This is a genomic window from Natrarchaeobaculum sulfurireducens (genome assembly GCF_003430825.1).
GTDB lineage: Archaea > Halobacteriota > Halobacteria > Halobacteriales > Natrialbaceae > Natrarchaeobaculum > Natrarchaeobaculum sulfurireducens.
In genome coordinates this window covers 221734-674991 of the sequence record NZ_CP024047.1, presented here as the reverse complement: position 1 = coordinate 674991, position 453258 = coordinate 221734, and the positions used below count along the sequence as shown (strand labels likewise).

444 protein-coding genes, 1 tRNA gene and 4 pseudogenes (2 of these 449 cut by a window edge) are annotated in these 453258 nt (G+C 63.9%); 217 read left to right on the top strand and 232 right to left on the bottom strand.

From position 1 onward, the window contains the following. Nucleotides 1–392, bottom strand: partial view of a valine--tRNA ligase gene (locus AArc1_RS04530; RefSeq protein WP_117363250.1) — the start only. Its footprint begins 2383 nt before the window's first position; only the first 392 of its 2775 coding nucleotides appear in the window; it begins with the start codon at nt 390–392; the stop codon falls past the left edge of the window. A 350-nt stretch (nt 393–742) separates the two neighbouring features. Here AArc1_RS04530 and AArc1_RS04525 point away from each other — a divergent pair, with 350 nt between their 5' ends. Continuing rightward, a complete protein-coding gene (locus AArc1_RS04525; RefSeq protein WP_117363249.1) occupies nt 743–3907 on the top strand; it encodes an efflux RND transporter permease subunit in 3165 nt (1054 codons plus the stop codon). Between the two features lie 13 nt (nt 3908–3920). On the opposite strand, the gene AArc1_RS04520 is transcribed toward AArc1_RS04525, so the two are convergent. The 5 genes from AArc1_RS04520 to AArc1_RS04500 form a co-directional block, all read right to left on the bottom strand. Next, nucleotides 3921–4847, bottom strand: a complete 927-nt coding sequence (locus AArc1_RS04520; RefSeq protein WP_117363248.1) for an HFX_2341 family transcriptional regulator — start codon at nt 4845–4847, stop codon at nt 3921–3923. A 268-nt stretch (nt 4848–5115) separates the two neighbouring features. Beyond that, on the bottom strand, nt 5116–6819 hold the full coding sequence (locus AArc1_RS04515) for a bacterio-opsin activator domain-containing protein (RefSeq protein WP_117363247.1): 1704 nt from the start codon (nt 6817–6819) through the stop codon (nt 5116–5118). 101 nt (nt 6820–6920) lie between these two features. After that, nucleotides 6921–7571, bottom strand: coding sequence for a hypothetical protein (locus tag AArc1_RS04510; protein ID WP_117363246.1), 651 nt, complete (start codon nt 7569–7571; stop codon nt 6921–6923). 64 nt (nt 7572–7635) lie between these two features. After that, on the bottom strand, nt 7636–9105 hold the full coding sequence (locus tag AArc1_RS04505) for a sodium:solute symporter family protein (RefSeq protein WP_117363245.1): 1470 nt from the start codon (nt 9103–9105) through the stop codon (nt 7636–7638). After that, nucleotides 9102–9371 carry a DUF3311 domain-containing protein gene (locus AArc1_RS04500; protein ID WP_117365777.1) on the bottom strand — a complete coding sequence of 90 codons (270 nt, stop codon included), beginning with the start codon at nt 9369–9371 and terminating at the stop codon, nt 9102–9104. Before AArc1_RS04500 ends, AArc1_RS04505 begins: the two co-directional genes overlap by 4 nt. A 180-nt stretch (nt 9372–9551) precedes the next feature. On the opposite strand from AArc1_RS04500, the gene AArc1_RS04495 reads away from it, so the two are divergent. From AArc1_RS04495 to AArc1_RS04485, 3 genes are all read left to right on the top strand, one after another. Then, nucleotides 9552–10409, top strand: a complete 858-nt coding sequence (locus AArc1_RS04495) for a winged helix-turn-helix domain-containing protein (RefSeq protein ID WP_117363244.1) — start codon at nt 9552–9554, stop codon at nt 10407–10409. 167 nt (nt 10410–10576) lie between these two features. After that, nucleotides 10577–11974 carry a DNA primase DnaG gene (gene dnaG, locus AArc1_RS04490; protein WP_117363243.1) on the top strand — a complete coding sequence of 466 codons (1398 nt, stop codon included), beginning with the start codon at nt 10577–10579 and terminating at the stop codon, nt 11972–11974. A gap of 363 nt (nt 11975–12337) precedes the next feature. After that, complete coding sequence (locus tag AArc1_RS04485) at nt 12338–12538, top strand: hypothetical protein (RefSeq protein ID WP_117363242.1); 201 nt, start codon at nt 12338–12340, stop codon at nt 12536–12538. 94 nt (nt 12539–12632) lie between these two features. Here AArc1_RS04485 and AArc1_RS04480 read toward each other — a convergent pair whose 3' ends face one another. Next, the gene (locus tag AArc1_RS04480; RefSeq protein ID WP_117363241.1) at nt 12633–13964 is read right to left on the bottom strand and encodes a DUF92 domain-containing protein; all 1332 of its coding nucleotides are present in this window, start codon (nt 13962–13964) and stop codon (nt 12633–12635) included. Nucleotides 13965–14145: 181 nt separating this feature from the next. Here AArc1_RS04480 and AArc1_RS04475 point away from each other — a divergent pair, with 181 nt between their 5' ends. Beyond that, nucleotides 14146–14751, top strand: coding sequence for an undecaprenyl diphosphate synthase family protein (locus AArc1_RS04475; RefSeq protein ID WP_117363240.1), 606 nt, complete (start codon nt 14146–14148; stop codon nt 14749–14751). Between the two features lie 24 nt (nt 14752–14775). Here the strand turns inward: AArc1_RS04475 and uppS are convergent, their stop codons facing one another. Then, nucleotides 14776–15735 carry a polyprenyl diphosphate synthase gene (gene uppS / locus AArc1_RS04470; protein WP_117363239.1) on the bottom strand — a complete coding sequence of 320 codons (960 nt, stop codon included), beginning with the start codon at nt 15733–15735 and terminating at the stop codon, nt 14776–14778. A gap of 206 nt (nt 15736–15941) precedes the next feature. Between uppS and AArc1_RS04465 the strand changes: the two genes are divergently transcribed. The 3 genes from AArc1_RS04465 to hemA all read left to right on the top strand — a co-directional run bounded on the left by AArc1_RS04465 (nt 15942) and on the right by hemA (nt 18767). Further along, nucleotides 15942–16346 carry a DUF5778 family protein gene (locus AArc1_RS04465; protein ID WP_117363238.1) on the top strand — a complete coding sequence of 135 codons (405 nt, stop codon included), beginning with the start codon at nt 15942–15944 and terminating at the stop codon, nt 16344–16346. A gap of 427 nt (nt 16347–16773) precedes the next feature. Continuing rightward, the gene (locus AArc1_RS04460; RefSeq protein WP_117363237.1) at nt 16774–17430 is read left to right on the top strand and encodes a precorrin-2 dehydrogenase/sirohydrochlorin ferrochelatase family protein; all 657 of its coding nucleotides are present in this window, start codon (nt 16774–16776) and stop codon (nt 17428–17430) included. Further along, entirely contained in the window at nt 17427–18767 is a 1341-nt protein-coding gene (gene hemA, locus AArc1_RS04455; protein WP_117363236.1) for a glutamyl-tRNA reductase, read from the top strand. The genes AArc1_RS04460 and hemA overlap by 4 nt, the downstream gene beginning before the upstream one ends. 37 nt (nt 18768–18804) lie before the next feature. Here hemA and AArc1_RS04450 read toward each other — a convergent pair whose 3' ends face one another. Further along, nucleotides 18805–19164, bottom strand: a complete 360-nt coding sequence (locus AArc1_RS04450) for a hypothetical protein (protein ID WP_117363235.1) — start codon at nt 19162–19164, stop codon at nt 18805–18807. 162 nt (nt 19165–19326) lie between these two features. Between AArc1_RS04450 and AArc1_RS04445 the strand changes: the two genes are divergently transcribed. Together AArc1_RS04445 and lwrS are read left to right on the top strand one after the other, a co-directional pair. Next, entirely contained in the window at nt 19327–19617 is a 291-nt protein-coding gene (locus tag AArc1_RS04445) for a 4a-hydroxytetrahydrobiopterin dehydratase (RefSeq protein ID WP_117363234.1), read from the top strand. A 13-nt stretch (nt 19618–19630) separates the two neighbouring features. Next, the gene (lwrS, locus tag AArc1_RS04440) at nt 19631–20032 is read left to right on the top strand and encodes an LWR-salt protein (RefSeq protein ID WP_117363233.1); all 402 of its coding nucleotides are present in this window, start codon (nt 19631–19633) and stop codon (nt 20030–20032) included. Between the two features lie 28 nt (nt 20033–20060). Here the strand turns inward: lwrS and AArc1_RS04435 are convergent, their stop codons facing one another. Next, nucleotides 20061–20510 (bottom strand): CBS domain-containing protein, encoded by a 450-nt coding sequence (locus AArc1_RS04435; protein WP_117363232.1) that lies wholly within the window; start codon nt 20508–20510, stop codon nt 20061–20063. A gap of 123 nt (nt 20511–20633) precedes the next feature. Between AArc1_RS04435 and AArc1_RS04430 the strand changes: the two genes are divergently transcribed. Together AArc1_RS04430 and AArc1_RS04425 are read left to right on the top strand one after the other, a co-directional pair. Continuing rightward, nucleotides 20634–22349: an NAD(+)/NADH kinase gene (locus AArc1_RS04430; protein WP_117365776.1), complete on the top strand. Its 1716-nt coding sequence runs from the start codon at nt 20634–20636 to the stop codon at nt 22347–22349. 191 nt (nt 22350–22540) lie between these two features. Continuing rightward, on the top strand, nt 22541–23227 hold the full coding sequence (locus AArc1_RS04425; protein WP_117363231.1) for an HAD family hydrolase: 687 nt from the start codon (nt 22541–22543) through the stop codon (nt 23225–23227). Here the strand turns inward: AArc1_RS04425 and AArc1_RS04420 are convergent. After that, on the bottom strand, nt 23212–24195 hold the full coding sequence (locus AArc1_RS04420) for a DMT family transporter (RefSeq protein WP_117363230.1): 984 nt from the start codon (nt 24193–24195) through the stop codon (nt 23212–23214). The two genes, AArc1_RS04425 and AArc1_RS04420, sit on opposite strands and share 16 nt — an antisense overlap. Nucleotides 24196–24432: 237 nt before the next feature. On the opposite strand from AArc1_RS04420, the gene AArc1_RS04415 reads away from it, so the two are divergent. Together AArc1_RS04415 and AArc1_RS04410 are read left to right on the top strand one after the other, a co-directional pair. Beyond that, nucleotides 24433–25227: a helix-turn-helix transcriptional regulator gene (locus tag AArc1_RS04415; RefSeq protein ID WP_117363229.1), complete on the top strand. Its 795-nt coding sequence runs from the start codon at nt 24433–24435 to the stop codon at nt 25225–25227. Between the two features lie 1070 nt (nt 25228–26297). Beyond that, entirely contained in the window at nt 26298–27050 is a 753-nt protein-coding gene (locus AArc1_RS04410) for an IclR family transcriptional regulator (RefSeq protein ID WP_117363228.1), read from the top strand. Between the two features lie 33 nt (nt 27051–27083). Here the strand turns inward: AArc1_RS04410 and AArc1_RS04405 are convergent, their stop codons facing one another. From AArc1_RS04405 to AArc1_RS04395, 3 genes are all read right to left on the bottom strand, one after another. Then, nucleotides 27084–28064 carry an LLM class flavin-dependent oxidoreductase gene (locus AArc1_RS04405; protein ID WP_117363227.1) on the bottom strand — a complete coding sequence of 327 codons (981 nt, stop codon included), beginning with the start codon at nt 28062–28064 and terminating at the stop codon, nt 27084–27086. Between the two features lie 126 nt (nt 28065–28190). Beyond that, entirely contained in the window at nt 28191–28979 is a 789-nt protein-coding gene (locus AArc1_RS04400) for an enoyl-CoA hydratase/isomerase family protein (RefSeq protein WP_117363226.1), read from the bottom strand. Nucleotides 28980–29136: 157 nt separating this feature from the next. Then, complete coding sequence (locus AArc1_RS04395; protein ID WP_117363225.1) at nt 29137–30699, bottom strand: acyl CoA:acetate/3-ketoacid CoA transferase; 1563 nt, start codon at nt 30697–30699, stop codon at nt 29137–29139. A gap of 114 nt (nt 30700–30813) precedes the next feature. Here AArc1_RS04395 and AArc1_RS04390 point away from each other — a divergent pair, with 114 nt between their 5' ends. Then, entirely contained in the window at nt 30814–31938 is a 1125-nt protein-coding gene (locus AArc1_RS04390) for an acyl-CoA dehydrogenase family protein (protein WP_117363224.1), read from the top strand. 157 nt (nt 31939–32095) lie between these two features. Here AArc1_RS04390 and AArc1_RS04385 read toward each other — a convergent pair whose 3' ends face one another. Then, entirely contained in the window at nt 32096–32950 is an 855-nt protein-coding gene (locus tag AArc1_RS04385) for a 3-hydroxyacyl-CoA dehydrogenase family protein (RefSeq protein WP_117363223.1), read from the bottom strand. A gap of 127 nt (nt 32951–33077) precedes the next feature. On the opposite strand from AArc1_RS04385, the gene AArc1_RS04380 reads away from it, so the two are divergent. The 3 genes from AArc1_RS04380 to AArc1_RS04370 are packed head-to-tail and all read left to right on the top strand — an operon-like array spanning nt 33078 to nt 35047. Continuing rightward, nucleotides 33078–34244 (top strand): thiolase C-terminal domain-containing protein, encoded by a 1167-nt coding sequence (locus AArc1_RS04380; RefSeq protein ID WP_117363222.1) that lies wholly within the window; start codon nt 33078–33080, stop codon nt 34242–34244. Continuing rightward, nucleotides 34241–34627, top strand: coding sequence for a Zn-ribbon domain-containing OB-fold protein (locus AArc1_RS04375; protein ID WP_117363221.1), 387 nt, complete (start codon nt 34241–34243; stop codon nt 34625–34627). Before AArc1_RS04380 ends, AArc1_RS04375 begins: the two co-directional genes overlap by 4 nt. A 3-nt stretch (nt 34628–34630) precedes the next feature. Then, entirely contained in the window at nt 34631–35047 is a 417-nt protein-coding gene (locus AArc1_RS04370) for an acyl-CoA thioesterase (protein WP_117363220.1), read from the top strand. Between the two features lie 137 nt (nt 35048–35184). On the opposite strand, the gene AArc1_RS04365 is transcribed toward AArc1_RS04370, so the two are convergent. Both AArc1_RS04365 and AArc1_RS04360 read right to left on the bottom strand, forming a co-directional pair. After that, nucleotides 35185–36819, bottom strand: coding sequence for an acyl-CoA synthetase (locus AArc1_RS04365; RefSeq protein WP_117363219.1), 1635 nt, complete (start codon nt 36817–36819; stop codon nt 35185–35187). A gap of 130 nt (nt 36820–36949) precedes the next feature. Beyond that, nucleotides 36950–37726: an enoyl-CoA hydratase/isomerase family protein gene (locus AArc1_RS04360; RefSeq protein WP_117363218.1), complete on the bottom strand. Its 777-nt coding sequence runs from the start codon at nt 37724–37726 to the stop codon at nt 36950–36952. A 368-nt stretch (nt 37727–38094) separates the two neighbouring features. Here AArc1_RS04360 and AArc1_RS04355 point away from each other — a divergent pair, with 368 nt between their 5' ends. Genes AArc1_RS04355 through AArc1_RS18920 form a run of 3 tightly spaced genes read left to right on the top strand, consistent with a single transcriptional unit; the run spans nt 38095 to nt 40241 of the window. Continuing rightward, a complete protein-coding gene (locus tag AArc1_RS04355) occupies nt 38095–38391 on the top strand; it encodes a hypothetical protein (protein WP_117363217.1) in 297 nt (98 codons plus the stop codon). Further along, nucleotides 38384–40060 (top strand): sodium:solute symporter family transporter, encoded by a 1677-nt coding sequence (locus AArc1_RS04350; protein WP_117363216.1) that lies wholly within the window; start codon nt 38384–38386, stop codon nt 40058–40060. Before AArc1_RS04355 ends, AArc1_RS04350 begins: the two co-directional genes overlap by 8 nt. Before the next feature lie 16 nt (nt 40061–40076). Continuing rightward, nucleotides 40077–40241 carry a hypothetical protein gene (locus AArc1_RS18920; RefSeq protein ID WP_186336646.1) on the top strand — a complete coding sequence of 55 codons (165 nt, stop codon included), beginning with the start codon at nt 40077–40079 and terminating at the stop codon, nt 40239–40241. Between the two features lie 92 nt (nt 40242–40333). Here AArc1_RS18920 and AArc1_RS04345 read toward each other — a convergent pair whose 3' ends face one another. Continuing rightward, nucleotides 40334–40768, bottom strand: a complete 435-nt coding sequence (locus tag AArc1_RS04345; RefSeq protein ID WP_117363215.1) for a universal stress protein — start codon at nt 40766–40768, stop codon at nt 40334–40336. A 149-nt stretch (nt 40769–40917) separates the two neighbouring features. Beyond that, nucleotides 40918–41349, bottom strand: coding sequence for a universal stress protein (locus AArc1_RS04340; RefSeq protein ID WP_117363214.1), 432 nt, complete (start codon nt 41347–41349; stop codon nt 40918–40920). Between the two features lie 299 nt (nt 41350–41648). On the opposite strand from AArc1_RS04340, the gene AArc1_RS04335 reads away from it, so the two are divergent. After that, nucleotides 41649–43349 (top strand): methylmalonyl-CoA mutase family protein, encoded by a 1701-nt coding sequence (locus AArc1_RS04335; RefSeq protein ID WP_117363213.1) that lies wholly within the window; start codon nt 41649–41651, stop codon nt 43347–43349. Nucleotides 43350–43448: 99 nt separating this feature from the next. On the opposite strand, the gene AArc1_RS04330 is transcribed toward AArc1_RS04335, so the two are convergent. Further along, entirely contained in the window at nt 43449–43946 is a 498-nt protein-coding gene (locus tag AArc1_RS04330; protein WP_117363212.1) for a GNAT family N-acetyltransferase, read from the bottom strand. A 126-nt stretch (nt 43947–44072) separates the two neighbouring features. Here AArc1_RS04330 and AArc1_RS04325 point away from each other — a divergent pair, with 126 nt between their 5' ends. After that, on the top strand, nt 44073–44489 hold the full coding sequence (locus AArc1_RS04325) for a cobalamin B12-binding domain-containing protein (RefSeq protein ID WP_117363211.1): 417 nt from the start codon (nt 44073–44075) through the stop codon (nt 44487–44489). Continuing rightward, on the top strand, nt 44486–45568 hold the full coding sequence (gene meaB, locus AArc1_RS04320; protein WP_117363210.1) for a methylmalonyl Co-A mutase-associated GTPase MeaB: 1083 nt from the start codon (nt 44486–44488) through the stop codon (nt 45566–45568). The genes AArc1_RS04325 and meaB overlap by 4 nt, the downstream gene beginning before the upstream one ends. A gap of 57 nt (nt 45569–45625) precedes the next feature. Here the strand turns inward: meaB and AArc1_RS04315 are convergent, their stop codons facing one another. Beyond that, a complete protein-coding gene (locus AArc1_RS04315; RefSeq protein WP_117363209.1) occupies nt 45626–46768 on the bottom strand; it encodes an acyl-CoA dehydrogenase in 1143 nt (380 codons plus the stop codon). 112 nt (nt 46769–46880) lie between these two features. Between AArc1_RS04315 and AArc1_RS04310 the strand changes: the two genes are divergently transcribed. From AArc1_RS04310 to AArc1_RS18915, 3 genes are all read left to right on the top strand, one after another. Continuing rightward, nucleotides 46881–47348 carry a MaoC/PaaZ C-terminal domain-containing protein gene (locus tag AArc1_RS04310; protein WP_117363208.1) on the top strand — a complete coding sequence of 156 codons (468 nt, stop codon included), beginning with the start codon at nt 46881–46883 and terminating at the stop codon, nt 47346–47348. A gap of 739 nt (nt 47349–48087) precedes the next feature. Continuing rightward, nucleotides 48088–49560 carry an amidophosphoribosyltransferase gene (gene purF, locus AArc1_RS04305; RefSeq protein WP_117363207.1) on the top strand — a complete coding sequence of 491 codons (1473 nt, stop codon included), beginning with the start codon at nt 48088–48090 and terminating at the stop codon, nt 49558–49560. Between the two features lie 282 nt (nt 49561–49842). Beyond that, complete coding sequence (locus tag AArc1_RS18915) at nt 49843–50001, top strand: hypothetical protein (protein WP_186336645.1); 159 nt, start codon at nt 49843–49845, stop codon at nt 49999–50001. Between the two features lie 37 nt (nt 50002–50038). Here AArc1_RS18915 and AArc1_RS04300 read toward each other — a convergent pair whose 3' ends face one another. Together AArc1_RS04300 and AArc1_RS04295 are read right to left on the bottom strand one after the other, a co-directional pair. Beyond that, nucleotides 50039–50602 (bottom strand): DUF420 domain-containing protein, encoded by a 564-nt coding sequence (locus AArc1_RS04300; RefSeq protein ID WP_117363206.1) that lies wholly within the window; start codon nt 50600–50602, stop codon nt 50039–50041. Between the two features lie 244 nt (nt 50603–50846). Continuing rightward, a tRNA-Leu gene (locus AArc1_RS04295) sits at nt 50847–50931 on the bottom strand. Between the two features lie 143 nt (nt 50932–51074). On the opposite strand from AArc1_RS04295, the gene AArc1_RS04290 reads away from it, so the two are divergent. The 5 genes from AArc1_RS04290 to AArc1_RS04270 all read left to right on the top strand — a co-directional run bounded on the left by AArc1_RS04290 (nt 51075) and on the right by AArc1_RS04270 (nt 55948). Next, entirely contained in the window at nt 51075–51602 is a 528-nt protein-coding gene (locus AArc1_RS04290; protein WP_117363205.1) for a helix-turn-helix domain-containing protein, read from the top strand. 75 nt (nt 51603–51677) lie between these two features. After that, nucleotides 51678–52583: an alanyl-tRNA editing protein gene (locus tag AArc1_RS04285; protein WP_117363204.1), complete on the top strand. Its 906-nt coding sequence runs from the start codon at nt 51678–51680 to the stop codon at nt 52581–52583. Nucleotides 52584–52702: 119 nt separating this feature from the next. Continuing rightward, a complete protein-coding gene (locus tag AArc1_RS04280) occupies nt 52703–53353 on the top strand; it encodes a bifunctional 4-hydroxy-2-oxoglutarate aldolase/2-dehydro-3-deoxy-phosphogluconate aldolase (RefSeq protein WP_117363203.1) in 651 nt (216 codons plus the stop codon). 177 nt (nt 53354–53530) lie between these two features. Next, nucleotides 53531–54598 carry a glucose 1-dehydrogenase gene (locus AArc1_RS04275; RefSeq protein ID WP_117363202.1) on the top strand — a complete coding sequence of 356 codons (1068 nt, stop codon included), beginning with the start codon at nt 53531–53533 and terminating at the stop codon, nt 54596–54598. A gap of 111 nt (nt 54599–54709) precedes the next feature. Then, complete coding sequence (locus AArc1_RS04270) at nt 54710–55948, top strand: mandelate racemase/muconate lactonizing enzyme family protein (RefSeq protein WP_117363201.1); 1239 nt, start codon at nt 54710–54712, stop codon at nt 55946–55948. An 18-nt stretch (nt 55949–55966) separates the two neighbouring features. On the opposite strand, the pseudogene AArc1_RS04265 reads toward AArc1_RS04270, so the two are convergent. After that, nucleotides 55967–56197, bottom strand: a pseudogene (locus tag AArc1_RS04265) (glycoside hydrolase family 15 protein); the annotation flags it as partial. A 90-nt stretch (nt 56198–56287) separates the two neighbouring features. Between AArc1_RS04265 and AArc1_RS04260 the strand changes: the two are divergent. Further along, nucleotides 56288–57337: a S1C family serine protease gene (locus tag AArc1_RS04260; protein ID WP_228442389.1), complete on the top strand. Its 1050-nt coding sequence runs from the start codon at nt 56288–56290 to the stop codon at nt 57335–57337. 18 nt (nt 57338–57355) lie between these two features. Here AArc1_RS04260 and AArc1_RS04255 read toward each other — a convergent pair whose 3' ends face one another. Further along, the gene (locus AArc1_RS04255; protein ID WP_117363200.1) at nt 57356–57547 is read right to left on the bottom strand and encodes a hypothetical protein; all 192 of its coding nucleotides are present in this window, start codon (nt 57545–57547) and stop codon (nt 57356–57358) included. A 166-nt stretch (nt 57548–57713) separates the two neighbouring features. Between AArc1_RS04255 and AArc1_RS04250 the strand changes: the two genes are divergently transcribed. Beyond that, complete coding sequence (locus tag AArc1_RS04250) at nt 57714–57899, top strand: protein translocase SEC61 complex subunit gamma (protein WP_117363199.1); 186 nt, start codon at nt 57714–57716, stop codon at nt 57897–57899. Continuing rightward, the gene (locus tag AArc1_RS04245; RefSeq protein ID WP_117363198.1) at nt 57899–58336 is read left to right on the top strand and encodes a transcription elongation factor Spt5; all 438 of its coding nucleotides are present in this window, start codon (nt 57899–57901) and stop codon (nt 58334–58336) included. The genes AArc1_RS04250 and AArc1_RS04245 overlap by 1 nt, the downstream gene beginning before the upstream one ends. Nucleotides 58337–58607: 271 nt before the next feature. Here AArc1_RS04245 and AArc1_RS04240 read toward each other — a convergent pair whose 3' ends face one another. Continuing rightward, nucleotides 58608–58895 carry a DUF7565 family protein gene (locus tag AArc1_RS04240; RefSeq protein WP_117363197.1) on the bottom strand — a complete coding sequence of 96 codons (288 nt, stop codon included), beginning with the start codon at nt 58893–58895 and terminating at the stop codon, nt 58608–58610. A 144-nt stretch (nt 58896–59039) separates the two neighbouring features. On the opposite strand from AArc1_RS04240, the gene AArc1_RS04235 reads away from it, so the two are divergent. Next, nucleotides 59040–59804: a PHP domain-containing protein gene (locus AArc1_RS04235; protein ID WP_228442388.1), complete on the top strand. Its 765-nt coding sequence runs from the start codon at nt 59040–59042 to the stop codon at nt 59802–59804. Between the two features lie 338 nt (nt 59805–60142). Here the strand turns inward: AArc1_RS04235 and AArc1_RS04230 are convergent, their stop codons facing one another. The 3 genes from AArc1_RS04230 to AArc1_RS04220 are packed head-to-tail and all read right to left on the bottom strand — an operon-like array spanning nt 60143 to nt 62838. Continuing rightward, nucleotides 60143–60628 carry a Mut7-C RNAse domain-containing protein gene (locus AArc1_RS04230; protein WP_117363195.1) on the bottom strand — a complete coding sequence of 162 codons (486 nt, stop codon included), beginning with the start codon at nt 60626–60628 and terminating at the stop codon, nt 60143–60145. An 18-nt stretch (nt 60629–60646) separates the two neighbouring features. Then, nucleotides 60647–62398 carry a DNA polymerase/3'-5' exonuclease PolX gene (polX, locus tag AArc1_RS04225; protein ID WP_117363194.1) on the bottom strand — a complete coding sequence of 584 codons (1752 nt, stop codon included), beginning with the start codon at nt 62396–62398 and terminating at the stop codon, nt 60647–60649. Continuing rightward, nucleotides 62398–62838 (bottom strand): DUF5788 family protein, encoded by a 441-nt coding sequence (locus tag AArc1_RS04220; protein WP_117363193.1) that lies wholly within the window; start codon nt 62836–62838, stop codon nt 62398–62400. Before AArc1_RS04220 ends, polX begins: the two co-directional genes overlap by 1 nt. A gap of 155 nt (nt 62839–62993) precedes the next feature. Between AArc1_RS04220 and AArc1_RS04215 the strand changes: the two genes are divergently transcribed. Both AArc1_RS04215 and AArc1_RS04210 read left to right on the top strand, forming a co-directional pair. Beyond that, nucleotides 62994–63947 carry a rhomboid family intramembrane serine protease gene (locus AArc1_RS04215; RefSeq protein WP_117363192.1) on the top strand — a complete coding sequence of 318 codons (954 nt, stop codon included), beginning with the start codon at nt 62994–62996 and terminating at the stop codon, nt 63945–63947. Between the two features lie 51 nt (nt 63948–63998). After that, nucleotides 63999–64466, top strand: a complete 468-nt coding sequence (locus AArc1_RS04210) for a hypothetical protein (RefSeq protein WP_117363191.1) — start codon at nt 63999–64001, stop codon at nt 64464–64466. A 470-nt stretch (nt 64467–64936) separates the two neighbouring features. On the opposite strand, the gene AArc1_RS04205 is transcribed toward AArc1_RS04210, so the two are convergent. Together AArc1_RS04205 and AArc1_RS04200 are read right to left on the bottom strand one after the other, a co-directional pair. Continuing rightward, entirely contained in the window at nt 64937–65935 is a 999-nt protein-coding gene (locus AArc1_RS04205) for an IS110 family RNA-guided transposase (RefSeq protein WP_117363190.1), read from the bottom strand. Nucleotides 65936–66217: 282 nt separating this feature from the next. Then, nucleotides 66218–67528, bottom strand: a complete 1311-nt coding sequence (locus AArc1_RS04200; RefSeq protein WP_117363189.1) for a molybdopterin molybdotransferase MoeA — start codon at nt 67526–67528, stop codon at nt 66218–66220. 110 nt (nt 67529–67638) lie between these two features. Between AArc1_RS04200 and AArc1_RS04195 the strand changes: the two genes are divergently transcribed. The 4 genes from AArc1_RS04195 (at nt 67639) to AArc1_RS04180 (ending at nt 72069) form a co-directional block, all read left to right on the top strand. Then, nucleotides 67639–68031, top strand: a complete 393-nt coding sequence (locus AArc1_RS04195) for an Hsp20/alpha crystallin family protein (RefSeq protein WP_117363188.1) — start codon at nt 67639–67641, stop codon at nt 68029–68031. A gap of 66 nt (nt 68032–68097) precedes the next feature. After that, nucleotides 68098–69708, top strand: a complete 1611-nt coding sequence (locus AArc1_RS04190) for an ABC1 kinase family protein (protein ID WP_117363187.1) — start codon at nt 68098–68100, stop codon at nt 69706–69708. 84 nt (nt 69709–69792) lie between these two features. Further along, nucleotides 69793–70863 (top strand): enolase-like domain-containing protein, encoded by a 1071-nt coding sequence (locus tag AArc1_RS04185; protein WP_117365774.1) that lies wholly within the window; start codon nt 69793–69795, stop codon nt 70861–70863. A gap of 144 nt (nt 70864–71007) precedes the next feature. Beyond that, nucleotides 71008–72069 carry an aminotransferase class I/II-fold pyridoxal phosphate-dependent enzyme gene (locus AArc1_RS04180; RefSeq protein ID WP_117363186.1) on the top strand — a complete coding sequence of 354 codons (1062 nt, stop codon included), beginning with the start codon at nt 71008–71010 and terminating at the stop codon, nt 72067–72069. Nucleotides 72070–72123: 54 nt separating this feature from the next. Here AArc1_RS04180 and AArc1_RS04175 read toward each other — a convergent pair whose 3' ends face one another. Continuing rightward, a complete protein-coding gene (locus AArc1_RS04175) occupies nt 72124–72684 on the bottom strand; it encodes a hypothetical protein (protein ID WP_228442387.1) in 561 nt (186 codons plus the stop codon). Nucleotides 72685–72787: 103 nt separating this feature from the next. Here AArc1_RS04175 and AArc1_RS04170 point away from each other — a divergent pair, with 103 nt between their 5' ends. After that, the gene (locus tag AArc1_RS04170) at nt 72788–73162 is read left to right on the top strand and encodes a translation initiation factor IF-5A (protein ID WP_117363185.1); all 375 of its coding nucleotides are present in this window, start codon (nt 72788–72790) and stop codon (nt 73160–73162) included. Then, on the top strand, nt 73162–74013 hold the full coding sequence (speB, locus tag AArc1_RS04165) for an agmatinase (protein ID WP_117363184.1): 852 nt from the start codon (nt 73162–73164) through the stop codon (nt 74011–74013). Before AArc1_RS04170 ends, speB begins: the two co-directional genes overlap by 1 nt. A 31-nt stretch (nt 74014–74044) precedes the next feature. Here the strand turns inward: speB and AArc1_RS04160 are convergent, their stop codons facing one another. Next, on the bottom strand, nt 74045–74962 hold the full coding sequence (locus tag AArc1_RS04160; protein ID WP_117363183.1) for an acetamidase/formamidase family protein: 918 nt from the start codon (nt 74960–74962) through the stop codon (nt 74045–74047). A gap of 137 nt (nt 74963–75099) precedes the next feature. Between AArc1_RS04160 and AArc1_RS04155 the strand changes: the two genes are divergently transcribed. Beyond that, nucleotides 75100–75867, top strand: coding sequence for a Nif3-like dinuclear metal center hexameric protein (locus AArc1_RS04155; protein ID WP_117363181.1), 768 nt, complete (start codon nt 75100–75102; stop codon nt 75865–75867). Nucleotides 75868–76216: 349 nt separating this feature from the next. Beyond that, the gene (locus AArc1_RS04150) at nt 76217–77341 is read left to right on the top strand and encodes a hypothetical protein (RefSeq protein WP_117363179.1); all 1125 of its coding nucleotides are present in this window, start codon (nt 76217–76219) and stop codon (nt 77339–77341) included. Between the two features lie 140 nt (nt 77342–77481). On the opposite strand, the gene AArc1_RS04145 is transcribed toward AArc1_RS04150, so the two are convergent. Continuing rightward, the gene (locus tag AArc1_RS04145; protein ID WP_117365772.1) at nt 77482–77868 is read right to left on the bottom strand and encodes a pyridoxamine 5'-phosphate oxidase family protein; all 387 of its coding nucleotides are present in this window, start codon (nt 77866–77868) and stop codon (nt 77482–77484) included. Between the two features lie 426 nt (nt 77869–78294). Here AArc1_RS04145 and AArc1_RS18810 point away from each other — a divergent pair, with 426 nt between their 5' ends. After that, nucleotides 78295–78495 (top strand): hypothetical protein, encoded by a 201-nt coding sequence (locus AArc1_RS18810; RefSeq protein WP_117363177.1) that lies wholly within the window; start codon nt 78295–78297, stop codon nt 78493–78495. A gap of 705 nt (nt 78496–79200) precedes the next feature. Here AArc1_RS18810 and AArc1_RS04135 read toward each other — a convergent pair. The 5 genes from AArc1_RS04135 to AArc1_RS04115 all read right to left on the bottom strand — a co-directional run bounded on the left by AArc1_RS04135 (nt 79201) and on the right by AArc1_RS04115 (nt 83908). After that, nucleotides 79201–81084, bottom strand: coding sequence for a PAS domain-containing sensor histidine kinase (locus AArc1_RS04135; protein ID WP_117363175.1), 1884 nt, complete (start codon nt 81082–81084; stop codon nt 79201–79203). A gap of 218 nt (nt 81085–81302) precedes the next feature. Next, the gene (locus tag AArc1_RS04130; protein WP_228442386.1) at nt 81303–82082 is read right to left on the bottom strand and encodes a M48 family metalloprotease; all 780 of its coding nucleotides are present in this window, start codon (nt 82080–82082) and stop codon (nt 81303–81305) included. A gap of 287 nt (nt 82083–82369) precedes the next feature. Continuing rightward, complete coding sequence (locus AArc1_RS04125; RefSeq protein WP_117363171.1) at nt 82370–82846, bottom strand: DUF302 domain-containing protein; 477 nt, start codon at nt 82844–82846, stop codon at nt 82370–82372. Nucleotides 82847–82922: 76 nt separating this feature from the next. Continuing rightward, nucleotides 82923–83615: a CPBP family glutamic-type intramembrane protease gene (locus tag AArc1_RS04120; RefSeq protein WP_117363169.1), complete on the bottom strand. Its 693-nt coding sequence runs from the start codon at nt 83613–83615 to the stop codon at nt 82923–82925. 5 nt (nt 83616–83620) lie between these two features. Further along, nucleotides 83621–83908 carry a DUF5789 family protein gene (locus AArc1_RS04115; RefSeq protein ID WP_117363167.1) on the bottom strand — a complete coding sequence of 96 codons (288 nt, stop codon included), beginning with the start codon at nt 83906–83908 and terminating at the stop codon, nt 83621–83623. A gap of 122 nt (nt 83909–84030) precedes the next feature. On the opposite strand from AArc1_RS04115, the gene AArc1_RS04110 reads away from it, so the two are divergent. Beyond that, nucleotides 84031–85065, top strand: coding sequence for a DUF7139 domain-containing protein (locus tag AArc1_RS04110; RefSeq protein WP_117363165.1), 1035 nt, complete (start codon nt 84031–84033; stop codon nt 85063–85065). 152 nt (nt 85066–85217) lie between these two features. Here AArc1_RS04110 and AArc1_RS04105 read toward each other — a convergent pair whose 3' ends face one another. The 4 genes from AArc1_RS04105 to AArc1_RS04090 form a co-directional block, all read right to left on the bottom strand. Next, on the bottom strand, nt 85218–86405 hold the full coding sequence (locus AArc1_RS04105) for a LolA family protein (protein ID WP_133412318.1): 1188 nt from the start codon (nt 86403–86405) through the stop codon (nt 85218–85220). A gap of 97 nt (nt 86406–86502) precedes the next feature. Then, nucleotides 86503–87000 carry a metal-dependent hydrolase gene (locus AArc1_RS04100; protein ID WP_117363161.1) on the bottom strand — a complete coding sequence of 166 codons (498 nt, stop codon included), beginning with the start codon at nt 86998–87000 and terminating at the stop codon, nt 86503–86505. A gap of 84 nt (nt 87001–87084) precedes the next feature. Next, the gene (locus AArc1_RS04095) at nt 87085–87594 is read right to left on the bottom strand and encodes a CinA family protein (protein WP_117363160.1); all 510 of its coding nucleotides are present in this window, start codon (nt 87592–87594) and stop codon (nt 87085–87087) included. Nucleotides 87595–87687: 93 nt separating this feature from the next. Continuing rightward, nucleotides 87688–88014: a hypothetical protein gene (locus AArc1_RS04090; protein WP_133412317.1), complete on the bottom strand. Its 327-nt coding sequence runs from the start codon at nt 88012–88014 to the stop codon at nt 87688–87690. Between the two features lie 94 nt (nt 88015–88108). On the opposite strand from AArc1_RS04090, the gene AArc1_RS04085 reads away from it, so the two are divergent. Beyond that, nucleotides 88109–89209 (top strand): pyridoxal phosphate-dependent aminotransferase, encoded by a 1101-nt coding sequence (locus AArc1_RS04085; RefSeq protein WP_117363158.1) that lies wholly within the window; start codon nt 88109–88111, stop codon nt 89207–89209. Nucleotides 89210–89719: 510 nt separating this feature from the next. Beyond that, nucleotides 89720–90856: an ArsA family ATPase gene (locus tag AArc1_RS04075; RefSeq protein WP_117363155.1), complete on the top strand. Its 1137-nt coding sequence runs from the start codon at nt 89720–89722 to the stop codon at nt 90854–90856. Between the two features lie 18 nt (nt 90857–90874). Here AArc1_RS04075 and AArc1_RS04070 read toward each other — a convergent pair whose 3' ends face one another. Both AArc1_RS04070 and AArc1_RS04065 read right to left on the bottom strand, forming a co-directional pair. Further along, a complete protein-coding gene (locus AArc1_RS04070; RefSeq protein ID WP_117363154.1) occupies nt 90875–92071 on the bottom strand; it encodes an MFS transporter in 1197 nt (398 codons plus the stop codon). 199 nt (nt 92072–92270) lie between these two features. Then, complete coding sequence (locus AArc1_RS04065; RefSeq protein WP_117363152.1) at nt 92271–92645, bottom strand: tautomerase family protein; 375 nt, start codon at nt 92643–92645, stop codon at nt 92271–92273. Between the two features lie 168 nt (nt 92646–92813). Here AArc1_RS04065 and AArc1_RS04060 point away from each other — a divergent pair, with 168 nt between their 5' ends. Then, the gene (locus tag AArc1_RS04060; RefSeq protein WP_117363150.1) at nt 92814–93044 is read left to right on the top strand and encodes an Lrp/AsnC family transcriptional regulator; all 231 of its coding nucleotides are present in this window, start codon (nt 92814–92816) and stop codon (nt 93042–93044) included. A gap of 39 nt (nt 93045–93083) precedes the next feature. Here AArc1_RS04060 and AArc1_RS04055 read toward each other — a convergent pair whose 3' ends face one another. From AArc1_RS04055 to AArc1_RS04015, 9 genes are all read right to left on the bottom strand, one after another. Next, entirely contained in the window at nt 93084–93692 is a 609-nt protein-coding gene (locus AArc1_RS04055) for a hypothetical protein (RefSeq protein ID WP_228442385.1), read from the bottom strand. Between the two features lie 116 nt (nt 93693–93808). After that, on the bottom strand, nt 93809–94756 hold the full coding sequence (locus AArc1_RS04050; RefSeq protein ID WP_117363149.1) for an SDR family oxidoreductase: 948 nt from the start codon (nt 94754–94756) through the stop codon (nt 93809–93811). Nucleotides 94757–94926: 170 nt separating this feature from the next. Further along, a complete protein-coding gene (locus AArc1_RS04045) occupies nt 94927–95718 on the bottom strand; it encodes an endonuclease V (protein WP_117363147.1) in 792 nt (263 codons plus the stop codon). 955 nt (nt 95719–96673) lie between these two features. Further along, nucleotides 96674–97048 (bottom strand): SHOCT domain-containing protein, encoded by a 375-nt coding sequence (locus tag AArc1_RS04040; protein ID WP_117363145.1) that lies wholly within the window; start codon nt 97046–97048, stop codon nt 96674–96676. Between the two features lie 50 nt (nt 97049–97098). Further along, nucleotides 97099–97323 (bottom strand): hypothetical protein, encoded by a 225-nt coding sequence (locus AArc1_RS04035; protein WP_117363143.1) that lies wholly within the window; start codon nt 97321–97323, stop codon nt 97099–97101. Between the two features lie 28 nt (nt 97324–97351). After that, a complete protein-coding gene (locus AArc1_RS04030; RefSeq protein WP_117363141.1) occupies nt 97352–98488 on the bottom strand; it encodes a serine hydrolase domain-containing protein in 1137 nt (378 codons plus the stop codon). A 101-nt stretch (nt 98489–98589) separates the two neighbouring features. Beyond that, nucleotides 98590–99027, bottom strand: coding sequence for an SRPBCC family protein (locus AArc1_RS04025; protein ID WP_117363139.1), 438 nt, complete (start codon nt 99025–99027; stop codon nt 98590–98592). A gap of 245 nt (nt 99028–99272) precedes the next feature. Continuing rightward, nucleotides 99273–100052, bottom strand: coding sequence for a lycopene cyclase domain-containing protein (locus AArc1_RS04020; RefSeq protein ID WP_117363137.1), 780 nt, complete (start codon nt 100050–100052; stop codon nt 99273–99275). Nucleotides 100053–100256: 204 nt separating this feature from the next. After that, the gene (locus AArc1_RS04015; RefSeq protein WP_117363135.1) at nt 100257–102257 is read right to left on the bottom strand and encodes a bacterio-opsin activator domain-containing protein; all 2001 of its coding nucleotides are present in this window, start codon (nt 102255–102257) and stop codon (nt 100257–100259) included. A 127-nt stretch (nt 102258–102384) separates the two neighbouring features. On the opposite strand from AArc1_RS04015, the gene AArc1_RS04010 reads away from it, so the two are divergent. After that, the gene (locus tag AArc1_RS04010) at nt 102385–103422 is read left to right on the top strand and encodes a Brp/Blh family beta-carotene 15,15'-dioxygenase (protein ID WP_117363133.1); all 1038 of its coding nucleotides are present in this window, start codon (nt 102385–102387) and stop codon (nt 103420–103422) included. Between the two features lie 55 nt (nt 103423–103477). Here AArc1_RS04010 and AArc1_RS04005 read toward each other — a convergent pair whose 3' ends face one another. Further along, nucleotides 103478–104185, bottom strand: a complete 708-nt coding sequence (locus AArc1_RS04005) for a helix-turn-helix domain-containing protein (RefSeq protein WP_117363131.1) — start codon at nt 104183–104185, stop codon at nt 103478–103480. A gap of 155 nt (nt 104186–104340) precedes the next feature. On the opposite strand from AArc1_RS04005, the gene AArc1_RS04000 reads away from it, so the two are divergent. From AArc1_RS04000 to AArc1_RS03970, 7 genes are all read left to right on the top strand, one after another. Then, nucleotides 104341–105858, top strand: coding sequence for a phytoene desaturase family protein (locus AArc1_RS04000; protein WP_117363129.1), 1518 nt, complete (start codon nt 104341–104343; stop codon nt 105856–105858). 233 nt (nt 105859–106091) lie between these two features. Then, nucleotides 106092–106955: a bacteriorhodopsin gene (locus AArc1_RS03995; protein ID WP_117363127.1), complete on the top strand. Its 864-nt coding sequence runs from the start codon at nt 106092–106094 to the stop codon at nt 106953–106955. A 640-nt stretch (nt 106956–107595) separates the two neighbouring features. Further along, nucleotides 107596–109962: a universal stress protein gene (locus tag AArc1_RS03990; protein ID WP_117363125.1), complete on the top strand. Its 2367-nt coding sequence runs from the start codon at nt 107596–107598 to the stop codon at nt 109960–109962. 63 nt (nt 109963–110025) lie between these two features. Next, nucleotides 110026–111411, top strand: a complete 1386-nt coding sequence (locus AArc1_RS03985; protein WP_117363123.1) for an APC family permease — start codon at nt 110026–110028, stop codon at nt 111409–111411. Beyond that, a complete protein-coding gene (locus AArc1_RS03980; RefSeq protein ID WP_117363121.1) occupies nt 111404–112225 on the top strand; it encodes a universal stress protein in 822 nt (273 codons plus the stop codon). The genes AArc1_RS03985 and AArc1_RS03980 overlap by 8 nt, the downstream gene beginning before the upstream one ends. 53 nt (nt 112226–112278) lie before the next feature. Further along, nucleotides 112279–114180 (top strand): molybdopterin biosynthesis protein, encoded by a 1902-nt coding sequence (locus tag AArc1_RS03975; protein ID WP_117363119.1) that lies wholly within the window; start codon nt 112279–112281, stop codon nt 114178–114180. 163 nt (nt 114181–114343) lie between these two features. Continuing rightward, complete coding sequence (locus tag AArc1_RS03970; protein WP_117363117.1) at nt 114344–115003, top strand: helix-turn-helix domain-containing protein; 660 nt, start codon at nt 114344–114346, stop codon at nt 115001–115003. 45 nt (nt 115004–115048) lie between these two features. Here the strand turns inward: AArc1_RS03970 and AArc1_RS03965 are convergent, their stop codons facing one another. From AArc1_RS03965 to AArc1_RS03945, 5 genes are all read right to left on the bottom strand, one after another. After that, the gene (locus AArc1_RS03965; protein ID WP_117363115.1) at nt 115049–116335 is read right to left on the bottom strand and encodes an MBL fold metallo-hydrolase; all 1287 of its coding nucleotides are present in this window, start codon (nt 116333–116335) and stop codon (nt 115049–115051) included. A 71-nt stretch (nt 116336–116406) separates the two neighbouring features. Beyond that, nucleotides 116407–116823 (bottom strand): SHOCT domain-containing protein, encoded by a 417-nt coding sequence (locus AArc1_RS03960; RefSeq protein WP_117363113.1) that lies wholly within the window; start codon nt 116821–116823, stop codon nt 116407–116409. A gap of 171 nt (nt 116824–116994) precedes the next feature. Then, nucleotides 116995–117333, bottom strand: a complete 339-nt coding sequence (locus AArc1_RS03955) for a hypothetical protein (RefSeq protein ID WP_117363111.1) — start codon at nt 117331–117333, stop codon at nt 116995–116997. Further along, nucleotides 117326–118258 carry a polyprenyl synthetase family protein gene (locus tag AArc1_RS03950; RefSeq protein ID WP_117363109.1) on the bottom strand — a complete coding sequence of 311 codons (933 nt, stop codon included), beginning with the start codon at nt 118256–118258 and terminating at the stop codon, nt 117326–117328. The genes AArc1_RS03955 and AArc1_RS03950 overlap by 8 nt, the downstream gene beginning before the upstream one ends. Before the next feature lie 125 nt (nt 118259–118383). After that, nucleotides 118384–118662 (bottom strand): hypothetical protein, encoded by a 279-nt coding sequence (locus tag AArc1_RS03945; RefSeq protein WP_117363107.1) that lies wholly within the window; start codon nt 118660–118662, stop codon nt 118384–118386. Between the two features lie 180 nt (nt 118663–118842). On the opposite strand from AArc1_RS03945, the gene AArc1_RS03940 reads away from it, so the two are divergent. From AArc1_RS03940 to thsB, 4 genes are all read left to right on the top strand, one after another. Continuing rightward, nucleotides 118843–119244 carry a 30S ribosomal protein S6e gene (locus AArc1_RS03940; RefSeq protein ID WP_117363105.1) on the top strand — a complete coding sequence of 134 codons (402 nt, stop codon included), beginning with the start codon at nt 118843–118845 and terminating at the stop codon, nt 119242–119244. A 20-nt stretch (nt 119245–119264) separates the two neighbouring features. Beyond that, the gene (locus AArc1_RS03935; protein ID WP_117363103.1) at nt 119265–119714 is read left to right on the top strand and encodes a DUF7112 family protein; all 450 of its coding nucleotides are present in this window, start codon (nt 119265–119267) and stop codon (nt 119712–119714) included. A gap of 378 nt (nt 119715–120092) precedes the next feature. Next, the gene (locus tag AArc1_RS03925) at nt 120093–120788 is read left to right on the top strand and encodes an SOS response-associated peptidase (protein ID WP_117363101.1); all 696 of its coding nucleotides are present in this window, start codon (nt 120093–120095) and stop codon (nt 120786–120788) included. A gap of 202 nt (nt 120789–120990) precedes the next feature. Further along, nucleotides 120991–122655, top strand: coding sequence for a thermosome subunit beta (gene thsB / locus AArc1_RS03920; protein WP_117363099.1), 1665 nt, complete (start codon nt 120991–120993; stop codon nt 122653–122655). 257 nt (nt 122656–122912) lie between these two features. Here the strand turns inward: thsB and lrp are convergent, their stop codons facing one another. Further along, complete coding sequence (lrp, locus tag AArc1_RS03915) at nt 122913–123377, bottom strand: HTH-type transcriptional regulator Lrp (RefSeq protein WP_117363097.1); 465 nt, start codon at nt 123375–123377, stop codon at nt 122913–122915. Between the two features lie 125 nt (nt 123378–123502). On the opposite strand from lrp, the gene glnA reads away from it, so the two are divergent. Further along, complete coding sequence (gene glnA, locus AArc1_RS03910) at nt 123503–124858, top strand: type I glutamate--ammonia ligase (RefSeq protein ID WP_117365771.1); 1356 nt, start codon at nt 123503–123505, stop codon at nt 124856–124858. Nucleotides 124859–125041: 183 nt separating this feature from the next. On the opposite strand, the gene AArc1_RS03905 is transcribed toward glnA, so the two are convergent. Continuing rightward, nucleotides 125042–126385: a YihY/virulence factor BrkB family protein gene (locus AArc1_RS03905; RefSeq protein ID WP_117363095.1), complete on the bottom strand. Its 1344-nt coding sequence runs from the start codon at nt 126383–126385 to the stop codon at nt 125042–125044. A 67-nt stretch (nt 126386–126452) separates the two neighbouring features. On the opposite strand from AArc1_RS03905, the gene AArc1_RS03900 reads away from it, so the two are divergent. Continuing rightward, complete coding sequence (locus AArc1_RS03900) at nt 126453–126713, top strand: hypothetical protein (protein ID WP_117363093.1); 261 nt, start codon at nt 126453–126455, stop codon at nt 126711–126713. Between the two features lie 124 nt (nt 126714–126837). On the opposite strand, the gene AArc1_RS03895 is transcribed toward AArc1_RS03900, so the two are convergent. Continuing rightward, nucleotides 126838–127953: a tRNA (guanine(26)-N(2))-dimethyltransferase gene (locus AArc1_RS03895; RefSeq protein ID WP_117363091.1), complete on the bottom strand. Its 1116-nt coding sequence runs from the start codon at nt 127951–127953 to the stop codon at nt 126838–126840. A gap of 99 nt (nt 127954–128052) precedes the next feature. On the opposite strand from AArc1_RS03895, the gene AArc1_RS03890 reads away from it, so the two are divergent. From AArc1_RS03890 to AArc1_RS03880, 3 genes are read left to right on the top strand one after another with little or no spacing between them, the layout of a single operon-like run. Then, nucleotides 128053–128667 (top strand): twin-arginine translocation signal domain-containing protein, encoded by a 615-nt coding sequence (locus tag AArc1_RS03890; RefSeq protein ID WP_117363089.1) that lies wholly within the window; start codon nt 128053–128055, stop codon nt 128665–128667. Beyond that, nucleotides 128664–129998 (top strand): hypothetical protein, encoded by a 1335-nt coding sequence (locus tag AArc1_RS03885; protein WP_117363087.1) that lies wholly within the window; start codon nt 128664–128666, stop codon nt 129996–129998. The genes AArc1_RS03890 and AArc1_RS03885 overlap by 4 nt, the downstream gene beginning before the upstream one ends. A 60-nt stretch (nt 129999–130058) precedes the next feature. After that, nucleotides 130059–130412, top strand: coding sequence for a hypothetical protein (locus AArc1_RS03880; RefSeq protein ID WP_117363086.1), 354 nt, complete (start codon nt 130059–130061; stop codon nt 130410–130412). Here AArc1_RS03880 and AArc1_RS19465 read toward each other — a convergent pair. The 4 genes from AArc1_RS19465 to hisH form a co-directional block, all read right to left on the bottom strand. Beyond that, nucleotides 130370–130498: a hypothetical protein gene (locus tag AArc1_RS19465; RefSeq protein ID WP_267130089.1), complete on the bottom strand. Its 129-nt coding sequence runs from the start codon at nt 130496–130498 to the stop codon at nt 130370–130372. The two genes, AArc1_RS03880 and AArc1_RS19465, sit on opposite strands and share 43 nt — an antisense overlap. A gap of 93 nt (nt 130499–130591) precedes the next feature. Continuing rightward, on the bottom strand, nt 130592–131074 hold the full coding sequence (locus AArc1_RS03875) for a hypothetical protein (protein WP_117363084.1): 483 nt from the start codon (nt 131072–131074) through the stop codon (nt 130592–130594). Nucleotides 131075–131188: 114 nt separating this feature from the next. Continuing rightward, nucleotides 131189–132733 (bottom strand): methyl-accepting chemotaxis protein, encoded by a 1545-nt coding sequence (locus AArc1_RS03870; RefSeq protein ID WP_161958286.1) that lies wholly within the window; start codon nt 132731–132733, stop codon nt 131189–131191. Between the two features lie 105 nt (nt 132734–132838). Next, nucleotides 132839–133501, bottom strand: a complete 663-nt coding sequence (gene hisH, locus AArc1_RS03865) for an imidazole glycerol phosphate synthase subunit HisH (RefSeq protein WP_117363080.1) — start codon at nt 133499–133501, stop codon at nt 132839–132841. A 211-nt stretch (nt 133502–133712) separates the two neighbouring features. On the opposite strand from hisH, the gene AArc1_RS03860 reads away from it, so the two are divergent. Together AArc1_RS03860 and AArc1_RS03855 are read left to right on the top strand one after the other, a co-directional pair. Beyond that, nucleotides 133713–134741: an amidohydrolase family protein gene (locus tag AArc1_RS03860; RefSeq protein ID WP_117363078.1), complete on the top strand. Its 1029-nt coding sequence runs from the start codon at nt 133713–133715 to the stop codon at nt 134739–134741. A 145-nt stretch (nt 134742–134886) separates the two neighbouring features. Continuing rightward, on the top strand, nt 134887–135366 hold the full coding sequence (locus tag AArc1_RS03855; RefSeq protein WP_117363076.1) for a universal stress protein: 480 nt from the start codon (nt 134887–134889) through the stop codon (nt 135364–135366). Between the two features lie 69 nt (nt 135367–135435). On the opposite strand, the gene AArc1_RS03850 is transcribed toward AArc1_RS03855, so the two are convergent. The 6 genes from AArc1_RS03850 to aspS all read right to left on the bottom strand — a co-directional run bounded on the left by AArc1_RS03850 (nt 135436) and on the right by aspS (nt 141922). Next, nucleotides 135436–136374, bottom strand: a complete 939-nt coding sequence (locus tag AArc1_RS03850) for a biotin--[acetyl-CoA-carboxylase] ligase (protein WP_117363074.1) — start codon at nt 136372–136374, stop codon at nt 135436–135438. 176 nt (nt 136375–136550) lie between these two features. Continuing rightward, nucleotides 136551–137531, bottom strand: coding sequence for a tyrosine--tRNA ligase (locus AArc1_RS03845; protein ID WP_117363072.1), 981 nt, complete (start codon nt 137529–137531; stop codon nt 136551–136553). Nucleotides 137532–137647: 116 nt separating this feature from the next. After that, entirely contained in the window at nt 137648–138631 is a 984-nt protein-coding gene (locus AArc1_RS03840; protein ID WP_117363070.1) for a linear amide C-N hydrolase, read from the bottom strand. Between the two features lie 145 nt (nt 138632–138776). Further along, nucleotides 138777–139553 (bottom strand): 4-phosphopantoate--beta-alanine ligase, encoded by a 777-nt coding sequence (locus AArc1_RS03835; RefSeq protein ID WP_117363068.1) that lies wholly within the window; start codon nt 139551–139553, stop codon nt 138777–138779. Nucleotides 139554–139636: 83 nt separating this feature from the next. Continuing rightward, a complete protein-coding gene (locus AArc1_RS03830) occupies nt 139637–140473 on the bottom strand; it encodes a pantoate kinase (protein WP_117363066.1) in 837 nt (278 codons plus the stop codon). Between the two features lie 144 nt (nt 140474–140617). Next, nucleotides 140618–141922 carry an aspartate--tRNA(Asn) ligase gene (aspS, locus tag AArc1_RS03825; RefSeq protein ID WP_117363064.1) on the bottom strand — a complete coding sequence of 435 codons (1305 nt, stop codon included), beginning with the start codon at nt 141920–141922 and terminating at the stop codon, nt 140618–140620. A 136-nt stretch (nt 141923–142058) separates the two neighbouring features. Here aspS and AArc1_RS03820 point away from each other — a divergent pair, with 136 nt between their 5' ends. Continuing rightward, nucleotides 142059–142865 (top strand): SIR2 family NAD-dependent protein deacylase, encoded by an 807-nt coding sequence (locus AArc1_RS03820; protein ID WP_117363063.1) that lies wholly within the window; start codon nt 142059–142061, stop codon nt 142863–142865. Between the two features lie 34 nt (nt 142866–142899). Here AArc1_RS03820 and AArc1_RS03815 read toward each other — a convergent pair whose 3' ends face one another. The 3 genes from AArc1_RS03815 to AArc1_RS03805 all read right to left on the bottom strand — a co-directional run bounded on the left by AArc1_RS03815 (nt 142900) and on the right by AArc1_RS03805 (nt 145613). Continuing rightward, the gene (locus tag AArc1_RS03815) at nt 142900–143547 is read right to left on the bottom strand and encodes a helix-turn-helix domain-containing protein (RefSeq protein ID WP_117363061.1); all 648 of its coding nucleotides are present in this window, start codon (nt 143545–143547) and stop codon (nt 142900–142902) included. Nucleotides 143548–143620: 73 nt separating this feature from the next. Beyond that, a complete protein-coding gene (locus AArc1_RS03810; RefSeq protein ID WP_117363059.1) occupies nt 143621–144325 on the bottom strand; it encodes a phosphoglycerol geranylgeranyltransferase in 705 nt (234 codons plus the stop codon). Between the two features lie 172 nt (nt 144326–144497). After that, nucleotides 144498–145613 carry a nitric oxide synthase oxygenase gene (locus AArc1_RS03805; protein ID WP_117363057.1) on the bottom strand — a complete coding sequence of 372 codons (1116 nt, stop codon included), beginning with the start codon at nt 145611–145613 and terminating at the stop codon, nt 144498–144500. Nucleotides 145614–145798: 185 nt separating this feature from the next. Between AArc1_RS03805 and AArc1_RS03800 the strand changes: the two genes are divergently transcribed. Beyond that, nucleotides 145799–146725 carry a twin-arginine translocation signal domain-containing protein gene (locus tag AArc1_RS03800; RefSeq protein WP_117363055.1) on the top strand — a complete coding sequence of 309 codons (927 nt, stop codon included), beginning with the start codon at nt 145799–145801 and terminating at the stop codon, nt 146723–146725. Between the two features lie 22 nt (nt 146726–146747). On the opposite strand, the gene AArc1_RS03795 is transcribed toward AArc1_RS03800, so the two are convergent. The 3 genes from AArc1_RS03795 to AArc1_RS03785 all read right to left on the bottom strand — a co-directional run bounded on the left by AArc1_RS03795 (nt 146748) and on the right by AArc1_RS03785 (nt 148531). Continuing rightward, on the bottom strand, nt 146748–147941 hold the full coding sequence (locus AArc1_RS03795) for a threonine synthase (protein ID WP_117363053.1): 1194 nt from the start codon (nt 147939–147941) through the stop codon (nt 146748–146750). A 189-nt stretch (nt 147942–148130) separates the two neighbouring features. Further along, the gene (locus AArc1_RS03790) at nt 148131–148307 is read right to left on the bottom strand and encodes a 50S ribosomal protein L37e (RefSeq protein WP_117363051.1); all 177 of its coding nucleotides are present in this window, start codon (nt 148305–148307) and stop codon (nt 148131–148133) included. After that, nucleotides 148304–148531 (bottom strand): LSM domain-containing protein, encoded by a 228-nt coding sequence (locus tag AArc1_RS03785; RefSeq protein WP_117363049.1) that lies wholly within the window; start codon nt 148529–148531, stop codon nt 148304–148306. Before AArc1_RS03785 ends, AArc1_RS03790 begins: the two co-directional genes overlap by 4 nt. 353 nt (nt 148532–148884) lie before the next feature. Here AArc1_RS03785 and AArc1_RS03780 point away from each other — a divergent pair, with 353 nt between their 5' ends. Beyond that, on the top strand, nt 148885–149190 hold the full coding sequence (locus tag AArc1_RS03780; RefSeq protein ID WP_117365770.1) for a hypothetical protein: 306 nt from the start codon (nt 148885–148887) through the stop codon (nt 149188–149190). Between the two features lie 143 nt (nt 149191–149333). Beyond that, nucleotides 149334–150290, top strand: coding sequence for a zinc-dependent metalloprotease (locus AArc1_RS03775; protein ID WP_117363047.1), 957 nt, complete (start codon nt 149334–149336; stop codon nt 150288–150290). 46 nt (nt 150291–150336) lie between these two features. Here the strand turns inward: AArc1_RS03775 and AArc1_RS03770 are convergent, their stop codons facing one another. The 3 genes from AArc1_RS03770 to AArc1_RS03760 all read right to left on the bottom strand — a co-directional run bounded on the left by AArc1_RS03770 (nt 150337) and on the right by AArc1_RS03760 (nt 151651). Continuing rightward, entirely contained in the window at nt 150337–150579 is a 243-nt protein-coding gene (locus AArc1_RS03770) for a hypothetical protein (RefSeq protein ID WP_117363045.1), read from the bottom strand. Next, nucleotides 150576–151007, bottom strand: a complete 432-nt coding sequence (locus AArc1_RS03765; protein ID WP_117363043.1) for an SPFH domain-containing protein — start codon at nt 151005–151007, stop codon at nt 150576–150578. The genes AArc1_RS03770 and AArc1_RS03765 overlap by 4 nt, the downstream gene beginning before the upstream one ends. A gap of 92 nt (nt 151008–151099) precedes the next feature. Beyond that, nucleotides 151100–151651, bottom strand: a complete 552-nt coding sequence (locus AArc1_RS03760) for a hypothetical protein (protein WP_117363041.1) — start codon at nt 151649–151651, stop codon at nt 151100–151102. Between the two features lie 141 nt (nt 151652–151792). On the opposite strand from AArc1_RS03760, the gene AArc1_RS03755 reads away from it, so the two are divergent. Next, complete coding sequence (locus tag AArc1_RS03755; RefSeq protein ID WP_117363039.1) at nt 151793–152068, top strand: hypothetical protein; 276 nt, start codon at nt 151793–151795, stop codon at nt 152066–152068. Here AArc1_RS03755 and AArc1_RS03750 read toward each other — a convergent pair. Beyond that, nucleotides 152065–152655, bottom strand: a complete 591-nt coding sequence (locus AArc1_RS03750) for an SPW repeat domain-containing protein (RefSeq protein ID WP_117363037.1) — start codon at nt 152653–152655, stop codon at nt 152065–152067. The genes AArc1_RS03755 and AArc1_RS03750 overlap by 4 nt on opposite strands. A 217-nt stretch (nt 152656–152872) precedes the next feature. Here AArc1_RS03750 and AArc1_RS03745 point away from each other — a divergent pair, with 217 nt between their 5' ends. Beyond that, complete coding sequence (locus AArc1_RS03745; RefSeq protein WP_117363035.1) at nt 152873–155710, top strand: AAA domain-containing protein; 2838 nt, start codon at nt 152873–152875, stop codon at nt 155708–155710. A gap of 72 nt (nt 155711–155782) precedes the next feature. On the opposite strand, the gene AArc1_RS03740 is transcribed toward AArc1_RS03745, so the two are convergent. The 4 genes from AArc1_RS03740 to AArc1_RS03725 all read right to left on the bottom strand — a co-directional run bounded on the left by AArc1_RS03740 (nt 155783) and on the right by AArc1_RS03725 (nt 159345). Further along, complete coding sequence (locus AArc1_RS03740; protein ID WP_117363034.1) at nt 155783–156757, bottom strand: AIR synthase family protein; 975 nt, start codon at nt 156755–156757, stop codon at nt 155783–155785. A 115-nt stretch (nt 156758–156872) separates the two neighbouring features. Next, the gene (locus tag AArc1_RS03735; protein WP_117363033.1) at nt 156873–157400 is read right to left on the bottom strand and encodes a hypothetical protein; all 528 of its coding nucleotides are present in this window, start codon (nt 157398–157400) and stop codon (nt 156873–156875) included. Between the two features lie 88 nt (nt 157401–157488). Then, a complete protein-coding gene (locus AArc1_RS03730) occupies nt 157489–158493 on the bottom strand; it encodes a TIGR04024 family LLM class F420-dependent oxidoreductase (protein ID WP_117363031.1) in 1005 nt (334 codons plus the stop codon). Between the two features lie 75 nt (nt 158494–158568). After that, entirely contained in the window at nt 158569–159345 is a 777-nt protein-coding gene (locus tag AArc1_RS03725; protein WP_117363029.1) for an SDR family NAD(P)-dependent oxidoreductase, read from the bottom strand. Between the two features lie 192 nt (nt 159346–159537). Here AArc1_RS03725 and AArc1_RS03720 point away from each other — a divergent pair, with 192 nt between their 5' ends. Both AArc1_RS03720 and AArc1_RS03715 read left to right on the top strand, forming a co-directional pair. Then, a complete protein-coding gene (locus AArc1_RS03720; RefSeq protein ID WP_117363027.1) occupies nt 159538–160263 on the top strand; it encodes an HAD family hydrolase in 726 nt (241 codons plus the stop codon). A gap of 97 nt (nt 160264–160360) precedes the next feature. Next, complete coding sequence (locus AArc1_RS03715) at nt 160361–160987, top strand: TetR/AcrR family transcriptional regulator (RefSeq protein ID WP_117363025.1); 627 nt, start codon at nt 160361–160363, stop codon at nt 160985–160987. A 129-nt stretch (nt 160988–161116) separates the two neighbouring features. On the opposite strand, the gene AArc1_RS03710 is transcribed toward AArc1_RS03715, so the two are convergent. Further along, nucleotides 161117–162382 carry an MFS transporter gene (locus AArc1_RS03710; protein ID WP_228442424.1) on the bottom strand — a complete coding sequence of 422 codons (1266 nt, stop codon included), beginning with the start codon at nt 162380–162382 and terminating at the stop codon, nt 161117–161119. A gap of 501 nt (nt 162383–162883) precedes the next feature. Between AArc1_RS03710 and AArc1_RS03705 the strand changes: the two genes are divergently transcribed. The 3 genes and pseudogenes from AArc1_RS03705 to AArc1_RS03695 all read left to right on the top strand — a co-directional run. Continuing rightward, complete coding sequence (locus AArc1_RS03705) at nt 162884–163945, top strand: phosphotransferase family protein (protein WP_117363021.1); 1062 nt, start codon at nt 162884–162886, stop codon at nt 163943–163945. A gap of 190 nt (nt 163946–164135) precedes the next feature. Next, entirely contained in the window at nt 164136–166097 is a 1962-nt protein-coding gene (locus AArc1_RS03700) for a 3-hydroxyacyl-CoA dehydrogenase/enoyl-CoA hydratase family protein (RefSeq protein WP_117363019.1), read from the top strand. Between the two features lie 72 nt (nt 166098–166169). Continuing rightward, nucleotides 166170–166358: pseudogene (locus tag AArc1_RS03695) on the top strand (hotdog domain-containing protein); the annotation flags it as partial. Nucleotides 166359–166404: 46 nt separating this feature from the next. On the opposite strand, the gene AArc1_RS03690 reads toward AArc1_RS03695, so the two are convergent. From AArc1_RS03690 to AArc1_RS03680, 3 genes are all read right to left on the bottom strand, one after another. Next, nucleotides 166405–166929, bottom strand: coding sequence for an Lrp/AsnC family transcriptional regulator (locus AArc1_RS03690; RefSeq protein ID WP_117365769.1), 525 nt, complete (start codon nt 166927–166929; stop codon nt 166405–166407). A 130-nt stretch (nt 166930–167059) separates the two neighbouring features. Then, nucleotides 167060–167533, bottom strand: coding sequence for a hypothetical protein (locus AArc1_RS03685; protein ID WP_117363015.1), 474 nt, complete (start codon nt 167531–167533; stop codon nt 167060–167062). 85 nt (nt 167534–167618) lie between these two features. Continuing rightward, nucleotides 167619–167960, bottom strand: coding sequence for a 2Fe-2S iron-sulfur cluster-binding protein (locus AArc1_RS03680; RefSeq protein WP_117363013.1), 342 nt, complete (start codon nt 167958–167960; stop codon nt 167619–167621). Nucleotides 167961–168187: 227 nt separating this feature from the next. On the opposite strand from AArc1_RS03680, the gene AArc1_RS03675 reads away from it, so the two are divergent. Beyond that, nucleotides 168188–169771, top strand: a complete 1584-nt coding sequence (locus tag AArc1_RS03675; protein ID WP_161958285.1) for a methyl-accepting chemotaxis protein — start codon at nt 168188–168190, stop codon at nt 169769–169771. Further along, on the top strand, nt 169768–170508 hold the full coding sequence (locus AArc1_RS03670) for a bacteriorhodopsin (protein ID WP_117363009.1): 741 nt from the start codon (nt 169768–169770) through the stop codon (nt 170506–170508). Before AArc1_RS03675 ends, AArc1_RS03670 begins: the two co-directional genes overlap by 4 nt. 63 nt (nt 170509–170571) lie before the next feature. On the opposite strand, the gene AArc1_RS03665 is transcribed toward AArc1_RS03670, so the two are convergent. The 7 genes from AArc1_RS03665 to AArc1_RS03635 all read right to left on the bottom strand — a co-directional run bounded on the left by AArc1_RS03665 (nt 170572) and on the right by AArc1_RS03635 (nt 179085). Continuing rightward, nucleotides 170572–173397, bottom strand: a complete 2826-nt coding sequence (locus tag AArc1_RS03665) for an ATP-dependent helicase (RefSeq protein ID WP_117363007.1) — start codon at nt 173395–173397, stop codon at nt 170572–170574. Nucleotides 173398–173500: 103 nt separating this feature from the next. Continuing rightward, the gene (locus tag AArc1_RS03660; RefSeq protein WP_117363005.1) at nt 173501–173755 is read right to left on the bottom strand and encodes a hypothetical protein; all 255 of its coding nucleotides are present in this window, start codon (nt 173753–173755) and stop codon (nt 173501–173503) included. A gap of 53 nt (nt 173756–173808) precedes the next feature. Further along, nucleotides 173809–175287: a sensor histidine kinase gene (locus tag AArc1_RS03655; RefSeq protein WP_161958284.1), complete on the bottom strand. Its 1479-nt coding sequence runs from the start codon at nt 175285–175287 to the stop codon at nt 173809–173811. Between the two features lie 150 nt (nt 175288–175437). After that, a complete protein-coding gene (locus AArc1_RS03650; protein WP_117363002.1) occupies nt 175438–176532 on the bottom strand; it encodes a zinc-dependent alcohol dehydrogenase family protein in 1095 nt (364 codons plus the stop codon). 73 nt (nt 176533–176605) lie between these two features. Next, the gene (locus tag AArc1_RS03645; RefSeq protein ID WP_117363000.1) at nt 176606–177256 is read right to left on the bottom strand and encodes a helix-turn-helix domain-containing protein; all 651 of its coding nucleotides are present in this window, start codon (nt 177254–177256) and stop codon (nt 176606–176608) included. Beyond that, nucleotides 177250–177987 carry a helix-turn-helix domain-containing protein gene (locus AArc1_RS03640; RefSeq protein WP_117362998.1) on the bottom strand — a complete coding sequence of 246 codons (738 nt, stop codon included), beginning with the start codon at nt 177985–177987 and terminating at the stop codon, nt 177250–177252. Before AArc1_RS03640 ends, AArc1_RS03645 begins: the two co-directional genes overlap by 7 nt. Before the next feature lie 102 nt (nt 177988–178089). Beyond that, the gene (locus tag AArc1_RS03635) at nt 178090–179085 is read right to left on the bottom strand and encodes a hypothetical protein (RefSeq protein WP_117362996.1); all 996 of its coding nucleotides are present in this window, start codon (nt 179083–179085) and stop codon (nt 178090–178092) included. A 1014-nt stretch (nt 179086–180099) separates the two neighbouring features. Here AArc1_RS03635 and AArc1_RS03630 point away from each other — a divergent pair. Then, complete coding sequence (locus AArc1_RS03630) at nt 180100–181350, top strand: alanyl-tRNA editing protein (RefSeq protein WP_117362994.1); 1251 nt, start codon at nt 180100–180102, stop codon at nt 181348–181350. A gap of 36 nt (nt 181351–181386) precedes the next feature. Here the strand turns inward: AArc1_RS03630 and AArc1_RS03625 are convergent, their stop codons facing one another. The 4 genes from AArc1_RS03625 to folP form a co-directional block, all read right to left on the bottom strand. After that, entirely contained in the window at nt 181387–182361 is a 975-nt protein-coding gene (locus tag AArc1_RS03625; protein WP_117362992.1) for an electron transfer flavoprotein subunit alpha/FixB family protein, read from the bottom strand. Then, nucleotides 182358–183131: an electron transfer flavoprotein subunit beta/FixA family protein gene (locus AArc1_RS03620; RefSeq protein WP_117362991.1), complete on the bottom strand. Its 774-nt coding sequence runs from the start codon at nt 183129–183131 to the stop codon at nt 182358–182360. Before AArc1_RS03620 ends, AArc1_RS03625 begins: the two co-directional genes overlap by 4 nt. 166 nt (nt 183132–183297) lie before the next feature. Continuing rightward, nucleotides 183298–185832: a GcvT family protein gene (locus AArc1_RS03615; protein ID WP_117362989.1), complete on the bottom strand. Its 2535-nt coding sequence runs from the start codon at nt 185830–185832 to the stop codon at nt 183298–183300. Nucleotides 185833–186212: 380 nt separating this feature from the next. Continuing rightward, nucleotides 186213–188750: a dihydropteroate synthase gene (gene folP, locus AArc1_RS03610; protein WP_117362987.1), complete on the bottom strand. Its 2538-nt coding sequence runs from the start codon at nt 188748–188750 to the stop codon at nt 186213–186215. Between the two features lie 220 nt (nt 188751–188970). Here folP and AArc1_RS03605 point away from each other — a divergent pair, with 220 nt between their 5' ends. Further along, nucleotides 188971–190683: a formate--tetrahydrofolate ligase gene (locus AArc1_RS03605; RefSeq protein ID WP_117362986.1), complete on the top strand. Its 1713-nt coding sequence runs from the start codon at nt 188971–188973 to the stop codon at nt 190681–190683. A gap of 72 nt (nt 190684–190755) precedes the next feature. Here the strand turns inward: AArc1_RS03605 and AArc1_RS03600 are convergent, their stop codons facing one another. Next, the gene (locus AArc1_RS03600) at nt 190756–191325 is read right to left on the bottom strand and encodes a hypothetical protein (protein WP_117362985.1); all 570 of its coding nucleotides are present in this window, start codon (nt 191323–191325) and stop codon (nt 190756–190758) included. 135 nt (nt 191326–191460) lie between these two features. On the opposite strand from AArc1_RS03600, the gene fdhF reads away from it, so the two are divergent. Then, the gene (gene fdhF / locus AArc1_RS03595) at nt 191461–193596 is read left to right on the top strand and encodes a formate dehydrogenase subunit alpha (RefSeq protein WP_117365768.1); all 2136 of its coding nucleotides are present in this window, start codon (nt 191461–191463) and stop codon (nt 193594–193596) included. Nucleotides 193597–193690: 94 nt separating this feature from the next. On the opposite strand, the gene AArc1_RS03590 is transcribed toward fdhF, so the two are convergent. The 3 genes from AArc1_RS03590 to AArc1_RS03580 form a co-directional block, all read right to left on the bottom strand. Next, the gene (locus AArc1_RS03590; RefSeq protein WP_117362984.1) at nt 193691–194071 is read right to left on the bottom strand and encodes a Rid family detoxifying hydrolase; all 381 of its coding nucleotides are present in this window, start codon (nt 194069–194071) and stop codon (nt 193691–193693) included. Nucleotides 194072–194196: 125 nt separating this feature from the next. Next, complete coding sequence (locus AArc1_RS03585) at nt 194197–196053, bottom strand: BCCT family transporter (RefSeq protein ID WP_117362983.1); 1857 nt, start codon at nt 196051–196053, stop codon at nt 194197–194199. A 245-nt stretch (nt 196054–196298) separates the two neighbouring features. Further along, nucleotides 196299–197525: a potassium channel family protein gene (locus AArc1_RS03580; protein WP_117362981.1), complete on the bottom strand. Its 1227-nt coding sequence runs from the start codon at nt 197523–197525 to the stop codon at nt 196299–196301. Nucleotides 197526–197683: 158 nt separating this feature from the next. Between AArc1_RS03580 and AArc1_RS03575 the strand changes: the two genes are divergently transcribed. From AArc1_RS03575 to AArc1_RS03570, 4 genes are all read left to right on the top strand, one after another. Then, the gene (locus tag AArc1_RS03575) at nt 197684–198109 is read left to right on the top strand and encodes a universal stress protein (RefSeq protein WP_117362979.1); all 426 of its coding nucleotides are present in this window, start codon (nt 197684–197686) and stop codon (nt 198107–198109) included. A 94-nt stretch (nt 198110–198203) separates the two neighbouring features. After that, a complete protein-coding gene (locus tag AArc1_RS18630; protein ID WP_154670588.1) occupies nt 198204–198374 on the top strand; it encodes a hypothetical protein in 171 nt (56 codons plus the stop codon). Nucleotides 198375–198412: 38 nt separating this feature from the next. Continuing rightward, entirely contained in the window at nt 198413–198568 is a 156-nt protein-coding gene (locus AArc1_RS18910; protein WP_186336643.1) for a hypothetical protein, read from the top strand. Nucleotides 198569–198823: 255 nt separating this feature from the next. Then, entirely contained in the window at nt 198824–199249 is a 426-nt protein-coding gene (locus AArc1_RS03570) for a universal stress protein (RefSeq protein WP_117362977.1), read from the top strand. Nucleotides 199250–199628: 379 nt separating this feature from the next. On the opposite strand, the gene AArc1_RS03565 is transcribed toward AArc1_RS03570, so the two are convergent. The 5 genes from AArc1_RS03565 to AArc1_RS03550 all read right to left on the bottom strand — a co-directional run bounded on the left by AArc1_RS03565 (nt 199629) and on the right by AArc1_RS03550 (nt 204757). After that, nucleotides 199629–201425, bottom strand: coding sequence for a BCCT family transporter (locus tag AArc1_RS03565; protein ID WP_117362975.1), 1797 nt, complete (start codon nt 201423–201425; stop codon nt 199629–199631). A gap of 421 nt (nt 201426–201846) precedes the next feature. Continuing rightward, a complete protein-coding gene (locus tag AArc1_RS03560; protein ID WP_117362973.1) occupies nt 201847–202152 on the bottom strand; it encodes a hypothetical protein in 306 nt (101 codons plus the stop codon). A gap of 81 nt (nt 202153–202233) precedes the next feature. Continuing rightward, nucleotides 202234–202368 carry a hypothetical protein gene (locus AArc1_RS19460; RefSeq protein ID WP_267130088.1) on the bottom strand — a complete coding sequence of 45 codons (135 nt, stop codon included), beginning with the start codon at nt 202366–202368 and terminating at the stop codon, nt 202234–202236. 156 nt (nt 202369–202524) lie between these two features. Continuing rightward, a complete protein-coding gene (gene ilvA, locus AArc1_RS03555; protein WP_117362971.1) occupies nt 202525–203757 on the bottom strand; it encodes a threonine ammonia-lyase in 1233 nt (410 codons plus the stop codon). A 106-nt stretch (nt 203758–203863) separates the two neighbouring features. Further along, nucleotides 203864–204757 (bottom strand): bifunctional methylenetetrahydrofolate dehydrogenase/methenyltetrahydrofolate cyclohydrolase, encoded by an 894-nt coding sequence (locus AArc1_RS03550; RefSeq protein ID WP_117362970.1) that lies wholly within the window; start codon nt 204755–204757, stop codon nt 203864–203866. A gap of 371 nt (nt 204758–205128) precedes the next feature. On the opposite strand from AArc1_RS03550, the gene AArc1_RS03545 reads away from it, so the two are divergent. Together AArc1_RS03545 and AArc1_RS03540 are read left to right on the top strand one after the other, a co-directional pair. Beyond that, nucleotides 205129–206505: an aminomethyltransferase family protein gene (locus AArc1_RS03545; RefSeq protein ID WP_117365767.1), complete on the top strand. Its 1377-nt coding sequence runs from the start codon at nt 205129–205131 to the stop codon at nt 206503–206505. Between the two features lie 202 nt (nt 206506–206707). Further along, nucleotides 206708–207574: a methylenetetrahydrofolate reductase gene (locus AArc1_RS03540; RefSeq protein WP_117362968.1), complete on the top strand. Its 867-nt coding sequence runs from the start codon at nt 206708–206710 to the stop codon at nt 207572–207574. A 42-nt stretch (nt 207575–207616) separates the two neighbouring features. Here AArc1_RS03540 and epsC read toward each other — a convergent pair whose 3' ends face one another. From epsC to AArc1_RS03510, 6 genes are all read right to left on the bottom strand, one after another. Then, nucleotides 207617–208480, bottom strand: a complete 864-nt coding sequence (epsC, locus tag AArc1_RS03535; protein WP_117362967.1) for a serine O-acetyltransferase EpsC — start codon at nt 208478–208480, stop codon at nt 207617–207619. A gap of 146 nt (nt 208481–208626) precedes the next feature. Next, nucleotides 208627–208809, bottom strand: a complete 183-nt coding sequence (locus tag AArc1_RS03530) for a hypothetical protein (RefSeq protein WP_117362966.1) — start codon at nt 208807–208809, stop codon at nt 208627–208629. Nucleotides 208810–209059: 250 nt separating this feature from the next. Beyond that, the gene (locus tag AArc1_RS03525) at nt 209060–209725 is read right to left on the bottom strand and encodes an anthranilate synthase component II (protein ID WP_117362965.1); all 666 of its coding nucleotides are present in this window, start codon (nt 209723–209725) and stop codon (nt 209060–209062) included. A 76-nt stretch (nt 209726–209801) separates the two neighbouring features. Continuing rightward, nucleotides 209802–211355 carry an aminodeoxychorismate synthase, component I gene (gene pabB / locus AArc1_RS03520; RefSeq protein WP_117362963.1) on the bottom strand — a complete coding sequence of 518 codons (1554 nt, stop codon included), beginning with the start codon at nt 211353–211355 and terminating at the stop codon, nt 209802–209804. Nucleotides 211356–212071: 716 nt separating this feature from the next. Then, on the bottom strand, nt 212072–213088 hold the full coding sequence (locus AArc1_RS03515) for a Brp/Blh family beta-carotene 15,15'-dioxygenase (protein WP_117362961.1): 1017 nt from the start codon (nt 213086–213088) through the stop codon (nt 212072–212074). Continuing rightward, complete coding sequence (locus tag AArc1_RS03510) at nt 213078–213335, bottom strand: hypothetical protein (protein ID WP_117362959.1); 258 nt, start codon at nt 213333–213335, stop codon at nt 213078–213080. The genes AArc1_RS03515 and AArc1_RS03510 overlap by 11 nt, the downstream gene beginning before the upstream one ends. Nucleotides 213336–213494: 159 nt before the next feature. On the opposite strand from AArc1_RS03510, the gene AArc1_RS03505 reads away from it, so the two are divergent. The 5 genes from AArc1_RS03505 (at nt 213495) to AArc1_RS03485 (ending at nt 221077) form a co-directional block, all read left to right on the top strand. After that, nucleotides 213495–215162 carry a methyl-accepting chemotaxis protein gene (locus tag AArc1_RS03505; RefSeq protein WP_117362956.1) on the top strand — a complete coding sequence of 556 codons (1668 nt, stop codon included), beginning with the start codon at nt 213495–213497 and terminating at the stop codon, nt 215160–215162. Continuing rightward, a complete protein-coding gene (locus AArc1_RS03500) occupies nt 215159–215878 on the top strand; it encodes a bacteriorhodopsin (protein WP_117362954.1) in 720 nt (239 codons plus the stop codon). Before AArc1_RS03505 ends, AArc1_RS03500 begins: the two co-directional genes overlap by 4 nt. Before the next feature lie 69 nt (nt 215879–215947). Next, nucleotides 215948–216682, top strand: a complete 735-nt coding sequence (locus tag AArc1_RS03495) for an MBL fold metallo-hydrolase (protein WP_117362952.1) — start codon at nt 215948–215950, stop codon at nt 216680–216682. A gap of 214 nt (nt 216683–216896) precedes the next feature. Beyond that, a complete protein-coding gene (locus tag AArc1_RS03490) occupies nt 216897–220328 on the top strand; it encodes an MMPL family transporter (RefSeq protein WP_117362950.1) in 3432 nt (1143 codons plus the stop codon). Next, on the top strand, nt 220325–221077 hold the full coding sequence (locus AArc1_RS03485) for a TrmB family transcriptional regulator (protein ID WP_117362948.1): 753 nt from the start codon (nt 220325–220327) through the stop codon (nt 221075–221077). The genes AArc1_RS03490 and AArc1_RS03485 overlap by 4 nt, the downstream gene beginning before the upstream one ends. Before the next feature lie 16 nt (nt 221078–221093). On the opposite strand, the gene AArc1_RS03480 is transcribed toward AArc1_RS03485, so the two are convergent. Next, nucleotides 221094–222269 (bottom strand): PQQ-dependent sugar dehydrogenase, encoded by a 1176-nt coding sequence (locus tag AArc1_RS03480; RefSeq protein ID WP_228442383.1) that lies wholly within the window; start codon nt 222267–222269, stop codon nt 221094–221096. A gap of 240 nt (nt 222270–222509) precedes the next feature. Between AArc1_RS03480 and AArc1_RS03475 the strand changes: the two genes are divergently transcribed. Further along, on the top strand, nt 222510–223808 hold the full coding sequence (locus tag AArc1_RS03475) for a DUF418 domain-containing protein (RefSeq protein ID WP_117362944.1): 1299 nt from the start codon (nt 222510–222512) through the stop codon (nt 223806–223808). A gap of 41 nt (nt 223809–223849) precedes the next feature. Here AArc1_RS03475 and AArc1_RS03470 read toward each other — a convergent pair whose 3' ends face one another. After that, entirely contained in the window at nt 223850–225295 is a 1446-nt protein-coding gene (locus AArc1_RS03470; protein ID WP_117362942.1) for a M28 family metallopeptidase, read from the bottom strand. Nucleotides 225296–225426: 131 nt separating this feature from the next. Between AArc1_RS03470 and pepF the strand changes: the two genes are divergently transcribed. The 6 genes from pepF to AArc1_RS03440 all read left to right on the top strand — a co-directional run bounded on the left by pepF (nt 225427) and on the right by AArc1_RS03440 (nt 231631). After that, on the top strand, nt 225427–227220 hold the full coding sequence (pepF, locus tag AArc1_RS03465) for an oligoendopeptidase F (RefSeq protein ID WP_117362941.1): 1794 nt from the start codon (nt 225427–225429) through the stop codon (nt 227218–227220). Between the two features lie 110 nt (nt 227221–227330). Further along, the gene (pan2, locus tag AArc1_RS03460) at nt 227331–228563 is read left to right on the top strand and encodes a proteasome-activating nucleotidase Pan2 (RefSeq protein ID WP_117362940.1); all 1233 of its coding nucleotides are present in this window, start codon (nt 227331–227333) and stop codon (nt 228561–228563) included. Nucleotides 228564–228653: 90 nt separating this feature from the next. After that, the gene (locus tag AArc1_RS03455; protein ID WP_117362939.1) at nt 228654–229133 is read left to right on the top strand and encodes a pyruvoyl-dependent arginine decarboxylase; all 480 of its coding nucleotides are present in this window, start codon (nt 228654–228656) and stop codon (nt 229131–229133) included. A gap of 436 nt (nt 229134–229569) precedes the next feature. Next, nucleotides 229570–230127, top strand: coding sequence for a class I SAM-dependent methyltransferase (locus AArc1_RS03450; protein ID WP_117362938.1), 558 nt, complete (start codon nt 229570–229572; stop codon nt 230125–230127). 6 nt (nt 230128–230133) lie between these two features. Continuing rightward, on the top strand, nt 230134–231162 hold the full coding sequence (locus AArc1_RS03445) for a lysylphosphatidylglycerol synthase transmembrane domain-containing protein (RefSeq protein WP_117362936.1): 1029 nt from the start codon (nt 230134–230136) through the stop codon (nt 231160–231162). A 76-nt stretch (nt 231163–231238) separates the two neighbouring features. Further along, nucleotides 231239–231631, top strand: coding sequence for a DUF5811 family protein (locus AArc1_RS03440; RefSeq protein WP_117362934.1), 393 nt, complete (start codon nt 231239–231241; stop codon nt 231629–231631). Nucleotides 231632–231855: 224 nt separating this feature from the next. Here the strand turns inward: AArc1_RS03440 and AArc1_RS03435 are convergent, their stop codons facing one another. The 3 genes from AArc1_RS03435 to AArc1_RS03425 form a co-directional block, all read right to left on the bottom strand. Next, nucleotides 231856–232155 carry a hypothetical protein gene (locus AArc1_RS03435; protein WP_117365766.1) on the bottom strand — a complete coding sequence of 100 codons (300 nt, stop codon included), beginning with the start codon at nt 232153–232155 and terminating at the stop codon, nt 231856–231858. A gap of 118 nt (nt 232156–232273) precedes the next feature. Continuing rightward, the gene (locus tag AArc1_RS03430) at nt 232274–232681 is read right to left on the bottom strand and encodes a DUF6276 family protein (RefSeq protein ID WP_117362932.1); all 408 of its coding nucleotides are present in this window, start codon (nt 232679–232681) and stop codon (nt 232274–232276) included. A gap of 22 nt (nt 232682–232703) precedes the next feature. After that, nucleotides 232704–233426 carry a V-type ATP synthase subunit D gene (locus AArc1_RS03425; protein ID WP_117362930.1) on the bottom strand — a complete coding sequence of 241 codons (723 nt, stop codon included), beginning with the start codon at nt 233424–233426 and terminating at the stop codon, nt 232704–232706. 152 nt (nt 233427–233578) lie between these two features. Between AArc1_RS03425 and AArc1_RS03420 the strand changes: the two genes are divergently transcribed. Further along, a complete protein-coding gene (locus tag AArc1_RS03420) occupies nt 233579–234604 on the top strand; it encodes a PH domain-containing protein (RefSeq protein ID WP_117362929.1) in 1026 nt (341 codons plus the stop codon). On the opposite strand, the gene AArc1_RS03415 is transcribed toward AArc1_RS03420, so the two are convergent. The 9 genes from AArc1_RS03415 to ahaH all read right to left on the bottom strand — a co-directional run bounded on the left by AArc1_RS03415 (nt 234601) and on the right by ahaH (nt 244835). Next, a complete protein-coding gene (locus AArc1_RS03415; RefSeq protein WP_117362927.1) occupies nt 234601–236262 on the bottom strand; it encodes a long-chain-fatty-acid--CoA ligase in 1662 nt (553 codons plus the stop codon). The two genes, AArc1_RS03420 and AArc1_RS03415, sit on opposite strands and share 4 nt — an antisense overlap. 333 nt (nt 236263–236595) lie before the next feature. Further along, nucleotides 236596–238014, bottom strand: a complete 1419-nt coding sequence (locus tag AArc1_RS03410; protein WP_117362925.1) for an ATP synthase subunit B — start codon at nt 238012–238014, stop codon at nt 236596–236598. 2 nt (nt 238015–238016) lie between these two features. Then, a complete protein-coding gene (locus AArc1_RS03405; RefSeq protein WP_117362923.1) occupies nt 238017–239780 on the bottom strand; it encodes an ATP synthase subunit A in 1764 nt (587 codons plus the stop codon). 2 nt (nt 239781–239782) lie between these two features. Further along, a complete protein-coding gene (locus AArc1_RS03400) occupies nt 239783–240115 on the bottom strand; it encodes a V-type ATP synthase subunit F (RefSeq protein WP_117362921.1) in 333 nt (110 codons plus the stop codon). Then, entirely contained in the window at nt 240112–241164 is a 1053-nt protein-coding gene (locus tag AArc1_RS03395) for a V-type ATP synthase subunit C (protein ID WP_117362917.1), read from the bottom strand. Before AArc1_RS03395 ends, AArc1_RS03400 begins: the two co-directional genes overlap by 4 nt. Further along, nucleotides 241161–241742 (bottom strand): V-type ATP synthase subunit E, encoded by a 582-nt coding sequence (locus AArc1_RS03390; protein WP_117362915.1) that lies wholly within the window; start codon nt 241740–241742, stop codon nt 241161–241163. The genes AArc1_RS03395 and AArc1_RS03390 overlap by 4 nt, the downstream gene beginning before the upstream one ends. 19 nt (nt 241743–241761) lie before the next feature. Next, a complete protein-coding gene (locus tag AArc1_RS03385; protein ID WP_117362914.1) occupies nt 241762–242022 on the bottom strand; it encodes a hypothetical protein in 261 nt (86 codons plus the stop codon). 211 nt (nt 242023–242233) lie between these two features. Beyond that, a complete protein-coding gene (locus AArc1_RS03380) occupies nt 242234–244516 on the bottom strand; it encodes a V-type ATP synthase subunit I (RefSeq protein WP_228442381.1) in 2283 nt (760 codons plus the stop codon). Continuing rightward, nucleotides 244503–244835 carry an ATP synthase archaeal subunit H gene (gene ahaH, locus AArc1_RS03375; protein ID WP_117362910.1) on the bottom strand — a complete coding sequence of 111 codons (333 nt, stop codon included), beginning with the start codon at nt 244833–244835 and terminating at the stop codon, nt 244503–244505. Before ahaH ends, AArc1_RS03380 begins: the two co-directional genes overlap by 14 nt. A gap of 183 nt (nt 244836–245018) precedes the next feature. Here ahaH and AArc1_RS03370 point away from each other — a divergent pair, with 183 nt between their 5' ends. Then, a complete protein-coding gene (locus AArc1_RS03370) occupies nt 245019–245642 on the top strand; it encodes a methyltransferase domain-containing protein (RefSeq protein WP_117362909.1) in 624 nt (207 codons plus the stop codon). 39 nt (nt 245643–245681) lie between these two features. Here the strand turns inward: AArc1_RS03370 and AArc1_RS03365 are convergent, their stop codons facing one another. Then, nucleotides 245682–246191, bottom strand: a complete 510-nt coding sequence (locus AArc1_RS03365; RefSeq protein WP_186336642.1) for a type IV pilin — start codon at nt 246189–246191, stop codon at nt 245682–245684. 75 nt (nt 246192–246266) lie between these two features. Next, nucleotides 246267–247499 carry a DUF7096 domain-containing protein gene (locus AArc1_RS03360; RefSeq protein WP_117362906.1) on the bottom strand — a complete coding sequence of 411 codons (1233 nt, stop codon included), beginning with the start codon at nt 247497–247499 and terminating at the stop codon, nt 246267–246269. Nucleotides 247500–247655: 156 nt separating this feature from the next. Between AArc1_RS03360 and AArc1_RS03355 the strand changes: the two genes are divergently transcribed. The 5 genes from AArc1_RS03355 (at nt 247656) to AArc1_RS03335 (ending at nt 252361) form a co-directional block, all read left to right on the top strand. Next, complete coding sequence (locus AArc1_RS03355) at nt 247656–248918, top strand: helix-turn-helix transcriptional regulator (RefSeq protein ID WP_186336641.1); 1263 nt, start codon at nt 247656–247658, stop codon at nt 248916–248918. A 221-nt stretch (nt 248919–249139) separates the two neighbouring features. Next, entirely contained in the window at nt 249140–250135 is a 996-nt protein-coding gene (locus tag AArc1_RS03350) for a zinc-dependent alcohol dehydrogenase (RefSeq protein WP_117362904.1), read from the top strand. Nucleotides 250136–250180: 45 nt separating this feature from the next. After that, complete coding sequence (locus tag AArc1_RS03345; RefSeq protein WP_228442380.1) at nt 250181–250954, top strand: CDP-alcohol phosphatidyltransferase family protein; 774 nt, start codon at nt 250181–250183, stop codon at nt 250952–250954. Nucleotides 250955–251059: 105 nt separating this feature from the next. After that, complete coding sequence (locus AArc1_RS03340; RefSeq protein ID WP_117362902.1) at nt 251060–251437, top strand: 6-pyruvoyl trahydropterin synthase family protein; 378 nt, start codon at nt 251060–251062, stop codon at nt 251435–251437. Between the two features lie 27 nt (nt 251438–251464). After that, nucleotides 251465–252361 (top strand): class I SAM-dependent methyltransferase, encoded by an 897-nt coding sequence (locus tag AArc1_RS03335; protein ID WP_117362901.1) that lies wholly within the window; start codon nt 251465–251467, stop codon nt 252359–252361. Nucleotides 252362–252889: 528 nt separating this feature from the next. Here AArc1_RS03335 and AArc1_RS03330 read toward each other — a convergent pair. Continuing rightward, nucleotides 252890–253885 carry a radical SAM protein gene (locus AArc1_RS03330; protein ID WP_117362900.1) on the bottom strand — a complete coding sequence of 332 codons (996 nt, stop codon included), beginning with the start codon at nt 253883–253885 and terminating at the stop codon, nt 252890–252892. 249 nt (nt 253886–254134) lie between these two features. Here AArc1_RS03330 and AArc1_RS03325 point away from each other — a divergent pair, with 249 nt between their 5' ends. After that, a complete protein-coding gene (locus AArc1_RS03325; protein WP_117365763.1) occupies nt 254135–255244 on the top strand; it encodes a DUF373 family protein in 1110 nt (369 codons plus the stop codon). Nucleotides 255245–255270: 26 nt separating this feature from the next. Here the strand turns inward: AArc1_RS03325 and AArc1_RS03320 are convergent, their stop codons facing one another. The 3 genes from AArc1_RS03320 to AArc1_RS03310 form a co-directional block, all read right to left on the bottom strand. Then, nucleotides 255271–256113 carry a polyprenyl synthetase family protein gene (locus AArc1_RS03320; RefSeq protein WP_117362899.1) on the bottom strand — a complete coding sequence of 281 codons (843 nt, stop codon included), beginning with the start codon at nt 256111–256113 and terminating at the stop codon, nt 255271–255273. Between the two features lie 176 nt (nt 256114–256289). After that, complete coding sequence (locus tag AArc1_RS03315) at nt 256290–257243, bottom strand: electron transfer flavoprotein subunit alpha/FixB family protein (RefSeq protein ID WP_117362898.1); 954 nt, start codon at nt 257241–257243, stop codon at nt 256290–256292. After that, nucleotides 257240–258031 carry an electron transfer flavoprotein subunit beta/FixA family protein gene (locus AArc1_RS03310; RefSeq protein ID WP_117365762.1) on the bottom strand — a complete coding sequence of 264 codons (792 nt, stop codon included), beginning with the start codon at nt 258029–258031 and terminating at the stop codon, nt 257240–257242. The genes AArc1_RS03315 and AArc1_RS03310 overlap by 4 nt, the downstream gene beginning before the upstream one ends. Before the next feature lie 204 nt (nt 258032–258235). On the opposite strand from AArc1_RS03310, the gene AArc1_RS03305 reads away from it, so the two are divergent. From AArc1_RS03305 to AArc1_RS03280, 6 genes are all read left to right on the top strand, one after another. Continuing rightward, the gene (locus tag AArc1_RS03305; protein ID WP_117362897.1) at nt 258236–258697 is read left to right on the top strand and encodes a TRAM domain-containing protein; all 462 of its coding nucleotides are present in this window, start codon (nt 258236–258238) and stop codon (nt 258695–258697) included. A gap of 106 nt (nt 258698–258803) precedes the next feature. Continuing rightward, complete coding sequence (locus AArc1_RS03300; RefSeq protein ID WP_117362896.1) at nt 258804–260594, top strand: DUF4129 domain-containing protein; 1791 nt, start codon at nt 258804–258806, stop codon at nt 260592–260594. After that, nucleotides 260591–261391: a DUF7269 family protein gene (locus tag AArc1_RS03295; protein ID WP_117362895.1), complete on the top strand. Its 801-nt coding sequence runs from the start codon at nt 260591–260593 to the stop codon at nt 261389–261391. The genes AArc1_RS03300 and AArc1_RS03295 overlap by 4 nt, the downstream gene beginning before the upstream one ends. Then, nucleotides 261388–262719, top strand: coding sequence for a DUF58 domain-containing protein (locus tag AArc1_RS03290; RefSeq protein WP_117362894.1), 1332 nt, complete (start codon nt 261388–261390; stop codon nt 262717–262719). The genes AArc1_RS03295 and AArc1_RS03290 overlap by 4 nt, the downstream gene beginning before the upstream one ends. After that, nucleotides 262716–264356 (top strand): DUF7519 family protein, encoded by a 1641-nt coding sequence (locus AArc1_RS03285; RefSeq protein WP_117362893.1) that lies wholly within the window; start codon nt 262716–262718, stop codon nt 264354–264356. The genes AArc1_RS03290 and AArc1_RS03285 overlap by 4 nt, the downstream gene beginning before the upstream one ends. 59 nt (nt 264357–264415) lie before the next feature. Then, complete coding sequence (locus AArc1_RS03280) at nt 264416–265408, top strand: MBL fold metallo-hydrolase (RefSeq protein WP_117362892.1); 993 nt, start codon at nt 264416–264418, stop codon at nt 265406–265408. Nucleotides 265409–265410: 2 nt separating this feature from the next. Here the strand turns inward: AArc1_RS03280 and AArc1_RS03275 are convergent, their stop codons facing one another. After that, nucleotides 265411–266364, bottom strand: a complete 954-nt coding sequence (locus AArc1_RS03275) for an AAA family ATPase (RefSeq protein WP_117365761.1) — start codon at nt 266362–266364, stop codon at nt 265411–265413. A gap of 210 nt (nt 266365–266574) precedes the next feature. Between AArc1_RS03275 and AArc1_RS03270 the strand changes: the two genes are divergently transcribed. After that, nucleotides 266575–267039 carry a Tfx family DNA-binding protein gene (locus tag AArc1_RS03270; RefSeq protein WP_267130087.1) on the top strand — a complete coding sequence of 155 codons (465 nt, stop codon included), beginning with the start codon at nt 266575–266577 and terminating at the stop codon, nt 267037–267039. Between the two features lie 114 nt (nt 267040–267153). On the opposite strand, the gene ubaA is transcribed toward AArc1_RS03270, so the two are convergent. Continuing rightward, the gene (ubaA, locus tag AArc1_RS03265) at nt 267154–268023 is read right to left on the bottom strand and encodes an SAMP-activating enzyme E1 (RefSeq protein WP_117362890.1); all 870 of its coding nucleotides are present in this window, start codon (nt 268021–268023) and stop codon (nt 267154–267156) included. A 198-nt stretch (nt 268024–268221) separates the two neighbouring features. On the opposite strand from ubaA, the gene AArc1_RS19275 reads away from it, so the two are divergent. The 5 genes from AArc1_RS19275 (at nt 268222) to AArc1_RS03245 (ending at nt 272669) form a co-directional block, all read left to right on the top strand. Beyond that, nucleotides 268222–268407: an HVO_0416 family zinc finger protein gene (locus AArc1_RS19275; RefSeq protein WP_117362889.1), complete on the top strand. Its 186-nt coding sequence runs from the start codon at nt 268222–268224 to the stop codon at nt 268405–268407. A gap of 188 nt (nt 268408–268595) precedes the next feature. Beyond that, nucleotides 268596–268754 carry a DUF7563 family protein gene (locus AArc1_RS19750; RefSeq protein ID WP_449289249.1) on the top strand — a complete coding sequence of 53 codons (159 nt, stop codon included), beginning with the start codon at nt 268596–268598 and terminating at the stop codon, nt 268752–268754. A gap of 153 nt (nt 268755–268907) precedes the next feature. Beyond that, nucleotides 268908–270770 (top strand): UvrD-helicase domain-containing protein, encoded by a 1863-nt coding sequence (locus tag AArc1_RS03255; protein WP_117362888.1) that lies wholly within the window; start codon nt 268908–268910, stop codon nt 270768–270770. Between the two features lie 3 nt (nt 270771–270773). Beyond that, nucleotides 270774–271859 carry a M24 family metallopeptidase gene (locus tag AArc1_RS03250; protein ID WP_117362887.1) on the top strand — a complete coding sequence of 362 codons (1086 nt, stop codon included), beginning with the start codon at nt 270774–270776 and terminating at the stop codon, nt 271857–271859. 102 nt (nt 271860–271961) lie between these two features. Beyond that, nucleotides 271962–272669, top strand: a complete 708-nt coding sequence (locus AArc1_RS03245) for a riboflavin synthase (protein WP_117362886.1) — start codon at nt 271962–271964, stop codon at nt 272667–272669. Between the two features lie 92 nt (nt 272670–272761). Here the strand turns inward: AArc1_RS03245 and AArc1_RS03240 are convergent, their stop codons facing one another. Next, the gene (locus AArc1_RS03240) at nt 272762–273766 is read right to left on the bottom strand and encodes a PrsW family intramembrane metalloprotease (protein ID WP_117362885.1); all 1005 of its coding nucleotides are present in this window, start codon (nt 273764–273766) and stop codon (nt 272762–272764) included. A 148-nt stretch (nt 273767–273914) separates the two neighbouring features. Here AArc1_RS03240 and AArc1_RS03235 point away from each other — a divergent pair, with 148 nt between their 5' ends. Then, entirely contained in the window at nt 273915–275339 is a 1425-nt protein-coding gene (locus tag AArc1_RS03235) for a DUF402 domain-containing protein (RefSeq protein ID WP_117362884.1), read from the top strand. Nucleotides 275340–275368: 29 nt separating this feature from the next. Here the strand turns inward: AArc1_RS03235 and AArc1_RS03230 are convergent, their stop codons facing one another. After that, nucleotides 275369–275821 carry an NUDIX hydrolase gene (locus AArc1_RS03230; protein WP_117362883.1) on the bottom strand — a complete coding sequence of 151 codons (453 nt, stop codon included), beginning with the start codon at nt 275819–275821 and terminating at the stop codon, nt 275369–275371. A 139-nt stretch (nt 275822–275960) separates the two neighbouring features. Beyond that, nucleotides 275961–276947, bottom strand: a complete 987-nt coding sequence (locus AArc1_RS03225) for a bile acid:sodium symporter family protein (protein ID WP_117362882.1) — start codon at nt 276945–276947, stop codon at nt 275961–275963. Nucleotides 276948–277082: 135 nt separating this feature from the next. On the opposite strand from AArc1_RS03225, the gene AArc1_RS03220 reads away from it, so the two are divergent. The 4 genes from AArc1_RS03220 to AArc1_RS03205 all read left to right on the top strand — a co-directional run bounded on the left by AArc1_RS03220 (nt 277083) and on the right by AArc1_RS03205 (nt 279384). Next, nucleotides 277083–277292 carry a hypothetical protein gene (locus tag AArc1_RS03220; protein WP_117362881.1) on the top strand — a complete coding sequence of 70 codons (210 nt, stop codon included), beginning with the start codon at nt 277083–277085 and terminating at the stop codon, nt 277290–277292. 113 nt (nt 277293–277405) lie between these two features. Continuing rightward, nucleotides 277406–278305, top strand: coding sequence for an acyltransferase (locus AArc1_RS03215; RefSeq protein ID WP_117362880.1), 900 nt, complete (start codon nt 277406–277408; stop codon nt 278303–278305). A gap of 154 nt (nt 278306–278459) precedes the next feature. Further along, nucleotides 278460–278783 carry a DUF7577 domain-containing protein gene (locus AArc1_RS03210; protein ID WP_117365760.1) on the top strand — a complete coding sequence of 108 codons (324 nt, stop codon included), beginning with the start codon at nt 278460–278462 and terminating at the stop codon, nt 278781–278783. Nucleotides 278784–279069: 286 nt separating this feature from the next. Continuing rightward, a complete protein-coding gene (locus tag AArc1_RS03205; RefSeq protein ID WP_117362879.1) occupies nt 279070–279384 on the top strand; it encodes a HalOD1 output domain-containing protein in 315 nt (104 codons plus the stop codon). Between the two features lie 85 nt (nt 279385–279469). Here the strand turns inward: AArc1_RS03205 and AArc1_RS03200 are convergent, their stop codons facing one another. Beyond that, a complete protein-coding gene (locus AArc1_RS03200) occupies nt 279470–280219 on the bottom strand; it encodes a hypothetical protein (protein WP_117362878.1) in 750 nt (249 codons plus the stop codon). Between the two features lie 285 nt (nt 280220–280504). On the opposite strand from AArc1_RS03200, the gene AArc1_RS03195 reads away from it, so the two are divergent. Further along, the gene (locus AArc1_RS03195; protein ID WP_117362877.1) at nt 280505–280750 is read left to right on the top strand and encodes a PRC-barrel domain containing protein; all 246 of its coding nucleotides are present in this window, start codon (nt 280505–280507) and stop codon (nt 280748–280750) included. A gap of 52 nt (nt 280751–280802) precedes the next feature. Here AArc1_RS03195 and prf1 read toward each other — a convergent pair whose 3' ends face one another. Continuing rightward, complete coding sequence (prf1, locus tag AArc1_RS03190) at nt 280803–282062, bottom strand: peptide chain release factor aRF-1 (protein WP_117362876.1); 1260 nt, start codon at nt 282060–282062, stop codon at nt 280803–280805. Between the two features lie 277 nt (nt 282063–282339). On the opposite strand from prf1, the gene AArc1_RS03185 reads away from it, so the two are divergent. Both AArc1_RS03185 and AArc1_RS03180 read left to right on the top strand, forming a co-directional pair. Next, nucleotides 282340–283185 carry a MinD/ParA family ATP-binding protein gene (locus tag AArc1_RS03185; RefSeq protein ID WP_117362875.1) on the top strand — a complete coding sequence of 282 codons (846 nt, stop codon included), beginning with the start codon at nt 282340–282342 and terminating at the stop codon, nt 283183–283185. A 334-nt stretch (nt 283186–283519) separates the two neighbouring features. Next, nucleotides 283520–284050 carry a hypothetical protein gene (locus AArc1_RS03180; RefSeq protein ID WP_117362874.1) on the top strand — a complete coding sequence of 177 codons (531 nt, stop codon included), beginning with the start codon at nt 283520–283522 and terminating at the stop codon, nt 284048–284050. A 117-nt stretch (nt 284051–284167) separates the two neighbouring features. Here AArc1_RS03180 and argS read toward each other — a convergent pair whose 3' ends face one another. Beyond that, nucleotides 284168–285955: an arginine--tRNA ligase gene (argS, locus tag AArc1_RS03175; RefSeq protein ID WP_117362873.1), complete on the bottom strand. Its 1788-nt coding sequence runs from the start codon at nt 285953–285955 to the stop codon at nt 284168–284170. 181 nt (nt 285956–286136) lie between these two features. On the opposite strand from argS, the gene AArc1_RS03170 reads away from it, so the two are divergent. Next, nucleotides 286137–286562 carry a hypothetical protein gene (locus AArc1_RS03170; RefSeq protein WP_117362872.1) on the top strand — a complete coding sequence of 142 codons (426 nt, stop codon included), beginning with the start codon at nt 286137–286139 and terminating at the stop codon, nt 286560–286562. 6 nt (nt 286563–286568) lie between these two features. Here the strand turns inward: AArc1_RS03170 and AArc1_RS03165 are convergent, their stop codons facing one another. The 5 genes from AArc1_RS03165 to AArc1_RS03145 form a co-directional block, all read right to left on the bottom strand. After that, nucleotides 286569–287105 carry an NUDIX domain-containing protein gene (locus AArc1_RS03165; RefSeq protein WP_117362871.1) on the bottom strand — a complete coding sequence of 179 codons (537 nt, stop codon included), beginning with the start codon at nt 287103–287105 and terminating at the stop codon, nt 286569–286571. Nucleotides 287106–287131: 26 nt separating this feature from the next. Then, entirely contained in the window at nt 287132–288235 is a 1104-nt protein-coding gene (locus tag AArc1_RS03160) for a threonine synthase (protein WP_117362870.1), read from the bottom strand. Between the two features lie 2 nt (nt 288236–288237). Then, on the bottom strand, nt 288238–289197 hold the full coding sequence (locus AArc1_RS03155; RefSeq protein WP_117365759.1) for a succinylglutamate desuccinylase/aspartoacylase family protein: 960 nt from the start codon (nt 289195–289197) through the stop codon (nt 288238–288240). Nucleotides 289198–289280: 83 nt separating this feature from the next. After that, entirely contained in the window at nt 289281–290390 is a 1110-nt protein-coding gene (ygfZ, locus tag AArc1_RS03150; RefSeq protein ID WP_117362869.1) for a CAF17-like 4Fe-4S cluster assembly/insertion protein YgfZ, read from the bottom strand. Nucleotides 290391–290429: 39 nt separating this feature from the next. Continuing rightward, entirely contained in the window at nt 290430–290732 is a 303-nt protein-coding gene (locus tag AArc1_RS03145; protein ID WP_117362868.1) for a DUF6432 family protein, read from the bottom strand. Nucleotides 290733–290854: 122 nt separating this feature from the next. Here AArc1_RS03145 and AArc1_RS03140 point away from each other — a divergent pair, with 122 nt between their 5' ends. From AArc1_RS03140 to AArc1_RS03130, 3 genes are all read left to right on the top strand, one after another. Further along, nucleotides 290855–291739 (top strand): DUF7093 family protein, encoded by an 885-nt coding sequence (locus AArc1_RS03140; protein ID WP_117365758.1) that lies wholly within the window; start codon nt 290855–290857, stop codon nt 291737–291739. A gap of 180 nt (nt 291740–291919) precedes the next feature. Then, a complete protein-coding gene (locus AArc1_RS03135) occupies nt 291920–292306 on the top strand; it encodes a DUF5611 family protein (RefSeq protein WP_117362867.1) in 387 nt (128 codons plus the stop codon). Nucleotides 292307–292465: 159 nt separating this feature from the next. Continuing rightward, nucleotides 292466–292654 (top strand): hypothetical protein, encoded by a 189-nt coding sequence (locus tag AArc1_RS03130; protein ID WP_117362866.1) that lies wholly within the window; start codon nt 292466–292468, stop codon nt 292652–292654. Nucleotides 292655–292696: 42 nt separating this feature from the next. Here the strand turns inward: AArc1_RS03130 and AArc1_RS03125 are convergent, their stop codons facing one another. The 4 genes from AArc1_RS03125 to pyrH form a co-directional block, all read right to left on the bottom strand. Next, nucleotides 292697–294199: a heme-binding protein gene (locus AArc1_RS03125; RefSeq protein ID WP_117362865.1), complete on the bottom strand. Its 1503-nt coding sequence runs from the start codon at nt 294197–294199 to the stop codon at nt 292697–292699. 354 nt (nt 294200–294553) lie between these two features. Further along, nucleotides 294554–296395, bottom strand: coding sequence for a site-2 protease family protein (locus tag AArc1_RS03115; protein ID WP_117362864.1), 1842 nt, complete (start codon nt 296393–296395; stop codon nt 294554–294556). Between the two features lie 116 nt (nt 296396–296511). Next, a complete protein-coding gene (gene lysS, locus AArc1_RS03110) occupies nt 296512–298266 on the bottom strand; it encodes a lysine--tRNA ligase (protein ID WP_117362863.1) in 1755 nt (584 codons plus the stop codon). Next, complete coding sequence (gene pyrH, locus AArc1_RS03105; RefSeq protein ID WP_117365757.1) at nt 298266–298988, bottom strand: UMP kinase; 723 nt, start codon at nt 298986–298988, stop codon at nt 298266–298268. Before pyrH ends, lysS begins: the two co-directional genes overlap by 1 nt. Nucleotides 298989–299371: 383 nt before the next feature. On the opposite strand from pyrH, the gene AArc1_RS03100 reads away from it, so the two are divergent. The 3 genes from AArc1_RS03100 (at nt 299372) to AArc1_RS03090 (ending at nt 302131) form a co-directional block, all read left to right on the top strand. Then, a complete protein-coding gene (locus AArc1_RS03100; protein WP_117362862.1) occupies nt 299372–300211 on the top strand; it encodes a molybdopterin synthase in 840 nt (279 codons plus the stop codon). 246 nt (nt 300212–300457) lie between these two features. After that, nucleotides 300458–300703, top strand: coding sequence for a DUF7123 family protein (locus AArc1_RS03095; RefSeq protein ID WP_117362861.1), 246 nt, complete (start codon nt 300458–300460; stop codon nt 300701–300703). Between the two features lie 276 nt (nt 300704–300979). Then, nucleotides 300980–302131 carry a site-2 protease family protein gene (locus tag AArc1_RS03090; RefSeq protein ID WP_117362860.1) on the top strand — a complete coding sequence of 384 codons (1152 nt, stop codon included), beginning with the start codon at nt 300980–300982 and terminating at the stop codon, nt 302129–302131. A 4-nt stretch (nt 302132–302135) separates the two neighbouring features. Here the strand turns inward: AArc1_RS03090 and thiL are convergent, their stop codons facing one another. Then, nucleotides 302136–303041 (bottom strand): thiamine-phosphate kinase, encoded by a 906-nt coding sequence (gene thiL / locus AArc1_RS03085; protein WP_117362859.1) that lies wholly within the window; start codon nt 303039–303041, stop codon nt 302136–302138. A gap of 109 nt (nt 303042–303150) precedes the next feature. Here thiL and AArc1_RS03080 point away from each other — a divergent pair, with 109 nt between their 5' ends. The 6 genes from AArc1_RS03080 to AArc1_RS03055 all read left to right on the top strand — a co-directional run bounded on the left by AArc1_RS03080 (nt 303151) and on the right by AArc1_RS03055 (nt 308410). Continuing rightward, nucleotides 303151–303606, top strand: coding sequence for a 30S ribosomal protein S19e (locus tag AArc1_RS03080; protein ID WP_117362858.1), 456 nt, complete (start codon nt 303151–303153; stop codon nt 303604–303606). A gap of 114 nt (nt 303607–303720) precedes the next feature. Further along, a complete protein-coding gene (locus AArc1_RS03075) occupies nt 303721–304071 on the top strand; it encodes a DNA-binding protein (protein ID WP_117362857.1) in 351 nt (116 codons plus the stop codon). 28 nt (nt 304072–304099) lie between these two features. Continuing rightward, the gene (locus tag AArc1_RS03070) at nt 304100–304690 is read left to right on the top strand and encodes a DUF7411 family protein (RefSeq protein ID WP_117362856.1); all 591 of its coding nucleotides are present in this window, start codon (nt 304100–304102) and stop codon (nt 304688–304690) included. Nucleotides 304691–304925: 235 nt separating this feature from the next. Next, nucleotides 304926–306224 (top strand): histidine--tRNA ligase, encoded by a 1299-nt coding sequence (gene hisS / locus AArc1_RS03065; RefSeq protein ID WP_117362855.1) that lies wholly within the window; start codon nt 304926–304928, stop codon nt 306222–306224. 161 nt (nt 306225–306385) lie between these two features. Further along, complete coding sequence (locus AArc1_RS03060; RefSeq protein WP_117362854.1) at nt 306386–307870, top strand: sulfatase-like hydrolase/transferase; 1485 nt, start codon at nt 306386–306388, stop codon at nt 307868–307870. 96 nt (nt 307871–307966) lie between these two features. After that, nucleotides 307967–308410, top strand: coding sequence for a hypothetical protein (locus AArc1_RS03055; RefSeq protein WP_117362853.1), 444 nt, complete (start codon nt 307967–307969; stop codon nt 308408–308410). Nucleotides 308411–308413: 3 nt separating this feature from the next. Here the strand turns inward: AArc1_RS03055 and AArc1_RS03050 are convergent, their stop codons facing one another. The 3 genes from AArc1_RS03050 to AArc1_RS03040 all read right to left on the bottom strand — a co-directional run bounded on the left by AArc1_RS03050 (nt 308414) and on the right by AArc1_RS03040 (nt 310621). After that, the gene (locus AArc1_RS03050) at nt 308414–308899 is read right to left on the bottom strand and encodes a desampylase (protein ID WP_228442379.1); all 486 of its coding nucleotides are present in this window, start codon (nt 308897–308899) and stop codon (nt 308414–308416) included. Then, entirely contained in the window at nt 308896–309906 is a 1011-nt protein-coding gene (locus AArc1_RS03045) for a cobalamin-binding protein (RefSeq protein WP_117362852.1), read from the bottom strand. The genes AArc1_RS03050 and AArc1_RS03045 overlap by 4 nt, the downstream gene beginning before the upstream one ends. Nucleotides 309907–310012: 106 nt before the next feature. After that, complete coding sequence (locus AArc1_RS03040) at nt 310013–310621, bottom strand: IMPACT family protein (protein ID WP_117362851.1); 609 nt, start codon at nt 310619–310621, stop codon at nt 310013–310015. 190 nt (nt 310622–310811) lie between these two features. Between AArc1_RS03040 and AArc1_RS03035 the strand changes: the two genes are divergently transcribed. Beyond that, entirely contained in the window at nt 310812–311213 is a 402-nt protein-coding gene (locus tag AArc1_RS03035; RefSeq protein ID WP_117362850.1) for a DUF7522 family protein, read from the top strand. A 32-nt stretch (nt 311214–311245) separates the two neighbouring features. On the opposite strand, the gene AArc1_RS03030 is transcribed toward AArc1_RS03035, so the two are convergent. Both AArc1_RS03030 and AArc1_RS03025 read right to left on the bottom strand, forming a co-directional pair. Then, nucleotides 311246–312514, bottom strand: coding sequence for an RNA-guided endonuclease InsQ/TnpB family protein (locus AArc1_RS03030; protein WP_117362849.1), 1269 nt, complete (start codon nt 312512–312514; stop codon nt 311246–311248). A 233-nt stretch (nt 312515–312747) separates the two neighbouring features. Continuing rightward, nucleotides 312748–313251 (bottom strand): amino acid-binding protein, encoded by a 504-nt coding sequence (locus AArc1_RS03025; protein ID WP_117362848.1) that lies wholly within the window; start codon nt 313249–313251, stop codon nt 312748–312750. 113 nt (nt 313252–313364) lie between these two features. Here AArc1_RS03025 and AArc1_RS03020 point away from each other — a divergent pair, with 113 nt between their 5' ends. Beyond that, nucleotides 313365–314129 carry a hypothetical protein gene (locus tag AArc1_RS03020; RefSeq protein ID WP_117362847.1) on the top strand — a complete coding sequence of 255 codons (765 nt, stop codon included), beginning with the start codon at nt 313365–313367 and terminating at the stop codon, nt 314127–314129. Between the two features lie 12 nt (nt 314130–314141). Here AArc1_RS03020 and hisB read toward each other — a convergent pair whose 3' ends face one another. Next, nucleotides 314142–314735 carry an imidazoleglycerol-phosphate dehydratase HisB gene (hisB, locus tag AArc1_RS03015; protein WP_117362846.1) on the bottom strand — a complete coding sequence of 198 codons (594 nt, stop codon included), beginning with the start codon at nt 314733–314735 and terminating at the stop codon, nt 314142–314144. Nucleotides 314736–315000: 265 nt separating this feature from the next. Between hisB and AArc1_RS03010 the strand changes: the two genes are divergently transcribed. Both AArc1_RS03010 and AArc1_RS03005 read left to right on the top strand, forming a co-directional pair. Next, complete coding sequence (locus tag AArc1_RS03010) at nt 315001–315267, top strand: hypothetical protein (RefSeq protein WP_117362845.1); 267 nt, start codon at nt 315001–315003, stop codon at nt 315265–315267. 101 nt (nt 315268–315368) lie between these two features. Further along, on the top strand, nt 315369–316898 hold the full coding sequence (locus tag AArc1_RS03005; RefSeq protein WP_117362844.1) for a TrkH family potassium uptake protein: 1530 nt from the start codon (nt 315369–315371) through the stop codon (nt 316896–316898). A gap of 36 nt (nt 316899–316934) precedes the next feature. Here the strand turns inward: AArc1_RS03005 and hisA are convergent, their stop codons facing one another. After that, a complete protein-coding gene (hisA, locus tag AArc1_RS03000) occupies nt 316935–317663 on the bottom strand; it encodes a 1-(5-phosphoribosyl)-5-[(5-phosphoribosylamino)methylideneamino]imidazole-4-carboxamide isomerase (protein ID WP_117362843.1) in 729 nt (242 codons plus the stop codon). Between the two features lie 201 nt (nt 317664–317864). Between hisA and serA the strand changes: the two genes are divergently transcribed. Beyond that, on the top strand, nt 317865–319451 hold the full coding sequence (serA, locus tag AArc1_RS02995; RefSeq protein WP_117362842.1) for a phosphoglycerate dehydrogenase: 1587 nt from the start codon (nt 317865–317867) through the stop codon (nt 319449–319451). 161 nt (nt 319452–319612) lie between these two features. Then, a complete protein-coding gene (locus tag AArc1_RS02990; protein ID WP_117362841.1) occupies nt 319613–320449 on the top strand; it encodes a CPBP family intramembrane glutamic endopeptidase in 837 nt (278 codons plus the stop codon). Between the two features lie 65 nt (nt 320450–320514). Here the strand turns inward: AArc1_RS02990 and AArc1_RS02985 are convergent, their stop codons facing one another. After that, nucleotides 320515–321456 (bottom strand): hypothetical protein, encoded by a 942-nt coding sequence (locus AArc1_RS02985; RefSeq protein ID WP_117362840.1) that lies wholly within the window; start codon nt 321454–321456, stop codon nt 320515–320517. A gap of 179 nt (nt 321457–321635) precedes the next feature. On the opposite strand from AArc1_RS02985, the gene AArc1_RS02980 reads away from it, so the two are divergent. From AArc1_RS02980 to AArc1_RS02970, 3 genes are all read left to right on the top strand, one after another. Continuing rightward, on the top strand, nt 321636–323597 hold the full coding sequence (locus tag AArc1_RS02980) for a methyl-accepting chemotaxis protein (protein WP_161958283.1): 1962 nt from the start codon (nt 321636–321638) through the stop codon (nt 323595–323597). Between the two features lie 63 nt (nt 323598–323660). Beyond that, nucleotides 323661–324032: a phosphoribosyl-AMP cyclohydrolase gene (gene hisI, locus AArc1_RS02975; RefSeq protein ID WP_117362838.1), complete on the top strand. Its 372-nt coding sequence runs from the start codon at nt 323661–323663 to the stop codon at nt 324030–324032. Then, complete coding sequence (locus AArc1_RS02970; RefSeq protein WP_117362837.1) at nt 324032–325198, top strand: DUF7118 family protein; 1167 nt, start codon at nt 324032–324034, stop codon at nt 325196–325198. The genes hisI and AArc1_RS02970 overlap by 1 nt, the downstream gene beginning before the upstream one ends. A gap of 534 nt (nt 325199–325732) precedes the next feature. Here AArc1_RS02970 and glmM read toward each other — a convergent pair. After that, nucleotides 325733–327097, bottom strand: a complete 1365-nt coding sequence (gene glmM / locus AArc1_RS02965; RefSeq protein WP_117362836.1) for a phosphoglucosamine mutase — start codon at nt 327095–327097, stop codon at nt 325733–325735. A gap of 112 nt (nt 327098–327209) precedes the next feature. On the opposite strand from glmM, the gene AArc1_RS02960 reads away from it, so the two are divergent. After that, entirely contained in the window at nt 327210–328058 is an 849-nt protein-coding gene (locus AArc1_RS02960; protein WP_117362835.1) for an HVO_0234 family beta-propeller protein, read from the top strand. Nucleotides 328059–328131: 73 nt separating this feature from the next. Continuing rightward, nucleotides 328132–328983, top strand: a complete 852-nt coding sequence (locus AArc1_RS02955) for a ribose-phosphate diphosphokinase (protein ID WP_117362834.1) — start codon at nt 328132–328134, stop codon at nt 328981–328983. Nucleotides 328984–329094: 111 nt separating this feature from the next. On the opposite strand, the gene AArc1_RS02950 is transcribed toward AArc1_RS02955, so the two are convergent. The 3 genes from AArc1_RS02950 to AArc1_RS02940 all read right to left on the bottom strand — a co-directional run bounded on the left by AArc1_RS02950 (nt 329095) and on the right by AArc1_RS02940 (nt 335303). Next, nucleotides 329095–331260 (bottom strand): CARDB domain-containing protein, encoded by a 2166-nt coding sequence (locus tag AArc1_RS02950; RefSeq protein ID WP_117362833.1) that lies wholly within the window; start codon nt 331258–331260, stop codon nt 329095–329097. A gap of 336 nt (nt 331261–331596) precedes the next feature. Beyond that, nucleotides 331597–334893, bottom strand: coding sequence for an isoleucine--tRNA ligase (ileS, locus tag AArc1_RS02945; RefSeq protein WP_117362832.1), 3297 nt, complete (start codon nt 334891–334893; stop codon nt 331597–331599). Nucleotides 334894–335048: 155 nt separating this feature from the next. Next, entirely contained in the window at nt 335049–335303 is a 255-nt protein-coding gene (locus tag AArc1_RS02940; RefSeq protein ID WP_117362831.1) for a hypothetical protein, read from the bottom strand. Between the two features lie 142 nt (nt 335304–335445). Between AArc1_RS02940 and AArc1_RS02935 the strand changes: the two genes are divergently transcribed. The 9 genes from AArc1_RS02935 to AArc1_RS02895 all read left to right on the top strand — a co-directional run bounded on the left by AArc1_RS02935 (nt 335446) and on the right by AArc1_RS02895 (nt 345776). Then, the gene (locus AArc1_RS02935) at nt 335446–336717 is read left to right on the top strand and encodes a glycosyltransferase family 2 protein (protein ID WP_228442378.1); all 1272 of its coding nucleotides are present in this window, start codon (nt 335446–335448) and stop codon (nt 336715–336717) included. Between the two features lie 191 nt (nt 336718–336908). After that, nucleotides 336909–337745 carry a glycerophosphodiester phosphodiesterase gene (locus tag AArc1_RS02930; protein ID WP_117362830.1) on the top strand — a complete coding sequence of 279 codons (837 nt, stop codon included), beginning with the start codon at nt 336909–336911 and terminating at the stop codon, nt 337743–337745. A 290-nt stretch (nt 337746–338035) separates the two neighbouring features. Beyond that, complete coding sequence (locus AArc1_RS02925; protein ID WP_117362829.1) at nt 338036–338839, top strand: HAD-IIA family hydrolase; 804 nt, start codon at nt 338036–338038, stop codon at nt 338837–338839. Beyond that, nucleotides 338836–340080, top strand: coding sequence for an MgtC/SapB family protein (locus AArc1_RS02920; protein WP_117362828.1), 1245 nt, complete (start codon nt 338836–338838; stop codon nt 340078–340080). The genes AArc1_RS02925 and AArc1_RS02920 overlap by 4 nt, the downstream gene beginning before the upstream one ends. A gap of 185 nt (nt 340081–340265) precedes the next feature. Then, nucleotides 340266–341645 (top strand): ABC transporter substrate-binding protein, encoded by a 1380-nt coding sequence (locus AArc1_RS02915; protein ID WP_117362827.1) that lies wholly within the window; start codon nt 340266–340268, stop codon nt 341643–341645. A 30-nt stretch (nt 341646–341675) separates the two neighbouring features. Next, complete coding sequence (locus AArc1_RS02910) at nt 341676–342560, top strand: carbohydrate ABC transporter permease (RefSeq protein ID WP_117362826.1); 885 nt, start codon at nt 341676–341678, stop codon at nt 342558–342560. Nucleotides 342561–342566: 6 nt separating this feature from the next. Beyond that, nucleotides 342567–343442, top strand: a complete 876-nt coding sequence (locus tag AArc1_RS02905) for a carbohydrate ABC transporter permease (protein ID WP_228442377.1) — start codon at nt 342567–342569, stop codon at nt 343440–343442. A gap of 7 nt (nt 343443–343449) precedes the next feature. Beyond that, complete coding sequence (locus AArc1_RS02900; RefSeq protein ID WP_117362825.1) at nt 343450–344580, top strand: ABC transporter ATP-binding protein; 1131 nt, start codon at nt 343450–343452, stop codon at nt 344578–344580. Nucleotides 344581–344591: 11 nt separating this feature from the next. Further along, nucleotides 344592–345776, top strand: a complete 1185-nt coding sequence (locus tag AArc1_RS02895) for a Cdc6/Cdc18 family protein (protein WP_117362824.1) — start codon at nt 344592–344594, stop codon at nt 345774–345776. 16 nt (nt 345777–345792) lie between these two features. Here the strand turns inward: AArc1_RS02895 and AArc1_RS18905 are convergent, their stop codons facing one another. After that, entirely contained in the window at nt 345793–345960 is a 168-nt protein-coding gene (locus AArc1_RS18905) for a hypothetical protein (RefSeq protein WP_186336640.1), read from the bottom strand. A gap of 130 nt (nt 345961–346090) precedes the next feature. Here AArc1_RS18905 and AArc1_RS02890 point away from each other — a divergent pair, with 130 nt between their 5' ends. Beyond that, a complete protein-coding gene (locus AArc1_RS02890; protein WP_117362823.1) occupies nt 346091–346510 on the top strand; it encodes an HIT family protein in 420 nt (139 codons plus the stop codon). A 76-nt stretch (nt 346511–346586) separates the two neighbouring features. After that, nucleotides 346587–346811, top strand: a complete 225-nt coding sequence (locus AArc1_RS02885; protein WP_117362822.1) for a hypothetical protein — start codon at nt 346587–346589, stop codon at nt 346809–346811. A 44-nt stretch (nt 346812–346855) separates the two neighbouring features. Here the strand turns inward: AArc1_RS02885 and AArc1_RS02880 are convergent, their stop codons facing one another. The 4 genes from AArc1_RS02880 to AArc1_RS02865 all read right to left on the bottom strand — a co-directional run bounded on the left by AArc1_RS02880 (nt 346856) and on the right by AArc1_RS02865 (nt 350827). Then, nucleotides 346856–347866, bottom strand: a complete 1011-nt coding sequence (locus tag AArc1_RS02880) for an A24 family peptidase (protein WP_117362821.1) — start codon at nt 347864–347866, stop codon at nt 346856–346858. Nucleotides 347867–348020: 154 nt separating this feature from the next. Next, nucleotides 348021–348410, bottom strand: a complete 390-nt coding sequence (fer, locus tag AArc1_RS02875; protein ID WP_117362820.1) for a ferredoxin Fer — start codon at nt 348408–348410, stop codon at nt 348021–348023. 198 nt (nt 348411–348608) lie between these two features. Further along, nucleotides 348609–349820: an inorganic phosphate transporter gene (locus tag AArc1_RS02870; protein ID WP_117362819.1), complete on the bottom strand. Its 1212-nt coding sequence runs from the start codon at nt 349818–349820 to the stop codon at nt 348609–348611. 110 nt (nt 349821–349930) lie between these two features. After that, nucleotides 349931–350827 carry a DMT family transporter gene (locus AArc1_RS02865; protein WP_117365753.1) on the bottom strand — a complete coding sequence of 299 codons (897 nt, stop codon included), beginning with the start codon at nt 350825–350827 and terminating at the stop codon, nt 349931–349933. 149 nt (nt 350828–350976) lie between these two features. Here AArc1_RS02865 and AArc1_RS02860 point away from each other — a divergent pair, with 149 nt between their 5' ends. The 3 genes from AArc1_RS02860 (at nt 350977) to serB (ending at nt 353643) form a co-directional block, all read left to right on the top strand. Next, entirely contained in the window at nt 350977–352137 is a 1161-nt protein-coding gene (locus AArc1_RS02860; protein WP_117362818.1) for a mechanosensitive ion channel family protein, read from the top strand. A 197-nt stretch (nt 352138–352334) separates the two neighbouring features. Beyond that, nucleotides 352335–352910: a hypothetical protein gene (locus AArc1_RS02855; protein ID WP_117362817.1), complete on the top strand. Its 576-nt coding sequence runs from the start codon at nt 352335–352337 to the stop codon at nt 352908–352910. A 79-nt stretch (nt 352911–352989) separates the two neighbouring features. Further along, the gene (gene serB, locus AArc1_RS02850) at nt 352990–353643 is read left to right on the top strand and encodes a phosphoserine phosphatase SerB (protein ID WP_117365752.1); all 654 of its coding nucleotides are present in this window, start codon (nt 352990–352992) and stop codon (nt 353641–353643) included. A gap of 46 nt (nt 353644–353689) precedes the next feature. Here the strand turns inward: serB and AArc1_RS02845 are convergent, their stop codons facing one another. Continuing rightward, on the bottom strand, nt 353690–354691 hold the full coding sequence (locus AArc1_RS02845; protein WP_117362816.1) for a hypothetical protein: 1002 nt from the start codon (nt 354689–354691) through the stop codon (nt 353690–353692). 300 nt (nt 354692–354991) lie between these two features. Beyond that, nucleotides 354992–355801 carry a hypothetical protein gene (locus tag AArc1_RS18430; RefSeq protein WP_133412203.1) on the bottom strand — a complete coding sequence of 270 codons (810 nt, stop codon included), beginning with the start codon at nt 355799–355801 and terminating at the stop codon, nt 354992–354994. A 368-nt stretch (nt 355802–356169) separates the two neighbouring features. On the opposite strand from AArc1_RS18430, the pseudogene AArc1_RS02840 reads away from it, so the two are divergent. Both AArc1_RS02840 and AArc1_RS02835 read left to right on the top strand, forming a co-directional pair. Continuing rightward, nucleotides 356170–356696, top strand: a pseudogene (locus AArc1_RS02840) (ISNCY family transposase); the annotation flags it as partial. Nucleotides 356697–356811: 115 nt separating this feature from the next. Beyond that, the gene (locus tag AArc1_RS02835; protein WP_117362815.1) at nt 356812–357180 is read left to right on the top strand and encodes a hypothetical protein; all 369 of its coding nucleotides are present in this window, start codon (nt 356812–356814) and stop codon (nt 357178–357180) included. An 89-nt stretch (nt 357181–357269) separates the two neighbouring features. On the opposite strand, the gene metX is transcribed toward AArc1_RS02835, so the two are convergent. Both metX and AArc1_RS02825 read right to left on the bottom strand, forming a co-directional pair. Further along, complete coding sequence (metX, locus tag AArc1_RS02830) at nt 357270–358478, bottom strand: homoserine O-acetyltransferase MetX (RefSeq protein WP_117362814.1); 1209 nt, start codon at nt 358476–358478, stop codon at nt 357270–357272. Between the two features lies 1 nt (nt 358479). Then, a complete protein-coding gene (locus AArc1_RS02825) occupies nt 358480–359823 on the bottom strand; it encodes an O-acetylhomoserine aminocarboxypropyltransferase/cysteine synthase family protein (RefSeq protein ID WP_117362813.1) in 1344 nt (447 codons plus the stop codon). Nucleotides 359824–360097: 274 nt separating this feature from the next. Between AArc1_RS02825 and AArc1_RS02820 the strand changes: the two genes are divergently transcribed. From AArc1_RS02820 to AArc1_RS02800, 5 genes are all read left to right on the top strand, one after another. Further along, on the top strand, nt 360098–361327 hold the full coding sequence (locus tag AArc1_RS02820) for an MFS transporter (protein WP_117362812.1): 1230 nt from the start codon (nt 360098–360100) through the stop codon (nt 361325–361327). Nucleotides 361328–361450: 123 nt separating this feature from the next. Then, nucleotides 361451–361936 (top strand): plastocyanin/azurin family copper-binding protein, encoded by a 486-nt coding sequence (locus AArc1_RS02815; RefSeq protein WP_117362811.1) that lies wholly within the window; start codon nt 361451–361453, stop codon nt 361934–361936. A 462-nt stretch (nt 361937–362398) separates the two neighbouring features. Further along, complete coding sequence (locus AArc1_RS02810; protein WP_117362810.1) at nt 362399–363439, top strand: DMT family transporter; 1041 nt, start codon at nt 362399–362401, stop codon at nt 363437–363439. Nucleotides 363440–363539: 100 nt separating this feature from the next. Continuing rightward, nucleotides 363540–364652, top strand: a complete 1113-nt coding sequence (locus tag AArc1_RS02805) for a pyridoxal-phosphate-dependent aminotransferase family protein (RefSeq protein ID WP_117362809.1) — start codon at nt 363540–363542, stop codon at nt 364650–364652. Between the two features lie 128 nt (nt 364653–364780). Then, nucleotides 364781–366316 carry a globin-coupled sensor protein gene (locus AArc1_RS02800; RefSeq protein ID WP_117362808.1) on the top strand — a complete coding sequence of 512 codons (1536 nt, stop codon included), beginning with the start codon at nt 364781–364783 and terminating at the stop codon, nt 366314–366316. An 18-nt stretch (nt 366317–366334) separates the two neighbouring features. Here AArc1_RS02800 and eif1A read toward each other — a convergent pair whose 3' ends face one another. Then, on the bottom strand, nt 366335–366625 hold the full coding sequence (gene eif1A, locus AArc1_RS02795; RefSeq protein ID WP_117362807.1) for a translation initiation factor eIF-1A: 291 nt from the start codon (nt 366623–366625) through the stop codon (nt 366335–366337). A gap of 138 nt (nt 366626–366763) precedes the next feature. Here eif1A and AArc1_RS02790 point away from each other — a divergent pair, with 138 nt between their 5' ends. Next, nucleotides 366764–366943: a DUF7470 family protein gene (locus tag AArc1_RS02790; protein WP_117362806.1), complete on the top strand. Its 180-nt coding sequence runs from the start codon at nt 366764–366766 to the stop codon at nt 366941–366943. 65 nt (nt 366944–367008) lie between these two features. On the opposite strand, the gene AArc1_RS02785 is transcribed toward AArc1_RS02790, so the two are convergent. After that, nucleotides 367009–368982 (bottom strand): DUF460 domain-containing protein, encoded by a 1974-nt coding sequence (locus AArc1_RS02785; RefSeq protein ID WP_117362805.1) that lies wholly within the window; start codon nt 368980–368982, stop codon nt 367009–367011. A 73-nt stretch (nt 368983–369055) separates the two neighbouring features. Continuing rightward, nucleotides 369056–369256 (bottom strand): annotated as a pseudogene (locus AArc1_RS02780) (IS5/IS1182 family transposase); the annotation flags it as partial. A 232-nt stretch (nt 369257–369488) separates the two neighbouring features. Here AArc1_RS02780 and AArc1_RS02775 point away from each other — a divergent pair. Then, complete coding sequence (locus tag AArc1_RS02775) at nt 369489–371192, top strand: histidine kinase N-terminal 7TM domain-containing protein (RefSeq protein WP_117362804.1); 1704 nt, start codon at nt 369489–369491, stop codon at nt 371190–371192. A 58-nt stretch (nt 371193–371250) separates the two neighbouring features. On the opposite strand, the gene rnz is transcribed toward AArc1_RS02775, so the two are convergent. Continuing rightward, on the bottom strand, nt 371251–372183 hold the full coding sequence (gene rnz, locus AArc1_RS02770; RefSeq protein WP_117362803.1) for a ribonuclease Z: 933 nt from the start codon (nt 372181–372183) through the stop codon (nt 371251–371253). A gap of 199 nt (nt 372184–372382) precedes the next feature. Here rnz and AArc1_RS02765 point away from each other — a divergent pair, with 199 nt between their 5' ends. Further along, complete coding sequence (locus AArc1_RS02765) at nt 372383–373570, top strand: DUF7282 domain-containing protein (RefSeq protein WP_117362802.1); 1188 nt, start codon at nt 372383–372385, stop codon at nt 373568–373570. 27 nt (nt 373571–373597) lie between these two features. Here the strand turns inward: AArc1_RS02765 and AArc1_RS02760 are convergent, their stop codons facing one another. Beyond that, complete coding sequence (locus AArc1_RS02760; RefSeq protein ID WP_117362801.1) at nt 373598–374773, bottom strand: HD domain-containing protein; 1176 nt, start codon at nt 374771–374773, stop codon at nt 373598–373600. Nucleotides 374774–375121: 348 nt separating this feature from the next. On the opposite strand from AArc1_RS02760, the gene AArc1_RS02755 reads away from it, so the two are divergent. The 6 genes from AArc1_RS02755 (at nt 375122) to AArc1_RS02730 (ending at nt 380394) form a co-directional block, all read left to right on the top strand. After that, nucleotides 375122–376246 (top strand): PhnD/SsuA/transferrin family substrate-binding protein, encoded by a 1125-nt coding sequence (locus tag AArc1_RS02755; protein ID WP_228442376.1) that lies wholly within the window; start codon nt 375122–375124, stop codon nt 376244–376246. Between the two features lie 59 nt (nt 376247–376305). After that, nucleotides 376306–377103, top strand: coding sequence for a phosphonate ABC transporter ATP-binding protein (locus AArc1_RS02750; protein WP_117362800.1), 798 nt, complete (start codon nt 376306–376308; stop codon nt 377101–377103). Nucleotides 377104–377108: 5 nt separating this feature from the next. Continuing rightward, on the top strand, nt 377109–378305 hold the full coding sequence (gene phnE, locus AArc1_RS02745; RefSeq protein ID WP_228442375.1) for a phosphonate ABC transporter, permease protein PhnE: 1197 nt from the start codon (nt 377109–377111) through the stop codon (nt 378303–378305). A gap of 154 nt (nt 378306–378459) precedes the next feature. Then, a complete protein-coding gene (locus AArc1_RS02740; RefSeq protein WP_117362799.1) occupies nt 378460–379464 on the top strand; it encodes an AAA family ATPase in 1005 nt (334 codons plus the stop codon). A 9-nt stretch (nt 379465–379473) separates the two neighbouring features. Beyond that, complete coding sequence (locus tag AArc1_RS02735; RefSeq protein WP_117362798.1) at nt 379474–379899, top strand: hypothetical protein; 426 nt, start codon at nt 379474–379476, stop codon at nt 379897–379899. A gap of 57 nt (nt 379900–379956) precedes the next feature. Then, the gene (locus AArc1_RS02730; protein ID WP_117362797.1) at nt 379957–380394 is read left to right on the top strand and encodes an acyl-CoA thioesterase; all 438 of its coding nucleotides are present in this window, start codon (nt 379957–379959) and stop codon (nt 380392–380394) included. A gap of 31 nt (nt 380395–380425) precedes the next feature. Here AArc1_RS02730 and AArc1_RS02725 read toward each other — a convergent pair whose 3' ends face one another. Both AArc1_RS02725 and AArc1_RS02720 read right to left on the bottom strand, forming a co-directional pair. Continuing rightward, a complete protein-coding gene (locus tag AArc1_RS02725; RefSeq protein WP_117362796.1) occupies nt 380426–380647 on the bottom strand; it encodes a hypothetical protein in 222 nt (73 codons plus the stop codon). Nucleotides 380648–380730: 83 nt separating this feature from the next. Further along, nucleotides 380731–381858 (bottom strand): methyltransferase domain-containing protein, encoded by a 1128-nt coding sequence (locus tag AArc1_RS02720; protein ID WP_117362795.1) that lies wholly within the window; start codon nt 381856–381858, stop codon nt 380731–380733. Nucleotides 381859–381985: 127 nt separating this feature from the next. On the opposite strand from AArc1_RS02720, the gene AArc1_RS02715 reads away from it, so the two are divergent. Then, nucleotides 381986–382834, top strand: a complete 849-nt coding sequence (locus AArc1_RS02715) for a phosphatase PAP2 family protein (RefSeq protein ID WP_117362794.1) — start codon at nt 381986–381988, stop codon at nt 382832–382834. A 30-nt stretch (nt 382835–382864) separates the two neighbouring features. Here the strand turns inward: AArc1_RS02715 and AArc1_RS02710 are convergent, their stop codons facing one another. Then, on the bottom strand, nt 382865–384931 hold the full coding sequence (locus AArc1_RS02710) for a cation:proton antiporter (RefSeq protein ID WP_117362793.1): 2067 nt from the start codon (nt 384929–384931) through the stop codon (nt 382865–382867). Nucleotides 384932–385250: 319 nt separating this feature from the next. Here AArc1_RS02710 and AArc1_RS02705 point away from each other — a divergent pair, with 319 nt between their 5' ends. Beyond that, nucleotides 385251–385811 (top strand): TATA-box-binding protein, encoded by a 561-nt coding sequence (locus tag AArc1_RS02705; protein WP_005554970.1) that lies wholly within the window; start codon nt 385251–385253, stop codon nt 385809–385811. A 175-nt stretch (nt 385812–385986) separates the two neighbouring features. Then, entirely contained in the window at nt 385987–386991 is a 1005-nt protein-coding gene (locus AArc1_RS02700) for a potassium channel family protein (protein ID WP_117362792.1), read from the top strand. A 19-nt stretch (nt 386992–387010) separates the two neighbouring features. Here AArc1_RS02700 and AArc1_RS02695 read toward each other — a convergent pair whose 3' ends face one another. Next, nucleotides 387011–387319, bottom strand: coding sequence for a hypothetical protein (locus tag AArc1_RS02695; RefSeq protein ID WP_394341229.1), 309 nt, complete (start codon nt 387317–387319; stop codon nt 387011–387013). Nucleotides 387320–387471: 152 nt separating this feature from the next. Between AArc1_RS02695 and AArc1_RS02690 the strand changes: the two genes are divergently transcribed. Beyond that, nucleotides 387472–389568: a S9 family peptidase gene (locus tag AArc1_RS02690; RefSeq protein ID WP_117362791.1), complete on the top strand. Its 2097-nt coding sequence runs from the start codon at nt 387472–387474 to the stop codon at nt 389566–389568. Between the two features lie 88 nt (nt 389569–389656). Here the strand turns inward: AArc1_RS02690 and upp are convergent, their stop codons facing one another. Next, nucleotides 389657–390334: a uracil phosphoribosyltransferase gene (gene upp / locus AArc1_RS02685; RefSeq protein ID WP_117362790.1), complete on the bottom strand. Its 678-nt coding sequence runs from the start codon at nt 390332–390334 to the stop codon at nt 389657–389659. A 306-nt stretch (nt 390335–390640) separates the two neighbouring features. On the opposite strand from upp, the gene AArc1_RS02680 reads away from it, so the two are divergent. Further along, nucleotides 390641–391363 carry a DUF5828 family protein gene (locus tag AArc1_RS02680; RefSeq protein ID WP_117362789.1) on the top strand — a complete coding sequence of 241 codons (723 nt, stop codon included), beginning with the start codon at nt 390641–390643 and terminating at the stop codon, nt 391361–391363. A gap of 19 nt (nt 391364–391382) precedes the next feature. On the opposite strand, the gene AArc1_RS02675 is transcribed toward AArc1_RS02680, so the two are convergent. From AArc1_RS02675 to AArc1_RS02660, 4 genes are read right to left on the bottom strand one after another with little or no spacing between them, the layout of a single operon-like run. Further along, complete coding sequence (locus AArc1_RS02675; protein WP_117362788.1) at nt 391383–392381, bottom strand: amino acid ABC transporter permease; 999 nt, start codon at nt 392379–392381, stop codon at nt 391383–391385. A 52-nt stretch (nt 392382–392433) separates the two neighbouring features. Next, nucleotides 392434–393216 (bottom strand): amino acid ABC transporter ATP-binding protein, encoded by a 783-nt coding sequence (locus AArc1_RS02670; protein ID WP_117362787.1) that lies wholly within the window; start codon nt 393214–393216, stop codon nt 392434–392436. Then, the gene (locus AArc1_RS02665; RefSeq protein ID WP_117362786.1) at nt 393213–394091 is read right to left on the bottom strand and encodes an amino acid ABC transporter permease; all 879 of its coding nucleotides are present in this window, start codon (nt 394089–394091) and stop codon (nt 393213–393215) included. The genes AArc1_RS02670 and AArc1_RS02665 overlap by 4 nt, the downstream gene beginning before the upstream one ends. A 9-nt stretch (nt 394092–394100) precedes the next feature. Further along, on the bottom strand, nt 394101–394946 hold the full coding sequence (locus AArc1_RS02660) for a basic amino acid ABC transporter substrate-binding protein (RefSeq protein ID WP_117362785.1): 846 nt from the start codon (nt 394944–394946) through the stop codon (nt 394101–394103). Between the two features lie 305 nt (nt 394947–395251). Here AArc1_RS02660 and AArc1_RS02655 point away from each other — a divergent pair, with 305 nt between their 5' ends. Both AArc1_RS02655 and AArc1_RS02650 read left to right on the top strand, forming a co-directional pair. Continuing rightward, on the top strand, nt 395252–396442 hold the full coding sequence (locus AArc1_RS02655; RefSeq protein ID WP_117362784.1) for an inorganic phosphate transporter: 1191 nt from the start codon (nt 395252–395254) through the stop codon (nt 396440–396442). Nucleotides 396443–396504: 62 nt separating this feature from the next. Next, nucleotides 396505–397233, top strand: coding sequence for a hypothetical protein (locus tag AArc1_RS02650; RefSeq protein WP_117362783.1), 729 nt, complete (start codon nt 396505–396507; stop codon nt 397231–397233). A 53-nt stretch (nt 397234–397286) separates the two neighbouring features. Here AArc1_RS02650 and AArc1_RS02645 read toward each other — a convergent pair whose 3' ends face one another. Further along, nucleotides 397287–398681 (bottom strand): hemolysin family protein, encoded by a 1395-nt coding sequence (locus AArc1_RS02645; protein WP_117362782.1) that lies wholly within the window; start codon nt 398679–398681, stop codon nt 397287–397289. A 320-nt stretch (nt 398682–399001) separates the two neighbouring features. Between AArc1_RS02645 and AArc1_RS02640 the strand changes: the two genes are divergently transcribed. Continuing rightward, nucleotides 399002–399964 (top strand): hypothetical protein, encoded by a 963-nt coding sequence (locus tag AArc1_RS02640; protein WP_133412202.1) that lies wholly within the window; start codon nt 399002–399004, stop codon nt 399962–399964. 120 nt (nt 399965–400084) lie between these two features. Here the strand turns inward: AArc1_RS02640 and AArc1_RS02635 are convergent, their stop codons facing one another. Next, a complete protein-coding gene (locus tag AArc1_RS02635) occupies nt 400085–400297 on the bottom strand; it encodes a hypothetical protein (RefSeq protein WP_117362780.1) in 213 nt (70 codons plus the stop codon). Between the two features lie 135 nt (nt 400298–400432). Between AArc1_RS02635 and AArc1_RS02630 the strand changes: the two genes are divergently transcribed. Beyond that, nucleotides 400433–400795, top strand: coding sequence for a glutathione S-transferase N-terminal domain-containing protein (locus tag AArc1_RS02630; protein WP_117365749.1), 363 nt, complete (start codon nt 400433–400435; stop codon nt 400793–400795). After that, a complete protein-coding gene (locus tag AArc1_RS02625; RefSeq protein WP_117362779.1) occupies nt 400795–401310 on the top strand; it encodes a redoxin domain-containing protein in 516 nt (171 codons plus the stop codon). The genes AArc1_RS02630 and AArc1_RS02625 overlap by 1 nt, the downstream gene beginning before the upstream one ends. Nucleotides 401311–401337: 27 nt before the next feature. Here AArc1_RS02625 and AArc1_RS02620 read toward each other — a convergent pair whose 3' ends face one another. After that, nucleotides 401338–401709, bottom strand: a complete 372-nt coding sequence (locus AArc1_RS02620) for a DUF5518 domain-containing protein (RefSeq protein WP_117362778.1) — start codon at nt 401707–401709, stop codon at nt 401338–401340. A gap of 104 nt (nt 401710–401813) precedes the next feature. On the opposite strand from AArc1_RS02620, the gene AArc1_RS02615 reads away from it, so the two are divergent. Both AArc1_RS02615 and AArc1_RS02610 read left to right on the top strand, forming a co-directional pair. Continuing rightward, the gene (locus AArc1_RS02615; RefSeq protein WP_117362777.1) at nt 401814–402842 is read left to right on the top strand and encodes an NOG1 family protein; all 1029 of its coding nucleotides are present in this window, start codon (nt 401814–401816) and stop codon (nt 402840–402842) included. Nucleotides 402843–402879: 37 nt separating this feature from the next. After that, entirely contained in the window at nt 402880–403155 is a 276-nt protein-coding gene (locus AArc1_RS02610) for a hypothetical protein (RefSeq protein WP_117362776.1), read from the top strand. A gap of 15 nt (nt 403156–403170) precedes the next feature. Here AArc1_RS02610 and AArc1_RS02605 read toward each other — a convergent pair whose 3' ends face one another. Then, nucleotides 403171–404463, bottom strand: a complete 1293-nt coding sequence (locus tag AArc1_RS02605; protein ID WP_117362775.1) for a TIGR00341 family protein — start codon at nt 404461–404463, stop codon at nt 403171–403173. Nucleotides 404464–404596: 133 nt separating this feature from the next. On the opposite strand from AArc1_RS02605, the gene engB reads away from it, so the two are divergent. Beyond that, on the top strand, nt 404597–405217 hold the full coding sequence (gene engB / locus AArc1_RS02600; RefSeq protein ID WP_117362774.1) for a GTP-binding protein EngB: 621 nt from the start codon (nt 404597–404599) through the stop codon (nt 405215–405217). 434 nt (nt 405218–405651) lie between these two features. Here the strand turns inward: engB and AArc1_RS02590 are convergent, their stop codons facing one another. The 3 genes from AArc1_RS02590 to AArc1_RS02580 all read right to left on the bottom strand — a co-directional run bounded on the left by AArc1_RS02590 (nt 405652) and on the right by AArc1_RS02580 (nt 408770). Next, on the bottom strand, nt 405652–406119 hold the full coding sequence (locus AArc1_RS02590; RefSeq protein WP_117362772.1) for a hypothetical protein: 468 nt from the start codon (nt 406117–406119) through the stop codon (nt 405652–405654). A 130-nt stretch (nt 406120–406249) separates the two neighbouring features. After that, entirely contained in the window at nt 406250–407179 is a 930-nt protein-coding gene (ddh, locus tag AArc1_RS02585) for a D-2-hydroxyacid dehydrogenase (RefSeq protein ID WP_117365748.1), read from the bottom strand. 193 nt (nt 407180–407372) lie between these two features. Then, the gene (locus tag AArc1_RS02580) at nt 407373–408770 is read right to left on the bottom strand and encodes an NUDIX domain-containing protein (RefSeq protein ID WP_117362771.1); all 1398 of its coding nucleotides are present in this window, start codon (nt 408768–408770) and stop codon (nt 407373–407375) included. A gap of 123 nt (nt 408771–408893) precedes the next feature. On the opposite strand from AArc1_RS02580, the gene AArc1_RS02575 reads away from it, so the two are divergent. Both AArc1_RS02575 and AArc1_RS02570 read left to right on the top strand, forming a co-directional pair. Then, the gene (locus AArc1_RS02575) at nt 408894–409664 is read left to right on the top strand and encodes a coenzyme F420-0:L-glutamate ligase (protein ID WP_117362770.1); all 771 of its coding nucleotides are present in this window, start codon (nt 408894–408896) and stop codon (nt 409662–409664) included. A 157-nt stretch (nt 409665–409821) separates the two neighbouring features. After that, complete coding sequence (locus AArc1_RS02570; RefSeq protein ID WP_117362769.1) at nt 409822–410832, top strand: 5,10-methylenetetrahydromethanopterin reductase; 1011 nt, start codon at nt 409822–409824, stop codon at nt 410830–410832. Nucleotides 410833–410948: 116 nt separating this feature from the next. Here AArc1_RS02570 and AArc1_RS02565 read toward each other — a convergent pair whose 3' ends face one another. Beyond that, nucleotides 410949–411143 (bottom strand): hypothetical protein, encoded by a 195-nt coding sequence (locus AArc1_RS02565; RefSeq protein ID WP_117362768.1) that lies wholly within the window; start codon nt 411141–411143, stop codon nt 410949–410951. 131 nt (nt 411144–411274) lie between these two features. On the opposite strand from AArc1_RS02565, the gene AArc1_RS18900 reads away from it, so the two are divergent. The 6 genes from AArc1_RS18900 (at nt 411275) to yciH (ending at nt 416821) form a co-directional block, all read left to right on the top strand. Further along, a complete protein-coding gene (locus tag AArc1_RS18900) occupies nt 411275–411517 on the top strand; it encodes a DUF7573 domain-containing protein (RefSeq protein ID WP_117362767.1) in 243 nt (80 codons plus the stop codon). Nucleotides 411518–411613: 96 nt separating this feature from the next. Then, on the top strand, nt 411614–411808 hold the full coding sequence (locus AArc1_RS02555; RefSeq protein ID WP_117362766.1) for a cold-shock protein: 195 nt from the start codon (nt 411614–411616) through the stop codon (nt 411806–411808). A gap of 250 nt (nt 411809–412058) precedes the next feature. Then, nucleotides 412059–413051 (top strand): AAA family ATPase, encoded by a 993-nt coding sequence (locus tag AArc1_RS02550; protein WP_117362765.1) that lies wholly within the window; start codon nt 412059–412061, stop codon nt 413049–413051. Nucleotides 413052–413096: 45 nt separating this feature from the next. After that, the gene (locus AArc1_RS02545; RefSeq protein ID WP_117362764.1) at nt 413097–414143 is read left to right on the top strand and encodes a DUF58 domain-containing protein; all 1047 of its coding nucleotides are present in this window, start codon (nt 413097–413099) and stop codon (nt 414141–414143) included. Then, complete coding sequence (locus AArc1_RS02540) at nt 414140–416425, top strand: transglutaminaseTgpA domain-containing protein (RefSeq protein ID WP_117362763.1); 2286 nt, start codon at nt 414140–414142, stop codon at nt 416423–416425. The genes AArc1_RS02545 and AArc1_RS02540 overlap by 4 nt, the downstream gene beginning before the upstream one ends. Nucleotides 416426–416527: 102 nt before the next feature. After that, nucleotides 416528–416821: a stress response translation initiation inhibitor YciH gene (gene yciH, locus AArc1_RS02535; protein ID WP_117362762.1), complete on the top strand. Its 294-nt coding sequence runs from the start codon at nt 416528–416530 to the stop codon at nt 416819–416821. Nucleotides 416822–417073: 252 nt separating this feature from the next. Here the strand turns inward: yciH and AArc1_RS02530 are convergent, their stop codons facing one another. Then, nucleotides 417074–417442: a rhodanese-like domain-containing protein gene (locus tag AArc1_RS02530; RefSeq protein WP_117362761.1), complete on the bottom strand. Its 369-nt coding sequence runs from the start codon at nt 417440–417442 to the stop codon at nt 417074–417076. A gap of 270 nt (nt 417443–417712) precedes the next feature. Continuing rightward, on the bottom strand, nt 417713–417988 hold the full coding sequence (locus tag AArc1_RS02525; protein ID WP_117362760.1) for a HalOD1 output domain-containing protein: 276 nt from the start codon (nt 417986–417988) through the stop codon (nt 417713–417715). Between the two features lie 465 nt (nt 417989–418453). On the opposite strand from AArc1_RS02525, the gene AArc1_RS02520 reads away from it, so the two are divergent. After that, on the top strand, nt 418454–418792 hold the full coding sequence (locus AArc1_RS02520; RefSeq protein ID WP_117362759.1) for a DUF7344 domain-containing protein: 339 nt from the start codon (nt 418454–418456) through the stop codon (nt 418790–418792). A 232-nt stretch (nt 418793–419024) separates the two neighbouring features. Here the strand turns inward: AArc1_RS02520 and AArc1_RS02515 are convergent, their stop codons facing one another. The 3 genes from AArc1_RS02515 to AArc1_RS02505 all read right to left on the bottom strand — a co-directional run bounded on the left by AArc1_RS02515 (nt 419025) and on the right by AArc1_RS02505 (nt 422265). Continuing rightward, nucleotides 419025–420794 carry a transposase gene (locus tag AArc1_RS02515; protein WP_117362399.1) on the bottom strand — a complete coding sequence of 590 codons (1770 nt, stop codon included), beginning with the start codon at nt 420792–420794 and terminating at the stop codon, nt 419025–419027. Between the two features lie 339 nt (nt 420795–421133). Beyond that, nucleotides 421134–421541: a DUF7344 domain-containing protein gene (locus AArc1_RS19270; RefSeq protein WP_228442374.1), complete on the bottom strand. Its 408-nt coding sequence runs from the start codon at nt 421539–421541 to the stop codon at nt 421134–421136. A gap of 58 nt (nt 421542–421599) precedes the next feature. Next, nucleotides 421600–422265 (bottom strand): helix-turn-helix domain-containing protein, encoded by a 666-nt coding sequence (locus AArc1_RS02505; protein WP_117362757.1) that lies wholly within the window; start codon nt 422263–422265, stop codon nt 421600–421602. Nucleotides 422266–422456: 191 nt separating this feature from the next. Here AArc1_RS02505 and AArc1_RS02500 point away from each other — a divergent pair, with 191 nt between their 5' ends. The 3 genes from AArc1_RS02500 to AArc1_RS02490 all read left to right on the top strand — a co-directional run bounded on the left by AArc1_RS02500 (nt 422457) and on the right by AArc1_RS02490 (nt 423718). Next, nucleotides 422457–423101: a helix-turn-helix domain-containing protein gene (locus AArc1_RS02500; RefSeq protein ID WP_117362756.1), complete on the top strand. Its 645-nt coding sequence runs from the start codon at nt 422457–422459 to the stop codon at nt 423099–423101. An 84-nt stretch (nt 423102–423185) separates the two neighbouring features. Then, the gene (locus tag AArc1_RS02495; RefSeq protein WP_117362755.1) at nt 423186–423536 is read left to right on the top strand and encodes a HalOD1 output domain-containing protein; all 351 of its coding nucleotides are present in this window, start codon (nt 423186–423188) and stop codon (nt 423534–423536) included. Next, entirely contained in the window at nt 423533–423718 is a 186-nt protein-coding gene (locus AArc1_RS02490; RefSeq protein WP_117362754.1) for a hypothetical protein, read from the top strand. The genes AArc1_RS02495 and AArc1_RS02490 overlap by 4 nt, the downstream gene beginning before the upstream one ends. Before the next feature lie 1002 nt (nt 423719–424720). Here the strand turns inward: AArc1_RS02490 and AArc1_RS02480 are convergent. From AArc1_RS02480 to AArc1_RS02460, 4 genes are all read right to left on the bottom strand, one after another. Continuing rightward, nucleotides 424721–424939 carry a HalOD1 output domain-containing protein gene (locus AArc1_RS02480; protein WP_117362753.1) on the bottom strand — a complete coding sequence of 73 codons (219 nt, stop codon included), beginning with the start codon at nt 424937–424939 and terminating at the stop codon, nt 424721–424723. An 848-nt stretch (nt 424940–425787) separates the two neighbouring features. Further along, a complete protein-coding gene (locus tag AArc1_RS02470; RefSeq protein WP_117362751.1) occupies nt 425788–426384 on the bottom strand; it encodes a uracil-DNA glycosylase in 597 nt (198 codons plus the stop codon). A 150-nt stretch (nt 426385–426534) separates the two neighbouring features. Next, nucleotides 426535–427113: an endonuclease dU gene (locus tag AArc1_RS02465; RefSeq protein WP_117362750.1), complete on the bottom strand. Its 579-nt coding sequence runs from the start codon at nt 427111–427113 to the stop codon at nt 426535–426537. Beyond that, the gene (locus AArc1_RS02460; protein WP_117362749.1) at nt 427113–427286 is read right to left on the bottom strand and encodes a DUF5786 family protein; all 174 of its coding nucleotides are present in this window, start codon (nt 427284–427286) and stop codon (nt 427113–427115) included. Before AArc1_RS02460 ends, AArc1_RS02465 begins: the two co-directional genes overlap by 1 nt. Nucleotides 427287–427481: 195 nt before the next feature. On the opposite strand from AArc1_RS02460, the gene AArc1_RS02455 reads away from it, so the two are divergent. Further along, nucleotides 427482–428093, top strand: coding sequence for an MBL fold metallo-hydrolase (locus AArc1_RS02455; RefSeq protein WP_117365746.1), 612 nt, complete (start codon nt 427482–427484; stop codon nt 428091–428093). A gap of 130 nt (nt 428094–428223) precedes the next feature. Here AArc1_RS02455 and AArc1_RS02450 read toward each other — a convergent pair whose 3' ends face one another. The 3 genes from AArc1_RS02450 to AArc1_RS02440 all read right to left on the bottom strand — a co-directional run bounded on the left by AArc1_RS02450 (nt 428224) and on the right by AArc1_RS02440 (nt 429838). Further along, nucleotides 428224–428964, bottom strand: coding sequence for a mechanosensitive ion channel family protein (locus AArc1_RS02450; RefSeq protein ID WP_117362748.1), 741 nt, complete (start codon nt 428962–428964; stop codon nt 428224–428226). 153 nt (nt 428965–429117) lie between these two features. Continuing rightward, entirely contained in the window at nt 429118–429267 is a 150-nt protein-coding gene (locus AArc1_RS02445) for a 50S ribosomal protein L40e (RefSeq protein WP_117362747.1), read from the bottom strand. Between the two features lie 70 nt (nt 429268–429337). Then, a complete protein-coding gene (locus AArc1_RS02440; RefSeq protein WP_117362746.1) occupies nt 429338–429838 on the bottom strand; it encodes a DUF367 family protein in 501 nt (166 codons plus the stop codon). Nucleotides 429839–429919: 81 nt separating this feature from the next. Here AArc1_RS02440 and AArc1_RS02435 point away from each other — a divergent pair, with 81 nt between their 5' ends. After that, entirely contained in the window at nt 429920–430243 is a 324-nt protein-coding gene (locus AArc1_RS02435) for a nuclear transport factor 2 family protein (protein WP_117362745.1), read from the top strand. A 10-nt stretch (nt 430244–430253) separates the two neighbouring features. On the opposite strand, the gene AArc1_RS18895 is transcribed toward AArc1_RS02435, so the two are convergent. Together AArc1_RS18895 and AArc1_RS02425 are read right to left on the bottom strand one after the other, a co-directional pair. After that, the gene (locus AArc1_RS18895; RefSeq protein WP_186336639.1) at nt 430254–430430 is read right to left on the bottom strand and encodes a hypothetical protein; all 177 of its coding nucleotides are present in this window, start codon (nt 430428–430430) and stop codon (nt 430254–430256) included. Nucleotides 430431–430594: 164 nt separating this feature from the next. Continuing rightward, nucleotides 430595–431737 carry an MBL fold metallo-hydrolase gene (locus AArc1_RS02425; RefSeq protein ID WP_117362743.1) on the bottom strand — a complete coding sequence of 381 codons (1143 nt, stop codon included), beginning with the start codon at nt 431735–431737 and terminating at the stop codon, nt 430595–430597. Nucleotides 431738–431983: 246 nt separating this feature from the next. On the opposite strand from AArc1_RS02425, the gene AArc1_RS02420 reads away from it, so the two are divergent. Together AArc1_RS02420 and AArc1_RS02415 are read left to right on the top strand one after the other, a co-directional pair. Then, nucleotides 431984–432259 (top strand): hypothetical protein, encoded by a 276-nt coding sequence (locus AArc1_RS02420; protein ID WP_117362742.1) that lies wholly within the window; start codon nt 431984–431986, stop codon nt 432257–432259. A gap of 68 nt (nt 432260–432327) precedes the next feature. Then, a complete protein-coding gene (locus tag AArc1_RS02415; RefSeq protein ID WP_117362741.1) occupies nt 432328–433854 on the top strand; it encodes a stage II sporulation protein M in 1527 nt (508 codons plus the stop codon). Nucleotides 433855–433931: 77 nt separating this feature from the next. Here the strand turns inward: AArc1_RS02415 and AArc1_RS02410 are convergent, their stop codons facing one another. From AArc1_RS02410 to AArc1_RS02335, 16 genes are all read right to left on the bottom strand, one after another. Further along, entirely contained in the window at nt 433932–435398 is a 1467-nt protein-coding gene (locus AArc1_RS02410) for an MATE family efflux transporter (RefSeq protein WP_117362740.1), read from the bottom strand. Nucleotides 435399–435467: 69 nt separating this feature from the next. After that, nucleotides 435468–436559, bottom strand: coding sequence for a geranylgeranyl reductase family protein (locus tag AArc1_RS02405; RefSeq protein ID WP_117362739.1), 1092 nt, complete (start codon nt 436557–436559; stop codon nt 435468–435470). Nucleotides 436560–436704: 145 nt separating this feature from the next. Then, nucleotides 436705–437283: a GTP-dependent dephospho-CoA kinase family protein gene (locus AArc1_RS02400; protein ID WP_117362738.1), complete on the bottom strand. Its 579-nt coding sequence runs from the start codon at nt 437281–437283 to the stop codon at nt 436705–436707. Nucleotides 437284–437285: 2 nt separating this feature from the next. Beyond that, nucleotides 437286–437483, bottom strand: a complete 198-nt coding sequence (gene spt4, locus AArc1_RS02395) for a transcription elongation factor subunit Spt4 (RefSeq protein WP_117362737.1) — start codon at nt 437481–437483, stop codon at nt 437286–437288. 2 nt (nt 437484–437485) lie between these two features. After that, the gene (locus AArc1_RS02390) at nt 437486–438055 is read right to left on the bottom strand and encodes a DNA-directed RNA polymerase (RefSeq protein ID WP_117362736.1); all 570 of its coding nucleotides are present in this window, start codon (nt 438053–438055) and stop codon (nt 437486–437488) included. Further along, a complete protein-coding gene (locus AArc1_RS02385) occupies nt 438056–438484 on the bottom strand; it encodes a PIN domain-containing protein (RefSeq protein WP_117362735.1) in 429 nt (142 codons plus the stop codon). It abuts the gene before it with no gap. A gap of 18 nt (nt 438485–438502) precedes the next feature. After that, complete coding sequence (locus AArc1_RS02380; RefSeq protein WP_117362734.1) at nt 438503–439732, bottom strand: translation initiation factor IF-2 subunit gamma; 1230 nt, start codon at nt 439730–439732, stop codon at nt 438503–438505. 345 nt (nt 439733–440077) lie between these two features. Beyond that, complete coding sequence (locus AArc1_RS02375; RefSeq protein ID WP_117362733.1) at nt 440078–440545, bottom strand: cupredoxin domain-containing protein; 468 nt, start codon at nt 440543–440545, stop codon at nt 440078–440080. A gap of 123 nt (nt 440546–440668) precedes the next feature. Beyond that, nucleotides 440669–441112, bottom strand: coding sequence for an arsenate reductase/protein-tyrosine-phosphatase family protein (locus AArc1_RS02370; protein ID WP_228442373.1), 444 nt, complete (start codon nt 441110–441112; stop codon nt 440669–440671). 81 nt (nt 441113–441193) lie between these two features. Next, on the bottom strand, nt 441194–442231 hold the full coding sequence (locus AArc1_RS02365; RefSeq protein ID WP_117362732.1) for a PhoU domain-containing protein: 1038 nt from the start codon (nt 442229–442231) through the stop codon (nt 441194–441196). Next, nucleotides 442231–442908 (bottom strand): phosphate signaling complex protein PhoU, encoded by a 678-nt coding sequence (gene phoU / locus AArc1_RS02360; protein WP_117362731.1) that lies wholly within the window; start codon nt 442906–442908, stop codon nt 442231–442233. Before phoU ends, AArc1_RS02365 begins: the two co-directional genes overlap by 1 nt. Before the next feature lie 2 nt (nt 442909–442910). Next, nucleotides 442911–443795, bottom strand: a complete 885-nt coding sequence (gene pstB / locus AArc1_RS02355; RefSeq protein WP_117362730.1) for a phosphate ABC transporter ATP-binding protein PstB — start codon at nt 443793–443795, stop codon at nt 442911–442913. Next, nucleotides 443788–444708: a phosphate ABC transporter permease PstA gene (pstA, locus tag AArc1_RS02350; protein WP_117362729.1), complete on the bottom strand. Its 921-nt coding sequence runs from the start codon at nt 444706–444708 to the stop codon at nt 443788–443790. Before pstA ends, pstB begins: the two co-directional genes overlap by 8 nt. Further along, nucleotides 444705–445781 carry a phosphate ABC transporter permease subunit PstC gene (gene pstC, locus AArc1_RS02345; RefSeq protein ID WP_117362728.1) on the bottom strand — a complete coding sequence of 359 codons (1077 nt, stop codon included), beginning with the start codon at nt 445779–445781 and terminating at the stop codon, nt 444705–444707. Before pstC ends, pstA begins: the two co-directional genes overlap by 4 nt. 33 nt (nt 445782–445814) lie before the next feature. Further along, entirely contained in the window at nt 445815–446846 is a 1032-nt protein-coding gene (locus AArc1_RS02340) for a PstS family phosphate ABC transporter substrate-binding protein (protein ID WP_117365744.1), read from the bottom strand. Between the two features lie 235 nt (nt 446847–447081). Beyond that, the gene (locus tag AArc1_RS02335; RefSeq protein ID WP_117362727.1) at nt 447082–447429 is read right to left on the bottom strand and encodes a hypothetical protein; all 348 of its coding nucleotides are present in this window, start codon (nt 447427–447429) and stop codon (nt 447082–447084) included. 224 nt (nt 447430–447653) lie between these two features. Between AArc1_RS02335 and AArc1_RS02330 the strand changes: the two genes are divergently transcribed. Further along, nucleotides 447654–448649 (top strand): phosphate uptake regulator PhoU, encoded by a 996-nt coding sequence (locus AArc1_RS02330; protein ID WP_117362726.1) that lies wholly within the window; start codon nt 447654–447656, stop codon nt 448647–448649. Nucleotides 448650–448960: 311 nt separating this feature from the next. Here AArc1_RS02330 and AArc1_RS02325 read toward each other — a convergent pair whose 3' ends face one another. Further along, entirely contained in the window at nt 448961–449185 is a 225-nt protein-coding gene (locus tag AArc1_RS02325; protein ID WP_117362725.1) for a DUF7511 domain-containing protein, read from the bottom strand. Between the two features lie 255 nt (nt 449186–449440). Between AArc1_RS02325 and AArc1_RS02320 the strand changes: the two genes are divergently transcribed. Continuing rightward, a complete protein-coding gene (locus AArc1_RS02320) occupies nt 449441–450256 on the top strand; it encodes a DUF7260 family protein (RefSeq protein ID WP_117362724.1) in 816 nt (271 codons plus the stop codon). Nucleotides 450257–450384: 128 nt separating this feature from the next. Here the strand turns inward: AArc1_RS02320 and AArc1_RS02315 are convergent, their stop codons facing one another. The 3 genes from AArc1_RS02315 to AArc1_RS02305 form a co-directional block, all read right to left on the bottom strand. Further along, the gene (locus AArc1_RS02315) at nt 450385–451530 is read right to left on the bottom strand and encodes an ABC transporter ATP-binding protein (protein WP_117362723.1); all 1146 of its coding nucleotides are present in this window, start codon (nt 451528–451530) and stop codon (nt 450385–450387) included. A 5-nt stretch (nt 451531–451535) separates the two neighbouring features. Next, entirely contained in the window at nt 451536–452336 is an 801-nt protein-coding gene (locus tag AArc1_RS02310) for a carbohydrate ABC transporter permease (RefSeq protein WP_394341243.1), read from the bottom strand. An 81-nt stretch (nt 452337–452417) separates the two neighbouring features. Continuing rightward, nucleotides 452418–453258, bottom strand: the 3' portion of a protein-coding gene (locus AArc1_RS02305) for a carbohydrate ABC transporter permease (RefSeq protein WP_117362722.1). Its footprint extends 44 nt past the window's final position; only the last 841 of its 885 coding nucleotides appear in the window; its start codon lies off the right edge, out of view; the stop codon is at nt 452418–452420.

Sequence of the window (453258 nt, the reverse complement as noted above, 5' to 3'; positions counted from 1 at the left end):
CCAAAGGGAAAGAGGACGTCGCCGTTTGCCATCCGCTGGAAGCGCGCGGCGAAGTCCTGGAGCGTGTGGCCGTAGAGGTGACCCATGTGCAGGCTCCCCGAGACCGTCGGTGGCGGCGTGTCGATCGCGTAAACGGTGTTCGGATCGCGTTCTGGATCGCTCTCGTAGGCGTAGATCTCTTCGTCGACCCACGCCTCCTGCCAGCGCGACTCGACCTCGTCGGGGTCGTAGCCGCCCTCGAGGCCCGCCTCGTCGCGTTTCTGGTCGGCGTCCGTGCTCATGCTCTCACCGCCCGGCAGGGGCGTCGTCGGTACGTCGGTCGGTCGTGTCGCGGTGATCGGTAATCCATTGCTGATACTGGCCGTTGCTCGGTGAAATTCGGTCAGTGACAATACATCCGTCGAAACGGGGTTGGGAAATACGGGGCTACGGAGCCCCTACAGAACCAGCGTCGCACGGCCCGGCGGCACGGTCGCCCGTAGCCACGACGGCGTCGGTCATGTATCCATTTACTCCGTGGAATCGTGTTATGCGTTTCGCGTCCGCCACCGCTCGAGCCCCGACGGACTCGGCCCCGGAATCGGACACGGGCACTGGTGTCGACCGCCGTAGGCCGGTGAACCGGCCCGAGCGCTCTCATTCGCCGCCGTTTGGGAGAAGCCTTATTCGTGGTCGTGTTGGTGTCGCATCACAATGAGTCAGCAGCCACTGTCACCGTGTCGCCCTTCACGAGCCCGTATCGATGGACGGTAACCTCGCCGACAGATACGCCGGTGCGCTGGTCGCCCACAGCAAGCTCGTCGTCGTCGTGCTGTTGGTGCTCACGGCCGTCGTCGGTGCGGGTGCCGTCGTCAACGAGACCGAAGACGCCGGCATCGGCGAATTCGAAACCGACTCCGAAGCGCAGGCCGCCCTCGAGTACGTCGAGGCGACCTACGAGACGGACGATGCCGTCGTCAGTCAACTCGTCGTCCGCGAGGAGGGCGGTAACGTCCTCACCAGGGAGTCGCTGCTCGAGAGTCTCGCCTTCCAGCAGGACGTCTATGCGAACGAGTCGGTGAACGCCACCATCGACGACGACGGCTTCGTCGGCCTCGAGAACGTCGTCGCCACTGCCGCGTTTTCCCAGGGGGAAGTCGACGCGCTCTCCGAGCGCGGCGAGGAACTCGGCGAGCGTGAGGCCGAACTCGAGGCCAGAACCGAGGCGCTCGAGGACGGTCTCGACGAGGTCCGTGACCTCCAACGCGAGTACGAGGAGCTGGCAGCGACGACCGACGAGGACACTCCCGAGAGCGAGGCGGCGGTGGCTGACCTCGAGGACGATTCCGGGGTCGACACGGCTGCGGCCGAACTCGAGGCCGACGTCGACGCGGTCGTCGCGGAGACGGCCGACGCGGCCGAGCTCGACGGCGAAGGGACCGACGAGTATGAAGCCGCCGTGACGGAAGTTCGCGAACTCGAGGCCGCCAGCTTCGGAATCGAGCAAGCCACCGACGACCCCGAGGCGGTCCCGGAGTACGAGGACCTCCAGGACGCACTCGAGGGCGTTTACGCGGCGGGCACCGCGGGCGTTCTCGCCGAGGAGTTCGAGGAACTTGGCGAAGCGTTCGAGGACCTCGAGGCACAACAGGAGGCCTTCGAGGAGACGATCGAGGCTGGCCCGTCGCTCGACGACCAGATCGAGGCGCTCGAGGACATGGACGAGGCGGCGTTCGAGGACCTGCTCGCGGACGTCCTCGACGACGGAACCGACGAGAACGCGACCGACGCGGATGTTTGGGCCGGCCCGTCGGACGGCGACGACGCGGCCGAATTTCTGTCGGCGGAGTACGACCCGGGCGAGACCGAGGCCGAGGCCCGGATCACCTTCCTCTTTCAGGTCGACGATAGCGGCGAGGACGACGAGCCGGAGGCGGCTTACGACGCCCAGCTCGAGGTCGAGTCGCTGTTCGAGGAACGGTTCGACGACGGCTTCGTCTTCGGGCAGGGAATCACCGACGCGGCGTCGGCGAGCGCCGTCGGCGACAGCTTCGCGATTATCACGCCCGTCGCGCTCGTGTTCGTCCTCGGCATCCTCGCGATCACCTACCGGGACGTCGTCGACGTCCTGCTCGGACTGGCCGGGATCGGCGTCGTGATGGCCTGGCTCGCCGGCCTCCTGGGCTGGCTCGAGATCCCGACGAGTCAGCTGTTGATCGCCGTCCCCTTCCTCCTGATCGGGCTCTCGATCGACTACGCTCTCCACGTCGTCATGCGCTATCGGGAGGCCAGAGCCGGGACGCTCGACGTCTCGGGCGACGACGCGGCAGCCGCTCGAGCCAGCGCGGACGGGGGCGACCCCGCGGACGCCGACCGCGCGGTCGTCCGGGGGGTTCGAACCGGGATGGCCCTGGGCATCGGCGGCGTCGTGCTGGCGCTCGCCGCGGCCACCTTCTCGACGGGGATCGGCTTCCTCTCGAACGTCGTCAGCCCGTTGCCGGCGATCCAGGACTTCGCGCTCCTCAGCGCGGGCGGCATCCTCGCGACGTTCGTCGCCTTCGGGATCTTCGTCCCGGCGCTCAAGGTCGAAGTCGACGGCGTCCTCGAGAACCGCTTCGGTCGAGACCGGGCGAAGCCGCCGTTCGGCGTAACCCCGGGGCCGATCAACCGCGCTCTCGGGGGCGGCGTCGCGCTGGCCCGTCGTGCGCCGCTCGCGGTCGTCGCCGTCGCCCTCCTGCTCGCGATCGGCGGTGCCTATGGCGCGACCGGCATCGACACCGAGTTCAACGAGGCCGATTTCCTGCCCGAGGACGCCCCCGAGTGGGCGCAGTCGCTGCCCGGCCCGCTTGCGCCCGACACCTACACCATCAGCGACGACGCCGAGTATCTCGCGGACAACTTCCAGGACCCCGATTCGCAAGCCGAGATTCTGATACGCGGGGACGTGACCGATCCGACCACGCTCTCTGCGATCGAGGACGCTCGAGGCGACGACGCCGTGACGGCAACGGAAGGCACGATCGACACCCGTTCCGACGGGACGGCCGCCGTCGACGGGCCGCTGACCGTCCTCGAGGACGTCGCCGCCGACAACGAGACGGTCGCCGACGGCATCGATGCCCGCGATACGACCGGCGACGGCGTCCCCGACGAGGATCTCGAGGGGCTGTACGACCTGCTGTTCGAGGTCGACGAGGATGCGGCCGCAGCCGTCCTCGAACGCACGGACGAGGGGGCGTACGAGTCCGCCCGACTCGTCGTCAGCGTCCGGGGCGATGCCGCCGCTCAGTCGGTCGCCGACGACGTCCGCGAACTCGCCGGCCAGCTCGAGCGCGGGACGGCGACTGACGGCGACGAGGCGGCGGTGTCGGCCGTCGCAACCGGTGGTCCCGTCACGACTGCCGTCGTCCAGGACGCCTTACTCGAGACGCTGGTTCAGGCGTTCGCGGTGACGCTCGTCGTGATCGCGGGCTTTCTCACGGTGCTTTACTGGGTTCGACACCGTGCGCTCACGCTCGGGCTCGTGACGCTCGCGCCCGTCGTGGCTGCGCTGGCCTGGCTGCTCGGGGCGATGGCGCTGCTCGACGTGCCGTTCAATAGCGAAACGGCCGTCATCACGAGCCTCGCGATCGGGCTGGGCGTCGACTACAGTATCCACCTCGGCGAGCGGTTCGTGGTCGAGCGGGAACGACAGGACGGGATCACGGCCGCCCTCGAGTCGACCATCACGGGGACCGGTGGGGCCTTACTCGGAAGTGCCGCGACGACGGCGGCCGGCTTCGGCGTGCTTGCTCTCGCGCTTGCCCCACCGCTGCAGCGATTCGGGCTGGTGACCGGCCTGAGCATCATCTTCGCGTTCGTCGCCTGTCTGACGGTCCTGCCTAGCCTGCTCGTCCTCCGAGAACGGGTCCTCGATCGCCTCGAGTGAACTGACTGCTGGATCAGTGGCCGAGGCCGCTGTCCGAATGCGCTCTGACCCACAGTTCGCCGATTCGGGAGAGACGGGTTCGATAGGACTTGCCGTGTTCTTCGCGTTCGATGTAGCCTTTGCCGCCGGGTCCCAGTCGGTCGACGGTGTAGATGACCTTCGAACGGAAGCTATCGGTGTACTCCTCGTTTAGCTCTCGGGCGAGCGATTCGGCCAGTTCGGAGACGGAATCGAACTCGCCGTCCTCGCCGAGTTTGTAGAGGATGAGTTCTTCGAACGGTTTGACGTTCGAAAAGGAGGCGACGGGGAGTTCGACGATGTGGCCGCCATCGATCTCTTTCGCGCCGATCGTTGTTCCACGTTCGTCGAACTCCGCAAGCAACTCCCGGACGCTCTCGAGTCGGTCGTCGATCCGCTCGCGGCCTACGACCGTCTCGACGGGCTCGGTTGCGTCCCACCCGTCGATCAACGCCTCGAGCAGGTCGATCCCCTCGCGTAGCTCCTCGGCGAGTTCGGTCTCCAGGTACTTCTCCGGGGCGGTGTAGTAGGTGTGGATGGCTTCGCGGTCGTCCTGGCGTTCGACCATCAGCGAGTGGGCGGCCGTCGCGAACGCGAAACTGACCGTTCGGGGCATCGCGGCGACGTTGACCCAGACCTCGTTTCCGTCGTCGAGTTCGGCCGTGATGAGTTCGAATGCCTGCTCGAACGCCTCGTCGTAGTCGTAGACATCTTCGAGGACGAACCGGTCGGTTTCGGCACCTAGCAGGTTCCGAAAGTCCGTCTCGAGTTTTCGCGAGAGGTTCCGGGAGTACTCGACGTTCGCCTCGCTCCCGACGGCCCCCTCGAGGAGAATCACGCGGTCGACGTCGACCTGATCGCGGACCAGCGGCGCGATCAGTCGGTCGTAGTCGAAACCGACCGGGACGATGTGAGTCTGCATACTCAAACCAGCGAACGCGGAGTATAAAAACCACCAGACTCGATACCGGCCGATCGAGCGGGCCTGACGGTTGTGAACGGTCGATCGTGGACGACTGGCTGCGACCGAATATAGTGGCCACCGCACGTCAGTGCGCATCTGCTCGCCAGCCGAATCGGCGATCAGTGTGCAACTCGGTGCAGTTGGTACTCTCTGCCGGACAGACCGAGTGTGAGAAGTCACCGCTCCCGGCCGGCGAATACGCGTTACCGACTGCTGCTCGACAGTCTCACGCCTCGAGTTCGTCCGTCTCGTCGAGTACCGACTCGAGGAGTTTGCGTTGGGCGGCTCGGAGGTGTTCGTGGAAGGTGGCGGACGTAACGTCGAGCGTTTCTGCGACGTCCTCGCCGGAACTCGTTCGAGGCCACTCGAAGTAGCCCGCCGCGTACGCGGTTTCGAGCGCGGTCTGTTGTCGTGGCGTTAGTTTCTCCATCAGTCGTTCCGAAAGACGGCCGATAGAGGCGCGTCCGAAACTTCGCTGCCGCCGGGCCAGCGTTCGCACCGATGGATAGACCTCCCTGATCTCTTCGAGAACTGTCCTGACGTCCGTTCCTGGTGGCAGGTGGAGCGTCGTCGTATAATCGCCGTCGTGGAGGGCTGCGGCGTCGACGTAGCCGTCGTGGGCGTCGACAACGGAGAACATCGGCGGCGAGCTGATCTGTAACTCGAACGTGACGCGGCCACCCGATTCGTCGAGGGCGGTTACGTCCTTCCAGTGGGGGACGCAGTCGACGAGTTCCTCGACGCTCGGGTACGTCTCCCGATCGGTCGTGCCGTACTCGAGGAACTCCGCGTCGCTGAGACGGACGACGCGGTCGAACAGGACGGACTGGCCCTCCATCGCCGGTCCGTCGAACACCGCCGTCGCGTCGTCAATGACGAGTTCGATCTCGAGTACCGACTCGCCGAGCAACACGCGCCGTCGCTCGAGAGCGGCGATGGCGTGGCCGAGCGTCTCGCCGAGTTGCGCCAGAACGTCTCGTTCTTCGTTCGTGAACGCGTTCACTCGGGCGCTCGTCACGCCGAGAATGCCGTAGAGCGAGCCGTCGTAGACGATCGGGATCGCGGCCGCGGAGCGATAGCCGTGTTCGCGGGCGTCATCGTGCCACGGCTCGAACTCGGGGTCGCTGCAGACGTCTGTCGAGACCTGAACCGTCTGGGTCCGGATGGCCCGACCGGCTGGACCCCGGCCCGCTGGCTCGTCCTCGCTTGCTGAGAGCGGGATCGCATCGACGTAGCCCTCGACGCCTGCCTCGACCCGATTCAAGATCGTATCCCTCGTGGCGCTTGCCTCGGCGACGAACGCGAACTCGTAGGACGGCGAGTCGGCGAGTGTCCGGCACGTGACTCGTTCGAGTTCCTCCCGGCTCGAGCCGTCGACGATCGCGGTATTGATCTCGCGCACCACGGTGTGGACGTGGTCGAGAGCGGCGAGCCGTTCGCGCTGGCGCTCGAGCGTCCGCTCGGGTCCGACTCGCTCGCTCACATCACGCACGTGGACGGTTACACCCGTCGTCGAGGGGTAGACGATCGCTTCGAGCCACGAACTCGTCGGCTCGTAGAACTCCTCGACGGTCTCGGAGCGTCCCCGCTCGAGCGCGCGCTCGTGGGCCGCGTCGAACGGTGAATCGACGAACCGGTCGGTCGATGACCGATCGCACTCACCGACCCTGTCTCCGCCTTCGGTTGCCACGGCTTCGAGCCCGAACAGCTCGCGAGCGGCGTCGTTCGCATACGTCAGCCGATAGGCCGCATCGAGCGCGTAAACGGGATCGTCGATCCGCTCGAGCACGCCCGGTGGTGGCGACTGACACGACGTCGTTCCCTCTCGGCTCCCATCGATCGGGTCGGTGTCGGCGCTCGAACGGCTGTGTTCTTCGGTCGAAGCACGCCCACGGGAATCGCGTTCGCCCGGATCCCGTTGCTCTCCCATGCCCGCCGACATCAAGTGGTTACTGATAACTGTATCGGGTAATAGGTGATTTCCAAACGGTCCCTCGAAACCGGCGAGCCGTCAGGTCTGTACGTCGTGGCTTATTCTCGGTCCGGTGAGTCGTCCCCGCTTGCATCGATCGCTCGAGCGAGTCGGGCGATCCGCTCGCGGTCCCGTTCCGGATCGACGTCGAGTCCGACCGGGGTCGAACCGGATCCGACGTCCGGGTCCGACGACTGGCGCTCGAACGGGACGGCCTCGAGCGGATGAGTCCCGCCGACGACGCCGAAGCTCGTCTCGGTCGGCCAGACGACGACGTGGGCTTCGGCGGCGAGCCGCTCGAGGCCGTCGCCTCGATCGGTTGTGAGCGGGTAGGCGGCATCGAGGACGTACCACTTTCCCGGCGGGCCGGACGGGCTCTCGAACGCGAGGGTATCCCGGACGCCGTCGACGATCAGTCCCTCCGCCTCGACGGCATCGACGAACCGATTTTTCGCCTGCACGGCGGCCATCGAGAGCACGCCGGTTGGCGTCACCCCGACGGTCGGCAGCGGCGGGGAGACGGTCACGTCGACGACGAACAGCGATCGAAGGGGGAGGTCGGCATCGACGACCGTCGGAGCCGTCACCGACACAGGCCCATAGACGGTCGTCTCGGCGGCGATCGAGAGGACGAAGACGCTCCGCTCGTCTGTCAACGTCGTCATCGCACGCCACGAGTCGGCGAATTCGTCGGGGAGATCGACGGCCATTACCGTTCTCTACGCCCTCGACGGGCATCGGTCTGGCGGTTCTCGTCGTCGCGTAAAACCGGTCTCAGTCGGCTCGCAGCCCCTCGAAGTAGATGGCTCGTCGTTCGTCGGCCGCAGGCGAGGTGACTAACGAGACGACCACGGTGACGAGCAGGCCGACCCCCATTCCAACGAGACCGGCCGTCCAGCCGCCGTACGTGCTCGGAACGACGGCCGTAAACAGACTCGAGAGGTAAAACACCTGGCTCACCGCGATTCCGGCGGTGATCCCGGCCCGCGTCGTTCGGCGCCAGTAGAGGGCGACGAGCACTGGCAAGGCGAGCTGGGCGAAGCCGCTGAACGCCGCATCGCCGAGTTCGAACAGCGTTGCGGGGTTGTAGAGGCTGGCGACGAACGCGCCCGTCGCGAAGAGCACGACGCCGACGCGGGCGATCAGGTCCTCACGGCGCTCCGAGAGGTCCATCTCGAGGTACGGCCGGTAGAGGTCGCGGGTGAAATACGACGACCCTGACAGCAGCATCGAGTCCGACGAGGACATCATCGCCGCCATCGCACCGGCGATGACGAGTGCGGCGAACCAGGTGGGCGTGAACTCGGCGAGCATCGCGGGGAGGACGTTTTCGCCCTCGGCGATACTGACGTCGAGGCCGCGAGCCCACGCACCGAGCATGAACGACGGCACGAACAGCAGGACACAGAGGATCGGCCAGAGGGCGAACGACCGCTTCAGTACCGTCCTCGAACCCGCCGCGAAAAACCGCTGGTTCACCTGTGGGAACATCGCCACGCCGAAGCCGATCGTGATCGCCGTCGAGAGCATCCACTGGGGCGTGTAATGGTCACTGCCCAGCGCGAGGTGGTGGGCGGCTTCGGCCTCGAGCGCCCCCGTGGCTACGCTCGGCCCGCCGACGACGGCAAGCACCCACACCATCGCGAGCCAGGTCGTCACGAGCATGAACGCTCCCTGGAGGGTGTCGGTCCAGGCGATTCCACGCATTCCGGCGACGACGACGTAGAGGATCATGAACAGCGTAATCAGCCCGGCCCCGACGGCGTATGGGACGGCACCCTCGGTTAGCGCCTCGAGTGCAGTGCCAGCGCCGACCTGCTGGAGCATGACGTACGGAAAGAGCCACAACAGGCTGACCCCCGCGACCAGTCCCCGGAGTCGCCTCGAGGCGAACCGGTCGCCGAGCATCTCCCCGAGGGTGACGTACTCGTGTTGCTGGCCGAGTAGCCACTGCTTGTAGCCGATCAGATACCAGAGGATCGCGAAGATGATCCCGTCCATCAGCCCCATCACGAGCACCCACTCCGGCCCCTCGGCGTAGGCGACGTTCGGGCCCGCGAAGAACGTAAACGCAGACAGCAGCGTCGCGAACGTCGTAAACAACAGGACGACCGTCCCGAAAGTCCGACTGGCGAGGTAGAAGTCCTCCGCGGTGCGTTCGGCCACCCGGTAGGCGAGAACGCCGATGAGCAACGCGATGAACAAATACCCGACGATGATCCCCAACTGAACCGCGACGCTCACCGATGATCACCCGCCTCTCGAGCGTCGTCGGGACCCCGCGTCTCGCTTCTCGACGCCGCGCCATCGGGTTCGATCCCGATTCCCCAGGCTCGTCGCGTGAACACCCAGAAGACCACCGAGACGACCACCATCCAGCCGACGTGCCACCAGAGCCACAGCGGGAACCCCGCCACGACCGTGCTATCTCCCCACAGGAACCAGGGTATGGCGAACGTACAGAGCACGAGCGCGACGACGAGCCACCCCCACCGCTCGAGCCGTTGCATACTCGTCGTCGGCACCGACATGAGTAATGCCTTTCTTTCGACACGCGCTGGGTCGGGCTCACCCCCGTCCCGCAGCACCGCCGCCTCGAAGGCCTCGATCGATTTTCGGTAGCTAAAATCGGCTTTTCACGTAGGAAAAAGCGTATACCTCTCTGCAAACGAGTAAGAACATCCGACGACATGGCCCGTCTGTTCCCCTTCCGGTCCGAGACGCCCTCCAAGGACGGGGCCCCGCGCGTCGTCGACCTCGAAGGAGAGGACGCCGACGCCGTTTTCGGCGCGCTCTCTTCGACGACGGCACGACGGATCTACGCCCGCCTCGACGACGAACCCGGCACGCCGAGCGACGTCGCCGACGCCATCGACTCTTCGATCCAGAACGTCCGGTATCATCTCGAGAAACTCGAGGACGCCGGGCTCGTCGAGGTCGTCGACACCTGGTACTCATCGCGTGGCAACGAGATGAGCGTCTACGCGACGACCGATGGCCCGTTGATCGTCACCAGCGACGAGTCGACGGCCTCGCAACTGAAAGCAGCTATCTCGCGGCTGATCGGGGCCATCGGCGCACTCGCTGGCGGGAGCCTCATGGTCCAGTACGGCCTCACACGCTGGTTCGAGCCCGGCGTCCCCGCGGGGACCGAAGACGCCGCCCCGCCGCCGGGTGACGAACTCGAGCGGGACGTCGCGGACGAACCGGATGACGCCGACGAGGATGTCGGTATCGCGGAGACCGGCGACGATGCGACCGAGCCGGACGACGAAGCCGCGGACGAACCCGAGACGGACGTAGTCGAAGACGACGCACCGGACGACGACACGCCCGAAGAAGACGCCGGGGAACCGCCAGCGGAAGACGAATTAGACGCCGAACCGGTGGCCGACGAGGTCGAGCCGGACGCCATCGCAGACGGCGGCGTCGAAGCGGCGGAAGCCGTCTTCTCGACCGTTCCGCCGGGATTGCTCTTTTTCCTCGGCGGTCTGGTCGTCCTCCTTGCCGTGACGGCGTACTGGTACTGGTCTCGCCCGGCGTACTGACCGGGACTGTGCTGGTGGTATCGGCCGGCGTACTGACCATTGCCGTACGTCTCCGCTGGTCTTCTACAGGTCAACAGCTATTTGCCCGTCACGACCCAATTCCTACATAAACCGGTTTCCGTACGCGACTCCCGCGTCACCGGGTCCCTTCCCGGGACAGATCTCCAATGGAAGACACTTCGAAATACCTCATTCACGCGGACGTTACGGCTGACGGGGTCGTCGAGCGGAGCGACGTCGTCGGCGCAATCTTCGGCCAGACCGAAGGACTACTCGGCGACGAACTCGACCTCCGCGATCTCCGCCAGTCACAGAAAGTCGGGCGTATCGACGTCGAAATAACCAGCACCAAGGGCCAATCACACGGCCACGTCACCATCGCTACCAGCCTCGATAAGGTCGAGACGGCGACACTCGCGGCGTCGCTCGAGACGATCTCCCGCGTCGGCCCCTGTCGTGCCGACCTCGACGTCACCGAGATCGAAGACGTCCGGGCGGCAAAACGCAAGGAAGTCGTCGAACGGGCGAAAGAACTCCTCCGGACGGGCTTCGACGACAGCGTCATGTCCTCCGAGGAGATCTTAGCGGAGGTCCGCGAACACGTCCGCGTCGAAGACATCACCGAATACGAGGGCCTGCCCGCCGGTCCGCGGGTGACCGACAGCGACGCGATCATCGTGGTCGAGGGTCGGTCTGACGTCCTCACGCTGCTCAAATACGGCATCAAAAACGGCATCGCCGTCGAAGGGACGAACGTCCCCGACGCGGTTGCCGAACTGACCCGTCACCGCACGGTCACGGCGTTTCTCGACGGCGACCGCGGTGGGGACCTCATCCTCGAGGAACTCTCACAGGTCGGTGACGTCGATTACGTCGCGTTCGCACCCGCCGGTGAGTCCGTCGAGGAACTCGACCATCACCAGGTGTTCGCCGCATTGCGAAACAAGGTCCCCTACGACACCGTCTCCGGACTCAACGAACCCCGTGAGGCCGTCGCCGCGACCGACGGCAGTGCCACGCCCGCACCCGTTCGGACTGGCGCTACACCGCTCGAGACATCCGAACGCGAGGAGGAGGAGGAGGAGGAGGAGGAGGAGGGGGAGGGGGCCACCGATCCCGGACGGGAACGCCCCTCCGTCGCCACGGCCGATCCCGAGTCGTCCCCAACGGTGGAATCCGCCGCGAGCGCCAGTCCGGACGTGACGGACGACGAAACGACAGCCACTCGAGCGGAGTCCGAACCGGCCGAATCGACGTCGGTGTACGATCATGCCTCCGCCGTCATCAGGGAGGGGACCGACCGCGTTCGCTTTCTCGACGCCGACGCCGAGATCATCGACGAAACCGACGCCAGCGACGCCTTCGAGGCGCTCGAGTCGACAGCAGAGCCACCGATCACGGTCGTACTGGACGGAATCGTGAGCCAGCGGTTGCTCGATCTGGCCGCAGACGTCGGCGTCGAACGGATCGTCGCCCGCACGCTCGGCCAGTTCACCAAGCGACCGACCGAGCCACGAGTCTACGCGATCACCGAAATCGCCGAGACGGCCCCTGTTGATCGGTAGGTCGCGATTTCGTGCCGTCAGACTGAAGTCGCCGTCGGACGGACTCAAAGCCCAATGCTCGAGTCGCACGCGCAGTGTTCGAGGATCGAACTGCACTCGAGTGGCGATCATGCGCTATAGTAGTCACTGCACGTCAGTGCGCACCTGCCCGCCAGCCGGATCGGCGATCAGTGTGTAACTCGGTGCAGTTGGTACTGTAGTCGTCCGTCCGGCCTGCACGTTTGGGTGGTCCACTACCGACTGCGAACCATCACTATTTATCGCGGAATTGTTGTGCGGACGTGTACATCTGGCGTGAATTACTTGCACACAGTGGCGTCTAACCGACGTGTTGATAACTGATTGTCCTCGAGTACAGTTGTAATGTCTCCCCCACCATCGGTCGCCCTCGTACTGCTCGTTCTGTGGGTGATCGTCATGTTCGGAGCAACGAACGTCGCCGGGTATCATCAGTGGCGGACGGCGGATCCGCTCGAAACCCTCGGCGGTCCGCGAACCGACGACAGTTCCGACGACCGTTCGCGAACGACTCGAGACGCCGTTGCCCCGCCGTCTGACGACTGATCGTTCCGGTGGTCGCGGTGGCGTTGGTCGTGGCGTGACGCTCGGGCCTTATGGGATGCACAGGCGCAGACCCTCGCGCTTTAGCAACTTGCGTTCAGCCCAGAATAGCGGACGACAAGACGAGTAGCGCACAGACGAGCGCGCCCGAAAGGGTCGCGAGGAAGTTCACGCCCTGATTTCCGAGCAGCGATCCCTCGAGCGTCGCCCCGAGTATGCTATCGACGATCATCCCGACGAAACCCGCGGCAACGATGATCGTCGCGCCGAGCGCGTCCACCTCGGGAAAGAGCGCATAGGAGATGGCGGCGACGATAGCGCCACCGACCAGCCCGGCAAGTCCGCCCTGCCAGGTGACGCCGCCGTCGGTGCCGGGTTCGACCGGTTCGAGCGTCGTGATGAGACGCGGCGTCTCGAAGATACTCCCGATCTCGCTCGAGAGGGTGTCGCTCATCGCGGTCGAGACGGAGCCGGCGAACGCGAACAAAAACAGTGCGGGGTCGGGATCTCCGGGGAGGAGCGTCGCCGAACTCGCGGCATAGCCCAGAACGGCCGCGAGCGCGACGGCGGCGTTGCCGAGGACGTTCCCGCTGCCCCGAGCGCCGTCGTTGTCCTCGGCGACGCCGAGTTCTTCTTTGCGGTCGTACCGGAACTTCGTCGAGAGACCACCGATGGCGAAGAAGGCGATGAGGACGACGAACCAGCCGTAGCCACCCAGGACGATCGTCACCAGTCCGAGCAAGACGCCGGTCAGCATTCCGGCGACAGACGCCGTTCCAAGCGCGTAGGAGGCGTATCCGAGCGCGACGGTCACGGCGAGTGCGAGTGCGATCTCCGTCGCCCCGATCGCGGGCTCGAGTTCCGCGAGCAGCCACAACAGAAGGCCAACCGAAAGCATGACGATCGGATCGTCATACAGCAACAACACGTCCCGGAGGAGCGCGGCGAGCAGCGCGCCGCTGGCGGCGAGAAAGAGCACGGAGGGAAGCGCCGCGCCGACGACTCCGTTTGCGAGCCAGAGCGTCACGACCTGTCCGGCGACGGCGGCAGCCGTCGCTGCCAGACAGAACCCCGTCACGACGAGGACGTCGTCGTCGGTCACCGATCGGACGAGCTGTTCGGCGAGGTTGCCGTAGCCGACCAGCAATACGGTCCCAACGAAGATCGCGATCGACAGCGAGCCGGCGACCGCGACGAGCCCGAGGGCGACCCCGGCGAGCACGAACGTGATTAGCCCGTAGAGTCGTCGGTCCTCGTAATCGCCAGGATACGCGAGCAGCTCGAACAGCGGCCCGTCGGTGACGGCGAACGCACCCACGAGCGCCACCGTCGCTACCGTGGCTCCGACCACCGGGCCGAACAGCGGAACGGCGAGCGAGAGCGTACAGAGGGCCGCAAAAACGGCGGCTCGCCGAACAGGTTGTGTCACGATACGGGTCTCTTTCTGTGGCGATCACTTGAAGGTTCCCGAACCACGTCCGGCGTCGGTTTCACCGGCCTCAGCGTGTCTTCTCCCGTCGTCACGCGCACACGCTGCATCGAGTGTACACACGCTGCATCGAGTGCACACACCCGTAACCTGTATAGGACACGATGAAGTATCCGCCTCCGTGGGATTGTACGAACGGTACCTCGCGCGTCGCATCCGTCGCCACGAGGCCGAGCCGCCCGATCACGTCGCCCTCGTCATCACCGAACGCGACCTCCTAGAGCGCGGCGCCTACGAGACGCTCACCGATTTCTTCGAGTGGGCCGTCGAGTACGCCTCCAGAGTCACCGTCTACGTGAGCGTTCTCGACGCCGGGGCCGTACCCCCGCTCCGACGGGAACTCGAGTCGATCGACGCACCACGAGCGGTCGCTGTTCGCGGCCCCGACGATCGGACGCGAGCGGATGCCCCTATCCGGATCGGGATCGGGCTCGGCGGCAAACACGAGTTCACGAGCGCCGTCCGGACCCTCGCCGAGTGCGTCGACGACGGCACGCTCGAGGCCGAGGAAATCGACGCCGAGCGCGTCGAAGACCACCTCGTCTTTCCGGCCGAACCCGACCTCGTCATCAAGACGGGTGCCGAACGACTCTCCGATTTCATGATCTGGCAGTCCGTCTACTCCGAACTCTACTTTACGGACGTCAACTGGCGGGATTTTCGCAAACGGGACTTCCTGCGAGCCGTCCGGGAGTACTGTAATCGTTCGCGGCGGTTCGGTCGGTAGCTGATTACGTCCCCGACGCTGGGTTCAATCCGCCGCCTGACCGCCAGCGTCGACGCCGTCGGTGTCGCCCGGCCGCTCGCGCTTCTCGAGGTCGTCGAGCGCGGAGCGTTCGCCAGTGGGCAGCGAGTCGCGAAATCGATCGACCACCGAACGGGCTTCGGGTAAGTCTGCGTCTCCGAGCGCACCGAGCAACGCCATAGCGCGACGAGCACGGGTGCGTCGCCAGGACTCCTCGCGGTGTTCGTACGTCCGAATGCCTCGCAGGAAGTCGGCTTTGGAGAACTCGGGCCAGTACGGCGTACAGAAAAAGACCGCGGCCTCGTTGCCGTTTGCGTGCCAGGGCAGGAAGTTCGAGGTCCGTTCGTCACCGCCCGTCCGGATGATCAGGTCCACGTCACGGACCGGTTGATCGTACAGTTGCCGTTCGATCGTCTTGACGTCGATCTCCTCGACCTCGAGATCGCCGTCTTCGACCGCCGCAGTGACGTCACGAGCCGCCTCGAGCAGTCGCGAGCGGCCGCCGTATGCGAGTGCGATGTTGAGGACGAACTGCTCGTGGTCTCGAGTGCGCGCTTCGGCGTAGGAAACGGCCTCCTGGACGCGATCGGGGAGCCGTTCGATCTCGCCGATCGCGCGGATGCCGACGCCGTTTTCCTGGACGCGGTCTGCGTCGGCGAACTCCCGGAGTTTCTCACAGAGGAGGTCGAACAGCGCTTCGTTCTCCTCGTCAGGTCGGTCGAAGTTCTCCGTCGAAAACGCATACAGCGTGAGCTCTTCGACGCCGATTTCCTGGCACCACTCGAGGACGCGCTCGGTCGTTTCGGCCCCTGCACGGTGGCCGTCTGGAGCGTTACCGCCCGTTCGACGAGCGTACCGACGGTTGCCGTCTTGGATCACCGCGACGTGGGTCGGCGCACCGGAGACCTCTCTCGAGAGAACGTCCTCGTAAACTGCGTCGACGCGCCGTCGAAACCACCGCTTCATCGGTCGATGGGACGACACCGACGACTATGTGTCTTGTGTGTGACTCTCCGTCAGTGAAACGCATCACAACGACGATGCACCTGGACACGTCGGTCGGCCAGTCCGTCGAGTCACACCCCGAGAGCAAAGGTGTGCCCGCCATACGACGGCTCGAGCGTTCGGTGGAATCGTGACGGCTATGAGTCCGGCCCGTCTCGGTTCGCACAATGGCTAACGTGATCGACGAGGACCTCTATCAGCGAACCAAGGCGTTGCTCGAACCCGGCGAGATCGAACTCAACGGCGCAATCGTCCACACCGAGTACGACGGCCAAGAAGACGTCAAGATGATGCAGGCGACGATCGATATCGGCGATATCGTCGCCGAACACGCCGGGTTCGACCCCAAAGACTGCTACGTCCACTCGGGCAACGACGACCCGCAGTTCTCCTCGAATCAGCATCAGGGACTCACCCTCGAAGACGAAGAGTTCGTCTGGGAGTGCCAGCAACTGCTTCGCGAGGGGGCGTTTCACATCGTTATCTACTACGAAGCAAGCGCCGACCACGAGGCGATCCTCGAGGACGTCCGCGACCTCGGCTTCGAGGTAACCGGCGTCGAAGGCAACTGACCATCTCCGTCTGTCGATGTAGGAACACCTGCACCGATGTGCACACTGATCGTCGATCCGGCTGGCGGGCAGGTGCGCACCGACGTGCAGTCGCTACTATCGGTGCTGCGAGCCGACGGTTGCTAGCCACTGCTTTTCGTGCGTTCCGGACTGACTGTGGCCCCTCTCACTCCCAGCGGCTCGGAACGTGCGGTCCGTTTATATGCTGGGCATGCTGACCTCCGGGTATGCGCACGGACGTCGCCTCTCGGAACCGAGTTCGGGTGCTCGTGGCTGACGCTTGGCGACGTCCTGCACTCGCGCGAAGCGGTGGGCTTGCAGTTCGACTGCCCGGCGGTCGCGTCTCTCACCCCGAGTCGACTGCCAGTTCGGCCGCCGAGCCGACGTCTCGACCGACTCGACGCACAGTTCGGACCCACATCCTTCCATGATTCCACTGGTGCACGATTTTACCGATGAAACGGTACTCGTCTTCGGCGGCGGTCCCGTCGGCGCTCGGAAAGCCCGACGGTTCGACCGGGAGGCCGAGGTGCTCGTCGTTAGTCCTGACTTTGTCGACCGATCGTTCGGTTCCGCGTCGCTCGTCCGGGCAGCACCCGGTCCCGACGCCGTGGCTGACTGGCTCGAGCGCACCGAGCCCGCACTGGTCGTCGCTGCGACGGACGACGAATCGACCAACGAGACTGTCGCTGACGCCGCTCGAGCGCGTGGCGTCCTCGTCAACCGCGCGGATCAAGCCGGCGGGCGGGACGCGGGGAGCGTCGTCGTTCCGGCGACAGTCCGGGAAGGCCCCGTCGTCGTGTCCGTCTCGACTGGCGGGCAGGCACCGGCGCTGAGCAAACATCTCCGGCAGGAACTCGAGACGACGCTCGCTGGAGCCGACGAGATGGCTGCCGTCTGTGCCGACCTCCGGGCGACGCTCAAGTCCCGTGACGTCCCGCCGTCGCGTCGGCGAAAACTCGTCGACGACGTCGCCAGTTCATCGGAGATTTGGACAGCTTTACGTAGCGGTGCTACTAACAGGCGACAAGTGATCGAGGACGTGCTGGGGGACGATCCGTCTACCGGGGGTGGTGCGGCGTGAGATCGTCGGGTGTCGTGACCGCTGCGCGCGTGACACACGACTCGGGGAGTGTCGACGATCTCGCGGCGGCGAGCCCGGACAGCCAAGCCGCCGGTGTCGAAAAACTGCTTTCGGTCTCCGGAATCGAAGAAGCGTACGTCCTCTCGACGTGCAACCGCGTCGAGTGTTACGTCGTTGCACCGGACAGCTCCGTCGGCCGAGTCGCACTCGAGGCCTTTTTCCACTCGACCGACGACGACGCCCTCGTCGTCACTGACCACGACGAGAGCCTGCGTCACCTCTTGCGGGTCGCTTCGGGTCTCGAGTCGGTCGTGCTGGGCGAAGACCAGATCATCGGCCAGGTCCGGACGGCCTACGAGGACGCCCGCAGCGTCGGCGGCATCGGCGACATGCTCGAGGCCGCCGTAACGAAGGCGATTCACGTCGGTGAGCGTGCCCGAACTGAGACGGAGATCAACGAGGGTGTCGTCTCGCTCGGCTCTGCGGCGACCCGACTCGCGAGAGCCGAAGTCGAGGTCGAGGGGGCAACCGCACTCGTCGTCGGCGCCGGCGAAATGGGTCGACTCGCAGCCCGCAGTCTCGCCGACGCTGACGTCGACGAATTGCTCGTCGCGAATCGCACCGTCTCCCACGCAGAACACCTCGTGACGGACCTCGAGGTCGACGCCGACACCGTCCCGCTCGAGGCACTCTCGATGGTCACGAGCCGTGCGGAAGTCATCGTCGCTGCGACTGGCAGCGAGGAACCGGTTCTTGGCCCGTCTCACTTCGCGGCCGACGGTGGGTCGGACCAGTCGACCGCGGACGACACAGAACAGGTCGTCGTCGATCTCGGTCAGCCACGTGACGTCTCACCGGAAGCCGACTCGCTGTCGTCGGTCGTCGTCTACGACTTAGACGACCTCGAGACGATCACCGAAGAGACTCGCGAACAGCGCGCCGACGCCGCCCGCGAAGTCGAGCAGATGATCGACTTCGAGTTCGAGCTACTCTGTGATCAGTACAAACGGGCTCGGGCCGACGAGGTGATCGCCGCGATGTACGGCTCTGCTGAGCGAATCAAACAGCGGGAACTGCAAACGGCACTCTCCCGGCTCGAGGGAGATGGATTTTCCGACGACCAACGCGACGTCGTCGAGTCGATGGCCGACGCGCTGGTCAACCAGCTGCTTGCGCCACCGACCAAGAGTCTCCGTGAGGCGGCTGCAGAAGACGATTGGAGCACGATCAACACCGCGTTACAGCTGTTCGATCCGGATCTTGACGAGCCGTTTTACCCGTCGGCCGACGAGGGGACACAGTCCAATCTGCAGCTGCAACTACCCGACGACGATTGAGTTCAGACTGGACGGTCGATCCTGCGGCCGAGACGTCTCACATCGTCACGAGAGTTATCGGTGCGACTCGAAAGACCAGCAGTATCACGTTATTGATCACGAACACGACGTAGAGTGCGACGACCGCCGCGACGAATAGCCGGTCGAGCGGCTCTGAGAGGTAGTGACCGATCGTAACGACGATGCCGGCGTAGCCGACGGCGGCGAGCGCGACGCCCGGCAGTCCGAACAGGTCGTAGAGCAGGACCGTGACGGGATTGAGTTCGTTCGCGTACGGGACGAGGAAAAAGAGCGTCGCGGCGACGAGGTCGATCGCCCACAGCGCGAAAAAAGCGGATCGCAACGAAACTGATCCTGGGGGGTCCAGTTCGAACCGAGAGGGTCGTGTCGTGGTCATCGTCCCATCTGAGGGTTTGTGAGCGGTCAACGGTTACCCTGCGTGAGAAAGTCGTGCGATTCTCTCGCGTGCGGTCCCTCCCAGCCAGTCGAGCCCAACGGCGTCGACGAGCGGTTCCGCCACGGCACAACCATTATTTGAACCGCCACCGTTCGACCGGCCATGAGCGAGTTACTCTCAGACGACGATATCGACGCGCGCCTTCCAGCCGCGTGGTCCCGCGAGGACGATGAGATCGTTCGGGTCTACGAGTTCGACGAGTACCTTCACGGCGTCAACTTCGCCCAGATGGTCGGTGAAATCGCCGAGTCGCAGTTTCATCACCCGGAACTGATCATCCGGTACAAGGAAGTCGAGATTCGACTCACCTCCCACGAGGAAGGCGGCATCACCGACGCCGACCTCGAGATGGCCGAACTGCTCGAGTCCGAGCGTGACGGACGCGAGGGCTGATCGACGACTCGCGATGGAGGGACACTATGCCTTTCGTGCCCGGATCCGACTCGAGCCGGAACACGAAGCGGTCTCGATCGAGCCCTCGAGCGCCGAGACGACGGTTACGCTCTTTCGAGAGGCACCCGAGCCGGGCACCGAGGGGTGGCTGTTCTTCCGTGACACCCTCTGGCGCGGTGAGGCCGCAGACGACGCATACGTCCGCAAGCTCATCGCGGAGTGGCTCGGTGTGCCAGTCGAATCCGCCTCCTTTCGCGAGCTACGGGCTGACGAGGCGTACGTCGACGCGCTGAAAGCCGCGGTCGCCGGCGACCTCGAGGCATTCAACGCCGACACCGTTGACGAAGCCTTCTCGAAGTATCTCGGCTCGAGCGTTCACGTCCGTTCGGCCGACGATCCAGAGGACGGGACGTAGACGACCTACCGACGGTTCGAGCGCCCGATCAGTCGTCGTCGAACGTGGTCACCGGTCGCTCGTAGGCGGGTGCCGTCGTCCGGATCGCGTTCGCAACGTGCTGGAGTTCCATGCCGAGGAGCACGACCACGTCGCTGAGCGAGACGATGCCAACGAGGTCGCCGTTGTCGACGACAGGGACGCGGCGCAACCCCTTTTCCGAGAGCAGTGCCACCAGTTCGTAGACGCCGGCGTCCGCGTCGACGGTGACCAACTGGTCGGGGACGACCTCCATGATGGGCGTCTCCTCGACGTCGACGCGCTCGTCTAAGACCACCATCGCGAGGTCGCGGTCGGTGACGAGCCCGACCGGATCGCCGTCGTCGACGACCACGACGCTCCCGACGGTTTCGCGTTGCATCGTTCGCACGACGTCCGCGATGGACGTCTCTACGGACTCCGTGACGACGACTTCGCGTGCGATGTCGAGGACTGTCATACGCTGACCGACAGCCCGCTGGCATACAGTCGTTTCGCTGCCGGGTCCGGCTCGCGACTCGAGTCGATTGGGGGGCTCGACTGAGAAGGAGCTATGTGTCCGGCGACCCGCTGTACGGCTACGATGCACGGGCGACGACTGGCGACGACCGACGAGATCATCGCGATTGCGAGCCCGGACAGCGACGAACCGCTGGAACGACTGCGGACGTGGGCTGAGAGTCGCGGCATCAGCTTTTCAGCTGTCGGCGTCGGTGACGACGTCGGCGACGTCTACACGGAGAGCCGGGCGACTCTCGGCGTAACGATCGGTGGCGACGGCACGTTCCTCGAGGGAATCAAGACGTTCGCTCCCCGGGGCATTCCGCTGCTCGGTGTGAACGCAGGTACGCTCTCGTTTCTGGCCCGCGTGGAGATCGAACACCTCGAGGATGCCCTAGACGAGGTCCTCCGGGGACGGGCAACCGTCGACAGTCGCCAGCAGATCCGTATCGAGGCGACGGGGCTACGAGCGACCGGGATCAACGACGTGATGATCCAGCACGTCCCGCCGGAGAACCCGATCGATCGGAAGGTAACCCAACTCGAGGTGTTTGCCGACGGTGAGTACGTCGGTGAGTTCGAAGGGACCGGGCTCGCGGTGTCGACGCCGACCGGTTCGACCGGCATCTCGTTATCGGCGGAGGGGCCGGTTCACTACCCGGTGAACAATCACACGCTCCAGATCGTCCCGCTGCACACCCACCGGATGGGAATCCGGCCGCTGGTCGTCGCGCCGACGACGGAACTCCAGATCGTGACCCGTGGCACCGCGAGCATCCTCGTCGACGGTGGTCGGACCCACACTGTCCTGAGCGAGCGAAGTGTGATCGAGCTGACCGGGGCCGACCAGCGCGCACACGTGGTCCGAACGAGCTACGACGATCCGTTCTTTACGGCGATCACCGACAAACTCGGCTGGGGGGCCCGCGAGGTCGACGATCCCGGCCCGACCGAACTACTCGACGGACCACAGCCCGTGACCGAACGCGAACCGAACGTCGTCGAGCGAGCGCGCGACATCGCCATCGAGGCGGCCAGAAGCGCCGGCGAACCGCTTCGAGAGCTCCACGGCCAGATCGAGTCCGTCGAGTACAAAACCGATAAATCGGACATCGTCACCGAAGCCGACCACCAGGCCGATCACATCATCAAGACCGTTGTCCAGAACGAGTTCGAAGACCACAACATCGTCTCGGAGGAAAGCGAGTACGTCGAGGGCGACAGCGAGTACACGTGGGTGATCGATCCGCTCGACGGAACCGGAAACTTCGCCCACGGTAACCCGAACTACTCGGTTTCGATCGCGCTGCTTGACGACGACGTGCCCGTCGTGGGTGTCGTCCACGTCCCCGAAACCGACGAAATGTTCCACGCCATCGCCGGCGAGGCGGCCTACGAGGGTGAGGCTCGAATCGAGACTACCGACCGCGACGCGCTGGACGAGAGCATGCTCCTCTCTGGGTACGATCCGGACGGCTCGTTTCTGGCCCACTACTACGAGGCCGCTCGCGGCGTCCGTCGACTCGGCTCCGCCGCGTTGAACCTCTGTTATCTCGCGAGCGGGAGCGCCGACGCCGTCTGGGAGTACGACACTCACCCCTGGGACGTCGCCGCTGGCGTCGTCATCGCCCGCACCGCCGGCGCGACGGTGACCGACGAGACCGGCGACCCCTACACCGTCGAGTTCGACGCGGAGGGCCGAAAAGGGCTGCTCGGCTCGAACGGTCCGCTCCATCCCGCGTTGCTCGAGCATCTAGAGCAGGAGGACGCTGGACTGGCTGACGTGACTGATGATTGATACTGTCGGGCAGAACGAGTGTGAAAATTCACCGTCCCTGTTCGGCGAACGCTCTTCACTGACTTCTGTCTGATAGTATGAAACGGGCTGCTGGACGTCGGTACCGGGCGCACACCGGATCGTTCGTGAGTTGTCGACCACGAACTCCAGCAACAAACATATACTCCAGAAACTCATAGAAACCCGTCCCGATGAATTCCGTGGCCGACCCCCGAGCCGAATACGACTTCTGGTTGCTCGATCTGGACGGAACGCTCGTCGACGTCGAGTGGTCGTACACTCGAGAGGTGTTCGACCGGGTCGGCGACCGCCTCGGCCGCGAGTTCAGCGACCGCGAGGCGGACATCATCTGGAGCGGCCTGACTGGCTCGCGAGATCACCAGCTACTCGAGTGGGGAATCGATCCGACGACGTTCTGGGAGGCGTTCCACGAAGAAGAGGACCCACTGGTCCGGGCCGAACAGACCTACCTCCACGAGGACGCCGCGTTCGTCGCTGATCTCGACGTGCCGGTCGGGCTCGTGACGCACTGTCAGGAATTCCTCTGTGAACCGGTCCTCGACAACGTCGGTATCCGTGACTGGTTCGACTCGCGGCTGTGTTGTACCCACGAGACGGGCTGGAAACCCGACCCTGATCCCGTCCAACAGGTCATGGCCGATCTCGGCGTTGGCTACAACGGCCACCAGGGTGTGCTCGCCGGCGACGGTGCGAACGACGTGGGCGCAGCCTGGAACGCCGGTATCGATGCTATCCACGTCGAACGCGTCGGCCACGACCGACGCGGCCGCTGCGTCCTCGGTGACTACCGTGTTCGCTCGTTCGACGATCTGACTGCCTCAAAGCCTCTTTTCGCGTCCGGTCAATCCGACCGGTAGCCCCGCGGTTCCTCGGTGCTGGCTGGCGACTCGTTCGGTCCCGAGGAACTCGCACCGACCGTCGGCAGTCTCGAGGCGAGGTCGACTGACTCGCTGCCGATGATGGCGAACCCGGCGAAGATCGTCAGGAAGCCAACGATGGCGGCCGTCGTAATCGACTCGCCGAGCAACGCGGCCCCGCCGATCGTCGAGACGACCGGGACGACATAGAACACCAGATTCGCCCGGATCGCGCCGGTCGAATCCAGCAGGGCAAAGTACGCGACGTACGCCAGAACGCCTGCGATGAGGCTGACGTACGCGAGTGCGAGGATCGCCTCCGTCGTCCAGGAGATAGCCGCGGTCGACTCACCTGCCGCAAACGAGAGGCCGTGGGACAGCGCGGCGGCCAGCGGCAGCCCCCAGGCGATACGTACCGTACTCGAGAGCGTAGGATTCGATCGCCGGATGAGCACGGCACCGAAGGCGGCGCTGACGGCTCCGCCGAAGAGAATCGCCCGCCCGAGGGCGTCCCCGCCGACCATCGCCGAAGGATCGGGGCTAACCACGAGTCCAACGCCGACGAGTGCGAGGACCATCCCGACGACGCCGCGGGCCGAGAGGCGCTCGGAAGTGAGGAAAACGGCGGCGAAGACGGGGGTCAGAATCGGGACGAGGCTAAAGACGATTGCCCCCACCGCGCTGGTCGCGTACTGCTGGCCGACGAACAGGAGTGCGTTCGCTAATCCGATCACGAGGACGCCCGTCGCGACGATTCCCACGACATCACCGCGGCTCGAGGGAAGCAACTCGTCGCGCGTGGAGGTGAGCGCGACGTAGCCGACGAGGACGAGCGCTGCCACGTCGAACCGTAGCGCGACGAACAGCAGTGGCGGGAAGTACTCGAGACCCGCCTTGGCGGCGACGAACGTTCCCCCGAAGAAGAGACTCGAGAGTGCGAACAGCGAGAGCGTTCGTCGGTCGATCACACACTCACCTCACGAACGTCCACCGTGCGGACGGAGCGACAGGAGGTCAAAAGGTATATTTCCGAAATGGTCATACAATCACGTATCCTCCGTTCGCATATAGTTTCGTCCAGAAATCGTTTCGACAGAAGAAAGCGGGTCGATGGGGAGAAATGACGACAGCACGAGCCGTGTTTTCGCGGCGTGAAATAATTTCATGGTGCGAAAGCTTTTGTGTCGACGGCCCAACGGTGATCTATGGAATCGGCACTCGAAGAAATCGAGTTCCTCGCCCTCTCGTCGAACCGCGTCGAAGTGCTCGAGTTACTCGCTGCGGAGCGGTACACTCGCGCGGAACTCGCCCGAGAAACTGGCGCTTCCCAGGCGACGTTGGGTCGCATTCTCGGCGATTTCGGGGACCGGTCGTGGATCGTTCGAGAGGGGAGCGAGTATACGGCGACGGCGACGGGCAAACTCGTTGCTGCGGGGTTTACCGACCTGTTAGAGATCGTCGATGCCGAACGAAAACTCCGAAACATCGTCTCGTACCTCCCTGTAGACGCACTGACGTTCGACGTCCGGCGACTCGCCCACGCGACGATCACCACTCCGAGTCGAACGCGACCGAACGCTCCGCTGCAACGACTGCTCGAGTTGCTCGGGGACGCCGACTCGGTTCGAACCGTCTCCCACGCGTTTAACGAACAGACGCTCACGGTGGTCGAAGAGCGGACGGCAGCGAACGACCAGTCGTTTACCGGCGTCTTCTCCCGCCCTGCCATCGACGCGCTCGCGGACGAACCGGACCTTCGGCGTCGGCTCGAGACACTCCTCGAGGCCGAGGAGGCGACGGTCGGCGTGGTTGCGGAGGTCCCACTCGCCGTCATGACCGTCGACGACGTCGTCTACTTGCTCTTGCGCGACGAACAGGGCATCCTCCGGGCATCGGTCGATACGGCTGATCCCGACGTCCGGGCCTGGGCCGATACGGTCATCGACGACTACCTGGCCGATGCGACACTGCTCGAGGTAGACGCGATCGACTCCGATTGAGTGTTCGATCTGGTCGTCGACGACACCGCCATACACACCTGTGACGTATATCAGTGAGTCTACCGGTAGCAGCCAAACTGTTTATTTGAGTGTTATAGCATGTATCTAATAATAGTAGATATAGTGTGTACACTATTGGTAAAGTAAAACAATATTGGCGATGCTGATCTCTAGTGGGTGTGTTCCACAGCACTCAAATCCGGCTGCCTGAAAGTGGGGTCCTGACACTATAAGGTCGAAACATTGTCAGGCGAGGATTCCGTGGTCAATTCAGTAATCTCTAAACAATCCGGTGTATTGGCTGACTCTCGGGCGGTATATAGCCTATTATGTCTGCTTGTGGCCCGTGTTCTGACTTTTCAGCCGTCTGTAGATATCTCCTCGATAGTATTGTTAATATTGTGCATGGTAGAAAATACAAAAATAGGTACAAGTTTTCAAAGACATACATTATTCGACATTCGGGCAGGTGCGTTGGGACGGGTTCTCTACGCGGAACTCCCACGCAGGAGTGAATTACGTCTGTACCTCTGTAAATGCAAACTCACAGTTGCGTCTTCCTATCGCAGTAGTTTTCGGAAAACGGCCCGGCCGTTCCGGATCGGGTACGATTCATCTGAAACGGCGATTTGCGTGGCTACGAGCAGTATACGGTCGCAACCCTAACCAACATTATAAATATGTGCGGATAGACTGTTCCGACCATGTCGGATGCAACTGTGGTACCGATCCGAATTTTTCACATACGATGACAGGTTTATCGAACGGACGATCTTCCGTGAGCACTCGAGCAAATCCGACTCGACGGATCGGCAGTGGGGGCGTTTCGTCCGGCTCAGCTACTTGTCCGTCCGGTAGCCTTCGATTAGGGGCCTCGAGGCTGCTGTTTTACAGTGTCGGTGAGATACCGGCCGAGATTGCGGTGGTCACCCGAGTGTACCATCGGTTCCGAGTGGCACCGAAATCGCCGACTGAATTAAACACCAGTTGGACAAGTTCCAGTGAGATTGCCGGAAAATATTCCGGAATAGTCGAAAGTTTATTGGGGCGTTCGTCTAAACTCTCCACTCATGACGGAGACGCCAAACCGGTCGATCGAACGGGCATTCATCATCATCGACGAGCTTACCGAAAGCGGTGGTGCTGGCGTGTCCGAGATGGCAGAGCGGGTGGATCTGCCCGTTAGTACCGTCCACGACTACCTACAGGCGCTCGTGATGACGGGCTACGTGAAAAAAGAAGACACGTCGTACCAGATTACCACGCGATTTCTGGAGGTCGGCAATCGGCACCGACACCGACTGGAGATCTTTAAAGCGGCGAACGACGAACTCGAGACCGTTGCCACGGAGAGCGGCGAACACGCGACGCTGTTCGTTGCGGAGAACGACGAGGCGGTGATCCTCGCCGTCCAGGAGGGTCCCGACGCGATCAACCTGTTCGCGTACCCGGGTGCGCGAATGCCGTTGCACGCCACGGCACCCGGGAAAGCCATGCTCGCACAGATGTCCAGTGAGCAAGTCGAGTCGATCATCGACCGACGCGGGCTCGCCGCCGTCACCTCGAAGACGGTGACCGATCCGGATCGCCTCTTCGAGCAGCTCGAGACGGTCGAGCAACAGGGGTACTCGATCGACGAGGGAGAACGCATCGCCGGAATGGTCTGTATTGCGGCACCGGTCATGGACAAGAGCGATCGGGTTCGCGGCGCGATCTGTGTCTGTGGCCCACAGAGCCGGCTCGACGACGAGCGTCAACAGGAGATCGCCGATCTCGTCAAGCGCGCCGCAAACGTCACCCAGGTGAACTTAGACTACGTCTGATACACACCGCGGTATCTGTTACTGACCGGCAGCTCAGTCGCCCTCCGGGGCGAGTGCCTCGATCGTCCCGACAGCCAGATCGTCGGCCGCCTGCTCCGGGATCGTGATGAGCGGACGATCGATCGCCGTCTCTGCGACCAGGTTCTCGAGTCGGTCGCGAGCAACCGCCGGCGTGCCGGCGACGCCGAGTTCCTCGACCATCTCGTCGGTCACGAGGTCGGTCGCCTCGGCACGCTCGCCAGCCTGCCATGCGTCGGCGACCTCATCCGCTCGGTCCGGGAATACGGTGCCAACGGCGCGCCGGTAGCCCTCGCCGCTGCCAACGTAGTAGGCGACGTGGCCGCGGATGGCGTCGTAGGCCTCGGCTTCGTCCTCGCTGACGGCTGCTGGGACGTACGGCGCGATGGTGATCCCGTCCGGATCACGGCCGGCCTCTCGAGCCGCCGTGGCGACGACCTCGAACGCCTCATCGAGTTCCGAGAAGGGGACGTTGTGGGGGATCCAGCCGTCACAGAGCCGGCCGACGACGCGGCGGTTCGCCGGGCCGAGTGCGGCGTGATAGAGCGGTACGTCTCGGCCCAGCGGCGGTACGCCGTCGACGCTCAGGAGTTCGCCGTCGTAATCGACTCGTTCGTCGCCGGTCAGGATGTTCGAGACGATCTCGAGCGTCTCGTGGGACCGACGGACTGGCTGGTCGAAAGGCATGCCGTGGACGTTCTCGATGGCCGTTGGCGTACTCGTTCCGACGCCGAGGACGGCACGGCCGTCGGAAACCTGATCGATCGTCGCAGCCGTCATCGCGAGGACGGCTGGCGTCCGCGAGAAGACGTTCACGATCGCCGTCCCGACGGTGACGTCTTCCGTTTGTGTGGCGATCTCGGTGAGCTTGACGACCGAACTCGTCCCCCAGAGCTCGCCCAGCCAGACCGAATCGTAGCCCAGTCCCTCGGCGTCGACAGCGAGGTCGGTCGGATCGTGCGAACCGGTTCGTGGGACGACTAATCCAAGATGCATAGCTATCGCTTCGGTATTCTTGCTGATAAATCATCCTGCTCGAGCGCCCAGCCGACGATCCCGTCATCGCCCGGCGGGTTGGACGGGAGCTGTGGTTCGTGGCTCGAGGGGACGGGACAGTCGATCCTATCGGCCGACGAATTCGGGGTCGTCGTCACCGAAGAACGCGGCGAGTCCGCGTTCGTAGTCTTCGGTGTGTGCGCCACCGGCGATAGCGTCCACTTCCGCTGCGAGCTGGGACTCGAGTCCGCGATCGTAACTCTCTGTCAGGAGTCGACTCGCAGTGCCGAGTGCGTGTGTTGGGCCGGCAGCCAGGTCACTCGCGAGGTCATGGAGCCGGTCGTCGAACGCCTCGGTCGGCACCGACTCGCTGGCCAGACCGATTTCGACCGCTTCGTCGGGGCCGATGGGCTCGTCCCGAAGGACGATGTCTTTCGCGGTCCGCAGGCCGACCAGCCGCGGGAGGAAGAACGTCGCGCCGCCGTCGCCGGTCAGTCCGACGCCGGGGTAGGCGAACTTCAGTGTCGCGTCCTCGCCGAGGACGAGCAGATCCGGCATCAGCGCAAGACTGAACCCGATCCCGGCGGCGATCCCGTTGACGCCGCCCACGACCGGCGTCTCCGTCTGGTGGAACTGCACGATCGCTTCGTGAGCCCGGCCAGCAAGCTGTCGAAGCACGGGAGCGTCACTCGCGTCTCCGGACAGTTCAGCGAGGTCGGCTCCGGCACCGAAGAAGTTCCCCTCGTGCGTGAGGACGATACATCGCGTATCGGGGTCTTCGCCCAGGGTCGTCGCGACGTCGACCAGTTCGTTCGCGAAGTCCATGTGCAACGCGTTTCGGCCGGCGGTGCTGTCGAACGTCACCGTCGCAACTGCGTCGTCGTATTCGACGGTCAGGTTCTCGTACTCGTCCATACCAATCGTCGATTCGCAGCGGGGTCGGTTAATGCTATCGTCGGCCATCCGCCTCGAGCCGTCGTCAGTTTGCTGTGCTTGCTGCGACGCGGACGTGTGAAAAGTATCGGGAAAACGATATCGGCAGATCGAACCGAACGACGTATTCCGAGTCGATTCAGTTGACTGCGTGGGTGAGATCGAACGGGTCGGCGTCGAACAGACGGGCGTCCATCTCGGCGACATCGTCGGCGACGGCCGGCACACATTCGAGCTTCTCGAGCACGTCGGCCTCGAGGTCGACGCCGGGGGCGATCTCGGTCAGCGTCAGCCCTTCCTCGCGCAGTTCGAAGACTGCACGTTCGGTGACGTACGTGACCGGCTGGTCGATCCGACGGGCGTACTCGCCGCTGAAGGTGATCTGCTCGACCGACTCACGGAACTTCGGCATGTCGCCGTCGCGGTCGATCGACAGCTCGCCGTCGCCCGCCGAGATATCGAAGTCGCCGGTCGTGAGCGTCCCACAGAAGACGACCTGCTCGGCGTTCTGGGTAATGTTGATGAAGCCGCCGCAGCCTGGCAGTTGCGAGCCGAAGCGACTGACGTTGACGTTGCCCTCGGCGTCGATCTGGGCCATCCCGAGGAAGCCGAAGTCGAGGCCGCCGCCGTCGTAGAAGTCGAACTGCTGGGTCGACGAGACCAGCGCTTCGTGTCCGGTCGCCGTCCCGAAGCTAATTCCGCCGGAGGCGGAGCCCCCCACTGGCCCGGACTCGACGGTCTGGGTAATCTCGTCGCTGATGCCACCTTCGGCTGCGACCTCGGGGATGCGCTCGGGGACGCCGACGCCCAGGTTGATCACCGAGTCCGGCGACAGTTCCATCGCCGCTCGGCGAGCGATTATCTTCCGGACGTCCAGTTCGGCGGCCTCGCTCGAGCCGTCGTCGGCTGGCGGTCTGATCTCACCCGAGTACGCGGGGCTGTACGGTTCGGCGTACGTCTGCGGGTGGTGGGAGGCTGGCGCTTCGACGACCGCGTCGACGAGCACGCCGGGGATCACGACCTCTCTGGGGTCGAGCGTTCCCGTCTCGGTGACGCGTTCGACCTGGACGATGACGGTCCCGCCGGAGTTGTGGGCGGCCTGGGCCATCGCCAGGACGTTCGACTCGAGTGCCTCACGCTCCATCGTAACGTTGCCGTTCTCGTCGGCCGTCGTGCCACGGAGGATCGCGACATCGATCGGAACCGAGTGATAGAACAGGTACTCCTCTCCGTCGAGCGTCACGAGTTCGACGATGTCCTCGTCAGTCACGTCGTTTGCTTTCGCCCCCTCCTGGCGCGGATCGGCGAAGGTGCCCAGCCCGACGTGCGTGATCGTCCCCGGTTTGCCCGCGGCCGTATCGCGCAACAGGTGATCCATCACGCCGAACGGGAGGTTATACGCCTCGATCTCGCCCTCGACGATCCACTCCATCAGGTCCGGCGTGAACCCCCAGTGGCTGGCGATCGTCCGCTCGAGCATCCCGTCCTGAACGAGATGTGAGAGCCCACGACCCTGTCGGTCGCCTTCGGCAGCAGGGTGATACAGCGTCAGATCGCCCGGCGAGCCACGCTCGGCGTACCGTTCGCCGAGCCCCTCGAGGAGGTGTTCGGGAATTCCGACGGCGACGAAGCCGCCGATACCGACGGTGTCACCGTCGCCGATACGATCGAGAGCCGCGTCTCTAGACTGGACGGCTGTCATACATGCTCATCTCTCGGTAACGACCATATGTAGCTATCGTTCGTGAGCGAATCTGGACGCTACCGAACGTGATCGAATCGCACGATTTAGTAGCCCACCGACGAATGCGTTCGTATGGAGCTTACGAGCGAACAGGAACTCATCCGTGACACCTTACGGCAGTTCGTCGAGAACGAAGTGGCCGAGGACGTCCGCGAAGCCGACGAGGCACAGTCGTTCCCAGAAGACGTCTGGGACGGATTGGCCGACCTCGAGTTCACCGGGATGACCGTTCCCGAGGAGTACGGCGGCCTCGACGTCGACGAAGTCACCTACAGCATCGTCAACGAGGAGCTCGCGGTCGGCCATCTCGCCGTCGCCACCGCGCTATCGGTCCACTGTCTCGCCACCTCGTGTATCCGCCAGTTCGGCACCGAAGAACACAAAGAAGCGTGGCTCCCCGAGATGGCGACGGGGCGGCCAGTCGGCGCGTTCGCGCTCTCGGAACCCCACGCCGGCTCGAACCCCGCCGAGATGTCCACGGAGGCCCGACTCGAGGGCGACGAGTACGTCATCAACGGCAAGAAGCAATGGATCACCAACGGCGAACGCGCCGGTGTCGTGATCCTCTTCGCAAAGACCGACCGTGACGACCCGAACACCGTCACCCAGTTCCTCGTCCCCACAGACGCAGACGGACTCGAGGTCGGCAAGAAAGAGGACAAACTGGGCCTTCGGGCGAGCGACACGACGACGCTCATCTTCGAGGACGTCCGCATCCCGGCCGAAAACCGTCTGACCGAGGTCGGCGACGGGCTCAAAGCCGCCTTCTCGATCCTGACCGGTGGCCGGGTCGCTATCGCGAGCCAGGCCGTCGGCGTCGCTCAGGCGGCTCTAGATGCCGCCGTCTCCTACGCCAACGAACGCGAACAGTTCGGCCAGCCGATCGTCGAACACCAGGCGATCGGACAGAAACTCGCGGACATGCAGACCGACGTCCAGGCGGCCCGCCTGCTCACTCGCGATGCTGCACGCAAGAACGAAGACGGCGTCGACCCCATGTCCGCGGCGATGGCGAAATACTTCGCCAGCGAAACCGCCGTCGACGTGGCCAGCGAGGCCGTCCAGGTCCACGGCGGCTACGGCTACACCAAGGACTTCGACGTCGAACGCTACTACCGAGACGCGAAGATCACCACGATCTACGAAGGGACATCGGAGATCCAGAAGAAGATCATCGCCCGCCATCTCAAAGCGTAACGACTCGAGTCGGCCTCGAGTCCGTCTCGATCGTTGATTCGAGCAGTCGGCCGTTCCTGTCGCGCTCACTGTCGTCTTTGTGCGGTCGGACGCAGTAGTTCGAGGGTCCCGCCAACGAGCCGAAACCGAGGGCCGACCAGGTCCGATTGCAGACCGGCTAGTCGTACTCGTAGAATCCGTTGCCGGTCTTTTTCCCGAGTTCGTCGGCTTCGACTTTTCGCTTGAGAAGGTACGCCGGCTTATACCGGTCGCCGAGTTCTTCGAACAGCGTCTCGGAGGCGTGCAGACAGACGTCGAGGCCGATGTGATCGGCGAGCGTCAGCGGCCCCATCGGGACGTTCGTGCCGAGTTCCATCCCCGCGTCGATGTCCTCCCTGGAGGCGACGCCCTCGTCGTAGGCGCGGATCCCCTCGTTGATCCAGGGCATCAGGATGCGGTTCGTGACGAAGCCGGGCTTGTCGTCTGCCTCCCAGGTCGTCTTCCCCATATCTTCGGCGAACTCGTGGGCCAGCGAGACGACCTCGGCGTCCGTCTTCTCGCCGACGACGATTTCGACGCCCTCCATGATCGGAACGGGATTCATGTAGTGGAGGCCGACCACCTGCTCGGGTCGGTCGGTCGCGGCCGCAATCGAGGTGATCGAGAGCGTGCTGGTGTTCGTCGCCAGGACCGCCTCGTCGCCGGTAATCTCGTCGAGGTCCGCGAACACGTCCTTCTTGATCTCGAGGTTCTCGACGGCTGCCTCGACGACGATATCGCAGTCGGCGAGCGTCTCGAGGTCGGTCGTTCCCTCGATTCGGTCCCGGATCGAATCCGGGTCGTCCGGGAGTGCCCCTTTCTCGCCGAGTCGGCCGAGACTGTCCTCGATCGTCTCGAGGCCGCGCTCGACGAACTCTGCTTCGATGTCACGGACGACCACGTCGTAACCGTGGGTCGCAGCGACTTGTGCGATACCACTTCCCATGGTGCCAGCGCCGACGACGCCGACACGGTCTATCGTCTCGAGGTTCATCACCTGTGGCTGGCGCAACCAACGTATTAAGCGTGCCGACTCGGTAAAACGCTGCCCGATCGTGCTGACGGACGACTCGCTTCGTTACACCTATAATCGAGCCTGCCCAATCGTCGCGTGGTAAACAATGACGAAGGCAATTCTCGCGGGCTCTGGGATGACGCCGTTCGGAAATCTCGGAGAGCGAACGGGTCGAGAGCTGTTCGCTTCGGCTGGACTCGATGCACTCGAGGACGCCGGACTCGAACCGGATGACGTCGACGAGGTGTTCTACGGCAACTTCGTCGGGACGCTCGCAGAAAATCAGGGTCACCAGGGACCGATCGCCGCGGAGGCGCTCGGGACGACAGCCCCGTCGCGACGCGTCGAGAGCGCTTGTGCCTCGGCCGGAGTTGCGGTTCGCGACGCCGTCCGAGCAGTCAGAAGCGGCGAGTCGGACGTCGTCGTTGCCGGCGGCATGGAGCGGATGAATAATATGGGTACGGCCGGTGCGACCGACGGGTTGGCACGTGCGGCCGACGACCTCTACGAGATCCGCGCCGGGATCACGTTCCCGGCGGCTTACGCGCTGATGGCGCGGGCCTACTTCGAGGCGTTCGGCGGCGACCGCGAAGACCTCGCCCACATCGCCGTGAAGAACCACGAACACGCACTGGTCAACGACCACGCTCACCTTCAGCGCGAGATTACGGTCGAGGACGCGCTTGGCGCTCCCGAGGTAGCGGCTCCGCTCGGTCTCTACGACGCCTGTCCGATCAGCGACGGTGCGGCCGCGCTCGTATTGACCTCGCCGGAGTACGCCGCAGAGCACGGTCTCGAGGCGTCGGTCGCCGTTACGGGCTCCGGCCACGGGGGCGACACGATGGCGCTGCAAGACCGTGCGTCCCTCGCGAAGACCCCGGCGACGCGCGATGCCGCCGAGCAGGCCTACGAAGAAGCGAGAATCGGCCCCGACGACGTCGACGTCGTCGAGGTCCACGACTGCTTTACGATCGCCGAAGTGCTCGCCCTCGAGGGTCTCGGCCTCTTCAGCTACGGCGAGGGGATCGGTGCAGCACGCCGCGGCGAGACGACTCGAGACGGCTCGGTTCCGGTCAACCTCTCGGGCGGCCTGAAAGCGAAGGGCCACCCCGTCGGCGCGACCGGCGCGGCCCAGGTCCTCGCCATCGCGAACCTGCTCGAGGGATCACATCCCCGGGCCGACGACGTGCCGGACGCGACCGTCGGCGTCGCCCACAACGCGGGTGGCACCGTCGCCAGTGCGACCGTCCACGTCCTGGAGGTGATCGAATGAGCGACACCGTCCGCAACGGCGAGTACGACGACTTCCTCGACGCACTCGAGGAGGACGAGGGCTACTACGACGAGTGTTCGAACGGCCACGGGTTGCTCCCGCCGCGGCAGGTCTGTCCACACTGTGGCGACCGCGAGTTGACCGAACGGCCGTTGCCGGAGACCGGCGAGATCGTCACCCACACGACCGTCGCCGTCCCCACACCGCAGTTCGACGACGACGCTCCCTACGTCACCGCGATCGTCTCGTTCGGTGCGGTTCGCCTGACCGGAATCGTCGCGGACATCGACCCGGACGAGGTCGAGATCGGTCAGTCGGTGTCCGTCGGCATCGAGTCGAACGCGACGACGGGCGAGCGAACGATCACGTTCCGCGTCGCCTGATCGATGCCACACGAGACCGAGATCACCGTCGACTGGGGTGAGACGGACGCCGGCGGGCTCATTTACTATCCACGATTCTTCCATTTCGTGATCGTGGGCCTGAACGACTACTTCCGGCCGGCCGCCGACGGCGAACACCCGATGGAAGCCTACCGGAAGGCGGGCTATCTCCTCCCCGCGGTCGACGCGTCGGCGTCGTTTTACTCGCCGCTTCGTGCCGGCGACGCCGCAACGCTCGAGACGTCCGTCGTCGACGTCGGCACGTCGTCACTCTCGGTCTCGTTCGAGATCACGCGACTCTCGAACGACGAACGCGTCGCCGACGGCGAGGTGTCGTTCGTCTTCGTTGACGACGCATTCGAGTCGACGCCGCTTCCGGACGCGATTCGCGACTGCGTTCGTGAACGAGGCGACGACTGACGGCCATTGGCTCTCTTCGAGCGGCTCACTCATTTTCCCGACGCATCACCCGACAGTTTGGATCTAAACGAGTCGAGCCGAGACACCCTGTCCCGTGGAGAAAGACGCGAAAAGTAAGACCGGGTCTGCGCCCCCGATTAGTCGTGCTTTTCTTGTTCTTGCTGGCGCAGTTCGACGCGGCGGATCTTGCCACTCGAGGTTTTGGGGAGTTCGTCGACGAACTCGATCCGGCGCGGATACTTGTAGGGTGCCGTCTGTTCTTTCATGAACTCCTGAAGCTCGTCTTTGAGTTCGTCACTGCCGTCGTAGCCCTCGTTGAGAATGACGTAGGCCTTGACGACGCTGCCGCGTTCGTCGTGTGGGCTGTCGACGGCGGCTGCTTCGGCGACCGCGTCGTGAGTGACCAGCGCGTCTTCGACCTCGAACGGGCCGATACGGTAGCCAGAGGAGATGATGATGTCGTCGGCGCGGCCTTCGAAGAAGAAGTAGCCGTCCTCATCACGCGAGGCGAGGTCGCCGGTGCGGTAGTACTCGCCGGAGAGTTTCTGCTCGTCGAGTTCTGGTTTCTCGAAGTACCCGTCGAAGATGGCCGGCGAGTCGACCGGAACGGCGATTTCGCCGATTTCACCCGGCTCGACCTCTTTTTCTTCGTCTACTTCGATAATGGTGGCACCGACTCCCGGCGTCGGCTTGCCCATGCTGCCGATCTCGACGTCGATGCCCGGGTAGTTGGTCACGAGCGCGACCGTCTCGGTCTGCCCGTACCCGTCCCGTGGCGTGACACCCCAGGCGTCCTGGATGCGCTCGATCGGCTCGCGGTTGAGCGGTTCGCCTGCTGAAAGCGTGTCGTTGAGCTGGACGTCGTACTCCTCGAGGTCGGCGTTTGCGAACATCCGATACTGCGTGGGGACGGCACAGAGCTTCGTGACGCCTTCGTCTTCCATGATCTCGAGGAACGTCTCGACCTCGAAGTCGCCGTCGTAGATGAGCTGGGTGGCACCCGTCGTGATGCCGACCCCGACCGGGCTCCAGAACCACTTCGCCCAGCCAGTCCCTGTCGTTGCCCACAGCAACTCGTCTTCGAGGTCCGTGTCTTCGTCGATCCCCCACCAGTATGGCGCGTTGATTTGGTTGAAACAGTACTGCCAGCGGTGTTTGTGCAATACTGGCTTTGGCTGACCGGTCGTACCGCTGGTGTAGTTGATCGACATCGGGTCCTCAGCAGAGAGGTCGGGACCGTCGTACTCGGTCGGCTCCCCCTCACTGACCGACTCGTAGGTCATCCAGCTGTCGTCTTCGAGATCACTCTCATCGCCGTCGAGGACGATCACGCGCTCGAGTGGCGTCTCGTCGATGACCGGCTCGACCATGTCCGTGAGCGATTCGTGGACGACGATCGTCGTCGCCTCACAGTCGTTCGAGCGGAACTCGATGTCTTTTGCCCGCAGCATCGACGAACAGGGGACCAACAGTGCGCCCGTCGAGAGCGCACCGAGCTGAATCGCGAACGCCTCCGGGTGACGCGGGAACAAGTGCATGACACGGTCGCCTTTGCCGACGCCGAGTTCCTCGAGGCCGTTTGCGAATCGGTTCTTGTCGTCGCGGATGTCGCTGTATGTACGCTCCGTTCGGACCCCGTCATCGTCGAGGAAGTGGACGGCGACGCGGTCGCCGAACGCCTCGGCGTGTGACTCGACAGTCGACGTAACTGTGTACGACTCTGGGATCCCCCATTCGAACTCCTCAACTTCGCTGTCGTAATCTACACCCATATCTCCCAAATCATTTTATTGCCGCTTTAATGTTTTGTTGTACATGTTCTATTCTCCTGGTTACGGAAGACACATACCGACAGCAAGTCGATACCGAGTGACATGAAGGTGGGTAGGAGTGACCGGACCGTCACGTCTCCCACTCTGGCTCGCGACCCGAGAGGAACGCATCGATCCCCTCCGCCGCGTCCGACGTCGCACAGACGGCCGCAAACCGCTCGTTCGAGTACTCGAGCGCCGTACGATACGGCATGTTCGCCATCTCGTAGTAAGCCTGTTTGCCCAGTTGAACGGCAGTTGGACTCTTGTCGGTAATCGCACTCGCGAGCTCGACGGCAGCGTTTATGTGTTCGCCCGCAGGGACGACGCGGTTGAGGATTCCCCACTCGAGTGCGGTATCGGCGTCGATGAGTTCGCCGGTCAACAGCAACTCGAGACAGCGCTTCTCGGTCACTGACCGCATCAACGGTACTGCAGGACCCATACAGAAGAGTCCGACTTTTGGCGCAGTCGCACCGAACTGCGTCCCCTCGGCGGCGACGGCGAGATCCGCAGCGGCGACGAGCCCCAGTCCGTTCGCGACGGCATAGCCGTGTGCCGCTGTGATAACCGGCGTTCCCATCTTTGCGATGGTTGTAAACGGCGTTTCCATGCGCGCGACCCACTGTTCGTACGCAGCCTCGGAATCGTGTGTATCGTGTTCGGTTACGTCGATCCCCATCGAAAAAGCGTCTCCGGCCCCGGAGACGACGATCGCTCGAACGTCGTCGTCGTCCTCGAGCGTGGTCAGGGCTTCGTCGAGTTCGATGGCCAGTTCCGACGTGAACGTGTTCATCGAGTCGGGCCGCTCGAGCCTGAGGAACCCGACGTGCTCGTCGGTCTCGATGCTAATTGTTTTTCGTTGCATTCGTTTGCCCCATCGTCGGAAGCGTACAAACGTGTTGTCATGCGAGTGATCGTCTCACAGCGAGTGTGGGCGTAATTCGTCTCTGGCCAGTGTGTCGATAGCTCCCGACTCGTCGAAGACGGGGGCTGACTGGCGTCGACGATGTGGCTGCGTTTCTGTACAGCCGTCGTCAGCGATAGTAGCCGCTGCACGTCAGTGCGTACCTGCCCGCCAGACGGATCGGCGATCAGTGTGTGACTCGGTGCAGTTGTTACTATGTTCCCTCACGAAATCTACTCTAGGCCGTATATATGTGTTTGGAATTATATAATGATCTTCTCGAGGTAACTCCCATAATTATTTAATAGCCGGAATAAGATGTGGCCTATATGCAGACGCATACCAAAGAGGCATTGGCAACGGTAGGTGCGTTTCTGGCGCTCTCTGCCGTCATACACGGGGGTATCTGGTTCACGATGTTCGGGACGCCCGACTTCAGAGTCCTCGGGTTCCCGTTTCATTACTTCTGGCTGGTTGCGGGTGGACCAGCAACGATGTTCGTCCTGTACTGGGGGTACTACCGGTACGTCACCAGTTCGATCATGGACGAGAAAGCACAGATGAAAGCCGCCGCAGGAGAGGCGGCTCCGGCGGAAGTCGCCGAGGCAGGTGATAGCGATGATTAGTCCGCTCGAGGTAGCGCCTGCAGAGGACTATCCGTTCCAGACGACGTTCGATACGTTGTTGGCCCCGCTGTTTTTCATCGCGATCACCTTCGTCGCGTACTATGCGATCAGCTACGTGATGAAAAAGCGGATCCAGGGGACCGACGACTACATGGTCGCTGGCAGGACGATCGGCCCGTTCGTCAACGGCTCGGCGATCTCGGCGACGTGGGAGAGTTTAGCGACGTTTATGGGTGTCATCGCTCTGATGGTGCAGGTCCAGATCCCGTTTCTCGCGATGTGGACGAACTTCCTGCTGTCGATCCCGCTGATCGTCATCCTCTACGGACAGACGCTCCGTCGGCTGGGATCGTACACGCCAGCGACGTTCTGTAAGGACCGGTATGGCAACTCGATGTCCGTCGTGATGGCGCTGCTCATCGTCTTCGTGATGTTGATGTATGCGCTCGGCCAGTTCATCGGTCTCGCACAGATCGCGGAGATCCTCTTCGGGTGGGATTACACTCTCTCGCTGTTCGTCATCGCGGCGCTCGTCACCGGATACGTCGTCATATCCGGAATGTGGGGTGTTTCGTACAACTCCGCACTGCAGTTCTGGCTCATGCTAACGGCAGCGTTCTTCCCGATGATGCTGGTGCTCAACCAGCTCGGATCGACTGGCTGGTTCTTCCCGCCGCTTGGCTACGGTGACCTCGTCCCGGAGATGGAGGCCGCCCAGCCCGGCTTCTTCGACATGACGTTCGACACCCGCTGGTACTTCGCGATGTTCCTGGCGATGGCACTGGGGCCGATCGGGATGCCCCACCTCGCACAGCGCATCTTCACCAGCCGTGACGTCGAGGCTGGCCGAAAGACGGTGTTCTGGTTCGTCGCCGTCAGTGCCCTGATGTTCGCGACCGTCTACGCCGTCGCGTTCGCGGGCGTCATGTGGCTCACCCAGGAGGGGCTTATCGACACGGTCGACGAGGCCGACTTCGACAAGATGATCTTCTACCTGAACTTCGCGTTCGGTGGCGATACGATCACTGGCTACGTGGTCGCCGGTGCCGTTGCAGGCGGTCTCTCGACCGTCAGCGGCCACATGCTCGCGATCAGTGCCGCCGTCGCCAACGACGTCATCGAGGCGTTCGAACTCGAGATCACGGAAGACCGTAAGACGCAGTTCGGCTACGCGTCCGTCATCGGTGCCGGACTCGTCATCGCGCTCATCGCGCTGAACCCGCCAGCGTTCCTCGTCGTCAGTATCCTGTGGGCGTTTGCGATCAGTGCCGCCGCGATCACGCCCGTGATCGTTCTTGGCGTCTGGTCGGCCCGCGTGAACCGCTACGGGGCGATCGCGTCGAGTATCGTCGGTTTCGTCACCGTCATCGTCCTTTCGCCGCACGCGTTTGGTGGGATCGGCGCTGGTGGTGAGGGACTGACGGCCGACCTCGGGATCGACGCGATCATGATCGCGTTCCCGCTGTCGATGCTGACGTTCATCGTCGTCTCGCTCGTCGCCGAGCGCATCGACTCTCTCGGTGTCGACCCCGAGTCTAACCGTGCTTTGATCAACGAGATGCACGGCTACCCCGACGACGACGTCGAACGCTTTACGAGTGCTATGCCACTTATCATCCTGGCACTGTTGATGCTCCCGATCCTCTGGTGGGGCATCCAGCCCTGGTAATCGGGGAGTTCAACTTATGAAACTCTTCGGAACACTGCTCGGGACCGCCCTCTGGCTACTCATCGGTATCGGAACGGCCGCACTCGCCGTCTCGAACGAGAACCGGATCACCGGCGTGATCGCGATTGGCTGGATCATGCTGGCCGTGTTCAGCTACTACGAGTACCACAAGGCCGACTGACTGCGGCCGCTGGTCGCAACTGTCCGCCGTGGCCGGTTCGTCCCTTGTTCGACACCGATTCGCGGGCGACCTCGAGACGCGAGGTCCCGTCCTCACTCGTCCATCAACAACACGATCGGGCGCTGACTCTCGAGCATCACCGACTGGGTGACGCTTCCGAACAACGCTTTCCCGGTCGGACTCTGGCGCCGGCTACACATCACGATGACGTCGGCGACGATCTCCTCGGCGACCGCGAGAATGCGTTTTGGGGGATCGCCGTACTCGTATCGCTTCTCGACCGAGGCACCGTGGTTCTCGAGGATCTCGTAGGCGACGTCCACGCTTTCCGGTGCGACGGACTGATCCGGCTGCCCCTCCGTCGTGTTGATCTCTGCTTCGGTGAACCAGGGCTGTTGTTTCTTCTCGGAGACGCTCAGCAAGACGACGTTGAGTTCGTCGCTTTTACCGGGTAACGACGTAACGACGTTCGCTGCTCGCCTCGCTCGCGTTTCGCTCTCGTCGACTGGCACCAGTGCTGTATACATGGTACCATCTACCTTGTCATCGGGGATATGGTTTATTCAGCCTCGGGTGACCGTCCGGAACAGCAACGCTCTGGAGTCGACTCAACTGGTACACTCTGCACGGAGCGTCGTCGAAAAGACCTGCGTAGCTGGCGAGTCGAACCCGACGGTCAGTCGCTCATCAGGACGGTCACAGGCCGGTCCGTGTTGAGCAAGACGGACTGGGTAATGCTCCCGAACAGGACCTTCCCGGTTGCGCTCTTCTGTCGTCCACTCATGATGATGCTGTCGGCGTCGACGTCGTCGGCGACCTCGAGAATGCATTCGGTGACGTCACCTTCTTCAAGACGGGTTTCGACGGCGACGCCCGCCTCCTCGAGGAGCTGATAGGCCGCGTTCGTGCTGTCGGGAAGTGACGGTTCCGAGGCTCCGTCCGCTCGCTGGGCTTCGAACTCCTGGAGCCAGGGCTGTTTCGTTGACTCGGAGACGTTCAACAACAGTACGGCTTTCTCCTCGGTGCTGCCGGGAAGCTCGAGAACGGTGTTTGCCGCCCGTTCTGCACGAGTTTCGCTCTCGTCGATCGGTAATAAAAACGTGTGCATACGTAATTCTCGCCTGGTTGGTACTTAATGATTGTGGATATCTACCACTCGGCGGGTATCAACAGGTGTCTCGACGACGAAACTCGGCGGCCGTCTCGCGGTGTCCGGTCCGCTCCCGGTCCGGCTGTCTCTCCCGGTCCAGCGGGCCAACCGTTCGTTCCAATCCAGCCGGTAGACTGCCAGTTTCGGTCCGATGAGGCGCTCGAGCCCGGTGTACACACGCCCGGCCAATCATACGTGATCAATTATCCGGGTGGCAATAACAAGACTTTAGAATCCTGGCATAGATAATCATACTAATGTTTGACGAGCAAGAGCTGGCGGATATCCGTGAGCAACGGGAGCAGTGGGAGACGGAATCGCTCGAGCCGATCCTCGAGCGCCACGGCGAACGTCAGGATCGATTCGCGACGGTCTCGAATCTCGAGGTTGACCGGCTCTACACCCCGGAGGACATCGCCGATCTCGATTTCGAGGAGGAGCTCGGCTTTCCCGGTGAACCACCGTACACCAGAGGCCCGTACCCGACGATGTATCGTGGGCGGACCTGGACGATGCGCCAGTTCGCCGGCTTCGGGACCGCAGAAGAGACCAACGAGCGATTCCACTACCTGATCGACCAGGGTCAGACCGGTCTCTCGACGGCGTTCGACATGCCCTCCCTGATGGGACTCGACTCCGATCATCCGATGAGCGAGGGCGAAGTCGGAAAAGAAGGGGTCGCCGTCGATACGCTGGCCGACATGGAGATCCTGTTCGACGGCATCGACATCGGTGAAGTGTCGACGTCGTTTACGATCAATCCCTCCGCCGCCGTCATCTATGCGATGTACGTCGCTCTCGCCGACCAGCAAGGTGTTCCACGCGACAAAATCAGGGGGACGCTCCAGAACGACATGTTAAAGGAGTTCATCGCACAGAAGGAGTGGGTCGTCCCGCCGGAGCCGTCGCTCAAAGTCGTCACCGACACCATCGAGTTCGCCGTCGACGAGACGCCGAAGTTCCACCCGGTCTCCATCTCGGGCTATCACATCCGTGAGGCGGGATCGACGGCCGCCCAGGAAGCGGCGTTCACCCTCGCCGACGGTTTCGCCTACGTCGAAGACAGCATCGACCGCGGGCTCGACGTCGACGAGTTCGGGCCGTTGCTCTCGTTTTTCTTCAACTCACACAACTCGATCTTCGAGGAGATCGCGAAGTTCCGTGCGTCACGTCGCATCTACGCCCACGTGATGGAAGAGTGGTACGGAGCCGAACGGTCCGAATCCAAGCGGCTCAAGTTCCACACCCAGACGGCCGGCCAGTCGCTGACTGCCCAGCAACCGCTCAACAACATCGTCCGCGTCACGATCCAGGCGCTGGCGGGCGTCCTTGGCGGCACGCAGTCGCTGCACACCAACAGCTTCGACGAGGCGCTCGCGCTGCCCAGTGAGAAGGCTGTCCGCGTCGCCTTACGCACCCAACAGATCATCGCCGAAGAGTCCGGCGCAGCCGACATCGTCGACCCGATGGGCGGCAGCTTCGCGATCGAGACGCTGACCAATGAGATGGAAGCCGAGATCATGGGCTACCTCGAGGAGATCAAGGAGATGGGCGACGGTTCCGTCCGCGACGGCGTTCTCGAGGGAATCGACCAGGGCTACTACCACCGCGAGATTCAAGAATCCAGCTACGAGTATCAACAACGCGTCGAACGCGGCGAGGAAGTGGTCGTCGGCGTCAACGAGTACACCATCGAGGAGGACACCTCGCCGGAGATCCTCCACATCGACGAGACGACCCGCGACCGCCAGCTGAACAGACTCGAGTCGGTCAAAGCCGACCGAGACGACGAGGACGTCGACGCGACGCTCGAGGCGCTCTCTGCGGCCATCGAGTCCGAAGAAAACGTCATGCCGTACATCATCGACGCGGTGAAAGCGTACGCGACGATGGGCGAGATCATGCAGATCTTCGAAGATCACCACGGTGCCTACCGCGAGGAGATCAGCCCCGTCTGACCGACGCCCCGCCGTTCCGCCTTACTCGTCGACGACCGATACGACTGCAGAACGCGTCTCCGGCCGACGACACACGACCTATCCGGAGGCCGGTTACCGCTATCCCTCTCGATCGAGCGTGTACGTACACTCGACGTAGCTTTCTCTTCCGATCTGGATCTGCTGTGTGTCGGTTTTCTCGAAGCCGAACCCCCGGTAAAAGGCGTTCCCGAGGTCGTTTTTCTCGAGGACCATCGCCTTGATCCGTTCGACGCCGATGTCGAACAGTCGATCGCGCGTCGCCTCGAGCAGGTCGGAGCCGATTCCCACACCGCGGTGGTCGGGGTCGACGTAGACGCGCAGGATGTTTCCGTCCGTCTCGTCGACGTCCCAGGTCGCGTGAGCGAAGCCGACGATCCCTTCGTCGCGTTCGACGACGAGCATGAGCGCACGCGACCAGATGATCGAATCTTCGATCCGTCGGTCTGCGTACCAGTCATCGAGACCCTCCTGGATCGACTCTCGGCTCAGGATGTCAGGATAGTCCGCCGTCCAGGAGCGTTCTGCGACCTCTCGGATCGCGTCGACGTCGTCGGTGGTTGCGTCGCGTACTGCCATGTGGTATCATTGACCTACGTGGCAGTAATTGTTTCCTCGAGCAGGATCGGTCGCTGTCGACGACTCGTCTATTCAGCCGTCCGGACGTTCCGTTAGAGTCATGGGTGCCCGCGAAAATCCTGAGTCATGAGTCGTGAGGACACCCAACGGACAATTCGTTGTATGGTCGCAAAAGTCGGACTCGATGGCCACGACCGTGGCGCTCATGTCATCGCGCGGGCGTTCCGCGATGCCGGCTTCGAAGTGATCTACTCCGGGCTTCATAAGGCACCCGACGAAATCGTTCAGGCTTCGGTTCAGGAGGACGTCGACGTGCTGGGTATCTCCATCCTCTCGGGCGCCCACGACACCCTGGTCCCCAAGATCATGGACGGCCTCGAGGAGTACGACGCCAAAGACGACACGCTCGTGCTGGTCGGTGGTGTTATTCCCGAGGAGGACCGCCCTGGGCTGGAAGAACAGGGGGTCGCCGAAATCTTCGGCCCCGGAACGTCGATCGAAGACATCGTCGAATTCGTCCGTGAGAACGCCCCAGAACGATGACCGACGACGACGAACGACTACTCACCGAACTGCTCGAGGGCAAACACCGGGCGCTCGCCCGTGTCATCTCGAAGATCGAGAACCACTCGCCGGGCTATCGAGATCTGGTCTCGCAACTCCACGCCCACACTGGCGATGCGGACGTCATCGGGATCACCGGCTCGCCCGGAGCCGGCAAGTCGACGCTCGTCGACAAGCTCGCGAAGACCTACCGTGATCGGGGCCACACCGTCGGCGTTATCGCGATCGACCCCTCTTCGCCGTTTACCGGCGGTGCCGTTCTCGGCGACCGGATCCGGATGGCATCGAACGTCGGCGATATGGACGTCTTCTTCCGGTCGATGTCCGCCCGTGGCTCGCTCGGCGGCCTCTCGACGGCGACGACCGACGCCGTCCGTGCGCTCGATGCGTTCGGCAAGGACAAGATCATCATCGAGACGGTCGGCGCCGGCCAGAACGAGATCGACATCGTCAAAACCGCCGACACGGTCGCGGTGCTCGTTCCGCCGGGATCGGGCGACGACATCCAGATGCTCAAAGCCGGTATCCTCGAGATCGCCGACGTCTTCGTCGTGAACAAAGCCGACAAAGACGGCGCCGACATGACGGTCACAGAGCTCCGGGAGATGATTATGGTGGCGAGCGACGCGCCGGATACGGGCCACCACGGCCCCGACGCGATGGCCGACTACGACCTCGACCTCGACGGCACGGGCGAAGACGACTGGACGCCGCCGATCGTCGAGACGGTGGCCACCGACGCGGCGGGCGTCGACGACCTGCTCGAGACGTTCGACGACCACGTCTCGTGGCTGGCCGAGACGGGCGAACTCCAGAATTCGGCCCGGAAGCGGTACGCCGAGGAGATCCGAACGCTGCTGCGTGAAGACACCGCGGAACTCCTCGCCGACGAACTCGAGGCCCGTGGCGGACTCGAGGCGTACGTCGACGCCGTCGTGGCAAAAGAGAGCGACCCGTACACGATCGCCGACGAGGTTCTCGAGCCGTTCGAGACGTGTCTCGGCGAGTTACGAGCGGAGGGCCGGGCAACTGTTGGGAACGACGGCCAACCCAACTGATCGACGCGAAAAAGGCGATGTAACCGTCTCTGTGGCCGACACCGTTCGACTGCGTCGTCAGTTCAGCAGTTGTGCGGCGATCGTGTTTCGCAACACTTCGCTGGTTCCCTCGTAGATCTCGTTGAGTTTGGCGTCGCGGTAGAACCGCTCGGCCGGGAAGTCTTTGGTGTAGCCGTAGCCACCGTGGATCTGGATCCCCTCGTTTGCGACTTCGCGTGAGACCTCGCTGGCGTACAGTTTCGCCTGTGCAGCCTCCTTGATGAAGTTCTCGCCGCGAATCTTCTTGTCCGCCGCAGAGTGCATGAGCAGCCGTGCAGCACGCGTTTTCGTATCCATGTCCGCGAGTTTGTGCTGAATTGCCTGGAATTCGCCGATGGACTGACCGAACTGTTCGCGCTCGTTGGCGTACGAGACGGCTTCGTCAAGTGCGGCCTGGGCGATACCGACCGAACGGGCAGCGATGGTGATGCGACCCCCGTTTAACGTCTTCAGTGCCTGGACGAAGCCGTCACCTTCCTCGCCGAGCAGGCGATCTTCGGGCACCCACAGGTCGTCAAAGCGGAGTTCGGCGGTCGGACAACCCTTGTCGCCGAGTTTGTCCTCAGTACCCTCCACGATGAACCCGTCGTCCTCGTCGGGACGGACGATAAACGACGAGATGCCTTTGTTGCCGGCATCGGGGTCGGTTTTGGCGAACACCGTGACGGTGTCTGCGACCGAGCCGTTCGAGATCCAGAGCTTCTCGCCGTTGATCAGGTAGCCGTCGCCGTCTTTCTCGGCCGTCGTCACCATCGAGGGGACGTCACTACCGGCGCTGGCTTCCGAGAGAGCGAACGCGCCGATGTCAGTGCCCTCTGCCAGTGGCGTAAGGTATTCTTCTTTCTGGGTTTCGTCCCCGAACGCATAGACCATGTTGCCGGCGAGCGAAATGTGGGCGGCGACGATCGTTCCGAGGCCGCCGGAGCCGCGAGAGATCTCCTCGAGGGCGGCCGGGTACGCGTGGTAGTCGAGACCGGCCCCGCCGTACTCTTCGGGGAACGGCATCCCCATCAGGCCGAGTTCGGCGAGTTCGTCGACGAGGTCGTGTGGGAACTCGTCTTCTTTGTCGATCTCCTCGGCCACCGGGACGATCTCTTCGTCGACGAAATCGCTGACCATCTCGGCGATCTGTCGCTGCTCGTCTGTGAGTTGGAAGTCCATACGCCGAGATTCGTCCGGTGATCCTATAGATGTTCCTCTCTGTGACTGGGGATGGCGTGCCAACTGGCGGTTCGTACCAAGGTATATGTGATCGCTCGAATAGACAGGGGACATGGCATACAGTTACGAGCCACACTCCTTCGAGGAGTTCGAGGTCGGCCAGGTGTTCGAATCGCCCGGCAGAACGATGACCGAAACGGACGTGGTGATGTACGCTTCGATCAGCAGCGACTGGAACGAACTCCACGCAAACGAGCAGTTCGCTCGAGAGCGCGACTTCGGCGAACGCATCGTCCACGGTCCGATGACCTTCGTCCAGGCGATCGGGATGCTCATGCGGATCGGCGTCCTCGAGCGAACGGCCTACGCGTTCCTGGGGATGAACGCGATGGACCTTCCCAACCCGGTCTTCATCGGCGATACGATCTCGCTCGAAGTCGAAGTCGCCGAGAAACGGGTGCTCGAGAGTCGCGATGACGTCGGCCTCGTCGTCTTCGACACGACGGTGACGACCCAAGATGAGACTGTGGTGTTCCAGGGCGATATGAAGTTCTTCGTCGTCAAACGTTCGGAATCGTAACGAGGTGGCTCGGACGAAGACATCTCGTGAGGACGGCCCCGCCGTGTGCCACTCGAACGCACACGCTGCGACTGTTCACCTCGAAGACGGCACGACCTGTCAATACCTGTCTAAGTAGTATACTATATAGCTAAGCTCTGACTCGTCTTTGCCGAATATTCGCCAGCACCTCGGGCGAAGTGTCGTTCGACGGCGATTCGATCAAAACAGACAGGTGCGCTTTAATGGCTTTAACGCAGCCCTTGGCAGCTATTGTGTCTCGAAACGGCCGCAACCGGATTGATTCTTCGTGGCTTTGTACTACTGTTGTTTCTATGAACATCGCAATGTATGTAAATAATTTTAGAATATATTTCGCTGGAAAGCACATATCTTTGACCAGAGTGATTTCCCAGACCTGTCAAGGCCGTCTAAAGCGTCGTTAACACCAGACTGTCGCTATATAGCAATACATAGTCTCGACCGAGGGATTCCTCGCGCGTGCATCCGGAACCCACGCTGGTCCGATACGACCGGCACCCGGCACACTCGCTATCGCGTCCGTCGGTCGCCGTGTGCTCAAGTCGGTACTCGAGGCCGTGTACGGGAGCGCTACGACCACCCATAGCTATTCAAGAACGTGCACATATTTTACGTCTCGTGCCGGATGAGAAAGCACAAACACGGGGATTTTTATCGACTCGGCGCTCTACTGACTCCCATGACTGATGGGCGGGGCGAGACTCCCCGGCGAACAGGGATGACCGAAAAGTGTGGCGTCGTCGGCGTCTCACTGGACGGTCGAGAGGCGGCACGACCGTTGTATTACGCGCTCTATGCACTCCAGCATCGCGGCCAGGAGTCTGCCGGGATCGTCACTCACGACGGGTTCCAGCAACACAGCCACGTCGAGATGGGACTCGTCGGGGAGGCGTTCGAGGAGGGCGACCTCGACGTCCTCAAGGGCGGGGCCGGGATCGGTCACGTCCGGTATCCGACTGCCGGTTCCGTCGACTCCTCGTGTGCACAGCCGTTTTCCGTCTCGTTCAAAAGCGGCTCACTCGGGTTGAGCCACAACGGTAACCTCGTCAACGCCGACGAGATTCGCGAAGAACTCGCTGCACTCGGTCACGCCTTTACCAGCGACGGCGACACCGAGGTTATCGCCCACGATCTCGCACGCAACCTGCTCGAGGAGGATCTCGTACGCGCGGTCAAGCGCACGATGCAGCGCATCCACGGCTCGTACGCGCTGACGATCTGTCACGACGACACCGTCATCGGCGTCCGCGATCCGGTCGGCAATCGCCCGCTTTGTATCGGTGAGCTCGAGGACGGCTACATGCTCGCGTCCGAATCGGCGGCGATCGACACGCTCGACGGTGAACTCGTCCGCGACGTTCGACCGGGCGAACTGGTCGTCTTGCAGGCAGATGGCGACGGATTCGACTCGTATCAGTTGCTCGAGCGCGAACAGACGGCCCATTGTTTCTTCGAGCACGTCTACTTCGCGCGCCCGGACAGTATCGTCGACGAGACGCTCGTCTACGAGGCCCGTCGTAGTCTCGGTCGCAAGCTCTGGGAGGAAAGCGGCGTCGAAACGGACGTCGTGATGCCGGTTCCCGACTCGGGTCGAGCGTTCGCCTCCGGGTACGCTGATGCAGCGTCAGAGACGACGGCTGACGGCGAGTCTCGAGCCGAAAACGACGACGGCGTCGAGTTCGCAGAGGGGTTGATGAAAAACCGCTACGTCGGCCGCACGTTCATCATGCCGACGCAGGACGAGCGTGAACGCGCCGTTCGGTTGAAGCTCAACCCGATCAAGTCCACGATCGAGGGCAAGACCGTCACCGTCATCGACGACAGCATCGTCCGCGGCACCACCTCGACCCAGCTCGTCCAGCTGCTCAAAGACTGTGGGGCTGAAGAGGTCCACGTCCGGATCGGCGCACCGGAGATCGTCGCTCCCTGTTACATGGGCATCGACATGGCCACCCGCGAGGAACTGATCGCCTCGGACAAGACGACCGACGAAATCCGCGAGACGATCGACGCGGACAGTCTCGCTTACCTCTCGACGGAGGCGATTGCCGAGGTTCTCGGCACGGAGCGAATCGATCTCTGTCTCGGGTGTGTCACCGGCGAATACCCATTCGACATCGACGGTGAAGCGACCGACCGGGACGTGACTCGCCCCGATCTCGGCGGAAAGACGCTCCACGCAGACGACTGATACGGAAAGCGATGACTGGGTATCGGTGAGCGAAGGTCCCGTGCGTGCGCTCACCGGAGAACTCATCGAACCCCGTCTGGTACCGATGTGCTGACCCGTCCAACCACAACCGTGTCTCGAGTGAACCAGCGCTGACGTCCAACAGGCCGACGTGCTCGAGACGCTCCGGTCGGTTCGCCCCCGTTTAACGCCGCCGTGGTTGCTATCGTTTCCACCAAGGCCCGGTCGGTTCCGACGGCTCGATCGCATACATTCATTTTGTGTCGGCCCGTTCACACGACCATGGACCTCCGCAAAACGCTCTCCGATGTCGGCGACTTCCTCGAGGGCGACGACATGACCGGTCGGGAGGCAGCTATCGTCGTCGCCGTCTGGATGGGAGTGACCGCGCTATTCGGGCTCGTATTCTTTCTCGTCGTGTTCGTATTCATGGGGTTTTGATCCCTGTTGGCGGACACAACGTGCGACCGTGCGGTCCTCAGTAGACGACGTACAACAGCACGTAGACGGCGATTCCCAGCGTAAACGAGATCAGCCAGAGGCTCGCAGCGAGCCGGCCAAAGCGAGCGTGGCTCGTCCGACGCAGCTCCTCGATGGGGTGGGCAAACGCCAGCAAGATCACGTAGTACACCAGCGGGACGCAGACGACCGCGAGGAAGATGTGGACGGCGAGCAGCGGCAGATAGACGAACTGGTAGATCGCGTCCGGACCAGGAAATGGCTGGGGTCCACCCATCGCGATCAGCCGGTAGAGATAGAACACGAGGAACGCCGCGAACAGCCCAAACGAGGCGATCATCGCGATACGGTGGCGCTCGACCTCACCGCGGCGAATCGCACGCCACCCCAGTGTGATCGTCGCGATGGCTGCCACGCTGATCGCAACGTTCAGGTGCGGAATCAGATCGAGCATCCACGCAGGCGCGCCCGGCACCGCAGACTGGGGGATCTGCCCACCTGCGGCCGCGAAAACGATCACGAGCGATACGACGCTCAAGATTGCCGTTAGCGGACCGACGCGTTCTCGAGGAACGTACTCCATATCTCGAGGTTCGACCGGCGCGGGAAAGCCGTTACTGTCTCCAGATTTCCCTCCATCGGTGATATCTGCGGCGGACACTCACGGGCATCGAGGTGCTCGACGACGACGTCGTCTCGCCCGTTAGGGCGTCGACCAATGCCGAGCGGTCGCTCTTGGAATGTGGTTTTCGTAGAAGTTATGCGTGGGTGATGTCCACGAAGGGAGATCACCTGCATCGTAAGTGGCGGGTTTTCCGCCCATGCGATGCGTGGGACCGGATTTGAACCGGCGGACCCCTACGGGACAGCGCCCTCAACGCTGCGCCGTTGGCCTGGCTTGGCTACCCACGCTCGCAGTCTCTTTCTGTCTTTCCGCACTCAACCGTACCCATCGGGGTTACAAAAGCCCTTTCTTTTCCGTCGGTGTCTGCACCCAGGTCACACGGGACTGGGTAGAACGGAGAGTTGAAATGCGTCAGTTGCCAAAGGCTACCATGGCTAAGTATTCGACGGGGTCGTCCGCCGGAGGTGGCGGGACGAACTGCGAACTCTGTGGTGCCGAAAGCAACCGGCTCGAGCTCGCGTCCGTCGCGGGTGCCGAGCTCGAGGTCTGTCCGGACTGTGCGCCACACGACGACAGCCGGAAGTCCGGCCCCGACCGGGGGAAACGAAGCTCCCAGGACGACGAACCCGGCCTGGACGACGAACAGCGCCGAAAGAAGAAAGCAGCACAGAACGTCGCGAAGGCGAACCCGGTCTGGGACGGTGACTCCGAACACTGGGAAGCCGAGGGGACGAACTACGACGACGATCCGCTTCCGTATCTCGTCTCGGAGTACGGCGACGTCGTCGTCGAGGCACGCCAGGAGGCGGGCCTCCAGCGCGAGGAACTCGCCGAGGAACTCGGCATCCGCGAGCAGGAGGTTCTCGCCGTCGAACAGGGCAGAGCCACGCAGGCGGGGATCGGTGGCGGACTGATCGAGGCCCTCGAGGACCGCCTCGACGTAACGCTCGCGGAGTAAGTGGGCGACGACGCACGACAGCGAAATCCGGCAGCGGCGAGCAGACTTTTAGTGGCTGCCGAGAGACCTCAATCGATGATCGGGCAACGGGCAGCAACAGAGCCGTACGTCACGCGATTCGAGACCGAAGTGACGGCGATCGACGGACGGCGCGTCTGGCTCGAGTCCAGTTACTTCTACGGCGAGCGCGGTGGACAGCCGGCTGACCACGGCGCGATTGGCGGCGTCGACGTCACCGACGTCCGGTTCGAAGCCGGCGAACCAGTTCACTCTCTCGCCGAAGAGCCGTCGTTCAAGGTGGGCCATCGCGTGCTGTGTTCGATCGACTGGTCGTTCCGGATGTACTGCATGCGGGCACACACCGCGAGTCACGTCCTCTATGGAGCCGCTCGACGGCTCCTCGAGAATCTCGACTACGCGGGAATCGACATCGACGAACGGCGGGTCCGAATCGACCTCGAGACGTCGACGACGATCGATGACGAAATCCTGCTCGAACTCGACGAGCGCGTCAGCCGCGTCGTCTGGGAATCGAGGCGGGTCTCGTGGGACGACGTGCCGGCAGCTGAAGCTCGCAACCGCGAAGAGGTCGCGTTCAGCGAGGCGATCGACGAAGATGCGCTTGCGAATGGACGGGTCAGGCTCGTGACAATCAGGGGTGAAAACGACACCGGAAGCGGCTCACGCCCGGGGTTTGGCAACGGTGCGACCGTCACCGTCTCGGGTGGAAACGGCTCACAAGAGCCGTGGGACGTCACCGCCTGTGGCGGCACGCACGTACGGAACACGCGCGAAATCGGCCCCGTCACGGTGCTCGGTTGCTCGACCCGAGACGACGGCGTCACTGGGATCGAACTCGCGGTTGGCCCCGCGGCGATCGAACGTCGCACGATCGAAAAACGGATCACTTTGGATGCCAGCCGAATCCTCGAGACGCCAGTCGCGGACGTCCCGGACGAACTCCAGCGCTCGCTCGAGTGAAGCCGTTCACCATTTCGTTCACTTTCGCTGACTATTTTCAAATAAAATTACTCGGAAGTGAGTTTTGCTTTCCTAAGTAGACAACGCTCTTGAACGCAGGGCTCGAACGCCGAGCCAGTATGTCAACGAGTCTGGTTCGCGATCGAATCGTCGAAAGCGGGGTAATCGCGGTGCTTCGCGGCGTAGACGAAGACGACGTCGTTCCAGTTGCACGGGCGATCCACGACGCCGGCGTCGACGCCCTGGAGGTCACAGCCGACGGAACACGGGCGATCGAAAAGATCGCGGCCATCGACCGTGAACTCGAGGGGACTGAGGCGGTCGTTGGCGCGGGGACGGTTCTCGACGCGACGACCGCGCGGGCCGCGATCGACGCGGGCGCACAGTTCGTCGTCTCGCCGCATACGTCGTGTGAGGTGATCGAAACGTGCAACCGACAGCGGGTGCTTGCAGCGCCAGGTGTTCTGACACCGACGGAGGCGGTAACCGCGATGGAAGCCGGGGCAGACGTCCTGAAACTGTTTCCAGCGGGAACCGTCGGACCGAATCACATCAGCGCGATCCGGGGACCGCTCGGCGACATCGACGTCATCCCCACCGGCGGCGTGGACGCCGACAACGTGGGTGAGTACCTCGAGGCCGGGGCCGTCGCCGTCGGTGCAGGTAGCGCGCTCGTCGATTACGACGCGATCGACGACGGTGACATGGACCGCGTCCGCGAAACTGCCGCGGCGTTCGTCGAGGCCGTCACCGACGCTCGAGCCGAGTAACGCTGTCGACACCGTCGCGATTCGGTCGCCTGAGTCAGTTCTGGGTGGAGCATGAGTTCTCGCCGTCCTTGGAAACGTGCCACCCAGGAGATAAGTACTGGTTGTCAGTCGAGCGTCACTCAATAATTTACTACAACATGGGTAAATCTTTTAGCCATGGGCTGCGTTCCCGTCAGTATGAAAGCGATCGCCGTCGAACCGGGGGCGGGAACGCCCACGGTGATCGACATCCCTCGACCGGAACCGGGGCCGGGCGAGGCTCTCGTTCGGACGCTACGAGTCGGTGTCGACGGAACCGATCACGAAGTCATTGCGGGCCACCACGGCGACGTCCCCGTCGGTTCGGATCGACTCGTTCTCGGCCATGAAGCGGTCGGCGTCGTCGAAGACCCGAACGGCACCGATCTCGAGGATGGTCAGTACGTGGTCCCGACGGTCCGGCGACCGCCCAACGGGACCAATGCGTATTTCGACCGCGGCGAACCCGACATGGCTCCGGACGGCGAATACGTCGAGCGCGGCATCGTCGGTGCACACGGCTTCATGGCCGAATACATCACCAGCCCTGCCGAGTCTCTCGTTCCAATCCCCGAAGAACTCGCACCGCTTGGGTTTCTCGTCGAGCCGATCAGTATCACCGAGAAAGCCATCGAACACGCCGTCGCCTCCCGGTCGGCGTTCGAGTGGGAACTCGAGTCGGCGCTCGTCCTGGGCAACGGTTCGCTCGGCCTGCTCACGTTGGCGATGCTCGAGACGGTATTCGACGTCGAACGGACGTACTGTCTGGGCCGCAGGGATCGCCCGGACCCGACAATCGATCTGATCGAAGAGCTGGGCGCAACGTACGTCGATTCCCGAGAAACGCCGGTTCCCGAGATTCCCGACACGTACGAACCGGTCGACTTCGTCTACGAGGCGACGGGCTATGCGAAACACGCCGTCGAGACGGTCGACGCCCTCGCACCCAACGGCGTCGGTGTGCTGCTCGGTGTTCCCGAACCCTGGACGTTCGAGGTCGATGGGGGACGACTCCACCGGGAGCTCGTCTTACACAACAAGGCACTGGTCGGCACCGTCAACTCCCATCGAGGCCACTTCGAGTCGGCCATCGACACCTTGTCACAGCTTCCGGCGTGGTTCACCGACGCCCTCGTCACGGGTGTCTACGGCCTCGAAGACGCTGAGGCGGCGTTCGACACCGCCGATGGAGTTATCAAGACGGCCGTCGAGTTCGACGGCATCTAACGGATGTCCCACCGTCGCTGCTTGACACCACACACTCGGGGCGTCCGAGCGTCGTCTAGCGCTTCCGATGGATGAAAACAATTACTACCTTTGGTGTAATTAATTTTACCTATGGGTATCGATTACACACAACTCCACGATCCGAACGCCGAGTACACCATGCGGGACCTCTCGGCGGAGACGATGAACGTCACCCGCGAGCGTGGGGGCAGCCGCGACGTCGAGATCACCGACGTCCAGACGACGATGGTCGACGGCAACTTCCCCTGGACGCTCGTGCGTGTCTACACCGACGCGGGTATCGTCGGGACGGGCGAAGCCTACTGGGGTGCCGGTGCGCCCGAACTCATCGAGCGAATGGCTCCCTTCTTGCGGGGCGAAAACCCCCTCGACATCGACCGGCTGACCGAACACCTCGTCCAGAAAATGTCCGGCGAAGGCTCGATCGGCGGCGTCACCGTGACCGCCATCTCCGGCATCGAGATCGCCCTGCACGACCTCGCGGGTAAGATCCTCGAGATGCCGGCCTACCAGTTGCTGGGCGGCAAGTATCGCGATACGATGCGCGTCTACTGCGACTGTCACACCGAAGAAGAGGCCGACCCGATCGCCTGTGCTGACGAGGCCGAACGCGTCGTCGAGGAACTCGGCTACGACGCGCTGAAGTTCGACTTAGACGTCCCTTCGGGTCACGAGAAAGACCGCGCGAACCGCCACCTCCGGAACCCCGAAATCGAACACAAGGCCTCGATCGTCGAGGCTGTCACCGAGCGAGTCGGCTCGCGTGCCGACGTCGCGTTCGACTGCCACTGGTCCTTTTCGGGCGGCTCGGCGAAACGCCTCGCGAAGCGACTCGAGGAGTACGACGTCTGGTGGCTCGAGGACCCGGTGCCGCCGGAGAACCACGACGTCCAGCGTGAGGTAACGCAGTCGACGACGACGCCGATCACCGTCGGCGAGAACGTCTACCGCACCCACGGCCAGCGTCGCCTGCTCGAAGAACAGTCCGTCGACATTATCGCGCCGGATATGCCCAAAGTCGGTGGGATGCGTGAGACTCGGCGGATCGCCGACCTCGCGGACCTCTACTACGTCCCCGTGGCGATGCACAACGTCTCCTCCCCGGTCGCGACGATGGCCAGCGCACACGTCGGTGCGGCGATCCCGAACGCGCTGGCGGTGGAGTACCACTCCTACGAACTCGGCTGGTGGGCGGATCTGGTCGAAGAGGACGTCATCGAGGACGGCTACATCGAGATCCCCGAAGAGCCGGGACTTGGCGTCACCCTCGACATGGACGCCGTCTCCGAACACATGATCGACGGTGAGGAGCTGTTCGACGAGGCCTGATGCTGGACCAGACGACGGTTACGGTTCTGGTGGATCGCCGCGCCTGAACAGCGTCTCGACGGGGTTCGGATCGAACGCTTCCGATGTGACTTTCCCACCAGCATCCAGCGCCCGCGCGAGATAGGTGACGCTGTTGCTCAGCCCGAGGTGAGAGAACGCCTGCGGGAAGTTTCCAAGAAGCGTGCCGTTCTCGGGATCGACCTTCTCCGAGTAAAGCCCGAGCGGGCTGGCACACTCGAGGACGTTTTCGAGGTCGATCGCCTCCGCCCAGTCTCCAGTCGGCGACCGTCGATCCGTGCCGGTGGAACGTTTACGTTGCTCCTCGAGGTGGTCCCTTCCGTGACGACACATCGGTCTACGCTTACCCGAAGGCGGCTGCTCCGACTCACCAGTGCGGGCGCAGTGCTCGGTATCGCTCTCCCGGTTGCTTCGGCCGAAGACGACCGCTACGTGGACGTCTACGAGGAGACCATCGACGACGTGGTCCTGGTCTCCGTCGCAGGTGTCGACGACGCGGAACCTGCTGGACTCGGCTCCGGATTCGTCGTCGACGGCTACGTCGTGACGAACGAACACGTCGTCGGCGATGCCGACGAGATCGAACTCCAGTTCCGGGACGAACAGTGGCGGACGGGATCGGTTCTCGGCACGGACGTCCACAGTGATCTGGCCGTCCTCGAGGTCGAGGACTTCCCCGACGCCGTCGACGGCTTCTCGCTGGCCGACGACGAACCGGAGATCGGCCAGGAGGTGCTCGCACTCGGCAATCCGCTCGGGCTCGACGCCTCCGTCTCGCGGGGTATCATAAGCGGCGTCGACCGATCGCTTCCCAGTCCGACCGGCTTCTCGATCCCCGCGGCCATCCAGACCGACGCCCCGGTCGATCCCGGAAACAGTGGCGGCCCGCTCGTCGATCTCGACGGTGACGCTCTGGGGATCGTCTTCGCCGGTGCCGGCCGGACCGTCGGCTTCGCCATCTCTGCCCGACTGGCGGATCGCGTCGTCCCTGCCCTCGTCGAGGACGGCGAGTACCAGCACGCGTACATGGGCGTCGGCGTCGAACCCGTCGGTCCGCTGATTGCCGATGCCAACGACCTCGAGGAGCCACGCGGCGTCCTCATCGTCGATGTCGCATCGGACGCACCCGCCGCTGACGTCCTCGAGCCGGCAGCCGACGTATCGATCGTCGACGGTGTGCCCATTCCCGTCGACGGCGACGTCGTCGTTGCGATCGACGATGAGGAGATCCCGAATCAGGAGCAACTCTCCTCGTATCTCGCCCTCGAGACGTCACCGGGCGACGAGATCGACGTCGAGGTGGTTCGCGACGGCGAGCGCGAAACCGTCGGCGTGACGCTCGAAGAGCGTCCGGACGTCGAGGCTCCCTGAGACGGTCTGTCGGCCGAGTTATCCTTCGTCGGCGCCCTCTCGGTCGTCCATCTCCTCCTCGTCGGTCCGCGGTGCGTTCTGGGTGCCGAGATCATCGTCGCCGGCGGAACCCTCGTCGGGATCGCGGTCGATTCGCTCGAGTTCGTCTTCGATCTCTGCGTCTCGTTCCGCCTCGTGCTCGTTTGCCCGGTCGGCGTCGTCTTCGGCCATAGCACTCGTCGTTGGTGGTGGAACGGGTTGGCCGCCGGGCCGTCGACTGCAACGTCTCGAGTGCAGTCCGGGTCGGTCACTCGCCTTCGGGGTGGTCGTTCGCTCGAGCGATATGCCGCCAGACACGAAAGACAGATAAAAGGCCGCGCAGTGTAAACAGACAGATATGGACGTTCCGTACGACCTCACCTCGTACGTTCGGGTGTTGAAAATGGCGACGACACCCACGACCGAGGAATTCGTTCAGGTGTCGAAAATTGCGGGTGCAGGGATCCTGCTCGTCGGCTTCATCGGCTTCATCATCGGCGGCATCATGCTGTTGTTGACCGGCGACGCCGGTGGTGGCTTCTGATGGGCATCTTCGCGGTCAAGACCACGGCGAGCCAGGAACAGACCGTCGCCGACATGATCATCAACCGCGAGGAGCCCGACGTGCACGCCGCGCTCGCCCCCGACTCGCTCACCTCCTACGTGATGGTCGAGGCCGACAACAACGCGGTCTTAGAGCGCGTGCTCGAGGACATCCCGCACGCTCGAAGTATCGTTCCCGGCGAATCCGACATCTCGGAGGTCGAGCACTTCCTTTCGCCGAAACCCGACGTCGAGGGGATCGCCGAAGGCGACATCGTCGAACTCATCGCTGGCCCGTTCAAAGGCGAGAAGGCTCAGGTCCAGCGCATCGACGAAGGCAAAGACCAGGTCACGGTCGAACTGTACGAGGCGACGGTCCCGATTCCCGTTACGGTACGGGGTGACCAGATCCGCGTCCTCGATAGCGACGAACGGTAGTTCGTCGTATTGTGCGAGCGGGCAGGGCGTGCCCGCGAACGATTTCGACGAGCGATAGCGAGTCGGTTTACTCGATCCGAGACTGGGTCGAGCACTGATGAGGCCGTAACCGACATGTTTCGAAAAGCGTGACCGAGCGACGCAAGGCAACCCGACGTACCACTCGGTCGGAACCTGACGCCGTAACCCGTGTGAGCGCGACGGTCCCAAGTCAGACAGCCAGCGCTACTGGTGCCGTCGCGCTCGAGACGTCGTCACACCGGAATCGTCGTTACCGCGTCAGTTCGCTGGCAATTCGTTCGATATTGGCTTCTGATTCGATCTCCTCGAGGAGTTCTTCTCGTTCGCGGACGTCTTCGGAGCTAGCACCGTACGCGCGGACGTACTCGGCGCGGCTGTGTTCAGTGAACGCGTGGCGGATCGCGAGGTACCCGTCGGGAACGACGGTTCCACAGACGTTACACTCGGGACGTTCGTGCTCGGTCGCCTGATGGACGACGGCAGCCTCGACGTCCTCGAAGATCGCGCCACAGCCGTCGATTCCGCATTCCCAGGCCATTCGATGTGACATCGATGGCCCCACCTAATGGCTTTTTCGTCGTCTTCTCGCATTTCGAATCAGCGTTCGGGCGGCCGATCCAGCACTTCGGTGGTCGATTCTCGAATCAGAATCCCTAACTCACCGCTCTCGAAAGACAGTCACGTGATCGACGGAGTAGTGTCTCGAGTCGACTGTCACGTGAAGGTGTTAGACGACGACGTCGTCGAGCGGGCGATCCGTGCGGGCCTGGACGTCCTCGTCTATGCGCCACATTTCACCCGGCTGCCCGAGATCCGTCGGCGGGCGGCTGCGTACTCGAGCGACGAGTTACTGGTCGTCCCCGCCCGCGAGGTGTTCACCGGCACCTGGCGAACTCGCAAGCACGTGCTTGCGATCGGACTCGACGAGCCGGTCCCGGATTTCATCTCGCTCGAGGCGGCGATGGCGGAGTTCGACCGCCAGGGTGCGACGGTGCTCGCACCACACCCCGAGTTCGCTACCGTGAGTCTCGAGGAGTCTGATCTCCGCCAGTACCGAGAGACGATCGACGCGGTCGAGATTTTCAACCCGAAACACCTGCCGTGGCACAACGGACGGGCGAGCGAACTCGCCGATGGGCTCGAGCTGCCGCCGTTTACGTCGTCGTACGCCCATCTCCCGAGTTCGGTCGGGGTGGCATACACGGCGTTCGACCGCGAGATCGAGACCGACGCCGACCTGCAGCGGGCGCTCGAGGACAACGTCGCACGCCGGGTCGTCTACGATAACGGCCTGTGCCGCCTGCGGACGACGGCGAGCGAACTCGCCCACCTCTGTTATGAAAACACCTGGGAGAAAGTCGACCGCCTGTTCCTTTCGGGTACCGAACCCACACATCCACACCACATCGCCTACGACGGTCGGTTCGACGACGCTGCTGTCTACTGATTCGGTCGATGTAGTCGCTCGAAGAACCGGAAATTCGGACCGACATTACGACGCTATTTGCGGGTACACCTCGAACTCACGAACCGCTCTGGAGGTACGCTTCCACACCGACCCACCCCTCCTCCAGAGTCTACGGGGTTGGTATTGTCTGACAGAGAGCCGAACACCGTTCGGCTCTTTTCGCCGATCCAGTACGAGAGCACGGTCGTAACCGGTAGCTGACTGTTTCTCCCCCGATTCAGCAGGTGTCTCGAGTCGTCCATCACTCGGCGTTTCGAATCGGTCGAGTCGTGACGCTGCTCGGGACACGTCTCGTTCACGCTCGAGCGCTGACTCGGCTACTGAAACGTACCCGACTGATCGTCGGTGTGCGCTGCGTCGGTGACTCTCGCGAGCGTCGCAGCCACCCGATCCCAGTGGCTGCCACGCCAGAAATGCTGGCCGCAATCCTGACAGCGCCAGACCGTCGTCGCCGCACCATCGGGTGCATACTCGGGCGTCGACGCCGTCTCGGAGACAGTCGTCAGCGGCCCGTTACACCGCCCACAGAACGCAGGCTCGTCCGCCAACGAGAGGTCGAGGCCCGTCGCGGCGAGTTCGCGGAGCTGATCCTCGACCTCGCGTGACTCGAGCAGGATGGCGTCGTCCGAACGGCTCGCAAGCTGGACGTCTCGCGTGAGCAGCGTTCGGCCCTCGGCTCGAGCGAGCGCCAGCAGGTCGTCGTCGGCTTCGATTCCGCGGTCGCCGGCGGAGGCGGTATCGTAGTTGCACATCCGCAGGTAGGAGACGAGTCCGCCGCACATGACGTCGAGGAGGAGTCGCATCTGGTGGGGTAGGGGTGGTCAGTGGAGGAACTCCTGGAGGGTCCCGAGGTCCCAGGTGTTGATCACGTCGTCGTCTTCGGTCCAGCCGCGTCTGGCGGTGTGGACGCCCCAGCGCATGTACTCGAGCGTCGCGGGCTGGTGTGCATCGGTGTTGACTGCGATAGGGGCACCTTTCTCGAGGGCAGCCTGGACGGCGCTCCCCCAGAGGTCGAGTCGGCGGGGATTGGCGTTGATCTCGAGGGCGGTGTCGTGTTCGGCGGCAGCCTGGCCCAGCGCGGTGGCGTCGAAGTCGAGGCCAGAGCGTTCGTTGAGTAGTCGGCCGCTGGGATGGCCAAGCACGTCGACGGCGGGGTGCTCGATCGCCCGGAGCAGGCGCTCGGTCGCCGTTTCGGCGTCCTGGCTCAGTCCACTGTGGGGCGAGGCGACGATCACATCTAGCTCGTCGACGACCTCGTCAGCGAGGCCGATTTCGCCCTCGGCGTCGACGTTGGCCTCGATTCCCGCGAAGACGGTGATCTCGCTCGCGGCGTCGATCTCGCGGATCTGCTCGACCTGCTCGAGTATCTCGGTATCCGAGAGGCCAACCCCGCTGACGATGCCGGGGCCCTCGGCGTGATCGGCGACGGCGTAGTAGTCGTATCCTCGAGCCTCGGCGGCCTCGACCATCGCCTCGATCGAGGTGGTGCCGTCGGACCACTCGGTGTGCGTGTGGAGGTCGCCGCGGACGTCCTCGCGCGTGATGAGGTCGGGCAGTTCGCCGTTCTCGGCGGCGGCGATCTCGCCGCGGTCCTCACGGAGTTCGGGGGGGATCCACGGGAGTCCAAGCGACTCGTACATCCCCGCTTCCGTCTCGCCAGCGACGCGCTCGCCGACCCGTTGACCCGAGGCCTCGTCCCCGACGCCCGAGACGTCGAAAGCGCCGTACTCGTTCAGTTTCATCCCGCGATCGATCGCGTAGTTGCGAAGGCGGACGTTGTGGTCCTTGCTCCCGGTGAAGTACTGCAGTGCGGAGCCGAACTCCTCGGGAACGACGACGCGGAGGTCGACCCGAATCTCGCCGACGCGGACGCTCGCTTTCTCCGGGCCGGACTCGATTTCCGCGTCGACGGAGTTCCAACCGACGAACGATTCGACGACGTCCTCACCAGCCTCGGTTCCGACCAGGACGTCGACGTCGCCGATCGTCTCGCGCCAGCGTCGGATCGAGCCCGCGACTTCGGCCCGCTCGACGGCCTCGAGTTCCTCGAGAAAGCCGAGCACGTCGTCGGCCAGCGGTCGCCCCTCTCCGAGCAGGTGACGCCCACCGACCTCGCGGGCGAACGCGATGTTGTCGCGAATGTTCCCTTCGGTTTTGGGGCCGAATCCGCTGACGTCCTGAATCTCTCCGGCTTCGGCCGCTTCCTCGAGGTCGTCTAACGTCTCGATCCCGAGTTCTCGATAGAGTTTTCCCGCGGTCTTCGGACCGACGCCTTCGATCCGGGTAATGTCCGCGATGTCGATCGGTAACTCGGCGCGCAGCTCCCCGAGTTCCTCGATCGTGCCCGTCTCGACGTACTCGACGATCTTCGAGGCGATGGCGTCGCCCACGCCGTCGATCTCCTCGAGAACCGCCTCGTCACCGGCTTCGACGCGGTCGGCGATCGGCACCGGGTGTGCCTGGATGTTCTCCGCGGCGCGACGGTAGGCCCGGGGTTTGTACTCGACGTCGTCAGCCTCGAGTAAGTCGGCGAACTCCTCGAACCGACCGGCGATCTCCGCGTTGGTCGCCATCAGCGCCCCCTCCGTCCGGCGCCGCCGTCGTCCTTGCCGAGAGCCTGTTTCAGGAACGACAGCCAGCGTTTCTCATCGGCGGCCTGCTGGGCTTTCTGCTCACGCTCGAGATCGGTCGGCCCGAGGCTCTCTAAGGCGTTGAGCGCTCGGTCGATACCGATGATGCTTTTCGCCAGTTCCTCGCCTTTCTCACGGGAGATGTCTCCGTCCTCGATGGCCTCGAGTCGCTGTAGCCGTTCACGACGCAGGTTTCGCTTCGCCCGCTCGACACGCTCGCGCTCGCCCGGCGGGACCGTCTCGCGGCGCTTGATCTCGAAGACGAACGTCCGGAGGTCGAACTCCTCGCCCTGAACCTCGATGGTGTCCGGGATGTCCGCGCCGACGGTCGCCCCCTCGCGCTCGACGCGCTCGAGCAGCTGTTTGCGCTCGTATGCTTGCACGCATCGAACTCCGGGTTGGTGGGGCAAAAATGTACAGTCCCTGACTGACGATCCGGATACGGAACAGCCCTCGACTGCCGACCCGAATACGAAGTCCTTCCTCACGGCAGAGAGAACCCCAAATCCCTTAGCTGTGCCACACATACCCCCCGGCAATGGCCACCTGCGACGTGTGTGGGAAAGACGAAAGCATGCCGTATAACTGTCGGCACTGCGGGGGAACCTACTGTGCCGAGCATCGGCTGCCGGAGAACCACGACTGCTCGGCCCTCTACGAGTGGAACGACCCGAGCGGGGTCTTCGACAGCGGCTTCGACGACAGCGTCCAGAGCGGTGGGGCCAGCGCGAAGCGCTCCTCGAGTCTGACCGATAAGCTCCCGATCGATACGGGGCCCGGCGGCCCGCTGGCGTACTTCCGTGGAAACGTGACGTACACCGTCCTTTTGCTCATGTGGGTCACGTTCGCCCTGCAGTGGATTGCGATGCTGATCGGCGGCCAGGGCCTCCACAACGCACTCTTTACCCTTTCGACGGCCCATCCGGAGTACGTCTGGACCTGGGTCACCTCCATCTTCGCCCACAGTCCGGTCAACATCTTCCACATCGTCTTTAACAGCATCGTGATCTTCTTCTTCGGGCCGCTCGTCGAGCGCTACGTCGGCTCGAAGAAGTTCGCCGCCCTGTTCATCGTCAGCGGCGTCCTCGCCGGGTTCGGTCAAATCGGTATCTCGATGTGGCAGGGCGTCCCCTCGAGCGTGCTCGGCGCCAGCGGCGCTGCGCTCGCGATCATGGGCGTACTGACGGTTCTGAACCCGGGGCTCAAGGTGTATCTCTACTTCATCCTCCCCATCCCCATCTGGCTGTTGACCCTCGGGACGGCCGCCATCAGCGTTTTCTTTATCGGCACGGGTGGCGGCGGTGCCGGTGGCATCGCCCACGGTGCACACCTCGTGGGACTGCTCGTCGGCCTCGCCTACGGTGAATACGTCAAACGTACTCAGAACGTCCGGGCACCGAACCAGTTCCAGCTCGGTGGCGGTCCTGGCGGTCCTGGTGGACCCGGCGGTCCGGGAGGACCTGGCGGCCCCGGCGGTCGTCGTCGGTTCTAATTCGTTGTGGTTCACCTGATATATTTATGAATTCCGCACTAATAGACAGTCATGAACGTTCCTGCCCTCCAATCCAGTATTAGCCGAGTCACTACCGCAAAGACGTGGAATAGGCCGTGGCTGTACTATATTGGGGGGCTGTTCGCGCTATTCAATGCGTACTTCCACGCTGGGGTTCTCAGCGATGCTATTTTTGGAGAGGTTTCCGTCTATGGCGTACCACATTGGATAGACGTAGCGAGAGGGGGCACGTTCGTGCTACTCCTCGGTGTCCTGTTCACGGCAGTTGTCCTCGTTGATTACCGCTGGAGTGGATGGTTTCCAGACACCGATTTGCGTGGTGAGTTTGGTGCGATAGCACTCATCACGTTCCTACTGGCTGTTTTCGGATGGTTCGTAACTATCCTTTTGATAGAGGCATCGGTCGGATTTCCTCAAGAGGGAATCGTAGGTGTGTTAGCCAGCAGTGGTTCGTTTAATGTATCTCTCCTCGGTGCGAGCAAGTTCCTTTTGCAGTAACTGACTTGCAACCACTGTGGTGCGCTTGAATTGAAGCTGGCGACTCCTGACTAGTAGTTCATGTCCTCCGTATTCGTGGAGGTCCGGATAACTGTCTGCGAGACCGACGTTGGTGCAGTACTTGTTTGAGATATACTGACCGATCACTCCCTTTGCAGATCGACTCCCAGTCCGTGCTACATTCGCGCTGTGAGTTCAGCACGTCTCATTTAATCTATCCAGCAACTGTTATAAAGCGAGTGCAACATTCAGAGGCTGTATACACCTATGGAAATTCTGCTAATCGATCAAACCACGTTTGCCAAGATAATTCTTCGGGCGACAAGGACTTGCTGTAGTTTTCTGGCCTAGAATCGACAACCGGCGAACCGGTGGCTACTGTCACAACCATCAGGCGGAGGACTTCCTGTTTGCGAGAGTAATCACTCATGCTGCCACCAGCCAGCCAATGAGCGCCGCCCCGGCGGCGCTCAGGCACTCACCCCTGGTGGATCGTACACCTCCTCACGGTCAAGCATGTGATACATTGAAACCAGCAACTTCCGAGCGGTTGCCACAATCGCTGTTTTCGAGTTCTTCTTTCGAGCTAACCGGTTGTAAAACCGGCTGAGGTACTCGTCTTCGCACGTATGAACCGCACTGTACGACGCTTGAACGAGCAACCACCGGACTCGTCCTGATCCTCGCTTCGAGATGCTCCCCTCAAACCGCGAGTCACCAGACTCGCGGATTATCGGGTTCAGCCCGACGTAACTTACGACCTCTTTGGCCCGGTCAAACCGGTTGACCTCGCCCAACTCCGCGTAAATCGTCAACGCCGTAAAGTAACTCACTCCAGGAATCGTCATCAGGAGCTGGGTCTCCTTCAGAGACCCAGCCCGTTCCTCGATCTCCGCTTCCAACGATTCGATCTGCTCGGTGAGCACCTGAATGATCTCTAGATACGACTCCAACAACGCATCCCACGGGGCCGGGAGCGAGAGTTCCGCCAGGAACTCTCGTCCCTTCACACTCAACGGCTTTACCTCCCGAGTGATGCCGTGGTCACTCAACAGGCCATGGATCTTGTTCGCGTACTCGGTCCGGTTCTCGACGAGCTTCTGGCGCCCGCGCACGAGTGCGCGGGCTTGCCGAACCTCATCGGTTGGAACGTAGCTTTCTGGAACTGAGCCTAACCGAAGCATTCGAGCGAGTTGTTTCGCATCAACGCGGTCAGTTTTCTTGTCCGAGTCAGAGATCAGCTTCAATTCGCCGGGGTTAGCGACAGTCACATCCAGATACGCTAAAAGCGTATCGTGGATGTGGTAGTAGTTGCTGGTGGCTTCAAGCGCGGCTTTGGACCCAGCGTACCGCTGGGCAAAGTCGTCGAGGTTCGCGTTTTCAACGCGAGTCTCTTCGACAATCTCACCGTTTTTGTCCAGTACTGCGATCTGTGAGTACCGCTTGTGTACGTCGATTCCAATGAACATTGGACTCACCTTGGAACGCCGGTGCGTGAAACAGAGATTCACCTATGCGGGCTTTCCCGACTGCCGCCGGGAGCGGCAGTCGGGCTGTGATGCCCAGGACTCGGCTTCCTACGCACTCGGACCAGTCAGCACCACGTGCTCTCGGGCACGGAATACAGCTCGGTCTCTTGCGTCCCATACTTGTTTCACGCTCTCATGGGCTATAGCAGAATTTCCATCGAGTCAGCACGGTTGCTAAAACCTGTCCGCGATCGAGGATTTCAATAAGACCGTCCGAAAGTGTCAGTAACCAGGTTCCCAGTTTTCGACCGAGACCGTCTCGCCAGCGGGAATCCCCTCACGACCGTCGTCGACGACCACCCAGCCGTCGGCGAGCGCGACGCTCGAGAGGACACCCGACCCGCTCGCACGCGTCGGAATCGCCCGGTATTCGTGCTCGCCGTCCTCGACATCGACGGGGTTGCGTTGCTCGAGTTGCACCCGAGCGAACGTTCGGGTGCCGGGTTCGCTGGGAATCTTGCGGTCGAGGACGGCCTGCGTAGTCGGGTGGGGATCGGGAGTGGTGCCCTCGAGCCAACGGAGCGTGGGTCGGAGGAACTGGACGGCGTTGACGATGCAGGCGACGGGGTAGCCTGGCAGCGCGATAACGGGGGTGTCCTCGACGATGCCGAGACAGACCGGGTGGCCGGGTTTGAGCCCGACACCGTGGACGACCACCTCGCCGAGGTCGTCGATCACTTCGGGGAGGAGGTCGCGCTTGCCGACGGATGAGCCGCCGGTGGTGACGACGACGTCTTTCGTGAGGTCGCGCTGGATCGCGACGCGCAGCGATTCGGGGTCGTCGGTGACGACGTCTCGATACGTCGCGTTTGCGCCCCAGCGGTCGGCGAGTCGCGAGACGGTGAGGCCGTTGGTCTCGATCACCTGGCCGGGGCCGGGGTCTGCCGTGACGAGTTCTTCACCCGTGGGGATCACGCCCACCGTCGGCCGCTTCGCGACATCGACGCGATCGTAGCCGACCGAGCGCAGCAAGCCGAGATCGGACGGGCGCAGTCGGTGGCCCGCGTCGTAGAGGGGTTGGCCGTCTTCGACGTCCTCGCCGACTGGGGCGACGTTTTCGCCCTCGGCAACGGCGTCTTCGACCTCGAGTTCACCGACCGACTCGAGTTCGGAGACGTGCTCGATCATCACGACCGCGTCCGCGCCGTCGGGGAGCGCGCTGCCGGTGTGGACGCGTGCGGCCGTCTCGGGTACGACGGTGGCCTCGCGCCCGGTTCCCTCCGTGAGCCGGAGGACAGCTGGCGAACGCTCGCTCGCTCCGAACGTGTCCGCAGCACAGACGGCGTAGCCGTCCATCGCTGCCCGTCGGTAGTGTGGGACGTTCCGTGCGGACGTGATGGCCGTCGCGAGGACGCGTCCGTCGGCACGTTCGACGGCGACGCGGTCGGTCCCCGTAAGCGGAGTGAACGCCCCGTCCGTCACGTCCCCGTTCCGTCGCTGCTCGAGTGCGTCTCGGAGGACCCGGCGCGCCTCGTCGACCGGCGTCCGTACCTTGAAGCCGGCCTCCGTGCGTTCGCGGTCGGCACCTTTCATACTCTGACTCGAGTCGCCGGGGAGTAAAAGCGTGCGGGACCGATCAGACCGTTGCAGCCGAACTGGCTGCTACCGCGGCCTTTTTTGTATCGGCGTTCGAACCGATAGCCATGTCAGCGCTCCGCGACGCACTGCGGGATCTCTCCGACGACGTCTTCTTCGATCTGCTCGAAAGCGAGGACGCATACTTGCTCGTCCTCGATGTCCCTGGCGTTACCCTCGAATCGCTCGACGTCGCCGTCGAGGAGGGTCGACTCGTCGTCAATGCCGAGCGAGAGAAGGATCGACCGGGTGACTACCGATACGTCGAAGAGAACCGGCCGGTGTTCGTCGATCTCTCACTCCCGCTTCCCGACGACGCGAGCGCCGATGCACCATCAGCTGAGGTCGACCGTGGCGTCCTCGAGATCAACATTCCCCGGCGAACGACGGAGACGACGATCGACGTCACGGCACCGGATCGTGAGCGCTCGAACGACGACGTCGACGCCGAACCGAGGTGACCGAGACTGGCTTCCTTCCGCGCGTACAGGCGGTTCGTTCTCGTCGCATGGCAGTTTCTCCCCCTGTTGCTCGCGTACGCCCGTGATCGGCGTCGCTTTCTCCTGTTCGGCCGTCGGCGACGCGTCGGGCCGGAGACCCACCGACGCCGTGCCGAGGTGTTGCTCGAGTCGCTGTTGACACTCGGCCCGACGTTCATCAAACTCGGCCAGTTGCTCTCGACGCGGCCGGACGTGTTGCCGCCGGAGTACATCGAGGTACTGTCGGCGCTCCAGGACGAGGTGCCACCGGCGGAGTGGTCCGACGCGAAGACGGTGCTCGAAGACGAACTCGGCCCCGTCGACGAACGGTTCGACGAGTTCGACACCGAGGCGATCAGCGGTGCGAGTCTCGGACAGGTCTATCGGGGACGGATCGACGGCGAATCAGTCGCGGTAAAGATCCGCCGGCCGAACGTCGAACCCCTCATCGAAGCCGACCTCCGGGTCATCCGCTGGTCGATGCCGTTGCTGTTGTACTTCGTCGACGACGCTCGATCGTTCTCGCTCGAGAACTTGGCCGACGAGTTCGCGAAGACGATCCGCGAGGAGATGGACTACAGCCGCGAAGCGAAGATGCTCAAAGAGATTCGGTCGAACTTCGAGGGCGACGAACGGTTTCGTATCCCGGCTGTGATCGACTCTCACTCGGGCTCACGCGTCCTCACGATGGAGTACGTCGGCGGAACGAAGATCAACGACGTGGCAGAACTGGATCGAAAGGGGATCGACCGGAGTGAACTCGCCGAGGCGCTCCAGCGGTCGTACCTACAGATGATCATCGACGACGGCGTCTTCCACGCCGACCCCCACCCTGGCAACCTCGCGGTGACCGACGACGGACAGATCGTCTTCTATGACTTCGGGATGTCCGGCCGGGTCGACGACTTCGTCCAGGACAAGATCGTCGACTTCTACATCGCCGTCGCCAACCAGGACATCGACGCGATCCTCGACTCGCTGATCGAAATCGGCACACTGAGCCCCGAAGCCGACCGGGCGGTGATGGCTGAGGTCCTCGAGCTAGCGATCGCCGACGCCCGTGGCGAGGACATCGAACAGTACCGGGTCCAACAGATCATCGGTCAGGTCGAAGATTCGATCTACGAGTTCCCGTTACGACTTCCGAAGAACCTGGCGCTCGTCCTTCGCGTCGCCACCGTCGTCGAGGGCGTCTGTGTCACGTTAGATCAGGACTTCGACTTCATCACCACGGCGACGGAGTACCTCACCGAACAGGGCTATCGCGAGGAATCGATTCGCCAGTTCGTCTCCGCCTCCGGCGACCAGCTCCGTGACACCACCGAGTCGCTCATTCGAGTCCCTCCGAAGCTCGAGCGGAGCCTCGATAAACTCGACCGCGAGGCCGTCACCGTGACGATCGAACTCGAGGACGCCCACCGGGTGTTCGACCGGCTGGCGAAACGGCTCATCTACGGGCTGTTGCTCTCGGTCGGGCTGATCTCGACGGCGATCATCTACGCGTTCCGCGGACTCGACCTTGCGGTCATCGTCTCCGGCTCGCTCTCGGCGTTGCTCATCGTGCTGTTGTTCCTCTCGTTCCGGCGCCGACGCCGCGGGCTACAGGCGACGCCGCAGTTCACCAGACAGAACCTTCGCCAGCGTCGTGGCGACGAGTGAGTGGTCGTCTCCTGGCGACGACCACCACGACGAGGCGGTAATCGTCGGGGTACCGTTTTCACCATGGGCGTGGTCGACAGTGCCATGTACGACCGACTCGCCGATCTTCCGGTGACGATCTCGTCGACGTCGACGGCTCGCCTCGAGCGCGAGACCTCGAGTGAGTTTACTCGCGTCACCACCGAAATAACCCTCCGGGGGCCAAACGACGTCGTCGGTACGGGAGAAGACGTCACCTACGAGACGGCAGAACACGACGCCCTCGCCGAACACGGGATGCCCGATCTCGCCGGTGAGTACACCGTCGGCGGACTTTCGAGTCGGCTCGAGGAGGTCGATCTCTTCCCGGCGGGCCCGCCCGACCGCGCGGTCTTTCGGAACTACCGCCGCTGGGGGGTCGAGAGCGCGGCGCTGGACCTCGCGCTCCGGCAGGCAGAAACGGACCTCGCGAGTCGTCTCGGCCGTGCGCTCGAGCCAGTTCGATTCGTCGCGAGCACCCGCCTCGGCGATCCGCCAACGGTCGATCGGCTCGAGCGCCTCCGGGAACAACAACCCGACCTCGAGTTCAAGCTCGATCCGACTCCAGCGTGGGACGACGCCGTCGTCTCGCAAATCCAAACTGCCGTCGGCAGGGACGCCGTCCGAATTCTCGACCTCAAAGGCCAGTACGAGGGAACCGACGTCGACGTTCCGGCCGACCCCGAGCTGTACGGCCGCGTCCTCGAGGCGTTCCCCAGTGCCGTCGTCGAGGACCCGGCACTGACCGAGGAGACGGAGCCGCTGTTCGACGATCCCGACGTCCGCCGACGCGTCTCCTGGGACGCGCCGATTCACGGTCTCGAGGACGTCGAGGCGTTGCCCTGGGAGCCAGACTGGCTCAACGTCAAACCCTCGCGGTTCGGCTCGATCGAGTCGCTTCTCGAGACGATCGACTACTGCACAGAACGCGACGTGTGCCTCTACGGCGGCGGCCAGTTCGAACTCGGCGTCGGCCGCGGCCAGCTCCAGACGCTCGCCGCGCTGTGGTATCCCGACGGGCCAAACGACGTCGCCCCGCGGGCGTACAATGATCCCACGCTCGAGGCGGGCGTTCCGTCGAGTCCGCTCGAGCCGGCGGACGATCATCTCGGATTCCGCTGGGCCTCAAGCGGCTGATACGGCCTCACAGTCGGTCTCGAATGTCGGATTCCGCCCCGTGAGAGCACTGGACCGTCGCTCGATCAGCTCGCCCGGGAGGACAGATTGGCTGGGTCTGCGAACGCACATCGCGTTTAATAGCCAACCCACGAACCGGAGCGTATGCAGATCGACGAGTTCGGCCTCGAGCGCTGGTTCGCCGCGTACGAACACGACGCAGACATCATGCTCGCCGAGAGCGGGATTCGGAGCCTTACAGCCGACCGTTTCGACACCGATCCTGGCGAGCTTGGGTACGTCATCCCAACCAACGGTGACCCCGACCTCCGCCGGCGAATCGCTGCCCGGTACGACCGCGGGCCGGACGAGGTACTCTGTACCTGTGGCACGCAGGAAGCCAACTTTCTCGCCGTCCACGCGCTGCTCGAGGCGGGCGACCACGCGGTCGTAGTAACGCCGACCTACCAGTCGCTACACGCGGTCCCCGACAGCATCTGTGCGGTGAGCCGAGTCCCCCTCGAGCCGCCAGCCTGGGAGCTCACCGTCGATGCGGTGGCCGAGGCGATCCAGCCGGAGACGCGACTCGTCGTAGTGAACAACCCGAACAACCCGACTGGGCGCTCTCACTCGCTCGAGACGATCGAAGCCCTGTACGATCTCGCCGCCGATGCCGGAGCCTACTTGCTGTGTGATGAGGTCTACCGGCTGCTGGCCGACGATCCCCTCCCGCCGGTCGCGAGCCTCGGCCCCCACGGTCTCTCGACAACCGGGCTCTCGAAAGCCTACGGGCTCGCCGGCCTCCGGTTTGGCTGGCTCGTCGGCGACCGCGAGGTCGTCGAGGCGGCCTGGAACCTGAAAGATTATACCACTATCTCGCCGCCGGCGTTCGGCCAGCACGTCGCGAGACAAGCCCTGGAAGAGGAAGCCGAGATCCTCGCCGAGAACCGGGAACTCGTAGCGACCAACCGCGACCGCGTTCGGGCGTTCGTCGACCGACACGACCTCGAGTGGTACGAGCCGGTCGGTGTTAACGGCTTCCTGACGGTCCCTGACGGCTTCGAGGACGGGACCGTGTTCTGCCGAACGGTCGTCGAGGAGGAGGGCGTCGTCCTCGCACCCGGCGAATTCTTCGGGCACCCGGATCGGTTCCGGATCGGCTTCGGCCTGCCGACGGCGGAGTTGGAAGCGGGCCTCGAGCGAGTCGGGCAGGTGCTCGAGGGCTGAGACGGACCGCCGCCCGGGCGAGTGCAGCGTCGGCTGTGGTCTGCTGGCCGATACTCAGCGTACGTCCGAACACGGCACCCACAGCTCAGCCGGCGACGCCGGATCGTCGTCGGCACGCTCGACGGCTCGCTGGAGGTCGAACGCCCGAAATCGCTCGTCGTCGACGAACCGATCCGCGAGCGACGCGGGGATCGATACCCGTCGACACTCACTCGAGACGACCAGTCCACCCGGCCCGAACGTGAACTCGAGGTCGTAGCGGTCGACGCGCTCGTCTGCGAGTTCTGGGTGGATCGCTGCGAGAACGCTCGCGACGTACTCGAAGACGAGTTCGATCCCGGGCGTGTCGGCTGTTCCGAGGTCGACGCGGACGACCGGCGCGTAGACAGGGTCGTCGTCAGCTCGGTCGGCGACGGCCAGTTTGCGGATCGTGGGCGGTCGCTCGAGGTGGGTTCGACGTTCTGAGTGGGTCCCAGCGAGCCGATCGTTGCACGTGCGAACGAGTTCGGGCCGGGGCTGTGAGCGTCGGCGGTGGGAGGCGACGATTGCGACGCCAGCCACGAGGGCTACAAACAAGAGTCCGCCAACCAGTACCTCCGTCTGCATCCCGAGCATATCCACGGGTCGAACCCGGACGAAAAAGACGTTGTTATCCTCGTTTGACTGGTCGTTCGGACGATCCAAACGGTTTATGAAGTTCGGTTGTTTACCCCGCCGTATGGCGAGACAGCAGAAGGAAGTTCGCGATCTTCAGGAAGGTGGCTACGTAGTTATCGACGACGCGGCGTGTAAGATCAACGCCTACTCGACCGCCAAGCCCGGCAAACACGGGAGCGCCAAGGCCCGAATCGAGGCCAAAGGCGTCTTCGACGGCAAAAAACGCTCGCTCTCTCAGCCCGTCGACGCGAAGATCTGGGTCCCAATCATCAACCGGAAACAGGGCCAGGTCGTCTCCGTCGACGGCGACGATATGCAGGTAATGGACCTCGAGACGTACGAGACGATGACGATGCGCGTCCCCGACGACGTCGACGTCTCGCCCGACGACGAGATCGAGTTCCTCGAGATGGAAGAGCAGCGAAAGATCGTCTGATGTTTCCCGGGGCGAGCGACAGACGCGAGGCGGGCGACGTGGCCGACGAATCCGGTCGCGCGAACGCGAACTTCGTGGTCGTCGGTGCGCCCCTGGACGTGTCGACGACCTTTCAACCGGGCACTCGGTTTGGTCCCCGGCGAATCAGAACGTTTGCGGAGACGTTCGACGATTACGACCGTCGAACCGACCAGTACTTTTCCGACCTCGGCGTCGTCGACCACGGCGACGTCCGCGCGTGGGACGACGTCGAGGCGTACCTCGAGTGGCTCGAGGGAACCGTCCGGGATGTCGTCTGGGACGAGGCCATACCGCTGGTGCTCGGGGGCGAACACACCGTCTCGCTCCCGGCCGTCCGCGCCGTCGAACCCGAGGTGTTCGTCTGTCTCGATGCCCACCTCGACCTTCGTGATGCCTACGACGGGAACCCGCTGAGCCACGCCTGCGTCACGCGACGAATCCTCGAGGACGTCGATTCCGTCGAGGAGGCGATCATCCTCGGCGCACGGACTGGCAGCGAAGCCGAGTGGGACCGCGCCGAGGCCGACGACGTAACCGTCGTCCCACCGGAGGACGTCGCCGAGGTCTCGGTCGCCGACCGACTCGAGGGCCGTGAGGCCTACTTGAGCGTCGACATCGACGGTGCCGATCCCGCATACGCGCCGGGGACGGGCACGATGGAGCCGTTCGGCCTCGAGCCCCGCGAGATGCGCGACGTCGTCCGCGAGGTCGCACCACAGACGACGGGCTTCGACGTGGTCGAGGTCAACGACCGCGACGACGGCCAGGCCGCGTCGCTGGCGGGGAAACTGCTCCGGGAGTTCGTCTTTTCACGCACTGTGAGCCGGTAGGCCGGATCGAACTCCCGGCCCTGGTGGGGCGTCAGAACGGCGAAGAGAGGTACGCCTTCGGCACCGCGTTGCGCACCGTCACCAGCGGATCGACCACCTGGCTGATCTCGAGGCCCCCAACTAGACTCGAGAACATGTAGGCGTCCGTTTCGTCGAAGCCGTGGTCGGCCGCGAGCAGGTCGATGGCGTCCAGATTCGCGAGTTCGCACGCCGCCTCGAGCGTCTCCGCGCTGGCGACCGTCTTCCAGGCGTCGGGCGTCTCGAGCAGTGGGCGCTCGAGGTCGACGCCGATCGTCTCGCCGTCGATCACTTCGAGGGTGACGTCGATCTCGCAGGCGATTTCGGAGCCAGTGCCACACATCTCGCCGTCGGCCATCGCGGCCTTGCAATCGCCCATCGCGAGCATGGCACCCGACTGGAAGACGGGGAAGTAGATCGCGTTGCCGGCGGTCACGTCCGTCGTATCGAGGTTGCCGCCGTGGTCGTGCGGGACGAGCGTCGTGTACGAGTCTTCCTCGGGGGCGACGCCGATCGTGCCGATGACCGGCTCGACGGGAACCTCGAGGCCGTCGAAGACGATCGTCTCGCCGTCGTCGTCGACGGGGGTCGTTCGGGAACGGGGGGCCTCGATGGCCTCGTGGCCGTCGAGCAGGCCGAACCAGTCGATGGTGATCACGCGCCCCCGGTCTTCGGCGACACGGACGGCGTCGATCTCGACGCGCAGAACGTCGCCCGGTTCGGCACCCTCGAGGGCGATGGGGCCAGTCGCCGCGTTGACTTCTTCGGGAACCGACTCGAGTACGTCGGCGTCGGACTGGACGGCACCGTCGAGGCTATCTCGCGTCTCGATCGTGAGCCGTGTACCCGACCGGACCGTCTCGATGGGCGTCAGATCCGGGGTGAACTCGTAGATCGCTCCCTCCTCGTGTGAAACCGTTTGTCGCGCCATACCTGATCCATTGGGACCTGGGACGGTAAATCATCACCTCGAGCACCGATCACCGACAGCGCCACGACGGGACGGACGGGTGGAACGATCCGATCGCACACATACAAGCCCCCCGAGGCGTATGCTCGAGTATGTCCATGGAACTGCCGGAACTCGTGTCCCGACTCGACGAGGAGGTACGCACCGACGATTTTGCGAAGCTGGACGCCAGTGCGAACGGCCTGCAGGTCGGCCCTGAGGAGGGGACTGTCGACCACGTCGCGTTTGCCGTCGACGGTGTCCGCGAGACGATCGACCGGGCGCTCGAGGCCGATGCCGATCTGTTGGTCACTCACCACGGCCTCTCGTGGGGTGGGTTCGACCGCGTGACAGGGCGCACCTACGACCGGCTCGAGCCCCTGGTCGCGAACGACCTCGCCCTGTACGTCTCTCATCTCCCGCTCGACGGCCACCAGGAGCTTGGCAACGCCGCTGGCGTCGCCGACGTGCTCGACCTCGAAGACCGCGAGCCATTCGGCGAACTCGGTCCGGAGTACATCGGCCAGCGTGGGCGAGCGTCCAACCCATATACGCCTGAAACGCTTCGTGAGACGCTCGCCGCCACCCTCGAAACCGGCGACCAGCCCGTTCAACTCCTCGAGTTCGGGCCTGACGAGATCGAGGAGGTCGCGATCGTCACCGGCAGCGGTACCGACTGGCTCGACGAAGCTGTCGACGTCGGAGCCGACGCGCTCGTGACCGGCGAAGGGAAACAGCAGGTCTACCACGAGGCGAACGAAGCCGGCGTCCACGTTGTCCTCGCTGGCCACTACGCGACCGAGACATTCGGCGTCCGCGCACTGCAGTCGCTGGTCGACGACTGGGGCCTCGAGACGACGTTCCTCGAGTGTCCGACCGGCCTGTAGGCGCTCGAGGACTACTCGGCCGTTCACAGTCCGTGGCACCGGTAGGGACTCCGTATGCCGGACGGACTGGGCTCGAATCTGCCGTACGGGGGACTCGACCCTGACGTTCGAACAGGCGGAGGCTGAACGTCCATGGCCTCGGGTTAGCCCGATACTTCGAGCGAGTTTGCGACGGCCAAATCGGGTGCTGGTTCGCTCCGAGCTGGATGACTCTCCGGCGAAAATGAGTGTTTTCGGGTTAGAACTGTCATTCTATCGGGTAGTTCGCTGATTACAAAACGTCGATACGGTGGAGATCCGGTACTCGCTGGTCTGGCGGCGTCGCCGTCAGTGGCGGGACGATCCCACCATGTCAGACGACAATCGAATCTCCAGGCGAAGAAGCCTCAAAGGTATCGCGGCGACCGGCACGTTCATCGCTGGCGCTGGAATCGGTGCGAACTCGGTTAGCGCCGGCAAGAAAGACAAGGCGGACGAGAAAAAAGAGACAGACCGAGAGAAGACGCCAAAAGAGAAAGAGCACGCAAAGGGTAAAAAAGAGGATCCGGATGGAGTCGCCGACGTCGTCGGCGTCGACAAACTCGATTTCCAGCAGTGTCACTCGGTGGCGATCCTGTTCGACCAGGAGTACGTCGAAGCCGTTGCTAGCGATGATGGCATCGTCAAAGGGCTCCGAATCCGGCTGTACAACGCACGACACGACCGCGTCGAAAACTACGATCGGACGGTTACGATAGGCGATCTGCGGTCGTCGACGCTCCACGGTGAAGACGACGTCGGCGACGTGTTCGCGTACACGTTCAACGTCTACCAGTTCTTCGACCGACCGATCGGTGCCGGCGACAGCATCGTCGCGGTCACGATGGACGGGACCACGTTCCAGAACCCCAACGCGTGTGCTGAACCGTATCAGCGGACGTTCGAGGGTGAGGGGGTCTTTGATCTCGACGACATCTCGTTGCAGGCCGTCTGCGTCGACTCGGAACGCGGACTGGCCCGGTACCGGGTTCGAAACGGCAATCACACGCAGATCGAAGCCGTATACGACGTCGAAGACACCGATGAAAGCGGCACCATCGCGGTCGAACCGTACAGCGCGACCTACTTCGAGGTCGCCGCACCGGAGGGAGAGGCGACTGTTTCGATCGCCGCCGACGGAGAGACGCTCGACGAACGCGAAAGCGCAATCGAAACCGAGTGTGTCCCACGCGATTCGATCGCACTCAACGCCGAGTGCTATGATCCAGTCGAGGGCGCAGCGCGATTTTACGTCCACAACGGGACCGACCGCGACCTGACGTTCGTCATCTACGTGGCCGAAACTGGCGCGACCGGTCGCATCACCGTCGAGGACTCGCTCGCGAGCGCAGAGACGTTCTGGGTGCCAGCTCCCGACGGCGAAGCGTCGGTCTCGCTGTACTACGAGGGCGAGGTCGTCGGCGCCGACGTGAGCGATCCGGACGACACCTGCTAATCCAACGCGACACCGATCCCGTCTCGAGCGAGTGCCGCGTCTCTACAGGCGCTCCCGAACGGACCGGTAGCCTCCGCAGGTGGTCCCCAACGAGGTCCGCCCGTGGAGGACACTCGAGTCCGACACCGATCGGTTCGTCGTCAGTACGTCCGCGAAGACGCCGACCCGACGTCGATCCGAACCAGTTCGTTCTCCTCGTAGGCGTCCGGCGTTGCGCCGTACTTCGCATTGATCCGTTTACGTGCTCGCCTGGTGGCGTCCTCGTCCGCAACGACGGTCGCGGTCCCGAGCAGCGTCACCGACCACCTCGCTTCGCCCGCGTCGTCGGCCTGTACGGAGAGCGCGACGCGTGGGTTTTCGCGAACGTTCGCCAGCTTCCGTCCCGTGGTGACGAGTTCGATGGTGCCGTCGTCGTACCGATACCAGACCGGGGCGACGTGTGGGCGGCCGTCGACGCACGTCGCAAGGTGAGCCATCAGTGGCTCGCTTTCGAGCAGTCGCTTCGCCTCGGGCGGGACGTTCGTCACGGTCGTGTCGGCGTCGGCGAGACGCAAAAGCAGTCGGCATGGGGTTGCCGAGCCGGTCCGGTTCCCGAATAGGTGGTACTCGTCCCCAACCGCCACGACGAACTGCTGGACGTCGGTTTCGACCCACCCACGAGCCCCACGACGATCGTGCCTACTACCCGGTACAGTACCCCTACCGGCCAGCCTCGAGCGCCCAGAACGGGGGAAACCGGATCCGACTGAGTGGCTGGGGACTCGGTCGTATGGTGTGCTTTGACGAGCCATATGGGTTTCTTTCACACATGTTCTGGCGCTCGAGAGATCTATCATGAACTTTTATGTGCTTGCAGTCAGTAGGGGTGAGTACAGATGTCGGTCGTACACGTAAGAGCCTGATTCCGTTTGCCGACAGCACCGTCTTCGACACCGCATTCGATCCCGACCGACATGAGCACACGAAACTTGCAATCCAGGACCGACGCCGAACCGACGTTTGACCGCACCACGACCCGAACACGACCGACCGTTCCACCAACAGCTACGGAACGTGCGCCCCAGACGTTCTCTCACCGCTCGACGGGGCGACTCCAGAACCTCATCGACGAATGGAACGCTGGGTTCGCCGGCTCGAGCGCCCGAAGCGATTAGCTGGCCTGCTGTTTCGCGCCGTAATACGGACGCCGATCCAAACCGTCTTTTGAGTACCGGCCGTATCCCTGGCTGGCCGATGACGATGGACCCGACCGGAGCCGGACTCGGCACCCGGCCGTGAGGAGCCCTATGAGTACCGAGGCCATCGGTTTCCACGACCCATTCGTGAGCGTCAACTATCTTCGCGTCGAGAACGGATAGCGCATCGCTCGCGTATGTATCTCCGGATCGCGAAAAACAGCCGTCTCGAGCGTGATGCGAGGTCGGGTTACGTGCGTCGGCGATACTGCAAGAACCCCTTACGGATCGTCGTCGGGTCCTCGTTTCCAGATGTCCGGCAGGTCTCCAGTAGGTGGTGTGTGCGAGACATCTTTCATTGTTCGTGTCATGCCCACACATGACACCGTGAATCATATATATCTTTCTGTAAAGGTATATTAGTTACCTAGTAGCATATAGTGTTGCTCGTCGGCTACCCGGTTTCGAGCGGGACACGAGTAACGTATTCGTTCGGGGGTTCACAGGGTGTTACTGGTCGTGATCGCTCGAGAAGCCGTGGCGGAGGGCACTCGTGGTGCGGTCTGAGGCATCGATACGTGAAGAGTGCGTTCTCAGACCGACACGGTCAGTGCCCGGCCGATTTCGAGACGTGTCTATCGTCGGTGTGGGAACCGGTTCAGTTGGGACGGGGTAGGCCGCCGGTTACGGTGCCCGAGGGAGTTCGACGACGAACGCCGCCCCACCGAGGTCGCTGTTTTCGACCCAGACGTCACCGCCGTACTTGTCGACGAGCGTCCGGACGAGATACAACCCGATTCCGGTTCCGCCGCTTTCGAGTCCCTGGATACCCTCCTCGAAGATCTCCGCCTTCCGGGCATCCGAAACGCCGGGGCCGTCGTCTGCGATCGTGATCCGAGCACGATCGTCCGTTACGGTGGTGGAGACGCGTACCTCGGGAACGGCAGTGTCGCTGTGGACGATCGCGTTCTGGAACAGATTTCGGAACACGGACTCGAGCATGTCGTCGGCCAGCACTCGAACGTCGTCGATCGGCCCGTCGGTCAAGATCAGTGCGTTTTGGTGACTCGAGCGAGCGTGTTCGATCCGATCGCCGAGGACGGATCGTAACTCGATCGGGACCGGCGTGGCTTCGGCCCGAAGCAAGACGTCCGTCATGTCTCGAGCAGTGGCTGTGATGTCGACGGCTTCGTGTGCGGCGTTTCGGATCTGATCGACGTATGCCGCACCCGACTCGTCGACGTGGTCTGTGAGGGCCTCGGCGTAGGCGAGTACGAGCTGGAGGTCGTTTCGGACGTCGTGGCGGACGATCTGGTTGATGACGGTGAGGTCGTCCCGCTGGGCCTCGAGTCGTCGTTCGTATCGGTCGAGGTCCGTGATGTCGCGGCTGTAAGCGAGAACGGCGTCCTCGTCGGTACCGATAACCTCATACGGGATCTTAGTCGTTCGAAGGAGACGGGTCTCGCCGTCGGCAGTGATGAGTTCCTCTGCTTGAATCTCGATCGGTTCACCGGAGTCGATTACGGCCAGGTCGTCTTTCTGGAACGCTTCGTGCTGGGACGCCTCTGGAAGGACCTCCGCTTCCAATCGTCCCTCGACCTCATGAGGCGAGAGACCATAGGCGTTGGCGGTCGTCTCGTTGGCAAGGAGATACTCGCCCTCTCGATTTTTTGCGAAGATGAGGTCAGGAACGAGATCGATGACCTGTCGTAGCTCCTCGCGTGCTCGCTCGGCAGCCCCCTCGCTAGTTCTACGATCGGCGACGTCGATGTTGACCCCGACTACTCGACGAGGCGTTCCATCCTCGTCGGTGAACAGTCGTGCTTTGGTCTCACTCCACACCACGTCGCCGCATTCGTCGCGAAACCTGAACTCGAGTTTGAGGTCTTCGGCTCGCTCGAGTGCCTTCGCCATCGCCGTCTCGACCTCGTCTCGGTCCGCCGGGTGGATCCGCTTCAGGAAGGCGTCGTAGGTACCCTCGAACGTGCCGGGCTCGGATCCGAGCAATCGTTCCATGCTCTCGTGCCAGACTACCTCGTCCGACTGTACATCCCACTCCCAGGCACCGGCATCAGCGGCCTCCAGCGCGATCGAAAGGCGCTGACTGATGTCTTCGAGGACTTGCTTCTCGTCGGCATCGATGATCGCGTCGCCGTCGGCCGTCCCATCTATCGCACTCGAGTGTCCGTCATCTTCGGACGAGTCGGGTACTGGATCGGCCGTGACGTCACGAAGACAGAGCGTGATCCCATCCGGCGCGGGATACGCTCGGAATCGAACCCGCGCATCGAGCGCCGCTGTGTCCGTCTCGATCCGTCTCGATTCCTGTGTCTCCATCGCCCGCTGCAGGTCGTCTCGGATGGACGGGCCGAACAGGTCCTCGAGTGGGCCCCAACCACACTCGCCTAGGAGTTCGTCACCGTCCTGACCGAACAGCGCGGCTGCTTGCTGGTTGACGAACGTGAACGTCCAGTTCCCATCGAGTGCGACCACCGGGTCGTCGATCCGGGCAAATACCTGCGCCGCCGACGCGTCGGGCGAGAGCCGATCTCCCGTCTCGGAACTCATTTGGGTCTCCCTCGCACGGCACAGTCGACCCTGTGACCGTCCACCAAATCCGTGTTCGACTCACTCATTCCACCACAAATATCCATAACGTTAGCAAGGTCGCCGTATTATTCAGCGTTCCGGCACCAATAGGAAATAACCATCCCTTTTAGAACGACCGGCGATCGGAGCCAGCGACGCGACCGGTTCCACCTCGAGCTGTGATACCACTGCTGGCGCTACTCGAGCGAGGAAGCCAGGTCCTCGAACCAGAGACACGGGCGGAAGACGACGTCGTAACCGGTCCTGTCCCGGATGTTCGCGAGGCCGCCGCGGAGCTGGTTCCACTCGGCGTCCAGCAAGTCGACCTCCTCACCGGACCCCATCACGCCCGGGTTCGTCGGATCGTCGTCGTGACCGAGCGCGAGGTGAGCGAGTTCGTGCAAGACGAGTCGGGCCTCCGCAAACCGGTCGGTCCGATTCGCGACCACCGCGCGATTGCCCGCACTGAACCCGTTGACGTAGCCGTCGGCGTCCCCACCGGCCAGATCCATCACGTGGCTGTAAATTCGTCCTTCGTGGGGAGGGGTGCTCGCTCCCGGAACGATCAGCAACTGGAGGGCGACGTCTTTGAGATCGGTCTCGACCTCCTCGCTGTAGAAGCAGCCGGGTCTCCACAGCAGGTCCCTGACGGTCGATCCGTACCGTTCGGTGACCGTCTCGAGGGCGTACCGGTGGGGATACTCGAGCCACTGTGCGTCGATGCCGTGTCGGCGAAACAGGTTGACGACCGTCCACTTCGTCGAGGGAAAGACCGCCGTCTGGCCGATGTACCTGACGTCGATGAGAAGCGTCGGCCGACCAGGCTCGAGTCCCTCGAACTGGTCCGGTCCGAACACCGACTCGAGACGGCGATGAAAGGCCGTCGATCGCTTCTTTCGATCGGGAATGCCGTCGTCGTCGCTATCCGTGTTGCGCCAGCGAGAGCCGAGGACGCTACCGCCGGCGAGAAACGACATCCCCCCGGTAACACCAATCGAACTGAGAAACGACCGCCGACTCGACCGGCGGTCGTCACCGTCACGCTGGACCACCATTGATCGAGAATCGGTTCGCTCGAGACGACATTATCCTGTGCGTGTACGATGCCACGCATTAAACGGCTGGCTGGTCGAATAGCCTCGCCTCGAGCGATTCGGCGACGGCTACGGGCGTTCGTCCCTGTCGGTTCGGTCGGCCGGTCGATCAGTTCCAGCACAATCGTACGCAGGTCGTAGATAGGTCGAAACCGGCGTATGGGCACACCTCAGTCGTCGTCCCCCTCAGTGTGTTCGGTCTCGATCGTCTCGAGTTTCTCGAACGTCTCCTCGACGTAGTCGCCGGTCTCGTCGATGATCTCGGCCCACGCCTCGTCGTTCGGGGCAATCCCGAGCAGGCGGGCGATCTTCATGATCGAGACGTGGTAGACGCGCTGGCGGCCCGGCGTTTCCTCCCAGACGATCATATTACACGGGAAGAGTCCGCCGATCCCCATCGTCTGCTCGAGCGCCCGATCGGCGATTTCGGGGTTACAGGCTCCGAGTACGTAGTAGGGGTCGCGGTCGGCGTCGACCTTCTCGTTCAACAGCTCCGAGGGTGAGAACTCGACGGGGATGCCGAACCCCACGTCTTCACAGACTTCGCGGACGTGGTCGATCGCTTCCTCGTGGCCCATCTCGAGGACGGCCTGTTTCTCGCCGTAGTCGTCGGGATCGATCGTCTCGGGATCGAGTGGGAGACTCATGTACGGTGGTTCGTCGGCACGCGAGTTAAACCGTCCCCCAGTTACCGACCGCACCGGGTCGCCTCGGTCCCGGCGATCACAGCGGGATGGGGAGCCACTCGAGTGCTGACAGGAACGGCATTGGATCGAACAGCGGGTCGTGGAGAACGAGCCAGTCGAGTAAGACGAGGCCGGCACCGTGGGCGATCACCGACGGAAGGATAGAGTTCGATTTGTAGTCGACGGCGCCGAAGAGGACGTCCGTCGGCCCGGAGAGCAAGAATTCGATGGGGGGTTTCGTCGAGTGGTGGATCATGTAGACGATGGGGCTGATGAGGACCGCTTTGAAGCCGATCTCTTTGACACCGACACAGAGCAAACCACGGTAGTAGGTCTCGGCGGCGACCGCGAGGACGAACAACTGGACGGCGTGTGGGAGAAACGTTTCCGGGGCTACCGTCGTGTGCCACATCGGGTAAAACTCCCTGATCGTCGGCAGCGTCGATCCGATCAGATAAAAGGGAAGGACGAACATCGAAAGCAAGACTGCGTTACGGACGGCGACGCGGTTGATCGTCCACCCGATGTGTCGTCGGTGAGTCACCGCGAGCGCGAGTGGGCCGCCAATCAGGAGTACGCTGTCGACGAGTACCCGCCGCTCGAGATCACCAGAGACGGTGTTCGTCCACAGAATCGTCAGGATGGCTCCCGTCAACAGCGACTTCTGAAACCAGGAGAGACGATTAAACTGGTCGCGGAGCCATCCGGAGGTGCCGTCCTCGGTCGCCACTGTCGTTACTCGTCAGTCGTCGGGATCGGACCCGTACCGATGACCTCGCGCACGTGGGTTTCGAACTCTTGGTGGCGCTCGAAGTACGTCTCCTCGACGTCCTCGAGAACCGCTGAGAGTTCGCGAGCCCCATCGGGCGTCCGGATCACGCTGTCGCCCTCGAGGCGATCGACTTCGCTTTTCTCTTTTGGCCAGGTCAGCCGCGAACTCACACGTGCGAGTGGTGCGCCCTCGACCGGCGTCCGTTCCCCGAGTGCGACCGCCGGCTCCGAGTCGTCATCGTCGTCGCTCATGTCTGACCGATTCGAGAGCCCGTCGATTCAAGCTTTCGTTTCCACGACCTCCCGACAAACCTCTCTGGCAGCCGAGGTGTGTCTGACGTATCGTTTTGTGGAGGGAGAACGAACGCCACCGCATGACAAGCCTGACGGAGGCCTACGACGGGAACGCTCGGGAGGTGACCAGCCTCCGGCGGTTGTACACGGGGACGGGGCTCGTCCTCCTCGGTGCGGTGCTCTCGGTGATTGCCCTCGTCGTCGCGACGACCGATCTCTTCTCGGGCGCTGCGACCTCGGTCGCCGATCCGTTCGGGACCATCGAGGCATCAGCGGCGGGAAGCATCGACCACTACGCCTCAGTTCGTCTCGCTGGCGTTATGGCAGGTCTCGGCGTCCCTGCGGCACTAGTCGGCGTCTTCCTCGTGTTGCCGGCCGGCCGCTGGGTGCGTGCGGCGGGGGCGATCAGTGCGAGCCTCTGTCTGTTCGGTGTCACGCTCTTCTGGTACGCCTATCCGATTCACTGGCGTGGCATGGGTGACGACCTCACGCTGCAGGTCTCGGCCGTCTACCTCCTCGGGCTGTTCATCGCCGTCTGGTGTCTGTTCACCGCCGTCGTCAACTTCAAAACGCGAAACGACCCCGGCGGCATGCTCGAAATGAACGTCACCCGACACAACCAGACCGTCGTCGAAGCACCCGATTCGGAGCCCGAATCAACTGGTTTCGGCGGCGTCGGCTTCTTCGGCGAAACACCGGATGGGAACGTCGAAACCCAGACGAACACGCCCGACGAGCACACCACGAGCGACGACGCGACCAGCTTCTCGTATGACGGTCTCTCGAGTACGGGCGGGCAATCTCAAACTCAGTCTCGAGGTTCGACGTCGTCGACTCGACGCGCCGGTGTGGCGACGAGCGACGGCGGGTCGGCCGCCTCCGACATCTCCTCGCCGCTCGACGGAGGCGAGACGGGCGACGGCCACGACGCCGAAATCGTCGAGTCACCGACCGCAAACGCCGCCACCGAGAGTGCAGGCGACAACTACTGTGGCAACTGCCGGCACTTCGAGTACGTCCGCTCCTCGTCCGGAATAGTTCCTTACTGTGGTCGTCACGAGCAGGCGATGGACGATATGGACGCCTGCGAGGAGTGGGGGCCGAACCGCCGATAACGCCCGGCAAACGCTCGAGGACACTCGAGCCGTCGGGCGACTTCCGCCTCGATTGTCACACCGTCCAAACGGTAGCCGACGGTTTCTCCGGGCTATGTGAACCGTTCCGGGGACGCGTCTCGAGAACTGAAGGCGGCGACGGGACGACCGGGTCAGGAACAGGCGATCCCCTCGGCGAGTTCGATCGCGAACGCATCATCGTCTCGCTGGTCGTCGTCGACGACGAGTTCGTAGTAGATGCCGTCACATTCCCAGGTGTAGCCCGTTCCTACCGCGGTCGAGACGACGTCCCCGCCGTGGTCGCCGACCGATTGCTCTTTTATCTCCCCGCGATCGAACGGAGCGTCGGAGACGTGAACGTAAATTTCGTCGCCGTCCTCGAGTTCGCCATCGCGGTAGAGTGCGTCGACGCTGACGTCGCCCTGAAACTCGCTCGCACTCACGATGACGCGCTCGAATCGGTCGGGAACGGGTGGTTTCTGGACGTCGAACGGGACGGCTTCGTTGGCCTCCGCGAGGGTGTCGACGTCGACCGAGTCGGACGGCTCGTAGACGTCGGTCCCCGCTGGCGGGTCGACCACGAACCGATCGTCGTCGATGGGGTCGTCGAATGTAGCGTTTTCATAGGTGACCGTCCGGACCTCCCGCTCGCGCTGGAAGACGTGCTCGTCCGGGTTCTCGTACTCGCTCTCGATTCGCTCTTTGATCGGGAAGCCAGCGTCGGCGTCGATCCACCAGGTCGTCGTCCGCGTCGCGTTCGCGTCCTCGTCCGCGCCGACCTCGAGGGCGAACTCCGTATCGCCGACGAGGAGGCTGATCCCGTCGGCCGTCTCGTCGTCGGCCGGTTCGATCTCGACGACGTGGGCCTCTCGGTCGTCGACGGTTTCGGTCCCTAGGTAGGCCGCCTCGAGATCGACGTCGTGTGTGTCCGCTCCCCAGTCGATCGCCTCGCCATCCCAGTCGTCGTCGACCAGCATCGACTCTGCCCTGGCATCGTACTGTTTGAACGTGGTGCCGTCGACGACGCGAACGTCGCCGACGTCGAACTCTGGTGCCGTACTCGAGGTCACCTCGGTCCGGGACTGGTCGGGGAACCGCTTCCAGACCTCGGCGGTGGTTTCGCCCGTGGTTGGCCCATCGTCGCGCGTGTGGTAGAGTTCGTAGCTCGAGTGACGCGTCGCCTGAATCGTCTCGACGTCGCCGTGCGTCTCGAGTACCTCATCGACCAGCGCGTCGGCATCGGGATCGCTCGCGAGGACGTCGATGTCGAGGGCAATAACGCCGACGGCGCCAACGACGGACAGCACGACGGCGAGGGCGACGACAGCGAGGACTCGCATCGACGTGGGAAACGACAGCATGAGCAATAAGTTCGGCAGAATTACATATTACTCTGACGATAGGCAACACTCCTTCGGATACCGGCAACGAGCCAGTTCAGAGTCCGAGCGTCTGTCGGCCGAGCTCGAAGCCCCACTGGGGCACCTCGAAGATGATCACCGCTGCAAGAGCCACTTCGGCAATCGTGACCAGCACCGTCACGAGGGTTGCTTTGCTACTGCTGACTGGAACCCCGAACGGGAGGTTGTACTCTTTCGGCGACAGCGGGTAGAACAGCGCGATACCGCGTCTGCTTCCCGCGACGTCCAGCACGTAGTGAGTCAGGACGCCGATCCAGACGTACTCGAGGTTTCCGAAGACGTACGGGAAGGCGACAAACGCGGCAAGCACTGGCAGGTTGTGCAGCGTCTTGCGGTGCTTGCCGAAGTCGGTGTCGACGTCCGGAAACAGCGCCCCGAGTGTTACGGGAACGCCGATCATCAGCATCGTCTCGAGCGTCACCATGATCTCGCCCGGTTCGGTCGCTGGCTCGAGGAGATATCCGAGTCCGACGCTCAACAGTATAGCGTTGAGTACGTGCCCCTTCTTGTTCATCTACTCCTACTCGCTGCGGTGTCCCCGAATACCTTTCTCTCTGACTGTCTCGATTAGCGACCGGTTTCGGACGGCGACCCACTCTCAGGCGTCGATCTCGGTGAGAAGGTCCTCGAGTGCGCGTTCGACGGTCTGCTCGCGGACGGCCGTCCGGTCGCCGTCGAAGACGTATCGGGAGGCCGTCGCGTACGACGACTCGCTACCCCAGGGACCGGCGTAGGCGATGCCGACGTACACCGTGCCAACGGGGTCGTCCGCCGTACCGCCCGTGGGGCCAGCGATCCCGGTCGTGGAGACACCCCACGTAACGTCACAGGCGTCTCGGACACCCCTGGCCATCTCGAGGGCAACCGGCTCGGAAACGGCACCATGTTCATCGAGCGATTCGCGGTTGACGCCGAGGTGGCGACGCTTCGCGCCGTAGGCGTACGTGGCGAGGGCGGCGTCGAAGTAGTCGCTCGAGCCCGGTACCGCCGTGATCGCGGCCCCGATGAGCCCGCCGGTACAGGATTCGGCGACCGCAAGCGTCGCGTCAGTCTCGCGCAAGGCGTCGCCGACCCGCTCGGGCAGGTCGGGGTCGATGTCGACGTGCATGCTCGAGGGGACGGGCGACGGGGTTGTCAAAGGGAGGGGCAACCGACGCGTTCACAGCGAGTGCGTGCGGACAGGCATTCGAGAGAGCGCGGGTCACTTGGGCTGTTGCATCCCCCAGAGAAAGACCAGCAGTCCCGCGAGGACGAAGAGCATCGCACTGAGTGCGAGAAGCGCTGTGAATCGCAATCCCGCAACGAGCCACCGGCGATCGGTCGGGAGCGTCGACGCGCCGACCAACAGGAGCGACGTCCCGCCGCAAAACAGGGCCAATCGAACGCCACCGTCGGCGGGTCTCATCCGGGCGGTGAGCAAGACGGACGAAACGACGATCGCGCCGACGAGCAGGAGCGTCCGACCGGTCGACGGCGGGAGAATCGGTCCAAAGAGGACGGTGAGGCCGTACTCGCGGAGGGCGGTCATCATGGCTAACAGCTATTCCTACTGGCATAATCTTCCCGTCCCAACGCCTGAGGCCGATCGAAAAACACGACCGGCGAGCGCTCCCAGTTGAGGTATGGAGTACGAGACGCCGCTGTTCTTTCGAGTGATGAAGTACGCGGCCGACGCCGACCGCGATGTGATCGACGTCGTCAGCGGAAACCCCGACTGGGAGCCGCCCACGGCGCTCCGCGACGGATTGCGAGAGTACGCCGATCTCGAGCCCGACGCCTTCCAGTACGCGCCGAGTGTGGGGCTGACGGAGCTTCGCGAGGAGATCGCAACCCGTCGCGGTGTCGACGTCGAGCAGGTCATCATCACGAACGGGACAGGCGAAGCGAACTATCTGGCCATGGCTCGCGCACTCGAGCGCGACCGTGGCGACGAGATCCTGCTGACCGACCCGGTCTATCCCTACTACCCAGGGAAGACGACGATGCTCGGCGGCCGCCAGACGTTCGTCGCGACGGACGCAGACGGCCAGCTCGACCCGGCAGCCGTCCGCGAGGCAGCGAGCGAGGAGACCGCCGCGATCGTCGTCAACTCACCGAACAACCCGACGGGTGCGATATACCCCGCAGAGACGATCCGAAAACTCGTCGCCATCGCCGAAGAGCACGACGCGCTCCTCGTCAGCGACGAGGTGTACGACCACTTCGACCTCGAGGGGCGGTTCGCGAGCGCCCTCGAAGTCGAGTCCGCTCACCGGATCGTCACGAACGGGTTCTCGAAGTCGATGGCGATCACGGGTGTCCGCGTTGGCTACGCGATTTTCCCGCACGACCTGGTCGAAAACGCCCGGAGTCGGCACATGCTGGTCAACGTCTCGACGACGCGACCGGGCCAGTACGCCGTCCTGAACGCGCTTCGGGAGACCGAGCCAGCGTACTACGAGCGCAACCGTGACCTGCTTCGCGAGCGCGTCGAGACGTTCACCGATGCACTCGACGCTGTGGGCGCAGAATACACCACGCCCCAGGGGGCGTTCTACGTCATGGCTCGGTTCGACGGCTTCCCAGGGACACTCGAGAACACCTACCGGCTGATCGACGAGGCTGGAGTCGCGGGGATGCCCGGCGAAGCCTTCGGCGAGTCCCGACGCGAGTGGCTCCGGTTCGCGCTAGTGACGCCGCGGATCGAGGAAGCGGCCGAGCGACTGGCGACGTACTTCGGGTGACTCGACGGGTGCAACCGGACTCAGCGTAGCGTACCGGTCCACGAGCAGTCAACACAGGCGAACAGACCCGCGCCGCTCGTCGTCTCCCCGTGACAAACGGGACACTCGAGTGTTCCAGCGGCACCGATCGGACCGTCGCCGTCGACGGATCGAAGCACGCCACGGCAGCGATGGTGTGGAATAGCCACGCCGGAGTGCGATCCGCCGTACGGGAAGGGATACGTTGAGGCGGTGTCGGTCGTGTCTCGAAGGTCGGGCGTCGTAAGCTGTGGCGTCATGGGTTAGTACGTGGGTGGACAGACCGTCCGGGTCCCATCGTTCGACCGTTGGAACATCGACCTCGTATATAACCGTTCGCCTCAGATGGATACAACACCCTCATCGTATTAAGATTGTACAGAGAATATAAGGTAACAGAGGGCACACCGGGTGCGAGCACAGCTACCCGGCCGGCGTTCGCGAACGGTCCCAACCGACGAATACTCGTGTCCCGGACGGAAACGGGGGGGCATGAGCGGACTCGACGTCGAGCCGGCCAACGAGGAATCGGACGCCGAGCGCGAGGACAACACGATCGAGGTGACGCCCACCGACTCCGTCGGCGACGAGCGCGAGACGGTCGACGTCGACCCCATCGACGAACCGCTCGAGGGGCCGGAGTACGTACTCTACGGCGGCAAAGGCGGTGTGGGTAAGACCACGATGGCGGCGGCGACAGCACTGGATAGCGCCCGCTCGGGGGTCCGAACGCTCGTCGTTTCGACGGACCCGGCTCACTCGCTATCAGATACCTACGAGTGTGACATTCCAGCCGAACCTGGACGCATTCGAGACGACGTTCCGCTGTACGCCGCCGAGATCGACCCCGAAGCGGCGATCGAACGCGGCCAGGCGACCCTCGTCGGCGATGGTGCGGAGGCACCCGGCGGACTCGGCGGTCTCGGCGAGATGCTCGGCGACGAGAACCCGATGGACGCCATCTTCGGCGGCGGCGCGATGCCCGGTGCCGACGAGGCCGCGGCGATGCAACTCTTACTCGAGTATCTGGACGACCCCCGGTTTGACCGGGTCGTCGTCGACACGGCCCCGACGGGGCACACGCTTCGACTGCTCCAGTTACCCGAGGTGATGGACTCGATGGTCGGCCGTATCATGCAGGTTCGCCAACGGCTGAGCGGCATGTTCGAAGGGATGAAGGGGATGTTCGGCGGCGAGGAGCCACCGACCGAAGAGCACGAGCTCGAGGATCTGGACGTGTTGCGCGAGCGAATCGAACGGTTGCGAGCCGCCCTTCGGGACCCCACGCGGACGGATTTCCGGATCGTCATGGTGCCCGAGGAGATGAGCGTCTTCGAGTCCAAACGGCTGCGCGAACAACTCCAGGAGTTCGACATCCCGGTCGGGACGGTCGTCGTCAACCGCGTCATGGAGCCGCTGTCGGACGTCACCGAGGACGTCGACGGGGTGTTTCTCCAGCCCGACCTCGAGGACTGTGCGTTCTGTCAGCGACGCTGGGACGTCCAACAGGGGGCGCTGATGGAGGCCCAGGAGCTATTCCGCGGGCCTGACGTCCGTCGCGTCCCGCTGTTCGCCGACGAAGTTCGGGGCGAGAAGATGCTCGAGGTCGTCGCGGCCTGCCTGCGGTAAGCTGGTCACGCCGGTAGATCACTCTTGCATCGCCGGCTCGTCGATCGGGGGCTCGAGGCGAATCACGAAGACGAGCAGTCCAGCGGCAACGACGCAGCCAGCGCCGAGCAGCCACCACGAGGCGCGGTAGCCGACGGTGTCTGCGAGGTATCCGAACGCAGGCGGGGCAACGATCGAGCCGGCCACGAGTGATAACTGGCCCCCAGCGGTTGCACTGCCCATCTCGTCGGCACCGACGACCGTCGACATACAGGAGTAGTAGACGCCGGTGTTCCCGAGGATGAAAAAGCCGAGGGCGGCGAAAGCGATCGTGACGGTAACGGCGGTCGACGCGGCTGCAACGGCTACGAACAGCCCAGCACCGACGAGGGCCTGCACCAGCAGGATCGATCCGATTCGGGCTCGAGGGGCACCCGGCAAAGTGTCGCTCAGCCAGCCGCCGACGATGCGGCCGACGCTGCCGGTCACCTGGACGAGAGCGAGCACGGCACCGGCGAATGCGACCGAGGTGCCGATTTCCTCGTTGACGTACAACACGGCGTATCCGGTCGTCGTAAAAAAGGCCGCTCCGAGAAAGAAGCCGGCGAGGACGAGGACGCGGTATGGGCGGTTGCCGGCCAGGTCCCGAAAGTCCGGGTACTCGGCCGTCCCTTCCCCACCCACACCGCTGTAAACGAGTGCGAAAATCACGGCGACCACGAGGCCGACGGCGGTCGCGATCAGAAACCCTGCCTGCCAGAAGAGGACTCCTGCGAGCCCCGTCACGAGTAGCGCGCTGATGCCGCTGCCGGCAGTGACGCCGACCTGTTTGATCCCGATCGCGAGGTTCTGTTTGCCGGGGGCGATGCTGTCGTAGATCGCTTTGTTCGTCCCCGGAATCGCCGAGGCGTACGTCGATCCGAGGAAGAAAGCCGCCGCGAGCAAGAGCGCGAACGTCGGCGCGCCCGCAACGAGAAGCGTCCCCGCCGAGAGGCCAACCAACCCAAGGGTGAGCATCCGCGCTTCGCCGAACCGGTCGATGACGGCCCCTGCGGGCAGGAGAAAGATTGCGTACCCAAGCGTGAGTGCGGTGACGACGAAGCCGACGTGAAACCTCGAGAGGCCGAACTCGGCCCGGAAAAACGGCGTCGCCGCGAACACGGTGTAATAACAGATGCTCGCCGCCACCTGACACAGCGTCACGAGCGAGACCGTCCGCCAGTACGACCAGTCCATCGACTGAACGGTGATTTCTCGACCCGGTGCTTTACTGTGGTGGTTCGCCGTACCATGCCGATGCATCGATACACCACGCCGATGAGTCGATACCCCAACCGATGCGTCGATGCGCTTCCCGGTGGCCCGACGTCTTTCGCCGGTGATTCGACGTCTCAGGCTCGAGTCGCTCCCGTCGGATCGGTCGTCCGGGCCGACATCAGTCTTCGTCCCATTCGCCGCCGACGCGGTCGACGCCCATCATCGACTCGCCGGGGTGTTCGGTGAAGACGACCTTCGCGTTCGCTTCGGGCACGTCGAACGTCTCACAGAGGTAGGTCATCGTCTCGAGGGCGAACGCCCGCTTGCGCTCGAACGGTCGTCCCTGCCGGATTTCGGCGTCGAGAAACACCAGCGGCCCGTCGACGGCCCGTCCGAGGTGAAGGTCGGCGTCGTCTCGCTCGCGAATCGAGACCGCGACGTGGCCCGCAGTCGTCGCCATCGCTTCGGTGTAAAGCGCCGTCACGCGCTCGGCCAACTCGGTCTTCTGGTCGGACGATAGCGAGAGCGTCGTATCGAACTGCAACAGTGGCATGGTTCACCGTCTCGGGCGAACCGATTGTAGATTCTGGTGTCTCTCGAGTCGTACGAGAGTTGGCGCGTTTACGGGCCAGACGATCGGCAACCGCCGCGTTTCCCACTTCCAGAGAACGGTGAGTGCGCTTGATACTCCGTACCAGAGTTACGAAACGTAGAGCCAGGAATGCCGGAACGCGACTCTCCGAGGTACCGCCAGGAACGTGCCGTTCTCAGGGCACTCGACGATGCCGGACCGATTACGACCCCCGAACTCGCAGCGATTCTCGAGCACCATCCTGCCGCCGTCGAACGCTGGTGTGTCGAACTCCAGCGTGCCGGTCGTATCCGTCAGTGTACCGGGGGTAAACTTACCATCGTCGACGGCGATCCGACCGAACAGGTCGCTGGCGACTGACGGTACAGCAGCGGTCGCAGAGCGGCCGATCGACACGCATCAGCCCGATCGGTCCCGTTCACGAATTCGCTCGTCCGCATTAGTCTCTCGCGCTGGTGAGTCGGTCGGTTGTGTGTCCGATGACGGGCGACCGGACGGGTCGTCGGCGGGTTCGGCCTCGAGGTCGGAGCCGAGAAACTCGGCCGTCGCACACTCGAGACAGTAGTGGTTGTAGCCGACCGACGACGTATAGATCGGAACGCCAGCGAGGGCGAACTCCTCGCGATAGCGTCGGACGGCGCCCGCGTCGACGCGTGATCGACAGGCGACACACCGTTCGTGGCACTCTTCTTCAGGGCGGACGACGCGCTGGTCGACGCTCCGGACGCGGCCGAACTGCGATGGGGCATGGCGCCGATCCAGCCGACGGCGGAATCTGGGGTTGACGAACACGCCGAACGCAACGGTGAGAAACGCCAGCACGAACAGGACGGTCGCACCGAGAACGCCGCCGGCCGTGAGGCCGACCTCGAGGAGGACGCGCAGACTCGTGACGCCGAGTGCGAGGCCGAGGAGGACGAGGAGCCAGCCAGCGACGCCATAGAGGAGCTCGGAGACGCTATCCGCGAGAGCGACGGCGCCCGATGGAGGGTCGCGATTGGAGGTCACGAACCGATCTTATACAGAGGGCGACATGAAGGTTCCGCGACGGGACAGGGGCTCGCCTCGAGCGGTCCCGACGAGTCGATCGAATCGAGTACAAGTGAGAACTGAGCGAAAGGGAGTTAGACGAGTTTTCGAAGGAGCGCGTAGCCAGCGTCGCGGAGCCGCTCCGGGAGGAAACGTGCGTAGACGCCGAACTGGGCCAGCGGACCGACCGGGTATCGGGCTGGCGGTTCGGGGTGGCTGGCCGCCTCGAGGATCGCGCGGGCGACGTCCTCGGGGTCGGATGCGAAGGGGCCTCCGGCGCCGCCGCCGATCAGTTGCATCTCGTCGTACAGTTCGTACAACGTCTCGTAGGCGGGCGTCCGTTCGGCTTCGGGGAGTTCCTCGTCGACGCGGTCCGAGAAGTTCGTCTCGACCGGCCCCGGTTCGATCACGACGACGTCGATACCGAACTCCTCGACTTCCGCACGCAACGAGTCGCTCATCGCTTCGAGCGCGAACTTCGAGCCGGAGTATGCGCCCGATCCGGGGAACGAGATGCGTCCAGCGACGGTGGAGACGTTGACGATCAAGCCCTCACCCTGGGCACGCATGTGTGGTACTGCCGCACGAGTGAGCCGGTGTGGGCCGTAGACGTTGACGTCGAACTGTCGGTGGAGATCCGCCGTCGAAACGTCCTCGAGCGGCCCCATCTGGGCGTAGCCGGCGTTGTTGACGAGACAGTCGATCGCACCGCCGCGGTCGACGGTCTCCTCGACAACTCTGGCGACCTGGTCGGGATCGGTGACGTCGAGCGCAAGCGTCTCACAGCCCGCTTCCGCGAGGTCTTCGATGTCCGCTGGGTCGCGTGCCGTCGCGACGACGAGCCACTCTTTCTCGAGAAAGGCGTGGGCAGTCGCCCGGCCGATGCCCGACGAACAGCCAGTGATCAGGACGGTCTTCTTGCGGGTATATCGGTCGTCTGCGCGTTCGTTCGGCGTCTCGTGGTCGCTATCGGGCTCGTGGTCGTCGTCGACGGTGCCGTCCGGCCCGTCGTCGGTTCCGTCGACGTCCTCAGCGGTGGCCATACGTGATGGGTACGAGAGACGATACCTAAGTATCGACGGTTTGTCGCGCTCGTCGGAACGTCACGTCGCCACGACGATCGGCCAGCAACGCGCCGTGACAGTCGGCCGGGCTCGAGTCACTGACAAACCGGAACTGGGCGCTCGAGTGACACCCGAAGAGTGTCGGTGCGTCAGCACCCGAGGTCGCGTTTGGCCTCGTCGGCGTAGGCGTCGGCGAGCCGGACCGGTTCTGGGAGTTTGTACGACGAGGCGAGTTCGAGGACCGCATTGGCGGCCGTCTCGGGCCCGACGCGGTGGCCTGGACTGACGTAGAGTGGGTTGATGTGACGATCCGGCGAGTCGTACTGGCGCGTCTGGACGGCGTAGCCGAGCAAGGTGCCGTCTGTGACGCCGACCCTCGAGTTCGCCTCGATCGGGACGCAGGCTCCTGCTGGCAGGTTCTCGATGGACTCGCGTGGAGTGCCACAGAGAAGGCTTTTCGCGACGCCGACGCTCGGCACGTCCAGTACGACGCCCATGTGCGTCGCGATGCCAGCCTGGCGGAAGTGAATGCGGCCGCTGCCGTCGAACAACAGCAGATCGGGCTCGACGGAGAGCGTCTCGAGTGCCGCGAGGATCGGCCGTCCCTCGCGAAACGAGAGCAAGCCCGGAATGTAGGGGCTCTCGAGGGGCGTCACCGCGTGGACGCGTTCGATCACCTCGCCGCCGCGAGTGGCGACAACGGCCGAAAGGGCTCGATCCTGTTCGCCCGCCTCGTTCGTGAGAAACGACTGATCGACGCCAACGACGGTCGGGGGCTCGCGCCCACTCACGGCCGCCTCGAGCGGATTCGACAGCGTTTCGGGGTCGAACTCGAACCGGTCTTCGAAGACAGCGGCGTCGGCGATCTCGCGCTGGAGGGTTTCCATCTCCTTGCGGGAGAGCGTAGGGTCTGGCTCGAGGTCGGGGCGTGAGGCGCGCATCGATACGATCGGATTGGGTGTGGGGGAAAATCAGTTGTGGGGTGTGCTGGCCCGCGAGACGGGGGCGCGAAATCGGATTAGATTCTATATCGTGCTGGGGATGGGCACGACCACACCATTATTGTTGAACATAGGGGTGCTGGCGATACATTCGCACGTGTAGTGAGTGGACGGTTCACTGATTTTACCGTGAAACAAATGGAGTCGTTGTGCTGCACTGATGCTCTAAATGTTGCGCGGACTTTCTGCCAACTACTGCATAAATTGAGTGAAGCGTGCTGAACTCACAGCGGAATGTGGCACGGATTGAGGATCAATCAGCGTTGATGTTCGAACGATCGGTACAGGTGGTGTATTACCAGTCAACGAAAGATGTTTGAGAGTTCCGACATAATTGGAGGTAAATGAATAATAGAGTTCTTGGCGCGGCAATTTGTGGACTCTCAATGGCACTCTTAGCCCCCGTCTTTTCAGGAGACGTGTTCGTAGGGATTTCCGTTTCAGTGTTGTTACAGTCGATTGGTGGCATACTGGCTATCGTCGGTGGATGCCTTCTCTTTCGAGATGCATTTCGACAACCGAGCAAAGCTACTTGAGACGTTTATTTGTATTCTGACTACTCATTAGCGTTCACGTCGCAGGTGTCTGGAGCAGTTGGTTTCGTTATGGCCATATGGAATAAACGTACCCATGTTGCTGAACTGATCCTCTAAGTCAGTCACGCAGCCCCTGAGAAAAGCTGAGTAGTTCGAAGAATCCGTGCTGAATCCACAGCGCGAACTTTTTCCGCGTCGGGTTCGCCTTCGGCGAACCGCTCGCACAAAAACTTCGATGAAAAAGGCGGACTGCTCGGCCTTCGGCCTCGCCGTCCGGGAACCGCGCTCGCTTCGCTCGTGCGGATGCTAGGAATGGATCCACTCTCTATATTCACCAGATCGGTCAGGTCCAATAGGGTTCAACGAATCTCGTTGACCCAACCGGGTCGAACCGTAACATCATCGATCGATTCAGAAGCCTCGTACTCGTAGCTCGTCGTCCACGTCTCGCCGCCAGCGTAGCGGCGTTTGAGTTCCTCGAGGCCGTCGTCGGTGTCCGACTCGGTACCGCCGTGGTCGTGACTCGGCACATCGGTGGCGGACTCGTCGACGTACCAGTCGGCGATCTCCTCGCCCCAGAGCAGGAAAACCGGCACGAGTAAGACGAAGCCGACGGTCGAGAGTACCCCTGCGACCATCTCGAGCCCGGCGAGGCTGACCAGCGAGACGGCGACGACCGTCACGATGGCGATCAAGAGCCAGAGGTCGTCGGCCATGAACTCGCGGACGTCCATCGCCAGACTGGCCCTTCAACGAACTTCGATAAGGGCCCTCTGCCGTGCAATCACTCACTGTGGCCGCGTCGAAACCGTTTTAGACGGGTGTACGCGGTCGAGAACGCGAGCGCGTTCGTCGCGAGACTCAAGCACAGCAGAAACTGGTTTCGCCGCTGGGTCCACTCGATTCGCTCGCGTTCTTCGGTGGCTATGCTGGCGGCGAGCCCTGAGAGTGCGGTTCCGAGCCAGGCGAGAAGTGCGAGAAGCGCCAGCGTGCGTCTGCGTCGACCCATGTGACGGCTTCGGGCTGCTCGAGTATAGTCACTCGGACCGGTGAAGCGCCACGCGGACGGCATCTGCCAGCTGTCGGGCCCGTGCGACGTGCTCGTACGATCCTTCGCGGACGCCGTTCGTGACGGACGCGAAGCCGACGTTCAGTTCCGGGTCCGCCCAGCCGACGCTGCTCCCGAGGCCGGCGTGACCGAACACGTACTCGGGAGTGAGCGAGCCGTACGGGTCTGCGGCCGTCCCACCCTTCCAGAAGCCCAGTGCGAACCGGCCGGGCCGGCCGAGAGTGCCGTCGGCGTCGGTTTCGGCCTCGAGCGTGGTCGCCGCCTCGACGGTCTCCGCAGAGAGGATGCGAGTCCCCTCGAACTCGCCGCCGTTGGCCAGACAGGCGTAGAATCTGGCCATGTCGCGTGCGGTGCCGATCCCCGTCGCGGCGGGGACGACGGCTCGGCGGACGGCCGTCGTGTTGAACGGGGCGGCCACCTGAGAATAGTCGCCGAGTCCTTCGCCGGGGTCGTGACAGCGATCGAACTCATCGAACGCGACCAGCGTTGCGACGTCGTCGGGTTCGTGGCTCTGGAGGCCGATCCCGGTGTCGACCATCTCCAGTGGGTCGAAGACGCGCTCGGCAGCGGCTTCCTCGATCGGCGTCCCCGCGACGCGGCGGACGAGTTCACCGACCAGCCAGCCGTAGGTCAGCGGATGGTAGGCCGCCCGCTCACCGGGTTGGTAGACGGGGTCTGTGGCCTCGAGCGTCTCGATGCAGGCGACCCAGTCGGCCCACAGATCGGGTCGTGCGTCGAGTTCGCTCTGGGTGAGTCCGGCGGTGTGACTCAGTACCTGTCGGACGGTGATCTCGGCTTTCGTAGTCCCCTCGTCGGCGAACTCGGGCCAGTGGTCGACCACGCGGTCGTCGTAGCCGAGGTCGCCGTCATCGACCAGCGCGTGCAGCGTGACGGCTGCGTACGGCTTCGTACACGAGAAGAGGACGTGTCGGGTATCGCGTGTCGTCTCACTGCCGTTCGGTTCGGTCACGCCGCCGGCGAGGTCGAGCGCCAGTTCGCCGTCGACGAAGACGGCCAACTGCGCGCCGTGGTGGAGTCCGACCTCGAGCTGGCGGTCGAACAGCGCGGTGATCCGCTCGCGGTCGGCCCGGTCGAGTCGTGACATACGGGCTCGTCTACAGGTGTCCAGTTAACTGTTGACGCTCGCGGAGGCGTCGATGGGATCGGTCAGTACCGATACCGTTGCCCGTCGTGTGGTTTCGCCGCTCACTCCTCGACTTCGAGTCGGTTCTTGGTGTTCTCGAGCGTCGTCTGGAGTTCACGCTCGTTGTACCGTCTGACGAACGGCTCGGCGACTCGCGAGAGAACAGCGCCCGGAAGGTCGTACCGGCCGGTGTAAGTCAGCTGCGTCCCGTCGGCCGTCGGCTCGAGCGCGAGGTCGATCTCACCCTCGAGCCGTCCGCGCATGTCGAAGGTCAGCCGCTCGTTCGGCTCGGCGACCGTCTGGACCAACTCGCCGTCGAGGCCGATTCCGGCCATCTGGTAGGTGAACGCCAGTCGCTTCCCGCCGTTCTCGAGGGGTTCGACATCCCGAACGTCCGAGAGACTCGGCGTCACCTCGGCGTGATTGTACGGATCGTCGAGGTACTCGAAGACGCGTTCGACGTCGGTGTCGATCTCGATCGAGTCACTGACCGTGAGCATGTTGGGTCACACGAGTACGATGGTAAAGAAACCACGTCCTGCTCATTTGGAGACGCGACGTCAGCGCCCCCTCGTTCGTACAGCCGTTCGGCTCGATGTCACTCCGCACGGATCGCCGCCACGCTCGCGTCGAACTCGAGTCTGTGACTTACACCGACACTCACAGTGTGGGCGTCGAGCATCTCGGCGGGGAGAGAGACCCGTCCGTGATCGACGACCGATCGCGGTGTGAGCGTGGCGCATCGTCAGTCGGTTTCGTAGGCCGCAGGTCGATCGTTGAACGAGGCCAGCTCGACCAGTTCGTGCTTGCGCTCGAGCACCCAGACGTACATGACGATCCCCTGGACGATGAAGACGTTCGTTACGAGGAAGAACAGCGCCTCCTCGAGTGGGAGCCCGAGTACCGACACGCCGACGGTGTGGGTCGTCGAAATTTCCCAGATACCGAGGCCGATCGCGATTCCGTCGGCGACCCAGAGATAGAGCGTCGGGACGGCGATGCCCAGCGTGACGATCGGCCAGGTGTCCCGGAGGTATGTCAGCCCGAAGCCCCACTGAATCGCGAGGATCGGCCCGGCCCAGAACAGGATCGAGCCGAGGTAGTACGTCGACGTCGTTCCGAGCAGCAGCCAGCCGACGAGACAGATCGCGAGTCCCGCCAGGACGCCGACGACGCGGTGGGACAGCGGGATCTGCAGTGACCGGTCCGCGACGTCGAGAAACTGGAACAGCCACAACGCCGTCACCACTGGCTGTAAGACGAAAAAGAGGTACTCCTCGACCGGCGTATACCAGATCCGCTCGACGACGGCACCCTCGCCGTACCACCAGACCCCCTCCGGAATCATCACGTTCGTCCACGGGGTCGTGTACACGACCGCCAGCCCGATCAAAATCCCGAGTCCGGACAGCGACCGGCGGTCGAGCCAGGCGTCGTCTCGCCACCAGGCGAGCGCTCCGAGGAGCAGGATCGGCGGTACGATGAACACCAGGTGAAACTCGAGATAACTGAGCGGCGGACTCATCGACGATCACCCTCGAGCGGCACGCATCGGTTCGTCGTGAGTCCTACCGGTGATGGGACGGACTGCGTCGTACCGGGTTTTAGGCTGCCGTCGATACACCACGGACTCCTCGACCGTCCTCGACACCGACTCCTCGAGCGTACACGCGACGTCATCACACCGATTGATTGTACCCCAACGGGCATAGGGGTGTGGCCAAACACGTCAGGACACCTGTCCGTTCGATCCGGTACCGACGTAGGTCTCGACGAGCTTTCGTTCGGCCGCTCGAAGGTGCTGGTGGAACGTCTGTCGAGTGATCCCCATCGTCTCTGCGATCTCCGCCCCATCCGCTGGTCGTGGCCACTCGAAGTAGCCGTTCAGTTGTGCCGCCTCGAGCGCGGCCTGTTGTCGGTCCGTCAGACGCTCCTCGAGCATCGCCGAACAATCGAGCACCGTTCGTGTGCGCGTCTCGCGTTCGGTCCGGGATCGAAGCGTCACCTGATCGTACTGGGCTTTGAGAACGTCGAGAATCGACCGAACCTCGTCCGACGGCGAGAGTTCGAGCGTGAGCACCACCCGTCTCGGGTGAGCGATGAGTTCGCTGATCGATGCGCCGTACTCAGCGAGGTCACGGAACGGCGACGCCGACTCGACGGTGAGTGCGAACGTCGTCCCGGCCCCTGTGTCGGTTATCCTCCGGACATCGTCGACGAACGCGAGTGCCGACAGGTCGACAGACGACGTGTCGGCCGTCGTCGTACAGAACAACTCACAGGACGCGCTGTCCGGGGTATGAGTCAGTCCAACGTATTCGACCGGCCCCTCGAGCTCGCCAGCGACCGCAGACAGCGGGAACTGCTCGTCTCTGATCTCGACTTCGATTTCGGTGACCCGGTCTGCAGTGAGCAGCTCTTGCGTCTGGATGGCGTTCAGTCGACTGCCGACCATGCGTCCGATCGATGCGAACAGTTGTTGTTCGCGACGGTCGAGGGTCTCACCTCGGTCGCCGTAGACACCGAGCAGCCCGTAGCGCTTGTGTCCGTACGCGACCGGGACGACCGCGAGCCGTCTGGCACCGACCGTGGCCGGACCGAGGATCTCGCTTGTACACTCACCGACCCGACAGGCCCCAGGCTCGCCGGACTCGAGGACGTCCTCGACGGGCGCTGGAAGCGTTGTTAGCTCGAGTTGAGAGTCGACGGTTTCGGAGAGTCCGGTCGACGCCTCCAGCACGAGCGCGTCGCCCGTCGGCGTGGTCGACCCGAACCAGCAGGCGGGATAGGTCCCAACGGTGGCGATTTCGTCACAGACACGCTGGGCGATGACGCGTCGGTCACGTTCGGTGACTAGCACGTCCGTAATCTCGTTGAGTAGCCCGTGGACGTGCTCGAGCAGCCGCCGGAGTGCCCGTCGTTCTTCGGCGAGTTTCGCGGTTCGCTCTTCGACGATGGTTTCTGCGGTTTTGCGATCGGTGACGTCGTTCTGGAAGCCGACGTAGTGGGTGACCTCGCCGTCGTCGTCGCGAACGGGGGCGACCGTCAACTCGTTCCAGAATGGCGTTCCGTCGCGCCGGTAGTTCTGGACCTCGACGGTGATCGGAACGTCGTTCCCGATGGCGTTTCCGATCGCCTCGACCGTCTCTGCGTCGGTGGCGGGTCCCTGGAGGAATCGTGGATTTCGCCCGAGGGCGTGTTGTCGATCGTAGCCAGTGATGTCTTCCCAGGCATCGTTGATGTACACGAGCGGGTCGTCGGGGAGCGACGCGTGACTCAGACTGATCCCGATCGGTGCATCGTCGATCGCCCGGACGATCGCTTCGGGATCGGGTTCGTGATCGGAGACGTCCTGTGGCGGGTCGGTCGTCTCCGAGGTAACTGCCGTGACCTCCCCGATCAGTCGATCGAGCGACGCCGCCCCGTTCCGCGTGACGAACCGATCGATTCCACACTCGAACGCGTCGTCAGCGACGGCATCGTCGGCCGTGTACATGATCTTCGGGAGCGTTGGGTCGACCTCACGGATCGCCTCGAGCAACGCCACCCCGTCGTCACCTGGCAACTCGTAACCGCTGACGACGCAGTCGAATTCACCCGAGGAGACTCTGGCTACTGCGGTCGTCGCCCGCTCGACGACGGTGACCAGATAGCCAGCCTCCTCGAGCGCACGCTCGATGGGACCGCTTCCGTCCTCCGGATGGACCACGAGGATACGACCGTCTCTCATGTCGGATGTTTCTAATTTGGCGTGCTAAACGTTTGTGCCAACTCCCAGCAGTCGGTCGTTAACCCCGTTAAAAAGAGCCGCCGTGGTACGGTCAGTACCCAACCGTTCGTCGGCCCAACGAGTTGGTATGGGAACGCACTCGTTCGGGCTCGAGTCGCGGCGTGTGCCGTCAGTCGAGCACACACTTATCAACGCGTCCAGAGGGGCATTGATCGCGCTCATCGTCATCTTCGGCGCGACACTGCTTCTTGGCATCCGACCTTCGCTCGAGACGCAGATGGTGATCTATCTGGTGGGGATGGTTGCGTTGAACCTCCCCCACGGCGGCTACGAGCACTTCACGAACGTCAGGCGCCGGGGGCTGCCCTTTGGCCTCCGGTACGTCGCACTCTACGTGGCGTTTCTCGCCGCGTTCGTCGGATTGTTTCTGGTCGCCCCGGCACTGGCGTTACTGATCGCGCTCGCGACGGCGGTCGCGAAGGGAGGACACGGCGACCTCCGGGTGATGGACGCCATCGTCGGGACCGACCACCTGCAGTACCGATCACAGCGGGTGCTGGCCGCACTGGTCCGTGGCGGTGCTGTGATGATCCTCCCGCTTGCGCTGTGGGTCGGACCGTACACCAGTTTCTCTACGATCATGCTGAACGTCTTCGACCCTGGGGCTGGACTGCCCGGCATCGCGTACGTCGAACCCGCCCGGATCGCGCTGCTCGGACTGTTCGGGGTCGGCGTCGTCGCCCACCTCGGCGGCGGCCTGTTGATCGATGGGATGAGTCGTTCCTGGATGCTCGACGCGTTCGAAACCTCGTTGCTCGTCGTCTTTTTTACGGTCGTGCCCGTCGTCGTCGCCATCGGGCTCTACTTCCCGCTGTGGTACTCGCTGCGTCAGTCCGCCCGTAGCGTCGTCGTCGAACGCGAGGAAGCCAGTCCCGATGACGGGATGCCCGTCGTTGCCGCCTGGGGAGTATTGGTCGTCGGCGCACTGGCGACGGCACTCGTGATGGTCGCGATCTGGGGTATCGCGCCGGACCCCCTCGGCGGCGCGGCGTTGCTCCCCGGACTGGTAGCGTTTTACACCCTGTTCATCTGTATCGTTGCCCTGCCACACGTCGTCGTCGGCGAGTGGCTCGATTTCAAACGCGGGATCTGGTACGTCCCCTGACCTGCGACGCTGCGGCGCTCCGCTCTACCACCTCATCGCCCTCGAAAAACCGCGTTTAGCGCTCGTCGAAGACCCCCTCGAACAGCCGGCGCTGAGCGGCTGCGAGGTGCTCGGTGAACGTCGACCTGACGATACCGAGTTCTTCGGCCACCGCCGTCGCGTTCCCCTCCCGCGGATACGAAAAGTACCCCATCCGGTAGGCGACCTCGAGCACCTCGCGCTGGCGGTCGGTCAACCGACCGGCGTCGACGACGATCGACTCGTCGTCGTGCGGGATCGATCTGACGAGACACTCGAGTCGGACCGACACGCCACGGGACTCGAGGGCGTCGACGATCTCGACGATCGGCTCCGGAGAGGGAAGCAAGAGCGTCACGACGAGCTGGCTTGGCTGACCCGTCACCGAGACGTCCGCGATCGGATAGCCAAGCGACTCGATCCACCGACATGGACAGTCCCTGTCGGCATCAGCGTCGGCGAGGCGGTAGACGGATTCTTCGTCCGCGGCGAAGATCGGCTCGGCCTCGAGGCCACGACGGGCGCGGAACTGTTCGACGGTGCCGGCGGACGCATCGGCCCACTGGACGTCGGTTGCAGTTGCTCCGTCGGCTACCACGTCGGCGACCGCACAGCCGGGTGGGTCGCGGATCGCCAGCCGTGCACGAACGCCGCCGGAGGTATCGCTCTCGATCGGTCCATCAGCACCCGACGTACTCACGTCCCGCTCGCCGTCGTCGATCTCTGGACGACCGGTCGTTGCCATACCGATCGATTCGGTGGGATCGTGATATAACGAGGGCCAAACTAGTCTGCCTCGAGTCGAGTCCGGGCTGATCTACACCCCCCAGTGGAGAACTGTTTTGAAGACCCCGACCACGGCGGTTCGCGCTTTCCCGACTCGGCGGCTAACATCGGATAATGGTTGACGCTGACCGCAACGACGAGACGATCGGCGTCGTCGGTGCCGGGATCGGTGGACTCGCCGCCAGTGCGTACCTCGGCGCTGCCGGCGCTGACGTCTCCGTCTACGAACGCGAGAGTCGAGTCGGCGGCGTAGCCAACCGGCTCGAGTCCGACGGCTTCCGGTTCGACACCGGGCCGTCGTGGTATCTCATCCCCGAGGTCTTCGAGCGCTTTTTCGAGCACTTCGACGACTCGCCGGCCGACCACTACGAGCTCGTCGAACTCGAGCCGAACTATCGTGTCTTCTGGGACGACGGCGACCGGGCAGACGTGACGACCGATCTCGAGGAAACCGCCGCCCTGTTCGAATCCTACGAGGCGGGTGCCGGCGACGCGCTTCGGCGCTATCTCGAGGACGCCGCGGAGGCCTACGAGATCGGAATGAACCGGTTCGTGATGGCGAACCGAACCCGGTTTCGCGACTACCTCTCGCTCGAGGTTGCTCGGTCAGCCCGCGGGCTTACCTTGCTCGGCTCGATGGACGACCACGTCCGGACGTACATCGACCATCCGAAACTTCGCCAGCTCCTCCAGTACACGTTGGTCTTCCTCGGTGGCTCGCCGCACAACACCCCGTCCCTGTATAAATTGATGAGCCACGTCGACCTCGGAATGGGCGTCTACTACCCACAGGGTGGAATGTACGAGGTCGTCGAGGCGATGGAGCGAGTCGCGCAGGCCCAGGGCGTCGAAATCCACACCGACGCCGAGGTCGACGGGGTCGTCCCACGGGCGGACGGGCTCGCGGTGAGCCTCGGCGGCGACGAGTACGTCCACGACAGAGTCGTCTGCAACGCGCCGCCGGCGTCGGTCGAACGATCGCTGCTCCCGGCCGACGCGGTCGACCGGAAACCGGACTACTGGGACGACAGGACGTGGGGACCGTCGGCGTTCATGCTCTATCTCGGCGTCGACGGCGACGTCGACCCGCTCGAGCATCACACGCTCGTGTTGCCGACCGACTGGGACCCCCACTTCGAGTCGATCTTTGAGGAGCCACACTGGCCCGAGGACCCTGCCTACTACGTCAACGTCCCTTCGGAAACGGACCCGTCGGTCGCACCCGAGGGTTGTTCGACCGTCGTGATCCTCGTCCCGATCGCGCCGGGACTCGAGGACGGGCCGGAACTTCGGACGACCTACCGCGATGCGGTGCTCGCGGATCTGGCAGCGACGACGGGGGTCGACCTCCGCGACCGAATCCTACTCGAGGAGCTGACCGCCGTCTCCGATTACGAACGGCGACTCGACCGACCACAGGGCACTGCGCTCGGCCTCGCTCACACGCTCTTTCAGACCGGTCCGATGCGTCCCGGCCATCGTGCGCCCGGTGTCGACGGCCTCTACTACGTCGGCGGCGACACGAACCCCGGAATCGGCGTCCCGATGTGTCTGTTGAGCGGCGAACACGTCGCCGAAACCATCCGAGCCGACATGCGACCGACCGGCGTCGGCCGTCTCCTGCCGTTCTGATCCCGTCGGACGTGCGAACACCCCACGGCTCCGACCCGAACGACTCGGACCTCGTTCTCGAGTTTCCACCGGCTACTGTCGCTCCAAAGAGAGTATTAGGTCCGTGACTATGTTGACTTACTACCCCTTCTCGCCACCGTATTTGTCCAGGTCAACTCGGTGAAACCTCTCTTGCCCATACAGGTAAGGGGGGGTCCTTTTACCCACGATACACTGAGATCTAAACTGGACGTATGGTACCCTCAGCACCCCTCGACAAGACGGCACTCGCACAGCCGCTCGAGATAACACAGGCAGACCTCTTCGAATACGTATTCAGCGACCCCTTGCTTGCGTGGTCGTTCGTACTCAACATCGCGCTCGCGGGTCTGACGATCCTCCTGATCGTCTATCTCGGGCGTAACCTCACTGATCCACGAGCGAAGCTCATCGCGGTGTCGGTGATGTTGATCTCCGTCGTATCGATCTCGAGTTATTCCGGGTTGACCTCGGGACTCACATTGAGTATTATCGAGATGCCGGCGGGCCATCCCGCGGAGGGAATGACGACCGCCGGTGAGGACGGCGTCCTGACGATGTGGGGCCGATACCTCACGTGGACGTTCTCGACGCCGTTTATCCTGATCGCCCTCGGAATGATCGCCGGCTCGAACATGACGAAGATCCTGACGTCGGTCGCGTTCACCATCGCGATGTGTGTCACCGGCCTCGCAGCGGCACTCACGACCTCCTCGCTGGTCATGCGCTGGTGGTGGTTCGTGATTAGCTCGCTGTTCTTCCTGGTCATCGTCTACATCATCCTCGTCGAGTGGACGGCCGAGGCGAAACAGACAGGGACGATCGACCTGTTCAACACGCTGAAGATCCTGACCGTCGTCTCGTGGTTCGGCTACCCGATCCTGTGGGCGCTCGGTGTCGAAGGGTTCGCCCTGCTCGACGTGGCGATCACCTCCTGGGGCTACAGCATCCTCGACATCATCAGCAAGTACATCGTGACGGTGCTCATCATGATGTGGCTGATCAAAGAACCCTCGGAGGTCACCGCGGGTGCAGACTACGGCTCGAGCCTGCCCGGCTTCAGTCCGGCTGACGACTGAGCCCCCCTCACACAGGCATCGTCGGTCCGCGCCGGCGTTAGAGGCTCCACCCGGCGCGGACGAACCAACTCGGTCCAACCCCGAGCTTCGGAGAGCACCGACTGAAACGGTCCCATACCGATCGTACAGCCGCCGTCCGGTCGGGCGTGCACTGACGGTCAGTAGCTACTAGTGACGTCGACCGGTCGAGCGACCGGTTGGACGTAATCCGCAGTCGACGCCGAATCGTGTCCCGTCTCGTCAGGTGAATTACCCGCCGGCATGCAGGCTGGCTTTCGACCGGTGATGTACCCGTGCCAACCAACTCCCACGTAGTGACTGATACCGCCGGACAGATCGGGTGTGTGACGCCGCCGCTCTCGCCGCGTGACTGCGCTTCGGTGGCTCCCGCCCGACAGTGTCCGTTCGCGTGCCCGAGCCGACCGCTCCATCGAACAGCGTCGTCTCTCGTCCCGACCGATTGGCACGGACGGCGGGTGCATCCCGCTGACGAACACCGCAGCGCACTGCTTGCCCACCGTCCGTCCAACCCGCCAGAACGGCTCTCCGAACGGGGCGACCCCGCTGGCGGCCACAGAAGCGCCGATCGAACCGACCCGATCCGTCCCCGAGAACACCTCGTACACGAGGGGAGAGACCGATGCCGAGTGGATTGAAACGAGACCTCGGGCTGGCCGAGACGTTCGCGATCGCGGTCGGTGCCATGATCGGGTCGGGGATCTTCGTTCTTCCTGGCGTCGCGTGGATTCTAGCCGACGCCGCAGCCGTACTCGGCTTCGTCATTGCCGCCGTACTCGTCCTCCCTGCCGCGCTGGCCGTCGCTGAGATGTCGACGGCGATTCCCGAAGACGGTGGCCCATACCTCTACGTCGAGCGCAGTATGGGGCCGCTGCTCGGAACGATCGCTGGCATCGGGACCTGGCTGATGCTGTCGTTGAAGAGCGCGCTCGCGCTGGTCGGCGGCGTCCCGTATCTGTTGTACGTCAGCGAGACGCTCGCGGAGTTCGTGACGCTGATCGCGGTCGTACTCGCGATTTTCTTTACGGTAATCAACCTCGTCAGTGCCGAAGGCTCCGGAAAGCTGCAGTTCGGCTTGGTCGGCATCCTGATTGCGATTCTCGCAGCCTACGTCTTCTCAGGAGTTCCACAGATCGAAGGCGTCCGCGTCGAAGGTGCGTTCAGCCCGGCCGTCGGCGGCTCGGCACTCTTGGAGGCGACGGCGATCGTCTTCATTTCGTACGCGGGATTGACCAAAGTCGGCGCGGTCGCAGAGGAGGTCGAAGACCCAGGTCGAAACCTGCCGCTCGCAATCGGGCTGGCGCTTGCGTTCGTCTCCCTCGTCTATGCAGTCGTCGTCTACGTGACGATCGGCGTCCTCGACATCCCGGAAGCGATCGCTGCCACTCCGGAGGCGATCCTCACGAGCGAGGGCGAGGGTGCGATCATCGCGCTAGCAGCCGAGCAGCTCTTCGATGGGTTCGGCAACGTGTTCGCACTGGTTATCGTCGTTGCAGCCCTGCTGGCGCTCGCTTCGACTGCCAACGCCGGTATCCTCGCCGCATCGCGATTCCCGCTCGCGATGGCCCGTGACGGCGTGCTCCCCTCGAGACTCGAGGAGGTGAGCGAGCGCTTTACGACACCCGTCTACGCCGTGGCGCTGACGGGTCTCGTCCTGATCGCGCTGGTCGCGATCTTCCCGATCCAGCAGGTCGCTGCCTTCGGGAGTGCGTTCCAGATTCTCGTCTTTATTCTCCTGAACGTTGCCCTGATCGGGTTCCGGGAAGGGGCTGTCCAGGAGTACGACCCGGAGTTCGAGGCGCCACTGTACCCGTGGATGCCGCTGTTCGGAATCGCGGGCGGATTCGTTGTGCTGGCGTACACCGGCATCGTTGCGGTCGTCGGAGCGGTGGGCATCGGCGCACTCGCTGGCGCCTGGTATTTTGCTTACGTCAGGTACTACCAGGGTGGGATCGATCGTGAGGGCGTCGCTCGAGCAAAGGTCCGTGAGAGTGTCGGAGCGTCGGCGACCGACCGAACCCGTGGCCTGTTCGAATCCGAGCGGGAGTACACCCTGCTGGTAGCGATCACCGAAGCGACGCCGGACCGCGCCAGACGTGACATGCTTCGAATCGCCCTCGACCTCGGCCGACTCCGGTCGACGGCCGTCTCGGTCGTCGAGTTCTACGACGAACCGGAGCACATCCTCCCTTCGCGTCGGTCCAGGGTTCGATCGACGGAGCTTCCCGACTGGTTGCCTGACGACCCCGAGGACGCACCGGAGTGGTTCCCGCCGGAGATGCTGGAAACGGACCATCGAACCTCCGGCGGCGGACCAGCCGCCGCGACACTCGAGGGGCCCAGTGAATACGACACTCACGTCGAGTATCGCCGGATCGTCAGCGAGGATCACAAGGCGGCGATCGTCGACTTCGCGACCTTCGAGGACATCGACCTCATCATCACCCAGCGACACACTGGCAACGGGATTCCCGGACTCCTCGGTGCAAGCGAGACGGCGTGGCTGCGCCAGAACGCCCCGTGTGATGTCGCCCTCGTCGAGGACCGAGGCCTCGAGACGGTCGAACGGATCGCCGTCGCCAGCCGGGGCGGTGGACCGTACGACCCGGTGAAACTCCTCTTAGCGGATGCGGTCGCCGAAGAGACCGGCGCTGAGATCGTACTGGTTCGCGTGATTCCCGAGGACGCGCCGGAGAGCCGACGGGAGGCCGCAGAACGGTACCACTCCGAACTGATGCGGATCTGTACCGTTCCGGTTCGATCGCGCGTGCTCGAGACCGATTCGCCGGTCGAGGGAATGGCTCGCTTCGTCGCCGACGCGGAGTTACTCATCGTCGGGGCCGGGCCGATCGGCGTGGAAGCGCGATTCCGCGGTAGCGCCGCCGACGATCTCGTCGATGCGGTCGACTGTACCACCGTCATGGTCCAGACCTACGACGGACGGCATCGGGGACTGCTCGAACGGTTCATCAGGGACTACCTGTTCTGAGCGACTCGAGGGCGAACTCGAGTCAGGACACTTTTGATCGTCTGGTCGGAACTGAATGTTGTAATGTCGAGTGACTCGTCGGTGGCGGCCACATCGTCGGTCGATTCGGCGGAGGACGTCGAACTCGAGCGAACCGTCGGGCTACTCGGTGCGCTCACGATCGGTGTCGGGACGATGATCGGTGCCGGCATCTTCGTCTTCCCCGGGCTGGCGGCAGGAACGGCTGGACCCGCTGCGTCGGCTTCGTTCGCGATCGGTGCCGTAATCGCGCTGTTGGTCGCGTTGCCGACGTCCGAACTGGCGACGGCGATGCCCAAAAGCGGCGGTGGCTACTACTTCATCTCTCGAGGGATGGGGGCGGTATTCGGCGCGGTCGTGGGGATCAGCCTCTGGCTCGGACTCGTCTTCGCATCGGCGTTCTACCTCGTCGGCCTCGGCGAGTATGCCGTCGCCAGCCTCGCCGAAGCTGGCGTACCCGTCGGCGGCCGAACGCTCGTCGCGCCCCTCGGCGTCGTCGTCGGCATCGGATTGACGGCGATGAGCATTCGCGGGACCGAGAACGTCGAATCCCTCCAGAACGTCGTCGTCGGCGTGTTGCTCTTCCTGTTGAGTGGGTTTCTCGCCTACGGTCTGCTCGACGCTGCCGGTCTCTTCGGCGCGACGACCGTCCCCGAGACGTTCGCCCCGCAGGGCTACGCGCCGGTCCTGACCACCGCGGCGCTCGTGTTCACCTCGTATCTCGGCTTCGCACAGGTAGCGACCGTCGCGGGCGAGATCGAAGACCCCGGCAGGAACCTTCCCCTGGCGATGGTCGGCTCCGTCGTCCTCGTCGGCACGTTTTACGTGGTGACGATCTTCGTCGCGACCAGCGCCCTCGGCAGCGACGTGCTTGCGGCTGCAGGCGAGACGGCGATCGTCGAGGTCGCCCGCGAGTTCTTCGGGCTCCCCGGTGCGATCGCCATTCTCATCGCTGGCCTGTTGGCGACGCTCTCGAGTGCCAACGCATCGATCCTCTCGGCCTCGAGGGCGCTGTACGCCGTTAGCCGGGACCGGCTGGTTCCGACGGCTGCAGGCCGGGTCAACCTGCGATACGGAACGCCACACGTCGCGCTCGCGCTGGTCGGCGGACCGGTCGTCGTACTCGTGGCGACGGGACAGACGGAACTATTAGCAGAGGTCGCAAACTTCCTCCATCTGGTCATGTACGGACTGATCTGCATTGCCCTCGTCGCGATCCGACGGTCGGACCCCGACTGGTACGAGCCGTCGTTCCGAACGCCGGGCTATCCGTTCGTGCCGATCCTCGGTGCGGTCTCGAGTTTCGGGCTCATCCTCTTTATGCAACGATCCGCACAGCTCATCGGGCTGGCGGTGATGATCATCGCACTCGTCTGGTACGGCTACTACGCTCGAGATGTGCGCCTGAAGGGGGTGGTGGACGATGAGTGAGCCTGATCGGGAGCCGCATGAACTCGAACACCGCGTGCTGATCCCCATCGAGGTGCTCGAGGGAGAGGGAATCCCCGAATCGATCGCGTCGGCGTTCGAGTCGATCCCCGTCGTCTTACTCGGCTACCACGAACTTCCCGACCAGACCCCACCCGAGCAGGCACGGACCCAGTTCGAAGAGCGAGCGACCGCGAAACTCGACGAACTCGCCGCCGCGTTCGAGGACGCCGGTGGAACCTGGACGACGCGACTTGTCTTCACCAGAGACGCCCTACAGACGTTCGAACGGATCGCCGTCGAACTCGAGTGTGACGGGGTCGTCTTGCTCAATCCGATCAGAGCGATCGATCGCGTTCTGGTTCCACTTCGCAGCGGTGTCAACGTCTCGAACATCGCCGAACTGGTCTCGAGGGCGTTCGGTGACGGTGACGCCGAGGTGACGCTCTTACACGTCACTTCGGAGGAATCTGACGCCGACGCCGGCCGGGAACTCCTCGAGGAAGCCGCAGAAACCCTCGTCGAGAACGGCGTCGACCCCGAACGGCTCCTCGAAAGCGTCGTCGTCGACGACGCGCCGCTCGAAACGATCGTCGAGGTCGCTGACGACCACGACTTCGTGGTCGTCGGTGAGAGCAAGCCGTCGATCCAGGACCGTATCTTCGGCGATCCATCCGAACGGATCGCCACCCGAACTGTCAGTCCCGTGCTCATCGTCCGGCAACGATTCCTCGAGATGGACGACGACGACCGCGAAGACCGCGTCGAAACCCTCGAGGAGACGGCTGACGAGTTCTCCGGCGACTCCTCGTCGTAACCTCGACGGCGAATTCGGCCGATGTTTTTAGGCTCCGGAACAGAAGTGACCGTATGAACCGCAAGGAGTTTCGCGACCTCGCCTCGCCCGAAGCGGCGCGCGAAGCCATCGATTCGCTCCCGCTCGAGGCCGGTGTCGAACGTGTCCCACTCGCAGAGGCCCGCGGGCGGGTCCTCGCCGAACGGCTCGACGCCGAACTGGACGTGCCGGGATTCGACCGGGCGAGCCTGGACGGCTACGCCCTTCGGGCGAGGGAAACGTTCGGCGCTGACGAGGCAGCTCCTGCCCGACTCGAGGTCATCGGCGAGGTCCACGCCGGTGACGCGCCGGACGTGACGCTCGAGGACAGGGCGGCGGTCGAGATTTCGACGGGTGCCGTAATGCCGTCCGGGGCGGATGCGATGGTACCGGTCGAACGGACGGACATCGACGATGAGACCGGCGAGGTGTTGGTCAGGACGTCCGTCGCGCCGGGTGACAACGTGATGTTCGCCGGAGCCGATGTCGCCGCGGGCGAACGGGCACTCGGTCCCGGCACGCAAATTACACCCCGTGACGTCGGCCTGCTGTCGGCACTCGGCGTCGAGGAGCTTCCGGTCCGGGCCAGCCCGCGCGTCGGCATCGTCTCGACCGGCGATGAACTCGTCCGGCCTGGTGGCGACCTCGAGAGCGACCGCGGGGAAATTTACGACGTCAACAGCTACACGATCGCCGCGGGGGTCGAAGACGCCGGCGGCGAGGCCGTCCTTTACCCCCACGCGGGTGACGATCAGGACGAGATGGAACGCCTCCTTCGTGAGGCCGCCGAGGAGTGCGACCTCGTGCTCTCGTCCGGATCGACGAGTGCGAGTGCCGTCGACGTCATCTATCGGGTGATCGAAGCACAGGGCGAACTGCTGCTTCACGGAGTCGCCGTCAAGCCGGGGAAGCCGATGCTCGTCGGCCGACTCGACGACGACGAATCAGGCTCGGCTGGCTCGACGTCGGGTGGCTCCGCGTACGTCGGCCTCCCCGGCTACCCCGTCTCCGCGATGATGGTCTTTCGGACGTTCGTCGCACCCGCGATCCGCGACGCTGCCGGCCTTCCCGAGCCCGAGACTGCGACTGTCACGGGTCGGATGGCTCGCCAGGAGCGCTACGCCGAAGGCCGGTTGCGGCTGATGCCCGTCGGGGTGACCACAGACGGCGACGGCGAGCCGCTCGTCTACCCCGTCGATAAGGGCAGCGGCGCAACGACGAGCCTCGCTCACGCCGACGGCGTCGTCGAAGTCGAGCCGGGAACGGACTACCTCGAGACGGGTGAGCCCGTCACGGTCCGGCTGTTCTCACCGGACGTCCGACCACCGACGCTGCTCGGCGTCGGCGAGGACGACCCCACGCTCTCGCGGCTGCTCGATTCCCTCGAGAATCCGCGCTATCTTTCCGTGGGCTCGCGGCCGGCCCTCCGGCGGCTGCGTGACGGCATTCCGGACGTCGCCGTCGTCGCCGGTCCGCTCGAGCGCGACGTCGACGCCGACGAACTCGCCCGCTGGGAGCGCGAGTGGGGACTGCTCGTTCGTCCGGACGAGGCCGACGAGGTGTCGGGACTGACCGACCTGGTCGATCGTGACCTGCGCTTTGTCAACCGAACGACCGACTCCGGGCTCCGCACGAGTCTGGGCGTCGCACTCGCCGATCTCGCGGACGACCGGGGCGTCGACAGACACGACCTCGTCGAGTCCATCGAGGGCTTCGACCTCGCCGTGCGAGCCCACGAAAGTCCCGCCCGGAAGGTGCTCGCGGGCGACGCCGACGTGGCGCTCGGTCTTTCCGACACCGCCGACCGACTCGACCTCGCGTTCGTCTCTCTCGGTCACCAGCCCGTTCGTGTCCTCGCGAACCCCGACCGGCGCGGGAAAGTCGGTGTCCGTGACCTCGAGCGTGTGCTCGACTCCGTAACCGAGCTGGCCGAGTGAACGGTGGGCAGGTCGAACGGCGCTGTGACAGTCGGCCGTCGATAGTTGCCGACCCTGCATCGTCACTCACCGGTCTTGACGGTCTTGTACCGTCGTTCACCGACCCAGACAGTCAGTCTCGTCTGAACTGCGATTTATACGGTTTGGAGGTGTATCACGTCTGATGTCGACTATAGCCGAGCTCCGGCTTCCGGCTCCGGAGACGACACTGGCGACGGCTTTCGAGCACGCCCCGGACGCGACGTTCGACCTCGAGTCGTCCGTGTCGAAGACCAATCCCTGTCTCTGGGTCTCCGGCGTCGACCGCGACGGCATCGAGGTCGCGTTCGAGGCGGACCCGTCGGTCGAGGCGTACGAACTCGTCGTGGAGACACGAACCCGACTGCTCTACGACGTCGTGTTCCCCGACGGCGACGGTATCTCGAGGCTGTGTGATCCACTGCTCGAGGACGGCGGCTCCCTGCTCGAAGCGTGGGGAGCCGACGGCTGGTGGCAGGTCCGGGTCCGGTTTCCGGATCGAACGGCGCTGACCAACGCGTACGACCGGCTCGTCGAGCGCGAGATCAACGTCGACTTACGACGCGTCAGCGACGTGACCAACGGCACCGAACCCGATACGCGCCTGACGCCGGAACAACGCGAGGCGCTCGAGGCTGCGCTCAAGTACGGCTACTTCGAGATCCCACGGCGCATCTCGATGGAGGAACTGGCCAACGAACTCGGTATCTCTCATCAGGCGCTCTCGGAGCGATTCCGACGAGCCTACGAAACGCTCGTCGACGAAGAGCTCCAGCCCGTTGGTGAGCAGTCGACGGCCGAGTAACGCGGAGTCGCCGGTTCGCCACCGTTACGCTTCGGCTGGCCGCCGCTATTCGAGCGTCCGTGACTCGCCGAGTGCCGGTGCGCTCGCGTCGAATCCCTCCCGCCGTAGCTCCTCGGCGAACGCCTCACAACGATCGCCGTGGACGACGAGCACCTCGCTGTCCCGGTAGGACTCGAGGAACTCGAACAGGCCCGTTCGATCCGCGTGTGCCGAGAAGTCGTACTGTTCGACCTGGGCGCTGACGGGCATCCGGCGACCGTCGAGTTCGGCACTGCCGGTCTCGAGTAAGTCACGGCCCGGCGTTCCCTCGACCTGGTGGCCGGTCATCGCGATCTTGTTCGTCGGATGGGTCCGAATCGCGGGCACGTAGGTCATTGCGGGCCCGCCGTGAAGCATGCCGCTGGTCGTGACGATGACCGTGTTCTGCTCGGCGATCCGTTTGCGCTGGCCGTCCCGACCGTCGACGAAGCGGGCGTTTCCTTTCGCCCGTCGCAACGCGTCGGCATCGCGCAGGAACGGCCGGTTCTGCTCGTGGAGCAACAGCTCGGTGATCCGTTTGCCCATCCCGTCGACGTAGCACTCGAGGTCGTAGCGCTCACAGAGACAGAGCACCTCCTGCGTGCGGCCGATTGCGAACGCGGGGACGACGACCGTCCCACCCTCCCAGATTGTCGTCCGGAGGCTCTCGGCGAACTCGCGTTCGATCTCCTCGCGGGGCGGTCGCGTCGTGTCCGCGTACGTACTCTCACAGATCACGACGTCGGCCTCGGGCCGCGCCGTCGTGGCGGCGACGAGTCGCTGGTCTTCGGTGTGGAAGTCACCGGTATAGAGCAGCCGGGTGTCGCCGTCGTCATCGGACTTCGTCCGATTGCTCGCGGGGCTTCCTCCCGCGCTGTCGATCAGGACGTGTGCACTTCCGGGGACGTGACCCGCGTCGTAGAACGTGATCTCGTAGCCCGCCGCCTCGAACGGCTCGCGATAGTCGTGGGTTTCCGACACCTGCGTGAGCCGGGCGAGTTCGGCCTGGGTGAACGGACAGTCGTAACTGCCACCGTGAAGCTCGAGGGTATCCCGGGCGAGGGTCATCGCGAGGTCGTACGTCGGCGGCGTCCAGTGGACCGACGGGCGGGAATCGCCGGACAGCAGCGCCGGAACGGTGCCGACGTGGTCGAGGTGGCCGTGGCTGACGACGACGGCCTCGGGGTCGACGTCGCCGATCGGAAACGCCGGTGGGTTTCCCGAGTCCATCCCGAAATCCACCAGCAACCGGTCGTCGATTAGGATCGCGCTCCGACCGATCTCGCGGGCGCCCCCGAGAAATTGGACCTCCATCACGTGGCGATTGCGACTCGAGCCGTTTGCCTCCGTCGGTTCGACGCTCGCTGACCGCGTAGACGACTGGTTTAGCGGCGACTTCGGTCGCGCTCTACGTCTCGCGATCGAGTCACGTCGGAGTGTTCGGATCGATCGATGGCGTCTCCCGACTGCATCACTCGGTCGAGTTCCCGTTCGAACTCGGCGTCGGTCAGTTCGCCTGCGACGTAGCGCTCTTGCAGGCGTGCCTTGGGATCGCGGTTGTCCTCGACACGATCGAACGTATCGTACTCGGCGGTCGAATCGTCGTCGGCGGTGAGTTCGGAAAACAGCCAGGCGATCCCGACGACGACGAGCCCGAGAACGGCCAGCGACACGACGATCGAGACGATCGCCATCACGACATTGATCGCGATCCCGACGATCGTTGCGAGCACGCTCAGGACGATGAACGCGAGCACGAGGAGTCCGAGTCCTTTGAGCACGAGGGTACCGAGACGGCCCATACTCGAGATTCGGTGAGCGACCACAAAAACGTCTCGTACACATCAAATTGAATACCATATCCGCCGGACTGTCGAGTGGACCGACGAGTCATACGGGCCGTGGAAAGTCGTTGTCAGGGCGACCGAGCCCCGTCCAGCAGTCGCTTTCGTATCCAGGTCCAGCAGCCCGTCTCAGGAGCCGTTCGAGTGTGCTTCCGCAGTCGCTGGCGAGTCCGTTCGCTTGGTCAACCCGACGAGATAGACGTCGAGCAGACAGACGACCAGGACGGCCAGCGGCACGGCCACGTCGACGTAGTTGACGGCCTCGAACTGCAGGGCGGTGACGAAAAACGGCTCGCCCGGCTCGAGCGCGCCCGACAGCGTTCGCGCGCTCAGGAACGCAAGCGCGAGGATGTAGAGGGCAAACCAGGCCGCTCCCCGTTTGAGCTGGCCCAGATAGCAGTGGCCGAGGCCCGCGACGAACACCGTCAGCAGGTACGCCGGCCAGATGGGACGACTGAGTTCAGCCATCGCTCTCCAGTACGTCCTCGAACGGAATCCGTGTTGCCCTCTCGAGGCGGCCGAGCGGGGTTCGACCGGCGGCCGACTCGCCGGTCGCTGCCTCGAGCGTCTCGACGGCGTTCCGGGCCCGCTCGAGCGACGACTCGAGCGTAGCGGTCGCCGCTTGCCCGGCCTGGTCGTCGGGCGCTGGGAGGTCGTCCCGGCTCGTCGACGAATCGAACGCAAGCGGATCCGAAAGGAGCTGTACGACCGTTTGCCGGGCCCCGTTGTCCTCCGATGAGTGGGCAGTCTCTGCCGACGAGGCGATGGCAACCGCAGCCGGATGGGCGTCGACTGCGGTGAGCAACGATCGTCCGTACCGCTCGAGTGCGGCTCCGACGTCGTCGGCCGCGCCGACGGCGGTCGCACCGAGCGATCCCGCCGTTCCGGCGAGAATTGCGTCGGGACGAACGTCGGGCTCCGCGGTGCTCGTTTCTCGAGTCGACGCGGACGATCGGAGTGTGGTCGCGAGCGTCGTCGAGGCCCGGACCAGCGTTCGGTAGAGCGCAACGGCTCGCCGGTCGGTCGTCGGAACGTCGGCGAGTTCGGCGTAGGCGGCGGCGTGGAGATAGTCACCGGCCAGGATGGCGGCGTCTCGGTCTGCCGGTCGGTCGTATCGATCGGTCCACAGCAGATCACGCCTGAGCCTGACGTATCCCTCGAAGTGGGCGACGGCGTTTGCGAGCGGCTCTACGGTTCGGCCGACCGGCCGCGGCGAGGTCTCATCGGTCGCTTTGGCCCCGATCTCCCCGCCGAGTCGACAGAGGAGGACTGCAGGCGATCGATCACGCGTCGGAATCGATTCTGAAGCGATACGTTGGACTCCGGGAGCAACCCCTTCGGACGGCTGCTCGGCAACGATCGACTGCTCGGACGGTGGCGTTCGTTCGGTCATCTGATGAGGCGTGACGGAGCGTCGATGGTTGCCGCGTTCGGCGACGACCGACCGCCGACGCCCCAATCGGTCACTAGTTGACCAGTTAGTCAGCCGCCTCAAAGTAATTTCGTTCCGCAGTGCTGTCACTTCCGATACTGTCTGATCGTGAACCGGCCGAACTCCCCGAAGGCGAGCTCGAGCGACCCGATCCACCAGTTCCACCGATCCGCCGGCGTCCCGTCAGGTGCATCGGCGAGTTCCTCGATGATCAGGTCGGTCGTCAGCGGTGAGCCAACGTGTGACTCATAGCGGTTCGAATCTGCGAGATCGACGGCCTGGCGAACCACCACGCGCGCCTCGCCGCTCGAGCCACCGAACTCCTCGCGCAGACGACGCTCGAGCCGCTCACGATCGACGAACACGACTGACGGTAGAGCAGCGATGTACTTGACTGTTCGACCTGAGGCGGTATCCGGCGTCTCTGCTCGTCGTCCACCTCGTTTATCGACAGGGACCGAGGGCGACGGCTCTCGGTGTTCCCATAGCGCAACCGTTCGTATCGAAACGATGTTCTTTTGAGCGGGGGCCGTCTTCCGTCGGTCATGGCAAGTTTCACTGTCGTCGTTGGCGACCCCGACTCCGGGTTGACCTACCAGCTCGAGGCGGATGGACAGGACGCAAACCGATTTATGGGCAAGTCGATCGGCGAGGAAGTCGATGGCGGCGCAGTCGGACTCGACGGCTACACGCTCGAGATCACCGGCGGGTCGGACGATGCCGGCCGACCGCTCAATCCCGACGTAGACGGCTCGAACGTCGAAGAGGTCCTGATGACGGGACGCCAGATCGGCTACAAGCCGTCGCGTGACGGCGAGCGCCGACGCATCACGGTTCGCGGACGCGAAATCTCCGATGCGGTCGCACAGATCAACGCCTCGATCGTCGACCGCGGCAGCGCCGACGTCGACGAGCTGCTTGGCGACGGCGACGACGCCGACGAGTAACTCCCGATTCTCTCAGTTCAATGGCAGACCGAGTTTCAAGTGACCACCCGTCGGTCCAGACGATCCGAGCGACGTGTACCGAGACGACAACCGGCGTTCGACTCGAACTTCCCGCGGACGAACGCGACGCCGTGCCGGTCGACGATGTCGTCCGGGTCGTCCTCGACGACGACGAGCGGTTCGCGATGGTCGAGCGTGCGCTCACCGGCGACGATCGCTGGATCCGCGGCGTATACGAGACGCCCTCGAACGCTCGCGACCCGAGCGGTGCCGTCGACCTGCTCGCATCGTGGGTCGACGATCACGACGTTCGGGCGGGCGGATCGGTACTGATCGACGTCGTCGAGCCCGAGTTCCTCTACGGGCTTCGCAAACCAGGCGCTACCGCATACTACGACGCTCACGAACCCCCCAGTCAGGGACTCCAGGACATCGCTCGAGGCCTCGAAGACGAGTCCACTACCGAGTGACGTCGGGAGCCGTATCGGCTGGAAAACAGACGAAACGCGAGCAACGGTTCTCCAGGAGATGGTGTACGACGAGTTCCGAGAACGTACTGGCCTGGGAAGTTAGCACGGAATCCTCGCCGCTCGTCAGGCAGCCCCGACACTCGAGGGAACTAACGAAGTCGAAACTGTCGGAGAGAACTACAATATATCCCGGCCGACGTTCACCAGCGACACGATAACGTACGGTCCACGGCCGATTATATATTTCACTGACAAGTCCCGAACTCCAGTCGGGACAGTTGAGATCCCAGTTCTGGCGTTTCCGGAGACGACCGGAGATATGGAAACGGGCGGAAGAGAACGAACAACGCTTTGTTCCAGCTGAACGATGGATAGAGCATGTGCGGCCGCTACACTCTCGTCCTCGAGCCCGACGACCTCGAGGAGCGATTCGACGCTCGCGTCTCCGAACCGGTCGCGCCGACGTACAACGCGGCTCCCGGCCAACGACTGCCGGTGATCACGAACGAAGCGCCTGAGACGATTCAGCGACTCGAGTGGGGCCTCGTCCCGTCGTGGGCGGACGACGATACCGGCGGACTCATCAACGCGCGAGCGGAGACGGTGGTCGAGAAACCGAGCTTCCGGGCCGCGTACGAACGGCGACGGTGTCTGGTGCCGGCGGATGGATTCTACGAGTGGGTTGAGACCGACGGTGGAAAACGGCCCTACCGAGTCGCCTTCGAGGACGAGCGACCGTTCGCCATGGCCGGGCTGTGGGAACGCTGGGAACCCGAAACGACCCAGACGGGGCTCGACGCATTCGGCGGCGGCGTCGAAGGCGCTGGAGACGACGGGCCGCTCGAGACGTTCACCGTCGTCACGACCGAGCCGAACGAACTCGTCGGAGAGCTCCACCACCGGATGGCGGTACTTCTCGAGCCCGAAGACGAGCACCGATGGCTCACCGAGGACGATCCACGGGACCTTCTCGAGCCGTATCCGGGCGACGCTATGCGAGCGTACCCGGTGTCGACGGCGGTCAACGACCCCTCGAACGACGATCCGTCGCTGGTCGAACCGCTCGAGTCCTGAACCGCATCTCTAAATTACTTAAACCTGGCGTCGAAGCAGGATCGACGGGATCGCTGCTAGGACGGTACCGTATCCCACGAGTAGTCGGCAAACCCCTCGCACTACGGGGGTTTTGCGTGCGCTTAGTCGTCTGATCGGGGTCGAACCGAATGGCGAAGAGAGAAGGATTTATGTAGAAGGACAATCAATGAATCGGCTGACTATGAGCCAGCGAATGCAACAGGGACAGCCGATGATCGTGATGAGCGAAGACTCCCAGCGTGTCAAGGACCGAGACGCGCAGGATTACAACATCCGCGCCGCTCGAGCGGTCGCGGAGGCCGTTCGCTCGACCCTCGGCCCGAAGGGAATGGACAAGATGCTCGTCGACTCGATGGGATCGGTAACGATCACCAACGACGGCGTTACCATCCTCCAGGAGATGGACATCGACAACCCGACGGCCGAGATGATCATCGAGGTCGCCGAGACCCAGGAAGACGAAGCCGGTGACGGCACCACGACGGCCGTCGCGGTGACGGGTGAACTCCTCAAAAACGCCGAGGACCTTCTCGAGCAGGACATCCACCCGACGGCGATCATCAAGGGCTTCCACCTTGCCGCCGAGCAGGCCCGCGAGGAGATCGACGACATCGCCGAGGAAATCGACACCGACGACGAAGACCTCCTGCGCAAGACCGCGGAGACGTCGATGACCGGCAAAGGCGCTGAAGTCAACAAAGAGCACCTTTCCCAGCTGATCGTCGACGCCGTCCGCGCGGTCACCGTCGAAGACGAAGACGGCGAGAACGTCGTCGACCTCGAATTCCTCAACATCGAGACGCAGACCGGCCGCAGTGCCGGCGAATCGGATCTTCTCGAGGGCGGCATCGTGGACAAAGATCCCGTCCACGACAACATGCCCGTCGAGGCCACGGACGCCGACATCCTGTTGCTCAACGACCCCATCGAGGTCGAAGAGACCGACATCGACACCGAAGTCTCGGTCACCGACCCCGACCAGCTCCAGCAGTTCTTAGACCGTGAAGAGAAGCAACTCCGCGAGAAAGTCGACCACATCGTCGACCTCGGTGCCGACGTCGTCTTCTGTCAGAAAGGCATCGACGACCTCGCCCAGCACTACCTCGCAAAAGAGGGAATCCTCGCCGTCCGCCGTGCCAAGAAGTCCGACCTCGAGTTCCTCTCGGAGGTCGTCGGCGCAGCGATCGTCTCCGACCTCGAGAGTGCAACCGCAGAGGACCTCGGTCACGGCGACGTCACCCGCGACGACGAGGACGAACTGTTCTACGTCGAAGGCGAGAACGCCCACGGCGTCACCCTCCTGTTGCGTGGCTCGACCGACCACGTCGTCGACGAACTCGAGCGCGGGATCCAAGACGCCCTCGACGTCGTCGCCCAGACCGTCTCCGACGGTCGCGTGCTGGCCGGCGGCGGTGCGATCGAGGTCGAACTCGCCTCGCGACTTCGCGATTACGCCGACTCCGTCTCCGGTCGCGAACAGCTGGCCGTCGAGGCGTTCGCCGACTCGCTCGAGCTCGTCCCGCGCGTGCTCGCTGAGAACGCCGGTCTCGACTCGATCGACACGCTCGTCGACCTGCGTGCAGCCCACGACGAGGACGAACTCCGTGCAGGCCTGAACGTCTTCACTGGCGACGTCGAGGACACCTTCGACGCTGGTGTCGTCGAGCCGGCCCACGCCAAAGAGCAGGCCGTCTCCTCGGCTGCTGAAGCCGCAAACCTCGTCCTCAAGATCGACGACATCATCTCCGCCGGCGATCTCTCGACCGACAAGGGCGACGACGAAGAAGGCGGCGCCCCCGGCGGCGGCATGGGCGGCATGGGCGGCGGCATGGGCGGCATGATGTAACGTCAGCCCCTAGGCTACTCCGACCACCATCGCAGCCGACTGTCACAGCTTCTCGTATCGACACTCGAGACTCTCGCTTCGATTTCGTCAGATTCCGCGTCGGCTCTCCACGCACCAACTATTCGATTATCCGACAGTCATAGTAGCCACTGCACGGCAGTGCGTACCTGCCCGCCAGCCGGATCACCGATCAGTGTGCAACTCGGTGCAGGTGTTACTATAAGCGAGACGATCCGTGTCGCTGGATGACGCTCTGATCAGGCGTCTTCGCCGACCTCGAGTTCGAACTGTTCGTTCTCGGTGACGGCGTTCAAGACGACGCTGGTATTCGAGGCCTTGATATCGGGATCAGTGAGCAACGTCTTGATCTGGTCGTTCATCCCGTCGGTGTCTTTGAACTTCCCGATCGCGATGACGTCGTAGTCACCCGTGACCTCGTAGACGGAGATCATCTGCCGGTGTTCACACAGGTTCTCGGTGATGTCTGGAAGTGCGCTCCCTTCGACCTGTAACTGGATGACGCCAGTGACATCGTACCCGACTGCGTCGTAGTCAATCCGTGGCGTATAGCCTTCGATGACGCCTTCTTCTTCGAGATCTGAAAGGTGGTTCGAGACAGTGGTCACGGAGACGTCGAGCTCCTCGGCGAGGCTGCGCAGGCTCGCACGGCCGTCACCCAGAAGTGCGTTCATTAGTTTTGCATCTAGATTTTCGTACGTCATCGCATGCAACATCTCTCTACACCCTTTAGAAATTTACGAATATGCAATTTCTACCGGCTATGAGAAGAATTGCACAGAGCAATAGTGTTTTAGTAGTAGGGATGCTCGAGTACGACGACAAGAAAATGACAAGCGGAAAGCTCACTGCTACTGAACAGGCAGTACTCGACGAGATCGAAGAAAACGACGTTGACTTCCTTCGGCTGCAGTTTACCGACATCCTCGGCACGGTAAAAAACGTCTCGGTGCCGGCCCGGCAGGCCGAGAAGGCGTTTACCGAAGGCATCTATTTCGACGGCTCTTCGATCGAGGGCTTCGTCCGCATTCAGGAGTCCGATATGCGACTCGTCCCCGACCCGGATACGTTTGCGATTCTCCCGTGGCGCCAGAAAGAAGATAGCGCGGCCGCGCGACTGATCTGTGACGTCTACGATACCTACACCGGCGAGCCGTTCGAGGGAGATCCGCGTCGGGTCCTCAAAAACGCTATCGGGCGTGCCGAAGAGATGGGCTATCACGTCAACGCTGCGCCCGAACCCGAGTTCTTCCTCTTCCAGGAAGACGAAGACGGACGTGCGACGACGAAGACGAACGACGCCGGCGGCTACTTCGACCTCGCGCCCAAAGACCTCGCCCAGGACGTCCGTCGGGACATTATCTACGGACTCGAGGACATGGGCTTCGAGATCGAAGCTAGCCACCACGAGGTCGCTCGGGGCCAACACGAGATTAACTTCGAGTACGACGACGCGCTTTCGACCGCCGACAACGTCGGGACGTTCCGGACGGTCGTCCGTGCGATCGCTGCCCAACACGACCTCCACGCGACGTTCATGCCCAAACCGATCCCGAAGATCAACGGCTCGGGTATGCACACGCACATCTCGCTGTTCACCGAAGACGGTGAAAACGCCTTCCACGACGATGACGACGAGTTCAACCTGAGCGAAGAGGCCCACGCGTTCACCGCTGGCATCCTCGAGCACGCACCGGCGATCACGGCGATCGCGAACCCGACTGTCAACAGCTACAAGCGACTCGTACCGGGCTATGAGGCACCGGTGTACGTCGCCTGGTCCGACCGCAACCGCTCGGCGCTGATCCGCAAGCCAGCCGCCCGCGTCCCGGCGGCCTCCCGCGTCGAGCTTCGTTCGCCCGACCCCTCGTGTAACCCCTACCTCGCACTGGCCGTCATGATCCACGCCGGCCTCGACGGGATCGAGCAGGGCCTCGAGGCACCGGAGCCGGTTCGTGAGAACATCTACGAGTTCGACGAACAGAAACGCGAAGAGTACGGCATCGACACCCTTCCGGCGAACCTCGGTGAGGCCGTCGACGCTCTCGAAGAAGACGAAGCCGTCTACGAGGCACTCGGCGAGCACGTCGCCCCGAAGTTCGTCGAGGCCAAACGCCAGGAGTTCGAGGAGTACCTCATCGACGTCTCCGAGTGGGAACTCGACCGCTACCTCGAGACGTTCTAACCGCCAAACACACGATTTAGGAACCGACTGGCCGACTCGGTAGCTGATTTTTCATCATCGGTTTGAGAGCAGTGGCTCTACGGTACGGATCGGCTAGCGGGTGAACGGATGCGAGGAGACACAGCAGGGGCCAAAACGGACCGACGGTGCGGTGGAACGGCAAAACACGCCGAAAACCAGGGCTCAGGATCGGCGGTCGCCGATCGCATCCCGGAGTTTCCCCGGGACGTCGAGCAGCGCCATACCCGCACCGAACAGCACCATAAGGAGGTAGACGCCGAGCACCGATGTCCAGACGACGAGCATCGCGACGATCGCTGCCCAGCCCTCGAGGAAGTAAAACGCGCCGAGAGCAAGCACCGTCCCGTATAACAAGACGAGGTATGGCCCCCAGCCGCGGGCGTGGCCACGACGGACTCGCCGGCGGACGTAGCGTCTCAACTCGTCTTCGAGGGACGCTTTCTGGACGGTTCGACGCTCGACGGAGTCTTCGAAGGAGTCGACGCGGTCGCGCAGTCGCTCGATCTCCTCGCGGAGCGCTTCCGGATCGTCAGCGCGGTCCCGGGTTCGGGCGCTCGAGCGCGTTCGGGCGTCCGCACTCCTCGCCCGGCCGTCGTCCGCGTCGGAGCGGTCGGTCGCGTCCCCCTCGTCGGCACCCGTAGCGTCGTCTGTCATCGCTTCTGGGAAGAACTGTCGAGCGCCGGGACTTTGTAGCTGCCGATCCACTTCACGGTTGGCAAGGACTGCGTTACAGACGGCACCGGACAGGAGGACTATCGCGCCGGCATAGAGCCAGATAAGGACGAGGAATACGGCACCGAGCGCCCCGTAAACGGCGTTTTCGGCGGCGAAAGTCGCATAAATGGAGAACGTTCGACTCAACGCAAACCAGCCGACAGCGGCGATGATCGTTCCGGGTAAGGCCTCTCTGAGTCCGACGTTGTCGTCCGGGAAGATCACGTACAGTGGCAGGAAGGTGACCACCAGACCCAACAGGACGAACAGTGGGCCGAAGAATCCGAGTTCGATAACCGGGAGAAACCGGATCACGACCTCGAGTCCGCCGACGATGGCGAGGCCGAACGAGATCGCCAGGAACGCGATCATCGCGTCCCAGATGGTATCGAGCAGCGTTTTCGAGGCAACGGTGCCGTACACCCTGGAGAACGCCCGATCGATACCTCGGAGGACACGACTCGAGCCCCACAGAAGTCCGAGTGCGCCGGCGACGGTCGCGCTCTGGCGACCGGCGTCATCGAGGACGGTGTCGGCGAGCAGTTCCTGGGCGGCTGGCGTGAGGACGTCTCCCGCTGCGGCCGTGAGCTGGTCGGCGAGCGCATCACCGCCGATCGATGCGGCAATTCCGACAGCGAGCAACACGAGCGGGACGAGCGAAATGAACCCGTAGAAGGCGACGGCTGCCGCCAGCAGCGTAAGCTGTTCGGTACGCGCGAGAGCGACGACGCGAGTCGCGAACTCGAGGAAGGCCCTGTATTCCACCACGAACGTACGTACGCGGGGATACATCAAAAACGGGTGACTCGAGACGCGTTCTCAGCAGGCGAAACGAGCCACCGGGACTACCTTCGTGGGGATGGCACGTCCGCTCGAGATGTTGTTTCACGCGCTTCTGTTCGATGGCGAGAACGAATCGGTCGACGACGAACCCAACGAGAGCCCGAAAAGTACAGCCGATCCGACTGCTGAAGAGACAGTCGTGGGCGATACCGCGGACGAGAAAGCGGCGGGCTCGAGTCGGCGGACGAAATTCCTTCAGGGTGCAGTCGGGTTCGTCGTCATGTTCGTCGTGCTCTATCTGACGCTTCGAAAGCTGACGGGTGAGGACTCGGACTGAGACGACCGCCGACGAGGAATCGACGGGCAGCACCGACGAGGAACCAGCGGGAGACGTGGCCGACGAACAGACGGACGACGTAGCTGACGAACAAGCGGATAACGCGGATAGGATACAGGCCGACTCAGACGAGGTTCTCCTCGGTCGCGTCGCGAACCTCGCCGACGGTTGCGTCCGTCTTGAACGTCGTCCCGCCGTAGTGGGCCGGCGAGGCCTCGAACCCGGCCGCACGGAGGTCGGCGAGGAAGTCGGCCATCGCGTTCGCGGGCAGTCCCCAGTTCTTACAGAGCTTGTGCTGGTCGTAGTGAGTCGGCTCGTCGAGTTCGGCCTCGAGCGTCGCACACAGCTTCCGGCCGTTCTTTGCCGTATCGAACGCATCGGGGATGGCGTCACGGACGGCACCGACGAACTCACGATCGCGGACGGAGCCAAGCCAGACCGGGCCTGCGGTGAGCAGTCGCTCGCCCTCGCAGTGGGGACAGGCCTCGAGCGGGTCGGCGACGAGTCCGGGATCGGCCTCGCGGTAGAGACAGTCCTCGCAGTGATAGAGGAAGCCGAGTTCGTCGACGGCGGCGTCGGCCGCGCTGGCTTTCCGGTCGAGCTCGAGGTACGTTCGGACGTAGTGGCTGGTCGCGTGGGTAAGCAGGGGTCTAACGCCGACGTCGAACCGGGCGGCGCTCCGGGCGAGCGCCGAAAGCAGGATGCGAACGCCCATCTCGGCGTGGTAGTCGGTGTTCTGCGGGACGGCGGAGTACGAACGGACGCCGCTGGCGAAGTGGGCACCACACAGCGGCGCGGTGTCGGTCGCGGTGACACAGACCAGGTCGCGACATCGGGCGAACGCCGCGTCGGCGAACGGCATCGGAGTGCCGTAGGGATCGAGGTCGATCACGTCGAACGCCTCGTCGTGTGCGAGCGCGTTGACATTGCGGTGTTCGACGCGGGCCTCGAGTCCGTTTCGCTCGAGGTTCTCGCGAGCCAGGGAGACGGCGTCGGCCTCGAGATCACAACAGGTCACGTCCCAGCCGTCGGCGGCGGCGCGGACCCCTCGGACGCCGCTCGCCGTCATCGCGTCCAGGTACGACTCGGCGCGGTCCTCGCGGTCACGAAAGGCCCGCAGAGTAGCGATCGTCAGGTCCCGGTTCAGCTCCTGTCGGGGGTTGTAAAACACCGACTCCTCGACGCCCTCGGTCTGTTCGCCGGGGACCTCGAGTTCGATTCCGCCCTCGGTGACGCGCATATCACTCCTGGGTGCTACCGGGCGAAAAGCGGTGTGATCTCGAGGGCAAACGAACCTGACAGAGAAAGACACTTATCGACCGTCCATAGACTCGCGGACATGGTCCCCTGGACGCGCCGTCGTGCTATTCAGGCCTGTGCGGCCACCGTCGCCGCTGCCGCGGCGGGCTGCACCGACGCCGACGACGCTGGCTTGCCCGACGCCGACGAATCCGATGGTATCGACGACGTGCTCACCGACGTCGAAGTCGAAACGCTCCGGTTCGACGCTTCCGACGACGAAGTCATCGAGGAGACGGAAACCGACGAGAGGCGTTCCCGGCTCCCCTACGTCGTCGAGCGCGAGCACCTCGAGGCCATCGAGTTCCGGGACGATCCGATCGACGACGTCGACGATCCGCTCGCCTTCTTGCGCGCGATCGACTACGAGGAAGCGACCGGAGTGATCGTGGAGAGAGAACTCGAGGCGTGTTACGAGGCGTCGGTCCAGTACGTCGAACCGCGCTCGAGCGGCGAGGGCGTCCGCATCCAGTTCTGTCAGGGCAAACGCGACCCCGACGTCGAGTGTGCGCTCGACGACCGCCAGATCCAGGTGACGATGCTCGAACTGCCGGTCGCTTACGAGACGCCACCGGGTGGCTTTGGATCCGGATACAGCGGTACCTTCGACGTGCCGCCGGAACAGCTCCACTCTGAAGACGGTGATGGCGAATGACACGCCACGGAGACGACCCCTCGCGCCGGCGGCTACTCGTCTCAGGTGGAACCCTCGCCGCGACAGCGGTCGGTGCGGTTGCACTCGCCGGCTGTTCGTCGTCGCCGTCGGACGACCACCCACCGATCGACGCCACCGAAGACGAACTGCTCGCGATCGCCGACCTCGAACGGCCACCCGAACCCGACGACCTCCCGCTCGAGGTGACCGAAGAGCCGATCGACGAGGGTATCGACCGCGTCGAGTCGCTGCTCGCCGAGATCCCGGATGCACTCGAGGAGACGATTCCGAACGAAGCGGTTCGTCAGTACGTCGAGGAGAATCGGGACCGGGCCCGCGACAGGCTCGAGGGGCTCGAGTCGCAACCGGAAGGCTACGCTCGTCTGGCTCACCTCGTGACCACCCGCCGATGGGCTGGCGAAGCCGAGGCAGCCTACGCCGCTGCAACCGACGACCGAACCACCGCGGACCTCGAGGGGTCACTTTCCGACCTCGAGACGGCAGTTGCGACTGTCGACGACGAACTCACCAGAACCGGCGACGGTTCCGAAGAGGCTGTCGTCGTCTACGCGACGGCCGAACGGCGACTCGACGAGGCGAACCGAGCACTCGAGGAAGCCGCTCGAGCCGGACCCAGAACGTCGGACGTCGAACTGATCGGCGAACTCGCAGACCGCCACGAGTGGGGTCGGGCGACGCTCGAAGAGGCGACGTACCTCCTCGAACGCCAGACGACGATCGGTGACCGATCGTTCGACGACGAGTTCGAGTCGGCCGCCTCGGCGCTTCTCGACGACGTTCGTGATCGGATCGAGGAACTTCCCGCAGACGTTGGCGACGCCGGCTTCGAGCTTTTCGACGAGCCAGTCGATGGAACGCCCCGAGAACGGCTCGCGTCAGATCTCGTCTCGACGGCACGTGGGTCCTACGAGAACGCACTCGAGTACAGCGAAACGAACCGGCTCGGACGATCGGTCCTCACGGTCCTCGGCGTCGAGAACGACCTCCTGGCGATCGACCGACTGCGCGCGGGATCGGACGACCTCGTCCTCGACCGGCCGGACGATGCCGACGACGTTCGGACGGCGAAAGCGGGTGCCGTCGACGCTATCGAGTCAGCACAGGAGGAAAGCGAGAGGTCCGCACTGGCCCAGCGCCGACTGAACGTGATCCTCACGAGCGTAGGGAGCGGAGATCGGCTACTCGAGCGCGACGCTGCCAGAGATGCCACATCCGCCGCAGTCGCGGCGACCGCCAACTACGGACTCGCGACCGTGCAGGCCCGAACACTGCTCGAGGCGACCGAGTGGGTTCTCGAGGAACTCTCTTGACCCGGTCGGGCCGATCAGTACAACCAAACCGATTTTACAGTTGGGTACAGAGGTCCGGTCGTGTCCGGAGACCCCGTCGAGCGCTGGCAGGCTGGCCTCGAAGAAGCTGGAGAGCTAACGCCGGCGCTCGTCGACCAGATCTCTCGACTCCACGGCGACCGTGGGCTTCGTGCAATCGAAGCCGTCGGTGAAGGACGGGTGAAGGCCTACCGGGATTTCACGATCGTCGTCGGCTACGAGGACGAATATATCGTCGAAGACGGCGGTTGCACCTGCAAAGACAGCGAGTACAACCTCGATCCGGACGATCCGACCGAACAGTGCTGGCACGCACTGGCGGTCGCCATCGCCCGCCGGGTCGGTCACGTCGACTACCACGACATGTGGTACTCCGACGTTCGCGAGCTACTGTGAGAGGGGGCGTCGCCGTCGATCCGGTCGGCCGCGTCGGCGACGCCCGCTCGAGCGAGGTCGACGTCGTCGGTCAGGAGGCCGAACATACCGACTACTCCGAGCGAGTATCCCATAAATTACCGTGCTAGACCGCCGGCGAGAGATGCGAGCGTTCGGGCCGCCCCGACGACAGCGACTCGTCAGAGCGACCAGATCATGAAGAACGCGAGCACGAGCAGCGCTGCAAGCGTTCCGACGACGATAATCGCTGCCTGTCGTCCCGTCGGCTCGGGTTCCTCGGGAACGCCGTCTCGAAACCGGATGTAGCCGACGGCGACGAACGCGACCCCTGCGGCGAGCGTCGAGCCGTCGTAGACGGAAGCGGGAACCCCCTGTGCGAGTCCGGAGATCACCATGTAGCCGCCGAGTGCTGCGAAGCCGACGCCCTGGAGCTGCCACCACTCGAGCGACCGTCCGGCGACGGGCAGCCGTTCTCGGAGACCGGCGGCCACGAACGCGAGCGCGCCGAGCAGCACCGCGATACCTGCGAGGACGAGTGCGACGGCGGTAGACGAGGTCGGATCAGCGGCGAGGACCTCGAGGCTGTTCCAGAGCGACCAGGCGAAGACGACGAGGAGGACGACGCCGAGGCCGAGACTCACCCGGCGTTCGAACGTGGACATGCTCGGAGAAACTGTCGGCAGGCCCCTAACTGTGGCGCTCGAGGAGACGGCTCACCGGTGACTGTCCGCATCGGTCCGGTTAGCGCCGACGTCGACCTATCGTCCCGAACTGGCTTAGGGCGTCCGCGGGACCGTCAGGTCCGGGCCAGCCTCGACGCGGACCACCTGGTCGGCTGCGCCAGCGTAAAAGCGCGCGAGCGTCGACGGAACGGCGTCCTCGTCGACGACGTTGACGACCGTATCCGTAACCTCGAGGACGCCGCCGTCGTTGTCGTAGGTCGTCTCTCGGGTGGCTTGCTCGCCGAATGCGTGGAGTTCGCCGGCGATGTTGCCGATCACGAGCAATCGCCGGTCCCGGCGGCTGTCGATCCGCTCGTTGACCGTCCCCAGCCCCTGCCCGTCGACGTCGAACACGTTGGTCCCGCCGCCCCAGCTGTCGAAGAGATCGATGACGAACAGCCGATCACGATCGAACGCCCGGTCGAGATCCAGGCCGTGCTCGCGGAAGGCCCGCTCGAGCGTATGTCGGTCGAGCGATGCGGTCGGAGAGAGCGAGACGGCGTAGTCGTTCGCGACGGCCGTCGCGACGAGCGAGGCTACGGTCCGATCGGCGTCCCGGTCGGGAGCCTCGCCGTCGACTTCGACGACGCCACGACAGCCCTCCGGGACGCCGCCGATCGCGTCGAGGGCGTCGACCCCGGCCGGGATACGGGACCCCCCAGCGAGTCGGTTCCGGCGCGGTTCGGTCGCGACCTCGAGTGCGCGGTCGACCTCGCCGATCATGTCGGTCTGCCGGTAGCGTTTCGACTCGATGGCGTCGAGTGCGTCGTCGATCCGTTCTGCGGAGTCGGCGGTCTCCTCACAGCGCTGGGCGACGCGTTCGCTCGCTCGTGCGCCTTCACCCGTCGCGGTCGAGACATCGTCGAGTCCGGCCGCCACGTCGGCCACCGCCGCGGAGACAGTCTCGAGTTCGCTTTCGGCGTCCCCGGCTCGTCGGGCGCCGGTTTCGGCGATCTCGACGGCCGACTCGAGACGCTCGGAGAGCGTTCGGGTCGCGGCCGTGATCTCGTCGACGACGGTCTCGACCTCGCCGGTTCGGTCCTGAGACTGGTTCGCGAGCGACTTGATCTCGCCCGCGACGACCCCGAATCCAGCGCCGTCCTGGCCAGCCTGGGCGGCCTGGATCGACGCGTTGAGCGCGAGGAGATTGGTTTCGTCCGCGATCGAGGCGATCACGTCGACGATCTCGTCGATCCGTTCGACGCTCTCGACGAGTCGTCCAACGTCATCGGCGATGGCGTCGACGACTGTCGCGACGTCGTCCATCGCCGCTGCAGCGTCCGTCGACGCTTCGGTCCCCGCCTCGACCGCCTCGGCCGCGTGCTCGCTTCGGTCGGCCATCTCCGAGGCGCTCGAGGCGACCTCCTCGATCGTCGCGCTGAGGTCGGAGACGTCGTCGGCGACCGCGACCATACTGTCGACCTGCGCGGCAGCGAGTTCGTTGATCGACTGAAGTTCGTCGTCGACGGCCGACGAGGTCTCGTGGACGACCCCGACGGCCCCCTGTGCGGTCGTGAGGACGTCGTCGTCGATCGCCGCGGCCGACGGCTCGGTCCCGTCTGCCGTCTCCCCTGCGGACGCCGGTCCTGATCGTGACATGCTGACGCCGACGAACGTCTCCCCTAAAAGTATTAACTGGAATGTCATTTAGGAACGGCTACCCCTTAATATCCTAGAATCGAATTCTAAGCGACCGACCGAACGTCAGTCGTCGGCGCAGATTTCGACGAAGTTCCGCAGGATCTGCAGCCCCGTCTCGCCGCTCTTTTCGGGGTGGAACTGGGTTCCGAAGACGGTGCCGTCCTCGTTGGCCACGATCGATGGGAACTCACGGCCGTAGTCGGTCGTCGCGACCGCGGCGCCCTCGTCGTCGGGGACCGCGTAGTAGGAGTGAACGAAGTAGGCGTACTCCCCATCGACGCCGTCGACGAGCGGATGCTCGCGCTCGAGTGAGAGTTCGTTCCAGCCCATGTGGGGGACCTTCTGGCCCTCCGCAAAGCGGACGTTCGTTCCGGGGATCAGGTCGAGTCCCTCCACGGCGGACTCGCCGTCGGTGGTTCCTTCCTCACTCGAGGTGAGTAACATCTGCATCCCGAGACAGATTCCGAACAGGGGCTGGCCCCGTTCGGCGACGGCCAGGAGGTCCTCGCGGATCGGGTCGGCGTTCTCGACGCCTTCGCGGAACGCGCCGACGCCAGGGAGGACGACGCCGTCGGCCGCGGCGAAGGCATCCGGGTCGTCGGTGATCTCGACGGCCGCGCCCGCCCGCTCTAGGCCGCGGGTGACGCTTCTGAGATTCCCCAGTCCGTAGTCGACGACGACGACGGAGGCGAGCGCTTCCTCGGGGGATTCGGGTACCGTGCTCATACCGGATCTGGGCACGCACCGTTGAAGTGTATTGCCATTCGCGTAATTTCGGTGGGCTCGAGTCGTCAGACGGACTGCTGTCCGTCAATATCGGCGTACCTGAATGGGGCCGAACGATCGTGTGACAGCCAGTCGACCGGACTGACAACGATGGCCCGGGAGATTCGTGAGAGCCCGAACGGTTGAAGGAGTCGGACACGAACACCACGCTATGGAACTGACGGGAACGATTCTACGGGGACGGGAGTTCGAGCCCGTCGAGGGACGAGTCGTGATCGACGACGACGGTCGAATCGAGGCGATCGAGGACGCGCCGGTGTACAGTTCGGACATTATCCTGCCAGCGTTCGTGAACGCGCACACGCACATCGGTGACTCGATCGCCAAAGAAGCCGGCGGCGGACTCTCGCTCGAGGAGCTGGTCGCGCCGCCGGACGGGCTGAAACACCGGCTTCTCCGGGCCGCTTCGCGCGAGGAACTCGTCGCTGGGATGCGTCGGTCGCTCGAGTATATGGAACGGAGCGGGACGGCGGCCTGTCTCGACTTTCGCGAGGGCGACGTCGACGGCGTCCGGATGCTCCGGGAAGCCGCCGAGGGTTTCGAGGTCGACGCGCTTGCGTTCGCCCGCGGCTCGGCCGACGCGATGCGAGACGGGGACGGCTTCGGAGCGAGCGGCGCGAACGACGCGGATTTCGGCCGCGAGCGGCGGGCGACTCGAGAGGCGGGAAAGCCGTTCGGCATCCACGCCGGCGAGGTCGACGAGAGCGATATCAACCCCGCGCTCGATCTCGATCCGGACTTTCTGGTTCACGTGGTCCACCCGCAGCCAGTTCATCTCGAGCGAATCGCCGACAGCGAGGTCCCCATCGTGGTCTGCCCACGGTCGAACCTCGTCACCGGCGTCGGACTCTCTCCGTACGAGGAACTCGCCGAACGGACGACGCTCGCGCTCGGGACGGACAACGTGATGCTCAACTCGCCATCGATGTTCCGGGAGATGGCAATTCTCTCGAAGCTCTCCGACCTCCCGGCCGACGAAATTCTCCGAATGGCGACCGTCAACGGGGCCGACCTCGCCGACCTCGAGTACGGGCTGCTCGAACCCGGCCGTGAGGCGCGGCTCCTGGTTCTGGATGGTGACTCAGACAATCTCGCGGGTGCTCGAGACCCCGTCAGGGCAGTCGTTCGACGGGCGAGCGTCGACGACGTTCGCGACGTCGTCTTCGCTGGGCCTGCGTAGCCGGCTGAGGGCAGACCGGGCTGCCACCAGAGCCCCAAGCGACCGCCCCACCACAGCGCCAACCCTATCAGCATCCGCCGAAACTGTCAACAACGTTCGTGACAACGTTTATGCACTCTGCTGAGATACGGTAAAACATACCACGATGTACGATCGGATCCTCGTCCCGACGGACGGCTCCTCGGAGGTCGAACGGGCGTTCGAGTACGCGTTCGACCTCGCCCGAGCCCACGGCGCGTCGATCCACGCGCTCTACGTCGTCAACGCCGCAGGCTACAGCGGGCTTCCCATGGAGACCGCCTGGGAGGGGATCAGCGACGCCCTCCACGACGACGGAACGGAGGCAGTGAGCCGGGTCGAGGGACTCGCACCGCCGGAGGTCCCCGTCGAGACGGACATCCTCGAGGGATCGCCGAGTCGCGTAATCGTCGACGAGGCGAGTCGACGCGGCTGTGACCTCGTCGTCATGGGCACCCACGGTCGCGGCGGCATCGATCGGCTTTTACTCGGCAGTGTCACCGAACGCGTCGTCAGGCGTGCCCCCGTGCCCGTCCTCACGATCCAGGTCGGTCCAAGGGGCGAAGGCGGTCGCCCGGAGACGTCCTCACAGGTCACGATTGAGTGATCCAGGCAGTCCACGAACCCCGAACGAGTCGTGACTACTGGCAGGACGGAACCGCTCTTGACTGGGGGATCAGACTGGACGAAGGTGCTCACAATCACCAGCCGTGACCGTCACCCGCCCGTCGTCGGTCTCGAGCACGAGCGCCCCGGCGTCGGTGACGTCGACTGCGTCGCCGACGACTGCCTTGGACGGACGATCCACGCGAACCCGCTGCCCGAGCGTTAGCGACAGGTCACACCAGGCGGGGACGACCGATTCGAGGTCGCTTCGGAGGTCGTCGAACGCCTCGAGCAGTCGCTGGACGAACAGTCGTCGGTCGACGTCACCGGCTTCCTCGCGAATGCTGGTCGCGGTCTCGGGGAGGTCGTCGGCGTCGATGTTCGCGTTGACGCCGATGCCGACGACGAGCCACTCGACGCGGTCGGTTTCCCCTTCCATCTCCGTGAGGATGCCTGCGAGCTTTTCGTAGGCACCCTCGTCGTCGAGAGGGACGACGACGTCGTTCGGCCACTTGATCCGGGCATCGACGCCCGCCTCGCGAGCGGCCCGCGCTGTCGCCACCGACGCAGCAAGTGTAAAGAGCGGTGCCTGTGCCGGAGCGACGGTCGGCCGGTTGACGACGCTCACCCAGACGCCGCCCGAGGGTGCCGTCCACGCACGCTCGAGGCGACCTCGACCGCCGACCTGCTCGTCCGCAAGCACGGCCAGGTCCGCAACCCCCTCGCCCGCCAGTTCGCGGGCGCGATCGTTCGTACTCCTGATCGAGTCGTGGTACTCGACGTCGAATGGGGCCTCGAGCCCGAACTCGACTGCCTCGCCGTTGTACGTGCCGACCTCGAGGAGTTCGTAGCCGCCGGGCCCGCTCTCGACTTCGAACCCCGCCTCGCGGAGTTCCTCGACGTGTTTCCAGACCGCAGCGCGGGAGATCTCGAGGGCCTCGGCGAGGTCGGGCCCCGAAACCGGCCCGTCGGCGATCGCCTCGAGGATCGCGCGTCGCGTCTCGTGCATACCTACCGAGGGGGGCCGCGACCATTTCAATCGGCCGGGTCCGCGCTGGGCTGGTACTCGGCGGCGGTCATCTCGACGGTCCGCTCGCTGGCGAACGGGTTCGCCATCGACGACACGGCCCGTCTTGGGACGTGCGGTCAAAACGGTGAAGCCTCGGGGCTTGACCCCGAGGTACTTCACGCGCGGAGTTCGCGCAGCTTCTCGCGACCGGGAGCGATCAGTTCGTCGAGGTACGTCGCGAGCGTGCCCTTCGCGTCGGCGGGGTGGAGTTCGCCGGACTCGAGGTCCACAGCCAACGCCTCGAAGTCGTCGTAGGTGAGATCGCCGCCGTACTTCTCGGGGCGTTCGACGACGACCTCGTCGAACCGCGGGAAGACGTGGTACTCGAACAACTCGAGGACGGGGTTCTCGAGGTCGTCTTCGGGATCGCGCGTCGGCGGACAGAACGCCGAGTTGACCTTCTCCTCGAGGTCGTCGGTGGAGTCTTCCATCGAGATGGTGACGCCCTCGCTCGAGGACATCTTGCCCTCGCCGGAGGTGAGGTCGGCGACGATGGGCGTGTGCAGACAGGGCCGAACGTCATAGCCCAGTTCGGGCAGTTCCTCGCGGGCGAGCATGTGGACTTTGCGCTGATCGAGACCGCCAACGGCCAGATCGAGGTCGAGGTACTCGATGTCGAGCGTCTGCATCAGGGGGTAGACGAGGTGGCTGACTTTCGCCGTTTCGTCGCCCTGCAGTTCGGCCATCGCACGCTGGGCGCGGTTCATCGTCGTCGATAACTCGAGTTGGTGGAGATCGAGGGTGTAGTCTTCTTCCAGTTGGAACGTAGAGCCGTAGACGAACTCGGTGTTGTCCTCGTCGAGGCCGTAGGCGATGAACTGAGCTTTCATCTGCTCGGCCGTCTCGCGGATCTCCTCGAACGTCCCCTTACCGTTTAAGTAGGCGTGAACGTCAGCCAGCAAGACGACGACCTCCAGTCCCGCCTCCTGGAGGTCGATGAGTTTGTTCGCCGTCAGGAGATGGCCCAGGTGGAGCACACCGGAGGGCTCGTAGCCGACGTAGACCCGTTTCCCCTCCGGATCGTCGGCAAGTTCGCGCACCTCCGCTTCGGTGACGACCTCCTCGGCGTTTCGCGTAATCAGGTCGTAGGTATCCATTGCTGTCTGCGTAGAATCAGCGGACGGATTTATGACTTTGTGAACGACGGTCGTATACCTGATGATGACACACCGATCGATCCCGACCGATCTCCACGCCCGCCTCGTCCGGTCGGTCACTCCGCCGCTGCCTCGAGAAACGAAAAGGGGTCGGCCGTAACCAGTTGATCGGAAACGTTCCCGGCGAAGGGAGTCGACTGGTCGGGACCGAGTTCGAGTATCTGCGCGCTGGCGTCGAAATCGACGTCGTCGAGGTCGAGCCAGAACGCATTCGGCATGAGCGCCGACTCGAAGTAGTAGCGCCGGTCGTCGTGGTCTGCGACCGTCCGCCAGCGCGTCGAGGAGATGTGTGGCTGGTCGGGAGTCGAGATTCCGTAAGGAACCGAGACGTTTCTGAGGACGCTGAACACGCCGGCAGTCGCCGTTTGCCGGTCGTCGACTGTGGGGATCGCGTCGACGTAGAAGCGAGCCCGCACGAATCGATCCGCAGGCCGGTTCGTCCCCGGCAGCATGACCGTGCCGCCGATCTCCGCCCAGTATTCGGCCAGTGCGAGTTGGTCGTCGAACGTCGGCGAGTTGGTCATCACCTGATACTCACGGTCGTGGTGGACGACGAGTTCACCATCGATGAACTCGACGATGGCGCTGTCACCGGTGGCATCGGACAGCGAGAGGTGCAAGGTCGCCAGCCGGTCCTCACCCGGTACGTGTTCGGTCACGATCACGAACTCCTCCTCGCGGATGTGTTCGACTGCCTCCGAGACGGTCGCAAAGCGGTCGAGGAGGTACTGTGCCCAGACCGAAAGCGACAGTGCGGGTTCTTCGCCGTCCCAGTCCGGATACACCGACTCCGAGAGCCACAGGAGGTTCGCAACCAGCCCCGCTTCGTTCATCCCGTCGGTCGTGGCGACGTCGTATGCGGTCGCGACGACGCTCCCGTACTGGGCGGTCCAGGTCACGGAGTTCGGCCCCGCCCGTCCGTCGCGTTCGACCCCGCGGGGCATCACCCAGATGTTCGTCCCAATGTCTTCTTTCCAATCCATCGACCGACCGGTGAGCACGCGGTCGCCGTCACCGAGGTAGACCAGCCGAGTACACATCAGTATCCGACCCCCCTGGCGACGGTCGACGATCGCAGCCGTGGAAAACCCGTATGCATGTCCACGAAATCCACACCGATCGGCGGTATAAACGTTTCACACGGTTATAGATACGTTACAGAGGGAAAGCCGTCCCACTGCGGACCTACAGTCCGCGTCGAATCCGTTCTTCGGCGGCCTCGAGCGCCGCCTCGCGGTCGAACGATGCGACGATCTTCCGGAGTTCGCTCTCGTCGGCGTCGGCCAACTCGAGTGCGTGGTCGGTCATGTTCGGCACCGCACGGATGATGTTATCGACGATCGGGACCTCGGCGACCTGTGGTGACCGCGAAAGCGGGTTGAGGTCGATGACGAGTTCGGTTTTCCCCATCTCCTCGAGTGCCTCGGCGCGGTCGCCGTCTTCGAGCGGGACGAGGACGACGTCGGCCGCGTAGATCCCCGCTTCGTCGACCTTCGCCCGCTGGTGGTCGAGGTTGGGAATTCTGGCGTCGGCCTCGAGGCCCTTGACGTTCGTCGCGCCGTGTTCGCGCAGGTGGTCGGCGATGGCCTGCATGCGCTCGGGCGTTCGGTTGAAGAGGTTAACCTCGAGGTCGGCGTCGACGGCCTCGGCGAGGTCGACCATCTCGCCGGGGACGAGCGCCGCGACGTTGCCGTTGATCGACAGTACCGGATGATCGGCGAGCAAGAGATGTGCCGCAGCCACACGTTCGGCCGCGTCTGCGCTCGGGATCGTCTCCTCGCCTAGCAGGTAGTCGAAGGCGCTGCCCCGTCCCTCCGCATGCATCCCCTGAAGGTGAGTGATCCCCTTCTCGACGCCTTTTTCGATGCGGTGGCGGGTGAGCAGGTCCTGATACCGGGGGTGGTCCTCCGGAATCTCGTCTTCGTGCTCGACCTCCGCGGAGACCGTGTCGTACTCGCTCACAACCGGTATCTCGAGATGAGTAATGAAAAACCGACCGATTGTCCAGTCGGCGACGATCCGCCAGCGAGTGCGTCCGACAGAGATCAGTCGGTCAGCGTCGCACCTGCGGGATGTGTCTCACAAACGGCCGGCTCGTACCCCGCGTCGGTGAGCCCCGTTCCGAGCGCGAAAACGGTCTCGCCGAGCATCGCCATCGAGGCCTCGCCGTCGACGGCGGCAACCTCGTCGACCGTAGTCTTGACGCGGTCGGTCAACAGCCCCGCTTCACGGGCGAACCGACGTGAGGCGTACATGAACGACTCGAGCGTCGGCTCCGCGACGATCGTCGAGAGCGCCCGCTCGCCAGCGACCGTCAGGGCCTCCGTATCGCCCGAGAGGACGTCTGCCGTCGAGAGCTGGCCGAAGGAGATGTACTCAACGCGCGTACACGCTGGGATCGAATCGAGGGCGTTCTCGTGTGGGCCTCCAGGCTCGAGGCGGATCGGGATACCGCCGTGAGCTTGTGCGACCACGTCGCCGAGGCCGGTGCCCGCCTGGACTTCGGCTCCGTGGGCGACGGTCACGAGTTCGTTCGTCGAGAGGGTGCGATCGAACACGCGGTTCGCCGCGAGCGCCGTTCCCAGTGCCATCGCTCCCGAGACGCCGAACCCGGCACCGATCGGGACGTCCGAGGTCGCCTCGACGCGGGCAGTCACCTCGAGCGTCTCGAGTACCGTTCCGACGGGGTCGACGTCGACCGGGGTGCCGTCGAGTACGATAGTCGATTCCGTTTCGGGAGTCGGCTCGACGGTCACCTCGACACCGTGGGTGAGCGTCACTCCGGCCCCCCTCGAGCCAGCTTTCGTCGGGTCGTCGTCGGGGTGGGCGCTGAAGAACCCCGTGATGTGTCCGGGGACGAACGCCGTCGCCTCCTCGCGCATTGCCGTCAGTTGCCACCGGTCCGGTATAATTGTGAAGATTCGGTCGTCGGGCCGGTCGGGGCGACGACCGGGCCGGACGAATCGCTATCGATGGGGGGTGAAACGGTCGAAAACCGCAGTGTAGGTCGGGCCAGTCCTCGAGTTCTACGGACTCAGACGCTGCCGGTCGCGTGGGAAGAGAACAGCCTCACGGATGTTCTCGAGGCCGAGAATCGTCATGACGAGACGCTCGCCACCGAGGCCGAAGCCGGCGTGTGGGGGCATGCCGTATTTGAACATCTTCGTGTAATACTCGAACTGATCGGGGTCGAGGCCCTGCTGTTCGAAGCCGTCGATGAGGGCGTCGTGGCGGTGTTCGCGCTGGCCGCCGGAGACCAGTTCCATACGCGGGTGCATGAGGTCGAAACCGGTCGAGAGCTGCTCGTCGTCGTCGTGGTCTTTGATGTAGAACGGCTTGATCTCGCTTGGCCAGTCGGTGATGAAGTAGTGGCTGCCGACGTCCTCGCCGAGGGCCTTCTCGCCTTCGGTTGGGAGGTCGTCGCCCCAGACGAGCTGGTCGTCGAGTTCGCCCGTCGCGTTGATGCGTTCGATGGCTTCCTCGTAGGTAAGCCGCGGGAACTCGCCCTCTGGAACCTCGAACTCTTCTTCGAGGCCGAGTGCCTCAAGTTCGTCGGCGCAGTTCTCGTTGACCGCTTCGTAGGCGGCTTTGACGACGCCTTCGGCGACGTCCATCGCGTCGTGGGCGTCACAGAACGCGCCCTCGAAGTCGATCGAGGTCGCTTCGTTCAGGTGCCGGGGCGTGTTGTGCTCTTCGGCGCGGAAGATCGGGCCGATCTCGAAGACGCGCTCGACGCTCGAGCCCGCGATGAGCTGCTTGAACAGCTGCGGAGACTGGTTCATGAACGCTTCCTCACCGAAGTAGGTGATCGGGAAGAGTTCGGTGCCGCCTTCCGTCCCCGTCGCGACGATCTTCGGCGTGTTGATCTCCGTGCAGTGGAACTCACGGAACTGCTCGCGAACGGCACGCAGAATCTCCGCGCGGATCTCGAAGACCGCCTGGACCTCGTCCTTGCGCAGGTCGAGCGTGCGGTTATCGAGTCGGGTCGAGATGTCGGCGTCGACCTTCCCGGAGGGGTCAAGCGGCAGTTCGGGGTCCGCAGGCGCGACGACCTCGAGCGACTCCGGCGTGACCTCGACGCCCGTCGGTGCGCGGGGTTCCTCTTCGACCGCGCCGGAGACTTTCACGACGCTCTCGCGGGAGACGCCCAGGCCGGTCTCGACGAGCTCGTCGTCCATCTCGTCTTTCTCGAATTTGACCTGGATCTTGCCGGTCGTATCGCGAAGAATCAGGAAGGCGATGCCACCGAGGTCACGGATCTCGTGGACCCAGCCGGCGACCGTCGCATCCTCGCCGGGCTCGGCGTCCGCAGTGTAGGTTCTGTCCTGCATACACAGCGATTCAGCGAGCCGAAACTTAAGCGCAACCGTTCGCGCTCGTCAGCGAGGGGCATCCTCGACGGACAAGCGACCCCGGGCGACGAGTCCGCCCTGCGCGTTTTAGTCGTTCGAACACAGACGTGGAAGTATGGACGACCTCGAGTCACTCGCAGGGGCGATCAAACGGGCCGAGACGGCGGTCGCGTTCACCGGTGCTGGCATCTCCGCGCCATCGGGCGTGCCGACGTTTCGCGGGGACGACGGCGTCTGGGACCGCTTCGATGAGGGACAGTTCACGTACGGTCGCTTTCGAAGCGACCCTGAGGGGTTCTGGGAGGACCGAATCGAGTTACAGCGCGTGATGTTCGACGGCGAATACGAACCCAACGCGGGCCACGAAGCATTGGCCGACCTCGGGCAAACGGGCCATCTCGAGGCGATCCTCACCCAGAACACCGACGGCCTCCACTGGGATGCAGCCGACTCGCGCCACGGTGGCGACGATCCAGAGAGCGAACTCGCGACCGAACACGACCACGACGGAACCGAAATCCTCGAACTCCACGGCAACGCCCGCCGGGTCAGGTGCGTCGACTGCGGAACGCGCAGTGACGGCGATCCGGTCTTCGAGCGCGCTGCCGAGGGCGAGGTTCCACCGCAGTGTGACTGCGGCGGCGTCTTCAAGCCCGACGTGGTCCTGTTCGGCGAACAGCTCCCGGGTGCCGTTATCCAGCGTGCGCGATCGCTCGCCCGCAAGAGCGACGTCTTCCTGGCGGTCGGCTCCTCGCTGGTCGTCGAACCCGCTGCCTCGCTGCCGCGACTTGCCGCCTCCTCAGGCGCGACCGTCGCCGTCGTCAATCTCGAGTCGACTCCCTGTGACTCCATCGCCGACGTGGTCTGTCAGGCGGACGTCACCGACGTGCTGCCGCGGCTCTTCGACCTCGTCGAAAGCTGACGCCAGGCAAGTCCGAACTGCGATCGGATACGGCTCAGAAGAGGTGGTGTTCGATCAGTCGGGACTGGCCGCGTCGGAGTCGCTCGCTGACGGCCTGATTCGAGATCTCGAGTGCGTCTGCGATCGTCTCGAGCGTCGTCTCGCGGGGGATGTCGTAGAAGCCGGACTCGTGGGCGAGAACGAGCGCCTCGCGCTGGGACTCCGTCAGCGGATCCGACTCGCGTCTGTGGTCTGCCCCATCGCCCGCCGCCAGTCGGTGAAGGCGTACCTCGACGTCTTCATCTTGGAGGAACTCGTGGTAACGGGTGAACGACTCGCGGTCGGGAAAGCGCATCTCGATTACCCAGCGGCCGTCGGTACCTCGACAGTCGAGCAATTCGCCGCCGGCGGCGACCCACCGTCGATAGGCGTTGACGACGCCCGAGTCGCTCCGGCGGATGCGATAGAGGGTCCACTCCTCCGAGCGCGTAATCCGCTCGTAAGCATCGACCGTCCCGTCGTCGTCGAGCGTCCGCTCGAGACGCTCGAGGTCGCGACAGCGGGCCCAGCAGAACGCGATCGGATGTGCCGGGTCGAGCGCGTACTGTCGCTCTACGTCCAGCGTGAGCGACGGCAACGACTCGAGGGTCTGCCCGAGGAGAAGGTCGGGCGATATCGCTTCGAACCCCGCGAGGAGACTCATACATGGGTTTGGTGAGCGAAGGTGCAAAGCCGTTTAGGCCGATTTGGCTGTTTCAGGCGGAGTACGAACGGAATTAGTTCGCATCGGCAGCGGCTTCGACGGTCTCTCGCACGGCGTCGACCCCCTCGTCGTGAGCGAGGTCGCCGACGACGACGACGTCAGCGTACTGGGCCATCGCGTACGCCGAATCGTAGTCGCGGATGCCGCCGCCATAAAAGAGCGTGGCATCGTCGACGGCGTCAGCCCCGGCCTCGACGATCGATTCTTCCCCAAGCCTGCCCGAGTACTCGATGTAGACGATTTCCTGGCCGAACATTCGTTCGGCAACCTCGGCGTAAGCGGCCACATCCTCGGGCGTCAGGTCGCAGTCGGCTTCCGTATACGTCGCCACGTCGGCATCGGGATTCATCACGATGTAGGCCTCGAGTGTCGTCCGATCCCAGTCGAGGTCGTCGTCGAGTCGGACCCACTCTTTGTGTGCGCCGGTGATCCAGAACGGCGAGCCAGCGTTGAAGACGGTCGGAATGAGATAGCCCTCGAGCACCTCGTTATCGATAACGACGTCGGGGCTCGAGGGCTCCTGATAGAGCGGGACGTCGTGTTCGCCACAGGCCTCGACGACGGCTTCCATCTTCTCTTCGGTGATGCCCATCGTGCCACCGACTTCGATGGCATCCGTACCGGTCGCACAGAGGTCCCCGTAGGTTACGCCCTCGGGTAACTCCTTGTCGGGATCGATCTTGAGTACGTGATTCCACTCCTCCCAGGGGGCGGTCATACCGCCTCTTTTCTTGAGCGCCAGCAAAAGCGCTACGAAACGACCGACTGGAAACGAGCGTGTGAGCGGCCGACGCTCCGGAATCGGTCCACACGGTCGAAGCGGCCGTCGGAACCGGGTTGGACTGTCGGATGCGACGAACGACCGGACGGGCCGGTCACCCTGTCTGATGTTAGCCGGATAGTGTATCCGGCGACTCCAAATAAAAGAAGTTCGGGGCTCGGCTCTCGTCGTCGTAGGTCGTATGGAAGACCTGTGTCGTCGCCGGACTCACCGGCGGAATCAGCCACGACCAGTCGCCGGTGACCTCGCGGCCGGCCGCCTCTTCGTTGCGCTCGAACTGGGCGAACTGGTCGGTGACCGTGTGATGGTCGACGATTTGGACGCCAGCCTCGTCGTAGGAGTGCAAGACGGCGCGGTTGAGTTCGACCACCGCCTCGTCTTTCCACAGCGACCGATCCGTGCTCGTATCCAGGCCCAGTCGCTCGGCGACCGCCGGGAGCATATCGTAGCGGTCCTCGTCCGCGAAGTTTCGGGCCCCGATCTCCGTCGCGAGGTACCAGCCGTTAAACGGCGCAGCGGTGTACTGGATGCCGCCGATCTCGAGACGCATGTTCGAGACGACGGGCACGTCGTACCACCGTAGTCCGAGGTCGGCGACCCAGTCGTACTCGGGGTGGGTAATCGGCACTTCTCCGATGACCGAGTCGGGCACCTCGAATAACTGCGGTTCGTCGTCGCCGACCTGAATCACGTGTGGCAGGACGTCGAAGTCGGTTCCCTCGCCTTCCCAGCCACGTGATCGGCAGTAGTCGGTGAACGCGACCTCGTCGGGGTCGCCGACGATCCCGTCGTCCGTCTCGTACCCGGCGTACCTGAGAAGCTGGTAGTTCCAGATGCGAACCTGTCGGTCGCCGCGGCTCATCGGCTTGAACACGGAGATCGTCGGGATAATGTCGCCGCCGTTCCGTGCGTACTCGAGGTGTTCACAGCAGGCCTCGTGGATCTCCGCGGGCGTCTCGAGGTCACGCCGATCGAGTACGTGCAGCGACTGCCAGAAGAGTCGGCCGACACAGCGGTTGCTGTTTCGCCAGGCCATCCGCGCGCCGTGTTCGAGTTCCTCGCGCGTGTGCTCGTAGTGGCCCCGCTCGTCGATCTCACGGCGAATCTCCGCGAGTCGGGACTCGATCTCGGCGTCACGCTCGAGTTCGGCGTAACACTGCCGGACGAACGACTCCGCCTCGCTGAAAAGTGCGTCGGGGTCGTACTCCGGAATCGGTTCGTGCATGTGAATACTTGGTCTGGCCCGTTTTAGGGTTGACGTATTCCGAACCAGAGTCCGGATAACCCAAACGTTCGGACGCAAGAGACGGAATATAGTTCATTCTTCGAAAGTCGATGTTCGATCGGTGGCCTCGGTGACGGAGCGATGGCCTCGATAACACATATGTAATCCGTGCTATAAGATATGATATGGATCGGCGGCAGTTCCTCGCGACCGGTGCGACGGTTGCAGCGACCGTGGCCGGCGGCTGTGTCGGCTGTGCCACCGTGCCAACGCTCTCGCTTAGCATGGAGGAGACGGCCGACGAAGTCGTCGCGGATCGACTGACCACGTCACTCGAGTCGGACACCGACGCCCACCGGATCGCCCTCGAGGCCGCTGAGGCCGGAGCAAACGAGACGGCGACGGGTACTGGCATCGACGAGCCGTTTCCGACGGACCAGCCGTACGTCCACGATGGGAGCGTATACGTCGCTGCGGCAACGGTCACCGACGAGACGCCGGGGAGGTCGTTTCAGTACACGATCAATCCGGTCGATGAAGGCGAATCCGTCGACCCCGAAGACGAAATTCGCTCCACAGAACTTCCCGAGGTTGACCGAGAGGCGTTCGCAGACCGAGGATGGGACGACGACGATCCCGTCCTGGGGTACAGTACGTCGGTTCACTATCTCGAGGCCGACGTCGATGACTCCGTGCTCGTCCCCGAGCCGGAGTACGAGGTGATCGCCTGGCCGGAGACGCGGGGCCGATTCGAAGTCGACGGTAGCGTCGAGGCGCCGCTGCGAACGTACGAGTACACCGCCAAGGCCGTCGCGGACTCGGTCGCGGCGTACGGCCGCGAGGTACGCGACCTCGTCGCGTTCGACCTCGGGCCGCTCGAGGAAGACGCCGCCGCAGTCGTCGACGAGGCTATCGCGGATCCACCCTACGTCGTTCCGACCGGCGAGGAGCTATCGGAGCCCGAACACCGAGTGGTAGAACAGTTCGAAGGCGAAGAACGAATCCGACGACCGGGCGACCCATCGCGCGGCGGCTCGGGAGTCGGTGGCGAATATCTCCTCGAGTACGAGGACGCGCTGTACTGGACCGAAATATACGGGTCTCGGGACTGATCGGAACGCGGGCAACTGGGGCTTATATCCCCTGGCTCATCAGGTGGCTGCGTAACACGTCGGCTTCCTTGTTCCCAGCACCGGTGTTGAGGATGACGACCGTGTCGTCCGAACCGAACTCACCGCGGTCGGCGAGTTCCCACGCGCCACTGGCTGCAGCAGCCGAACTCGGCGTCATTTCGAGGCCCTCTTGCATGGCTACCTGCACGCCGGCCTCGAGGATGTCGGGATCGTCGGTCGCGATCGCGCCGCCGTCGGTTTCGCGGATCGCCTCGAGCACCCACGGGCTCGCGCCGGGGTCCGGGATCTCGAGGCCGCCACAGATGGTGTCGGGGTGTTCGACCGGCTCGTGTTCGTCGGCGCCGGCTTCGTAGGCATCGACGATGGGGGCACAACCGGACGCCTGGGCGGCGTACAGCGGCGGGAGGTCGTCGATCAGGCCGAGCGTTCGAAGCTCCGTCGCGCCCTTGTAGAGGCCGACCAGGCCGACGCCACCGCCGGTGGGATAACAGATGGCGTCCGGAATGTCCCACTCCAGTTGCTCGAGCAGTTCGTACAGCATCGTCTTTTTGCCCTCGTGACGGTAAGGCGTGACGAACGTCTGCAGGGGATACCAGTCGTCGTGTTCCTCGAGCCCCTCCTCGTAGGCCGCGCCAGCGTCGTCGATCCGACCACCGACGACGTTCATGTCGCCACCGTGGACGTTGACCATCGCCTTGTTCGTAAAGCCCGACCGCGAAGGGAGGTAGACGGTCGACTCGAGGCCCGCCCTCCCGGCATAGGCGGCAGCCGACTGGCCGGCGTTGCCCGCCGAGGAGAGCGCGACCTCGCTCGCCCCGTGTTGGACCGCCGCAGTCACGCCGAGTGACTGACCGCGGTCTTTGAACGTGCCCGTCGGGTTTCGGCCCTCGTCTTTGAGCAGGACGCGCCCAACGCCGAGTTCCTCGGCCAGCGACGGACACTCGACCAGCGGCGTTGCCCCTTCGTCCATCGTCACCGCCGAGTCGCGGGTGAACGGGAGTAGGTCCTCATAGCGCCACATCGAGTCAAACGGGCGCGACTCGAGCGTCTCGCGGTCGAGGTCGATCGCATCGTAGTCGTACTGTGGGTCGAGGATGCCGTCGCACTCCGAACACTGGTGTGTCGCCTCGGCGGCGTCGAACGTCGCCCCGCAATCGACACACTCGAGGCCGGTGAATGCCGTGGTCGTCTCCATACTCGAGTGTTCGCGGGACGAGACAAATGGCTATCCATCGGCCGACAGCGGCGAAACGCCCGGTCGGTCAGGTTCTGCGTCGGTCGGCCGACGGCGACGCCTCGAGTGGTCCGTCAAAAGTCAGCCTGACGGCTCCCGAGGTCGATGTCCGATCGAGCGCCCGGAAGAGCACTCGGAGAGAGAAGGGACTCAGTTGTCGCCGGCTTTCGACTGCCAGGCGTACTCGCGACGTTTGGCCGATTTGCCGAAGCCACACGACGAGCAAACTTTCTTTTTCGTGTGATAGGACTTCTTCCCGCAGCGACGACACTTGGTGTGCGTCGTCGTGTTCTTCTTTCCTTGGCTCGGGGTTCCTGCACCAGTCATGGAGTGATCGAAACGACGTTGTCGCCGCGTATAATGGTTGTGTCTTCGATCGGCTCCTCCTCAGAGACGGCCTCCGCGGCCGGAATCGTCGCATCCTCTATGACGAGGTTCATGTGCTGGTCGTAGCCGGCGAGTTCTCCGACGTACTCGTCGCCGCTTTTTAACCGAACGGTGACGCGTTCACCCAGCGACGCCTCGAGGACGTCCAGCGGTCGTCCACTCATACGAAAGACCGCAGGTGATGGACACTTAACCGTACCGGTCCTGACGCCGGTGTCGTGCGATTCAACGACGTCCTACAGTCGAACTCCAAAAGGCGTGTCGGCACCTGAGAGTCACGTTCGTCGGGAAACCCTTTCGAAGCGACCGTTCTCGAGTGTGAGTGGCACACAGCAGTGTGTCCCACCCGCAAGACCCGGCGCTTTTTCGTCGGTCGAGTCGCCACGGCCGGCGACCGACCACCGACTCGGACTCGAGCGGGGCCGGCGAAGCGTCTGCTCGAGAGGCCGGTTCGATCACACCTCACGAACCGCAGGCCGACCAAACGGCTAAGTGGCCACTCGTGGACTGTCCGTGTATGGGCGACAAGAAGTTCACCTTCATCGAGTTGCATCTGGACGGCGAGACCCAGTTCGGGCCCCGGTCGATCCCCGACGCGCTGCCGTTCGGCGAGCCGGACGCGCTCGCGGGCGACGACCTCGAGGCTGAAACGGACGAGGAGGAGGCCACAGCCGAAGACGACGGCGGTGCCGGGAAGGCGATCGGCGCCGTCGTCGCCCTCGCGTTCCTCGTCGCTCTCGGCGTCGCCGTCAAGAAGTACCGCGGCGACGACGAGGAAGACGAACTCGAACGCGAGGAACAGCCGGACGTCATCGTCAACTGAGCGGGACGCTTACCGAACGAGCCGCACTTTGACCGGCGGGCGGTCGACGCTCGGTCGACCGCGTCGGCGCCCATCGTCGCGCGGTCCGTCCCATCGACCGGCCGTGGCCGAACGCTTTTGCGCCTGCTTCCCCTACCGCTATTGTGAACCTCTATCGTAGCGTCCGGGCCGTTGCCGGGGCGTCCGGGTCCGACGCGATCGACTGGGAGTCGGCCGCCGACGCAGCCAAGGCAGCGACCGACCCCGGCTCGCTCGCGCTCGAGCCCGGCGAGCGGCGGGCCTACGCCAGCGACGTCCGGGAGGCCCGGACCGCCGTCCGGACGGCCTCGAGGGTCGAATTCGACGTCCCAAACACCGTCGAGATCCAGAACCGTCACCACTGGATCGACGCCAACGTCGAGACGTTCGAACGCGTGATGGGCGCACTCGAGCCCCACACCGACGAATTCCCTGGAATTGCCCGAACGATCAACACGGGGACGATGACCGTCTTACTCGCCTTTCTGGGACGGAACGTCCTCGGTCAGTACGATCCCCTGCTCCTGGCCGACGCCCCCAACGACGACCACGCCCTGTACTTCGTCCGACCGAATATCCTGAACGCCGCCGAGCAACTGGACGTCGACGCCGACCGGTTCAGACGCTGGATCGCCTTCCACGAGGTGACCCACGCCGCCGAGTTCGGCGCTGCTCCCTGGCTCTCTACACATCTCGAAGAGCGGATGGAAGCCGGTATCGCGAACCTCTCTGAGGGACGATTCGACCGCAGGACGTTTCGTGACCTCGACGCCGCGATGACGGTCGTCGAAGGGTACGCCGAACTCCTCATGGACCACGCCTTCGACGACGAGTACGCGGACCTCCGGCGCAAGCTCGACGCCCGCCGACAGGGCCGTGGGCCGCTCCAGCAACTGTTTCGACGACTGCTCGGGCTCGGGCTGAAACAGCGCCAGTACGAACGTGGAAAGCGCTTTTTCGAGACCGTCGTCGACGCCCGCGACCTCGAGACCGCAGCGCTGGTCTGGGAGGGCCCGGAGTACCTGCCGAGTCACGACGAACTCGATTCGCCGGGGCTGTGGATCCGGCGCGTCGAGCGATAGTCGTCCCAAGTGGCCCCGACGGAACCGACCGTCGACACAGCGACCGCTACAGGCGACGGCCCGAGCGCTCGAGTTCGCCCGCAATTCGGCGGAGATACCAGAGCAGGGCTGCGCCGACGACGGTGCCGCCGACCAGCGAGACGCCGACCACCGATGGCGAGGCTCCGCCCTGGAGTGCCATCGTCGCCCCGGAAAGCCCGACCAGAAAGACGAATCCGGCACCGAAACGGGTGAGTCCTCGGTCGTCGGCTACCAGCGACGCTCTGCCGTGGGCCCGTCGGCGACTCATACCGCACCTGCTGTGCTGACGTGCATCGTCGTGAACCGCCACGTCGACTTTTCGTCCACCTCATCCGTTTCTGACACGACGGTTCGGTTCGCGGCGGGAACCAGCGTGCCACTCCAGCGAGTCTCGAAGTGGCGCTCCTCGTCGGTGTCGTCAGTGTCGACGGCTCGCCAGGCCATCGTCACCTCGTCCGCAAACGTCGCGAACCCCTCGCGTTCGTCGACGACGAGCGCGTGGCTCTCGATCGTCCAGTCTTCAGTCGTCGCGGTCTGCTCGCGGAGAGCCTCGGCGACGTCTTCGTAGCCGTACAGGGCGTCGCTGATGCCGTACTTCACGGTCGAGTCGGCCTCGAGGAAATAGGGCTCGAGCGGCTCACCCACCCGGAGTGCGTCGTAGTAGTCACGGACGGTGTCTTCGGCACGGTCGCTCATTCGTCCGGCTAGTAGGTCGCCGCTTCCAAAGGCGCATCGGACGCGAACGTGGGACTCCCTCGTGGGTCGTCTCCAGACGCCGTCGAGACCTGTCACATGAACCCGCGGTCGACCTCGTCGGTTTCGATGAGGTCCTCGAGTTCGGCGTCGAGTAACTCCTCGGCCTCCTCGAAGCGATCCGAGAGGTCGGTGAGTTCGTCCGGCCGGTCGTACTGGTCGTACTCCATCGGGCCAAACGCCGGGCTCTCGAGGGCGTCCATCACGTCGTCGAAGAGGTCCTGGGGCCGCGTCGGCGCGTCGGCATGGGTCTCGAGCACCGTCTCGAGGCGCTGTGAGATCGTCTCGGCGTGAGTTTCGTCTTCGGGTGGCGACTGGACGGCGAATCGCCCACCGGCGTCTTCCTCGGGGAGGAACGAACCGATCTCGTCGTCCAGTTTCCGCGCGACCTGGGTGCCGACGCCGCGAACCTCGAAGGGGTTCTTCGCGTAGGTCTTGAGGAAAAAGACGCCAGCACGAGGATGCGCGAGATACATATCTTCGCCAACGCCGCCGGCACGGTCCCCCGCGAGGGCCCGCCAGCCCTCTGGATCGACGTCGCGGTCGGTGACGTCCTGGAGAACGTCCTGCCACTCGCGAATCCGCATACTTGGCCTTTGTGAGGCAGACGGAAAGAACGTATCGATTACCACGGACTGGGCCGCTGGCCGGGTCGAACGGGATCGTTCGGGCACAGAACAAAAGGGCTACGTCGTCGCGCTCGACACAGATGGTAACCACTGCTTTCCATGCCCGTCCGCCGCTTGCGCTCGCTCGCCGAACTGTTTCGCGTCGCGCCAGCGAAGAGTTTCCTGCTGGCGGTCGGCCCACCGGCGCTCGCAGCCGGCCAGCTACTGAACAGCTACGTAAACGGCTTATCTCCGGCCGTCGCTACCGGCTTCGCCGTCGCGATGGTCGCGTTCGCCATCGTCGCGACAAGCCACCACGCCGCCGAAGTTCGACTTCAGCAACTCGAGGGTGACCCTGAGTCGCAAGCGGGTGTGCCCGCCGACGGAAGCGACTAGACACCTGCCTCGGGTTCGGTCGCAACGGTTCGGGCCTCTCGCGCTTCATAGGCGTTGTACCCGGACAGCGCGGCAATGAGGAACCCAGCGCCGAGTGTCCCCCAGAAGGGACTGTCGCCCAGTCCCGCACCGGCAGGCATCTCGAGAAGGGCTGGAGCGATGATCAGCCAGATTCCCAACACGGCGAGCAGCGCGGAGACGCCGACGCTAAGCGGCATGTCACTCGAGACTCGATAGTAGTTGTAGCCGGCGGCGACGGCGACGACGGCACCGACGATCACGTTGTTCCAGAACGCCGCCTGCGAGACGTCGTAGACGACCAGAACGGACAGTACGACCCAGGCACCGACGACGGCGATCACGGCACTGAATACTGGAATCTTTCGACGACGCTCTTCGGTGGCGATCTGCGTCGACTCGTCCCGCGGGTCGTGTCCCTCGTCCGGTCGATCACCGACACCGGTACCGGAGTCGATCTCGGCCGTTGTCGCTTCGGCTGGGTTCGTCGCCTCGGCTGCCGGCTCGGGTTCACGGTCGTCCTCGGCTGCCGGCTCGGGTTCACGGTCGTCTGCGTCGTGATCACTCATGGTGAAACCGGGTCGACGTGTACGTCATAAAGCGACCACGACCGTTTCGTCGTCGCGACCGATCGTTTCGCCCGACCCACGGCCGGCCGGGGCGGTAAGAACCGCTTACACGCTGTTCGGTTGGCTCGTCCGGCCGGTCGCTCGAGGCGACCGCCCCACTCCGAGACGACGACCGGGACCGATAGCGTTTTTGACCGTTCGGCGCGAGACGATAGGCGTGGACGTACGCGGAATCGTCGCGGATGACGTCGACGTGCGCACGGTCTCGACTAGCTACGGCGAGACCGAACTCGCCGAGGTCCCGATGCGTCTCGAGACGGCCGACGCGGAGAGGCCGGACGGCCGCGTGGCTGACGGCGGCCTCGAGACCGAACGGCTCGCCGATGGGCACGAACGGACGACCGTGACGCTGTGGAACAAGTGGACCGAGTCGGCCGAACTCCTCGAGCCGGGGATGGAGTTGCTGGTCACGAACGCTGAGACGAAGGAGTATCAGGGCGAAAAACAGTACTCGACGACGGGCGAGTCCTACGTCGTCGTCGAGCCGAGTTTCCTCGTGAACGTGACGGCGATCCGCAACTGGGTGGAGTGTCCCCGGCTCTACTACCTGAACAAGCTCTCCGGCGTCCCGCTTAATTACCCCGTGGTCAAAGGGACCATCGTACACGAGGTCTTTGGCGACCTGTTGCGGGGCCGGGAGCTCGAGGAGTCGATCGACGCCCGCGTCGAGGAACGCGGTCTCCAGCTCGGCTTGCTGGGCGAGACGCCCGAGGCCGTCGCCGAGGACGTTCGCGAGAACGCGACGGCCATCGAGGGCTGGCTCGAGCAGGGCCGGCTCACCGAGGGGGATGGACCGACGGAAGCCGCCGAAAGCACCGAACAGACGTTCTCGCCAGCCGAGAGCAGCTGGCGGTCCGAACAGTTGCTGATCAGCGAGACGTTCGGCATCCGCGGCCGGGCCGACGCCATCCGCCGGGGTGCGCCGGTCGAACTCAAGACGGGGAAGAACCTGCGCAAGGAACCCCGGTTCAAAGACAAGGTGCAGGCGGCCTGTTATGCGCTCTTGCTCGAAGAACACGGCGACGAGGTCGACACGGGGACCTTACTCTATACGAAGAACTCGGCGCTGGATCGCAACGAGGAAACCGGCGATCTGACCCCAGCGAAGGACTTCTCGATGGGCGCTGGCCTGCTCAAGTTCGTCGTCCGGCTGCGAAACGAGATCGCCGCGATGGAGGTCAACGGCGACGTTCCGACGGGCTATGAGGGCGATGCGAAGTGTGAATACTGCTTCGAGCAGGACACCTGCATGGTCGTCTCCGGCCGGCTCGCCCAGGAGTCGAAAGCAGGCCAGATCGGCCGCCCGCTGCCCGACGAAGAACTCGAGTACTTCGAGCGACTGTACCGGGCGATCGAGGCGGAACGCCGGGCGGTCCACCGCGAGTACGCCAAGCTCTGGCGTCAAGACGCCCAGGAGCGGGCCGACGACGACCGCGCGCTGATCGATCTCGAGTTCGTCGAAAAGCGGCCGCTCGAGGAGGGACGCTGGGAGCTTCGAGCGAGGCGGACAGCTGGTGGGACTTCCAAACTTCGGGAGGGTGACCTCGTGCTGGCAAGCGACGGCCACCCGGTTCGGGGCGACGCGGAACTGGCCATGATCGAACGCCTAGACGAGGAGGTCGTGGTGACGGCCGACGAGCCGGTCGAGGTCACCAGACTCGACGTCTATCCATCCGAGCTGACGACGGATCGGCTGCTCGTGGCGCTTCACGATTGCCTGCTCAAAGGTGACGGGCGACGCAAAGACGTGCTGTTCGGCCGCGAGGAGCCCGCCTTTTCGCTCCCAGAGGAGACGTTCATCGACAACAACGCGGCCCAGAACGAGGCCGTCCGCAAGGCCGTCGGCGCGGAGGATTTCGCGCTGATCCACGGGCCGCCGGGCACCGGGAAAACCTACACCATCGCTCGCGCCATCCGCGCGATGGTCGACCGCGGCGAACGTGTCCTGTTGTCTGCCTTTACGAATCGTGCGGTCGACAACGCACTCGAGGCCGTCCTCGAGGGGATCGGTGACAGCCTCGACGACGACCGAATCGTCCGCGTCGGCAGCGAAAGTGGCGTCCGCGAGGACATGCAACCGTATCGCCTCGAGCGTGCGGGCGACCCCGAGGACCGGCTGGCCGAACTCGAGAACGCCCGTGTCGTGGCTGCGACGACTGCGACCTGTGGCTCGCGCGAGATGAAAGAACAGGCGTTCGACGTGGCGCTGGTCGACGAGGCCGCCCAGCTAACCGAACCCGGCACGTTCGCGGCGGCCAACCTGGCCGAACGGTTCGTCCTCGTCGGCGACCACGAGCAACTTCCCCCAGTCGTACGCTCTGAAGGTGGGACCCAACACGGCCTGGAGAACACAAGCGACGATGAACCGCGCGCAGCCGACCTCACCGAGTCGCTGTTCGAGCGGCTCGTCGAGCGATTCCCCGAGGCTGGCGTCATGCTCGACTGCCAGTATCGGATGAACCAGCGCATCCAGTATTTCGCCTCCCAGGAGTTCTACGACGGCGAACTCCGTCCCGCCGAGCCCGCGGTCGCCGGTCGAACGCTCGACGACCTCGAGGGCGTCGCCAGGGACGCGCTCCCGGAACAGCTTCGGGACCCCGTCGCCTTCGTCGACGTTGAGGGCGACGGCAGCCGATACACCGACGACGTCGAGGCAGCCCGGATCGCCGACCTGATCGAGACGTACGCCGACGCGGGCCTCGCCTACGACGATATCGGCGTCATCGCGCCGTTTCGTGCGCAGGTGTCGACCATCTCGAAACACGTCCCCGACGCCGTCGCCGTCGACACCGTCGACCGGTTTCAGGGCTCGAGCCAGGAACTGATCATCGTCTCGTTCACCGCAACCGGCCAGCTCGAGGGGCCGATCTTCGAGGACTACCGCCGGATCAACGTCGCGCTCACCCGTCCGAAACGTGCGCTGGTGCTCGTCGGCGATTCGCGGGCGCTCGAGTCCGATCCGGTCTACGCCCGGATGCTCGAGTGGGCACAGTGACGGCCGGGACGATCCGATCGGATCGATCGGCTCGCCGTCTCGAGTGTGTCTGGGTACCCGTCGGGGGATCGATCAATCCGTCGCGTCCGCTTGCTCCCACAGTGGGTACAGGTCATCTCGAACCGCTTCGGTGATCGACTCGTCACCCAGAGTAAGCCCCGGCTCGCCCGCGTCAGCGGTCCCGATTATCGCAGCGTCGATCCCTACGGCCTCGAGTTCGGCGAGCGCGTCGTCGACCTCGTCGTCGGGAACCGTCGCGAGCAGCGCGCCCGAACCGAAAATACGGAGGGGGTCGACGTCGGCGGCCGAACAGAGCGTGGCCGTCTCCGGGCGGATTGGGACCGCATCGCGGTCGACCGTCAGCCGGACGTCGGAAGCGAATGCGAGCTCGAGTACGCCCGCGGCGACGCCGCCTTCGGTCGGGTCGTGCATCGCGGTCGCGTACTCGCGGATCGCACGGGCGTCTTCGGCCACACTGATCTCCGCGAAGAACGACTCGGCACGCTCGCGGGTCGTCCCATCGACGCCGAGGTCGTCACCGAAGTCGGCCGCGAGGATGGCCGTCCCCTCGATCCCGGCGGCCTTGGTCAGGACGATCCGGTCGCCCGGCTCGACGCCGCCGGTCGGGACGAACCGATCCGTCATGCCCATCGCGGTCAGGGTGACGATCGGGCGCTCGAGGCCGTCGACGTACTCGGAGTGTCCGCCGACGACCGTCGCACCGATCTCACGAGCGGCCGCGTCGATGTCGTCGGTGATCGTCTCGAGCGGCGTCTCCTCGTCGGGGAGCATGACGACGGCGGTGAGCCATCGTGGGTCGGCTCCCGAGGCGGCAACGTCGTTACAGGCGACGTGAACGCCCAGCGTGCCGACCGCCGATGCCGCAAGCGAGATCGGGTCGGTACTGACCACGAGCGTTCCCTCGGGTGGGTCGATCGCGGCGGCGTCCTCGCCGTAGGCTGGCCCCTGGACGACGGCGTCGTCCGGCGACCCCGTTCGATCGAACACGCACTCGAGCAGTTCCTCGGGCGGCACCTTCCCTGGCATAGTTCGAACTGGGGTGATCGACGGTTTGTAGCTGTCGGGATCGGCGTTTCGACGGGACAGTCGGGGGTGGGTTGGCGCTCAGGTCAGAAGCTAGGGGACGAACCGGTGGCAACTATCACTCGGTGACGAGGACGGCCCGTGAGGGGGCCAACCGGGGACAGGGTGAGAGCGACCAGATACCCGTACTGGTCAGCCACGCTGCTGCGTGCAGGCGCTCACGTTCTTCGGCGTCGACGCTCGAGAGCGAGCCCCACTCGTCGACCTGGGCTCGAACCTCGAGCGTTCGCGGGCCTCGCCAGTCGACGCCGCGAACCTGGAGCCGACGCGGGGAGTCAGACGTCGAGCGCAACTGGACGACCACCGTGAGCCGATCGTCTCGGTCGGCTTCAGCACGTTCGAGGGCCTCACTGACGGGCTCTGGTGCGTCCTCTCCAGTGAGAGCCGTCGCCTCCGCTGGCGCGACCGTACTGAACGAGTCGGACGCCTCGGGCTCGAGTCCGTCGACGATCACGCGATCCGACGCCGAGTGAAGTCTGGAGACGCCGGTTTGGACCTGCAACGCGGGTCGGAGGACGGCCCGGTCGAGGACGGCACCGCCGAGGCCGGTACCGATGAGAGCGAGGGCAGCGCGTCGGGAGACCATGGACACGAGTTAGAACGCCAACACGATAGCTCCGGCGAAACCGTCGAACGTCGGTCAGGTCGGGCGACAGCGACACGTACCGCCGAGTTCAGTCGCCGGTCGGCGCGAGCGCGGCCATCGTCTCGCTGACCTCGCTTTCGTCCGCACCGCGTGGGAAGCTCACCATCACGGCGTCTAACCCGTCGACCGCCTCGAAGCGCTCGAGGCTCTCACGGGCTGTCTCGAGGTCGCCTGCGGCACAGAGTTGATCGAGCATGTCGTCGTCGATCAACTCGAGGGCGCGGTCGCGCTCGTCCGCCTGCCAGGCGTCGTGGATTTCGGCCGCTTCGTCGTAGCCCTGGCGCTCGAGGGAGTCGCGGTAGAAGGTTCCCATGCCGCCGACGTAGAAGCCGACGTGCTGGCGGGCAAGGTCGCGAGCGCGCGCTGGGTCATCGAGGACACAGCAGGTAACGCCGACGGAGACGGCTACGTCCTCGGGATCACGGTCCCCGAGGTCGGCTCCGCGTTCGACGTCCTCGAGTCGGTCACGGGTGCCATCGGGCGTGAGCATGATACCGTGCCAGCCGTCGGCGAAGCGACCGGCGAGTTCGACGGCCTTGGGGCCCATTCCGGTGACCTCGACCGGTGGCTGCGGGTCAGGTGGCGTACAGCGCAGCCGAAAGCCCGACAACGAGAAATCGTGGCCGTCGTACTCGACGGGCTCGCCCGAAAGTACCTGTTGGACGATCTCGACCGTCTCGCGGGTGCGTCGAAGGGGATTGCCGTACTCGAGGCCGTGCCAGTTCTCGATCACGATGGGGCCGCTCGGGCCGATCCCCAGCCGAAATCGGCCACCCGAGACCTCCTGTAACGTGGCGGCCGTCTGACCGAGCAGCGCCGGCGACCGCGAGTAAGTGTTGACGATACTCGAGCCGAGATCGATGGAATCGGTGTGTTCGGCGATCGACGTCAGGACGGTAACGGCGTCTCGACCCCAGGTTTCGGGCAGCCAGACGCAGTCGTAACCGGCGTCCTCGGCCGTCCGTGCGTACTCGACGAGCGAGTCGACTGTCGGCTGTGCCGCGACGGGAAGGTGAATCTCTCTGGCAGTCATCGGCTCACATAGACGTGTGCCGCCCTTTTCGTTGTATGGGAACCGCCGGTCCGATGTAAATCGTTTTTCTCGAGGTCAGACTTCGTATTCCTCCGTGAGCTGGGGAACGCCGCCGACGGTGATCGTCTCGCCGACGACGTAAGAGGCGGCGGGGCTGGCGAGGAACTGGGTGACGTCTGCGACCTCCTCGACGGTACCGATACGGCGAGCGACCGTCGAGCGGTCGATCTCGTCGGCGGAGACGCCCATCTGACTCTCGACACCGGGCGTCGCGACGAAGCCGGGTGCGATACAGTTGACGCGGACGTCATCATCGGCCCACTCGGCGGCGAGCGTCGTCGTGAAGTTGATCACGGCAGCCTTCGAGGCCCCATAGGGGCTCATCAGCGGCGCGCCGCGCTGACCGGCGACGCTCGAGAAGTTGATCACCGAGCCGCCGCCGTCTTTGAGGGACTCGGCGGCGGCGTGGGTGCAGTTGTAGGTGCCGTGGAGATTGATGTCGACGATCGTCTTCCAGCCGTTCGGTGAGACGTCGTCGAAGTCGGCCATGAACGAGGCTCCGGCGTTGTTGACCAGCACGTCGATCCCGCCGAACGTCTCGACGGTCGTCTCGACGAGCGCCTCGACGGCCTCGCGGTCGGTGACGTCACACTCGAGCGCCAGCGCCTCGCCATCGCCGTCAGAGCCGTTGATCGCCTCGGCGACGGAGTCGACGTTCTCCTGGTCGCGCGAACAGACGACGACGTCGACCCCGCCCGCGGCGAACTGCTCGGCGATTCCCCGACCGATGCCGCTCGAGGCTCCCGTGACGATGGCGACGTCACCGTCGACGGCGAATCGATCGGTGTTCATGCGTGCCCACCCACGACGGCGTGTCTGGAACTTACCATTGTACAACCAAACCACCTATTACAAAGCATTGTTAATAAAAGTATACCAATCAACCATGTCGGTACGTGTTCCCGGGGACGTCCCTCGAGCGGGCGGACGCCTTCTTCCGAGTGTAGCACCCGAAAATCGTCACCGACCGTCGAGGCGGTGTCGATGACCGACCCGCCGACACCGACCGGCGACGAGTCGTCGTGGGACGCCGTCTTCTGGGACATCGGCGGCGTCATCCTCGAGCTCGAGTCCGTCCAGTCGGCCCACGCGGCGTTCGTCGCGGATGTGCTCGAGCGACGTGAACTCGAGATGAGCGTCGAGGCGGCCGTCGAGACCTGGCGGACGGCCGTCGGGGAGCACTTCCGCGAGCGTGACGGGACCGAGTTCCGTGCGGCGCGGGAGGCGTACGCAGTAGGCGTCGAGGCACTCGTCGGTGAACGGCTCCCGACTGACGCGTGGAAACCGACCTTCGACGACCACGTGGCGTCGTCGATCCGGCCGGTCCCGGGCGCGGTCGAGACGATCGACACCCTCGCCGACCGTGATCTCCACCTCGGGGTGATCAGTGACGTCGACGACGACGCGGGCAACCGGATGCTCGAGCGCTTCGGGGTCCGCGACCGGTTCGATTCGATCACGACGTCCGAAGCGGTGGGCCGAACCAAACCCGACCCGGCCATCTTCGAGACGGCCCTCGAGACGGCCGACGTCGCGCCGTCTCGGTCGCTCATGATCGGCGATCGGTACGACCACGACGTTCGCGGTGCCGACGCGGTCGGCATGCGGGGAGTCGCGTTCGGAGCCGACTCGGGCCCCGCCGTCTCCTATCGCATCGAGTCTCCTCGAGACGTCCTCGAGATCGTCGACACCGTCGATCCGGACCACTGAGGCGGCTGACCGATGGTGGGCCACGGGGACAGCCGAGCCGGAGAAGCAGACTCCTTTCCAAACGCTTTTTGCGATAATTTACGACGCACGTAGTAGCATGGGGGCAAACGGCGACGGTGACCCCGTCGACACCCAGGAGGCGATCATGCAGGCAACCTATCGGGCGCTGTGTACCCACGGGTACTCTAGCCTGACGATGCAGTCGATCGCCGACGAGTTCGACAAGACGAAAGGCGTGATTCACTACCACTACGACACGAAGCAAGACCTGCTCGTGGCGTTTCTCGAGTACCTGCTGGATGCGTTCGAACGCGATATCGCCGTCGACGAGCAACAGGACCCTGGTACTCGACTCGAGGCGTTGATCGAGACGCTCCTGTTCGGACCGCCCGAACGCGGCGAGTTCGATCACTGGGAGCTGACGACGGCGATGCTCGAGATCAGATCGGAAGCGCCGCACAATCCGGAGTTTCGCCGACAGCTCTCGCACAATTACGAGACTGTCGAAGCGATGGTGATCGCGATCGTCGAAGACGGCATCGAACAGGGCGTCTTCCGTGACGTCGACGCCGAGGAGGTCGCGACGCTGTTGTTGACGACGATCAACGGGGCACGGATCTATCAGGTCACGCTTCAGCGCGACGACGTCGCCGAGTTGACGAGTGCGAGTCTCGAGGGGATCGTCCGTCACTGGCTCCGTCAGCCGGGTGGGGTCGGCGAGTGAATCCGGCGGTGTGAACGGGTCGAATACGTACACGCCTCGTGACTCCTGGTGAGACGTTCGGACGGATTCCATCGCGTTTTCCGGTGAGCGTACGCAGGGAGGGCCAATACCCACTCACCGCATGCCGTATCAGTCGGCGTGGCCCGGCGATTGTTCGTTCGCTGGGTCCTGACTCGGGTCGACGCGAGGGGTGAATCGGCCGGTTTCGTGGTGAACGCCGACGAGGAGAATCGCACCAGCGACCAGAGGGAGAACTGCACAGACGACGTAGATCGGCAAGAAGCCGACGAGTTCGACGAGCGGGAGTGAGACGATCGGGCCAAGTCCACCGCCGACGTCGCCGAGGACGTTGTTCGTCCCGACAGCCCGTCCCATCCGCTCGTCCGGCGTGAGATCTGCGAGTAGCGCCATCAATGGGCCGCTCGTGCCGCCCTGACCGGCACCGATGAGCAGACAGGCAGCGGTGAGGGTCCCAACCGAGTCAGCCAGTGCGAGCATGACGAAGCCGACGAACGACGTACCGAGGAACGTCAAAAGCGTCGGCATCCGCGATCCGGTCCGGTCGCTGACGTAGCCACCGAGAAACATGAAAACTCCCGCAGCGACGACGGTGACTGCCATGAAAATCCCCGAAGAAGCCTGGGCGTCGAAGCCGAAAACGCCGAGTTCGTTGTGGTCGAGAAAGAGGACGAGCGTCGCGAACAGCGCGCCGATGTAGGCGAACAGGACCGTGAAGTTCACCAGACCGACCGTCACTGCGGGCACGCTGACGTCGACGTCCGTGAGCGAGACCGAGCGGTGTTCGTCACCGTCGACGTGGGTTTCCGGGATCGTCGCGAAGGCGATCACGCTCGCGAACCCGGCGAACATCGTCGCGACGGCGAACGCGGGCACCGTCCCCCAGAGTTCGCTAAGGACACCACCAATGACGACCCCGCTCGGGAAGCCGAACAACACGCCGCCACGTATGAGGCCCATGCTTGCGCCACGGGAATCGTCGTCGCTGACGTCGGCGGCGATCGTGTACGCGGTCGCAAAGACCGCCGCACTACCGATCCCCCAGACGATCCGCGAACCCAGAAACCAGGCTTCGGGAACGTCAGGCAGAAACCACAGTGATGGGTGTGCCGAGACCATCGCGATCACGTAGCCAAACGTCGCCACACCCTGGATAACCATGCCAGCGACGAACGGCGTCCGAGTGCCGAGTCGGTCGACGAGGACGCCAGCCGGGGCGTTCGCAAACAGCCGCGAAAACCGGTTGGCACTGAGAATTAGCCCAACCAGAACCGGCGAGATGCCGAGTACGACGCCCAAATTCGGCAGGATTGGGAAGATCACACCGCCACCGAAGCCGACGAAGAACGTGCTCAGGATGACCGCGCCGATCACCACCCGCCGCCCTCGAGCGCCGTCGCTCGAGGGTGGTCGCAAGCGCCGAGTGAGAGTCGCTCTCGAAACCACGCGATCACTCACCGCGACCAGCGGTGATCTGTCGGTCGATATCGGCGGCAAAACGGACGACACCGGTCGACGTGATAGTCGTCGGGCGACGGTCGCCCGTCGAGTCTGTGCGCATCTAACTAACCAGTCAGTCAGTGTCGATCAAAAGCGTTTTGGAAGGATGGACCCACGTAACACGATCGATCACGGCTAGCGACGGAGCCAATCGAGACGGATGGTCACACCTGATTTGGCCCGCTCACAGCCAGCGAGCAGCCGAAACCGACGACCTACAGACCGGATGACCGTCATCGAACTGCACGCGTTATGAACGTTGTAAGCTTCCGTCCAGTCAAAACTATTTTCGTTAATGAGGTCGGTGGTATGAGCGTACACCGTCGCGTCGACGCGAGCCGGGAATCCGGCCGGCGAGACGGCAGTCGATAGCCACTCATGACCGACAGCTACTACGACCGCCTCGTCGACGAGGACGCACTCGCCACGTTCCTCGAGGACCAGCTGGGCGAGGCAGACGACTACGACGTCGAACGACATCAGGAAGGCCACTCGAACGAGACGCTGTTCGTGACGTGGGGTGAGCGCGACCTCGTGTTGCGTCGTCCTCCACCGGGTGAGACGGCCGAGACGGCCCACGACGTCGTCCGGGAGTACGAGGTGATGGACGCGGTCGCGGCGACCGACGTTCCGGTTCCGAACCCCGTCCTCGCGTGTGAGGATCACGACGTCATCGGGAGCGACTTCTACCTGATGGACCGCCTCGAGGGCGACGTGTTACGCGAGGGCGAACCCGATCGGTTCGCCGCGCCCGACCACCGCCGACGGATGGGCGAGGAACTCGTCGACACGCTCGCGAAGGTCCACCGACTCGACTACGAGGCGCTCGGCCTCGGCGAGTTCGGCTACCCCGACGGATACACCGACCGACAGGTCGAACGCTGGGGTCAACAGCTCATGTGGGCCTTCGAGGTGACGGCCGACGAACGCGAGGTCCCCGACCTCTACGAAGTGGGCTCGTGGCTCCAGGAGAACGCACCCGACGAGCACCCTCACACGCTCGTCCACGGCGACTACAAACTCGATAACGTGATGTTCGGTCCCGGAACCCCACCCGAACTCGTCGCCGTCTTCGACTGGGAGATGGCCACCCTCGGCGACCCGCGGGCCGATCTGGGCTGGATGCTGTCGTACTGGCGTGACCCGAAAGACCCCGACCCGACGATTCCGGAACTCGTGACGCGATTTATGGAACGCGAGGGGTACCCGACCCGCCTCGAGTTAGTCGACCGCTGGGAGGAGCGAACCGGTCTCGAGTTCGAACACGAGCGGTTCTACCGCGCGCTCGCGGTTTACAAGCTGGCCGGCCTCGGAGAGATGTTCTTCCGGCGATACCTCGAGGGCAACAGCGACAATCCGATGTATCCCAAGATGGAAGACCGGGTTCCCGCGCTGGCCGCCCGTGCGAAACGGATCGTCGAGGGTGACGAGCCGCTGTAACGAGCGCGGCTAGCCGGCCGTAGCTGTCGTCTCGCTCCCAGATGGCACTGTTTCAGTGTCGCCACGGGCCAGTTACAACGTTCATGTTCGGATCACAGGGCCGTACGGGGTGCCCCGCTTCCGAGGGCATATTTAACACTGGTAAGAAAACGCCGGTGGTATTAAGACAATTCTACACGACCACATAGCCATGTCACTCGAGAGCATCGACCGCGTTGCCGTTCTCGGCGCGGGGAACATGGGACACGGAATCACCGAAGTGACCGCGATGGCCGGCTACGACGTCACAATGCGCGATATCGAGCCCGAGTACGTCGAAAACGGCTACGAACAGCTCGCCTGGAGCCTCGAAAAACTCGAGGAGAAAGCCCTGCTCGAGGAGTCCGCCGAGGACGTTCTCGAGCGGATCGAGACGACGACGGATCTCGAGGAGGCGGTCGCCGACGCCGACCTCGTGATCGAGGCGGCCCCCGAGAACCTCGAGTTGAAACACGACATCTTCAGCGACCTCGAGACCTACTGTGATTCGGAGACGCTGCTCGCGACGAACACCTCGAGTCTACCGATCACCGAGATCGCCGAGGCAGTCGAGACGCCCGAACGAGTCCTCGGGTTGCACTTTTTCAACCCGCCGGTGAAGATGGATCTCGTCGAGGTTATCTACGGCGAGGAGACGAGTGACGCGGTCGCCGAAGCGGGCTACGAGTGGGTCGAGTCGATCGGGAAGACGCCGATCTACGTCCGTAAAGACGTCCGTGGCTTCGTCGTCAATACGATCGTTGGCCCGTTCGGCGGCGAGCCCGCCTGGATGGTCTCGGAAGGCGAGGCGACGATCCAGGAGGCCGACGCGACGATGGTTCACGAACGGGGCTACCCGATGGGGACGTTCGAACTCGGCGACCTCACGGGCATCGACGTCGGCTACTCCGTCCGTAAAGAGGCCGGTGATCCCGTGCCGCCGATCGTCGCCGAAAAAGTCGACGCTGGGGAACTGGGCCGGAAAACCGGTACGGGCTACTACGAGTACGAAGACGGGGACGGTCCCGACTACGACCCCGACGATGCGGGCGACTTCGACTGGCTGCGCGTCGAAGCACGCATGATCAATCGCGCCGCGTTCCTCGTCGGCGAGGGCGTCGCGACGCCCGAGGAGGTCGACACCGGCGTCAAGCTCGGCCTTGGCTTTCCCGAGGGGATCTGCCGACGCGGCGACAAACTCGGCCTCGAGACCGTCCTCGAGAAACTCGAGCGCCTCCACGAAGCGACCGATGCCGAGCGGTTCGAGCCCCATCCCTACCTCGAGGAACTCGTCGCGGCGGGCAAGACGGGCGAAGAGGCTGGCGAAGGGTTCTACGAGTACGACGGCGATGATGACGACGGGCTGGGGACCTATCACAACCTGAACGTCGACCTCGAAGACGGCGTGTTGTGCGTCGAACTCGACCGGCCGTCGCGGCTGAACGCACTCTCGCCCGATCTGCTCGCCGAAATCGACGACCTGTTTTCCTCAGTCGACGTCGACGGGATCCGGTGTGCGACGATCGAAGGCACGGGCGACCGGGCGTTCAGCGCGGGTGCCGACGTCAACAGCTTCGTCGGTGCGGACCCGACGGATCTAATGAGCGTCACGCCTGCCTTCGAGACGGTCACCGACTTCCCGCGCCCGGTCCTCGCGAAAATCGACGGCTACTGCCTGGGTGGCGGACTCGAGCTTGCACTCGCCTGTGATCTTCGGATCGCGACCGAGCGGTCGTCCTTTGGCTGTCCCGAGATCGACCTCGGGCTCATCCCCGGCGGGGGCGGCACCCAGCGACTCACTCGTATCCTCGGAGAGACCCGCGCGAAGGAACTGGTCTTCCGGGGCAACCATATCGACGCCGAACGCGCCGCGGAGTGGGGACTACTCAACCGCGCCGTTGCACGCGAGGCGTTCGACGACGTCGTTGCCGAGTTCGTCGACGATCTGCGGACGGGGCCGCCAATCGCCCTCGAGGTCGCGAAGAAAGTCATGAACGAAGGCCAGGACGCCAGCATCGACGCCGCACTGGCAATGGAGAGTCAGGGCTTTGGCCTCCTTGCGAGTACGGACGACGTCGTCGAGGGGACGATGGCGTTCGCCGAGGACCGAGAGCCGGAGTTCGAGGGGACCTGATAGCTGACAGAAGCGGTAGCCGACGACGGGTGGCCCGCGTGGCAGTCGTTCGTCAACCCCAACGCAGTCGGGCTGTCGACGACCGATCTCACCGTCCCGTATCTTCGACCGGCAACAGGCGACCTGCGGGCAGAAGCCGACGTGTCCCGTGCCGGTGGCTCGAGCGGCGTTACGGACGTCAACGCCGCCAGCGCGGACGGCGAGCCCGCCGTCGGTCGAACGACGTATCGGCTCTGTCACCCGGAAGAACGCCGCGACTGACGTCGTTTGCTGGGTCAACCGTTCGAACCGGCCTGCATTGTCGACTTCAGTTGTCCGTCTCTTCGCGGAGGTCCTCGTAGATCTCCGAGTCAGTCCGGAACTTGAGGACGTTGTGGACGGCCGTGTTCCGCAGGTTGGCAATCACGTCGCCGTGTTTCTTGTAGCAGTCGTGGATCCACCGCGAAACTTCCTCACGGTTTCGGAACATCATGATCGTCTTCCACTGGTACTCGCCGTCGGAAAGGAAGAAAAACAGCGTATGCTTGTCCTGCTGGATGAACTCCATCGCATCCCGCCAGCCGTCGGCGAAGTTCTCGGGATTGAACTTGAACTCGAACATCGCGAAGATGTAGTACTCTTCGTTCGGGATGATCGCTTCCCGGAAGACGCCCTCGTCTCGCATTCGACGGATCGACTCGCTGACGGTGACGTGAGAGACGTCGATGTCGTATTTCGTCTCTAAGACGTCCGTAAGCTCACGCGAGGAGAGTTGTGGGTCGTCCGAAAGTTCACAGAGAATCGCAATATCCCGATCTTTGAAATCCCAGTTTGGTTCCTCGTGGTCGGTCATGCGTCCGTGTATTTCGTCGTTCATAGTTACGTGTTTGGTTCGGAACGTCGAGCCACTGGCGGCCTGATATCGAACCATGGCGTTACCGAACCAGACGCTGGAATGGACGAGACCCTACCGAGAGCAGCGGCTACGCCAATCCGAGCGAAAGCGCCGTCGAAATGGGGACCAACACGAGCAGGTAGGTCGCGGCGGCGACCGCCCAACTCCGGGCGACGACGCGTCGTCGGGTGCGCCCAAGGCCGGTAGCACGCGGGAGCGGGACAACCACGAAGAAGCCGACCATGAGGACGTACAGGCCGAAGGTCGTCGCTGCGAGGGAACCCACTGACGCGCCACCGAGAACCCACTCGACGAGCAACGACCCGTAAATGAACAACACACCGGTTCCGAGCGCCGCGAGATAGTGGACGACCGACGCGAGACGGTCCGGGGACCGATCGATGGGCGTCTCCGTCAGTACGCTCGCGGCAACCGATGGAGGGGTCGTCCCGTCGCGGAGTCGACTCATGACTCGGTCCATCACAACGACCGCGGGGATGGCGGCGACGAACCCCACTGGTAACCGGAGCGCCGCCGGGACGGCCGTGAGTTCGCTGAACATTACACGGAGGCTAGGGCACACCCCGTAAGGGCGTATCGGTCGTGGCCGTTCGACGGGGGACGAGCCACCCGTCCCACTAACGACGTCACTCTTGCTGTCGTTGGCGGGGGAGAAGCTGTCCCCAGAGGTGTTTCTCGAGCAGTCCGACCGTCATCGGCGCTTCGACCTCGAGACAACAGGAGAGTCGGGGGTAGCCGAACCGGAGTGCTGCGGCGTCGTGCCAGTGGACCGGCTCCGGCTCGGGGTCGACCTCGACGGTACAGGTGGCACAGAGCCCACGACCTCCGCAATTGGCATAGCGCGCGACCGTTCCGTAGACTGGGAATTCGCGCTCGAGCAACGCCGCCCGAAGGTTCCTACCGGCTTCGACGTCGATGACCGTTTCGTCGTCGCCCTGGATTACACGTACCGGGATAGTCCCGTCCATGCTTCGAGCGAGGGGCGGCGTGACCGTGGTCCTATCGGCACGATGAGCCGTGCGGGACGATACCAACACCGGTAGACGACTTTATCGCCGGTCGATGCCCGACCGTCGAGGGCAGAATGCGGTTCAGTAGAGGACGATACGTTATTTCAAGTCAGATTAGAGAGAACATATGCGCAGCCTTACTAGTTGGGGAGATTCAATACGTATGCTCTGTCCGAGTTGAAAGCATGATCGGACGGATACAGGGGTCGTACGGCTGGAAATTAGTTGGTGGGTACACCGTTACTGGGACGATGGTCACTGCTGTTGGAGTTGTTACAGGAAGTGCAACGGCGACCATCATGATGGCCTGGGCGGCGTTGCTCGCGCTCGGGTCGGTAACGGGAACGAATACGATCGCATCGGTCGTCGAGTTGGACCGACGGACCAATCGAATCGCCGATGGTGCGCTCGACGAACGCATCGACTCGACTCGCACGGACGAGTTTGGTCGTCTGTATAACTCGATCGACCGGATGCGACAGTCATTGGCCAAACAGCTCGAGGAGGCCGAAGCGGCTCGTAAGGAAGCCGACGAGGCGCGTGTCGAGGCAGATCGTGCGCGCATCGAAGCCGAGCAGGCCCGCGAGGAAGCCGAAGAAGCCGAACGCGAAGCGACCTCGCTGGCCGAAGCCTATCGGGAGACCGCCGAATCGTACGCCGAGACGATGCAACGAGCCGCGTCGGGAGACCTCTCCGCACGGGTCGAGGTGGACACCACCCACGAGCCGATGGAGACGATCGGCCGGGAGTTCAACGCGACGATCGACGATCTCGCCGAAGCACTGGCGACCGTCGATGCCTTCGCAAGCGCCGTCCAGCGCGACACCGAGGCGCTCGCGGAGATGAGTGACACGGTCGAACAGGCGGTCACACGGACCGCCGATACCGTCGGCGAGATTACGGCCGACACCCGCGAACAGCGAAAGCAACTCGAGGAGGTCACTGACGATATCGACGAGATGTCGGCCGTTGCCGAGGAGATCGCTGCAACGACCGAGAAGCTCTCTTCGACCAGTGATGACGCTACCGCCGCCGCAACGCGAACCCGAACGGCGGCGACCGACGCCATCGAGGAGATGAACGCCATCGAGGAAGAAACCGCAGCGACAGTGGAACAGATCGAGTCGTTAGCCGAGAGCACCGAAGAGATCACCGAAATCATCGAGGTGATCAACGACATCGCCGATCAGACGAACCTGCTGGCGCTCAATGCCTCGATCGAGGCCGCCAACGCCGGTGGTGGCGGTGACGGGTTCGCGGTCGTCGCTAACGAAGTCAAAGGCCTCGCAGAGGAGACGCGCGAACGCGCGAACGAAATCTCGGACATGATCGAGGAGGTTCGCACCGAAACCACTGAAGCTGCGGACTCGGTCGAAGAGACGCTAAACCGTGTCGTTCGCGGAACCGATACCGTCGAGGACGCACTCGAGTACGTCCAGATGATCAGTGACTCGGTCACCGAGATCGACCACGGCATAACCGAGATCAGTGATGCAACCTCCGGGCAGGCACGTACCGTCCAGGAGATCGCAACCGCAAGCGAAGGCGTGGCGGCGTTGAGCCGCGACGCCGAGACGACCGCCGAGGACGTCGCACGGTCGGTCGAAGAACAACGGGACGTCTTCGAGGAGATCAACGACACACTCGAGGAGTTCCAGCGCAATGCTGTCAGTCTTACCGGGGAGTTGACGCGGTTCGATCTCGGCGAGGTTCAGCCGGTCGGTGCGGGACACCCGCCGGTTCGTTCCGATGGAGGTGAGCGCCGATGATCGACGGAGCGAGTGCCATCACCGTCTCCTATGCAATCGCGACCGTTGGTCTGCTCATAGGGGTTGTCATTAGTATCCGCTTGTTGACGGACGACGCCGTCGATAACGACCGCGGAGGGTTCCTGTGGCTGCTGGTCATCCCGGCGTTCGCAGGTCTCTCGTACCTGTTTATGACACTCGAGATCGGCGTCGTCGAAGTCGGCGATAACAGCGTCTATCTCTTCCGGTACATCGACTGGTTGGTGACGACGCCGATACTGGTGGCGTACGTTGGCTACGTCGCTGGCGCGCCCCGAAAGTGGATCATCGCCGTTGCCGTCGCCGATGCGATGATGATCGCAATCGGCTTTGCAGCGACGCTACTGACCGGGATCGCGACTTGGATCGGGTTCGGTGTCTCCGCGATATTCCACGTCTCTTTGCTGGCGATTCTGTATCTGATCTTTCCACGATACGTCTCCCAGTATCCCGAGCGATACCGGCTGTTCAAAGTGCTCCAGAACCACGTTGGCCTGCTGTGGCTTGCCTATCCACTCATCTGGCTTGCAAGCCCGGCTGGAGTCGGAGCCGTCTCCGTCGTCGGCACTGCGATGATTATCGCGTACATCGACGTCGTCGCGAAGACGCCGTACGTCTACTTCGTCTGGAACGAACGGTTCGCGTTTAGCTCGGAACCGGTCGATCCGGTCGAAACGACCGACGCGACCGACCCCGGTCCGGCCAGCCCAGCGGACTGAAACGGGTAGAGGTCCTGACGCACGGATACCACTTCGCTGTCAGCAAGACGCCGCCACACGCAATCAGTCGACCGATTCCGAGGAGAGCCCACGAAGTGAGTCATCGCCGATCTCCTCGAGTACCTGTTCGTGGAAGGCCTGCAGCGCCGCCGACTCGTCTTCTGCGAGGACGACGTCGCTTGCTGAGAGAGTCGCCAGGCCGAACGCTCGCGGCGTCGGCGAGTCGAGTAACTGGCGTTCGACCTCGAGATCGCCGTCGTCGATGGCCTCGACGATCGATTCGAGCGCCTCGACGGCGAGTTTGTCCTCGAGAATCTCGCGGTAGGTCTCTTCGATCACGGCGAACTCCGCTAGGTCCTCGGCGAAGCCGAGCAGCATCTCGCTCGAGACCTGCTGTTCGCTGGCGGATTTCTCGTAGCCTTTGTAGCGTTTGAGGATCATGAGCGAGCGCGTCGCGTTGATCCGGAAGTACCGCTGGAGGAGGTCGGTCCCGGAGAGTGCGGCCCGGAGGTCCTCGCGTACCCGGTCTGCCTCGAGGTCCTCGAGGATGCCGAGGACGTCGACTTTTCGGTTGAGTGGCATCGTGAGGACGAACCCGTTGTCCGCGACGGCGACGTTGACGTTCGCCGTGGCGACCTGAGCACAGTGATAGGCGAGCAGTCGCGAGAAGCCGTCGTTGACCTCCCGGCCGTAGTTCGAATGGACGTAGTAGTGACGTTCGTACTCCTGGCGGTCGCGGACGACTTCGATCGAGAGTCGGCTATCGGTGCTGATGCTTTCGGGACCGGCGTAACGACACTGCTGGTCGAACAGTCGTGCCATCGCCCGGACGCTGTCGTCGTCGAGCGGAAACTCCCGGAGCCACGCGCGAACCCGCGGTGAGCCGCCCGCGTCGTAGTGTTCGAGGAGTTCTCGTTGAAACGCGAGGATTTCACAGCCGAGGTCGTACGACAGCGGCAAACGCTCGGAGTACCACGAGGGAACCGTCGGCTGGGCGCTCGTTCGATCGACGTATATCTTCGAGCCACGGCGGTAGCGGTACTCGAAGTGGTCGCCGCCGAGGACGAAGACGTCACCTTTCTCTAACGTGTCGAGGTAGTTCTCGTCGAGCTGGCCGACCCACTCGTCGCCGGCACGAGTGTGGACGTCGCAGGTAAAGGAGTCCGGAATCGTCCCGATGTTGGTCATGTAGATCACCCGGGCGAGGCGGCCGCGCTTGCCGATCAGGGGCTCGCCAACGGGGTACTCGTCGTAGTGGTACTCGCCGTCCGGCGGATCGTTCTCGTCGCGCCAGATTTTCGCGTACACGTTTCGATCCTCGAGGCCGGCGTACTCGGCCGTGAGATACCGACAGAGCGACTCCCACTCGGCGTCGGTGTAGTTTCGGTAGGGGTAGGCGCGTCGCAAGGTCGCTCGCACCTCGCGTTCGGGCCGGATCTCGGCGATCGCCATCCCATAGACGTGCTGGGCGGCGACGTCCTGTGCGTTCTCCGGGATCGAGACCGAGTCGACGAACCCCGCTTCGGCCTGCCGGAGCATGACGGCACACTCGAGCAGTTCGTCTCGATCCAGGGCGATCACTCGCCCGGTGACGGTCTGGCCGACGCGATGACCCGCCCGGCCGACCCGCTGGAGGAGGGAGGCGACCGATTTGGGAGAGCCGACCTGCACCACGAGGTCGACGTGGGGCATGTCGATCCCCAACTCGAGGCTGGTCGAGGAGGTCACGACGTCGAGACTACCCGATTTGAGCCGCTGTTCGACGTCCTGGCGGACTTCCTTCGAGAGACTGCCGTGGTGACAGGCGGAGTTGGCCTCGTCGTAGTCGTCGAACCGCTCGCGGAGGTTGTGCAGGACGCGCTCGGCTCCCGACCGGGTGTTCGTAAAGACGAGTGTGTTCGTGTGGGCCTGGACGTGGTCGTGGAGCATCCGATAAAACCGGTCTTGGACGACCCCGCGGGGCGTGTTGATTAAATCGTCCGTCGGACACTCGAGTTCGAGGTCGAACTCGCGGGCGAAGCGGGCGTCGACGATCTCGTAGTTACGTGGGTCCCCGGCTGACTCGTCACTGTCTTCCGGATCGCGTCGCTCCCCAGTCGATCGGTCGGAGACGCTCGGTATTTCGCAACCGACCAGAAACTCCGCGACCTCCTCGAGCGGCTCGATCGTCGCCGAGCAGCCGATTCTGGTGATCGGCTCCGCGGTAAGGGCCTCGAGGCGTTCGAGGCTGACCGAGAGATGCGTGCCGCGTTTCCCGGCGGCCAGCGAGTGGATCTCGTCGACGATAACGTACTCGACGGTTCGAAGCTTCTCGCGGAATTTCGGCGAGTTGAGCAAGATTGCGAGCGTCTCGGGCGTCGTGTTGAGAATGTGGGGCGTCTCCTCGAGCATCTTCTGGCGGGCGCTCGAGGGCGTGTCGCCGTGGCGGATGGCGTGGCGGATCTCGCCCATCTCTTCACCCCGTTCCGTGGCGATCGATTCGATCCCTTCGAGTGGGACCTCGAGGTTGCGATGGATGTCGTTGGCCAGCGATTTGAGTGGAGAGACGTAGAGGCAGTAGACGGAGTTCTCGAGGCCGTCGGTGGCTCGATCTTCCCGGTACAGAGCGTTGAGTATCGACGCAAAGCTTGCTAGCGTCTTTCCGCTACCAGTCGGGGCACAGATCAGCGTGTTCTCTCTCCCGTGAACGTTCGGGATGGCACCACGCTGTGGCGGCGTAAAGAAGCCTTCGTTCTCGGGAACGAACTCGCCGAAGGCCTCGAGCCACCACTGCTGGACGGCGGGCTCGAGCAGCCCGAAGACGTCGGCGTCCTCGATCGTCACCGCGTCCGGATCGAACGACAGCGCGTCGGCGTCGACCGGCAACTCGAGGGGGTCGCTCCCATCCATTACTGAACCCTGGGGAGCGGGCGTGTAAGAGGGTTTGGCCACCGGAGCGAAAGTGAATCGACGCCGGATCGGTCAGTAGGCCTGGACGAGACAGTCACGACCGTCAGTAGGCCCACGCGAGGACGACGGCGATCACGAACGCGTGCCAGAGGATGGCTGCGGCCACAGTTTGGGGATCTGTCGGCGAGACGGGAGACGAGCGGAACATCGCATCGTAGACGAAGATCGTCGCGAAGATCGATCCCCCGGCGACACCCGTCGACAGCGACACGGTCGTGAACAGACCGATGGCCGTCCCGAACGCGAGGCTCCCCGCGATGGCGAGTAAGAGTTTGTCGTAGTACTCGAGTTCGACCACAGCGTAACTACGTGCCAGATCACCGAGAAGGTGCCCATCCTCACGACCGATGATCAGTCCGCGAAATCGACGCCAGTAATCTCGAATCGCGCGCCGCCAGCACTCCCCTCGGTTACCGCAATTTCCCAGCCGTGAGCCGAGACGATTTCGGCGACGATTGCGAGCCCGAGTCCGGTGCCGGCTTCGGAACACGTGTGGCCCGGTTCGAAGACGTCGTCGCGCGCGTCCGGCGGAATCCCCGGACCGTCGTCTTCGATCGCGAAGCCCCCCTCGAGTTCTTCGACGCGGACTGAAACGTCGTCACCGACGTGCGTGACCGCATTCCGCAGGAGGTTCTCGACGAGTTGTCGGAAACAGGTTCGATCGGCCTCGAGCAGCCGCGTCATCTCGATCGAAAGCGATGCCGACTCGGGTGCGACCGACGACCAGGTGTGGCCGGCGACGCTCGCAACCGAAATTGCGGTTCGATCCCTGGCGAGGTCGTCGCCGCGGGCCCACGTCGACAGCTGGTCGATCATCGCCTCCATCTGCTCATGGGCGTCTCGGACGTGGGCGATCTCGGCTGGAGACCCGTCGATATCGTCCACCATCAGCTCCAGATAGCCAGCTGCCGTCGTCAAGGGCGTCCGGAGGTCGTGTGAGACGTACCGAACGAACTGATCGAGGCGCTCGTTCTGGCGCTCGAGGTCGCGCCGTCGTTCGATCCGGTCGATCGCCGTGACCATGGCCGTAACGAGTAGCTGTGCGCGATTTCGGTCGCGGTCGTCGAACGCCGACCGCGTCGTCGTGACGGCCTGGAAGACGCCCCAGTCGCCGACGGGGACGGTGAGCGCCGATCTGATCGCTGGATCGACCGGCTTCCCCCGACTCGACCCCCGGGCGTCGTCGACGACCGAGGCCGTTCCGGTCTGATAGACGTGGCCGGCGACCCCCTCGTCGAGGCCGAACGGACGGTCACCAACCTCGAGCGGGGCGTGTTCTGAGATCGCAGCGATTTCGAACGTCTCACCGTCGTCGGCCGGTGTCGCCAGGGTACACCAGTCGAATCCGAGGATCGAGACCGCTGCGTCGATCGCGATTCGGTACGACTCCTCGACGGATTCGGCGGCGTACAGGTGGTTCGTCGAGTCGTGGAGGCGCTCGAGATCGCGTTCTCTGACCCGGTGTTCGGTCACGTCGCGAAGCGTTGCCACGTAGCCGCCGACGTCGCTCGCCGTCGCATCGACGGTAACCGCCTCGAGCCAGACGGAAGTGCCCTCACCGAGGAGTCGAAACTCCGTCCGACGAGACGACGTCGCCGGGTCGGTTACGAGTTCCTCGAACGCATCGAGAACCGCAGCTCGATCCCGCGGGTCGACGTACTCGAACGCTCGAACGCCCACGAGCGCCTCCGACGGGGCCCCGAGGAACCGTCCTGCCGGTGGGCTCGCATACGAGATTCGACCCGCGTCGTCGAGAACGACGACGGCGTCCTCGAGCTGGGCCAGCAGGGCGTCCGGGTCCGGTCGCGCGGCGGTGTCGAACGGCGTCATCGTCTCCATTCCTCGTTCACTGGTATCCCTCGGTTGGTGGAAGATCACACCCCCATATATAAGAACACCGGCCAAAACAGCCGATTTACCCACCAGAGATCCATTTTCGGTCCCGAAAGTGCCGTTCCCGCCTGCTGGGAGTGAGGTCAATCAGAACGAGGTAACGACCTCGAGCCCGTGGGTCTCGTAGTCGGTCATCGCAGCGAGCCGGTCGGAGACTTCCTCGAGTGTGGCCTCGCGGGTGACGAGCCGATCGGGAGCGAGCCGTCTCGCCTCGATCATTCGGAGTAGTTCGTCGTACTGCGAGGGCGGCATGCCGCGGGAGCCGAGGACGGAGACGTCCCACCGTGTCACCTCGTCGATCGGGAGCGAGATTTCACCGCGCTCGGCGTCGGTGGTCAACCCGACCTGAACGTGGGTGCCACGGGGACGCAGGCAATCGATACTGTTGCGACACGTCTCCGCGCGACCGAGAGCGTCGACGGAGACGTGTGCGCCACTACCGCCGGCACGCTGGGTACCGGCCAGCCCATCATCAGCGATGGCCCGGATCTCCGCGGGCACGTCGTCGACGGTCGAAGCGTCGACGGTCGCCTCGGCGCCGAGGTCGGTGGCCAACGCGAGCGGTGCATCCCGAACGTCGACGGCGACGACACGGGCACCGAGTGCGGTCGCGATCTGGACGGCCGCGAGGCCGAGGCCGCCACAGCCGTGGACGGCGACCCAGTCGCCGCCATCGACGTCGGCGCGGTGGGCCAGTGCGTGAAAGGCCGTCACGTACCGGCAGCCGAGTGCAGCCGCCTCCGTCGCGGAGACGCCGTCGGGCAGTCGCGTGAGGTTGAACTCGGCGTGGGGAACGTGAACCTGCTCGGCAAACGCTCCCGGAACCGCGGCCTCGAACCCGAGGGCGTAGCCGTCGAGACAGACGTTCCCGTGTCCGGTTCGACACTGCGGACACGAGCCATCACCCAGGTTGAACGGAACCGCGACGCGGTCGCCCGGCTCGAGCGCCCCGACCTGCTCGCCGACTCGCGAGATCCGGCCGGCCGGTTCGTGTCCGAGGACCTGTCCGAGCGATACCTGGTCGTCCGCCCACTCGCCGTGGCCCTGCCAGGCGTGCCAGTCGCTCCGGCAGATGCCACACGCCTCGACGTCGACGACGACCCCGTGTGACGCTGGCTCGGGAGGTTCGACGGTCTCGATCGACAGCGGTTCACCGTACGCCTCGAGGACTGCAGCGCGCATACCCGTCGGTGGCATGGGGTCGTGTTAAGTGTAGCCGCTCGAGATCGCAGGCAGTCGCATGCTGAGATCGGGCTCACTCGTCGTCCTCGACGAGATACTCCTCGACGAGCGTGGCCGCGCCACGTCTGAGCCGTCCGCTAACCGCCGTTCTCGAGAGGTCGAGGGTTTCCGACAGTTCCTCGATCGACGTCTGGCGGGGCTCGTCGTACAGCCCGTGTTTGTACGCCGCAACCAGCGCCTCCGTCTGGGACGCCGTCAACCCGAACTCGGAGTGATCGTCGAGCGTGGGTTGTTGTGTGAGTTCGAGGACTTCGAGTTTGATCCCTTCCTGTTCGGCGTACGTCGCGATCTCATAGAGCGCGTCGTGGTCCTCGAGTTGTAACTGCAACAGCCAGCCGTTCAGATAGCTTGTCGACTCGAGCGTGAGCCCGCCGCGGTCGGTGATCTCCGGCGTGATGAGTTTCGCGGCGTCGCTGTACTCGATCCGGTAGGTCCGGTGGCCGGCCATCTCGACGACGGTGGCGAACTCGTCGACGGTGTGGTCCGCTCGAAGCGTCGACGCCACCGCGTCGAAGTCGGGGGCTTCGATCCGGAAGAAGTAGACGCTGTGGTGTGGGTCGGTTCCGACGTCGGAGACCACGGCGATCGCTGCGTCGGAGAGCGATCGAATGGTGTAGGAGAGGGCGAGATCTGGGTGTTCGACGTAGATTCGGGCGGTTACCATCGGGAGTGAGACGACTCGATTCGTGCGTGTGGCTCGCCATCTGTCCTCCCCACCTCGTCCTCAACGTCGACGGTCAACGCCGCACCGATCAGCGACTTCAGGCCGCGTCTGAGCCGTCCGTTGACCGCAGAAGGCGACAGATCGAGCGCTGCTGCGAGTTCCTCGAGTGAGGTCTTGCGTGGCTCCTCGAAGTAGCCCAGTTCGTACGCCGTCAACAGGGCCCGGTGTTGCTCGTCGGTGACCGGATTTACCTCGACGTGTGGGACGTCGGGCTGGAGCTGCCGGGAAAGATCGAGCACTTCGAACTCGAAGTCCGCTGCTCGAGCGTGGTTCCAGATCTCGTGGATGCCGTCGTCGTCCGGGAAGAACCAGCGTTCACGCCAGCCACGCGGCTCGGTGTTCGTCAATGCGCTTCGGGCGTCGAGGACGACTCCGCCACGAACCGTAACGGCTGGCGCGAGGAGCTTCGTCTCGGACGTGAGAGCGATCTTCCAGAGATGCTGGTCGTCGACCGCCGGCACCCGTTCGGCTACACTGACCGTGTGGTCTGACTCGAGGAGCGGCCGGACCTCTTCGGGGTGGGCGTGGTCGAACCGGAAGAAGTAGACACCCTTGTCGGGAGCCGTGCTCGCTTCCCGAACGATGTCGACCGAGAGGTCGGGCAGCGCTGTTAGCGTGTCGGCGAGTACGCCGTCTTCGTGCGCGAATCGGACCTCGGTGATGAGCGACATCTGGGATGACGACTAGTCTGTATGGTAACACACTCCAGCATTATAAGCATCGGTGATCGTTTCAAAAAGGGCAGTTAGGCGACATACCCGGCGTCCGCTGGGCTACGGCTGTGGATGGGCACTGGACGCCTCGCGGAGTCGCTCGAGGATTTCGTCCCGGCCGACGTTTCGTTCGGGTTCCCGGCTCATTCGACCGACGACGAGGTCGATCAGGTTCAACCGTCGGAGCAGGTCGAGCACTTCGTCGCGCTCGCGGCCGACATCCCGCGTAACCTCGTAGACCGTGTTCGACCGCGAGACCGTCTCGACGAGGGCGTCGACCGTCAGGTCGTCGGGAAGACCGAGCCCGTCGGTGACAACGACGGGAGCCGCCACGTCAGCGTCGGGTTCGACCGCCGAGTCACCGACGTCGTCGCTCGAGTCGACAGTCGATCCGTCGGCCTCGGCTGCCGAGTCCTCCGTGTCGGCGTCCGACTCCGCTTCGTTCGCCTCCTGGTCGCCGGTATCGTACCGGTTCGGTTCGTGGATGTCGTAATCGATCATGTACCGCCGCACCGTCTCGGCGGTCACGTCCATATCGATCGCCTCGCTCATCTCCGCGAACGTCTCACAGGAGTCGTACACCTCCGCGAGGAGTTCAGGGTCCCTGAACGGCGGGACGTCGCGGTTTCGAGTGCTCGAGGAGTCGTCGCACTCGGCTGCCGAATCGTCGGTTCCCGACCGGGAGTCAGCGGCCGAGCGGTCGTCTCCGTCGTCCGGATCGCATGCGGTGATCGAGACACCGATCGTTCCGTCGTCGTGGACGGTTGCTGCCCTCGGTTCGACCGCGAGATCGTGATCGCTCGCCGGGACCACGGACGCCTCGGTCTCGAGGACCAACGAGAGGCGACCATCGGCGTCGATTTCTACGTCCTCGACTGCGAGCCCTCCCGAGGAGTCGTCCGACGAGCCTACCTGTACGGTCAGTTCGACGTCGGCGGAGAGTCCCGGCCCCGGATCGACGCTTCCGGCGAGCTCCACGTTGTGTACGGTACCCGTACCGTCGTCACACTCCTCGAGGAACGTGCCTAAATTCCGGATGCTGGTACCCACACTCATGAATAGTGTAATCGTTTCACACAGCAATGAGAACGGGTGATGAATTGTGGGGGTGTTTAAGTCAGTTGGCTCGATCCGGCATGCAATCGACACGGTCGAAACGACCTACCGAACGCCAACTCGGAACTGATTCACCCGGACGGGTGGCAACAGACGCTGGTGAGGGCAACGACTCGAGAGGCACCGATACGGTCGTTTCAACCGGGCGACGGAAGCGGTGCCGTGCTGACGGCCCGCTCAATAGCATTTAGTAGTTAGCTAATAACACAATAGATAAAATGACATTATTTATAGAGTTGTAGAAAACTGATTTGTTGTCGGAGATTGCTGAAATATCCTATTCTTCAAATATCTTCTTCAAGGCATGCTTTAGTAGTTGTACAGGCTACAAAGACCCTTATATGCGTTTTGAGAGCTATATGAAAAACACAGAGCCACAGCTTCGTTTTCACATAACGAATAGAAAACTATCGGTTGTCAATTAGTTTCTGGCTGGTCGGACAAAATAAAGTTCTTCGTATATGAATTCTCAAGAGATATGTTGGCCAATAGGCAGCAGTCAGGAACAGGGTCGATCCGAATCGGTCCTATAGTAGCCACTGCACGTCAGTGCACACCTGCTCGCCGGATAGATCGGCGATCAGTGTGCAACTCGGTGCAGTTGTTAGTATAAACGGAACCCAGTATTACCCGACAATTCCTTACGTTCGTACTGTTGTAAATTCTAAACCACAAACCATCACTGGCCTGATGAGAAGTGCTCGAGAGAGGTGCACCCAGCCGGGAGTCGGCGATCTAAAACGCGACCGGATAACGTCTTCTCGACGCCGTCGGACTCGCACTGTCGAGCCAGTCGCCGAACCTCGTCGTAGCTCGGCCCTGATACGTCGTGTCGGAGCGACACAGTGGATCGCGGTCATCGACTCGCGGCGTCGTAGCAGTGGCCCGATCGACCGATGGCACGACGTGGAACGAATGGCGACTTTTTTGTCCCGGCGCGACTGACTCGAGTGCATGACGGTATCACGCGCCCCGGAGTCACCCACGGTTCGAACGTTCGAGGCGACCGTTGCGGCGGTCGACGGCCGCGAGGTCGAACTCGAGGAGACGTACTTCTACCCGGAGGGCGGTGGCCAGCCGGCCGACCGCGGAACGATCGACGGGATCGAACTCGAGACGGTCCAGAAACGGGACGATACGGTCGTCCACGCGCTCGAGACTGAGCCAACCCTCGAGAGGGGAGAACACGTCGAGTGCGTCGTCGACGATACGTTTCGGACGTACTGTATGCGCGCCCACACGGCAAGTCACGTCGTCTACGGCGCGGCACGGCGGCTGTACGACGATCTGGGGTATGCAGGGTTCGACATCAACGCGGAGAAGGTCCGGGTCGACCTGACGACGGACGAGCCGATCGACGATGAGGGGCTCGTCGAACTCGGTCGACGGTCGAACCGTGCCGTCTGGGACGCACGACCGGTCAGCTGGGAACGCCTGCCGGCCGCGGAGGCACGCGGGCTCGAGAACATCGCGTTCAACGAGAAGACCGAGGAAGGGGCGATGGCGACCGACGACGCGTCGACGTCCGAGCAGGTCCGGGTCGTGACGATCGGCGCCGCGACGGTCGGTGCCGACGAAGACGGCGAGGCCTGGGACGTCGCTGCCTGCGGCGGTACACACGTCGAGAACACGCACCAGATCGGCCCGATCGAGGTGCTAGACCGGTCGAACCCTGGTGAAGGCGTCACTCGCGTCGAGTTCGCGGTCGGGCCGACCGCGATCGATCACGCCGCGTCGGTGCAGGCGAACGCACGCGAAGCGAGCCAGTTGGGTGGGGTTCCGGTGGCCGAACTCCCATCGTTCGTCGCTCGGCTTCAGGACGAACGAGAGACCTACGAGGCCGAACTCGAGCGGCTCGAAGGAGAGGTCGTCACGACCCGCCTCGCGGAGTTTTCGACCGTCGATCGAGATGGGGCGACCTGGGCGATCGGATCGGTCGACGGACTCGACTCGAACGTCGTCGGCGACGCCGCTCGAGACGTCGTTAGCGAGGACGGAGCCGGATCGGACGTCGTCGCGGCGGTCATCACTGACCAGCCTCCCTCGCTCGTCGTGGCCTCCACCGGCGACGTCGACGCGGGAGCGGTGATCGACGACGTGACCGACTCCTTCGGCGGTGGTGGCGGCGGCCGATCGACACTCGCCCAGGGTGGCGGATTCGATTGCGATGCCGACGATCTCGTCAGTTACCTGCGGGACAGGTAGGATAGCGACGGTGGAAGAAGAGCCAGCGGCTCCCGCTCAGGTCTGTTCGCGGATCGCGTCGTTCAACTCGGGAACGACCTCGTGAAGATCGCCCACGACGGCCCAGTCGGCTTTCTGGATGATCGCCGCCTCGGGGTCGGTGTTGATCGCGAGGATCGTCTCGGCCCCTTTGCAGCCGACCATGTGCTGGACGGCACCGCTGATCCCACAGGCGAGGTAGATGTCCGGACTAATCTTCGCGCCCGTCTGGCCGACCTGGTCGTCGTGGGGTCGCCACCCCTCGTTGATCGCGGCACGCGACGCACCGACGGTCCCCCCGAGCAGGTCGGCGAGCTCCTCGAGCTGGTCGTAGTCCTCCGGCCCTCCGACGCCGCGGCCGCCGCCAACGACGACGCGGGCCTCCCCGAGCGGGATGCCCTCTTCGTCACCGCTCTCGACGCGGTCGACGCGTACCCGCAAGTGGTCGGCCTCGAGCGACGGGGTGAACTCGGTGGCCGTCGGAACGGCCTCTTCGTCGGCCGACTGGACCGGAAACTCGTGTTCGGCGGCGCTGACGAGCTTTCGGTCGCCCTCGAGGCGGGCGTGTTCGAGTAAGCTGCCGCCCCAGCGGTGGCGCTCGAGTTCGTAGACGCCGGCGTCGTCGACCTCGACGGCGACGCAATTGGTCGCCATCGGCGCGTCGAGCGTGGCTCCGGCGTGTGCGGCGACCTCGTGGCCACGGTCGCTGCCGGGGACGACGACCGTGCCGGACTCGATCTCGTCGGCGAGCTGAGCCAGGCTCTCACCCCAGGCCTCGGGGGCGTAGCCGCCGAGTTCGTCGTGGGTGACGTGGTGGATCTCCTCGACGCCGTAGGGGCCGAGTTCGTCCGCCAGGGCGGCCCCCTCGTCGCCGAAGACTGCCGCGCCGAGGTCGACTCCCTCGGCGGTCGCCAGCTCGCGGGCCAGCGAGAGCGCCTCGAGCGAGAGTTCGTCCGGGAGGCCGCTTTCGTGTTCGACGAACGCGAGGATCATAACACCTCCACCTCCGACTCGAGGACCTCGATAATCTCGGGGACTGAGTCGGGGCCATCACCGAGGACGTCGGCGGCCGAGTCGTCCGTCTCGGGCGCCTCGAGACGTATCTTCTCGAGCGTGCCTGGGCCGGCAGCGCCGGACGGTTCGAGGCGTTCGATCGCTTTCTTTCGCGCCTGCATCTTCGCGCGCATCGAAGCGTAGCGGGGCTCGTTGATCCCTTCTTTGACCGTGATGACGGCGGGGAGGTCGACCTCGTAGACCTCTTCTCCGCCGGAGATCTCGCGTCTGGCGATCGCGGTGTCGTCTTCGACGTCGAGGGACTTGATCCCCATCACGCAGGGAAGCCCGAGTTCGCGGGCGACGCGGACGCCGACCTGGTAGTTCGCCGCGTCCGCAGACTCGTTGCCGAGCAATAGCAGGTCGAACTCGGTGCCGTCGTCGGCCAGTCCGCGGACCGCGTTCGCGATCGCATCGGCGGTCGCACGTGGCTCCCACTCGGAGCCATCGGTCTCGAGCAGGGTGGCCTCGTCAGCCTGCATGGCCAGCCCGGTCCGGAGCTGTTCGGTCGCCTCCTCGGGACCGAGCGTGAGGACGTGGGCCGAGCCGCCATGGGCCTCGACCTGCTGGATGGCCTCCTCGATGGCACACTCCTCGTGGGGGCTCATGGTGAACCCCAGGTTACTCGCATCGATGCGCTGGTTGTCGTCGGTCAGTACGATCTTCGCGCCGGTGTTCGGCACTCGTTTGACACAGGCCAGTACGTTCATGGTTCGGTGATGTGGATGGTCAGGGTTCGGGTTCGCTGGACGGCGTGGATGGTCTCGGTTCGGGGTCGCTGGACGGTCGTGGGTAGTCTCGGTTCGGGTTCGCTGGACGGTCGTGGGTGGTCGTGGGGTGGTCGTGAAGCAGCTGTACGGGCCGGCCGAAACCGACCTAGCTGCGGATGCGTTCGTTCTCTGGGTCGAACAGCGGACGGCTGCCGGCGACCTCAACGGTCACGGGGTACTGATCGCCCATGTACTCGACTTGCAGGTGTTGTCCTTTCTGTGCGTACTCCGGCGGGAGGTATGCCATCAGCAGGTGCTTGCCGACGCTCGGGCCGGTGCCTGCGCTCGTTACGTAGGACTCCCGGCCGTGGTCGTCGACGATGACCTCGCCGCTCTCGTCGAGGATCGGCTCGTTGCCGAGCATGAAGCGGCGTTCGCCGGACTCGGAGGTGTGGTCGTCGACCGAGAGCGTACACAGCGTCGCGGCGTTCTCCTCCTCGATGGCCTCGGCGTACGCCTCTTTCCCGATGAAGTCCGCATCCTTGACGCCGTGGAACGTCAGCCCGGCCTCGGCGGGGGTGTACTCGAGCTCGAGTTCGTGGCCGTGCAGCCGGTAGCCTTTCTCCATGCGGCCGGTCGTGCCGTAGACGCCCATCCCGACGGGACGGATGTCGTACGCCTCGCCGGCCTCGGCGATGGTGTCCCAGAGGCGCTGGCCCTGACCCATCGGGGCGTAGATCTCCCAGCCGAGTTCGCCGACATAGGAGAGTCGCATCGCCCAGGCGTCGACCTCGCCGACGGTGATCTCCTGGGCCGTGTAGGGCGGGAACGCCTCGTGAGACATGTCCTCTTCGGTGGCGGACTGGACGACCTCGCGGGCGTCCGGCCCCCAGACGCCGAGCGTACACAGCGACTCGGTCCGGTCGATCATCGTCACGTCGGCGTCGTCGGAGATGTGGCTCCCGAACCAGGCACGGTCGGCACCCGCGGCGGCCCCACCGGTGATCACCCGGTAGTGTTCGGGACCGAGTCGGGCCATCGTCAGGTCGGAGACGAAGCCGCCGTTCTCGGCGAGGATCGGCGTGTAGACGGTCTTGCCGACGTCGACGTCGACCCGGCCGACGGCCATCGTCTCCAGGTAGTCGACCACGTCCGAGCCGACGAAGTCGAACTTCCCGAAGCCCATGTCGCCGATCATCCCGACGTGGTCGCGCATGTGAAGGTGTTCGCCGAGGATGATCGGCGACCACCACCGCGAGTCCCACTCGTTCCCCCGGAGCAGGCCGTCGAGTTCGGCGTTGTACGTACGCACGAGGTCGTCGTTGGACTCGAACCACTGCGGACGTTCCCAGCCGGCGGCTTCGAAGAAGCGAGCGCCGAGGTCATCCTGACGGCTATAGAAGGGACTCGTTCGCAGGGGTCGGGAGCTCTGCCACTGCTCTGCTGGGTGGACGATACCGTAGATCTTCTGGAAGCCCTCGTGAGCGCGGTTCTTGACGAACTCCTCTGAGTTTCCGTACTGGTAGAAACGGTTGACGTCCGAGCCGTGGAGGTCGATCTCCGACCAGCCCTGGGTCATCCACTGAGCGACGGCCTCACCGATCGCCGGTGCCTCCTTGATCCAGACGGCGGCACACGACCAGAGTCCGTCGACGTCCTGCAGCGGACCCAACAGAGGCATACCGTCAGGGGTCACCGACAGCAGGCCGTCGATCTCGTGGCGCACGCCCGCCTGTGGATCGTCGAGCAGTTCGGGGACGATTTCCAGGGCGTCTTCCATCGACTGCTCGAACGCGTCGTCGGTCAGCGGCGGCTGGGTGGGCGACAGCGGCGACTCTTCGATCGAGGGTACGTCGTCGACGTCCCAGAGGATCGGCCGGTGCTGGTAGGAGCCGACTTCCAGGTCGTTGCCGTGCTGGCGTTCGTACATCTGGGTGTCCATGTCCCGCACCACGGGGAACGAGATCTCGCCCTCGTAGTCTTCGAAAAAAGAGATCGGGCCCACGCTGACCATCTGGTGGACCGCGGGCGTCAGCGGGATCTCGACATCGGCCATCTCGGCGATCTTGGGACTCCACAGTCCCGCTGCGATGACGACCTCGTCGGCTTCGACGGTGCCACGGTCGGTCTCGACGGCCTGGATCTCGCCGTTTTCGACGTGCATGTCGAGCACTTCGGTATTTGGCGAGACGGTCAGCCCGCCGTCGGTCGCGTCGTCGGCACGCGCTCGCATCACTTCGCCGGCCCGCAGCGGGTCACAGGTGCCAGCACCTGGACTGTAGAAGCCGCCTTCGATGATGTCCGTGTTGATATAGGGGACCATCTCCTCGATCTCCTCGACGCTGAGCAGCCTGCCCTCCTCGCCCCAGGATTTGGCCGACTGGACACGGCGTTTGAGCTCTTCCATTCGCTCGTCGGTGCGAACCACCTCGAGCCCGCCGCTGTTGGTGAACGTGTCCATGTCCTCGTACTGTTCGATGCTCCGCTGGGTGAGGTGGGTAATCTCTTTCGAGTGCTCGACGGGCATGAGGAAGTTCGACGCGTGTCCCGTCGATCCACCCGGGTCCGGCAGTGGCCCCTTGTCCGTGAGCAAGATGTCGTCGCGACCCTGCATTGCGAGGTGGTAGGCGAGGCTGTTTCCGACGATCCCCGCGCCGATGATGACCGTTCCCGCGTGCTCCGGGAACTCGTCGTCGCTCATCGTCGATCACCCTCTACGTGGGATGGTCGTTTCGCTTCAGTCACAGTGTCGATACCGGTCTGCAGTCTCAGCACGTTACCGTATAGTGTCATCTTCGTTCGATACTGACCTCCTCGCAGGATATTAAAAGAACGCCTATCTGACAGCCGAATTATGCGTCGTGCGAGCGCACGACGGCTCGAGGGGCGATGCCAAACGACTGCCCAGCCCCAGGAGCGACCTCGAGAGTCGAATTCCGTTTGGAGCGAGCACTCGAGATCGGCCGGATGAAGTTCGACCGCTCGAGACCGGAATTCGACCGAACCGTCCCCCAGTCCACAAGCTATCACACAGATGGCATGTCTCGGTTCGACATCCCAGCCGGCACTCGCATGTGCTGCTCACCGGCCCTGGCGGCGCGAGGTGGCGAGACGGTCGGCGGTCGCGACGGCCGCCGCGTTCGGCGCTACGTCGTGGACCCGGACGACGTCGACGCCACGTTCTGCAGCCAGCGCCGTCGCCGCGACCGTCGGTGGGAGTCGGTCGCCGTCTCGAGCGACGCCCTCGAGCATCGATTTGTGGGAGTGGCCGATCATGAGCGGTGTCCCGAGCGCCCGAAACTCCTCGAGTCGGTCGAGCAACGCGAAGCTCTCGGCGGCCGTCTTCCCGAAGCCGAGGCCGGGATCGACCACGAGTTGCGAGCGGTCGATCCCCGCCCGTTCGGCGAGGATGACGCGCTCGGTGAGTTGCTCGAGGACGTCGTCGACCACGTCGTCGTAGTCGTAGCCGCGGTCGGGGTCGACCGGTGCCGACAGACTGTGCATGAGGACCGCGGGGACGTCGTGGTCGGCGACGATCCGACACATCGCCTCGTCGGCGAGTCCAGTCACGTCGTTGACCACGTCCGCCCCGGCCTCGAGCGCCGCCTCGGCGACCGACGGCTTGCGCGTATCGATCGAGACGGCCACGTCGAAGTCTGCGAGTCGGTCGACGACCGGCAGGACGCGCTCACGTTCGGTCTCGGCAGTGATCGGCTGGGCACCGGGGCGCGTCGACTCGCCGCCGACGTCGATCACGTCCGCGCCGGCGGCGGCCATCGCTCGAGCACGCGCTATCGCATCCTCGAGGGCGTCGTACTCGCCGCCGTCGTGAAACGAGTCCGGCGTGACGTTCAGGACGCCCATCACCGCCGTAGCGTCGTTCCAGGGGTACGCTCTGGGGGGGTCGTTGGTGCTGATTCCGAGCGCGCGGGTGAGTTGCTGGGCGAGCCACCGGCCGCCGACCGATCGCCCGCGCAAGCGGGCGGTAAGGTCCGTAAACTGGGCGACAGTTCCGCTTAGGACGACCTCGACGTGCTGGTCGGTCGCCTCGATACCGGAGACGGCACAGGTGCCGCCGATCGACGCCATCAGCGAGCGCAGTTCGGCCGCCTCGTCGTGGCGGACCCGAAACCGTAGCGTCCGGTGTGGCAGCCGCTCGGCGTGGTCGCGGTGGGCCGACTCGGGGACGTCCGCCCGACGCAAGACCGCCCGAGCCTCGGCCGACGTTCGGGTCGGCGACGAACGCACTGTTCGCGTCCACCGATCACGGGCCTCGGCGACGACCGCGAGCGAGCCGGTGACGAGCACGCAGTCGTCGGGGTCAGCCGTCCGAAGCGTTCGATCGAGCGCAACCAGGACCGACTCGTACTCGACGACCGCCGCGTCTGTCTCGCGTTCGAACGTGGCCGCGAGCACGTCCGTCGGCTGGGCCCGGTCGACGCTCGCTTCGGCGAGTACGACCCGATCGGGTTCGGGCAACGCGCGGCACATCTCCACGTGGTCTTTGTCGAACATCGCACCGAAGACGAGGTGGAGGTCGTCGTACTCGAAGCGCTCGAGCAGGTCGGCGACCGACGCACACGCTTCGGGATTGTGTGCTCCGTCGAGAACCGACAGCGGCGCATCGTCCATCACCTCGAAGCGGCCCGGCCAGCGGACGTTCCGGATGCCGGTCGCGATCTCGCGCTCCGACGGAGCGGCGACCTGTCGGGCGAGCGCGGTCGCGATGCCGGCGTTTATCCCCTGGTGGGCACCGAGCAGTGGCGTCCGACACTGGACCTCCCAGTCGGGGCCGACGAGCGAGAGCGACGAGGAGGCCGTCGAGACCATCCCGTTTTCACGAACCAGAACGTCCGCTTTTGCGTCCGGGTTCGGCGTCCCGTCACGGTGGCCGATCGGTCGGTCACCGACAGCGGGGCCGGACAGCCCCTCACCGTCGGTGTCGAGGGCCTCCGAACCCAGGTGCTCAGCAGCGGCGACGGTTATCACGTCCGTCTCCGTGCGGATTGCCTCGAGTGCATCGCCCGTTGCGCCGGTAACAAGCGGCGCGTCGTCGGGGGCGACCTGGGCCTTGTCACGGGCAATCTCTTCGACGGTCGAGCCAAGTACGTCGGTGTGCTCGAGACTGACGGAAGTGACCGCCGCGGCCACGGGATCGACCGCGCTCGTGGCGTCGTACCGGCCGCCGATTCCCACCTCGAGGACGGCGACGTCGACGTCCTCGCGCGCGAAGTGCCACAGCGCCATGACCGTGAAGACCTCGAAGAACGTCGGCGCGTTCCCCTCGACGGAGCGGTCGACGACGAACGGCCAGATAGTCTCGACGAACCGCACGACCTCGCGTTTAGGAATCTTGCGCCCCTGCACCTGTATCCGTTCGCGTCGGTCGTTGAGGTCGGGAGAGGTGTAACAGCCGACGGTCAGGCCCGTCTCCCGGAGGATTCGCTCGAGCAATCTGGCCGTACTCCCCTTTCCGTTCGAGCCAGCGATCTGGACGGCAGCGACGTCCTCGTGGGGATTTCCGACGGGCTCGAGCATGGCCTCGGTCGGTTCGGTCCCGAACTCCGTTCGGCTCCGGTGGAGCCGTTCGAGCCGGTTGATCGCCTCGCAGTAGTCCATGCGCGAACAGATCACACGTCGATCAATAAAACTCGCGTCGAATGCGCCCGTTCCACAGCCACTCAGCTTTCTGAGAGGAACTGTGAGTCGAGCGCGGTGTCGTCGAAGCCGATCCTGGTCCACACGGTACGCGTCGACTCGAGTTGGCCCGGAAACTCGTCGTATCCGGTGAGCTATAGGTGCGTCAACACTTATCACCGACTCTCGAAAACGTACCCGTATGCCACCCGCAGACGACCAGTCGATCCCCTCAGACTACGAGATCGCACAGTCCGTCGAGACGAATCACATCGTCGACGTCGTCGAACCCTTCGGCCTCACCGAAGCCGATCTCAAGCTGGTCGGCGAGACGAAAGCCAAAGTCGAACTCGAGGCGATCGAACGCGTTCGCGAGGAACGAGACGCGGACGGGAAGACCATCCTCGTCACCGGGATGACGCCGACGCCGCTGGGCGAAGGGAAAACGGTGACGACGGTCGGCCTTGGTCAGGCGCTCAACCAGGTCGGGAAAGAAGCACTCGTCGCCGTTCGTGAGCCGTCGCTCGGGCCGGTGTTCGGCGTCAAAGGCGGGGCCGCAGGCGGCGGCTACTCGCAGGTACTGCCGATGGAGGACATCAACCTCCACTTTACGGGCGACCTGCACGCGCTCACGTCGGCGCACAACCTGATCGCGACGATGCTCGACAACCACATCAAGCAGGGCAACGAGCTGGACATCGCGGTCAACTGGATCAACTGGCCGCGGGCGATCGACATGAACGATCGCGTCCTCCGTGAGACCGTCGTCGGGCTCGGCGGCGAGGTGACGGGCGTTCCCCGTGAGGACGGCTTCATCCTCACTGCGGCCTCCGAGCTGATGGCCGTTCTCTGTCTCGCCGACGGCATCGACGACCTCAAAGAACGCATCGGCCGGATCATCGTCGCCTACAACGAGGACGGCGAGCCGATCACCGCGGACGACATCGGCGCGACCGACGCCGCCGCGATTCTCCTGAAAGACGCGCTGAAGCCGAACGTCGTCCAGACGATCGAGGGAACGCCGGCGTTCGTCCACGGCGGCCCGTTCGCGAACATCGCCCACGGGACCAACTCGCTGATCGCCGACGAGGTCGCCGCCCACCTCTCCGAGTACCTCGTCACCGAGGCCGGCTTCGGCTCCGATCTGGGTGCCGAGAAGTTCATGAACATCGTCTCCCGATTCGGCGACGTCGAACCAGATGCGGTGACGATCGTCGCCTCCGTCCGGGCGCTCAAATACCACGGCCAGGACATGTGGCCGCCGGACGTCGACGCCCTCGAGGACGAAGACGTCGACGCCGTCTACGACGGCCTCGAGAATCTCGACAAACACGTCCGCAACCTCGAGCAGTTCGGCGTCCCGGTCGTCGTCGCCGTCAACCGCTTCCCACAGGACACCGACGCCGAGATCGAGGCCGTCATCGACCACTGCGAGGAGGACCTCGGCGTCCCCGCGGCCGAGTCGACGGTGTTCGCCGACGGGGGCGAGGGCGGGATCGACCTCGCCGAGAAGCTGATCGACGCCGCCGAGTCCGAGTCGTCGTTCGAGCCGCTCTACGACCTCGAGGCCCCGATCGACGAGAAGATCGAGACGGTCGCGACCGAGATCTACGGCGCCGACGGCGTCGAGTTCCACAGCGACGCCAGAGCCGACATCGAACGGCTCACCGACCTCGGTTTCGACGACGTCCCGATCTGCATCTCGAAGACGTTCCACTCGCTGAGCGACGACGCGAGCCAGAAGGGCGTCCCCGAAGACTGGACGCTCGAGATCAACGAGATCTACCCCTCGGCGGGCGCGGGCTTCCTGGTGGTGCTCACGGCCGACGTGCTGACGCTCCCCGGCCTCCCCTCGGAACCGGCGGCCGCGAACATGGAACTGCGCTCCGACGGGAGCATCTCCGGGCTCTTCTGAGTACCTGACCGCCCCGTCTCGTCCGATCAGCTGACGGACCCTTCGAGTCGGCTCATCAGCTGCCACGCTGGACTACGCGTCCGGCTGTTCGTAACCGAGCATCCAGAGCGCACGGTACAGCGTCCGAAGGTCACAGGAACACCGATCGGCGACGGTTCGACAGCACTCGAGATACGCCGCGTAGTCGTCGGCACCTGGTTCGTCCGGATACGGTCGCGAGAGTACCCCGCGGTCGGCCAGCACGCACCACTCGCGCTTGCCGACAGCCAGGAAGTGCTCGGGCGAGAGAAACTGCACGAACGCGCTCGCGACGGGCACGTCGACACCCGACAGCGCCGTCAGTGACTCGAGTTTGTCCGTCGTTCCGTCGGCGGCGAGGGCGTCGTCGATTGCTGCGTGAACGGCTTCGTACTCGTTTTCCGCGAATGCGGCCTCCCGCTCGCGGCGTTCGGCGTTCGGAATCGCCCCCAGCGTGCGCCGGTAGTACCACTGAACGACCCACTCGAGGTCGCGCCAGCCATAGTCGCCGGCCGCGAGGGTCGGCGGCAGCATCTCGAAGTGTTCGTCTTCGACCGTCGCAAACGGGTGGGTGGTCTCGTAGTCGCCAGCGAGGGAGTCGATGGCGTCGGCGGTGAGTTCCATGTCCACCACGTATCGGGGCCGCGAGTGTGAACGTTTCCCTCTCAGGGTGCCATGAGACGGCGTCGAAGAAACTTTGATGGCCGTCGAGAGAGACGATACACTAGATAATGACGCTCGCTCACACAGGTGATCTCGATGTCGACCGATGATCCGGAGTCCGAACCAGTCAAGACCATCTGTCCGTACTGTGGTGTCGGCTGTGGAATTCAGGTCAAACAGGGCGACGAACCGGGGGACGTACAGTTCATGCCGTGGGGTGACGCGCCCGTCAACGAGGGCCGGATCTGCATCAAAGGCGGTGCGGCGACGGAGGTCGTCGACCACGAGGATCGGCTCACCGACCCGCTGATCAAAGACGACGGCGAGTTTCGCGAGGCCTCCTGGGAGGAGGCCTACGAGCTGATCGTCGACGAACTCGAGCGCATTCGCGACGAGTACAGCGCCGACGCACTGGGCTTTTATGGCTGTTCGAAGGCGATGAACGAGGAGAACTACCTCCTCCAGAAACTCGCCCGTCGGCTGGGCACGAACAACGTCGACAACTGTACGCGGATGTGTCACGCCTCGACCGTCTGGGCGCTGCGGACGAGCCTCGGCGCGGGCGCGATGACCAACAGCATGGCCGACCTTCGCGAGGAGGCCGACCTCTTCTGGATCCAGGGGGCCAATCCGGGCGAGCAACACCCGATCGCGAACAGCCAGTACTTCCGCCAGGCAGTGTTAGACGGGGCGACCGTCATCCAGGTCGACCCCCACGCGAACAAGACGACGCGGTCGTTCGACATCGACGACACCGACCGCCACCAGCACCTCCAGTTGAAGCCGGGGACCGACATCCCGCTGCTAAACGTCGTCATCAAGACGATCCTCGAGAACCACGAGGAAGATCCCGAGGCGGGCTGGATCGACGAGGAGTTCATCGAGGCGCGAACCGAAGGGTTCGAACACTTAAAAGAGACACTCGAGGACTTCGACAAGGAAGCCGCAGCGGAGGAGTGTGGCCTCTCGCTCGAGGAGATCGAGCTGGCCGCCGAGAAGTACGCCGAAGCGGACAACGCGGCCATCTTCACCGGGATGGGGATGAGCCAACACGCCTGCGGCGTCGACAACGTCCAGAACGAGATCAACCTCGCGTTGCTCACCGGCAACGTCGGGCGAGCCGGTACCGGGGTCAACCCGCTGCGCGGCCAGAACAACGTTCAGGGGACCTGTGACGTCGGTGCGATGCCGAACGTCCTGCCGGGCTACCAGCTCGTCGACGACGACGAGGCCCGCGAGTCCGTCGAGGAGGTCTGGGGCTTCGAGGTCCCCGACGAACCCGGCCTCACTAACGTCGAACTCTCCCACGAGTTCGGCGACTCGGTGAAAGGGCTGTACGTGATGGGCGAAAACCCCGTGATGAGCGAACCCGACGCGAACCGCGTCGCCGAGCGGATTCAGGAACTCGAGTTCGTCGTCGTCCAGGACATCTTCCCGACCGAGACGAGCCAGTACGCCGACGTGATCCTCCCGGCGACGACCTGGGCCGAACGCGGCGGCACCGTCACGAACACCGACCGGCGCGTCCAGTTGATGCGCGGCGTCGAGAAGGTTCACGAGAACACGAAACACGACCTCGAGATCCTCACCGAGATCGGAACGCGACTGTTCGATTCGGGATTCGACTTCGATGGCCCCGAAGCGGTCTTCGAGGAACTCCGGGAGGTCTGTCCGATCTACCACGGGATGACCTACGAGCTACTCGGCGAGGAAGGGCTCCACTGGCCCTGCTACGAGCCCGGCGACGAGGGCGATCCCTTCCTCTACGAAGACGAGTTCGACACGGAGAACGGCCTCGGACGGATCATCGGCGTCACCCACCAGCCGCCCAAAGAGACGCCCGACGACGAGTACCCACTGATCCTGACGACCGCTCGGCTCGAAGAACACTACAACACCGGGACGATGAGCCGTCGGTCGCCGACGCTGAACCGCCAGACGCCGGAGAACTTCGTCGACGTCCACCCGAACGACGCCGAGCGCTACGGCATCGAGGACGGCCAGGAGATCGTCCTCAAGTCCCGTCGCGGTGAGATCACCGTCGAGGCACAGGTCACCGAGGACATCACGGAAGGCTCGGTGTGGACGACACCGCACTTCGCGGCCTCCTCGGCGAACAAACTCACGAACGACGTACTCGACGAGCGCGCGAAGATCCCCGAGTACAAGGCGGCGGCCGCCGAGATCGAGGTCGGTATCGAACCGGCGGACGACGCCCCGGCCGACGACTGACCCCCGTCTCGGTCGACCCTGTGTGCATCTTTTCGCCGTGTTTCGGGCGAATCGGCTCTCCGAGCTGTCGATTCAGACGAGAGTCGTCGCCGGCTCACTCGAGCGTTGCGATGGCCTCGATCTCGAGGGCGGCCCCTTTCGGGACGGCGCCGACTTCGATGGCACTTCTGGCGGGCGGTTCGTCGTCGAAGAACTCGGCGTAGGTCTCGTTCATGGCCTCGAAGTCGTCGATATCGTCGAGGTAGATCGTTACCTTCAGCACGTCCTCGAGGGTCAGTTCCTCGGCCGCGAGGATCGCCGCGACGTTCTCGAGACACTGGCGGGTCTGGACGGCGACTGATTCGTCCTCGAGCAGTTCGCCGTCGACTGTCAACGGAAGCTGTCCGGCGGTAAACAGGAGGGTTCCGTTCGTCGCCGCCTGGCTGTACGCGCCAACTGCTGCGGGTGCGTCGTCGGTGTTAACGAGGCGTTTCATCCCGTCGGGACGTCGTCCGGGACGATCATATACGTACCGCCGCCGACGACGAACGCAACTGATGTTAGAGAACGGATACGTTGTGGTTGTGAAAGCGAGCCCACCACACGCACACCACCACACGATCACCGGTCGGTACTCTCGTGGTCCTTCTCCGAACCCTCTCCCGAGGGCTCGGCGGACGAGGAGCGATCGGCGTCGTGTGTGAGAAGCGTTCCGACGAGGCCGACCAGTGCGAGACAGACCACCAGCGCGAACGGACCGCCGGTCAAGACGGCCATCGCCTGCAGGACTTCCGCGCTGTCGGTGACGAGCACGGAGACGGCGACGAGCCCCTGAAATCCTCCCCAGAAGATAATCGCGCCGGTCGTCGGAGCGAAGTCACGTTTCGTCGCCAGCACCGCCACGACGAGCGTAGAGGTGTCAGCAGAAGTCGTCATGAAGACGACGATCAGCGCCAGGAAGACGAAGATGAGGAGCTGGCCGATCGCGAACGTCTCGAACACCGGAAAGCCGGCGACGGCCTCGGAGCCGCCGTAGGCGTCGACCGCCGCGAGAACGGCTACGGCACTCGTCTGCTGGAGGTGTACGGCAGTGGAACCCAACAGGAGAAACCAGACCATCGTCGCCAGCGACGTCGCGACGAACCCCGTCAGGACGACCGTTCTGATTCGCCGACCACGAGAGAGCGCCGCCAGAAAGAGGCCAGCGAACGGCGCCCACGAGAGCCACCACGCCCAGTTCCAGATCGTCCACTCGGCGACCCACTCGTCGGCGACCAGCCCATCGCCCAGATGAAGGCTCATCGGAACGACGTTCGCGGCGTAGCTACCGACCGCACTCGAGCTGCTCTCGAGGACGACGGTTCGCGGAGCGACGGCGAGAAACAGCGCTGCGAACAGCCCGAAGAGGACGACGTTGACGGCCGCGATCCGTCTGATCCCACGGTGAACGCCGCTCTGGGCCGAGACGACGAAGATGAACGTCAGGCCGCCGACGAACAGGACCGACCCGAGCGTGTCGAAGGTCATGTCCCACTGGAAGTCGACCCCGACGAGAAACTGTTCGCTGACGAGTGCGATGGAGGTGGCGATTCCGCCGATCGTTGCGAAGACGGCGAGGACGTCGACGAGCCGACACCACGCCGAGTCGAGGTTCTCGCTGCCCAGAAACGGGGTCAAGATTGCCGAAACCCGCAACGGCGCACCGCGCTGGTAGACGTAGTACGCGATCGGAACGCCGAGAGCGATGTAGGCGCTCCAGGTGGTGAACCCCCAGTGGAACAGTGCGTAGGTGAGCGCCGCCTCGCCAGCACCCTCCGACCCCGGATCGACGTCGAAGTACGTCGGCGGCGTCTCGTAATGAAACAGCGCCTCCGCCGGTCCCCAGAAGACGATTCCGGCGGCGATGCCGGCTGTAAAAAACATGGTGAAGTAGACGGGATACGTATACGACGGTTCGGCATCCGGGCCACCGAGTTTCACCGACCCCCACGGCCCAGCCAGCAAGAACAGACAGAATAAGACGGCGAGCATCATGACGCCGGCGAACACCAACCCGCCGTACGTGGTCACTGTAGCCTGAGCGGCATCGATGGCAGCGATCGTCTCCGACGGAATCAACAGCTGCCCAACGAAAAAGAGCGTGAACGCGACGACCGTGACGCCGAAGGTGATCGGATCCTGACGGGTCAAAAACCCCTTGGCAGTGTCCGCCAGCTCGAGCCGACGGACACGCAGCAGATACTCCGGGTCGAAGGTGTGTGCCGTCTCGTCGACGTCGGTAGGTAAGACCGCGAGGTAGCTCAGTCCGGAGGCGAAAAAGACGAGAGACGTAACGAGCCACGCCCGGCCAGAGATGGTTTCGCCGACGATTTCGGGGAAGAAAAAGCCCGAAACGACGACGATCCCCGACAGGAGACAGAGCGGGACCACGAGCTTTCGGAGGGCGTGTTCACCGGCACTGACTCCCTGAATGCCCATATCCGAACGTTTTCTCCCCGGCGTAAATCAATTCCCCCGAGCGTCGGGACGGGTACGGACGACTCCCGTACGCGACGTCCGGCCATGTACCCAGTCACGACAGGGAGAGAGTCACACTGCGAGTTCACGAACCGGACGACTGCTCGCCAGTCCACGAAGGAATATGTTACTGATACGATGTGGTCCATCGACTGTGACCCACTGGCCCCTGTCCTGGTCGGCTCCGCCACACGGACGGGGCGCTCTCACGACGCGTCGTCGTCAGTCGTCCCGAACAGCGACTCGGTGGACGGCTTCTCGAGGATCGACCGACCGAGGAGCCGGCCGGCCATCTCGACCGGGCTGATGACTTCGTCCGCGCCGACCGCCTCGAGTTTGTCGACGTGCTGTCCGTCGGTCGCTGCGGCGACGATGCGGATGTCGGGATTCAACTTCCGGGCCGCGAGGACGGCAAGGACGTCGTTGGCGTCGTCGTGTGTCGCGACGACCACGCCTGCAGCGTCGCCGATCTTGGCGTCGCGAAGCGTCGCTTCGTGTGTTGGATCGTCGGTGAGAACGTTGACCTCTCGCTCGGTTAGCGTGGCTGCGGCGTCGGCGTCGGGTGTGACGATCACGAGGTCGGTTTCGTCATCGAGTTCCTCGAGCAGGGAGTCCGTCATGTCGCTGTACCCGAGGACCAGCACGTGGTCCTCGAGTAAGGTGAGTTCTGATGGGGTCATGTTTCCGAATACGGTGGCCATTCGTTTCTCGATCGCCGGCACGATCAAGGCCCCGATAGCAACCGTGAACGCGCCGGTTCCGAAGAGGATGATCGACAGCGAGAACCACTTCGCCCCGGTCGTCAGCGGCGTGATGTCCCCGTAACCAACTGTCGCGATCGTCACGACGACGTAGTAGACTGAATCGCCCCAGGTGTCGATACCGGTGAACTGATCACGAATAGCGTAGGTACCGATCGTGCCGTACAACACGACACCCACGATCGAGGACAGTGAGGCGATCTGGAGCGAGGAGAGTTCGAGCCGCCGATCGAACGCGTCCCGGTTGACGAGCAACAGCGGGAGGGTGAGAAGAACCAAGAGCAAAAGCGGAACGTCCGTCGTCTGGAACGCCGTCAAGGGCAACAGCGAGGTGAGTGGGAGCGTGAGTACCGTGAGATACCAGGCGAGGCGCTTTCGGCGCCCAAGTCCGAACACGAGTGCCCCGAGGACGAACGCCAACAGGACGCCGGTAAATGGAACGACGTTCGGTCCGCCAGGCAGAACCGCCGCGAGAGGACCGTCGTCGGCGACCGTCGGCTGAGCGAGATTCGATAGTCCGGTGACGAACGAGAGCACGGCGACGAACCCACACAGGATGACCGCCGACTTCGCCCCGGAAAGCGCTCGCCAGTTGACGAGACGAACCGTCTCGCTGTGGGAGAACAACCGATCGATCGCAGGCTCCGAAGAGTCCGAGTGATCTGCCACCACGCACGACTAGTCGGGCCGGGACAGCAAAGTAGTACCGCCGCCCGGTCCCGTCCCACCCGGATCGGCGATCACCGGCGGGGAGCCATGCGATATGGTAACAGAAGCAAGGACTATATGCTATCGCGTCGATACTCCGGCGAAGACGAGGACGAACACAGATGTACGACAACGTTTTGATCGCAACCGACGGAAGCGACGAGGCCGAGCCATGCGTCGAGTATGGCCTCCAAATCGCCGAGGCAATGGACGCAAAGGTACACGCACTGTACGTCGTCGAAACGAAAGCCACCTACATTTTGACCGTAGGGCTCTCCGACGACGAGCTAGAAGCCTACAGGGAGTACGGTGAAGAGATCGTCACGGACATCGTCGAACGGGCGGGGGATCGCGGTCTCGAGGCCACGGGTGTGCTCAAGACTGGTCGTCCGGCAGAGGAGATCGTCGACTACGCCGAACGCAACGACATCGACGCCATCCTGGTGGGCAAACAGGGCCACGATGCGATCGACAGACACGTCGGAAGCACCGCATCGAACGTTATTCGGATGGCCGAGGACACGGCGACGGTCGTCATCGAGGGATGAGTGGTCGGCCAGCAACTCGAGGACGGCCAGGTGATCCTGACAGGCAACTCGCGACGAGCACGGCAGTCACGTACGATGCTGGGCGTCTCTGACCATGCACTGGAACGCTCGGACGGTCCTTCGGGCCTTCTTGCTGCTCGGCGGACTCGCCGTCCTCGTCAGCGGGTTGGTCGGTGAGGAGACACTCACCGCAGGTATCGGAGCCGTCGCGGTCGTCCTCGGCGTCGTCGGGTTGGCCGCCGAGTGGAACGAGTCCGCTGCCTGACGTTACGTATAACTTCCGTCGTCGACGTGGTGTGAAACATGTCCCAACTCGTCGCAACCGTCGCTACGATCCTCGCGGTGGCGCTGGCCGGTCTGAGTCTCATGGCCATCGTCGCGGGAAATTACTTCTTTGCCGGGACCTTGCTCACGTTCGTCGCGTTCGCCATTTACGCTCGTGAGATCAACGTCGATTGAGACGGAGTACTGGACGTCAGTTCCGGCCCGACCGCGAACCCCGGCGACCGGGCCGGGAGCCCGATATCGCGGACCGCCAGAGGCGATCCGGTACCTCGATGTCGGCGAACTCGACGATCGATCGCGACTCAGTGGGGCAGACACCGATTCACACGAGTCGCCTGGCGCTCGATGGCGGCTCCATCCGACAGTGTGTGATAGAAGGTCCCAAGATATATGCTACCGTCTTTCGAATAGTCCGCTAGGGCAACGGTCATGCAAGACAACATACTGATCGCGACTGATGGAAGTGACAAGGCAGCGCGTGCAGTCGAGCACGGTCTCGATCTCGCGGACGTGTTCGGGGCCACGGTGCACGTGATATACGTCGTCGAAACGAAAGCGGCGTACATCCTCACGGTCGGTGTAAGCGAAAGCGAGATGGACGAGTATCGGGAGTTCGGAGAGGGAGTCGTCAGGAACGTCGTCGACCAGGCCGAAGAACGCGGCCTCGAGGGTGTCGGCGTAGTCAAGACGGGGAATATTGCACAGGAGATCGTCGATTACGCCACGGACGAAGACGTCGACAGCGTGATCGTCGCCGAACGGGGCCGCGGGACGATCGAGAAATACCTCGGATCGAACGCCGAGAAAGTCGTGCGGATGTGTCCGAAGCCGGTTACAGTCGTTCGCGCACCCTAGCAGTGGCGATCCGCGATAAAATCGGCTTGGACGAACTACCGTTTGGGCACATACTGGGTAGCGACGAGGCGAGTTTCTTCTTCCAGAACCGAGACGGGATCGAAAACGTGCTGATCGTCGGGTGACCGTCCTCGCTTCGCTCGAGGTCGTCGTTCGGCCGTCTCCGAGCGAAACGGGGGATCGAGAGCCGCCACCGTGAGAATCGTCCGTGGTCGTCGGCCGGACTCCTGTACGTCGGTTTCGGCCCGGCAGCGAGCCGTCCTGCGGTCGGGCCGGTGAATCGATACCACAGAGCGGAGCAGACGGATTGCGGTCCCGTGTTACCGGTAGTCGCTGGCCCAGTCGAGCGACCACCGGTAGCGATTCACGACGGGCCGGATCAGTCGCTACCGACGTTGATCACCCTGTCATCTCTGGTCTTGACTTCGGTCACCAGGTCGCCAGTCTCGGTCGTGACGACGATCTCACCCTGGTCCTCGAGGTCGTCGATCAGCTCCTCGAACTCGTTCGACTGGAGGATCCGGTACTCCTTTTTGAGCCCCTGCATCACGGCGTAGATCATAAACAGCAGGATCACCGCGAACGGGAGGCCGCTGGCGATTGCTGCCGCCTGAAGTGCGTCGACTGCCGCGTCACCGCCGGCGATCAACAGCGTGGACGCGACGAGCCCTTCGGAGGCCGCCCAGAAGACCCGACCGGTCGCCGGCGTTTCGTGTTTCCCGCCGGTGCTCAGGTGCTCGAGGACGAGCGAGCCAGAGTCCGAAGACGTCACGAAGAACGTCGTAACGAGGATGATCGCGAGCACTGACAGGACCACGGTGCCGGGCATCAGATCGAACATCGCGAACATCGCGAGTTCCTCGCCGGTCTCGAACGTCGGCCCGCTGATCGCACCGGCGGTTGCTTCGTTCAACTCGAAGTTGAGCGCGGTGCCGCCCATCGCCGCGAACCAGGCGAACGAGAACACGACGGGGATCAACAGGACGCCACCGACGAACTCGCGGATGGTACGCCCTTTCGAGATGCGTGCGATGAACATCCCGACGAACGGCGACCAGGAGATCCACCAGGCCCAGTAGAACACCGTCCAGTCGACGAGGAATCCGCCTTCACCGTCGCCACCCGGACCGTAGAACTCCGAGCCCTGGAAGTAGTGGTTGTCGAACGAGTTGCCGAAGAACGACAGCTCGAAGAAACTCCCGATGTACGCGCCGATCCCCTGTGGAAGCGCACCGAGGATAAACAGCGTTGGCCCGAGGATGAACACCGATGCCAGAAGCACGAGCATCAGCGTCAGGTTCAGGTTGCTGAGACGTCTGATCCCCTTATCGAGGCCGAGGTAGACCGAGATGATGGCCAGGCCCGTGACGACCGTGACGATCCCGACGGCGACCCAGACCGAGTCGGGGACGGCGGGGAACGCGGCCACTTCGTCACCCACGAACGTCAACCCGGCATTGATCTGTAACGCGCCGAGGCCGAGCGAGGTCACGAGGCCGAACAGCGTCGCGAACACGGTGAAGATGTCGATGACGTGTCCCGGCCAGCCGTAGATCCGTTCGCCAAGCACCGGGTAGAAGACCGACCGAAACGTAAGCGGGAGCCCCCGGTTATACGAGAAAAACGCGAGTCCGAGCGCGACCAGCGCGTATATCGCCCACGGATGGAAGCCCCAGTGGAACAGCGATACCGCCATTCCGACCTCCGCTGCAGCGTCGGTGCCCGCTTCGGCACCCAGATGCGGATCGAAGAGGTGATAGACTGGCTCGGCGACGCCGAAGAACATCAGGCCGATCCCCATCCCCGCACTGAACAGCATCGCGATCCACGAAATGTCGCTGAACTCCTTCTCGCCGTCGACGCCACCGAGCCGGATCGCGCCGTACTTGCTAATGGCGAGATAGACCATGAAGATGATGAAGATGTTCGCTGCCAGGATGAACAGCCAGTCGAAGTAGTCGGATATCGCGATCCGTGTATCCTGGTAGATCGCTCCCGCCTGGTCCGGAAACGCAAGCGAGAGGATAATAAACAGAATAATCAGCCCACCTGCAATGAGAAAGACGGGTGGATTGATGTCGAATCCGTATCCTTGCCAGTTGTTGTCTCCCGGTTCTCGATCCGTCTCCGCGTGGAACAGTTCACCTTGTATACCGCGTTTACCTTCGTCTGTCATGAGTTACCCTCCGTGTGTGCGTGCTGATGGTGTCGCTCGACGCCGTATCGCCGGTCGTGTTTCGGGGCGGCAAGTCGTCACACGACGGTCGCCCTGATCGATCCTTTCGTTGCCATCTCCACCCGCCCGGTCCGGCGTCTACGGGACCGAACCGTGCGAACATGTCTCGAGTGACATGCACTACCAACCTCATTAGCCCGATAACCTGCAATTCCGTATATAGTTTTGGTAATATATCTGAACATTCTCGAGAGTCATGCGCTCGAGGAGGCTGGTATAGTAGCCACTGCGGCCCAGGCCCGCTCGAGAAGATAAGCCATTGTGCACCTGATCGCCAGACGGTCGGCGATCGGTGTGCAACTCGTTGCAGTTGTTACTATAGTATCGAGTAGACGTGGCGGGCCATCCCAATACACCGCAGTTAAAACCAGGCAAAGACAGTGCTGAGCCGATACGGGGTGGCGAGAAACGAGAAGAGAAATAGCAAGACGGCGAGTCCGAACGAGACGACTGCGAGCCCCAAGAGAAACGGTTCCAGGCCCGTCCAGAACGCTGCCGGGAAGGTGAGTACCGTCATCGAAACCACGACGACCAACAATAACCCCATCGAGACGCGTAACCCCGTCTGTCGGGGATTGAACCCACACTGCGGACAGCCCTCCTCGCCGCCCTCGAGTTCGCACTTGCAGCGCTTGCAGTGTCGTGTCCGACCATGGAACGGGCGCATGCGTGTACGTCACCGCAAACGCCTAAAAAGGTACAGCCCGGATCACTCGAGCGGTCGAAACGCCACCGTGAGCAACCGGCGTTATGCCCGTCGGCCAAACAGCACGTCGACGAGTCGACCGAGAACGCCCTGGTCTCCGGAGAAGCTCGGCATCGCAGGCATGTAGTTGACGAACTCGTCTGTCGGCGTTTCTTCAGGTTTTGGTTCGGGTTCCATCCAGACGACGGTCAGAACCGTCGTAACCTAAAGATTGCGCGAGAGCCGTTATCAATCACGAACTGTCGTCGGAGTTCCGGGTAGCGGTCTCGAAACCGCGTGGATCGAACCCCCGACGTGTCCCTCGAGTCGACGCCCTCGGGCGAAACGTCGCGATTAGTTCACGAGTTCGACCTCGTATCCGCCGGCGGTGATCGAATCGAGGATCTCCACTGCGTGATCCACGCCGCTCGTCTCGACCTGAAAGATCAGATACGCCTCGCCGACGTCTAACTCCTCGAGTGCGCGGTCGTGGCGGACGGTCTGGATGTTGGCCCCGCAGTCGGCGATGAGTCCGGAGATGTGGGCCATCTTGCCCGGTTGGTCGTCGATGTGGACACGCAACTTGAGCAGTTGTTTGCGCCTGGTCAGTGCATGAATTACGACCTCCATGAGCATTGTCATATCGAGGTTGCCCCCACACAACAGCGCCACGACCGACTCGTCGGTAACGTCGAGGTCGTCGCTCAACAACGCCGCGACGGACGCTGCACCGGCACCCTCGACGACTTGCTTTGCCCGCTCCATCAACAGGAGGATCGCGTCGGCGATTTCGGCGTCCGTCACTGTCACCACGTCGTCGACGTGGTGTTCGATCATCGATAGCGTTAGCTCCGATATGCCGCCAGTCGCGATCCCGTCGGCGATCGTATCGACCGACTCGAGCGTTCGGGGACTCCCCTTTTCGAGACTGTCGTGGACGGTCGCTGCACCGGTCGCCTGGACGCCGACGATCCGCGTTTCGGGATTTTGTTCCGCAAACGCGGTCGCGATGCCGCTGATCAGGCCGCCGCCGCCGATCGGCACGACGACGGTATCGACGTCCGGATACTGCTCGTACATCTCGAGGCCGAGTGTCCCCTGGCCCGCGACGATCGCCGGATCGTCGAACGCGTGGACGAACTCGGCGTCCGAGTCGCTGGCGAGGTCGCGGGCGTACTCGGTGGCCTCCTGGAAGTTTTGGCCGACGAGTTCGACCGTCGCGCCGTAGCCACGAGTAGCGTCGATCTTCGTCTGTGGGGCCGTCCTGGGCATGACGATGGTCGACTCGACCCCGAGCGTCGTCGCGGCAAGGGCGACACCCTGGGCGTGGTTGCCCGCACTGGCCGCGACGACCCGCTCTCTGTCGCCTTCGGCGAGACAGCGTTTGATCTTGTTGTACGCACCGCGAGTCTTGAACGAGCCCGTCCACTGGAGGTGCTCGAGTTTGAGGATGACCTCCGTGGCATCGGTCATCGACTCGAGCGACGTGCTCCGTTCGACCGGCGTCCGTTTGACGACGGTTGGGTCGTCGAGCCGACGACGTGCCGCTTCGACGTCGTCGAACGTGATGGGAAGGTCGTCGCTCACGGCGACACCCCCAGGAGTCGGGCTCGAGCGATCGGGGACGACGCGGGCACAGCACACGGCGAAACAGAACCAGTATGCTGGCTGAGACGATTTGGCAACATCTGTTTCACGGAAGGTCGACGGAGACGTCCTCCTGGATGGCTGTGGCTTTGACCGTGTTGTACAGCAACATCGCGATCGTCATCGGGCCGACGCCGCCAGGGACGGGCGTGATTGTGCGTGCGTTCTCCATCGCGCTCTCGAACTCGACGTCGCCGACGAGTTCGTAGCCCTTCTCGGTGTCGACCTCGACGCGGTTGACGCCGACGTCGATCACGACGGCGCCGTCACCGATCATCGAGCCGTCGACGAGTTCGGGGACGCCAGCCGCGGCGATCACGATGTCCGCCTCGCGGGTCTTCGCGGCGAGGTCCTCGGTACGGGAGTGACAGACCGTTACCGTCGCGTTGCCGCCGGGAGCCTTCTGGATTAGCAGGTTCGCCATCGGTTTGCCGACGATGTCTGACCGGCCGACGATCACCGCGTCCGTGCCCTCGGTATCGACGTCCGCCGCCTCGAGCAGTTTCTGGATACCGTGGGGCGTACAGGGTTTGTACCGCGGGTCGCCCGCGACGAGGCGACCGACGTTCTCGGGGTGGAAGCCGTCGACGTCCTTGAGCGGATCGATGGTCCTGAGGACCCTCGTGCTATCGACGTGGTCGGGAACGGGCATCTGAACCAGAATCCCGTGGACGTCGGGGTCGTCGTTCAGCGCCGCGACGATCTCGAACAGGTCGTCGGCGGACGCGGACGGGTCCAGCTCTCGGTGGATGCTCTCGATACCGAGGTCCGCACACCCCTGCTGTTTCATCGAAATGTACGTCTCGCTCGCGGGATCGTCGCTCATCAACACCGTGGCCAGTCCAGGCGTTACCTGCTCCGCCTCGAGCGTCTCGACACACGCCTCGAGTCCGTCGGTAATCCGGTCTGCTACCGCGTTCCCGTCGATAACGTGAGTCACGATACCTCACCGCCTGTCGAAGTCGAAGTGGTCCATGAGTTGAATCTCATTCGAGTCACCGTCTATCAGCCGGGACGCCGTCGCTTTCGCGGTGGGTCCCGGACTACCGTGGAGCTAACTGTGTGGTGAGTTATCAACGCTCTGCCTTAGAGGTGAAGTCGACCGATTTCGACAGCGACCGGTCCGAATTCCACAACACATAACGTATCCATCAGTTGTAGCTCGCTCGAGTTAGCCGGCGTCCGGCCAGGTTCTCGAATCAAGAATAACGACTCAGAAGGCCTCTTTCGACCGTATTCGGTCGAATACGCAACCGTGCCGATCGGTGTCGACTCCCACTTTTATGTGCCCTGCAAGACATGGTGGTGTCAATGTCTGGCAACGAACCGCCACAGACGGAGAGTCAGGACCACCCGAACTATCCGAGCGTCGACCAGTCCGACCGGGTACTGCCGCGAAACCTGCGGCAGTCCGGCGATCCCGGAATCGAGATGCTCGTCTCGACTCGAGTGCGAAAATCACCGTTTTTCCACAAGTCGTTCGTCGAGAACGGTGCCTGGCGAGCAACGGTGTACAACCGAGTCTACCACCCACGCGGGATGTTAGAGCCCGAGGAGGGCGGGATGATGGAGGAGTACGACGCACTCGTCAATCACGTCACCCTGTGGGACGTCGCCGTCGAGCGACAGATCCGCGTCAAAGGCCCGGACGCTGAGGCGCTGACGAACTACGTCATCACCCGTGATGCAACCGAGATCGAACCGATGCACGGCAAGTACGTCATCCTCTGTAACGAGGATGGCGGCATCCTCAACGATCCCGTCCTGTTGCGGCCGGGCGAGGACGAGTTCTGGTTCTCGATCTCGGATTCGACGCTCATGCAGTGGCTTCAGGGCGTCAACGTCGGGATGGACTTCGACGTCGAGATCGACGAGATCGACGTCGCCCCGGTCCAGATCCAGGGGCCCAAATCCGTCGACGTGATGGTCGACCTCGTCGGCGAAGAAGTCGACGAGATCCCCTACTACGGTCTGATGGAAGCAGAGATCGATGGCGTGGCGGTGTTAGTGAGCCAGACCGGCTTCTCGGGCGAAAAAGGCTTCGAGATCTACGTCAAAGATGCCTCGAAGAACGCCGAGCGCGTTTGGGACCCCGCCATCGAGTCCGTCCGTGCCCACGGCGGCATGCAGGTCGCCCCGGCCCACCACCGACGCATCGCCGCCGGCATCCTCTCGTGGGGGCAGGATATGGACCACGAAACCTCGCCGTTCCAGGTCAACCTCGCCTACCAGGTGCCCGACGACAAAGACGCCGACTACATCGGGAAAGAAGCACTCGAGCGCCAGAAAGCCCAGATCGACGAGGGCGAGTACCCGTTCGTCCACAAGATGGTCGGACTCAAGATGGCCGGCGAGCCGGTCCGTGACTACGCACCGGACTTCTGGCTCATCTCCGACCCCGACACCGGCGAGGAGTGTGGCTACGTCACCTCGCCGTGGCACAACCCCGAACTCGAGACGAACCTCGCACTCGGGTTCGTGCCGGCCGAAAAACTCGACGGCAACCCGATGGAGGTCTACGACGGCGACATCGAGACCGAATTCCAGGTCCACCTGCCAGAGGAGTACGCAGAAGAGCCTGGCGAGCCGGTGTACGCCAAGGTCTCTGAGGTGCCGTTCAAGCCGTCGGTCAACCCGAGCGCCCGCGAACAAGCCAAACTCAACGCCGGAAAAGAGGCCTCGGACTGAACCGCGACGGGACCGCGCTGGGCGCTCGCGAGCGACGTCGTTCGCTCTCAGTGAGGCCTGACTGACAGACCACCGCCTCGGCCCGAGTCGATCACGCGACGGTTCACACGCCTCGAGAACCGATACCTACGAGGGGTTCGAGTCCGTGAGCTAAATTAGCACGCGAACCGATGCGTCCCGAGGTCCCACAGTCACAGATACCATGTCATCCGAAATACAGTCGACCACGACCGCAGCAGGCGTCGTTACGCTGCTCGAGGAGCCACGCTTCGAGCTGATGCCGTTCGAGAGCATGGACGAGCAACTGGACCACCTCCCCGAGGGTGCAGAGGTCGCGATCACCACCTCGCCGACGCTCGGCCTCGAGGCGACCGTCGACTGGACCGAGCGGGCGAGCGACCGCGGCTTCGAGGTCGTCCCGCACATCGCCGCTCGCTACGTCCGCGATACAGCGCACCTCGAGGCGGTCGCGGAGCGACTCGTCGACGCTGGCGTCACCGACATCTTCGTCCCCGGCGGCGACCGCGAAGAGCCCGCCGGCGAGTTTACGTCGGCGTCCGACCTGCTCTCGACGCTCGAAGCGCTCGAGTACGAGTTCGACGAAGTCGGGATCACCGGTTATCCTGAGGGGCACGCCTTCCTCGACGACGAGACGCTCGCCGAGGCGATGGCAGAAAAAGAGCCGTACGCGACCTACATCGTCACGCAGCTGTGTTACGACCCCGAGGCCATCGTTACGTGGATCGACGAGATCCGTGACCGCGGGGTCGATCTGCCGGTCGAAGTCGGCATTCCCGGCGTGATGAAGTACCAGCGACTGTTGACCATCTCGAAGAAAGTCGGCGTCGGCGACTCGGTTCGCTTTCTCAAAAAGACCAGCGGTATCCTCGGCTTCGTCCGCGAACTCGTCGGTTCACGCGGGACGTACGTCCCCGACGAACTCATCGAAGAACTCGCGCCGTACGCCGCCGACCCCCACTACGACCTCCGGGGCATCCACGTCTACGCGTTCAACCAGGTGCCCGACCTCGAATCGTGGCGATCGAAGACGCTGACCCAGCATCGGTGACTCGAGGACGCGTCGACAGTGAGCCGGCTACGTCGACGCGACTCACTCGCTGCGCTTTCGTTCCTGTGTCGGGTGTTCGGAGACGTAGACGCTCGTTTTCGGTGGGATGTCTTCGGTCACCCAGGAGTTCGCGCCGATACTCACGTGATCGCCGACGGTGATCGGCCCGAGCACTTTCGTCCCCGCACCGATCACGACGGTATCCCCAATGTCCGGGTGGCGTTTGTACCCTTTCTTCAGCGTCTTCTCCTCGTCTTCTTCCGCCTCGAAGTGAAGCGCTCCGAGGGTGACGTCCTGATAGAGACGAACCCAGTCGCCGATCGTCGCCGTCTCCCCGATGACGACGCCGGTGCCGTGATCGATAAAAAAGTGGTCGCCGATCTCCGCTCCTGGGTGAATGTCGATTCCCGTCACCGTCTTGGCGTACTCGGTGAGTTCTCTGGCGTACTCCGGCGTGTCAGCCTCGTACAGTACGTGTGCGACCCGCTGCATCATGATCGCCTGGAAGCCCGGATACGAACGGATAACCTCGACGTAGGACTTCGCCGCAGGATCACCCTTGTACGCCGCCTCCACGTCACGTTTTAGCGTCTCGCGGAGGTCGGGAAGCCGGTCGAGCACCCCATCGACCGTCGCCGAGGGATCACTGCCCGTGTACGGGCGGATGCCACGACAGTAGATCGAGCCGAGTTCCGACAGCGTCTCACGGACTCTCGAGCGTTCCTCGAGCAACTCGTCGGCGTTCCAGCACCTTGGAAACAGCAGTCGTCTCAGCAAGCCGAGCTCGGCCCGCCGGTGGTCCCATCGTGGGAAGTTCATCGATGACGCCGTGGGAAACGGCTCGGCGTCGGCCTCGTAGGCCTCGAAGAGCCGCTTGCACGCATCACCGGTGTACCTGTAGTCCATACGTCAGTCGTATGGGTGGGACGTACAAAGGTTTTCAACGACGACGCGGCAAACGAACGGTAACCCTCGGCGTTCTGGGTGGGCTATCAGGGTACTCGAGCGGTGCCTGTCCGGGCACTCGGCGAAAAAACGGCGGGCGAGTCGGGTTACTTCTCGGTCCGGTCGCGCTTCCGGTCGCCTCGAATCCGGCCACGGTTGCGAAACAGCGACGTGAAAAGCCGCTCGAGGCGCTCGAGCGTGGCCGACGACGTCGGCGTTCCGGGGAGGTAGAACTCCGGGTCGCGTCTGTCGGTGGGCGTTCGTCGGTCGGTGGGTCGGTTCTGGCTCATAGTCGCGGCTTTGAACTCGGAGTAGGTAACAATTCCGGGTCTGTCCGGGAAACGTAACTAATAACCAGCAGTAAATCGAATGAGGTCCGAAAACATCAGCACCGTTTAACGCATATTTTGGGTAAATGTCAAACAGCATTATCGTCCGCACTCGATGCTCGAGCCGGCCGTCTGTCGTCCCTGCTGGCGGTCGGAACCACGACCGGGACGGTGATCCGCGGCGACGGATCGACGGCCCCGATAGAACGAGTTACGACCGGGCGACGGCGTCGGTCGCGGCCGCGTCGACGAAGTTCTCGATCAGGTGCATTCCTGTGCCGGTGAGGATGCTCTCGGGGTGAAACTGCACGCCGACGTGGGGTCGCTCGCGGTGGCGGACGGCCATCACGATTTCTTGGCCCACTTCGTTGGTGGCCTCGGGTTCGGCTGTGTCGCCTGGCTCGCTACTGGCGGTGAGGACGGTACTGGCCGTCTCGAGCAGTTCTGCCGGCAGGTCCTCCCGGTCGACCGCCAGCGAGTGGTAGCGGCCAGCCTCGAACGGGTCCGGGAGCCCCTCGAAGATGCCGGTTCCGTCGTGAGTGACCGTCGAGGGCTTGCCGTGAACGACTCGTGGTGCGTAGCCGACGGGCGCACCGGCGGCCGCACAGAGCGCCTGGTGACCCAGACAGACGCCGAGGGTCGGGTACTCGAGGTCGCGAAAGATCGGAATCGAAACGCCAGCCTCGGCGGGGGTACCGGGGCCAGGCGAGACGACGATCGCGTCGGGGTCGAGTCGACGGATGCCGTCGACGTCGATGGCGTCGTTACGCCGAACGAGTACCTCGCCGTCGTAGGGAGCGTCGATCGCCCCACCGACGTACTGGACGAGGTTGTACGCGAAGGAGTCGTAGTTGTCGACGATCAGAATCTGCGTCATCGCGGCTCACCCCCGCAGGCTGCGACCGTCGAGGGCTCGACCAGCAGGGTAACGAACCGCGCTCGAGTGGACCACATCAGTCGGTCACCCCGCCGTCGGCGACGGCGAGTTCCGCCCGTTCGCCGAGGGCTGCATCCAGCGCACGGACCAGCGCACGGCCCTTGTCGAGGGTCTCTTCGTACTCGCGTTCGGGCACCGAGTCGTGGACGATGCCGGCACCGACGCGCAACGAGTACCGCTCACCCCGTCGAGCGAGCGTCCGGATGACGATGTTGAGCGTCGCCCGGTCGTCGAAGCCGAAGACGCCGATCGAGCCGGTGTAAGGGCCGCGGCGCGTCCGTTCGACCTCGTCGATGATCTCCATCGTCCGGGGTTTCGGCGCGCCGGTGATCGTCCCGCCGGGGAACACCGCGGCGATCGCGTCGACGAGGGCCTCGCCCGAACGCAGTCGCCCCTCGACGAGCGAGACGAGGTGCATGACCTCCGAGTAGCGGTCGACCCGACGGTACTCGGTCACCTCGACGCTGCCGTACTCGCTGACCTTCCCGAGGTCGTTTCGCTCTAAGTCGACCAACATCGCGTGTTCGGCCCGCTCTTTCTCGTCATCGAGCAGGTCAGCCTCGAGCGCGTCGTCTTCGGCGGGCGTCTCGCCCCGCGGCCGGGTGCCAGCGATCGGTTCGGTCAGCAAACGGTCGCCCTCGACGTCGAGCAACAGTTCCGGCGAGGCGCTGACGAGGTCGATCCCCGGAAACTCGAGCAGCGCGGAGTACGGCGCCGGATTCACCGCACGGAGCGCGTCGAAGGCCGCGACGGGGTGGACGGCAGCCGGTGCGGTGAGTCGTTGGGAGACGTTCGCCTGGAAGGTGTCGCCGTCGCGGACGTACGCTTTGACGCGGCGGACGCGCTCTGCGAACTCGGCCGTCGAGCAGTCGCTCTCGAAGGTGGCGTCGGTCGCCCGGACCGGGGGAGCTGGCATGGATGGCTCCCCGGTCCTGGCCGCACGAGCCAGCTCGAGGGCGCGCTCGCGGCCCCGTTGGTACGCCGCGTGAGGGTCGTCGCCGACGCGGGGACAGGCCGTGATCCGCAGCGTCGTCTCGCCGTCCCGTGGTTCCTCCCAGGCGGCGACGCGGTCGAACGCGGCGACCTGCAGACGCGGGAGGTCGCGGTCGTCGACGGTCGTCTCGGGCAGCGTCTCGAGTTCGCGAGCGACGTCGTAGGAGAGCCAGCCGAACGCCCCGCAGGGGTAGGGTACGTCACAGTCGCCACGGACGAGCGTCTCACGCTCGAGCAGTCCATCCAGTTCTGCCAGCGACGGCGCGGGATCGACGTCACCGACGGGCTCGAGCGTCGAGCCCACCTGCAGGCTGGTGAACGGATCGACGGCGAAGTAGCCCCAGCCGGACTGGCCGCCGGTGGTCTCGAGGTAGACACCGGTCGGTCCCATGCTGTCGGATTCGCCACCCATATCGCCGTGGACCGAGGGGTCTGTCCGGACGCGACGATACGCGCGATACGGATCGTCGACGGTCACCCGAACCTCGATTGGAACGCGTGCGTCCGGTGGGGCGTCTGTGGCGGTCGCTACGAACTCGGAGCCGGTCGTTCTGACATGGGGATGGTCGTTCGGCATGGACGAAACTTTCCCAGCACGGGGCTGGCCGCCCTATCGGTTCGGCCGACGGCAACTAAATGGTTTCGCGGACTTCGGAATCGACGCCGTACGCTGGCGTTTCCACACGATTCGACCGCACCGAGCGCGAACGCCCCGTCGACGAAACACAACACGCCAGACCGCCGTCATTTACCTCCTCCCTGTGAAGGGGAAGTGTTCCACCACCCACCCTATATAACAATTTTCTACACACTATAGAAGACTGTTAGTTAGGTGCTCGTACAAGGAGAGGAACTACACGACCGGTGGATAACACGACCGGCGGACAACACAACCGACGGGCAACACGACCGGCGAACAACGCAACCGACAGAAAACACGACTGACAGGCGACATGGCTAATGTACAAGGTGTTTGGCAAGGACACCACCAAGGTCCACAGGTAGCAAGAACTCGTTCGTAGCTCACGAGAGGTCTGCTAAAAGACAGTTCGAATCGAACCCACTGTCTCGTTCAGCTACAACACCACAGAAGTACGTTAGCTCCCATATCTCCTAATCTGTTTGTACTTTTAGTCACGCACTCGCTGGAGACGGAAATGCGTATGCTGCCGGACAGAACGAGTGTGAGGGTTCGTCGCACCCATCCGGCGAATTCTCTTCATAGCCGTCTGTCTGACAGTAGGACACCACCGGGCATCGGGGTGGTGGATCTCGAGAACGAACGGCGCGTCGTCACGCCCAGATGCGCTGTTCCCAGTCGAGCAGCGAGACGACGACGGTGTGAGGGAGCGTCAGGACGGCGAGACAGACCAGATAGACGCCGAGAAGGTCGGAGAGGGTCGCTGGCGTCCGTGGGACGGCGAGTGCAAGCCCCACGAGGACCACGAGAGCCCCCGCCGTCAGCGGTGCAGCGTCGCGGGTGAACCGCCACAGGGCCGTCCGAAGGGAGCCGGCCTCGAGTGCGTCGGCTGCGGGTCGGTCGACCAGAACGGTTCGGAGGACGTGTCGAACCGAGTGCCAGAACGCGAAATAGAGGCCGATGGCGAGAATCGGCGGAACGACGGCGAAGAACGCGACGAGTCCCACCGTTTCGCCAGCGTCGAGCGTCCACGAGCGGGACGGGCCGGCCTGAAAGAGCCCCCAGCCGAGTGAGACTGCCACGAGCGCTGTGAAGCCAACGGCGACCCAGGCGCGGACGGTGGGGGCAAACACCGGCTCGAGCGCGCTGGTTGCAGCCGGATCGAACAGCTCAACGACGGCGGTTGCCACGAACGCGTACTGTTCGGGAAACGCGACGAGGGGAACGAGCATCGGGATTCCGCCGCGAACACAGAGTGTGAGCGCGCGTTGAAATCGCGTCTCGAGGTGATCAACGTCGAAGATGGAAACGAGGGCGTAGACGTCGCCCTGTCCCCAGTGAAAGATCGTCAGGAGGATGAAACCGACGAAGGCGAGAACGGGCTCGAGGTACCAGCCGATGGCGTAGCTAGCGGCGAGCGCGAGGTACCCGAGGCCGAAGCCGACGAGCCACCGCAGAGAGACCGGTTTTTCGCGCACTCGAGGAAGGACGAGGTGATCGACGGCCCCGTGTGGCAGCCCGAGGACGACGACGCTGACAGCCAGCGGAACCAGCTGGACGGACAGTGGGAGCGAGTCGAACAGCGTTACGAGTGCGACCCCTGTCACGAGCGCGACGACGCCACAGACGAGGCTCACCGATGCCGCGACATCGGCTGCGTCACCGGCCATCGGGTATTCCCCCGTGACTCGGTACCGTTCGGGTTCGAAGCCGCTCGAGCCACAAGGCACAGGATTCGTGGCGGCGCTCGAGCAGCCACAGGGACAGGACGGCGACCTGGACGGTGACGGTGAACCCTGAACCCGAGGCGTGCCCCAACCAGCCGTCGTTGCGACTGATCGTGAGCCGGCCGAGGAAACCGGTCGGCAACGGGACGGATAACGCGTGACACTCGAGGGAGAGACGGGGAATGGACATTCATCAGGTCGACGACTGATTGTCGTCTCGACTGTTCCATTCATCAACGAGGTTATGAATCATATGGCTAACCACGGAACTCGTTCGGAAGTATCTAAAGAAATCGATTACACGTAGTTGGCCGTCACCACTAACATACCTGAACAGATATCACATTACATGAACGTTTCGAGCGTACTAGTACCCGGCTTCGTCCGACGTAACTATACGGCGAAGCTCGGGACCACTTTCACACTCGTCGTCGCCGTGACCCTCGCGTTCGGCTGGGCGATGAATGCGGAGGTCGTGGCTGCAGTCGAAACCGGAGAGGCCGCTGCCGTCGGTGACGCGGCGACGTCGGCGATTCTGGGCCTCGTCGTCCTGACGGTGATCAATCTCGGGTTGGTCGCGGCGACGGTCGGTGGCAACACCGTAGCGTCGCTCTCGTCGTTGACCGCTATGGCGACCCGTATGGGCGAGGGCGATCTCGAGGTCGACCTCGAGACCCGCCGCGAGGACGAGATCGGCGATCTTTACGGCTCGTTCGACGAGATGCGGACGTCGCTCCGGGAGTCGCTCGAGGAGACCGACGAGGCCAGACGCGACGCCGAAGCGGCCCGGGCGAGCGCGGAAGAAGCGCGCAAAGAGGCCGAGGAAGCACGGGCGGACGCCGAACGGGAACGCGAGCGACTCGCAGCGGTCAACGAGGAACTCGAGGCCGAAGCCGAGCGCTTCTCGGGCGTGATGGCCCGCTGTGCCGACGGCGACCTCACCGCGCGGATGAACGCCGAGACTGACAACGAGGCGATGGCATCGATTGCCGACTCGTTCGACGAGATGATGGACGGTATCGAGGTGCTCGTCGGTCGTATCCAGGGCTTTGCGGTCGACGTCTCCGAGGCCAGCCAGGAGGTCAGATCGAACGTCGAGCGAGTCCGGGAAAAGAGCGCAGATGTTAGCGCATCGATCGGGGATATCTCCGAAGGGGCGGACGTCCAGACCGAGAAGATCCAGGAGATCGCCCGCGAGATGGACGACATCTCGGCGACGACCGAAGAGATGGCTGCGAGTGCCGCCGAGGTGGCGCAGACGTCGATGGAGGCGGCCCGAGCCAGCGAGAACGGCCTCGAGACGGCCGAGTCGGCCATCGACGCGATGAACGAAGTCGAAGCCCAGACCGACGAGTCGGTGGCGGCAATCGAAGCCCTCTACGAGGAGATCCAGCAGGTCAGCGAAGTAACCGAGATCATCGCGAACATCGCCGAGCAGACGAACCTGCTGGCGCTCAACGCCTCGATCGAGGCCGCCCACGCCGACGAGACGGGCGACGGCTTCGCTGTCGTCGCCAGCGAGGTGAAATCGCTCGCCGAAGAGACCAAAGAGGCGACCAGCGACATCGCCGACTCGATCGAACGCATCCAGGACCGAACCCAGACGACCGTCGATGACATCCGCGAGACGAGCGATCGGATCTCGAGCGGGGTCGAAACCGTCGAGGAGACCGCAGACTCACTCGAGCGGATCGTCGAGTCGGTCGAAGAGGCGAACACCGGCATCCAGGAGATCAACACGTCGACGGATCGGCAGGCCGACTCCGCCGCACAGGTCGTGACGATGGTCGACGACGTCGCCGAGATTTCCGAAACGACAGCGGCCGAGGCGAACGGTGTCGCAAGTGCGGCCGAAGCCCAATCGGCCTCCGCGAGTGACGTCTTCAACCGCGTCGATGCACTTTCCGACGGTGCAACGACACTGCTCGAGGCGCTCGAGGACACCCGAGTCTCGGCGACGGACGACGGGCCGAGGGCTGCCCAGGTGTTGCACTCCGACGGAGGTGTCTCGCGATGATCGAGCCAACCCTGCTGTTCTGGCTCGGTGCGCTCGGGATGGCCGTGGGGACGGTCGCGTTCGTCTTGGGTGGCATCTCCACGGAGAGCGTCTACCGCCGGTACTACGCGATCCTCGCGTCGATCAGTCTGATCGCTGCGGTTGCGTACGCGATGATGGCTCTCGAGATCGGCTGGGTGACCGTCGGCGACAACGTCGTCTTCACGCCACGGTACGTCGACTGGATCCTGACGACGCCGCTGTTGTTGCTGTTCCTCGGCTTGCTCGCCGGGAGCGACAGTCGGGAACTCGGTGTGGTCATCGCCGTCAACACGGCCGTCATGGTGCTCGGCTTCGCAGCCGCGCTCGTCCCCGGCGGGTTGGGGTACGGACTGTTCGTCGTCGCCGGTATCGTGTACCTCGGCTTGCTCTACTTGTTGTTGGGTCCGATGAGTGACCGGGCTGCCGAGCAGGGAGCAGCCGTCACGTCGCTGTTTACCAGCCTGCGAAACCTTACGGTCATCCTCTGGTCGGTGTATCCGGTCATCTGGTTGTTGGGCCCCCCTGGACTCGGCATGATCACCCCGACGGTCGACATCATGCTGATCAGCTACCTCGACGTGCTCACCAAGGTCGGCTTCGGCCTGATCGCGCTCAACACCGGCACGATCCTCGAGACCGAACGCGGCCAGTCGATCGCCGAGGCCACTGCGGACGGTCCAGTCGGCGCGGACTGAACCACACCAGTACGGTCGTGACCGACGCCCAGCACAACCCTTTTGCTCGGGCCGAACACACGCTCTCGCATGCGTGTTACCTTTCTCGGTACCGGAAGCGCAATGCCGTCCGGGGATCGCTTCCAGACGGGAATCCTCGTCCAGGAAGACGGTCGAACGCTGCTGGTCGACTGTGGGTCCGGCGTTCTCCACCGACTACAGCAGTCAGGCGTGGGTCACGAGAACGTCTCGACGGTGTTGCTCACTCACCACCACCTCGATCACGTCGCCGACCTCTTGTCGCTGTTCAAAGCCCGCTGGCTCGCTGGCGAAGAACACCTCGAGGTCGTCGGGCCACAGGGAACGAAGTCGCTGATCGACGACCTGTTGTCGGTTCACGACTACATGCAGGGACGACTCGACCTGCAGATTCGGGAGGTCGTCGCCGGCGAGTTCTCCGTCGCAGGCTTCGACATCTCGGCGTACGAGACGCGTCACTCGGTGCCGTGTCTAGCCTACCGATTCGACGACCGGTTTACGTTCAGCGGCGACAGCGAGGCGTTCGACGGATTGGCGAACTTCGCCGACGGGTCGGCGATCCTGGCCCACGACTGCTCGTTCCCCGACGACGTCGACGTCGCGAACCACCCCACGCCTGGAACGCTCGGAAAAGCCCTCGAGGGAACCGACATCGGCCGGATCTATCTCACGCACCTCTATCCCCACACCGACGGCCGTCACGAGGAGATGCTCGAGTCGATCGCTACCCACTACGACGGCGACGTGCGGTTCGCCGAAGACCTGACGACGGTCACGATCGAGTGACGACGCCCCCACCCAGCACCAGCCATGGTCGGGCGGTATGTTCTTCTCATTCGATACGTCCTCGAAACGCCATACATCATCAAATCGGCCCCAGAATCGTATCAGGGCGGAAGACGTTCTCGAAAGTATAAACCTCCAAATATGTATAAGCGACCGTTTGGTAGGATCATAACAACAGCATGGTCCGCAGTCGAAAATCCTCGGAGGCAATCGAATGAGTTTGCCGTATCGAATTGCCGACCGCATCACGTCTCACTCGAAACTCGTTCTCGTTGTGCTGGTCCTGACGACCGCACTCGTCGGCGCAGGAATGCCGATGGTCGAAGAAGACAGTTCGCTCGACCAGTTCGAGAGCGAGTCGCCCGAAGCACAGGCCGCCGAGGACATCGACGATCGGTTCGGCGTCGAAGCGCAGGAGAACACGACATCGGTGCAGCTGATACACCGCGGTGATACCGACGACACCAACGTCCTCGAGCAGGAGGTGTTGATCGAGTCGCTCGAGTTCCAGCAGACGTTACAGGAGAACGAAACGATCAACGAGACGCTGGCCGACGAGGACCCGATCACCGGCGTCGAGAACATCGTCGCGATGACCGCGGACAGCCAACAGCAGATCGACGACCTCGAGGACCGGACTGACGACCTCGAAGCGGAGGGGGACTCACTCGAGGCGTTCGGTTCTGAGCTGGCCGACCGCGGTGGCGAACTCGAGGAGCGCGGCGAGGAACTCGCCGGGCGTGAGGCCGAACTCGAGGCCAGAAGCGACGCCCTCGAGGCAGGTATCGACGAGGCCCGCGAGATTCAACGTGAGTACGAGGAACTCGCCGCCGAGTTCGACGAAAACGATCCCGAGTACCAGCAGGGAGCCGCCGAACTCGAGGCTGTGTTCGACGAACTGCTCGAGGAGACGGCCGACGGCGCTGACCTCACCGACGAGCAAGCCGCCGAGTACGACGGGCTAGCCGAACAGGCGCGGGCACTCGAGTCGGGACTGATCGAGATCGAACAAACGGTCGACGATCCAGAAGCCCTCCCCGAGTATGGGGAACTTCAGGAAGACCTGGAGGGGGTCTACACCGCCGCGACGATGGGTACCCTCGAAACGGAGTACGAACAACTCGAGGCTGACTTCGAGGCGTTCGAGGAGGATCAAGAGGTACTCGAGGAGGACCAGGAAATCCTCGAAGAACGACAGGAAGCACTCGAAGCGGAGCAGGAGGCGCTCGAGGAGGACTGGGACGCACTCGAGACGGACGACGAGGACGACGAGCTCTCGATCGAGGACCAGATCGAGCTCCTCGAGGACTTAGACGAGGAGGCGTTCGAGGACGCACTCGAGGAGTCTCTCGCCGAAGGCGACGACGAGACGGAGGAGGGTGCGGCCCTCGCGTTCATGCCGTCGGCGTTCGAGCCGGGGTCGACCGAGGCCGAGAGCCGGATGACCGCGATCACGCAGGACGCCGGCGACGCCGACCTCGAGATGGGCGCGGGTGACGACGAGGTCCTCGAGTCGCAACTCGACATCCGTGAACTCGCCGACGCCCACGAACACGAGTACGTCACCTTCGGTATCGGGATCATCACCGACGAGATCGACCGGTCGATGGTCGATAGCCTGGCGATCGTCGGACCGCTGGCGCTGGCGTTCGTCGTCGCGGCGTTGTTGATCGCCTACCGCGATCCGCTGGATATCGTCCTCGGCGTCGCGGGCATCCTTGGCGTGTTGCTCTGGACGTTCGGCTTCATGGGTTGGGCGGGAATCCCGTTCAACCAGATGATGGTGGCCGTTCCCGTGTTGCTGATCGGGCTCTCGATCGACTACGCGATACACGTCTTCATGAGACATCGGGAGCAACGCGAGGCGCTATCGCGCTTGCGGACGGACGGGGAGGGCGACCCCGCCTCCGAAGCGGACGAATCCGGCCACGGGTTCGACACCGTCCGGGGATCGATGGGAATCGCGCTGGCCGGTGTCGGGGTCGCGTTGGTCTGGGTCACGGCGACGACCGCGATCGGATTCCTGGCGAACCTCGTCAGCCCGATCGGTCCGATCCGGGAGTTCGCGGTCGTCAGCTCCGTCGGCATCCTCTCGGCGCTGCTCGTCTTCGGCGCGTTGATCCCGGCTGCCAAAGTCGAGATCGACTCGGTACTCGAGAGTCGGGGCATCGACCGGCATAGGCGCGCGTTCGGAACCGGCGGTGGCCGGTTCAGTTCCCTCCTCTCGGTCGGCTCGGTCGCCGCTCGACGGGTTCCGCTCGTGGTGCTGGTCGCCGTGCTCCTGTTGACCGCCGGTGGCGTCTACGGTGCCAGCCAGGTCGACACCAGCTTCGAAGAAGAGGACTTCCTTGCGGAGAGCCCACCCGAGTGGACCGAACACCTCCCCGGCGGGATGAGCCCCGGCGAGTACCAGGCCGCCGCCGATCTCGAGTACGTCAACGAACACTACCAGCGTGACGACCTGCAGGCCCAGATCCTCGTCGAGGGAGACGTGGCCGACGGGGACGTCCTCGAGCGGCTGCAGACGGCACAGGACCGGGCAGCCGATAGCTCCGTCGCGTACACGACGCCGAGTGGCGACGCCGACGTCGAAGGACCGCTGACGGTGTTAAACGAGACGGCAGCCCAGAACGAGTCGTTCGACGAGCGCCGAGACGCAGCCGATACGACGGGTGACGGGATCCCCGACGAGAACGTCTCCGAACTGTACGACGAACTATTCGAGATCAACGAAGACGGCGCGAGCCAGGTATTGAATCGGACCGACGACGGGACGTACGACTCTGCACGGCTCATCGTCGCCGTCGAGGGCGACGCAGCGTTCGACGACGTAACCACGGATCTGCGTGACATCGCCGCGACGATCGACAGCGATGGGATCGGCGACAACCGCCCCGACGCCCTCGAGAACGAAAGCGCCAGCGACGAAGACGACGGCACGGCGGCCGGTATGGATGGCGTCAGTGCCATCGCGACCGGCGACCCTATCGTCAACTACATCGTCGAAGGGGACCTGTTCGATACCGTCATCCAGAGCCTGCTGGTGACGCTCGTCGCCGCGTTCGTGTTCCTGACAGTCGCCTACTGGGCGACCGGGAACGGAGCCGCACTCGGTGCTGTCACCCTCCTCCCCGTGGCCTTCGCCGTCAGCTGGATCCTGGGGACCATGTACCTGCTCGAGATGCCGTTTAACGTTCTGACGGGGATGATCACCAGCCTCACGATCGGGCTCGGCGTCGCCTACAGCATCCACATTAGCGCCCGGTACAGCCTCGAGCTCGAGCGCCAGGGCAACGTCTGGGACGCGATGCACCGAACGGTCACCGGCACCGGCGGCGCGTTGCTGGGCAGTGCGGCGACGACGGTCGGCGGCTTCGGGACGCTCGCGTTCGCCATCCTCCCCGCGCTCCGGCAGTTCGGGATCATCACCGGACTGACGATCACGTACGCGTTCCTCTCGAGCGTCATCGTCCTCCCGACGCTGCTGGTGCTCTGGACGCGGTATCTCGGTCCGGACGTCTCCTTCGACGTCGGCGGGGCCGACCGGCCGACGCCGACTGCCAGCGACGGCGGGACGCCACAGACCGACGGTGATGCAGACACTGAGGCGGCGGACGACACCGACGACGGCGGTGAGGACCGATGAATCCCGACGAGAACGACGCCGTCGACGCCTTCGAACGACTCGGGCTGACCAGCTACGAGGCCAAGGTGTTCATCGCGCTCCACCGACTTGGGTCGGGCACGGCCAGGGACGTCGCCCGGATCGCGGACGTCCCGCGCTCGCAGGTCTACAGCGTCGCCGAGAGCCTCGCCGACCGCGGCTTACTCGAGATCCAGCAGTCGAGCCCGATGCGCTATCGGCCCGTAAGCGTCGAGGAAGCCCAAACGACGCTCGAGGAGCGATTCGACCGCGAGCGTGAACGGGCGTTCGCGTACGTCGAGTCGGTCAACGACGCCTCCACGGGCGAGGAAGAACGCGAGGACATCTGGACGGTCCGCGGACGAAGCCGCGTGACCGACCGCGTGATCGATCTCTGTTCGGCGGCCGACGATCGAATCGTCTTCGGCACCCGGCTCTCGGGCCTCCTGACCGATTCGATCGAACGCACGCTCGAGGAACGAGCGACGGCTGGGCTCTCGGTGACGGTCGTCAGCCGCTCTGAAGCGGTCAGAGGCCGGTTTCGGGCGCTCGAGGAGGTGGCGGTCGAGGAGCCACCAGCCTATCGCGAGGCCGACCAGCGCTCGGGACGGATTTGCCTGGTCGACGACGACAGCATCCTGTTGAGCGTCGTCGACGACGACGACAGCGAGACGGCGATCTGGAGCGCCGGCTCGCTGTTCGCCACCGTCCTGATCCAGTTGATCGAGGCGAGCCAGGAAGTCAGGCGGTAGCCCGAGTCGACGACCGCTACTCCGGCAGCAGCCGAACGATCGGCGCGTCGGCGTCGTCGACCGCCACGTACGGATAGCCGGTATCGGGGGCAACCGCCACGTCGCGGATTCGCCAGCCCCGACCCTCGAGCAACCGGTCGGACTCCTCGACGTCGGTGCCATCGACGGTGAACCGGCCGAGGTACTCGCCAGCGAGGGTGCCGACGAGCAGGTCGCCCTCCCACTCGGTGAACGCGTCGCCGTCGTAAAACGCCATTCCGCCGGGCGGGAACCCGCCCGTGGTACACTCCCAGTAGTAGACCGGATCGACCACGTCGTCGCGCTCGAACGGATCGTCGCCGACGAGGTCATCGGTCCCGTATTCACACCCCGTGTGCGCGATGGGCCAGCCGTAGTTGCCCCCAGCCTCGACGACGTTGAGTTCGTCGCCGTCTTCCTCGCCGTGCTCGCTCTGCCAGAGGTTGCCCGTCTCGGGGTGAACCGTCATCCCCTGGGCGTTCCGGTGACCGTAGCTGTAGATGGCCTCGAGCGCGTCTTCGCCCGCCGGACCCTCGCCGTCGACGAACGGGTTGTCCTCGGGGATCGAGCCGTCGTCCTCGAGCCGCAGGGTAGTGCCGATCTCGGTCGTCAGATCCTGGGAGTAGTGGTCCTCGCCGAAGTCCTTCGAGCCGCGGTCGCCGACGGTTGCGTAGAGCAGCCCGTCGTCGTCGAACACGACCCGCGATCCGTAGTGGGCAGTCGAGTCGACGGACGGCTCGACGACATAGAGTTCCTCGCCGTCTGCGAGCGCGGCCTCGTCAACGTCGAGGCGGGTTCGGCCGAGCGCCGTGGTCGACCCGCCGTCGTCGGTGCCGATCGCGTATGTCAGGTAGAGCCAGGGGTCGTCGTCGAACTCCGGATGGATCGCCACGTCGAGCAGGCCACCCTGGCCCCCATCGGCAACCCCCGGCGTACCCGAGACGTCCTCGAGGTCGCCCGTTTCACGGTCGACGAGCGCCAGCCGCCCCGGGCGTTCGGTGACGAGCAGGTGCTCGTCGTCCGGCAGGAACGCCATCCCCCACGGGTGCTCGAGGCCGTCGACGACCGTCTCGGTCTCGAACGGGTCGTCGCCGCCGGAGAGAACGCCCGCACAGCCCGAAAGGGTCGACAGGCCGAGGGCAGCCGTGGCCGAGAGGTACGTTCGTCTGTTCACACGATGAACTGGCGACGGCGTCGGTAAAACCCTTTCACGACGTTTGGTTGATATGTCCGTCGCTGGGGTGGGAGCGACTCGAGTCATCCGGGACGGGGTTGGAGGAAGGACGGATCGAGATCGGCGCTGGCTGGGAGACGATGGAGAGACGTCGTCGGGCTGACCGCGGCGGTATTGCCCGCGAAAACGAACAGTTAAACGCGCTTTGAGAGAACACACCAGTCATCCGGACGAGAGAAAATGACGCACGAGGACACGACATCCACACCGACGCCGTCGCCTGAGAACCGCGTGAATCCGTCGGATTCGGACGACGGCGGACCGACGGCTCCCTCCGATCGGATCGTCGCCCTCGATGCGCTCCGTGGGTTTGCCCTCCTCGGGATTCTGGTGATCAACATCTGGCTGTTCGGACTGCCGACGATCGCGTCGTTCAACCCCGCCCTCTACGGGAACTTTACCGGCGTTGACTACCTGGCGTGGCTGGTCAGTCACGTCTTCTTCGAGCAGAAGTTCGTGACCCTGTTTACGTTCATGTTCGGTGCCGGGATCGTCCTCTTTCTCGAGTCCAAAGAGCGGAAAGGACAGCCCGGTCGGCGGATACACTTCGCCAGAACGTTCTGGCTGCTCGTTATCGGGCTCGGACACGCCTACCTGCTCTGGTACGGCGACATCCTCGTCTTCTACGCCCTTTCGGGGTTCCTCGTGGTCTGGGTGTGGCGGTGGCGGCCCAGCCGACAGTTCGCGCTCGGGGCCGTGATGTTCGCGCTCCCGGCGGGCTTCTATCTCCTGTTGGGGATCGGCTACCTCTCGCTTCCGGCAGACGGTCGGGCCGAACTCGAGGACTCCCTGCTCGCCGCCTTCGGTGCGACCCTCTCGCCGGAACGCGAGATCGAGATCTACCAGAGCGGCTGGCTCGACCAGCTGGCACACCGGGTTCCCCTGATGCTCGAGTTTCACACCGTGGGGTTCGTCTTCGAGATGTTCTGGATGCTCGGTGGACTGATGATCGTCGGAATGGCGCTTTACAAGTGGGGAATCATCACCAACGCGCGGAGTACGCGCTTTTACCGGCGGCTGTTCGTCGGCGCTGGCGGGGTCGGATTGGGGCTGGTCCTCGTGGGTGTCTGGGTCCGCGAGGCGATCGCCTGGCAGACGGTTCCGGTGCTCACGCTCGCGTTTCAGTTCAACTACTGGGGAGCCCCGCTGCTCGCGACCGGCTACCTCGCCGGGATCATGCTGCTCTGTCGGTGGCTGCGCGATGGGATGGTCGTCCACGCGTTAGCGGCGGTGGGCCGAACCGCGTTCACGAACTACCTGCTCCAGACCCTCCTGGCGACGACGATCTTCTACGGACACGGGCTCGGACTGTTCGGGCAGGTACGCCGGGTAGAGCTGCTCGGCGTGGTCGTCCTGATCTGGGCGCTCCAGATCTCGCTTTCGGTGTGGTGGCTCCGCCGGTTCCGGTTCGGGCCCGTCGAGTGGGTCTGGCGGACGCTCACCTACCGGACGCGACAGCCGATGCGCCTCGAGGAGTGAGCACGGTTCGGTCGGAGACGGCCACCGTTCAACGGCAGCCCCTATGCCCGATCGGCCCACCGGTCGGGCCACAGATCCGCCGCTTGCATCCCCGACTCGTACTCCTGGGCCTGCAGTTGCTCCCGGAGTTCCGCATCCGCCACTCGAGGAACGGACGCGTGGGTCAGCTCGCAGGCGATACGGGCCGTCAGGACGGCGTGTTCGCGGAGGTTTCGCGGGTCGACCTTGTCTCGCGTATCGGCGGCCGTATGTCCCCAGCCGCGCCCGCGTTCGCGGCCTTCGGGGGGCTCGCTGTGGAGCTGGATGGCGGGCACGCCCGCCCGGAGGAACGGCCAGTGGTCGCTGAACGGGTGTGGGTCGGACTCGACGGCGAGTGGCTGACCCAGGTCGTCGGTGACGCGTTCGGCCAGCTCCTCGAGCGCCGCCGAGCCGTGGGTGAGCGCTCGTAGGTTCCGGAACCGACCCGCTCCGTCCACGTTGAGAACCGCGCTAACCGACTCGAGGTCGAGATCGTCGGCCAGCGCCTCGGCACCCAGCAGGCCGATCTCTTCACAGCCGACGCCGACGAGGCGGACGCGCTGAGCGAGCGAGTCCTCGATCGCCGACAGGACCGCGGCCGCGCCGACGACGGTGGCGATGCCACAGCCGTTGTCGAGGGCACCCTCGGCGACGTCGTGGGCGTCGTAGTGGGCGACGACGAGCACCTCCGTATCGGTGTCGGGGCCGACTGTGGCGGCGACGTTCTGGCTCGAGCCGTCCTGAGTGGTCGCGTCGACGCGGATGCGAGCGCGGACGCCGTCGGCGGCGTATTCCCGGAGCCAGTCACCGGTTTCGGCGCTGACGCCGATTCCCGGTGCTGCGGCTTCACCGTCGAACGTCAACGCACCGGTCGGCGGCAGCTGTCCGGGGACGTGATTGGCAAAGACGAACCCCGCCGCCCCGGCCGCGACGGCGTGGCCGAACGTCTCCATCCGGTGGACGAACCGCTTTCCCGGTGGCGTCGTCGTACTCGAGAGGGCGATCGCACCCTGGAGGTCGACGTCGGCGATCTCCTCGGGCGTCCCGTAGCCGATGTCGACGAGCGGCCCAGTGACGTCGCTCGCCGGAGAGTACGGCAGTGCGATGGCCTCGAACGAGCGGTTGCATCCGGCGTCGATTCGATCTGGCTCGGCGTCCTCGAGCGTATCGTCCCCGCCTGACGGCGACCGGTCCTCGAGGACAGCGAACTCGGTCGTCCCACGCTCCCAGTATTGCATCGGAAACTCGCTGATCGAAACGTCCTCGAGTCCCGCGTTCCGAAACGCCTCGCTGAGGAGGTCGGCGGCGCGTCGTTCGCCTGGCGAGCCGCCCATCCGGTGGGGGAGTTCGGTCAGCCGCGTGAGCAGGGTCCACGAACGGTCGTCGGTCCAGGCCCGGCCGATCGCCGGCTCGAGCGCGTCGACGCGCGTCGTGAGCGGGTCGGTGTCGTCGGCGTCGCGGTCGTCCATATCTCGGCATCTCTCTCGAGCAGGAAAATCGTTGGGCCGCTCGCGGCGCTCGAGGGCCACGGCGGCGACGAGAGGCGGAGAAACCGTATTCGTTCGATACGTTTTACCACCATCGTTCCGAACCTGCTGCCATGAGTTCCGTTCCGGACCGTTCCGAGGTCAACGAGGAGTATACCTGGGACCTCGAGAGCATCTACACGACCGACGAGGACTGGGAGGCGGCATACGAGGCCGTCGCCGAACGCGTCGACGAACTCTCGAGTTACGAGGGAGAGGCCACCGACGACGCCGAGACCCTGCGTGCCGTCCTCGAGTTACGCGACGAGGTCATGCGCGACGTGTCGACCGTCGCCGCCTACGCCCGGATGCGCCGCGACGAGGACACGACGAACCAGCACTACCAGGCGCTGACCGCCCGCGCACAGTCGCTGGCCGCCGACGCCCAGTCGGCCGCGTCGTTCATCGAACCCGAACTTCAGGAACTCACCCACGAGGAGTTCGAGGCGATGGTCGAGACGGAGTCAGACCTCGAGACGTACGACCACTACGTCGACGACGTGTTGCGGATGAAACCACACACCCGGTCGGCGGAGGTCGAAGCGCTGCTGGCTGACCTGGGTGAGGTCACGGGCGCGACGGGCGAGGTGTACACCATGCTCTCGAACGCCGACATGGAGTTCCCCGTCGTCGAGGACCCGGACGGGGAAACCATCCAGATCACTCAGAGCAACTTCGTCAACCTGCTCAAACGGCCCGACCGCGAGTTCCGCCAGCGCGTCTACGAGGCCTACTTCGACGAGTGGGAGTCGGTGCGAAACACCGTCGCCGCCTCCTACAAGAACAGCGTCAAAGCCGACGTCAAACTCGCCCAGGCGCGCGACTACGAGACCGCCCGCGAGGCCGCTCTCGACGGACCCAACGTCCCCGTAGAGGTCTACGACACGCTCGTCGAGACCGTCCACGACAACGTCGAGAAGCTCCACCACCACGCCGAACTCAAACGCGAGGCCCTCGGAGTCGACGAGCTCCGGATGTGGGACCTCTACATGCCGCTGACCGGCGATGGCGGCCCCGACGTCGAGTACGACCAGGCGACCGAGTACGTCGTCGACGCCCTCGAGCCGCTGGGCGAGGCGTACCAGTCTCGCGTCGCCGAGGGACTCGACTCCCGGTGGGTCGACGTCTACGAGAACGAGGGCAAACAGTCCGGTGCCTACTCCGGCGGCACCTACGACACCCAGCCGTTCATCCTGATGAACTACCAGGACGACATCTCCTCGATGTACACGCTGGCCCACGAACTCGGCCACTCGATGCACTCCGAGTTGACGAAAGACGAACAGCCCTACATCTACTCGGGCTACGAGATTTTCGTCGCCGAGGTCGCAAGCACGGTCAACGAGGCACTGTTGACCCAGCACCTGCTCGAGACCGTTGACGACCCCGAGTTCCGCACACACGTCTTGAACGAGTTCGCCGAACGCGTTCGCTCGACGCTCTACCGTCAGACGCTCTTTGCGGAGTTCGAACACGAAGCCCATCGCTTAGAGGAAGCGGGAGAGCCGTTGACCGCGGACCGACTGGACGATCTCTACCGGGGGCTCAAATCCGATTACTACGAACCCGCCGTGATCGACGACCGAATCGCCCGCGAGTGGATGCGCATTCCACATTTCTACCGGGCGTTTTACGTCTACCAGTATGCGACCGGTCTCTCCGCCGCGCTCGCCATCGTCGACCGCATCCTCGAAGACGGCGAGACCGCAGCCGACGACTACCTCGAGTTCCTCCAGCAGGGCTCACGCGAGTACCCACTGGAACTGCTGCGGATCGCTGGCGTCGACATGAGCACGTCAGAGCCGATCGAACGCGCGCTCACAACCTACGGCGACCGGCTGGACGAGATGGAAGCGCTGCTCGAGTGACGAGCGCCGTCGACCGGCACAATCGACCCCGGGAGCGACCGTGGTGGCGCAAAAACCACCGACGACCCAAAGGCACATTTATCGTCGGGGACGTATCGGCGGACATCAGGATGTCTCGAAGCCCGTCTCTCCCCGACCGACCTCACCGCGATATCGATCCCGACCTTCCAGACGCCGAGCGGCTCGAGGCGCTGCGCGGCCACTTCGTAGACCTCGTCGACGTCAACGAACAGCTCTCCGACCAGCTCGAGGAAGCCGACGAGCGTCGCGAACGCCTCCGCGAGCGCGTCGACCGGGTCGAACGGGAAAACGAGACGCTGAAAAGTTCGTCGCTGTACATCGCGACCGTCGAGGACGTGATGGACAACGGCAACGTGATCGTCAAACAACACGGCAACAATCAGGAAGTGCTCACCGAGGTCTCACCGCGGATCGCCGACCGCGTCACGGCCGGTGACCGCGTCGCCGTCAACGATTCGTTCGCGATCCAGCGGATCCTCGAGGCCGAGACGGACGCTCGCGCCCAGTCGATGGAGATCACCGAGCGACCGCAGGTGGGCTATGAGGATATCGGCGGCATCGACGAGCAGATCCGCGAGGTCCGCGAAGCGGTCGAACAGCCACTCGCCGAACCCGAGGTGTTCGAGAAAGTCGGCATCGAACCGCCGAGCGGAGTCTTGCTGTACGGCCCGCCAGGAACGGGCAAGACCATGCTCGCGAAAGCCGTCGCCAACAAAACCGACGCCACCTTCATCAAGATGGCTGGTTCCGAGCTCGTTCGGAAGTTCATCGGCGAGGGCTCGCGACTCGTCCGCGACCTCTTCGAGATGGCTCGCGAGCGCGAACCCGCCATCATCTTCATCGACGAGATCGACGCCATCGCCGCGACTCGTACCGAATCCAAGACCTCCGGCGACGCCGAGGTCCAGCGAACGATGATGCAACTGCTCGCCGAGATGGACGGCTTCGAGGCCCGCGGCGAGATCCGTATCATCGCCGCCACCAACCGCTTCGATATGCTCGACCGCGCGATCTTGCGACCCGGCCGGTTCGACCGCCTCATCGAAGTGCCAGAACCCAACCAGGAAGGACGAGAGCGCATCCTCGAGATCCACACCCGCGGGATGAACGTCAGCGACGGGATCGACTTCGCGGCGCTGGCCGAGAAGACCGACGGCTACTCCGGTGCTGAGATCGAGAGTCTCGCCACCGAAGCAGGCATGTTCGCCATCCGCGCCGACCGCGACGAGGTCCGCCACGAGGACTTCCTCGAGGCGTTCGAGAAGATCGAAAACGACGACTCGAGCGACGTCATTTCCTCGGCAGGCTACTTCTACCAGTAACAATCGGTCACGCCAAGGCGTGACTTCCGGGTCATCGCCGGCCCGCTCGCGAACCGCAACTCCTTACGGCACCCGTCTCCGAATGCGGATATGAGCCCGATTCGAGTCGTCTGGGGGTCAGCATCCGCCCCCACGGCGATGGCCTCTTACGACGCCGCCCTCGCGCGAGCGGGTATCGAGAACTACAACCTCGTCTCCGTCTCTTCCGTGATTCCGGCCGACGTCGACGTCGAGGCCGTCGGCACCGCCCCCGACCTCGGTCCGGCCGGTGAGCGTCTGACCGTCGTCGAGTCTCGAGCCACGACCGCCGGTCCCGGCCGCGTAAGCGCCGCACTCGCGTGGTCGCAGGCTGCCGACGACGGCCCAGGACTGTTCTACGAAGTCGCGGGCGAGACGGGACGTGAAGACGTCGAGCGTCGCGTCCGCGAGGGGCTGTCCGCGGGTCAAGAACTGAGAGACTGGGCGTTTACCGACCCACACGTCGCCGTCGAGAGTAGCCAGGCGGAGTCCGGAAGCTACACCACAGCGCTCGTCGCTGCCGTCTACGGGAAGAGCGAACCGATTCTGTGACATCCGCTTCACCGTAACCGGCGGAGCTTCCCACGAGCGACGGCTTGCTGGGTTGAGAGAGGTACGGTTTGATATCCCCAAGGGAATGCTGGCAGTGCCACGCTACCGTTATCCCTATCCACCGTCTCGAGCGGAGATTCGGGGTTATGTTGAGTTACTTGCACCCTGTTCATCATTGGAAGGGTGCCTTCCACGATGAACGAGTGACTCCCGATACTGTCTCATTGACAGAGGGCGGATAGGCCCTCTCGGATAGCGTTCAATACGTTGTAGAGGACGTTAAAATGCGCTATGGGCGCTGTATCTCCGTGCTGAAGCACGAGGTTTCAGCGCCCTACCCCGCTTGATAAGTCCGAAATCTTTACAATCTCGCTTTCATTACTGAAAGTAGAGATTAAGCCGGCGCGCGAACGAGCCGGTTAGACGACTCCCAACAATGAAACACGTCTTCGCGAAGCTCGAGAAATCCGGTACGACTGCGCCGTTGCTGTTCGATCTCTACACGCGGTGTTACCGCGGTGTCGTGGGTCGCGAGATCGAACTTGCGGGCGTCGACCGGCGGGACACCGTCCTCAACGTCGGCTGCGGTGCAATGCCGTTTACCGCGGTGTTGGTTGCCAAGCTGGCCGACGCCGACGTCTACGCCCTCGACAACGACGATTCGGTCCCCGAGCGAGCGAGACGAAACGTCGCCTACGCGAACGTGGCTGATCGGGTTCAGATCGTCACTGGCGACGGTCGTGCCGCCGACGACGCGCCCCTCCCACACGAGACGGTGACGACCGCGTTCGTCGCCGTCCAGGCTACGCCCAAAGCCGAGATCGTCGACCACCTTCGAGCGCTCGAGGACGGGCCGGACCGCATCGTCGTTCGCCACCCTCGAGGCGCCGTCGCGGACGAGTACGGTGCACTACCACCAGCGTACGAGCCCGTCGACGCCGTCTCACACCCGATGCCGACGTTCGGAAAGTCGCTGCTGTTCGAGCGGAGGTGATTCGCCGTGAACCGGAAGCTCCTGCTCTGGACCGTGGGTATCGCCGTCCTCGCAGGGCTCACAGTGGCAGCCGGCTGGGCAGACATCCGGACGGCGATCGGCCGCGGAAACCCGCTCGTACTCGCCGGCCTCGCGCTGGTGCAGATTCTCACGTTCTTCATCATCAGCTACCAGTGGCAGTACCTGTTCCGTCGGGCCGACGTCACCGTCTCGTTTCGTCGCATCCTCGAGGTGACGCTCGCTGCTGGCTTCGTCGAGAGCGTCACGCCATCGTCGAAACTGGGCGGGATGGCCGCGAAAGTCTACCTGTTCGAGCGGACGACGGATGCCGCCTACGGGACGATCACGTCGGTCCTGCTCGCTCAGAAGTACGTCTCGATGCTTCCGTTCGTGCTCATCGCAATCGCCGCGGTCGTGCTCGCTACCGTCCAACTCGAGATTCCAATCACGCCCACTGTCAGTAGCTCTGCCGTGGTTGCAGTCGGCCTCGTCGGCGGGCTCGTCGCGTCGGTATCTCTCTGGTTTCACCGGCGTGATCCCGACGATTCGGCGTCGGACTGGGAACAAACGCTCTCGAGCCACGTCGAGCGGTGGCGGGGCGTCGTCCGGTCGCTCATACAGGAGGCGAGCGCGTTGCTCGACCGGCGCAGTCGGTGGTGGCTCTATGGCATCTCGTTACTACTGTGGGGGCTGTACCCGATCAAGATCTACGTCGTCGCGGTGACCCTCGGTCTCGACGTCGGCCTCGCCATCGTCGTTGTCGGGACGTTCCTCGCCTACATAGTCGGCCTCGCCCCGATTTCGCCGGGCGGTACGGGTACGTTCGAAGGGACGCTGGCGCTCGTGCTCGTTGGCGCTGGCGCGACGTTCGCCGAGGGACTGTCGGTCGCCTTGCTCGCACGCTTGATCACGTTCTGGTTCCCACTTGCCCTCTCCGGAGTTGTGACCATCTCGCTCATCGTGAACGAAGACGAAATCCTCCCCGACGGGGTTCTCGCTCGCGTCTCGAGACGACTCCGGCGCGTTCAAGGGTAGTCTCGCGTGTGGGTGCGTGTCACTCGAGTCGAACCGTTTATACCCAACGGCGCCGAAAATCGAGGTACATCTCCTCATGAACGGAAATACGCCGTACGCAGGACTCCCCGGACAGACGAAGGCCGGTCAACGAGCCGCGGCGGACCTTCCAACCCTCTCCGGGCCACAGAAACGTCTTCTCCACCGAGATGTCTCGCGAATCGCCGCACTGACCCGGGAGTTTCTGCCCGACGAATACGTCGTTGACGCCGACGTCAGAAGCGGCATCTCCGGACCACAGGTAACCGTCGCCGTCCAGCCACCAGTCGGCCACCCCGTCAGTGCGGGCTTTGCCCCCGACGTTGATGACGTCACCGACGAGATCATCAGCGACGACGAACGTACCGAAGTCGCCCGTGGACTGGCCGCGAGCGCGGCGTTACAGATGAAACAGGCCATCAGCAACGGGATCACGCCGACCGGCAAGTAAGGCGTCTCTCCTCGAGCAGTTCAGTGACACACAGATCCGAACCGTCGTCGATCATCGTGTCGCTGCACCTACCGTACCAGCTGCGAGAAGACGGAAAGCACTGACAGTCAGTGTCCCCCGATCGCACGCCAGACGCAGTTCAAAGTGGGAATGAAAAACAGCGGACAGTCCGATCATAAAACCCGTTTCAGTCGGGACGAAAGACCGTATCGAACCGGCCCGACCTATGCGGGTTCGACACGGAAGAGATAGTCCTCGAAGTCACCATCGAGGTTCGTTGGGCGTTCGTCGGCGGTATGTGCAGTACAGAGGTCAGCCGTTGCTTCGACGGTACCGTGGCCGGTTTCGTCCCGGTATCGTTCGACGACGACGAACGTCACCGGCTCGGAACAGTCCCGACGCTGGCACTCACGAGGAGGTTCGGCTTCGTCACCGCGTTCACGCGCCTCTGTGAGATCTCGCTCCCGTTCGCGGTTCTCCGCATCGCGCGCTTTCTTAGCTCGGCCCTTCTTCGTATCTGCCATGTGAGAACACACGACGGTGAACGGCATAACACTGTGGTCGCCACTCGAGCCGTCCTCAGCGCGTAGCTGAGACCGAACGGTCCTCGAAGTGTAGCTGAAGCCGACCGTGCTCAGGTGGTCAGCCGTTGTTATCGTACATCAACTGCTCGAGCTGGTGGGCCCGTCGATCGAGGTCGATCGCCGGTTCGACGCCGGGGTCGCGACAGAGCCGATTGATCACGAGCAAGGGGTCGGTCCCGGCCGCTTCGGCGTCGGAGAACAGCGATTCGATCGCCTCGCGGTTGGTTACCAGCGACGAACACAGTCCCAGGGCAATCGCGAGCGGAACGGCTCGATCGGCACGCGTTGGGAAGGCATCGCTGACGCGTGAGAAGTCCGGATCGGCATCAGCTGGCGAATCTGTGGCTTCGAGGGTTAGACAGCGAGAGCAAAAGGAGGCGGCCGACGGCGCTGCCGGCACGTATTCCATGTAGGGATTCGGGACGGCGAAGGTGATCGTCAACGAGCCACAGGCAGAACAGACCATCAGCGAACGAACGAGTCGCCAGTCAACCCTGCGAGACACTGCCGGCGGCCGGCGGCTCGAGGTCGGCTTCCTCGAGGTTGTCGGCTCCCTCGGCAGCTGCTTCGCGGTCTGCTTTCTCTTCCTGTTCTTTCTTCTCTTTGATTTTTTTCAGCCGGAACGTCTCCTCGCGTTCCTGTTCTTCGAGTTTCTGCTCGATGTACTCTTGATTCTCATAGAGTTCGGGCAGGAGCTTGAACTCGAGGGCGTTGACACGCCGTTTCGTCGTCTCGATCTCTCGAAGCATCTTCTTCATCGCCGTCTCGACCTCGGCAGCGAGGATGATGCTCTCGAGGAGGTCCTCGTAGGCCTCGGCGGCCTCGTCGATCCGAGCAGAGGTACCCATGATCCCGTAGCCACGCTCGTCTAAGCTCTTCGAGACGCGCGAGGACTCGATCTGCGGGACGACGACGCCCATGATATTCTTCGACTCGGTGGTGATCTCGGGGTGTTCTTGGAGTGCAGCGGCGGCCCCCCGAACTGCGACGTCACCTTCCATAGCCCGTGCCATGTTGATCTTCTTCTGGGCTTCCTCGTAGTCGTCGGCGAGGTCGCCACGAACGTCCTGGGCCTTATCCAGGATGTCCATGAACTCCATGATCAGCCCGTCCCGTTTCTTCTCTAAGGTCCCGTGCCCCCGCTCGGAGAGTTCGATCCGATCTTCGATCTCCATCAGGTTCTTGCGGGTGGGCTTTACGTCCTTGGCCATCTTGTGGAATGCTTGCGTAGCCAGTCGGATAACTGTTTACAGTTTGCGTCGCACTCGAGCGTGTGCACGCGACTCGAACGGGGCCCAGAGAACGATGCCTGCGGACCGGCAGAACGCATATTTCGTCTGGCGTCGTATCAACAGGTCAACCCGTGTCCCTCCCGTCCCCGCGGCCCCTCCCGGAGTCGCTCGAGACCCCCGATGTCGGCGTCGTCGCCGCGACGGGGGGCTACGTCGCTATCTGTTTCGTCGCAGGAGCGATCGCCGCCGCGCTTGCAGTCGACGGCTCCGCCGCGACCGTCGTCGGGGTCGTCTCCACCGCCGCGACGGGTGGACTCATCGTCGGCGCACTGCTCGCTAGCCGAATCGACGGCCTCGCGGTTCGAATCGGCCGACGTCGACGGTCTATGGCGATGTTGTTCGTCCCACCGCTGTGCTTCGTCGTTGCCACCGTCGGTTTCCTCACGATACCGGCCCTCGAGCCCGCTGCAGCCGCCGGAACCGGACTGGGCGCGTTCGGGACGCTCCTCGCGGCGCTCGCGTTCGCGTCGATGGGCCGGGAGCGGTACGCACGGGCGATCACGCCCGACGAGCCGATCACGACGGTTCCGTGGCTCGATCCCGTGCACGCTCGTATGTCCGTTGGGCTCGGAATCGCATCGATCGTCGTCGCCGTGGGGACGGTTCTCGGCGGCAGCATCGCCGCGATCGATACCGGGTCGTGGCTGCTTCGGGCGTCTACAAGCGTCGCGTTCGTCGCAGTGATCTTCGGCGTCGTCTTCGTCCTCACGGGCCTCTCCGCTCGATCGCAGGCCGCAGGCGAGACGTCGTTGCTCGGACAGCTCCGGCCGAACGAACCCGGCAAAAAGGTGTTCGGGACGCGGTACTCGGCCACTCCCGGTTCCGAGAGTAAGTGGGGAAGGCCGACCCTCGAGGTCTACGAAACCGGACTCGTCGCTCCAGGACCGACCGGCCGACAGTTCCTCCCCTGGGAGGACGTAACCGACGTGCGACTCGAGTCCTCGAGACTTATCGTCGATCTGTACGGTCGTCGCTCGCTTCGGTGTGCGACGTCGGTGCTGGACGATCCCGACGAGATCTATGCGTTGCTCGAGCGCCACGCGAACGGTAGCCTGCACCGACACCGCACTGGTGAGAGGTCGACGGCGTCCGACTAGCCCTGGCCGACCATCTGGTCTTCGTCTTCCCACTCCTGTTCGCGGAGTTCGTACTTCTGGACCTTGCCCGTCGCCGTCGTCGGGAGTTGCTCGACGAACTCGACGCGCTTGACGGCCTTGTAGCTCGCGAGGTTGTCACGCGTGAACTCGACGAGTTCGTCGACGGTCACGCCCGGCTCGTCTGGATCGCCGTTTGCAGGCACGACGAACGCCTTCGGCGTCTCGCCCCACTCCTCGCTCGGGGCCGGGATCACTGCGACGTCCGAGACCGCCTCGTGTTCGAACAGCGTGTCCTCGAGTTCGATACTCGAGATGTTCTCCCCGCCGGAGATGATGATGTCTTTCTTGCGGTCCTGGATGGAGATCATGCCGTTCTCGTCGACGACCGCGAGATCGCCCATGTGGTAGTAGCCCTCGATCCGGTCGGAGAAGGCCGCCTCGGTCTCCTCGGGTTTGTTCCAGTACTTCTCCATGACCTGGTTGCCGGAGACGACGATTTCGCCGACCGTCGAGTTGTCTCGTGGGACGTCGTTGCCGTCCTCGTCGACGACCCGAACCTCAGTGCCGAGGAACGACAGCCCCTGGCGTTTCTTGACGGCGAATCGGTCGCGGCTGTCGTCGTCGAAGTGCCGGCGGGCGTCGGAGGTCGTGATGAGCGGCCCCGTCTCGGTCGCACCGTAGACGTGTTTCAGATACCAGCCGAACTCGTCTTCGACCGTCCGGATGGTCGCCTCCGGTGGCGCACTTCCTGCAGTTGCGATACGGACGTCGTTCGCGCCGGTCGTCTCGGGGTCGTTCTCCCCGTAGTAGTCGATCAACATGTTCAACACCGTCGGGGCACCGCACATGTACGAGACGTCCTCGGTCTGGATCGCCTCGAAGATGCCGCCGGCGTCGACACCGCGCGTACAGACGTGTTTTGCGCCCATGCCGGTGATCGCGTAGATGTGTCCCCAGCCGTTGACGTGGAACATCGGCAGCGTCCAGAGATAGACGTCGTCGTCTCCGATCCCCTGGTGGACGCACGTAACGTAGGCGTGGATCGTCTCGGCACGGTGGGTCCGACAGACGCCTTTCGGGTCGCCCGTCGTCCCCGAGGTGTAGTTGATCGTGATTATGTCGTCTTCTGCCATCTCCGGCCGGTCGTACTCGGTGCCGGCCTCCTCGAGCACCGCATCGAAGCTCTCCCACCCACTGTCGGACTCGTCCGACGAGGATCGCCCGGCTTCGTCAGCCTCACCCCCCTCGACCGCGTCGACGTCGTTCGTAATGAACGTCTCGGTGGGCACCTCGTCGCGGATCGATTCGATCTTCCCGGCGTACTCGTAGTCGGCGTAGATCGCGTCGACGTCGGCGTCCTCGAGCATGTACGAGAAGTCCTCGGGTGTCAGCCGGTAGTTCAGCGGCATGTGGACGGCCCCGAGTTGCATACTCCCGTAGGCCGCCTCGAGGTGGTAGTGTGTGTTCGGATCGAGCACCGCGACACGATCTCCCTTCTCGATGCCGCGCGCCTGCAACGCCGCGGAGAATCGGTCGGCTCGCTCGGCGAGTTCAGCGTAGGTGTATCGCTCGCCCGTCGTCGCGACGACAGCCTCTGTATCGGCGTAGTGTGTCCGCGCTCGGTCGAGAAAGTCAGTTACGAGCAATGGCTTGTGCATACAGCTCTATTAGAGGGAGCATCCCCCACGATTGTTTCGGTGTATCCCCTCCCCACTCCTCAGCGGTACTCGCTTGCCCTGAGATCTGTCATCCCGATCGAATCACTCACGCCCGTAGTACCTGATCCGAACGAAACGTCCGGGTCCAACAAACGGATCCTCGTCACCACGGGGTCGGTAAGCGTCAGTTCGCCGACGGGCCCGAAGCAACGCCTTACCGACGGCTCTCGGAGTAGGGACAGGCAGCGGTCAGTCCGCGGCCGGATTTTCGGGAGACAAGACGCCGACGCCTGGAGAGAAAACGACTCGAGAAACTCCGAGGCCGGGCCGGAGTTAGTCGGCCTGGACGGCTGCTTCCTCGGCGACGTCTTCGCGGTAGTGCTCCTCGATGAGGTCCTCGTCGATCCGGTTGAGTGCCTCTTTCGGGAGCATCGACAGCAGATCCCAGCCGATCTCGAGGGTCTCTTCGATCGTCCGGTTGGTGTCGTAGCCCTGCTGGGCGAACTCGCCTTCGAAGCGGTCCGCGAAGTCGAGGAACTTGTTGTCTCGCTCGGACAGCGCCTCGCGACCGACGATGTTCACGAGGTCGCGTAGGTCTTCACCCTCCGCGTAGGCGGCGTACATCTGGTCGGAGACGTCGCCGTGGTCCGCACGGGTGAGCCCCTCGCCGATCCCGTCGTCCATGAGCCGCGAGAGGCTGGGCAGGACGTTGATCGGCGGCTCGATCCCCTGACTGTTCAGGTCGCGATCCATCACGATCTGTCCCTCCGTGATGTATCCCGTCAGATCGGGAATCGGGTGCGTGTCGTCGTCACCGGGCATGGTGAGGATCGGAATCTGGGTGACAGAGCCCTCACGGCCCTCGATTCGACCCGCCCGCTCGTAGAGCTGGGCCAGGTCAGTGTACATGTATCCGGGGTACCCACGACGACCCGGCACCTCTTCACGTGCGGCACCGATCTCGCGCAGTGCCTCACAGTAGTTGGTGATGTCGGTGAGGATGACCAGCACGTGGTAGTCCTTCTCGAATGCGAGGTACTCCGCGGTGGTCAGTGCGAGTCGCGGCGTGACCGTCCGCTCGACTGCGGGGTCGTCCGCTAAGTTCATGAAGACGACCGAGCGCTCGAGTGCGCCCGTGCGCTCGAAGTCCTGCATGAACTCGTTTGCCTCTTCCTGGGTGATCCCCATCGCACCGAAGATGACTGCGAACTCGGAGCCGTCCTCGTCGTCGCCGTCTTCTTCCTCGGGAACGGTCGCCTGGCGGGCGATCTGGAGTGCGAGTTCGTTGTGTGGCAGTCCGGAGCCGGAGAAGATCGGCAGCTTCTGGCCGCGAACCAGCGTGTTCATGCCGTCGATGGTGCTCACGCCGGTCTGGATGAACTCTTCGGGATACTCACGCGAGTACGGGTTGATCGCCGCACCGACGATGTCTTCGCGCTTTTCGGGGACGATCTCCGGACCGCCGTCGATCGGTCGACCGGACCCGTCGAGCACCCGACCGAGGAGGTCCTCGGTGACGGGCATCTTCATCGTCTCGCCTAGGAACCGAACCGAGGCGTTGCGGTCGATACCGCCCGTGCCCTCGAAGACCTGGATCGAGACCAGGCCGTCGGAGGACTCGAGTACCTGTCCGCGCAGGGTCTCCCCCTGTGGCGTCTCGATCTCGACGATCTCGTCGTATCCGACGGGCTCGTCGACTTCGGCGAACACCAGCGGACCGCTGACTTCCGTAATCGTTTGGTATTCCTTCATGGTCAGTACAGCTCCCTGATCTGTTCGGTGAGATCCGATTCGAGTTCGTCGATGAACTCGGTCCACTCCTCTGCAGTGCCCATCCGGTTGAGCCGCGGGGCCGCCTCGACGTTGGCGATCTCTTCGACCGGGACGCCCGCCTCGAGCGCCTCGAACGCCTCGTCGTTGAACGTCTGGATCGCCTCGAGCATCCGGTAGGTCTTCGTCGGTTCGCAGTAGGTGTCGACGTCGTGGAACGCGTCCTGCTGGAGCCACGCCTCACGCAGATAGCGAGCGACCTCGAGGGTCAGCTGCTGGTCCTCCGGCAGGGCGTCTTTGCCGACGAGCTGGACGATTTCCTGAAGTTCGTCCTCCTCGTCGAGCACGTCGACGGCCCACTGGCGAACTTCCGGCCAGTCTTCCGCGACGTTGTCACGGAACCACGGGTCGAGTTGCTGGCGATACAGCGAGTACGACTCGTTCCAGTTGATCGACGGGAAGTGTCGACGTTCGGCGAGGTCCGCGTCGAGCGCCCAGAAGGTCTTGACGATACGCAGGGTGTTCTGGGTAACCGGCTCGGAGAAGTCCCCGCCTGGCGGGCTGACTGCACCGATTGCGGTCACCGATCCCTGCGTGCCGTTGACGTTCTCGAACAGGCCAGCCCGCTCGTAGAACTCCGACAGCGACGCCGCGAGGTACGCCGGATACCCCTCTTCGCCGGGCATCTCCTCGAGTCGGCTCGAGATCTCACGCATGGCTTCTGCCCACCGCGAGGTGGAGTCGGCCATCAGCGCGACGTCGTAGCCCATGTCACGGAAGTATTCCGCGATCGTAATTCCAGTGTAGATACAGGACTCACGGGCTGCGACAGGCATGTTCGAGGTGTTCGCGATGAGACACGTCCGGCTCATCAGCGGCTTGCCCGTCATCGGGTCCTCGAGGTTCGGGAAGTCCTCGATGACCTCGGTCATCTCGTTGCCACGCTCGCCACAGCCGACGTAGACGACGATGTCCGCGTCGGACCACTTCGCGAGTTGGTGCTGGGTGACGGTCTTCCCCGATCCGAACGGACCGGGAATCGCTGCAGTCCCACCTTTGGCGATCGGGAACAGGCCGTCCTGGATACGCTGTCCGGACTGGAGCGGAACCGTCGGCGTCTGCTTCTCTGCGGACGGTCGGGCCTTCCGGACCGGCCACTCCTGGTGCATGGTTATCTCTTCGCCCGAGGAGAGTTCGGCGATGACCTCTTCGACGGTAAACTCGCCGTCTTCGATCGAGGTGATCTCGCCGCCCTCGTAGTCCGGCGGTACCATCACCTTGTGGGTGATGCTCTCGGTCTCGGGGACCTCTCCGATGATGTCTCCCGGTTCGACCTCGTCGCCTTCCGAGACGGTGGGGGTGAACTCCCACTGCTTCTCGAGGTCGATACCCGGCGCGTCGACCCCACGGTCTAAGAACGCCGACTGCATCTTCTCCTCGAGTTCGTCGAGGGGGCGCTGGACGCCGTCGTAGATGGTGTCCAGCATGCCTGGTCCGAGGTCGACGCTCAGTGGCTCTCCCGTGTTCTCGACGGGTTCGCCGGGGCCGACACCGGAGGTCTCTTCGTACACCTGAATCGTGGTCAGGTTCCCTTCGATCTCGATGACCTCGCCCATCAGTCCTTCGTCGCCGACGTAGACGACGTCGTTCATCCGGGCGTCGAGGTCCGCAGCGGTCACGACGGGACCACTCACGCTTTCGATTACACCGTCTTCGTCGACGGTCTGGGTTTCGTCTGCCTGGCTCATAATTAGTCGCTTTCCTCTTCTTCCATTAGGTCGATACCGATCGCCCGCTTGATCTGATCGCGCAGTCCGCCACCACCGGTACCGCTACCGATGGTGACAACGACGGGCTCGACGCTCGTTTCGACGGTCTGTCGAACGTTTCGGGAGAGCGAGTCGAGATCGTCGTCGTGCATGACGACGATTCCAACGTTCTCGTCCTCTAAAACGTTCGTGACGGCGTCGTCTAACGCTGTTTCTTTCTCGTCGTCCGCGACGTTCTCGAACCGGCTGACGCCAGCGAGGCGAAAGCCGGTCGTGAACTCCGGACTGCCGACGACGGCAATTTCCTGGCTCATAGGATCACCAGCTCCTCTTCGATCTCGCTTTCGGAGAGGCCGACTTCTCTTCCACGCGCGATCGCGCGGATGTTCTCGATCTCTCGCTCTTTTGCGAGGATGTACGATAGCACGGACGAGACCGAAACCGGGTAGATGCTCGAGAGTGTGTCGGCGTACTCGAGCAACGCAGCGTCTAGTGCGTGCTCGAACTGGATAAGGCTGTCAGCCTCTCGTAGCTGTCCCAGCGCACTGGAGAGTCGCTTGCCGTAGCGTTTGTTCTCGGCGATGTGATCGACGAGTTCGTCGAGGTCGGTAACGAGGCGGTTCAGTTCTTTCTGATCGAACAAGACACCGCCTTCGATGTAATAACTCGCCGGGTCGAGGTCCGCCCCGCTGCGTGCAAGGCGCAACGCGTTTCGGGCGTTCCGGAAGTCGATCTCGGCCTGCAGGAATTCGACGTACTTTGCCTCCGGCCCCTCCTGGGGTCGGCCGAGATCGTCGAGCAGATGCTCGTAAAACTCCCGATCCAGGGCATTCTCGAGTGGCACCAGCGTCCCGGTCTCCTCGAACTGCTCGTAGGCGGCCTCGAGCGGGTCGTGATAGACCGTTCCGTCGAGGATCTCGACGACGTCTTCGATCGCGTCGACCTCGAGCAGTCGGTCGAGCGTCGCGTCGTCGAGTTCACCGGCACGAATCAGGTCCGTCTGGATCTCCTCGGTGGGCGTCTCGGTGTAGATCCCGCGAATGATCGTCTTGACGTTCCAGACGTCGAACTTCCGGAGGTATCGAGCGACGAGGTCGTAGAGTCGTCCCTCCGACCACTCGAGTAAATCTCCGAAGTGCTTTGCGAGATTTTGGTTTAGCGCGTACTCGATCAGGTCGACCCCCGAGAATCGCGCCCCGAGTTCGTTGATCTCGCGTTCGTACTCCGATTCCTCCATGAACCGGGCGATCCCGCTTGGCCCCATGCGGACGAGCTTTCGGTAATCCTCGTCCGCGAACAGCGCCGCTCTCCGTGCCCGGACGCGAGCGCTGACGTACTCCGTGTTCGAGGCGCCTAGGCTCATTGCTCGAAGAGTCGGTTACTGATCTCCCGAAGGTTCTCCTCCCAGACGTCCTCGAACACCGAGTCGAAGGTGTTGTTGACGCGAACGCGGGACTGGTCGCTCTCGACGACGACGCCGCCGAGACAGTCGTACTCGCCAGCGTACTCGTAGCCGTCGTAGTCTTCGAGGATCGACTCGAGGAGCTCCTGGTCGTCAGCTCGACCGTAGACGCGGACGTCGTCGCCGTCGTCGAACTCCTCGCTCGTCGCCTCGAGCAGCGTCCGGGTCAGTTCTTCCCGAGTCTCTCCCTCGAGGGCGGCGAGTTCGGCTTCGACCTGCTCGCTGACCTCACCGAGGACGTCACGCCGGGCCTCCAGGCGTTTCTGTTTCGCCTCCAGCTTGGCGCTGGAGAGTCGCTGTTCGCGAAGCTGCTCGATCTCGCGTTCGACCTCCTGGTCGGCCTGCTCGAGAATCTCGTCGGCGTCCGATTCGGCCGCCGAAACGATCTCCTCTGCGCGAGACTCGCCGTCGTCGCGGATGTTCTCCGCACGCGCGTGGGCCTCTTCTTTGATGTCTTCGACGACTGTGTCCAAACTCATTGGTGAAGGGGGTGGTCGGTTAGACCAAGAAAACGACGACGATTGCGAAGATGACGAGCGTTTCCGGCAGGACAGTCATGATCAGTCCCGGGACGAAGAGGTCGTCGTCTTCGGCGATTGCACCGATTGCAGCGGCACCGATACCTCGCTCGGCGTATCCCGCGGCGAGCGCCGACAGTCCGACTGCGATCGCGGCAGCAGCCTCGGGCTCGAGGAATGGCGCTTCGGTCACGTCTCCGTTCTGCAGCACGGTCTCCATAGCGAGTGCAAGTTCCATCATGGGTTGATATGCTCTATAGGTTCGATTGCTCCGAACAGGCGTATCTGTCTCTGCACTCCCTATAAAACTCTCGAAACAATTCGACATGGACACGAAACATCAACGGTTTTCGCGAGAGTGTGAGAGTCCTTGCCAACACCTTGATTTGGCGAAATTTAGATATGTCTTCCCAACAACCACAGTTCCGAAACCGCGGAAAAAAGGCGACCGATCAGTCGGCCTGCTGACCCGAGGGAGCCTCGTGGCCGAACGGGTCGTACTCCTCGCCGCCGCCCTCGTAGAACTTCTGGAAGAACTCCACGTACTCGAGGCGCAGCATCTGGATGCCGGCGGCGGTGATGCCGAGCAGCAAGACCAGAATGTGCCCGAAGATGAACACGGCGACGGCGCCGAGGAGGCCGAGCGCCATGATCACGATGGAGTCGGCGGTGAGACCGACCCAGACGAGCCCTTCGAAGACGACCTCGTCGGCGCCTTCGACGGTGCTCGGGGCGTCGAAGAACGCGAAGCTGATGTAGCCGTCCGTCTCGGACGCACCGAAGACCAGGAGGTTCACCGCGAACGCCATCCCACCTTTCGCGAGCAAGACCGCGACCATCCGGAGGTACGAGAGGACGTGGCCGAACGCCCAGGCAGGTGCCTCGAGCGCGCCGGCGAAGCCTTCGCCGATGCCGACGAGCACGAGCCCAACCACGAGCATGCCCAGACCGACGATACCGACGATCTCCGGCAATCCGGCAAAGCCGAGGAACTCGTAGAGGACGGCCTCGTTGGCGGTTCCAACCAGGAACTCTGGTTTGGTACCGGCAGCAGTCGTGTCGACACCGAGGCCCATGCTTCCGGCATCCTGGTGGCTAAAGATCCAGATGAACGCGCCGTTCATCGCCAGGATCCACGAGAACTTCTCGTAGATCGCGGCCTTGAGGCCGTGGCTGAGTTCGTTGACGAACCCGAGGATCAGTCCGAGGTTCAGGTGGATCAGCCCGAAGATCAGGCTGAAGATGATCCAGAACATCGCCCACTGCTCGGCCTGTAGCCCCTTATCGAAGGTGCCAGCGAACAGCATCATGTTGTGGATCTCTGCGGGCAAGACGTCGGCCATGTGGAAGCCGAAGATGTCGTCGTACAGCCAGCCAAAGAGGATCGTGAAAACACCGGCCCAGATCGCGATGGTGCCGAGTGCTTTTCCAGCGTCGGAATCGAACACCTTCCAGGCCCCGTAGCCCATCAGCATGTAGAGGATCCCGTACGCGATGTCACCGATCATGAACCCGAACGCGAACGGATAGGTCAGGAAGATCAACAGCGTCGGATCGAGTTCGCTGTATTTGGGCTGGCTGACCATCTTGACCATCAGCTCGAACGGCTTCGCCGGCGTGATGTTGCTCAGCCGAACCGGCGGCTGGTCGTCCATCGTCACTGCACCGCTGCCGTGACCGCCGTGGTCGGTCGTACCGCCGTCCGTTGCCGCCTTCTGTTTCGGCGGCTCCGACTCGGTCGCCTCCTCGTCGTCTTCGTCACCCGGCGTGTCGGTGTGAGCGACCGCACCGTGGTCGTGACCCTCGTAATCGGCACGCTCGAGTTCCTCGAACTCGATACTGTCGCCGACGGCGTCACGAAGTGCGGACTCGAGATCTGCGACCTGGGTAGACGGAATCCAGCCTTCGGCGATGAACGCGCGGTCGGTCGTCGCGAACAGCAACGGCGCTTCCGCACGCTGGACCTCGATCGATAACTCCTCTTCGAGTCCGAGGAGGAACGGTCCCTCGGTGTGTTTGATGTCCTCGAGTTCGGCGTCGATCTCGTCGATTCGCGTCTCGAGTTTGCGACGCTCGTCCTCGAGTTCGCCGACATAGGCCCGCGGACCGCGCTGGGTTTCGGGAATCTCGTGGCGGGTGAACTCGACGCCGACGAGGGCATCGTCGATAACGCCGTCGACGTCCGCACCGTCGGTCGGCGCGGCCACGATGGCCACGACGTCGCCGCCGGTGAACGTCTCGAACGCCCGGACGTCGTCGGCCGCCTCGAGTGCCGTCTCGAGGTCGCTCTCGGAGCCCTCGCCGACGAGGACGTCGACCGACTCGTAACCGGACAGCAAGTCGAGATCGATTCCGAGTTCCGCAAACGGCGAAACGCGGTCGATTCGTTCGTCGACCTGTCGGAGCTCTTCGCGGACGTCGCTGCGCTGGTCGTCGAGTTCGTTGATCCGGGTGCGGATCTCCTCGAGTCGCTGCTCCCAGTCGTCCTCGGGCCGGCCGGGTGCCATCTCCTCGGAGGACAGACCGAGCGTACTCTCGAGCGCACGGACGGTCACCAGTTTCTCGGAGGCGTCGTCGGCTCCCTCGATCGGGTTACCGTTGTCGAATCCCTCCCAGGAACCGTCGTAGTCCGATAGATGCACCAGATTCAACCCGTGAATTTCGTCGATGACCGTGGGCATGACGCCCTTGGAACCGGCCACCGACACCTTGCTCATCTGCTCAGGTCTGAGCATGGACGTCCTCCTGGAACAGCTCGACGACGTGGTCGGTCACTTCGTCGACCCGGTCCCGGGCGCGCTCGGCGAGCGCCTCGCGCTCACCGTCGCCGTCTTCGAGGACGGCTTCGCACTCGGCGTCGATCTCGTCTCGCGCCTCCTCGAGGCGACGCTCTCTGAGATCGCGTGCCTCCTGTTCCGCTTCCGTGCGAACCGCCTCGGCACGTTCCCGGGCCTCGGCTATTCGCTCGTCGCGGTCTTTGTCAGCCTCTGCGACGATCTGGTCGGCCTCTTCTTCCGCCGACTTAACTCGTTCAAGAACCTGTGGCCTCGGCATACTCTAAGCAGATGAGAGTTTGCGAGAGCGCGTATATGGTAGTTGCGAAAGTCGATCGACACACCAACAGGAGAGAGCCGCGGTAGTCACGGATTACGGACCGCTCGCGAGACCGCCGTCATAGCCGTCCGTCGGCCATCCGGAACAGTAGACCTTTCTCCCTCGAACCGAAAGGTTCACCTGATGGGAATTCTGGAGAACAAGGCTCGAGCTCGGTTGTTCTACAAGTACCTCTCGAAGATCTACGACGAGATCAATCCCTACATCTGGAACGAGGAGATGCGAACCGAGGCACTCGAATTGCTCGAGTTCGAGCCCGAGATGACGGTACTCGACGTCGGCTGTGGCACCGGCTTCGCCACCGAAGGGCTGCTCGAGCACGTCGACGAGGTGTACGCCATCGATCAGAGCGAACACCAACTCGAGCGGGCGTACGACAAGTTCGGCAAACAGGCACCGCCGGTGCACTTCCACCGTGGGGACGCCGAACGGCTCCCGTTCGCGACGGACACGTTCGACGTCGTCTGGTCTTCGGGCTCGATCGAGTACTGGCCGAACCCGATTCTCGCGTTGCGGGAGTTCCGACGCGTGCTCAAACCCGGCGGACAGGTACTCGTCGTCGGTCCGAACTACCCCGACAGCCTGGTGACACAGACACTGGCCGACGCGATAATGCTCTTTTACGACGAGTACGAGGCCGATCGGATGTTCAAGACCGCTGGCTTCGAGGACGTCAAACACCTGTTCCAGGGACCGTCCTACGAACCCGAGGTCGCGATCACGACCATCGCTCGCGCTCCGGAATAGCCGACCAGTTCGTCCGACGGAGTGTTCTGCGTACTGTTCTCACTGTGCCGTGGTTTCGAGCGTCGTCACCCGCACGTCGTCAACGCTGAGCGTGACGGTCACGGCGTCGCCGGACTCGAGCGTCGGCTCGTTCGTCTCGGCGACGGTGACCGAAACCCGTTCGCCGGTTCGCCACGTCGGGTCGGCCTCAGCGTTGAACGCCCCGTCCGGCGTACCATCGAACCCATCCGCGCCGACGAACGGGACCGGCGGCTGCATAGCCAGGTCAGTTTCGTCGACCGAGACGGACACGGAAAGCGACCCAACGTCGATCACGTCGCCGGCAACGTGGTCGATCGCAATCTCGCCCGACTCACCGTCGGCTTGGAGGTCGAACGCTGCGGTTGGTGGTGCAGAACCGACGGACAGCGAGGCAGCACCCGCGGCGACCACGACGGCCAGCGCGACCGTGATCGCGACCAGCACGAGGACACCGACGAGCGGACTGAGCCCGCGCTCACAGAGCCAACGACGGGAGTCTGACTCGAGTGGCTGTCCGGGACGGGGCACAGCCGTTCTGGCTGCGGCTTCGGATATAAACGTCCGGCGATAAGAGAAAGGAAGAGGCCTCGAGAGCGAAGCCAGTCAGCCGCCGAGGTCGATCGTGGTGGTCACGCTCTCGGTTTCGGTTTCGGCCGTCAGCTCGTACTCACCCATCGGTGGGACGAACCAGTGTATGCCGTCCTCGTCCGTTACACCGAGTTCGTGGTCGTCGACGAAGATCGTCGCTTGCTCCGGTTCGCCGGTTTCAGCGTCGGTGACGGTCGCCTCGACTGGCCCGTCGGCCGGCGTCGCCTGGATCGATAGCTCGAGGCCATCGTCATCGACGGTCCACTCTTCGACGATGGGGAGACGATCTATCGACAGTTCCTGGTACTCTCGGTAGACTTCTCCGCTTCCGCCGTCGATGAACATCCGGACGTCGAAGTCGTTGTCCGTGAACCGAACGTCGTGGATGCTTCCGGCCTGGGTGTAATCCGGCGATCCCTCGCTTGCAGCCCACGGGTACAGCTCCTCCGCGTAGTCGAGGCCAGTTTGGTTCTGGTCGGCAAACTGGTCGGGGGTATCCGGATCGTAGTTATCGAACCGTGTCGTTTCGAACACGTACGTCTGTCCGTCGATCGTCGACAGCCGATACCCGTCATGGGACGTCTGGATCAGAAACTCGAATCGGTCGGTCGAATCGAACTCCTCGGCGGCCGCTGCGATATCTGACTTGATCGGTGACTGGTGAGCTTCGATCGCTCGCCGATCCTCTCGCACCTGACTCGACGACAGCGAGTACCCAGGGACCTCGTCAGCCCGGTCGTCGAGGTGGTTGAGAACGTCGAGCAGTTTCGTGGCTTCGTAGTAGTTACCCAACACTGTCTCGACGAGGTCGTCGTCTGAGCGCTCGCCGGTGGCGTGTTCTCGAACGACATCTCGCTCGCGTTCGTCGAGGTCTCGGATGTGGTCCTGGAGGGCATCATGGGCGTCCTCGAGCATCTCAGCGCGTTCGCCGTCGTCTGCCTCATCGAACTCGCGATCGACGAGGACGTACTGGGAGTGGTCGATCCGGAGTTCGTCGTCCGTACCGGCGAGGGTTGCACCGAGGTCGGGGCCGCGGGTTGCGTAGTCGTACTCGACAGGGTCTAAGAGTGGGAGCCGGTTGGTCGTCTCGTCGACGTCAACCGGAGACACCTGACCTGCAACACCGTCATGGAAGGTCATGCTGGAGTCGACGTCGTTTTCGCCTTGGTAATCGGCCGCTGCGAGGGCGGTCGCGGGGAGCGAGAGGACGAGGACCAACGCGAGGAGGGGCGGCAACGCGTCGTTCATCGACCCATCGTACGGCCTCCTGATATAAAAGCCGGTCGCACTTGTCTGATCGAAACGAACGAATCTCGGCGGTCGAGACCCTTCAGGACCGTCAGTAACGTTTTATTTTCGGATGGAAAGTGTTTTTTCCTCCGGGCAACCACCCTGATGGTACGCATGCGGATATCCTCCGCCGTAACGCTTGCCCTGACAGCCCTCCTCGTCGCCTCCACGCTGGGAACGGTAGTCGCAACGCCCGCGACTGCGTTCGAGTCCGAACCGGACTCACCGACCGTCGACCGACACCTCTCGGAGTCGCCCTCATTCCAGTCGACCAGCCAGGAGGGCCAGCACTTGACGTCGTCCGCCACGGCGAACGGAACGGCGCTCGAGCCCGCGGAACCGAAACAGGAGATACGGATCGAAGTCGCCGAGGACGGTGACGCCCACTGGACGATCGAAAGTCACTTTCTCGTGACCGACGACGAGGACGAAGCCCTATTCGAGGAGTTCGCCGAGGCAGTCGTCAGCGGCGACCGTGACGTTGGCTACGACGTCCAGACGTTCGAAGCGAGCGCCGCCGTTGCGTCGGAAGCGACCGACCGCGAGATGACGATCCAGAACGCCGGCTGGGACGACCCCCGACTCGACGCGCCCGACGACGAGGATGCTGACGAAATCGACGACGAAGATCAGGTCCAGGTCGGCGTCATCTCATACTCGTTCACCTGGACGAACTTCGCGACCGACGACGATGACCGAATCTACTTCGGCGACGCGTTTGAGACGCCCGGCGAAGACGAAACCTGGTTCCCCGGGCTCGCCGACGGGCAGCGACTCGTCGTCGAAACGCCGCCGGGCTACGGCCTCGAGACCCCCACGACGCTCACCTGGGACGGCCCACACCAGTTCGAAGCTGGCGACCTCGAGATCGTCTTCCTCCGCGGTGCCAGCCCGACATCGGTCGGCTCGTGGTGGATCCTCGCCGGCGTCGTCGGACTGATTCTCGGCGCTGGCGGATACGTTCTGTATCGCTATCTCCGTCGGGCGTACGACGGTGAGAGCCCGCTCGAGCGGCTACCGACCAGCGGGGGAAGCGAGCGCGCTGTCGACGACGGCGCAGAACCGACGACACCCCGTTCGAAGGACGAAGTGGAGTCCGCTCAATCGCCGGCGACGGGTACCCAGATCGAGTTCGACGAAGCAGCCGACGACGTCGACCTCGAACTGCTGAGCGACGAAGAGCGCGTTCACCGGCTACTCAGACAGAACGGCGGTCGGATGAAACAGGCGAACATCGTCAAAGAGACCGGCTGGTCGAACGCCAAGGTCTCGCAGTTGCTCTCACAGATGGACGACGACGACGAGATCGAGAAACTTCGGATCGGCCGCGAAAACCTCATCACGCTGCCTGAAGTCGATCCCACTGAAATCGACTGACCCCGTTCGCCCGCTCACCGGAAACCCCGGTCGCCGGGAGACACCTCGAAGCCAGCATAGGTAGCAGTAAGCTATTATATTCTATCGCCAAATGAATAACAAGAGTCCGGTCGGCCGCCAGTTTCGGCTGACCATCGGGTTCAGCGTGCCGATCGGTTTGGCGTACCCGACCGTTCAGGATGTCGAGGACGGGCCCGTGCGACGGACACGAAAACACAACAATGGACGACGCTGCACTGCATTTCACTGGCCCGCGAACCGTCGAGACGCGACCGATTGACGTCCCCTCGCCCGACCGTGGGGAGGTACGCGTCGAGACGCAGGTCTCCGCAATCAGTGCCGGGACCGAACTGCTCGTTTATCGGGACGAGATTCCCGCTGATCTCGTCGCCGACGAGACGATCGACGCCCTCAAAGGCGACCTCTCGTACCCGACGACGTACGGCTACGCGGCCGTCGGCGAGGTCGTCGACACCGGCCATGGCGTCGACGACACGTGGCGAGGACGCACCGTCTTCTCGTTCGTCCCCCACCAGACGCGGTTCACCGCGCAACCCGACGCGCTCGTGCCCGTCCCCGAGCCGCTCGAGCCGACGGCTGCCGGGTTGCTTCCTTCCGTCGAAACCGCGACGAACCTCGTCCTCGACGCCCATCCGCGGCTCGGCGAGCAGGTCGTCGTCTTCGGAGCCGGTGTCATCGGCCTCTGTGTGATCGGATTGCTCGCGTCGTTTCCGCTCGAGCGACTCGTCGCGGTCGAACCCCTCGAGTCTCGACGAGAACTCGCGCTCGCGTTCGGTGCCGACCGAGCGGTTCCACCCGAGGAGATCGATGCCGAAGTCGACGACGCGGACGTCGCGATCGAACTGTCCGGCGACCCGACGGCACTCGACGACGCCATCGGAGCCGTCGGCTACGACTCGCGGGTCGTCGTCGGCTCCTGGTACGGCACCAAACGCGCCCCACTCGAACTTGGCGGACGATACCACCGCGACCGTATCGACCTGCGTTCGAGTCAGGTCAGCACCATCGATCCCGCACTCTGTGGCCGATGGGACACCGATCGTCGCCTCGAGACCGCACTCGAGTGGCTCCAGCGACTCGACGTCGACGAACTCATCACACACCACGTTCCGTTCTGGGAGGCCCAGGCTGCGTACGAACGACTCGACGCCAGCCCGGAGTCGGCACTTCAGGTACTGCTCACGTACGACAGGTGATCTATTCAGCATGACGGCACGGGACACGGACGTGAGGACGCGACCGTGATCGAACGCTCGAGGACGACCGACCTGCCGTCGATGCGTGGACGGGTGTCGCGTGCGACCGTCGGAAACGTCGTTTTCGCGGGTATCGGGCTGACCGCACTCGCGGTCATCTGGGACGGCGGGCCGACGGCCCGATTCCTGTTGGGGACGCTTGCAGTCCTCGCGATCCAGTTCGTGGTCGTCCGGCGAACGCTCGTCCTGGCTCGAGTCGAGGCCGGACCACAACCACTGACGCTCGCGACGTGGATCACGATCGCTCGAGGGAGCGCCCTCGCGTTGCTCGCCGGGTTCGTGTTCGTCGATCCCTCGACGGGGACGCTCGTCTGGGTTCCCGGAGCGCTGTTCGCAATTGCGGCCGGCCTCGACGCCATCGACGGCGTTGTCGCCCGGCGAACGGACTCGGTCACCGAGTTCGGCGCCCGGTTGGACACCGAAATCGACGCGCTCACGGTTCTCTGTGGCGCCTCGATCGTCGTCCTGTACGGGGTCGCCCCCCTGGCGTTTCTCGCCGTCGGCCTGGCACGGTACGTCTTCGTTGCCGGGATCGCCAGCAGACGTCGACGCGGGCGACCCGTCCGGGGGCTCGACCGGAGCCAGGCCCGTCGGTTCTTCGGCGCACTCGCGATGGCCGCCATCTGGCTCGCCCTCCTGCCGGTTCCCGGCCGGACGGGATCGTGGTTGATCACTGCGGCCGTGCTGGTTCCGTTTCTCCTGCAATTCGGTCGGGACTGGCTGGTCGTCTCCGATCGACTCGAACCACGGGCCGACTAGTGGACCGCTGGACATGACCACCGTCGGTCGATCGACCACCGACAACGGCCGCCTCTCCTGTCACCACCGACGGGAGTTAAGTGATTTCACGGCCACTCTCGAGATATGTACGCGGTGTCGGTCTCTCGGACGTTTGTCGCCCAGCACTACCTGACGGTTCCGAACCCGGGTCCGGAGGGGACCTTACACTCACACCAGTATACGGTCGAAGCCACGTTTCGCGGCCCCGACCTCGATGAGTACGGCTACCTCGTCGACATCGACGCCGTGATCGACGCGCTCGAGGCCGTCGTAGACTCGCTCCGGGATCGCACGCTCAACGAACTTCCCGCGCTCGAGGGTCGAAATCCGAGCGCCGAACGGCTCGCAAGAACCGTCGGAGATCGCCTACTCGAACGTCTCGAGCCGGCAACGGCGACCGAACTCGTGATTCGAATCGACGAAGATGACATCGCGACGGTGAACCATGAACGGCCGCTTTGAGGCCGACTGTCTTCCAGAGGGACGACCGTGACCACGAAAGTCGACTACCTGACGGCCAAACGAACGATCGACGACCGGGCGCTCGACCGACGGGTCTGGGATCGGTTCGTTGACGCGCTCCCGGACCGGAACCGTGACGACCCCGTCCGGATCGTCGAGGTCGGCGCTGGCGTCGGGTCGATGATCTCCCGACTCGCCGCGTGGGAATCACTCCCTGAAGCCGTCTCGTATCGCGCCGTCGACCTCGATTCGTCGTGCGTGACGGCCGCCCACGAGCGTCTCCCCCACTGGCTCGAGGACGCAGGATACGACGTCGAGAGCTACGGCGAGGGACTCGTCGCCAGCCGAGTCGACGGGGGTACCGAGACGCACCTGGAGGTTACGCTCGAGGTAGCCGACGGCTTCGCCCTCGACGACGACGCCGATGCCGTGATCGGGGCCGCCGTCTTCGACCTGGTCGACCTCGAGTCCACGCTGGCGCGCGTTCGGGGGCTACTTCGCGACGGCGGCGTGCTCTACGCCCCCATCACGTTCGACGGCGGAACGAGATTCGCTCCAGCGCACCCGCTCGACGGGCGGATCGAACGACACTACCACCGACACATGGACGAGATCCGCGACCAGCCCGGGTCCAGTCGCGCCGGCCGGGAGCTCCTCGAGGCCGCCCCCAAATGCGGCTTCGACGTCGTGGCAGCCGGTGGCTCGGACTGGCTCGTTCACTCACGCGACGGCCACTATCCGGATGACGAAGCCACCGTCGTCGAACACGTCCTCGAGACGATCGAGGGTGCACTGGCCGACTATCCGCCGTCGATACTGGAGCCGAGCACACGCGACCAGTGGCTCGAGACCCGTCGGACACAGCTCGACCGTGGCGACCTCGTCTTCGTCGCCCATCACCTCGACGTGGTCGCTCGCGTATGAGTCGATCTGTGGGACCCCACGGCCGTCTGGGTGTGACGAACGCTGTCGCTCGAGGAGCAGCCGATACTGGTTCACTGACGCAACTCGAAGAATCGCGCGCTTCCGCAATGAAAGCAGTATGCGGGGAACGGTAGGTGGTTTCGGATTCCCCGCATACGACGCACCGTTCGGTGCATCATGGTGCTCTCACTCGTCGTACTTAGCCATAAGTGATACCCTAGTGACTCGATTCCGAAAGCAGAAACCGCCGGGATGCTGCAGTTGGACCCACGATCAACCCCCAGGTGCACGCGAGCGTACATCGGTGATCGTCCCGGCGGCACGATCCGTCCAACGCGTGGACAGATCACATAGGAAATAGCGCGGACGGGTATTCGACGTTCTGGTACGTTCGTAGAATTGTACCACGGAACCCCCGGCTCAGGGACTGAGCCAGAATCGACGGGCTCGAGGTCAGCGCTCGCTCATCACTCGCGCAAAACTCTCCAGCAAAAAGCCGCGCTCACTACGTTCGGGCGGGTCAAGCCCCTACGCCAACGGCGTTCGCTCGACTACCTGGCCATCGTAACTCGGATACTGTTCGACGATTTCACCGTCGTCGACGTCGCCTTCCTCGATCATCTCCTCGAGCAGCCACCAGGCGACCTCGAGATGGCTCGACTTGACGGTGTAGAACTCTTCGGGAACGCCGAGTTCCTCGAAGCGTTCGGGCTCGGTGTAGGTTTTTCCGTAGACGAGGGTACCGTCGTCGGTGACGTCGTCGAACTCCCGGCGGACGTTTCTGGCCATCCGTTTCAGGCGTCGGCGGTGCTGGGCGGCGTCTTTGAACACCGAGGTACAGAAGTACACGTTCGGATGGTCGCCCATCACCTCGAGAATGTCCTCGCGGTCGTTGTCGACGGCGCTCATATGGCCTTCTTTGAGTTCGTAGCCTTTCGCTTGCATCCGGCGGAAGTTGCCGTGGGACATCTCGAACTCGTTGACGTTACAGAAGTCGGCCGCACCCTCGTCCAGGAAGTCAAGGAACTCCGGTTCCGCGCGGATGCCCGGAATCTCGAACGCAGGCGTAAGCCCTTCCTCCCGTGCGATATAGAGGATCTCTTCCCATTCGGTGCCGTGGAGGTCGCCCCACTGCTCGAGCGGCGGGTGAAAACGGATCTCGTCCAGACCGGCTTCCGAGAGCCGGCGCATATTCTCGCGGCCGCCCGTGATGCCGGTGTAGAGGTGGGTGTGATGGTCCTCGCCGAACTCGTCTTTGAGCAGGGAGAGATAGTGACAGGTCCGCTCGAGGGCCTCCTGGGGCTCACCGCCGGTGATCGAGGTGCCCAACGCGTCCATATGCTTGGCCTCGGTGATGACGTCCTCGTCGTCCTCGACGAGTCGTTCGTTGGCGTAGACGTCGGTGACGTTCTTGCGGTTCTCGCCAAGCGGGCAGTAAAAGCAGTCGCGCTGGTCGCAGTAGCCGTAGACGAACAGCACCATCTTGCCGCCTTTCGCGCACTGCTCACAGCCCTTCGAGATCATTCGACAGTCCGTACTGGGCCGACCCACAAAAGCCGTGCGAAACGGACCGGCAGTCGCTCGAGCGATCCACAGGTGACAGCACGGATCGGCCGTGACCGAGTGTGCTCGAGTCCGCCGTCCGGATCAGTAGATCAGTGTGCTCGTGTCTCCGATCGAGGCGGTCGTCGGCGTCGTCTGTTGCGATTCTCACCACGAGATGATGTGTCAGTCCCAGAAGAGGGAAATACCGCGACGGTCAACGAGGGAGTGATGCTGCTGATCCTCTGTGTCGACCTCGACGACGACCTCGGCCGCAAGACCGGCTTCTCGACGCCGGTCATCGGCCGCGAGACGGTCGAGGAGGCAGCCGTCGCGCTCGCGACTGCAGATCCAGAGGATTCCGACGTCAACGTCATCTTCCAGGGACTCCACATCTACGACGACCTCGACGCCCGCGACGAAAGCGTCGAAGTCGCCGTCGTCACCGGGAACGAAAATGGCGACGTCGCGGCCAATCGGGAAGTCGGCCAGGAGGTCGACACCGTGCTCGCAAGCCTCACCACGGCCGAGGACGTCACTGCGTTGGTCATCACGGACGGCGCACAGGACGAGTCCGTCATCCCGGTGATCCGCTCACGAGTCCCCATCGACGGCGTCCGCCGCGTTGTCGTCCGCCAGGCGCAGAATCTCGAGTCGATGTACTACACGATCAAGCAGGTGCTCGACGACCCCGAGACGCGAGGCACCGTGCTTATCCCCCTCGGCATTCTCCTGCTCATCTACCCGCTCGCGCTGATCGGCAGCGCCCTCGAGATGCCGGGGTTCGTCCTCGGCACTACGTCAGCCCTGCTCGGGCTCTATCTGATCTCGAGAGGGCTCGGCCTGGGAGAACGGCTCGATTCGGCCGTCGAACGCGGTCGGCGTCTGCTCTATGCGGGCCGGACGACGTTGCTCGCCTACGTCGTCGCCGCTGCGTTGTTCGTCCTGGGTGGCGTCAGCGGGATGAACACCCTCGAGAGCATTCAGGAGGCCCACGGTGAAGTCGGCATTCCCGTCATGCTTGCCGCGCTCGTCTACGGCTCGATCCAGTGGCTCGCCGCCGCGGGCGTCACGACCAGCCTCGGCCAGATCACCGACGAGTACATCGCGGGCACGCTCGAGTGGCGCTACCTCAACGCACCTTTCTACGTCCTCTCGATCGCCATCGTCCTCCACGCAGTGAGTGCGTTCTTTTTGGACGAAGTCGGAATCAGCTACCTGGCCGCCGCACTGACTGCCGGGACGCTACTGGGAATCGTGAGCACGCTCGCGTTCGCCGTCGTCGAGTCATGGTACGACGACTCCGAAGCTGACGGTCCGCGAAACGCCGACAGTATCTGAGCGTCACAGAAGGGAGTCGAGTGGCCTCAGCGCTCGCGCTCGACGACGAACTCCGCCAGCTCCAGCAGATACGCTTTCGCGTCCTGATCGACGACTTCGACCCGCTCTAAGGCGTCGATCGCCCCCTGTGCTTCCGCTCGAGCGCGGGCGTTTGCCTCCTCCGGCGAGAGGTCGGTCACCTGAACGACGGAGGGACGCTCGAGTGCCGCGTCGTGGCCCGTCGGTTTGCCGAGGTCTTCCGCGTCGGCGACCGCGTCGAGGACGTCGTCTCTGATCTGGAAAGCGATGCCGACCCGTTCGGCGTACTCACCGAGCGCTTCGACGGTGACGGGATCGGAGTCGGCCGCGATCGCACCGAGTTCCGCGGCGGCCCGAAAGAGCGCGCCGGTTTTACGCCTGGCGAGCGTCATGTACTCCGCCTCGTTGGACGGCTTCGCCGAGAGTTCGGTGGCTTCGCCGATACCGAGTTCGACCATCGATTCGGCGACCACGCGGGTCGCTTCCGGCTCCGTCGAGAAGAGTGCGAACGCCTCGCCGAGCAGCCCGTCGCTGGTGATGATCGCCGGCCCGTGGCCGAACTCGGCCCACGCACTCTGCGTGCCACGGCGGAGCTCCGAGCGATCGATGATGTCGTCGACGACCAGCGACGCGGTGTGAACGAGTTCGATTCCGACGCCGAAATCCACCGCGTCTTCGGCCGTCCCACCGACCGTCTCGCAGGCGAGAACTGTAACCACCGGCCTGACGCGTTTTCCCCCCGAAAGCACGACGTGACGAACTTCCGCGTTGAGCGTCTCGGGTTCGATCCCGTCGATGACCTCGACGAGACGCTCTTCGACCAGCGCCCGACGGCGCTCCAGAAGTTGCATTACCCGCGCTTAGGAGGGGGTAGAAAAGTAGCTAACGGATCACCACCGAACGTGTCCCGCTCGAGTCGCCGTCACCACGGTCGCCTCGAGTGCGTCGAGACGGTAACAACGGGCGCTATCGGCGTCTGCCGTGTGAAAACATCGATAAAAAACCGTTCGTATTGCTCGCAGATCAGTTACTGGAACGCTTCGGTCAGTGCGGGAATAACGTCGAAGAGGTCGTCGTGGATCGCGTAGTCGGCGATGTCCATGATGGGCGCGTTGGGGTCCGTGTTGATCGCGACGATCGTATCGGAGCCCTTCATGCCGGCGACGTGCTGGACCGCACCGGAGATGCCGATCGCGATGTAGACATCGGGGGTGACGACCTTCCCGGACTGGCCGACCTGCCGGTTTTTGGGCAGCCAGCCGTTGTCGACGATCGGGCGCGACGAGGAGACCGTCGCGTCGAGTGCGTCGGCGAGTTCTTCGATGATCGGAATGTTGTCCTCTTCCTCGATCCCACGGCCGACCGAGACGAGCACGTCCGCTTCGCTGATGTCGACGTCGCCGCCGCCGACTTCCTCGAAGCCGGTGACGGTAGAGCCGAGCGCACCCTCGTCGATCTCGACGTCGAAGGCGTCGATCGCGGCGTCACCGGTCCCTTCGGCGACAGGCCACTCCGCGCTTCGGATCGTAACGATCGCCTCACCTTCGAGTTCGGTCGTCGTTTCGACTTTGCCCCCGAACATCTCGCGGGTGACTGCGAGCGTATCGCCGTCGGTCTCGAGGCCGACAGCGTCGGTGACGATCGGCAGGTCGAGTTCGTTCGCGACGGCGGGTGCGTAGTCGAGGCCGTTGACGCTGTTGGGCGCCAGCACGTACTGGGGTGCGAGTTCGTCGTAAAGCTGAGTAACGGCCTGGCTGTAGACGCCGTGGTTGAACTCCTCGCCGTAGTCGACGGTGTGGATGGCGTCGACGCCGTCACGATCGAGCTTCTCGGCGAACTCGTCGACGGTGCCGCTGATGACCGCGAGGTGGAGGTCGCCACCGGTTTCGTCAGCGAGTTCGCGGCCGGCGGTGATGATCTCGTAGCTGATATCTCGCAGCTCGCCGCGTCGGTGGTCGGTAATGGCCAGGACGGAAGTCATGGTGCCACCCCCTTCTCGCGGAGGAGTTCAGCGAGTTGTCCGGCGGTGTCTTCGGCACCGCCTTCCCAGACGGTGACGTCGCTTTCGCTTTCGGGTTCGTACATCTCGGTGAGCGTGACTGCGCCTTCGACGGCCGCTGCGTCAACGCCGAGGTCGCCCAGTCCCTGGACGTCAAGCGGCTTGCGCTGAGCCTGACGGATACCGCGGAGGCTCGCGTAGCGTGGTTCGTTGATACCCGTCTGAATCGTCAGGACGGCCGGAAGCTCCACGTCAGTAAGCTCCTCGACACCACCCTCGAGTTCACGACGGACCGAGGCGACGCCGTCCTCGAGATCGTGTTCTAAGTGGTTGACGACGGCGGCCCACTCGAAGCCGAGGTCCTCGGCGAGTGCAACACCGGTTGCCCCCCAGCTATCGTCACCGGACTGGACACCGGTCAGGATCAGGTCGGGGTCTTCGTCCTCGACGACGGCCTCGAGAATGTCGGTCTTCGCGCCGACATCGAGTACATCGACGTCCTCGAGCGCGTCGTCCCAGACGCGGATCGCGCGGTCTGCCCCCTTTGCGAGCGCCTGTCGGATGGTCTGCTCGCAGTCTTCCGGGCCGATGGTGACGGTGACGACTTCGTCGGCGAGACCGGCTTCCTGAAGCTGGACAGCTTCTTCGACGGCGTAATCGTCCCACTCGTTGAGATCGGCACCGAGGTACTGGTCGGCGATCGCCGTCCCCTCGATTTCGAACTCGTCTTCGACGGTCGCGACTTCTTTGACCGTTACGAGGATTTTCATCATTTAATCACTCCGACCTCCCTCCCGTAAACCTTTTCGGAACGGCCGGTGCGGTTGGTTCAGTTCATTTGCCGCCGGTCGTGAGTGGCGCTACAGGCCGAGCGATCGAGGTCAACAGGAACAGGAACGAGTAGCGGTAGCTGACACCCCCGATCTCGTCTGTGAGACGGAAACGGTTTAACGACGCCTCCGGTAGTACAGGTCATGGCAGACTGTCCGCTCGCCGACGACTGTCCGAGTTTTTCGGAGCAGATCGCAGGAATGGGGTGTCAACACTACGGTGACCGCGGCGGGAAAGAGTGGTGTAACCACTACAACCAGCCGATCGAGGACCTGAAAACGCAGCCAGTCAAAGCCGGCGAGGAAGTCATCGTCGACGTCGTCGACATGCACGAAAGCGGCGCTGGCGTCGGCCGGACCGAAGACGGCTTCATCGTCATGGTCGACGGCGTCCTTCCCGACGCCCGATCCCGCGTCGAGATCACCCGCGTCCACAACAACCACGCACGCGCCGAAGAAGTCGAGCGCCTCCCGCTCGAGTCCGACGAGGAAGCCGAAGCGGCCGACGACGAAGATGGTGAAGGCGACGAAGGCGACAGCACGGACAGTGGCGGTCCACGCAGGCCGCCGGAGCTCGGTAGTCGCGAGAACTTCTGGGGTTCGTAGCCCGGCCCCGGAACGGACAGTCAGGTAGGCGAGAGCCGTCGGTCTGGGACAGTCATCAGTTCTGCAACAAGAGGTAAGTGGCAGTTTCTCGTACGATTCTCATAGTATGGCGGCTCGAAGGCCCGTCGGTCGACGGCTGCTCGCAGCCATTGCCATCGGTTGTGCGATCGCTGGATTGGTACTCGCAGCCAGCGCCTTCCCGATGATCGGTTCCGACGCGCTCGAGTCGAGTTCGGTCGAGAGTGATACGGCTGAGACGAGTAGCGCAACCGAGACGGCAGACACGACCGATCCGGCGGAAACGGGTGAATCGACCGCCGACGAATCCGATCCCGACGGACCCAACGGCGACGTCGACGGTGATGGGACACCGAGCGAGCCAGGACCTGACGACGAACGGCAGGGAGACGCCCTCGCAGACTCCGCAACTGGGGCAGAGACGCTCGAGTCTGCCGACGCCAGCGCCGGCGAGGCACTCGTCGGCGGTGCACTGGGCGGTCTTAGCGCGCTGGGAGGAGACGACGACACAGCAACCGCGGCGGCCACCGAGTCAGCGGCCGACGACCGAGACGATCGCGGAATAGGTGGCGAGTTCGGCGACCTGCTCGCGGACGAAGATACCCACGAGCGAGCGGGCGACGGCGGAGCGAGCGACACACCGCCGGCAGCCGACACCGACAGCGAGCGAACCGGCGATGGTGTCCCTACCGGTGACGAGGATGGCGTCGACGCATCGGGAGGCGAAGACGCGACCGACGACGGCGCGCTCGAGTCGACCACCGACGCGGATGAGGATGGGGCAACCGGCGACGCCGAGACGGACGGCGACGCGCTCGATGACGGGGAAATGGAGGCCACGGCGGGGACAGGCGAGGACGGCGAAGCGATGGACAGCGACGCCACCGACGCCGCCGCCGTCGAAAGCGAGAGCGACGCGACAGGAGAGAGCCTCGAGGACGGAGATGACACGGCCGAGACGTCCGATAGCGAGAGCATCGACGACGGTGAGGCGGCTGAGACGGCCGACGATGGCGACGAGGTGACAGCGTCCGACCCGGAGACGGACAACGGCGAAGCCGCGAACGTCGACGGAGACACAGCAGACCCCGATGGCGAGGCAACAGATGCTGATAGCGGCGACGAAACGACGGATCCCGATACCAACCATGAGGCGACAGACACCGACTCCGACAACGAAACGAGTACCGCCGCCGCGGGCGAGGACGGCTCGTCGATCACGGATTCGGTCCCAGGGCTCTCGGACGTCGTCGTCGCGGCGGCCGTCGTCCTCGGCCTTCTCGCGGTCGGTTACCTCCTCTACACGCGGACGAACCCGGTTGCCGCAGTTCGCTCGCTTCCTGGAAGACTCGTCTCCGTCGTCTTGCACGTCGTCGTCGCTATCTCACGGGCGCTCGAGCGGGGGCTCGCCGCTCTCGCCAGGCTCGAGTCCGTGCGCGAACTCCCCGGGCTCGTCCGGGCAACACTCGCCAGGGTTCTCGCGAACCTCCGTGGACGGATGCAAGCGCGTCGTGGACTATCAGGAGCGGAGGGCGCTGCAGGCGAGAGTGCATCCAGGGACCTCGAATCGGAGACGCCCGAGAACGTCGCACGCGAGCGAATTCGGGCAGCCTTCGAGACGGTAGTCGATCGCTCGGGGATCTACCGTCGACGGGTCGAAACCCTCACGCCGTCGGATGTCGCCGCCAGCGCGAAACGAGCCGGGGCACCGGCGGAACCGGTCGAGACGATCACCGACTCGTTCCGCGACGTCGAGTACGGCCAGCGGAATCCGGATCGGTATCTCGAGCGGACGACAACAGCCCACGAGCGCCTACAGACCGCGGCTGACCCGGAGAAGACAGTCGACGTCGACGGATCGGAGGCCCAGCGCGAATGAGCCGGACGCCGTCGACGCGGGAGTTGCTCGTCGCCGTGGCGCTCGCCGGAGCGGCGCTGGCGCTCGGCACGACGGCTGTCCTCCGGCCGACGCTTCTCGAGCAGGTTCCGGCGCTCGAGTCGGCGCTGGGCGGGCTCGAGCCCCGAACGGTGGTGCTGGCGTCGATCCTCGGAACACTCGGGGTCGCGGCGCTCGTCGGCGTCGCGGGCAAGCTCCGTCGGCCGCCCGTAGAACCGCTCCGGTCGACGCCAGCGACGGGAGCGACGGACAGCGCGAGCAGATGCAGTCGAAATCGCAGCCGAACCGGAGTCAGAGAGCAGTCTCGAGAGAGAGATGAGCAGCCAAAGGACAGGAACGAGCACCGAAGCGAGAGCACGACCTATCCGGTCGTCGGGGAGCCGTACGACCGGTACGTCGCGCTCGCGACGACGTACGACGACGAACCGCGAGCGGTCAGAGACGGTGCCCGCAAAACGCTCGTCGAGACGCTCCGGCCAGTCGCGGCCAGAACGTACGCGAACACGACCGGGCGTCCCCGAGACGAGGCACGCCGGGCGATCGAGACCGGTTCGTGGACTGACGATCCGCGCGCGGGTCCGTTTCTCGCCGACGAAAGGGGCCCCTCGACGCCGCTTTGGGTCTGGCTGGCCGACCTCGTTCGGCCGGGAGATCCGTTCTCGCGGGCGCTCGAGCGGACGCTCGATGAGCTTGAGGCGCTCGAGGCGACGACGGAAGCAACAACGAAAGCGCCGGGCGAACGACGGGTGGGCCGACACCGCCGGGAGGGAGAGACGTGACGTCACAGACCCGACAAGCGCGCTGGCACGGGGCGCTCGTGGTCGCACTGGCATCGTGTCTGCTGGCGCTCGTGCTGGGGGTTCCCGCCCTCTTTTTCCTCGCGGTCGTCGCACTCGGGTTCGTCCTGGTCGGCCAGGTGAGCACGACGCCAGCGGCCGACCTCACGCTCGAGCGACAGCTCGACGAAGCGCGCGTACGGCCCGGTCAGTCCGTGACCGTGACGCTCTCGGTGACGAACGAGGGTGGCGACGTGGCCTCGGACGTACGCGTCGTCGACGAGCCGCCAGGAAGCGTTCCCGTAACCGGGGGCGAGCCGGCGTTCGCGACGTCGATTCGACCCGGCGAAACCGTCAGCCACGAGTACGAACTGACGCCGCCGCGAGGCGAGTTCGCGTTCGGACCGGCGACAGTTCGGCTGCGGTCCGTCACGGCGACCACCGTTGCAACTGCGCAACGAGAACCAGACGGCGAGGGAAGATTTGCGTGTGAGACGCTGCTCGAGTCGGTCCCCGTCCACGAGCAAACGATCCAGTTCGTCGGCCCGACGCCGACCGACGACGGCGGTACCGGCGTCGAGTTCTTCGCGACCCGCGAGTACCGACGGGGCGACCCGATCAACCGCATCGACTGGCACCGGTTCGCCCGGACGGGAGACCTCGCGACGGTCGAGTACCGCGAGGAACGTGCCGCGACGATCGTCTTCGTCCTCGACGACCGCGACGACGTCCACCGCGAACCGCCGGGCGGCGGCCCCGACTCGTTCGACCTCACGCTGTACGCCGCCTCGCGTGGCGTCGTTGCCTCGCTCGAGAACGGCAACCGGACTGGCGTGGCGACGGTCTCCGGGGAAGGGTGGGTCGAGCCCGGAGCCGGGAGCGACGTGCGCCGGCGAGCCGAGGACGTGATCGGGACGGCCCACTCGAGTACAACAGCGCGTGCGGAGTCGACCCGTCGGGTCGGAACCGACGGCGGGACGTTCGCACTCGACCTCGAGCAGCGACTCCCCAGCCGTGCCCAGGTGGTGTTCTGTACGCCGCTTTCCGAGGAGGGTTCGGTAGCGTTCGTCGAGACACTTCGACGGCGTGGGCGAGCTGTAACGGTCGTTTCGCCGGACATGACGACCGGGGTCGCCGCGCCGGTGTTTTCGAGCGGCGCCCGCATCGACCGGCTGCGACGGGCGAACCGAATCGACGAACTCCGCGGACTCGGTGCGACCGTCGTCGACTGGAATCTCGAGGAGCCGCTGTCGGTCGATCTCCGGCGAACGATTCGGACGCTGGTCCGTCGTGGCCGCGCAGCCGGCGTGCGAGGAGGTGGCCGACCGTGACGCGCTCGCCGACGGTCGATCGGCCTGAAACGTCGAGCAGCGAGCGCGCACTCGACGGCGTCAGACGATTTCCTGCCCGGGTACTGCGGTCGGTACGCGCTGCACTCGAGCGAGCGACCGTGAGCGAAGTCGTGGCGATCGGGCTGGCGCTTTCGATCGGCATCACGATCGGTACCGTCCTCGTTGGGAGTCAGGTCGCCGTGCTCGCGAGCGTTGCGGGTCTGGCCGCAGCGGGTGCGATCGTCCTGCTTGCGAGCGAGCAGGCGGTCGTTCGGGGCGTCGGCGGCGTCCTCGCGGTCCCCGTTTCCCTGCTAGTCCTGGCACCGACGGTGCTCGTCGCCGACCTCGTGCGCGTCGGTGGCGTGGGTCGGTACGCCGGAGTGACTGTCTGGGCACTGCTCGTGGCCGCCTTCGCGGCCGGCCTGTTCGTCTGGGAGCGATTCGGGGACGGCGGCGTCCGCCGGGGAGCGACCGGCACAGTGGTCGCCGCAGTCGGCGTGGTCGGCGTCGCTCTCTTCCGTCTCGTCCCCGAGTCAGCCGCCAGGGAGCGAGCGGGCGTTGCCGCGGCCGACGCCGCCGGCTGGCTCTGGAATGCCGTCGTCGTCGCCGACGGCCCGTGGGCGCTCGGCTCCTTCGCCGTGTTACTGTTCGCGACCGCCGTCGGGCTTCGCACCAGCCTGAACTACGTCGCGCTCGAGCGATTCATGCCGCCAGACCGGCGAGCGAGCGTGTCGGCAGCTCTCGACGGGCTCGAACGAGGATGTGACGTCGCAGTTCGTCTCGCAGTCGTGATCGGACTCGCGGCCGTCGTCGTGCCGACGCTCGCGGATCAGGTGGAATCGACGCTCCTGACGCCGGGCGACCTCGCGGCCGTCGTCCCCGCCCCTCTCGGTGAGGGCCTCGCCGCCCTCATCACCGCCTCGAGCCTTCGCCTCGTGCTGTGTCTCGTTCTCGGCCTCGCGGTCGGGTTCGCCGGTCTCGAGTGGCTTCGCCGGGCGTTGCGCCGGGACGCCGCCCGCGTCTTCGCGACGCTGGTCGCACCGGCGCTCGGCGGCGGGGTCGTCGCCGTCGCACTCGCCTGGGCGCTCGCGGAACCCGTACTCGCGGCGGACCCCGCAGCTGGGCTCGACGGGGTCGCGCCAGCGTCGGTCGTCGCACTCGCCGGAGCGGTGCCGCCGTTCGCGCTCGCGGCTGGAGTGCTGGCCGTCGGGCTGGTCTCGCTGGCATCGCTTTCGTTCGCCGTCGTCGGGTTGCGCACGTTTCGCATCGTTCCCCGACGGGCGATCGGTGCGGCGCTCGCGGCCGGAGCGATACTCCTCCTGGCGGCTGGCCTCGCGGTCGTCGGCCGGGTCGAACTGGCCATCGCAACGGCAGCCGGCGCGTTCGTCGTCTGGGACGTCGGCGAGTACGGCGACGGGATGCGCCGGGATCTCGGCGCTGGATCGACCACCGTCCGGGCCGAGTTCGTCCACCTCGGCGGCTCCCTGCTCTCGGGGCTCGTGATCGCCGGCGGAACGATCGCGCTCTACCGATGGACCGCCGTCGACGCGCCGGTGACGGATCCCGCGTACGCCGCCCTCGCGGTCGTTACCGGGCTGCTCGCAGTTGTACTCGTCGCGTGGGCCCTCCGCGGCTAGTCACCTGCGAAGCTTCCGTCTCACAAAAGGTTTTGTTCGATCCCATGCCTCTCTGGCCCATGGAACGAATTCCACTGTCGAACTCCGCGTTCGAAGGCGACAACAACGCCTACCTCTTCGCCGACGGCGACGAGGTCGTCATGGTCGACACCGGCGACTGGATGGCGACGACTCGAGAGCAACTCGAGGCCGAGTTCGCCGACCGAGGCGTCTCGTTCGCCGACGTCGACCGGATCTTCCTCACCCACTGGCACCACGACCACGTCGGGCTGGCCGGCGAGATCCAGGCCGAGAGCGACGCGGCGGTGTACGCCCACGCCGCCGACGCACCGCTGATCGAGGGCGACGACGACGCCTGGGCCGACCTCCAGGAACTACAGGAGGCGTACTTCGAGTCCTGGGGCATTCCAGAGGCGGGCCGCGAAGTGTTGCGCGAGCGCATGATCCACGGCGGCGTCTCGATGGAGTTTCCGGACGTCACGACCTTCGAGGACGGGGCAACGTTCACCGTAAACGACACCGAGCTGACGGCCGTCCACACCTCCGGCCACGCGGCCGGGCTCTGTATCTTCGAGTTCGAGAACGGCGACAGTCGGGACGTTATCTCCGGTGACGCCCTGTTGCCAGTCTACACCCCCAACGTCGGCGGCGCGGACGTCCGCGTCGACCAGCCCCTCGAGAAGTATCTCGGAGCACTCCAGCGGATCGTCGACGCCGACTACGACCGCGCCTGGCCGGGCCACCGCGACCCGATCGACGACCCCGCCGATCGCGCAGCTTACATTATTCACCACCACGAAGAACGGTCCTACCGGGTACTCGACGCGCTCGACCGGCTGGGCCCCTGTGACACCTGGACCGTCAGCGCCGACCTCTTCGGCGACCTCGAGGACATCCACATCCTCCACGGCCCCGGCGAATCCTACGCCCACCTCGAGCACTTAGAACGCGACGGCACCGTCGTCCGCGACGGCGACGAGTATCGCCTCGCCGACGGCGTCAGCGACCGACTGGCGGCGCTTTCGGAAGAACGCTGGGAACTCGAGTATTGATCTCAATCGGCCATCGACGGCACCGCCACGCGCTCGAGGGCCCCCTCGACGATGGCGGCCGGATCGACCCCACGGACTTCGGCGTCGGTCGTCAGCACGAGCCGGTGATCGACGACCGGGTGGACCACCGCGTGGACGTCCTCCGGCGCGACGTAGTCTCTGCCGGCGATCGCCGCCCGTGCTCGAGCCGCCTCGAACAGCCGCTGGACGCCACGCGGGGAGACGCCGACGTCGACGCGGTCGTCCTCGCGAGTCGCCCGAGAGACGTCGACGATGTACTCACGGAGCGCCGGGTCGACGGTAACTGTCTCGGGGACCGACTGCAGGGCGAGGACGGTTTTCCGACCGACGACTGGATCGACCGCTGGCGTCCGCGACCGACGGCTCGCCCGGCGGTCGATCAGTTCGATCTCACCCATCCGGTCGGGATAGCCCAGTTCGGTTTTGACCATGAACCGGTCGATCTGCGCTTCCGGAAGTGGGAAGGTCCCCTCCTGCTCGACGGGGTTTTGCGTCGCAACGACGAAAAACGGCTCCGGCAACGGGCGCGTTTCGCCACCGACCGTCACCTGCGTTTCACCCATCGCCTCGAGCAACGCAGCTTGGGTCTTCGGCGGCGCACGGTTGATCTCGTCGGCGAGCACCACGTTGGCGAAGATCGGACCTGCCTCGAACGAGAACGTCCCGGCGTGCTCATCGTAGACGTGCGTGCCCGTCACGTCGGCCGGAAGCAGGTCGGGAGTGAACTGAATTCGGCTGAACTCGAGACCGAGCGCCGTCGCCAGCGACCGCGCGGTGAGCGTCTTCCCGGTGCCGGGGACGTCCTCGAGCAAGACGTGGCCTTCGGCGACGACAGCCGTTAGGATCGTCTCGAGCCGCCTATGGTCGGCGATCACGGCGCCGCGAAGCTCCTCGAGGACGGCGTCAGCCGTCCTCGCGGCCTCGGAAACGTTCATGTCTCGTGGCACTTCCGCGAGCGGCATATAGCGTTCGGCTCCTCGCATCCCGTGGACACGGATCGAGAGGCACGACCGGAGACAGTTCAGTCGCTACTATCACGCCCTCGAGAGGCGATCGACTCGAAGAGACCGGGGAAGCTTTGATCCCACCACCAATTACTATGCACGTATGAGTACGCGAGTCCGAGCGCCCAGGAGGTGTCGGCAGTGATCGACGAGGTCGACGAGTTGCTCGAGGAAATCGGGTTCGATCCGCAGACGAGCGTACTGACCTATCGCCAGGCACAGGTACTTTCATTGCGCGAACGCGGTATCTCACAGGCCGACATCGCCGCCGAACTCGGGACCTCGCGGGCGAACGTCTCGTCGGTCGAGTCGAGTGCTCGCGAGAACTTACAGAAAGCCCGCGAGACGGTCGCGTTCGCGGAGGCACTCCGGGCACCGGTTCGCGTTCGCGTGCCGGCGGGAACAGACCTTTACGACGTCCCCCAGCTCGTCTACGAGGCCTGTGACGACGAGGGCGTCAAGGTCGACTATACGGCGCCCGACCTGATGAAAACCGTCAGCGACGCCGCCGGCTCGGCCGTTTCCGGGCGAAAGATCGCGACGCCGCTGATCGTCGGGGTGACCTCGGAGGGAATGGTCCGAGTTCGCCACCAGGATCGCGAATAATCGCGAACGAGAGGACGGTTGCGCTGTAGTCCATCATACGGATCATTACGCCGTTCTACCGCTGACCGCTCTGACGGGACGGCGATCACCGGTAAAGAATTGTAACAGACCGTATCAGTCGGCCGTCAACGAACAGCTCCCCTCATAGGTTGCGTCGGCAACCGACTCGATCACGGGATCGTCGCCACAGACCGGGCAGTCGGGATTCGACCGGATTTCGACGGTCTCGAAGCTCATGTCCATCGCATCGTAAAGCAACAGCCGACCCTCGAGCAGGTCGCCCGTCTCGAGTATGACCTTGACGGCCTCCGTCGCCTGAATGCAGCCAACGGTGCCAGGGAGGACACCGAGGACGCCGGTGGTGGCACAGTCGGGGACCGTCCCCGGTTCGGGCGCTTCCGGGAAGAGACAGCGGTAACACGGCTGGGACTCGCCGCCGACTTCGGCTGCCTCGGCTGTGTCGGGATCGCTCGAGCGGTCGTTCGTGAACGTCGTCACCTGCCCTTCGAACCGATAGATCGCCCCGTGACAGAGCGGCGTCTCGGAGAGCACACAGTAGTCGTTCAGCAGGTACCGGGTCGCGAAGTTGTCGCTGGCGTCGAGGACGAGGTCGTAGTCGTCGACGAGCGCCGCCACGTTGTCGGGCGTAAGCCGCGTTTCGTGGACGTCGACGTCGACGTCCGGGTTGAGCGCCGCCACGTAGTCGGCGGCACTGTCAGCTTTCGGCGTTCCGACGTCCGCGTCGGCGTGGACGATCTGTCGCTGCAGGTTCGAGCGCTCGACGACGTCGTCGTCGACGATCCCCAGCCGACCGACGCCGGCGGCCGCGAGGTACTGGATCGCCGGCGAGCCGAGGCCGCCCGCACCGACGACGAGAACGCTCCCCTCGAGCAGGCGTTGTTGGCCCTCGGGACCGATCTCGTCCATGATGACGTGTCTCGAGTAGCGATCGAGTTGGGTCGCATCGAGGCGAAGGTCGCTCATACGTCGTCTTTGGATGGACCGTGAGAAAAGTCCGCGGGTCGATTCGAACCCGAGAGCTGGCTGCGTTCGGCCTTCCGTGAGCGAGGACGGTCGACGCTCACCCACATGCCCATTACTGTGTGGTATTTTGTCGCAAAGACGAGGCAGTCCTTTCACCCACCCCAACGGTTTAGTAGTATGCTGACTATTCACACACCTATGGCATCCTCACCCAACGGTGCCGGTGACGACGTGTTCGATCAATTCCTCGTGGATCGCGGTCACACGGTAGAACGAGTCGGGTGGGAACAGGAGTATAACAAAAAGCAGTGTCCCGAGTGTGGCGGACTCCACGATACGTCCGCCAGCTGCTGTACTGTCTGTGGGTGGGAACCGACCATATAGTCGCTCAAGGTCGGTTCGCTCGAGTTCCGACGCTGAGTCCGGAACGCAGGCCGTGGCCGTGACGGGCGAACCGGATCGCGGTCGGTAACGTGAGTCCGGTCGACGGCGACGATACAATCAGTCATTTTTGCGGCCCGGTGCGACACAATTATTAGAGAGTACGCACCAGTATCGTATTGGGTATACCGATGCCGGAATGTCAGAACTGCGGCGCATTCGTGACAGACGCATACGCCAGGGTATTCACGCCACGTGGCGTGGACGACCCACGCGTTTGTCCAGAGTGTGAAGACAAAATCCGCGACGGCGCCGACGTACGAACCGCCCGCTCCCCGCGAAACTCATAACAGTTCCATCCCACTCGACGGGACGTTCTCGTCGAGTGTTCGGTCCTGATTGGGACATCCGTTTCCACGAATCTCCAACGCCGGCGCGTCTCCCGGCCGTTTGTCGAAGAAAACCCACGTGACTTATGGGTCTAGCGCTCTTGAACAGCTACAATGGCTACCACGGAGACGAAGGTGACCCGGTTGTTCGGTGGTCCGGGCAGTGGGAAGACGACTGCCTTGCTCGACCACGTCGAAGAGATTCTCGATCGTGACGACGTCACGTTCCGGGACATTCTCGTCGTTTCCTACACCCGCGCGGCCGCACAGGAAGTTCGCGAACGACTCGCCGACCGGCTCGACGAAAGCCCACGGGCGCTCCAGGGCAACGTCTGTACGATGCACGCCAAGGCGTACGATCTTCTCGATCTCTCTCGGAGCGACGTCATCGGCGAGAAGGACAAAGAGGAGTTCTGTGAGGATTTCGGCCTCGAGTTCGAAGACGAATACTCCGGTGCTGGCCGACGGACGGCCCGCTCGACGACAATCGGGAACAAGATCATCGCCACGAGTCAGTGGCTCCAGCGAACGCGCCGTGACGTCGCTGACTGGTACGACGTTCCCTTCCAGTGGGACGTCGAAGAGGTCAGACTGCCGCCGGAGATCGACCCGAACGCCCAGGAAGGAAACAAGTACACCCCGACCTGGCCATCCGACGACGATCGGATCGACGTCCCGGAAGCGATCCGCGGCTGGCGATCCTACAAGGGCGAGCAGGGCAAGATCGGCTTCGCCGACATGTTAGAGCGGGTCAGACAACGCTCGCTCGTCCCGAACGTCGACTACCTCGTGATCGACGAGTTCCAGGACATTACGACCCTGCAGTACGACGTCTACGAAGAGTGGAAACCCCACGTCGAAGAGGTCCTGATCGCCGGTGACGACGACCAGGTCGTCTACTCCTGGCAAGGCGCCGACCCGGCGCTCTTACTCGAGGAGGACGTCGACGAGGACGTCATCCTCCCGAACTCCTACCGGTTGCCCTCGAACGTGCTCAACGCGGTGAACAAGGAGATTCGCCACATCGATCAGCGCCAGGACAAAGACCTCAATCCGCGCAAGGAAGGCGGGAGCGTCGAGGCTCGTCGGAACGCCTCGATGCTCGACGTCGTTCGGATGGTCCGGCGGACCCTCGTCGAAGGCGATGGGACGATCATGGTGCTGTTCCGGGCGCGGTACCAGATGTTCCAGTTCATCGATGAGTTCATCACTGAAGGCGTCCCCTTCAGTTCGCTGACCGACCAGCGGATGTGGACCGACCGACTCACCGACTACGTCCGAGCCGTCGAGGCGATCGACGAGGGCGAAGACGTCACCGGACTACAGGCCCGCCGACTCGCCGACATGCTCCAGGAGTCGGCGTTCGGCACCAACGAGCGCGACGAACTGTTCGATGCCATCGACGAGCGCCAGGAAGAAGCCGGCATCGACGATCTCGCGGAACTCATGATCCCTGGCGAGGTCATCGAAGAACACGCCCCATTCATGCCCGGTCCCGCCTCGGCGGGAGACATGGTTCGGAAAGTGACCAACTTCCAGAAAAAGAGTATCCGGTCGTACTTCGCGATCGGCGAGTACCGCGGGATGGACACCGATCGCGTCCGCGTCGGCACGATCCACTCCGCGAAGGGTCGCGAAGCCGACCACGTGATCGTCGGCACCGATCTCACCGAGAAGGTCGTCGAGCAGATGGTCGCGACCGTCGACGACCCCGAAGACATCCCCGGCTGTGAGGAGTTTACCAAGTCCACCTCGCCGGTCCCCATCCTCACCGACAACGAACGGCGCGTCTTCTACGTCGGCATGTCACGTGCCCGAGAGCGCCTGACGCTCCTCGAGAACTTAGTCGACGGCGCTCCGACCCTGCCGATCGACGTCCTGCTCAACAACGAGCTAACGGACGCGAGCTTAGAGGAATTGGTCGAAGCGGCCCAGCAGCCGATCGAGGCCGAAGAAGTCGAAGCCGAAGCACCCTGAGCCGTGCCCGAGGAGGTTCACACACATCTCGAGGCCGCCCTCGCCGACGAACTCGCCAGTCGCGACGCCGTGGCGTTCGTCCACGTCGGCACTCGACGTGACCCCGACGTCCGGTACTGTCCCCCAGTCGAACACGGCGGTGACGACGCAGTCGGTCGAGCCGTTCACGCCGTCGCGTTCGATCCCGACCGCGAGACGTGGCTGTCCCACTCGAGCGAGTCGACGGCCCACCCCGGCGAGGCGGTCGCGGATGCCCTCGCCGACCGCGGGCTCACAGGAACCGTTCTGACGCCGTCACGACTCCCCCACGACGCCGCACTCTTTCTCGAGCAGGCTGGCTTCCCGCTCGCTTCGACGGACGTCCTCGAACGGGCTCGAGCGACGAAAACACGAGCAGAACGCGACCGGATCGCGGCCGCACAGCGGGCTGCGAGTGCCGGCGTCCGTGCCGGTGTCGAACTGCTCGCCGAGGCGACCGTCGTCGACCCCGACGGGGACCTCGAGGTCGGCGGGACGGAACTGACCCTCGAACGGACTCGGGTCGCCATCGACGAAGCGATCGTCGCGGCGGCGGCGTTTCCAGCGGGAAAGACCCGGATCGAGCCGGGGACCGATGATGGGACACTCCGGGCTGGCACGCCACTTACGCTTTCGGTCGCTCCGCGAGGACCCGGCGGCTACTATGGGGGGCTCACCCGGACCGTCGTCGTCGAAAGCGACGGCGGAACGGATCGACGGGGACACGTCGCCGTCACTCACGCGCTTCGCTCGAGCGAGGCGATGCTCACCGCCGATTCGCAGTCGGTGACGGCCGTCGAGGCCGACCTCGAGGCCGAGGTCCGCGCGTTCGGCTTCCCGGAAGCCGACGATGTCGACACACGGGTCACGGGCGTCGGCCTCGAGCAGTACGAGCCGCCACTCGAGGGCAGCGAGACGATCGGTCCGGGGAGCGTCGTTCGACTCGAGGCGGCCGCCCGCGTCGGGGATGGCTGGATCCGACTGGCCGACGTACTCGCCGTCGACGACGACGGCGTCGAGTGGCTCAGCGCACCGTCACGAGCGCTCGAGCCGTCGGCGCTGCTCGAGTAGCGACCACGAGGCCGCGTTTTATACGGGTACTGTTCGCTCGATAGGTCGTCGGAGTCACGCGGACCCGGAACGGCTTTCCCCCGCCGTCGACCATCTGCGAGTATGTTCACGGGAATCGTCGAGGAGACCGGCGAGATCGTCGCTCGAGAGCAGACCGAGGAGGGGCTCCGGCTCCGAATCGGGGCCGACGAGGTCGCCACGGGACTCGAGCACGGCCAGAGCATCAGCGTCAGTGGAGCCTGTCTCACGGTCGAGCGGTACGCGGAGCGCGAGGCACAAAGCGCCTCGGAAAAACCAAGCGGTGATGGGCCGCGAGAGGAACGCGAGGCGCGTAATGCCTCCGAAGAGGCGAGCGGTGACGAATATCGGGAGTCGTGGTTCGAGGTCTTCCTCGCGAGTGAGACCGTCGAGCGGACCTATCTGGGTGACCTCGAAGTTGGCGAGACGGTCAACGTAGAGCGTGCGATGCCCGCCAATGGCCGGTTCGACGGTCACGTGGTCCAGGGCCACGTCGATGCGGTGGCGACGGTTCGCGACGTCGAGTCGGTCGGCGACGACTGGTTCTTCGAGTTCACCCTTCCCGAGGGCTACGACCGCTACGTCGTCGAGAAGGGCTCGATCACGCTCGACGGGATCAGCCTCACCGTCGCGGACGTCGCTCACGAGGCGGGAACCGTCACCGTCGCCATCATCCCCACGACGTACGACCTCACGACGCTCTCCGAGAAAGACGTCGGCGACCCCGTTCACCTCGAGGTCGACGTCCTCGCGAAGTACGTCGAACGGCTGCTCGAGTCGCGATTCGACTGACTCGAGGCGGTGCTCGAGGAGGCGTCCGTGACTGGGCCTCGAGCGGGCCACGACAGGACTCGAGCGCGGTCTGACGGGCGAGTAGAAGCCGATCAGCGCTGTGGCGGATCGAACTCGGTCAGTTCCGGAGTCACGTCCTCGGCGTCGTCTCTAACGGTGCGGTAGGTACGACGGTAGCGGGAGATCTTCCGGTAGAGGTAGTAGCCGACGAGGAGGTTGAAGAAGATCACGTAGCTGACGAACGCGAACGCGGCCGACACCGGATAGATCGTCGCGATCAGTTCGGGGACGATGCTGACCGTGGTGTTGTACGTGGCGTGGACGAACGCGGCGACGACCAGCCCCTTCACGACGAGCGGGCCAGCGTACTGCGGGTTGAACTTCGCGAGGCCGAGGTAATATCCCGCGATAGCCGAGTAAATGACGTGGCCTGGACCGACGAGTGCCCGAACCGTCGCGATCCCCGTCGCCGCGGTGAAGAAACCAGCGTCGGCCTGGGCGACGCTCCCACTGATGTAGATCGTGTTCTCGATCGCGGCGAATCCCAGCCCGGCGACGGCACCGTAGACCGCCCCGTCGAGCACCGAGTCGAACGTGTCGCTCCGGTAGGCGAACACCCGGACAGCCAGGAGTTTGACGGCCTCCTCGACCGGTCCGACGATCACGTAGAAAAACAGCGCCCAGCCGACCAGCGGGATGACCTGCAGATACGGTCCCGTGACCTCGTTGACGACGGCTGCAAACGTCGCAAAGAGCACCGCGAGGACGAACGTCGCCACGAGCAGCCCGAGCGGTTCGCTGGTCGTAACGTCCGTATACCAGATGAACCCGGCGAGCAACGCCGCAGGGACGATCGACAGCGCGAAAAATCCACCGAGCAGCGGCTCCTCGAGCAAGAGGATCGTCGGCTGGGCGAGCAAGAGCAGCGTAATCGCCAGTGCAACCAACAGGACGATCCCGTGAAATCCGTAGTTGATCCCGGCGTAGATAGCGTAGGCGACCCGGTCGAGCAGCGATCGCGGCTCCCACGTCGAGACGTCGTAGAGGTCTCGAGATTCCTCGTCGGCTCGTTCGACCGGGTCTCGCCTACGCTGCATGCCGGGACGTTAGGTCCCCGGACCAGTAAGCGTTCGCCACCGACACCGATTCGAGCGCCGCCAGGGCCGATTGCGCGGTCGAACTGAGACGTGCTCAACCTGTCACGACTCGGAATTCACAAAGGGGTGCCGGACGAAGCGATCAGCCATGACGAGGGTACGCGTTCGGGGCATCTACGCGACGGCGGTGACGCAGCTGTTGAGCGACGCTGGACTCGAGGTCGTCCAGGCCTCGGAACCGATCCGTGACCGGTTCGACGACGACGCGTTCACGATCGCGCCAGCAGACGTCTCGGTCTGGACGAGCCGGGACCGACAGGGGCTCGAGGTCTCCGGCGATCCCGACGCCGTCGAGTCGGTCGTCGACGAGCTCGCAACGCTCGCGATCGACACCTTCCACTGGCGCGGCGAGATCGCCCGCGGGGCCATCTACGACGCCGAAGTGCTCGAGGCCGCCGGCGGCAGCGGGGCGGTCGTCGACCTCGGCGAGGGCCGCCGGGGCTATCTGCGCTACGACGACGTCGACGGCTACGTCGATTCGGGCGATCGCTATCGCGTCCGGATCGCCGAGCCGACACCCCCCTGGGACGACGACCGACCGCTCGTCGAGCCCGGGCTCGAGGTCGAAGGCGGGCTCTGTACGCTCTCGCGGGACCGAACCGGCGTCTCGGCCGCGATGGGGGGCCCCGCAGCGGAAGAACTGGTCGGGATGACCGACCTGCTGTCGGTCGAGATCCCCGACGGCTGGGGCGTCCGCTGGCAGCACGCCGCCGCTGACGCCGATCTCGAGGCCATGCGGACCGCCCTCGAGCGCGCCGTCAGCCGGGTCGAACACCTCGAGGAGGACCTCGCCGACGCGCCGGACGACCCTGACACCCCCGGACAACTCCTCGGCCAGCGACGAACCGACTGGTACTGGTTCGGCCGCGAGTCAAGACTCACACTGGACGACGCCCGGCGAGAAGTCGAGACGACGATGGCCGGCCACCATCGGATCAAAGCCGCCGACCGGTCGGCCAGCGCCGCAGTCGACTTCGCCGAAGCCGTCTGTGATAGCCCCGGCGAGGCCGAGTTCCCGTTCGCCGCCGTCTCCCGGCAGTTCGGTCCCGTAGACGGCGACCGCCTCGAGATCGGCCACGGCAAGCCCGACGGCCGATACATCTCACTCGGCACCGGCGAGGTCACGGCGTGGGACCACGACGGCTCGATCACGCTCGAGCGCTCGATGCACGCTGGCGGCAGCTACGACGCCCTCGGAACACCCAAAGAAGCCGGCGACGTGGCCGTCACCAGGTTCCGTGAGGGGCGGTGGTGGTATCCGACGACGTACAAAACCGCCAACGGCGAGTCGAAAGGGACCTACGTCAACGTCTGCACGCCCGTCGAACTCTTCCCCGACTGCGTCCGCTACGTCGATCTCTACATCGACGTGATCCGCCGACCCGACGGATCGGTCGACATCGTCGACGCGGACGAACTCGAGGCCGCCGTCGACGACGGACTGCTCACGGAAGCGCTGGCCGAAAAGGCACGAAGCGTCGCCAAAGCGGTCGAACGGGCACTCTCGACGTAACGCCCTGAATCCGATCGCGCCCTTTTCGCTCAGTCGGAGAAACTCGAGATCGCATCCGCCGAGGGGACGGTCGGCAGCAGGTGGAGGTAGTCGTCGAGGTCGAGTGCGAACTCGGCCGCGGTCGGCGGAGCGACCCAGGACAGTTCGAACTCGGAACCGTGTTCCTCGCCGCCGTCGGTGACGACGTGCGTCCACCGGTCGCGTGGCTCGTGTACCGTCGCGTGGAAGAAGTGGCGGACGTATCGTTTCGACCGACGGCGCGTCCAGACGTCGGTCGTCAGGTGCGAGACGCCGTTTAACGTCCCGAGCCCCGTCTCTTCGAGTACCTCCCGGTGGAGCGCCTCGCGGGGTGACTCGCCCGGCTCGAGGGTACCTTTCGGGATCTGGAGACCGTCGTGGCCCGGCCCCTCGAAGACGAGCAGTTCACCGGTCGCTCGAGTGACGTAGGCACACGCCTTCTGGACGTGCGTGACCTCATTCATGTTATCTTATAACACACCAAACACACGTATAAGTATATGGGCGAGTAGATTAAAATCATATAAGGCCATCCATAGCTAGTTCACGTTCAATAGACAATCACCCAGAGACGAACGGAAACCGGCCGAAACTGGCTGGCGATCAGTCGGAGGTGATCCCCGGTTCGTAGTCCGAAACGGGCTCGCCGTCCGCTCGGGTAAAGAACGTCGCGAGTGCGGGCCCGGAGACGTTGTGCCAGACGCTGAACAGCGCCGGGACGAGTGCGGCGAGCGGATCGAAGAACGCGACGGCGATGGCGACCGCCAGGCCGCTGTTCTGGAGCCCGACCTCGAACGCACAGGCACGCGACCGGTCCTCACTCATCCCTGTCAGGTGCCCGACGCCGTAGCCGGCACCCAGTCCCAGCCCGTTGTGCAGAACGACCGCAAACAGGACGATCGCGCTGGCGGTGAGGATCTCTTCGACGTTGAGACCGACGACGGCCGCGACGATGGCGACGATGGCGGCGACGCTGATCGCAGGGAAGATCGACAGCCCTACCTTCGCCGCCGTCGGTGCGTAGGCGTCGAGGAGATACCGGAGTACGAGTCCAGCGACGACGGGAATCAAGACGATGAGCACGATCTCCTGGGCCATCTCGGCGAACGTGACCGTGATCTGCTCGCCGGCGAGCAAGACCACCCACGCCGGCATCACCAGCGGTGCCGCGATCGTCGTCACAGACGTAATCGTCACCGACAGTGCCACGTCGCCGCGGCCGAGGTACGTCATCACGTTCGAGGCCGTCCCACCCGGTGCGGCACCGACGAGGATCAGTCCGACGCCGATCTCCCACGGCAGCCCGAGGACGACGACCAGCCCGTACGCGAACAACGGCATCAACACCCACTGGGCGGCCGAGCCGATCAACACGTCTCGAGGCCGCTCGAGGATTCGACGAAAGTCCGCGGGCGTCAGCGTCAGCCCCATTCCGAGCATGACGAGGCCGAGCAACAGGGAGATGTGGTCGCCGATCGGGACGAACGTTCCGGGCGTATAGAGCGCGAGACCGGAAGCGATCAGCACCCAGACGACGAAGTACTTGCTCGTGACCCGTCCGATCCGTTCTATCGTGTCGATCCCGCTCATCGACGACTCACCGACTCGAGTATCGTAGTCATAGTCACTTATCGGCGAATACCAGATTATAAATGATGCGAATCGACCGTCGGTTTCGGGCCGTTCAGTCGAACCGCTGAAAGGAGTGGCGACCGAAGCACCGGTATGAGCGACACTCACCGGTGGCCGCCGGAACGGGTGTTAGTCGCGGTCATCCTCGCGTCCGTCGCCGCCGTCGTCCTCGCGACGCTTCGGTTCGACGTCGGCCCCCGACAGTTGACCGTCGGGACGGGAGTGGTCGCCGCTGGGCTGGTGATTACGTCGATCGCGCTTCCAGCCTGGTTGCTCTCGAAGTGGCAGGCCGAACAGCCGTGAGGAAACCGACGACGGCCGCCTCGAGGCCGGTAACCCTTGCGTTACCGGGAAAGCGCCGGCGAAACGAACGCACAACCGAACCCCTATCAAGGCGGCGGGCCATAGCACGCCATATGACAAAGCGGTACGTCTCGCTCCCTGACGAGGCGGAATCGGGCATGCGCGAGTTCATCGACGAGGTCGATCGACGACTGGCGAGCGACGAGGACACCTGTGCCGTCGTCGAGGACGTCCTGCTCGACCTCTCTGGGGACCGGGACGCCTACGAACGCTGGCAGGCCGGTGCCGAGGTTTCGGCGGCCGAGCGCGTCCGCCTCCAGAGTTACGATCCGTGCAACACGACGCTCGAGAGCGAGTACTACGCCGAAAAGGACGAAGCGACGTTTCGACGCTCGAAACACCTCCAGTGGCTCTGGCGTCAGTTCGATAGTCTGCCGATCGCGGACAACGTCGAGTTCGCCCTGCGGTTCCGACGGATGCTCGCAGACCACCTCTTCGAGGAGTGTGGAGAGAACTGCCGCTTTTTCAAGGGAATCACGTTCACCTATGGCCACAACATCACGGTCGGCGACAACGTCGTGATCCACGACGACGTCCACCTGGACGACCGCGGGACGCTGACCATCGGCGACCGCGTCTCGATCTCCGACGGCGTCCACATCTACAGCCACGACCACGACGTCGTCGACCAGACCGAGGTTCGGAACTACCACACCATCGTCGAAGACGACGTTCGACTCACTTACGACTCGATGGTCCGTGCTGGCTGTGCGGTCGGCGAAAACGCCATCGTCGGCGCCCGAGGAATCGTCCAACACGACGTACCCGCTCACCACATCGCCATCGGCACGCCAGCCAAGAGCGTCAAGATCAAACCGGGCTGGGAAGACGTCGCCACGCCGCTCGAGGAAGCCGGCGTCAACCGCCAGGAAGAACGCCACATCGAGTACGACCTTCCCGAGGACCTCGAGGTCTTCGACGAGTTTGGACGCGACCTGCGGCCCCCCCGGTAGGTCACCCGCTCGAGACACTGCCACCGGTTGAGACGGTTCGTTGGAACGTGTTAGCGGTGACCGCTACCCCGGTCGAGCGGTCACCGGTAACGAATTACAACAGACCGTGTGAGTCGGGGAACAGCCAAGTCCCTTGAGAGCCAATAGCACAGTGATGGAGCTCTGGGGTTGGCTCATCGGGTACGTACTGCTGTTCGCCCTGCTTCACCTGGTACTGTACTACGTGTACGTCCGGCGTGAAGAGGACGACGGCGCGGCGAGTGCGGCGTTCGCCGATCCCAACCGGGTCCGACCGCATGCCTCACCGGAGTCCGACCGATACGCCATCGCGACCGACGACAACGGCGATGTCGACCCGCCAGAGGATGAACACCATGTCGCTGGCGAGACGGTGCGCTGTCCTCACTGCGGCGCACAGAACGCAGCCGATCCGACCTTCACGTACTGCTGGCACTGCGTCTCGACGCTCCGGCAGTGACTGCCCCAGGCCACCTGGCGACGGGGTGACCACCGCGTGCGACTCCAGATAGTGGCACCGAGGCGACCAGCGCGGGCGTCCCTCACCGTCGTTGCGAGGGCTGGCTGCGACAGTGACAACGGTCGACTCGAGCACCACCCACCATCACCCAGGAGTTAACTGCTGAACAACTGAAGGCGATTTATCCGACAAATCAGTCAGGAATCGTCATTCCAGTGTGGATTCGTCGGTACGTAACGAATAGACTTTTAGTATCGTCCGCGAGTGACTCTCACGACGAATCGTTATGCACGGACATCCGACTTCGCCGCCACCATCACAGCCTCGAGCGATCTATCGTGCCGTTCACGATCCCGACGGTCCAGCGACGCTGAGTACGACCGTCGTTCACGCGCTGGCCGACTGTACGGGTCTCGATCCGACCGACGGACGCCTCTCACTGTACGACGCCATCGATCCAGACGCACTCGACGCTCTCTTCCGCCCCAAGTACGACGGCACGCCGCGAACCGGCGGCCACCTCTCGTTCGTCGTCGAGGACCACTACGTGACGGTGACCGCCGACGGAGAGATCACCGTCGAACCGCCGGTACGTCGGTGAGCGCCGGTCCAACTCGAGTTCCTGCTTTCTACTGGCCGTTTCCGCTGGCCGTCGCGACCCGATTCGCACACGGCGACCCGCAACGCTACGATTCGAGGCCCTCGACCCGCAAGGCCGACTCGAGTGCCCCGAGGTGGTCGATCCCGACGACGGCGACGACGTCACCGCGGGCTCGAAGCGACTCGAGACGCTCTATCATACACCGCTCGCGCGTCTCGTCCCGGTAGGCGAGTGCCGTCCCATCGGTGTCGACGCTTCCGAGTAACGCCTGGACGGTAGCGACGTGCGCCCGCTCGTGGGCGGCCTGTTCGGCCGGCGAATCGTCGTGCGAGCAGTCGTACTCGATCGGATCGTCGCAGACCACCGTCGTCGACGTCGCGTGCGTGAGGGTGGCCGCAATTCGGTAGGTAAGTGCCTCCCGGGTCGCTCCGCCGAGACTCGAGACGACCCGACGCGCCGTCGACGGCGGGACGCGGTCGGCGACCAATCGAGTGATGAGCCGTCGGAGGAACGACCAGTTTGGCGCGTCGATTCCCACAACGTCGGCGTCGGGAGCCGTACGGATCGCCGCGCTCATCTCGCCGCCGAAACGTGGAGACTCGTCCGAGTCACCGTCTCGAGCGTACGCTTGATAAAGCGGCAGTGCCGCGGGAGGCAACTCCAGTGCCAGCACGTCGGGAGCGATCGACTCGAGGACGCGTTCGACGCGCCCGATACTCGCCGGGTGGTCGTGAACGACACCGAGGAGGGTCAGCTCGGCCGAGACCCCGGGGAGCCGGCGACAGAACTGGCCGGTGATCCGGGGATCGTCGACGACGACGTGGCAGTCGGCCATTGATCGACTGGTAATACGCGACTAGCGTCATAACCCTTCTGTTGGAAACGAATGCGCTGCAGGACTGATCCGGAAACTGGGTGCGAAAAGCGCGCCTAGGCAGTGATTGCTGACCGTTTCAGCTCGACTAGGCACGACCTACGGGCACGACCGGGAGAAACAGTCCGTATCCCGTGACAACGATTTCGCCACTTTATATCGCGACCGGCCGTTGAGCCGGCCGACCTCCGTGACGGCAGTGAGCTGACAGCCCACTCGAGCCGTCGTCGACGCGGCCGACCAATCATGACTCGAGAGCACCTCACGAAAGACGACGAGGGAAAGCGTGTACTGAACACCGACGGGACCACCGTCGGACGCCTCGTCGACGTCGAGGACGGGCGTGGCTACGTCGAACCCAACCCGAGCGTCCTGGAGACGATCAAGGCCAGACTGGGCTGGGGGGACCCGACGGCCGCCGCCCACCCACTCGACGAGGGAAGCATCGAGAAGATCACCGACGACGCGGTCTACCTCCGCGGGACGCTCTGATCGACGCGAACGCACTCGAAAAGCAGAGACGGAAAACGAGCCAGGAACCCGTTCACACGCCGGTGTTGTACCGCAGGAGGCCGGCAAAGCCGCCGAAGGCGTTGTAAAGCTGTTCGCCCTTCTCGAAGTCGGTCGAGATGAACTTGGTCTCGGTGCCGCGCTGTTCGGCGATCTCGATGAGGTGGTCGATGGCGTCCTCGCGGTCCTCGTCGGTCGCCTCGACATCGACACCGCATTCGCTGCAGGTGTGTTCGGGCGTCGACTTGCGGCGGTCGAGTACCTCGCGGTCGGTGTTCCCACACTCCGTACAGGCGTAGCTAATGACGTCTTTCCGCAGGTCCTCGCTGATGAGCAGCCGGTCGACCGACCCCATCACGAGGTTCTCGCGGGTCTGCTCGAAGCCGTAGGTAGCGAGCTCGCCCGCGTTGAGTTCTTCGAAGAACTCCTCCATCACCTGCTTGTCTTTCATCACCTCGGCGTCGGCCAGTGCGTCTTCGGCGTTGTCGACGAGGTCTTTCAACCCCGACTCGTCCGTGTAGGCGACGTCGAACTTGCCGATGACCTTGTCCTGAATCTCGTGATGGAGGTAATCACCGTCCAGGAACTCGTCTTTGGTCGGTGACGGGCCACCGACCAGAATGCCGTCGACGTTGTGCCGTTTGGGAACGAACAGGTCGTTGGCCATCCCCGCAACTTCCTGGTAGAAGTTGTCGATTGCCTCGAGGCGCAGTCGGGCGAATCGCTGGGCGGACTGGCCACCTTTTCGCTGCTTGCCGGGAACGAGCGAGGAGGCGGACTTGACGGGTTCGATCCGTTTTCCTTTGAGCCAGCCGACGTTTGCCTCGCGACGGTCGAGGACGATCAGGCCGTAGAGGCCCTTGTCCGCGAGCATCTCCTCGAGCGGTTCGGTGAGAAAGTCAGAATCACAGTGATACCGAAAGGACTCGACGGGCTGTGGTGGGCTCTCTAGGGCGTTGGTGACCATTTCGGTCTGGCCACCGCCGGAGTTGACCGCACCGGAAAAGAGCACGATCCCGTTCTCCGGTGGGAAGGTATCGTAGTATCGCAGTCGGTCTTTGATGCTCGTCAGCGCGTCCTGGACGTTCGTTCGGGTCTGTTTCGACTTGATGTTCGCCGCTTCGCTGTGTTCCTGGGTGACGTGGGCGACGACGTCGCTGATCTTTCGGTCCTCGGGAACGTAGATCGTGACGAGTTGCGTCCCGGAGCCCTCGTAGTTCTTGAGGTCCTCGATAACCTTCCGGAATTCGTACTTCTTCCGGTCGGATTGCTCCTGCTCGGCCTCCTGGCTCATTGCCAGTACAAAACGGTGCTGTGGCTAAGTATTCTTTGACACGCTATCGGTATCGAACCAATCGAGACGCCACGGGCGACGGTCCTCCCGAGCCGGTGAGCGACCGACGACTGGTCGCCACCAAGCGGGTACTGTCAACGGTTCTCTGTGATGGTCGCTCGAGCTCACGGTCGGATTAGACCCCATACAAGAGCCTACCGGCCGAGTGGACGCCTGACGTCGTCCAATCGAGGTGACGATTTAAGGTGCTGCCGTTCCATCGTCCGCGTATCCGAGTATGTCCCACGAGACGGTCTATGCTATCGCGAGCGGGAAAGGAGGGGTCGGTAAGACGACGACGACGGTCAATCTCGGGACCGCGCTTGCGCAGGCTGGCGAGCGCGTCGCGATCGTCGACACCGACCTCGGAATGGCAAATCTGGCCGGATTTGTCAGCCTCACGCCCGACGCGACGACGCTACACGACGTTCTGGCTGGCGAGGCATCGATCGACGACGCCACGTACCGCCTGGCGGACAACATCGTTGCCGTCCCCAGCGGGACCGGCCTCGACGAGTACGCCGAAACGTCCCCTGAAGGGCTGCGCGACGCCGTTGCAGACCTTCGGGCGAAATACGACTACGTCTTCCTCGACGTCGGGGCAGGCATCAGCCACGAGACCGTCCTGCCGCTCGGGCTTGCCGACGCAGTCGTCGTCATCTCGACTCCCGAGCCCGCCTCCGTCCAGGACTCGAGAAAGACCATCGAGCTAACCGATCACGCCGGTGGGAGCGTCGCCGGCCTCGTGGTCACGCGCGTCCACCCCGATACCGAGGTCTCCTACGACGAGATCGCAGACCGCCTCGAGCTGTCGTTGCTGGGAGCCGTCCCCGAAGACGGGGCCGCCCGCGAGAGCGTCTACGCTGGGACGCCACTGGTCGTCTACCAGCCCGAAAGCCCGGCAGCGATCGCCTACCGCCGCATCGCCGCAGAGCTTGCGGGTATCGACACTGCACCCAGTTCGAGCGTGACCGACGCGACCGCGGCGGCCGACGCTGGTAACACTGGCGATGCCGAAGGCGACAGTGGAGCCGCACCCGACGACGTCTCGAGTGCGATTACCGAAGCCGAAACTGATTCCTGAGGCGTCGATACCGGCCACCAACCACTCGGGAACGACGGCAGTGGTCACCGGCTACCACGACGGTAGGCGGTGGCTGGACCACCCACTGGAACCCTCTGAACGGGCCGTTTCTATCGAATGGTGTGACTACCATCGGTCGGGTACAGTCGGTACATCGAGACAGTTCGGTTCTCGAGTATACGCCGCCACCCAGAGACGCTCAGGACGGCGGAAAAAGCAGTTTAGCGCCTCATTCGGACGATCTTTGACTGAGAAACTCGGTCGGTCGGCACGTATCGTGTCTCGAGACAGTACGAGCTAATTACTAATCCCGGTCACGCTGGAGCGGTCGAGCATGGAGCGACGAAAAATCCTCCTCGGCAGTGGAGCAGCGCTCGCGACCGTGCTTGCGGGCTGTACCAGTACCGAAACAGACGAAGAATCGCCCGACGAAGACGACGATGGTGGCTTCGACGACGGAGCCGACGATGCCAGCGACGAGTACGACGACGGAGAAGACTACGATGACGATGACGACGATGAAGAAGTGCCCGGCATAGAAGGTGTCAAAGACATCAGCACCGACAGCATGTCGGTCGTCGAAGTCGAACACGCCACGGAGGCACTCCACGTCCTCATCGAGACCGACACCACCGACACCGAGAAGCTCTACGCGGAGCTGAAGTACGTAGCCGACGACCTCGCCCACGCGGTCGTCGACCGCGACGTCTTCGAAAGCGAAGTCGAGACCATCGAGTTGGCTCTCGAGCACGGAGGCAGTCGCGTGTTCGCGGTGTACATCGACGTCGCCTGGGTGATGGAGTTACTCGACGGCTACATCACCGAAGAGGAGCTGGCGGCGAAGGTCCGCGATACGAAGCACTGAGCCGTTCGGCCCGGTTCACGGCTACGACGGCGCTGTGCTGTCGCTTTTTCGAACCCAGATCGTCGACAAGCGGTGCGCCCGGTCAGTTCGTGTGTCTTGGACGTGTCCGTTGTCCAGCTACATCGACCGTGGAGCGGCCACGCCGAGGATCTCGAGGGCGTTCGCGACCGTGTGCTTCGAGGCGGCTACGAGCGCGAGGCGTGCCGCCCGGAGGTCGGGGTCGACGTCGTCGGCGAGCACCGGACACTCACGATAGAAGCCGTTGAACCGGTCGGCGAACTCACGCGTGTAGGTCGCGATCTGGTGGGGCTCTAAGTCGTCTGCGGCCTCGTCGACGACGGCTGGGAACCGAGCGATCGTCTCGAGCAAGTCGCGTTCGGCGTCGGTGTCGAGCAGGTCGGCCTCGAGGGCGTCGAGTTCGATGTCCTGATCTGCGAGATCGGTTTCTGGGTCGAGGCCAGCCTCTTCTAAGATGCCACAGCAGCGGGCGTGGACGTACTGGACGTACGGCGCGGACTGAGCCTCGAAGTCGAGTGCGCGATCCCACTCGAACGTGATCGCCTTCGTCGGCTGTTTCGAGACGATATCGTAGCGAACGGCACCGATGCCGACCTGGTGAGCGATGCGCTCGATGTCCTCGTCGTCTAAGTCGTCGTCACGGATGCGGTCGTCGAGTCGGTCCTCGACTTCGCCACGGGCGCGGTCGATGGCCTCGTCGAGCAAGTCGTCGAGATCGACGCCGGTGCCGCGGCGGGTCGACATCTTCCCCTCGGGCAGGTTGACGTAGGAGTACAGCACCTGCTCGAGTGGGTCGGTGTCGTTGCCGAGGAGGTCGAGGGCCGTCCGGAGTTGTCTGGCCTGCAGCTTGTGGTCCTCGCCGAGGACGGTCACCGCGCGGTCGTACTCGTCGAACTTCCACTCGTGGTGGGCGAGGTCTCGGGTCGCATAGAGGGAGGTGTCATCAGAACGCAGGAAAACGAGGTTCTTATCGATGCCGTGGGCCTCGAGTTCGAGCTGCCAGGCGTCTTCCTCGTAGACTGCCTCGTCGAGTTCCTTGAGGCGCGAAACGAGGTCGTCGGTGTCGCCGTTGCGCATGAATCGAGTCTCTTTGATGAACTCGTCGAACTCAGCAGGGAGCCGACCGAGACACGCCTTCATCCCCGAGAGGACCTGGTCGACGACCTCGCTGACGCGTTCATAGGCGTCCTCGTCGCCCTCCTCGAGGCCCTGCATGATCGACTCGATCTCGGCTTCTGCTGCCTCGACTTCCTCCTCGCTTGCGTTCTCGAGGAACGCGTTGCCCGTGCGGTAGTAGCGAACGAGGTCGTACTCGATACAGTCGCGTTCTGGGTCGTCCTCGAGGTCGTCCTCGTCGAACGTCTCGTAGGCCCACGTGAAGACGGCCATCTGCCGGCCGGCGTCGTTGACGTAATAGTGGCGGGAAACGTCGTAGCCGGCGTACTCGAGCAGGGTCGCGACGGCGTCGCCGATGATCGGGTTCCGCGCGCGGCCGACGTGGACCGGTCCCGTGGGGTTTGCGCTCGTGTGCTCGACGACGACCGACGTGTCGCGGTCTGTGAGTGCGCCGTAGCCCTCGTCGGTCGCGGTTTCGAGCGTCTCGCCGAAGTAGGCATCGCTCGGCAGGAAGTTGAGATACGGCCCCTGGGTCTGAATCTCGGAGACGTAGGCTACTTCGTCGACGTCGATCTCCTCGGCAATCTGTGCAGCGACCTGTGGCGGTGCCTGGCCCGCCTCGCCGGCCAGTCGGAACGCGACGCTCGAGGCGAGGACGCTCTCGACGTCCGCCGGCGGTTCTTCGATCCCGAGGTCGTCGGTGGGAAACTCGAGTGCGGAGAGCGCCCCCTCGAGGGCGTCTTCGACCTCCGCGCGTAGGGAGAGGAACATACCCGCCCGTATTCAGGGGTCGGCTAAAGGAATGTCGGGTTCCGTCGCCGGTATCGGCCCTGTCGATCGGTCACCGTCGGCTTCAGTCGTGCGTGGGCGTGGCTGTATCGCGGTCCTGGCGGTGTCAGATAGAAACGGGACCATTTATACCGGACGATCGGAAGCGTAAACCGACCAACGTATGGGACCACTACAGCGGACACGACGAACGGTCAGTGCTGGACTCGCAACGCTCACATCGGGACGATTCGGAACGAGTCCGTACGAACTTCACGTCGTCGATCGGCAAACTGACGACGCGATCGCGAACTACCACGGACACTGGCATGGCAGCCTCCCGTCGATTCCGGTCGGAGAATCCGTGACGCTCGAGCCCGTCGTCGAAACGGCTGACGGGACCGAACTCAGCCTCGGTGCGGACGAACGCTACCGAGTCGAGGTGGCGGTCGTCGACGAGTCGATCGCGGACGGCGAGTCCCACGGGGACCACGTCACCGTCACGGGAGCGTCCCCCGGCGAAACCGCAGTCGCCTTCCGTCTCCTCTCCGAGGGCGACCTCGAGTGGGAGACGTCGGAGGCGATCGACATCGACGTGCTCCCGGAATAGCGCCTATCAGGCAAACCGGGCTGCTGCGGCACGGAATCGTCGTTCGTGGATCGGGCGGAACTGTTCGTCGGAGGCGTCGAACTCACTCGGCGTCCAGAAGCGTGCGTCGCTCGCGTCCGTCCCGGCCTCCGGAACACCCTCGGCATGGGCGCGCTCGACGAGGTAGTGGATCGTCACCACGTGCTTGCCGCCACGGGGCGGCAGGCTCGTCGCGTCGAGGATCTCGAGCGCTGCGGGATCGACCGAGACGCCGGTTTCTTCCTCGAGTTCTCGTGCAGCGGCGACCTCGGGGTCTTCGCCAATCTCCATGTGGCCGCCGGGGAGCGTCCACTCGCCGACGCCCGGTGGAATACCGCGTTCGACACAGAGTACGGCGGGCTCGGCAGCCGAGGCGTCGACGACGGCGACCCCGGCACACGGCACCGGATTGTGCCAGATCACGATCTCACAGGTCGGACAGCGTTCGCGCTCGCGACCGTCGGCGACGATCGGTTCGACGGAATCACCACACCGGGGGCAGAACTCGGCAGGTCGGCTGACCATCTACGGGACAATGAGGGATGGGGCTATCAAAGCGTTTTCAATCCGCTTCCAGTCAGGGCCACGACGACGTCGGCGTCAGGGGCGATGATTCCGTCGTCACGATAGCGCTCGAGGGCGGCCGGCGCGACGGCACAGGTGGGTTCGACGTAGAAGCCACCGCGATGGAGTCGATCGAGGGCGGCCTCGATCGGGTCGTCGCCGAGGGCGATGGCGTCGCCGTCGGTCGCCTCGATCGCCTCGAGGATCTCGTCCTGGCGCGCGGGCGCTTCGATCTGGATGCCGTCGGCGATGTCTGTCTCGGCGTCACTCTCGCCGAGGGGATCGTAGCCGAGAGCATCAACGATGGGCGCGTGGCCGGCCGCCTGGGCACCGAGCAACCGCGGCATCTCGTCGACGATTCCGGCGTCGTTGAGCAACCGGAAGCCACGGTAGGCACCGAGAAAGAGCGTGCCGTGGCCGATCGGGAGGACGACGGCGTCGGGAACGGTCCACTCCCGCTGGGCGGCGACCTCGAAGGCGAACGTCATCGTTCCGGCGTAAAAGGCCGGGTTCCAGGCGTGGCTGGCGTACCATCCGTCGCCGGACTCGACCGCGTCGATGCAGGCGTCGGTGACGTCCTGGCGAGAGCCCTCGACGCGAACCGGACGGGCACCAGCGCGCTGGATCGCCATCAGCTTCGACTGTTTGACGTCCGCGGGCACGTAGATATCCGCCTCGAGCCCGGCGCGTGCGGCGTACGTCGCGATGGCTGCTCCGGCGTTGCCCGAGGAGTCCTCGAGCACCGTCTCGACGCCGAGTTCGACCGCCCGCGAGAGCGTCGTGGTCGCACCGCGGTCTTTGAACGAGCCCGTCGGGAAGACGTACTCGAGTTTGAACGCCGCGTTCCAGTCGGGCGCGTCGACCAGCGGCGTAAATCCCTCGTGAAAGGTAACGTGCGGTTCGATCGGGAGGAACTCGAAGAACGTCCAGAGGCCGTCGCTCGTATCCAGACGGGCGAGCGGAAGCGGGTCGCCCTCGGGATACGGCCGGTCGGCGAACTCGAGGGCGCTGCCACAGCCACACCGCCAGGGCTCTTCGGGTTCGGCGACGTACGTCGTCCCGCAGGCGGGACAGGAAAGATCCGAGGGCATGGTCAGAACGAGTCCACGTCGGTGCCGACCGAACAGACGTACTCGCCGGTGGCGACCTGTGGAAGCCGTCGCGTCCGCCAGAGGATGCCGTCACTGTCGGCAGTGATCGTCGCCTTCGACTCGCCGAACGGCGTCGTCACCTCGAAGATCGGCTCTCCGCGGGCGACTCGCTCGCCGAGTGCTTTCTGCATGTCGACGAGTCCGCCAGCGGGTGCGCCGTACTGCTCGAAGCCGGTCGCACGGGTCTGGGACTCGAGGTCGGAACTCTCCTCGAGGAAGCCGTAGTGACGGAGGACGTTGAAGACGCCGTCGACGCCCTTGCGGATGCTCGTCTCGTCCCAGCCGACGCAGCCGCCGAGTTCGGGATCGACGGTCGGGACCCCCTTGTCGGGAGCGACCCGAGCGAGCTGGCCGTCGGGTCCCTTCTGGTCGAGTACGTACCCACAGCCGAAGGCCTTCGCGAGCTCGAGACATTGCTCGTGGAGCCGGTGGCGTCGCCCACAGCGGACCCGAACCTCGTCGATCATCCGGCTGGTCGAGCCCTGATGGAGATCGAGAATCAGGTCAGCCCGAGTCGCGGCGTCGAACGTCGCCGCCGCGATGCGCTCGCTCGAGGTGCCGTTGTCGTTACCGGGATACGCCCGGTTCATCTTCGTGTCGTCGATCGGGTTCCGATGTTCTGCGACCTGGAACGCGTGGTAGTTGACGATCCCGACGATCAGGATCGTACCAGAGAGCGAAGCGGGATCGAGCTGGGGGACAACCCGCTGGATCACGCCGACACCGTTCAGTTCGTCTCCATCGCTGGCTGCCTGCATGTAGAGCGTCTTGCCCGACTTCTCGCCGTTGATCACGGCTACGGGGAGTCCGACCGGGCTTCCGTCTCGAGTCTCGCCGACCTCGAGACGGCCCGTATCGATCTCTCCAGGGCCCGCACTCGCCGTTCCGAGCGTCGTCGTCATGTCCGTCACGACGGACCGATCCACCATTATACTGTCCTTTGTCCCCAACCCGGCCGGGAGTCACGCGAAAACCGAATGCACGACTACTGGTATGACGGGAGCCTGGCAGACCGCTCCGAACCCTCGACGAACGGGAGCTCGGTTCGCGTTGCCGGGACGTCCTCGCCACCGACACGAACCGAGAGTGACTCGGCCTCGAGGTCGAACTCGACGAGCGCGAGCGCGATCACTGTCTCGAGCAGCGGGCTCTCTCCGGTCTGCGTTACTTCACCGACCGTCGCATCGCCGTCGAACACCGCCGCGCCAGCCTGCGGGATCGATACTTCGACATCGTCGGCTGGCTCTTCGAGGGTGAGCCCGATCAGACGCTTACTCGGCTGGCCACGGTTTTCGACGCGGGAGACGACCTCTTGGCCCACGAAACAGCCCTTCTCGAAGTCAACGGCGGTTCGCAGGCCGAGGACGTTCGGAATCGTCCCCTCGAGTTCGGTCTCGAACAGCGGCGTGCCGGCCTCGAGACAGAGGCTTTCCCAGGTCCGGTAGCCAAACGGGGCGGCGTTGATTCCCTGGGTCTCGAGGGTGTCGTAGACGAGTTCGGCCTCGTCAGTATCACAGACGACCTCGTAGCTCTCCTCCCCGGTGAGCGCGTCGGTTCTGACGACGGTGACGCCCGCGTCGGCCATCGTCCCGCGGACGAAGGTAAAACGCTCGTCGGGCGAGGCAGCCCCATTGAGGACGCTCGCGACTTTCTCGGTCGCGTGCGGACCGGACACTCGGAAAATCGCGTACTCGTCGGTCGCGACGCGGATCTCGACGTCCTGGATGAACACCTTCTCGGACCAGTCCGCGGCAAGCGACTCGGCTTCGCCCGGTGGAACGAACAGGAGGAGTCGCTCGCCGGCGTTGTAAACGTAGAGTTCGATCTCGATTCCGCCCCGCGGATCGAGTACGAGCGCGTAACAGCCTCGCCCGTCCTCGTCCGGCACGCGGTTCGAGACGACGTTGTCGACGTACTCGAGTCGGTCCTCACCCTCGACGACGACCACGCCGTAGGCGGCCTCGAGCAGGCCGACACCGTTTCGAACCGCACGGTGGGCCCGCTCCGGCCGGCCGTAGTGGTCGACGACCGTTCGGCCGCCGCGTTCGCCGAACGTCGCCCCGTGGTCGGCGTGGATACGCTCGATGACACTCATGCATACGTCCTCGGGCCTGAGCGTATCAGGCGTTTCGATTCAGAAAGGAAATCGCTCGCGCAGCCAGTCGCCGATCGTCGGTGCAGTGTCGTCCTCGTCGGTCGGCCGGTCGGGGACGACCCGCTCGTCCGGTTTGATGACTGTCTGGCCCGTGTCGGACTCGACGACGATCAGGCCGTCGGCTTTCAGCGTCGAGAGGGCCGACTCGAGGTCGTCGATATCTACCTCGACCGCTGCTCGGAGTTCGAAAACTGTCAGTCCCTCCTCGGCGCGGTCGACGAGGGTATCGAGTACCGCCACTTCTGTCCGCTCGCGGTCCCGGTACTCCGGCTTGGCTCTCATCCATGCGGTACTTCGTCGACCCGGGATTTGACGTTTGTCGTCTCGAGGACGGTGACGAGACAGGTCGACGACACCTCGGCCAGCGGTACGTTTTTTATAGCCAGAATCGGTACGATGGCACAATGGTCCTGCGATGTTCGCTGCTCGGACACGACTACGGTGACTCCGAAGTCGAACGCGAGCGCGAGGAACGGGGCAGCGAAGTCGTCGTAACCGTCCAGGAGTACGAAGAGTGTACCCGCTGTGGCGACCGGAATGTCATCAGCGAGAACACCGAAGTAAAGAGTCTCTCCGGAACGGCCACCGACCGACCCACCACCCCCAAACCCGATGCCGAGACAGCACCGACAGCAACCGAAATCGACGACACTGTCCAGTCGGACGGAACGGACGCCGAGATTATTGGCTCGAGCGACGATAGTGGCGAGTTCGTCGACGACGATAGAAGCGGCGTCACGATCGAGGACGACGACCCGATCGAGTCCCAACCCGCGGTCGCGTCCGACCACGCCACCGACGCGAACGACGAGCCAGTTACCGACGACGGCGAGATCCTCGTCGACGACGAAGACGACGGTGACGACGGCCGTGAGCCCGGCGAGTGGCCCGACTCGTCCGACGTCGGCCCACCCGTCGGTGCCGAAAACGAGCCGACCGAGTGGCCCGACCGCGAGGGCGAGCAGGCTGAAGACGCCGTCGTCTTAGAACACAGTGACTCGGCCGAGACGGCAGCCGGCGCCGACACAGTCGCAACGGACGCCGAGATCGTCGATGAGGGGCCCGAGCCGACTCCGGAGACGACGGCGGCGTCAGGCTCCGGCATCGAACGCGCCGAGTCCATCCCGACACCGGGCGAAACCGGCGTTCGACGGACCGACGATGGGCCGACGGAGTTTTACTGTCCTCGCTGTGAGTTCGTCGAATCAGACGACCGCGGCTCGCTCCGGGCGGGCGACATCTGCCCCGACTGCCGGAAAGGCTACCTCGGCGAACGACCGCTCCAGTAAGGCGGTCACCCTCCGCTCGGTACCGACCGCACACTCCCAAGCGTGGTGGCGCGACTGTCACCGATCCGCTCGATCGTCGGTTGCTACAGTCTCCGCCTCGAGCGGCGATTTTGAACCTGTTGGGCGTACAAAACGTCGGCTATGAAAAGAGGTAAACACCCTGCCGTGTATCTCGAAGGCATGAAGGAGTACAAGATGCGTCGCGGTGAATATCTCGAGGAGCGAATTCCTGACATGGAAGCATCCGTCGAGGACTACTTCGGCCCCATCACGGACACCGAGGAGTTCAACGGAAGCGACCTCTACGTCGTTGGCGAACCCGACAACCCCGTCTTCGAGAAGATCGTCGTCGGTGCCGTCGAGTACTCCGGCAAGAAGGACAAACTCGCCGTCGAGTTCCACGAACGCGATCCGACGGAACTCGGTCCGGACGAACTCGAGGCGGCCGCCGACGCCGTCGACGCCAAAAACGACTTCCTGCTCGAGGCCACCGGCCGGGACGCAAAGGCCCGACGCGACTCGCTGAAGCGGTCCGTCGAAGACGATCCGGACCACGACGTCGCCTGATCGGGCGACGACTCCGACGTAACTCTTCTCGGGTTGACTCGCTGGCGAGCGACGCACGGCGTCGGGTGGTGGCAACGCTACCAATCTGGGACCTACCGAGGGGTGTGATACCTCCGAGGCTTCGAAACCGCTAAGCCCGAACTCTCGAATACGCAAGTAATGGAGCTTACCGCGTTCCTGTTCGCGACCGCGGTCGCCCACGTCGGGTTCGCGGTCTTCGTCACCGGTCACGCCTATCTGACCGATCAAGAGGCCGGTAACTGGCCGTACATCACGCTCGCGCTGGGGCTTGCTGGCGTCGCTGGCTACTTCTTTTACGACGAGTGGTCGGAATCGGGTCGGATTTGATCCGACACCGTTGCCCAGCAACAACTCAAGAAGCGTCCGATCTCAGGCCAAAAAGACGTGTCGCGGTCGGTCAGCAAGAACGTCGCGGCCGTACTCGACGGTGTCGGAGAAGGCGTCGCTGCGGAAAAAGGCCATCGCGTCCTCGCGAGAGTCCCACCGGCTGGCGATGAACATATCGTTTTCGTCCTCACGGTTGATCAGCAGGTTGGACTTGCGGTGGCCGTCCATGTCGGCGAGGAGCCCGCCGACCTCCTCGAAGGTGCCAACGAAGTCCTCGCGGTAGTCGGGTTTGACCGTGTAAAACATTCCCATCGTCCCCCAGGAGTCGCCGTCGTCACCGGCCTGACGGACGACGCCGGGTAGCTCCGAGAGGAAGCCGGCAGCCGTGTTCGCTGCCCGGTCGGTCTCCCAGAGGCTGACGACGGCCGTTTCGGCCTCCTCGTCGTGTTCGGGTTCGTAGACGGCCGTCATCACGTGCGTGTCGTAGTGGTCGAAGTTGGTTCGCAGCCCGTCGACCTCCTCGAACAGCTCGGCCGGATCGGCCTCGGAGTAGAGGACGACCGCGTGGACGTCCTCGCCGTGGGGCTTGCCCGCGTAGACGCCCATCTCCTCGAGTTCGCCACGGACATCGTCGCCAGCGACGCTACTCGGTGGGCCGCCCGCGTCGCCGTCGCCGTGGCCGTGGCTGTGCTCGTCAGCGTCTTCAGCGTGACCCTCGGCGTGAGGGTGTCCACCCGTCTCGCTCGAGTCGTCGTCTTCGGCCGGGACGGCCTCACCAGCCATGTACGCCTCGAGGTCGTGGGGATCGAAGCGGCAACCGACGTAGAAGCGGCCGAACTCGGCGTACTTCGAGGTCGATGGGTCAAAGCGCATCTCTGCGAGCAGGTTCTTGATGTTCGCGGGGTCGTTGGCGAACAGCGAGACGCTCCACTCGTAGTCGTCGAAGCCGATGCTCCCGGCGGTGATCTGGCTGACTTTCCCGCCGTAGCTGCGGCCGATGTCGCCGTGGGAGCTCATGTGCTCAGAACGCTGGTCGAACGGGAGGTCGTACCAGTTGAACTCCGGCTGCCGGCGTTTCTCCATCGGGTAGAAGTTGACGTACTCGGCGTCTGGAATCTGTGGGTAGAGTTTCTGGTCGAGGTACCGTTTGAGGCCGGCGTTTTCGACCTCCTCATCCTCCTCGAAGTAGGCTTCGGTGACATAGTCGGAGACCTCCGCGACCGAGACGTACGAGTCGGCTCGCTCGGTGAACTCGGCGAAGGCCGTCTGGTCGAACCGACGACCGACCTGTTCGACGTCAGCCATCGTTGGCCGGATGTGCATGAACAACAGGTCGGTCTCGTGACCGAGCATGGCGAACATCGCCGAGTCGCCGTCTTCGGCATCGTCGACCGCCTCGCAGTCGGCGAGGAAGGCACGCCCCTCCTCGAGTGCGCGTTCGCGGACGTGATCGGGAGCCGCCCGCCAGGCGTCCCAGTCGACGGTCCGGAAGTCGTGCAAAATGTACCAGCCTTCTTTCGTACGCGGTGGTGTCCGTCGCTCCATGATCGCGCGTTAGGACGCGACCGATAAGAAGGAACTGCTTCTGCCGTTCAGTCGCACCCGTCGAACGGCGGGTCGTCGGGTATTCGGGCGGAAATCGACCGACGCTGCCGACCGAATGCATTTACCTCACCCAGTTAACCCGAGTGTCACTGCAGAAATGCGGGCCGCCGAAGGGGCTCATCGACTAACTCGTCCCCGAGTTGCTATAAAACCCGATACGGCTACGAATATCTCAGAGAGAGCAGCGACGGCCACTGGGAGCTGTCTTACGGGTCTGTCTACGGGTTCGAGCAGGTCGAAGAGACGCTCGAGGAGTTCTACGACCGCCTCGGCGTCGACGACGAGGCGTGAGCGCTAGCCGGCGAGTAGCCCCGGTCCGAACAACATCAGGAGGAAACTGGCGAGCATCGTCAGCCCAACTGTGGTCGTCACCACTCTGACCATCCCACGAGTCGCCTCGATCGGCAGCCGGGAGACGACCGCTTCCGTGCTCGTCCGAAGGATGTGCCCGCCGTCTAAGGGGAACGCCGGGATGAGGTTGAAGAAGCCGAGCTGGACGTTGATCCAGCCGGTCCAGAACAACAGGTTTGCGATCACGAAAACCGTCCCGTCGCCGAGTGCAGCGAGTGACCCCTGCACCTCATAGAAGTTCTCGACGCCACCCGTGAAGCCGGCGAAATTAAACGGCAACATACCGACGACGCCGATAATCGGCAATAGTAACGCCAGGCCGATCTTTCCGAGGAACGAGTCGGTGACGGCACCGAAACTCCCCTCACCGGAGCCACCGAGCATTACCAGATACTCTTCTGCGGGATACAGTTGGACGCCGATCGCGGAGAGATCGAGTCCCGATGTGCCGGGGTTCGGCTCGACGCCGAGGAACGCATTGCCAGCCTGCTGGGCGTGTTCGTCGAGGGTGACCGTCTCTTCGATGCGTTCGTCATCGACGTAGCCGGTGATGGCGATTTCGTCGCCCGGCTCGCGTTCGCCGAGTATCGACGTCAGGTCACTATAGGTGTGGGTACGCTCACCGTCGACGGCGGTGACGACGACAGGGGCTTCAGTCGCGCCGAGTGCCGACTCGAGCGGGCCGTCCTCGACGAGAGTGACGGCCGCGCCGATGGGAACGTCACGCTCGACCAGTTCGTCTTCCCCGTCGGGGGAGACCGTCAGCGTAACGACCTCGTTGTCACCGACCGCCTCGTAGAACTGGTTTTCCGTTGCGACCTCCTGGCCGTTGACGGCGACGACTGCATCGCCGATGTCGAGTCCCGTCGGACCGTTGTCCATCGCTGCGGTAACGAGCAGCGAGCGCTCGACGCTCGCGGTCTCCTCATCGTTTACCTCGACGTCGATCACCTCGCCGTCGGCGGCCTCGAGTCGATCCTCGAGGTCGTCGTTGCCCTCGACAGGATCGCCGTTGATCGCTGTGATCCGATCATTGGGTTCGATACCAGCATCAGCGGCGGGTGAGTCAGGGGCGATGCCGCCGACGGCCGCTCCCGGTGCGACGGCGATCGAACCCGCGATCGGGCCGAACAGCAGCGCAAACACGAGTATCGTCACCGCGAAGTTCGCCGTCACTCCGGCCGCGAACATCCGCGTTTGACCGCCTCTCGAGGCGTCTTTGCTGCTTTCGTGATCCGGTTCGACGAACGCGCCGATCGGGATGATCGCGAGCATCGCGACGCCCATCGAGTTGATATCGATGTCTTCGACGCGACAGAGCAATCCGTGGCCGCCCTCGTGGACGACGAGGCCGACGAGCAGCCCGAAGACGATACCTGGCGCGGCCGACAGCGGTAAGAAGTCGTTGACGCCGGGGATTACGAGAACGTTCCGCGGCTGTTGGACGTCGGTCGCTGGCTGTGGCGATGTGAGCGCTGCGATGGCCGCAAGCAACAGGAAACCGAACATCGCGACCATGACGACGAGCGAGATGCCGATGCCGAAGTTCGCCCACGCACGCCAGAACCGTTTGGGGCCGGAGAGCCAGTCGAGAAACGCACGGCCACGTTTCGTGTGGAACGTGAGGATCGGCCCCTGTGTGCCGACGTAACTCGGCAGCAGATTCGCGTTTCTGAGCGCGAGGACTCCGGCCCAGTAGACGAACAGCCCGAGCAGAATCCACGTGATCGTCTCGGAGCCGAAGAGTTCGGGGGGTGAAATAAACGCAGGGACGCCGTACTCCATCTATCCCTACTCAGGGAGGCGCTTTCAAATGGCTTTTGTCTCTCGAGTTGTCGAAGGCGAGTCGGCGATCGGACCTGCCACCCGGTCGCCACACGAGAAAAAAACGGCTGCTGGGACTACGTTTCCCGGCGTAATCGGTCGACGACGAACTCGCGATCGACCTTCGCGAGGAACGGACCGAGCTTCGGCCCCTGTTCCTCGTCGAAAAAGAGCCGGTAACCGGCCCCGAAGAAGTCGCCGACCGGGACGTCGTGGCGCTTTGCGGTTTCGTAGATTTCGCCCTGAAGCGCGTCCGGCTCGAGGTCGTCGGCCGCCGCGACGAAGTCGGCAAGTTCGTCGAGCGCCGCCTCAGTTGCGGCATCGAACTCGTGATCTGGGAGCGTCGTCCGCTTGAGTTCGTAGTCGAACTCGTTGCCCGTTCGCCGGGCCCAGTTTCGGGCGCGGTCGACACGGGCGAGTGCGCCCTCGACGGCCCACTCGGGGGCGTCGTCGGCGATGTGTCCTTCACGGCGGGCGATTTCTTCGCGCAGGTCGGGATCATCGGTCATGCCGAGGACGGCAGCGAAGGTGTAGGGAAGCCGAATTCGGTCTTCTCGAGGCTCGCTTTCGCGCTCACTGGTGCGCTCGTTTTCGGCGGCTGAAGCCGCCCCGTCCACGACGAGCGGATAGACACGCTCGGCGAACTCGCGTTCGTCCTCGCTTGCCTCGACGTCACCGAAGTAGATCGCCTCGAAGCGGTCGAACTCGTCGACCAGCTGGTCTAAACGCTCGACACTAAAGTCGCGGGCCTTCGAGGGATCTTTGGCGAAGAAATAGCGCAGGACTTCGGGTTCGATCAACTCGAGAACGTCCGAGACGAGGATGACGTTCCCCGCAGACGACGAGAAGGGCTCGCCGTCGAGCGTGAACCACTCGTAGACCATCGGGACGGGCGGTTCGGTCTCGAGGACGGTTCTGGCCACGTCCTGACCGCTGGGCCAGGAACCCTCGGCATGGTCCTTGCCGAACGGTTCGAAGTCGACGCCAAGCATCTGCCACTGGCCGGGCCACTCGAACCGCCAGGGCATCTTGCCTTCGCGGATCGTCGCCGTGCCCTCGTGGCCACAGCCGTCGATCGTCTGATCGCCGGCGTCCATATCCGTACAGACGTAGTCGACGGTCGGCGGCTCGGCGTCCAGGTCGACGTCAGTGACGGTTTCGGTCACCTTTCCACACTCCGCACAGATCGGGTTGAACGGGACGTAGTCGCCGTCGGCGTCCACCTTGTCCTGGTACCTCGAGAGGACGTCGCGGGCACGGTCGGCGTGCTCGAGGACGTACCGAGTGACCTCGTCGAACGCTCCTGTCTCGTAGAGCTCGGTGTTCGAGAGGAGGTCGATCGGCACGTCGACGGCGTCGGCGCTATCGGCGATGATCTGTGAGAAGTGCTCGCCGTAGGAGTCACAGCAGCCGAAGGGGTCGGGGATGTCCGTGTAGGGCGCGCCGAGATTCCGGCCGAGCGCGCCAGCGTTGACGTCGCCTAAGTCGACGAGGGTGCCCTCGAGATCACAGAGCGTTCGCGGGAGCCCGCGGAGCGGGTCGCGGTCGTCGGCGGTGAAGACCTGACGGACCTCGTATCCGCGTTCTCTGAGGACCTCCGCGACGTAGTACCCGCGCATAATCTCGTTGACGTTGCCGAGGTGGGGAACGCCCGATGGGGAGATACCACCTTTGACGACGATGGGTTCCGTGGGAGTCCGCGCTTCGATTCGGTCGGCGACATCGTCCGCCCAGAAGGCGTGGTGTTCGTCCCCGTCGTCGCGCTGGAGCGTGTAGGGACTCGCGTCCGTGTCGTCGGCCGTCTCAGGTTCGTCGGCGTTCTCGTCTCTCATCAGTCGTTTTGGGCCCAATACGTCGGTTCTTCGCCGGCACCCTCCGGGACGACGTCGGTGCCGTCGTGATCGCCGTAACGGACGGCGCGAGCGATGCGTTCAGGGTCGGTGCCGTCGAGGACGATCGTCCGCATTCCCGAGCGCTCGATGATCTTCGCCGCGAGCAAGTCGACGGGGGCCGAGGCACCGGCGTTCATCTCGAGGCCGGCGATGACGTCGACGAGTTCGGTCGCGGTGAGCTCTGCGTACTTCGTCGCGTCGTCGTCCTCGTTGGGATCGGCGCTGAAGACGCCGGGAACGCTCGTCGCGTAGACGAGCAAGTCGGCATCGACGTATTCAGCGAGCGCAGCTCCGACGGCGTCCGTCGTCTGGGCCGGTGCGACGCCGCCCATGACCGAGACGTCTCCCTGCCGGAGCGACTCGCCGGCTTCCTCGTAGTCCTCGGCGGGCGCGGTGATCGTCTCCTCGCCGAGGGCGGCGATGAGCAACCGTGCGTTGAGTCGCGTAACGTCGATTCCTAGCTGATCGAGTTCGATCTCGTTAGCCCCCAGCTCGCGTGCGGCACCGATGTACTCGCGGGCGACGCCGCCGCCCCCGACGACGGCACCGACCCGACAGCCGTCCGCGACGAGGTCTTCGACGACGGCCGCGTGCTCGGCCACCCGATCCCCGCCCGGCTCGGGCACGAGCACGCTTCCGCCTATTGAGACGACCACTTTCATACTAATCCGGTGTAGCCGGGTTGCTCTCTTAAGGATTGTCAACTGGCCGGCGGCCGTAGCGTGCGAGCACGAGCCACTCTCAATCTCGAGAGCGACCTCGAGCGAACAGGCCAGCGTTTCTCCATCGCGTTCGAGCTGGGTTCTGAACGGCTTCGGGAGCGTAGCCCATCCGACCGCGCGTACAGATCCCCCGCTCGAGTTCAGTCGAATTGCGTCCGGACTCGCCCCGTTGACCGCACAGTCGTCAGCCTCGAGTCGGGCGGGTGGCCACCCCTCGACGCGGTTGGGAGGTGCGGGAATCGTCACGGCTACGACAGCGACACAGATGCATCGCTCGTCAGGGCTGCGATAGCTACAAAGCCCGACGGCCGCATACGTGAGGTATGTACGTACTCGGTGTACTCGACCGTGGGGCCGAACGGGAGACGCTCGAGGCGGTCGTCGACCGAACCGTCGATCACCTCTCCCGCGAGGGGCGCGTCGGCGTCGTCCGATACGACGCCACGATCGCCGACGGGACCCCAGCGGCAGGCGAGACCATCACGTTCGGCGGCGACGTGACCTACGACCTCGGTGCTGACGGTGACTGGATGGCAAGCGGGACGGGACTGTCCGTCCAGGGCGCACTCGATCAGTTGACCCCGACCTGCGAGTACGCAGTCGTCGTCGGCGTCCCCGAACTCCGATACCCATCGGTTCTGGTCGGTCCAGAGGCCGACCGCTCGGAGAACGACGACGTGCTGGCTGTGATCGAAACGTCGGCCGACCTCGAGGATGCCCGTCTCGCGAGCGACCTCGCAGAGACGGAACCCTATCAGACGCTCGAGTCGCTGGTCAGCCGGGTCAAACGCTCGCCGAAGGCCGACCTCTCGGGCGCGATTGCCACCTTCACGGGCCGCGTCCGGACGAAAGACGATCCCGACGACACGCCGACGGAGTTCCTCGAGTTCGAGAAGTACGAGGGCGTCGCCGAAGAGCGAATGGCCGCGCTCGAAGCCGACCTCGAGGCCAGAGACGGCGTTCTCGAGGTCGAACTCTACCACCGAACCGGCGTCGTCGAACGCGGCGAGGACATCGTCTTCGTCGTCGTTCTCGCTGGCCACCGCGACGAGGCGTTTCGGACCGTCGAAGACGGGATCAACCGCCTCAAAGACGAGGTTCCGCTATTCAAAAAGGAAGTGACGGTCGAAGACGAGTTCTGGGTTCACGAGCGCACCCAGTAGTTGAGTTCACTCCAGTTGCGGTTGTAACAATCGATGTGCTGTAAACCATGACTGAAAAGATGCCAGTGTCTTCTACATAGAGATAATTGATTAGGAGTGGTTTTAAAACGTCTAAAGGCTTCTAAACCTCTCGTAAAATGTATCCTAAGGAAGAATAAAAGATTTATTACCTGCTGTTTTGTTGAACCCAACCGAAATTTCCCGAATCATCCTGTCTTTATAACAGGTCTCCCTCACAAGGCAGAGATGTCGATGAGCACGACAGCCCAACCCTCCACGGAAAGCAAAGAACACCGCCTGAAACGCTACCTGCGCGAACGCGCCGAAGATGGCGAGCTGTACTTCAAAGGCAAGTTCATCGCAGACGACGTCGGAATGTCCCCGAAAGAGATCGGCGCGCTCATGGTCAAGCTCTCGGAGTCGGTTGACGACCTGGAGATCGAGAAGTGGTCGTACACGAGTGCAACCACGTGGCGCGTCGCTCCCGTGTAACTGTCGTCACATCGACCGCTAGCACAGCCCCGCAGGAACCTGCACCCACCACTGGCACTTACGCCACGATCCGACACGGAGTCCCCTGCTCCGTACGCCCCCACTCCACCCCTGTCGGCGCGTCCGCAACCCCGGACGCCATCCGACACGACTCCTGCTCCCTGACTCCTCACTCTCGATCCGTAGCGACGGCACTCACGGAGACGCAAGCGGTCGAAGACGGACGAGCCTGCCGGCGACAGTCCATTTATACGAGCGGGTGAAGAACGTCGGGTGATGGACGACAGCGTCGGGTCCGGCTCCGATCCACCCTGGATCACCGCACCCGAAGACGGACCGCCGCTCGAGCGACTCCGGCCGGTGTTTTCGGTTTACGAGGCGGGCGTCGAATCGGAGCGGCTCGTCTACTACGGCGTTCCGAAAGCCGACCCCGACACCGTACTCGCCGAGTTGTGGCCGGTGTTTCGCGAGTGCGGGTACGAACTCCATATCGAACGCCGTCACGGCGGCTTCGCACTGGTCGCCGAGCCGACGTCGGTCGGAATCGACGGGATTCCCTGGACGAACGTCGTCCTGTTCGCCCTGACGGTCGTTTCGACGCTGTTTGCTGGCTCGATGTGGTACCACATCGATCCGATCGCGGAACCGACGGAAATGTGGCGCGCCTGGCCGTTTACGGTCGCGATCCTGGGTGTCCTCGGCGTCCACGAGATGGGCCACTACGTGATGAGCCGGTATCACGACGTCGACGCCTCCTTACCCTATTTCATCCCCGTGCCGACACTGATCGGGACGATGGGTGCGGTCATCAAGATGAACGGCCGAATGCCCGATCGGCGGGCACTGTTCGACATCGGCGTCAGCGGTCCGCTCGCCGGGCTGGTCGCGACGGTCGTCGTCACCGTCATCGGGCTCCACCTTCCCCCGGTTACCGCCCCCGAAACACTGGTCGACCACCCGGACGCCATCCAACTTCAACTGGGCTATCCGCCGCTGCTCGAGTGGCTGGCGATGGCCTTCGACCAACCGCTGTACCGCGACGATCCGGGGACGGCGGTAAATCCCGTCGTCATCGGCGGCTGGGTCGGGCTGTTCGTCACGTTCCTCAACCTGATTCCGGTCGGCCAACTCGACGGCGGGCACATCCTGCGTGCGATGGCCGGCAGCTACCAGCGGACGATCGCCGCGCTCGTTCCGGGCGCGCTCTTTGGACTCGCGGCGTATCTCTACTATCTGACCGACGCCGACGGAAACGCGATCGCCATCTGGGCCGTCTGGGGCGTGTTCACCGCGGTACTCGCCTCGGTCGGACCGGCCCGACCGGTACACGACGAGTCTCTGGGCCGCGGACGATTCGCCCTCGGCGTCATCACGTTCGTACTCGGGGTGCTCTGTTTCACGCCGGTCCCGATCCAGATCGTCAGTTGAGGACTCAGCCGTGGGTGTAGCCGCGGTCGGCGAGTGGCTCGCCGTCGAGCGTGATCCCGTCTTCGCGTGTAACGACGGACCCGATCCTCGAGAGCCGAACGTCGGTCACACTGCGGGCGGCTTCGAGGTCCGATTCTGAGAGCGTCACGACGAGTTCGAAATCCTCACCGAACGTCGTTGCGAGGTCTAAGACGGCGTCGTCGTCGGCGACGTCCGTGAGCGCGTCAGTGATCGGAACCCGATCGGCGTCGATAGTGAACCCGCAGTCACTGGCTTCGGCGAGCTGGTGGAGCGAGCGTGCGAGGCCGTCGCTCGAGTCCATCATGGCCGTCGCATAGCCAGCAAGCGTACGGCCAGCCGCGACCCGCGGCTCGAACTGAAAGAGAGCGTTCGCACGCTCGAGGTCGTCCTCGTCGTCACGAGCCGGGCCGTCACCCGCGCGGTTGAAGAGTTCCAGGGCAGCGGCGCTTCGCCCGAGCGTGCCGGTCACACAGACGGCGTCACCGGGGCGAGCACCGCTGCGAAAGACTAGGTCGTCGGTACGGCCGATGGCAGTAGATGCTACAGTGAACTCCTGGTGTTCGTCGAGGTCGCCGCCGACGTAACTCGCTCCGACGCGCTCGCAGACGTCGCGTGCGCCCCGGACGAACGCGAGAAGTTCCCCGTCGTCGAACGCGGGAGCGGCGTAGGCGGCGACTGCCGCCGTCGCCTCCGCACCCATCGCCGCGACGTCGGAGAGGGAGGCACCGACGGCCCGCCAGCCAGCGGTATATCGCGTCGTTCCTGGAGGGAAATCCGTCCGCTCGTGAAGCATATCGGTCGTGATCACGAGGTCGTCGACCACGGCCGCATCGTCACCCGCGTCCTCGAGTTCTGCCGACAGCAGCGCCAGGGCGGCCCGTTCGTCCATACACGGTGTTTCGTCCGGAGGGCGAAAAACGGTCCGGAGCGCGACGGAACGTCCGGCCGACGGCTCCGATACGATGCTCTTAAATGCCGCGAAAGGGAACCTGACGCCAATGGCTACGATGTACGACGTTCCGGTGGACGACCTCATCGAGGCGCTCGCCGACGAACTCGAGGACGAACTCGAGGAACCGGAGTGGAACCAGTTCGCCAAAGCTGGTGTCGACCGCGAACTGCCCCCAGAGCAGGAGAACTTCTGGGCGATCCGCGCCGCAAGCTTGCTGCGCAAGGTCGCCGACCGCGGTCCAATCGGCGTCGAGCGACTCTCGACCGAGTACGGTGGCTCGAAAAACGGTTCGAACCGATACCAGGTCGCACCTGACAAGCGTGCAGATGGGTCGCGAAACGTCATCCGCACGATCCTCCAGCAACTCGAGGAACAAGACCTCGTCGAGACCGCCGAGGGCCAGGGTCGACGAATCACGCCCGAGGGCCGAAGCCTGCTCGACGAAACCGCCGGCACCGTCCTCGAAGACCTCGACCGTCCGGAACTCGAGCGCTACGCGTAATCGCCGCGACTGCGACGAGACCGTTTTCGGGCCGAACACACCCTCGAGCAGCCGCCGTACCGACTCGCGTCCGTAATCATTTTCCCCGGGGCGAAACTACGCATGCGTAGAGCTATGAGCGGAACGCCAGACGAAGAGAAACTCGAGGAGCTGCGACAGAAGAAAATGGAGCAGCTACAGGAACAAGCCGAGTCCCAACAAGACGGTGCCGACCAGGAAGCGGCTCAGCAACAAGCCGAAGCGCAGAAACAGGCGCTGCTTCGCCAGCACTTGACCGACGATGCACGAAAGCGGCTCAACACGGTCAAGATGAGCAAACCCCAGTTCGGCGAACAGGTCGAACGACAGGTCGTCGCCCTCGCTCGCAGTGGCCGAATTCAGGGGAAGATCGACGACGAGAAGATGAAACAGTTGCTCAAGGAGCTCAAACCCGACTCGAAGAGCTTCGACATTCGGCGACGCTGATGGCGACGAACACGGACGGAGGACGCTGATGCATCTGGGATTGCTCTACAGCGGGGGAAAAGACTCGACGCTGGCGGCGCTTTTGCTCGAGGACTTTTACGATGTCACGCTGGTCACCGCCCGCTTCGACGTCACCGACGACTGGAAACACGCCCGAGAGACGGCCGAGGCGCTCGAGTTCGAGTTCCAGCCGCTCGATCTCGAACGCGAGATCGCCGAGGAAGCCGTCGCGCGCATCCGCGACGACGGTTTCCCGCGAAACGGCATCCAACACGTCCACCAGCACGCCCTCGAGGAACTCGCGGCCGCTGGCTTCGACGCCATCGCGGACGGCACCCGCCGTGACGACCGCGTTCCGACGGTCTCACGTGCACAGGCCCAGAGTCTCGAGGACCGCCACGACGTCGATTACATCGCGCCGTTATCGGGCTTTGGTCGGCAGGCGGTCGACCGACTGGTCGACGCCCACCTCGAGGTGACGGTCGGCCCGAGCGAGGAGATTCAGCGAGCCGACTACGAAGCGGAACTTCGGGCGATTCTCGCCGCCGAAGCCGGCCCAGAGGCGATCGCCGACTGTTTCCCGGATCACGAACAGACGTACGTGACCGATGTCCGATGACCGCCCCGGACGTGGATCGACGCACGGCCACTCGAGCGCTCGAGCACTAGCTCCACTCAAACCGGCAGTTTCGGCGGCGGAACGGTCGGGCGGGCCCCGTGTCGGATCGGTCGCACGGGTTGGCCGGAGCCAGTTAGCGTAGTGACGACGGCCTCACCCACGATGGACGCCCCTCATCCGACGGCGACGGTTTCAAACGAACAGATAGAAGTCCGCCGTGGGCGAATCACCTGCCATGTACGACCGGATCAAGGGCTTTCGCGACTTCTACCCCGGCGAGATGGCCGCTCGACGGGAAACCATCGATACCATCGAGGAGGCGGCCCGTCGGTATGGGTTCCGCGAGATCGGAACACCGGCGCTCGAGCGCGCCGAACTGTGGACCGACAAGAGCGGCGACGAGATCGTCGACGAACTGTACGCCTTCGAAGACCAGGGTGGCCGCCACGTCACGCTGACCCCCGAACTCACGCCGACGGTTGCGCGGATGGTCGTGGCGAAACAACAGGAACTCTCGAAGCCGATCAAGTGGTTCTCGACGCGGCCGTTCTGGCGCTACGAGCAGGTCCAGCAAGGTCGCCAGCGCGAGTTCTACCAGACTAACGTCGACATCTTCGGCTCGAGCGAGCCCGAAGCCGACGCCGAGATCCTCGCGTGGGCCGCCGACGCGCTGACGAGTCTCGGGCTGACGGGCGAGCATTTCGAGTTTCGCATCTCCCACCGAGACATCCTCGGCGGCGTCCTCGAGACCTACGACGCCGACGTCGCAATCGACGACGCCATCCGCGCGGTCGATAAGTCGGGCAAGATCACGACCGCGGAGTACCACGATCTGCTGGTCGAGGCCGGCCTCACGTACGACCAGGCCGCCGAGTTCGACGACCTGATCGCAAGCGGTGACCTCGAGGACGTCAAGGCGTTTGCAGACACCGAACGAGTCGACGACGCCGTCTCTAACCTCCAGAACGTGCTCGAGGCGGCCGAGGATTTCGGTGCCCGCGAGTACTGTACGGTCTCGCTCGAGACCGCGCGCGGACTCGACTACTATACCGGCGTCGTCTTCGAGTGTTTCGACTCCGCGGGCGAGGTCTCGCGGTCGATCTTCGGCGGCGGCCGGTACGACGACTTAATCGAGTCGTTCGGCGGTCAGCCGACGCCCGCGGTCGGCGTCGCCCCCGGCCACGCGACGCTCTCGTTGCTCTGTCAGCGCGCCGGCGTCTGGCCCGCAGAGGAGGTGACGACCGACTACTACGTCCTTCAGGTCGGCGATACACGCCCCGAAGCGGCTCGAATTGCCCGCGACCTGCGCGAGCGCGGGCACGTCGTCGAGACCGACATTGCCGGCCGCTCGTTCGGCTCACAGCTGAACTACGCCGACTCGATCAACGCCGAGACGGTCGTCATCGCCGGTGAGCAAGACCTCGAGAACGACGAAGTGACGATCAAGGACATGGACTCGGGCGAGCAAACCCAGGTTCCCGTCGACGAGTTCCCCGGCGAACACGACCGACCGACGTTCGAGGACGTCTCCTAGTTGGTTCCTCTATCGTGATGGTCGGCGTAGACGATGCCGAAATCGAGGACGTCACAGGGGCGCTCGACTGAGTTTTTGACGGGTCCCGAACCGTCGATCCGGCGTTCTCACTCGGGTGAGCCGGGACCAGCGTTAATGCAGGCGCTGGTGTACGACGGTCGATGTCCGACTCCCGCCCGAACGTCCTGTTCGTCCTCACTGACCAGGAGCGATACGACTACAGCGCGCCCGAGGGGCCACCCGTCGAGACGCCAACGATGGACCGCCTCTCGAGCGAGGGGATGCGCTTTTCGCAGGCGGTTACACCGATCAGCATCTGCTCGAGCGCGCGGGCGTCGCTGCTCACGGGGCAGTTTCCCCACGGCCACGGCATGCTCAACAACTGCCACGAGGCCGACGCCATCCAGCCGAACCTGCCGACCGGGATTCCGACGTTCTCCGAACGGCTGGACGCGAACAGCTACGACTGTACGTACACCGGGAAGTGGCACGTCGGGCGAGACAGGACCCCTGAGGCGTTCGGCTTCTCGTATCTCGGCGGCAGTGACGAACACCACGACGATATCGACGAGGCGTTCCTCGAGTATCGCAGGGAGCGGGGCGTTCCCCTGGAAGCGGTCGACCTCGAGGATGAACTCTACACTGGCGAGAAGCCGCGAAATGGCGACTCAGGTACGTTCGTCGCCGCCACGACGCCGGTCGACGTCGAGGACACCCGCGCGTACTTTCTGGCCCAGCGGACGATCGACGCGCTCGAGGCGCACGCCGACGGCGAAACCGACGCTGATGGCGGACGATTCTTCCACCGAGCCGACTTCTACGGCCCACACCACCCCTACGTCGTGCCCGAGCCCTACGCCTCGATGTACGATCCCGCGTCGATCGACCTCCCCGAGAGCTACGCCGAGACGTTCGACGGGAAACCACGCGTTCACGAGAACTACTGTCACTACCGCGGCGTCGCCGACTTCGACCGGGAGCTGTGGGCCGAAGCCATCGCGAAGTACCGCGGCTTCGTCTCGCTGGTCGACGACCAGCTCGAGCGGGTGCTCGAGGCCCTCGAGGGGCTCAGCCTCGCCGACGAGACGGTCGTGGTCCACGCCGCCGATCACGGCGACTTCGTCGGCGGGCATCGTCAGTTCAACAAGGGGCCGCTGATGTACGACGACACCTACCGCATCCCGTTGCAGGTGCGCTGGCCCGGCGTCGTCGATCCCGGCACGACCTGTGCGGCCCCCGTTCACCTCCACGATCTGGCGGCAACGTTCCTCGAGCTGGCCGACGTCGAGATTCCGGGATCGTTCGACGCACGAAGTCTCGTCCCCCTGCTCGAGGGTGGCGGCGACCCAGCTGCCGTCCCCGAGTCGTGGCCCGACTCGAGCTTCGCCCAGTACCACGGCGACGAGTTCGGCCTCTACAGCCAGCGGATGGTCCGTACGGATCGGTACAAGTACGTCTACAACGGCCCCGACGTCGACGAACTGTACGACCTCGAGGCCGACCCCGCCGAACTGCAGAACCTGATCGACCACCCCGACTACACGGCTATCCGCCGGTCGATGCGCGAGCGGCTCGTCGGGTGGATGGACGAAACCGACGATCCGAACCGTGGCTGGGTCCCCGACGTGCTCGAGCGGGCGCGCTGATTCGTCCTCGTCGTCGGCGCGGAAGCGTACGTTTACGGCGACAAAGCGGCTAGTCCAGTGCATGTACCCGACGATGGACGAACGGAGGACTCGCTGATGACCTGGGACGATCCACGCGACACGCCGGAGACGCTCCGCGAAGAGGCGGCCGAGTACGACGAGATCGTCGCCGCCCTCGAGGACCTCATCGCGGAGGTTCGTGACGAACCGGTCAAAGGCTCCCGGCTCGAGGGGCTGTACGACGAGGTCACCACGAGCGATCCGGGAATCTGGAACACGGCGACGGCGTTCATCGACGTCGAAGACGGCGAGGCGGTCGTCACCGAGGAGTCGAAACTGGCCCAGGGAAAGTGGGCCCCAGAAATCGTCGAAGGCTGTGACGCGATGGTCACCCTCGAGATCCAGACCGGCCTGATGCCCGACGACTTCAAATATCTCGTCTCGAAGGAGGCCGACGACCGGATCGACGAGTTCCGCGAGGCGGCCGCAAAAGCCAGACAACGAGCCGCAGAACTCGAGGCGGGGGACGACGAGGACTGAAGATTACTCGAGGACGAGTCGTTCGCGCTCGAACCGACCGCCGTCGGTCGCGTTCTCGATTCCGGCTTCGCCGTCGCTCGAGCGCCAGCGCCACGAGCCGATCTCGAGCGGGGCGAGCGAGACGATCACGTACGAACGGTCTGGCCAGGTGGCGCTCGCAACGTCGGTCTCGCTCGGCCGCGGCGGCCCCTGCGGGTGAGAGTGATAGAAGCCGACGATTTCCTCGCCGCGGGCCTCGAGTCGCTCGAAGCGTTCGAGTTGCGCCTCGGGATCGATCCGATACCGCGTTCGCGGCGTCTCGGCGACGTTTTCGGCGGGATACTGTGAGCGAACGTGACTCCGCTCGGGACCGTATTCGCCGCCGAAGATCCCACAGATCTCCTCGGGGTGTCCCTCGCGGGCTCGCGCTACGATCACCTCACGGATCGATCGCGGGAGGATCAGGGTCGGCCCGCCAGCCCCGGCGACGGAGTCGTCCAGTTCAGTCACGGCTCTGCGGTCGACCGGTCGACGGACGTCGGTCGCTCGGACAGGGTCTCGAACGGGACAGCGACCGACTCGAGCGACGGCAGCTGCGTGTCGAAGTCATCGAAGGCGTCCGCGTCCGTGATGGGGCCGGCCGCCCGGTCGTCGAACAGCGCTGGCTGGACGATCGGTGCGAGTGCCTCGAGCGTCTCGACCAGTCTAGGTCCGGGCCGATTCAGGTAGTGATGGCCGTCCATCGCCCAGACGCGGCCCTCCCGGACGGCGGTGAGGTCGTCCCACCCCGCACGGTCGGTGAGGTCGGTCCGGTTCGCGGCGGTCTGGTCGAGGCCGAAGCCACAGGGCGCGACGATCACGAGTTCCGGATCGTACTCGAGAATCTCCGTCCACTCGCGAGGCCGAGAGCGCTCCCCAACGGTGGCCAGGTCGTACTCGCCGCCGGCCCACTCGACGAGTTCGGCCGTCCAGTGGCCCGCGATCATCGCGGGCTCGGTCCAGTCGAAGATCGCAACGCGCGGGCGCTCCTCGAATGCGATGTCGGCAGTTCGCTTGCGGACGCGGTCGATCCGTGCTTCGAGCCGCGTACGGACCTCGCGGGCACGTTGCTCTCGGCCGACCGCCCGGCCGATCCGCTCGAGGTCGTCGAGGACGTCCGCGACGCTGTGTGGATCGGTCGTCAACACTTCAGGCTCTGTCGAGAGCTGTTCGACCGCGTCGGCGATGACGGCCTCGTCGACCGCACAGACGTCACACATTCCCTGAGTGACGATCAGCTCCGGCTCGAGTGCCTCGAGCGTCTCGACGTCGACGTCGTAGACCCCGTCGTCGGCCGTCTCGAGTACCTGACTGTCGATCTCGGCGCTCGAGGCACTGGCATCGATGCGCGAGCGAGTGACCGACGGCAGAGAGGAGACGGTCGGTGGATAATCACACTCGTGGGAGACGCCGACCGGCTCGAGGCCGAGTGCGGCTACGGTCTCGGTCGCCGACGGGAGCGTCGTGACGATTCGCATAGGCAACCGTAGGGGCCGAACGGTCAAAAACAGGTGGGCACGCAGATGGCCACGGTGGTGAGGGACCCGCCGACCGCAGCCGGGAGCGTGAACGAACGTCGCCCTCCTACTCGAGGTCGACTCGACCGCTGGTGGCACTCCGGAGTCGGTCCCGAAACGCGTCGGCTTCCTCGAGCGGGACGCGAACGTCGAAGGAGACGTCGGCCTCGTAGGTGGCATCGAACTCGTAGCCCTCGCTCTCTATAATTCCGCGAACGGTGCCGGAGTCGTCGTACTCGACGGTGACGGCGACGTGTTCGTGTGGCCGTTGCTCGACGACGCCGGCTTCCTCGAGGGCCTCTTTGACGGCGCGGGAGTACGCCCGGACCAGGCCGCCGACGCCGAGATTCGTCCCGCCGTAGTACCGGGTGACGACGACGGCGCAGTTCTCGATGTCCTGCTGGACGAGGACGTTCAACGCCGGTTTTCCAGCCGACCCGGAGGGTTCGCCGTCGTCGCTCGAGTACGCCCGCAACATGTCGCTGTCGGCATCGACACGAACGCGATAGGCGGGAACGTTGTGCGTGGCATCGGCGTACTCAGTAGTAATCGACTCGACGAACGTCTCGGCCGCTTCGGCGGACTCGACGGGACGGATGTGGCCGATGAACTCCGACCCCTGGACGACGAACCTCGCGGTCGCGGGTGCATCGACGGTCAGGTAGGTTCGACTCACGAACCCTCACCAGACTCGAGTCCGCGCCTTTCGACCATGCCCGGCGATACTCGGGGCGGTGAAAAGAGCCCATCGGTCACACTGGGATGCGTTTGGCCACGAACGGACGAGCGTCGGTCACCCGATCAACAGTGTTCGGTTCCTTGCCAGTTCCCGTACGCTATTTATGCCAGGTGCGGTATGTTATGGCATGGACGGCGACGCAATCGATCAACCGCTCGCGGACGAACTGGTATCCGTCTGTCGGACGGCCGTCGGCGACGAACTCCGGAGCATTACCTACTTCACCGACGACGACGACGTCGAACAGCTTTATCTCCGGTCGGACCTGGATCAGACCGCCGACCTCGTCGGCTTCGCCGAACACGAACGACTCGGCTTTCACTCCCAGTCGGCCTACCGAAACACCCAACTCGGCGAGTACGGCGCGACGATTCGGATGTTCGAGAACGGGTACCTCTCACGAGTGATCCGGGGCGACCACGGCGTCTGGGTAACGACCGACGACATGTCGATGGATCGATTCGAGGAGTTGACGAGCGCCCTCGAGTTAGTCCTCGAGGACCACGAGGTGAAAGCTATCGAGGAGTGATGCTGTCGGACAGAACTGTGAACTACCCCTGCCTACTCAGCCGCTGACGCGGCTTCCTTGAGGCAGGGGCTTCCTGCTTCGACGACGCGACTTGCAGACACTGTAACAGAGTCCACAGCGGTCGCAGTCTTCACAGGCGTTGATTCGGAGTGAACCACTCCTAGTTTCGACAATCCACGTGACTTCACGTTCAGCGCTGCGTTCCAATCCCTATCAGTCTCGAACCCGCAGGAAGGGCACGAGTGTTCCCGAATCCATAACGGTTTGTCGGTTTCCGCCCCACACGACGCGCACTCTTTCGTTGTACCTCTCGGATTCACCTCAACGTAGTGCGTGCCGTGCTTCTCACAGTGGTGTTCGAGAATCGCTCTGAACTCACCCCACCCAACTTCAGCCTTGTTCCGAGCGTTGCCATCACCTTCTAGTATCGACTTCACATTAAGGTTCTCGACAAACACGGCATCGTACTCCGTCGCGTAGAAGTGTGCGAGCTTGTGCTTGTAATCTCGCTTCTTGTTCGACATCCGAGCGTGAACCTCGGCAACGCGACGGCGCTGCTTCTCCCAGTTGTTCGACTCGTACTGTTTGCGAGAGAGCGAGCGTTGCTCGCGTTCGAGTCGCTCTCGCTCGTCGGAGAAGTCGAGTCGCCTGATGGAACGACCGTCTGAGTCGTGAATGAAGTTGAGGACCCCGAGGTCGATTCCTACAGTATCTTCAGCGCCGATGTTTTCTGGAACAGGTTTCTCGGGTTCGGCGGTACTGATGCAGAACGAGGCGTACCACGCTCCCGTAGGTTCTTTCTTCACTGTGACTTCCTTGATAGCATCATGCTCTGGAAGGTCACGGTGGAGTCGGATTGGAATCTCCAGCGTTTCACCGCGGACTTTCTTCAAACGGAGTATCGCACGGTCTCGTGGGCCACTCTTCGTGTCGAGTTCGAAGCCCGATTGCCGATACGTGAAACTCCGATACTCACGCGGCGCTTTCCAGTTCAACGAACCAACATCATAGCCCTTGGCTTTCAGCTTACCGAGATTGTTGATGTTGGTGCGGATGCGTTCGACAGCTTTCTGCAAGACAGTAGAGTAGACTTGTTTCAAGTCAGTCCACCATTGCTTGATTTGTGGTAAGTCGTCTCGGACTTTCCAGACGCGCTGTCGGAGCGTGCCTCCGTCTTCGGGGATTTGGTTGAATTCGTGGAGTGCGTGGTTGTAGACTTGTCGCACGGTGTCTCTCGTCCAGTCGAGACTCTCCCGTTGCTCGGTCGTTGGAAAGAGTCGGTATCGTGGACTGTACTCCATGCGACTTGTCGCCTACTAGTGGTTGTGGTTAGTTAAGAGTATTGAGTAGAATTGGTTGTGAATCGTGCGGGCACTGTATCCCCGCCCTACTCGCTCGGCTTCCCCTCGCTCCTTGAGGACGGGGGCTTAGCGCCCTCTCTTTCAGCTAAAAACGTTCACCGCCCTTGTGAGCGAGTTGTCTTCGGTGACTGCTGTCCGACGGTATACCGACCCAACCCACTGTGTCGAGGTGGTCACTGGAGTTCGATCTTGCGGACGAACTCGAGGTCGCGAATTTCGGTGATCAACCCACCGGGAAGATCCTGATCGGTCACCAGATAGAGTTTCGGCTCGTCGGTGAACTCGGGATCTTCGCTGATCGTCTGACGGATCGAGACGTCGTGGTCGGCCAGCGTTCCGGTGATCCCGGCGACGATTCCCTTGCGCTCGGCGTCGACGGGCGTGATCGTCAGCACCGTCAGATCGAGCACGGGAGCGAGGTCCATCAGGCTCGGCACCTGCGAGATGTTCTGGAAGATACGACGGAGTTCGGGATCCTCGAGGATGACGTCCGTCGTCGAGTCGACGACCCGGCGGTCGACGTCGATCTCTCGTGCGATTCCCGTGTTCGGAATCTCGATGCCACCGGAGACGACCCGGCCGTCGTCGTTGACCGAGAATCCGCGCTCGAGGAGCAGTCGGATCACCGCTTGCTGGCTCGGCGACCCCTCGAATTTCTCCATGATCTCGTCGAACATTTGATACGCTCTACGGGTTCGAACGTATAAGACCCCGTGGTCGTCGTCTCGGTGTGAAGCGCCATAGGACCGTCTGACGGACGTTTTTACCACCACGACTGCTAACACGTACTATGCGAGCACTCCAGCGTTGTGACTTCTGTGAGGCAGACGCGGTCGGAACGTTCGAGGCCATCCCGTCCACCCTCGAGCCGGAACCGCACGAACAGCGACGCGTCGTCCTCTGTGAAGAGTGTAAGCGTCGACTCGAGACGATTATCGAGCCGCTGGTGGCCCGCACCAGCGCGGACACCTCCGAACGGGACCGCCGAACCCAACGGCCGCTCGAGTCAGCGGGGTCCCCCGATGGGTCGTCGGGATCGATCGTCGCCTCCGCTGACGGATCGACCGAAAAGCGGCCTCGAGACCGAAGCCCGAACGCGTCGGTCTCTGACTCTCGGACGGAGGACCCAGCCGACTCCGGAGCGACTGGCGAAGTCACGTTCGACGTGGACGATGAGCCCGACAGTGACGATGCCGACGACGCTGCGGAACCGCTCGGTGAGCAGCCAACAGAGCAAAACGCAACCGAATCTGCACCCGAACCCTCGAGCGACGATGGCCCCCACTCGAGTGAGACGAGCGAAGACACCACAGAGTCTGCGGGGCGTTCCCCGACAGCCGATACCGACCCGGACGCGACGTCGGCCCCGCCGCGAGCCTACGGCAAGGTCGTTCGACTGCTTCGCAACCGGGAGTTCCCGATGGAGCGCACTGCCGTCGAGAAACTGGCTGCTGGAGCCTACGACCTCGAGGCCGAGACGGCCGAACGAATCGTCGACGCGGCGCTCGAGAACGGGGAATTCGAAGAACGAGGCGGCAACCTGTATCGGGCCTAACGTCCCCGGCGTCTAGCCGTCGAGCGTTCCTTTCGTACTCGGCGTTCCCTCGCGACGCTCGTCGATTCGGGTCGCATCGTCGAGGGTTCGGGCGAGCGCCTTGAACAGCGCCTCGGCCTCGTGATGGGCGTTCTCGCCGTCGACCTCGAGATGGAGCGTGAGGCCGGCGTTCATCGCGAGCGATTCTGCGAAGTGTCTGGCCATGTCGCTCGTGAACCCACCGATGGAGTCCTGAGAGAACGAGCCGTCGAAGTAAAACCGCGGCCGCCCGCTCACGTCGACGACTGCGCCTGCGACGGCCTCGTCGAGGGGAACCCGTCGGTCGGCATAGCGGACGATCCCCGACCGGTCGCCGAGGGCCTCGTCGAGTGCAACTCCGAGAACGATCGCGACGTCCTCGACGGTGTGATGGTCGTCGACCTCGAGGTCCCCGTCACAGGTGAGCTCGAGGTCGAACAACCCGTGTTTGGCAAGTGCCGTCAGCATGTGATCGAAGAACCCGATACCCGTCTCGACGTCGGCGGTCCCACTGCCGTCGACCGTGAGTCGACACTCGATGTCCGTCTCGCCCGTCTCCCGCGTAACGGTCGCGGCTCGCTCGCTCATGTCGATTCGATCGCACCACGACTACAAGGGGGTTGCGCTCGACGGTCACCAAAACGACGGCGACGCCAGTCAGGCCGATCGAGTCGAACCGATCGCTAAAACAGCCATAGAAAGCAGTATGAAAGGTCTAACGGTCGCTAAAAGCGTCGCGAAAGGTCGTTTTGTAGACACTAACTCGGTAAAACGGGCCGAAACTGCGTCAATGTTCAGCCCGTTATATGATGTGTGCAGTGAATGTCGTGATTGAGAAGAGGTGCCCCGATCTATGTCGAATCACTCCCCGCTCTCGAACGAATCGATCGCCCCGTCAAGCCCTGAGACGGAGCGACAACGCGACAATCACTCACTCCGCCGGACAGTCAAAGGTCCGGCACAGTTCCTGTCGTTCTGGATCGCTATCGCCCTGCCCTTCGTGCACGTCCCCCTCCTCGCACAGGGACTCGGCGATCCAAGCGTCACGCTGACGTTCCTGGCATTACTCGCGATCAACGTCCTCGCACTCTACCTCGGCCACGGGCACAACCAGCACTGACTCGAGTCGTCCCTCCACGCTCCGTTGGCTGACTATCTTTGACTCGTGGCCACCAACTCCGAATCGGTTATTTTCCCGCACGTCGCAGGTAGGACACTTCGATGAAGATTCGCGTCGACTGGCGCTCGAGTTGTAGCCTCACCGGGACAGTGCTGAAGTGGTTAGCCGTACCGCTTGCGGTACCACTGGGGCTTGCTGTCCTCGACGGCGACGACCCCGTCCCGTTTCTCGTCGCGATTTCCGTCACGGTCGCCGTCGGACTCACACTCGAGCGATTGAGCGACGACCGCGAGCTCGGCCAGCGCGAGTCGTTCCTGATGGTCGCGGTGACCTGGCTCGCTGTCGCGGCGGTCGGCGCGATTCCCTTCCTGCTCGTGGGACTTGCCAGCGGCGGCCAGTCGTCGTTCGCAGGCCCGGTGAACGGGCCGGTCAACGCGATGTTCGAGAGCACGAGCGGGCTGACGACGACAGGGGCAACGGTAATGAACGAGTGGGACTTCGCCGAGCAACCCCGGTCGGTCCTACTCTGGCGACAACTCATCCAGTGGCTCGGCGGGCTTGGCATCCTGATCGTTGCGATTGGGCTACTCTCACACCTCATGATCGGTGGTGCACAGCTGATGGAGACCGAAACCCAGACGCGAAACGTCCGGAAACTTCGGCCACACATCGCCGAGACGGCACGCCTCATCTGGGGGCTGTACGTCGGGCTTACGCTGCTCGCGATCGCCGTCTTCTACGCCCTACACCTGCTTGGGCTGGCACCGAACATGGACTTCTTCAACGCCGTCTCCCACGCGTTTACGAGCGTCGCGACGGCTGGCTTCTCGCCCGAGCCCGACAGCATCGGCGCGTTCTCTCCGACCGTCCAGTGGTCGATCATCCCCTTCATGGTGGTCGGGTCGACCAACTTCGTCCTGCTGTACTACCTCACCCAGGGCGACTTCGAGCGACCAGTCGAGTCCGAAGAGCTCAGGTTCTACCTCGGAACGCTCGCGTTCTTCGGCGTCGTCGTCGTCGCTATCCTCGCGTTCGACCCCGAAATCGAGAAGGGGCTCGAGCCGACGATCAGACACGGACTGTTCAACGTCGCATCGTTGCTCACGACGACGGGCTACGCCTCGACTGACTTCGACGCCTGGACTGCCGGTGCGAAACACGCCCTCTTTCTCTGTATGTTCCTCGGCGGGATGGCCGGCAGCACCACCTGCTCGATCAAGTCTTTCCGGTGGTTGATCGTCCTCAAGGCGTTCCGTCGAAATCTCTTTACCGCCGTCCACCCCCGAGCCATCCGCCCGGTTCGCCTCGGCGACGGCGTCGTCGACGAGGACACGGTCAACGACGTCTTCGCGTACGTGTTACTCGCCATCGTCATCTTCTTCGTCCTAACCGTCTTCCTCGTCGTCGACGCCGCCCGCGCCGGAGCGTTCGTCGGCGAGTTCGAGGCCCTCGGTGCCGCCGCCTCGATCTTCCTCAACATCGGCCCGGCGTTCGAACGGGCCGGTCCGCTCGAGAGTTACGCCTGGTTCCCCGCGAGTTCCCGCGCCGTCATGATCGTCATGATGTGGATCGGTCGAATCGAAATTATTCCCGTGCTCGTTCTCCTGACACCGGCGTTCTGGAAGTCGTGATCGAGCAGCCACCGACTCACTCGAGCGGCGTTTGTGTCACTCGAGCGCAGCCTGGGCCTCCTCGAGCGTGAACGCACCCTCGTACAGTGCGCTCCCGACGACGACGGCCCCCGCGCCAGCCGCCTCGAGCGCACGGACGTCCTCGAGGGTGGCGACGCCGCCGCTGGCGATCACCGGGACGTCGGTCGCCTCGACCAGGTCCCGGACGGGGTCGGTGGCGACGCCCTCGAGTCGACCCTCGACGTCGACGTTCGTAAAGAGGATCGCCGCCGCACCGAGGTCGTCGTAGCGTTCGGCGGCCTCGACCGGCGTCACGCCAGCTCCTTCGGTCCAGCCCTCGACGACGACCTCGCCGTCTTTCGCGTCGAGGCTAACGACGACGCTGTCGGGGTGTGTATCGCTGATCTCGGCGACGATTTCCGGGTTCTCGACGGCGGCAGTGCCCAGGATGACGCGATCCAGACCGCGCTCGAGCAAGCCCACGGCGTCCTCGGCGGTGCGGATGCCGCCGCCGAGTTGCGTGGGAACGTCGACGGTCTCGAGGACGGCGTCGATCGCCTCGGCGTTCTGTCGCTCGCCCTCGAACGCACCGTCCAGGTCGACGAGGTGAAGCGAGTCCGCGCCGGCGTCGATCCAGCGCTCGGCGGCCTCGACGGGGTCGCCGTACGTTTTCTCTGTGCCGCGTTCGCCCTGGACCAGTTGTACGACCTCGCCGTCTTGTAAGTCGACGGCAGGGATCACTTCGAACTCCGGGAAGTGGCTCATGCGGAGTCGGTGGGTGAGCGGGCGCCTAAAGCCACCGTTTCGACTCGAGCGCCGTCCCGTTCCGACCCCATCGTCTCGTCCCGAATCGCGTCGTCCGTCACCGGCGAGATCCGTGTCGTCCGATAGCGCCCATCACGGAGATTTTTGCCTCGCCAGGGCGACAACGGAAGGGTTTACCTCTTCCACCCGATTGTCTCGCGCATGAAGGTACTCGTCACGGACCCCATCGCGGATGCGGGTCTGGACGTACTGCGAGACGCCGGCCACGAGGTCGAGACAGGCTACGAACTCGAGGGTGAGGACCTCCTCGAGGCGATCTCCGACGCGGGTGGGTTGATCGTTCGCTCGGGCACCGAGGTCACCGACGAGGTACTCTCGGCGGCCGAGGAACTGGTCATCGTCGGCCGTGCAGGGATCGGCGTCGACAACATCGACATCGACGCCGCCACCGACGAGGGTGTCATCGTCGCGAACGCACCGGAGGGGAACGTCCGCGCCGCCGCCGAACACACCGTCGCGATGGCGTTCGCCACCGCCCGCTCGGTTCCACAGGCACACGTCCGCCTGAAAACCGGCGAGTGGGCCAAAGGCGACTACCTCGGTGCCGAACTCAACGGCAAGACCCTGGGCGTCGTCGGCCTCGGCCGCGTCGGCCAGGAAGTCGCGAAGAAACTCCACTCGCTGGGGATGGATATCGCCGCGTTCGACCCCTACATCTCCGAGGAGCGCGCCCAGCGGATCGGCGCCGAACTCGTCGAGTTCGAGGAGTGTCTCGAGCGCGCGGACTTCCTGACCATCCACACGCCGCTGACCCCCGAGACCGAGGGCATGATCGCCGAGGACGAACTCGACTTACTCGAGGACGGCTACCTCGTCAACGTCGGCCGTGGCGGGATCGTCGACGAAGCCGCCCTGGCGGCGAAAGTCGAAGACGGCACGGTCGCCGGGGCAGCACTCGACGTCTTCGCCGAAGAGCCGCTGGCCGAGGACTCGCCGCTGCTCGAACACGACGAGATCATCGTCACGCCCCACCTCGGCGCGTCGACCGAGGCAGCCCAGGAAAACGTCGCCACCTCGACGGCCGAACAGGTCGTCGCCGCCCTCGAGGGCGAACCCGTCGCAAACGCGCTCAACGCGCCATCGATCGACGAAAGCGCGTTCCCCCGTGTCGAGCCGTACGTCGAGATCGCCGACACCGCCGGCAAGGTCGCCGCCCAGTTGCTCGACGGTCGCATCGAGGGCGTCGAGGTCGCATACGAGGGCGAGATCGCCGACGAGGACGTCGAGTTCGTGACCGCGAGCGCGCTCAAAGGTGTCTTCGAGCCGCTCGAGTGGCAGGTCAACGCGGTCAACGCACCCCAGATCGCCGACGACCGTGGCGTCGAGGTTACCGAGTCGAAGACACGCCAGGCCGAGGACTTCCAGAGTCTGGTCTCCGTGACGGTCAAAAACGGCGACGACTCGGTCACCGTCGACGGTACGCTCTTCGCCGGTGACGACCCTCGAATCGTCCGCGTCGACGGCTATCGCGTCGACGCCATCCCCCACGGAAAGATGGTCGTCACGCGTAACACCGACGAACCGGGCGTCATCGGCCTTATCGGCTCCGTGATGGGCAAACACGACGTCAACATCGCCGGCATGTTCAACGCCCGGGAGACGATCGGTGGCGAGGCGCTGACCGTCTACAACGTCGATAGCCAGGTCCCCGAGGAGGCGAAAGCTGAACTCAACGACGACGGCCGGGTCATCGGCGTCGACTACATCACACTCAACGGCCAGTCGTAGCCGACACACGAACGACCGGCGTCGACTCGAGGGCGTCGGTGCCACCGATTTTTGTTCGAGACACGGCCCCGACACGCTCGAGTCGACGAGCGGGAGCGACATCGAATGCGTAGATCACGCGTTCCGCCACACTGATTGTCTCGTTGCTCGAAGGGTGATGTATGTCGCCCCCGCAGTCGACGCCCCCCAGCACGGACCCGCCTGGAGGCCCGCCGGACTCGAGTTCAGCCGACGGCTCGTCGCCGAACGAACAGCCGCCTCGATCGCCGTTGATCGCCGTTGTCGGCTCCATCGGCTACGTCGTCGGCGTCTTCGCGTTCGTCATCGCCGCGAGCATCGCCCTGATGTTCGCCGTCGCCGGAGTCCTCCTCCTCTCGGGTGAACAAGCGCTTTTCGAGGAACTGATCGCCGGTGACGGGATGATCGCCCTCGTCGTGGCGGAGGCGGTCTTACTCGGCGTCGGTACCGTCCTGGCCGCCGTGCTCTCGTTTTCGACCGGCTGGGTCCCAAAGCGAGTCGTCGGCTTCGCAGTGCCGTCGCCGCGGGAGCTGCTCGTCGGCGTCGGCGCGGTCATCGCGCTGTTGGCCATCGCGATGTCTCTGGGACTGGTCAGTGACCTCCTCGGCGTTCCGGCGTCCGATCACGCGCTGTTCGACGAGGACGCTCCGGCGTCGTACTACCTCGGGCTCGCGGCGCTATCGATCCTCGTCATCGGTCCCGTCGAAGAACTGCTCTTTCGAGGCTTGATCCAGAACTACATGCGACCGGCGTTCGGCGGCATCGGGGCCATCGTCGGCACCTCGGTCCTGTTCGCTGCCGTCCATCTCCCGGCGTATCTGACCGGCGCGCTCTCGACCGCTCTCGTCTCGCTCGGGGTCATCTTCGCGCTCTCGATCGTACTCGGAGCTGTCTACGAACGGTATCGAAACATCGTGTTAGTGATGGCGATCCACGGCTTCTACAACGCGATTCTGTTTAGCGCCCAGATCGGGCTCTGAGACGGACTGCTGTGCCGACTTCCCGGCACACCACAGATCAAGCGCCGAGACACGTAACCGTCCGATCAGTCAGCCGACTCGCCCGGTTCAGCCTCGGACATCTCGGGTGGCGCACCAGTTAGTATCGCAGTCCGGCCGTCAATCGACGAGTCGGAGACGTCGCTCGAGACGTCCTCGAGGTCCGCGAGGAGGTCCTCGGTCAGGTCGTCTGCGTGTTCCATGACGAACACCCAGGCCATCTCGTCGGCCATCGGCGACTCGCTCGAGACGCCCCAGAGGTAGATCTCGTCGATCTCGAGGACGCCCTCCGGGCTGTCGTACTCGCCGGTGATCGTCCCCTCGTGGGGGAGTTGCTGGAACAGGTGAGTGAACTCGGGGTCGACGTCCTCGAGGCGTTCGCCGTCGCCGTGGCGGGCGTCGATCCGGGCCTCGTAATCGTCACCGATCACGATGGCGTCCGCGCCGACCGCAAGCGTGCGTGCCTGCCCGCTGGGCATCACCTCCGAAATAACGGCGTACCCCTCGTACTCGCCGACGACCTCGGCGTCGTCGTCACCCTCCGCGTCGTCGGCGATCGCGTCGGGGTCGAACGAGCCGAGAAACACCTGCGTGAAGCCCTGGACGAGGTGGCCGTCGATGTCGTCGATCGTCAGCTCGGTGAACTCGGGGAGGACGGCCGACAGATCGACGTCGTCGGGGAACGACTCGGTGTAATCGAACCGCCGGTTGCCGCCGTCGACCGGCGACTCGAACAGGAGCCACTTGCGAAACGACGCCGCAGTGTCCCAGTCGGGTTCGACGTCGCGGTCAGGGACGTGTTCCTCGCGATCGATCGGTTCGTCATCCCCGCCGTCCGAGTCGTCGGTCCCGTCGTCGGGCCCCGGTTGCTCGTCGGGTTCGGAATCGTCGCTCGAGTCCGCTTCGGGATCGCCACTGCCGGTACAACCTGCCAGTATCACGGCCACCGCGGCGAGGACGCCGCGACGAGGAGTTGTCGAGTGGGACATCTAGAACGGCGCTCCACGGGCGGACTGATAACTTCTCGTGAGAGTACGCTGGCTGAGAACGTCCGATGAAACTCACTGTGCAGGGACGGGTCCGTCGACGTCGACACGCAATGAGCCTCCCAGATGGTGTCGGCCACTCGGCAAGAAGGTATTTGTTGGATACTGGTACTGGGTGTGGCATGGGATTATTCGGTAGACGCGAGACCGGAGAGTCGGACGGACGGCAACAGTACAGCGAACGCGGAGACGGGAAGCACGTCTCCGAGCGCGCGGATGGCAGATCGGGAGCCGAACCGTCGGCGGTCCACGACGGTTCCGGCCCGGCGAGGACGGGCGACGCCGAGGTTCGACCCGAAGAGATGGGGACCGCCTTCGGGACGGATCTCCCGGACGGCATCCACGACAGTCGTGCCAACCGGCTGGCACGGGCCGTCAGCGATCCGTCGGCGTGGAACGACGACGACGCCGCGGCGGAGACCGAACGGTACGCCAAACAGGGCTGTTCCCCCGGGGAGGTGATTACCTCGTACGAGCCAGCCGTTGAAGCCGCCTTCGAGGCCGCCAGAGTCCGGGCCGAAGAGGACCCGGCGGCCGCGCTGGACGAACTGCAGTCGGTGATGAACGGAGTGCTCTCGGAGACCGCCGCCGTAGCGGATCGGTTGGCGGACCTCGAGGCGGCCGCGTCGGGCGAGTACGCCGACGCCTACCTGACGATCGAGGCGGTGCTCGAGGCCATACCGTTTCCGGTCTACATGCTCGACGCCGAGGACCGCGTTGTGGGCTGGAACTACGGCCACACGGCGTTCGTCGGGATGGACCGAACGGAGGCGATGGGGGAGACCGCCCAGAACAGCGTCGTGAAGGCGACCTACAACGACGGTACACGAACGCTGACCCTCGCAGAGAAGGTGGTCGACGAACCACGGCGAGCCGATGAGGTCCACGGCGTCGAGCGTTACGAGACGCCGTACGCCGAGGGACCGGTGTTCTACGACACCAGCACCGCGACGAACCTGAACGGCGAGGAGATCGAAGTCGAGTTCTGGGCCGTCCCGATCTTCGATGGCGACGGCGCGTTCCAGGCCGTTTTCGAGATTATCCGCGACCAGACGATGGAGGTCCACCGAGAGGAGGCGATGACCGACCTCGTCGCGAACGTCACCGACGTCCTCCAGCGGATCGGTGACGGCGAACTCTCCGCTCGCGTCGACTACGAGGACGAACACGACGCCGTTGACGACGACCTCCTCGAGATCGTCGCGGAGGTCAACGAAATGGCGCACAACTTCGAGGGGCTGGTTGGGGACGTGACGGACACGACCGAACGGATCGCCGACTCTATCCACGAGGCCGCAGAAACTGCCGACACGGTCGACAGAACCGTCGAGGAGCAAAACACCGCACTCAGGGAGGCAACGAGCGAGCTCGACACGTTCAGTGCGACGATGGAGGAGATCGCCGCGACGTCGAGCGAAGTCACTGGAGCTGTGGCGGACGCGCGGAAACGGGTCGAGACGGGTGTCGAGGCGAGCGACGAGGCGAAAGTCGTTGGCTCGGACGTCCGGGAGGTCAGCGATCAGCTCGTCGAGACCGTCGACGAACTCTCGAGTAACCTCGAAGAGATCGAAGGCGTCGTAGAGATAATCGATGGCGTCGCCGACCAGACGAACCTGCTCGCGCTCAACGCCTCGATCGAGGCCGCCACCGCGGGCGATGACGGAGCTGGCTTCGCGGTCGTCGCCGACGAAATCAAGTCGCTAGCCGAGGAGACCCAGGCCCACACCGGCGAGATAACGGACTACATCCGCGAGTTGCAGGCCGCGACCGAAGAGACCGTGACCGCGGCCAACCGAGCCCACGGCCAGATCGAGTCGATCGAGGACTCGATCGAGGAGGTCGCCGGCTCGTTCGCCGACATCGAGGAGTCCGTCGAGTCGGTCTCGGACCAGATCGATCAGGTCGCCCGAGCGAACGACGATCAGGCTGCCAGCGTCGAGGAGGTACTGTCGATGGTCGAACGGGCCGAGTCCGCGGCCGACGAGGTCGCTGACGCGACCGACGGAATCGTCGTCGAAACGACCGATCAACGGCGGATCGTCGTCGAACTCGAGGAGAAGGTCGGCGATCTCACCACCGACTGATCGATTCATCGCTGCGACGTCGGCGGCAAAAGACCTATCGCCGCGACGAACAACCATCCGGACATGGATGACGACGTAGCAGTCGACTTCGGCGAGGACGGACTCGTCCCCGCCGTCGCACAGGACGCCGAAACCGGCGAGGTGCTGATGCTCGCGTACGTCTCCCCGGACGCGCTCGCCAAGACCCGCGAGACTGGATTCGCCCACTACTATTCCCGAAGCCGGGACGAACTGTGGCAGAAAGGCAAGACGAGCGGGCACGTCCAGCGCGTCGAGGAAGTTCGCGTCGACTGTGACGCCGACACCCTGCTCTATCTGGTCGACCAGGAGGCCGGAGCCTGCCATACGGGCCACCGATCGTGTTTCTACCGAACGATCGAGGGTGAGCACGTCGGTGAGGAAGTGTTCGACCCCGATGCCGTCTACGACGACTGATGAGCGAGCACGCCGGTTCTTCAAAGGCCAACGACGAGGAGTCAGTCGAGGGGACACCACTCGAGCGCCTCGAAGCCGCCCGCGAGCGCCTCGAGCGAATCGAAGCCGACGTCGACGACCACGGCGGTACGGCCGTCGAGGACGCCGCAGACGCCTACCGGAAGGCGACGAAGCTCCTCGACGACTACGTCGGCAGAGCGACCGGCACCGGCCGGGAAACCTTCAAATCCTACGTCCAACTCGAGGGGCAGTTCACCGCGCTCGTCGGGAGCCTGTCCGACGATCTGCGAGACCGTGCAGCGTTCGAGAACGCGCTCGACGCCATCGACAAACGCCGGCTCAGCGAGTCAGACTTCGAGGCGGCACACCGCGCCCTCGAGCCCGCGACCCAGTATGCAGAGTTGATCGACGAACGCGACGCCGCCCGCGACGAACTCTCGGAGGCGCGCAAGGCCGCATCGATGCGGATTCGGACGATCGACGACGAGATCGACGAGCGCGAACGGCTGCTCGAACTCGCAAACGCGGATCTCGAGGCCCCCGTCGAACGGCTGCGCGAGCCGATCGAGGCTTACGACGCGGCGATCCGCGAGGCGTTCGCCGACTACCGACTCGAGGCTGCCACTCGCGAGGTCTTCGAGCTACTCGAGCGCAGCCGGTGGTACCCGTTCGTCGGTTACGAACGGCCGCCGGACGACCTTCGCGAATACGTCGACGAGAGTCCGGACGGGGAACACTCGATCCCCGAGTTACTCGAGTACGCCGAGCACTCCCGGTCGAAACTCACCCACCTGGTCGCAGACGCGGACGCCCTGAAACGACGGGTTGCCACCCAGCGAACCTACCTCGACGGAATCGACGCAGACCCGCTGACGATCGGCTGGCCGCCGGAGTCGGCCGGCGTCCTCCGCCGGAAGACCCGCGAGTACCGGCCGTTCGTCGAGCGCGTCGGCGACGAAGAAACCGTCACCGCCTTGCGCGAGGTCCGCGAGTTGACGTTCGATCCCGACTACGATCGACTCCAGACCGCCGCCCAGGCGGTCGACCAGCTGTCCCCAGCCGAGCGCGAGCGGCTGGCAGACGGACAAATTGCCGAGGAACTCGAGTCCTTGCGAACAGAGCGCGAGCGACTCGAGACCGCACTCGAGGTCGACGACCCGGTCTAACCGAAGTAGTGGCTCGGATGGGTCGGTGAGGTGACGTAGCGGACCAGCGCGAGCGACAGGAACGTATAGAGATTGACCTCCTCCCGCGCCTGAAGACGCGGGAATCCGCGAAGCGGAGTTCAAGGTTGCGCGTTTCCTCGGTGGCGAAGTACGCTTTCGCGTCCCACGTCGACGGTCGCCGCCCAGTTGTGACCAAGGACGTGCGTTACAGCGCGTATAGCCCGGCCAAACGGGCCTTCCGTCCGACGCGCGGTCGGCGTTTCGACGCGACGAATACCGCTCGTCCCTCCACGGCGGGGTATTCAGCCCGCACGGTACCACGGTTCGCGTCGGCCAAGCCGGTACGTCGTGGACTGGTTCAGTCGGATTTGTTACCACGCGAGAAGTCACGGCGAAGCCGTGGTGTCGTCAAAGACGGCGTTTCTCAACGTGGGAACTCCGGTACTGCCGTCTACGGAATACAGCCTGATCAAGCTTACGCGCGTATCCACGGCCTGAAGGCCGTGACATTGCGCTACTCCGCCTGTAATCGACTCAGGCGCTTGCTTTCGCGTCGAGGAGCGTCTCGTACAGCTCGGTCGCCAGCTCGGTCGCCCGATCTTCGTCGCGAGCTTCCGCGTAGACTCGCACGAGAGGTTCGGTCCCCGAGGGGCGGGCGAGCACCCAGGCATCGCCGTAATCGAGGCGGTAGCCGTCACGGGTGTTGAGTTCGGCGTCGGCGGCCTGGGCGTGGTTCGCCGCCGCGTCGAGCATGGCGTCGCGTTCGGCGGTCGACTCGTACTCGAGGTTTCGGCGGACGTTGGCGTAGCCGTCGAAGGGGGCGACGATCTCGCTCACCGGCTGCTGGGCGACGAGTTCGAGAAAGCGCGCGGCGGTGTGGGCGCCGTCCCGCGAGAGGCGGTAGCCGGGGAAGAAGATACCGCCGTTGCCCTCACCAGCGATCGGGACCGGCCGGCCGCCGGCCTCGAGTTCGCGGATGCGGGTGATGATGTTCGTCGATCCGATCGGGGTGAGCTCGAGGTCGGCGTCGGCGTCGGCGGCGACGTCGACCAGCCGCTGGGAGACGTTGACCGCGGAGACGGCCGTATCGCCGGCCTCGAGTTCGGCTGCAGCGAGCGCGGCGAGGGTGGCGTCACCTTCGACGTACGCGCCGTGTTCGTCGAAGAAGATCGCACGGTCGGCGTCGCCGTCGTGAGCGATGCCGACGTCGGCATCGGTGGCCCGAACGAGCCGGCCGAGATCCTCGAGATTTCGGGGGACGGGTTCAGGGTCCCGACCCGGGAAGTGGCCGTCGGGCTGGGCGTTGACGGTGACGACGCGACAGCCCAGTTCCCGGAAGAATTCGGGACTCGTGAGCGCGCCGGCACCGTGGCCCGGATCGAGCGCGACGGTCAGGTCGGCATCGGCGATCGCCTCGCGGTCAGCCGACGCGAGCAAGGCGTCGACGTAGTCGTCGGTGACACCCTCGATGGCCCGAGCGCGACCCGTCTCGTCCCACGGGGCGACGGTGTAGGTCTCTCCGAGCAGCGTCGACTCGATCTCCTCGAGATCGGCGACGGCGAGTTCGACCCCGTCGGGGCCGACGAGCTTGATGCCGTTGTACTGTGGTGGGTTGTGTGAGGCCGTGACGACGACGACCGGAACGCCCTCGCGTTCGGCATAGAACTGTGCACCCGGCGTAGGAACGATCCCGAGGCGGTCGACGTCGGTGCCCGTGCTCGCGAGCCCGCTTGCGGCTGCGTCGGCCAGCATCCGACCGGTGTATCGCGTATCGCGGGCGATCGCGACCCGGTCGGCCCCCCAGGCCGTTCCCGCCGCTTTCGCGACGCGCAGGACGAACGCGGGCGTCAGTTCCTCGTTTGCGACGCCGCGTGTCCCGCTGGATCCGAACACTTCCATCGGTGTCTAGTCTGTGGGGCCACCTCAAAGGGATTCCGAACCGTCTCAGCGTGGATCCGAAGCCAGCGTCGGAGACGGAACGCTTTCGGCCGGCGGTCGCGAGCGTGTACGTATGCAATCGATCGAGGAGAAACGCGTCTACGGCGACCGAACCGGGGCGGTCGACGCCTACGTCGCCTGTTCGATCGGAGTCGTTCGCGTCCACGTCGCCGACGACGCCATCGGCGAGTTCTCGCTTCGAGCCCGCTGTGACGCGCGCGACCTCGCCGCGACCGACGACGCCCTCGCCGTCGCGACGGACGAAGACGTTCGCATTCTCGCCCTCGAGGAGGGCGACGACGGCCCCGCGTTCGTCGAAACCGGGTTCGGCCCGGCGGTCGCCGTCGGGGCCGACGGCTCGGACCTGTTGGCGGCCGACGAGACGGGACGAGTCGCCCGCCGACGAGCCGACGAAGACGGGTGGGAACGTCTCACCGACGAACCGTTCGCGGCGGTCAACGCGATCGATGGCTCCCTCGTCGGAACCGAAAGCGGCGTCTATCGCGTCCACGGCGGCGACCTCGACCACGCCGGCCTCACCGACGTTCGCGACGTCGCCGCAGCGAGCGTTCCGCTCGCGGCCACTGCCGACGGGTTGTACAAACTCGGTAACGGCTGGATGGCGATCCGCGATGGACCGTTCGACGTCGTCGCCTCGAGTCCGGGCGACGAGTACGGCCGTCTCGAACGAGCACACGCCGTCGCGGACGAGGCGGTCACAGCGTACGACGGGGAAGCGTGGCGGACGCTCGAGTCGCCGGACGGCCGGATCGTCGACGTCGCCTACGGCGAGCCGACCTACGCGGTGACGGCCGACGGCACGTTCCTCGTGGCGAGTGACGACCCTGACTCACCGGCCTGGCGGAGGCGGTCGCTCGGCGTCGACGACGCTCGAGCGCTCGCGCTGGCACCAACGGCGTAAGCGGTTATCGGCCGACGAACCTGGCGACCGGGAGAACGAAAACGGGTTTACCCCGCGGGCTGTGGGCTCGCATATGATCGTCAGCGGATCCGCCTCACAGGCGCTCGCCGCCTCGCTCGCACGCGAACTCGAGGAACCACTCGCTCCCGTCGACTCCGAACGGTTTCCCGACGGTGAACTGCTCGCGTCTATCCCGGAACTCGAGGGTAGCAAGCGAGCGATCGTCGTCGCCTCGACGGTCTCGAGTGACGCCCACGTCGAGCTGCTTCAGCTACAGGACGCCCTCGGCGAAGCGGGCGTCGACGAGATCGTCACGGTGCTGCCGTACATGGGCTACGGCCGCCAGGACAGGCAGTTCGACGTGGGCCAGCCGATCTCTGCACGCGCCGTTGCCCGAGCCATCTCGACCGGCACGGACCGTGTCGTAACCGTCAATCCCCACGAAACGGGCGTCTGTGACTTTTTCGAGCCGACAGCGAGCGCCGTCGACGCCGCAGGCCAGCTCGCTGAGCCGCTGCCTGCCGACCTCGCTGACCCCGTCTTCCTCTCGCCCGACGCCGGGGCGGTCGGGCTGGCTGAGACGGTCCGTGATGCCTACGGTACGGGCGAGACGGATTACTTCGAGAAGACCCGTCACTCCGGAACGGAGGTCGAGATCACTCCCAGCGACGTCGGCGTGGCCGGCCGAGACGTCGTCGTCACCGACGACATCATCGCGACCGGTTCGACCATGAGCGAAGCCATCGCTGTCCTCGGCGAACGGGACGTCGGTCGCGTCTTCGTCACTTGCATCCATCCGCTGCTCGTCCGCAACGCGTACACGAAACTCGCTCGGGCGGGCGTCGAGGCGATCTACGGCACCGACACCATCGAACGGCAGGCAAGTGCGGTGTCGGTCGCCCCTGTTCTGGCCGACCACCTCTGAGCGTCGTCGGCACGCCTCCGGCTGATCGGACTCGAGTGACACGGCGTGACTGAACACGACGGAGGCGAACAGGACGTGGGCGAATGAGTTACGCGCGCGAGTCGACACCGGCTACCGACGACGAGCCCGATCGATTCGGGCAGCGACGAGGGCCACCGACAGCGCCAGCACGGCGGCGGCGAGGCCGAATCCGGGGACCTGCTCGAGTTCCGCCGGTGGGGTCGTCTGGACGACGACCGTCGCCGACTGCTCTCCGATCACGACCTCGTACTCGCCGTCGGCATCGAACAGCAGCTCCTCGGTGATCGTCGCGGTTTCTCCAGGTTCGAGGAAGACGGGATGGTCACCAACCCCGCCCTCGTGCGTTCTGAACTCGAGGACGGCCGCGGCGGGCACCTCGTCGGGATTCTCGACAGTCGCCGTCGCGGTAACGGGTTCATCCGGGCGAACCTCGGTGGGCTCGAGATCGAGGTCGGCGACGTGGACGCTCGCATCGGAACGGACGAACACGGTGACCGTCTCGTCGCCGATCCGGAGCGTGTACTCGCCGGGTTCGTCCGGCGTCCAGGTCAGATTTGCCGTTTCCTCCTCGCCAGCCTCGAGATGGGGCTGGGTGTAGTCGACGACCCGCCCGTCGACCTCGAGCGTGGCGTCGGCAGTTCCGTCCCGGTCACCGACGTTATCGAGGCGCACGGGAACCGAAACGGGCTCGTCGACGGGAACGGCCGTCGTCTTCCCGTCGTGGCCATCGCGTTCGGTTAGCGGCCACGACTCCCCGCCAGCCGCCAACGCGTCACCGTCGAGGCCGTATTCGAACGTCGCCCCTTGCAGATCGAACGCCGCCGCGTGATCGGCCTGGCTCCACATCGTGGGCGTCTCGTCGCTCCTCACGTATCGCTCGGCAGCCGACCGGACCGTCTCGCCGCCGGCCTGCTCGAGTAACTCGAGGTAGGCCTCGCCGGTCAGGGTCCCCTCACCGGCGTTGAGCACCCGGAAGACGTCTTCGGCGGTTCGGTCGCCGTCGGTCGCGAGCCGAAGCTGACGGTCGAGTTCACCGTAGACGAGCCGCCCCTTCACGTAATCCGTGCGGTCGTCGGTCCACGTGTCGGGATCGGCGAGGGCGGCGTCGGCGTACGGCGAGCGTTCCCCGCCCGCGAGGAAGCGACTGAACTCGTCGAACTCGATCAGCCCCTTCTCGAAGGCGAGCGTGGCCGCGTAGTACTCCGCCTGGGCTTCGACGAGCCACTGCGTCTCGCTCGTCGTCCCCACATCGTCGCCCGTGTAGCCCTGTCGGACGTGGACGTACTCGTGGAGCCAGACGTTCGCCGGGTGCTCGAGCGGGCTGTCAGCGACGACCCAGGCGTCCGAGTCACCGTACTGGACGCCTTGTGGCCCCCACTCGAGGTCGGCGGGCACGGCGACGACGAACACGTCATCACTTCGGGCACCGACGTCGAGGCGTTCGCTCCCCCACGCGAGTGTCTCGAGGATCGTCTCGGGGGCGGCTGCCAGATCGGCTTCGGCTGCCTCGGGGACGACCAACCTGATCGTCTCCCCGGCGACGGGTCGCTCGTACTCGGATACCTCACCGAAGAACGCCAGGTCGCCGCCGGTTGCGCCCGGCCCGTCGATTCGGACTGTCTCGTCGACGCCGACCGATGACGTCTGTTGCAACGAGACGCTGATCCCAGGCACCCTGACGATCCCCCATTCGCCCGTCTCGACGAAGGTATACCCGTCACCGCCGCGAGCGGCCGATTCGCCACCGTGCGAGAAGGTACTCACACCGAACCCATCGCCTACAGCCGATCCGCCGGCGTGGTGGCCCACGTCGCCGGTTCGGTTCGCCGGCATCGTAAACCGGATCGACGGCTCGTCGACGACCTCGGTCCAACGATAGGTGCCGTCGGCGGTCTCCTCGAAACCCTCGGCCCCGACGACCGTCGCCCTCGACTCGAGATCGATCTCGAGCGAGACGACGGGATCGGGGACGTCGAACGTCTTCTCGGTCTCGAACTCACCCGGCCGGTCGGGCAACTGCCGAAGCGTCGTCGTCCGGTGGAGGACGTCGTCGCTCCCGCCGATACTGGCCGCTGGCGCACCGAGATGATTCCGAATCGGGACGTCACTCGCTCCGCCAGTCGCCTGTGTCGGCCCGGTCGGGGCCACACCGTGGTCGCTCGAGTCCGTCACAGTGCCACCGGCCGCACCAGCAACACCGGCCGGAAGACTGACAACCAGAATCGCGATCAGGAGCACGGGGACCAGGTGCTTCATGCCAACTCTATGGACAGCCAACGGGCATGACTGTTGTGCTCGCCAGACAGTCAGATCGTGTGGGAGGTTGCTCGAGGATCGACCCGACCGAGATCAGGTCGCTTCGCTCGCTCGTCACACCTCAAAATCTGGACCAAAAATCCACCGCGGTCGGCTCCGGTTCCCGCGCTGGTACGCGCTCTAATCCGACGCTTCAGCCGCCGCAACGGCTTCGAGGGCGACCTCGGCATCCACCTTTTTCCGCTCGGGTCGCTCACACAGTTCGCGACCACTCGCGCAAAAATCTGGACCAAAAATACAGCGCGATCGGCTCCGCCTCCCGCGGTGGTGCGTACTCTAGTCCGATGCTTCAGCCGCCGCAACCGCCTCGAGGGCGATTTCCATCGTCACTCCCTCGACGTCCCACTCCTTGCGGTGGCCATCCTCGACGGTCCGGAGTTCGTCGGCACGAACCTCCTCGCAGATCAGGTCCTTGCGGTCGGCGACGAGGTCCGCGACACGGTCGTCGTCGATCTCGAGGTCCAGCGCGATTCGCTCTTCGACGTCGAGTTCGAGTTCTTTACGCATCTCCTGGACGCGGCGGATGACCTCGCGGGCATAGCCCTCGCTTTCGATATCCTCGGAGAGCGACGCGTCGACGTAGACGACGCCGCGGTCGTCGCCGTCGATACCGAACGGGGTGCCGGCGATGTCGTCGGGCGTCTCGGTGACGAACGAGACCATCGACTCTTCGATCGACTCGTCCTCCTCGAGGACGTCGGCGACGGCCTCCTCGAGCGCCTCGAGACTCGGCTCGTCGATCCGGGCCTCGTTGAGTGCGGTCATGACCTCACCGGCACGGCCGCCGAAGGCGGGGCCGAGTTCGCTCATGTCGGCTTCGGCGCTGTAAGCGAGTTCCTCCCAGCGGTCGTCTGCGGAGACGAGTTCGATCTCGCGAGCGTTGAGTCGGTCCTCGAGCAGGCCGGTGTGACGGTCGACAGCGTCGACGACGCGGTCGTCGTCGGCCGCGACGACCACCCGCGGAACGGGCCAGCGGAGTTTCCGGCCAGCCTGCTGGCGGGCGTGTGCACCGGCTTCCTCGATCGCGCGCAGGAAGGCGACGTCCGTCTCGAGTTGCTCGTCGACCCAGTAGTCGTCGACGTCGGGCCAGTCTTCCATGTGGACCGTCGGATGTGCGTCGTCGCCGGTGAGCGTGCCGTAAATCTCCTCGCTGATGAACGGCGCGTAGGGCGAAAGCAGTGCGACCGTCTCCCTGAGGACGTGGTAGATCGTCGCGTAGGCAGCTTCCTTGGAGGCGCTGTCCTCTTCCTCCCACATGCGCTCGCGGACCGCCTGGACGTAGAACCGCGAGACGTCCTCGACGACGAACTCGAGGACGGCGTCGAGCGCCTTGTCCTGGCGGAACGCCTCGAAGTGGTCGGTCATCTCCGCTTTGGTGGACTGCAAGCGGGCGAGCACCCACTCGTCGATCAACTCGAGGTCGTCGTCCACCGCCTCGAGTGTCACTCCGGCGGTGTCACCGCCTCCGCCTCGTTGCGACTCCGTCCCAACGCCCGGCTCGAAGCCGTCCAGTCGCATGTACGGCAGCGGGAACCGGAAGACGTTCCAGAGCGTCCGCAGGTGGTTCTCCATCGTGGCCATGCCGTCCCATGAAAAGCGCATGTCGTCGCCCTGGGGATTCGCCGAGAGCAAGAACATCCGCATGGCGTCGGAGCCGTGGCGCTCGATCGCCTCGTCGGGTTCGACGACGTTCCCGACGGATTTCGACATCTTGCGGCCGTCCTCGTCGAGCGCGTGGCCGTGCATCAAGACCTTGTCGTAGGGCACCTCGCCCATCGCAGCGGTCCCCATTCCGAGCTGGGACCAGAACCAGCCACGCGTCTGGTCGTGGGCCTCGAGGATGAAGTCGGCGGGCCAGAGTTCGTCGAAGCGGCTGTCGTCTTCGGGGAAGTCGAGGGTGCCCCACGACGCCACCGAGGAGTCGAGCCAGACGTCGAAAACGTCCGGCACGCGGGTGTAGGTGGTGCCGTCTTCGGTGATCGTCAGGTCGTCGACGGTGTCTTTGTGGAGGTCGACGTCCTCGGGGTCGATATCCTGGTCGACGCGCTCGGCGAGTTCCTCTCGCGTGCCGACCACGATCATCTCTTCGTCCGCGCGCCCGCTGGCGCGCTCTGGACTGGCGGCGGTAGCCGCCCCGTCGTCGTCTCTGTCTTCAGGGGTCCACACCGGGAGGGGGATGCCCCAGTAGCGCTGTCGGGAGACGTTCCAGTCCGGTGCGTCCTCGACGAAATCGCGGAAGCGGTTGTCGCGAGCCCATTCGGGGTACCACTCGCTGTCCTCGATGTTCTCGAGCAGTTCGTCTTTGACGTCCGTGATCGTGATGAACCACTGGTCGGTGACGATCTGGAGGATACCGGTGTCACAGCGCCAGCAATGACCGTAGCTGTGATGGATCGTTCCCGATGCGAGCAGTGCGCCGTTTTTCTCGAGGTCGGCCGTGATCTCCTCGTCGGCGTCTTTGACGAACTGGCCGTCGTATTTGCCCGCTTGCGCGGTGTAGACGCCGTCGCCGCCGACGGGACAGAAGATCGGGAAGCCGAGTTCGCGCCCGCGGACGAAGTCCTCCTCACCGTGGCCCGGCGCGGAGTGAACCAGCCCGGTGCCGTCGCCGTGGGTGTCGACGTAGTCGGCGGCGTACACCTCGAGTGCACCTTCGTGGTCAGGGTGTTCGGGCACCTCCTCGGCGAGAGGGTGCTCGTAGGACCAGCCGATCAGCTCTTCGCCGGTCAGCTCCTCGACGATCTCGTACTCGTCGTAGCGCCCTTCCGAGAGCACCTCTTCGACTTTCGGTTCGGCGAGGTACAGTAGCTCTTCCTCGCCGTCGTTCGTCGCACGAACGCCGACGTAGTCACCCTCCTCGTCGACGGCGACGAAGGTGTTAGCGGGGATGGTCCACGGCGTGGTCGTCCAGATGACGATCGATCCCTCACGGTCCTCGAGGTCGAATTTGACGTAGACCGAGGGGTCGTCGACGTCTTCGTACTCGACCTCGTTGTTCGCCAGGCCGGTCTCACAGCGGGGACACTGGCTGATCGAGCGCTGTCCCTGCTCGACGAGGCCGCGGTCGGCAGCCTTCGAGAAGCCCCACCACGCCGCTTCCATGTACTCCGGCGAGACCGTCCGATAGGGGGTGTCCCAGTCCATCCAGACGCCGAAGGACTTGAAATCGGACTGCAGTCCCTCGAGTTGCTCGTCGGCGTAGTCTTTACACTCCTGGATGAAGTTCTCCTCGCCGAACTCCTCGATGTCCTTTTTATTCTCGAAGCCGAGTTTTTCTTCGACTTTCGTCTCGATCGGCAGTCCGTGCATGTCGTACCCCGGCCGATCGGTGACGTCGTACCCCTGCATTCGGAAAAAGCGGAGGTAGACGTCTTTCAACGACTTGTTCCAGGTCGTCCCCATGTGCGCCGACCCCGACGTGTACGGCGGGCCGTCGACGAAAAAGAACGATTCACCGTCCGATCGGTGCTCGACCGTCCGTTCGTAGGCGTCGACCTCGTCCCAGTAGTCGAACACCCGCTGCTCGAGCGCGTGCGGATCGTACTGGTCGTCGACCTCGCCGAACCTGCTCATACCTGCAGTGATTCGCTCCGACATTAAAGGGGAATCGGTCCAGCAGACGACGACAAGGATAGCCCACCGTCGTTAGGTCGGTTACGCGTCAGCGATCGAAAACGGACAGCGCATGTTGATATTCGAACGTGGCTCCGAGGGAACCAGACAGCGAGTCAGCGACTCCCGTACTCACGGGCCGCGAGCAGTCGAACGAGCACCTTCCGATAGCCGAGGGCGTAGACGCCTGCATACAGCATGACGGCACCGATCGCCGCGAGCCAGAGCGCGCCGGTCGCGTCACCGGCACCGAACTGCTGTAGGCTCGTGTACTCGGCGAAAATTCCGCCGGCCGTGAGGACGACGGCGACGACGGTGTAGAGGACGATGGATACCGCTTCCGCGAGGAGTTCAGGATCGAACGAAGGCATTAGCCCTCGAGAGCGTCCGGGTGAACGTAAACCTATCCCTCGAGAGATCACTGATCCGGCGAAGGCAGTGTCTGAACGTGACGGGGGTACAAACCGAACGTTCTATTGGGGATCGGTTTGAGTGACACGTAGACCGAGGAGAATGATCGATCTCTTCAGTATGAACGCTGTGGTGACGGGTGTCGTTATTCTCCTGTGGGTCGCGCTGGTCCTATACGGGTTTTCGGCACTGTGGTGGGCGTTCGAGGTGTTCGTTCTCGGACGCGGGGGCGGAATTGACCCCGAGGAGGTCGATTGGGAACTCTCTGATATTCAGGTCCGGGTACTCACGATCGATAACCACGAGATCGTTCAGGCGACTGTCGACGCGCTCCCTGAGGAGGTAGATGCTGTTCACGTCATCGCGGAGACGCCGATGGAGATCGAAGGGGCGTCCGTCCACGTCGTTCCGGCGTCGTTCGAGTGTAAGGCGATAAACAAGGGCCGGGCCGTCGAGTGGGCCCGACGAACCCTCCCATGTCAGTCGGAGTACGTGCTATACCTCGACGAGGATACCATCGTTACCGATTTCAACGGCCTTCCCGACGCGGACGTCGTACAGTTCACTGAGAAGCCGATTTATACGGGTTCATACATCACGTATCTCTGTGAGTTATTCCGGGTCGGCTATCAGTTCGAGCAGTTCGCGTTTCCGCGGTTGCGGTACCCGTTGTACGCATGGGGAGGCGGAGTCGCGATTCGTGCTTCTCTAGAGGAGCAAATTTCGTGGGATCGAGCGACGATTACGGAGGATACCAACTTCATATGGAACGCTGCAAAGGCCGACGGGGTCTCGTTCGCGGTTTACGATACGCGATTCAGAAATCAAGCGCCACCGTCCGTCCGTGCAATGATCAACCAGCGACGACGATGGATCTCGGGGACCATCGCCGATGGGCACCTTCTCCCCATAACGTACCGTCCGCTGTACTACACACGAATTATCGCGTGGGCGTTTTCGCCGGTGGTCCCGGCACTAGTCGTCATAGCGACGCTGTTTCCACACACCACGCCATCGATGCGATACTACGAGTTACTCTCGATAGCACTCTTCGGGTTCTTGTTCGTGTATATGCTCTTCGGGGCGATCGGATACGACAAACATCCGCTGCTGTGGCCGGTGTACGTACTGGTAACACCGGTCGCGTTCACCTTCCACGCGATCGGTGCACTGTGGGGGCTTGTCCGGCCAGTCACGACGTTCGAGGTAACCGAAAAGGTCGCACCCGAGACCGTCGTGTCGGTGAACGACGCACTCGAGGAGGACGTGTTCAGCGAACACGATGGTACCGGTCGACTCATCCGGGACGACCGGAGTGAGTACGACACCGGACTGATCGGTGACGGTGACGCGGAGCTAGGAAGCGATCACTGAGTTCTCCCGCAAGGTGGCAGTCCTCGAGAAGAAAGCCCGATAGTCGTCCGTGATGAGTACGCCAGCGCCGCTTAACCCGTGGACGCGTTGCGCCGGCGTCGAGGGGGCGGTTCGATCGGCTCTCCGTCTACGGTGTCGGCGGCGTTCGAGCGAAGAAGCGTTCAAGACCCCGGCGGCCATCTGGGGACGTAATGTCATCGCCCGAGGTACTCGCACACCGCGGTTTTGCGGGGCTGTTCCCCGAGAATACGATCGGTGCTGCGACCGACGCCGCCGCGTACGAGGAGACGACGATGATCGAGATCGACGTCCAGCCAGCCAGCTGTGGCACGCCGGTCGTCTTCCACGACGACCGACTGGACGGCACGCGAGACGGGCGACCGACGACCGACGGCTCGGGGCTCGTCTGGGAAACCTCACTCGAGGAACTCGCCGAAACCCACGTGCTCGGGACGGACGAGACCGTGCCGACGCTCTCGGCGTTGCTCGAGGCGCTGCCCGAGTCCGTCGGTGTCAACGTCGAGTTGAAAAATCCGGGAAGCGCCGACCTCCGGTTTGCGGAGGTGCTCTCCGGGACGGATCGCGACGACCGACGCGACCACTGGGCTCCGTTCGTCGACCGCGTCGTCAGCGACTGTGACGGGTTCGGCGGTGAAGTGCTGTTCTCGTCGTTCTACGAAGGGGCACTCGCTGCCACCAGGGACGTCGCCCCCGACTATCCAGCCGCGGCGTTGGTCGCCGACTCGGTCGAAGACGGCCTCGAGATCGCCCGCCGGTACGACTGTGAAGCCGTCCACCCGCCACGGAACCAGGTCCGCGGAACCGCGCTCGCAAGCGAATCGTACGGCCCGATTCCCGCCGATGAACCCGAGATCGATCTCCTCGAGGTCGCCCACGAGGAGGGCCGGACGGTGAACGTCTGGACCGTCGACACGTGGCTCCAGTTCGAGCAACTGGCAGAAGCGGGCGTCGACGGCATCATCGTCGACTATCCTGGACTGGAGAAGTCGGTCGCCCCAGCAGAGTGATCCCGGCGCGGTAAACTCAGTCGACACCGTCTTTTACAGGCACAAGGCGTGATACCGCCGACAACTGAGGTCGTGAGTTTCGTCCAGCGATTCGACCGTCAGCGACGGGTATTGGTCACACGGCGACTCGAGTCGCTACGGTCCCTGTCCGGGCGATCGTCGCGTAAGGTATATAGCTCTATATAGCAAAATATAGTCGTACCGAGGCAACAGTATGTTGGGAACACGACGCGTGGTCGGACAGGCGGCGGATCGATACTCGAGCAAGCGATACGACTGGGTGGTCGCGGATGAGCACTGAGAGCGTCGCGACACCGATCGAGGGCGCGGTCGTCGACCTCGATGGAACGGTCTACCGCGGCGACCAGCCAGTCGAGGGCGCTGTCGCGGGAATCGAACGGCTCCGAGAAGCCGGCATCGACGTCGTTTTCCTCTCGAACAAGGCCTTCGAGCGCCGAGCCGTCCACCGCGATCGGCTGGTGTCGTTCGGCCTCGATGTCGACCTCGAGGACGTCGTCAACTCGGCGTCGATCGCGGCCGACTTCCTGGCACGACACCACGGCTCGGACCCGGTATACGTCGTTGGCGAGGAGCCCCTCGTCACCGAACTCGAGCAGGCGGACGTCGACGTGACGGGCCGGCCGTCGGCCGCGCGAGTCGTGCTCGTCTCGATGGACCGGTCGTTCGCGTACGATACCCTGTGCGACGTCCTCGAGGCGTTCGAGCACGAGCCGGCGTTGTACGCGACGAACCCCGATCGAACCTGTCCCGTCGCCGACGGCGAGATTCCGGACGCCGGGGCCGTCATCGGCGCCGTCGAAGGGCTGACCGGACACGAACTCGATCGCGTCCTCGGAAAGCCCTCGAAGACCGCTCTCGAGACCGCGACCGACCGACTCGACGTCCGGCCGGACCGGTGTCTCATGATCGGTGATCGACTCGAAACCGATGTCCGGATGGGCCATCGTGCCGGCATGACGACCGTGCTCGTCGAGTCGGGCGTCACCGACCGACCGACGCTCGAGAAATCGACGGTGCGTCCCGACTACGTCGTGGACTCACTGGGAACGATCGACGCCGTACTCGACCCATGATCGAGTTCGAACCGCTCGCACACATCGACGATACGGTCGCGAAGCTGGTACTGGCGACGCTGCTGGGGATGTTCCTCGGCCTCGAGCGGGAGTGGTCCCAGAAGTCGGCGGGCATTCGGACGTTTGCGCTGATCAGCCTGCTCGCGGCCGTGTTTACGATCATCGGCGACGACGGGCTGTTGTTGCTCGGCGGCCTGTTGATTATCGCCCATGCCGTCTTACTCGCCGTCCAGAGTTTCATCGAAGCGGACGTCGACGGGCTGTCGCTGACGACGTCGGTGTCGATGCTCGTCGCCTACAGCATCGGCGCGCTCGTCGCCAACGGCTTTTTCATCGAGTCGGTAACCGTCGCCGTGTTGTCGTCCCTGCTGCTCGTCCTGAAACGCGAACTTCACCAGTTCGCGTGGGGGCTCTCGAGGGAGGAGGTGCGAAGCGCCGTCGAGTTCGTTATTCTCGCGTTCGTCATCTATCCGTTGCTCCCCGCCGAAACGATCGATCCGTGGGGGGCGGTCCAGCCCCAGTTGATCTGGTCGCTCGTGATCGCCATCAGTGCGATCGGCTTCGTCAACTACGTGCTGGTCAAGAAGTACCAGGGGATGGGCGTTGCCGTCACCGGTTTCTTCGGCGGCCTCGTGAACTCGACGGCCGTCGTTGCCGAGATGGCGAAACGTGCGACCGACCAGCGGGGGATGTTCAGTCTCGCCGTGGGGGCGATTTTGCTTGCGAACGCGGCAATGGCGTTCCGGAACGCGGTCATCGTCGTCGCGTTCGTCCCCGAAGCCGCGCTGGTGATCGGTGCGCCGCTCGGGGCGATCACGATCGCCGGGATCGCGGTCGCGATCTGGCAGAGCGACTGGCGGGCGGACTTCGAGGCGGACCTCACCTCGCCGTTTAGCCTCCGCAACGCGCTCTCGTTCGGCGCACTGTTCTTGCTCGTCTTGCTCATCTCCGTCGGGGCCGAACAGGCCTTCGGCGCGACCGGCTTCCTCGCGACGACCTTTTTCGCCGGACTCGTCTCGAGTGGCACCGCAACGACTACGGCCGTCACGCTCGTCAGTACGGGCCAGATCACGACCGAGACGGCGGTAGCTGGCGTCCTCGCCGGTACCGCCGCGAGTATCCTCATCAAGACCGTGTTCGCCGCGACCATCGCTCGAGAGCTGGTCCGGCCGGTGTTACTCTGGAACCTGGTGCTGATCGGGGTCGGGGTACTCGTCGGAGCGCCGTTACTCCTGGGCTGAATCGCAAGCGGAGACGGCGACGCCAGCTATCGAGTAGTATATAAAACGAGCCGCATATTTCGTTATTGATGACCGGATGATGGCAGTAAACAAAACCACCACCTATTGGTTTCGCAGGTGATTCGGGTTCGCAAAGGCTTCATAGATCGGTAATTATATAAGAACATATTTCTAAACGGTTGTTTATGCCTGTTAATCATTCACGCAGGAATGTGCTGAAAGCGACTGGGGCCGTCACCGCGGCGGGGCTCGCCGGCTGTATGGGGAACGGAGAGGACGCTGACGTCGACGAGGTCGACGACGAAGTGCTCACAGCCTGGCACGCGATGGGTGGTGGGTCGGGCGAACTACTGGACGACATGGTCGAGCGATTCGAGGGAGCCGACAGCGAATCCGAGTACCAGGGGAGTTACGAAGACATCCTGAACAGCCTGTTCGGCGCGATCGAGGCCGACCAGATCCCCGACGTCGTCATGATCGACGGACTGCACAATCAACAGGTACTCGACACGGAGGCGATGCAGTCGGCCGAAAGCTTGCTGCCCGACGACTATCCGACCGACGACCTCGTCGACACCGTTCAAGACTTCTTCCGCGTCGACGGCGAGTTGTTCTCGATGCCGTTCAACAACTCCAACGCGATTCTGTACTACAACAAAGACGCCTACGAGGAAGCCGGCCTCGACCCCGACCAGCCGCCTGAAACGCTCGAGGAAGTCAGAGAACACAGTGAGGCGCTCGTCGATTCGGGTGCGGTCAACTACGGGATCACGTGGCCCAACCACGTCTGGTTCGTCGAAACCTGGTACTCGCTGGCCGACGAACTCATTCTCGACAACGAGAACGGCCACGACGGCGCGCCGACGACGATGCATGCCGAAACCGACTTCGCCGAAGACCTCTGGAGCTGGTGGCGCGACCTCTACGAGGACGACCTCTACTTGAACCCCGGCATCGAGGCCTGGGACGAGGCACGAAACGCCTTCCTCGCTGGCGAGGTCGGGATCAAACTCGACTCGACGGCAGCCGTCGAGTCGACCGTTTCGGGTGCCGAGGGCGACATCGAAGACGAAGAGGACTTAGACGAAGACGACGTCGACGGCTTCGAGCTCGGAACTGGCCTCTACCCCTCGCCTACCGAGGACCGCACGGGCGTCGTCATCGGTGGCGCGTCGCTGTTCGTCAGCGGCAACATGGACGATCAGCGCGAGGAGGAAGTCGGCGACCTGCTCGCCTATCTCGGCTCCGTCGAGAACCAGATCGAGTGGCACCAGGGCAGTGGCTACTATCCGATTCGCGGGGAGTCCATCGATGAACTCGAGGATGAGGGCTGGTTCGAGGACGAACCTCACTACGCAACGGCGTTCGAACAGTTGCTCGAGTCCGAGACGACGCCGGCGACTCGCCGGATGCTCGTCGGTCCCGCCCGCGAGGTGCAACTGACGATCCAGGAAGAGTCCCAGCAGATCTTCTCCGGCGGTGTCAGCGTCGAAGAGGGCCTCGCAAATATGAAAGAGGACGTCGAGGAAGAACTCGACCGCTACTCCCGCGTCGCAGGCGAATAACACAGACCAAACGTCCACCGTATCACATCAATGGCAAGAGAGATTTACGACCGCTCGTGGCTCGCCTACCTCCTGTTGTTGCCGACGCTCGTCGTCTCGGCCATCTTCCTCTACTATCCGGCCGCACAGGCAGTCAACCTCAGCCTGTACGAGACGCTGCAGTTCGGCACACAGCGGGTCTGGACCGGCCTCGGCAACTACAGTTACCTGCTCACCTCGAGCGACTACCACAGCAGCATCGTCGTGACGATCGCCTTCTCGCTGATCGTAATCGTCGGCGTGATGGCCATCTCGCTGGTCGTCTCGTATCTGATCTACGAAGTGAGCGTCGGCCAGTCGTCGTACCTGATCGCGGCGATCTGGCCGTACGCGCTGCCACCGGCAGTCGCGGGAATCGTCTTCTTTTACATTATTCACCCGAGCCTCGGCGTGCTCACCCAGCCAATTCAGGCGATCTTTGGCGTCAATATCGACTGGTTCACCCGGGGTGGCCAGGCGTTCGTCGTCGTGACCGTCGCGGTCATCTGGAAGCAGATCGGCTACAACGTCATCTTCATGATCGCCGCGTTGAACAACGTGCCTGACGCCCTCGGCGAGGTCGCCGACCTCGACGGTGTCGGCCGGTTCCAGCGGCTGGTTCGGATCTACATGCCGTTGATCTCGCCGACGCTGATCTTTCTCGTCGTCATGAACACGATCTACGCGTTTTTCCACACGTTCGCGTTCATCGACATCCTTACTCAGGGCGGTCCGGGCGGAGCGACCAACATCATGATCTACGACCTCTATCGCAACGCATTCGAGTTCAACAACCACGGACTGGCGTCGGCACAGTCGGTCATCCTGTTCCTCGTCGTTGGCGTACTGATGTACGCCCAGTTGCGCCTGTCCGATAAATACGCACACTATGGGTGAGCACACGTGAGTACAGACACTCCATCGACGATCGAACGCGTCACCGAATCGCTCGAGCGCCCGACGACGGATCGAACACAGTTGCTGGTCCACATCGGACTCGGCGTTTCGGTGTTCCTGATGGCGTTTCCGATCCTGATCGCGTTGCTCGTGAGCACGCAAGAACAGGGCGTCATCAACAGCGTCGGCGACCTCGCTCCCGGCAGTCACATGGTCGACAACTACCAGACGGTGATGACCGACTACAACTTCGGCGTTTACCTGCTGAACTCGTTTATCATGTCGATCATCATCGTCGTCGGGAAACTGGCGATCTCGCTTCTGGCGGCGCTGGCGATCGTCTACTACCGGTTCCCGTTCAAGAACCTGATGTTCATGCTGATCCTCTTTACGCTGATGCTGCCGGTGCCGGTCCGGTTCGTGCCGCTTTTCAACATCGTCACGGATCTGGGCTGGTACAACAGCATGCTCGCGCTCACGATCCCGTATCTGGCGAGCGCGACGACGGTCTTCCTGTTGCGCCAGCACTTCCTCTCGATTCCCGAGTCGATCGTCGAACAGGCGAAACTCGACGGGATCGGACCGCTGAAGTTCCTCGTCTACGTGCTGATCCCGATGTCGAAGGGGATGCTGGCGGGCGTCTCCGTCATCATGTTCATCTACGCCTGGAACCAGTACCTCTGGCCGCTGGTTATCATCGACTCTCAGGCCCAACAGGTCACGCAGGTCGGGATCACCCTCCTGCAAGGCGACATCCAGGCTGGCGAACTACAGTGGTCGATCGTGATGGCCGGTGCCATCATCACGCTTATCCCACCGCTGCTCGCACTGATCGCGTTCCGAAAACCACTCCTCGAGACCTTCGGGGTCCAACAGAAGTGAGCTACCAATGACTGATATTACACTCGACAACGTTACGAAACGGTTCGAAGACGTCACGGCGGTCGACTCGCTCGGCCTCGAGATCGACGACGGCGAGTTCCTCGTCCTCGTCGGCCCCTCGGGGTGTGGGAAATCGACGACGCTGCGGATGCTCGCCGGCCTCGAGAGTGTCACCGAGGGTGACATTCTCGCCAGCGGTGAGCCGATCACGGACCTCGAGCCGAAAAACCGCAACGTCGCGATGGTGTTCCAGAACTACGCGCTCTACCCGCATATGTCTGCAAAGCGGAACATGACGTTCGGCATGAAGTCGGCGGGCGACTACACCGACGACGAGATCGAAGACCGTGTCACCGAGGCGGCGGCGATCCTCGACATCGAAGATCTCTTAGAGCGAAAGCCGAAGGCGCTCTCGGGCGGCGAACGCCAGCGCGTCGCCATTGGCCGTGCGCTGGTCCGCGATCCGGACTATCTGCTGATGGACGAACCGCTGTCGAATCTGGACGCAAAACTTCGCATCCAGATGCGCGCCGAGTTGAGCGAACTGCACGACGAACTCGAGACGACGACGATCTACGTCACCCACGACCAGACCGAAGCGATGACGCTTGGCGATCGCGTCGCCGTGATGAACGATGGCGAACTCCAACAGGTCGCCAAGCCACAGGAGTTGTATGACTATCCGGCAAACCGGTTCGTCGCTGAGTTCATCGGCAGCCCGGCGATGAACACGCTGCCGGTCGAGATCCGCAGAGACGGCGACGGCTACGTGGCGGTCGGCGACGGTGTCGACGTCCAGTTGCCACAGACCGGCGATCTCGACGCGCTCGAGGAAGAGCAGCTACTCCTCGGCATCCGGCCGGAGGACCTCCACGAGGATGGAGCGAACGCGGACACCTCGATTCGAGCGACGGTCTCCGTGACCGAGCCACTCGGCGATACGACGCTGATCCACGGCGAGGTCGCCGGCACGCTGGCCAAGTTCAAGGTCAGCGCCCGCTCGTCGCTTCGACAGGGAGACACCGTCGAGTTCGGGGCCGACCTCGATCGGCTCCACCTCTTCGACGATGAGACTGGAGCGGCGGTCTATCACTCCGATCGGTCGCTCGAGACGACCGAACAGCCGCTTTCACACTGATCAACGCTGGAATGGAGATCGACGCGCGCATCGATCGGCGACTCAGAGACGAGACGGCAGACCGGATCGTCCGCGATCGAGCGGTTCTCGATCCGACGGCCTGTCGAACCGACGTGCAAGACCGCGGCCGGTACGTCGAGCGGTTGCTCGACGCGATAGCGCCCGTGTTCTCGGGATCGACGCCGCCGACGCTGTACGTGTGGGGGCCAAAAGGAGCCGGGAAGACGACGCTCACGACCGCCATCGTCGGACGGCTCAACGCGCTCAACGGCGACGGCGGCAGGGCGATGCACACGACGACGCGGACGGCCCACCGCCAGCTGCCACGCGTCGTCTCGGTCGACCTCCGGCGCGTCTCGAGCGAGTTTACGTTCTACCGGCGGGCGCTCTCGTCACTGCTGGGCCCGGAAGCGACGCCGTCGAACGGCGTGAGTACCGAGACGCTTCGTGATCGGCTCACCAGCCGCCTGACAGCGAAACCATCGTTCGTGGTCGTCGACCACGTCGACGATCCGATGGGACCACCACTGACGGACGTCGTCCAGTGGCTCTCACGGGTCGAAAGCGGCGACGCCTGGGTCGCACTGGGTCGGACGCCACCGGACGGTCTGAACGTCGACGTCGAGCGAACGGTCGAACTCCCGGCGTACCGGACGCACACGCTCATCGACGTGCTCGGCTCTCGAGCCGAGTTCGGACTCGCACCGGACGCCATCACGCGCGAGCAGCTGTACGCGATCGCAGACTGGGCCCACGGAGACGCCCACGACGCCATCGCAGCGCTCTTTTCGGCCGCGTTACTCGCGGAGTCGGCCGACCGCGACCGGATCTCGGAAGCAGACGTCAGCGACGGAATCGAAGCAGTTCCGTACCCCTCGTCGGCACTCCACCGGGTCTTCGCGCTCGAGGAGAGTAGACAGGAACTGCTGTATCAGTTCCTTTCGTTGTCGGCGTCACAGCGCCAATCCGTCGGGGCAACCGCGGGCGCATTGGCCGACGCAGACCACGTCGACCTGAAACGCTCGACCGTCAGGCGGATGCTGTACGAACTCGCAGACGACGGCGTCCTCCGGCGGGTCGAACACCGGGACCCGGACCGACGCTACGGGCGCGGACGGGGACGGCCCCCGAGTCGCGTCGAACCGACGTTCCCGCCGCTCATTTTTCGAGCGCTCCACTCGAGCCGAAAGTCCTGATCGAGCGTTCGATTGGTCAGATGAGCGCCGTGAGCGTCACGTACGCGGTAGTAAAGAAGAGAAACCAGAGGATCGTCCGAAACAACAGTTTGCTGTAGAGGTCCGCGACTGGCATTGCCCGGTGGAAGCGGCGCTCGGCCTCGAAAAACGCCCCAAGTGGACCATCCGAGCGATCACTGCTCATGGCAGTATCGTCGACCCGAGAGGAAGTAATTCGGTCGGTTCGGCCGCACGGGGCGAGTCTGGGGGGAGCGACCGGACCGCGACACCGCGAGCGAGTAACCTTCTTACGGCCCGCGACGTCACGTTCGCCCATGTGTTCGATCTTCAGTCAGATCGTCGCGGGAGAGATTCCCGCACGCGTCGTGTACGAAGACGAGTCGACGATGGCCTTTCTCGACGCCAACCCGCTCGCGCCGGGGCACACGCTGGTGATCCCCAAAGCGGAGTACGAGCGACTGAACGACGTCCCCGAAGACGTCGCCACCGATCTCTACGCGACGATCCACCGGATGGTCCCCGCCATCGAGGAAGCCGTCGACGCCGACGCCACGACGGTCGCGTTCAACAACGGCGAGGCCGCCGGTCAGGAAGTCGACCACGTCCACTGTCACATCGTCCCCCGGTTCGATGGCGACGGCGGCGGCCCCATCCACGCCGTCGCCGGTGACGTCCCCGATCTCGCTGACGACGACCTCGACGAGATCGCGGCTGAAATCGAGTCTCGAGCCTGAAAACGGGCGTCAACTACCGTCGCCGAAGACGAGCTGCAGCCGTGAGCGTTTAGTCGGTGCCGCGTGAGTCTCGCGTATGCTCGCCGGAATCGCCGCCCGATTTCGCGCCCATCCCGTCGCGACGACGCTCGAGGTCGGGAGCGTCGTCGTCTGTGTCCTGTTGTTCCTCGGGACGGTCGCGCTACTCGCCGGGGGTCTTCCCTCGGGGACGGGAACCGCCTGGCTCGCGATCGTCGCCGTCGGCACGGCGTTCGTTCTGTTCTGGACCGCGCTCGTTCCACTGTACGACCGACTCAAGTAGGGCGGCCCGTCAGGCTGACCTCGGCCGGATCAGTTCGAGGCCGGTCAGACGAGCAGACTCATCAACAGGTCACCGTAGGTGAACGCGATCACCAGGCCGACGAAGACGGGGACGAGAAACGGCATCCCTGGTGAGATCCAGACCCGATCACGGCTCGCGAGGACCTCGAGTCCCTCCCGGAGTTCCTCGGGGGTCGTCCCGTACGCGGAGTGGTCGATGTCCTCGAGAAACGCCACAGCACCCCAGGGATCGTCGAAGTCGTGATCGATCGGCGGCGTCGCTGCGTCATCGTCGGTGTCACGCTCGAGGGTGCCGCCGTCGCTTCTGACTTCGGCGGTGATAGCACCGTCGGTCGGCGGATTTGGGTCGTCAGGGAGCGTCGCCGGGTCCCGAAAGTACTCCGGGTTCTCGCGGACGTCCGACAGCGAGCGCCCCCGCCAGCGGAGGTACATTCGCAGCGCGTCGAGGTCGAGGCCGCCACGGGAGAGCCCGCTTTCGGTCTCGAGGAGACGGCCGTGCGTCTCGGGGATGCGCTCGACCGAGACGGGCCAGCCGACGAACATGACGGTGCCGACGCGACCGGCAGCGGCGTTGCGGATCGCGAGGACGATGGGGATGAGAACGCCCACGAGCACGGCGTTGGTCAGGATCGTAAACGAGAACGCGCCGATAGGCGGACTCGCGAGCGGGAGCGTCCAGTCACCGACGGCGTAGCGCGGGACGGTCGGGAAGAGAACGGCGAGCACCATGAGTGCCTTCGCGTCGGCCCCACCGAAACCGCCGACCCACCAGAACAGGTAGGCGATGGGGACGACGAACCCCATGCTGATCATCGCCGGGAGGAGAAACTCGTGGGTCCAGACGGTTCCGCCGGCACTCCGGGCGATCCAGCCGTCCCAGACGAGCAAGACGCCGCCGAGCAACGCAAGTGGGATCCAGACCCCACTCGAGACCCGTCGTGTTTTGATGTCCCGGACGGCGACCCAGGCGAAAACCGGGAGGGCAACGAGTCGAAGGAGGTCTGGCGTCGACGCGAGCGCGAACGTCACAGACACGTGTGGGAAGCGTGGTGCCCTTAGGTTTTCGGCTGCCGACGAGAAGCTGACCGGAAACTCGAGTTCGAGCGGGCTATCGATGAAGCCGCCTCGGGGAGCGACGAGCCAACGGCTCTCGCGATGACGGCCAAAAAACGCGGTGGTGAGCGTCAGTTTAAATGACGCGGTTCTGCAGGTAGTCGAGGTGCTTCGCGTTGTAGACGATCTTGACCTCGTCCGTCTCGGCCGAGCCGATGCAGGTCAGGCGAACGTTCTTCTCGTCGACCTCTTCGTCCGAGAGGATCTGCTGCATGTCCATCTCGATCTCGCCGTCGACGACGATCGCGGCACAGTTCGCACACGCGCCGGCACGGCACGAGAAGGGCCAGTCGTAGCCCTGCGCCTCGGCGGCCTCGAGGATGTACTCGCCCTCGTTGACCTCGAGCGTTCCGTAGTCTTCTTCGTCGAGGCCTTCCTCGGCAGCCTGCTCGAAGACTCCTTCGTCGTAAATGTCCCAGCCGTTGTCGTCCACTACTTCGTAGTTGAGGTATTCTACCGTGGGCATCACCTTGGGGGTTCACGTCCCGTACTGGTATAGCTTGCTGTTCGATCCTCAATTGTTTTTGAATCAGAATCGGAACGTTCCGCGAAAAGAACGTCGTGGTCGTGAGAAACACCCAACATATATAGGGAGAATGCGAACCAGGGACACGGACGTAGGCAGTTCGACCAGTCGGTGACCACGTGTCGGCCGCGCGGGCGCTCAGAAGCCGAAGATGGGGACGAACCGGAAGGTGAGGTAGGCACCGATCGTCGCCAGCACCGGCACGAAGTTCTGGATAGCGATCACGCGGGCGGTCGTCGACGGGTCGAACAGCTCCGAAGCCTTCGGGATGTCCCCGACTTCCTCCTCGCCGATCTGGGGAACCGTTTCCCCCTCCTCTTCGGCGGTTAGCGCGCCGACGGAGACAGTCGTCTCCTCGCGGCCGCGAACCGCGTCCGAGACGGTCGTGGTTCGGGTCGCCCGGCCCCAGCCGAGCCCGACGATACTCATCGTCGCGACGATCACGAGCTGGACGGGAATCCCGATCGCAGACAACAACGTGACGATCGTCGCCGAGACCGTCATGACGACGACCGCAGCGGTCAAGGGCAGATTCGTGATGTCGTTGCCCATCGTTTCGAGCGTCCGGCGAGCGATGGTAAACGCGCCGATCGTGACGGCGACGCCAGCGATGATAACACCCCACTCCATGTTCGAGAAGGTGGCGAGGACGCCCTCCTCGAACTCGAGCGCTCCGGCACCGACCAGCGGGGCGACCGCGTTCGCGACGTTCGACGCGCCGGAGCTAAAGGCCATGTAACACCCGATGGCGACGACGATCAGCGAGCCGGTGATCTCGCGTCGGTCGGTTCCTTCGGCGACGCTGACTTTCGGAATCGTCGAGGATCGGTCGACGACCCAGAGGTGTGTCTCACGACGGGAGATGGCGACCCACTCGTTGATCGCCGGATAGAAATACCGCCCGATAACGCCGCTGATCCAGAAGGCGACGATCGGGGCGACGACCCACCAGGAGACGATCTCGCCCATGGTCGCCCAGTCGAGCGTTCCCGTGGCCAGCCCAAGTCCGGCGATGGCACCGACAGCGGTCATCGACGTCGAGGAGGGAACGCCGAAGAGGTTGCCGAAAAACAGCGCCAACCCGATGAAAAAGAGGATGCCGATTCCCGTCTCGAGCGTCAACAGCCCCTCCTCTTCGATGATGCCCTCCCCGAGCGTTTCGACGACGGCCGGGCCGATGAGCCAGCCACCGATGAAGAAGAAAATCGACATCAACACGGCCGCCCCGACCGTCGAGAGTACGTGTGCGCCAACGGCTGGGCCGAACGCCACGCCGGTCGTCGCGCCGCCGATGTTGTAGCCGACGAACACCGCAACGGCGATCCCTACGATAAGCAGTACTTCCGTCACACCGTTCTGTTACGGAACCCGACGGTAAAAACGCGCCCGTTTTCGACACCCGAAGCCGACCGTCGAACGCAACAGGAGTGATCGGGCACCCGACACGTAAGCCAGTCCCCTCAGAGCGTAATCAACACCGCTCCGACGACCACGAGGACGGCACCGACCACGACGCCGCGTGTCACCCGCTCGAGGTCGCGCAAGAGGATGGCGGCAAACAGCAGGGTGAAAAACGGTGCGGTCGCGACGAGCGGATCGACGATGGCGATGCGACCCTCCTCGAGCCCCAGTGCAGTCATCAACGAGAGCATCGCGACGGTCGTCAAGACGCCGCTGACGACGAAGTAGCGATACGAGGCTCGCGGCTTCGCGAGGACCTCCCGACCGCCAACGGTCGCCACGTACGCCGCGAGCGCGACGAAGCCTGCGGCCTCGTTGATCGCGACGGCCTCGAGCGCCGAGATGGGCGTCTCGAGCATGCCGTACCGGCGGGCGACGTTGGCGACGGCGAAGGTGGCGGCGGCTGCGATCGGCCACAGCAGGTCGCTGGGCTGCCAACCCTCGAGATCGCCGCCCTGAGAGAGCGTCAGGACGGAGAGGCCAGCGACGAGGATCACGATGCCAACACCGGTAATGGGGCCGAACGGTTCACCGAGGACGGCGAAGGCGATGGCCGTCGCGAACAGCGGCCGCGTGCTAAGGATCGTACTATTGAGACTTGCCCCGACTTTATCGACGCCGACGAAGATCGTGATCCGGCCGAGCGCCGTGCCGACGACGCCGGCGAACACGAAGACGAGCAAGACCTCGAGTGTGAGCCCCGAAAACGCCGAAGAGCCATAGAGGATGGCGATCACCGTAAAATAGATCGACGAGTCGACAACCACGACGACCAGCGACCCCTGGACGGAGCCGCCACCGGCGGCCATTCCGCGTTTGTCGAAGATCGGGGCCAACCCCCAAAGGATCGCCGGGAGCAGTGCAAGCGCGACGACCTCGAGCGTCGCGCTCGTCATCGGCTCCCCTCCGCGCGTGGCGTCCGTGCCCTCGCCAGTTCGAACGGACCCATCGTCGATAGTGCGAACGGGCGACGCCTCAACGTTGTGATACCGGCGGTCCACGAGATCCAACAGTATTTACTCCTCGGTTAACAACCCGTTACTCGATGTCTTTCGCCGCCGGACGCTCGTGGCTCGAAGCCGATGGCACGGCACGAGCGGCGCTCGAGGCGACGACGACGGAGTCGCTCCCGTTCGGGGAGTGGGCGGCCGGACTCGAGCAGAACTGGCTGGTGGTCGCGCTCATCGTCGCCGGCTCGATCCTGCTGGCGCGGCTCGTCCACTGGGTTAGTGGGCGGTATCTCGACGGCGAGCACGCCGAGACGACGTTCGGGCGGGCGGCTCTCGCAGAGATCGACACGCCGGGTGCCATCACCATCGGGCTGTTGGGCGTTTACCTCAGCCTGCTCGTGCTCGACCTCCTCGAGTCGACGCCGGTCGTGGTCGGTCTCATCGCGACCGCACTGATCGTTCTCTGGGCTCGAGCGTCGATTCGGATCGGCCGCCGGTGGCTCGAGTTCCTGCAAGAAGGCGAGACGAACTACGAGTTCGCACCGATGTTCGCCAACCTCTGGACGGTCACCGTGGTCGCCGGGGCAGTGTTGCTGTTGTTGTCGGTCTGGAACCTCGAGCTGACGCCGTTTCTCGCCTCGGCAGGGATTCTCGGCATCGTGGTCGGCTTTGCAGCCCAGGACGCGATCAGCAATTTAATCGGCGGCATCGCGCTGTATTTCGACAACACGTACAAAATCGGCGACGTGATCCGCGTCGAAGACGATATGCGTGGCACCGTCACCGACGTCGGCATCCGTAGCACGACGGTACTGACCGAGGATAACCTCCTCGTGACGGTTCCCAACGCGGTGTTGAACTCGACGCAGGTGGTCAACGAGAGCGCCCCACAACGCCACATGCGGCTTCGAATCCCGATCACGGCTGCCTACGGAACCGACCACGAGCAGGTCGAATCGCTCGTTCTCGAGGTGTGTAACGCGTGTCCACTCGTTCGGGACTCTCCCGCGCCGAAACTGCTCTTTCTCGAGTTCGGCGACTCGGCGCTGGTGTTCGAACTCCGCGTCTACATCAACCACCCGCTGGTGGAAAAACGCGCAGTCGACCGGATCAATCGCGGCGTCTACGAGGCGTTCGACGAGGCCGGAATCACGATCCCGTTCCCACAGCGCGAGCTGAGCTTTCTCGAAGCCGACCAGGATAGCGAGTACCGGTTCGACGAACGGCTCGAGGACGAGTCGGCGGACAGCGCGTGAACCAGCCGAAGCGACAGCCGAGGGCTGATCCGAACGCCGACGTCGGCGACGGATGATCATCGCCGCCGTTCGAGGTCCACCGGGACTACGACCGTCTGACGGCGCAGAGAGGACGCCCGTCAGCTCCGGCGTCACGTGCTGGATTCGGACACTGAGATCGCGAACGTCTTTGATCCATGACGACAGTTAGAGAGACGATGCGTCGACGGACCCTCCTCGCGACTGCCGGAAGCGTCGGGCTCGCCGGCTGTACGACCTCGCTTCCAACCCTGTGTTCTCGCCCGGCGTTTCGCGCCGACAGACTCGAGTTCGAGACCATCGACTTCTCCTCGCTGAGCGGGTGGTGGCTCAGGCCGGACGGCGCGGTTCTGGTGGCGGCTCCGGACCACGTAGAGCGACTCGAGCCGCCCGAGGCGGTTGCCACAGCGTTAGATCTCGAGGTCGCGGAGGAAGAGCGTGCGTTCGTCGACGGGACGGATCTGTCGGCGTCGATGCTGGTCGGGGTCATCGTCACCTCCGCGGCGGGGTCGACTGACGCCCGCGTCACCCACGTCGTCCGCGATGGTCGGACCGTCCACTGCTACGTCTGCATCCGACGGCGCGGGATGGACGACGTCGGTGCCCATCAGGCGCGCCTGATTCGCGTGGCGGAACGGTGGGCGACCGACGACGTCCGCGTCACGTTCACGAACGGTGGCGACGGGACGGAGACGTTCGACAGCGATGGCACAGGAGCGGCCGTTCGGGACCGCTGGGCGGACGAACTGTCGTGACCCGTTCACTGCGGTGACACCGGCTCCCGTCGAGGCGAAACCTGAACTGGTTTATCCGGCGGGTCACAAGGCCCACTCGATGACAGTCGTCGCGTTCGACTTCGATGGGACGCTCTCCGATTCGGAAATGACCGTACTGCTCGGCAAGCGCCGTGACGTCGCCGACGAGATGGCCGAGATCACCGAGCGAGCGATGAACGACGAGATCGGCTACGCCGAAAGCCTCCGCGAGCGAGCGGCGTTGCTCGAGGGGCTGCCGGCAGCAGAGGCCGACGCCGCCTTTGCCGAGGTCGAACTCCGTCCCGGCGCAGCCGACCTGATCGAGGAGCTAAACGACGCTGGCGTGACGACGGCGATCCTGACTGGCGGGTTCGAACGCGGCGTCGAAGCTGCCCTCGAGCGCGAGGGTGCGTCAGTCGACCACATCGTCTCGAACCGCCTGCCTCGAAGCGAAGACGGCAGCGAGCTGACCGGGGACGTCGAGGGGCCGCTCATCGAGGGCACCAAAGACGACGCGCTCGAGAACTTGGCCGCTGAGGTCGGCGTCGATCTCGAAGCGACCGTCGCGGTCGGTGACGGCGCGAACGACCTGCCGATGCTGAACGTCGCCGGGCGTGCGATCGGCTTCGATCCGAAACCCGCGGTCGAACCACACTGTGGGGTCGTCGTCACCTCGATGGACGAGGCCCGTGAGGTATTGGTCGACGACGGCGTACTCACGGCGGACAGTTGAGCCGAATCGGGTAATCGGTCACGGCCTCTGGCGGTGAGGCCCTCCCCTAGAAGTAGGCGGCAACGTCGGGAGCGTACTCCTCAGGAGCGGCGTCGACCACGCGCTCGTCGTGGAGCGTCTGGAGGAAGAAGGCGTCGGAGACGTAGTCATCGTCGAACGGCGAGCGGGCAACGACGTCGATGACGACCGGCGAGGCCTCACCCTCGTTCAGGTGAATCGAGAAGTTGTGGGCGTTGAGCCCCAGCGAGTCGTAGTAGGCGAGGACGTTCTCGAGGCCGGCCGCGATGTCGGCCACCACGTCGTCGTCGGGGTCGGGAACGCCGGTCACGTCCGTGACGCCGACGACGTGCCAGTGGTGAATCGGCGCGAAGGGGGCGAGCCACTCGACTGCCCCCGTCGAGTCCACGTACCGGTCGCCGTCGCGTTCTGTCTCGAGCAATGTCTCCCAGTAGGTGCGGCCGTGATCTGCGTGGAACGCGCGTTCGGCCGCGACGCGCCGGCGCGTGTCGTTCGTCCCGTGGTCGTCGACGATCGACTGGAGGTGGGGGTGGACGACGCTGCTCCCCGAGGAGGGAAGGATGTTCATATTGATCGAGCCGTACTCGGCGGATTCGTGGGCACGGACGTCGTGGACGTACTCGAGGGCGTTGGCGATGCCATCACGGAGCCGTTCGGCGGGGAACTCGTCGATCGGGACGAAGTGGTCTTCGGTGAGTACGACGACGTTCGCGTGTTTCGCATACGGGAAGAGGTTCGGGAACGCGGTAGACTCGCCGACGGAGCCGCGGTCGGCCTCGACGAAGTCGGGATACTCGGGCGTCGCCTCCTCGACCATGTCGGGACAGAAGAAACAGCCCTCGTCGTCGGAGACGTACGCCGAGATATCCGGGCGTTCCTCCGGCATTGGGAACACCTGCGGGACGATGCGGGTCTGCTGGCCCGTCAACGGATCTTCGCGGAACTCGATCTCGACGGCGTCCTCCTCGAAGTCCGCCATCGGACTGTAAAATCGTGCCTCGTCAGTGTGTGCGGTGAACTCGATGGCCATACGTCCCTGTTCGGCAACCGATCGCAAAAACGCTCCGTCCAGCACGTCGGTCCGACTCTGTCGACCTGTCGTATACCGAGACGCCGACTCTCCTCGAGAAGCGATGACTGTCAGGACGACCGATACGCCACGCGCTGGGGACTATCGCGTTCGTAAGCCGTTTTGGCGACCGGGGACGTGTTATGAAGCTAGAGAATAATGCATAGGTCCGACAGCGACCACTCTCCGGAGTATGTCACCCCGGTCTAACATAGTGATGATGAACTCGTTGCCTTCTTCTCGAACTATAATATAAACAGATTAATCAGAAATACATTCTACGATTGAGCCTTCATTTGGGTATATATCTTCATCTTCAGTTCTTCTAATTACGACATCATCAATATAATACCAAGCTATTATGTTACCGTCTATAATGTCGGTGGAATGTGATGTGATGGTGAGGGACACAGGGGTATCTTCTACTGTTACGTAGTATTCATCAGTATTGCTTTGGCCAGATGCGATCTGTTCAGTAAGTTTATTATAAATTTGGGTTCTATCTCTCCAGCGTTTTACACGATCTTCATCGACTGCATCATGAGCAATATTTCTTGCAGGAGATGCTTCTTCTGATAATTCTTCGACATTAATGGGATCGACGCTATCAGGCGTTTGGTTTCGTGGCTCAGCACGAATTTCTACGTCTACGTCGGTGGAACCTGACCAGATTGTTTGTGTTTCCACAATTAGTGCAGAATTATCGACAGTTGTGTGTTCAATGGATGTGGATGGTTCGTTCGTAATATCCCAATATTTGTATTGAACGTTCACACTTTTGGTTGTATATTCTTCTTCATATTCTGAAACAAATGAGATGGCTGTTTCTTCATCAAACTCGCTTGGGATTGGTACAGTAAGATCTTGTGTAACTGGGCATTCATCTGGATAAACTAAGCCTTCGTGGCTATTGGATGTCTGATTAGTATTGTTGGTATTTGTGTGACTGGTGTTGTTTGTTTCATCAAAAGACCTGTTTTCAAAGACACAGCCTGCAAGCCCGGTGCTGACGCCGCTAGCTACTGCAGCGAGGTAATGCCGACGTTTCATAGTGTCATATCTAATCTTCATAGTCCGTACAACTAAATATTTTGTTTCTAATGTTTATACTCGTATTAAATTGTGGAGTTAGTTCCTTCAACTGAACGATTACTACTGAACAGCTGTTTCAGCCAACCTCGTGGGTGATAAACCGCATTCACGACAACACGCATAGTGGATGGTTGTCGAGGTATTCTTGGCATTTGTATGCGTAGAAATATACTTCCCGAGTAGTGACAGCACGCGCGAGCCAGGTCCCGACGGGGTCACGGTGGGAACGCCTCAATTCGCCGAGGCGTCTCGATAGCGCGGACTACGAATCTACACCGAAAGACTACGAAGTAGGGGAAATCTTCACCACGAATACCGGTAATCTCGTCGAAGCGCGGTCCTTCGATATGACGTTCAAGCAGATAGTCGACGGCGTTCTCCGTAGTTACCCGTACCAGCAACAGATTCGATACGACCGATCGGCCACGCTCGAGGACCTCGTGTCCGAAGTGCCGGCGTGCTACCTTCGATTCTACAGAGATACAGCGAGAGTGCCTCGGGGCTTGACCCCGAGATACTTCACGATACGTACGACCACCAAGAGGTGACCCGAAACCCTGGGAAGCAGTGTTTAGGGCGCATGTTCTCCGATGCGTGAAGGGCTGGAGGAACGCAACGAAACTGTATCGCTACCTGAAGCAGAATCCGTTCCTCTGTACGCAGCTCGGATTCGAGGACATCCCGGACCAGTCTATGCTCTGGCGGGCATGGGAAAAATCGCCTCGGCAACGTGCAAGAGGCAGTCCGGGACGCCGCTGAAATCGTCGTCGGCATCGCCCGCTACGACGACATTCCCGCGCCTGAACCCGAGTTCTTGCCCGATCAACCGACCGGGGCGGTGACGCGATCGACGAACAAGAACAGTATCGTTAGAGGTTGTCATTTGATTCTTTCAGAAGATATAACTTTGAAACCTGTACATCATAGAGGTATCTTCGCAACATCACGACCGAGATAGTTATTTACTCTATATCGAGTAAGCAGTTTTGATGTTGTGGCAAGACTTCGTGTTCATGATTGGAAGCGGCCTCTCGATCGTCTTTCTCGCGCCGACGCTGCGCGATGCGAGCGCTCGTGTACCCCTCGGGACGAGCCTCCCCTCGATGGCGATCGGACTCGTCTACGCGACGACGTTCTTTACACTCGGGATGACGCTCTCGGCTGCCGGTTCGTTCGCCGCCGGCACGATGTGGGCGTTGATCGCCCTGATTCGGTCACCCGCAACACCCACCATCGTCCGGAACACCGACCCCGCGCTGGTGGCACAGGACGCCCGCCGGTGGCTGCACCGACTCGGCTCCAATCCCGTTCCCGTCGAACAGTACGCCGACATCGACGGCCATCACGACCGCCACTAACCCGTTTTCTTCCCGCGGTTCTCCCGTTCGGCGACTCGAGTCGATCCTCGAGTACCGGCCACCGCGACGTGGTCCCGACGACGGCGACGTCAGTCCGAAAAGAGGCTGGTGTGGACGGGTGCGAACGAGGAGGAGTCGTCACCGTCGTCGGGACCCGTATCCGTGATCGCCCGGCCGGAAAGCCCCCTCGCGAGCAGGTCCGACAGCGGCGGGCCGACGTTTTCGGGTTCGACGAGGAACGCGTCGTGGCCGTGGTCGGACTCGACTACGTGGTGGGCGACGTCAACGTCGGCCTCGCGAGCGGCCTCGGCGAGCGACTCGGACTGATCGACGGTGAAATGCCAGTCGCCGGTAAACGAGAGCAAGAGCAGTTCGCCCTCGAAGGCCGCGAGCGCATCGGCGTCTCCCTCATAGCCCGCGGCGAGGTCGAAGTCGTCCATCGCGCGTGTCATGTACAGATAGCTGTTCGCATCGAACCGATCGACGAACTTGTCGGCCTGGTAGTCGAGATAGGACTCGACCTCGCGGTAGGGAAAGAAGCCGGCCGCGGGATCCGGTGGCCCCTCACGAACCGTCTCGCGGCCCGCAGACCGCCGACCGAACTTCCGCCCCATCGAGGCCTTCGAGAGGTACATGATGTGGCCGATCTGGCGCGCTCGAGCGAGGCCAGCGTCTGGCTCGGGCCCATCGTAGTAGTGGCCACCGTTCCAGTTCGGGTCGCTGGTGATCGCCCGGCGGGCAACGGTGTCGAGCGCGAGACACTGCGGGTCGAGGCGAGCAGCGGTCGCGACGGCGGCCGCGCGCCCGACGTCGTCGGGATAGCGCCGGAGCCAGTCGAGGGCGTTCATGCCGCCGACACTGCCGCCAACGACGGCGTGGAGGCGGCCAACGCCGAGTTCGTCGAGCAACGCTCGCTGCGTGCGCGTCCAATCGCCGACCGTCACGGGCGGGAAGTCCGTGCCATAGGGCTCGCCAGTCTCGGGATTGTCGCTGGCTGGCCCCGTCGTGCCGTAACAGGAGCCGGGAACGTTCGCACAGACGACGTAGTACTCGGTGGTGTCGATCGCTTTGCCGGGGCCGACGACGTCGCCCCACCAGGCGCGGGCCTGACCCGCGGTGTCGTCACCCGCGTCGGGCCGGCGTGCGACGTGGGAACTGCCCGTTAGCGCGTGACAGACCAACACCGCATTGTCGCCCGTAAACTCGCCGTAGGTCTCGTAGGCTACCTCGAGCGTCGGAATCGACTCGCCCGAGAGGAACCGGAACTCGCCGACGTCGACGGTGTCTTTCGTCGTCATCTCAGTGTGTCACCCCGCTTGACCCCCGTGTCGCCGTCTCGATCGCTCCCTCGAGATCCGCCAGCACGTCCGCGGGGTCTTCGATGCCGACCGAGAGGCGGACGAGATCGTCGGTCACGCCGGCGTCAGCCCGTTCCTCGGCGGTGAGCTGGCCGTGTGTGGTGCTCGCGGGATGGATGACGAGCGTCTTCGCGTCGCCGATGTTCGCGAGAAACGACGCGAGGTCGACCGCCTCGCAGAACCGTCGACCGGCCTCGAAGCCGCCGTCGTCAGCCTCGAGCCCGAACGCGATCATCCCGCCGTAATCCGCGAGATATCGGCTGGCGTTCTCGTGGGTCGGGTGGCGCTCGAGCCCGGGGTAGGTAACCCAGGCGACGTCGTCGTGGTCGGCGAGATAATCGGCGACGATCGCGGCGTTCTCGCAGTGTCTGTCCATCCGCAGGGGGAGCGACTCGAGTCCCTGAAGCGTTTGCCAGGCGTCGAACGGTGACTGCTGGTTACCGAGGCTGCGCAGCGAGCGATAGCGGACAGCGGCGGCGAAGGGGGCCTCGGGGAAGTCACGCGAGAAGTCGACGTCGGGATAAGCGTGGTTCTGGCCGGCGATCTCCTCGTAGCCGTGCTCACCCCAGGGGAACGAACCGCCGTCGACGAGGACGCCGCCGACGGTCGTTCCCGAGCCGTGGAGCCACTTCGTCGTCGACTCCCAGACGACGTCCGCGCCGTGTTCGAGCGGGCGACAGAGCGCGGGCGTCGCGAACGTGTTGTCGACGACGAGCGGGACGCCGTGGCCGTGGGCGATTTCGGCGAGTCGCTCGAAATCGGGCGTGACGAGCGAGGGGTTGCCGATCGTCTCGACGTGGACGAACGCGGTGTCCTCGTCGATCGCCGCCTCGTAGGCGTCGTACTCGAGCGTCGAGACGAACCGCGCTTCGATGTCACGGCGGGCGGCCGTCTTCGAGAGGTAGGCGGTGGTGCCGCCGTAGGTGTCGGTCGAACAGACCACGTTCTCGCCCGCCTTCGCGAGCACGAGCGTCGCGGCGTCGAGCGCCGCCAGCCCGCTGGCCGTCGCGACGGCGTCCGTTCCGCCCTCGAGTGCGGCCAGGCGGGTTTCGAGCGTCCGGACCGTGGGGTTCGCGATGCGCGAGTAGATGTAGCCCTCCTCCTCGAGGGCGTACCGACGGGCGGCGGTGTCGGCGTCCTCGAAGACGTAGGAGGTCGTCTGATAGAGCGGCGGGGCCCTCGCTCCGGTCTCCGGGTCGGGACGCTGTCCGGCGTGAACGCTTCGTGTCCCGAACCCGGGACAGGCCGAGTCGGCGGTGGTCCCGTCGCTCGCGTCGTCGCTCATGTTTAGTATGCATACTTCGCCACCTTCATATGCGTCTCAGTAACGGCAAAAACCGCATATATTGCCATAGACTCTCAGTCACGGTCCGGAAGCGACCGGCAGTTCGACCGGGATGGAATCGCGACGCCGAACGAACCGATCGACACCCACAGAGCGTGTCACGCTTTTTCCCAACCCTCGGCACACGCCGGGCCGTCGGTACGCGATCGGCAGATTTCGGGACCCCTCATCCGAGACGAACGAGTTCTTAGGGTCCCGGTCCGTAGGCCTGTCCGTGCACTCGAGTGATCGTGACCGGATCGTGCTTGCGGCGGTCGTTTTCGCCGTTCTCTTTTCGCAGTTGTTGCTCTATCCGGGCATCGCGACGCTCGTCGAAACGCTGGGGGCGGACGCGACGGCGTCCCCGTTCGCCGAGACCGCCCTGGATGCGAGTATGTGGTTTCTCGTCGCCGAGTTCGTTGGCTACGTGACGTTCGTGGGTGTCTGGGGGACGCTCAGCGACGTTACGGGGCGACGAACCCCGCTCATTGTCGTCGGCGCGCTGGCCGGCGCGGTTGGCTATGCGAGCCTCGCGCTGGTGCCGACGATCGGCTCGATCCCGTTCGAAGGCGTACTGGTCCTTCGATTCCTTCAGGGAGCGATGACTATCGGCGCGTTCTCGCTGACGATCACGATGCTGATGGATCTGGAGGGCGGCCACGGCCGAAACATGGGGGCCGCCGGCATCGCGATCGGCCTCGGAGCGGCGCTGGGTGCGCCGGCCGGCGGCCAACTCACGGAGGCCAACCCGGTCGCGCCGCTGGTCGCCGCGACGTTCCTGCTCGTCGTCGTCGCTGGCCTCGTCAGTCGACTCGAGGACCGAACGCCCGGTACCCGGCGGCGGGCTCGAGCCGTTCTCGAGGGTGTCCGTGGACGGCCAACGCTGTCGATTCCGTACGCTTTCGGCTTCGTCGACCGGATGACGGCGGGCTTTTTCGCCCTGGTCGGGACGCTCTACTTCCAGGCGACGTTCGGCATCGGCGCCGCCGCAACCGGACTCTTACTCGCGTGTTTCTTCGCACCGTTTGCGCTTCTCCAGTATCCGATGGGGATGCTGTCGGATCGCATCGGCCGGACGATCCCGATCGTCGTCGGCTCGCTGTGTTACGGAGCCGGCATCCTCGCCGTCGGTGCTGCGCCGACAGTGATGACCGCCGCCGTGGCGATGATCGCCGTCGGCGTCCTCGGCGCGCTCGTCGCCCCCGCGACGATGGCACTGGTTACTGACCTCGCCGACGAGCGCGAACACGGCGTCGCGATGGCCGGTTTCAACTTTGCGGGGAGCCTGGGCTTTCTCGGTGGGTTCCTCGTCGGCGGCACCGTCGCCAGCAACTACGGCTACGATCTGGCCTTCCTCGTCGTCGGCGGCCTCGAAATCGCCATCGCCATCGTCGCCGTTCCCGCGTTCCTCCGGCTGTCGCTTGGAGCCAGTGAAGGGGTCGAACGAAGCGACCCGAACGCCTGAGCGCAACCGGTCGAAAGAGAGGATCGGGCATCGGACCGGAAACCGAGTTATGTCATGGTAATACATGCCTATGCGGGCGAAAAGGCTATCTATTTTTATGTGCAGGGACCTTACCTGTCGTCGATGACACGAGACAACGCGATCTCGCGCCGAACCGCGATGAAGCTCACCGGAGCTGCGGCCGCAACTGCCCTCGTCGCAGGATGTAGCGACGACGATGACAACGGTGACGAGCCGGCCGACGACGACGGCAACGGAAACGGCGACGCCGACGGCATCGAAATCGAGCCCGGCACGCAGATCATGTTTGCCGGCCTGACCCAGGGCTGGGAAGGCATCGAACCCGCCGACATCGAAGGCGAAGAGAACCCCACCCTCATCCTCGAGGAAGGCGAAGAGTACGAGATCGGCTGGACCGACGGCGACGGCTCCCAGCACAACATCGAGATCTGGGACGACGGCGGCGAGGTCGTCGACGACCTCCAGACCGAACTCGTCTCCGAGGCCGACGACGATCAGATCCTCGAGTTCGAGGCCAGCAGCGAGATGGCTCAGTACGTCTGTGACCCCCACGACACCACGATGGTCGGCGACCTCGTCGTCGAATAATCGGATCGGAGCCTCTCTGACCGGTCGCGTTTTTCGGTCACTGACGTAATCGCGGCAAACGGCTCGTTGCTCGATCCAGACGAACATTTGATTCTCCGAGGAGACGTCGAGCACGCTGGAACGAACCGGACGTAGCGACGATCGGTCGCTTTTCTCGCCCAGTTGAACCCCTCGTTCGGTCGAGTCCTCGAGTCACCGGAGTTGCGACAGTGGAGTACCGTTTTTGCGACAAAGAGGGGAAACCGGGGCACCGGGTGGCGACGCCAGAAGGTCCCAACACGGACCACGAGACCAGCGATCGATTTTCGCCGAAAGAGGAGTGAGTATTCGTTGTCAAGACACTGATTGACACACCTGGATTTTCGTTGTGCCATGCTACCCCTTATCGCCTAAAACACACTCCTCAGCCCCCCTAACAGGGAGATCCCAACACACAAATACCCACCTCCCTTCCAACTGACAATGACTTCAAAGCGAGACATCTTGCTCTTCCTCGCGCTCGCGATCGCCTGGGGGACCGCCTTCAGCGCGATCGAGATCGGCCTCGAGTCGCTGCCACCGATGCTCTTTGCGGCGCTTCGGTTCGACGTCGCTGCGTTTCTGTTCGTCGGCGCTGTCGTCGCCCTCGGCCTCGAGTGGCGGCCACAAACGAGCGGTGACTGGACCGCCATCGCCGTCGCTGGCGTGCTTCTCGTGGGCGCACACTTTGCGTTCCTGTTCGTCGGCCAATCATACGTCTCGAGCGCCGTCGCAGCGATCGTCACCAGTCTGATTCCGATCCTCACGCCGCCGGTTGCCCTGCTGGTCCTGCCCCGCTATCGAGTTCGCGCACCCGCCGTCGTCGGCCTCGCAGTCGGCCTGGCAGGCATCGTCGTCATCGCCGTCCCCGGCGGCTCGCTCGACGGCCACCTCGTCGGTATCGGCCTCCTGCTCGCCTCCGTGATCGTGTTCGTCGTCGGCTCGGTCCTGCTCGAGCGAACCGCTCGAACGCTGCCGATGGTCTCACTGCAGGCCTGGGCCATGACCGTTGGCGCGGTGATCCTTCACGGCGCGAGCATCCTCCACCCCGCCGAGGGCGGGCTCGGCGGGGCGGTGGCACCGTCCGCGCTCGCCGCACTCCTCTACCTCGGCGTCGTCAGTACCGCAGGTGGCTTTCTGGCGTACTTCCTGTTACTCGAGCGGGTGGGTGCCACCGAGGCGAGTCTGGTCAATTACGCCGTTCCGGTCGTGGCGGCGGTCGTCGGCTGGGCCGCGCTGGGCGAGACGATCACGCTCGCTACGATCGCCGGCTTCGCGCTGATCGTCGCCGGCTTCGCGCTGTGTAAGATCGACGTCCTGTGGCGACAGGTCGGTCCGATGATCGGCTACGGGCCACGGCGACGCCCGACGGCAGGACGCGGCGTCGTCGTCGACGGGAACCAGTACCTGGCCGGCGACGACGTCCACGGCGAGTACGACACGGGAGAGTCGGGTCGTATCTCACACGGGACGGGCGCCGACTGACCGGCCACCCCGAATCGTTCAGGGATTATCCTCTCGTTCTTGGAGCCATCAAAAGTACCATACCGTCTCGCCACCCAGTGGACGCTATCAGGTGGTTTACGTGACCAACAAACGCGAGTATACTGACAATTATCCCGAGAAGAAGCTGTACATCCCTGGTCCGACCGAGGTACGTGAGGACGTGATCGAGTCGATGTGCGAGCCTATGTTCGGCCACCGGATGGACCGGATGACCGACCTCTATACGACCATCGTCGAGGACACCAAGACGTTCCTCGGTACCGACAACGACGTGATCATCCTCACGGGCTCGGGGACGGAGTTCTGGGAGGCCTCGACGCTCAACCTCGTCGACGAGAACATCCTCGTTCCGACCTGTGGGAGCTTCAGCGAGCGCCACGCCAACGTCGCCGAGCGACTCGGCAAGAACGTCGACCGCCTCGAGTACGAGTGGGGCGACGCGATCAAACCCGAGGACATCCGCGCGGAACTCGAGGAGAGCGACACCCACTACGACGTCGTTGCGACCGTCATGAACGAGAGTTCCACGGGCGTGCGCAACCCCATCGAGGAGATCGGTGACGTCGTCGCCGAGTACCCGGACACCTACTTCGTCGTCGACGCCGTCTCCGCACTCGGTGGCGACTACGTCGACATCGACGAGCACAACATCGACGTCATCTTCACGTCGACGCAGAAGGCGTTCGCGATGCCGCCTGGGCTCGCCGTCTGCGTCGTCAGCGACGACGCCTACGAACGCGAACTCGAGAAAGACACCGCCTCGTGGTACGGCGGCTTCCAGCGTTGTCTCGACTACTACGACCGAAAGGGCCAGACCCACTCGACGCCCGCCATCCCGGTCATGCTCGCCTACCGCACGCAAATGAAACACATGCTCGAGGAAGGTCACGAAGCCCGCGACACACGCCACCGCGAGATGGCCGAGTACACCCAGGAGTGGGCCCGTGAACACTTCGAGATGTTCCCCGAAACGGGCTATGAATCCCAGACGGTCAGCTGTATCGAGAACACCCAGGGGATCGACGTCGCCGAGACGATCGACGCTGTCAGCGAGGAGTACGACTTCGTCTTCTCGAACGGCTACGGCTCGCAACTCGGCGAGCAGACGTTCCGTATCGGCCACATGGGCGAACACGACCTCGAGTCGATCGAGGAACTGACCGACGCCATCGAGGACGTCGCCAGGTTGTAAGGATCGGCGCGTCGACCCCACGGCACTGGGCGGACCTGTTTCGTTAATTCGCCACCTCAGAACTCGAAGTGTACGAGTAGGAGCATCTAGCCAGTACACTTTTCAAGGGCACCTTCGCACGGAACCGCATGGAGGTCCCAGAACCAGGGGCGTCGGTGGCACCGGGGGAATCAATCGGGATGGATTACGAGGCCGACCGCCTCGTCGACGAACTCGGCCTGACCGAGTCGAACGTTCGGTGGCGACAGTCGTTCGTCGACTTCACCCACGAAGACAAACGTCGGCTCGAGGCGCTCAACGACGTCGTGGGCGCGAACCGTGACGACCTCGTCGACGCGTTCCTCGAACCGATTACCGAGAACCAGCGAACGGCAGCGATTCTGGATCGATCACCGCGGGATCTCCAGGCGATTCGACGGATCGTCGAAGGGTACCTCGAGACGTTAACCGGCGGCACCTACGACCAGCGATACTACACGCATCGGACGCGGATCGGACGGCTCCACGACCGCCTCGAGATGCCGCTGTACTACTTCGGCGGAATGTTCGCGAATATCTCGGTCGCGTTCCTCGAGGCCCTTCGCGATCGAACGCTCGAGCAGGCGACGGCCGCACTCGAGGGGACCGACGGCGACGACGCGGCGGACGACGTCACCGACGCAATCGAGGAGGGGTTCGCCGACATGGCGGCGGTGATCCGCGGGACGAACCTCGACATGCAGGTCGTCAACGACACCTATCTTCACTCCTACAGTAAGGATAGCGAACGGCTCAAACAACAGCGTGAGGTAGTCGAATCCGTCGACGACTCGCTCGAAGACCTCCGCGAGGCGTCGGCCGCGGTCAACGACGAGACTGCGACTATCGAAGGACTGGCGGCCGAACAGACCGAGTCGATGAGCGAGACGGCCGCCGAAGTCTCGAGTCTGAGCGCGACCGTCGAAGAGATCGCCTCGACCGCAGAGGAGGTGAGTGCAACCACCGAAGATGCCGAACAGTCAGCGACGCGGGCGACGGAAACCGCAGAAGAAGCGATCGACGAAATGGAACAGGTGGCCGCTCGCACCGACGACGTCACCGAAACCGTCGACGAACTACGCGACAGCGTCGAGCGAATCGACGAAATCGTCGCCGTCATCAACGATATCGCCGACCAGACGAACCTGCTCGCGCTCAACGCCTCGATCGAGGCGGCCACTGCCGGGGAAGCTGGCGATGGCTTCGCCGTCGTCGCGAACGAGGTCAAATCCCTCGCCGAGGAATCCCAGGAAGAAGCCACAACGATCGAGCGAATGGTGTCGGCAATTCAAGACGATACCGAATCGACCGTCGACAGTCTCGAGGACGCAAACGAAGCGGTCTCGCGCGGCGTTGACCACGTCTCGGAGACGGTCTCGAGTCTCCAGGAGATCGAATCGACCGTCAAGGAGGCGAGCAACGGCACCGAAGAGGTCGCCGCAGCGACCGACGACTTAGCGGCGAGTACAGAAGTGGTCGCTGGGATGGCCGATAACGCCCTCGACGGCGCGACCGAGATAGCCAGGGCGACCGACTCGATCGAGGCGGCGACTGATCGACAGTCCCAACGGGTCGACGAAATCGCCGCCGAGATCGAACGGCTCGTCGCCGCGACGGAGAGCGGGCCGTCGTCGACGTTCGATTGAAAAGAGGTGAGTGACGAGCTACTGAATGTGTCCTTCCCGTCGTAGCTGGTCGGCGTCGGCTTTTTCGTATCGCCAGGTAATATCGGCTTTTTCGTCCTGCCAATCCCACGGGGAGACGAGGACGACGTCGTCCTCGCGTATCCAGACGCGCTTTTGCATCTTTCCGGGGATGCGTGCCGTACGTTCTTGTCCGTCGGCACAGCGTACCTTCACCCGATTCGCTCCGAGCATATCCGTGACGGTCGCGAAGACCTCGTCGTCTTCGGGCATCCGGAGGTTCTTGCGACCGCCTTTGCCGTCATTGCCCATGCGCCAGCGTTCGATTCCGACCACATTAATGCTTTATCGATCGAGTTGGGTCGGTCGCCAGCAGTTGTCGGCGCCAACGGCAGCTTCCGACACCGCTGAACCACGTGGTTTATTTCGCTCGCCTCGACACCCCTGGGTATGTTACGAAATCTCGGTCCACTGGGTATCATCGGGATCGTCATGTTGCTCGCTGGCATCGGCCTGATCGCCTACGAGAACCTCGTGATCGCTGCCGGACTGGCGCTCGCTATCGCCGGATTGGGGCTGGCTGTTCGCTCGCTCGTCTCCGGACTGCTCAGCCAGTGGGGGCTGTTCTGATCGAACCATCCCATCTGCCATCCACCGTGCTGTCAGTCTGACGTCTGTGATCCTCGCGAGCGGATTCAGACTTCGTTGTTACCGGCCCGGTGTTCACTGATGAGTTGATCGACCATCGCGGCTTTGCGGTCCAGTTCCCGTTTTTTCGCTTGCTCGCGCCAGTCGTCGATTACGGCCTCGACGTCGTCCTCGCGGGCCACCGCGAGCTCGTCGACTTCCTGCATCGCCACGTCACCAGCCGGACCGACCGGAATCTCGTTCTCGAAGAGGAGTTCGTCCGCGATCTCCGAAAGCCCGCCGTCTTTGAGGACGACCCGTGGCTCGAATCCGGCGAGTAACTCCGCGGTCGACCGACCCGCGCCGCTCGCATCACGCAGATAAACAACGTCACCAGTGGCGATCCCGTACTGTTCGTCGGCTTCACGGAGCGCCCCCTTCGTGAACTTCTCGACGACTTTGACCGGCACGAGCCCCTCTTTTTTCGCCGAGACGTCGCTGAAGTTCGAGTGATCGAGCTTCCACAGGGCTTTCATCCGATCGACTTTCTCCTCGAGCGCCTCGACCGTCTCACGGGCCTCATCGCGTTCGTACTCGAGGCGTTCGGCCTTCCGACGGTAGCGGGTCACCTCGCGGTTTCGGCGGACTTCCTTGCGTTCTTTCCGGCGACTCGCCTCGAGTTCGCCCTCGAGTTCATCGATCCGGTCGTCTCGGTCTTCGAGTCGGCCCTCGAGCGTCGAGACGTGTGACTGGAGGCGTTCGACCTGTCGCTCGAGGTCCCGGATACGCCGTTCTTCGGCGGTGAGTTCGCGCGGTTCCGGCTGAGTGGATTCAGCTTCGGGTTCGTCGTCGTCCTCGAGATCCCTGCGGACGGCTTCAACGCTCTCCTCGCCGGCGACGACGCGGGCGATGACTTCGCCGCGGTCGATCCCGGCCGGGAGTTTGGCGTCGATCCGGCCGAACTGGTCTTCGTGCGCGTCGAAGGCGTACAGCGCCGCGGCCATTGCATCGCGCTGGTGGTCATCGTCGTATGGGTGGTCGCGGGTCCGGTGTTGTTTCTCGTCGATCGGGAGGTCGCGCTCGGGCGTCCAGCCCGCGGCGTCGAAGCTCCGGCGGAACTTTTCGACCGTCTCGGGCATCGGCGTCACGTCCGCCGCAACGATGATCGGACGGCCCCGTTCGACGATCCACTCGATCACTGCGGCCGTATCGGTCGTACGCGAGCTAAAGACGTCTAACACTTCGCCCTCGAGACTGACGATGGAAACGGCGGTCGTCGTCCCCGGATCGATGCCGACGACGACGTGGTCGTGGCGTTTCGCGAGCGGGCGGAACTCGATCCCGTCGCGTCGTTCGCGTTCGATCTCGACGCGGACGTCGCCCGACCGATTTCGCGAGACCGGGATGTCGGCCGGCCGAGCCTCGACGGTGAAGACGGCGTTCGCATAGCCGCCGTAGGCCTCGCGGATCTCGACGTCGTACTCGAGGTTCACCCGCTCGAGTTCCGACTCGACCTCGCGGGCGCGCTTTTTGACCGAGCCGTGGATGCGCCGGGTGAACCGATCCTCGCTCCAGCCGCCGCTGCCGGTCGACCGGCCCCTCGAGACCTTGACGGTGGTCGTGTCGGTAAACGCGGAGACCTCGTACCCGACGTTGTGGGCGGCCAGTCGCGCTGCAGCCTCGGCTTCTTTCATCGGCTCCTTGCCGTAGGGGATGCCGTGGCGTCTCGCGACGCGCGAGAGCGGTTCAGGTCGTTCGTCACCGGTCACCTGAACGAGCATCGTCTCGGTTGGTAACGAGCCAAGAAAGTGGACGAGCTGGTCCTTGTCGGCGGCCAGCTCGTACATGTTGTCCGTCGCGACGATGGCTGGCTTCTCGTCATCGATCAGTCGCCTGAGCTTCCGGTGAGAGACGACATCCCGCCTGACGTCCTCACCCTCGAGGACGACGAGCGCGTAGGAGGGCGCATCGCCACGCACGTCACCGCTCTGGACGTCGACCCCGAAAACGACTGCATCAAGCGCACTCGTTCGCGTGCTCACGACCGGCCCTAGGGCCGAGTCAGGTATAAATCCGACGCGAACTCGAGCCTACCGATATGATAGAGGAGTTCCCTTCAGCCGTTTGATCGTAGCATTTCGACGCATCTTGACCGGCTGGCATCGTCCTCACGTCTGTCGAATCGATAGAGTGGGTCACGTCGAAGCCCTCGTCGATTACGTGTTCGAGGTCAGTGAGGAAGCGATCGACCGGGTCTCTGGACGGCGGTCGATCGAATCCACAGCTAAGCCAGACGTCTGTGTTGTTCAGTTCTTTAGGATCATCTTGCAGGGTCGGTGAACTCATCCACCTCAGCGTTCACCCTGCTCTTTGGTGTACTACTTGTTCTATGACACCACACAACAACTGCAACGATGTGCACACTGACGTGCAGTGGCCAGTATAGTTGACCCACCTATCGGCCATACTACTTATAAGAAATTGTACTCGTTTGATACCTACGGGGTCGGATGCGTCGACGGCTGCTGGAATCGGTGACAGCGAATCAATGAATACAGGACAGGCGGTGGCGGGGTCGATAGTGGTCGCGACCTGTTTTCCCATCGCAACGATGTTGTGGCTCGCACATCGACATAGCCACACGCCCGGCTCACGCGGACTGAGCGTGACGCTCGTGGGATTTTTCTTCTGGAACCTCGCGTCGGGCCTCATCATCGTCCACCCCACCGAAACGACCTTTCGGGGTCTCTGGGGACTCCGTCTGTTCGCGGCGAACCTCATAGCGATCGGCTGGGCCGTCATCGCCCTCGAGTACACCCGCCGCCGTCGGCTCCGACTCGGCTATCTCGGCTGGAGTCTCCTGTTCGCGATCCCGTTGCTGACGCAGGTGTTGTACGCGACCAACACGTGGCATCACCTCGTCGTCCACCCGACGACAACGGTCACGGGTATCGGGGCGCTCGAAGTCGAGCACGGATGGTGGTTTTACGTACACACGACGTACAACTACGCCGTCCTCGGGCTCGGTGGAGTTGCGCTTTTACTCGCCGACGCCGTTCGCTCGTCCGGCATTCATCGACGACAGACACTGATCCTGTTTGTCGGCTTCGTCGTCGCCGCAGTCGCCGCCCTCGGGTTCACCGTCGAGGTACCCCTCCCGGCGTACGTCGATCCCGGGCCGTTCGGGTTCCTCGTCACCGCATCGCTGTGGACCGCCGCTGTCTTTCGATACCGACTGTTCACTCTCGTCCCAGTTGCCAGGCGAAACGCGGTCGAGACCATCCCGGACGCGCTGGTCGTCGTCGACGCCACCGGCCACGTCGCCGACGTCAACGAGGCCGCAACCGATCTGTTCGACGTCGACGAGGACGTCCTCGGGATGCGAGTGGCGACGCTGTTTTCGGACCATCCCTCGCTGCTCGAGCGCCTCGAGAGCCGCCGGGAGTTCGAGACGGAACTCAGCATCGTCGATAGCGGCCAGGTCAGACACGTCTCCCTGACGGTGACGCCGCTGTCGATCGATTCGAACGACGTCGGAACGATCCTCATGCTGCGTGACATCACGTCGCTCAAAACGAGACAACAGGAGTTCGAACTCTTACAACAGTTGTTCTCGCGCGTGCTTCGGCACAACCTTCGGACCGAACTGCAGTACATTCGTGGCTACGCCGAAGAGATCGCCGACGGGGAGACGGATCCAGCGCGGGCGAGACAGTACGCCGAGACGATCGTCGAACGGGCGGACGAACTCGAGCGGACGAGTCAGAAAGCCCGGCGTATCGAGAACGTCCTCGGTACCAGCCACGAGCGATCCGTCCACGACCTGCGTTCGATTCTGACCGAGACCGTCGCGGCACTCGAGGCGGCCTGTCCCGACGTGGACGCGACGTGTGTCGGTCCCGGCGAGGCCTGGGTTACGGCCCATCCAGAATTGCAAAGCGCCGTCGCGAACCTCCTCGAGAACGCGATCGTCCATGCAGAACGGGACGAGCCGCGAGTCGAGGTGACGATAACCGAGCGAGACGAAACGATTCAGACGACGATCGAAGACAACGGTCCCGGCATCCCGGCCGACGAACTCGAGGCGCTGCGTAACCGCTCGGAGTCGGCCCTCGAACACGGCAGCGGCGCTGGGCTCTGGCTGACCGACTGGGTGATCGAGAAATCAGGCGGTGAGTTGACCTTCGAGGTGACCGACGCCGGAACGACGGCGACGGCCACGCTCCCGAAAGCCGACGCGGTCAACGAGTAACCCTCGTCACCGAGCATCGGTCCGGGACGAATCCGACCACGGGTCCGCAGACGGGCCGTTATTCCTCGGCGTTCGGGTACGGAACCTCGAGTTCGTGGCCGTCGTCGGGGACGAACACCCGGCCGTCGAAGCCCTCGCGGGCCTGGGAAACATGGTCGTCCGTATAGCCGGCGTAGCGCGAGGAGAGGTGTACCAGCGCGAGCCGTTTCGCGCCCGCTCGAGCGGCGATCTCGGCAGCCCCGCGGGCGGTCGAGTGGGCCGTCTCCGCCGCGCGGTCGGTCCCGTCGTCGGCGAAGGTCGCATCGTGGATCAACAGATCGGGTTCGTCGGCGACTTCGATCGTGCTGACGGTCGGCCGGGTGTCGCCCGTGTAAACGATCGATCGGCCGGGCCGAGGCTCGCCGACGACCTGGTCGGGGCGGACGACGGTGCCGTCCTCGAGTTCGACTGGCTCACCCTCGTGGAGCCGCGAGAACTTCGGCCCGACGGGGACGCCGAGTTCCTCGGCGCGCTCGCGGTCGAACCGGCCCTTACGGTCGTCCTCGACGAGCGCGTAGCCGACCGAGCGGGTGTCGTGGTCGGTCTCGAACGCCCGGACCTCGTACTCGTCGCCGCGATAGGGGACGTCACCGTCGCCGACTTCGGTGACGTGGACGGGAAACGAGGGGCTGTTGTCGAGTGCGGTGACGAGTTCCCGGATCTTCCGACGCGTGCCGGACGGCGTGTGGATCGACAGCGGTTCCTCGCGGTCGTTGAACGCCATCGTCTGCAACAGGCCGGGAATCCCGAAGACGTGGTCGCCGTGGAGGTGCGTGACGAACAGGTGTGAGATCGAAAATCCAGTTCCGAAACGCATCATCTGGCGCTGGGTCCCTTCACCGGCATCGAACAACAACTGGTCACCCCCCCTGGCGACGAAGAGTCCGCTCGGGTTCCGCTCGGTCGTCGGAACCGCACCGGCCGTCCCCAGAAACGTCACGCACAGTGGCATCGATACGTGTTCGACGACGCGTGACTAAACCCGCTTCGATCGGCCGAGGTCGTACGGTCGGTATCGGTACCGAGGCCGCCACCTCGAGCGACGACGCAGCGCGTTCGTCAGCGAACCAGTCGAGTTAGCCGACCGTGCGAACGGACGACGCGTTTAGAACCCTCGAGGTCGTACAGTCGGTATCGGCACCGACCCCCCAATGAGCTCGAGATCGATCCTGGGAACCATCAAGCGACTCGTCGCAATCTTGCTAGCGATCGCGATCGTCCTGGCCGCTGGCATACTCATCGGACAGGCACCCGCCATCTTCGGCGTGGAAGAAGACCCCGAGGCGTCGATCACGTTCGAGGACCAGGAAGGGAACGGAACGGTCGTAGCCGTCGACGAGGTGACCCTCTCGGACGGTGGCTTCGTCGTCCTGACCGACGACGACGGCGAGGAACTCGCGGTTTCTGCGTATCTCGGCGAGGGGACACACGAGAGCGTTACCGTCGAACAGGACGAAGAGGGCCCCGAACTGCTCGGCAGCCTCACCGCGACGGTTCATCAGGACACGACCAACGACGAGACGTTTGCCTACGACGAAACCGACGGCGAGGAAGATCATCCGTACCTCGCTGACGGCTTCCCAGTAAGCGACACGGCGACCGTCACCAGCGAGGACGACGACGATCCGATGCTCGACTCCTTTGCCGTCGAATCCGTCGACGCGCCCGCGACGGCGACGACGAACGAGACGATCACGGTCGTCGCCGAGATCGAGAATCCGACCGACCTCGAGATCCAACAGCCCGTCGAGTTCCGGATCGACGGCGAACTCGTCGAACAGCAGACGCTCGACCTCGAGCCCGGCGAGTCCCAGGAGGCCAGTGCCCAGATCGACACGCGTTCGCTCGACTCCGGCGAACGGACCGTTGGCGTCTACACCGCCGGCGACGGCGCGCTCGAGACGGTCGACCTCGAGTTCCACACCGATCCGTCCGTCGACGTCGTCGACGCGGACGACGACTCGGTGACCGCCAACGTCGCGATCCCCGCCGAAGGGTTCGTCGCTGTCTACGACAACGAGACCGACGACCGCCTCGGCACGAGCGAGCAACTCGAGACCGGCGACCATGAGAACGTCACCGTCGAGTTCGACGAGAACGCCACCGTCGAAGACGACGACGAACTGCGGGCGGCCCTCTACGAAGGCGACCCCGCGGATCCCGACGCGGCGACGACGATCGAACACGACGACGAGCCCGTCGAGACGACGTTCACGCTCGAGGACGTCGCCGACGAACTCGAGGCTGACGACGAGGACGATGACGAGAACGACGATGATGACAGCGAGACTGGCGACGATAGCGATGATGACGGCACTGACGGCGACGACGACGAGTAGCGTCGGGTGCTCCGTGCCAGAGGACTGTTAGGGGACGACATCGGCCTCGACGCCCAGAACGGCGGCCGCTGCCTCGGTGACGGACTCGAGGTGGGCTTCGGGCGCGTAGACTCCGAATCGCCAGAGTTCGCGCGAGCAGGCTTCGAGGCCGGAGACGAGCGACGAGCGCTCCTCGAGACGGCGGCGTTCGCCGTCACCGACGATTCTGACGCGTGACTCCGGAGTGTGTGGTTCGGCGGGGCTGTCGACGATGACCTCTTCCGACCGAACGCCGGCGGTCTCGGCGATTTCACGCTCTATGTCTCGAGTTCGGTCGTACTCGAGGCCGACGATACCGTCCGGGACGCTCGCGTGGGGAAGCCAGATCGCACGTTTGTACAGGTGACGTTCTTGGAGCCGTCTGGCGGTGTCTGCGGTCGGTTCGTAGCGTTCGAACGCCGCTAAGAGCTGGGCGTCAGTAAAGCGAGCGAAGCGCTCGGCCGTGACGTCCCCTCCGGTGAGCAACTGCTCGCTCGCGCGGTCGAGCATCGCCCCCGCAATCCGGGAGACGTGGTGTCGGTAGACAGTCACGTTCATCAGGGTCCGGGCGATGAGCGCACTCTCTGCGGTGGCGACGTTGCCCGCCTCGAACGTGAGTTCACCGTCGACCACCCGCAGCGCATGGAGGAGTCGAGCGTGGTCGATCGTGCCGTAGGGCACCCCAGTGTGGTGGGCGTCACGAACGAGGTAGTCCATGCGGTCGACGTCGAGCGTGCCGGAGACGAGTTCGCCGAGCGGGCCGCCACCATCGACCGTTTCGGCGATTGCGTCGGGGTCGAGGCCGCGAGCCTCGAGAACGTCGCCGAGCTCGGTGTCGGCGAGCAGCCAGCCAATCTCGTCGTGGTGTCGACCGAGGTGGCGCTCGATGGCGGCTTCGGTCTGGTGGCCAAACGGGCCGTGGCCGACGTCGTGGACGAGCGCCGCCGCCCGAAGCCGTTCGGCGAGGTCGGCGTCCACCTCGAGTCGGTCGACGGCCTGTGACGCAAGGTGATACACCCCCAGGCTGTGTTCGAAGCGAGTGTGATTCGCCGACGGATAGACGAACTGGACGGTACTCAGCTGGCGAATCGCACGGAGTCGCTGCATTTCGGGGGTGTCGAGCACCGCCTCCGCCATCGGACGGAGCTCGATGTAGTCGTGGATGGCGTCTTTGATCAGGGTCATTCGGTAACGGATGCGTGGGCGCTCTCGAGGGGGACGTCGTGGCCCGCGGCGGGATCCTCGACTGTGTACTCGAGCTCGATGGACGGCTGTCTTCGGTTGCCGCCGTTCCGACGGCGGCTCACAGACTGAGGTCTTGTGGCGCATGAACAGGCAGCCGACTTCCACACCCCAGCCAGTCCGCGGCAGCCGATTCGGAGTTGACAGACCATGTCACTCCCTCGTTGGCACTGGTACAAAATCCGAACGGTTGTCGGGCCAACGGAGCGTCACCCGGCCGGAGATCCGTCGGCTCGCAATATCACAGGGATAGAAACATTATTGATACCGTGATAGTAACACCCAACCGGAATGCCGGAGTACTCCGTCGGTGGGAAAACAAGGCGTCGATTTTTAACTGCATCGGGGGCCGCGGGTGCCCTTGCGCTGGCTGGCTGTGTGGAAACGGGGGCAGACGACGATGGTGAGGAGACCGACACCATCGAGTTCGTCCTGAACCCCGCCGAAGAGACGCTGGATATCGAAGTACAGTACGGACCGCTGATCAGGAGCATCGAAGAGGAGTTCGACGTCGAAGTGCGTACGACGGTCGCACAGACGTACAACGCAACCGTCGAAAACCTCTCTCGAGCAGGGGAAGGCGACAGGATGCTCGCCGATACGTCCCCGGTGGCCGTACTCGAACTCGGAAGCGACGTCAGCGTCTGTGGAATGCGTATCCAGTTCGGTGCGGCACAGTACTTTTCGACGCTCGTCGCGAGAGCGGACAGCGACATCGAGAGCGTAGACGACCTGCACGGAGAGACCGTCGTTGGTGGGAGTCTCGGCTCTATTTCCGGTGGCATTGCGGCGCTGTGGATGCTCCAAGATAACGGGCTCGACCTCGGGAACGCAGTCGACGGTGGATCGGCGGAGGACTTCGAGTGGATCGGCGATCAGGCACACGACATTGCCCTCGGCCAGCTCATGGACGACGACTCGATCGCTGCGGCCGGTGCAGGAGAGTTCGTGACGATTCCGAACATCTCACCGGACGAGATAGCGGATAACTTCCCGGAGGTCGCGGACATCTCCGCCGAATTCGACGGAGCAGGCTCGGACAGCACCGATCTCCGGCTTTTGGAGGCGTCACCACCGCTTCCACGAGCACCGATCGTGGCAAACGGTGAGTGGGACGATGACCTCCGAGCGGAGATCGACGAGTTCCTGATCAACGCGGACGAAGACGTCCTGGGCCACGATGCACACCAGTTAGCCGAAGACCTGGCCTTGGACATCGACGACGAGGTGCTCGATGCCTTCGAGGAGGACGACGACTTCGACATCGACGACTGGGACGTCGATGCGGACGACTGGCAGGAGTTCGACGACCACCTGCTCTGGTTTACGGGTATTCAGGAGGCCGACGCGTCCGATTACGATCCGATCGCGGACTTCGCAGCGGATCTCGGCATCGACTACGACGACCTGGCATAGCTGACCCGGCAACCGCGACCAACCAAACAACCACAACCGAGAAGTTACCGATTTGAGTAATGAGTAAGATCGTCGTCGATGGACTGAGAAAAACTTACGGAGACACCGTCGCCCTCGAGAACCTCTCGTTCGAAGTCGAGGAAAACGAGTTCGTCATCATCCTCGGTGTTTCCGGGTCCGGAAAATCGACACTGTTACGGTGTATGTGTGGGCTGAACGAACCCACCGAGGGACGCATTCTGATCAACGGGGAACCGATGACCGCCCCCCGACCCGATGTCGCGATGATTTTCCAGCAGCACAACCTCATCGGCGACATGTCCGCCTACTCGAACGCACTCACTGGCGGCATCAATCGGACCGGCCTCCTCTCGAACATTTTCAGACTCCAGAGCAAGGAGGAAAAACGGCGAGCGCTCCGTGCGCTCGACACCGTTGGATTGCTCGACGAAGCCGAACAGAAGACTCGTCGAATGAGCGGTGGCCAACAGCAACGGGTGGGCATCGCTCGAGCCTTGGTCCAAGAATCAGAGGTGCTCCTTGCTGACGAGCCCGTTGCGAGTCTGGATCCGGGAAGTGCACAGGACGTAATGCGCTATCTCCGGCGGGCGTCGGACGATCGGGATTTGAGTACGTTCATCAGCCTACATCAAGTCAACATCGCACGGAAATACGGTGAGCGGTTTATCGGATTACATAACGGAAAGAAGGTGTTCGATGGCTATCGGGATGAGTTGACCCTCGATGCAATCGATAAGATATACGGCGATATCGATACGGACGGGATGTTCGTCGGCGAGAGGTCGACCGGTGACGCACACTCATCCGCCACATCCAGACAGGAGACGACATCATAATTCATATGCAGAAACGTGGACCAGCTGATCAAGCCGACGGCGATAGCCGGGACTCGAAGCGTGCCGTCCGGACGGAGGGCGCACGTGACGAGCAAGAACGGGTGGATACAGACTCACTAGAGCCGATGCCGGATGGTGGTGTCGTCGATCAACAGCCATCCGACGGCGACGATGAGATAAATCGCCAGTTCGAGAGCATCAAGGAGACGCGCAAACAGCGAGCGATCGGCTGGGCTGCGCTGGCCGGGCTCTTAGGATTTCTAACATATCAAGGTTTTGCAGCGACGGAGTTTTTCGACGACGATACGGACTTCACGTGGGGTCACTTCTCGAGTCGGATGACGGAGTATTTCCCGATGGCCGAGATAACGGACCTCGGTGGGTTCTCCGTCCGGATTATCGACGTTCGCGTCTACTGGGAGTTCATCAGGGACATGAACCTGATCTACGATCCGGAGGTGGGGTCGTTGATCTTTCAGTTTCCGGTTAATCTGACGGATCTGTATGCGTTCGTCTTCGTCGAGTTAGGAATCTTCTCGATCTTCGGCGAGGCCGGAACGACGCTCGCGATGGGGCTGGTAGGGACGGTGCTTGGCTTCCCGCTAGCGCTGCTTTTCAGCATCCTTGCGACCGAGCGCGTCCTCCCGTTCCCGTTTAATTTCGTCTTCCGAGCGGTCATGTCGTTTATTCGGGCGATCCCGGCGATCATCTGGGCGCTCATCTTCGTTGCGCTCGTTGGACTCGGGGCGACTGCTGCCACGCTCGCAATCGGCTTCAACACCATCGGAAACCTCGGGCGGCTGTTTGTCGAGGACCTAGAGGAGCTAGAGGACGGGCCGATCGAGGCGATGCAGACGACCGGTGCAAACAAATCGGAGATCGTCTTTTTCGGGATGCTCAGTCAGGTTCGGACCTCGTTCATCGCTTGGACGCTGTACATCTTCGAGATCAACGTTCGGGCAGCGGTCACCGTCGGGGTTATCGGTGCCGGTGGACTTGGTGCGATCGTCGCCGCACAGCAAAATCAGCTCAACTATCAGGAGATGATGGCGACGCTGTTCGTGATCTTCGTCCTGATTTTGCTCGTCGAACTGTTCAGCCAGCGTCTCCGAGCCCGACTTCGTTCGGACGAGGAAAAACGCTCGTGGCGAGAACTCATCTTCGGCTTCCCGGCACGGATGGCCGATTCACTCCGGCAGTAAGTATCGAGCGCGGCCTCTCGGTGGATATCGCCGCTTTCGGTCGTCGTTCCGAACGAACCGAAAACAGTCACACCGAGTCCATCGCCTCTCCTCACCCGCCACACGGGCGACGTAATCGACCGATTCTTACCTCGGCCGTCCGTAGGGCCGGCCGATGGACGCGCCGCTGTGGACCGACACGCACGCCCCGGAGTTGGCCGAGTTGCCACAGGACGACGCTCGCGAGTACTTACAGCGGGCCGTCGAGGAGCCGATCAACCTCCTCCTGCAGGGCCCGCCGGGCAGCGGCAAGACCGCCGCAGCGCGCGCGCTCGCTCACGAGGCACACGCAGACCCCGACAACGACCTGATCGAGATCAACGTCGCTGATTTCTTCTCACGAACCAAGACGGAGATCAAGAACGACCCGCGGTTCGAGCAGTTCCTCGTCGGCCGCTCGCGGCTGTCCAAACGCGACATGATCAACCGCGTCCTCAAAGAGTCCGCGAGCTACGCGTCGGTTTCGGGCGAGTACAAGACGATCCTGCTCGACAACGCCGAGGACGTCCGCGAGGACTTCCAACAGGCGCTGCGACGGATCATGGAACAACACCACCGGACGACGCAGTTCGTGATCGCCACGCGCCAGCCCTCCAAACTCATCCCGCCGATCCGCTCGCGGTGTTTCCCCGTTCCCTTCCGATCGCCGACGACCGAAGAGACCGCGGCCGTCTTAGCGCGGATCGTCGAGTCCGAAGCCGCCGACTACGACGACGACGGCCTCGAGTTCGTCGCGGGCTACGCCAACGGCAACCTCCGCCAGGCGATCCTCGCCGCCCAGACGACCGTCGAGGCAGAGGGAGAACTCACGATGAGCGCGGCCTACGAGACCATCGGCGAGGTCGGCCTCGACGAGGACGTCGAGTCGATGCTCGAGGATGCCGAGTCGGGTGCGTTTATCGACGCGCGCAAGACTCTCGACGACCTGCTCGTCGACGAAGGATTAGACGGCGAGGAGGTCCTCGAAGAGATCCTCGGCGTCGCCCGCAAGCGCTACCAGGGCGAGAAACTCGCCCGCATCCACCGGCTGGCCGCCGACGTCGAGTTCGAGCTATCAGAGGGGTCGAGCGACCGAATCCACGTCTCGCACCTGCTTGCCGAACTTGGACGAGACGCCTGAGAACGACAAATGAGCGCACCGACGGCCGACTCGGACGGGACCGACCGCGACGCAGAGCCGTTCGCCTCGAGTCGTGGCCCACTCCTCGATCGAGTGTCGACGATCGCCGCTGTCGTCGGCTTTCTGTTGCTCGCGACGAACGACGCACCGCCGCTGGCTGAGCTGGGAACGACGAACGTGGTCGTCGCGTGTGCCGCCATCGGGACACTCGCCGGGCTCGGACTCTATCGGCTGTTCGGCTCCGGCATCCGCGGGCCGCTGTGGCTCGGCGTGATCACTGCCGTGGCCCTCTCGCTGCCGATCCTCCTCGGACTGTTGCTCACTGGCCACTACACGGCAACTCTCGGATGGGCCGTCTCGCTCGGGGCCGCAATGTTCGGGCTCGGTGCGACCGTTCGAGCGACTCGGGCTCGATTCGCCGCCACAACCGCTTGAGCGCCGCCGGCCTCGAGAGTCCGGGCAGTTATCCCGCGCCCGAGCGAACGGGACGCTATGCCAAGCGTTCTCGAGACGCACCTGCAGAATCGATTTCGCGTCCAGCCGAACCACGCGAACAACAACGACACCCTCCACGGCGGCACCCTGATGAAGTGGCTCGACGAGGTGGGCGCGATGGCAGCGATGCGCTTTGCCGGCGAGACCTGCGTCACCGCACGCGTCAACGAACTCGACTTCGAGCGTCCAATCGGAATCGGTGATACGGCGCTCGTCGAGGCGTACGTCTACGACGCGGGACGGACGAGCATCCACGTCGCCCTCCAGGCCTGGCGCGAGGAGCCCCGAACGGGCGAGACCGAAAAAACGACCGAGTCGTCGTTCACCTTCGTCGCAATCGATGACGACGGTACGCCACAGCCGGTTCCCGAACTCACCGTCGACACGGACGACGGAGCGCGGCTCCGACGCCGAGCGCTCGAGGCCGACTACTAACGCCTCGACCGACCGACGACCTCCCGGTCGATCACTCGAGGCCGTAGTCGGCCAGGGAGTGATAGTGTTTCCAGGCGGCGACGACCTCGTCGACCGCGAACTCGAGGGAGCCGTCGGCGAGGTCGAGGGTAACGACCTCGTCACCGATCTCGGTGTCGTGAAGATGGAGCTCGAGCGGGAAGTCGAACTCCGTTACTTTGACCATCAGTTCGCCGTTCTGCTCGAGTTTCTCGCGAAGTGTTTCCGGATTCATGACGTGTTGACGTCGGGGCCCCTCGGTGATAAATTGGACCCACGATTGCCACCCGTTGGGGAGGTCCGTCGACGGACAGCCGATCAGCCAAGCACCAGCACGTACCGCGTCAGCGATCGGTGGACGCGGCGGGAAAACGCCGCCTCGAGCTCCCAGCCCGCCTCGCGCGCCGCCGTCGCCCAGGAGCGGTCGGCGACGACGACGGCCCGGGACGCGACCCGTCGGGCCTCAGTGAGCGCGCCGGAGACGAGGTCTTCGAGGCGATGAGTTTCGATCTTCGACTGGCGTCCGTAGGGGGCATCGAAGACGACGCCGTCGACCGCGCCGTCCGCAAGCGGGAGTCGGGTCGCGTCGCCGCGGCCGACGTGCCAGGAGCCGCGAGAAACGCCGACGGGCGAGGGGGCCGCGGGCTCGAGGAAGTGAGAAAAGTTCTCGCGGGCACCCTCGGTCATCTTCGCCTGGGCGTCGGTGCCGAGGACGTCCGCGCCGACGAGACCGGCCTCGACGAGGACGCCGCCGGTCCCACACATCGGATCGAGGATCGTCGCACCGGGACGGGCACCCGCGACGTTCGCGACGGCACGGGCGAGCAGGGGATCCATACTGCCAGGCTGGAAGAAGGGCTTGTCCGTCGGCGCACGGTCGCCGAAGTCCCGAACGCTCTCGGCTGTGAGCCATCCCAGCGCACAGACCGAGACGCACTCTCCGCGCGGAGTGTCGTCGGTCGATTCGGCCTCGACGCCCACCTCAGAAGCCGAAAGCGGTGTCAGGAGGTCGCCCGTGGCCTCGTCGGCCTCGACGGCTCCGTCGGGCTCGAGTCGACCGGCCGAGAACGTCGCACGGAGGACGTGGTCAGGATCGTCGAGGTCGACGGCGAAGCCGCGGTCGACTAACACCTTACCGAGGGTCCGTTCGGCCTCGCTCGTGCTAACGCCGGTCGAGCCGTGGACGTCCGTCGCCCGTACCGCGACCGAGCCCTCACGGCCGATCGAGGCGGCCTCGAGCAGCGCTCGGGCGCTGTCGACGCCGGCGTCGGTGTGGCCGATGAGACTGCTCGCGCGGTGGGTGTAGGCCAGCCCGCGAATCCGGTCTGAGACGATGGCGTCCGCAAGGGCGAGGCCAGGGGCGAGGCGACGGACCCCGGTGGCAGCACTCGTCGCCTCACACGCTGCGAACGCGTCGTCCTCACCGCCGAGCTCGAGCAGGTACACGGTCGATGTACGCCGGGGCTCGCGTATCAGCCTACCGTTTTCGGTGATCCGACGCAGGAACGTCACCCATCACCGTCCGGTTGCCGACCCCCAACTGACAAGCCCAGGGACGAAGTAGACCGGTCCGATGGATCGCGGATTCGGCGAAGTCGAGGCGGTACAGCGGCTCGTCCCCGAGTGGCTGTTTCCGGCCGCAGAGGCGATGACGCGGCTCGGGGATCTCTCGGTCCTGGTCGGTGTGACCGTGGTCGGAACGCTCGTTCTGGAACGCGAGCGAGGGATTGCCCTCCTCGGCGTCGTCATCGGCGGCGGTGCGATCCTCGCGGGCCTGAAAGCGATACTCGCCCTGGGTCGGCCGCCGAGTGAGTTACACCTGATCGAGACCGCGACGACCGGCTTCCCGAGCGGCCACGCCCTCGGTGGCGCGGTCGTCTACGGCGCGCTCGCACTGTCGCTCGAGGGAGGCCGACAACGGCGTCGACTCGCGCTCGCGGGCGTTCTCGTCGTGGCCATCTCGTTCTCTCGAGTCGTCCTCGGCGTCCACTATCTGGTCGACATCGTCGCCGGGCTGACGGTCGCCATCGGCTACCTCTGGGCGATGGAGCGCTTCGCCCGCCACAACCCCGGACGAACGCTCGCGGTTGCAGCGACTCTCGGTCTGCTGGCCGTCGCCGCCGGTATCGCGTTCGGACCGACGCCACGGACGGTCTGTCTCGAGGCGGTCTGTGCCGACCGGGAGACTGCGGTCACTGGCGCCGCTGGGGTAGGAGCCGCCGTCGCCTGGGGCGTGACGAACCGCATTCGACGGAACCGAACAGCCACGGCGGTCGTGCTGGTGCCCGCCACACTCGTCGGCGCCAGTACGCTTGCGCTGACGGATTCAGTGCTCCTCGTCGAGAGCATCGGTGCGGGCGTCGGCGCAGCAGTGTTGGTCCTCCTCGCTGGACGTGCAACTCGAGCGCAAGGTCGGCACTAGCCGCTCGAGCGGGTTCGACTCGCCGCGAAATCAGTCGATCCGGAGGAATCTCGTGTCGCGTTCGGGTTCATCGTCTCGGAGGTAGAGAACGGCGAACGACCGCGAGGGAAGTTCGACGAGTCGGTTGGGAAGCGTCTCGAGTTCGTCCTGCCAGCCGATCGTCCCCGGTTTCGCCGAAAGTGTCACGACGAGGTCATCAGGTCCCGTCGTCTTCGACAGCCGTCGCTGTAACTCGTCCAAGGAGGCGACTGACTCGAACGTCGCGCCAACGTCGATTTCGACGAGGTCGAACAGCTGCTGATACTGGTGGACGTTCGCCTCGAAGACGTAGACGGTAATCGGCACACCGAGCACGTCGGCCAGTCGCTTGGTCTTGTAGACGCCCTCGTAGAACCCGTCGTGGTGATCGACGCCGCGGGGGAGGACGACGTGAAGATGGCTCGTCGTGTTCACGGGATGGCCGAAGTGCGTGACGAACACCGGTAGCGACGTCTGGTCGAGGACCTGATCGATGGTGCTCCCGAAGATGCGCTGGCCGAACGACTGGGTTCCTTGCCAGCCGAGGACGACGAGGTCGGATCGCGTCTCGATGGCACCCCTGACGATCCCCGAAGCGACGTTGTGGTTTACCCGCGTTTCGGTCTCGATCGGCGTCTCTGCGGCGTAGGCGAACTCGGCAACGTCCTCGAGTTCCGATTCGACCTCGGCGACCTGTGTTTCCGTCTTTCCGCTCGCGTCGGGTCGAACGACCGACAGCAGGTGAATCGGGCTGGTCCCGTACCGGTCCCGAAGGACGAACGCGAACTCGAGGAGATCACGCTGGTGCTCGGAGCCAGGTACGAGAGGGAGCAAAATGCGGGGGTCGACGGAGTCGTCACCCGTGGGATCGACGTCTTCAGCGAGTGCCAGCCGCCGGCTGTAGCGTTCGGTCACCCAGGGGCTGACGATGGCCGTCACGAGCAACATCAACACGACCGCGTTGAGCACGTCGGACCCGAACAGTCCCACCTCGAATCCCAGCAGGGTGATCGCCAGTGCAGCCGCGGCCTGGCCACTCGAGAGGCCGAACATGACACCCGTCTCGTTGGGTCCGAAGCCGAGAATTCGGCTCACGAGTCCCGCAGCAATCGCCTTGGCGATGAGCATCGTCCCGATAATGGCCACGGCGACCTCGAGAGTTCGCCAGCCGTCGAGGATGACGCCGACGTCGACGAGCATGCCGACGTGCAACAGGAAAAACGGGATGAAAAAGGCGTTTCCGACGAAGTTGATCCGGTTCATCAGCGTCCCGCCCGATGGGATCAGCCGATTGAACGCGAGCCCGGCGACGAACGCACCGAGGATGGCATCGATACCGAGGACTTCCGCGAGACTCGCCGCGGCGAAGACGCCGAGGAGCACGAAGAGGAACTCGAAGTAGCTCTCGTCGCTGAGATTGTGGAAGAACCACCGGGCGACCGGTGGGATCACGAACCAGACGACGCCGAACAGAATCGCAAGCGAGAGGAAAATCTGTACCACGAGAAGTGCAGAAAGCCCACCCTCTGCGACGCCGAGGACGATCGCCAGAATCGTCAACGCGATCGTGTCAGTAAATAGGATACCACCGAAGACAGCCGTCACGGCCGGGTTCTGCGTGACGTCGTACTGACTGACCAGGGGATATGCGAGCAGGGTGTGTGAGGCGAACACCGCAGAGAGCAACAACGCAGGCCAGAAGTCGAACCCGAGAAGCGTCGTACAGACAGCGATGCCGGCTAACAGTGGGATGAAGAAACTCGTCAGGCCGAATATCGCTGCATTCTGTGGTGCCTGTTGAAACCCGCGTAAGTTGAGTTCGAGACCGACGGTAAACAGGAGATAGACCAATCCGACCGTACCGAGCAGTTCGATGGCGTCGCCGTGTTCGACGAGTCCAGTCCCGTTCGGTCCGATCACGACGCCGAAAAGAACGATGCCGACGATCCCGGGTTGGCCGAGTCGTTTGATCAGTAACGGCCCGAGGAGGAATACGGCTAACGCGAGGGTGAACACGTACACCGGATCCTCGAGCATCGGTGCAGGGAACATCTCGAGTGACAGAAACGGAGGAGTCATTTGAGCGTGAGAGGGAAGAAAGGTTCAGATCGCTGTATTGGTACGCCGTCGGCCGTGGGGTACGCCCGTGATTTCAACCGACTCGACTAAACGTTTTCCAAACAGCCGTCTCGACTCGAGTGTCGGGACGACTGGAGTCCGGTTGGCTACCCGATAGCGTTCGTGTTTGAAACAGCCAGGACGACGAGTTTGCAGCGAACGGTCCGTTCAGCACTCTCGGAGAACACCGTTTCGTCAGCCGATACAGTCATATATACCGGTCATTCCGGTGGGCGGCACCAACCTTTATAAACCTTAAATACGTCTTTTTAACTGGTTTATGACGGATCCGAAGGACACCATCAACATCGAAAACGTGGTGGCGTCGACCGGCATCGGACAGGAACTCGACCTCCAGAGCGTCGCAATGGACCTCGAGGGGGCCGACTACGACCCCGAGCAGTTCCCCGGTCTCGTCTACCGCACTCAAAATCCTAAATCCGCCGCGTTGATCTTCCGGTCGGGGAAGATCGTCTGCACCGGCGCGAAAAGCACCGACGACGTTCACGAGAGTCTTCGTATCGTCTTCGACAAACTCCGTGAACTCCAGATTCAGGTGAACGAAGACCCCGAGATCGTGGTCCAGAACATCGTCACCTCCGCGGACCTCGGTCGCAACCTCAACCTGAACGCGATCGCGATCGGTCTCGGCCTCGAGAACATCGAGTACGAGCCCGAGCAGTTCCCCGGGCTCGTCTACCGACTCGACGAACCCGAGGTCGTCGCGCTCCTGTTTGGCTCCGGCAAACTCGTCATCACGGGCGGCAAGAAGCCCAAAGACGCCGAACACGCCGTCGACAAGATCGTCTCTCGACTCGAAGACCTCGGTCTGCTCGAGTAATCGTCCACCCGCGTCGCTCGAGCGACGTCCGGTTGACGCCGCGTTCTCGATCCATCGTCGATCTCTACCGACCGGTTCGCCGGCATAGTCAGCGAACGGGATACTCTTCGATCGATATCGGTCGACGGATTCGCCGGCCGATCGTTAACGGTCGTTCGCGGCGAATGCCTGTCACATGCAACCGGTTTTTCTCGTCGCGGGTATCGTCATCCTCGTTCTCGTCGTCGTGGACCTTCTCTGGACGACGCTGTGGGTCGACGGCGGCTCCGGGCCGATCTCGGGTCGCCTGACGACCGGTATCTGGCGGGGTCTCCGTCGAATACGAAAGAATCGCTCGCGGGCGCTCTCGCTTGCCGGCCCGCTCATCCTCGCAGCGACGCTCGCGACGTGGATCGGCCTGCTCTGGGTCGGCTGGACGCTGTTGTTCGCCGGCGGCTCGACGGCGCTGGTCAGTGCACACACTGGCCAGCCAGCGGACTGGACCGGCCGGTTCTACTACGTCGCGTACACGATGTTCACGAACGGCAACGGCGACTACACGCCCACGACGGGCACCTGGGAAATCGCCAGCGCGTTCACGACGGCGACCGGGATGGCCTTCGTCACGCTCGCGGTCTCGTATCTGCTGTCAGTGCTGGGTGCCGTCTCACAGAAACGGTCGTTCGCCAGCGACGTCACCGGCCTCGGCGAGCGGCCCGAAGCCTTCGTTGCGACCTCCTGGAGCGACGAGGAGTTTCGTGGCCTCGAGTTGCCCCTCGAGTCGATGGCCGACGACCTCTCGGTGCTCGCCGACCAGCACAAGTCCTACCCGATCCTCCACTACTACCACAGCGAGGGAAGCGACCGGGCATCAGCGGTTGCCGTTCCAATCCTTGACGAAGCACTGACGTGTTATCGCCACGGGATTCCCGACGACGCGGCACCGAATCCGACGCTGGTCGCAGACGCCCGCTCGAGCGTCGACAGCTATCTCGAGACGCTGGATACGGCGTTCATCGAGCCGGCCGAAGACGTGCCGCCGGAGCCGGACCTCGAGCAACTGCGCGAGCGGGGCGTGCCAACAGTCGAGGACGAGGCGTTTGCGGACGCGACCGATGATCTCGATGACCGCCGACGAAAGCTCCTGGGGATCGTTCAGGCCGACGGGTGGCAGTGGCCGCGGATAAACCGAGCGGAGTGAGAACGGGGAGTGCGAGCACTCAGGCGTCGCTGGCCGCGGGAGCAGCGGGTTCACCGGTCGGTTCCGGTGTGCGTGAGCGGTTCTGGTAAGTGAGCCCGACGAGAATCGCCAGGCCGACCAGCCGCAGCGGGAAGGTGACCGCGAAGATCGTCAGCGCCGAGGGAACACCGGCCATCGCGAGCAGACCCTCGGCGATCAACAGCGGGATCTCCGGCACCATCAGGAAAACGGAGACAACCGCGCCGTCGCGGTGGAGCAGGATACCCTGTGAGAAGACGAACGCGAACGGGACGAGTACCTTGTTCAGCGGGAGGAAGAACGCGATCACCGCTCGTCTGTCTGTAAGAAAATGTACCAGGCATATGTGGTTTGGCAGCCAGCCACCACCGTTGTCGACGGTGAGATAGCCGTGCCCTCGTCGCGGCGACGCCGGATCAGTGCGACAGAAGTCATTTCACCCAGTCGATGTTTCTATCGAGTATGAACGAGATCCAAGCACGCGACTACCACGACCTCGTCCACGCCGAGGACCCCCAGCTGTCACCCGAGGGCGACCGCATCGCATTCGTCCGTCGTCGACCCGACGACGACTCGTACACCGCAACGGTCCACGTCGTCCCCGTCGGCGGCGACGAGACAAGGCAGTTTACGGCCAACGACGGCGTCGACAGCCAGCCCCGTTGGAGTCCAGACGGCGACCTCTTGGCCTTCGTAAGCACGCGCGGCGCAGGCGACCGCGAGCAGGTCTGGCTCCTGCCGACCGACGGTGGCGAGGCTCACCAACTAACTCAGGTCGTCGGCGGCGTTGGGAGCCTCGAGTGGAGCCCCGACGGCTCGCAGCTCTGTTTCAGCCAGTCGGTCACTGCCGCGGACCGCGAGGACGGTCGCGACTACGCGGTCGACCCCGACTACGAGTTCGAAACACCCGATCCGCGCGTGATCGACCGCTCGATCTACCGTGCCGCCACGGAATACTTCGACGGCCGACGGAGCCACGTCTACGTGCTGGACGTTGCGGCGGCGCTCGAGGAGGGTCCCGAGGGAAGTGACTCGAGTTCGGACGATGACGCCGAGGCCGCGGACCGGTCGATCACCCGTCTGACCGACGGCGACGCAGACCACATCGCGCCGACGTGGGGTGACGACGGGACGGTCTACTATGCAAGCAAGGTCGGCGAAGAGCCCGACCACTCGCTGCGCTATGCGGTGCTGGCCCACGACCTCGAGACGGGCGACGTCGAAGCAGTGACCGAGACGACCGGCTGGCTCGGCCCAAACTCGCTGGCGGCGACGGAAGACGGCCGGGTCGCGTTCGAGTACACCCCCGAGGAGCAGGCATCGATGCGCCAGACGGACATTCGCGTCTACGATCCCGAGACGGACGCGGAAGTGACGCCGACCGACCCGCTCGATCGGACCATCGCCCGCGGCGTCGGCGTCGAGTGGACGCCCGACGGCGAGGAGCTGTATTTCCTGACGCCTGATGAAGGGTCGCAGGTGTGCTGGGCCGTCCCGGCCGACGCGAGCGCGGAGCCACGGCGGATCTACGGCGACGGCGCGACCGTCGAGGAGGTTTCGGTCGGCGAGAACGCGGTCGCGTACGTCCAGAGCGAGTGGGACCATCCCGGCGACGTCTTCGTCACGACCCGCGGAGGCAACGAGGTCCACCGGCTGACCCGGATCAACGACGGGTACCTCTCGGAGCGAGCAGTGCGCCAGCCCGAAGAGATCAGATTCGAAAGCGAGGGCGAATCGATCCAGGGCTGGCTGTTGACGCCGCCGACGTTCGACGCCGACGACACCGACGAACGCTACCCGCTCGTCGTCGAAATCCACGGCGGTCCCCACGCCCAGTGGACGACGTCGGGGACGATGTGGCACGAGTTCCAGACGCTCGCCGCTCGCGGCTACGTCGTCTTCTGGTGTAACCCACGAGGCTCGACCGGCTACGGCGAAGACCACGCGATGGCAATCGAGCGCGACTGGGGCGAGGTGACGCTGACCGACGTGCTCGCCGGCGTCGATAAAGTGTGCAAACGCGAGTACGTCGACGAAGCGGAAGTGTTCGTCACCGGCGGCAGCTTCGGCGGGTTCATGACCGCCTGGGCCGTCGGCCACACCGACCGCTTCACCGCGGCCGTCTCTCAGCGCGGCGTCTACGGCCTCACCGGCTTCTACGGCTCGACCGACGCCTTCCACCTCCTCGAGGGCGATTTCGCCACGACGCCCTGGGAAGAACCCGCGTTCCTCTGGGAGCAGTCGCCGGTCGCCCACGTCCCCGAGGTCGACACACCGACGCTCGTGCTCCACTCGGATCGGGACTTCCGGACGCCCGCGAACACCGCCGAACTGTTCTACCTCGGCCTGCAGAAACACGGCGTCGACACCCGGCTCGTCCGCTACCCACGCGAGGGCCACGAACTCTCCCGATCCGGCGAACCCGCCCACGTCGTCGACCGACTCGAGCGCATCGTCCGCTGGTTCGACGGCTACTCCGCGTACCACGACGCGCTGCCAGCCCTCGAGCGCGAGCAGAACGCGGGACTCTCGAGCGCGCCGAGTGAGAACGAGGAGTGATCGACACGTCGCTGCGGGTTGCCTTGGCTGTGGGAGTCCGTCTGTGTCCGTTCGAGCGCCGATGCCCGTCGCCGAGAAGGGAGTCGGATCAGGTCGTTCGGAACGCGCGGTCGCCGGCGTCGCCCAGTCCGGGGACGATGAAGCCGTCGTCGTCGAGTCGGTCGTCGATCGAGACCGTCAGCAGGTCGGCCTCGGGAACCTCCTCGCTGACGCGAAGCAACCCTTCAGGCGCTGAGACCGCCGAGAGGACGATCAGGTGTTCGGGTTCGGGGGAGTTTTCGATGACGTGCTCGAGAACCGTCCCCATCGTCGAGCCCGTCGCGAGCATCGGGTCGGCGACGATGACGGTGTCGTCTTCGGTGATCTCGGGCAGTTTCACGTAGTCGACGGTGATGGGGAACGAACCGTCTTCGTCGCGGCCAGCTTCCTCGTCGCGGCTCGCGCTGATGACGCCCTGTCGGGCCCGCGGGAACGCTTTCAACAGCCCCTCGACGAACGGCGTCGCCGCGCGCAGGACGTTGATGATGACGACGTCGTCGAGTCCCTTCACGCGCTCGCCCATAGTCTCCTCGAGCGGGGTGTCGATTTCGACGTACTCAGTCTCCATGCGGCCGTCGATGATCTCGTAGCCACAGATGCGCCCGAGCTTGACGAGTCCTTTGCGGAAGCTTACCTGTTCCGTCTCGACGTCTCGCAGCCGCGAGAGGGTGTCCTTGGCCAGTGCGTGGGTAACGAGATAGGCGTTATCCCGGTCTTCGATCGGCATACGATAACCGCCACGGGCTGTGCAGTTGATGGTATCGGTCCGCGTCGAGTGCGTGTTACTCTCTCGGTCGGCGAGTGGGACACGGCTCATGGGAGCCCCGATTCGCGACGGATTCGAGCATCGGCGACCGATTCAACACAGCTGTGAGTCGCTTCTGAGCCAGGGCAGTGGCGCGTCGAGCGAGCACGGCCTGTGAGAACAGGTGAGCGACCGACGGGATCGATCGGCTAAGATCTGGGAGGGCGGCGCTTTTCGTCGGAGCAACGAAGTTTATAGCGGTCGACGCCTTACCACCGCGCCAGTCGAATGGAAGAGAGTATCTCGGGGTTCAAGGTTCGCGGCGACTGGGGCGACGTCGTCGAACACGGCGAACGTATCACGCACGCGCTCCGCGACGCCGGCGTTCACGACCCCGACGGCGATCACGACGCCAGGTTCGCCCGCGCGTTCGATGAATGGGACGAGTGGCGACCGAAAGCCCACGAAACTCTCGAGAGAGACGTCAACGAGAAGACCGCAGAGCAGGCCCACGTCGAGGAAGGCAAAGGTGAGAAGGCGGGTAAACGGCCCGACGAAGACATCAAGACCGCCGGCGAGAAGCTCTCGGAGTCCTACGAACAACTCGAGGAAGACGACACCGGGGCGGCCGTCGACAACTGGAAAGAGTCGATCGACTACGTCGCGCGGGCCGCCGACTCGGCGGGTCGAAAAGCGTTGCGACGCGTCGAGGACACCGTCTACCAGAACGTGATGACCCAGCTCGCACCGTACTACTTCGACAACGAACTCGTCAGCGCGAACATCCAGCAGTCGACCCGCGGCGTGGACAACGGCGAGGGGTTCGTCTTCGAGGTCAACGTCAACGACGACGTGTTGAAAGACGACATCTCGGCATTGCTCGCGGAGTACGAAGACGAGGTCGACCGCTGGCACGTCGAGGTCGAGAAAGACACCGATGCGGCCGAGGCGATCGAGGGTGTCGAACCGCCGCCGGAGCCCGACAACACGTCGAAGTCGACGACGAACTGAGCGTCGCCTCGAGTCGACGCTACTCTGTCCCGCCTTGCTGGCGACCGTCAGCGCCGCCAATGCCGGGAACGGAGACGCGCCGTTCGACGTCGCTCATGAGTTCGGTCGCCGACAGGACGATGCCGATGTACACCAGCGCGAGCAGCGTGAAGATCGGGGTGTACTCGAACGTCGAGGAGGCGATTCGACTCGCACGGTAGTACAGCTCCGGGACGGTGATAAAGCCCGCCAGCGAGGAGTACTTGATCAGGTAGACGAGTTCGTTCGTCCACGCCGGGATGGCATACCGCAGCGTCTGGGGCAACACGACGTGTCGGATGCCCTCGAGTTTCGAGAGGCCGAGTGCGCGGGCCGCCGTGAGTTGGCCCTCGTCGACGCTCTCGAGTGCGCCGCGGATGTACTCGGCCTGATACGCCGAGCCGTTGATCGTAAAGCCGATGATGGCGATCCAGAAGGCGTAATCGGGAACGAACCCCTGTCCGACGGTTTCCATGTCGTTGAGCCAGATCGCTAAATACGGGGTATAGTAGAGGACGAACAGCTGCGCGAGAAGCGGCGTCCCCCGGATCAGTTCCGTATACGCCAGTGAAACCCAGCGGAACGGCCCGCCATAGACGCGTAGCACCGCCATCGGAACGGCGATGAAGAAGCCGAGAACGATCGCAACCGACGTGATGACGACCGTATACCACGCACCGGTCGCTAACGCAGGGCCGATGTCGATCGCGAGGGCGACGCCATCGACGAGTGCGGCGAGCCAGTCGACCGGCAGCCGAACGGGGCCGAGGGCGACGACCGAGCCCTCGAGCGTCGCGGCGACGGCCTCGACCGGCGCGGGTGAGATGAAGTTCTCGCCTGCACCGGGACCGACGCCCCACCGACCGAGCGTAAAGTCGTACACCCAGCGAACGAGCAGCCAGGCCCAAAAGACGGCGAGGGCTGCGAACAAGACCTGTCGCTCGCCGCTGATGCTCGAGGCGCGCAGTCGCTCGAGACCGAGCCCTTTCGAGACGCTCATTTACGCACGGACACCTCCGCGACGGAAACTGGACCCCTCGCAGGGACGGGCGTCACTCATGGCTGATGCTCTCGAAGAAGCGTTTCGTTCGCTCGTGGGTCGGGTCGTCGAACATTCGATCGGGCGAGCCGCGTTCGACGATCTCGCCGTTTTCGAGGAAGGAAATACTCGAGGCGGCTCCGCGAGCGAAGCGCATCTCGTGGGTAACGACGACCATCGTCATTCCCTCGGCGACGAGTTCGCGCATGACTGCAAGCACCTCGTTACTGAGTTCGGGATCGAGTGCGCTCGTCGGCTCGTCGAACAGCATCACTTCGGGGTCCATCGCGAGCGCGCGGGCGATACCGACGCGCTGTTTCTGTCCGCCGGAGAGTTGGGCCGGATACGACTCCGCCTGATCGGCCAGCCCGACCCGTGCGAGTTCGGCGTCCGCGCGGTCGCGCGCGTCCTCTTTGTCCATCCCGCGGACCTTCTGGAGGCCGAGCATGATGTTCTTGCGCGCCGTGAGGTGGGCAAACAGGTTGATGTCCTGGAACACCATGCCGATCTGCTGGCGGATCTCGTCGGCGTTCGTCTCGCCGGTCACCTCGAGGTCACCGAGATAGATCTGGCCATCGTTGACCTCGGTCAGTCGGTTGAGACACCGAAGTAGGGTCGATTTGCCCGAGCCGGACGGGCCGACGAGCACCTCGACGTCACCGCGGTCGATCTCGAGGGAGACGCCACGGAGGACGCGCTCGTCGCCGTAGGACTTATAGACGTCCTCGATCCGCAACAGCGACTGGGAACGATGCTTCACGTCGGTCGACTCGGTAGTCGTCTCGGTATCGGTCACGTTGACTCACCCGGAATCGCAAATCTGTAACTCAGGTAATCGAGCAGCCGATTCGTACCGAACGTCAGCACGAAGTAGATCAGGCTGATGAAGATAATTACCTCCAGTACGGCGGTCGTCTCCTGAATAAAGAGGTCGTGGCTGCGCTTTAACAACTCGCCGAGGCCGATCGCGAACGCGATCGACGTGTCTTTCAAGACGATGGTGAACTCGTTTTGAAAGCCAGGGACGCTCCGACGCATCGCCTGTGGGACCATCACGTGTCGGATCGCCTCGAGTCGGCTCATGCCGATCGAACGGGCGGCTTCCATCTGCCCGTCGTCGACGCTCTGGAGTGCGCCACGGAAGATCTGAGACTGGTAAGCCGCACTCCGAAAGCCCAGCGCGATCGTCGCCGCGATGAACGCCTCGGGGACGTCCGTCGGGACGGCGACCGGCGTCGGCCCGAGCACGAACTCGAGCGCTCGCAGCCCGAGTTCGGCAGCCACGAGGACGATCTCGATCGGTAACACGAAATAGGTGAATATCATGATCACCAGGATCGGCGTCCCACGGATCAGGACGCCGGTTTTCCTGACGAACGCCTTCGAGTAACCAGAGCCGTACACCTCGATCGCTCCCGCTGGAAAGCCGGCGATGAAGCCGAGAAGGATGCTCGTAAGCGTCAGCAATACGGTCACGCCCGCACCCCATAGCAAGTAGTCCGCGTTTCGATAGACGAACTGCCAGTCGTCACCGAGGTACGTCGAGACGAACCCCTCGAGGAAGGCGGGCTGGATCGCATCCGCTATCGAAACCGATACCGACGGATCGAGCAACGCCGACAGCGAGACCGCCAGCGCGGCCACAGACGGCTCGACGAGCGCACCTAGCATGTACTCAGGTTACTCGTCGAACCACTCTTGTGTGATCTCGTCGTACTCACTCGACTCTTCGACGGCCTCGATGCCCTCGCTGAGCGCAGCCTGGAGGTCGTCGTCGTCCTGTCGAACGCCGAAGCCGTACTCCTCACCCGTCTCGAAGGTGAACGCGATTTCGACCTCACGGTCGGCAGCGAACGATTCGGCGACCGGTTCGTCGATGATGATCGCATCGAGCGTCCCGCGTTCGAGTTCCTCGACGGCGAGGACGTAGTTGTCGTAGGAGTCGTAGTCGCCCTCGTCGATCAGGCCCTCGTCGATCAGTTCGTCCTGGACGATCCCCTCGCCGGTCGTCCCCGACTGGGCACCGACGTTCAGGCCTTCGAGGTCCTCGAGGTCGTCGGGCTGGACGTCGCCGCCGCTCTGGACGAGTACCGACTGGTCAGCGCTATAGTAGGAGTCGCTGAACGAGATCGTCTCCTCTCGCTCGTCGGTGATGGTCATCGCGGCCGCGATAACGTCGATGTTCTCGTTCTCGAGGGCTGGAATGAGGCCGTCGAACTCGAGTTCTTCCCAGCCAGCGAGTTCGTAGTCGGTCTCCTCGACGACGGCCTCGAGCAGATCGATGTCGAAGCCGACGAGTTCGCCGTCGATGACCATCTCGAACGGCTCGAATCCGGGGGCCGTTCCGGCGACGATCTCCTGGCTATCGTCATCAGCATCGTCGTCAGCGTCGTCGTCGTCCGTCCCGGCGTCGTCGTCGCCGTTGGCATCCTCGAGGCAGCCAGCGAGGCCGACGCCAGCGAGTCCCACCGCACCGGATAGTTGCAGGTACTTCCGCCTGTCGAACTGTCGTGACTGATCCACCATTGCTCTACGTGGTAGTACCCTGGCGATGGTTTAGGTGTTAAGATTCGAGACGAATGTTTCGAACGGATTGAGTACCAAAACGGCAAAACGTCAAACGGTAGCGCACGGCGCGCCCATCAGGGTGGTACCCTCGACCCATACTGTCAGACAGTAGTCACTGGAGCGCATTCGCCGGACGGGAGTGGCGACTTCTCACACTGTCCGGCAGTATCACCTCCCTCGAGACCGTCGACGACCCACACAGTCTCGAAGTCGTCGATCCAGGTCGGCACACACTTGTATGGGCCGCTGGTACGGCCGCATAGATGGTCGAGATCGCGACGCTCGTGACGTTTCTGGTCGCCGCAGTTGCCAGTCTCTTCATGGCCTGGGCGATCGGCGCCGGCTCGAGCGGGTCGACGCCGTTTGCCCCTGCCGTTGGCGCGAACGCGATTTCGGTGATGCGAGCCGGCTTTTTCGTCGGTATCCTCGGCTTTGCGGGGGCGGTCCTCCAGGGGGCGAACGTCTCCGAGACGATGGGCGGGGACCTGATCGACGGGGTAACACTCTCGCCGTCAGCAGCGACGATCGCGCTCATCATCGCCGCTGTACTGGTCGCGATCGGCGTCTTCTCGGGGTATCCGATAGCGACGGCGTTCACGGCGACGGGAGCCGTCATCGGTGCCGGACTCGCGATGGGCGGTGACCCCGCCTGGGGAACCTACACCGAGATCGCGGCGATGTGGATTCTGACGCCGTTCGTCGGCGTCTTCTTCGCGTACGTCATCGCCCGTGCACTGCGGGACGAACCGGTTCCCGAACGATACGTGATGATCGGGCTGGCAGGCATCGTCGGCCTGCTCGTCGCGAACATCGAGTTCGCCGTCCTCGGGCCACCCGACGGCGGCGCTTCGCTTGCCGAAACGGCGGGCGGCGTCCTTCCGGTGTCTCGAGCGGTGGGGATCGTCCTCGGCACCCTCGGGATGATACTGCTCTGGACGGTGCCGACCGCACTGGCCGTTCGGAACGATCCAGAACGAGCACAGCGGCGGTTCCTCCTGGTGATGGGGGGACTCGTCGCGTTCTCCGCTGGTGGGAGCCAGGTTGGGCTGGCGATCGGGCCGTTGATCCCGCTGTCCGACGACGTCGGCCTCCCATTGATCGCGTTATTGCTCGGCGGCGGCGTCGGCTTACTCATCGGATCGTGGACCGGGGCCCCGCGGATGATCAAGGCGATCTCACAGGACTACTCCTCGCTCGGCCCTCGGCGGTCGATCGCCGCGCTCATTCCCTCGTTCGCCATCGCCCAGGCCGCCGTTCTCTTTGGCATCCCCGTCTCGTTCAACGAGATCATCGTCAGCTCGATCATCGGTAGCGGCTACGCCGCCTCCGGTGCCGGCGGCGGCGTCAGTGCGAGCAAGATGGCGTATACGGTGCTCGCGTGGACGCTCTCGCTCGCCGGCTCGATCCTCGTTGCCTTCACCGGCTACACTGCCTTCGCCTGGCTGTTCCTCTGACCTCGAGGCAGGCGCTCGAGCGACATCGAACGGTCTTTACCCGATCGGTCTCGAGTTCGACTATGGACGAGGACGTTCCCGTCGACCCCAACGCTTCCGAGACGATTCAGTGGCGACGCGACGCGTCGACGTCGCGGCTCGTCCGTCTCCTGTGGTCACTCGGCGTCGGGACGTTCTTCGCGATGATCGCCATTATCGCCTTCTGGCGACTGTACGACGTCGCCGCCCAGGGAGGCGTCGGGTCGGTCGTCGTCGCCGCGGTCGCGGCGATCGCCGTCACCATCCTCGTTCTCGCCGTCGACCCTCGTGCCGAACGACGCCTCGAGCGAGTCGCTACCGCCCTCTCGATCTCGGTATCCTCCGAACGGAGCCTCGAGCGGGCGGTCGACGCCGCCGTCGGTACGCTCGCGATGGCCGTCGTCATCGGCGGGCTGATGGGAGCCGGACGGATCGTCTCCGAGGGTGACGCACTCGGCGACGTCGGCGCCGGCCCGTTTACCTTACTCGCCGCGTTCACGCTTCCGGTTGCGCTTTTAGCACTCGTACTCGCCTCGTTTCTCAGCTCTCGCGGCGCGCTCGATACCGACGAAGGCGTCCTTTATCTGGCCGATCCCGACCAGGCGATCGACCTCGAAGTGATCGTCGGCGTCTCGACCCGGCAGGTCGGCGGGGCTGCTATCGTCGGGCTCACCTACGCTCAGCCCGGCGGACAGTACGTCCCCGGCCCTCGGCGGATCGTCGTCCCGCGCGACGTCGCCGACGAAGTCGAACGGGTCGCTGCGACCGCGTGACGCGGCTCACGACAGAGAAACGAGCACGAACGAAAACGGGCGAGGAACGTGAGTTACTCGGAGGCGTCTGGGGTACCGTTGGCTTCCGGCACCTCATCGTCGACTGGTTCTTCGAATTTGTGCAGTCGAGCTTTCATAATACGGGTGTTCTCGACACTCTCGACGGTGATACGGACGTCGTCGAAGGTGATCTCTTCACCTTCCTCGACGAGTCGGCCGGCGCGGTTGAAGATGAAGCCAGCGATCGTCTCGAACTCCTCGCCTTCGGGAAGTTCGATCTCCAGGGCTTCGTTGACCTCCTCGATGTTGACTTCGCCCCTGACGAGGACGGTCCGTTCGTCGAGTTCCTCGATCGGGAGGTCCTCTCCTCCTTCTAGGATCTCGCCGACGATCTCTTCGATCAGGTCCTCCATCGTGACGATGCCTTCGGTGGTGCCGAACTCGTCGATCACGATGGCCATGTGCATGCGGTTTTCACGCATCTCGGAGAGCATTTCGTCGACGTTTTTTGACTCGGGAACGTGTAACGTCGGCTGGATAAGGTCGCCGAGCTCGAGGTCGTCGGTTTCGGTCTCGCCGTAGTTCAGATCCCGGACGAGGTCACGGATGTGGACGACGCCCAATACGTTGTCGAGGCTCCCCTCGTAGATCGGGATACGCGCATGGCCGCTCTGGATACAGGTTTCCATGGCTTCGTCGATGTCGGTGCCCGTCGGAACCGCCGTGATGTCGAGGCGTGGCGTCATCACTTCCTTGACGATCGTGTTGTTAAACCGGAAGATGCGGGTGAGCATCTCGTGTTCTTCTTCCTCGAGAACGCCCTCGCGTTCGCCGGATTCGATCATCTCCTGGATCTCGTCGCGAGTGACGTAGGGCGTCTCGATCGCTCCGGTCGACCCCGTCAGCCGGTTGACCTGGCGAGTGAGGTAATCGAAAAGAACAATGAGCGGAAACAGCAGGTACTCCGTCGCTTTCAGCGGCTTCGAGATGCGGACAGCCCACGATTCGGTGTTTTCGACCGCGTAGGATTTCGGAACGCTCTCGCCGAACAGCAGGACGATTGCTGTGATGCCGAACGTCGCGAGAACGACCGCCACTAGCCCACCGAAATAGAGCCCGAGCAAGGCAGTCGCGATCGACGACATCGCGATATTGACGATGTTGTTCCCGACGAGAATCGTCACGAGCAGCCGATGCGGGTCTTCTTTGAGCTGTTTGACCAGCTCTGCCCCCTCCACGTCGTCGTCGACCATCCCCTCGAGGCGATGTTTTGGCAGGTTGAACATCGCGATCTCCGAGGAGGAGAAGAACCCGGAGAGTCCGATGAGGACGATCACCGCGAGCACTCCCACGGTGGTCACGGTGGACTGATCAACCGCCAGATCCACGAAGGGAAGATCGTACGCGGCTAGCGGAACCGAAAGTTCCAGCAGCAGAGACAGCGCCATTAGCTGTGACACGTTCGCACCCGGAGCGAATAACGCTTTATGAAACGCGCTCGCCTCGCGCACCCCCTCGAATCGGTCCGCCGGCGGACCTCGCGGTTGTCACGCCGAAGTCTCGCAATGCGAACCGTGCAGTTACGCTCCTGAGAGCGCCCCGCCCTATTACAACGACCATCTTTCGTCGCTACGGCACCCGGTTTTCCGTTTCTTACACCCGTTTCATCCCGAGCCTTCGCCACTCTATCCAAGTCTCGAGTACGGCCGTATGTTTCCCGTTCGCATCTGCAGAAAATACTATATAGAATGTATTAATTTTCTACTGTATGGGACAGCAAACTAACCAATCGAGCGGAACGAACAGGCGGGACGTGTTGCGAAAGACCGCGGTCGGTGCGAGCGTAGGGGTCGGAGGAATAACCGGACTCAGCGGAGCGGTCTCCGCCTGGAAGGATGCACGGGTCTCGGAGATAGCGCACCTAACCGAAGTTCCCGAAGTGCGATCGATCCTCGAGGAGCTGGGAGAGGAAGGGATCCCGACCGATGCGGACGTAGAACAGAAAACGATCGGAGAAGGGAACGATACCGTAGTGACGAAAGTGGAGTTCGAGTACGGAACCCTTCGCGTCGGAGAAGGCGACGATGACGTAGATGCCGTCTTCCACTTCAAAAATGGAAACACTGCGAACACCCCGCCGACGTATCGAGACGTGCCAAATAACACCCACGCCGCGCTATCGGGGGGTGAATCCGAAGCAGTATTTAGACGTGCCGCCACTCCTCGAGAGGAGCGGAAGGCTCTCTCGACGGTTCCGATAGAGGGGGACGCGTCGACGGTTTACACCGGGACCGACATCGACGGGTTCAGGGCCGATATTTTCACGAGCGCTTCGGACGGACGGGATTTCGACGTAGAATCGTACCTGATCGACGTGGCAGACGGAGACGAAGTAGCGCTGCAAGATTCGGCGCACGCGATCGACGAGGATTCCGAAGCGGTGCCGATCGTCGAATCGCAAAACCTGGCGCGGGACATCATTATCGACCAAGTATCGGGAATTCTCGCCGCGGAACTCGGGGATCTCGTCTCCCCGTGTGGACAGCCCTGTACCGAATGCGCAGACTACCTAATCAGCTTGTTGACGGAGTGTCATCGCTGCCGGCCCGTCTGTGCAACCGGTTCGACCGGCGCTGGTGCCATCCTCTGTGTCGCGTGCTTCTACACCTTTTGCAGCCTCAGCAACATCACGAGTTGCGTGGCGTGTGCCGACTGTGCAATCGACGGCTAGACGGTATCGTTTCCGGACGCAGAGTGTTGTGCACCCGCCGATCGGGGTAGTAACGCCCGTGCGAGCATACCGTCGCAGACGGAATCCAGCAGGGAATATCGAGCGTCTCGGGGGTGGCGCTCAATCCTCGAGCAGCCAGTCGGGACCGACGTCGAGTACCAGTGCCGCGCCGAACAGGAGGCTCGCGACCCCTACCAGAACACCGAACACGGGCGTGCGGGTCGCTCTGTACCCGGTCGTGCTCAGCGGATCGCCGTGAACGAACGCGAAGTACAGTAGGATGCCGACGCCGATGCCGATGAAGAGTATTCCTTCCGCAACTCTACCCCACATTAGTTCTACCGCCCACGTCGACTGTATTAAACCGTCCGGTCGCGCGGGCACACCCCCGCACACGTGGTCTTCGCCGTTCTCGCGACTGCCGGCGCGGACGCCACGTTTATCTATCGAGTCCCGATACAGTGGGCCATGAACGCGAGTACCGGCCGAGGAGACGGTCGCGGGGGAGACGACAGGACCGACCCGCCGATCACGTTCTACCGGCTGCAGGCGTGTCCGTACTGCGAGCGCGTCACCCGGACGCTGCAGGAGTTGGACCTCGAGTATCGCTCCCGGTTCGTCGAGCCGCTGCACTCGAAGCGAGACGTCGTCAAGCGCGTCGCCGGCGTCCGCACGGTCCCCGTGATCGTCGACGAGGACACGGGCGTGACGATGGCCGAGAGCGCGAACATCGTCGACTACCTCGAGTCGACCTACGGCGACGGGACGGAGACGAGCGTCGGAGAGCAACCGGCAGCCGCAGACCGCGACGCTAGCGGAGGTGACACCTGATGGTCGACTTCGACGTCGTCGAGCTAGCCGAAGCCGACCACCCCAGACCCGGCGACAACGCGCCCGATTTCACTCGGCCGCTCGTAACCGACGAGTTCTGGGAGGACCGAACGCTGTCGACCCTTGCGAGCGAGGCCGACGGGCCGACGATCCTCGTGTTCACGCCGATGATCGGCTCGTTCGTCGGTAAATACGTCTGGGACGAACTCCGCGATCGGGACTGGGACGAGCGTGCCGGCCGCGTCATCGGCGTTACGATCTCGACGCCGTACGCCATCACACGCTTTCTCGAGGACGAAGACTGTCCGTTCGCGGTTTTCAGCGATCCCACAAACGCGGTTGCGGAGACGTACGGCGTCGCCCACGACCTCGACGACATGAACGGACTCAGCGAGCCCCGACCCGCGTTTTTCGCCCTCGAGTCAGATCTGAGCGTCCAGGCCGCCTGGGTCGCCAGCGAGTGGCCCGAGTTTCCCGACTACGACGATCTCGAGGGCGACCTGGGGCTCGAGTGAGTCGCTCTCGGGGAGGCCTGTCAGCCGTCAGGAGTTGAGCAGCCCGCCGAGCGCGCCGGCCAGCGCGCTCTCGAGCGCGAACAGAAAGGCGACGAGGACGCTCGCTCCGACGATCCCGATTCCGGCAATGCCAGTGGCGAGGCCGCCCGCCGGACCGCCGACCCAGCCGGCGACCGCGACGAGCAGGCCGATCACTAGCCCGACCAAAATGCCGCCCAGTGCCCCCGCGAGGAGGCCGTGCCAGAACCCCCGTCCGAGCCCACCGCCCGCGAGATAGCCAGCGGCGAAGCCGCCGATCAGCCCTGCTGCGAGCTGGCCGACGCCAGGCAACGTGAGTCCGAGCACGCCCAGGATCGTCGCGGTGAGAAAGCCGATCAGTACCGCACGCCAGTCGGTCATAGTTCGAGCGATGCCTCGAGCGAACAAAAGGCCTCCGTGCGTGACCGTCACCTGCTCGGCTCGTAACGAACGACCTTTTACGACCGGGCGTTCTAGCTACGCCCATGATTTTCGAAGACCTTCCGACGACGCCCACGTCGGAAGAGCTGATCGACAAGGCGTTCTCGCGGGCATCACGTGCCGGCAGGGCGAAAGGCGGCCTCGAGGCCCAGCAGTCGATGCTCCAGACCGCCTCGAGTATCATCTCGGACAATCTGGAGAACGTCGTGACGGCGTGGCCGGATTTCGCGTACGAGGACGAGGTCCACCCCTTCTACTACGAACTCGCGGACGCGATCCTCGAGTCGACGACCGGCGGTGGGCGGGAGACGACCGGCGTGGACGCCCTGCGCCAGAGCCTCTCGGAGGTGATGTGGGCGAGCCGGAAAGCCCGCGACATTCACGGCGAGTACCAGCCACGGCTGCGAAAGACCGACGTCGACACCGCACGCAAACACCGAAAGCAGGCGTTCGCCCGGCTCGCTGACGTCGTCGAACAGGTCGGCGACGACCTGCTGTTCATCAACGAGGCGCGAAACGCCCTGCGTGACTTGCCCGAGATCAACCCCGACGAGCCGACGATCGTCGTCGCCGGCTACCCCAACGTCGGGAAGTCCTCGTTCGTCAACGACGTGACGAACGCCCGCGGCGAGACCGCTTCGTACCCGTTCACGACGAAAGGAATCGGCGTCGGCCACTTCGAGTACGAGCACATCCGCTACCAGATCGTCGACACCCCTGGACTGCTCGACCGACCGCCGGCAGAACGTAACGAGATCGAAACCCAGGCCGTCAGCGCCATCGAACACCTCGGCGACTGCATGCTCGTTATGGTCGACCCCAGCGCCGAGTGTGGCTACCCGCTCGCCTCCCAGCTCGAGCTTCGGGACGCGATCGCCGCCCAGTTCGACGAGATCCCCGTCCTGACCGTCGCGAACAAGACCGACCGCCGGGAGGCCTGGGACGAGAGCCTCCTTGACGAACTCGAGGCCGACCTCGAGATGAGCGTCGAGGCCGACGAGAACGTCGACGGGGTGCTCGAGGCAGCCGTCGAAGCCGTCGGCTACGAACCGAAACTGCCGTTCGAAGGATGAGCAACCAGCCCCGGATGTCGACGTAGATGGTGGACCGATGAAACGACTGGGGCTGCTCGATATGCTTCAGCTCGCTGTGGGATTCTCGATGGCCGGCCCGATGTTCTTTCTGGGGCTTTCGTTTCTCCAGGCAGGCGAACTCGTCGGCGGGGTCGCCTTTCTGGCACTCGGCGCGTTCGCCCTTTACTTCCCGACGTACCTCCTCAACCGGATCGGTGGACCGCGAGCGTGGATCCGCCGTCGACTCCTCGGCTCGGAGGACGACGAGCCGAGCGACACGGAACGCTCGAGTCCGCTCGATCGGTTTCGATAGGGTCGATCAGTACCGCTACCGTTCGACTTGCCCGATGTACCTGATCTCGACGGTAATCTCCTCGTCTGTCTGTGCGGAGATCCGCTCGTGAAGTTGTGACTCGAGTTCGGGCGACCGCTGGTCCGGGGGGCCGCCGATCGTGACGATGGCCCGTTCGGGACTCAAAAACGGGTACCCCTGGCCCGTCTCGACTTCGAGTTCGAGGAACGTGTACTCGGCGAACGCCTCGTCCTCGAGGACGAGTTCGATCTCGTCGGTCGCGTCGTTCTCGAACGTCGAGATGACGAACGACGAGTAGGTGATCGCCCCGAGAAAGACCGCGAAGACGAGGACGATCAGGCCGAGTCCGACCACCCGTTTTCGGACCCGCGCTTCGGTCGGTCGGAGCGAAAAGAGATTTTCGGGCCGGTACCCGGCGTACCACAGCGTGAGGAGGCCAGCGAGGTTCACCGAGAGAACGTTCACCAGGACAAGCGCGGTCGAGCCGATCGCCGCGGACGGCTCACCCCAGGCGATGGCAATGCCGGCCGCCGCTGCGGGCGGGATAAGTGCCGCGGCGATCATCACGCCGACCAGTGCGACGGAAATCCCCGTGGCGAGGCTCACGATCCCCGCGACGCCAGCACCGAGGGCGACCGCGAGCGAGAGTAAGTCGGGTGTAAGCCGTTCGGCGATTTCGTTGACTTCGCCGATTTCGAGGCCCGGCGGCACGATGTTCGTCACCCTGACCATCCAGGCGAAGACGGCCGCCGCGGCGATCGCGAGGACGACACCCAGGATCTGATAGCGGACGCTCTGTCTGAACAGGTCTTCGTTGTCGATAACGGAGCCGACGCTCGCACCGAGCGCCGGCCCGATCAGCGGCGCGATGACCATCGAACCGACGACAACTGCCGGCGAGTCGAGCAACAGCCCCGCCGTCGCGACGATCGCACTGACGATCGTCATCGTCACGTAGACCCCGAACGTCGGTGTCAGCGCTTCGGCTTCGGTCTCGAGTTCCTGTCTCGAGATCCGATCGGACTCGACGTCGCCCGTCTCGTACTCTTCGCGTAACGACTCGAAGCGGCGGGAGACGACGGTCTGGGCGTCGACGACGACGGTATAGGCGTCCTCGCTAATGCCGGCTTCCTGAAGCTCATCGAGGACCGCTTCGACAGCCGGTGTCGGTAGGGGAAAGTAGACGACGGCCGTATACTCCCGGCGACTGTTCTCGTCGGTCACGACGTAATCGATTCCGCGATCCTCGAGCGTCTCGAGGACCGTCTCGCGTTTGCCTGTCGGCACCGTCAACTGTACCAGCCGCACGGTCTCCCCTGATGCAACCGGGGGTCATAATTCCGACCATTACGGACGGCCGAGACCACAAGACAGAGGCGACAGTCAGCGGAATCCGACACGGGACGTCAGGTATAACCTCGAGACGACGCTATGACGTGGTATGTTCGATACGCGTCCCGATCGCGAGGCGGAAGTAGTCCTCGTCGGTCGCTCGAACGTGGGCAAGTCGACGCTCATGCGCGAGTTGACCGGGCACACCAAGTTCGATACCGGCGGGAAACCCGGTGTCACCCGGAAACCAAACCACTACGACTGGACCGCGGAGGACTTCGTCATCACCGATCTCCCCGGCTTCGGCTTCATGAGCGGCGTCGACGAAGAGGTCCGCGAAGAGATCAAGACAAACATCGTCCGCTACCTCGAGACCTACGCCGAGAACGTCCTCGTCGCGATCCTCGTCGTAGACGGCAAGAGCGCCGTCGACATCATCGACCGCCACTCCGGCCCCGACGAGATCCCCTACGACGTCGAGATGTACTATTTCCTCGAGGATCTGGGCATCCCGACGGTCGTCGCCGTCAACAAGATGGACAAAGTCGACGACAGGGACGAGCGGCTCGACGAGATCTGTGACCGACTGGGACTGTACCCGCCGTGGAAACAGTGGCAAGACGTCATCGCACCCATCACCGCGAAAAATGGCCGAATCGGGCCACTCAACGAAGCCGTTCGCACCCACCTCCACGAGGAGCGTCGGGACGACCTGTTCAAGTTTTTCTGAACCGAAATGTTACTCTGGAGTCTGTCGCACGGTGCAGCAGATTGCTGCACCGCGCAACGTCCTTCGGTGAAATTTCGATCAAAAGCTACGGAAGACGGTCCTGCTCACCCCGTTCGCAGGCTGCGACTTCCGAGCCTTCGTTCGCGCTGCTCACGAAGACCACCCTCCCTCCGTTCCGTCGCGCTTCGCGCGACTCCACGTCGGTCGTCGGCCCGCTCGCACCGCTGTCGCGTCGCTCGCGGTCAGTATCGGTCGAACGCCTGCCTTTCCCCGGATTGCGCGCCTCTCGCATCGCTCGAGGCGCGCGCTCGGCCAGTGGCGTCCGGCTCGAGAGTTGATCTACGCCGTCGCGACGGCGAGTAGGTGAGTCGACAGGTCAGTTACGACCGGGTCGTCGTTCGGTCGCCGGAGAACCCGCTCGAGCGGCCGCGTCGTCACTCGCTTCTGACGGTGCTGCCGATCACGAGCGCGGCCCCGATGATGACGAGGTTCTTGACGATGTACTGGCCTTCGACGGTCAGCGCGTACGGGAACACGTAGAAGACGACGTCCGGGAGGAGAACTATCGGGAGGAACGTCCCCGGAAGCTGGAGGAACAACAGCAGGATACCCAGCCGGATCAGCGGCCGGTAGAGCAGACAGAGCCCAATGAGGATCTCCCAGACCCCGAGAACGGGGACGAACAGGTCTGGTGGGACGACGTAGACGGTCGCCGCGACGAGTTCGGCGGCTGGCGAGTCCCCGAGGACTTTGAGCGCGCCGAACCAGATGAACACGATGGCGACTGCGACGCGCAAAACCGGGATCCCCCAGCGGTCCATCGTCGCCGCGATCGTCTCGTCGAGTTCGTCGAGTCGTTCACGGTATCGCTCGCGGTCCTCGGTTACCGATTCCTGGCTCACGGGTATCAGGAACTAACACTGGACACAGCGGGGAAAACCCTCGCCCTCGAATCGACGGGTCGGTCACCGCCCTTTCGAGCCGACTCGAGCCGGTCGACGAATCCGCCACTGTCCTCGGCTGTGGTATCGGTCACACCACGCGATTGTACAGCGATTCACCGGACTCGAGCCGGTCGACGTTCTCGCGGACGATGTCGCCGACGTCCCGGAAGTAATCGCGGGTGAACGCCGCACAGTGGGGCGTGACGATCACCTCGTCCATCCCCCACAGCGGGGACTCCTCGGGCAGGGGCTCGTCTTCGAAGACGTCGAGCGCCGCACCAGCGAGCGTGCCCGACTCGAGCGCCTCGACCAGTGTATCCTGGTCGACGACGCCGCCACGGGCGACGTTGACGAAGTACGCGTCGTCGCGCATGGCATCGAAGGCCGCCGCGTCGAAGAGCCCGCGAGTCTCGTCGGTCAACGGGACGGTGACGATCACGAACTCGGCGTCGGAGATCGCCTCGAGTAGCTCGCCGGTCGGATAGATCTCCTCGAAGCCGGGGACGGGCTCGCTCGAGCGACGGACACCGGTGACGCGGACGCCGAGCGCGCCGAGGACGTCGGCGATGCCGCTGCCGAGCGTGCCGGTGCCAACGACGCAAGCCGTTTTTCCGGGCAGTGTGAACGCCTCGTCCCAGTCGGGCCGTCCCCAGCGCCGATCGCGCTGGTTTGCCACGTGGTCGTGCAGTCGCCGGGAGAACGCGAGCAGGTACCCGGCGACCGTCTCGCCGACGGTTCGGTCGTGGATACCCGTGCTGTTCGTGAGGACGACGTCGTGGGCGGAGAACGCATCGAACGGGAACCGATCGACGCCAGCCTGGATCGAGTGGACCCACTCACACTCGAGGAAGGCATCACGATGCTCGAGGGTGACGACCGCATCACAGCCCCCGATTCCGTCGTCGCCGATCACAGCGGCTTCGAACGAGGGGGCAGCGAGGTACGTCGCGAGTTCTTCGGGCGGGAAGACCGTCTCGACGGAGTCGTGGACGCCGACGCGCTCGAGATCGAGTGACATGCCACGGGCTACGCAGGAGTCGGCCTTGAAAGGTTGGGCACGGCTATCGACGAGCGAGGCGCTCTCGAGGTCGAACGGCGGCTCGGGAAAAACCCTCGTCACACGGGGCTCGGTGGGGGTAACACTTCGTCACGGCCGCCGGTCGATCGTACTCGCTCGAGCGGTTTCCGTCTGTCGCTTCGTTTTGGCTGGATTAGCTCTCACGCCAGTCCTCGAGCGCCCGTAACTCCCCGGCGACGGCCTCGATCTCTTCGTTTGGTATCGCACCGCGTTCGGTGACGACCTCGCTTACGCAGTCGGCTGGTGTCACATCGAACGTCGGGTTCAGCACGTCGATCGGCGTCTCGCCGTCGTAGACCGCCTCGCGTGACCCGGACTCGAGGTTCACCTCCTCACGCGTCGAGATTTTATCGGTGGCGGCGACGACAGTCACGGGGACGCCGTCTCGGGCGGCTGCGACCGCCATAGCGTGCGTGCCGGTTTTGTTCACCACCGAGCCGTCCGGCAAGATGGTGTCCGCGCCGACGACGACGCGGTCGATCGCCTCGCGCTCGAGGACGTGGGCGACAGCCGCGTCGGTGTGGACGGTGATTGGACACTCGAGGTCGTTAGCTAGCGTCTCGGCAACGTCGACCCCCTCCCCACCCGGACGGGATTCGGCGACGAACACTCGGGCGGGGTCACCCAGGCGCAGGCAATCGAGGACGGTGTCCGACCGCGAGAGGGTCACCACGCGCCCCTCGAGTCCGTCGGCGGCGTGCGCTGCAGCCCCGTCGTCCGCGGTCACGGCCCGGTCGATCCCCGCGATGGCAGCCTCGAGAACGGCGGGCGCACCAGCAAAGTCGACGGCGATAGCGTCGTCCGCGGAACCGCTGGTCTCGGCGGCCACAGCCATCGTCCGGTTCACCCGGTTCCGAAGGACGGCCATCGAGGGCCGCGCCTCGAGCAGGCGCTCGGCGAGCGCGGCGAGTTCCTCGCGCTCGCCCTCGGGGTCGACGCCCAACTCCGCCCGTTCGGCGACCAGCAGCCCCGCCCGATCTCGCAACACCTCGAGGGCGCGGATCGAGAGGACCGCCGCACCGTGTTCGTCGTCTGCGGCGATGGAGCGGACGGTGGGCGCGACGCGCTCGTAGGCCGTCCACAGTTCGGGAACCGTCTCACGATCAGCCCAGGCGTCGTGGACCGGTCCGCCGTCAGCGGCGTCGTCAGCATCGCCAGCGCCGACGGTGGCGATTACCGTCGGGTGGGCCCACTCGAGGGCGTCGTGTTCCTCGCTCAGGTCGATCTCGCGGGTGTCGACGTCGAAGAGGTACGGATGGACGACCCACTCGCGGCCGAGGTCGCCGTCTTCGAACCGAACGGGCCGCCCCGAGCGAACGAGCGAGATGGCATCGTCGGCGAGGCCGGTCTCCTCGTGGATCTCGGTTCGGACCTGTTCGTCGGGGTCGCCCTCGGCGAACCCGGAGACCGCACCCCACTGCCCGTGGTAGGTGCCGACGGCGTCGCTCCGGCGCAGGAGTACCACCTCGCCGCGGTTGCGGACGAACGCAGTGACGATGTGGCTCGAGTCGTCGTCCAGTGAATCGCTCATAGGCGAGCCGACGACCGCCCGGTGGGAATCGCTTTCGGGACTGCGCCGGAGGAGGGACCGCCCGCGACCCGCTCAGTGCTCCGATGACGGTGTGTTTTTCACGACGGTGGGTAACCCACCAGTATGGAACTCGAGCCAGTGACGGACCTCCCCGAGATCCGTCCCGGCGACGACCTCGCCGAACTGATCGCAACTCGGACGACCCTCGAGCCGGGCGACGTCCTCACCGTCGCCAGCACGGTCGTCTCGAAAGCCGAGGGTCGAACGGCGGACCTCGAGGAGTACCCTGTCAGCGGCCGGGCTCGAGAGCTCGCCAGCCGACTCGAGGCGATCACCGGCGAACAGAAAGACCCGCGATTCGCCCAGGCGATCCTCGACGAGAGTTCGGAGCTGTTGATCGAGGCACCGTTCGTGCTGGCAGAGACGCGGTTCGGGCACATCGCCCCGAACGCCGGTATCGACCGCTCGAACGTTCCCGGCCACGACATTCTGTTACTCCCCAGAAAACCCACAGAGAGCGCCGAGCGGATTCGGTCGGGACTCACAGAGCGCGGTCACGAGGACGTCGCAGTGATCGTCACCGACACCTGCGGGCGCCCCTTCCGACACGGCCAGACTGGCGTCGCGATCGGCTGGGCCGGCATGCCCGCCAGCCGGGACTGGCGTGGCGAACTGGACCGCGACGGGCACGAACTCGGCGTCACCGTCCAGTCAGTCGTCGACGAACTCGCAGCCGCCGCAAACCTCGTCACCGGCGAGGGCGCTGGCGGCGTGCCTGCCGTCGTCGTTCGCGACTGGGCGTTCGGCGACCTCGAGGGGAGCGATGAACTGTTCCGTGCGGTCGAGGACGACCTCGTGCGCGAGGCACTCAGAGAGTGGACGTTCGACGGCTGAGTCGGGAGTGACCGATCGGAACCCACGGCGAACGCGCTCGGCCCCGACGTCACGGCGACCATCTCCGGTGACGGTGGCCTTTTCCCTGCGCTAGCCAACCTGCGGACATGAACCGAAAGCCAGTATCGACTCGAGGCACAGTCCGGGGAGAGTACAGATGAGCGACCACGGGTCGACCGACGTAACCTGGGGGATCGAACTCACGCCCGAGCATCCGCCGGATCGAATGGCCGAACTGGCCGCCCTCGCCGAACGCGAAGGGTTCGACGTCGCCTTCTCGAGCAGCCACTACTTCAACCGCGACCCGTTCGTGACGCTCTCGCGGATGGCCGAGGCGACCGACGACCTTCGCCTGGGGCCGGGCGTCGTCAACCCCTACGAGGCCCACCCGGTGAAACTCGCCGCCCAGACGGCGACGATCGACGAGGTCAGCGACGGGCGCGCCGTCTTCGGCGTCGGCGCAGGCGACCGCTCGACGCTTTCGAACCTCGGCATCGAACACGAACGGCCGCTCCGACGCGTTCTCGAGACGTTCAACGTCGCCCGCGACCTCTGGGCCGGCGAGACCGTCACCCACGAGGGAACGTTCACCGCCCGCGACGCCTCGCTCAACCTCGAGCCCGAGTCAGCGATTCCGGTCTACGTCGGCGCCCAGGGACCACACATGCTCCGGATGAGCGCGAAACACGGTGACGGCGTCCTGATCAACGCGGCCCACCCAGACGACCTCGAATGGGCGGCCGGCCAGCTCGAGCAGGGTCTCGAGGACCGACCCGAGGAGTACGGCCCGTTCGAGGCGCTCGCGTTCGCGAGCGTCAGCGTCGCCGACGAGGAGGCGGACGCCCGCGAGGCGGCCCGGCCGCCGGTTGCGTTCATCGTCGGCGGCGCAGCCGACCCCGTGTTAGCGCGCCACGACATCGACCGCGAGGCCGCAGCCGCCGTGAGCGACGCCCTGGAGGGAGGGAACCTTACCGAGGCGTTCGACCACGTCACGCCCGAGATGATCGACGCCTTCTGTATCGCGGGGACGACCGAGACCGTCGCCGAGCGATTCGCGGCCGCCCTCGAGCACGTCGACGGGATCGTCGTCGGCTCGCCGCTCGGTCCGGACCTCGAGGGGGCGGTGACTCGAGCGAGCGAGGCGCTCGCGATGGCGACGGCGGAGTAGAAACATCGAGCGGTCGACCCCGCGGTTCCGTCCGCCGTTTCCGGTGGATTGTCGCTACTTCCCTCCGGAGCGGTCGTCGGCCCCGTCGATCCGGAACGGGGTTCCGAGTGACCGACTCAGTTCGACGTGAAGAGGCCGCCGATCGCACCCAGGGTCAACACGCCGAAGACGCCGAGGCTGAAGACGACGAGGATCGTTCCGACCAGCACGAGCAAGGGAGCCAGCCCGTCGCCCATCGCGACGCCGGCGAAGTGCTCGTTCATCTCGACAATATTGTCAACGATGACGTTGAACAGCATGGCTGTTTCCATGTATGAGCGTTGTTACCGGCGGTACTTGTCCGTGCCGGTCCGTCGGCGCTCCGGAATCCACTCCACGAGGCGAGCGCGACGGTCGTCGACAGCGAACCGGCGTCCCACTGACGCCGCGAGTCGGTGTCACTATGCCGACCGAGCGCGTACGCCCGTCCGTGACCGAGGACGCGAAACTCACGGACTTCGAACCGGGAGCGGACGACCAGGAGGTGGAACCGGCCGACGACCGGACGCCCTCGGAGACCGGCCTCGAGCCGCCGACGGCGGCGTACGCCTGGGGAGATTACGAGTGTGACCGGTGTGACAGCCCGACCGAGCGCGTCTGGCACGACGAGGGCGCGTTCGTCTGCCCGGCGTGCAAACGGTGGTAACGGCCGTTTGACCCGGCTAACGACGGGGGTTCTCGAGCGAGGCCAGGGAGTGCCCCCCGAACATTTATATTACAGACGTGGTTTTGTAGAGGTGCAATGGCGAAAGGTACGGTCGCATTCTTCAACGACACTGGCGGCTACGGATTCATCGAGACTGACGACGCGGACGACGACGTGTTCTTCCACATGGAGGACGTTGGCGGTCCTGACCTCGAGGAGGGGCAGGAAGTCGAATTCGACATCGAGCAGGCCGACAAAGGCCCGCGCGCGACGAATCTCGAACGACTGTAAGTCGATCCAGCAGGGGTATCGTTTTCCGATCGTCAATCGAGCAGCCATGGCCGTCTCGATTGCCGCCGGGAAAACAATCTTCTGATCGGACGTGGGAGCACCCCGAGAGCGTCGCTCACACCGGCATCGACACACATGACTGGCACAACGCATATGTCTCGAGGTCCCTACCAACGTCCATGAAACGCGTCAGCACGGCTACTGCCCGATCACGATCGTCCGCCGCGACTCGAGCGGCCGGGAGTATCCGATGAGCGACGCCGATCCGACGTCACCGACCGGAGACGAGGCGACGGAAACCGAGAAGCCGCTTTCGATCTCGACGGTCGCCGACCTCGGAGCCGCGGTCGAAACGAACGTCTCGAAGGTCATCGTCGGCAACCAGGACGTCGTCGAACACGTCGTCACGGCGTTGCTCGGAGGCGGCCACGTCCTGCTCGAGGACGTCCCCGGCGTCGGAAAGACGATGCTCGCGCGGTCGATCGCCCGGTCGGTCGACTGTCGCTTTCGCCGGATCCAGTTTACGCCCGACCTGCTGCCGACGGACGTCACCGGCGTCAACGTCTTCAACGAGCAGACCCGCGAGTTCGAGTTCCAGCCCGGCCCGGTCTTCGGGAACATCGTGCTGGGCGACGAGATCAACCGCGCGCCGCCGAAGACGCAGTCGGCGCTGCTCGAGGCGATGGAAGAGACCCAGGTCACCGTCGATGGCGAGACGCGCGCCTTGCCAGCGCCGTTTACCGTCATCGCGACCCAGAACGCCGTCGAACCGAACCGTACCTACGAGCTGCCGTTCGCCGAACTCGACCGTTTTACGAAGAAACTCCATCTGGGCTACCCCGATCCGGACGAAGAGGCCGCGTTGCTCGGCCGAACCGTCGGCGACCACCCGATCGAGTCGCTCGAGCCGGTGACCGATCGTCAGACCGTCGTCAAGGCTCGCGAAACCGTCTCGAGCGTTCGCGTCGAACGCCCGGTTCGCGAGTACGTGACCCGCCTCGCGAGCTACACCCGCGAACACGCCCGGATCGGCGCTAGCCCACGGGGAACGATCGCACTGTTGCGCGTCGCCCAGGCGCGGGCAGCCACGGACGCCCGTGACTACGTCCTCCCCGACGACGTCCAGGCCGAAGCGCCGGTCGTGCTCGCACACCGAATCCGAACGGGAGACCGCGACCGGGACGGAGACGCCATCGTCGCCGAGGCCCTCGAGTGTGTCCCCGTCGATTCCGACCGAGCCTGAGTCCACTACACAACGTATGTCACGATCATCGGAGCCCTGAGATCGATGCGACCCACGATCAGAGGCTGGACCGTCGTCGTCGTCGTCGCTGTTGCTCTCGCGATGAGTTGGCAATACGGCCCGCGATCGCTCAACGCCGTCGTCGTCCCGCTGGTCGTCGTACTCGTCGGCGGCGTCATCGCGACCGGTCTCCTCACCCGGCCGTCGGTCAGCCGACACCCGATCGAAGACGGCTTTCCTGGCGACCGCAGGACCGTCGCGCTCACCGTCGACAGCGACACCTCGGTCGCGGCGACCGTCCGCGACGACGTCGGCGACGGTCTCGTCACAGTCGACGGCGAGCCGTGCGTCGAGACGACCCTGGAGGACGAGACGCGCCTCGAGTACGCGATCGACCTCGACGCACGCGGCGAGCGAACGGTCGGGCCGCTCTCGATCACCGTCACCGACGTCTTCGGGCTCGTCAGGCGTCGCTTCGAGTACGACGCGACGGCGAGCGTGCTGGTCTACCCCCGGCTGTTCGACCTCGGCGGCGAGACCGCCCGCGAGCTGCGGACGGCCGTCGACGACACGGTGGCCGACGAACGCGACGAGTTCGACCACCTCCGTGAGTACCGCCGCGGGGACCCCCGGCGTGACGTCCACTGGAAAGCCAGCGCGAAACGACCGGGAGACGACCTCGTGGTCGCAGAACACGTCGCCGACGGCAGCCTCGGATCGATCACGATCGCCGCCGACGGCCCACCCGACCGGGCGGACGAACTCGTGAGCGCCGTTGCAACCGTCGCGACCGTCCTCTTCGAGGCCAACGTCGGCGTCGGGCTCGCGATCGGTGAGGAGTACCGCCCGCCGTCGACCGACGCCGCTCACTATCGCGACTGCCTCGCGCTGTTGGCCATCGTCGACGACAGCGACCTCGAGGGGAGCGAACGCCAGCGTGCGGACGTAGTGGTCCGGGCGGACGAAACCGGAACGACAGTCGTCGTCGAGGGCACCGAACTGCCGGTCGGCCGACTGGCTGCGTCGGCGTCAGTAGCCGGTGGAGAGAGTGACCGAACATCGAACGTCGACGGTACGGGGGTGATCGCGTGAGCACCGACGCAGGTATACACGGGCGCACTACCGTTCAGCTGGTCGGCGACGGTACCGCAGGTCCTCGGACGTTTCGGCTGCTCGCGCTCGGGAGCGTGCTGGTACTCTCGGCGTCGTACGTCAGCGTCTTGCAGGAAGTGACCCGCGTCGTCGGCGGAACGGAGTCGCTGTTCGCGCTCGCCGGCGCGATGATCGTGTTGGCGACGGTACTGGCACGAACCATTCGACCCTGGACTGCCGCCGCCCTCGCACTGGCGGCGGGATCGATCGGCTTCGTCTACTACCTCGAGGTGGCCGGTGTCGGCGTCGACGCGCTCGTCTCGGCGACCGACGGCGTGGTGGGCGATACGCTCACGCTCGCGACGGGGATGCCGGTACTCCAGATGGTCGAAGCCGGCACCTGGACGCTCGCGTTCGTCCCCGCGCCGGTGTTCCTCTCGTGGTACCTCGCGCTTCGCGGTCGATACGCCCTGAGCGTCGTTCCCGGCGGCCTCGCGCTGTGTTTTCTCGTCCTGACGGGCGACGCCGGAACGATCGTTACCCTGCTCGGAACCCTGTCGGCGATCGCGGCCGTCGGCTTCGGCGAACTCGCCCGCCGCGGCGGCTCGGTCGCTCAGGTCGACCTGATCGCCGTGTTGCTCGCGCTCGTCATCGTCCTCTCGCTGTCGGTCACCTTCGTCCCGAGCGGACCCGCAACCCCGACGACAGCCGCCAGCGGCGGCGAGGGAACGCTCGAGGGGACGATCGACGCTGAACCCGAGCGCTCGGGAATCGCGGGTGCCGTCGACCTCTCGCCGGAGCCCCGCTTTACCGTCGAGTCGGAGCAACCGTCGTACTGGCGAACCGGCGTCTACGATCGCTACACCGGTGACGAGTGGCTCCGATCCGGACAGGAGACCGCCCTCGAAGGCGACCTCGAGACGCCGCCGGGTGAGTTCGAGACGGTCGAACAGGAGGTGCGAGCCGAGCGCACCCTTCACGTCATCCCAGCAGCGACCCAGCCGCTGTCGATCGATGGACCGATCGCCGACGACGCGACGGTCTCCGCTCACGGCCAGCTCTACCCCGACTCGATCCTCGCCGCCGACGAGACCTACACCGTCGAGAGCGCGGTCGCCGATCCCGAGCCAGAGGAGCTCCAGCACGCCGGCGAGATCTACCCCGAGGAGATCACAGAACACTACCTCCAGCGGCCGGAGTCGACTTCGAGTGCGTTCGACGAGCGCACGGCCGAGATTACTGCCGACGCCGAGACGCCGTACGAGACGGCCGCCGCGATCGAAGCCTACCTCCGCTCGTCGAAGGAGTACTCGCTCGAGGTCGACCGACCCGATGGCGACGTCGCCGAGGCGTTCCTTCTCGAGATGGACGAGGGCTACTGCGTCTACTTCGCGACGACGATGACCCAGATGCTGCGCGCCGAGGACGTCCCGGCCAGATACGCGACGGGATATACGGCCGGCGAAGAGGTCGACGAGAACACGTACACCGTCCGTGGGCTGGACGCTCATGCCTGGGTCGAAGTTTACTTCCCCGGCCACGGCTGGGTGCCGTTCGAGCCGACGCCGCCTGCAGACCGCGAGACAGCCCACGAGGCCTACGCCGACGGGACACCGGCGGAAACACCACACGACGCCGAGGTCGACGACGGCCAACAGCCCGACGAGGACGTCGGCGACGAACTGAACGCCACGGACGGCTACGCCGAATCGCCGACGGACGGCAACGACAGCGAAGAGTTCCTCTCGGGCAACGGCGAGTACGGCGAGGAAGCCAACCACGGAACCGACGCCGAGGAGCCGAGTGAGGACCCCGAAGTCGGTACTGGCGAGTCGTCGACCGACGAAGAGCCGTCGCTCGAGCTCTCGATTCCGCGCGAAACAGCCGCGATCGGAGCCGTGCTTCTGGTCGGACTCGCGGCCGGCGTTCGCCGAACCGGTGCGGTAGCCCGCACTCGGCGTCTCACGGGACTGTACTGGCACGGCCGACGCGGCGATCCGGACGCAGACGCCAAGCGTGCGTTCCGACGGCTCGAGGGACTGCTGGCGCGCGAGTACCGACCACGACGGCCGAACGAATCCGCCCGGCGATACCTCCAAGCGCTCGAGCGAGCGGGAGACGACGGGCCAGCCTGCGATCCGCGGACCGAAGCGGTACTCGACTGCTACGAGCGCGCCGTCTACGGCGGCGGTGTCACTCGAGACGAAGCCGACGACGCGATCGAGCGGGTTAACGGCCTGGTCAGAGGCCAGCTACCGATTCTCGGACAGCGCCGATCGTAACGAGACGGGGCCGTCGTTCGGGAGCACGTGTCAAAAAGAACCGCACGCCGGCGTGTAGGTCCCGATAGTGTTTAATATGGCCATTTCGTAGCTGTGAACGTAATGTCGGAAGTCTGCTCGACGTGCGGGCTGCCCGAGGAACTTTGCGTCTGTGAAGACGTAGCCAAGGGACAACAGCAACTCACCATCCGCATTGACGAGCGCAGATACGGTAAGGAGGTAACGATCGTCGAAGGATTCGATCCGAAGGACGTCGATCTCGACAGTCTCTCGTCGGATCTCAAGTCCAAGTTCGCCTGTGGCGGGACCGTCGAGGACGGCCACATCGAACTTCAGGGCAATCACCGCGGCCGCATCGAAGAGTTCCTTCGGGACCGCGGCTTCAACGTCGCATGAGTCCGCGATGACCTAGGCCGACTTCCGAACTCGCGGCCCGTCGGATCGATCGGCGACGTACTCTCCAGTGCCGAATTTTCTCGAGCGAACCACGCCCTGAGCGATGCTGATCGACAGCCCCCGTCTTCGGTGTCACACCCCGCCGGTGACGTCGCGTCACTGACTGCTGTCCAACAGCGTACGCACCCCCTCGAGAGCGGATCGGAAACGCGATAAGACCGAAAGAGGTCGCAACTCGAGCGATCGAACCGATCAGAACGGTGACTCGGCGTCGGCGGCCCCTTCCGTCGCGTCTTCGTGCGCTCGAGCGAGGCCGAACTGCATTCCGTACGTCTCGAGGCCGCCCGCCATGCTCTCGACGGTGGCGTCTGCGGTTCCCTCGTAGGAGCCGATGAGATTGGCGGCCTGGATACTGGCTTTGCCGTGGGGACAGACCGTCACGATGTGGTCGTAGCCCTCGAGTTCGTGGATACGCTGGGTCAACTCGTGGAACGGAACGTTCTCGCTGTCGGGAATACGGCTGTGCTCGAAACTCGCCGGATCGCGGATGTCGACGACACAGACGTCCGCGTCGTCCTCGAGAAGTTCTTTGACCGCTTCGGGTGAGATTTCGCCGTCCATTATCGTCGCATTCGGACGCCGAGGGAATAAGGACACGGGTCAGCCTCAAGGGGTGCTGGATGCTCGAGGGTGGGGTGATGACGTGATTGAAATGTGCAGGTTGTGATGTATCTCAGGACTCTTGCTGAATACAGAGCGCAAGTGTGGCACGAATTTGAACCCGCTAAATAATCGCGTATATCCTTACTCTGATTAATACTAATTCGAGCCAGTTACGAACCTACTTTAGGCCCATTCAGAAGGTCTGCCGACAAACTAAGCGTCTCGACCTCACGTATCCTCACGACTGTGAACCACTATGTCTCCGTTGCTGTCAACCGTGACTATGTATCCGGCGTAGTTGAACGTAACAGAGCCGTTGGTTTTCTCTCTATTTTCAAATAGCATATCCAATCCTGATATGTCGATGGCTTCGTAGAGAGGGGGACAATCGAGGGGATCGACGTTCATTGCTTCCGCGACAGCACCGATTACCCGAAGGCTTGGCTGGGTGGCTGTCGCCAAATGGTGTGTTTTGTCATTTGGGTTTTCGCTGGTTTTCTCCATCCCAATTCCTCGGCCTAGGTTCGACTGAATGAAAGATAGCGTTACACCCTTACTAGTCAGATTTCGTAAAATATGGATTGTTCAATTAGATGTTAGATTCGTGCCAGTATATGTAATGCGCTGTACTTTGCACCGCCGTTCTACCAGCTTCTGTATACGTTGAGCGAGGCGTGCAAGATACATAGCGCGAATGGGGCACAGACTGAGAGGCGATCTGCGAGGGTTAGTGATCGCTACGTACAGGTGGTACAATGATCAAGACCGACTCTCTCCCTTCATTGAGGGTACACTTATCCGTCTGGGGGCCTATGTCATACTACGGAACCAGCCCACTCACTGTGCCCGCCCCCGATTATGGAGGGGGCGCTTGAACCGGTTTGCGCCGGTCGATCACTCACACCTTGTTCTCTTCGCGTGGCCGTCACGCGGGACACATCAGTACGTTCCGCAACTCAAGCTACGCCTATGATTCCAAAGACAACTGAACCCGAGACCACTCTTGGCGAACTGTTCGAGATTCTCAGTCACCCTACGCGGCGACGCATCCTCTCGACACTCGCCAATCGGAACCCCCGTGACGAAGAAGAGTTTCAGACAGAGGCCTTTACGTCCGACGACGCCGATCTCGAACAGTTCTTGCTCCAACTGTCCCACCTGCATCTACCGAAACTGGCTGAAGCAGAGTTCATCAATTGGGATCGTGAGACAAATACCATCACACGTGGATCACGCTTCGAGGAGATTCAACCCCTTATCACATTGATGCAGGTGCATCAAGATGAGCTACCTGACGGCTGGCCATAACTCTCCCCTTGATCAGTCCGCACGTGTAGTGTGCGGATAGTTCACCGCTTTCGTTGTGAAACAAATGGGGTCGTCGTGCTGCACTAATGCTCTGAGGGCGCAGGAGAAAGGGGTGTTCCGGCAGGAGCACCCCGACCCGGATGACATGCTCATCTCCGGCAGTGATCACACACTTAAGCCAAATGCGTCGCTCTCCATCCGCTATATCGACAAAAACCAATCCTTTCCCGGTTTATCCCGCCGATTGCTTCCGCTGGGCCTCCGATTCGAGGAATCGTGAGGCCCGCTTGAGATTTGTCCCGATAGCTTTCGCTATCGACGCGTTTTTCACCTTGATCGTCCCGGTGAACCGTGTTTTCTCCCCGTCCTGGTGATACACCTCATTGACCAACGACTCAGCCCCAGCGCGTAAGTTCAGAAACTCCTTCTCTGCCGGATCGTCCAACCGCTTGCGTCGGTGGGCGAGAGCTAATTTTCGCTCGTAGAAGCCGTAACTGTAGAACTCCTCTTTCTCCTTGACGAAACAGGTCTCCTTGTGTGGACAGCCTTCACAGAACTCTTTGTCCATTCGTCCTGAGATACGACCACTCTCGGACATGTATCGCTGCTCGAATGGTTCGTGTCCGGCAGGACAGGCAACCATTCGATGCTCATCCCACTCTGCTTCTGCTAGCGACAACTTCTCGGCAGGCGGGGGCTGCCCCGTTAGTCCTGTGAAGTGCTGCGTGATCCCGTGATCACCGCAGCACGCCTCCACTTCTTTGTGCATGTAGCCGCCGTCGACGAGGAGATCAGTTAACCCGGTCTCTTCTGGCAATTCTGGGACGTCTTCGGCTAACAGGTCGCCATCGGCTGTATTGTTCGTGTCAACGCGAATCGTCGTGATCAGGCGAAACGGGTTTTCCGCATCACAGGTCTCGGCGACGTTCGCTTTATACCCGCAGTACGACTCACCGCCCTTCCGGCGGTGAGTCGCGTCCACGTCATGCGGGTTTTGTATCGAACCGCTACTGATCTCCTCAGGTTTTTTCAGCCCAATGCGATCGTGCTCGGGACCGTCCTCGTCGGGCTGAGCTGGCTCATCGGTCGCCTGCTCGTGGCTTGGCTCACCGTCGCTGGATGTGAACGTTCTGAGTGGTTCCCATCCCGGTGACGGCGAGTCACCGGGATGGTCGTCATCCTCGTCTTCATCGTGCTCACGGTGATCATCTTCGAGATCAGGAATGCGGTAGCACTGTTCGTCGAGGACTTGCTGGAGATGAGCAAAGCTCTCCAGTTCAGCGTAGTTTTCCTCCGCTTCGAACGCGTCGATTAACCAGACAGCGTGCTCGATGAGCGTTTCCATGGTCGACCCAACCTCACCTGGGTCCAGTTCATAGGACAGTTCCAGGTTCTCCGTGTCGGCGAATTCGTCTAGACCAGCCGGAAGTTCCTGGACGATCTCGTCAGGGAGATCGTCCAGGAAGTTGTGAACGACTTTAGCGATGAGGTCGATTCGAGAGAGTTGCTTGACGTTAGCCTCGATAAACGTTGAATCCATCCGCTGGGTGCTGGCGTCAATCTCGAACTCGTCTTGGATGTAACTTCGGTGATCCTGGAAAACCTCGTGCAACAGGTCTCGACCGGTTTCTTCCTCGTACTCCATCAACCGTCGGCGGAAATTCGTGAACGTCTTCGCACAGATATTGTCGCCGAGTGTTTCTTTACCCAGGGCGTTTCGGACGCGAAAATCGAACAGATAGGCATGTTCGAGCTGCTTATCGGACAGTCCAAGCAGGTGCTTGATAATCTCCAGCGAAACCAACTCGTTGACTGGCTTGTTCGGACGGCTATACCCGCCATGGTATAGCCGTCCGAACGTTCTCTCATCTATCTGAGTGAAGACGTGTTCGTAAAAATGGGTAGACCAGTGATTTCGCAATTTCTTCTTCGGTCCAGTAGGAAGGTCTTTGACGGGCGAAAAGAGCTTCTCCTGCTGATGTTCGTAGTTTTCCCTAAACACATTTTCACCCAGTTTAGCAACTAATCGAGCTGAAGTAACGTATAGCTATCGCATATAATCTCGGTAAGTTTTTCAGTGCCTACCTGTGACCAATGAATCGTCAAAAGGGACTCCTTTTTACTGCGCCCTCATGCTCTGAGTCGGTCACGTCGTTTTCGACAAGAATCGGATAGTTCGGTCAGCACGTGCTGAACTCACAGCGCGAATACAGTATCGGACCAACTTTCAATTCGGGTCAGTCAAATCGGTCAGTACAGAGAATGAAGACGACGAACAATACATATTCGTACAATACGGCTGATTTAGGTCGAACGGAGGAGAAGTCGATCCGATATTCTGTCACTCGTAGGCCTCGTACGGCTCGACCAACGTCAGGAGATCTTGTTCCAGTTCACCGCCAACAAACCGGACGTGCCCCGTTTCAGCCTCGTAGTCGATTATCCGAGCCTCCTCCAGTTTTGGAAGATGAGTATGGTGAAGTGCGATTCGGACGCGTTGTTGGTGTTCGTCTGACTCCCGTCTCGGGTCTTCGTTCCGAACCCGGTCTGCAACGCGATCTACGAGCGCATCGTATTCCAGTGTCTTCTCAGAAGCGTTGTCCAACGCGTTGAGGGTGGCGCGTCGGTGTTCGTTCGCTACTGCCGACAGAATCGTATCGGGGGAGAGCGATCTCTCACGCCCCGAAGAACCGGTACCCTCATCAATTGACTGTATATCACGTGTCCCCAGCTCTCGACTCTCATCCATACTCACATAGCGTAGTCCCATCTGCCTGGCTCTGTCCCATGGTGCATAATGGAAACAGTCAGTCCATTTCCGCCGCTGACTCGGGCGTGAGAAGTGCGTACCTCCCGAACGTCCCAATGGCACGGCGCAGTCGCTCCGTCACTGCTTGATCGGAAATTCCGAGTTCGTCAGCTAACTCTGCGGTCGTACACCCTCGTGGAATATCGTAGTATCCCCTTCGAATGGCAAGCGTCAACGCTTCTCGTTGGGGCTCACTCAGGCCGTACCACGGACCGGCCTCAGGGTCCGTCGGATTATATATGCGGGTTAGCTCCAGAGAGATGTGCGCGTCCTCACAACAGGTCTGGCACTGACTCAATGTCTCGCGGTCTGAAAACCGTATCTCGAAATTCCATCCTTCCGACGATCCAGTCGCACCCAGTATCTGCCCGTCGTGTTCCAAGATGCACTGAAAAAGGTGGTCCTGGCTCGCATCCCAGTCGATCCTGATTAGCGTCCTGTCGTCGAACACGTCCACCTCCGTGACGGTGTTGACAGTTGGATAGCGTTCGACGGCTTCGAGAAAGCCGTTTTCGACCGGTTCGTAGACCCAGAAGAGCGGCACGGTGACGTCCCCACTCGGGACGAGCGTTTCGAGTTCGATTGCCGACGCATCCTCGAGACTGAGGATTTGCCCGAGTTCAAAAGCATCGGATGGGATACGAATCTCCGTTATTACACTCATGCTCGCTTGTGCGCCTAGATTGCCCGGTCGTACAAAAGGAGATGACATGGTGTACCATGGCTTTCCGGGTATCAAACGGACTCCCCGCTCGCAGCATACACTATCCCGGCCAACAACTGTGCGTTGTCTCGTCTCGAAGCCATGATACACCACCCATGCCGGTTATTTGTCTGCTAGACGAAGGGTTCCGCATGGCGACTGTGATGGAGTTTACGAGTCCAACAGCGGAGTTCCCACTGGGGAGTGTGTTCAAAAACTTGCCGGGTGGGACGGTCGAACTGGAGCGGCTGATTCCACACCAGACGCTGATTATCCCCTACTTCTGGGTACGCGATGTGGAAACGGAGGACATCGAAGCTGAGTTCGAACAACACGCCGGCGTGAGCAACATCCGAATGGTCGATAGCATCGAAGACGAGTATCTCATGCGTGCCGAGTGGGAACAAGAGTACTTCGGCATCCTGAGCGCGCTGGCCAAGGCCAACGTCGTCGTGCTCTCCGGAATCGGTACGAAAGACGAGTGGCGATTCGAGGTGCGCGGCGAGAGTCAGGAGACAATCGGCGAGTTTCGAGAGTACTGCCAGGAAAACGACATTCCGATAACAATCACCGCCGTCCACGCAATGCTTCCGATCCAGGGCGAGGGCTACGAGTTAACCGAGACCCAACGTGAGGCGCTGGTGTTAGCCTACGAGCGGGGCTACTTCGACACCCCACGCGAGGTGTCGCTCGAAGAGATCGCTGACGAGCTCGGCATCACCCAGCAATCGCTCTCATCACGCCTTCGACGCGGGCATCGACGCCTCATTGGAGCGACACTCAGTAGTTCGGTGTGATCGTTCGGATAGGCCCTCTTTATTAAACCCTCTGTATAATCAGTATACTTATTGAACCGACTCAGGCGGCTAGAATCGGGCAAGATGGACGCAACGGTATCTGGGGTTGGAGTCGAAGCGGTCGAGTACTTTCAGGAATCTGGGACTGTTCGCACGCAGTTTGATCAGGAGAAGACACCAGCGAGCATGGCTGTTGTCGCAACGCTGGCGGACGTAATGGATACTGATCCTGTAGAACTCGACCCGCTCCATTCCACTGTTGACGCCGACGAATTAGATGCGCTCGTCCGCGTTCGCAACGGGACAAACGGGGATACCCACGCTGCATTCACGCACGAGGGGCACGCAATAACCGTACACAGCTACGGTGTGATTACTATCACACCAGAACACGAACTCACAGTGGAGAAACACGAAAGGGGGGCGGGAAGATGACGTCTGAGGAGACCTCGCTTGCGTCGAAGGAGGAATTGAACGCGGAGCTGAAAGCCCTCCTTCGCAGGGCCTACGAGAGTGGAATCAATGTGGAAGGCGGATTCGAATGTCGGAATGGGGTCGAACATCCTGACTGGGACGTGATCGTCACCGAAGTCGAAAAGAACGAGCATTCGGAGTGAACGACTACGAGCGTGGCCGGATCGGTGACAACTACTTGACCTGTGAGTGACGAACGCTGTAACCAAGATTGCATCAAACGGGTACTCTCAGCGCAACAACGGCGAGTATTACGTGCGCTCCTCGACGAGAGTTCGATATCTGCTGACCCGATTCTTCGTGAGGGAGAGACTCTCAACTCCGGGGAGTACCTCACGATTTGTTACGAACTCCATCACATCCTACTTCCCGAATTATCGGATAAGGAGTTCGTCGAGTTCGACAGGTTCGAAGACAAGGTACGGCGAGGAATGAAATTCGACGAGGTATGTCGGTTTCATGAACAGATCGATGACGACCATGACGAGTAACCTGGTCCTGTAATCGATTTGCTGCTGAATGCGCACTTTGGGTTTGCACGACTACTTGAACAACTATCAGAATTGGCAGAACCCTCAGCGATCGATACGCACGCATACATAACGGATGCTTCGTCGTTGAGTGTCTGAAACGAACAGTGTTCGGCTGCTGCATCCACCCTCTATATTCAGCAGACCCATTATGTCAGTCTGCAAACTTTTCCGCCGGACTCTATCTGAAGAACACAACTTCGGTACTACCGTCAAGAGTCGTACCCTACGATGATCGATTTTCCGGATATGAACACGAACACGATTTGGTTGTGTTCATAGTCTGACCCCACAGTCAAGATAGCCCTCAGCGGGGCTCAGTATGCCGATTTATACTACCCAATAAAACGGAACGAGCGGTGAATGAGTCCGACAAGCTAGAGAAGGTGCCCTAGGATCACGAGGGCAGCCTGTAACGGAATAGCGACCTAATGCACGTCGGCTCAACACCGGGTGACAGATCGAACCCACAGCCGATCGAACTGCTTCCGACTACTTCTCGAGCACACCCATCCAGGGAGATTGAAAAGTACACGTCCACTCAGAGCGGAGACGTACTGAACCCGACTCGAGCGAACACAGGTGAGTCGCTGTTCAACCTCGAGCCCCCAGCGTCTACCGGTCCGCCTCGATCACCTCCACTGCCTCGAGTTCGGGTCCGATCACCACGCGATACCCCGCATACTCGAAGCGAACGGTGACGTCCGTGCCGGACTCGAGTAGCGCCCCGACCGCCTCGGGATCGACGGTGTCGGACACCGGTGGGAGGTCGGTCACGTCGCGACCCTCACGGGCCGCAATACGAGTGAGAGCCCTGACGATAGCGGCGTGCATCGTGATCGGGAGTGAGTGTGGTGATCGTCGTCACGAACGTCAACTCGCAGTTCGGACACGTGACCGTGCCATCGGGTGGGTCCGTGCAGATGTCGGTGCCACAGTCGCAGCGAAGGGTGACTTTCGAAACCATAGTGGAACTTCGATAGTCGACCCCGGCGTCGCGGCGAGCAGCCCAGCTAGCGAACCAGTGACACTGGTTCGGCAATACGTCGGCAGGTCTTTATTTCACCGACTGAAAGCATGACGTGCTCCCGCGATGCGGGGGCCGTTTGTGAGCCGGAGTGCTTGGTTGGTGCCGTGGACTCCGGCTCGCTGCGCACTTTCGTGCGCGTCTGTTTGGTACCCAACCAATCGTAAAGAACGTTAGGATACTGACTCGTTCGGGTCGACGCTCGAGCCGCGAACGAGGGCGGAGAGTCCGAAGACACCAGCTATCGCTCCGTTTCAGCACACAGACATCCTGGGCGATCGAGACGGAGTGTCGTTGTGACGGCTCTCGAACCCGGACGGCACCAATACTGTCGAAGGGGTCGATGGTCGGCCAATCCGGCAAGCGAGCGACCCCTGTCGCGTCGACGAGGTCCGGGATGGTAACCGCCGTCTCGTGGGCGTCGGCGAAGAGCTGAAGCATGTCCGCCGCGGCTCCGATGCGAAAGACATCGGACTCCGTCCGAGTAGGCATCGGTGTAGACTGGGCACTCTCGGTTGGCCATCTCGGACACAGTCCGATTCCGTGCGGCGAGGAAGAGACACCCAGCGGTAGCAGCCGACGAAACCGGCTGGCACTGTCGGCACCGATCCGCGAGTAACTGGGAGCTAGAACGCCAAACTGCTGGACGGTAGCCTCAGAAGCCGTCCAGTCGCGTCTGTCCGCTCCCGCCCTCACCAACGCCGGCCAGTTCCGCGGCCCGCTCGAGCGCCGCCGTGAACGTCTCCTTTTGGCTGCGGTCGTACAGCGTCGCCGCGGGGTGGACACAGATCAACAGTCGCCGGGGTTCCCCGCCGATGCGGACGTCCTCGAGCGTTCCGGCTTCGTTCGTTACCGCGACCGATCGCTCGAGGAGGTGTTCGCTTGGGACTTTCCCGAGCGTGACGATCACCTCGGGATCCAGCCGGTCGATTTCGGTCTCGAGATAGCCCCGGCAGTGTTCGAGTTCCTCACCGGTGGGGTCGCGGTTCTCGGGTGGGCGACAGCGGACGCAGTTGGTGATCCGGACGTCCGCGCGGGCGAGGCCGACGTCCCGAAGCCCGTCGTCGAGAACGGTACCGCTGCGGCCGACGAACGGCTCACCTTCGGCGTCCTCGTTCGCACCGGGACCCTCGCCGACGAACAGCAGGTCGGCGTCCTCGGGACCCGTTCCGTTGACGATCCGGCTCCGGGAGTCGACCAGCGCCGGACAACGCGTACACGCCGTTACACAGAGGTCCTCCATCTCGCTCATACCCGTGGGTCAGGTGGGACGGTACTAGCTCTTTCGGGTCGACGTCCGAACGGGCGTGTTCCGGCGACGCCACGCCCGCGTCAAGCGTCGAAAGCCGAGGGCGAGTATCAGACACCGCACCGCGACGCGACAGGTCACTAACAGAGACTGTCAACCGGGCCTTTCATCGAGCGCTCGTGCGTACGAATCGCCGGCTCGAGCCGCCACGCGGGCCGCTCGGACGGGTTCCGGACGGCCGCCCGCGGGGGTGAACGCTCGGACGACGTCGGCAGCCGCTGCGGCGTCGCAACCGAGGTGTCTGACGTAGACCGTCTCGTCGTTGACCGACAGTTCGCGCCGTGGGGGTAACGCGTGGTAGGTCTCGAGACGTCGCTCGAGGGCGTCACCCGAAAACGCTTCACGCAGGGCAGGCTCGAGGCCGGGACTCGCCTCGAATGTGACTGCGAGCACCGGTCGGTCGACGACCGCGTGGACGCGCGCGAGTGCGAGCAGGTTGTACCAGGCGGGTGCAACGGTGCCAACCAGGACGTACTGGACGTCGGGCCGGGCGAGTTCGCCGGCGAGCGAACCGACGGCGTCGGTCGCGTCGGTGCCGCCGACGGTACACGAGTCGTAGGCGAGCCCATCGAGGACGCCGTCGGCGCGGACGACGGCTCCTGCGAGCGTACTTCGGTCGGAGCTATCACTGTACGACTCGGCGATTCCGAGCGCCCGTACCCCCGGCTTCATCAGGGGTCGTCTTTGATCTCCTTGAGCCGGTCGAGGAGTTCGTCGCTCGAGGCCCCGTTTTCGAACTCGATCGTGCCGTCGTGGGCGTTCTCGCTGGATTGTACCCCGTCTTCCTCGTCAAAATCAGCGTCGACGTCTTGTCGCTCGGATTCGTCGTAGCTCCCGAATCCCATGCACGTGAACGTACGAGACACCGAGTAAAAAATTTCGCGGTTGTGAGTGCTGGTGCCAATCCACACGACACAGTCACTCGAGCGATGACATCGACGGGATACCGATACACCCAGGGCACCGAGACGAGGGGTCGCCGCTACCTGGCTCTCTGGACGGGCGCCACCGTTTTTGTCGCGGGCCGCGAGTGTCGGCGTATGGACATCCATCACGTCACCGAGGACGCAGAGACGTTCACTTGCAACGCCTATCTCGCGGTCGGAGAGGAGACGACGCTCGTCGACGCGGGCGGATGGGACGGCGTCATCGACGCGGTTCGCGAGTACACGGATGACGTCGACGCAGTCGTGTTGACCCACCAACACGGAGATCACGTCGCCCAGCTCGAGGCCGTCGTCGACGCCTTCGATCCCGACGTCTACGCCTACGCCGACCATCCGAGGCGCACCCACGCGATCGAGGACGGCGACACTGTTCAGATCGGGGACGAGACCTTCGACGTGGTCTACACCCCAGGTCACGCCGACGATCACGTCTCGTTCGTCTCCGAGACGACGCTCTTTTCGGGCGACGTGGTCGTCCACGACGACGGCGCGTTCGACTACGGCAGCTTCGGTCGCACCGACATGGCCGGCCAGTCCAGAGCGCGCCTCATCGAGAGTATCGAGGAGCTTCTAGCGCGCATGCCAGACGGAGTCGAACACCTGTACGCAGGCCACGGCGACGTCTTCGACGGTGACGTCCGTGACGTCGTCGAGACGGCGCTCGAGCGTGCGGAAAACCGCGAACCGAAGTATCCGGACGAGTAGGGAGACCGCGAACGAACGACGCGAGTGGACGACTCTTCGATCCGGAGACGTAGACTATCGGCCAGCGGTCACTGGAGCGAATTCGGGGGACGAAAGTGGCGGCCGCGTATGCTCGTTCTGTCCGACGGCCTCAATCGTCGCCCGTGATCGCTGCAGAGTCGCTGGCGACGGTGCGCGAGCGGTCGAGCCAGCCGTCGATGTTCTCAGCGACGTAGTCCTTGCCGCCCCAGCCGAAGGCGATTCCGACGGCGAGTGCGACTGCGAGACCAACAGCGTAGGCGAACGCCTGTGCGAACGTATGGAGGATGGTAACGTCGACGCCCATCGTGTCGAGGCCGATAACGAGCACGACAAAATACAGGGACGCTTTGGTTGCACCAGCCAGGAGCGATGGAGAACCCAATCGCTCGGCCACTGGTGACTTGCTGACTTGCTCAGTTGCCCAGTTTGCCAGGAAGAAGCCGACAAACAGGACGAAGATGCCGAGGAGGATCGGTGGGACGTACGAGAGGAGATCGTGGGCCCAGGTCGAGACGAACCAGGTCGTCGTCGTTCCCGTTCGCATCGCAACCCACTCCACGGCGGCGAAGACGGCGACCGCCACGACGTAGTAGTTCAACAGCACACCGAACGACCTCGAGACTGCCCCAGAGCCGCTGGGGAAGAAGGCACCGAACGGCGTCTCCCGAACCGTCTCGTCGAGTTCCACGCGGCGACCGAGGTCTGAAATAACTGGCTGAAGTTTTCGACCGGCGACGACGCCGACGTAGACGATGATAGCGGCGGCGATCAACGTCGGGACGAGGTCGACGAAGTCGACGATGTGGCCTTCGAGCGTCGTTCTGATTGCATTGGCGAGCAATGGTTGCATAATTGAACGGTTCAGCCGGATACAATATAGTTTTTACTTGTCGTTTCCGGTGTAATAACTACTTACTATTCGCCGATAAGAGGTCGCGACCGAAGAGCAGTCGCTGGGGGAATAGACGGAGAAAACGGATCGATGGTAAAGCAGGTCCGTCGATCAGGCCGCGCGTTTCTCTTTGGCCTTGGGTCGGAGGTTCTTGTAGCCGCACTTGCGGCAGCTCTTGGCGTCTTTGGAGTTGCGGGCGTTACAGCGCATGCAGATCATCTTCTCGAGGGTGCGTTTTTCGGCGGCGTCGAAGCTTGGCATGTCGCTCCGTTAGCCCGTGGGACATATAACCGCTGTGATCGGGAGTCGCGCTTGCGATCGACGGTACTGGTCACTCGTCGGCGAGATAGTCTTCCTGGACGGCGACGACCTCACTCGAGTCCGCACACTCGCTGTAGCGGCGCAGTGGCTCCTCGTTGAGCGTCAGGAAGGTCTCACCCCAGCGAAACGGTTCCAGGAGGTCCACAGCCAGGTCGTCCTCGCCGAAGATTCGACAGGCACCCGCCAGCGCCTCGACGGTCGTCAGCTGGAACGGTCGGCCATAGTTGACCGGGTTGGCGGCGACCAGAAACGGCAGCGCCCGATGGACGCCGCGCATTCGGAACGAGGCGGCTTCGGCTGACTCCCACGAACAGTCGAGAGCGACCAGCGTTTCGAGGCCCTCAGCGGCGTCGGCCGGCGAGAGCGCCTGCTCGGCGTGCGGATTGAGCACGACCCCGTAGGGGACCTGCGACATCGACCGGTAGAGGGTTGCCTTGTCGAACTTCTCGAGCCGACGAGCGGTGCACTTGTCGGGGTCGTCGTCGCCCTCGTAGTAGACGTGACACTCCACGCGGGAGAGTACGAACCGTCCGGGCAAAAACTCGCGGAATCGACTGCCACGCTTTTCCCGCTGGCGTCGAAACCTCGAGCCATGGAGGCGGCCGCCACCGTTCGACGGTACTACGAGGCGCTCGACGACCACGACTACGGGACGCTCGAGTCGCTACTCGCTCCCGAGTTCGTCCAGCGCCGTCCGGACCGCACGTTCGAGGACCGCACGGCGTTCGTCGCGTTCATGCGCGACGGGCGACCGAACCCCGACACGACTCACGAACTCGAGGCGGTTGTCGCCGAGGGCGACCGCGTCGCCGCGCGCGGCCGGGTGCTCGAGTCGGAGACCGAACTGTTCGCCTTCGCCGACTTCTTCACCCTCGAGGACGGCCTGATCGTCCGGCTCGAGACGTACGCGCGGTGAGCCGGACTGCCTACGGGCAGAAGTACACCCAGTACGTGTGCTCACTCGAGCACGTCACCGTCGTATGGTCGCCGAATGCGGCGACGTACGGGCTGATGGTTACCTCGACGTCCTCGTCCGAAATCGGGACGGTCGTTCGTTCGGCACAGTGTGGACACGCGACGTCACGGCTGGCTTGTAGTTGCACGCGGATCACCGCGGTAACACACGACACGGTATTGGAAAACCCCTTCTCACGGGATCTGACCGAACGACGGGCCGAACAGTCTCGCTGGCGTCACTGTCGCCGTTCGACCGGTGCCTACCGACCCAGACGTCGATTTTCACCGCTGTCGAGTGCGTCGTTCCCGCCTACGCCGAACAGTTGTTCGGTCCTAACTCGAGTTCGACGCGGTCGTCGGGCGATTTCGACGTAACGCCGCGGTTCAGATCGATGATTTCCTCGTAGTTCGCCGGCTTCTCGCCGGCCTCGGCGAGCCGGTCGACGAACGCCTCCTCCTCGAGTTGCAGGGCGTCCATTTCGGTTCGAGCCGCGCGGATCGTCGTCGTGATCGGTTCGCCGGGAGCGCCGTGTTCGAACTCGCCGTCGGCGGTAACCGCGACGTGTCCCGGCAGGACGACGACGTCGTCGGGCATCGACAGGATCGTCCGGTGGAGTGTCTCGTAAAGCAGCCGTGCGCCAGTCTCGCCTTCGTCGTCGCTGAACTCGAGTTCCGTACGCCCGGTCGAGCCGGCGTGAAGCGTATCGGCGGTGAGCAACGCCCGGCCGTCGACGAACACCGAGAGCATGTCGCTCGTGTGGCCGGGCGTATAGAGCGCCTTCAGTTCGCACTCACCGATCTCGAGCACCTCGTTTCGCGCCAGCGGGGTAAACTCGACCTGTACGTCGCGGTCGGCCGCATGCTCGCCGAGATAGTAGGGAATCCCGAGGGTGTCGGCGAGTTCGCGCCCGCCGGAGACGTGGTCGGCGTGGACGTGGGTATCGATCACGGCGGTGATGGTGAGGCCTGCCTCCTCGGCTGCGACCTCGAACGCTTCGATGTCCGCCGTGGCATCGACGACGACGGCCTCGCCAGTCGCCTCACAGCCGACGACGTAGCCGAGACAGCCCTTCGCCCGGCGCTGAACCTGGACGACGACGAGGCCGTCACCGAGGTCGATTTCGGCGGCCTCGTAGACACCGCTCCAGGCTTTCATGCCACCGTCGACGGCCTGGATCTCGTACTCGTCGGTAGCCGAGGCGAGTTGCGTCGCGAGGGTACCCGACGAGATGCCTTTCGCACAGATCGTGACGACCCGCTCGGTCTCGCCGACGGTCTCGCGAAACTCCTCGAGTCGACCGTCGAGTTCCTCTTCTGGGCCGAACGGAAAGTGAATCGCACCGGGAATGTGCCAGGACTCGAAGCTATCCGCCGGCCGAGTGTCGACGAGTGCGAACGGTTCGTCGCCGTCGACGAGTTCCGCGAGTCGATCGGCCGTAAGTGTGGTGACCATACCGGGAATAGGACGCCACGAACTGTAAGTGTGACCTGGCGTCGCCGTCTGATGACCTGCTAGCAAGGAACCTACGCTCCATCGAGCAGTGGCGCGTCGGCGGCGAGACGCTGATCGAGCGCTACCCCAAGCTCAGGTATGCCCTCGGCTAATCGAGAGCGACTTCGACGCGGGTCATCGATTTCTGTCTTTCTCACCGGTTTGGATGCGAATCACTACGTGCCCCGGGTGCCAACGAGGAGAGCGATGTCATCGATCACCCGTATCCTGAGAGGGCTTCTCGCGAGCGTCATCGGCATCGTCGTCATCGGACTGCTCGCGACGATCGTCTTCACCGTCACCATCTTCGTCGTCTCCACGGGTGCCGGCCTCGCTGGCTACGAACCCAGTGCCGACTACGTCGTTCTCGCCGCCTCGCTTATCGTCGTCGCCGTCATCCTCACCGGCGGGTTTACCCCGCGGCTCTCCGGCGGCCGCGACGACGACTCGAGCGACGGCTTCGACGATCGGACGTACAACTGAGGCCGTCGATCGTATCACGAACTATGATAGATCAAACAGGTTAACTAACGTGATGATGAACACCCTATATGAGTCTCTCTGATTCGGTGGCAGCCGTCGTTGCCGTCTTTCGACGACGACCAGCCGACTTGCTCCCGCTGTACTTACTCGGCGCGGCTGTCCCCGCCATCGTCCGCGTCCTCCCCTTTCTCGCGGCGATCATCGGTTTCGTCTACCTCGAGACGACCGGTCGGCTCGAAGCCGCAGAGACGGCGTTCGCCGACCTCGAGACGGACGTCCCCGACCCGGAAGGCGAGCCCGAGGCGTTCGAGGCGTGGCTGCTCGACGTCGGTTCGGCCCTCGAGCCGCTAGCGACGCTCCCGCTTGCCCTGCTCGTGATCGTGACGGTTTTCGTGAGTCTCTTCGCGTTCGTCGCCCTCACCGCATACGTCTCGGCCGGACAGCTCACGGCCTGTGACGCCCGGCTACGGTCCGAACGCGGGCTCGTCACCGGAATAGGGGGCGTAAAACGCTACGGCTCGACGTTTTTCGGCCTGTACGTCCTCGAGTTGCTCCTGTGGCTCGTGGTCGGGCTCCTGATCGGCCTGCCGACGATCCTGCTTGCGGGGACGGTCGGACTCGCAACACCGCTGCTTGCGATCCCCATCGTCCTGCTGGGCGTCCTGGCGTTCGTCGCTGTGATCGCCGTGATCAGGGCGCTGTTCGCGTTCGCGCCGGTGGCGGTCGTCGTCGACGACGTCGGCGTCTTCGGTTCGCTCCCGCGGGCCGGAGGCTTCGTCCGGGCGCGTCCGGTCGACGCCACGTTTTATTATGCCCTCTCGGTCGGTCTGTTGCTCGCGATGTCAGTCGTCTCGAGCGTTCTGGTGCTGTTCGAGGTCGCGATGGTCGTCTCACTCGTCTCCGTCTTCGTCGTGTTGCCAGCGCTCGATCTGCTGAAGACAGCACTCTACGATCGCTACCGCGGTCGACTCCACCCCCCAGCAATGGCGGACCGATCGCTACGAACCCAGTTCCGGGCCGGGGTTCGACGCGGCTGGAAGGATATGAGCGTGTTCGTCCGCGAGACGATCGGTCTCCACGCGCTCGTGGTCGTCCTCGGGGTCGGCTCGTTCGTCGGCGGCTGGCTCCTCGTCGACCCCTACACCGACGTCCTCCCGGCAGCGGCGATTTCGGCTCGACTCGAGGGGCACATTCCCCCCACCGCAGCCCTCGAGTTCTTCGGGAACAACTGGCTCGTCGCAATCACGACCGCCTACGCTGGCGTCGCACTGGTGATCCCAGCGATCGCGTCGCTGCTGTTCAACGGCGTCTTCATCGGCATCACTGCCCGCCTCGAGGCCGAGCCGCTCGAGTTGCTGGCGTTCGTGATCCCTCACGGTATCTTCGAGATCCCAGCGATCTTCGTCGCGAGCGCGCTCGGCATCTGGCTCGGCCTCGTCGGCTGGCGTGCACACAAGGGCCGAATCGACCGGCAGGCGTTCGCCGACGCGCTCGAGCGAGCGTTCTGGGTCCTCGTCGGCATCGGCATCTTACTCGCGGTCGCTGGCTTCGTCGAGGGCTTCATTAGCCCGTACTACTGGCGGCCGTTCCTCTAGACGGGGGTCACGACAGCACCGACAGTGGCCCAGCGAACCCCCGGAAGCTGTGTGACCGACCGAGCAACGAGCCGATTTCAGCCGGATTCGACCTCGGCTGAGGGTCGATACCGCCGACTCACGGCCTTCCAGCGGCCACGGTTGAACAACCAGCAGTTGATGCCGCCGGGGACGTACGTCTCGAGCAAAAGCGCGAGATAGAGTGCAACGACCCCAAGCGGTGTGAGAAGGGCGAGGGCGGCCGCCGGGACAGCGAAGACGTACCGACCGACGAGCGAGGCCAGAAACGGGAGTCGGGTGTCGCCAGCACCGAGGAGCGCCCCCGACGCGACACCGTCGATCCCCAGCCCGATCGCACTGATCGCGGCGACGGCGACGAACGTTGCTGTCGCGGCGACGCTATCGGGCTCGCTGACGAACAGCCCCGAGATTGGTTCGGCAAAGATGACGATCGCCGCTGCCAGACCGACGTAGACGACCGTTGCGAGTCGGAGAATAGCCGCTCCATACGCCCCCGCCTCGTCTTCCTCGTCGGCCCCGAGGTGCTGGCCGACGAGCGAACTCGCCGCGAGTCCCAGCCCCCAGTTGACGCTGTTGATCAGGCTTCGCACCCGCCGACCGACCTCGAGTGCGGTCACGATTACGGGGCCGAACGTCGCCGCGATCCACAGCAACGGGAAGACGACGAACCCCTCGGCGATCCGTCGGCCGATTTCGGGTGCGGAGATCTCGATCAGTTGCCCCAACAACGCGGGCTCGAGCCGCAGACTCGAACGCGAGATCGGCACCGGGCTGGGCTCCATGCCGAGGCTGCCGTAGGAGCGACCGACCATCCCCCACGCGAGAACGACCGTCACAGCGCCGGTCGAAACGCTCGTGCCGATCGCCGCACCGGCGACGCCCATACCGACACCGAAGATCAACAGCGCGCTGAGTGCGATATTCAACAGGGCGCCACCTGCGCGGACGACCATCTCGGTGAACGTATCGCCGACGCCCGTGTAGGTGCGACTGGCGATCAGGTTCAGGAGTTCGAACAACACGGCCGGCGCGACGAGGACGAGATAGGTAACCCCGTGTGCGAGTGACTCCTCACCGACGCCGTCGGTCTCGAGTCCGCCGGGTCCCGTCGCGAAGAGCCCGATCAACGACTCGGCGAACAGAACGAACGCAGCCGCGAGGGGGAGAGCAATCGCAATCGCGAGAAAGACGCTCTGCGTGACGACGACGGAGGCCCGCTCGGGTTCGTCACCGCCGTAGTTCTGTGAGACCAGCGAGACGGTGCCCCCGGAGAGGCCGAGACCGATCATGAGGACGATCTCCCAGTATGCGAGCGCAAACGCCAGCCCGGCGGTTCCCGCCGTGCCGACGGCGATGCCGACCATCGCCAGGTCGGCCGTCTGTTTCGACATGATGGCGAGCCCGGTAACGATCCGGGGCCACGCCAGGTCGGCTGTCGGTCGAAATCGCTCAGCGTCGATAATCCTGAGCCGCTCGAGCCCACTCGCGACGGACTCGAGAAGGGGCGATTGCCGACCAGTCATCTCCCGATGGTTGCGGCGGCGGCGTCTTCGGTCTGTCGACTGCGGCCTGGGACGGTCACACGGCGGGCACTACGGCCGGAGCCTCGAGAGCATCGCGCGGAGGTGAGTCGGCGAGACGAGCGAGGTCGGTCGGTCCATGTGGACGCCGATCTCGCCCGAGAGCGCGCGGAGCCCGATTCGCTGGACCGGTTCTGGGAGCGAGTACGCCCGCCGGAGCAAGTGGCCGAGGTGTTGCTCGCGTTCCAGATCGGCACGCCAGGCACGCTCGTAGGCGGCAAGCGTCGACGGTCGGTCCGGGTCGATCTCGCGGGCCGCGTGATCTGCGGCCGTCATCCCATAACAGATGCCGCCGCCGGTGAAGGGTTTGGTCTGGGCCGCCGCGTCGCCGACGAGAAAGACCCGACGCGACGTCACGCGCTCGGGCGGGCCGATCGGGATCGCCCCGGAGCAGCGGTGGGCGACGTCGATTTCGTAGCCGTCGATCAACTCCTCGAAGTGTCTGGTCACCTGAACGCCCGGCGGAGCCGCGAGACCGTACTCGACGCCCGCATCACCACGCGGGATGCGCCAGGCGAAAAACGTCGGTGCGGTGAGGTGAACGTCGACGAAGTCCTGGTGGTCTTCCTCGTCGGAGAACGCGAGTACGCCGTGAAGCAGTTCGTCGGGCTGTGGAAGGTCGAGTTCGTCCCGCACTCGAGAACGAGGGCCGTCACAGCCGGCGACCAGTTTCGCCTCGAACGTCTCCGAGCCGTCGGGGCCGTTCGCGACGATTTCGACGCGATCGTGGTACTCCCGAACCGACGTGACGGTGTGGCCCTCGCGGACGTCTACACCGGCTTCGCGTGCGAGGTCTGCGAGGTGTCGATCGAGACCGACTCGGTCGATGACGTTCGAGGCGACCTCGCGCTTGTAGAACGGATACGCACGGCTGTGTGGCCCGCCGACGTGAAATCGTGCGCCGTAGATCTCGTTTTGAAACAGGTCCTCGCGGGCCTCCGAACCAGTGAACGCCCACACGTCGGTGCTGACGTGGCCCGAACAGGCAAGCGGCCGTCCGATCTCCCCCTTCTCGAGGGCGAGTACGTCGAATCCCTGCTCGGCGACGCGTCGGGAGACGCGCGCGCCGGTCGGGCCGACGCCCACCACGACCAGGTCGTACATGTCCGTCACGTGTCTGTCGCAGAATAAATAGTTTCTCGAGCGTCTCGCAGGCCGCGATCGATACCAACGGCCGGATGGCCCCCCGCCTCGGTAAACGTCGTCGTCGACCGAAACGGGAGGCGGGAATAGAGTCGGCCAGACGGGATCAGTGTGTGCCGTCCAGCATCGCCCACAGCCGCTCGACGTCGCCTTCGAACCGCTCGAGCAGGTCGCGAACCTCGGCTCTGACGTCGTCGGTAACGACGACGTGGACCATTCCCTCATCTGGCTGGCCGTAGACGACGCTCGCCCCATCTGGGGCGGCGACGATCGCAGGGAGCGCGACGAGGTCTTCTTCACCCTCGACGAGAATCGTCGTGGACCCATCGGCATCGAGCCCCTCGAGAAGGACATCGATAACGTCTGTTGAGAGCTCTGCGGGCGGGTTTACGGCCTCGAGGTCCGTCTCGGCGACGACGGTGTCACGGATCTCCTCGTCGACCTGCTGGCGTTTGGTTCGTTCGTCGACGAGCGCGACGTGCGGCGTGTAGTCGGCCTCCAGAAAGTGATAGGTGACGACGTCGCCGACGGTGATCAACGGGCCGTCGATCTCCTCGAGTAAGACCTCGGCGTCGGTTTCGATCGGGCCGAGCGGGGTTTTGAGTTCGCTTCGCAAGTCGTCCGGGAGAACGAGCAACCGCTCGTACGCACCGTCGTCCGGACGATCGGGATCGTCGGGGCTCACGGCTACCGGACTTTGAGCGCGTACGCACCGGACTCGGTGACCTGCATCTCCTTTGCGATCTCGCTTTCTTCGGGATGGGCGATGACGACGTAGCCAGCCCAGTCTTCAGTCAGCGACGAGGAGTTGCACGCATCGCAGGTTTCGTTGTCGGCGTCGTTGACGCGGTGGCACTCCCGGCAGACGAGACGATTGGATGCCATCGTTACTCACCCGGCGTCGCTTCTTGTGTCTCGTGGTCGTCTTTGAGCCAGCCGTGTTTGCCGATTCCCGGCTGTTTCGCCGTGAGACCGATCTTCGAGTCACGCGGGTTGCGCTCGTCGATGCTTTTGGTGACGATACGCGCTCGAACGGCGTCTTCGACGCCGAGGGCGCGGGCGGACTCGTTCGACGAGAGCTGCTGATTCTCGCCGTCGTAGGCGAGATACTCGTCCGAGATCTGCGAGACGTGCAACAGTCCGTCGACCGGACCGATGCCGACGAACGCACCGAACTCGACGACCTCGACGACGGTGCCGTCGACGACCTCCTGCATCTGCGGGTCGAACGTGACGGCGTCGAAGTCGGCTTCGTAGTAGACGCCCGGTCGGTTCGGCAGGACCGTCCCCTCGCCGATGTCGTGGACGTTCGTGACGGAGACGACGCTGCCGACCTCCTCGTCCATGCGCCCCTCGAGTTTGTCCTGGAGCAGTTTCTTGACGAGCTCCGGCGAAACCTCGCCGAGCTCCTCCGGCGGTACCCTTACTGTGTCTTTTAGTCTGACCCGTTTGTACATCTATGGTTGAGTGATCGCTAACTTGTTTCTCCCGCGTAATGCAATTACCGGTCTATTCTCCTCGAGCACCCGGTCGCAAAGCGGCCGGTCGTTGGTGACGACGTAGTCGACGGCACTGTCCTGGACGAGTTCGACGAGCGCGTCGTCCGCGTAGGACGCTTCGGTGTCGACGACGAGACAACGTTCGGTCGCCAGATCGTGACCGACGTTCGCCGCCGTCCCCTCGGTGCCGCCTTTTTCAGACAGCCGCCTGAGTTCCTCGATAACGGCCTGCGGCGCCACCAGCTCGAGCGCGTCGGCTTGCGGCTGGTCGGAGTTCGGCGTGTGTGACACACCGCCCAGCAGCCGGTCGAGTTCGTCGAACAGTCTGACGTCGAGTTCGACCGGCATCATCAGCGCGCTCGTATCGAGGGCGATCCGGGTACTCATTCTCGTCCGTTGCCCTCCCTAGTCTTGCAGCGTTCCCAGTCCGATCAGCCGCCAGCGAGCGCCGATGCGACGGTTGATCGCGATCTTCGCACCCGGTTCGGCCGAGACGGGGCGTTTGAGCGAGACTTCGCACTCGCCTTCCCGAGCACTGGTGACTGCGCCGACGGTCGTCGCCGTTCCGACAGTCATCATCAGCGGCTCCCCGGTGCTGATCTCGTCGATCTCGCCGCCTTCGTCGCCGACGACGCGCTCGAGCAGGTCGACGTCCATCGTGAACGACTGCCAGGTAGGGGGCAGACTACCTGGCGGGCCGGCGATGCGGCCGGCGAGGGCGTCGCCTTTGGTCAGCGAGGGGTCGAGAGCGGTGCCGACACCCAGCAGTCCGCCTGGCGTGACGGTGTCAGCGTTTTCGCCGCCGGCTTGCAGCGACCGGATCGTCGTCTGAATCGGGACGTACTCCGTCTGGCCGCCCTCTTCGACCTCGCGGCCGGGGCGGATCTCGATCTCGTCACCGACCTCGAGTTCGCCTGCGACGAGGCTACCGCCGAGGACGCCACCTGTGAGGTCCGCGGCAGTCGTACCAGGCTTGTTGATGTCGAAACTGCGCGCGACGTGCATTCGGGGATCAGCGTCGGGGTCGCGTTCGGGCGTCGGGATCTCTTCTTCGATCGCCGCGATTAGCAAGTCGAGGTTGACCTCCTGGCCCGCAGAGACCGGAACCACCGGCGCGTCTTCGGCGACGGTGCCGGCGACGAACTCCTGGATCTCTTCGTAGTTCTGTCGGGCCTGGTCGGCACTGACGAGGTCGACCTTGTTCTGGGCGATGACGATGTTGTCGATACCGATGATGTCGAGCGCCATCAGGTGCTCTTCGGTCTGGGGCTGTGGGACGGGTGCGTTGGCACTGACGACCAATACGGCACCGTCCATCAGTGATGCGCCAGAGAGCATCGTCGCCATCAGGGTCTCGTGACCAGGGGCGTCGACGAACGAAACGGTCCGCAGTGGCTCGCTTTCGGAGCCATCCGAACACTCCTCCTCGACGGTATACTTCTCGGGTTCGTCCAGCTCGGGACACTCACGGAACGTCGCGTCCGCATAGCCCAGCCTGATCGAGATACCGCGTTTCATCTCCTCTGAGTGCTGGTCCGTCCACGAGCCACTCAACGCTTGAACGAGCGTTGTCTTGCCGTGGTCGACGTGGCCGACGAGCCCGATGTTTACCTCCGGTTGTCGATTTCCTGCCATAAGACGATGAGTAATCTTAGGTAGTGGTTCCGCCGTGCGCTTTAAAAACCTACTGTTCTGAAGCCGGGTTCTCAGGCGGTCACGGCACCGTGACTGTCACGACTCCGGATGCGGCTCTCGGGGGAAGCGTCTCCGACTCGAAACCCGACGCTCCCGGTCGGACAGTTACAGCCCACATTTCGAGAGTCAGAGCAACTGCCGGACGTCGTTTCGGACGTGCCCGTGACCGGCCCAGGATCGCCAGAAAACAGGAACAGCGGTTCGTCTCGTACGGTTCTGTAACGATTTACCGACGACCGCCAAACAGATCGTGGTTGCGCCGGAAATGACTGACAGTCGTCCGTATCAGTCGGCGTCGACGACGAACATGACGCCACTGAACTCCTCGCCATCGGACGTCGTACAACCGATCTCGTACTTGCCGACGAACGGGAACTCCCAGGAGTGGCCCGTGCCGTGGTCGTCACCCACCCAGCCGCAGGGATCGGGCGACTCGAGCGGGTAGATCTCGTAGCCCGACTCGGGCCAATTCCAGGTAACGGTCGCCAGCTCCTCGACCATCACCGGGTCGGGATCGAACCGGTGGTCGCCGCCGGGCGCGACGACGATCTCGACCTCGGACTCGCCAGTGCGATCGACGGGGTCGTACGACTCGAGGTCGTCGAGGTGCGTCTCGTACCCCGGCCCGTCGTCGGCTTCGGAGTCGTCGCCCTCGGATTTCGCCTGCTCGTCGCTGTCCGTCTCGTCGCCCAGACACCCCGAGAGGACGGTCGCCGAACACGCGGCTCCGAGGAACGTCCGTCGCGTCACCATACGTCGAACCAGGGGATTGTCGGGTATAATGGTTCGTCAGTATTCGAGATCCTTACCACAGTCAACGCTGTGATTGTCGGCGATAGGGGCCGGTCTGACTCCCGGCCAACGACCGACCTGCTCTCAGGCTCCGCCGCGCGCCGACGGATCGGCCTCGAGTTCGTCGAGCAGGGCGTCGACTCGTCGGCGGATCTCCTCGCGAATCTCACGGACCTCCTCGAGCGGTCGACCGTGTGGATCTTCGAGTGACCAGTCGCGAGCGTCGCCACGCCAGGTGGCCGGGCAGATCCCGTCGGCCGAACAGCCCATGGTGACGACCATATCGCAGTCAGCGATCTCGTCCTGGGTAATTTCGCTGGGCTCTCGATTCGAGAGATCGATATCGACCTCCTGCATGACAGCGACGACGACCTCGTGAACCTCGTCAGCGGGGTCGGTGCCGCCGCTCCGGAGTTCGACGGTCTCGAGGCCGCGTTCTCGACGAGCGCGTTCGGCGAAAGCGGTTGCCATCTGACTTCGGCCGGCGTTCTGTACGCAGACGAACGCGATCGTAGTCGTGCTCTTCACGCAGTTGCCTCCTTGGTTGCTATCGGTACGACAAGCCGGTTCGTGCTGTGGATTCGGATCATCGTTGGGACGGTTTGAGCGTCAGTCCCCATCGGCACTCGGTTGGTCTCGAGGGGTGTCGTCGTCCGTGAGCGTCGACTCGATCCGGACGTCGGCGATCTCACGTCCGGCCGCGACCGTCCGTCGCAGTCGGCGGACGGCCACAGCCACGCCGGCGTCCGAGTCGGAACCCTCCGAACAGCGCCGCTCGAGGTCCTCAAGCGGAGCCGAGAGGTCGGCAGCCGACTCGATCGTCCGACCAATATCGCCCGCGAGCGCGAGTTCGAGGACGGCCCTGGCGTCGGCCCCGACATCGTCGAACCGGTCGGCGATTGCATCGGCCGGCGGATCGGTTCGCCCGATCGCGACGTGAGCGATTTCAGTCGCGTGATCGGCGACGCGCTCGAGTGATCGGGCGACCCGATACTCGCGAAAGGCCTCAGCGCGGGTCGTCTCCAGTCGGTCGAGTTCGTGGACGTCGGTGAACCCACGGTGAACGCCGCGGCTGACGAACGCGAAGAGGCGATCGACGTCGTCGTCGCGGTCGATCACCCGGCGTGCGAGGAGTTCGTCACCGGCCACGACGGCGGTACAGGCGTCGACGTGCATCTCGAGGACGAGTCGCTGGATCTGTGCGACGGTCTGGGGGAGCGACACCTCACTGACGTCAAGGACGTTCGCGATCGTCAGCCGGTCCGCGCCGTCGTCCTGGATGGTGACCCCGACGAGCCGATTCGCGATCCGTTCGACCGTTCGACGAACGCCGGGTGCCGTCTCGAGCCCCGTGACGGTGATCCGGTCACAGCCGATCAGATAGGCTCGTTCGACACGCCGGATCGTCACCGCCTCAGGTGCGACGCTCGCGTCGATCGTCACCGCCGGTTCGGGCGTCGACACCGCCTCCGTCGCGACGACCAACCGATCGTCCTGTGGGTAGAGTGTCATCGAGGAGCCGGACTCGAGGCCCTGCTCGACGGCCCACGCTTTCGGAAGCGAGACGACAAACGTCGAGTTGCCCGCGATCTGGACCGTCCGTTCGACGGGGTCGCCGGTCCCGTCGGTCGTTGCGTCCGAGTGCATCAGTAGATCAACTCGTCGTCGTTGTCGATCATATACAGCGTACGCGCCGCGACGTTGACTGCGTGATCGCCGACGCGTTCTAAGTCCCGGATCGTCAGCAGAGTTCGCGAGACCGCCTCGAGGGCGGCGTCGTCGGCTTCGCCGTCGCTGGCGACGAGATCCCGGACGACGGACCGGCTAGCTCGTGCACACTGCTCGTCGATCTCGTCGTCTCTGGCGGCGATTTCGTGGGTGGCCGTCATATCGTCAGTCGCGTATGCGTTCATCGCGTCTTCGACGAGCCGAATCGTCCGCTTCCCGAGTGCCGTGACGTCGACGTCAGGGTAGCGGTCCCGCTCGACCGCAGACTCGGCCGCGTCGATCGCGTACTGGGCCAGGTTCACGGCGAGGTCGCCGATCCGCTCGAGATCGGTGATGATCTTGAACGACGACGCGATAAATCGCAGGTCGCCCGCTACCGGCTGCTGGAGGGCGAACAGCCCGATACAGTCGCCCTCGAGTTCGAGATAGCGTTCGTTGATCTCATGGTCGCCCGCGACGATCCGTTCGGCGGTCGCCTCGTCGCCGGTTTCGTACGCCTCGAGCGCGCGTCGCAGGCGCTGGCAGACGACGTCGCTCATCTCGAGGATATCCTCGCGCAATCGATACAGCTGCTCCTGATATTCGTTGCGTGGCATGATTACCCGAACTTTCCGGTGATGTAGTCCTCGACGCGGTCGTCGGCGGGGTTCTCGAAGATGGTCGCGGTCTCGTCGAACTCGACGAGTTCGCCGCCGGTGAGAAAGACCGCCGTCCGATCGGAGATACGGGCGGCCTGCTGCATATTGTGGGTGACGATGATGACCGTATACTCCTCGACAAGTTCGTCGATCAGATCCTCGATCTTCGAGGCGGCGACTGGGTCGAGCGCCGAGGTCGGTTCGTCCATCAGGATCACTTCCGGGTCGGGCGCGATCGCCCGCGCAATGCAGAGGCGCTGTTGCTGGCCACCCGAGAGGTCGAGCCCCGACTCGTCGAGCTGGTCTTTCACTTCGTCCCAGAGGGCCGCACCGCGAAGTGCGCGTTCGACAGCCGCATCGAGGTCCACCTCGTCGGCTTTGCCCTGGACGCGCAGGCCGTAGGCGACGTTGTCGTAGATCGACTTCGGGAACGGGTTTGGCGACTGGAACACCTGGCCGATCTTCCGACGCAGAGCGACGGGATCGACGTCCTCGTCGTAGACGTTCTTCTCGCGGAAGTAGAGCTCGCCGTCGACGCTCGCGGCCGGAATCCGGTCGTTCATGCGGTTGATCGAGCGCAGGAACGTCGATTTCCCACAGCCCGAGGGACCGATCATCGCGGTGACGCGGTTCTCGGGGATCTCGATCGTAACGTCGTCGAGCGCCCGGTCGTCGTTGTAGTAGACATTCAGCCGCTCTGCGCGAACGATCGTCTCCGCGTCGTCGGTCGGTCGCGAGTTGTCATCGACGTCGATCTCGGTCTGGATGATCGCGTCGTCCGACGCCCCGGTCGTTCTGTCGGTCGATTCGTCCGTCGTCGGTGTACTCGAGGAGTGACTAGACATTGGTGATCGATCCTCCGTCCGCTTCGTATCGTTTCCGCAGGTAGCCCGCGAGCAGGTACATCGCCACCAGGAAGGTGAGCAAGACGACGATACCCAGCGCCGCCAGCCCGTTGAACATCCGATCCGCCTGGTAGGTCCAGCTGTAGATCTGTGTCGGCATCGCGCTGAACGACGCGAACGGCCCGTCCGGATACCGGGTGGCGTGCAGCATCGTTCCGACCATGATCAGCGGTGCCGTCTCGCCGATCGCTCGGGCGAGCGCGAGGATCGTCCCGGTCAGGATGCCGGGCATCGCCTGCGGGAGGACGACCCGGCGGACGGTCTGCCACTTCGTCGCGCCCATGGCGTACGAGCCGTCGCGGACGCTCGAGGGGACCGCCCGAATCGCCTCGATCGAGGCAACGATGATGATCGGCACGACGAGCAAGGCGAGCGCGATCGCGCCGGCGAGGATGACCGACCCCAGACCGGCATCGTTGACGATCAGCGCGAGGACGAGCAGCCCGTAGACGATCGAGGGGACGCCCGCGAGGTTCGCGAGGTTGGCCTCGATCAACCGAGTCGTCCGGTTTTCTGGAGCGTACTCGACGAGGTAGAGCGCACAGCCGACGGCGATGACGAACGCGAGGACGGCCGTCAGCGCCATCAGCCAGATCGAGGCGACGATCGATGCACCGAAGCCGGCCTGTTCGGCCCGTGACGACGACGTGCCGGTCAGGAAGTGTCCGATGTCGATGTCGAAGTTCGTCAACGCCTGAACGGACTCCCAGATGACGTCGGCGATCAGTAACACCAGCATGACCAGCCCGAACAGCGACGCGATCACGAGCAGGCCGTAGAAGAGCCGGTTGATCAGCTTCTCCCGGCTGAGGTCGACGTCGGCGAGGAACTCCGTCTCGCGTTTCGTGCTCATCGGTACTCCTCCTGGAATCGGCGTTTCATCCAGTCGTTCAGCAGGTTCATCGAGAGCGTCATCAGGAACAACAGCAGGCCGACCGCGAACAGGCTCTGGTACTCGACGGTTCCCACCGCAGAGGTGCCACGAGCCATCGAGACCAGGTAGGCGGTCATCGTCATGATCTCGGCGAACGGGTTCGCGGTGAGGTTGGCGTTGAACCCCGCGGCGAGGGTGACGGCCATCGTCTCGCCGATCGCCCGCGAGACCGCGAGGATGTAGGAGGCAAAGATGCCCGACACCGCAGCCGGCAGGACGATCCGAAGTGAGACCTGATACTTCGTCGCGCCGAGGGCGTAGGCCCCGTTACGGAGGTCGTCTGGCACCGCCTGCATCGCGTCCTCGCTGATCGAGGAAACCATCGGGATCGTCATCGTGCCGACGACGAGTACGCCAGCGAGCAGGCTGTAGCGCCCGACGCTAACGCTCATCATCGCGTCCGCCGCCGGCTCGAGGAGCCCCGGCGCGAGGAACGCGATCGAGTCGAGCCACGCGCCGGCCGGATTGACGACGTTCGAGGCGATCCCACCCACGATGACCGGGGTGAGAAAGGAGACGGCGAAGTAGCCGTAGACGATGGTCGGGATGCCAGCGAGCACCTCGAGCACCGGTTTGAGCCTGTTTCGGGTCGCCGTCGACGCGTACTCCGAGAGATACAGCGCCGTCGCGGTCCCGATCGGGATCGAGACGAACGCGGCACCGATCGTGATCGCGAGCGTCCCCCAGACGATCGGGAGGACGCCGTGGGCGGGCGTCGAGTGATCGGGCGCCCACCGGGTGCCGGTGAAGAACTCGGTGAATGTGATCGTCCGGGCGAACGAGTCGCCGTCGAACAGTACCTCGCTGATCCGTGCGCCGAAGAAGTAACTGGCGGCGTTGTCGAACAGGACCAGGAAGATGGCGAGCGTCGTCACGACGGTGATCGCCGCACAGCCGAACAGCGCCCGTCTGACGCGTCGGTTCTTCTCGTGGGCGGCCTCGAGGCTGTCGTCGCCGGAAATTTCCGGTCCCGATTGTGTCTCTGTACTCATGAGTGTACTCAAAGAAGGCGTTCGTCGGGCGCTCTAGGGGTCCTGTCGTTCGACCGTGACGTCGTCGGGATTCTCGCCGATCTCCTCGAGTACGCTGTCGAGCTGGTCGTGATTGGCGACGAGGTCTTCGTCGGTTGCCATGTAGAAGTCGACCTCCTGGGCGAACTCGTGTTGGTTGTTGATGTAGAAGCGCGCGAACGAGGCGATCAGGTCGGGGTTCTCCTCGAGTTCGGCGTGGTTGAAGTAGAAAAAGAGCGGCCGGGCGAGCGGGGAGTACTCCCCACCCTCGATGTACTGCTCTTCTGGCGGGTAGAAGTCGCCGTCCATGTCGCTCTCGACGTTGACCGTCTGAAGCGTGCCACCCTGCTCCTGGAGGCTGCGGAGGTGGCCAACGCCACCCCAGCCCATCGCGTACTCGTTGTCCTCGACGGCGTCCCAGATCTCGTCGGTCTGGCTCGTCGCGGAGTAGTCGTCGCGGATGTTGCCCATCTCGCCGTTGATGTTTTCGGTGAAGTAATCGAACGTCCCCGAGGCGGAGTCTCGTGCGTGCAGCGCGATGTCCTCGTCCGGCCACTCGTCGCGGACGTCGCTCCACTGCTCGACGTCGGATTCGAACTCCCAGATCTGGTTGAGTTCATCGAGCGTGATTTCGTCACACCAGTCGTTGTCCTCGTGGACGCCCACGGCGAGGGTGTCCTGACCGACGGTGTAGTGAGTGTACTCGACGTTGTTCTCGCCACAGAGGTCGATCTCTTCGTCGGTGATCTCACGGCTCGCGCTCTGGAACGCGGAGTTCGCCTGGCAAAACTCCTGGAAGCCAGCCCCGGTCCCCTCGGGCTCGACGTTCACCTGTGCGTTCGGGTACTCCGCCTCGAAGTCTTCCGCCGCGACCTGCGTGATCGGTGCGACGGTGTTCGATCCCGAGGCCGGGATCGTCCCCGAGAGCCCGTCTTCATCGCCACCGCCCGTACAGCCCGCCAGACTCAGTGCACCGACGCCCCCGATAGTCGCGATCGCTGTTCGTCGGGTGATCCCGCTTCCCCGCTTGTTGTGGCTGGGTGCCATCACCTCGTCGTTCCGGTAGCACATATAAAAACGGTGCTAATACCTATATATCTAACCTCGTTAGTATATAGAAACCGCCGTAGCGGAACGGACCGGTCTCTACGTCACAGTAACACAATGTAGATTCCGCATGGAGACCGCAGATCGGGGCTCGAGCGGGCGTAGAGCCCACCGGAGCCGGAATCACGGCTGGTCAGACGGCCGTTGACGTGGAGACGACGGGGGAGTCCGACGATCACCGGCTCGTTCCCGAGAGCCGACGCAGGGTGAGACTCGCGAGGACGTCGAAGACGCCGAAGACCACGGCGAGCCCGGCGAGCGCGTACGGCTCGAGGCCCAGTCCAACGCTCGGAACGGCCTCTATGAGTCCGATCCCGCCGACGGCAAGAATTCCGACCGACCCCTGGACCGCGTCGGTGCTGTCGCCGAAAACGAGACCGAGGACACCGATTACGGCGACGACGCCTGCAGCGCCAGCGGCCGAAAGCACCGTAGCAGCGATGGCTAACGAGATTCCGCCCAAAATGACGCCCACACCTGACTTCCGAAGGCGCACGACGCCGCCGCTCGATTCCGCAGTCATGATGAGGAATCGGACCGAGGAGGACTAAACGGTTCCCCTCGCCATCGGGCCACACACCCATCTATATATAGATAAATACAGCCATATACCAGTACCTAATAGTACGAATTTGAACGTATAAGCCGACTTTAACCAGCCATTCGCGACTCGTTTTTCACTCCTCGTTCCCCACCACCTCTATAGACAAAAGAGGTTTTATATATCGGTAATGGGAAACGTGACTCATGGAAACGCGGAAAGTCCAGGTGACCGGTGGCTCGACGTACACCGTCTCGCTTCCGAAGACGTGGGCTACGGAGAACGACGTCAGTAACGGCGATACTGTCGAGTTGTACGCCGAGGACGATACGCTCCTAGTGACGCCGAAAAGCGACGAGGATCGACAGGAGGGGACACTCGAGATCTCGTCGCTCGACGGCACCGAGTTGATTCGAGCCGTCCTGACCATGTACGTCAGTGGGTTCGACGTCATCCATCTCGAGGCAGGCCGGATCACGACCGACCAACGTCGAGCGATCAGGAACGCGGTCAAAGGGCTAATCGGCGTCGAAGTCGTCGAAGAACAGTCGGACTCCGTCGTCGTTCAGGACCTACTCGACTCCTCGGAGCTCTCGATCGTCAACGCAGTCACACGGATGCGCCTCATCACGACGGCGATGCTCGAGGATTCGGTGACAGCTCTCGTCGAGAACGACGACGACATCGCCCACGACGTCATCGAGCGCGACGACGACGTCGATCGGCTCTGGCTCGTCGTCTCCCGAATCTTTCGGGCGACGCTTCGATCACCCCGGGCCGCTGAAGCGCTCGGCGTCTCACGGGAGGACTGTTTCGACTACCACTCGAGTGCCCGACAGCTCGAACGCATCGGCGACCACGCGGTCAAGATCAGCCGACTCGCGCTGAAACTGGGGGACGTCCCGGACGACGTGGCCGAGGCCCTCCGTGACCTCCACGCGGACGCCGAAGACGTCGTTGAGAAATCGATGGACGCGCTGTTCGCCGAAGACAGCACCGGTGCCGCCGAACTCGGACACGACGCCCTCGAGTCAGTGCTCGAGATCGACGATCACGCGCGTCGGATCGACGATCTGCTGCGGGAACTCGATTCGGTCCAGGCACAGTCGCTCGGGGTGATCCTCGACTCGCTCACCCGCAGCGCCGACTACGGCGGGAACGTCGCGGAAACCGCATTGCAGAAGGCTGCACCGAGTCCGTAGCTCGATCGGGCACGTTCGTGAGGAGTCGATCGTCGGCCCGTCGTTTCAGCACGTCGATGGAACGACGCTGGACAACACCGCCAGAATCCCGTTTCGAGGGCTGTCCGAATACTACCCCAACGGGTGAGCTACAGCGATAGTAACACCTGCACCGATGTGCACACTGATCACCGGTCCGTCTGGCGAACAGGTGCACACTGACGTGCAGTGACCACCATACCACAGCGGAGCCAATCACACCGAGGACGAACTCGAGCAGCGTCGGCCGCGGGAATCGTCCGCGGCATTCCCCGGGTCGGATCATCCGACAGCTACCGGGCGTCGGTCACGTCGACGAGCAGATCTAGATCCGCAGAGAGCCAGGTGGTCAACCGCTCGGCGTCGGAGCAGTCTTTAGGCGTGATCGTACAGCGGTCCGGACCGTCCTGATACCGAACGACGATCGCCTCGAGCGGCTGACCTGGCGACGAGGGGTCATCGACGTCTAGCGTACTGGCGAGCGATCGGTCGTCGTATTCTCTGGTTGCTCCGGTCATGGATTCTGGGATCTCTTCGACAAAAGGTCACACACAGGAGAGATACAAAACCGCTACTAGTTTCGGTATTGAGAGATCGGGAGCGCTCCCATCCGAACGGATTGCTCCGGAGAACTCAGGGCGCGCCGACGGATGCGGAGTCGAGTCGACTCCCGGACGAACTCGTTTACCACTGTGGCATTTGTTGGCTTACGTAGCGCCCATTGTTGCTACTAGTTACGTTTAGAAGGATAAAACGTCCACACGCCAGTAGCCATGGACGAGCCGTCACCACTGCGGAGGATCGACGACGCCCGGCGAGCGATCGAGCGCGAACGCGAGATTCTGCAGGCTGAGATCAACGCGTTCGGACGGTTTGCTTGCGACCTCCGAACGGTCGAGGCAAGCGACGTCCGGGCAGTCGGTGGAGGGACTGCCGGAGCGCAACCAGCCGGTGCACACGCCACCAGTGTACAATCGGTCGGACCGGCGCACGCCACCGTCGGGATCACGGGCTCGGTCGCCAAAGTTCGGTCGCTCTTCGCCGAGACCGTCATGGCCACGCCTCACTACGACGACGTCTACGGCGAACACTGGACCGAACACCTGCGAGGTGAGTTCAATCAGGACCTCGCGGCCGCCCTCGAACACCAGACGACGCTCTCGCCGGAGGTGAAACAGGCGTTGCTCGAGGCGACCGACCAGTCGATCGCCTCGAGACGACGGATCCTCGGCTCCGTCGAACGCGAGGCCGAACTGGTCGAGACCGCGCGCCGAGACCTGAAGTCGATCCACACGGCGGTCGAGTCGATTCTCGCACAACCGCTCGAGCAGCTGGAGTTCAACGCGTTGCGCCTGTCGCGGGCCAGGCTCCTCGAACTCGAGGCCGCCTGTGATGAGCTCGTCGCCGTCCGTCAGCCACAGATCAGCGGTCGGCGCGACCTGACGATGGCCGGTATCGGCGCCTTCGAGCAGTACCTCTACGACGACTGCGCGCACACCTACCCGGTGCTTTCGGCCGTCGCCGACCTCGGCGAGCGAATCGACCGCGAACGTCGGGCGCTCGAGCGCTCGCTAGCGAGTGTTCGGTAGGCAGCCACCAGCGATTCCCTGTTGTTCGACTCATGCGATGGAACTTCTGCTATCCCATGGGAGCGTGAATCTAGTTTCCCCACACCAGAAATCCAGTCGACAGGTTCGACAGGAACCCAGTTTCTGTATTAGTCCGCGTTCGTCGACACACGAGCGTATTCGTCCGCATCGGAGCGATCCGAATTGTAGATGCTGTCTCCGCCATCTGGATCGAATAGGTGGAGCCGGTCCTCCTCACAGGTGACGTCGACGCGGTCACCAGGTCGGTACTCGGCGCGAGCCGGCGCCTCGATTACCAGCGGCTGTCCGGCGACAGTCGCGTGAACGATCGTGCTGCTGCCGAGGGACTCGGTGGTCACGACGGTAGCCGTGAGGTCAGTATCGCTCGCTTCGCCGTTGGGACAGGGCACGAGGTCTTCCGGACGGACTCCGAGGACGACGGTGCCGTCGTCGTAGCCGTCCAGTTTAGCATCGTCCTCAAGCGCCAGTGCAACGTCTTGGCCAGTAATATGGGAGTGTGATCCCGAACGATCGAAAGAGAGCTCGAGGGTATTCATCGCTGGGGAACCGATGAATTCGGCGACGAACCGGTTCGTGGGATAGTCGTACAGTCGCTGTGGCTCGGCGATCTGCTGGATCTGGCCGTCGTTCATGACGGCGACACGGTCACCTAACGTCATCGCTTCGGTCTGGTCGTGCGTGACGTAGACCGTCGTCGTCTCGAGTTCCTCGTGGAGCTGTGCAAGTTCGGCCCGCATCTGGATCCGTAACTTTGCATCTAGGTTCGATAACGGTTCGTCCATCAACAGATAGTCGGGGTCGCGAACGAGCGCACGGCCGATGGCTACGCGCTGGCGCTCCCCGCCTGAGAGTGCCTTCGGTTTACGCTCGAGGAGGTCCTCAATGTCGAGTATGGCAGCGGCTTCGGCGACACGGTCTTCGATCTCGTCGTCGGTGTACTCACCCGCCGATTTCATGCCGAACGTCATGTTCCGTTTTGCAGACATGTGTGGGTAGAGCGCGTAGTTCTGGAACACCATCGCGACGTTGCGGTCTTTCGGCTCCGCGTGGGTGACGTCGTCGTCACCGACCAGAATCCGACCGTCGGTGACACTCTCGAGGCCGGCGAGCATTCGGAGCGTCGTCGACTTCCCACAGCCGGAGGGGCCGACCAGGACGAGAAACTCGCCGTCTTCGACGGCCAGGTCGATCTCGTTCACTGCCGTTACGTCGTCGAATCGTTTCGTGACGGTGTCGAGTGTGAGTTCTGTCATAGGTTTCACTTCTGTTGGACGGCGAACGTCTCGAGGAGCGGTTTTCGGAACGCGAGTAGCGCGAGCAGCGGGGGGACCAGCGTGAGAATCGCTCCGGCCATCACGATCGACCACTGCAGTTCGCCGCCCTGAACGTCACCTTGCAGGAGGGTGATCCCGACCTGGGTGACTTGCTGAGCCTGCGAGTCGACGATGATCAACGGCCAGAGGTACTGGTTCCAGGCGTAGATGAACATGATGACCGAGACACCGGCAAGCATCCCTTTCGACATCGGGATCAGCACGTAGACGAGGAATTTTAGCGGCCCGATGCCGTCGAGTTTCGCCTGGTCGACGATCGATTCGGGGATCGAGAGGAAATGCTGTCGGAGCAAGAAGACGGTGGTTGCGCTCGCGAGATATGGAATCGTGAGCGCAAGCATGCTGTTGTACCAGCCCAGGTCCGTGACGATGTTGAAAAGCGGCACGAACCGGACCGGCACCGGCAGCATCAGCGTAAAGAGGATCAGCATGAACATCAGGTTCTTGAACGGGAAGCGGTAGTAGACGATCGCCAGCGCCGCCAGAAGCGAGATTACCAGTTTCCCAACGACAATGACGATCGACATGATAAACGAGTTCAGCAGGTAGACGCCAAAGTTGTAGTCGGTCATCACCGTTCGATAGTTTTCGATCGCGTGGCCGCCGGGGGCGAGATCGCTGAATCCTCCGATCAGACCCTGCTGTTGCGTGCTGACGAGCGCAGCGATCAGAATCGGAAGCGCCATCAATACCACCGACACCACGAGCGTCGCGTGAGCTAGCAGCTGGGTCCGATCCGTCGTCGGCTGCTCGAGCGATTCGGTAACTCGGTCGATCGTGGATGGGGTGTCTATACTCACGTGTGCTCACCCATAGTGCGTGTACCGATCGGAGAGCCGAAGCTGGGCGTACATCAGCCCGCCGACGATCAGGAACAGGATGACCGACTGTGCCGACGCCAGTCCGTGGTTGTTGAACTCGAATGCGTTGCGATACAGGTCGTAAATCAGAATATTAGTCGCACCACCGGGACCGCCCTGGGTGAGGATGTCGATGAACGCGAACGTGTGGAAGAACGCGTAGATCGTGTTCATCACGACCAGAAAGAGCAAGGTTGGCGAGATCAGCGGGACGTAGATCCGCCGAAGCCGCTCGAGCGGCCCAACGCCGTCGAGGTCGGCGACCTCGCCGAGGGCGTCAGGCACGTTGTTCAACGCGGCGATCATGAAGATGACGTTGTAGCCGATCTGTTTCCAGATGACGGCAGTGACGACGACGACGAACGCCTGGCCACCCCGGGTGAACCAGTCGACGTTGACGCCGAAAACGGCCTGAATCGGCTGGGTGAGCACGCCGAGGCTCGGGTGAATGATATAGAAGAAGACGATTCCCGCGACTGCCGGTGGCAACGCGTACGGCCAGATCGCCGCGATCAGATATGACGACTGTCCGACACTCACCTCGTAGATCAGATACGAAATCAGAAGCGAGATGGCCATCACGCCGACGATCACGATCGCCGAGAAGGCGATCGTCACGCCGATGCTCGCGTGAAAGTCACTCGAGGTGAGCAGATAACTGTAGTTACCGAGACCGGTCCAGAGCCGCTGGGTGCCAAACTGGAGCGTCTCGTAGAGGCTCAAGTGAACGGCCTGAAAGGCCGGATAGTAGAGGAAGACGGCCGAGACGACGAGCGTCGGCACCAAC

Bases quoted from the DNA above. Each gene is read 5' to 3' on its own strand.
- AArc1_RS04160 (WP_117363183.1), bottom strand. From the start codon at position 74,962: ATGGCGCGACAAACGGTTTCACACGAGGAGGGAGCGATCTACGAGTTC.
- AArc1_RS03635 (WP_117362996.1), bottom strand. From the start codon at position 179,085: ATGAGTGTGGGTACCAGCATCCGGAATTTAGGCACGTTCCTCGAGGAG.
- AArc1_RS04315 (WP_117363209.1), bottom strand. From the start codon at position 46,768: ATGGACTTCCAACTCACAGACGAGCAGCGACAGATCGCCGAGATGGTC.
- lrp (WP_117363097.1), bottom strand. From the start codon at position 123,377: ATGACGTACGAAAATCTAGATGCAAAACTAATGAACGCACTTCTGGGT.
- argS (WP_117362873.1), bottom strand. From the start codon at position 285,955: ATGTTCCTCTCCCTACGCGCGGAGGTCGAAGACGCCCTCGAGGGGGCG.
- AArc1_RS02725 (WP_117362796.1), bottom strand. From the start codon at position 380,647: ATGAATCCGGAAACACTTCGCGAGAAACTCGAGCAGAACGGCGAACTG.
- AArc1_RS04090 (WP_133412317.1), bottom strand. From the start codon at position 88,014: ATGACCGCCCTCCGCGAGTACGGCCTCACCGTCCTCTTTGGACCGATT.
- AArc1_RS02775 (WP_117362804.1), top strand. From the start codon at position 369,489: ATGAATACAGGACAGGCGGTGGCGGGGTCGATAGTGGTCGCGACCTGT.
- AArc1_RS04450 (WP_117363235.1), bottom strand. From the start codon at position 19,164: ATGACCACGACACGACCCTCTCGGTTCGAACTGGACCCCCCAGGATCA.
- AArc1_RS03940 (WP_117363105.1), top strand. From the start codon at position 118,843: ATGGCAAGTTTCACTGTCGTCGTTGGCGACCCCGACTCCGGGTTGACC.
- AArc1_RS19465 (WP_267130089.1), bottom strand. From the start codon at position 130,498: ATGTTCGGCCTCCTGACCGACGACGTCGACCTCGCTCGAGCGGGCGTC.
- AArc1_RS03840 (WP_117363070.1), bottom strand. From the start codon at position 138,631: ATGTGTACTCGGCTGGTCTACCTCGGTGACGGCGACCGCGTGCTCACC.
- AArc1_RS02385 (WP_117362735.1), bottom strand. From the start codon at position 438,484: ATGAGTACCCGGATCGCCCTCGATACGAGCGCGCTGATGATGCCGGTC.
- AArc1_RS03705 (WP_117363021.1), top strand. From the start codon at position 162,884: ATGACCGACAGCTACTACGACCGCCTCGTCGACGAGGACGCACTCGCC.
- AArc1_RS03020 (WP_117362847.1), top strand. From the start codon at position 313,365: ATGCGAGCACTCCAGCGTTGTGACTTCTGTGAGGCAGACGCGGTCGGA.
- AArc1_RS03070 (WP_117362856.1), top strand. From the start codon at position 304,100: ATGCATCTGGGATTGCTCTACAGCGGGGGAAAAGACTCGACGCTGGCG.
- AArc1_RS02740 (WP_117362799.1), top strand. From the start codon at position 378,460: ATGGACGCGCCGCTGTGGACCGACACGCACGCCCCGGAGTTGGCCGAG.
- AArc1_RS03090 (WP_117362860.1), top strand. From the start codon at position 300,980: ATGGACGACAGCGTCGGGTCCGGCTCCGATCCACCCTGGATCACCGCA.
- AArc1_RS04410 (WP_117363228.1), top strand. From the start codon at position 26,298: ATGACGGAGACGCCAAACCGGTCGATCGAACGGGCATTCATCATCATC.
- eif1A (WP_117362807.1), bottom strand. From the start codon at position 366,625: ATGGGCAATGACGGCAAAGGCGGTCGCAAGAACCTCCGGATGCCCGAA.
- thiL (WP_117362859.1), bottom strand. From the start codon at position 303,041: ATGGACGAACGGGCCGCCCTGGCGCTGCTGTCGGCAGAACTCGAGGAC.
- AArc1_RS04115 (WP_117363167.1), bottom strand. From the start codon at position 83,908: ATGAGCGACGACGATGACGACTCGGAGCCGGCGGTCGCACTCGGGGAA.
- AArc1_RS03055 (WP_117362853.1), top strand. From the start codon at position 307,967: ATGACCTGGGACGATCCACGCGACACGCCGGAGACGCTCCGCGAAGAG.
- AArc1_RS03670 (WP_117363009.1), top strand. From the start codon at position 169,768: ATGATCGACGGAGCGAGTGCCATCACCGTCTCCTATGCAATCGCGACC.
- AArc1_RS03200 (WP_117362878.1), bottom strand. From the start codon at position 280,219: ATGGCCGACTGCCACGTCGTCGTCGACGATCCCCGGATCACCGGCCAG.
- AArc1_RS02760 (WP_117362801.1), bottom strand. From the start codon at position 374,773: ATGACCCTGATCAAAGACGCCATCCACGACTACATCGAGCTCCGTCCG.
- AArc1_RS02810 (WP_117362810.1), top strand. From the start codon at position 362,399: ATGACTTCAAAGCGAGACATCTTGCTCTTCCTCGCGCTCGCGATCGCC.
- AArc1_RS02665 (WP_117362786.1), bottom strand. From the start codon at position 394,091: ATGCTAGGTGCGCTCGTCGAGCCGTCTGTGGCCGCGCTGGCGGTCTCG.
- phoU (WP_117362731.1), bottom strand. From the start codon at position 442,908: ATGCCACGCAACGAATATCAGGAGCAGCTGTATCGATTGCGCGAGGAT.
- AArc1_RS03165 (WP_117362871.1), bottom strand. From the start codon at position 287,105: ATGGTCAGCCGACCTGCCGAGTTCTGCCCCCGGTGTGGTGATTCCGTC.
- AArc1_RS04075 (WP_117363155.1), top strand. From the start codon at position 89,720: ATGAGCGGACTCGACGTCGAGCCGGCCAACGAGGAATCGGACGCCGAG.
- AArc1_RS03035 (WP_117362850.1), top strand. From the start codon at position 310,812: ATGGACGGCGACGCAATCGATCAACCGCTCGCGGACGAACTGGTATCC.
- AArc1_RS04355 (WP_117363217.1), top strand. From the start codon at position 38,095: ATGCAGACGCATACCAAAGAGGCATTGGCAACGGTAGGTGCGTTTCTG.
- AArc1_RS02425 (WP_117362743.1), bottom strand. From the start codon at position 431,737: ATGGTCACCACACTTACGGCCGATCGACTCGCGGAACTCGTCGACGGC.
- AArc1_RS03215 (WP_117362880.1), top strand. From the start codon at position 277,406: ATGACAAAGCGGTACGTCTCGCTCCCTGACGAGGCGGAATCGGGCATG.
- AArc1_RS04290 (WP_117363205.1), top strand. From the start codon at position 51,075: ATGGCTAAGTATTCGACGGGGTCGTCCGCCGGAGGTGGCGGGACGAAC.
- AArc1_RS03890 (WP_117363089.1), top strand. From the start codon at position 128,053: ATGGTCCCCTGGACGCGCCGTCGTGCTATTCAGGCCTGTGCGGCCACC.
- AArc1_RS02635 (WP_117362780.1), bottom strand. From the start codon at position 400,297: ATGTGGGGTAGAGTTGCGGAAGGAATACTCTTCATCGGCATCGGCGTC.
- AArc1_RS04170 (WP_117363185.1), top strand. From the start codon at position 72,788: ATGGCGAGACAGCAGAAGGAAGTTCGCGATCTTCAGGAAGGTGGCTAC.
- AArc1_RS04360 (WP_117363218.1), bottom strand. From the start codon at position 37,726: ATGCAACGAAAAACAATTAGCATCGAGACCGACGAGCACGTCGGGTTC.
- AArc1_RS02445 (WP_117362747.1), bottom strand. From the start codon at position 429,267: ATGCCAAGCTTCGACGCCGCCGAAAAACGCACCCTCGAGAAGATGATC.
- AArc1_RS03750 (WP_117363037.1), bottom strand. From the start codon at position 152,655: ATGAGTGATCACGACGCAGACGACCGTGAACCCGAGCCGGCAGCCGAG.
- AArc1_RS03790 (WP_117363051.1), bottom strand. From the start codon at position 148,307: ATGACTGGTGCAGGAACCCCGAGCCAAGGAAAGAAGAACACGACGACG.
- AArc1_RS02465 (WP_117362750.1), bottom strand. From the start codon at position 427,113: ATGAAGCCGGGGGTACGGGCGCTCGGAATCGCCGAGTCGTACAGTGAT.
- AArc1_RS02940 (WP_117362831.1), bottom strand. From the start codon at position 335,303: ATGCCTTCGTTCGATCCTGAACTCCTCGCGGAAGCGGTATCCATCGTC.
- AArc1_RS03400 (WP_117362921.1), bottom strand. From the start codon at position 240,115: ATGAGCCAGGAAATTGCCGTCGTCGGCAGTCCGGAGTTCACGACCGGC.
- AArc1_RS03225 (WP_117362882.1), bottom strand. From the start codon at position 276,947: ATGAGCGGGATCGACACGATAGAACGGATCGGACGGGTCACGAGCAAG.
- AArc1_RS02985 (WP_117362840.1), bottom strand. From the start codon at position 321,456: ATGTCCCACTCGACAACTCCTCGTCGCGGCGTCCTCGCCGCGGTGGCC.
- AArc1_RS18810 (WP_117363177.1), top strand. From the start codon at position 78,295: ATGAGCACACGAAACTTGCAATCCAGGACCGACGCCGAACCGACGTTT.
- ubaA (WP_117362890.1), bottom strand. From the start codon at position 268,023: ATGAGCGACCTTCGCCTCGATGCGACCCAACTCGATCGCTACTCGAGA.
- AArc1_RS02490 (WP_117362754.1), top strand. From the start codon at position 423,533: ATGACGTCTGAGGAGACCTCGCTTGCGTCGAAGGAGGAATTGAACGCG.
- AArc1_RS03140 (WP_117365758.1), top strand. From the start codon at position 290,855: ATGGTCCTGCGATGTTCGCTGCTCGGACACGACTACGGTGACTCCGAA.
- hisA (WP_117362843.1), bottom strand. From the start codon at position 317,663: ATGAGCCACTTCCCGGAGTTCGAAGTGATCCCTGCCGTCGACTTACAA.
- AArc1_RS04240 (WP_117363197.1), bottom strand. From the start codon at position 58,895: ATGGCCTGGGAATGCGGAATCGACGGCTGTGGCGCGATCTTCGAGGAC.
- AArc1_RS04510 (WP_117363246.1), bottom strand. From the start codon at position 7,571: ATGGCCGTCGATCTCCCCGACGAATTCGCCGACTCGTGGCGTGCGATG.
- AArc1_RS04250 (WP_117363199.1), top strand. From the start codon at position 57,714: ATGGACGTTCCGTACGACCTCACCTCGTACGTTCGGGTGTTGAAAATG.
- AArc1_RS18430 (WP_133412203.1), bottom strand. From the start codon at position 355,801: ATGAAGATTAGATATGACACTATGAAACGTCGGCATTACCTCGCTGCA.
- AArc1_RS03530 (WP_117362966.1), bottom strand. From the start codon at position 208,809: ATGAGCCAGAACCGACCCACCGACCGACGAACGCCCACCGACAGACGC.
- AArc1_RS02715 (WP_117362794.1), top strand. From the start codon at position 381,986: ATGGATCGCGGATTCGGCGAAGTCGAGGCGGTACAGCGGCTCGTCCCC.
- AArc1_RS02755 (WP_228442376.1), top strand. From the start codon at position 375,122: ATGCCGGAGTACTCCGTCGGTGGGAAAACAAGGCGTCGATTTTTAACT.
- AArc1_RS03145 (WP_117362868.1), bottom strand. From the start codon at position 290,732: ATGAGAGCCAAGCCGGAGTACCGGGACCGCGAGCGGACAGAAGTGGCG.
- AArc1_RS03675 (WP_161958285.1), top strand. From the start codon at position 168,188: ATGATCGGACGGATACAGGGGTCGTACGGCTGGAAATTAGTTGGTGGG.
- AArc1_RS02920 (WP_117362828.1), top strand. From the start codon at position 338,836: ATGATCGAGTTCGAACCGCTCGCACACATCGACGATACGGTCGCGAAG.
- AArc1_RS02545 (WP_117362764.1), top strand. From the start codon at position 413,097: ATGCGACCCACGATCAGAGGCTGGACCGTCGTCGTCGTCGTCGCTGTT.
- AArc1_RS19460 (WP_267130088.1), bottom strand. From the start codon at position 202,368: ATGGAACCCGAACCAAAACCTGAAGAAACGCCGACAGACGAGTTCGTC.
- AArc1_RS04185 (WP_117365774.1), top strand. From the start codon at position 69,793: ATGTACGACCGACTCGCCGATCTTCCGGTGACGATCTCGTCGACGTCG.
- AArc1_RS03490 (WP_117362950.1), top strand. From the start codon at position 216,897: ATGAGTTTGCCGTATCGAATTGCCGACCGCATCACGTCTCACTCGAAA.
- AArc1_RS03485 (WP_117362948.1), top strand. From the start codon at position 220,325: ATGAATCCCGACGAGAACGACGCCGTCGACGCCTTCGAACGACTCGGG.
- AArc1_RS03235 (WP_117362884.1), top strand. From the start codon at position 273,915: ATGACGAGGGTACGCGTTCGGGGCATCTACGCGACGGCGGTGACGCAG.
- AArc1_RS02520 (WP_117362759.1), top strand. From the start codon at position 418,454: ATGATTCCAAAGACAACTGAACCCGAGACCACTCTTGGCGAACTGTTC.
- AArc1_RS03395 (WP_117362917.1), bottom strand. From the start codon at position 241,164: ATGAGCCTAGGCGCCTCGAACACGGAGTACGTCAGCGCTCGCGTCCGG.
- AArc1_RS04245 (WP_117363198.1), top strand. From the start codon at position 57,899: ATGGGCATCTTCGCGGTCAAGACCACGGCGAGCCAGGAACAGACCGTC.
- AArc1_RS04395 (WP_117363225.1), bottom strand. From the start codon at position 30,699: ATGACAGCCGTCCAGTCTAGAGACGCGGCTCTCGATCGTATCGGCGAC.
- AArc1_RS04230 (WP_117363195.1), bottom strand. From the start codon at position 60,628: ATGCGACTCCTCCTCGACGTCATGTGCGGCGGACTCGTCTCCTACCTG.
- AArc1_RS03230 (WP_117362883.1), bottom strand. From the start codon at position 275,821: ATGAATGAGGTCACGCACGTCCAGAAGGCGTGTGCCTACGTCACTCGA.
- AArc1_RS03830 (WP_117363066.1), bottom strand. From the start codon at position 140,473: ATGCGCGAGGAGGCGACGGCGTTCGTCCCCGGACACATCACGGGGTTC.
- AArc1_RS02970 (WP_117362837.1), top strand. From the start codon at position 324,032: ATGAGCGAGCACGCCGGTTCTTCAAAGGCCAACGACGAGGAGTCAGTC.
- AArc1_RS03275 (WP_117365761.1), bottom strand. From the start codon at position 266,364: ATGAACGTTTCCGAGGCCGCGAGGACGGCTGACGCCGTCCTCGAGGAG.
- AArc1_RS04210 (WP_117363191.1), top strand. From the start codon at position 63,999: ATGAACGTTCCTGCCCTCCAATCCAGTATTAGCCGAGTCACTACCGCA.
- AArc1_RS03155 (WP_117365759.1), bottom strand. From the start codon at position 289,197: ATGACGACGACGCTCGGAACGGCGAGTGCGGGCCCTGGAGAGATCGAT.
- AArc1_RS03545 (WP_117365767.1), top strand. From the start codon at position 205,129: ATGTCTGGCAACGAACCGCCACAGACGGAGAGTCAGGACCACCCGAAC.
- prf1 (WP_117362876.1), bottom strand. From the start codon at position 282,062: ATGAGCCAGGAGGCCGAGCAGGAGCAATCCGACCGGAAGAAGTACGAA.
- AArc1_RS02420 (WP_117362742.1), top strand. From the start codon at position 431,984: ATGTCATCGATCACCCGTATCCTGAGAGGGCTTCTCGCGAGCGTCATC.
- AArc1_RS02650 (WP_117362783.1), top strand. From the start codon at position 396,505: ATGGACGAGGACGTTCCCGTCGACCCCAACGCTTCCGAGACGATTCAG.
- lwrS (WP_117363233.1), top strand. From the start codon at position 19,631: ATGGAGGGACACTATGCCTTTCGTGCCCGGATCCGACTCGAGCCGGAA.
- AArc1_RS02960 (WP_117362835.1), top strand. From the start codon at position 327,210: ATGCAATCGATCGAGGAGAAACGCGTCTACGGCGACCGAACCGGGGCG.
- AArc1_RS02340 (WP_117365744.1), bottom strand. From the start codon at position 446,846: ATGGCACCCAGCCACAACAAGCGGGGAAGCGGGATCACCCGACGAACA.
- AArc1_RS18630 (WP_154670588.1), top strand. From the start codon at position 198,204: ATGCACTGGAACGCTCGGACGGTCCTTCGGGCCTTCTTGCTGCTCGGC.
- AArc1_RS04460 (WP_117363237.1), top strand. From the start codon at position 16,774: ATGATTCCACTGGTGCACGATTTTACCGATGAAACGGTACTCGTCTTC.
- AArc1_RS03720 (WP_117363027.1), top strand. From the start codon at position 159,538: ATGACCGACCCGCCGACACCGACCGGCGACGAGTCGTCGTGGGACGCC.
- AArc1_RS02660 (WP_117362785.1), bottom strand. From the start codon at position 394,946: ATGGTGGATCAGTCACGACAGTTCGACAGGCGGAAGTACCTGCAACTA.
- ddh (WP_117365748.1), bottom strand. From the start codon at position 407,179: ATGTCACTCGATCTCGAGCGCGTCGGCGTCCACGACTCCGTCGAGACG.
- AArc1_RS03355 (WP_186336641.1), top strand. From the start codon at position 247,656: ATGCGGATATCCTCCGCCGTAACGCTTGCCCTGACAGCCCTCCTCGTC.
- AArc1_RS03725 (WP_117363029.1), bottom strand. From the start codon at position 159,345: ATGAACACCGATCGATTCGCCGTCGACGGTGACGTCGCCATCGTCACG.
- AArc1_RS03390 (WP_117362915.1), bottom strand. From the start codon at position 241,742: ATGAGTTTGGACACAGTCGTCGAAGACATCAAAGAAGAGGCCCACGCG.
- AArc1_RS03425 (WP_117362930.1), bottom strand. From the start codon at position 233,426: ATGGCCAAGGACGTAAAGCCCACCCGCAAGAACCTGATGGAGATCGAA.
- AArc1_RS03435 (WP_117365766.1), bottom strand. From the start codon at position 232,155: ATGGCAGATACGAAGAAGGGCCGAGCTAAGAAAGCGCGCGATGCGGAG.
- AArc1_RS04020 (WP_117363137.1), bottom strand. From the start codon at position 100,052: ATGAGTCCGCCGCTCAGTTATCTCGAGTTTCACCTGGTGTTCATCGTA.
- pabB (WP_117362963.1), bottom strand. From the start codon at position 211,355: ATGCCGAACGACCATCCCCATGTCAGAACGACCGGCTCCGAGTTCGTA.
- AArc1_RS03475 (WP_117362944.1), top strand. From the start codon at position 222,510: ATGACGCACGAGGACACGACATCCACACCGACGCCGTCGCCTGAGAAC.
- AArc1_RS03650 (WP_117363002.1), bottom strand. From the start codon at position 176,532: ATGCGCGCTGCAGTCCTCGAGGCGTACGGTGAACCGCTGTCGATCGAG.
- AArc1_RS03205 (WP_117362879.1), top strand. From the start codon at position 279,070: ATGCACGGACATCCGACTTCGCCGCCACCATCACAGCCTCGAGCGATC.
- AArc1_RS02890 (WP_117362823.1), top strand. From the start codon at position 346,091: ATGTGTTCGATCTTCAGTCAGATCGTCGCGGGAGAGATTCCCGCACGC.
- AArc1_RS03850 (WP_117363074.1), bottom strand. From the start codon at position 136,374: ATGCACGAGACGCGACGCGCGATCCTCGAGGCGATCGCCGACGGGCCG.
- AArc1_RS03075 (WP_117362857.1), top strand. From the start codon at position 303,721: ATGAGCGGAACGCCAGACGAAGAGAAACTCGAGGAGCTGCGACAGAAG.
- AArc1_RS03760 (WP_117363041.1), bottom strand. From the start codon at position 151,651: ATGCGGATTCGCGAGTGGCAGGACGTTCTCCAGGACGTCACCGACCGC.
- AArc1_RS04125 (WP_117363171.1), bottom strand. From the start codon at position 82,846: ATGAGTCTCCCACTCGATCCCGAGACGATCGATCCCGACGACTACGGC.
- AArc1_RS02365 (WP_117362732.1), bottom strand. From the start codon at position 442,231: ATGCACTCGGACGCAACGACCGACGGGACCGGCGACCCCGTCGAACGG.
- AArc1_RS02935 (WP_228442378.1), top strand. From the start codon at position 335,446: ATGATCGATCTCTTCAGTATGAACGCTGTGGTGACGGGTGTCGTTATT.
- AArc1_RS03895 (WP_117363091.1), bottom strand. From the start codon at position 127,953: ATGCGCGTCACCGAGGGCGGAATCGAACTCGAGGTCCCCGGCGAACAG.
- pyrH (WP_117365757.1), bottom strand. From the start codon at position 298,988: ATGAAAGTGGTCGTCTCAATAGGCGGAAGCGTGCTCGTGCCCGAGCCG.
- AArc1_RS03960 (WP_117363113.1), bottom strand. From the start codon at position 116,823: ATGGGCCGTCTCGGTACCCTCGTGCTCAAAGGACTCGGACTCCTCGTG.
- AArc1_RS03080 (WP_117362858.1), top strand. From the start codon at position 303,151: ATGGCTACGATGTACGACGTTCCGGTGGACGACCTCATCGAGGCGCTC.
- AArc1_RS03340 (WP_117362902.1), top strand. From the start codon at position 251,060: ATGTACGCGGTGTCGGTCTCTCGGACGTTTGTCGCCCAGCACTACCTG.
- dnaG (WP_117363243.1), top strand. From the start codon at position 10,577: ATGGAAGACACTTCGAAATACCTCATTCACGCGGACGTTACGGCTGAC.
- AArc1_RS04005 (WP_117363131.1), bottom strand. From the start codon at position 104,185: ATGGCAACGACCGGTCGTCCAGAGATCGACGACGGCGAGCGGGACGTG.
- AArc1_RS03730 (WP_117363031.1), bottom strand. From the start codon at position 158,493: ATGACTGCCAGAGAGATTCACCTTCCCGTCGCGGCACAGCCGACAGTC.
- AArc1_RS02450 (WP_117362748.1), bottom strand. From the start codon at position 428,964: ATGCAACCATTGCTCGCCAATGCAATCAGAACGACGCTCGAAGGCCAC.
- AArc1_RS04105 (WP_133412318.1), bottom strand. From the start codon at position 86,405: ATGCGAGTCCTCGCTGTCGTCGCCCTCGCCGTCGTGCTGTCCGTCGTT.
- AArc1_RS18920 (WP_186336646.1), top strand. From the start codon at position 40,077: ATGAAACTCTTCGGAACACTGCTCGGGACCGCCCTCTGGCTACTCATC.
- AArc1_RS02625 (WP_117362779.1), top strand. From the start codon at position 400,795: ATGGTCGACTTCGACGTCGTCGAGCTAGCCGAAGCCGACCACCCCAGA.
- AArc1_RS02705 (WP_005554970.1), top strand. From the start codon at position 385,251: ATGACGGATCCGAAGGACACCATCAACATCGAAAACGTGGTGGCGTCG.
- AArc1_RS04015 (WP_117363135.1), bottom strand. From the start codon at position 102,257: ATGAGAGACGGTCGTATCCTCGTGGTCCATCCGGAGGACGGAAGCGGT.
- AArc1_RS02680 (WP_117362789.1), top strand. From the start codon at position 390,641: ATGGAAGAGAGTATCTCGGGGTTCAAGGTTCGCGGCGACTGGGGCGAC.
- AArc1_RS04010 (WP_117363133.1), top strand. From the start codon at position 102,385: ATGGGAACGCACTCGTTCGGGCTCGAGTCGCGGCGTGTGCCGTCAGTC.
- AArc1_RS04350 (WP_117363216.1), top strand. From the start codon at position 38,384: ATGATTAGTCCGCTCGAGGTAGCGCCTGCAGAGGACTATCCGTTCCAG.
- AArc1_RS04445 (WP_117363234.1), top strand. From the start codon at position 19,327: ATGAGCGAGTTACTCTCAGACGACGATATCGACGCGCGCCTTCCAGCC.
- AArc1_RS02550 (WP_117362765.1), top strand. From the start codon at position 412,059: ATGAGCGACGCCGATCCGACGTCACCGACCGGAGACGAGGCGACGGAA.
- AArc1_RS02555 (WP_117362766.1), top strand. From the start codon at position 411,614: ATGGCGAAAGGTACGGTCGCATTCTTCAACGACACTGGCGGCTACGGA.
- ygfZ (WP_117362869.1), bottom strand. From the start codon at position 290,390: ATGAGTGTCATCGAGCGTATCCACGCCGACCACGGGGCGACGTTCGGC.
- AArc1_RS03630 (WP_117362994.1), top strand. From the start codon at position 180,100: ATGACGGTATCACGCGCCCCGGAGTCACCCACGGTTCGAACGTTCGAG.
- AArc1_RS03415 (WP_117362927.1), bottom strand. From the start codon at position 236,262: ATGCACAAGCCATTGCTCGTAACTGACTTTCTCGACCGAGCGCGGACA.
- AArc1_RS04365 (WP_117363219.1), bottom strand. From the start codon at position 36,819: ATGGGTGTAGATTACGACAGCGAAGTTGAGGAGTTCGAATGGGGGATC.
- AArc1_RS04130 (WP_228442386.1), bottom strand. From the start codon at position 82,082: ATGTCGTTTCTCGCCGGCGGTAGCGTCCTCGGCTCTCGCTGGCGCAAC.
- AArc1_RS04150 (WP_117363179.1), top strand. From the start codon at position 76,217: ATGTCAGACGACAATCGAATCTCCAGGCGAAGAAGCCTCAAAGGTATC.
- pepF (WP_117362941.1), top strand. From the start codon at position 225,427: ATGAGTTCCGTTCCGGACCGTTCCGAGGTCAACGAGGAGTATACCTGG.
- AArc1_RS04435 (WP_117363232.1), bottom strand. From the start codon at position 20,510: ATGACAGTCCTCGACATCGCACGCGAAGTCGTCGTCACGGAGTCCGTA.
- AArc1_RS04060 (WP_117363150.1), top strand. From the start codon at position 92,814: ATGCCGGAACGCGACTCTCCGAGGTACCGCCAGGAACGTGCCGTTCTC.
- AArc1_RS03030 (WP_117362849.1), bottom strand. From the start codon at position 312,514: ATGGAGTACAGTCCACGATACCGACTCTTTCCAACGACCGAGCAACGG.
- lysS (WP_117362863.1), bottom strand. From the start codon at position 298,266: ATGAGAGACGAGAACGCCGACGAACCTGAGACGGCCGACGACACGGAC.
- pstA (WP_117362729.1), bottom strand. From the start codon at position 444,708: ATGAGCACGAAACGCGAGACGGAGTTCCTCGCCGACGTCGACCTCAGC.
- AArc1_RS04285 (WP_117363204.1), top strand. From the start codon at position 51,678: ATGATCGGGCAACGGGCAGCAACAGAGCCGTACGTCACGCGATTCGAG.
- hisS (WP_117362855.1), top strand. From the start codon at position 304,926: ATGTACGACCGGATCAAGGGCTTTCGCGACTTCTACCCCGGCGAGATG.
- upp (WP_117362790.1), bottom strand. From the start codon at position 390,334: ATGCCGATCGAAGACCGGGATAACGCCTATCTCGTTACCCACGCACTG.
- AArc1_RS03330 (WP_117362900.1), bottom strand. From the start codon at position 253,885: ATGATCTCGAAGGGCTGTGAGCAGTGCGCGAAAGGCGGCAAGATGGTG.
- AArc1_RS03510 (WP_117362959.1), bottom strand. From the start codon at position 213,335: ATGTCCATTCCCCGTCTCTCCCTCGAGTGTCACGCGTTATCCGTCCCG.
- AArc1_RS03100 (WP_117362862.1), top strand. From the start codon at position 299,372: ATGTACGTACTCGGTGTACTCGACCGTGGGGCCGAACGGGAGACGCTC.
- AArc1_RS02815 (WP_117362811.1), top strand. From the start codon at position 361,451: ATGACACGAGACAACGCGATCTCGCGCCGAACCGCGATGAAGCTCACC.
- AArc1_RS02435 (WP_117362745.1), top strand. From the start codon at position 429,920: ATGGAGGCGGCCGCCACCGTTCGACGGTACTACGAGGCGCTCGACGAC.
- meaB (WP_117363210.1), top strand. From the start codon at position 44,486: ATGACCGACGACGACGAACGACTACTCACCGAACTGCTCGAGGGCAAA.
- AArc1_RS02990 (WP_117362841.1), top strand. From the start codon at position 319,613: ATGTCGCCCCCGCAGTCGACGCCCCCCAGCACGGACCCGCCTGGAGGC.
- AArc1_RS03195 (WP_117362877.1), top strand. From the start codon at position 280,505: ATGACTCGAGAGCACCTCACGAAAGACGACGAGGGAAAGCGTGTACTG.
- AArc1_RS03560 (WP_117362973.1), bottom strand. From the start codon at position 202,152: ATGCGCCCGTTCCATGGTCGGACACGACACTGCAAGCGCTGCAAGTGC.
- AArc1_RS02950 (WP_117362833.1), bottom strand. From the start codon at position 331,260: ATGAAGCACCTGGTCCCCGTGCTCCTGATCGCGATTCTGGTTGTCAGT.
- AArc1_RS03935 (WP_117363103.1), top strand. From the start codon at position 119,265: ATGGCAGACCGAGTTTCAAGTGACCACCCGTCGGTCCAGACGATCCGA.
- AArc1_RS03735 (WP_117363033.1), bottom strand. From the start codon at position 157,400: ATGGTCTCCCGACGCGCTGCCCTCGCTCTCATCGGTACCGGCCTCGGC.
- AArc1_RS02460 (WP_117362749.1), bottom strand. From the start codon at position 427,286: ATGGGATTCGGGAGCTACGACGAATCCGAGCGACAAGACGTCGACGCT.
- AArc1_RS03430 (WP_117362932.1), bottom strand. From the start codon at position 232,681: ATGGTCTGTTCTGCCTGTGGCTCGTTGACGATCACCTTCGCCGTCCCG.
- AArc1_RS03300 (WP_117362896.1), top strand. From the start codon at position 258,804: ATGGCGGCTCGAAGGCCCGTCGGTCGACGGCTGCTCGCAGCCATTGCC.
- AArc1_RS03800 (WP_117363055.1), top strand. From the start codon at position 145,799: ATGGATCGGCGGCAGTTCCTCGCGACCGGTGCGACGGTTGCAGCGACC.
- AArc1_RS02565 (WP_117362768.1), bottom strand. From the start codon at position 411,143: ATGGAAACAGCCATGCTGTTCAACGTCATCGTTGACAATATTGTCGAG.
- AArc1_RS04495 (WP_117363244.1), top strand. From the start codon at position 9,552: ATGGCCCGTCTGTTCCCCTTCCGGTCCGAGACGCCCTCCAAGGACGGG.
- pstB (WP_117362730.1), bottom strand. From the start codon at position 443,795: ATGTCTAGTCACTCCTCGAGTACACCGACGACGGACGAATCGACCGAC.
- AArc1_RS03220 (WP_117362881.1), top strand. From the start codon at position 277,083: ATGAGCGACACTCACCGGTGGCCGCCGGAACGGGTGTTAGTCGCGGTC.
- AArc1_RS04515 (WP_117363247.1), bottom strand. From the start codon at position 6,819: ATGGGAGAGCAACGGGATCCGGGCGAACGCGATTCCCGTGGGCGTGCT.
- AArc1_RS02930 (WP_117362830.1), top strand. From the start codon at position 336,909: ATGTCATCGCCCGAGGTACTCGCACACCGCGGTTTTGCGGGGCTGTTC.
- AArc1_RS03845 (WP_117363072.1), bottom strand. From the start codon at position 137,531: ATGGATACCTACGACCTGATTACGCGAAACGCCGAGGAGGTCGTCACC.
- AArc1_RS04335 (WP_117363213.1), top strand. From the start codon at position 41,649: ATGTTTGACGAGCAAGAGCTGGCGGATATCCGTGAGCAACGGGAGCAG.
- AArc1_RS03585 (WP_117362983.1), bottom strand. From the start codon at position 196,053: ATGGGCATTCAGGGAGTCAGTGCCGGTGAACACGCCCTCCGAAAGCTC.
- AArc1_RS03950 (WP_117363109.1), bottom strand. From the start codon at position 118,258: ATGACCGAACGAACGCCACCGTCCGAGCAGTCGATCGTTGCCGAGCAG.
- AArc1_RS03185 (WP_117362875.1), top strand. From the start codon at position 282,340: ATGTCCCACGAGACGGTCTATGCTATCGCGAGCGGGAAAGGAGGGGTC.
- AArc1_RS02860 (WP_117362818.1), top strand. From the start codon at position 350,977: ATGTCTTTCGCCGCCGGACGCTCGTGGCTCGAAGCCGATGGCACGGCA.
- AArc1_RS03310 (WP_117365762.1), bottom strand. From the start codon at position 258,031: ATGAAAATCCTCGTAACGGTCAAAGAAGTCGCGACCGTCGAAGACGAG.
- AArc1_RS02750 (WP_117362800.1), top strand. From the start codon at position 376,306: ATGAGTAAGATCGTCGTCGATGGACTGAGAAAAACTTACGGAGACACC.
- AArc1_RS04200 (WP_117363189.1), bottom strand. From the start codon at position 67,528: ATGAAAGGTGCCGACCGCGAACGCACGGAGGCCGGCTTCAAGGTACGG.
- AArc1_RS02480 (WP_117362753.1), bottom strand. From the start codon at position 424,939: ATGCACGCCGCTATCGTCAGGGCTCTCACTCGTATTGCGGCCCGTGAG.
- AArc1_RS04405 (WP_117363227.1), bottom strand. From the start codon at position 28,064: ATGCATCTTGGATTAGTCGTCCCACGAACCGGTTCGCACGATCCGACC.
- AArc1_RS04255 (WP_117363200.1), bottom strand. From the start codon at position 57,547: ATGGCCGAAGACGACGCCGACCGGGCAAACGAGCACGAGGCGGAACGA.
- yciH (WP_117362762.1), top strand. From the start codon at position 416,528: ATGTCGGAAGTCTGCTCGACGTGCGGGCTGCCCGAGGAACTTTGCGTC.
- AArc1_RS04275 (WP_117363202.1), top strand. From the start codon at position 53,531: ATGAAAGCGATCGCCGTCGAACCGGGGGCGGGAACGCCCACGGTGATC.
- AArc1_RS18900 (WP_117362767.1), top strand. From the start codon at position 411,275: ATGCCGACCGAGCGCGTACGCCCGTCCGTGACCGAGGACGCGAAACTC.
- hisH (WP_117363080.1), bottom strand. From the start codon at position 133,501: ATGAGCACGGTACCCGAATCCCCCGAGGAAGCGCTCGCCTCCGTCGTC.
- AArc1_RS03780 (WP_117365770.1), top strand. From the start codon at position 148,885: ATGGGCGACAAGAAGTTCACCTTCATCGAGTTGCATCTGGACGGCGAG.
- AArc1_RS02690 (WP_117362791.1), top strand. From the start codon at position 387,472: ATGAACGAGATCCAAGCACGCGACTACCACGACCTCGTCCACGCCGAG.
- AArc1_RS03470 (WP_117362942.1), bottom strand. From the start codon at position 225,295: ATGGACGACCGCGACGCCGACGACACCGACCCGCTCACGACGCGCGTC.
- AArc1_RS04110 (WP_117363165.1), top strand. From the start codon at position 84,031: ATGACAAGCCTGACGGAGGCCTACGACGGGAACGCTCGGGAGGTGACC.
- AArc1_RS03005 (WP_117362844.1), top strand. From the start codon at position 315,369: ATGAAGATTCGCGTCGACTGGCGCTCGAGTTGTAGCCTCACCGGGACA.
- AArc1_RS02645 (WP_117362782.1), bottom strand. From the start codon at position 398,681: ATGGCGCTGTCTCTGCTGCTGGAACTTTCGGTTCCGCTAGCCGCGTAC.
- AArc1_RS03380 (WP_228442381.1), bottom strand. From the start codon at position 244,516: ATGCTCAGACCTGAGCAGATGAGCAAGGTGTCGGTGGCCGGTTCCAAG.
- AArc1_RS03905 (WP_117363095.1), bottom strand. From the start codon at position 126,385: ATGTATCCCCGCGTACGTACGTTCGTGGTGGAATACAGGGCCTTCCTC.
- AArc1_RS02330 (WP_117362726.1), top strand. From the start codon at position 447,654: ATGGAAACGCGGAAAGTCCAGGTGACCGGTGGCTCGACGTACACCGTC.
- AArc1_RS04325 (WP_117363211.1), top strand. From the start codon at position 44,073: ATGAGTCGTGAGGACACCCAACGGACAATTCGTTGTATGGTCGCAAAA.
- AArc1_RS03575 (WP_117362979.1), top strand. From the start codon at position 197,684: ATGTACGACAACGTTTTGATCGCAACCGACGGAAGCGACGAGGCCGAG.
- AArc1_RS03125 (WP_117362865.1), bottom strand. From the start codon at position 294,199: ATGGAGCGACGGACACCACCGCGTACGAAAGAAGGCTGGTACATTTTG.
- AArc1_RS04345 (WP_117363215.1), bottom strand. From the start codon at position 40,768: ATGTATACAGCACTGGTGCCAGTCGACGAGAGCGAAACGCGAGCGAGG.
- AArc1_RS03980 (WP_117363121.1), top strand. From the start codon at position 111,404: ATGAGTGAGCCTGATCGGGAGCCGCATGAACTCGAACACCGCGTGCTG.
- AArc1_RS03305 (WP_117362897.1), top strand. From the start codon at position 258,236: ATGGCAGACTGTCCGCTCGCCGACGACTGTCCGAGTTTTTCGGAGCAG.
- AArc1_RS03385 (WP_117362914.1), bottom strand. From the start codon at position 242,022: ATGATGGAACTTGCACTCGCTATGGAGACCGTGCTGCAGAACGGAGAC.
- AArc1_RS02710 (WP_117362793.1), bottom strand. From the start codon at position 384,931: ATGACTCCTCCGTTTCTGTCACTCGAGATGTTCCCTGCACCGATGCTC.
- AArc1_RS18905 (WP_186336640.1), bottom strand. From the start codon at position 345,960: ATGAGCAGTGATCGCTCGGATGGTCCACTTGGGGCGTTTTTCGAGGCC.
- AArc1_RS03770 (WP_117363045.1), bottom strand. From the start codon at position 150,579: ATGAGTCGCCGACGGGCCCACGGCAGAGCGTCGCTGGTAGCCGACGAC.
- AArc1_RS03965 (WP_117363115.1), bottom strand. From the start codon at position 116,335: ATGGAGGTCCAATTTCTCGGGGGCGCCCGCGAGATCGGTCGGAGCGCG.
- AArc1_RS02415 (WP_117362741.1), top strand. From the start codon at position 432,328: ATGAGTCTCTCTGATTCGGTGGCAGCCGTCGTTGCCGTCTTTCGACGA.
- AArc1_RS03115 (WP_117362864.1), bottom strand. From the start codon at position 296,395: ATGGAGTACGGCGTCCCTGCGTTTATTTCACCCCCCGAACTCTTCGGC.
- AArc1_RS02925 (WP_117362829.1), top strand. From the start codon at position 338,036: ATGAGCACTGAGAGCGTCGCGACACCGATCGAGGGCGCGGTCGTCGAC.
- AArc1_RS04000 (WP_117363129.1), top strand. From the start codon at position 104,341: ATGGTTGACGCTGACCGCAACGACGAGACGATCGGCGTCGTCGGTGCC.
- AArc1_RS04425 (WP_117363231.1), top strand. From the start codon at position 22,541: ATGAATTCCGTGGCCGACCCCCGAGCCGAATACGACTTCTGGTTGCTC.
- AArc1_RS04215 (WP_117363192.1), top strand. From the start codon at position 62,994: ATGGCCACCTGCGACGTGTGTGGGAAAGACGAAAGCATGCCGTATAAC.
- AArc1_RS03440 (WP_117362934.1), top strand. From the start codon at position 231,239: ATGAACGGAAATACGCCGTACGCAGGACTCCCCGGACAGACGAAGGCC.
- AArc1_RS02530 (WP_117362761.1), bottom strand. From the start codon at position 417,442: ATGGACGGCGAAATCTCACCCGAAGCGGTCAAAGAACTTCTCGAGGAC.
- AArc1_RS03505 (WP_117362956.1), top strand. From the start codon at position 213,495: ATGAACGTTTCGAGCGTACTAGTACCCGGCTTCGTCCGACGTAACTAT.
- AArc1_RS04370 (WP_117363220.1), top strand. From the start codon at position 34,631: ATGCCACACGAGACCGAGATCACCGTCGACTGGGGTGAGACGGACGCC.
- AArc1_RS03130 (WP_117362866.1), top strand. From the start codon at position 292,466: ATGGAGCTTACCGCGTTCCTGTTCGCGACCGCGGTCGCCCACGTCGGG.
- AArc1_RS02455 (WP_117365746.1), top strand. From the start codon at position 427,482: ATGGACATCCATCACGTCACCGAGGACGCAGAGACGTTCACTTGCAAC.
- AArc1_RS04485 (WP_117363242.1), top strand. From the start codon at position 12,338: ATGTCTCCCCCACCATCGGTCGCCCTCGTACTGCTCGTTCTGTGGGTG.
- folP (WP_117362987.1), bottom strand. From the start codon at position 188,750: ATGGACTACTGCGAGGCGATCAACCGGCTCGAACGGCTCCACCGGAGC.
- AArc1_RS03620 (WP_117362991.1), bottom strand. From the start codon at position 183,131: ATGAACGTACTGGCCTGTGTCAAACGAGTGCCGAACACCGGCGCGAAG.
- AArc1_RS04100 (WP_117363161.1), bottom strand. From the start codon at position 87,000: ATGAACAAGAAGGGGCACGTACTCAACGCTATACTGTTGAGCGTCGGA.
- AArc1_RS02790 (WP_117362806.1), top strand. From the start codon at position 366,764: ATGTTACGAAATCTCGGTCCACTGGGTATCATCGGGATCGTCATGTTG.
- polX (WP_117363194.1), bottom strand. From the start codon at position 62,398: ATGGCGACCAACGCGGAGATCGCCGGTCGGTTCGAGGAGTTCGCCGAC.
- AArc1_RS02380 (WP_117362734.1), bottom strand. From the start codon at position 439,732: ATGGCAGGAAATCGACAACCGGAGGTAAACATCGGGCTCGTCGGCCAC.
- AArc1_RS02825 (WP_117362813.1), bottom strand. From the start codon at position 359,823: ATGAGCGACGACGCGAGCGACGGGACCACCGCCGACTCGGCCTGTCCC.
- AArc1_RS03885 (WP_117363087.1), top strand. From the start codon at position 128,664: ATGACACGCCACGGAGACGACCCCTCGCGCCGGCGGCTACTCGTCTCA.
- AArc1_RS02570 (WP_117362769.1), top strand. From the start codon at position 409,822: ATGAGCGACCACGGGTCGACCGACGTAACCTGGGGGATCGAACTCACG.
- AArc1_RS03755 (WP_117363039.1), top strand. From the start codon at position 151,793: ATGCCCGTCCGCCGCTTGCGCTCGCTCGCCGAACTGTTTCGCGTCGCG.
- hisI (WP_117362838.1), top strand. From the start codon at position 323,661: ATGGATGACGACGTAGCAGTCGACTTCGGCGAGGACGGACTCGTCCCC.
- AArc1_RS02735 (WP_117362798.1), top strand. From the start codon at position 379,474: ATGAGCGCACCGACGGCCGACTCGGACGGGACCGACCGCGACGCAGAG.
- AArc1_RS02800 (WP_117362808.1), top strand. From the start codon at position 364,781: ATGGAGGTCCCAGAACCAGGGGCGTCGGTGGCACCGGGGGAATCAATC.
- AArc1_RS04520 (WP_117363248.1), bottom strand. From the start codon at position 4,847: ATGCAGACTCACATCGTCCCGGTCGGTTTCGACTACGACCGACTGATC.
- AArc1_RS04525 (WP_117363249.1), top strand. From the start codon at position 743: ATGGACGGTAACCTCGCCGACAGATACGCCGGTGCGCTGGTCGCCCAC.
- AArc1_RS03785 (WP_117363049.1), bottom strand. From the start codon at position 148,531: ATGAGTGGACGACCGCTGGACGTCCTCGAGGCGTCGCTGGGTGAACGC.
- spt4 (WP_117362737.1), bottom strand. From the start codon at position 437,483: ATGGCATCCAATCGTCTCGTCTGCCGGGAGTGCCACCGCGTCAACGAC.
- serB (WP_117365752.1), top strand. From the start codon at position 352,990: ATGACAGTCGTCGCGTTCGACTTCGATGGGACGCTCTCCGATTCGGAA.
- AArc1_RS03855 (WP_117363076.1), top strand. From the start codon at position 134,887: ATGTACGATCGGATCCTCGTCCCGACGGACGGCTCCTCGGAGGTCGAA.
- AArc1_RS02655 (WP_117362784.1), top strand. From the start codon at position 395,252: ATGGTCGAGATCGCGACGCTCGTGACGTTTCTGGTCGCCGCAGTTGCC.
- AArc1_RS02575 (WP_117362770.1), top strand. From the start codon at position 408,894: ATGGAACTCGAGCCAGTGACGGACCTCCCCGAGATCCGTCCCGGCGAC.
- AArc1_RS04155 (WP_117363181.1), top strand. From the start codon at position 75,100: ATGGAACTGCCGGAACTCGTGTCCCGACTCGACGAGGAGGTACGCACC.
- AArc1_RS02855 (WP_117362817.1), top strand. From the start codon at position 352,335: ATGCGTCGACGGACCCTCCTCGCGACTGCCGGAAGCGTCGGGCTCGCC.
- AArc1_RS02615 (WP_117362777.1), top strand. From the start codon at position 401,814: ATGATTTTCGAAGACCTTCCGACGACGCCCACGTCGGAAGAGCTGATC.
- ileS (WP_117362832.1), bottom strand. From the start codon at position 334,893: ATGAGCAGGTTCGGCGAGGTCGACGACCAGTACGATCCGCACGCGCTC.
- AArc1_RS04280 (WP_117363203.1), top strand. From the start codon at position 52,703: ATGTCAACGAGTCTGGTTCGCGATCGAATCGTCGAAAGCGGGGTAATC.
- AArc1_RS18915 (WP_186336645.1), top strand. From the start codon at position 49,843: ATGGACCTCCGCAAAACGCTCTCCGATGTCGGCGACTTCCTCGAGGGC.
- AArc1_RS03245 (WP_117362886.1), top strand. From the start codon at position 271,962: ATGTTCACGGGAATCGTCGAGGAGACCGGCGAGATCGTCGCTCGAGAG.
- AArc1_RS04095 (WP_117363160.1), bottom strand. From the start codon at position 87,594: ATGCACGTCGACATCGACCCCGACCTGCCCGAGCGGGTCGGCGACGCC.
- AArc1_RS02910 (WP_117362826.1), top strand. From the start codon at position 341,676: ATGGCAAGAGAGATTTACGACCGCTCGTGGCTCGCCTACCTCCTGTTG.
- AArc1_RS04180 (WP_117363186.1), top strand. From the start codon at position 71,008: ATGCAGATCGACGAGTTCGGCCTCGAGCGCTGGTTCGCCGCGTACGAA.
- phnE (WP_228442375.1), top strand. From the start codon at position 377,109: ATGCAGAAACGTGGACCAGCTGATCAAGCCGACGGCGATAGCCGGGAC.
- aspS (WP_117363064.1), bottom strand. From the start codon at position 141,922: ATGCAGGACAGAACCTACACTGCGGACGCCGAGCCCGGCGAGGATGCG.
- AArc1_RS03990 (WP_117363125.1), top strand. From the start codon at position 107,596: ATGCCGAGTGGATTGAAACGAGACCTCGGGCTGGCCGAGACGTTCGCG.
- AArc1_RS03740 (WP_117363034.1), bottom strand. From the start codon at position 156,757: ATGCCAGGGAAGGTGCCGCCCGAGGAACTGCTCGAGTGCGTGTTCGAT.
- AArc1_RS04035 (WP_117363143.1), bottom strand. From the start codon at position 97,323: ATGGGTCGACGCAGACGCACGCTGGCGCTTCTCGCACTTCTCGCCTGG.
- AArc1_RS04025 (WP_117363139.1), bottom strand. From the start codon at position 99,027: ATGCTCACGGTCAGTGACTCGATCGAGATCGACACCGACGTCGAACGC.
- AArc1_RS03405 (WP_117362923.1), bottom strand. From the start codon at position 239,780: ATGAGCCAGGCAGACGAAACCCAGACCGTCGACGAAGACGGTGTAATC.
- AArc1_RS03565 (WP_117362975.1), bottom strand. From the start codon at position 201,425: ATGACAGACGAAGGTAAACGCGGTATACAAGGTGAACTGTTCCACGCG.
- AArc1_RS02320 (WP_117362724.1), top strand. From the start codon at position 449,441: ATGGACGAGCCGTCACCACTGCGGAGGATCGACGACGCCCGGCGAGCG.
- AArc1_RS03370 (WP_117362909.1), top strand. From the start codon at position 245,019: ATGGGAATTCTGGAGAACAAGGCTCGAGCTCGGTTGTTCTACAAGTAC.
- AArc1_RS04500 (WP_117365777.1), bottom strand. From the start codon at position 9,371: ATGCAACGGCTCGAGCGGTGGGGGTGGCTCGTCGTCGCGCTCGTGCTC.
- AArc1_RS02700 (WP_117362792.1), top strand. From the start codon at position 385,987: ATGCAACCGGTTTTTCTCGTCGCGGGTATCGTCATCCTCGTTCTCGTC.
- AArc1_RS03665 (WP_117363007.1), bottom strand. From the start codon at position 173,397: ATGGATGGGAGCGACCCCCTCGAGTTGCCGGTCGACGCCGACGCGCTG.
- AArc1_RS02525 (WP_117362760.1), bottom strand. From the start codon at position 417,988: ATGGAGAAAACCAGCGAAAACCCAAATGACAAAACACACCATTTGGCG.
- AArc1_RS03815 (WP_117363061.1), bottom strand. From the start codon at position 143,547: ATGAGTCTCCTCGCGGGGTTCGAAGCGATATCGCCCGACCTTCTCCTC.
- AArc1_RS03280 (WP_117362892.1), top strand. From the start codon at position 264,416: ATGGAACGAATTCCACTGTCGAACTCCGCGTTCGAAGGCGACAACAAC.
- AArc1_RS03010 (WP_117362845.1), top strand. From the start codon at position 315,001: ATGTCGAATCACTCCCCGCTCTCGAACGAATCGATCGCCCCGTCAAGC.
- AArc1_RS02955 (WP_117362834.1), top strand. From the start codon at position 328,132: ATGATCGTCAGCGGATCCGCCTCACAGGCGCTCGCCGCCTCGCTCGCA.
- AArc1_RS04375 (WP_117363221.1), top strand. From the start codon at position 34,241: ATGAGCGACACCGTCCGCAACGGCGAGTACGACGACTTCCTCGACGCA.
- AArc1_RS03680 (WP_117363013.1), bottom strand. From the start codon at position 167,960: ATGGACGGGACTATCCCGGTACGTGTAATCCAGGGCGACGACGAAACG.
- AArc1_RS04085 (WP_117363158.1), top strand. From the start codon at position 88,109: ATGGAGTACGAGACGCCGCTGTTCTTTCGAGTGATGAAGTACGCGGCC.
- fdhF (WP_117365768.1), top strand. From the start codon at position 191,461: ATGTCGACCGATGATCCGGAGTCCGAACCAGTCAAGACCATCTGTCCG.
- AArc1_RS02900 (WP_117362825.1), top strand. From the start codon at position 343,450: ATGACTGATATTACACTCGACAACGTTACGAAACGGTTCGAAGACGTC.
- AArc1_RS04330 (WP_117363212.1), bottom strand. From the start codon at position 43,946: ATGGCAGTACGCGACGCAACCACCGACGACGTCGACGCGATCCGAGAG.
- AArc1_RS03240 (WP_117362885.1), bottom strand. From the start codon at position 273,766: ATGCAGCGTAGGCGAGACCCGGTCGAACGAGCCGACGAGGAATCTCGA.
- AArc1_RS02630 (WP_117365749.1), top strand. From the start codon at position 400,433: ATGAACGCGAGTACCGGCCGAGGAGACGGTCGCGGGGGAGACGACAGG.
- AArc1_RS03810 (WP_117363059.1), bottom strand. From the start codon at position 144,325: ATGACCGCCCCCTGGGAGGAGTGGAATCACGTACTCAAGATCGATCCC.
- serA (WP_117362842.1), top strand. From the start codon at position 317,865: ATGAAGGTACTCGTCACGGACCCCATCGCGGATGCGGGTCTGGACGTA.
- AArc1_RS03820 (WP_117363063.1), top strand. From the start codon at position 142,059: ATGGACGACCTCGAGTCACTCGCAGGGGCGATCAAACGGGCCGAGACG.
- AArc1_RS02500 (WP_117362756.1), top strand. From the start codon at position 422,457: ATGGCGACTGTGATGGAGTTTACGAGTCCAACAGCGGAGTTCCCACTG.
- hisB (WP_117362846.1), bottom strand. From the start codon at position 314,735: ATGAGCGAGCGAGCCGCGACCGTTACGCGGGAGACGGGCGAGACGGAC.
- AArc1_RS03600 (WP_117362985.1), bottom strand. From the start codon at position 191,325: ATGGAACTCACCGCCGACGCCATCGACTCCCTCGCTGGCGACTACGAG.
- AArc1_RS03655 (WP_161958284.1), bottom strand. From the start codon at position 175,287: ATGACGCCGTTCGACACCGCCGCGCGACCGGACCCGGACGCCCTGCTG.
- AArc1_RS03455 (WP_117362939.1), top strand. From the start codon at position 228,654: ATGAGCCCGATTCGAGTCGTCTGGGGGTCAGCATCCGCCCCCACGGCG.
- AArc1_RS02405 (WP_117362739.1), bottom strand. From the start codon at position 436,559: ATGTACGACCTGGTCGTGGTGGGCGTCGGCCCGACCGGCGCGCGCGTC.
- AArc1_RS03645 (WP_117363000.1), bottom strand. From the start codon at position 177,256: ATGGTAACCGCCCGAATCTACGTCGAACACCCAGATCTCGCCCTCTCC.
- AArc1_RS03970 (WP_117363117.1), top strand. From the start codon at position 114,344: ATGTCGACTATAGCCGAGCTCCGGCTTCCGGCTCCGGAGACGACACTG.
- AArc1_RS02640 (WP_133412202.1), top strand. From the start codon at position 399,002: ATGGGACAGCAAACTAACCAATCGAGCGGAACGAACAGGCGGGACGTG.
- purF (WP_117363207.1), top strand. From the start codon at position 48,088: ATGACCGAAAAGTGTGGCGTCGTCGGCGTCTCACTGGACGGTCGAGAG.
- uppS (WP_117363239.1), bottom strand. From the start codon at position 15,735: ATGAAGCGGTGGTTTCGACGGCGCGTCGACGCAGTTTACGAGGACGTT.
- AArc1_RS03315 (WP_117362898.1), bottom strand. From the start codon at position 257,243: ATGACTTCCGTCCTGGCCATTACCGACCACCGACGCGGCGAGCTGCGA.
- AArc1_RS03350 (WP_117362904.1), top strand. From the start codon at position 249,140: ATGGACGACGCTGCACTGCATTTCACTGGCCCGCGAACCGTCGAGACG.
- AArc1_RS03180 (WP_117362874.1), top strand. From the start codon at position 283,520: ATGGAGCGACGAAAAATCCTCCTCGGCAGTGGAGCAGCGCTCGCGACC.
- AArc1_RS02375 (WP_117362733.1), bottom strand. From the start codon at position 440,545: ATGGTGACGCGACGGACGTTCCTCGGAGCCGCGTGTTCGGCGACCGTC.
- AArc1_RS03360 (WP_117362906.1), bottom strand. From the start codon at position 247,499: ATGAACGACGCGTTGCCGCCCCTCCTCGCGTTGGTCCTCGTCCTCTCG.
- AArc1_RS04135 (WP_117363175.1), bottom strand. From the start codon at position 81,084: ATGAGTTCCGAGACGGGAGATCGGCTCTCGCCCGACGCGTCGGCGGCG.
- AArc1_RS03875 (WP_117363084.1), bottom strand. From the start codon at position 131,074: ATGTCCACGTTCGAACGCCGGGTGAGTCTCGGCCTCGGCGTCGTCCTC.
- AArc1_RS03170 (WP_117362872.1), top strand. From the start codon at position 286,137: ATGGGACCACTACAGCGGACACGACGAACGGTCAGTGCTGGACTCGCA.
- AArc1_RS03095 (WP_117362861.1), top strand. From the start codon at position 300,458: ATGTCGATGAGCACGACAGCCCAACCCTCCACGGAAAGCAAAGAACAC.
- AArc1_RS04065 (WP_117363152.1), bottom strand. From the start codon at position 92,645: ATGCCACTGTTGCAGTTCGATACGACGCTCTCGCTATCGTCCGACCAG.
- rnz (WP_117362803.1), bottom strand. From the start codon at position 372,183: ATGCCACTGTGCGTGACGTTTCTGGGGACGGCCGGTGCGGTTCCGACG.
- ahaH (WP_117362910.1), bottom strand. From the start codon at position 244,835: ATGCCGAGGCCACAGGTTCTTGAACGAGTTAAGTCGGCGGAAGAAGAG.
- AArc1_RS02895 (WP_117362824.1), top strand. From the start codon at position 344,592: ATGGAGATCGACGCGCGCATCGATCGGCGACTCAGAGACGAGACGGCA.
- AArc1_RS03700 (WP_117363019.1), top strand. From the start codon at position 164,136: ATGTCACTCGAGAGCATCGACCGCGTTGCCGTTCTCGGCGCGGGGAAC.
- AArc1_RS03615 (WP_117362989.1), bottom strand. From the start codon at position 185,832: ATGAGCGACGACGAGTTCCCGGAGCACGCGGGAACGGTCATCATCGGC.
- pstC (WP_117362728.1), bottom strand. From the start codon at position 445,781: ATGAGTACAGAGACACAATCGGGACCGGAAATTTCCGGCGACGACAGC.
- AArc1_RS02915 (WP_117362827.1), top strand. From the start codon at position 340,266: ATGCCTGTTAATCATTCACGCAGGAATGTGCTGAAAGCGACTGGGGCC.
- AArc1_RS03870 (WP_161958286.1), bottom strand. From the start codon at position 132,733: ATGTCACGATCAGGACCGGCGTCCGCAGGGGAGACGGCAGACGGGACC.
- thsB (WP_117363099.1), top strand. From the start codon at position 120,991: ATGAGCCAGCGAATGCAACAGGGACAGCCGATGATCGTGATGAGCGAA.
- AArc1_RS03605 (WP_117362986.1), top strand. From the start codon at position 188,971: ATGCCACCCGCAGACGACCAGTCGATCCCCTCAGACTACGAGATCGCA.
- AArc1_RS03900 (WP_117363093.1), top strand. From the start codon at position 126,453: ATGGCACGTCCGCTCGAGATGTTGTTTCACGCGCTTCTGTTCGATGGC.
- AArc1_RS03410 (WP_117362925.1), bottom strand. From the start codon at position 238,014: ATGAAGGAATACCAAACGATTACGGAAGTCAGCGGTCCGCTGGTGTTC.
- AArc1_RS03525 (WP_117362965.1), bottom strand. From the start codon at position 209,725: ATGACGCAGATTCTGATCGTCGACAACTACGACTCCTTCGCGTACAAC.
- AArc1_RS02580 (WP_117362771.1), bottom strand. From the start codon at position 408,770: ATGAGCGATTCACTGGACGACGACTCGAGCCACATCGTCACTGCGTTC.
- AArc1_RS04045 (WP_117363147.1), bottom strand. From the start codon at position 95,718: ATGCGCGCCTCACGCCCCGACCTCGAGCCAGACCCTACGCTCTCCCGC.
- fer (WP_117362820.1), bottom strand. From the start codon at position 348,410: ATGCCCACGGTAGAATACCTCAACTACGAAGTAGTGGACGACAACGGC.
- AArc1_RS03715 (WP_117363025.1), top strand. From the start codon at position 160,361: ATGGGGGCAAACGGCGACGGTGACCCCGTCGACACCCAGGAGGCGATC.
- AArc1_RS03860 (WP_117363078.1), top strand. From the start codon at position 133,713: ATGGAACTGACGGGAACGATTCTACGGGGACGGGAGTTCGAGCCCGTC.
- AArc1_RS03135 (WP_117362867.1), top strand. From the start codon at position 291,920: ATGAAGGAGTACAAGATGCGTCGCGGTGAATATCTCGAGGAGCGAATT.
- AArc1_RS03540 (WP_117362968.1), top strand. From the start codon at position 206,708: ATGTCATCCGAAATACAGTCGACCACGACCGCAGCAGGCGTCGTTACG.
- glmM (WP_117362836.1), bottom strand. From the start codon at position 327,097: ATGGAAGTGTTCGGATCCAGCGGGACACGCGGCGTCGCAAACGAGGAA.
- AArc1_RS03060 (WP_117362854.1), top strand. From the start codon at position 306,386: ATGTCCGACTCCCGCCCGAACGTCCTGTTCGTCCTCACTGACCAGGAG.
- AArc1_RS03795 (WP_117363053.1), bottom strand. From the start codon at position 147,941: ATGGAGACGACCACGGCATTCACCGGCCTCGAGTGTGTCGATTGCGGG.
- AArc1_RS02495 (WP_117362755.1), top strand. From the start codon at position 423,186: ATGGACGCAACGGTATCTGGGGTTGGAGTCGAAGCGGTCGAGTACTTT.
- AArc1_RS03590 (WP_117362984.1), bottom strand. From the start codon at position 194,071: ATGAAACGCCTCGTTAACACCGACGACGCACCCGCAGCAGTTGGCGCG.
- AArc1_RS19275 (WP_117362889.1), top strand. From the start codon at position 268,222: ATGGCATCCTCACCCAACGGTGCCGGTGACGACGTGTTCGATCAATTC.
- AArc1_RS04430 (WP_117365776.1), top strand. From the start codon at position 20,634: ATGCACGGGCGACGACTGGCGACGACCGACGAGATCATCGCGATTGCG.
- glnA (WP_117365771.1), top strand. From the start codon at position 123,503: ATGACAAGCGGAAAGCTCACTGCTACTGAACAGGCAGTACTCGACGAG.
- AArc1_RS02675 (WP_117362788.1), bottom strand. From the start codon at position 392,381: ATGAGCGTCTCGAAAGGGCTCGGTCTCGAGCGACTGCGCGCCTCGAGC.
- AArc1_RS03320 (WP_117362899.1), bottom strand. From the start codon at position 256,113: ATGCAACTTCTGGAGCGCCGTCGGGCGCTGGTCGAAGAGCGTCTCGTC.
- AArc1_RS02845 (WP_117362816.1), bottom strand. From the start codon at position 354,691: ATGGCCATCGAGTTCACCGCACACACTGACGAGGCACGATTTTACAGT.
- AArc1_RS03765 (WP_117363043.1), bottom strand. From the start codon at position 151,007: ATGAGCGACCGTGCCGAAGACACCGTCCGTGACTACTACGACGCACTC.
- AArc1_RS03640 (WP_117362998.1), bottom strand. From the start codon at position 177,987: ATGTCGCTCATCACCGAGGTCCGATTCGCGCACGAAGACGGCGTACTC.
- AArc1_RS04465 (WP_117363238.1), top strand. From the start codon at position 15,942: ATGGCTAACGTGATCGACGAGGACCTCTATCAGCGAACCAAGGCGTTG.
- AArc1_RS04310 (WP_117363208.1), top strand. From the start codon at position 46,881: ATGGCATACAGTTACGAGCCACACTCCTTCGAGGAGTTCGAGGTCGGC.
- AArc1_RS02505 (WP_117362757.1), bottom strand. From the start codon at position 422,265: ATGAGTGTAATAACGGAGATTCGTATCCCATCCGATGCTTTTGAACTC.
- AArc1_RS03495 (WP_117362952.1), top strand. From the start codon at position 215,948: ATGCGTGTTACCTTTCTCGGTACCGGAAGCGCAATGCCGTCCGGGGAT.
- AArc1_RS04040 (WP_117363145.1), bottom strand. From the start codon at position 97,048: ATGGACGTCCGCGAGTTCATGGCCGACGACCTCTGGCTCTTGATCGCC.
- AArc1_RS03515 (WP_117362961.1), bottom strand. From the start codon at position 213,088: ATGGCCGGTGACGCAGCCGATGTCGCGGCATCGGTGAGCCTCGTCTGT.
- AArc1_RS02325 (WP_117362725.1), bottom strand. From the start codon at position 449,185: ATGACCGGAGCAACCAGAGAATACGACGACCGATCGCTCGCCAGTACG.
- epsC (WP_117362967.1), bottom strand. From the start codon at position 208,480: ATGGACTACAGGTACACCGGTGATGCGTGCAAGCGGCTCTTCGAGGCC.
- AArc1_RS03975 (WP_117363119.1), top strand. From the start codon at position 112,279: ATGAACCGCAAGGAGTTTCGCGACCTCGCCTCGCCCGAAGCGGCGCGC.
- AArc1_RS02835 (WP_117362815.1), top strand. From the start codon at position 356,812: ATGTTGTGGCAAGACTTCGTGTTCATGATTGGAAGCGGCCTCTCGATC.
- AArc1_RS02410 (WP_117362740.1), bottom strand. From the start codon at position 435,398: ATGACTGGTCGGCAATCGCCCCTTCTCGAGTCCGTCGCGAGTGGGCTC.
- AArc1_RS03045 (WP_117362852.1), bottom strand. From the start codon at position 309,906: ATGCGAATCGTCACGACGCTCCCGTCGGCGACCGAGACCGTAGCCGCA.
- AArc1_RS04205 (WP_117363190.1), bottom strand. From the start codon at position 65,935: ATGTTCATTGGAATCGACGTACACAAGCGGTACTCACAGATCGCAGTA.
- AArc1_RS04175 (WP_228442387.1), bottom strand. From the start codon at position 72,684: ATGCTCGGGATGCAGACGGAGGTACTGGTTGGCGGACTCTTGTTTGTA.
- AArc1_RS18910 (WP_186336643.1), top strand. From the start codon at position 198,413: ATGTCCCAACTCGTCGCAACCGTCGCTACGATCCTCGCGGTGGCGCTG.
- AArc1_RS03690 (WP_117365769.1), bottom strand. From the start codon at position 166,929: ATGACCGACCACGAGGAACCAAACTGGGATTTCAAAGATCGGGATATT.
- AArc1_RS03925 (WP_117363101.1), top strand. From the start codon at position 120,093: ATGTGCGGCCGCTACACTCTCGTCCTCGAGCCCGACGACCTCGAGGAG.
- AArc1_RS04415 (WP_117363229.1), top strand. From the start codon at position 24,433: ATGGAATCGGCACTCGAAGAAATCGAGTTCCTCGCCCTCTCGTCGAAC.
- AArc1_RS04385 (WP_117363223.1), bottom strand. From the start codon at position 32,950: ATGAACCTCGAGACGATAGACCGTGTCGGCGTCGTCGGCGCTGGCACC.
- AArc1_RS03995 (WP_117363127.1), top strand. From the start codon at position 106,092: ATGGTACCCTCAGCACCCCTCGACAAGACGGCACTCGCACAGCCGCTC.
- AArc1_RS03325 (WP_117365763.1), top strand. From the start codon at position 254,135: ATGCTGCTGATCCTCTGTGTCGACCTCGACGACGACCTCGGCCGCAAG.
- AArc1_RS04030 (WP_117363141.1), bottom strand. From the start codon at position 98,488: ATGTCACGACTCGACCGGGCCGACCGCGAGCGGATCACCGCGCTGTTC.
- engB (WP_117362774.1), top strand. From the start codon at position 404,597: ATGTTCGATACGCGTCCCGATCGCGAGGCGGAAGTAGTCCTCGTCGGT.
- AArc1_RS04380 (WP_117363222.1), top strand. From the start codon at position 33,078: ATGACGAAGGCAATTCTCGCGGGCTCTGGGATGACGCCGTTCGGAAAT.
- AArc1_RS03955 (WP_117363111.1), bottom strand. From the start codon at position 117,333: ATGGCTGAACTCAGTCGTCCCATCTGGCCGGCGTACCTGCTGACGGTG.
- AArc1_RS03685 (WP_117363015.1), bottom strand. From the start codon at position 167,533: ATGTTCAGCGAACTCACGGCCGTCCCGGCGGCGCTCCGGTTACCAGTG.
- AArc1_RS03985 (WP_117363123.1), top strand. From the start codon at position 110,026: ATGTCGAGTGACTCGTCGGTGGCGGCCACATCGTCGGTCGATTCGGCG.
- AArc1_RS03450 (WP_117362938.1), top strand. From the start codon at position 229,570: ATGAAACACGTCTTCGCGAAGCTCGAGAAATCCGGTACGACTGCGCCG.
- speB (WP_117363184.1), top strand. From the start codon at position 73,162: ATGTTTCCCGGGGCGAGCGACAGACGCGAGGCGGGCGACGTGGCCGAC.
- AArc1_RS19270 (WP_228442374.1), bottom strand. From the start codon at position 421,541: ATGGATGAGAGTCGAGAGCTGGGGACACGTGATATACAGTCAATTGAT.
- AArc1_RS03210 (WP_117365760.1), top strand. From the start codon at position 278,460: ATGGAGCTCTGGGGTTGGCTCATCGGGTACGTACTGCTGTTCGCCCTG.
- AArc1_RS19750 (WP_449289249.1), top strand. From the start codon at position 268,596: ATGCCGGAATGTCAGAACTGCGGCGCATTCGTGACAGACGCATACGCC.
- AArc1_RS03500 (WP_117362954.1), top strand. From the start codon at position 215,159: ATGATCGAGCCAACCCTGCTGTTCTGGCTCGGTGCGCTCGGGATGGCC.
- pan2 (WP_117362940.1), top strand. From the start codon at position 227,331: ATGTCTCGAAGCCCGTCTCTCCCCGACCGACCTCACCGCGATATCGAT.
- AArc1_RS02865 (WP_117365753.1), bottom strand. From the start codon at position 350,827: ATGACGAGCGCGACGCTCGAGGTCGTCGCGCTTGCACTGCTCCCGGCG.
- AArc1_RS04340 (WP_117363214.1), bottom strand. From the start codon at position 41,349: ATGCACACGTTTTTATTACCGATCGACGAGAGCGAAACTCGTGCAGAA.
- metX (WP_117362814.1), bottom strand. From the start codon at position 358,478: ATGACGACGAAAGACACCGTCGACGTCGGCGAGTTCCGGTTCCTCTCG.
- AArc1_RS04195 (WP_117363188.1), top strand. From the start codon at position 67,639: ATGTCAGCGCTCCGCGACGCACTGCGGGATCTCTCCGACGACGTCTTC.
- AArc1_RS02730 (WP_117362797.1), top strand. From the start codon at position 379,957: ATGCCAAGCGTTCTCGAGACGCACCTGCAGAATCGATTTCGCGTCCAG.
- AArc1_RS02610 (WP_117362776.1), top strand. From the start codon at position 402,880: ATGAAACGACTGGGGCTGCTCGATATGCTTCAGCTCGCTGTGGGATTC.
- AArc1_RS03295 (WP_117362895.1), top strand. From the start codon at position 260,591: ATGAGCCGGACGCCGTCGACGCGGGAGTTGCTCGTCGCCGTGGCGCTC.
- AArc1_RS04390 (WP_117363224.1), top strand. From the start codon at position 30,814: ATGGAGCTTACGAGCGAACAGGAACTCATCCGTGACACCTTACGGCAG.
- AArc1_RS02765 (WP_117362802.1), top strand. From the start codon at position 372,383: ATGAGCTCGAGATCGATCCTGGGAACCATCAAGCGACTCGTCGCAATC.
- AArc1_RS02620 (WP_117362778.1), bottom strand. From the start codon at position 401,709: ATGACCGACTGGCGTGCGGTACTGATCGGCTTTCTCACCGCGACGATC.
- AArc1_RS02885 (WP_117362822.1), top strand. From the start codon at position 346,587: ATGCTCGCCGGAATCGCCGCCCGATTTCGCGCCCATCCCGTCGCGACG.
- AArc1_RS03255 (WP_117362888.1), top strand. From the start codon at position 268,908: ATGGCTACCACGGAGACGAAGGTGACCCGGTTGTTCGGTGGTCCGGGC.
- AArc1_RS04050 (WP_117363149.1), bottom strand. From the start codon at position 94,756: ATGGCCACCGCTGAGGACGTCGACGGAACCGACGACGGGCCGGACGGC.
- AArc1_RS03625 (WP_117362992.1), bottom strand. From the start codon at position 182,361: ATGATCCTCGCGTTCGTCGAACACGAAAGCGGCCTCCCGGACGAACTC.
- AArc1_RS02315 (WP_117362723.1), bottom strand. From the start codon at position 451,530: ATGACAGAACTCACACTCGACACCGTCACGAAACGATTCGACGACGTA.
- AArc1_RS03160 (WP_117362870.1), bottom strand. From the start codon at position 288,235: ATGCCCTCGGATCTTTCCTGTCCCGCCTGCGGGACGACGTACGTCGCC.
- AArc1_RS02980 (WP_161958283.1), top strand. From the start codon at position 321,636: ATGGGATTATTCGGTAGACGCGAGACCGGAGAGTCGGACGGACGGCAA.
- AArc1_RS04070 (WP_117363154.1), bottom strand. From the start codon at position 92,071: ATGGACTGGTCGTACTGGCGGACGGTCTCGCTCGTGACGCTGTGTCAG.
- AArc1_RS02390 (WP_117362736.1), bottom strand. From the start codon at position 438,055: ATGTACAAACGGGTCAGACTAAAAGACACAGTAAGGGTACCGCCGGAG.
- AArc1_RS04400 (WP_117363226.1), bottom strand. From the start codon at position 28,979: ATGGACGAGTACGAGAACCTGACCGTCGAATACGACGACGCAGTTGCG.
- AArc1_RS03570 (WP_117362977.1), top strand. From the start codon at position 198,824: ATGCAAGACAACATACTGATCGCGACTGATGGAAGTGACAAGGCAGCG.
- AArc1_RS04270 (WP_117363201.1), top strand. From the start codon at position 54,710: ATGGGTATCGATTACACACAACTCCACGATCCGAACGCCGAGTACACC.
- AArc1_RS02335 (WP_117362727.1), bottom strand. From the start codon at position 447,429: ATGACTGCGGAATCGAGCGGCGGCGTCGTGCGCCTTCGGAAGTCAGGT.
- AArc1_RS02470 (WP_117362751.1), bottom strand. From the start codon at position 426,384: ATGAGCGAGATGGAGGACCTCTGTGTAACGGCGTGTACGCGTTGTCCG.
- AArc1_RS03025 (WP_117362848.1), bottom strand. From the start codon at position 313,251: ATGTTCGACGAGATCATGGAGAAATTCGAGGGGTCGCCGAGCCAGCAA.
- AArc1_RS04300 (WP_117363206.1), bottom strand. From the start codon at position 50,602: ATGGAGTACGTTCCTCGAGAACGCGTCGGTCCGCTAACGGCAATCTTG.
- AArc1_RS03805 (WP_117363057.1), bottom strand. From the start codon at position 145,613: ATGCACGAACCGATTCCGGAGTACGACCCCGACGCACTTTTCAGCGAG.